Origin of the sequence: Mesorhizobium sp. B2-8-1 (assembly GCF_006440955.1) — a bacterium.
GTDB lineage: Bacteria > Pseudomonadota > Alphaproteobacteria > Rhizobiales > Rhizobiaceae > Mesorhizobium.
This window is the reverse complement of record NZ_VFTX01000001.1, coordinates 167655-623535: the sequence shown is the minus strand read 5'-3', so window position 1 is coordinate 623535 and position 455881 is coordinate 167655. Positions and strand designations below refer to the sequence as shown.

The following is a 455881-nucleotide window of genomic DNA, read 5'->3' as shown; positions in this document are numbered from 1 at the left end:
GCCGGCGCCGATATCGGGGATGAATACCTCCCAGATGCCGGTGTCGCGGCGGTCGCGCATCGAATGGCGGCGGCCGTCCCAGTCGTTGAAATCGCCGACCACCGAGACGCGCCTTGCATTGGGGGCCCAGACGGCGAAATGCACGCCGGTGGCGCCTTCGTGCTCGATGACATGCGCGCCGAGCTTGTCGAACAGCCTCAGATGCGAGCCCTCGGCAATGTAGTAATCGTCCATCGGACCGAGCACCGGGCCGAAAGAATAGGGATCGGTCAACCACCAGTCGCCCCCGGCATTCCTGGCGTGATAGCGCAATGGCTGGCGCTTCTTGATCGACAGCTTGCCTTCGAAAAAGCCGCCATCGTCACGCCTGGACAGTTCACCAGCAATCATGCCGGTCAGCGTATAGGCGGTGACGAACTCCGCATGCGGAACGAAACAGCGGGCAAACAGGTTCTTGCCCACCTCATGGACGCCGAGGACCGCAAACGGATTGCCGTGCGTGCCGGCGACAATCGCCGCGACATCGCTGGCCGGGGCCGATCCGTCCGGCCCGCTTGTCGCAGCGGTCGCGCGCGGTTTCCTCATCGGGCAGTGTCCCTCCCCGGGCACCAAATGTTTGTTTTAAGGTATAAATTCGGCGTTTGAACTCACACCCCGGACTACATCGTTCGTGGCCTCATGCAATCACATCAGGCAGGTACGTTCCAGATGTCTTTCGCGTATTGGCGGATCGTGCGATCGGAAGAGAACCAGCCGACGCGCGCGACGTTGCGGATTGCCCTGGCGTACCAGTCCGGACTGTTGCGCCAGACGGCGTCGACGTCTCGCTGGCAAGTGGCATAGGCGTCGAAATCCGCCGCGACCATGAACCAGTCGCTGTCGTAGAGACCATTGATGAGATCGCGGTAGCGGTTGGGATCATCGGGCGAAAAGACGCCCGATGAAACGGCCGCGAGCGCCTGCGACAGTTCGGGCGATGCCTTGATGACGCCACGTGGATCGTAGCCATTGTTGCGGCGCTCGGCGACCTCCGCCGTGGTCAGGCCGAAGATGAAGATGTTGTCGTCGCCGACGCACTCCTTGATTTCGACATTGGCGCCGTCGAGCGTGCCAATGGTCAGCGCGCCGTTCAGCGCGAACTTCATGTTGCCGGTGCCCGAAGCCTCCATGCCGGCGGTCGATATCTGCTCGGAGAGGTCGGCGGCCGGCATCATGATCTCGGCGAGGCTGACATTGTAGTTCGGCACGAACACCACCTTGAGCAAGCCGCGAACGGCCGGATCGCGGTTGATGACCCTGGCAACGTCGTTGGCCAGTTTGATGATCAGCTTGGCATTGTGGTAGCTGGGCGCCGCCTTGCCGCCGAAGAATTTCACGCGCGGCATCCAGTCGCGCTCCGGGTGCGAGCGGATCTGGTCGTAGAGCGCGACCGCCTCGAGGATGTTCAGGAGTTGGCGCTTGTATTCGTGGATGCGCTTGACCTGGATGTCGAACAGCGCCGAGGGATCAAGCCTGATACCGAGCCGGTCGGCGACGAGATTGGCCAACTTCACCTTGTTCTGCCGCTTCACGCCGGCGAATTTTTCGCGGAAAGCGGTATCGTCGGCAAAGGCATCGAGCCCCTTGATGGCCTCGATGTCATCCAGGAAGCGGTCGCCGATCGCCTCGCGGGCGAGTGCGGTCAGACCTGGGTTGCACTGGATCAGCCAGCGCCGCGGCGTGATGCCGTTGGTCTTGTTGTTGATGCGGTCGGGGTAGAGCGTGTGCAGGTCGGCGAATACCGTTTCCTTCATCAGCTCGGTATGCAGCGCCGAGACGCCGTTGATCGAATGCGAACCGACGAAGGCGAGATTGCCCATGCGCACGCGGCGGTCGCCATTCTCCTGGATCAGCGAGATGCGGCTGATCTGCTCGCCGGAGAACTGATTGGTGGCGCGCGCCTCGAGCAGCACCTGCGCGTTGATGGCGTAGACGATCTGCATATGGCGCGGCAAAAGCCGCTCGAACAGCGGCACCGGCCAGCTTTCCAGCGCCTCCGGCAGCAGCGTGTGGTTGGTATAGCCGAAGGTGCGTTTGGTGGTGTCCCAGGCCCGGTCGAAATCCATGCCGTGGACGTCCATCAGGAGGCGCATCAGCTCCGGCACGGCGATCGCCGGATGGGTGTCGTTGAGGTGGATTGCCGCCTTGTCGGGCAGCGACTTCAGGTCGCCATATTGGCTGAGATGCCGCTGCACGATGTCCTGCAAAGAGGCGGTGGAGAAAAAATATTCCTGCCGCAGCCTGAGTTCCTGCCCTGCCATGTGGGAATCGGCGGGATAGAGTACGCGCGACAGCGCGTCGGCCTTGTTGCTTTCGGCGAGTGCGCCGATGTGGTCGCCAGCATTGAACTTGTCGAGCAGAATCGGATCGACCGGCATGCCCGACCAAAGCCGCAAGGTGTTGACGCGGTTCCCCCGCCAGCCCACGACGGGTGTGTCGTAGGCGACGGCCAGCACATGCTCGGTCGGCTTCCAGACATGGCGTTCCAGCCGGCCATCCCTGGTGGTGACCGATTCCACCGAGCCGCCGAACCCGACCTCGAACGACCGTTCGCGGCGTTCGAACTCCCAGGGGTTACCGTGATCGAGCCAAGTCTCGGGCAATTCTACCTGCCAACCGTCATGTATCTCCTGGCGGAACATGCCGTTGGCGTAGCGGATACCGTAGCCATGCGCGGGAATATCGACGGTGGCCATGCTTTCCATGAAGCAGGCGGCGAGCCGGCCGAGGCCGCCATTGCCAAGTGCTGCATCCGGCTCGAGCGTGGCGATGAGGTCGAGTTCCACACCCAGCGACGACAACGCCTCGCGCATGTTCTCCATCAGGCCGAGATTGGAGAAGGCGTCACGCATCAGGCGGCCGATGAGGAACTCCAGCGAGAGGTAATAGACGCGCTTTTCCTGCTGGGCGTAGGCCTCTTTCGTCGCCTGCATCCAGCGATCGACGATGCGGTCGCGCACGACCTTGATCGAGGCGGTCAGCCAATCGTACTGGGTGGCGACGGTGGTGTCCTTGCCGACCCTGTATTTGAGGGCCATCAAGACTTCCCTTGCGAGCGTCTTGGGGTCGGGATTTTCAAGCAGTGGCGGGAGGGGGTCGGATGTCATCGTGCGCGTCATGCTGCCTCTCGTGCGTTTGCCACGATCATACCGGCTTTCATCATTCATCCCAGCCCATGCTACCGCATTGCAGCAAACGTTCAATCGATTTAAGTAAGCCGGAGGCGACTTACCCAGCGGCAATTTGGCAGTTCAGGCCGCCAGCGCCGCCTCCGGCGGCGTCTTTGCCCCGGTCATGAATGCGACGGCATCGGACATTGTATGTTGTTTGGGATCGATGACGCACAGCCGACGACCCAGCCGATGGATGTGGATGCGGTCTGCCACTTCGAAGACATGCGGCATGTTGTGCGAGATCAGCACGATCGGCAGGCCCCGCTTCTTCACGTCGAGGATGAGTTCCAGCACGCGGCGGCTTTCCTTGACGCCAAGTGCTGCCGTCGGCTCGTCCATGATAACCATCTTGGAGCCGAAAGCGGCGGCGCGCGCCACTGCCACGCCCTGGCGCTGGCCGCCGGACAGCGTCTCCACCGCCTGGCTGATGTTCTGGATGGTCATCAAGCCGAGTTCAGTCAGCTTGTCGCGGGCGCGCTTTTCCATCGCCGGACGGTCGAGCATGCGAAGCCATTGGCCGACAAAGCCGGGCTTGCGTATCTCGCGGCCGAGAAACATGTTATCGGCGATCGACAGCGCCGGCGACAGCGCCAGGTTCTGGTAGACGGTTTCGATGCCGGCTTCGCGGGCCTCCATGGGCGACTTGAAGGCGACCGGTTTGCCCTCAAGCCGGATTTCGCCTTCATCGGGCACCACAGCGCCTGAAATCGCCTTGATGAGCGACGACTTGCCGGCGCCGTTGTCGCCGATAACAGCGAGGATTTCGCCGGGGTAGAGGTCGAAATCGGCATTGTCCAAGGCGGTGACGCGGCCGTAGCGCTTGACCAGTCCGCGAGCGGTGAGGATAGGGTCCTGGGTCATGCCGAAACCTTTCTGATCCATTGATCGACCGCCACGGCGCCGATGATCAGCACGCCGGTGAGCAGCACCTTCCATTGCGGATCGGCGCCCAGCATGTTGAGGCCCATGGAGACGACACCGACGATCATCGCGCCGAACAGCGTGCCGAGGATCGAGCCGCGGCCGCCGAAAAGAGAAATACCGCCGATCACCGTGGCGGTAATCGCCTGCAGATTGTAGTCGGTCACGGCGGCCGACGGCGAGATCGACCCATTGCGACCGATGGAGACCCAGGCGGCGAAAGCGGCGATCAGCCCGGCCAGGGTATAGACCGTCATGAGCACCTTCTTGGTCTGGATACCCGACAGTTTCGCCGCCTCCTGATCATCGCCGACAGCGTAGACATGGCGGCCCCATGCCGTGTGATTGAGCACGTACCAAAGGAGCAGCACGAGCGCGACCATCGCAATCACGCCGGCCGTCAGCACAGCGGTGCCGACCTTGAAGCTGAGCGCGAACAGATGCAGCAGCGGCGCCTGAACGTCGACGTCGGTGTCGCGGATCGTCTCATTGGCCGAATAAATGAAGTTCGTCGCCATGACGATGTTCCAGGTGCCGAGTGTCACGATGAATGGCGGCAGTTTCATGTAGGCGACAAGCACCCCGTTGAGCAGCCCGCAGGCAGCACCCGCGGCAAGTCCGATCGCTACGGCAAGGACGCTCGGCAGGCCGTAGCTGACGGCGCAATTGCCCATGATCACGGCCGAAATCACCATGATGACGCCAATCGAAAGGTCGATGCCGGCGGTGAGGATGACCAGGGTCTGGGCGGCACCCAGAATGCCGACGATGGCGATCTGCTGCAGGATCAGCGTCAGCGTGTAGGACGAGAAGAAACGCCCGCCAATGGTGAGGCCGAACACGATGATCGCCAGGACCAGAACGATCAGCGGCACCGCGGCCGGCGTCGAGTGCAGAAAATGCTGGATGCGTCTGACCGCCGATTTATGCTCGTCAAACGCGGCAACGCTCGTGTCGCTGCCTGAGAGAACCTTCTCGAATTCCTGAGCTTGAGACATGTTTCCTCCCCGTAGGGTATCCGCCACGCGGCGACACCCGTCCACGCTTTTCCGGTCTCCTGCCGGGATTGTTCGCGGTCACGCGACCATCGTCCACCCGAAGCGGCCGGGGATCAAGTCCGGCCGCTCCGTTTTTCGTTGCCAGTCAGACCGGCATCAGCCCCAGCACTTGGCGAGGCCTTCCTTGGTGTCGATGGACTTCACGCCATTGGCCGGCTTGTCGGTCACCAGATTGACGCCGGTGTCGAAGAAGTTCTTGCCTTCGGTCGGCTTCGGCTTGGTGCCGTCCTTGGCAAAATTGGCGATGGCCTCGATGCCGAGCGCCGCCATCTGCAGCGGATATTGCTGCGATGTCGCGCCGATGACGCCTTCGGCCACCGACTTCACGCCGGGGCAGCCGCCATCGACGGAGACGATCAGCACCTGGCTTTCCAGGCCGACGGCCTTGAGCGCCTGATAGGCGCCGACCGCGGCCGGCTCGTTGATGGTATGGATGACGTTGACGGTGTTGTCCTTCTGCAGAAGGTTCTCCATCGCCTTGCGGCCGCCCTCCTCATTGCCGTTGGTGACGTCATGGCCGACGATGCGCGCGTCATCCTCGTCGCCGATCTTGTTGGGATCCTTCACGTCGATGCCGTAGCCCATCATGAAGCCCTGGTCGCGCAGCACGTCCACGGTCGGCTGCGAGGGGGTCAGGTCGAGGAAGCCGATCTTGGCGTCCTTGGCCTTGTCGCCGAGCGTCGCGGCGGCCCAGGCGCCGATCAGTTTGCCGGCCTCCAAATTGTCGGTAGCAAAGGTCGCGTCGGCGGCGTCGATCGGATCGAGCGGCGTGTCGAGCGCGATCACCAGCAGGCCGGCATCACGCGCCTTCTTCACCGTCGGCACGATGCCCTTGGTGTCGGACGCGGTAATGAGGATGCCCTTGGCGCCGTCGGCAATGCAGCTCTCGATCGCCGCGACCTGGCTTTCGCTGTCGCCGTCGATCTTGCCGGCATAAGTCTTGAGGTCGACACCAAGCTCCTTGGCCTTGGCGGTCGCACCCTCCTTCATCTTGACGAAGAAGGGATTGGTGTCGGTCTTGGTGATCAAGCAGGCGCCGACACCGGCCGCGGATGCGGACGAGGCGAATGCCATCAGGCCCAGAGCAGCCGCCGCAAAAACGGTGGATTTCAACAGTTTTGTATTGGTCACGATTTCCTCCCAGTGGAACATTTCAGATGCCGGCCAACCGGCACCCCTCCGGCATCCAAGCAACCTCTCCCGGTACGGATGCCTGCCTCAAATGACACCAGACCAATCTCTCTGTCAATAATTAAATCACTCTTATTTATTATTGACAGCCTTGCGCCGTTCGCACATTCTGCCCCAAAAGCATCGAGGGGTAATAACGGGAGGAACAGGGTGGAGACGGCCATTGCCAGGCATGGTTCGCCCGAGGCGAATGAGAGCCTTATTCACCGCGGCACCAACCAGAGCGGCATGCGGGACCACAATGAGCGGCTGGTGCTGTCGCTGGTGCGCCAGCATGGCAGCCTGGCGAAGTCCGACATCGCCCGCATGACCGGACTGTCGGCGCAAACCGTCTCCGTCATCATGCGCGAGCTCGAGGAGGAAAGCCTGCTGCTGCGGCAGGCGCCGCTGCGCGGCAAGATCGGACAGCCCTCCATCCCCATGGCGCTCAATCCCGAGGGCGCGTTCTTCATCGGCCTGAAGATCGGCCGCCGCAGCGCCGAACTCGTGCTGATCGATTTCCTCGGCAATGTACGTTCGATGCTGCAGCATTCCTACCGCTACCCTGCCCCGCGCGAGACGGTGGAATTCGTCACATCAGGCATGAAGAAGATGCGTGGCGAGCTTTCGCCCGCGCAGGACAAGCGCATAGCGGGGCTCGGCATCGCCATGCCGTTCGAGCTCTGGAACTGGGCCGATACCGCCGGCGCGCCGCGTGACGTCATGGACGAATGGCGCCATCGCGATATCCGCGCGGAGATCCAGGCGCAATGCGATTTTCCGGTCTATCTGCAGAACGACGCCACTTCGGCCTGCGGCGCGGAGCTGGTCTTCGGCCAGGCAGGCGCCCCGCGTGATTTCGTCTATTTCTATATCGGCGCCTTTGCCGGCGGCGGCATCGTCCTCAACGGACGGCTCTTTGGCGGCCCGACCGGCAACGCCGGCGCGCTGGGCTCCATGCCGGTGCCCGGACCGGAGGGAAAGCCGACCCAATTGATCGACGTGGCTTCGATCGCCATGCTCGAAAAAGCGCTCAATGCACGTGGCGTCGAGGCTTCGCATCTGTGGACGTCGCCCGAGGACTGGGGCGAGATCGGCGCCGAGCTCGACGACTGGATTACAAACGCCTCGCGGGCGCTCGCCTATGCCATCGTCGCGGCATCGTCCGTCATCGACTTCGAGGCGGCGGTGATCGACGGCTGGATGCCGACGCAGGTGCGCCGCAGGCTGGTCGACGCCGTCATCGCAACCATCGACACGGTCGATGCCGAGGGATTGAAACTGCCAAACGTCCGCGAAGGCACCGTCGGTATTCACGCGCGCGCTCTCGGGGGCGCCAGCCTGCCACTATCCGAGCGCTTCCTGATCGGTTCGACCACGATTTCCAGGAGCATCTGAATGCTGATCGGAATTCCGGCGCTGCTCGGTCCGGAGCTTCTGGCGATCCTGCGTGCGATGGGGCATGGCGACGAAATCGCCCTGGTCGATGGAAACTACCCGGCTGAAGAGCAGGCAAAGCGGCTGGTGCGGGCCGACGGCCACCATCTCATTCCGGTGCTGGACGCCATATTGAGCGTGCTGCCCGTCGATGACGTCGTGCCGGAGGCGCTGTTTCGCGCCTCGGCCAAGGGCGACCCCTCGCTCGCCGATCCCGTGCATCATGAAATCGAAGTGCTGTGTGCAAAACGCGCGCCCGGGCGCAAGGTGGTTGCGCTGGCCGGCGCCGACTTCTATGCACGCGTCAGGGCCGCGCACGCCATCGTCGCGACCAGCGAACCCAGGCTCTACGCCAACATCATCATCCGCAAGGGCGTGATCCATCCGCCGGAGACGACAAGACAATGATCCTTTGCTGCGGCGAGGCCCTGATCGATATGCTGCCGCGCACGACGACGGAGGGAGAACGGGCCTTCGCACCCTATGTCGGCGGCGCGGTGTTCAACACCGCCATTGCGCTCGGCCGGCTGGGCGCTCCTGCCAGCTTCTTCTCGGGCCTGTCGTCGGACCTGTTCGGCGGCCAGCTCCGCGAAGCGCTCGGGGCGAGCAAGGTCAGTTCCACCTATGCGCACACTTCGCCCCGGCCGACGACGCTCGCCTTCGTGCGGCTGAACGATGGCCAGGCAACCTACACTTTCTACGACGAGAACACCGCCGGGCGCATGCTGACCGGCGAGGATCTGCCGCAACTTGGTCCGGAGATCGAGGCCATGCTGTTCGGCGCCATCAGCCTTATTTCGGACCCGGCGGGGGCCGCCTACGAGGAATTGATGAAGCGCGAGCATGGTCGTCGCGTCATGATGCTCGACCCCAACATCCGGCCGAACTTCATCCCGGACAAGGCAAAGCATCTGAAGCGTATCCGCGAGATGATGGCGATGGCCGATATCGTGAAACTCTCGGATGAAGATCTTCACTGGTTCGACGAAGCCGGCTCGCACGAGGACGTCGTGCGCAACTGGCTCGACCGCGGACCCAAGCTGATCGTCGTCACCCATGGCGCCGAAGGCGCCGTCGGCTACACCAGGGATCACACGGTCAGCGTGACGCCGCAAAAAGTCGAGGTGGTCGATACGGTCGGCGCCGGTGATACGTTCAATGCCGGCATCCTCGCCTCGCTGCATGAGCAGGGCCGGCTAACGAAAGCGGCGATTTCAGGCCTTTCCGAGGACGCCATCCGTGCGGCCCTGACACTCGGCGCCAAAGCGGCGGCGGTGACGGTATCGCGGGCCGGCGCCAATCCGCCCTGGCGCCATGAGATCGCCTGAGTGGCGCGCCAGAGGAAACGAATCCAAATTAACAGGTTCCTTGGAACCTTCGCCGGCGCGCTGTTGATGAGGCAGTAAAGAAAACCCGCCTGTGCGGCGGGTCCTTGGCGCAACTCAGCACCATAGGCAGATATGTAGCATAGTTGCCTTCACCCCGTCAAGAAAAAATTCCTATCTTCGGATAGTTGCCGCACTGCGGACTGGCCGTTCTCAGGCCTTGGCTGACCCAAGTTCGGGCCGTGGTAAGGCCCAACATGGATTGAGCCGGCCGATCACTTTATGTTTAGCAGGGTCGACTCTGGGGTTATAAGGCCGTAATTGCGCCGCACGAATCCCGGATTTCCGGCGTCCGGCTGACCGACACCGAAAAATGCGGTAACAGACTGCCACGACCGGGCAATTTGTCGCTCCGCGCGCCCGGCTTTCTCGGCAGGCGCAATTCTGGTACCAGCGGGTCGAGGCCAGACCGCCCGGTTAAAATCGTTTGAGGACGACATGCAGTTCATCGATCTTGGCGCACAGCGCGAACGAATCCGCGACCGGCTGAAGGCCGCGATCGACCATGTCGTCGAGGACGGCCGCTATATCCTCGGTCCCCAGGTAGCCGAATTCGAGAAAAAGCTCGCCGCCTATGTCGGCGTCAAGCACGTCGTGGCCTGCGCCAACGGCACCGACGCACTGCTTTTGCCGCTGTTCGCCGCCGGGATCGGCCCGGGCGATGCCGTGTTCGTTCCGAGCTTCACCTTTGCCGCCACGGCGGAAGTGGTGGCGCTGGCCAAGGCCGAGCCGGTTTTCGTCGACGTCGATCCCAAGACCTACAACATCGACATCGCCAGCCTCGAGGCGGCGATCACGATGATCAAGAAAGAAGGCCGGCTGAAGCCCAGGGCGATCATTCCGGTCGACCTCTTCGGCCTTGCCGCCGACTACGATGCCATCATGGCGATCGCCCACCGAGAAGGCCTGATGGTGATCGAGGATGCCGCCCAATCAATGGGCGGTTCGGCGGACGGCAAGATGTGCGGGTCGTTCGGCACGGTCGGCTCGACCAGTTTCTATCCGGCGAAGCCGCTCGGCTGCTACGGCGACGGCGGAGCGATGTTCACCAACGACGACGCCTTGGCCGACAAGCTGCGCTCCTTCGCCTTCCACGGCAAGGGCGAGACGCAATATGACAACATCCGGGTCGGCATCAATTCACGGCTCGACACGCTGCAGGCCGCGATCCTGATCGAAAAGCTCGCCATTCTCGAGGACGAGATGGTTGCCCGGCAAATGGTGGCGAACCGTTATGCCGAAGGGCTTGCTGATGTCGTCACGGCAGCCCGCAACCTGGACGGCAGCCGCTCGGCCTGGGCGCAATACGCCATCGAGACGCCCAAGCGCGACGGGCTGAAGGCGCATCTCGGCGAAAAAGGCATTCCGTCGGTCATCTACTATGTGAAGCCGCTGCACGAGCAGATCGCCTATCGCGACTATCCGAGAACGCCGACCGGCCTTGCCGTATCCGAGCAATTGCCCAAGCGCATCCTGTGCCTGCCGATGCATCCCTATCTCAGCGAAGCCGATCAGGACCGGATCATCGAGACGATCCGCAACTATATCGGATCGAACTCGGCGCAGGCCGCGGCCGAGTAACCAGCCGACTTCAGGCGGAGCTTGCCCCTGCCCTGCCGCTGGCGATGAAATGCGGATTGGCAAAATCCGCATCGCCGCCCTGGTCTCGCTTGCCATACATCAAGGGCTGTCCATCCAACGTGCGCGTGATGCCGCCCGCGGCGCGCAGCACGGCATCGCCGGCTGCGGTATCCCACTCCATGGTACGACCGAAGCGCGGATAAATGTCCGCCTCGCCATTGGCGACCAGACAGAATTTCAGCGACGAGCCGACAGAGACGATCTCGGCGATGCCTAGGTCACGAATATAGGCTTCGGTTTCGGGCGTGTTGTGGGAGCGGCTCGCAACCACCGCCAGCGGCGTCGCAGCCGCCCTCACCGAAATCGGCCGGCGAGAGACGATGCGGAAGTCGCCATCTATTTCGAGGAATTCCGCCTTGCCCGGCAGCCCGGAAAAGAACCGGCCCGTGCAGGGCGCGAAAACGACGCCGACTTCCGGCACGCCGTGGCGGACAAGCGCGATGTTGACGGTGAAATCGGTGCGGCGATTGACGAATTCCTTGGTGCCGTCCAGCGGATCGATCAGGAAGAAAGCCCCGTCCAGGTCCGGCGGCACGATGCCGGCGGATGCTTCCTCCTCGGCCACGCAGGGAATGTCGGGAAAGGCCGCACGCAATCCGGCCAGAATGATCTTCTCGCTCTCGCGGTCCGCCTCGGTCACCGGCGAGGAATCTGATTTCTGGTCGACCGCGCAGCCGGCGTGGAACACACGCATGACCTCGCGGCCGGCCGCCAAAGCGAGCCCCTCGAAAATTTCGAGCATCGACCTGTCGTCAGATGCCGCCGCCATTGTCGTATTGGTCTTCGGCAATGTCACGCTCGTTCAGCCAGTGTTCCAGGGCATCTACCATCTCCTCGGCCGATTTGCCGAGCGTCTTCAGATGGATTTCCGGTTTTTCCGGCGCTTCGTAAGGCGAGTCGACACCGGTGAAATTCTTGATCTCGCCATTGAGCGCGCGGGCGTAGAGGCCTTTCGGGTCACGCCTGGCGCATTCCTCGAACGGCGTGTCGACGAACACTTCGACGAACTCGCCTTCGGCCATCAATTCGCGGGCCATGCGCCGCTCGGCGCTGAAAGGCGAAATGAAGGAAACGATGACGATCAGCCCTGCATCGGCCATGAGGCGGGCCACTTCGGCGACGCGGCGGATGTTTTCGACGCGGTCGGCGTCGGTAAAGCCGAGATCCCGGTTGAGGCCGTGGCGGACATTGTCGCCGTCGAGAATGTAGGTATGGCGCCCGGAGGCAAACAGCTTCTTCTCGAACAGGTTGGCGATGGTCGATTTGCCCGAGCCCGACAGCCCGGTGAACCAGAACACGGCGGGCCGCTGGTTCTTGATGTCGGCACGTACCCGCTTGCCGACATCGAGCGATTGCCAATGGATGTTCTCGGCACGGCGCAGCGAATGCAGGATCATGCCGGCGCCGACCGTGGCGTTGCTGATGCGGTCGATCAGGATGAACGCGCCGGTTGTACGGTTCTCGGCGAAGGTGTCGAAAGCGATCGGCGTGCGCGTCGAGATGTTGCAGATGCCCACTTCGTTCATCTCGAGCGACTTGGCAGCTTCACGGGCAAAGTCATTGACATTGACCCGATATTTCAAATCGGTGACGGTAGCGCTGGTCTGGTCGGTCTCGGTGCGCAGGATATAGGAGCGGCCCGGCAACAGCGCATGTTCGTCGAACCAGACGATGTTGGCGGCGAACTGGTCGGCGACCTGCGGGCGTGCCGCAGGCGCCACCAGCATGTTGCCCCGGGAAATCTCGACCTCGTCATCGAGGACAAGCGTGATGGCCTGGCCGGCAACCGCCTGGGCGAGGTCGCCACCCTGCGCGACGATGCGTCTGACGCGGGAGGATTTGCCCGATTTGGCGACGACGACCTCGTCGCCTTGCGAGATCGCGCCCGAGGCGATCGTTCCGGCGAAGCCGCGAAAATCGAGATTGGGGCGGTTGACGTACTGCACCGGAAAACGGAACGGCAGCTCGGCCGCGGCCTCGTCGACCGAAACGGTTTCGAGATGTTCGATCAGCGTCGGGCCGGAATACCATTCCATCCTGTCGGAGCGGCCGGTGACGTTGTCGCCGTAGCGCGCCGACATCGGGATCGGCACGATGGTCTCAAAGCCGAGATCGCGCGAAAATTGCAGATAGTCCTGCGTGATCCGGTCGAAGACCGCCTGGTCGAAATCGACGAGATCGATCTTGTTGACGGCCAGCACGATATGGCGGATGCCGAGCAGCGAGGCGATGATCGAGTGGCGCCTGGTCTGGCGCAGCACGCCTTGCCGCGCATCGATCAGCACGATTGCCAGGTCGGCGGTGGACGCGCCGGTCGCCATGTTACGCGTGTACTGCTCGTGGCCGGGCGTGTCGGCGACAATGAATTTGCGCTTTGGCGTGGCGAAGAAGCGATAGGCGACGTCGATGGTGATGCCTTGCTCGCGCTCGGCTTCGAGACCGTCGACCAGCAGTGCGAAATCGATGTCGTCGCCGGTCGTGCCGTGCTTGCGCGAATCGCGTTCGAGCGCGGCGAGCTGGTCCTCGAAAATCTGCTTGGTGTCCGAGAGCAGGCGGCCGATCAGCGTCGACTTGCCATCGTCGACGGAGCCGCAGGTGAGGAAGCGCAGCAGCGATTTCTTCTCCTGCGCCGCCAGATAATCGCGGACGCCGTCGGTAGGTGCGAGGCTCTTTGCCATGATGTGGCGCATGGTCAGAAATACCCCTCGCGCTTCTTCTTTTCCATCGAGCCGGCTTCGTCCCGGTCGATCAGGCGGCCCTGCCGTTCGGAGGTGCGCGCGGTCAGCATCTCGCCGACGATAGCTTCCAGCGTGTCTGCTTCCGATTCGATAGCGCCGGTCAGCGGGTAGCAGCCGAGCGTGCGGAAGCGCACCAGCCGATTCTCGATCGCCTCACCGGGGCGCAATTTCATGCGATCGTCGTCCTTGAGGATGAGCATGCCATCGCGTTCCACGACCGGCCGCTGCTTGGCGAAATAGAGCGGCACGATCGGGATGTTCTCCTGCAGGATGTACTGCCAGATGTCGAGCTCGGTCCAGTTGGACAGCGGAAAGACGCGGATCGATTCACCCGTGGCGATGCGGGTGTTGAAGATCTTCCACATTTCGGGGCGCTGATTCTTCGGATCCCAGACGTGCTGGGCGTTGCGGAAGGAAAAGATGCGCTCCTTGGCGCGCGATTTTTCCTCGTCGCGGCGGGCGCCGCCAAAGGCGGCATCGAAACCGTATTTGTCGAGCGCCTGGCGCAGCGCCACGGTCTTCATCACATGGGTGTGCGTGTTCGAGCCATGATCGAAGGGATTGATGTTGTCGCGCACGCCATCCTGGTTGACGTGAACCAGGAGATCGAAACCGAGTTTTTGCGCCATCTGATCGCGAAAGGCGATCATCTCGCGAAATTTCCAGGTTGTGTCGACATGAAGGAACGGAAAGGGCGGCTTGGCGGGATAGAACGCCTTCATCGCCAGGTGCATCAGCACGGACGAATCCTTGCCTACGGAATAGAGCATGACCGGCTTGGCGAAGGCGGCCGCGACTTCACGGAATATGTGGATTGACTCGGCCTCAAGCCGCTGCAGGTGCGTAAGCGCTGTTGTCATGGCCTGTCTAGCGTTCTCTCGTGCCTTCCGACAGAAGACCTGGCATCAAATCATCGGGCTTCCCGCCCGGTTCAAGCTTGCTTCTGGACAATGTTATTCTTGCGGGCGTTCTAGCAGATCGCCGCTGCCCAGAACAATGCAAGACGCGCCTGGCAAGGAGTGGTTCGGGAATGAATTTTCCATCCATGCGTCAAAATGCGGAAATTCCTGCTTGTCACGCCGGCGGCTGAGAAAATGCGGGGGAAAAAATTGCTTGATGAAAAGCACGCAGTCTTCGCCGCGCCCAAATCCGATCGTCTGCCAGCGACTACCGATTTTCGGTGGCAATCGGCCTTGATGCACTTTCAGAAAAAGACCCAAGCCGCTATACCGGCCCCTGAAAGCGGGCAGATGCACGATGCGACACGGGCAATTTCGGCAGGGCTATGTTCGCCGCCGTCAGACAATCCGCCGTGTGAAGCGTCCGAGAATGGTGAGCCGCCCTTGAGCCAGCTTTCATCGATAAGACGGCAGTTCTCGCCCGCGCGGATCAATATCTATTTTTCCATCGCTTGCTTCTTTTTTCCACCGGTCCTGGGGTCTGTGGTGAGCTTCGTGTTCAACGGCGGCGGCCTGTGGTCGGTTCTTTTGATCGCCTCGAAAAAGAGGCGCTTCAACATCGACCGGGCGATGATGGCGCTCACGATCGCGATCTATGCCTATTGCGCGGCAAATCTCCTGGCTTCGCTCGCCAATAACGCAATTGTCAGGGATGCGCCGCATCTGATCCCGCTCGTCACCTTCCTGTTTTTCCCCCTCTCCTATTCAACCTGGAGCATTACGCAGAAAACAACCCTTGTCCGGATCATAATCCTCAGCAGCATGGCCGCTTGTTTCGTCGCGCTGCTGTTGGCGATCATCCAGCAATATTGGATCGGGATGAGGGCGGAGGGCGGAGCGGGAAATGCGATCGTGTTCGCCACGGTCGTCTGCCTTGCAGTGATGGCCTGCGTGGCCGGTGCCCTGTCGGGCATCGAAAGGCACAAGAGTGCGCTGATCTGCGCAGCGCTCGGCGGAACGATCGCCATCATCTATTCCGGCACGCGCATCATCTGGCTGGCGCTGCTGATTTCCGGCATTGCCGTGCTGTTGATCAACCAGCATTGGCTGAAAGGGAAGAATGCCGTCCGTCTGCTGCTTCTGATGGCGGCGATCGGCGTCGCGGTCGCCGCTATCGGCTTCCATACAATATCCGACAGATTTGATTTTCTGCGCTCTGATTGGGACGCGCTTGGGGCGCACGGCAATTCCGACACCTCGCTTGGAATACGTGTTGCCCTCTGGGACATCGGCCTGAAGGCATTTCGCGACATGCCCTTGTTCGGACACGGAGTGGGCGCCAACCAGCTCTTGATCAGGCAGGGCTTCCAAGACCTGTTCGCGAAAACGGCAGGTTTCAATCATTTCCACAATGGCTTCCTGACGGCATTGGTACAGGCGGGCATCCTGGGCGCCGTGACTTTGGCGGCGATCTTTGTCGTCGCCGGCAGAAACGCCGCCCTGGTCCTGCGCAACAGCGCCGACCCGATCGAGCGCTTTGGCGCCACCATGGTCGTCGTCATGGTGATCACCTACCTGACGGCTGGGATGACAGGCATCCTGATCGGCCAAGACATCCTGGATTCGGTGTTCATGGTCTTCCTGGTATCCGGGACCTATCTTGCGTCGGGACGTCAGGCCCCGTTGCCGGAAGAGATGCCGCTTCCGCCAGTCACGCAATAGCGGCTCCGGGCAAGGCAATGAAGGTCTTGGTCACAGGCGCATCGGGCTTCATCGGACGCCTTGTCGTGCGAAGGCTTTGCGAGGCAGGGGTGGAGGTTCGCCTCGCCTCGCGCTACCCAGAAAGGCTCGCTTCGGGCAGCGACATCGTTGGCTTGCCGCGTTTCGATGCGCCGGCCAAGGACTTCCTTGCCGTCACCCGTGACGTCACGGACGTCGTTCACTGCGCCGGCTTGAACAATGATCAAGGCGAGGCCACCGAAGCCGACTACCGAGCCGCCAACGCGGAACTGAGCGCGCGGCTGGCGCATGCGGCCGCCATGCAGGCAAGCGGACGCTTCATCCAACTGTCATCGGTCCGGGCCGTGATCGGCGCCCGCGTCAGCGCAACGATCGACGAGCATACGGTCCCCGATCCGCAATGCGCCTACGGGCGCTCGAAACGCGAGGGCGAGATCAGGGTCCTGGACGCCTATGCATCGCACGGCCGCGCCGACGCCGCCGTGCTGCGCCTGCCGGCGGCCTACGCAAGCGGCATGAAGGGCAATCTCGCAATGCTGATGGGCCTGGCCGATACGGGCCTGCCGCTGCCGACAGGTATTCTGACAGGAATCCGCTCGCTGGTGTCGGCCGACGCAGCCGCGCAAGCCGTGCGGCATTTGTTGGCTCATCCGGGGCCGCTCAGCCCTGCCTATATAGCCAGCGACGTGCCTCCGGTGTCGGTGGCAGCCGTCGTAAGCGCCTTCCGGAAGGGACTTGGGCGGCCGGTGCGCCTGGCTGCCGTACCGGCCAGCCTGATGCGGATGGCCGCGGTGGCGCTAGGCAAGCGGGCGTTTTGGGAAAGCATGACGGCGACACAGATATGCGACCCTTCCCTGCTCATCTCGCAGGGCTGGCTGCCGGAAACAGCGACGCTTGATCGTCTAAGCGAAATCGCGGCGCGCAGCAGGCAAGCTCAACCTGGATAAATCGTCGCGAGCAGGATGCGAAGATCAAGGCCGATCGAGGCGACCTTGAGATAGTCGGCATCGGTTTCGGCCAATAGGGCCGGGTCCGACATGTCGATGCCCTTGACCTGAGCCAGGCCGGTGATGCCGGGAAGCGCCGATGAAACGCCCAGCCGTCGGCGGCACTCGATCAGCTCGGTTTGCGTCGGCAGACAGGGACGCGGTCCGACCAAGCTCATCTCGCCCTTCAGAACATTCCAGAACTGCGGCAGCTCATCGAGCTTGAACTTCCGCAGGGTCTTTCCGGCCGGCGTCACGGCATTCGCCGGCGCCTCGTGCGAAGGCAAGGATGGCGTGCCGACATACATCGTGCGCAATTTGTGACAGCGAAAGAGCACGCCATCGCGGCCAACCCGCGTTTGAGAAAAGATGGCCGGACCGGGCGACGATATACGAACAGCCAGGACAGCGAGCGCCAGGACGGGTGAAGTGACCAGGAGCAGCAGCGCCGCGCCGGCAAGATCGAAGATTTGCTTGGCTGTCTTCATGAACCGCCGATAGTGCTCGTTGCCAAAACCAAAGACGAAAATACGAATCCGCTCGACGTAGCATGAGGCTATCGCTCGACCAAGCTCGACCCCTCGCCTGCTCGGATGCGCCTGCAGAGGAATGCCAGCCAGCGCCCCAGGGTCCCGAAGGTCCGCCGATAAATGCCGCTCTTGCGCAGACTGCTCAAGCGCCGAAGAAGGCCAGGGTCTTTTGAAGCATCAGTTCGCCTGCCCGGCCGCTTTCGGGATCACGGCCTCAGGCACGTCCCCTCTTACCTTCTTGGTATGGTCAAGACCCGCAAGCACCGCGAGCGAGGATGCCTTGTCCTGGCTCTTCACGGATTGCTGCAGGGCCGCAAGCGCCGCCTGGACATCGGACCATTCCGCGACATCGGTGCTCAGGCCAAAAATCTTGGAAATGCCGAGTTCGACCAGCTCCTCATCCTCACCATGCAACGTTTCATGGAGTTTTTCACCGGGCCGGATTCCGGTGAAGCGAATGGGGATGTCCGTGTATGGGCTTTTTCCGGACATGCGGATCATCGTCTCGGCAACTTCGAGGATCGGCACCGGTTTGCCCATGTCGAGCATGTAGACGGCGTAGTCGTCGCCGGCTTTCCGCGAGGCGGCATCGGCAGCCGACATGATGACGAGGTCGACGGCTTCGGCCACGGTCATGAAATAGCGCGTCATGCGCCGGTCGGTTATGGTGACGGGACCTCCGGCCTCGATCTGCGCCTGGAATATGGTTGCGACCGAGCCATTGCTGCCAAAGACATTGCCGAACCGAACGGCTATGAACTTGGTGGCGGGGCGCCGCGCGCCGGGCTCGCCGGCGGGCGTTTCATGCAAGGCGCTGACGATCTGTTCGGCCGCCCGCTTCGTCAGGCCCAGCACGGATGTCGGGTCCACGGCCTTGTCGCTCGAAACAAGCACGAATTGCTTGACGCCGCATTTGGCGGCAACCTCGGCACAGACAAGCGTTCCGAAGACATTGGTCTGGATGGCCGAATCCCAGTTTTCCTCGAGCAAAGGCACATGCTTCAGTGCCGCGGCGTGGAAAACGATGTCCGGCTTGAACTCGGTGACGACACGCGTCATCTGGCGCCGGTCGGCGACATCGACAATGCGGACCTTGAGGCGGTCATGGTCCTTCTCTTCGACATATTGGCTCAACTGGAAAATGCCGAACTCGGAATTATCGGCAACCAGCACCGCCTCCGCGCCCAGTTCCAGTGACCTCTTGACCAGGGTGCGGCCGATGGAACCGGCGCCGCCGGTGACCAGGACGCGCTTGCCGCCGACGAAGGCCCCGATGCGTTCGATGTCGGACGGAACCGTGGGGCGGCGCAGGATCGTTTCCATCTCGACCTCGTCGAGAACGAGCTTTCCCTCCTGGCCGAGCTGCGAAAGCCCCGAGAACTGCACCACCGCTATGTCGCCTTGCCGGGCAACACGGACGAGCTCCGAATACTCCTCGATCTCATGTTCGGCGCCGCTGCCGAAAATCAGCAGGTCCAGGCTTGTCGTACCCTTGGCGTATTCTTCCAGCACCTCGATCAGGCGGGGGCGGGTGGCCACGACGGGAACGCCCTGGATCCGAGTGCCCTGCGGAACACCGTGCTCAATCGCCATAACACCGGCGATAGAATAATCTGCGGGCTCCGCCGTACGCGTGAAGCGAATAATAAGGTCGGCCTCGCCGAGCCGGCCGACGAACAGGGCTTGCTTGATTCGCGTCTTGTCGGTCTTACGACTCAGGATACCCCAGCTCGCGCCGTCGCGGAGAAAGCGATAGAATAGCCGTGGCGCCGATATGATGGTGAAGGAGACGAGGAAGAAGACGATGAACTGGCGTTCGTTGAGGCCAGCAACGGGTTGGAAAGCACGAACCACCAGCGAAGCCGCGTAAAGAACAAACGTTAAAATCGCGCAGCTCTTGAGGATGTTGAAAAAGTCCGGTGTGGAGGCGAAGCGCCAGACCGTCGTATAGAGCCCACAATATCTGAACAGAAGGTGGCCGATGAGGACGATGCTCGCCCAGGTAGCAAGGCCCTCGGCAGAGAATGCATCAAACGAAAGGTTCGACCGCGACAGAACCAAGCTGAGCGCCACCGCGATCAGGACCATGACGACGTCCTGGACCATGATGAAGGCGAGCCGCACTCCCGGCCGGAGTCCGAAGACAGCTTCGAGGTAAGAATTCATAGAACGGCACTAGACTCCAGGCACTCGGCTACAGGCATCGGCATGGTGTGGACACGAAAGATCATTCGCGGCCCCTTCAACACACCACCTCCGGCCCCCGCCGTCCTGTGTATCGCATACTGCGGGCCTGAGGTCATAGCCAGATGTTTTTTCAAATGACGCTTGGTTAAGCTGGCGCTTATGTTTATTTCAATTCGGGAAACAAAGCTAGGTCTTTGGAGACAGGCCGACAGTGCCTTTCCATGAGGTATGGCCTCCGATACAACCCTCTGGCGAGTACGTGCCATGACCATCACAATGATTGTGAATAGGTCTTTTGCGGTTCATCGGAATCATCCGGAATCCCACGGCTAAGCGCGGTCCCAATCTGGCAATGGAAATGCCTGACGGCTGCGCGAGTTGCAGTTGGCTTTGGATGACGGAACATCAAGGCAATGCGCCGGATGCACTTCGAATTCGTCTCAAGCTGATGCCGACCAGCACATACCGGCCGAATGGCAAAACCTTAAGCGTTTCGCTTCAAACGTGCGATATCGGCGTCCACCATTTCGGCAATCATCTCTTCGAGCGTGATGTTGGTGCTCCAGCCAAGCTTGGCTTTGGCTTTGGCGGGATTGCCGAGCAAAACCTCGACCTCCGCCGGACGGAACAGCGCCGGGTCGATCTTAACATAGGCATCAGGATCGAGGCCGACATGGTTGAAGGCGATACGGATCATGTCGCGCACAGTCGTGGTGCGTCCGGTGGCCACGACGAAGTCATCAGGCTTGTCCTGCTGCAGCATCAGCCACATCGCTTTCACGTAATCTCGGGCATGACCCCAATCCCGCTTGGCGTCAATGTTGCCCATCTTGAGCTCGTCTTGCTGGCCAAGACTGATACGGGCGACCGCATGCGTAACTTTGCGGGTAACGAACTCTTTGCCGCGGAGCGGCGATTCGTGATTGAACAAAATGCCTGACGAAGCGTGCAGATTGAAGCTTTCACGATAGTTGATCGTTATCCAGTGTCCATAGAGCTTGGCGACCGCATAGGGCGAGCGCGGGTAGAACGGTGTCGTTTCGCTCTGCATCTCTTCCTGGATAAGGCCGAACATCTCCGAAGACGAAGCCTGATAAAAACGCGCTTCCGGACATTCGAGCCGAACACATTCGAGGACGTTGGTGACGCCAAGAGCGGTTATCTGGGCAGTGAGAAGCGGTTGCTGCCACGACGAATGGACGAACGACTGCGCGGCAAGATTATAAACCTCATCGGGCCTTACCAGCTTGAAGGTACGCATGAGGCCGGCAAGATCGCTAAGGTCGCCGTCGACGAAATGGACGTCGTTCTCGATGCCAAGCCAGCGCAGCCGATGGTCGGTAACTTCCGCATGGCTGGACCGGCGAACAAGTCCATGGACTTCATAGCCCTTGCCCAGTAGTAACTGCGCGAGATAAGCTCCGTCCTGGCCGGTAATGCCCGTAATCAATGCCTTTTTCAACGACTACTCCCAGAAAATCGACTGCTATTCATGCCCCTCCCATAGGGCATCAATACCGGGTTGTCCACATCCGAACACCCCGCAATTTATGGCGTTTGGCAGTGTGCACAAGACGCGACAATAGCGGTTTCCACCGTCTCGCCGAAGCCCGACCGGGATTTGCCGAAAGCATTTTCGAATCGCGCCGAAGGCCATGCGGACGTCATGCGAGTCATCATTCGAACGCAACGCCCTCAAGGTGCGCGTCACCATGAAAATCGGCATCGACGCCCGCAACCTGACTGCATCGTTCAGCGGCATCGGGCGCTATCTCACAGAGATGGCCCGGCATTTGTCGTTGACCGGCCACCAGATCATTCTCTATATGCCCTCGCCACCAGTTCAGCCGCTGCCCTCCGATTTCATCGTTACGTCGCGGGTCGGCGCACCAGCACGCACCAGCGCGATCCAACGGCATATTTGGGGACAGATCACCCTTCCCCGACAGATAGCCGAGGACAAGCCGGACGTGTTCTGGGGACCGGCTCATCGCCTGCCGTTGTCAATGCTGAAAACGGTTGCCAGGGTAGTCACCATCCATGATCTGGTCTGGTACTATCATGGCCAGACCATGCGCCGCTCGGGATGGCTGGCCGATCGCCTGTTGATGCCACGAGCCATAGCGACAGCGGACATCGTTGTCGCCGATTCGAACGCGACGGCCGACGCGATTCACGACGTGCTGGCGGTGCCTCACGCCAAAATGCGAATCGTCTATCCCGGCACCACCGCCGACGTGGCAGCAAATACAGTAACGCCCTCCTTGCCCCAGGGTCTGGACAGACCTTTTGTGCTTTTTGTCGGCACACTTGAGCCTCGCAAAAATCTTGAACGCCTCCTGATGGCCTACGCTGCGCTTGCTCCGGAGCTTCGCCGAGCATGTCCGCTGGCAATCGTCGGCGCGCCCGGCTGGCGGCAGCGTAATGTCGCCGAGTTGGTTGCTGAACTCGACCTTATAGGATCCGTGAAAGTGCTAGGCTTCGTTTCAGAGGCGACGCTGGACAGCCTGTACCGGCATTGCCGGTTTGTTGCCTTCCCCTCGCTCTATGAAGGATTCGGCTTTCCGATCGTCGAGGCAAACCGGGTCGGCAAACCGGTGTTGACCTCGGCCAATTCGTCGATGATCGAGGTCGCCGGCGACGCCGGAGTGCTGGTCGATCCACTCGACATCGGCTCAATCGCCGATGGCCTTTTTCGTCTTCTTACCGACGAGCCGCTCTACGAGACGCTGTCGGCGCGAACTCAGCCCAATGCGGCGCGGTTTGACTGGGCCGACAGTGCCCAAAAGCTGGTCGGCTGTTTCCAGCAGGCGATGGCACAACGCGCGGACCGTACATGATGCGGGTCCTGCATTTCTTCAAAACCTATGTTCCTGACAGCTTCGGAGGCGTCGAGCGCGTTATCTGGACCATAGCAGAAGGTGCTGCCCACCACGATGTTCAAAGCGACGTTCTCTCGCTCAGCAGATCGTTCGAAACCGCAGCAATGGTGGTCGGTTCACATTTCGCGCACAAGGCCAAGCTCGATTTCTATGTCGCCTCCACCGGCCTTTCGATTAACGCGTTCGGCCATTTCAAGAAACTTGCCGAAAACGCCGACATCATCCACTACCACTTCCCGTGGCCGTTCATGGACTTGGTGCATCTGGTCAGCGGGGTCAGTAAACCCAGCATCGTCACCTACCATTCCGATATCGTCAAGCAGCGCCTTCTGATGCCATTCTACACGCCGCTCATGCTCGCCTTTCTCAACCGCGTGGATGCGATTGTTGCGACCTCGCCCGACTACTTGGCGAGCAGCCCTGTCCTGCAGCGCTACGCGGCCAAAACCACGGTCATTCCAATCGGGCTGGATGATCCCGCGATACTGGCTCCCAACCCAGCACTGGTCGAGCAATGGCGCGCGCGGGTGGGATCAGGTTTTTTTCTCTTTTGCGGTTCCTTGCGTTACTATAAGGGCCTGCAGTTCTTGATCGAAGCCGCGCGGCAGAACCGGTTGCCGGTCGTCGTCGCCGGCAACGGCGATATGGCGTCGGCCGTGCGTGACGCTAGTCTTCCCAACATCGTTCACTTGCCCGAATTTTCCGATGCAGACAAAGCCGCCTTGCTGCACCTGTCACTGGCCTTCGTGTTTCCGTCCCATGTCCGCAGCGAGGCGTTTGGCCTGGCGCTGGTCGAAGCGGCGATGGCCGGGCGGCCGATGATCAGTTGTGAACTCGGCACCGGAACAAGTTTCGTCAACCGTGACGGCGAAACCGGGATCGTCATTCCACCAGGCGATGTGCCTGCTCTGGATCGGGCCATGCGCGCCCTTTGGACCGACCGGAATGCTGCCCGCCGCATGGGCGACGCAGCACGAGTGCACTATCAGGCGCACCTGCGGGCAGGAGCCATGATCGACAGCTACGTGACGCTTTATCGAAATCTTGTCCGATGACCCTGGATTGACAATCAAGCAACCGTGGTTTGCGGTCGGCGTCCGGCTTTCCAAGTCTTATAGCTACCCCTGATATTTCAGCATTTTTAATGAGGGTGCGGGTTTTCCTCGACGTTGACACCTTCTCAGGTGCTGATACATTTTGTCAGGGCTGAGGTAGCGGGCTCCAGTGCTAAGATAGCGAGTCATCAACAAGGGCATGATTTCCGGTGTGCCCATGTCGTCATAGAGGCGCGGCATGCGGAAGGCTACCTTGTTCGAACAGAATTTCGGACAAGAGTTGTTAATGGTTTCGTCTATCTCATCAACATTAGCAGTCGCCTTCCGCTGGGGCGAAAGCGCTATTCTATTTTTTCTCTTTTTGACTATTTCTGTGAACCCGGATTTGTTTGAACATCCTGGCCGTGGCCGACGAAGAAGGCCTGACCACGCCAAAACACAAGAGTTGTTTGCCTGACAGCGGAGTGGCCTTACCGTTCGCTGGACGATGCTTGACAGGAGCGTGATGTGATGACGCTTTCCCCCATTTCGCCAACTAAAGCGCCACGACTGACCCTTGCGGCGGTTCTGTCATCGTTCCGACGAGCCGTCGTCGGCATCGCCTTGATGAGTGGCATCGTCAATGTTTTGACGCTGACCAGCTCATTCTTCATGCTTCAAGTGTACGATCGGGTGGTCCCCGGACGCAGCGTGCCGACGCTTGTCGGACTGATCATACTGGCAGGCACTTTGTTCGTCTTCCAAGGCATTCTGGAGCTTATCCGTTCGCGAGTTCTTGTGCGCATTGGGCTTGCACTCGACGACCGGTTGAGCGCCCAGGTCTATTCCGCGCTGATGCGGTTACCGCTGCTGTCGAAGCCGACAGGCGACGGGCTTCAATCCCTGCGGGATCTCGACCAAGTGCGTTCGTTTCTCTCGGGTGCTGGGCCGACGGCACTGTTCGATGTTCCCTGGATGCCGATCTATATCGGGATTGGCTTTCTGTTCCATTTCTGGATCGGTATGGCGGTGCTTGGAGGAGCGATCGTGCTTTTTTCCTTGACCCTGCTCACGGAAATTCGAACCAAGGAACCCATCAAGAAGGTCGGCATTCATGCTGCGGCGCGCAGCACGCTTGCCGAGGCAACGCGTCGAAACGCCGAGGTTTTGCAGGCAATGGGCTTCGGATCGCGCGTCGCGCAGCGCTGGGCAGTCATCAATGCCGACTACCTCAACACAAATGCGCAAGCGAGCGATGTGGTCGGTACGCTTGGAACGATCTCGAAATTCCTTCGGATGATGCTGCAATCGAGTATGCTGGCGATCGGCGCCTATCTTGTTATTCATCAGGAGGCGACAGGCGGTATCATGATCGCCAGTTCCATTATGATGAGCCGCGCGCTAGCGCCGATCGATCTCGCCATCGCCTACTGGAAAAGTTTCGTTTCAGCGCGCCAAAGCTGGGCCCGGTTGACCAAGCTTCTGGCTTTGGTGCTAGAAACCACGACAAGCGTGACGCTACCTGCGCCGAGGTCGATTCTCAGCGTGGAGCGCATTACCGTTACCCCGCCGGGCGAACGCATTTTGGTCGTGCAGGACGCAGGCTTTGTGCTAAGGAGCGGGGCAGGCCTTGGTATCATCGGGCCGAGCGCTTCCGGCAAATCCTCACTTATCCGGGCGATTGCAGGAATATGGATACCGATCCGCGGCACTGTCAGGCTTGACGGCGCAACGCTTGATCAATGGACGCCGGAAGAAATAGGCAAGCATGTCGGCTATCTTCCGCAGGACGTGCAGCTCTTCGACGGGACGATTGCCGAGAACATCGCGCGCTTCGACCCCCATGCATCTTCGGAAAAGATACTGGGCGCAGCCAAGACAGCGGGTGTCCACGACCTCGTGGTGCGCATGACCGAGGGATACGATACCCGCATCGGTGAAGCCGGATCTGCGCTTTCAGCCGGCCAGCGGCAGCGCATTGCGCTTGCCAGGGCACTCTACGACGACCCCTTCCTTGTCATTCTCGACGAGCCGAATTCCAATCTCGATGCGGACGGTGAAACCGCGCTGACCGAAGCGATCCAGAGCGTGCGCAACCGCGGCGGCATTGCCATTGTCGTGGCCCACAGACCCAGCGCCCTAGCCAGCCTCGACCAGGTGCTTGTCATGGCCAATGGTCAGATCCAAACTTTCGGCCCCAAGAACGAGGTGATGAACAAGGTGACCCGTCCGGCGCAGCCAACGATGCCGTTGAAGGTTGTGACGACATCCGAAGAGGCCGGCGCATGAGCTCCAGCCAAACGTCGTCCGATCGCGCCATCAGGCGATACCTTTTCGCGGGGGTCGCAACCTGCGTGCTTCTTGTTGGTGGGGTCGGCAGTCTGGCCGCCATGACAACGCTATCGGGAGCTGTCATTGCCTCAGGCAAGCTTGTGGTCGATTCCAGTGTCAAGAAAGTGCAGCACCCGACGGGCGGCGTCGTCGGCGAAATCCTCGTGCGCGAAGGCGATTCAGTCAGATCGGGCCAGATACTTGTTCGGCTCGATGAAACCGTCACCCGTGCGAGTCTCGCGATCGTAACCAAGGGGCTGGGCCAGTTTCAGGCCCACCTCGCCCGGCTTGAAGCGGAACGCGATGGCCAGGACCACATCACCTTTCCATCGTCGTTGACATCGCGGCAGCAGGATAGCGAGGTTGCGGGCATCATGGACGGCGAGCAATCGCTGTTCAAATTCCGGCAGGAGGCGCGTGCCGGCAAAAAGGCCCAATTGGAAGAGCGCATCCTCCAGCTGTCCGAAGAAGTCTCGGGTCTGACCGAACAAAGAGTAGCCAAACGCCAGGAAATAGTCCTGATCGGGACCGAACTCGAAAGCGTTCGTTCACTGTGGAGACGCAAGCTCGTGTCGTTGGAGCGCGTGACCGCGCTGGAGCGCGACGCCGTCCGGCTTGGCGGCGAACACGGAGAACTGACCGCCTCGATCGCACAGGCAAAGGGGCGTGTATCGGAAACCCGCCTGCAGATTATTCAGGTGGACCAGGATTTCCGCAGCGAGGTCGCGTCTGAGTTGCGCGACGTTCAGTCAAAAATCGCGGAATTCGTCGAGCGGCAAGTCGCCGCACAGGATCAATTGAAAAGGATAGACCTGCGCAGCCCGCAAGATGGCGTCGTCCATCAGCTTAACGTTCACACGGTCGGCGGTGTCATTGCTGCCGGCGAGGTTGTCATGCTCATCGTGCCGACCGCCGATAATCTCACGGTAGAGGCCCACATAGCGCCGCAGGATATCGACCAGATCAAGCCAGGCCAGCGCGCAGTCCTGAGGTTGTCGGCATTCGATCAGCAGACAACGCCGCAGGTCGGTGGTGTGCTCAAGAGCGTTTCGGCCGATCTCACTGTCGATGAGCGCACCGGGTTCGGCTATTATACCGCACGACTGAACCTCGATCGAGCAGACATCGCCAAGCTGAAGGGGCTGATCCTGACGCCGGGAATGCCGGCCGAAGTTTATTTTTCGACTGGGGACCGCACCATGCTCTCCTATCTGATCAAGCCGTTTTCCGATCAGGTCGAAAGGGCGTTTCGAGAAAACTAGCTGGTAGCAGAAACCTGGCCGCACCACAATAAAGCTACAAGGCCATGCACAACTAGCCGGATGCGTTGTGTTACAGGGAAAGCCGGACCATAAAGACGATTTCGACAAGACGCACGGGCACGAGTGTCCGCGTCTTGGCAACCACAGCCGCAATTCCGGTCATGGCCAGCACCGTAATGATTTTCAGCGAGAATCGGACCGCGATGGCTCAGGAATCCGCCAATACCCCCCCGACTATGACGTGACCGCAGAAGAATTCGACAGATTGCGCCAAGACGGCACGGCGGAATCGATGTCCATGTTCCTGGCTCGCAACCCCGACCATCCGCTGGCTGTAAAAGCGTTGGCCCTGCTGCGGTCCGGCCGACTGAGCAAGGGGGCGTCTTCGCGCCCGACGCCCGACAGCGAGGTCTACCGAGGCTTCGCCGCAGCCGTTGCCGCTAACACCGCCACCGCCTACGACAGCTTTGCCGCACGTTATGGCACCCACCCGCTGGCGGCCTTGGCCAGACGGCTGAAACAGAGGATCTGACGGATCCTGCTGCGGTGCGCCCCTAGGATGCCTTCAACGGATGCCGCGGCAATTCCAGCCGATGCGGTTGACGGATGTCGCAGCGCTATAGTAGCTCAGTTCTTGGCTATAGATGCGCCATTTCCCGTTTCCTTCCAGCTGCCATGGACCGACATGAGCGACCTCAAATTTGGTACAAGTGGCCTGCGTGGGTTGGTCAACGATCTGACCGATGCGGCCTGCGAACGATACACGAGCGCGTTCATTGCCCACCTGCGCAGCATGGGAGCGACTGGGCAAGATGGTCCGATTCTGGTTGGACAGGATTTGCGGGCCAGCAGCGCCCGGATCGCCACTGCCTGCCTCGGAGCCATTGCCGAACAGGGCTTTACGCCGCTGAATTGCGGGCATTTGCCGACATCCGCGCTGGCGCTTGAGGCTGCCCGAATAAGGCGGCCGGCGATCATGGTGACCGGCAGCCACATACCCGACGATCGCAACGGCCTGAAATTCTACCGGGCAGAGGGCGAAATAGATAAAGCGGATGAAGCCGGCATACTTGACCAGCTTGACGATGGATCGGCGGACCGGCGCGCCGACAGTCCATCGCCCCCGCGCAGCGGGGAAGCCTCGTTCAGCCCGGAAGCCTTGAACCGCTATAGGCAACGCTATGCCAACCTTGCAAGCCATGTCGATTTGTCCGGCCTGCGGGTAGCGGTCTATCAGCACTCCTCGGTCGCGCGCGATCTTCTCGTGGAGGTGCTTTCCAGCCTCGGCGCCTCCTGCATCCCATTTGGCAGGGCCGAAGCCTTCATCCCTGTCGACACGGAGGCTGTTCGACCGGAAGATGCGGCGTTGGTGCGTGAGACCTGCGCTTCGATGCGCGTCGATGCCGTCGTCAGCACGGATGGGGATGCCGACCGCCCCATGATTGCAGACGCCAGTGGTGCATTTGTGCGTGGGGACGTCATCGGCATTCTGACGGCTCGCTGGCTGGGCGCCGATGCAGTCGTCACGCCCGTCACATCAACCTCCGCAATCGAAGCGTCCGGCCTCTTTGCATCGGTAAAACGCACGCGGGTTGGCTCGCCTTATGTGATCGAAGGCATGATGCGCGCTTCAAAAGAAGGTTCGCGCCTTGTCGTTGGCTTTGAGGCCAATGGCGGCGTATTGCTTGGCTCCAATATCGACTGTGACAGGTTCGTGCTGAGCGCGCTGCCCACTCGCGACGCCTTTTTGCCGATCATTGCCGTCCTGGCGCTGGCGCGGCAGAACAAGCAAAGCGTGGCTGCACTGGCAGCCGATCTGCCGCCCCGGTTCACAGTCAGCGACAGGCTCAAGAACATTCCATCGCAGAAGAGCGCTCCCCTCCTCGCCCGGCTGGCTGAAAGCCAGTCATACGCCGCCGACTTTCTTGCCGATTTCGGCGACTTGGCTGGCACGGACACGATGGATGGCGTTCGGATGACACTTGAGAATGGCGACACAGTCCACTTTCGCGCATCCGGAAACGCTCCGGAGTTGCGTTGCTATGTAGAGACCGGCGATGCCGAACGCTCCAAGATGATCCTGCAATCCGGCCTAGAGAGAGCGGCGGCGGCAGTGGCACAATCGTAATCCAAGGTGACTGCGAAAATAACAGGGCCGTGGAGAGAAGCGAAATTGCGCTTGCCTTGCGCATTTTGCTGTCTAAAACGCTCCATTGTCTTCGATGAGGAATATGTATGTCCGGATTGATCGTTCCGATTATTCTTGCTGGCGGCCAAGGCACGCGCCTCTGGCCGATGTCGCGCTCGGCGCGGCCAAAGCAGTTTTTGTCACTGTTGGGGCCGCACAGCCTGTTTCAGGAATCGCTGAAGCGGGTCGCTGACACGCGCTATGCCGATCCGATCGTCATCACCAACAATGAATATCGGTTTCTCGTCGCCGAGCAGGCAGCCGAAGTTGGATGTGAACTCTCAGGCGTCTTGCTGGAACCCGTCGCCCGCAATACCAGCGCCGCGATCGCTGCGGCGTCGCATTTCGCGGTTCAAAAATTCGGCGAGGACGCAGTGGTCCAGATCATTCCGTCCGACCACTCCATTGTTGTCGACGAAAGCTACTGGACTGCCGTCGATACGGCGGCGGCTGAAGCCCGCAGCTCCAGGCTGGTGACATTCGGGATCACCCCAACGCGGCCAGAAACAGGTTTCGGCTACATAGAGACCGGCAAGGAGCGATCCGCCGGTGTCCATGAAGTAGCGCGGTTTACGGAAAAGCCAGGCGTTGAAGAGGCTCAGAGAATGCTCGCCTCAGGCAAGTACCTCTGGAATTCCGGCATGTTCATGTTCGGAATTGAAACCTTTCTTTCCGAGCTGGAGAAATTCTCACCCGAAATTTCGGCCGCTACGCGGGAAGCGGTCGATAAATCGGTTGTCGACCTGGATTTCGTGCGCCTGGACAGAAAGTCGTTCGAGGCCTCTCCCAGCATCTCGATCGACTACGCCGTTTTTGAAAAATCTTCGCTTGTATCGATTGTTCCCGTTGATTTTTCCTGGTCCGACATGGGCAGTTGGGACGCCGTCTGGACAGCGAGTGAAAAGAGCAGCAACGACAATGTCGTTGTGGGACGCGTCGGCCTTTCATCCACGCAGCGATCATTAGTCATTTCGGAGAAGGCTTATGTCGCGGTGCACGGGCTTGACGATGTCGTCGTTGTTGCCAGCGAGGACGCGATTTTCGTCGGGAAGCTGTCGGATGCGCAAAGCGTTGGCCGCATTGTCAGCGGGCTAAGAGCGCTGCCAGAGACCCTGCACCTTACAGAGATCCACCGGACCGCATACCGCCCTTGGGGCGGCTATTCTTCCGTTCTGAACGGTGATCGTTTCCAGGTGAAGCGGCTTTTCGTCAAGCCTGGTAAGAAGCTTTCCCTGCAGAAGCATTTTCATCGTGCCGAGCACTGGATCGTTGTTTCAGGTACAGCTGAAGTGACGATCGACGGTACGATTTCGATGCTGACCGAAAATCAATCCATCTATCTTCCGCTTGGATGCACGCACAGGTTGGCGAACCCCGGCAAGATCTTGCTCGAACTGATCGAGGTGCAGACCGGATCCTATCTGGGTGAAGACGACATCGTTCGCATCGAAGACGAGTTTGGCCGGGTTTGACGGTTTACAGTTGAACCAGATCGGCGTCCGTTCATGGGAATCTGACGCCGATCTATCTCCTACTTGAGCATCAGAACTATCCGAAAAGCTTCGTCCTTTCAGTTCGGTGCTGGATTTCAAGTCAGCATTTGCGCCAGAACATCACGAACGGGCAAAGGCGGAAGGCGGTTTGGCAGCAAGCGGCTGAGCTTTTCGACAGAGCCGACAAGGTGCCATACCTCATTCTTTCGCGTGAATTCCGGCGCGGCTTCAATCTCGATTTTGTGGCCGGTCAGCGCAGTCAGTTCCTCGAGGAGCTCGCGCAGCTTTGTGCCGCGTCCCGAACATAGATTGACGACTTCGCCGAAAGTGCCTGCCGCCCCGATCGCCTCGATCAGGATTGAGCATGCCGCGTCGAGGTTGATATAGTCGCGGATGACATCGATGTTGCCGAGACGCACGACGGGCGCACGCCGGCGGAAATGGTCGACCAGCTTGGGAACGATGAAGTCCGCCCGCTGCCCCTTGCCAATGACATTGAACGGTCGCACGATGGTGATGTCGTGCCGCTCGGCGGCCAGAAAGGTCAGTCGCTCGGCAACGAATTTGCTCAGTCCGTAGTGATGGACCGGCAAGGGCGGCATATCCTCGCTGAGCACATTGGACCGCTGGTTGCCGTAAACGCCGGCGGTGCTGACGAAGATAAGGCGTGTGCGCCGCCCGAGACGGTCGACGGCCTTGATCAGGCGCTCGGTGCCCAGCGCATTGATCTCGTAGTAGGCGCTTGCTTGGTTGCCCGTGACCGTCGCCAGCGCCGCCAGGTGAATGACGATGTCCGGATCGGCATGCGCCACCGCCGCCCATACGGCTTCCGAATTCTCCAGCGAAAAATTCGGACCTTGTGGACGGGATTCCGCGCCGGAACTCGCGCCAAACACCGTATGCCCCTGCCCTTGAAGCAACGTGCATAGGCGGGTGCCGATGAAACCTGAAGCCCCGGTAACGAGTATTTTGCTCACGAAGTGACTGCCTTCATTATCGACCACAAATCCGTTTGCCCGCAGTCGGGCGCACATGCCCCGAACGCTGTGCCCCTGTCTGGCACGAACCAGCGCATGAATTCAATGCGTATCGGAGACTTATCGAAACGCATGGCAGCGTATCGTGCAGGCTGGCGGCAATTCTCTGAACAGCGCTGCGGTCCGACCTTAAGCCGGTCTATTTTCTACAGAAAAATCTCTACAGAAATCCGGTTTCGCCTTCGGTCTACGCCAAAAGGCGGTGCTCAGCCACCACCCCTACCCCTTGATCTCGGCGCGCTAATATGCACTCTTGGTTACGCAGGGGAACCAGTATCTCTTCCAGATTTTCTTAACGCCGCGAGTGATTTCGCGCGAGGGGGATTGCTATGTCTTTAGCTTACCAAACGGAAGACACAAAGGCTTAGCCTTGCTGTCCGCAGGTGGTTTTTTTGGCGGTGCGGTATGCCGAAAGAGCAGAGTAACTTTATCGTCAGCCGGCCTACGGTTTCTATCGCGACTGGCAGTTGGCCCGGTCTTGGCATGCTCCCTGGCGTGGTCGTTGTGTGCTCTTAGCGTGAGCGCCGGCGTGCCAACTGGCCGTGGTGGAGAACGGTTGTCACCGGAAAACCTTATGGCGGCACAATCGGTCAGCCAGGAGCGGATCACCATCGTTGGCGTACGTATCACCCAAGGTGACGCGGTCGAGTGCCCGCGAGTGCGCAGCGACGACGGGTCGACACACGGAATTTCATATCTCGCGCCCTCCATCGCGATCGGTGATCGCGTCTCGGTGACCGGCTATATGGCTATAACGGTCGGTTGTCGCGGGCCAGTTCTTTACGCAGAGAAAGTACTCGTTTTGAGCAAAGGTTAACGGCTCCTAAACCCACCAGGGCCGCCAGGATTACCGTTTCGATATCTTGCTTGGTTTCGAGTTAACCAACTACAGGAGAATATCATGCCGCTCCCGACCGATCCGCTTCTGAATCAACAATGGCATCTGGGCAACCCCATTGCGGGGCTGTTCGACTTGAATGTGCGCGCCGTCTGGAACCCGGAGGAGGGGCTTGCCTATACCGGCGCCGGAATTCGCGCGGTCGTTATCGACAACGGTTTTGACTACCTCCATCCTGATTTCGACAATTACAATCAGTTCCTGGACTACGATTTCGAGAACAATACGCTCAATCCATTTGGCGCGCCCAGCGAATCACACGGCACCGCCGTTGCCGGCATCATTGGCGCCGCAGCGGACGGAACCGGCGCTGTCGGCGTTGCTTACGGCACCGAGCTGGTCGGCTATCGTACTGCCAATCTTATCAGCGATGCCTGGCTACAAGACATTCGAGACGCCATCGCACAAGCGGCGACGAACGCCCAAGGGGACGTCGCAAACATCAGCCAGGGCATCGCCAACGATGCGGCGAGCGAGTTCGGCGTTGGCTACAACGCCGTGCGGTTCGACGAGATCGAGACGTCAATCGGCACGGCGGTCACTTTGGGCCGCGGCGGCCTTGGCATGACGATCGTCAAGTCTGCCGGCAATTCGCGTGCCGACAATTACGACGTAAACGCTGACGACTGGACCAACGACACGCGTCAGGTCGTAGTGGGAGCTGTCGATCAGAACGGCTTCGTGTCCTCCTACTCAAGCTACGGTGCGGCTCTGCTGGTGTCGGCGTTCGGCACGCCTGGCGAGGTCTTGACCACCGACCGGGTTGGCGCGGCGGGCTACACCAACACCGATTTCACCTCTACCTTCAACGGCACCTCGGCGGCAGCGCCGATGGTGTCAGGTGTCGTATCGCTGATGTACGATGCCAATTCCGGCCTCGGCTGGCGTGACGTGCAGAGCATTTTGGCCGCTTCGGCGCGCCATGTCGGCAGCGCGGTCGGCGGGCCATTCTCCGGCGCCGAGCGCTTCGCCTGGGGCTGGAATCATTCCACCACCTGGAATGGCGGCGGCATGCATTTCAGCAACGACTATGGCTACGGTCTTGTTGACGCTCTCGCCGTCGTCCGCCTTGCCGAAACATGGCTCCTCGCCGGAGGCGTCGCTCAAACGACCTCAAACGAGTTTACCAATACCGTCGACATGCTGAACGTGGCGACTGTCATTCCGGATGGCAACACGACGGGTCTGACCTTCAACGGCAATGCGGTCTTCGATGACAATGTGGACCGCGTAACCGTCCAGATGACATTTTCAACCACCTTCACCGGCGATCTGGAAGTCTATGTCACTTCGCCCGACGGCACTGTTAGTCAACTGATCGCCGATACCGGCGGCGGTAACGACTTCAACGGCACCTGGACGTTCGAAACGCAGGCCTTCCGTGGCGAACGCGCCGCGGGCCAGTGGAGCGTGCGGGTTGTCGATGATTCCGGCGGCGACGTACTGACTGTCAGCGACATTGTGCTGAAGACCTATGGTCAGGCTAGCAACGATGACCGCTATGTCTTCACCAACGAGTATTCGGATTACGACGGCGTGGGTGGGCATCTGACCGCGATCACTGATTCCAATGGCGGCACTGACACCGTCAACGCGGCAGCGGTTTCCTCAAACTCAACGATTCACCTCGATGGTGTTGCCGGCAGCATCGATGGTGTCGCGGTAAGCTTTGCCAACGTCGAGAACGCGATCGGCGGCGATGGCAATGACTTTCTATACGGCAACGCGACGGCGAACGAGCTTATTGGCGGTAGAGGCAGTGACCAGCTGTTCGGCCAGGGCGGCGCGGATATCCTGCGTGGCGGTACGGGCAATGATTATCTCTTTGGCGGCGCCGGCGCCGATTCGCTCTTTGGCGACACGGGGATTGATGTCGCATTCTACGAAACAGCCGTTCGCGCCGACCTTACCTCACCGGCTACCAATACGGGTGACGCCGCGGGTGATGTCTATGATAGCATTGAAGGACTGGCTGGTGGGAACAATTGGGATACCCTGCTGGGTAACGCTTCGACAAACTATTTGTTTGGCAATGGTGGCACCGATTTTCTGTTTGGCTTGGGTGGAGTTGATTATCTCTACGGCGGCGACCAGGATGACTACCTGAACGGAGGCGCCAGCGGCGACAACTTCGACGGCGGCAATGGCCTTGACTACACCAGTTACGAATATGCTGGAGCAGCTTTGACGGTTGACCTCCTCTATACCTATCTCAATACAGGTGAGGCTGCTGGCGACACTTTCATTTCCATGGAAGGAATTGTCGGGAGCAATTATGGCGATTCTCTTTTTGGTAGCAACACCGCGAATACGATTTACGGCCAAAGCGGGAATGACACGATCTTCGGTCGTGACGGAGCGGATGTGCTGTCAGGCGGCAACGGCAATGACCTTTTGTTCGGCGAAGACGGGAACGACTATCTGTTCGGCAATCTTGATACCGACTATCTCTTTGGCGGCGCCGGATCAGATCACTTGTATGGTGAAGATGGTTTCGACTTTGCTGCCTACTCCTATTCGGCGTCCGGACTACTCGCGGATCTGCTCTATAGCTATCTCAACGTCGGCGAAGCCGGCGGCGATCAGTATGCGGGCGTCGAAGGCATTATTGGTTCCGCTTATGGTGACGATCTTCGCGGCGAAGACGGCAACAATGCTATTTTTGGCGGTAACGGCAATGACGTTATCTACGGCCGGGGTGGCAACGACTATATCGCCGGCGAGGCAGGCAATGACTTTCTAGTAGGCGAAGGCGGCAATGACACATTCGTGTTCCAACCCGGATCCGGGCAAGACGGTATCGCCGATTTTGCCGGGGGGACGGGGCCCAATGACGTGCTGCAGATTTTGATGGGTGCCGCTTATGATAGCTTTGCAGAAATCATGAACATTGCACAGCAAGTTGGGTCTAATACGGTCATTACCTTTGATACAAGCACGTCCATCACGCTCTATGGCGCGACCAAGCTCTATCTTAACGCTGACGATTTCGCATTCGCCTAGGCTGGCAAAATTGTCGATCTTAGGTTAAGTATCCCTCCCGGATGGAATGGGCCATTCGGGAGTTCGTTCTTTTGCGCCCTCGGCTCTTTCGCATAGAGCCTATTGGTTGCGGTCATCTCTGATGATCTGCCAAACGCGACCGGCCAAAGCGCAATTTTCGTTCCGATTGACACTCGATCGGACGCTTGGCTGATTGGCATATGGTGCATGGAGTTTGTCGTGATCATACCGAGTAAGCAAGAATGACGCTTGAACTCCTTTTTTCCGCATATTGTTGCGCTCTTTATGTAATGGCTTTGCCGCTCGTTACGCTCTTTAACCGCTGGGCCAAGGTAGAAGAGTCTGGCGGCAAGGGATTTTCCCATTCGCTAGAGGCGCTGCGTGGCATCGCAGCGATGATGGTGTTCACCACTCATTCCATGATGTATTTTGGAAACCTCATACCCGGTTCCCCGATCCCCTCATTCCCGGGTGCGGTCGGGGTTATCCTGTTTTTCTTTTTGACTGGCCATCTCTTCTGGTCGCAGGTTTTGACGGGCAGTTTCAACTACACAACATTTTTTCCCAAGCGTCTAAAAAGACTGGTTCCCGCGGCGACGGCCATGGTTGGCACGGTGATGTTTTTCGACTGGCTCGTCCTTGCCAGGATGCCTAGCCTTACCTTCGATCACATCATGCTGCTCGTCCGCAATCTTGCCTTTGGTTTCGGCGGCACAAATGACGTGTTTTTCCCGGAGACGGTGCAGCGCATCAATGTTATCTGGTCGCTGAAATGGGAGTGGCTGTTCTACCTTTGGCTGCCCTTGGCGTCCTGTTTCAAATCCTTGCCTGCAATCACCGGCTTTCTCATATTTCTGATCATGGTCTTCATGGATCCGCGGCAGATCGACGGGGGAAATTCCGACGCAATTTTCCTGCTCGCGTTTTTCCTTGGCGGCCTGATGTCCTACGCCGACAAACTGAGGCCAGATGTGCTGGTTACGCTGGGGAAGATATTCGCGTCCCCTTACTTCGCCATATTGTGGATAGGTGTTATCGCGCTTTATATCCGGGGCCTGGATGCTCCGACCGTACCCGTTCGCAGCGTTCCTTTGCTGCTAGTCTCATTTGGCATATTTCTCTATTTTTGGGCCAGCAAACACAATTCGCAGAAATGGATCTTTGCACCGCCCGTCCAGCTGATAGGCAAGGTAAGCTATTCTCTTTACCTGTGGCACCTGGCCATTAACTGGTATGTTATAAAGATTTCGAGTAGGCTGTTCAACATCGACTCTATCTTAGCTTACATGGCCTTGAGTGCCATAATGCTCGTGATCGTCATTGCTGTTGCTATGGCCTCATACGTGGCTGTCGAGAGACCATTTATGGCCCGAAAACCTTCGGCCACTATTCCGCCAGAACCTGCCGCGCCCACGTTGGCAGAAGGCTCGTACGCCGGCGAATAGAGATGCTCGCTTGGCAACCCCTCCCGCGAAGGTCTGAAATGCGAATTGATAGCCTTACCTCTTTGCGGTTTTTTGCCGCGCTCGGTGTTCTTCTACATCACCTCGATTTCCTCGGTCGTTCTACGAACCCCAACATCAAAAGTTTCCATACCCTACTATTTGAAGGGTTCAATGGCGTCACCTTCTTCTTTATCCTGTCAGGCTTTATAATTAGCCTCAGTTTCACCGAGCGCGCCAGAAGCGGCGAAGTTAGTTTCGCCGATTTCATGTTTTTCCGCGTCGCAAGGCTATACCCAACACACCTACTCACCTTGTTCGCGGCGATTGTCGCCTACCGGAGCTGGCCCTATTTAACGTCAGATTATCGCTTTATATCGAATTTTCTTCTCGTCCAGGCAACCATACCTGACTTCGACTACTACTTTGGCTTTAATGGCGTCTCTTGGAGTATATCTGCAGAAATGGTATTCTACTCGATATTTTGTTTGATCTGTTTTTCATCAACACGACAACTCATTGCGTTTTGGATTGTTCTAATGTTTTTGATTTTGATAAACATTCTGGCGTTTGGCTCGAATGGCGCGACGGGTGGCTGGCTGATATATATTAATCCTGTGTTCCGCTTTATCGATTTTCTCACAGGAATGCTGATATACCGTCTATTCAAATCAAATAAGCTACAATTGACGCCCACCTCCGCAACCGTTCTAGAGGTTGTCACTATGGCATTTTTGGGCGCGGCCACACTAGTGGGCGTTTATGGCGGGGTCGGCTTCCCGTATCGTCTTGATATATATTATATTCTTCCGATGTCAGCTGTCATATTTGTGTTCGCTCATCAACGTGGCTTTGTCTCCAGGGCTTTAGCGTGGCGGCCCCTGGTCCTGCTTGGAGATTCTTCTTTCGCGCTGTACATGATTCATCAGATCATTATTATGACCGGAGCAAAAATTATGGTCATAGATCCGGTTAATTCGCCGATTTACGCAACAATAATCTCATCCATACTTTTGATAATTTGCGTTTTTGCTTCTGTTATAATTTACACATTTTTCGAAAAGCCTTTGAATGTCACCCTGCGGAGAGCCTGGTTAAATTCCAGAGGCCGCGTGTCTAAACAACCCATTTCTGCTCATAGCTCCGACCGCAAGACAACATCGGCCGTCGCGCTATAATCGACATAATCGACCGCCAATCCGTACTGCCTAATTCCCTGTGGATTTTGTGCCGTTTGATGTGGCTGTGAGCGACGTAGATGTGGCCATGCGGAACCCTTCGATGAAAAAAGAAGCAGCCGACAAAGGCCTGCCGCCGATATTCATCCATTCTTCCTGGCGCTCGAGCAGCACCTACGTCTACTCGCTGTTCCGCAAACGGACCGAGCTCTACTACGCATTCCAAGAGTCGCTCAACGAAGTGGCGTTGTTGGGGCAGCGCGACCCGCGGATCCTGCTGCAGTCCAACCAGGTGCTAGCTTTGCAATTGCGACATCCAGATCTTGGAAAGCCCTATTTCCAGGAACTGCACGATACCTACGCGGCATGGGCGAACGTCTTGCAGAAACCCATGCTCTACGACGATTTTTTTGGCACCGCTGATGGCGTGGATACGGCAGCGTTTTTCGATGCACTCATCGGGGCTTCCCCGCGTCGGCCAGTGTTTCAGGAATGTCGGACGGGGATGCGGATCGCAAAACTTCGTGAACGCCTGGGCGGGGTGCATCTGGTGCTGATCCGCAATCCGCGCGACACGTGGTGGTCCTACAAGGTCAACGAATTCTTCGAGCGAGCGCGCGCGCTGTGTGTCAATGCGGCGAACCCGCCCGCCAGTATTCTGGCATTGCGCGAGGCTATCGGCTTTGTGCCGTTCTCCGCTTCCGACATTATGGCAGAGTTTGGCCATTTTTCGCGCGTGCATCGGTCACCCGCCAACAGCTATCTCGAACACTGCGTCCTCTGGGGGCTGGCGCTGCGTCACGCCCTCGACCATGCCGACCTAGTACTCGACATCGATCGGATGACGAAGAATGCCGAATTACGCCAGAATGCAGGGAACCGACTGGAGGCGCTTGGCGTCCCCGGCATCGATCTTGAAGGTGTCCATGCGCCGCAGCGTTGGTATCAGCCGACCGAACTGGATTTCTATCGGACGCAGGAAGCGCGTGCGATAGAGCTTTTGGAGCAATCCGGTGTGTCCACCGAGGCATTGCTGGCGTTTTGTGGCAACGATTATTGGTCAGCCGAGCCACATGCCGATGTGTCGGCGGCGGCCGAATATCGCGGGATCGTACGGCGGCTGGAGGAACAGGCTCACGAGTATGATCGGGCTGCGGAAATCGAAAAGACCGAATTGCTCAACACCGTACAAGCGCTCAGCGCCGAGAAAGCCGAACTGCTCGACAGCCTGAAGGAGGCATCCGGGCACTATGCGAACCTGGATCGGGCATTTACGGCAGGCAAAGATGAAGTCCAGAGCCTGCGGGAGCAATTGGCAGCCGCACCGGGCGAGGCGAGCGATCTGCATACCAAAATTCACGCGCTTGACGCCGAGAAAGCTGAACTGATCGAGAGCTTGAAGGAAAGATCCGGGCAATATGCAAAGCTGGATCTGGCATTCGCGGCAGGCAAAGATGAGATCCAGAGCCTGAAGGAGCAATTGGCGGTCGCTCAGGGCAAGGCGAACGATTTGTACACAAAAATCCAAGCGCTCGACGTCGAGAAAGCTGAGCTGCTCGACAGCTTGAACGAGGTATACGGAAAGCACACAAAGCTGGATCTGGCATTCGCGGCAAGCAAAGATGAGATCCAAAGCCTGAGGGAGCAATTGGCAGCCTCTCAAAACGAGGCGAGCAATCTGCACACCAAAATCCACGCACTCGGCACGGTCAACGAAGCTCTGCGCGCGGAAGTCGAGGACTGGCGTGACAAGCATGCGCGGGCAAGACAGCGATCAACCGACCTGCAATCTGAGTTGGCGACAGCGGAGGCTGCGTTGGCTGTCGCTCGCCAGCGCATTCTGGCAATCGAATCCAGCCGCACGTGGCGCTGGACGCGATCCTTGCGGCGTGATGGGACATGAGCAGATAGGGCTGGCTGTCGCGGCCGTTTGGAGAGCGGTGTACAAAAACGCCAAAAGCAAAAAGCCGGCGGGCTGGTTGCGCACAAGTGCGATGGCCCGTCATGGCCAAGGCAAACCTGCCACCCGTCGCCCGGCGGGTCTTTCACGCTGGCGGTGTCTTCCAGAGCTGCAATTCCACAGCCCTCGCCACCCTCGGTTGTGAAGTCATGGATCCGAGCGCCTTGCCAGGCTCGCAGGGGAAATCACAGGTTGAGAAGTTCTTTCGGGTGAACCCATGTCAGCGAGCCTGGCGAAGTGGGCATCGGCATTGCTTTGCAATGCCGCGTACACGTCCCTCGCGCAATCCGCCCAGCTGTAGGTTTTCCAGTTGCGCTTGATGGCACGTTCGCGCTTCTTCAATTGTGCCGGATTATCGAGATAATAACGGATCTTGTCCGCCCACCCCATCACATCCCAGGGCAACACGTAATCGACGAGATCACCGCCCACCTCGCGCAGCGGCTCGACGTCGGAAACAAGGCAGAACTTTCCGTATTCGAGGCTTTCCGGCAGAGTCAGGCTCCACCCCTCGTACAGGCTGGCTAGAAGGGTGAACTCGCAACGACGGTAGAGGGCATCAAGCTGGGCATCATTAGCGCGCGAAATGATGATCTTACCCTTCACCCGGTCGTCACGGGTAATGCGGTTCATGAAATCGCCCGTATGCCAGCCCTGCCCACCCACGAAAATCAACTGCGGCACGTCCCCGCCGCGCTCCAGCAAAGTGAGGTAAGCTTTGTAGAGCGTGTCGTGGTTCTTGCGGTTTTCGATCGTGCCGACCGCCAACAGAAACTTTCGAGTTACGCCAAGCGATTGCAAAAGCTCACGGTCCTGCTCCTCCGTGCTATCCATCTTAACAATATCGCCCCCGAAATGAATGGGAATACTGTCAGGGGACTCGAAACCATTCTGTTTCTGAATAAGCGTTGCATCGCGCTGCGCCGTTTTCCCACCGTAAATAATAAAATTGAACGTGTTGGACACCAGCTCCAAGAATTTCAGATAAACTGGAGGGCTTTGGATCACATGTAAATGCGGCGTAATCGTTGGCGTCATGTCATAAAGAACATGGGCAAGAAACAGGCGCCCGCGATCCGGCATGTCACGCAGCGCTTTGAGAGTGGTAAGAGTCCAGTCTATACCTGCAAAGAATACTATCGCTCCGTCGGGGAGCAAGCTCATATTGCTTATTTGCGACGTCGGTATTTTGGAAGGCGCGTCTGACAGAGTTTTTTTCTGGTTGTAGTGCACGGCCCTTTTATACAGCCAGGATTGCCATTTTCCTGGCAGGGCGCTGGCGACTAGGAGCGAGCCTTCACGTGCGTCCCAAATGTTGCGCAGCTTTGGCTTTTGGCGCAACAGCGACAGCTTGCTTGCAGCAACTGTCCTTAGTCCAGTATCAGCACTCATGTAGGGGCTACGATAGACACCATGGGCCGCCCGCTCATTCATCATTTGATTGAACTGGATAAAGTCCGCGCTCAAGTTTTCGCCGTGGAAGAGCCACTGAATATCTTCCATCGGTATCTCAAACGCCTGTCCACGGTCACAGGCGAAAAAGCGAACGCTGGGGTCAATCTTGTAAAGCTCGCGAGCGAAGAGAAGCTCCGCTCGGATGACGCCGGAAATTCCTTTCTGCGGCAGAAGATAACTCAGAGTAAGATCCATCCAAATGGGCCGCGTCGAGGCAGCCGGTGCCACGGAAAGCGTCAAGCCATGGTTGTCATGGTGCAATGCGCTTATCGCCTTGTTGAGGGCCAAGGCGCAGTCGTTCCAAGTTGTGCCTTTCCAGTTCTCGGCAATCCTGGCGTTGCGGCTGGAGAGACTCTTCTGATTGATCACGTAGTATTCCATCCGGTCGCGCCAACCGACCACATCCCATGGTGCGATATAATCGACAAGGTCCCGTCCAACTTCGCGAAGCGGCACGACATCCGAACACAGACAAAGCTTGCCATAGCCCAGACTTTCGGGAAGCGTCAGGCTCCATCCTTCGTAAAGCGTCGGTAACATCGTGAATTCGCAATTTCGGTATAGGACGTCAAGTTCCACATCAGAAGGCTGTATCACGATAAGCCTGTCGTGTATGCGGGGGTCCCGGTTGAGGGTGTCGATTAAATCCGACGAGGAATAGGGGTCTGGCCGTCCTACGAACACGAGTTGGGGTGCGGCATCTCCCATTTTCTCGAGCAACATCACGTAAGCACGATACAGTGTCTCGTGGTTCTTGCGACCTTCGATGCTGCCTACCGTCAACATGAATTTGCCCGTAAGGCCGAGACGCCCCAGCACAGTCGCATCATCCTCACCGCCTTCCCGAGCGACGCCGAGATTGTTGCCGAACTGAATAGCGGCCGAGGGTGGTATGGGCAGGTTGCGCTCACGCTGTATCTGATGAGAATCCTTCTGCGCCGTCTGGCCGCCATAAATAAGGAAATCACAATTGCGCGACATCCAGTCAAAATAGGACTGAAAAGTGGTAACCCCGTATTCAGGATAAAGGTGTCGGGTTACGGAGCTGATAAGAATAATATCGTAAATCAAATAGCCCAGATAGACTCGGGTTCCGGACTGCTTGACACGCTCTACGACCCTTTCTTTGTCGTTGAGCATGAATCCTGCGCTGAATAGAATGTCTCCATCTTTGAACGGATGAGAAAAACCAACAGGAGGAACGACAACAGGCTCCGCCATAGGCTTTTGCCGACCAATCAATCCGGCATGAGCGGCCCGGCTGGCAATACCGGCCTTCGACAGAATTACACCAATTCCCACAAGCGGCGCTGTCGCCACGCGCACAACACTTCGCCAGCCGGGTTCCATTGCGTTTATCAACAGAGCGCGGCCCGCACGAAACCGTTTGAAGCGACTAATGTCGACGTGGCTGACCCGCTCGATGTCCTTGCGGATGTGGGGTGGCACCACACCGACCCGATTCTCCGGTGAAGGCTTGCCAGAGCGGTTCGATTTCTTCAGCCGGGCAACAAACGCATCCGCTACATTTTCCGAAGCCAGGAGCCAATCGAGTTCAGAAGCCGGCACTTCCACAAGCGCTTCGCCTCGCAGGCAAAAGAATCGGACATTTGCCCGATTGCGATAAAGGCCGACCGCCAGTTCCATTTCCGCACGGATGATGCCGATAATTCCGCCAGTGGCGTGTAATGTGGCCGTCAAATCCATCCACAAGACGGGTTCCAACTTGTCAGCAGTTCCATCCATAGCATTCTTCTCCGGGATTATATTTCGGGATACTTTGTCTCGAGACTATATACTCTATATACCGGTTCATACCGGCATCCCGATCGTCGATCTTGTTTCTGGGCGAAGCACTAGGTGATGCCTTGGCTTATTGCAACACTCGTGTTAAGCGCTGCCGCAACTGCCAGCGGCGAACCGCGCAATTTCTTGCGCGGATTGCCGGTCTGCCTCGAAACCATACAGGCAGGGCTTCTTCGCCTGGCTCCTCGGGCCGGAGTCTCCGCCGCATTGGTACTGGTGATATCATGAATGTCTCGGGTGCTCCCGCAACAACCCCGCCGCGATCAGGGACGAGCGATATTCTCGCTGCCATTGCCGCCTTCGAATCCTGGCTCAGCCTCGGTGCCTTCGATATACGCCAGCGTTACCGGCGCTCGGCTATCGGGCCATTCTGGATCGTAATCAGCACGGCGGCTGTTGCCGGCGGTATTGGATTCATGATGTCGTCCATCCAGGGACGCCCGATCACCAACCTGATCGCATACATAGTCGTTGGGATAATGATCTGGCAATTTCTGTCGACGGCCCTGGCGGAATCCTGTCAGGCGCTGATCGGACGCGCGGCCTATATCAAGAGCCTCCCCCAGCCCGTCTGCGCGAACATATTGCGCACCCTCTGGGTGCAGGTGCTGATATTTCTCCACACGATGATCCTGTATCCATTCGTCGTGCTGTTTACCGGAATCCCGATAAGCGCCACCCTGCTGATGGTGATCCCGGGCCTGTTTCTGTTGATTCTCAATCTCGGCTGGATGTCGGTGATCCTTGCAACCGTCTCGGCCCGGTTCCGAGACATTCCACTTGTGGTCGGGAACTTCCTCAGCTTTCTCATGTTCCTGACGCCGGTGTTTTGGACGCCCAGTTCGAGCAATCCCAACTATCTCGCTGCCATAGATTACAACCCGCTCTACTGGCTTATCCAGCTGGTTCGGGAGCCGATGCTGGGCAATATGCCTGTCATGCTGCAGTGGGTCGGCAGCATGGTCATGGCGGTAATCGGCTGGTTGGTGGCCTCCGTGATCTATAATCGAGCCTACAAGCGCCTGGCGCTCTGGGTATAGCGGAGCTGGCGGATGGCGCGTGTCTCTCTCAAATCGGTGACCCTTGATCTCCCGATCTATTCGGCGCGGTCACGCTCGTTCAAAAATACCATCCTGTCGGCTGGAACAGGAGGCAGGATCAACTCCGCCGATGAAAACACAGTGGTGATACGGGCGCTCAGCGGCGTGAGCCTTGAGCTCGCCGCGGGTGACAGGCTTGGCCTCATCGGAACCAATGGTGCAGGCAAGTCCACATTGATGAGGGTTATTTCGGGTATCTATCACCCTACCACCGGATCGATCGACGTCTCGGGCAGCGTTGGATCTCTGTTCGATATGGGTCTCGGCATAGATGCCGAAGCCACGGGCTATGAGAACATTCGCATACGCGGCTTGCTGCTCGGGCTGCGCCGGAGCAAAATCGAAGAGCTCATCCCCGAAATCGAGAGCTTCACCGAACTCGGCAGCTATCTCGATATGCCGATCCGCACCTACTCCACCGGCATGCAGGCGCGACTGGCCTTCGCCATTTCGACCGCCATTCAGCCTGACATACTGGTGTTGGACGAAGGTATCGGCGCGGGCGATACCCATTTCATGCACAAAGCCCGCATACGCCTCGAAAGCTTCATGCGCAGCGTTGGAGTCCTGGTGCTGGCATCGCATTCCGACAGCCTCATTCGCGATTTCTGCAACAAGTGCATTGTCATGCATCGTGGCAGGGCCACGGGCATCATGGGAGTCGAAGAGGCGATGACAGCCTATTCCGGGCTTGTCGCGTTGCGCGATGCGGGGCAAGAGCCGGACGAATCACTGTTCAATTAGCTAAGGCTGAGCGCCGCGTGCTGGGAACCGGCCAGCTTCCGACTTGGCAAATGGTTCGCCCATTCGTGACCCGAAACGAGCTCTCAGACGGAGGTACGCCGCACCACTGCTTCCGTCGATAGCCGCCAGTCCGGCGCACTCCATCCAAACACGGAGGCAAACTTCGCGCTCGACAGCCGTGAATTGGCGGGGCGGCGCGCCTTGGTCGGATAATCCGTCGCAGCAATATCGCGCACCCGCGCCGAGGGGCCACCGAGCCCACCGCTTATGTCCAGGATATGGCGGGCGAAGCCGCTCCAGTTGGTCTCGCCCGTGCCGGCCAGATGATAGATGCCCCACGCGGCGAAATCCTCGTTGCGGTGCAGCCGTGCTGCCGCATGCAGGATCGCGTCAGCGATATCAAGCGCGGAAGTGGGATTTCCCCATTGGTCGGCCACAACCGGTATCTCGTCGCGATCGCTGGCCAGCCTCAGCATGGTTTTGGCGAAATTCTTGCCGAACGGGCTGTAGACCCACGCCGTGCGCAAGATCAGGTGGCGCGAATTGGCTGATGCCACCGCCTGTTCGCCGGCAAGCTTGGAGGCGCCGTAGACGCCAATCGGCGCGGTCGCGTCGGTTTCCAGATAGGGACCGTCCTTGGTGCCGTCGAAGACATAGTCGGTCGACAGATGGATGACGGGCACGCCGAGCCGAGCCGCCGCCTGCGCCACCTCGCCGGCGCCGGCGGCGTTCACCGCAAAGGCGAGCTCAGGTTCGTCCTCGGCCTGGTCCACCGCCGTGTAGGCGGCTGCCGACACGACGACATCGGGCATGGCGGCCGCTATGGCGTCGATCACGGTCCCGGGCCGCGCGAGGTCAAGTTGCGGCCGGCCGATGGCGATGACCTCGACATCTTCGCGCCCGCGCCCAGCCTCCAGAAGGCTTGCCGCGATCTGGCCCTCTCGTCCGGTGACAACGAGCCTCACACGGCCGCCTTGCGGGCTTCGCCCAGTCTTTCGCCGGCATAGCGCTGCTCGCGGATCGGTCCCCACCACCATTTGTTGTCCAGGTACCAGTCGACCGTCCTTGCCAGGCCGCTGTCGAAATTCTCCCTCGGCGCCCAGCCGAGGTCGCGGCCGATCTTGGAGGCGTCGATGGCGTAGCGGCGATCGTGGCCGGGACGGTCGGTGACGAAAGAGATCAGGTTACGATAGCTTTTGCCGGCGGCCCGGGGGCGCCTGGCGTCGAGCAGATCGCAGATCGTCTCGACGACACCCAGATTGGTGCGTTCCGAATTGCCGCCGACATTGTAGCTCTCGCCCGGCTGCCCCTTGGTGGCGATCAGTTCCAGCGCGCGCGCATGGTCCTCGACGAACAGCCAGTCACGCACATTGGCGCCGGCGCCGTAGACCGGTAGCGGCTTCTCGTCGAGCGCGTTGAGGATGACCAGCGGAATCAGCTTTTCGGGAAAATGGTAAGGCCCGTAATTGTTCGAACAATTGGACAGCACCACCGGCAGGCCATAGGTCTCGTGCCAGGCGCGCACCAGATGGTCGGAGGCCGCCTTGGAGGCGGAATAGGGCGAGGACGGCGCGTAAGGCGTCTCTTCCACGAACATGCCGCCATCGAAGGGCAGGTCGCCGAACACCTCGTCGGTCGATACGTGATGGAAGCGGAAACGGCCCTTCCTGTCGTCGGACAGGCCGCGCCAGTATTCCAGCGCTGCGTTGAGGATCCGGTAGGTGCCGACGATGTTGGTCTCGATGAAGGCGCCCGGCCCATCGATCGAGCGGTCGACATGGCTCTCGGCGGCGAGGTTCATGACGATGTCGATATCGTCGCGGCGCAATATGTCGAGCACCGCCCGTTCGTCGCAGATGTCGGCATGGGCGAAACTGTAATTTCGTGCATTCTCGATCGGCCGCAGCGAGGCCAGGTTGCCCGCATAGGTCAGCTTGTCGAGATTGATCACCCGGTAGGCCGGGTTGGCGCATAGATGCCGGCACACCGCCGAACCGATGAAGCCGGCACCGCCCGTCACCAGAAAGTTCATGCCGCTATCCCCGTGCACCTGGCAATGTTCATCAGGCAAACACCTCGGCGGCGGCGAGCAGCGGCGCCTTGAGGTCCTTGTCAGAAAGCTGGAAGCCGCCAGGCGGCGGCGGCCATTCGATGCCGATGGCGGGGTCATCGAAACGGATCGAGCGGTCGTGTTCGGGCGAATAGGTGTCGGTCACCTTGTACAGCACCTCGGTATGGGGCACGAGCGTCATGAAGCCGTGGGCGAAGCCCTTGGGCACCAGGATTTGGTTGCCCTTCTCGGCCGAGACCTCGAGGGCAACCCATTTTCCGAATGTCGGCGAGGAGCGGCGGATATCGACCGCGACATCCAGGACGCTGCCCCTGACAACGCGCAGCAGCTTGTCCTGGGCACGTGGCGGCAACTGATAGTGCAGCCCCCTGACGACACCGGCCGCGGCGGAATAGGAGTGATTGTCCTGGACGAAGGCGAGTTCGAGGCCGGCCTCGGCGAAGCGTGCGGCGTTCCAGGTTTCGGTGAAGTAGCCACGGGCATCGCCGTGCCGCTTCGGAATGATTTCGAGCAGACCTTCGATGCCAAGGGGTCTCACCTCCAGCATCTAGTCCTCCGACAACTCGACCACGCGACGGCGCAGATAAGCGGCATATTCATTTTTTCCCAAGCGGGTTGCCCGCTGCAACACTTCATCGGCCCTCAGCCAGCCCTGTTCGAAGGCGATTTCCTCCGGACAGGCGACCTTGATGCCCTGGCGACGTTCGATTGTACGCACGAACGAAGAAGCATCGTCCAGGCTGTCGTGAGTGCCGGTATCGAGCCAGGCATAGCCGCGCCCCAACCGATGCACCTGCAACTGGCCACGCTTGAGGTAGGCATTGTTGACCGCCGTGATTTCGAGCTCGCCTCGAGCCGAGGGCCGAATCCTTGAGGCGATATCGACAACCTGGTTGTCGTAGAAATAAAGGCCGGTGACGGCCCAGTTGGATTTCGGCTTCTGTGGTTTTTCCTCAATCGTGAGCGCGGTTCCAGTGGTCTTGTCGAAGGACACCACGCCATAGCGCTCCGGATCCTCGACATGGTAGGCGAACACCGAAGCGCCGCTTTCGCGCGATGCCGCGGTGCGGCAAAGCTTGGACAATCCGTCGCCAAAATAGATGTTGTCGCCCAGTATCATCGAAACGCTGTCCGCGCCGATGAAATCGCGGCCGATAATGAACGCTTCCGCAAGCCCGTTGGGCTGCGGCTGCTCGGCGTAGGACAACTCAAGCCCGAATTCCGATCCATCGCCCAACAGCTCGCGGAAAACCGGCAGGTCCCGCGGCGTGGATATGACCAGAATCTCTCGAATCCCCGCAAGCATCAAAACGCTCAGCGGGTAATAGATCATCGGTTTGTCGTATACCGGGAGGATTTGCTTGGAGACCGCCAACGTTAGCGGATAAAGGCGCGTTCCACTGCCCCCAGCAAGGATAATTCCTTTCAAGAAACTCTCCTTGACATGCCTAAGTCCCCTCCCCTGACACAAGCCGCCCGTGCTTAGGTTTCATGCCGTGGCTTGTCAATCTGGTGCCCGACGAAGGGGCCGAGCGAGTGTCCCCGGCCCCCGCCAACCGCCCTTGCCTTGCCGGGCCCGAGGTCCTGGCCGGGACAAGCAGATCGTCTTCATCGTGATGGCCTATCTCGCCCATCTCGCGCCTTTGGTTCAGCCGCTCGGCAAAACCCTTGTGAAAGACGATCGCATTCAAATAGGCAAACGTCATCGCGAGTGCTGCGGTTCGCAAGGGATAGTCGACAAGAGAGTGAACGAGCAAAAACGACACCGACAGAAATGCAGCCTTCTGTAACGGCTCCCGGCGAATCCGGACCGACGAGGCGAAAAGCAATATGGCATACACAATCATTAACAAAACGACCGGTATGCCGCCCTCAAGTGCCAATTCGAGGTAGTCATTGTGGGCATGATTTACATAAGTTCTGAAAATCATTCCGGCTTTTTCGTATATCTGATAGACCTTCGGAAAGCTGCCGAAACCAACGCCAGTCACCCAGTTCTCTTTCATTCCATCGATCGTGGTGCGAGCAAACTCCGCCCTGCCGAAAGCCGGATCGACCACTTTCGCATCGATCTTCGCCCATGCGCCGATCGTGTAGACGGAAAGCCCGATGAAAACCGCAAGAATGCCATATCCGCCCGCCCTTGAGCGAGCGGACAGGAAGACAACTGATATCGCGGTGATCACCAGTCCGATCAGAATGCCGGCGCGCGAGCCGGCTGCCAGAAGAAGCAGCAAGAGCATCGTCAGCCCAAGCGATCCGGACAGAAAATGTCCACGGAACAAGCCATAATAGACCACGAATGGGATGGAGACGAAGAGCAAGGCCGAAAAGTGATTTTGATTGGCAAACAGGCCCGCATTGATCGTAAACGGCAGCAATCCTTCTATGGCGACGGTATCGGAGAGCGAATACTGGATCGCCGCGGCCAGGCCATTGCAGATGACGCCCATGAAAAAGAAGGGAACAAGGCCGTAGACCTCCTCGGTGCGCAGGCGGGTGACGCCGAGGAAAAATGCCGCGGCGGCGGCGAAATACAACATGCACTCGATCGTGCGCCCGACGCCGACGCTGACGAAGCGCGATTGCGTTTCACCATCCAGCCAGGGTCTGACAAGCAGCACCTCGGGCCGCAACCCGTCCAGCAAGGCCCCGGGCAGCGGAACGATCTGGAAGCAGAACACGGCTAGGCCGAGAGCAATCAGCCACAAGATAGCCCGGGGAATTGTTTGTCCGCTGGGCCGCGACAGGATGGCCGCGGCCGAGAGAATCGCCGCGATCTCGATCAGCGTTTCGGTGTAGAGGCTGCTCGCGGTGCCGCCGCCAATCAGCAGGGACAGGAAAAGAACCGACCCAAGCAGGTATTTGTCCCACTGCCCGGGCTGCCGTGACCGTGCTCTCACGACGACACCCTCTCGATGCTCAATCTGTGCATGACCAGCGTGCCGACGTATCGAAACCGCCAGCTCTCGGCAATTGCGGCTGTTTCCAGCCTCAGCAACTGTATCGGACACGCAGCCGGTCCGACGGTGAAATCCAGGCTCAGGCTTCGCCGGTTGAATGTGCCTTCCGGTATGTTGAAGCGCGCTATCTCGCTTGACGGGTCCGCGCATCTGACGGACCAGAACAGCTGCTTTGGCAGTTTGAGATTTGTTGCGGACACGGTCATGGACATCCGGTAAGAACCGGGGGGCAATTCGACATATTGCTGAAGCGCAGCGTTCTTGACCGGCGTGTTTAGAAATCGAACCGTCGCCCCGCTGTTGCTGTCGCTTTCACTTTCACCCGCGCCCTGCGATCCGGCAAAGGTGATCTCCAGCCCAGATCGGTCGTGTATCACCCAGTCGAACGGCTTGCCGCTGAAGAGCGGCTCGAAGCCGCCATTGAAGATATAGCCGCCCAGCTTCCGCTCCCGATCGGACAGGCTGAAAAGAAACAGCCGATAGGCCGGGCCATAGTCCTTCTGCTTGATGTAACCGGTGATAACGGCGGACAATTCGCTGGATTTCGGGGGCGCATCCGTGCGTCCGAGATCGAGCAGCAGCTGGTTTGCAGGTCCCAGGCTTTGCGGGTTCTGGCCAAGGGCGAGAAAAAGCTTACCACGCCACGGCGCCTCTGCCTCCAGGGCTGCCAGCACGGCCTGATAGCCGTCGGAATTGGAAAGGATGGCAGGCCAGCCTGGGGCGATGGCCGAAAACTGGTCTGGCCACCGGCGCAGCAAGGTGTCGATCTCGCCCACGGCCCTCGCCAGATCGCCTGCCGCGATCGAGCGATCGATGGACCTCTGCAGCGCATGGATTTCAGTCTTGGACAGTTTTCGCGCCTGGTCGAAAAGTTCGAAAGCCTGGGCCTGTTCGCCTTGCCGATATCTGATCTCACCGATCAGGCTGTAGAGACGGGCGTCCGCGACATTGAAGCGAAGCGCATTCTTGGCCTTGGCCGCCAAGGCGCCGAGATCGACGCTCGTTTCGTTCAGCTCGCCGGCAATTTCGTCTATCAAGGCATCTGCGTTCAGCGGGTCCAGTGCCAGAGACACGCTCGGCGTTCCCTCCTCAAGGAGCCGACTTAGCCCGATCGACGAAGCCATCAACACCAGAACGGAGGCGACGAACCAAACGCTTGAACGCAGGAGATTTTGCATGAGAGGGCTGGCCTGCTCCGTCATCGACTTTGCCCTCAATCTTCGGCGTGCCCGCGCCATGTTCGTAATATTGGTAGTTCATGTATTTATAGGCGTAGTTGTAGTCGAACTTGTTCACCGCGAATTTCGACATTGCCGCCCCGATCACGTTCGCTCCGGCTGCGCGCAGGCGTTTCAGCGCCGTCTTGGCCGCCTTGCGCGTCACCTGGTTCGTGGAAATGACCACCAGTGTGCCCTCGGCAAGCCGGCTGAGAATGGGCGCATCGGACAGGCCGACGATCGGCGGAGCGTCGATGATGACGAGATCGAAACGCTTGCCGAGATTGGTGACGATCAGCGCCATCTTCGGCGATGAAAGCAGATCCGCAGGGTTGGGCGGGATCGTTCCGGACGTCAGCACGGTCACGTTGGGATATTTGGTCGTCCTGAATATGCCCGCCACATCTTCCTTGCGCACGGTATTCGTCAGGAGATTGCTCAACCCGATCGTGTTGTCGAGACCGAACAGCCGATGAAGATTCGGTTTGCGCAGATCGCCGTCGATAAGCAAGACCTTCGCACCGAGGGCGGCAAAATCCTGGCCGAGCTTGAACGAGGTCGTCGACTTGCCTTCGGAAGGCTCGGAGCTGGTCACCAGCAGCGAACGCGGCGCGCCCTCCGCGCCGGAGAATTGCAGCGACGTTCGCAGCGAACGATAAGCTTCCGATAGCCCGGACTTCTGGTCGGCGATGCTGGCCGTCAGTTCGCGGTCATCGACGAGCGGCAGGATACCGAGCATGGCCAGCCCCAGCTCCCTTTCGACCTGCTCGGGGTTGGTGAAGGTGTTGTTCAGCAACTCGATGATGTAGATGATCGATGCAGTGAGAGCCATGAACAGCGCTAGCGCGATCGCCAGATTGATGATCAGGCGCGGAGAATAGGGACTTACGGGCAGGGTCGCGAAATCGACGATGGCTGCGCTTTGCGTCTTGAGCTCGGAGCTGACGCCTACTTCATTCAGCTTGGTGATGAGGCTATCATATTGCGACCGGTTGGAATCGACCTCGCGCTTGAGGATGGTGTATTTTATATTCTTGTCATTGAAGACAACCTGCTGCTTTTCCATCTCGGCGAGCTTGGATTTGAGGTCGGCTTCCTTGTTCTGCGCTTCCTGGTACTTCAGGCGCAGCGAATCGGTTATCGCCAGGACGCCGTTGTTATAGAGCCGCGTCAGCTCCTTGATCTGCGACTGGAGTTGCTGCATCTCCGGAAAGCCAGGCTTCAGAATGCTCAGTTTCTGCTGATATTGGCTCTTGAGGTCCGCGAGTTTTTCGCTGAGTTTTTGTAAGCCATCACTCTCCAGAACCGGCGACAGGCTGGAGCCTCGCCCCTTGTCTATCTGGTCCACGACGCGACCGGCATCAAGACGATCCTGGATAGCGGTAGCGAGCGCTGTGTTCAGCGCCTCGATGTTCGATCCGATCAGCGATTTGTCGTCGCCGGTGACGGTGATGCCGGCATCCTTCGCATAGGTGACAAGCTCCTCCTCGGACTTCTGCAGCTTCTGCTTGACCTGCAGGACCTGTTCCTGGATGAACTGTCTCGCCAGATCGGACGTCTCGCTGGTCTGGTCGAGACGTTGATCGATAAAACTCTGCGCGACCTGGTTGGCGACGTCGCTTGCGTATCTGGGCTTCTGGTCGATGAAGGTGATCGACAGCAAGCTGGTGTTGGTCACAAGGTTGACCGTCAGATCCTTCAGAACGCGCTTGATCGCCATTGCCTCTCGCTCTTCGGGGGTCTTTTCCTGGATCGAAGGCGATTTGGAAATTCCGAATGCACGGTAGAGGATGTTGCTGAGCGAGAAGCTCGGGGTTGGGAATAGGAAATCCGGTTTTTCGGAGAGCCCCAACTGAAACACGACGCGCTGGGCCAGCGCACGGCTCTTCAGTTTCTCGCGAGCGGTCAGAAACGCGCGTAAGTCGCTGTTTTCGGAAACCACTTCGATGTCCTGAAAAACCTTTGCCGAAGGGACCAGGATTTCCAGCTGTGTCGTTGCCTGATATTTCGGCGTCTGCATCATTGTCACTATGATACCGGCAACTAGGCCAGCCACCGCCATCATGACAATCAGCCAGCGATATTGCACGACATAGAAAAGCAGCTTGAGCGGATTGAATCTCTCGTCGTGAGCGGCATAGTCTCGACCGTAAGGACTATAATTCTGCGCCCCGTCATAATAGAGGTCCGCGGACAAAGCCTGGCCATGTCGAGGACCGGCGATTTGGGGCTGCCTGTTGCGATCGAGCATGCGCGAGGTGATCCTGGTTGTCCGTACCCTGGCCGGCCAGGCCTCCCTTACGGCATGACCGCAATTCGGGCCGCGCTCGACGCGAGGCCCAGGGCATCCTTCAAATTGTTCATTGCGATTTTCGACTTCGAAGCGAAAACCACGACCACGTCGCCGCCATAGATGCGCGGGTTGCGATTCTTGCCGGCGCGGATTTCCTCGACATTGTAGTTTGCGACCAGCTTGTTTTGACCGACATTGCGGTAGACGAAGACCTTGCCGGCATCGCCGATGGCGTTGAAGCCTCCGGCAAGGGCGATCGCATCCAGCAAGGAGGCGCTGCTGGACACCGGATAGATGCCGGCCCTGTTGACCTCACCGTCGACCGTGATGCGCTGGCCTATCGATTCCTTGACGAAAATCGTCACATCCGGCGATTGCAGATATTTTGCGCCATAGGCTGTCTCGATATCCTTTTCGAGCTGGCGGACCGTCTTGCCGGCCGCTGTCATCGTCCCGATAAGCGGAAGGGAAATCTGGCCGCCGGCGTCCACCTGAACCGTCCTGTTCAGGTTGTCGACCTGGAATACGCTGACTTCGAGTACATCGTTGGCAGACAGCGGCTGCTCGCTGCCGTTTTGTGTATTCTGCGGTGCCGGCAGATCCTTCACCATCTGTAGCGCGCCGCCCCCGGCAAGCGCCGTTGAGGACGATGTCGGCTGCAGCGCATCGACAGAGCTCGTGGACGATGATGAACTGCTCGCGCAAGCAGAGAGGGCGAGCAGTACAAGCAATGCCGGCATCTCCACGCCACTTCCCCCGAGATCGAGAATGCCCATCACAGAGCCCCACTTTTGAACAGCTTGGGCGGCCCATCGAAATGGCCCGCACAGCTGGCTCCCGGCTTCTTCGCTCGTTTTTCCGATGGCGTGAGCAACTGGTTCTGCACTATCGCGCCCGAGCTTGCGCAAACCGGCGAGACCAGACCTTGCCTAGCGGCTGACTGCGTCGTCGTCATCCTGTAGTCCAATAGCCAGTGCGGCGCCGCCACCAACCGCGCCGGCGCCCAACAGCACCGGCAAAATGCCAGGTCCGGAATTGGCAGGTCCGGTAGCAGCTTCCTGCGCATCAAGCGAGACGCACATACCGCCTTGCACCGGATTGATGCTGACGGTCGCGTTGGCCGGAACATCAAGCGCGCAATTGGCGCCGATGGCCAAAGAAGCCGATGCTTGCGGCCCGGTCATGATGCGCGCGCCTGGATAAATCGGCGCTCCCGCGCCCACCCCGGCGTAACCGCCGGCCTGCGACATCTGCACATCACCCCGGACTTGGGTGAACTGGCCGACAATGCCAGACACGGGCGCAGCGGCCAGGCACGAACATGTCTGTGCCGACTGGGCAACAGCATCGGACGCTGTAAACCAGGCACCTCCCCCGGCGAGCGTGATAAAAGCGAAGACAACCCCAACCCGATGACGCCCGGTCATTTCTACCCCCCTTCGAACCAACGACCCGCCCCCGGAACGGATCGCTTACGCACCCCTTCGATCAACAACACTCAAAGAACTCACCAGCACTCACGGTGGTCCGCCCCTCAGCGACTGACCGCTTTGTCGTCATCCTGCGTCGCCGCCAACACACCGCTGGTGACAAGCGCACCGGCGAAAATCCCTTCGGGCAGGCCAAACCCACTTGTGCCACCGGACGGCTGGATGGCCGCCGTCCGTTCTGAACCCACGAGTTTCAGACAGATGTTGCCGCCCACGCGTGAAACATCCAGACTGGAATTCGCCGGTACATTCATGTTGCAGCCGCCAACAAGTACGGATGCCGAACCCTTGGTACCGACTACCACCCGACTGCCAAGGCCGAGAGTGCTCCCCGCCTTTGCAGGACCATAGCCGACCGACTGTGAGACCATCACGTCGCCATCGGCGGAACGAATGGATCCAATCGCACTCGCCGGGCCGCGATAGGCGGCAGCGCAGCTGCAGGATACGTCCTGGGCGAAAGATGAAACCGAAGTGAAACCGCTCGCGGCAACCAACGCGCTCACTGCGGTTCTAATGATGACATTCATCCGTTTCGCCTTTCCTTCAAATCATCCCGGATATGCCAGATCAAAAGGTGGTGACATCAGCGCCTAACATTTTTTTGCCACAATTCCAACCCGTGTCGCACGATGCGGAGAAGTTTGACCTGAACAACGCGCCATTTTAGCAATTACGTATAAATAATCCCGAGCTGTCGGCGATGGATGTCTGGCCCTCCAAAGAGAAATTACGGTTCCCTTTTCATCCTGATTACACCGAGCCCAACTTGATCAAAGCCGAGCCCCCTCGAAAGCCGAGTCCCGATCTGCAATGCAGCAAGACAAGCTTAGCGCCTGCTTGAATGCCTGATCTCCTCGGCTCGAACTTCAACCGCGTTCAACTACACGCCGGCCGGTTCATCGCCTGGCGAGGCATTGAGCTTCCCTATCTGCGTCATGTAGCACTCTATGACGATCCGTTCCGAAAACTGCCGCTCCACTTTGCTTCGGCTCTCCATGCCCATCCTGTTCCTGGATGCGGCGTCCATCGTTGCGAATTCGAGCATCTTGCTTGCCAGGTCGCCTGCGTCTTTCACCTTGCACAGCAGGCCGTTGACGCCGTGGTCCACCACCTCCCTGCAGCCGGGCACATCTGACGCGATCAGCGGCTTGCCCATCGCGGCTGCTTCCAGCAGCGAGCGCGGCGTTCCTTCCCTGTAGGAGGGCAAGACGACGCAATCGGCCGCGTCCAGGAAGGGACGGACGTCGTCGGTGGTTCCGAGATACTCGACCAGGCCTTCGCCTGCCCATCGCTCGACCTGCGCACGGCTGACCGCTGTGCGGTTCTCGACATCGAGGAATCCAAGAAGCTGGAAGCGCGCGCCGGGCATGTTGCGGCGCATCTGACGAGCTGCCTCGACGAACTCGCCCACGCCCTTGTCCCAGAGAAGCCTGGCCACCAGCAGAAAGACGATCGCGCCGGACGATTGGCTTTGGCGGGGCGCCGGAGAGAAGCGAATAAGGTCGACCCCGGAGCCCGGCAGCAGCGCGGTCAGTTCCTTGCGGACTAGGCGCTCGCTGACGAACAGCATCCTGTCGTCGTCATTCTGAAAGAAGACTATTTTCGAACGGGCCAGCGCCAGCCGGTACAGGACCTTGGCAATTTTCTGGAGAAGGCCGCCACGGACGAAAACCGTGCCGAGCCCTGAAACATTGTTTATGACCGGGATGCCATTGAGGTTTGCCGCCAGCGATCCGAACACGTTGGGCTTGATGGTGAAGCCGACAAACGCCAGCGGCCTCTCGCGGCGCAGCAGGCGCCAGTAGCGCCACAGAAGCACCATGTCGCGAAACGGCGAGGTGCCGGAATTATCCATCTCGATTTCGACATACCGGCAGCCCATCGGCGGGATCAGGCGCGAATACTCGTCCCTGGGCGCCGCAACCACCACTTCATAGCCCCGCCCTTGCAGCGCCTCGATGAGGCCTTTGCGGAAATTGACGACATTCCAGGACGTGTTGATGGAGATGATTATCTTTCTTCCGATCCCAAGCATCGTCCCCGCCTCCCCCAATGCCGTTTCGCTCACCGTCTTGTATGCAGTCGTGCCCTGCCCGGCCCAAAGGTCTCGAACAGCCGCAAGATCTCGTCGTCACTGGCGAGCGATGAGATGCGGGCGAAGCAGGCGTCCCTTGCAGGCCCCAGATCCTGTGGCCGAGCGATCAGCCTCGCGACCGCGCGTGCGATGTCTTGCGGATCGTCGGGGTTGAAATCGAAAGCTGCCCCCTCGGGCATGTAGTACCTCGTGCCGCTGTCTCGCGACATCAGCACGGCACATCCCGCCCAGGCCGCCTCGATGGGAGACACCGCCGCGGGTTCAGCCCGCGAGGGCAGTATCAAGAGATCATGACCGGAAAAGACCGAGATCATGTCGTCATGCGCAATGTTGTTTTGAAACCGAAGCCTGTCCGCCACGCCAAGCGCCTGAGCCTCGCGCCGCAAGGCCTGACAGAAAGCCGTGTCGGCGTTCGTTGCCTCCTCGCCGCAGAATGTCAGGGAGAAGGGCATGGATGAAATCGCGGACAACGCCCTCAGAAGCAAACTGTGCCCCTTACGCTCCCGGTATTTTGCCACCATCAGGATTCGAGGCGGCCACTGCAATGGCCTGCTTTCCAGGCCTTCAGTCCGGGCCGGCTCGAAAGGGCTCCCGAATGGCAGGGACATGGCATCGCCGAGCTTGGCCGGGCCAAGATTTGGCGAAAGCCGTGAGGTGAAATGCGGGATGCCTAGGCCATGAAAGACGGCTCTTCGAACCCATGTGCCACTCCATGCGCTGGGCTTGGCGTCCTCCTGGTCGTAGATGACCAGCCTGCGCCCTTGCAGAATTGAACAGAGTGCCGCGACCCTGCAAAACCATCGCGTCACTCCGCGGATGATCACCACGTCGGGGTCTTCGGCCTGCAAACGCTTCCAGTAGGAAAAGACGCCGGGAAAGGAAAAAGGCGAATTCGGAATGTTGCTCGAGCGCCGACGCATGATCATCCGGGACAGCGCGGATGGAGCCATCACGTTGGCAGAAACAAGAGCGTGATTCTCGGTGACGCTCGTTTCGACTACGTCGACCGCAACATGGTGTCCCGCCGAAGTGAGAATGCGAACCCAAGGTACCGCATTGGTGTGGTATCTTGGCAGGCAAAACAAGTATCTCAAAACATTAGCCTTCAGATATCTTCCGCCAGGCGGATCCGCCTTTTCAACAATAGGTGCGAAACCACCATCATCGCCGCATAGACCGCCGCCGATACGAGCAAGCCGGCCCAGGCGACGCCTGAAATTCCGATCCATCCGGACAAAGCCAGGCAAAGCGGCACATAGATGGCGATCGCCAGCGCCGTGATTTTCAAAAGCGGCTTCGTGCCGGCCAGGACCTGGATCAACGGATTGAGATGCATTCCAGCGAGGCCGAAGCATTCGGCCGCGAACAAAATGGCAAAGAGCAGCGAAGCTTCGGCGTAGGCCGAACCGCCAGCCAGAAGGACGATGGGGTTTTGCAGCAGCACCCCCACGACTGCCATGCCGGTGGCAGCGCATGCCGAAACCACGGTGATGCGGGCGTTCAAGCGGTATAGACGAGAAGGAGGCTCTTGCCTGGACAGTTTCGCGATTTCGGGAAAGATCACCTGGTTCAAGGGACCGGTCAGCCGGGAAACCATCGTCGCCAGGCGCGATGCGAGCGAATAGGAGCCCGCGGCGACCTCTCCCAGCAGGCCCGCGACAAGGAACAATGCGAGATGCCGCCTGGCGCTCACAAGCGTCGAGAGCAGACTGGTCCCCGTGGCCATGGCAAGAAACGCCCAGAAGAAACGGCGTTTGGACCGGGAGCGAAGCGGGTTGAGCAGTTCGATGTGCTCCTGCCTGGCATAGAGCAGCATGCGAACGAACAGCGTCAGGTTGTAGAATGCGCCGACCGCTGCCAGCACGATTACATAATCCGGCAATGAGGCATCGAGGATCCAAAGGACGAGAGAGGCAACCACCACGGCAAGCCCTTGCATGAGTTGATTGCCGGCAATGACGTGGTACCGGCCGTTCAGCCGAAGCACACCTTTCGGCGTACCCGAAAGACTCGCCAACAAGGTGAGGCTGTAGATAATCGCCAGAAGGCGATTATCCCGCGACACGCCAACAGCTTCTCCAAACAGCAAGATCCCGCCTATCGCCAGGACCGTGGCGAGAAGGGCGGCTGAAACATCGAGGGCAATTCCGCAAGATGCCGCCGGTCCCAGACGCAAAGGCGACCTCGCGCACAGCCTGATCACTAGCTGCCAGCTCTCGAACGTGCATAGGCCGGAAACGAACGCCACATAGGCCTGAATTACGGCGAGTGTGCCAAAATTCCCCGGACCCAGCGACCGTGCGTTGAGCGCCAGTGCAAGGATGGAGCACAACGCGGCCACTCCGCTTGCGGACGTCGTAAACGTAACGTCGCGGGCAACCCGCCGCGCGCGCATCCATCCGGAAGGCTTGGCGACCGCCGTCACGTCCTCAGCCATTGTCTCGGCGCAAGGCCCGCGCCCCCTGCGCCATCACCTCGGCGGAGGCCGGTGGAAAACACTTCCGGTGCACATAAACCAAGCCAAAAATGAAAAGCGCAACGAGAACGGCTCGCTTGGCGGAGATGAAGGCGCCAAGCAGCTCCTTGCGCTGGATGTAGAATGTGAGATGGACGATGGCCACGATCAGCCCGGCCTTGAGCGTCGCGCTGCGCACATTGCGGATTATCGCCTCGACGGCAACACACACGAGCGACAGAATGACAACGAGCAGCGGAAATCCGGCATACCCGAAATTGGCAAAGAACTCCGCCCAGATGTTTGCAGCGACGCCACCACTGTAACCCGGAAATAGGAACGGCTGAACCTGCTCGTTGTAGGTGCATCCGTCCTTGCCAAAGACCGTATCCGAGAACGGAAACAGAGAAAGAGGCACCAGCCAAAGATTCGAGCACGGCAAGGTGTAGTCATATTTCACGACCAGATCCAGGTGAGCCAATGTCACGAACTGCTCCAACCCCACGAGAGCGGAATCGGACAATTGGTCGAATTGTATTTTCTGACCTACAAGTTCAAAATTTCCTGCTTTTATTGCGGCATATACTGCCTTGTACACTGCAAGAAAAAAGAATGCGCCAATTCCTCCAATTATGTATCTTTTCCTGATCAAAAGCAGGAAAATGTTCCTGTACCTTATGTACAAACAAGCTAAAATCGCGATCGCAACCGAAGAGCGATGCCCGATATAGAGCGTAAGCATCAGTCCCAGGCAGCTCAAGATGATGACCAGCCTGGATTTCTTCCACCCCGACAGGGCTCCGAACACCATGCCGATGATGCAGCTGTTGTAAAATACATACTGGATCCGCCCGGTAGATGACAAAACATCGGCCTTTGAGGCCGAAAAAAGTGCCGGATTTGCTATCGAAATCCCACCGAACACCACCAGCATCACAATTATTACGATCGACTCTCCCCGAACGTCGCCTTCGACTTCGAAATCTTGACGCCTTGGCATGAAGACCAGCATCGCGGCAGCAATGCAAGAAAGAGAAAGCGCAATGGCATATCCAGTGCCCGCGTGATATATGAAATCATACTTCCTTCTGCCGACATCAACATACTGAAATCCCCCGGTGACGAATGGCACAAAGTAGACCAAGCTCGACAAAAGCAACAACATTTGCGGCGTGAGCGCAAATGGTGAAACAAAATAATCTCGTTTGAGGTGCTTCACTTTCGTTCCATCGCCATCTGAATATTCGAATTGTTCTCACCCCTTAGCGGCTCAGGGACGATTTCTCCCACAGCAAGCCATACGAGTGCGCCATCCGCTCAAGCGAGAAATCCGCAGCGATGCGGTCGCGACATGCTTGCCGCCTGCTCGCCCAAGACCGGGTATCCTGGATTTCCGAAGCCATGATCTCGATGGAACGCGATAACGCGTCAGGGTTCCGCGGCGGAACGATCAATCCCGTGTTGCCGACAAGCATCGCGATGTCCCCGACGTCCGTTCCCACGCATGGCGTGCCGCATGCCATCGCCTCGGCAACCACGTTCGGAAAGGCTTCGCTGCTGGAGGCCAGCACATGAATGTCGAATGCATTCATCAAACCGGCAATGTCGTCGCTCGGCCCGAGAAGCTTCACCTTGTGGCGAACATCATAGCGCTCCAACAGCACGGCAAGCGCAGTGTTTTCAGCCGTCATACCCGGGCCGGCAAGAACACATTTGAAGGGAAGGCTCTTGTGCATCGACAGCCTGGACAGGGCAGCGAAGAGATTCTGGTGGTCCTTGTCGGGATGCCAACGAGCGACATTTCCGATAACGAACTGGCCATCACCTATCGACCAATCCCGACGGAGCCGCGCGCGCGCCCCGTCGTCCGGCTCGAACACGGCCAGATCGTAGCCATTCGGTATGATCGTCCAGTTCGAGCTCGAATATCCTGCATGGATGTGGCGCCGCGATGCATTTTGCGAGCAACTGACAATCCGAGCCGGGATGATACCGGATATGAGAGCGCATATCCTGTCCACGGCCCTGGTCGTAAAGGAGGCCGCCCGCGGATCCAGTCCGCAATTGTGCATCCCCCAAAGAACCGGCCTGATGCCGCCAAGCCGCGCCAGGACGCCTCCGACGAGGTTGGCGTGATACATCCAGCACTGAACCACGTCCGGCCGATAAGTCGAGAACACGCGCCTGAGCGAGGCGAGCCCCTTGAGACTCAACCTTCCCTTTGGCATCGCCAGGCAGGCGAGCGGTATTTTGGCCGCGCGAAGCAACGGGCCATATTTCCGTCACCCGAAAGCGAGACGACAAAATGGGAATGGCTGCGCTCGGCCGTGCACAGGCGGTACAGCGCTGCCTCGGCGCCGCCGTTCTCAAGTCCGGTGATGACGTGCAGGATCTTAATACGACCGCTCCTTCCCCACGGCGTTCGTGGGATCGACACCCATCGCGAGCAGGTAGGCGTCGGCCACCTTTTCGACACTGAAATCCCGCGCCCGACGCCTGACGTCCGGAGGATCAGTTTCATCAAGGGCGGCCATCACTTCTGCCGCAAAACCCTGGGCATCTCCGACCGCGGCGAGACGCCCCCACTTGCCGTCCTCCAGAATCTCGGCCGGACCGCTTTCGCAGTTGGTGCTCACCACGTTGGTCCCGCAAGCCATTGCTTCGATGATCGTGTTTGGAAATCCCTCCCTGCGGGAGGATTGAAGAAACAACGCTGCCCGCCGCATCCACGGATACGGATTCTTCGAAAAGCCGACCAGAGCGACCGAAGAATTCAGCTCGAGTTCGTCGATCAGGGTTTGAAGCGATCCCCGCAGCGGTCCTTCCCCGACAATGGCCAATTTGACGGCCCTCTTCGTCGCAATCCGCGCGAAGCTGCTTATGAGCGTGGCATGGTCTTTTGCGAAATCAAGCCGCCCAACGGCCACCAGCAAGATCCTGCCATCCTCGACCGCGAAGGGGTGATCGAGCGGTTCATCCGCCTGCTCTTCAACATGTTTGATGTCCAGCGGATTGTAGATCGTTTTGACGGAACTCCGGTGGACCCCGATGCTCTGGATCAGGTCTTCCGCGACGCCATGCGATACAGTGATGATCGTGTCGGCACGACCATAGGTCAGCCGCATGAGAAATGGCAGAAACTTCTCACGAACCAGCTTCGTATCCGCGACGGTCCTGGAAAGATTGCTCCTTTCGGATATCACGATCGGTATCCGGCGCAGCGAGAGCATGGACGAGACGATGCCAACGATATTGGCATGGGGTAACGCCGTCAGCATCACCCGCGGCTGCTCCCGCCTCAAATACCGGATCAAAGCCAATACGGAAAACAGCAACCGCGAGGCTCGGAGGTCCTGTATCCTTATCGTCTTCGGAACCAAAGCGAGATACTCGCCCGTCGCACACCCAAGCACCAGATCGATCGGCAAGCCGCGCCGGCCAAATTCGCTGGCCAGGGTGAGCATTGCCCGCTCGGTGCCGCCAGCACGAAGAGAGGGAATGAAGATAGCAATCCGAGCTGCTGGGTTGCCTGGCGATCTCTTGTCTTGGCGCGTGCACGTCACTCGGTTCGCCACCTTTCCTGGCCGGTCACGGCGAAAGCTTTTTGCTTGCGCCTGACCGTGCGCGATGAGCGATGCTCCACCCGGATACCAGGGAGACAGCCCGTCGCGTTCGGGTCCACCAAAGCGGAGAATATCCCTCGGGTGATCAATGTCTTCGCCGAAAGACATAGGCGTAGGTTTCGGCCGCATCCTTCCCGATGAGAAGCGCCGAGAGACCTAGCCAGAGGCGCCAGACAAGGAAGGCCGGCACGAAAGCGTAGAAGTATGAACTCCTCCAGAACAGATGACGCTGGACAAGCTCCAGGCCATTTTGCGCTGCGATCCTTTCCACCTCGCTCGGCAGGCATCTGTCATAGAAGGCTGGGAAGCCGTCGTGCCCCCTGCCCTTGTCCGGATAGACCGCAAACAGCAGGCGACGCTTGATCGCCTCGGGCAAGACCCGATTGAGCCTGGCGAAAACGGCGTTGCGTGAAGGCGAGAAAATGGCGACCGTGCCGCCCGGCCTTACGCAGCTGGCAATGCCGCGAAATGCGCCTTCGCCGTCGCGGACGTGCTCCAGAGTGGCCTGGCATATGACCAGATCGGCATCTCCCTTCCCCCTGAACGAAGTAAGGTCCGCCTCGATCCGCTCGTCATAGATCTCGCCCGGAGCCTTCGACAGTTCCTTGGCATCGCGGTCCACTCCGACGACAACCAGCCCCAGACGACGCTTCTCGGCTAGGCTTACAAGCGGCCTTGCTCCTCCGCCCAGATCATAGACCAGTGCGTTAGGTGTAAAGAGCACCGGTGCGATTTCCGCAGCAAAGGCGTGGTTGCCATCCACGCGCAGCCGTAGCGGCAAGGCTCGGTCCAGACACTCTGAGACCGCCACGTTCGTGCGAACAAAACCCCGCAGCAAAGACGCTATCCCGTCATCGATTTCGTGGACAAGACGTGACCTCCCCCTACCTCCGCTCAAAATAGGCCTGGTACCATTCGACGAACCGCCCGACGCCCTCCGTCACGGACGTGCCGGGACGATAGCCGACCGCCGCCTGCAGCGCCGAAGTATCGGCGAAAGTGTCAGGCACGTCGCCGGCCTGCAGCGGCAAGAGCTCCACGATGGCCTTGCGGCCAAGCGCGTTTTCAAGCGCCTCGACATAGGCGGTCAGCTTCACCGGGTTGTTGTTGCCGATGTTGAAAATGCGCCAAGGCGCGCTGCTCGTCGCAGGATCCGGATGACCGGAATCCCAGGCGGGGTTAGCCGCGGCGGGGCTGTCGCTGGTGCGGATCACGCCTTCGGCGATATCTTCGACATAGGTGAAGTCGCGTGTATGATTGCCGTTGTTGAACAGCTTGATCGGCTCGCCGGCCAGGATGTTCCTGGTGAACAGGAACAGCGCCATGTCGGGACGTCCCCAAGGGCCGTACACTGTGAAGAAACGCAAGCCCGTGGTCGGCAGCCCGAACAGGTGGCTGTAGCTGTGCGCCATCAGCTCGTTGGCGCGCTTGGTTGCGGCGTAGAACTGCAGCGGATGATCCGCCGGGCGATGCTCGGAAAACGGCATGTCGGTATTGGCGCCATAGACGCTCGACGTGCTGGCATAGGTCAGGTGGCCGACACGGCTGTTGCGGCAGGCCTCCAGCATGTTGGCGTAGGCGATAATGTTGCTCTCGACATAGGCGTGCGGGTTTTCAAGGCTGTAGCGGACGCCGGCCTGGGCGGCGAGATGGATCACCCTGTCGAAGGCGTGATCGGCAAAGCAGCCGTCCACCACGTTTCGCTCTGCGAGATTACCGTGGATGAAATGGTAGCCCGCATTGGTGTTGCGGCTTGCTTCGGCCAGAAGCCGCAGCCGCGCCTGCTTGATCTGCGGATCATAGTAGTCGTTGATGCTGTCTATGCCGACGACCTCGTCGCCACGTTCGAGCAGCCGCCTGGCGACGTGATAGCCTATGAAGCCGGCAGCGCCGGTGACCAGAACCTTCATCAGAACCGCCCGTCCGTAACATCCCTGGGGAATAGACCTTTGATGTCGTAGACGACGCTAGGGTCCTTGCAAAGCGCCCGAAGACCGGCAACGCCTAGGGTGTGAAACTGCCCGTGCCCCACGGCGACGACAACGCCATCGTAACGCGCGGCGGGCATCTCTTTAAAGCTCGTTACGCCAAAGGCGCGCGCGCATTCCTGCGCATCGACCCAAGGATCCCAGATATCGATGCCGGCATTGTACTGCCTCAGCTGCGCGACAATGTCGGCGACCTTGGAGTTTCTCAAGTCCGGACAGTTTTCCTTGAAGGCCGCGCCCATGACCAGAATCCGGCTGCCAACGACAGGTATGCCCTTGCGCATCATAAGGCGGGCCGTCTGGTCCGCTGCATGCCGGCCCATGCCGTCGTTGATGCGGCGACCGGCAAGAATCACCTCGGGATGATAGCCGAGTTCTTGAGCCTTGTGGGTCAGATAATAGGGATCGACGCCTATGCAGTGGCCGCCGACGAGACCAGGGCTGAAGCGCAGGAAATTCCATTTGGTGCCGGCCGCTTCCAGCACCTCCGACGTGTCGATGCCCAGTTTGCCGAAGATCAGCGACAATTCGTTCATCAAGGCGATATTGAGATCGCGTTGCGTGTTCTCGATGACCTTGGCTGCCTCGGCGACCGCGATGCTCGAGGCACGGTGCGTGCCGGCGGGAACGATCGAGGCATAGAGCGCGTCGATAGCGTCCGCCACCTCCGGCGTGGAGCCGCTGGTGACCTTGACGATCGTCTGCAGCCGGTGCTCGCGGTCGCCGGGGTTGATGCGCTCAGGACTGTAGCCCAGGAAGAAGTCTTCGTTGTAGCGCAGACCGGAATGTTTCTCGATCAGCGGCGCACACACCTCTTGCGTACAGCCGGGATAGACGGTCGATTCAAAGATTACCACCGCACCGGGGGAGATCACCTCGCCGACCGTGGCGGACGCCATGACAAGGGGCTTCAGGTCCGGCCGGTTGGCCCTGTCGATCGGAGTGGGGACAGTGACGATGAAAACTCCGCAATCCCGCAGATCGACCTTGTCGCTGGTGAACCGCAGCCGCGTGGCGGCGTCGATTTCATCTCTGCTGGCCTCAAGCGTGTGATCCTCGCCACACCTCAGCGCATCCACACGCGATTGGCTGATGTCGAAGCCGACGACGTCCCTGATCGCTCCGAGGGCCACCGCCAGCGGCAAACCCACATAGCCAAGCCCGATGACAGCTATTTTCCTGGAGCCGAGGTCCATTTGCTTCCTATCCGGCAAACCTTAATCAGCCACGGCCTCCGCTATCGCGCACCATGGCCGGTAATCATCGTCTTTATGGTTCTGAGGGTGATGAGAACATCAAGCCAAGGCGAGAAGTTCTTTATGTAGTAAAAATCGTAGTGTAATTTCTCCATCACATCGTCGACCGCCGCGACATGCCCCTGGTTTACTTGCGCCCACCCGCTCACACCTGGCCTGACGATGTGCCGGTAGCGATAGAACGGCAATTCCGCCTCATACCAGTGCGACAGGACGACAGCCTCGGGCCGTGGCCCGATCCAACTCATTTCGCCGCGCAGGATGTTGATGGCCTGCGGCAGCTCGTCGATCCTGAACTTGCGTAAAAAACGCCCTATCCGGGTGATGCGATCGTCGTCACGTTTCGTAATCGCCTTGTCCTTGTCGCTGCCAATGCCGGCTTGCTGCCTCATCGAGCGAAACTTGTAGACCGTGTAGATCCGGCCCCTGTAGCCAATGCGGGGCTGGCGAAACAGCACCGGGCCCTCCGAGTCCAGCCGGATCAGCAGCGCGATCAGCACCACGAAAGGTGAAAGAGCCACGACCATGACAAGCGCGGAGATCCAGTCGATTGCCTGCTTGATCTTGAGATAGGCCTGGTTCGGATTGAGCGAGCCGAGCGTGTTTTCCGACAGGTGTTCGATCTCGACGCGGCCGGTCAGCGACTCGCTGACCTGCTTGACGTGGTAGACCGGCGTGCCCGAAAGAGCCCGGTCCGCGATGTATCGTTCCCATTCGGCGTCAAGGTCGGCCCGCAGATCGACAACCACGCCATTCGCCCGTTCGATGACGGTGCCAGGCGAAGTGATCCAGAACCAATGCACTCCCGGCAGTGTCCTTAGGCGCTCTACGTTCCCGCCGGGAATGACGACCAGCCGGTACGGTTCGAGATGCCGCGTTATGATGCTCAGGCCAAAATACCAGAGCGTGGACTGGGTGAAGCTGGCAGCCGCCTGAAACCGGCTGTACTCGAAACGAAAAAAGAAAATAGTCAGGAAAACAAGCCCGTAGGACAGCACAAATGTCGGCAGGATGTAGCTGGCAGCGGCCACGCCGGGGAAATTCCCGATACGCCGATAGGCAAGGAAGCCTGCTACATGCGCAATGACCGCGGCAGCGACGGTTACCTGGAGATTGGCGACGTAGACCGCATCGGGTTTGAAGGCGATCCGGATGAGGGCCGGCGCGACGATCGCGAACGTCAGTCCGCCAATAAGTTGAAAGCGAATTCTGAACAGGAAGTGCCGGCTTCCGACAAGAGTTGATGTTGCGACATTCAACTTCTTCCCCCCTCGAAGCTGCCATGTCGGCGATTGCCATTGCAATAATGCGCTTGGCTTGGCCGTTCCTTCGCAAAGCGGAATCGGGCCTCTCGCTACTGGCTGTTCGACTCAGTCGAAGATCAAGAGCTACGACACTGTAACGATACCAGCAAGTATCTATTTACACTGTAGCAATCGGCAGGATTTTTTATCAATCGCGTCGCTGAATGCGGTTCAAAAGCTATCGCTAATAAATTGGCTTACTGCCCGCCATCGAGAATGTCTGGACGCATGAAGGTAAATGGATGTTCGTATCTCTGGTGACTGGCTGGCTGCTTGGCCAAGACCTCCCAGTCACATCCGTCCGACCTGGATGAACCAGGTTCTTCCCCGGAATGCCTCAGTGGATCGCTAGTTCAGTTGCGCTTCAGCAGCGACCAGACGGCGGGCACCAGGCTTGCGGCCAGGGCAACCTTGATCAGATCACCGACGATGAACGGCACGACCCCGAACTGCCAGGATTTTTCCGGACCGATGAGCATCGCCAGCCAGGCAAAACCCATGGCCATCATGACGAACTCGGCAACCAGCATCGCGTTGAAAAGCTTGATCGGATGGCGATCCCAGCCGCGATCGGCGGCCCAGCCGGCAATCGCCGCCATGACCACGAAGCCGGCGAGATAGCCGCCGGTCGAGCCGAGCATGTAGGCAATGCCAATTCCCTTTTCCGGCGTGCTCTGGAAGACCGGGAAGCCCATCGCGCCCTCGGCCATATAGAGCAGCAGGGTGGCGACGCCGAGCCGCAGGCCGAAAGCGGCCCCGATCAGCAGGACGGCGAGCGTCTGCATCGAAATATCGACGGGCCCCAGAACCACCTTGGTCTTGGCCGACAGGGTCAGGAGCAATGTCCCGGCTATCGCCAGGAAGAACTGCGTTGCCAGCCGCGCCGCGCCATCTTGCGGCAGAGCCAGAGAAACAAGCGGGCGCATCGTCGTTGCAGTTGCCATGGTCTTCCCCATCCGAGTGCCGCCATCCGATGATCGCGGTCTTGCGTTTTCCTATATTGGCTTGCGTGCTATGCGGCAATCGGTTTTGCCATTCCCGCAACAGGCATCGACACCGCCATGGCCCTCGAATTCGATACCAGCTTCGATCCCTGCTACGGCGGGGGCGTCAGCGTCGCGCCCGACGTGCAGCGCGTCACGGCCCGAAATCCAAGTCCCTTCACCTTTCACGGCACCAACAGCTACATCGTCGGACGCGATACGCTGGCAGTGATCGATCCGGGGCCGGATGACGACGCTCACCTTCGCACCTTGCTCGACGTCATCGCCGGCAGGCCGGTCAGCCACATTTTCGTCAGCCACACGCATCGCGACCATTCCCCGCTGGCGGCACGGCTGAAGCAGGAGACCGGAGCCCAGGTGATGGCGGAAGGGCCGCACCGGCCGGCAAGGCCATTGCATATTGGCGAGATCAACGCGCTCGATGCCAGCGCCGATACCGCTTTCGTTCCCGATCTCGCGCTGCCGGACGGCGCGCTGGTCGCCGGCGACGGCTGGGCAATCCGCACGGTCCTGACCCCCGGCCATACCGCCAACCACGCGGCATTCGCGCTGGAGGGCACCGGCATCCTGTTTTCGGCCGACCACGTCATGGCGTGGGCGACCTCCATCGTCGCGCCGCCGGACGGGGCGATGGCGGACTACATGGCCTCGCTGGACCGGCTGATCGAACGCGGTGACCGCCTGCTGCTGCCCGGCCACGGCGGGCCGGTGACGGCACCGCGAGGCTTCATGCGCGGATTGAAGACCCATCGCAAAATGCGCGAACGGGCCATATTGGAGCGGATCCGCGCGGGCGACCGCACGATCGCAGACATGGTCAAGGCGATCTACAGGGATACCGACCCGCGGCTGCATGGCGCCGCCGGGTTGTCGGTGCTTGCCCATCTGGAGGATCTGGTGGCGCGCGGCCTGGTCGCGACAGACGCCGCGCCGGCCATAGACGGCATTTTTAGGCCAGCCCCTTAGGCCCGAGCATCTATTCGGCCGGAGCCGCGCCGACCTGGCCGGCGACTTCCTGGTCCAACTCCGCCAGAAAGTCGGTGATGCGCGCAGCGTTGTCGCCGAGGTCGTAGCGGCCGTAGCGGGAAGCCGACCGCATGTCGACGAGAACCGTATCCCCGTCGTCCGTGATGCGAATTGCCACGTCTGCGGGGAGGCCCAACACGAAGCTCCTGGCGACAGCGGTAATCGTCACGTCGCTTTGCCCGGCGAGTTCGGGATAGGGTCCGGTAAGATCCCAATTGCGGCGGTCGAGCACGGTTTCAACGGCAGTGACGACGGTCTCGAACGGCAGGTCGTAGCTGCGCGCGGTGACAAGCGGATAGCTGTCGGTCTGCAACCGCTGCTCGCCGGGCGTCGGCGGCGAGAGCACGTTCATGTCCTTCGTGCGACCGGTGACGTCGAGTGCCGGCGGTTCGTCGAAATCGGTCGAAATATCCCTGAGCGGCGGAAAGATTGTCGCCCAATAGGCGGCGATGCCATAGGGGGTCAGCACCAGCACTGCCAGCAAGACGCCGACCGTGATGTCGCGGCCGCCATAGTCGCCAAAATTCCACACCCTCGAGAAGGCAAATCCGGCGAACAGCAGCGCCAGCGCCGCCAACAGCGCGACGATAGCCAACACCCACAGGAACACCGGCGTTTCAACGAGGTTGAAATAATGGCCGACGAACACGGTCAGCAAAAGCACCGCCGAAAAAGCAGCGGTGCGCCGCGACCATCCGGCAGCCTTCGACGTTTGCCGTTCCGAAATGCTGACCATGTTTCTCTGCGTCATCCCAAGCCGAAGAAGACTTAGCGCATGGCCACCAAAATCGGAATCGATTTTCGAGGAGGATCGTGCGCCAGTTGGAAATGCTATCGTGCCCTGCCGGAAAGGTGCACGTCGCTGCACTGTCCTTTTACGACCGCATCAGGCCGAGACACGCAATATCGCGTCAATCCGTCGGCAAGCGATAGTCGCTGAATTGCTGGCGCAAGGTGATCTTCTGGATCTTGCCGGTGGCGGTGTGCGGAATTTCGCCGACGAAAGCGACGTCGTCGGGCATCCACCATTTGGCCACCTTACCGTCGAGAAAACCAAGGATATCGGTTTTGGTCGGTTCCTTGCCCGGCTTGCGGACAACCACCAGCAAAGGCCGCTCGCCCCATTTCGAATGAGGGACGCCAATGGCGGCTGCCTCGGCGACATCGGGATGGCCGACGGCCAGATTCTCCAGGTCGATGGTCGAAATCCATTCGCCGCCGGACTTGATGACGTCCTTGGCGCGATCGGTGATCTGCATATAGCCGCCAGCGTCGATGTGGGCGACATCCCCGGTATCGAACCAGCCGTCCTCGTCGAACTGCTCCGAGCCGGCGCCGCCGTAGTAGGCGCTGGCCACCGCGGGGCCGCGCACCTTCAGCCGCCCGAATGTCTTGCCGTCCCAAGGCAGCGCGTTGCCGTCGTCGTCCGTCACCTTCATCTCGACGCCGAAGGGCGGGTAACCCTGCTTGCCCTGGACATCGAGCCGGGCGTCACCCTGAAGGCTTTCATAGTCCGGCTTCAGCGTACACAGTGTGCCGAGCGGCGACATTTCGGTCATGCCCCAGGCGTGGACGACCTGGACATCGTAATTGTCCTGGAATTTCTTGGTGATGATGCGTGGGCATGACGAGCCGCCGATGACGACCTTGTTGAGGTAGGGCAGCTTCCTGCCGGTCTCCTCCAGATATTGCAGCAGCATCATCCACACGGTCGGCACGGCGGCACTGAAGGTTACTTTCTCGGTGTCGAGCAATTCATAGATGGAGGCGCCGTCCATCTTGCAGCCCGGCATGACAAGCTTGGCGCCGATCATCGGTGCGCTCTGGCCAAGGCCCCAGGCATTGGCGTGGAACATCGGAACCACCGGCAGGATCGTGTCGCGCGAAGACAGGCCCATCGCGTCGGGCATGGCGGCGATCATGGCGTGCAGGACATTCGAGCGGTGACTGTAGACGACGCCCTTTGGATCGCCAGTGGTTCCAGACGTATAGCACATGCCGGCGGCGGTGCCTTCGTCGAAGCTTTTCCAGGCGAAATCGCCATCGGCCTCGTCGAGCCATTCTTCGTAGGCGACGACGTTGGGCAGCGTGGTCTGCGGCAGATGCGCCCTGTTGGTCAGCACGATCACCTGTTTCAGGGACTTGACCGCGCCGGCGATCTTCTCGATCAAAGGGAGGAAAGTCAGGTCGACAAAGACCGCCTTGTCTTCGGCATGGTTCATGATCCAGACGATCTGCTCGGGAAACAGCCGCGGGTTGAGCGTGTGATAGATCGCGCCGATGCCCATGATGCCATACCAGGCCTCGATGTGGCGCGCCGTGTTCCAGGCCAGCGTCGCAATGCGGTCGCCCAGCCGATAGCCGTCACGCTCCAGGCGCTGGGAGACCTTCAGGGCGCGACGGTGGATGCTGGCGTAGGTTGTGCGCACGATCGGACCTTCGATCGAGCGCGATACGATCTCTCGCGCGCCATGCTGCCGCTCTGCGTTGTCGATAAGCTTATGGCAAAGAAGCGGCCATTCCTGCATCAGCCCCAGCATTCGTTCCTCCCTTACGCTCCTCGCTTTTGTTGCCATTGTGAAGCGAACCGGTGGATTGTCCAGCCACCGCCGGGTGGCGAAGCAAATCCGGATGCCGGTCGCGCAGGCAAGCGATCGAATCGCGTCTTTCTTGGAGGTCCGAATGCCTGGCGCTCATGTCATAGGACCGGCGGCCTTGAAATCCATTATATCAGAGAAGTCTAAATTACTCGACCGAGAGGAGAATCCGCCACAATCCGGCCATCGTCGGCATTAAGTTTCGTTAATGGGCAAAGGGGTGCGATTGGCGACTGAAAGAGGTTCGCATGGACACGCAGCTCGACGATAAGGCACTGGAAAGCACGCTTGCCGAAAGCCTGGGCGATCTGGCGCCGGACACAAAGACTGTTTCCGAAGATGAATTTGTTGAAGTTGTCGGCGGTGCGCTCGAAGCGGTCGGCGGCACGCTGCTGTTCAAGATGTGCGTTCAGAGCGAAGGGGAAGGCGAGCACGTCGCCGCGGCGTCCGTGGGCGATGGCGGCAATCGTCAATTCCTGCTGCTCACCCTGCCGACCGGCGGCGGCCACTTGAAGGTCGAGACCGCATCCAGGAGCAGCAATCCCGTGGCCGGTATCGCGGCCGCCTATGCCGGCCTGATGGACGCGTTCAGAACCGCGGCCTGAGCCTCGCCGGACAAGGTCATCGCTAAAAATGCCGTCGGCAGCGCACACGGCTGGAGATCGATTGCGGATTGCCGGCGACAGTCGCCCTTGCGCAAACCACCTCGTCGACACACTTAAAGCTGAGACGAGGAGAAACAGCATGGACAAGATCGCCAACCCGGCACCCGGCTTCCAGCGCAATCCCGATAAGGTCATCACCGTCGAACCGTATAAGGGCACCGTCACCGTGCGTGCAGGCGACACTGTTATCGCCTCATCGACGAACGCCAAGGTGCTGACGGAAGCGCCCTATCCGGCCGCCTTTTACATCCCGTTCGCAGACATCGATTTCAACAAGCTGAGCGGCACGCAATCCTCCACCCATTGTCCCTACAAGGGCGACGCAAGCTACTGGAGCGTGCTGCCTGCCGGCGAGGCAGGCAAGGATGCGATGTGGGCCTATGAGCAGCCTTTCGACGAACTGGCTGAAATCCGCAACCACGGCGCGTTCTACGCAAGCAAGGTCAGCATCGAAGCCAAGCCAGCCTGAACGGACGAACGAGGAGGCCGGACCTGCCGTCCTGCCGATCAGTCGGTGGTGCCGTTATTGCCGAAGCCTTCGGCATCGTCGAGCCGCACGAAGGTCAGACCCTTCTGCTTGAGCGCCAGCAGGCCCTGCACGACGCCCTCCCCGGCGGCATGGGTCGGCTGGTTGATATGGGCGATGATGACGTCGCCGTCCTTGGCAGCTCCTATGCGCCTTGTGGTTTCCCTGGCGCCGAGCAGTGACCCGCCATCGCCATTGATCGAGAAGCCGGCGATCTTGAAGCCCAGCTTGCGGATCATGGCGATCGCCGACGGACTATACTCCGCGGTCGCGCCACGAAACCATTTCGGCGCCGGCTCGCCAGTCCCGGCCAAGGCGACGGCGCCCGACTCGACCTCGGCCAGAACCGCTTCCGGACTGCCGGCGCTGCGTATGCCATAGATCTTCTGCGGCGTGTCGACGGCCGGGATGTGATGGCCGCCGTGGTTTTCCAGTTCGAACAGGTCGGGATGCGCCCGCATGATCTCGACGGCGGCGGCGTTCCGCTTCAGCCAGATGCCGGTGACGAAGATGGTCGCAGGTATCCTGTTTTCCACCAGCGCCGAGAGGATGCGGTTGTCGGTCCGTCCGCCGCAGGCATCGAGGGTCAAGGCAACGCGCCCGGCTCCGCCTGTATCGCGCTTGATGTGCAGGATCGGTTCGATCAGGGATGCGGCATGGCCGCTGGACACCACGGCCAAAGACATGACGACAATGCAGAGATTTTTTTGCAGCAGGCGCATCAAATCCAATTCCAATCGGGCGTTTAACGCAGGCATCCCAAGACCCGCATGAAGGCGAAAATCGGGAGCTGGATAGCAGAAAAGCACCAGACGCGACAATCTCACCGTCTTGCGGCAGTTCCTCGTTCCGATCGGCGGCAAGCGCTCAGCCGCGGCCCGCCTTTGCCACCTGAACGGCCGCCTGCGCGGCCGCCAACCTGGCGATCGGCACGCGATAGGGCGAACAGGACACATAGTCCAGTCCGACCTCCTCGCAGAAGCGGATCGAGGCCGGATCGCCGCCATGCTCACCACAAATGCCGAGCTTGATCCCTGGCCGCGTCGCCCTGCCCTTCTCGGCGGCCATGCGCACCAGTTCGCCGACGCCATGGATGTCCAGCGATACGAACGGATCCTGTTCGATGATGCCTTTCTGGCGATAGGTCTCCAGGAACGAGGCCGCGTCGTCGCGCGAGATGCCGAATGTCGTCTGGGTCAGGTCGTTGGTGCCGAAAGAGAAGAACTCGGCCGATTCAGCGATGACATGGGCGCGGATCGCCGCGCGGGGGAGCTCGATCATGGTTCCAGTCAGGTAGTCGATCTTGACGCCGCTTTCGTCCATGACGCTCTTGGCCACCGCATCGATGCGCGCCTTGACGTAGTCGAGTTCCTTCACAAGCCCGACCAGCGGCACCATGATCTCGGGGACCACCAGCGCGCCGGCCTTGCGGCCGGCCTCGACGGCGGCTTCGAAAATGGCGCGCGCCTGCATCTCGGCGATCTCGGGATAGGACACAGCAAGCCGGCAGCCGCGATGGCCGAGCATCGGGTTGAATTCGTGCAGCGCCTCGGTGCGCTGCCTGAGCTTGTCCGGCGCGACATTCATCGCCGCCGCGACTTCGGCTATCTCGGCCTCGGTCTTGGGCAGGAATTCGTGCAACGGCGGATCGAGCAGGCGGATGGTCACCGGCAGGCCGGCCATGATCTCGAACAGCTCCAGGAAATCCGCTCGCTGCATCGGCAGCAACTTGGCAAGCGCGGCGCGCCGGTCCTTTTCGGTGTCGGCCAGGATCATCTCGCGCATGGCGATAATGCGGGCGCCATCGAAGAACATGTGTTCGGTGCGGCACAAGCCGATGCCTTCGGCACCGAAGGAGCGCGCCATGCGCGCGTCGAGCGGGGTTTCGGCATTGGTGCGCACCTTCATGCGCCGCACCGCGTCCGCCCATTCCATGATCGCGGCGAAATCGCCGGAAAGCTCAGGCTGGAGCATCGCCACTGCGCCCTTGAGCACCTGCCCGTTGCCGCCGTCGATGGTGATGATGTCGCCCTTGCGGAAGGTCTGCCCCATCGACATCAGCGTAGCTGCCTTATAGTCGACGCGCAGCGAACCGGCGCCCGAAACGCACGGCTTGCCCATGCCGCGCGCCACGACCGCGGCATGGCTGGTCATGCCGCCGCGCGTGGTCAGGATGCCCTCCGCCGCATGCATGCCGTGGATGTCCTCGGGACTGGTCTCGACACGCACCAGGATAGCCTTGCGTCCTTGTGTCTTGAGATCCTCGGCGTCCGCGGAGGAAAAGACAATTTCGCCGGTGGCGGCGCCTGGAGACGCCGGCAGGCCGACGCCGATGACGTCGCGCGCGGCCTTCGGATCGATGGTGGGGTGCAGGAGCTGGTCGAGCGAGGCGGGATCGATGCGGGCGACCGCCTCCTCTTTCGAGATCAGGCCGTCCCTGGCCATCTCGACGGCAATCTTCAGCGCCGCCTTGGCGGTGCGCTTGCCGGACCTCGTCTGCAACATCCACAATTTGCCGCGCTCGATGGTGAATTCGAGGTCCTGCATGTCGCGGTAGTGCTTTTCCAGCCTGTCCGAGATGGTGACGAAGGACTGGAAGGCGTCCGGCATCAGTTTCTGCAATGACGGCTTGTCGGAGCCGGCGGCGATGCGGGCCGCCTCGGTGATGTTCTGCGGCGTGCGGATGCCGGCGACGACGTCCTCACCCTGCGCATTCACCAGGAACTCGCCATAGAGCTGCTTTTCGCCGGTCGACGGATTGCGAGTGAAGGCGACCCCGGTGGCCGAAGTTTCACCCATGTTGCCGAACACCATGGCCTGGACATTGACCGCCGTGCCCCAGCTTTCGGGAATATCGTGCAGGCGCCTGTAAGTGATGGCGCGGTTGTTCATCCAACTCGAGAACACGGCACCGATCGCCCCCCAGAGCTGTTCGTGCGGATCCTGCGGGAACGGCCTGCCGAGCTCCTCTTCGACCTTGGCCTTGTAGAGCGCGATGGCGCCTTGCCACTCGATAGCTGTCAGTTCCGTGTCGAGTTCATGGCCGAGGCTGGCCTTCTGATCCTCGAGGATCTCCTCGAACACCTCGTGGTCGAGCCCCATGACGACATCGGAATACATCTGGATGAAGCGCCGGTAGCTGTCATAGGCAAAGCGCGCATCGCCGGAATCGGCGGCCAGCGCCTCGACGGTTTCGTCGTTGAGGCCGAGATTGAGCACGGTGTCCATCATGCCAGGCATCGAGGCGCGGGCGCCGGAGCGCACCGACACAAGCAGCAGTTTCGACGGATCGCCGAAACGGCGGCCGGTGAGCCGGCCGATATGGTCCAGCGCCACGGCGACGTCCGCTTCAAGCCCTGCCGGATAGGCGCGGCCGTTGGCATAGTAGGCGTTGCAGACCTCCGACGTGATGGTGAAGCCCGGCGGCACCGGCAGGCCAAGGCTACACATCTCGGCCAGATTGGCACCCTTGCCGCCCAACAGATTCTTGTCGCCAGCCCGGCCTTCGGCCGCACCATCGCCAAAGGTGAAAACCCACTTGGTCATGCTTTGCTCTCCGGTTGCAGGAGATTGGAAAGATTGACGAAACAGAAAGCCCCGCCATATCCCGACTTTGGACGGATATGATGCTGCAATGCGAAAGGCAAGGCGTCGGCAAAGCCGTTTGGCCGCTACAATCGATTAAGCAAAAGCTGCGGCAAAAGGACTTGCCAGTGCAACGGTCCAAGACTAGAACATACAGGGAACGAAGAGGTGCATCATGAAGCTCACCGGAAAACTCGACTATCTGGAACTGCCGGCAACCGGCGCGACGCTGGACAGTGTGAAAGCCTTCTACAGCGCCGCCTTTGCCTGGTCGTTCACCGACTATGGCCCGACCTATTCGGCCTTTAGCGAGGGACTGGACGGCGGTTTCCAGGCCGACAGCGGCGACGCCACCGCCAAGCCGTTGCCGGTGCTCTATTCCCAGGATCTGGAAGAGACGCTGGCCGCCGTCGAGAATGCCGGCGGCACGATCATCAAACCGATCTTTTCGTTTCCGGGCGGCAGGCGGTTCCACTTTGCCGACCCGGCTGGAAACGAGATGGCGGTGTGGGGAGAATAGGCGGCACGACCGGCGCATGAGACGACCGTCGCCAACGGAGTCGTGGATCAGCAGGAAAGTCGCAATCTCCAGGCATTGAGCTTTCCACCGGCACAGCCTATAAGGCCGCGCGCAGTCGACGCATGTCAGCTGCTGGGGCGTCGCCAAGTGGTAAGGCATCGGTTTTTGGTACCGACATTCCCAGGTTCGAATCCTGGCGCCCCAGCCAAGCGCGCAAGGTCCGTTCCGGACACATAGGTTACGGTTTATACCGGAGACATGTTGTTGGAGCAGAATGAGAATCTATTCCGTCGCCGAGCGGATTGCCTTTGTCGTCACGCTCCTGGCCGTCCTCGTTCTCGCGCTGCTGCCGGCACATCGCCTCAAGCAATTCGGAATCGATATCGGCTTCCATTATGACAAGCTCAATCACGCCAGCGCATTCGCCGTGCTGGCTTTCCTGGGCAGCCTCGGCTGGCCGCGGCACAAGCCGGCGCTGATCGTCTTCCTCGCCTTTGTCGGCGCTGCCATAGAAATTCTCCAGGGCACCACGGCGATAGGCCGCGATTTCGACGTGCTCGACTGGGTTGCCGATTGCATTGGCATTGCATGCGGTCTGCTGGCCGCGATCTGGGCGACCTGGATCGTGCAACGCGCAAGGTGAGAAGAAGCCGAACCGACTGCCTTACCGCGAAAGACAACGCTCAAAATCAGGCTTCAGCACGGCACGTTGAGGTGAAGTCAGCTTGCCTCGCGCATGGCTTCGGCTGCCTGCAGATCGACCGAAACGAGCTGGCTGACGCCCTGCTCGGCCATGGTCACCCCGAACAGCCGGTCCATGCGCGCCATGGTGATCGGATTGTGGGTGATGATGACGAAGCGCGTCTCGGTGGTCTTGGCCATCTCGTCCATCAGATTGCAGAAGCGTTCGACATTGTGGTCGTCGAGCGGCGCATCGACCTCGTCGAGCACGCAGATCGGCGCCGGGTTGGTGAGGAACACGGCGAAGATCAGCGACATCGCCGTAAGCGCCTGTTCGCCGCCGGACAGCAGCGTCATGGTCTGCGGCTTCTTGCCGGGCGGACGGGCAAGGATTTCAAGCCCCGCCTCAAGCGGATCCTCGGATTCGATCAGCTGCAATTCCGCCGTGCCGCCGCCGAAGAGATGCGAAAACAGCCGCTGGAAATGGCCGTTGACCACGTCGAAGGCCGCGAGAAGCCGCTCGCGGCCCTCGCGGTTGAGGCTCTGGATCGCTTGCCGGAGCTTGCGGATCGCCTCGATGATGTCCTCGCGCTCCGAGACGATGGTCTCCAGCCGGTCCGAAAGCTCCTTCTGCTCTTCCTCGGCGCGCAGGTTAACGGCGCCGAGCCGCTCGCGCTCGATCTTCAGCCTGTCGAGCTGGCGCTCGATCTCGGCCATTTCGGGCATCGGATCGTCCGCTTCCAGCCCGGTATGGCGGATGACCAGATATGGCGGCGTGTTCAGCGTCTCCTGGATGCGCGCCTCGACCTCCAGCCGGCGCTCGTCGGCCGCGGTCAAGCGCTCCTCGGCGCGGGCACGGGTCTCGCGCGCCTCGGCCAGCGACTGGATGGCGCCGGTGGCCGCCTTGTCCAGTTCGGCCTGCCTGTTCTCCGCTTCCTGCAGACGGTCGGCTGCCGCCTTGCGCAAGGTCTCGGCTTCGGTGAGCTGCGACAGCAAGGCGCGCCGCTTGGCATCGATCTCGTCGGGTGCGTCGGCCAATCTCTCGCGTTCGGCCTCGGCCTCTGCCTTGCGTTCGCCCAGCGAGGCGATCTGCGTCGAAGCGTTCTCGGCGCGCTCCAGCCAGTTGCTGCGCTCGGCGCCGATCGCATCGAGCCGGCGCGACCGCGCCTCGGCCTCCCGCCGCAACCCTTCATGGACGGCACGCGCATCGGCGAGCGTGGCGCGGTCGCGGGCGACATTGGCCGAGGATTGCTCGAGCTGTATCTGCAGGTCGCCGAGATCGGGCGCGTCCTGCAGCAGCATTTCCGCCTCGGCAAAGGCGGCCGAAGTTTCTTCATGACTGTCGACAATACGGGCGCGGGCCTCGTCCAGGGCGGCGCGCCGGCTCGCCAACTCGCCGCCGGCCTTTTCGGCTTCGGCCAGCGCGTTGCGGGCGGCGTCCAGCCCGTGCTGGGCGTCGCGTCCGGCCTGACGCGCGGCGCGCTCGGCCTCGCTGGCCTCGCGAAGCGACTGTTCGGCCTGTGCGAGCACCGCCTCGGCCTCGCGCAGCATAAGCGTCGCCTGCACCGCTTCGGCATCGAGCTCGGCCAGCCGGTTCTTTTGCGCCAGGCGTTGCGCGGCCGCGGTCGGCGCGTCGGCGCTGGCGGTCAGCCCGTCCCACCGCCACAGCGCGCCCTCAGGGCTGACCAGCCTCTGGCCGGGCGCGAGCAGCCCTTGCAGGCGGCGGCCGTCGGCGGCTTCGACAATGCCGATCTGCGCCAGCCGGCGGGCAAGCTGCGCCGGGGCACGTACCACGCTGGCCAGGCTCTTGATGCCTTCGGGAAGCGTGGCGTCATCGGCCTGGATCGCGCTCTCGCCCCAATGCACCGGGGCGCTGCGGTCGAGCGGCACGTCAAGGTCCTCGCCGAGGGCGGCGCCCAAGGCCGTCTCATAGCCGCGCTCGACGCTGATCTGTTCCAGCACGGACGGGAAGAGATCGCCGCTGGCTGCGTTCAGGATCTTGGCCAGCGTGCGGGCTTCGGTTTCGATGCGCGCCAGTTCGGCCCTGGCGTCCTGTAATGGCGGGCGGGCGGCATTTTCGGCGGCGCGCGCCTCGGCGACCGCCTGTTCGGCGGCAATCGCGCCGGCCTCGCTCTCTTCGAGCCGCGCCAGCGCGTCCTCGACCAGAAGTCGCTTCTCGGCCGGGTCGGGCAGGCCCGCGACTTTGGAGAGTATTTCCGACAATTCGCGGTCGACATCGGCGAGTTGGCGGGCGAAACGGTCCCGACGCTCGGCGGTCTCGCGCAGCGTCCGCTCGACCTGATTGCGCGAAGCGGCGGCCTCGGCCCGCTCGGCGGTAAGTGCTGCAAGCCTGGCTTCGCTCTGCGAGAGCGTCGCGGCTGCCTGTTCGAAGGCGGCGCGGGTGGTTGCTTCACGCTCGGCCGCGCCGGCATTTTCGGAGTTGAGCGCTGCTTCCTCGGCGCGCAGGCGTTCGAGGATATCCGCATTGTCGCGCACCATGCGCTCCTCGCGGGCGATGTCACCGTCGAGCTGCTGGAGCCGGCGCTCGAGTTCCGCCTGACGGGCGCGGATGCGGCCGGCTTCTTCCTCGATCTGCGATCTGGCGATCGACAGGCGCTGGAAGGCCGCGGCCGCCGCAGCTTCGGCGTCACGCAAATCGGGCAGCCGATGCGCGCCGATACCTTGCTCCCTGGCGGCCGCCATCTGGGCGGCGGCGCGGTCGCCAACCAGGGCGGTGGCGACGGCCAGCGCCGAACGTGCCTCGCCTTCCTGGGCCTTGGCCAGCGTCCAGCGCAGATGGAGCAGCGTCGCCTCGGCCTTGCGGATGTCGGCCGACAGGTTCTTGAAGCGGGAGGCCTGGCGTGCCTGGCGCTTCAGGCTTTCGATCTGGCTTTCCAGCTCGCCAACGACGTCGTCCAGGCGCTCGAGGTTCTGCTCGGCGGCCTTGAGCCTGAGTTCGGCCTCGTGGCGGCGCGTATGCAGGCCGGAAATGCCGGCCGCTTCTTCAAGCAGGGCGCGGCGCGCCTGGGGTTTGGCCTGGATCAGCTCGCCGATGCGGCCCTGGCCAACCATCGAGGGCGAACGCGCGCCGGTCGACTGGTCGGCGAACAGAAGCTGCACGTCCTTGGCGCGCGCTTCCTTGCCGTTGATACGGTAGAGCGAGCCCGCCTCACGCTCGATGCGGCGCGACACCTGCAATTCGTCGGCGTCGTTGAAGGCTGCCGGCGCCGAGCGATCGCTGTTGTCGAGGAACAACGTGACCTCGGCGGTATTGCGTGCCGGGCGCGTGCCCGAGCCGGAAAAGATCACGTCGTCCATGCCGGACGCGCGCATGTTCTTGTAGGAGCTTTCGCCCATCACCCAGCGCAGCGCCTCGACAAGGTTAGACTTGCCGCAGCCGTTCGGCCCGACAATGCCCGTTAGGCCGCGTTCGATCACGAACTCGCCTGGTTCGACGAAGGATTTGAAACCGAGGAGGCGAAGGCGCGAAAACTTCATTCACGCCGCCCTGAAAGCGACTTTTGCGAAAACGCGCCGCGGGTTTGCGGCGGCGCGCAGCACGGCCAAAGGCCACGCATGCCGAAGCGCTGCCGCTTCGGCATCGCCAGGACGTCAGAGCTGAGGGTCGATGATGGCCGACATTTCCTCAATCGACATCGCCCCTTTGTAGGTCTTTCCGTTGATGAAGAAGGTCGGCGTCGAGTCGACCTTGAATTCGTCGGCGCCGCGTTTCTGGACCGCCCTCACATCGTCCAGAAGTTTCTGGTCCGTCAAGCACGCTTCGAAGGACTCCTGTGTAAAACCGGCGAGCTTGGAGATTTGCAGCAGCGCATCCTTGGTGTTGGACACGCCCACCCAGTTCGCCTGCTGCTTGAACAGGACATCCACCATCGGGAAGTAGTTGTCCTTGGCGCAGCGCGCCAGCATGAAACCGGCCTCGGCGCTCGGATCGAACGGGAATTCGCGCAGAATATAGCGCGCCTTGCCGGTATCGATGTATTTCTTCTTCAATTCCGGAAAGGTGGTTTCGGCAAAATGCGCGCAATGCGGGCAGGTCATCGAGGCGTATTCGACGATCGTGACCTTGGCGTCGTCCTTGCCGAGTTGCTTGTCGGGCAATGCGCCGGGCTTAAGCAGTTCGGCCATGTCGACGGTGCCTTGAGCCTCCGGCGCCTTGACGGCGGCCGGCGTGGCCGATGTCGCGGGTGCGGCGGGAGCGGCAGGCTTCACATCGGCCGCCTTGGCTTCCTCACCAGAGTCGCTGCATGCCGCAAGCACGGCCACCACCGGAATGGCGGCCAGCGAAGACAGCAGGTTTCTGCGGGACAAGCTTTTGCCGAACGGAGGACGGTTCATACGAATCACCTGACAGGGGTTGGATTTTGCAACGCAAAGGCACGAAAAGGCGAGAGTTGGCGCGAATTAAGGCATCGCCGTCCCCAATCCAATCGTGAAACTTGAAGCTTATAATCACGAAATCGCGAGATTGGCGACGGTGCTATGACTTTCTTTGTCCCAGAATAGTGGCGCCGAGCCGCTCCAGAGAGGCACGCAGGCCATCGTCTTCTATCTTGCCGACGATGTGCGACAGTCTTGATTTTTCCGCCTCATTGAGAGGCCTGACGGGTGGTTTCGGCCGCGCCTTTTCACTTAGAACCGGCTTCTGCACTATCCTGATGCGGCCGATGGCCGTGAAGCCGAGAAATGCATTGACGCGATTGATGATCTCGCCGGCCTCATGCTGCAGATGGAGCGCCGCCGTGCCCTCGCAGGCGATCACCAGCACGGCCGGCTCGAACGGGTCGTCTTCGTGCAGCCGCCGAGGCCACTGGATCTTTTCAGGGCGCGAATGGCCGGCCAGGCGCGAACCGGCAATCTCTTCCCACGACTGGACCAGGCTGACCGAAATGCCCGCCCGCTTGCGCAGCACCGGGTCGAGGATCGCGGTGGCGAGATCGCTCACCGGAACGGGATTGCCGAAGGGCCTTTTCCCTGCCATGTGCGTTCTCCAGACACCACCTCCACTCTTCCCGGCCGAGGCCGATACGAGATCAATGGCACCGCACGAGCAGACCCGCAAGGCCATATCAGAGGACAGCAGCAGCAAAGCTGCGTCTAGTGACAGCAGCAAAGCTGCGTCTAGTGACAGCAGCAAAGCTGCGTCTAGTGACAGCAGCAGAGCTGCGTCCGGGGACAGCAGCAAAGCTGGCGATACCGCATCCCGCCTGCTCGCATGGTACGACGTGCATCATCGCGAGTTGCCGTGGCGCGTGACCCCGCGCGACAATGCCCGTGGCGTGCGGCCCGATCCTTACCGGATCTGGCTGTCGGAGGTCATGCTGCAGCAGACCACGGTTGAAGCCGTGAAGGCCTATTTTCGCGCCTTTGTCGAGAAATGGCCTGATGTCGCGGCGCTGGCGGCGGCGCCCGTCGAGGACGTGATGAAAGCCTGGGCAGGGCTCGGCTACTATTCCCGTGCCCGCAACCTCAAGGCCTGCGCCGATCTGGTGGCCGGGCGCGACGGCCGGTTTCCGGATACGGAAGCCGGCTTGAAGGAATTGCCGGGCATCGGCGCCTATACTTCGGCGGCGATCGCGGCGATCGCTTTCGACCGGCCGGCTGCCGTCGTCGATGGCAATGTCGAACGTGTCGTGACCCGCCTGTTCTCCATTGCCACGCCGCTCAGCGAAGCCAAGGCCGACATTCGCGCCCGTGTCGAGCGCATGGTTCCCACGACGAGGCCCGGCGATTTCGCCCAGGCGATGATGGACCTCGGCGCCACGATCTGTACCCCGCGCCGACCGCGCTGCATGCTTTGCCCGCTGCGCGAGGGCTGCAGCGCGGTCGTTTCAGGCGATCCTGAACAATATCCCGTGCGCCTGCCCAAGGCCGACAAACCGCTGCGGCGCGGCGCAGCCTTCGTCGCCGTGCGAAGCGACGGTGCCATTCTTCTGCGCAAACGCGCCGACAAAGGGCTGCTCGGCGGCATGACCGAGGTGCCGACGACCGGCTGGACGGCGCGGCTGGACGGCGCGACCACAGCGGCGGCCGCACCCTTTCCCGGCGACTGGCGACAAGCCGGCCGGATCGCGCATGTCTTCACCCATTTTGCGCTCGAGCTCGAAATCTTCCTCGCCCGAAGCACCGGCGAGACGCCCGCCGGGCATTTCTGGTCGCTGCCATCGGACATTTCGGGTGAAGCGCTGCCCACTGTCATGAAAAAGGCAATCGAGGCTGCGATACCCGGCGCGACGAAAAAGCCGTCACCGAACAGTGCAGAGAGGCCCCATGACTGAAATCCGCCACATCGTGTTCGACATCGGCAAAGTGCTGATCCACTACGACCCGAACATCCCGTTCAGCCGGCTTATTCCCGATGCCGAGGAGAGAAAGTGGTTCTTCGACAATGTCTGCACGCATGACTGGAACATCGAGCAGGACCGCGGCCGGACATGGGAAGAGGCGGAAACGCTGCTGATCGCGGACCACCCGGATCACGCGGATAACATCCGCAATTTTCGCCGCCACTGGCACGACATGGTGCCGCATGCCTATGACGACAGCGTCGCCATCATGGTCGGCCTGATCGACAGCGGCCACGATGTCACCATGCTGACCAACTTCGCCGCCGATACGCTGGCCGAAGCGCGCAAACGCTTCGATTTTCTCAATCGTCCGCGCGGTGTCACCATTTCGGGTGAGATCGGCAAGATCAAGCCGGATCGCGACATCTACGACCATCACGTCGCCGCGTTCGAGCTCGAACCGTCCGCGACGCTGTTCATCGACGACAGCCAGAAGAATGTCGACGGCGCCAAAGCGGCCGGCTGGCAGGCAGTGCTGTTCACCGATGCCAAGACACTTCAAGCAGACCTTGAGCGGCTCGGAATCAAGGCGTGATTTGAATCGCTTCCAGTACTTCGTTGAGACTTTGAACCAACGCCAAAGCCGCGGCAATCGGCAGGGTCAGCCCCCTGCCCTTTCCATGCCGAGACGCGCGATGCGACGCAGTTCGTCGATCGGGGTCAGGCCGCCGCTGCGTTCATAGTGCCAGAAGGTCCAGCCGTTGCAGGCATCCAGGCCCTGAACTTCGGCGCCGATTTTGTGGATCGATCCGGCACTGTCGCCGATCGCCACCGTGCCATCGGCGCGAACCTTGGCCGCCCAGCGCTTCTTGGCGTCGTAGAGCGTAGCACCGGGCGTCACCAGCCCGGTGTCGATCAGGCTGACGAAGGCGACGCGAGGCTCGGCGCGCTTGCCAGTGAGCACGGTCAGGTCCGCGCCGTCGAGCGGCCGCACCGCGTCGATGCGTTCATTGGCGGCGTCGATATAGGCCTGCTCGCGCTCTATGCCGACAAAATGCCTGCCAAGGCGCTTGGCCACCGCGCCTGTCGTGCCGGAGCCGAAGAAGGGATCGAGCACGACGTCGCCCGGCTTGGTCGAGGCCATCATGATGCGGGCGAGCAGCGCCTCCGGCTTCTGCGTCGGGTGCAGTTTATCGCCATTGTCGTTCTTCAGCCGCTCGCCACCGGTGCAGATCGGGAACAGCCAGTCGGAACGCATCTGTATGTCGTCGTTCGACGCCTTCAACGCTTCGTAGTTGAAGGTATAGCCCTTGCCCTTCTGGTCGCGGGAGGCCCAGATCATCGTCTCATGCGCGTTCTGGAAGCGGCGACCGCGAAAATTCGGCATCGGATTGGTCTTGCGCCAGACGACGTCGTTGAGGATCCAGAAGCCGAGATCCTGCATCTTGGCGCCGACCCGGAAGATGTTGTGATAGGAGCCGATGACCCAGATGGTGCCGTTGGGCTTCAACACCCGGCGCGCGGCCAGCAGCCAGGCGCGCGTGAAGGCATCGTAGGCCTCGAAGCTCTCGAACCGGTCCCAGTCGTCGTCCACCGCATCGACCTTGGATTGGTCGGGCCGGTGCAGGTCGCCGTCGAGCTGCAGATTGTAGGGTGGATCGGCGAAGATGACGTCGATGCATTTTTCGGGCAGCCGGTCGAGCGCCGCGACGCAGTCGCCCTTCAGGATCGTGTCCAGCCATTCGGATTGCTGGGGAGCATGGGAAAGCTCGTCGACAAGACGCACGGCTGACATTTTTACACCCAAGGCACGCGTTACTGTTTACTCCCGGTTATGGTTACCGATCAGCGTAAATATTCGGTGAAGGGCAGCGATCGGACGCCGCCGGTTTGCGCCGACGTGCCCGTTGGTGTATGCCGCGCCGCCTGAAGCCTGCCCGTTCTCATTGCCCGGATCACCATGCCCCAGCCAGACCTTGTCATCTTCGATTGCGACGGCGTGCTCGTCGATTCCGAAATCATCGCCGCGCGCGTCGAGGCCGAGCTCCTGACCTTGTCCGGATACGAAATCTCGGCCGAGGAGATTGCCGAGACTTATGCGGGGCTGACGTTCAAGGACATTCTGATGCGGGTTGAGGAGAAGTCCAACATCCCGTTCCAGGTTTCGCTGATCGATCGCGCCGAAGAGCTGGTCGACCGGAAACTGCGCAGCGACGTTCGTGCCATCGAGGGCGTGCGCGAAGCGGTCGCCTCGGTGACGGCGCAACGTTGCATCTGCTCCAACTCACGCTCGGAGCGGATAGAATTCATGCTGGAGAAGGTGCATCTGCTGCCATTCTTTGCCGGGCGCATCTTCTCCGCGATGGAGACGCCGACCGGAAAAACCAAACCGGCTCCGGACGTGTTCCTGTTCGCCGCCGAAAAGCTCGGCGCCCATCCGGCAAACACTTTCGTCATCGAGGATTCCGTGCACGGCGTGACCGGCGCAAGGTCGGCAGGAATGCGTGTCATCGGGTTCACGGGCGCCGCCCATAGCTATCCCGGCCATGCCGATGCGCTGACGGAGGCGGGCGCCGAGACGGTGATCCGCCGCTGGGCGGATCTGAGCGGCACGCTGGCCGCCCTATCAGAATGGTCGGCGGACGTGTGAGCGTCCGCTAGGCCCCGACGAGCACCCCTGCGGATTTAGTTGGTCGCGGCGGCTTTCTTCCTGTTTTTCTTCGATTTGTCGGTCGCGGCCTTCGGCGCATTTTCATCATAGCCGGCATAGGCCTGATAGTCCTGCGCCGTCGGCGCCGGCACGACGATGTTGGAATCGGTGAAGACGAACTGCGTGGCGACCGAGGGGTCGGTAACCTGGACCTGATATTGGTGGATCTGCGAATAAAGCACCTCGGTGCCATGCATCACCGCGGTGCGGATCGGCATGGTGATGGTGCCGGGCGTGAATTTCGGCCCTGGCACGATCTTGCCGGCGACGGCGATCTTCATCGTCAGCTGTCCGTCGGCGCGGCTGCAATCGCGGGTCACGTCGCTGATCGAGGCCTGATAAATGACCCTCGCCGAATCGTCCGGCGGAGTAGCAGCGGCAGCATCGGCCGCAGCCTGGGCCGCGGCATCCTGCGCGGCGTCGCCGGTCTTCTTGAGCTTGGGCCTGGGCTTCCGGGCTTCGTTGGCGTAGGTGTTGAAGAATGCCGTGCCGTCGCGAAGCATCACCCTCGGGCAATAGGCATTCAACTGGCTGGCCAGAATCTTGGGGTCCTGCGGCGGCGGTGGCGCGGTCGGGTCCTTCTTGCCAAAACCCAGGTTCAGCATACCGTTGTCGCCTGATTGGCAGCCGGCGGCGGCAAGCATAAAGCCGGTGAGCGCAAGACCCGCGAAAAAGCGACCGCTGAATGTATGAAACGCCATGAAACTGCACTTCCCTCTCGCAAAGCTGGTGACGTATATCAACCGCGCGGCAAAAATGCGACTGAGCCAGCGTAGAAATTAACCACCTTGCGTGGGTCGAAAACCCAAGGCAGTAACGGAATTGTGACGATGCAATATGTGAGTACCCGCGGCGAGGCGCCCGCGCTTGGGTTTTGCGATGCCGTCCTGACAGGCCTGGCACGCGACGGCGGGCTCTATGTGCCGCGCCAGTGGCCGCAATTCTCGATGGCCGAGATCCGCGCCATGCGCGGCTTGGCCTATCCCGAGCTGGCCATCCGCGTGCTGTCGCCGTTTCTTGGCGACGAAATCCCGGCTCCCGTGTTCGAGCGTCTGGTGCGGGAGGCCTATGCCACCTTCCGCCACGAGGCTGTCTGCCCGCTGGTCCAGACCGGCCCCAACGCTTTTATCCTCGAACTCTTCCATGGACCTACGCTCGCCTTCAAGGATGTCGCGATGCAGCTGCTCGCCCGGCTGATGGACCATGTGCTCGCCGAACGCAACCAGCATGCCACCATCGTCGGAGCCACATCGGGCGACACCGGCGGAGCAGCGATAGACGCCTTCGCCGGGCGCAGCCGCACCGACATCTTCATTCTCTTCCCGCATGGCCGCGTGTCGCCGGTGCAGCAACGGCAGATGACGACATCGAAGGCTGAGAACGTGCATGCCCTGGCGATCGAAGGCAATTTCGACGATTGCCAGGGCATGCTCAAGGACATGTTCAACGATCACGGCTTTCGCGACCGTGTCTCGCTGTCGGGGGTGAATTCAATCAACTGGGCCCGCATCATGGCCCAGATCGTCTATTATTTCTCCTCGGCCCTGTCGCTCGGCGCGCCCGATCGCCCCGTCTCCTTCACCGTGCCCACAGGGAATTTCGGCGATATCTTTGCCGGTTACGCCGCCAAAAAAATGGGCCTGCCGATCGATCGGCTGGTCATCGCCACCAACGACAACGACATACTGGCACGCACTTTCGCGACCGGCGAATACCGCACCAAGGGCGTGTTCGCGACCACCTCGCCTTCCATGGACATTCAGGTGTCGTCGAATTTCGAGCGCCTGCTGTTCGAGGCGTCGGGCCGCGACCCGGCGACTGTGCGGCGCTACATGGCCGGGCTCAAACAATCCGGCGCCTTCACCATAGAAGCCACGGAAATCGCAGGGATGCGAGCCGAATTCGATGCCGGCCGCGCAGATATGGACGAGGTCGCCGCGACGATCCGCTCGACGCTCGCGGCCAGCAACTACCTGCTTGATCCGCATACCGCGGCAGCCGTGCATGTCGCGGCCGGCAAGGCTTCGAATGCCGTGCCGATGGTGGTGCTGGGCACTGCGCACCCAGCAAAATTCCCGGCTGCCGTCGAGGCCGCCAGCGGCGTGTCACCCGCGCTGCCCGCATGGCTAGGTGGGTTGATGACATCGGAGGAAAAATACACGGTACTTCCATCCGACCTGAAAATGGTGGAAGATTACGTCAGCCGCCGTGCGCGAGCGGCGCGTTAAGGAGTACGAACCATATGGGTGTTGAGGTAAGCCGTCTGTCGAACGGCCTGACAGTCGCCACCGAAACCCTTCCAAGCATCGAATCGGTTGCCCTGGGTGCCTGGGTCAAGTCGGGTGCCCGCAATGAACGTGACGAAGAGCATGGCATGGCCCATCTGCTCGAGCACATGGCGTTCAAGGGCACAAAGCGGCGAACAGCCTTCGAGATCGCATCGGAGATCGAGGACGTGGGCGGCGAGATCAACGCCGCCACCAGCGTCGAGACCACATCCTACTATGCCAGGGTGCTCTCCGACGACGTGCCGCTGGCCGTCGACATTCTTGCCGACATCCTGCAGGAATCGGAATTCGATCCGCAGGAGCTCGAACGCGAGCAGCACGTGATCCTGCAGGAAATCGGCGCCGCGCACGACACGCCCGATGACATCGTGTTCGACCGGTTCACCGAGACGGCCTTTCGCCACCAGACCATCGGCCGCTCGATTCTGGGCACGCCGGAAACCGTCAAATCCTTTACCTCGAAGCAATTGCACGATTTCATCGAGCGCCAGTATGGCGCCGAACGCATGGTGATCGTGGCCGCCGGCGACATCAAGCACGACAATTTCGTGCGCGAAGTGGAAAAGCAGCTCGGCGGCTTCCGCACCAAGGCCGACAACACCATCCCGCAATATGCGCAATATGTCGGCGGCGATTTCCGCGAGGACCGCGACCTGATGGACGCGCAGATCGTGCTGGGCTTCGAAGGCCGCGCCTACCATGTGCGCGATTTCTACGCCTCGCAGGTGCTGTCGATGATCCTCGGCGGCGGCATGTCGTCCAGGCTGTTCCAGGAAGTCCGCGAAAAGCGTGGCCTGTGCTATTCGGTCTATGCCTTCCACTGGGGCTTTTCCGATACCGGCATATTCGGCGTCCATGCCGCGACCGGGCAGAGCGACATCGCCGAACTGGTGCCCGTCATCATCGAGGAATTGCAGAAGGCCGGCGAGAACATCCTGCAGGAAGAGCTCGACCGGGCGCGCGCGCAATACCGCGCAGGTCTGATCATGTCGGCGGAAAGCCCGGCCAGCCGCGCCTCGCAGATCGCGCGACAGCTGCTCTTGTTCGGCCGGCCGATCGCCAAGGAGGAACTGATGGAGCGGCTGTCGGCGCTGACGGTCGATCGTTTGACCGACCTGTCGTCACGGCTGTTCTCGACCAAACCGACGCTTACCGCTGTAGGGCCTGTGGGTACGCTGGCGCCATACGAAGCGATCCTCGATTCGCTTCCGGGCACGCCCACCACGGCCCGCAAGCTCGCCGTCTAAGCCCGCACAAGCGCCGTGTTCGCGCTCCCTTTCTTTCGCCGCGACCTGCCGGCACTGAAGGGCGACCGCGTGACGCTGCGCGTGCCGTTCACCAATGACTACCGGGAGTGGTCGACTGTGCGCGGCGAGAGCCGGGCATTCCTCGAACCATGGGAGCCGCGCTGGGCGCCGGACGAGCTTGACCGGGCGGCATGGCGGCTGCGCATCAGCCGCTACCGCGAGGACTATGCGCAGGGAACCGCGATCGCCTTCTTCATATTCGAGAAGTCGAGCGGCAGGTTGGCTGGCGGAATTACGCTCGGCAACATACGCCACGGGGTCTCGCAGAGCGGGCATGTCGGCTACTGGATCGGCGAGCGCTTCGGCGGCCGTGGCCTGATGACCGACGCCGTCAAGGTCGTGACCCGCTTCGCCTTCGATACGCTGAGGTTGCACCGGATCGAAGCGGCCTGTATTCCCGACAATATCAGGTCGATCCGTGTGCTTGAAAAAGCCGGATTCCGGCGCGAAGGACTTCTGCGATCCTACCTCAGGATCAATGGCATCTGGCAGGACCATTACCTCTACGCCCGGATCGCGGACGATCCGCCAGGCGCTGGAACGAAGGACTGATTTTTGACGAAATTCCTGCGCAACGGGCCGCTGTTCGCCTTTGTCCTCGCGACGATCCTGACGCTGTACGCGGCGTCCTCGGCCTTTGCCGTCGAACCGATCAAGATCGCTCGCGACGATGTCGCGCTCGATCTGTCCGGCGCCGTGGAAATTTACCGGAACCAGGGCGAAAACTTCCAGGTTTCAACCGCGCCCGGACCCGACGGCATCGTGCGACGCATCGAGGTCGAGGCCAATGACGCCCGTTCCACCGGCGACTGGGCCGTGTTCGCGCTTGCCAATACCACCGACCAGCAGCTCGACCGGCTGATCGTGGCGCCGCATTTCCGACTGGTCAATTCCGGCATCTTCTGGCCGGATCTCGGCTCGACCCGTATCGCCGCCATCACGCCCAGCGAAGGCTTTGCGCTCGACCGCCAGAGCAGCCCGGACGCCGACGTCTTCCGGGTGACGCTGAACCCGGGGACGGTGATCACCTTCATCGCCGAACTCGCCTCGCCCAAGCTGCCGCAGGTCTATCTCTGGGACCCGGAATCCTACAAGGACTCAGTCAATTCCTACACGCTGTTCCGCGGCATCGTCATCGGCATCGCCGGGCTTCTCGCGCTGTTCCTGACCATCCTGTTCGTGGTCAAGGGAACCTCCATGTTCCCTGCGACCGCAGCACTCGCCTGGGCCGTGCTTGCCTATATCTGCGTCGATTTCGGCTTCCTCAACAAGATCATCGAGATATCGCCCGGCAACGAGCAGATGTGGCGGGCGGGAACGGAGGTGGCCCTGGCGGCGACCTTCGTGGTGTTCCTGTTCGCCTATCTCAACCTCAACCGATGGCACGGCCATTTCAGCTATGGGGCGCTGGTCTGGATCCTCGGGCTGCTCTTGATCGCCGGCGTCGCCATCGTCGACCCGGCGGTCGCCGCGGGCATCGCCAGGCTGTCCTTCGCCGCCACCGCGCTGACCGGGCTCGGCCTGATCATCTTCCTCGGCATACGCGGCTATGACCGTGCCATCATGCTGGTGCCCAGTTGGGTGATGGTGCTGTTGTGGCTATGCGGATCGTGGATGGCGATAACCGGCATGCTCGACAACGACATCGCCCAGCCGGCGCTTGGCGGCGGTCTGATCCTCATCATCCTGCTGATCGGCTTCACCGTCATGCAGCATGCCTTTGCCGGCGGCGCGCTGCACCAGGGTCTGTTCTCCGACCTCGAGCGGCAGGCGCTGGCGGTGGCCGGCTCGGGCGACACGGTGTGGGACTGGGACGTGCTGCGCGACCGCGTCGTCACCAAGCCCGACGTCAGCATCCAGCTCGGCCTCGCCCCTAACAGCCTGGGGGGTGCAGCCCGCAACTGGCTGCCGGTGCTGCATGTCGATGACCGCGACACGTTCCGCACCACGCTCGACGTGGTGCTCGAGCACCGTCGCGGCAAGGTGGCGCAGAACTTCCGGTTGCGCGGCGCCGACGGCCACTATCACTGGTTTGCGCTGCGCGCGCGCCCGGTTATCGGATCGGACGGTGAGGTCATCCGCTGTGTCGGCACCATGGTTGACGTCACCGAGCAGAAAAAATCCGAGGAGAGGCTGCTGCACGACGCGGTGCACGACAACCTCACCGGCCTGCCCAATCGCGAATTGTTCATGAACCGGCTCGAGGCGATCATCTCGATCGCACGGACCGAAGAGAAGGTGCGCCCGACCGTCTTCGTCATCGACATCGACCGCTTCAAGCAGGTCAATGACGGGCTCGGCATCTCGGCCGGCGACACCATCCTGCTCACCATCGCGCGACGCCTGCACCGGCTCTTGAAGCCGAAGGACTCGCTGTCACGCTTCGCCGGCGACCAGTTCGCCTTGATGCTGCTTTCCGAGCAGGACCCGGCCCGCATCGCGGCGGTGGCGGACGCCATCAAGCATGCCATCAACGCCCCGATCACCTTTGCCAAGCGCGAGATCGTGCTGACCGCCTCGATCGGGCTGATCACCTGGACCTCGGCGCAGACCTCGGCCGAGGACATGGTCAAGGACGCCGAGCTTGCCATGCATCAGGCCAAGCGCTTCGGCGGCGACAGGATCGAACCGTTCCGCCCGGCCTTCCGCACCGTCGGCACCGATCGGCTGCAGTTCGAATCCGACCTGCGCCGTGCCATCGAACGGCGCGAATTCACGCTTGCCTACCAGCCGATCGTTCGGCTGGAAGACGGCAGCGTCGCCGGCTTCGAGGCATTGCTGCGCTGGGACCATCCGCGCCGCGGCATGATCCCGCCGGCGGATTTCATTCCGGTCGCCGAAAGCTGCGGGCTGATCGTACAGCTTGGGCTGTTCGCCATGCAGCAAGCCGCCGAGGATCTGGCGGCATGGCAAAAGCAGATCGGCGACGCGCCGCTGTCGGTTTCGGTCAACCTTTCCAGCCGCCAGCTCATCCGCCGCGACCTGGTCAGCGACGTCCGCTCCGTGATTGCGCGAGCCAATCTGAAGCCGCGCTGCTTCCGGCTCGAGCTCACGGAATCGCTGGTTATGGACAATCCCGAGCAGACTGCCCATGTGCTGACCAAGCTGAAGCAGCTCGGCATCGGCCTGTCGCTGGACGATTTCGGTACCGGCTATTCTTCGCTGGCCTACCTGACGCGCTTTCCCTTCGACACGATCAAGATCGACAAGAGTTTCGTGGACGACAGCACGCCCAAACGCGCCGTGCTGCTCAAATCCATGGTCAGCATGGCGCATGAGCTCGGCCTGTCGGTGGTCGCCGAAGGCATTTCGGACGAGCGCGACGCGCTGGAGCTGCGCCAGATGGGCTGCGAATATGTGCAGAGCTTCATGTTCGGCGCCCCGATGCCCGGGGATCAGGTGCTGAAGACGCTGAAGGAACAGTATCCGCTGACGCAGGCGTAGTTGGCTTTCACGCCGCCGGAGCTCAGGCGTGGCCGGCCGCTACACTCAAATGCGCGAGGTCGATGCCGATCGAGGCGAGAATCCGGTCGTATTTGCGCTCGATGTCGGTATCGAACAGAAGCTCCGGAGTGGCCGGACAGGTCAGCCAGCCGTTTTCGGCTATCTCGGTTTCCAGCTGGCCGGCGCCCCAACCCGAATAGCCCAGCGCCATCAGCGCGTGACGGGGTCCCCGGCCCGACGATATGGCGCGCAATATGTCGACGGTCGCGGTCAGGCAGACATCGTCGGAAACGGTCAGCGAAGACTCCACCCGGTAATCGCCCGTATGCAGCACGAAGCCGCGGCTGCGGTCGACGGGCCCACCATTGCGAACGACGAAATCACGGGTACGGGCGGGCAACCGGATCGCCTCGTGCTCGTTCATGATGCCAAGTTGCACCAAAAGGTCCGGAAACAGCATCTGCTGCGTCTGGTTGATGATCAGGCCCATCGCGCCCTCATCGCTGTGGGCGCAGATGTAGATGACCGAGCGCGTGAAACGGTCGTCCTTCATGCCGGGCATGGCAATGAGGAACTGATCGTCGAGAAAGCCGCTGCCGGCGGCTGTCTTCTTGTGGCGCAACAAGTCCATAATCAGAGGGTAACGCGTTTCCCGGGCGCCGAAAAGATGTACCGCGCCGGTTTTCGACCAAGCCCGTGCCGCCGGCCGATCATTACCTGCGGCAAAGGTCACGCAAATATGATACCGGCAAGACCATGAAATCATTGCACGGCCATGAACGGACGATCAAATCATCACCATGCAAAGCTTGAAAATCCTGTTGCTCGGCGCCGCTGTCGGATCGGCAATCACACCCCCAGCCGCCGCCTCTTCGTCCGCCTGGTACAACAGCGAAGGCGGCAAGGTACGGCTGGTGACGAGCGGCAAGCCCGACGATGCCGGCCGCATCCGGGGCGTTCTCGACATAGCGCTCAAGCCTGGCTGGAAGACTTATTGGCGCGACCCGGGCGACGCGGGCGTGCCGCCGCAACTCGATATCTCGGCCAGCACCAACATTTCCGATGCCAGCCTCTCCTTCCCGGCGCCGAAGCGTCATGACGACGGCTACGGCAAATGGGCGGGCTACGACTATCCGGTCTCGCTGCCGGTGACGTTCACGCTGTCGGCCGCGAAGGATCCGTCCGTCATCGACGCCGACATTTTTCTCGGCATTTGCGAGACGATCTGCATCCCTGTGCAGACGCGGTTGACCGTCGACCCCGGCTCCGACCCGGACAATGCCGAGGACGCGGAGCTGGTCAAGGCGAGCTTCGCCGCCTTGCCCGCGCCGGCAAGATCCGACTTCGGCATCAACGTGCTGCCAGGCGACCATGAAACGCTGGTTGTGGAGGCGAGCTTTCCCGGCGATCCGGAAGCGGCGGACTTCTTCGTCGCAGGAGACCGCGACTACATGTTCGGTTCGCCGGCCCGCAGCCAGAAGGATGGCAAGCTGATCTTCACCGTGCCGATCCTCGACCGGCCCTCGACGACCCCCACGGATGGCGGACTTCACTATACACTGACGAGTTCGGCAGGCGCGGTCGAAGGGCTCTTGCCTTTCCCTTGATCCAGCCCTCCGCGATGGTTGCGGGAAACCGCATAGTTCGCTACCCAAGGCTACGTCCTTCCCCATTCTCCCAAGCGAGGAACTCATGACCATTTCCGCTGGCGACAGACTGCCCGATACGACGTTCAAGACGATGACTGCCGACGGTCCCAAGCCGATCACGACGGCCGAGATTTTTGCGGGAAAGAAAGTCGTGCTGTTTGCCGTGCCTGGCGCCTTCACGCCGACCTGCAGCAACAATCATTTGCCCGGCTACCTGGAGAACCGCGACGCCATCCTGGCGCGCGGTGTCGATACGGTCGCCGTGGTCTCGGTCAACGACGTCCATGTCATGGGCGCCTGGGCACGCTTCACCGGCGGTGAAGGCAAGATCCTGTTCCTCGCCGACGGCAATGGCGACTTCGCCAAGGCGATCGGCCTCGACGCCGACTTCTCCGGCGGAGGCATGGGTCTTCGGTCGAAGCGGTTTTCAATGATCGTCGATGACGGCAAGGTCACCGCCCTCAATGTCGAGACCAAGCCCGGCGTCGATGAATCCGGCGCCGCCAAGATCCTCGAACTGCTCTGACCATGACGTTCGACATCGTCTGGCGTAGCGTGGCGATCGGCGTCGGCGCCACGCTGCTGATGGATATCTGGGCCTTTCTTCTCTACAAGATGTTCGGTCAAGCACGGCCGAACTGGGCCCCCGTTGGCCGCTGGGTCTGGCATTTACGGGAAAAAGTCTTTCACGACGATATTGGCGATGCGACGCCCTATGTACACGAATCGGCTTTGGGCTGGGCCTTTCACTATGTTGTCGGCATCGTCTACGGCATCATCCTTGTCGTGGGGGCCGGAGCGGGCTGGCTTGTCGCGCCGATTTTCCTGCCGGCTTTCATCCTTGGCATGGTCACAGTCGGCGCCGGCTGGTTCCTGCTGGCGCCCGGCATGGGCGCGGGCTGGGCAGCGTCGAAGCGGCCCAACCCGATGAAGGTACGGGCGCTGAACCTGGTGTCACACACCGTGTTCGCCCTCGGGCTTTGGGGCACGGCGCTGTTGATCCGCTGAATGGCTAAAACAAGCGGTTCAAATCTCGCCGCCCATCAACAACCCGGACGATTTCAACCTACTCAACAGGGCCATCGTCGGTGTCCGGAATCGTTTCGTAGAGCAGTAAAAACGGCGTCTCCACCAGCATTCGTGCGGACGACCTGATGTCCAGTCGTCTAACTCCCATGCGCGGCTGGTCTGCCAGCTGCATGGCTCGCGCTTCCAGCCGATCATAATAACGATCGGCCGCCCGTATGTTTTCGCTGCCGATCACCATGTAGATGTCGATGAGGTCCGCTCTAGCTGCGGGTGACCAGACTAGCCTAACGGCCATTCAGCGAGACGTCCGTCAGCTTTCGCCGAGCTTCCTTTCGCAGCTCGTCGAAATCCACAGGCTCGGGTCTTCCGCTTGCCTTGCCTTCATCCCACAGCTGTCTCAGCCGTTGGATATCGTCATGCCGCAGTTCACGTTTGGCCAGCCAATCTCGCACTGCTTCCCGCACAATCTCGCTTGCAGTGGCATACTCGCCCGCTTCCACCGCCTCTCGCATGACGGCTGCCTGCTGCGGCGTCACCGCAATGCTCATTTTTTCCACGTTCGCCACGCCGGCTTCCTTCATTGCTCTTTGGTAGCAAATATTACTCCTATCCCGGAGCAACTGCAACGTTATGGGCTCTATGCGTACGCCCACTGGACGTTGGTCAAAGCAGCCAGCATTGCAATCGCTCTCGCGCGTCCAACATCGGCAGGCCCATCCCGGTACCGGAATCTTGGCGTCCACCTGAACCTGGGGATGCATCACATAGTGGAGGATCGGCACGATAGAGATCCAGTCTGGGAATGGTGCCGCCCCGGAATTCAATAGCTTTGGGTCGAGCGCCGCACCTTTACCATCGCCGGCTGCTTGGACTGCGCGACCGGCTTCGCTGGGGCAGCAACAAGCTTGACCGCGCCCTTCTTGAACGGCGCCATGCCCTCACGAGCAAGTTCGTCGGCGCGTTCGTTCTCGGTATGGCCGGCATGGCCCTTGACCCAGATCCAGGTGACCTTGTGACGCCGATTGGCTTCATCCAGCGCCTGCCAGAGCTCACCATTCTTGACCGGCTTCTTGTCGGCGGTCTTCCAGCCGTTCTTCTTCCAGCCATGGATCCACTTTGAAATGCCGTCCATGACATATTTGCTGTCGGTGTGAAGATCGACCGTGCAAGGTTCCTTGAGCGCGTTCAGCGCCGAGATGGCGGCAAGCAATTCCATGCGGTTGTTGGTCGTCTCGGCCTCGCCACCCGATAGTTCCTTGGTGGCGCCGTTGAAGCGCAGGATCGCGCCCCAGCCGCCCGGGCCGGGATTGCCCGAACAGGCGCCATCGGTGAAGATCTCAACGTGTTTGCTCATGCCAGCCCATATTCCGAAGCAGATTTGATCGTCCGATGAAACCGCATTCTCCTGATGTATTCGGTCGGATCGCGTTTCATCACCAGCCCGCCATCGGGAACGGTCAGCCAGTCATACAGTCGGGTCAGCATGAAACGCAGCGCCGAGCCCCGTGCCAGCATCGGAAGTGCTGCCTTTTCCTGATTACTCAGAGGCCGCACATCCTGGTAGCCGGCAAGCAACGCCTTGCCCTTGGTGAGATTGAAGGAAAAATCCTTCTCGAAGCACCAGGCGTTCAGGCATGTGGCGACGTCATAGGCGTAGAGGTCGTTGCAAGCGAAATAAAAATCAATCAAGCCGGAGAGCTTCTCGCCGAGAAAGAACACATTGTCCGGGAAAAGATCGGCATGGATGATGCCTTCCGGGAGACCCTTCGGCCAATTCCGCTCGAAGTCGGCGAAGTCGGCGTCGACTTCGGCCGCAAGGCCCGGCTCGACCTCGTCGGCACGGTCGCGAGCTGCCGACCAGAGCTTGCGCCAGCCGTCGATTGCGAGCGCATTGGGGCGGGTCATCGGAAAGTCGGCACCGGCCAGATGCAGGGAGGCCAGCGCCTTGCCGACCTCGGCGCAATGGATCGATGTCGGCCGCCGGAGCGAGAGACCCTCGAGGAAAGTGATGATGACGGCCGGCCGGCCCGCCAGCGTGCCGATGACGCTGCCGTCATGCGCGGTTACCGGCAGCGGGCAGGACACGCCCTTTTTGGCGAGATGGCCCATCAACCCGAGGAAAAACGGCAGATCCGCCTTTTCGACCCGTCTTTCATAGAGCGTCAGGATGTAGGAGCCGCTGGAGGTGTGCAGCAAAAAATTCGAGTTCTCGGTGCCCTCCGCGATGCCCTTGTAGGACAGGAGATCGCCGACTGGGTAGTGCTTCAGGAATGCGCCGAGTTCGCCTTCCGCAACGTCGGTGTAGACCGCCATGTGCCTTACGGCGCCCCGTTGACGAAAGCCATGTCGGCCGCCGTCAGTTCGACATCGCGCAGTACCCGCATGACGGGAAAATCCTCCGTTTCGGTGGCCGTGATGGCCAGGTCGATCGTGACATCGAAGCGCTGGCGGAATGCATCGATGATCTCGTCGACGATGATCTCCGGGGCGGATGCCCCCGCCGACAGACCGAGCGTCGAGATGTCTCCGATGTCGTCCCACGGAATCTCGGCGGCGCGCTGCACGAGAAGCGACATGGTGGCGCCGGCACGCTCAGCCACTTCGACAAGACGCCGCGAATTGGAGGAATTGGGCGCGCCGACGATCAGGTAGAGATCGGCGCCAGCGGCGGTATCCTTGACCGCTTCCTGGCGGTTCGTGGTGGCATAGCAGATCGATTCCGCCGCCGGCGCCTGCAAATCGGGAAATCGGTCCTGCAGCGCGCGGATGATGCCGGCCGTGTCCTCGACCGATAGCGTGGTCTGGGTGACGAAGCCGAGCGCCTTCGGGTCCGTCGGCGCAAGCCTCGCGGCATCGGCTTCGGTCTCGATCAGCGTTACCGCGCCCTCCGGCAATTGTCCCATCGTGCCGATGACCTCGGGGTGTCCGGCATGGCCGATCAGGAGCACGTGGCGGCCGAGCCGCTGGTGGCGCATCGCCTGCTTGTGGACCTTGGAGACCAGCGGACAGGTGGCGTCGAGATAGAACAAATTGCGCGCCTGGGCATCCGCCGGTACCGACTTCGGCACGCCATGCGCGGAAAAGACGACCGGCGACTGCCGATGTTCGGCCGGAATCTCGGAAAGTTCCTCGATGAAGACGGCGCCAAGGCTTTGCAGACCCTCGACGACATAGCGGTTGTGCACGATCTCGTGGCGGACATAGACCGGCGCGCCATATTTCTTCAGCGCCAGCACGACGATCTGGATAGCACGGTCGACGCCGGCGCAAAAACCGCGCGGCTGGCAGAGGCGGATCGTCAGAGGAGGCTTTGTCTTGGTCTGAAGCATGAATCCGGGCCGTTTGATCAGAGCCGAAATGAGGTGCCTACCCCCGTCCTGTCAAGGGCGATGGCCCTTCAAGCGGGTCGGTCGCGCTCATTCCTCTTTCGCTGGCCTGCGAAGCCGCAGGATGAGAACGGCGGCAAGTGCCGCGGCAAGCCCATACCAGGTCATAGCATATTGCAGATGGCTGTTCGGCAGGTCGATGATGGTGACACCGCCGATGGGCAAACCGCCCGGATTCGGCGTCTTGTTGGCGTCGATGAAGATTGGCACCAGCTTGGCGCTCGCCGGCAAGCCAGCGCTCGCCGCCATCACGTCACGGTCCTTCCAGTAAAAGATGTTCTTCGCCACGTCGTTGTCGGGAAGCATCATCGACGGCTTTGCCGGCAGCGGATTGCGAGCGAGGCCGGTGACCGTGACCTTGCCCGCGACCTGTCCCTTGGCGCGCTTGGCGGCATCCTTCAGATCGTATGGCACGAAACCGCGATTGATCAGGACGAAGCGGCCATCGTCGAGGGCCAGCGGCGTGTAGACGTTGAAGCCGGCTTCGCCTTCCCATGTTGCGTAGAAATGCCGCTCGCCGGAATGCAGGAACGTGCCGGTCACCGTCACCGGCGTGTAGTCGACGTCCCCAGTCGAGGCGAATTGTTTCTCCACCTCGGCCAGCGGGAGCGGCGGCGAGTGGGTGCGCTGGTCGATGGTCTGGATAAGACCTTCCTTCCAGTGCAGGCGCTGGACCTGCCAGGTGCCGAGCGCCAGCAGGATCAGGAGCAGGACGAGGCCAATGCCGAGCAGCAATACCGATCCTGGCCGCGAACGACCGCCCTTGGCGGACATGTCGGTCATTCGCCGCGATCCAGCCGGCCCTCGGCCGCCTTGTTGCGGTACTGCAGGGTAAGCAGCACCCCCTTGATCAGCCGGAGCGCCGTCAGGCACAGCACCAGCGCCAGCGGGATCCAGACCAGCAGATGCAGCCAGAGCGGCGGGCTCAGCGTCACTTCGACCCAGAGCGCCAGGCCGACGATGATGAAGCCGATGATCAGGATGACGAAAACCGCGGGCCCGTCGCCGGCATCGGCATAGGAATAATCAAGACCGCAATTGGTGCAGCGTTTGCCTACGGTGAGAAAGCCGGAAAACAGCCGCCCCTCGCCGCAGCGCGGGCAGCGTCCATGCAAGCCCGCCGAAATCGGGTCGATCGGAGGCCAGATCGCCTTGTCGTCGCTCATTGCTTACCGCTCAATCCTGATGGGTATTCCATCGACCACCACTGCCCAGACTTCGTCCATGCCGGAGTCCGTAACGGCAATGCCGCCGTCGGTCCAGCCGACCAATTGAAGCAGCCGCCGAATCCGTTCGGCTGGCCGTGGATCATGATCATGCCGCCGGCATCGACACTGCGCGCCCTCGCAACCGCCCGGATCGCATTGCACCGAAAAGAAGAAGGGCGGCCACGTTGCCGCAGCCGCCCCTTCAAAAATCATCAGACCGGTATCAATGGGCTTCGATTACCGCGCCGACCGATCCCCAGACATAAATCGAGGCGAACAAGAACAGCCAGACCACGTCGACGAAATGCCAGTACCATGCGGCAGCCTCGAAACCGAAATGCTGCTTGGGCGTGAAATCGCCCTTCATGGCCCGGATCAGGCAGACGGCCAAGAAGATGGTGCCGATGATGACATGGAAGCCGTGGAAGCCGGTCGCCATGAAGAAGGTGGCGCCATAGATGGAATCCTTGAAGGCGAACGGAGCATGCATGTACTCGTAGGCCTGCACCATGGTAAACAGCATGCCGAGGCCGACGGTCAGCACCAGCCCGTTGATCAGGCCCTTGCGATCACCGTGGATAAGGGAGTGGTGCGCCCAGGTGACCGTGGTGCCCGACAACAGCAGGATCACGGTGTTATAGAGCGGCAGATGGAAAGGATCGAGAACCTCCATGCCCTTCGGCGGCCAGACGCCGCCGGTGAACGCGGTGCGGGCATATTGATGGGCTTCGCTCGGAAACAGGCTGGCATCGAAATAGGCCCAGAACCACGCGACGAAGAACATCACCTCGGAGGCGATGAACATGATCATGCCATAGCGCAGATGCAACGACACGACCCGCGTGTGATGGCCCTCATGCGCTTCCTTGATCGTGTCCGACCACCAGGCGAACATGGTGTAGAGGACGATCGCGAGGCCGATGAAGAACAGCCACGGATTGGCGATGTTGAAGCCGAAGATCGGGAACGAGCCGCCCTTCAGGTATTCCATGAGGCAAACGCCGCCAAAGGCGGTGACGAGCGCCCCTATCGATCCCAGGAAAGGCCACGGGCTCGGGTCGACGAGATGATAGTCGTGATGTTTTGCGTGCGCGTCTGCCATATCAACCCCCGAGATTTCCTTCGGTATTTGAAATTGTCTTGCTGTTGCCCTGGACCGGCTCCGACGATGCGACCGGCTTGTTCTTCTCGACCGGAAACATCGTGTAGGACAGGGTGATCGTCTTCACGTCCTTCAGTTCCGGCACGTTGACGATATCGGGGTCCACGTAGAACAGGACCGGCATGTCAAGCGTTTCGCCGGGCTTCAGCGTGGTGTCGGTGAAGCAGAAGCATTCGACCTTGTTGAAATAGGGACCCGCCAGTTCAGGCTGGACATTGAAGGTGGCGCGGCCGGTGATGGGGCGATCGAACTTGTTGGTCGCCTGATAGTGCGCCTGCACCGTCTCGCCGATCTTCATGGTCATCGAGCGCTGGACCGGCTGGAAATCCCACGGCACGCCGGCGATATTGGCATCGAAGCGGACGGTGATCTCGCGATCGAGCACGCGGCCGGCATACTGCTTCTCGACGCGTTGCGTCGTGCCGCCATAGCCTGTCGCCTGGCAGAACATCTTGTACAGCGGCACCGCGGCATAGGCCATGCCGATCATGCCGGTGAAGAAGGCAAGGCAGACGGCCGCAACAAGGCGGTTGCTGTTGTGCCCGGCCGGTTTGGCACTCGTGTCGACACCCATCTCCCGCCTCACATCGTGCCAGAGAGGTTATGACCGAACTTCACGATCGTCGCGATATAGAAGATAACGACCAGCACGGCCAAGGCTACGCCGATGGCGACCGAGCGGTTGCGCCGGGCCTTCCGCTGGCGTTCGGTCAAGGTGACCGTTTCGAGCTTGTCTTCGATCATGCTCATGCTCCACCCACCGCAAGTGCACGTTCGACGACGCTGTCGGCGAGATAGACGGCGAAGATGGCGAAGAGATAGAGCAGCGAATAGCCGAACAACGCCTTGGCTGGCTTCATCGCGCGATCGTCGTCGGACATGCCAAGCACTTTCCACGCATACCAGACAAAGCCGAGCCCGAGCAGCAGGGCAGCCACGCCATAGAACGGCGTGGTGTAGCCAAGCAGCCACGGCAGCACACCGACCGGGGCCAGCACCAGAGCATAGGCGAAGATCTGACGGCGGGTCGACGCCGGGCCGGCGACATTGGGCATCATCGGGATGCCGGCGCGTTCATAATCCTGCGACTTGAACAGCGCCAGCGCCCAGAAATGCGGCGGCGTCCACAGGAAGATGATGAGGAACAGGACGACGCTCTCCAGGCTGACCGTGCCGGTCACCGCGGCCCAGCCGATCACGGGCGGGATGGCGCCGGCAGCACCGCCAATGACGATGTTCTGCGGCGTCCAGCGCTTCAGCCACATCGTGTAGACGACGGCATAGAAGAAGATGGTGAAGGCCAGCAGCGCCGCCGACAGCCAGTTGACCAGCACGCCGAGCGTCATCACCGACAAAACCGAAAGCACCAACCCAAAGCTCAACGCCTCGTGGGGTTGGATGCGGCCGGCCGGCACCGGGCGGGTCGCAGTGCGTGTCATCACCGCGTCGATATCGGCATCGTACCACATGTTGAGAGCGCCGGAGGCACCAGCCCCGATGGCAATAGCCAGGATCGCGATCACCGCCAGCAGCGGGTTGATGGTCACCGGCGCCGCGACCAGTCCGACAAAGGCGGTGAACACCACCAGCGACATGACGCGTGGCTTCAGGAGGGCGAAGAAATCACCCGCCGTCGCTTCCGACATGCGGAAGCCCGCTTCGTCAATGCTGGTTTCGTCGACAAGGGCCATGCGTACTCAAATCCATATTCCGTTTGGCCGAAACCGCCGGCGAACCGGCGGTTTCGATTCCGGGCTGCCGCCTTATTTGATCTTCGGCAGCTGCTCCCACTGGTGGAACGGCGGCGGTGAAGGCAGCTGCCATTCCAGCGTCGTTGCGCCCTCGCCCCATGGATTGGCGCCAGCGATCCGCTTCTTCTGGAAGGCTTCGAACACGCCATAGAGGAAGATCACCACGCCGACGGCCGAAATGTACGAACCGTAGGACGACACCATGTTCCAGCCCGCAAACGCGTCCGGATAGTCGATGGTGCGGCGCGGCATGCCAGCAAGGCCGAGGAAGTGCTGCGGGAAGAAGACAAGGTTGACGCCGACGAACATGACCCAGAAATGGGTGTTGGCGATGACGGGCGAATACATGTAGCCGGTCATCTTCGGGAACCAGTAGTACCAGCCGGCGAAGATGGCGAACACCGCCCCCAGCGACAGCACGTAATGGAAGTGCGCGATCACGAAATAGGTGTCGTGCAGCGACCGGTCGAGACCGGCATTGGCCAGCTGAACCCCGGTAACACCACCGATCGTGAACAGGAAGATGAAGCCCAGCGCCCACAGCATCGGCGGCTTGAACGATATCGATCCGCCCCACATCGTCGCGATCCAGGAGAAGATCTTCACGCCCGTCGGCACCGCGATGACCATGGTGGCGAAGACGAAGTAGCGCTGCGTGTCGAGCGACAGGCCGGTCGTGTACATATGGTGCGCCCAGACGATGAAGCCGACCGCGCCGATCGCGACCATGGCGTAGGCCATGCCGAGGTAGCCGAACACCGGCTTGCGCGAGAAGGTGGAGACGATATGGCTGATGATGCCGAAGCCCGGCAGGATCAGGATATACACTTCCGGATGGCCGAAGAACCAGAACAGGTGCTGGAACAGCAGCGGATCGCCGCCGCCATCGGGAGCGAAAAAGGTCGTGCCGAAATTGCGGTCGGTAAGCAGCATGGTGATGCCGCCGGCAAGGACCGGAAGCGACAACAGCAGCAGGAATGCGGTGACCAGCACCGACCAGGCAAACAGCGGCATCTTGTGCAGCGTCATGCCTGGCGCGCGCATGTTGAAGATGGTGGTGATGAAGTTGATGGCACCCAGGATCGAGGACGCGCCGGCGATGTGGATCGACAGGATCGCCAGATCCATGGCCGGACCGGGCTGACCGGAGGTCGAAAGCGGCGGATAGAGCGTCCAGCCGCCGCCGACGCCGTAGGCGCCAGGCGCGCTCGGCACGAACATCGAGATAAGCAGCAGGATGAAAGCCGGCGGCAGCAGCCAGAACGAGATGTTGTTCATGCGCGGGAACGCCATATCCGGGGCGCCGATCATGATCGGCACCATCCAGTTGGCAAAACCGCCGATCAGGGCCGGCATGACCATGAAGAAGATCATGATCAGCGCGTGCGCCGTGGCGAAGGCGTTGTACATGCTCTTGCCGCCATCGATCGCGGCGTCACCGTTCATGCCGTAGACCATCTGCGCCAGGCCGCTGAAGATCTGGATGCCAGGCTCCTGCAACTCCATGCGGATGGCGACCGACAGCGCGCCGCCGATGATGCCGGCCATGATCGCGAAGATCAGGTAGAGCGTACCGATGTCCTTGTGGTTGGTCGAATAAACCCAGCGCACCCAACCATGATAAGGCTTGTGGTCGTGCCCGTCGTGAGCTGCAGCGTCTGCCATGTTCCGCTCCGTTCCCTAAATCTTGCTAACCCGCGGCATCAGTTGCCGGCGGCCGCTACCTTGTTCTGGCCATCGACCTCGGCCATCAGCGTCTTGTTGGCGCCGGGCAGATCGGTCTTGGCCGCAGCCAGCCAGGTCTTGAACTGCGCGTCGGAGACGACGCGGATGGCGATCGGCATGAAGGCATGGTCCTTGCCGCAGAGCTGCGAGCACTGGCCGTAGTAGAGGCCTTCCTTCTCCGCCTTGAACCAGGTCTCGTTGGTGCGGCCGGGAATGGCATCGATCTTGATGCCGAAGGACGGCATGGCGAAGGAATGGATCACGTCGGTCGCGGTGACGAGCACCCGGGTCATCGTGTGGACGGGCACCACCATCTCGTTGTCGACGGCAAGCAGGCGCGGATAGACCTTGCGATCTTCCTTGCCGGCGGCGGCACGGTCGCCATCCTGGAGGATCGCCGAGTTGAACGAGAGCGTGTTGTCGGTCTGGTATTCGTAATCCCAGTTCCACTGGTTGCCCGTCGCCTTGACGGTGAGCTTGGCTTCTTCCGGCGGCGTGTACTGCGCGGTCAAGAGCTGGAACGAGGGGATGGCGAGGCAGAGCAGGACGACGACGGGGCCGACAGTCCAGATCACCTCGATCAGCGTGTTGTGGCTGGTCTTGGACGGAACCGGGTTGGCGCTCGCGCGGAATTTCACGATGCAGTAGATCAGAAGGACCAATACCAGGGCGGTGATCGGGATGATGAACCACATCGTGTAGTTTCCGAACCACTCGATCTGGCGCATCATGTCGGTTGCCGGCGCCTGGAAGGTCGTCTCCCACTCGACGGGCTGATCGGCATGGGCGGCCGTGCCGGCGAAAAACGTGGTAACGGCACAAGCGCTTAGAAACTTGGCACTTGCTGGAAGCTTGGCGTTTGCCAGGAAATTTCTCATCGCCCTCTTCGTCTCCCAGTTCCTCGCGGCTGTGTCCACGAGAATAACGAACAATGCCGGGACGGGAATCCCGACTGTCTCAAGCTGGTTCAAACCATACTCTTTTTCCCTCCGCAAGAAAGGAGCGGAGGAAACCGTGCGGCATTTTTGCGCGCAAGCCGGAATGCATCTTTGAAGGCGGCGGCCGCCATGGCGAATCGGCTATGTTCAACGGATCGGCTGCTTCCTGCCGGCCGGCGCGCCTGGCGTCGTAATTCGGGCGAAATTGGCTAGGAAAAGCGCCGCATTGGCATTTTCGTGGCGGCTCGGCCGCTGTCTCGTCCTTTACTTGGCTTTGGCGCGGCTTAAAGTGCCGTGATTCGCAATGGAGCCGTCATGAACTCTTGGCTGTCGGGATTTGGGCTTTCGAGCCCCTTGGCGAAGGTCATCTTTCTCGCCGCCTTGTCCGTCGCCGGCTTGTCGGCCGCCGGCCAGGCCAACGCGGCCCAGCCGAGCGGCACGGTGCGCTCGACCCATGGCGCGTGGTCGATCATCTGCGACACGCCGGCCGGCGCCACGTCCGAACAATGCGTGATGATGCAGAACGTCGTCGCCGAGGACCGCCCAGAGATGGGGCTGTCGGTCGTGGTGCTGCGCACCGCCGACAACAAGGCGGAGATCCTGCGCGTGCTGGCGCCGCTCGGCGTGCTCTTGCCCAACGGGCTCGGCCTCAATGTCGACGGCAAGGATATCGGCCGCGCTTATTTCGTGCGCTGCTTCCAGGACGGCTGCTACGCTGAGGTCATTCTCGAGAAGCCGCTGCTCGATACGCTGAAGACCGGCACGTCGGCCACGTTCATCGTCTTCCAGACGCCAGAAGAAGGCATCGGCATCCCGGTGGACCTCAAGGGTTTTGCTGACGGATTTGCGGCCCTGCCGTAGACTCCCGCGCCTCGACCCGGGAGCTGCCGATCAACGATAGGTTTTCCGGACCTGGGATAGATCCGGGACGCCGCCGCCCTGCATTTGAATGACGATTGGCGATTGTCTGGGCGCGGCTTCGCGCCTACATCCCGGATATAACCATTCATCCACGGACATACGCCATGAACAGCCTTATCGGCCAATTCGATATTTCCGACGATCGCGTCAAGGAGATCGTCGCAGAGACCATCAACGGCGCCGACGATGGCGAGTTGTTCGTCGAATACAGCGAGAGCGAAGCGCTGATGTTCGACAACGGTCGGCTGAAGACGGCCAATTTCAACACCGACCAGGGTTTCGGCCTACGCGCGGTTGCCGGCGAAGCCAGCGGCTATGCCCACTCCAGCGACCTGTCCGAGGCTTCGCTGCGACGCGCGGCTGACGCCGTCTCGACCGTCAAGGGCGGTTATTCCGGAACGCTTGCCGCCGCGCCCGCCCGCACCAACCGCCATCTCTATGGCGATGAGAACCCGATCCCCTCCCCTTCCTTCGAGGCCAAGGCGAAGCTGTTGCAGGAAGTCGACGCATGGCTGCGCGCCGAGGATCCGCGCGTGCGCCAGGTCTCGGCATCGCTGACCTCGTCCTGGCAGCATGTCGAGATCGTGCGCGCCGACGGCCAGGTGGTGCGCGACATCCGGCCGCTGGTCAGGGTGAACGTGTCGGTGGTGGTCGGCGACGGCGACCGCCAGGAAAGCGGCTCCTACGGCATGGGCGGACGCAAGGCGTTCGGCGACTTCCTCGTCGAGGACAGCTGGAAGCACGCCGCCAAGGAGGCGCTGCGTCAGGCGCTGGTCAATCTCGAAGCCGTACCGGCGCCGGCCGGCACTTTCGACATCGTGCTCTCCAGCGGCTGGCCCGGCGTCATGCTGCACGAGGCCGTCGGCCACGGGCTGGAAGGCGACTTCAACCGCAAGAAGACATCCGCTTTCGCCGGCCTGATGGGCCAGCAGGTGGCGGCAAAGGGCGTCACCGTCGTCGATGACGGCACGATCGCGGAACGACGCGGGTCGCTCACCGTCGACGATGAAGGCACGCCTTCGGCGCGCAACGTGCTGATCGAGGACGGCAAGCTGGTCGGTTACATGCAGGACCGCCAGAACGCCCGGCTGATGGGCATGCGGGCCACCGGCAACGGAAGGCGCGAGGGCTACGCGCACCAGCCGATGCCGCGCATGACCAACACCTACATGACATCGGGCGACATGGAGCCGGACGAGATCATCGCCTCGGTCAGGAACGGCATCTATGCCGTCTCCTTCGGCGGCGGCCAGGTCGACATCACCTCCGGAAAGTTCGTGTTCGGCTGCACCGAAGCCTACATGATCGAGAACGGCAAGGTGACGCAGCCGATCAAGGGCGCAATGCTGATCGGTAACGGGCCCGACGCCATGCACCGCGTTTCGATGATCGGCAATGACATGAAGCTCGACAACGGCATCGGCATGTGCGGCAAGGCTGGACAGGGCGTGCCGGTCGGCGTCGGCCAGCCGCACCTCAGAATGGACCAGATGACGGTCGGCGGCACAAGGGTTTGAAGCCGCCTCGTGGCCAGTCTGCTAGGTCTTGCTCACAGACCGGCGCGACGTGGCATACAGGATCAGGAAGCCGATAACGCCGCCGATCGCGTACTGGGTCCATGCACTCAGGTAGTCGACGGTCCCATCATGGCCCGAGACATAGAGCGCAGCGCCGACAAACGTCATGACCGCGACGCCAAGCGCATAGGATGGCACCAGCCCCACACGCGTGAATTTTCTCAAGATCCAAGCGAGCACCGCACCGGTGAGCGCCATGATGAGAGCCGAACCAAAAATCTCGGCAACAAAACCTGGTGAAATCATCTTCTCCCCCTATCCCAATTTGGATTATGCCTTTTTGAGGGGCAGATTCAACTGCAGTGGCGATGATCCACAACTTTAGCGATAAACCTGGCTGGGATTTCGGGGCAGACTGCGTGACGCTGCCCGTCTCGCTGAGCAGGGCTAAGCGCCTAGCGTCTTTTCCGCGGCTTCTCCAGCAAGGCAACAGCCTCGACATGGGGCGACCACAGAAACTGATCGATCGGCGTCACGCTTTTCACCGCGTAGCCGCCGTCGATGAGGATGCGCAAATCCCGCGCGAGCGTCACCGGGTTGCAGGAGACCGCGGCAACGAATGGAACATCCGAGCGGGCGATCTGCTTCGACTGATCCTCCGCGCCCGCGCGGGGCGGATCGAAGACAACGCCATCAAAGGCGTTTAACTCCTTGAACGTCAGCGGACGGCGGAACAGGTCTCGGCGCTCGCCGGTCACGCGTTTCAGGCCGGTGGCGAAGCGTGAACCCCGATCGAGCGCCGAAAGTGCGGCCGCATCGCCCTCCACCGCATGCACTTCCGATCTCGCGGCCAACCGCAGGGCGAAGCTGCCGCAGCCGGCGAAGAGATCGGCAATTTTTTTGGCACGTTTCAGATGTCCGCCGACGATATCGGCCATGGTCCGTTCGGCTGCCTCCGTCGCCTGCAGGAAGGCGCCCGGCGGCACCGCGACGGTAACGCTGCCGAACATGACGACAGGCTTCTTCGGCTCGATGATGATCTCGTCATCGATGGACAGTCTGGCAAAGCCCTGCGCAATGACAAAATTGGTGGCGATGCGGCGCTGGTTTTCGCCGAGCTTGCCCGATTCATGCACCGCCACGTCGAGGCCGGAACCCGTCACTGTGACCGCCATGCGAAACGATTTCGGGGTGGCGCAGATCAATTCGGCGAGTGCCCTCAAGCTGTCGAGCGCGTTGACGATCCCAGGCAGCGAGATCGGGCATTCGGAGATGGAAATGATTTCCGGCGACAGATGGCGATTGAAGCCGAGCAGCATGTCTGTTTCGGTGCGCCTGGCGGCGAGCACGACGCGGCGGCGCGTGTGCGGCGCGCAGGCGACCAGACCGCCTATTTCGCAATCGATGCCTCTCAGCGCATGCACGACCTTCTCGCGCTTCCACTGCTGATAGGCTTGCGCCTCCAAATGCTGGAGGGCGCAGCCGCCGCACTCGCCGAAATGGCGGCAGGCGGGTTCGATGCGCAGGGGCGAGGCCTCGATCAGCGCCATCAGCGTGGCGCGATCCCTTTCACGCGCCGCGGTGACGACCTCGCCTGGCAGCGTGAAAGGAATGAACAGATCGCCGCTTTCGGTGTCGGCGATGCCATCCCCCTGGGCGCCAAGCTTTTTGATGGTGAAGCGTGCACTCATCGGTCCTTGACCCCACCAAGCAGGAATTCGCGATTGCCGTCACCGCCCTCGATTGGCGACAGATGCAAGCCGAGCGAGCGCCAGCCGGGCACGGCATCCAGCCAATCCTGCAGCAAGCCGGCGACACGGGCGGCATGATAGGGGTCTTTCAGCAGGCCGCCCTTGCCGATCGCCTCGCGACCCGCCTCGAACTGCGGCTTGACCAGAAACATCGCTGCGGCACCCGGCTTGGCGATGGCAAGCGCAGGCGGCAGGGCCAGTTTCAGTGAAATGAAACTGACGTCGGAGACTATGAAGTCCGGACTGCGGCCGCCAAGATCGGCGGTTGAGAGATCGCGGGCGTTCAGCCCCTCGATGACCGTCACGCGCGCGTCCTTGCCGATATCAGCATGCATCTGTCCGTGACCGACATCGATCGCCGTGACATGGGTCGCGCCGCGTTCGAGCAGGACCTGGGTGAATCCGCCGGTCGAGGCGCCGATGTCGAGCGCCTCACAGCCGGCCGGATCGAGGCCGAAATGGTCGAGCCCGGCGATCAGCTTCAGCGCCGCGCGTGAGACATAGCCTTGGGCCGGGTCATCAACGGCGATGACGCATTCCGGTTGCACGGCCTGACCCGGCTTGCGGCCAATGACGCCATCAACCGTTACCGTACCACGTTCGATCGCGTCACGTGCACGCGAGCGGCTGGAAAACAGCCCACGCGCTACGAGCAGATCGTCGAGCCGCTGGCGCGTGCTGGCTGGCCGGGGAAAATTCATCGGTCTTCCTTGGCGAAAGCCGGCGGCGAAGGCAAGGAGATTGGAGCAGGAGAAGCAACATCGCCGCAGGGCAGCGACCGCAGAGAGCCGCTCGCGGCCAGTCGCATATCGCATCAGGTCGGCCACGATGATAAGGAAGAAACGCCGTTTTGCTGCCGAAGGCGAAGGAGGACGGATGCTTACGGGAACCTGCCATTGCGGTGCGGCCCACTGGACCTTGAAGGGCGATCCCGGGCCGATCACCGCTTGCAACTGCACGCTGTGCCGACGTTACGGCACGCTCTGGGCCTACGACTTTGTCGATGAACGTATCCGCGTCGTGGGGCCGATAAAAAGCTATAAACGTGCCGGCAAGGCCGAACCCACGCTCGAGATCCTGTTCTGCCCGACATGTGCGTGCGTGCTTGCCTGGCGCGGTTTGCGCCCAGCCGGCCGCACGCGGATCGCCGTCAATGTAAGGCTTGCGCCGCCGGAAGCCGTGGCCGACCTGCCGATCGACCATTTCGACGGTCTCGAGACCTACGACGATCTGCCGCGCGACGGCCGCTGCGTGCGCGACATGTGGTTTTGATTTGGGTGGTTTGATTTGGGCGAGATCAGAAGATGGTGCGGGGAGCCTGCCGTTCGACGGCGGGAGACAGGCCGTCATCCCGATCGCGGGCAACTTCCCTGCGCGGGCGCTCGACTGGCGCGGCGGATGCCGATGCGGCGTCCGGCGGGACAACAAGCTGCGGCAGCTGCTTGTAGGAGAAGCCGCCCCTGATATGCCCCATCCTGCTGGCGACTATATCCACGGCCGCCCTCTCGATATTGCGGTCGTAGCGCGTTCCGGCGATGGCCGGCGCTGCGATGGCGGTCAGGATCGCCATGCCCCACAGAAGCGTCTTCACTGTTGTTGTCTCCCTGCCTGGCCAGAACCTAGCAGCGTGCCGTTGAAAAACGGGCAAGAGACACGGTAAGCAAAACGCCAAACCGCAATGTCAACAATGCGTTACGACATCGAGCCGGCAAACCGATTCAAGCGCTTGATGTGTCGAGTCAGGCGCGCTGGGCGTGGGCCGCCTGCCCGAGGGCGGTGAAAACCGTATGGACGATGCCGGCGGCATCGAGACCGGCATCGGCATACATCTTTTCCGGCTTGGCGTGGTCGGCAAACACGTCCGGTAGCACAAGCGGGCGCACTTTCAGGCCGCTTTCCAGCAGGCCCTCATGGGCGAGGAACTGCAAAACGTGACTGGCGAAGCCGCCGACGGCGCCCTCCTCCACCGTGACCAGAACCTCGTGCGAGCGGGCCAGCCGTCGGATCAGGTCCTCGTCGAGCGGCTTCGCGAAGCGCGCATCGGCGACGGTGGTCGAAAGCCCGGCCGCGCCCAGTTCCTCGGCCGCGATCAGGCAATCCTGCAAGCGCGTGCCGAAGGAGAGGAGTGCCACCTTGCCGCCTTCCCTGATGATGCGGCCCTTGCCGATTTCGAGCACCGAGCCGCGATCGGGCATGTCGACGCCGACGCCATTGCCGCGCGGATAGCGGAAGGCGATCGGGCCGTCATCGTAGGTTGCCGCGGTGCGCACCATGTGGCGCAGTTCCGCCTCGTCGGCCGCCGCCATGACGACGAAGCCCGGCAGGGAGGCCAGGAAGGTGGTGTCGAAGGCGCCGCAATGGGTGGCGCCGTCGGCTCCGACGAAGCCGGCGCGATCGATGGGGAAGCGCACCGGCAATTTCTGGATCGCCACGTCGTGCACGACCTGATCGTAGGCACGTTGCAAGAAGGTCGAATAGATCGCCGCGAACGGCTTGTAGCCTTCGGTCGCGAGGCCGGCCGCGAACGTCACCGCATGCTGTTCGGCGATGCCGACGTCGAAGGTCCTGGCCGGAAACACTTCGCCGAACAGGTCAAGCCCGGTGCCGCCCGGCATGGCGGCGGTGACGGCGACGATGCGCTCGTCCTCCTGGGCCTCCCGGATCAGGCTTTCGGCGAACACCTTGGTATAGGCCGGCGCGTTGGCCGGGGCCTTGGCCTGAGCGCCGGTGATGACGTCGAACTTGTTGACGCCGTGATATTTGTCGGCCGCGGCCTCGGCCGGCGCGTAGCCCTTGCCCTTCTGGGTGACGACATGGATCAGCACGGGGCCCTTGCCATTGTCACGGACATTTTTCAGCACCGGGATCAGATGGTCCAGATTGTGACCGTCGATCGGACCGATATGGTAGAAGCCGAGCTCCTCGAACAGCGTGCCGCCTGTGACGTAGCCGCGCGCGTGCTCGACCGCCCTGGTGATGGCACGGTCGGCACGCTTGCCGAGATACGAGGTCAGTTTCTTGCCGAAGTCGCGCAGGCCGACATAGGCCTTGCCAGAGGCCAGGCGCGCCAGATAGGCGCTCATGGCGCCGGTCGGTGGGGCGATCGACATGTCGTTGTCGTTGAGGATGACGATCAGGCGGGCATCGAGCGCACCGGCATTGTTCATCGCCTCATAGGCCATGCCGGCCGACATGGCGCCGTCGCCGATGACAGCGATGACATTGTTGCGGCCGCCGGCAAGATCGCGGGCCGCCGCCATGCCGAGGCCGGCCGATATCGACGTCGAGGAGTGGGCGGCGCCAAACGGATCGTATTCGCTCTCGGTGCGGCGGGTGAAGCCGGAGAGGCCGCCCTCCTGCCGCAGGGTGCGGATGCGATCGCGGCGCCCGGTCAGGATCTTGTGCGGATAGGCCTGGTGGCCGACATCCCAGATCAACCGGTCATCGGGGGTATTGAAGACATAGTGCAGCGCCACGGTCAGTTCGACCACGCCAAGCCCGGCGCCGAGATGACCGCCGGTGCGCGACACCGCGTCGATCAGTTCGAGGCGAAGCTCTGATGCCAATTGCGGCAATTCGCTTTCGGAAAGCGTGCGCAGCTCGGCCGGGATACGGACCTTGTCGAGAAGCGGCGTATGCGGCGTTGCGTTCACGGGTAGGCCCAAGCTTCTGTTCATGCGCGGGATAGGCCGCCGGCAGGCGAAAGTAAATGCCTGCCAAATGACGCGAAAGGCACGCCCCGTCGTCGATTTCCTCAGCCTTCCGGCAGTGGAATGAACTCTTCCTCATCGCCGGGAACGATGTCGAAGCGGCCGGTCTTCCATTCTTGCTTGGCCTGTTCGATGCGCTCCTTGGAGGACGAGACAAAATTCCACCAGATGTAGCGCTTCGAGCCCAGCGAGGCACCGCCGAAAAGCATGAAATGGGCACCAGCCTGTGAGGATACGACGATCTCGTCGCCGGGCCGGAACACCAGAAGCCGTTCCGCCGGAAACACGTCGCCGGAAATCGAGACCTCGCCTTCCAGCGTATAGATGGCGCGTTCTTCCGCGTCGGCAGGGATTTTCACGCTGGCGCCGGGCGCCAGCCTGAGGTCGGCGTAGAGCGTCTCGGAATCGGCCCGCACCGGGGAACGCAGCCCCTGGAAATCGCCTATGACGATGCGGCCGCTGACGCCTTCCGCGTCGATGTCGGGAAGCCGCGCGACAGCGGTGTTTTCGAAAACCGGCGCCACTTCCTCCTTGCCGCCCGGCAGCGCCAACCATGTCTGCAGCCCCGAGATCGACATCGGCGCGCCGCGCAGTTCTTCCGGCGTGCGCTCCGAATGGACGATGCCGCGGCCGGCGGTCATCAGGTTCACGTCACCCGGCTCGATCACCATCTCGGTGCCGAGCGAATCGCGATGCCTGATCCTGCCGTCGAACAGGTAGGTGACCGTCGACAGGCCGATATGAGGATGCGGCCGGACGTCGAGCGCCTGACCGGCACGCAGGATGGCCGGGCCCATGCGGTCGAAGAAGATGAAGGGACCGACCAGCCGCCTTTTGGCGGTCGGCAAGGCGCGGCGAACCTGAAAACCGCCAATGTCCTTGGCGTTCGGAATGACCATCAATTCGATTTGGTCGCTGGCAAAGGCATCGCCGGCTTCAGGGTCCTTCCCGGGAAAGAAGCTCATGAACTCTCCTTGTCAGCGGCCGATGGCTGCTTTGGCCAGATCAGGCAAAGCGGATCGCCGCCTTCGCCCGCAGCTTGGCCGCAACCTCCTCGCGATTGCGCGGATGCTGGTTGGTTTCAAGCGAATCGAGAAGCTCGCGCGCCGACGCCGCAATGGCCTCGACGGCATGGTCGAATGCGTGCTGGTTCTGCTTCGAAGGCCGCGTCGTTCCGCTCAGCTTGCGAACGAATTGAAGGGCTGCATCGCGCACCTCGTCGTTGGTCGCCGGCGGATCAAAATTGAACAGGGTCTTGATGTTTCTGCACATCGCTTCCGTATCTCCTCTTGTCCTGGAGCCGTTTCAATCGGGACGCGTTCTATCCTCAATCATGATCGTGTCAAAAACCAGAGAGACGGCTGCGTGCCTCAATCCGCGTCCAGCGGCTCCGTCCCGACCGGCTTGCCGTCGCGGGACAGCCTGATCTTCTCCACCTTGTCCTCGGCCGCCTTGAGCAGCCGGTCGCAATGCACCTTCAGCGCCTCGCCGCGCTCGTAGATCCTGATCGACTGGTCGAGCGGCACATCGCCACGCTCCAGATCATCGACGATCTTCTCCAGCGCGTCGAGAGCCTGTTCGAAGCTCATCGCCTTGACGTCTTCGTTGGTTTCACCAGCCATCATTCATCCTTTCATCAGTCGCCCGACATGGGCGGCGACCGAAAATGCCAATCCTTGCAGATCGTAGCCGCCCTCGAGCAGGCTGACGAGCCGGTTGCCGCTGTGGCGCGCCGCGCGCTGCATGAGTTGGCCGGTCGCCCAGTCGAAATCATCCTCGGTCAGGTTGATCTCGGCCAGCGGGTCGCGATGATGCGCGTCGAAGCCGGCCGAAATAATGATCAGGTCGGGTGCAAAATTGTCGAGCGAGGGCAGCACGCGCGACAGGAAGGCATCGCGGAACGCCTCGCTGCCGGTCTGCGGCGCAAGCGGCGCGTTGACGATGTTGCCGGCGCCGGTTTCGTTCTTTGCTCCGGTGCCGGGGTAGAGCGGCATCTGGTGCGTCGAGCAATAAAGCACGGACGGATCGTCCCAGAAAACATCCTGCGTGCCGTTGCCGTGATGCACGTCCCAGTCGACGATGGCGACGCGTTCGATATCGTGTTTGCGCTGTGCATAACGTGCGGCGATGGCCGCTGTGTTGAACAGGCAGAAGCCCATCGCCGTCGCTTTCTCCGCATGATGGCCGGGCGGCCGGGCGGCGACGAAAACGTTGTCTGCCCTGCCGGCAAAGACGTCGTCGACGGCGGCGTTGGCGGCTCCGATCGCGGTGATCGCCGCTTGCCAGCTCTTCGGGCTGGCCGTTGTGTCGGCATCGATGCGGGCGATGCCCGTATCGGGAATGGCGGCGCGTACCCGCTCGACGAAATCCTCGGGATGCGCGTAGAGAATGGTGGCCTCATCGCCTTCCGGCGCCTCGAGGCGGTCGAGCGCGGCAAAAGCCTCGTCGTCGAGCACGCGCTCGATGGCGCGCAAGCGGTCCGGCCGCTCCGGATGGCCGGGTGGCGTGATGTGCTCGAGGAAGATCGGATGGGTGTAGAGACGAGTGGCCATGCTCCCTATCTAGTGCCCTGGCGCGGCGATGGCCATGCGTTGCGGCCTGATGGTTGGGGAAAATCGCGCTTGCGTCCGTTCGCGTCGCCGCGGGGATTGGCGGCGCAGGGGCTTCGTCGTAAAGTCCCGGCCACTGCCTGGTGCCCGCCGCGAGCGGGAGAATCGGGAACACGGTTTGATACCGTGGCGTGCCCAACGCTGTAAGGGGGACCGCGCCGGTAAATGCCACTGTCGATGACGGGAAGGCGCCGGATGCGGGTTGATCCCGAGCCAGAAGACCGGCCTGGCAGGCATCGTCATCCGCATGGTCAGGCGGACGGCAGTTGATTGCAATCGCAAGGGGACAAGCGATGCCGGACAATATGACCATCCCCGTGGGTGACGGATTCGACCAGATGGCGCGCGATGCGGTCTACCGCGCCATGTTCACGCGGCGCGATGTCCGCAGCCATTTTACATCAGAGGCCGTCGACGACGAGGTCTTGGCGCGGCTGCTGCTTGCCGCCCATCACGCGCCATCGGTCGGCTTCATGCAGCCATGGAATTTCATCGTCATTCGTGGCACCGAACGACGGGAACAGGTGCGCGACCTGTTCCTCGCGGCGCGCGAGCAGGAATTGCCGGCGATCGAGGAAGAGCGGCGGGCGCTCTACCGCAAGCTCAAGCTGGAAGGCATCTGCGAAAGCGCGCTCAATATCTGTATCACCTGCGACCGCCGACGCTCACAGGGTTCGCCGCTGGGACGCTGGCACAATCCCGAGATGGATCTCTACAGCACGGTCTGCGCGGTGCAGAATTTCTGGCTGGCGGCGCGCGCCGAAGGCGTCGGCGTTGGCTGGGTCAGCATTATCGAGGCGCAGGCGTTGAAAGGCCTTCTGTCGATTCCCGAGCACGTGACGCCGGTGGCCTATCTCTGTGTCGGCCGTGTCTCGGAGTTCGCGCCGAAACCGGACCTCGAAACACATGGCTGGGGGCGGCGGCTGCCGCTGCCCGAGCTGATCATGAGCGAGACGTTTTGCGGACAGGGCGAAGTTCCGCTCAAATCAACGATCGCACGCCTCAAGGCGGCAACATGCGAAAAGTCTGACAAACTCTTGATTTGATTGCCGATACGGCATGCCCAGAGCTGCCGGCGGCCTGCCGTCGTCAGGCGGCTCCGGCATCCTTCCTCAACAATCCTTCGAGCAGTTGCTTGAATGCCGCCACCACGGTCTTCGACGTCGCTTCCGGGTCGTTCGAATTGGCGATCCGCTGCGCCGCCTGGCTGCTCGCCCCGTTGATCAGCCGTGCCGCGGTCTCGGGGTCTACGCCCGGGACAACCACCCCGCCGCCCTGCAGCGTCGTCAGGTGATCGGTCATCGACGCGACGCAGGCATTGGCGTTCGGCCATTGCGCGGGATCCCCCAGCACGGCCGGACCGTCCCGAAACATGATGCGCTGGATTTCCGGCTCCAGCGCCATTTCGATGTAGCTCGTGCATTCGTCGACGAAGCTTTGCCAGCGGGTCGGTGCTTTCGCTGCAACCTCATTCACCCGTGCCGCCATCTCGGCGTCTATCTCGGCGATAACCGCCTGCAAAAGCCCCTTCTTGTCCCCGAAATGATGATAGAGCGCACCGCGCGTCAGCCCTGCCGATGCGGTGAAATCATCCATCGATGCCTCGGCATAACCGATCGTTCCGAACGCATGCCGGGCCGCGGCAATCAATTTGGCGCGCGTTTCGGCGATCATTTCCCTGCGGGGCTTGTGCATCTCTTCTGGCCTTATCCACATACGTCACGTATGCCAATTGACATACGCGACGTATGATCTATTTAGTATTCATACGCATCGTATGTAATTTCCGAATCGCCTTTTGTCGAGGAACGGATCATGCAGAACCCCTATTCCGAGATCTTTCGAGCCCCTGGCGCCAAGGGCTTTGCCGCTGCAGGCTTCATGGCGCGCCTGCCGATCGCCATGGCGCCGATCGGCATCGTGGCGATGCTGTCGCAGACGCGTGGCGAATACTGGCTGGCGGGTGCCGTCTCGGCGACATTCGCGCTGGCCAACGCTTTCCTGGCGCCGCAGATCTCCAGGCTGGTCGACCGCCTCGGCCAGACATGGATCGTCGTGCCCACCACCATCATCTCCGTGCTGGCATTCCTGCTGCTGATTGCGTCGGCCAACCAGGATTGGCCGGTATGGACATCGTTCGTGTCGGCGCTGCTGGCAGCGGCCATGCCCAGCATGCCGGCAATGGTGCGCGCGCGCTGGACCGAGCTTTTTCGCGGCCGGCCGGAGATGAACACCGCCTTCGCCTTCGAATCGGCGGCCGACGAGCTGGTCTATATCGCCGGCGCGTCGCTGTCGGTGGGCCTCAGTGCGGCGCTGTTTCCGGAAGCAGGCATGCTGGCGAGCACGTTGTTTCTCGCTTTGGGCTCGATAGCATTCATCCTGCAGCGATCGACCGAGCCGAAAGTGCGGCCGGTGGACCATGGTTCGACTGGCTCGGCAATCCGCCTGCGGCCGGTACAGATCATCACCTTCGCCCTGATCTTCATCGGCGCGACCTTCGCGACGACGGAAGTGAGCACCGTGGCGATCACCAAGGAGTTCGGCCAAGCCGGTGCCGCAAGCCTGGTGATCGGCGTCTATGCGCTGGGATCGTTCGTGTTGGGCATCGTGGTCGGCGCGCTCAACCTCAAGACGCCGCTACAGCGCCAGCTGACCGTCGCGGTCGCCATCATCGCAGTCAGCACGATTTTGCCGCTCACCGCCGACAGCGTGCCGATTTTGGCGCTGACCGTCTTCATCAGCGGCGTGGCGATCTCGCCGACTTTCATCACGGCATTCGGCCTGATCGAACGGCATGTGCCGGAAGCGATGCTGACCGAGGGCATTACCTGGGTGACAACGGGAATCGGCATCGGCATGGCGCTGGGCTCTTTCGCCGCCGGCGCGGTGGTGGATGCGTTCGGCGCCCAGAACGGGTTCTGGGTCTCGGTGGTCGCGGGCGGCATCGCGCTGGTCACGGTGCTGCTCGGCCAGCGCAGTCTTGCCACTCACAAATGCGAGTTGGATGGGTGTGAAGCGGCCGTCGCTGCCGCGGAATGAACCATGACGCGTCCGGTTCAGCGGATCGGACGCTATTGCCGCCGTCGAACCTAGAGAATCTCGGTTTTGGCGATGTGGATGCCAAAACCTTCGAGGCCGACATAGTGGCGCTCGCGCGAGGCGATCAAATTGATCGAGGAAATGCCGAGATCCTTCAGGATCTGAGCACCGAGCCCGATCTCGCGCCATTCATTCTCGCGGCGGCGCGCCTCTTCGTGGTCCTCCCGGTCGCCGCTCGCCGGCCGGTTGCGCTCCTGGTGGGCGACACCGACCGAGCCCTCGCGCAGATAGACGATGACGCCGCGCTTGCGCTCGCCCATCGCCTTCATGATGGCGTCCAGCCGGTGGCTGGTGCCGAAGACGTCGGTCACCACGTCCTCGGAGTGCAGACGCACAGGCACCTCTTCTCCGTCGCGGATGTCGCCGAAGACGACGGCGACATGGTGCATGGAATCCCAGGGCAGCGTGTAGGTGAAGACCTGCGCCTTGCCGCCGAGCGTGTCGATCTCGGAGCATGCCACGCGTTCGACCAGTGTTTCCTTGCGTTGCCGATAGGCGATGAGGTCGGCGACCGAGACCTGCTTGAGGCCGTGCTCCTCGGCAAAAGCCGCGACCTGCGGGCCGCGCTTGACGGTGCCGTCATCATTGACCAGTTCCGAGATCACGCCGATCGGCGGCAGGCCGGCGAGCTTGCACAGATCGACGGCCGCCTCGGTATGGCCCGAACGCATAAGCACGCCGCCTTCGCGCGCGATGAGCGGGAAGATGTGGCCGGGGCGGACGAAATCGGAGGCGCCGACATTGCCGTTGGCGAGATTGCGCACGGTCAGCGTGCGGTCGTCAGCTGAAATGCCAGTCGTGGTGCCGTGCTTGAAATCGACGCTAACCGTGAAGGCGGTGGTGTGCGCCGAATCATTGTCGGCGACCATCGGCGCAAGGTTGAGGCGCTTGGCCTCCTCGCGCGGCATCGGCGTGCAGACGATGCCCGAAGTGTTGCGCACGATGAAGGCCATCTTTTCCGGCGTGCAATGGACGGCGGCGACGATCAGGTCGCCCTCGTTCTCGCGCCCGTCATCATCCATGACGACGACGATCTCGCCGCGCTCGAAGGCCCGGATTGCTTCGACGATCTTCTTCTGGTCGTAAGACATGGAATGCTCGCTTCGCTCGCAAGGGAGTAGGGGAATAGGGCAGTAAGGGAGTAGGGGAAAGGAAAAATTGCTCGTCTCGCGGGCAGCTTAACAGACTGCCCTACTGCCCTACTGCCCTACTGCCCTACTGCCTTCCTTACCTGTCTGTCCTCGGTGCCGCAGATAATGGTCGGCGATTGCGCAGGCAACCATCGCCTCGCCGATCGGTACGGCGCGAATGCCCACACACGGATCATGGCGACCCTTGGTCATCACTTCGACGTCGTTGCCGTCCTTGTCGATCGACTTCCGGGGCGTCAGGATTGAAGACGTCGGCTTGACGGCGAAGCGGGCGATGATCGCCTGGCCGGTCGAGATGCCGCCAAGGATGCCGCCGGCATTGTTGGACAGGAACACCGGCTGGCCGTCATTGCCGATGCGCATCTCGTCGGCATTCTGTTCGCCGGTGATGCGGGCGGCCTCGAAGCCGTTGCCGATCTCGACGCCCTTGACGGCGTTGATCGACATCAGGCCTGACGCGATATCCTGGTCGAGCTTTGCGTAGATCGGCGCGCCGAGGCCGGCCGGAACGCCGTCGGCGACGATCTCGATCACGGCGCCGACGGAGGAACCCGCCTTGCGGATGCCGTCGAGATAGCTCGTGAAAACGGGAACGGACGCCGGATCCGGCGTGAAGAACGGATTGTCCGCGTCGCCAATGAAATTCCAGTTCCAGTTGGCGCGGTCGATCGACTTCTCGCCCATCGATACCAGTGCACCGCGCACCACCATGCCCGGCACGACCTTGCGGGCGAGGGCTCCGGCGGCGACCCGAGCCGCGGTCTCGCGCGCCGAGGATCGGCCGCCGCCGCGATAGTCGCGCACGCCGTATTTGACGTCATAGGTGTAGTCCGCATGGCCCGGCCTGTACTGGCGGGCGATCTCTCCATAGTCCTTCGAGCGCTGGTCGACATTCTCGATCAGCATGGAGATCGGCGTACCTGTCGTGATCATCGTCTCGCCGTCATCGTCAAGGATGAAGCCCGACAGCACCTTCACTTCGTCAGGCTCACGGCGCTGCGTGACGAAGCGCGACTGGCCGGGCCGGCGCTTGTCGAGTTCGGCCTGGATTTCGTCACGCGTGAAGCGGATGCCGGGTGGGCAGCCGTCGACCACGCAGCCCAATGCGGCCCCATGGCTTTCGCCCCAGGTGGTGACGCGGAAAAGATGGCCGAACGTGTTGTGAGACATCGCAAAGTGCCTTGCCCGGCATCGGAGCCGACTGAAGCCTGCCTTCTATTGGCGTTTTCCACAGGGGTCAAACCGTGATCTTCGGATTTAGTTTTGACACATTCGATTGGTTTCTGCTCTGCTCCATTCGCCGTTGAGGATCCGCCGCTAGCCATGCCGGCGCAATACCAAAGAGGACGATGATGCGTACCCTGATTGGCGCTGTTGCCGCCACATTCCTGCTTTGCACCGCTGCTTTCGCCGGGCAGACCGAAGGCCTGATCAAGAAGATCGACAAGGACGCGCTGACCCTGACGCTGGACGACGGCAAATCCTACAAGCTGAACGCGGAAACCGATCTCGACGCGCTGAAGCCGGGCATGGACATCGTCATCGCCTATGACGTGACCAATGGCGAAAACGTCGTCACCGATATGCAGTTGCCTGACAGCGACTCCGACTAGGCTTCCAATGCAAAGCGGCTGTTCGGCGCCGTTACAGCCGTTTTATGCACCTGCGCCGGCAGCCTGCATGAGCCTTCCTGGATCGTGCCGGGTGCCTAAAGCCATCCCAAGGTGTCGCCTTCCAGCTTGAGCACGCGGTCCTGCGGTATCGCCAGCTTCGCCGCATCGTCCTCGGCCATGTCAAGCACGAAGCGAAACAAGGTGCGCATGACGCCGCCATGCGTCACGCAGACTGTCTGGCGCTCGAGCGCGTCGAACCACGGCTTTACCCGTTCTAGCAGCATCTGGTAGCTCTCGGCATCTTTGCCCGGTGGCTGAAAGTTCCATTTGTCCAGCGCACGCGTCCTGCTCGCACCCGGAAATTGCGTCTCCAGCTCGGCAAAGGTGAAACCCTGCCAGTCGCCGAAATTCACTTCAACAAGGCGGGGATCGGTCCCGTAGGCAGCCGGGTCGAGCTTCATGGCGGCGCGAATGCGCTCCATGGTCTCGCGCGTGCGCCGCATTGGGCTGGCGACGAAATCGAACTCTGCGGGATTGGAGATCAGGTCAGCCAGCCGATGCCCGTTTGCGCTCGCCTGCTCGCGGCCGAGCGCGTTGATGTCGGTATCGGCCTGCCCCTGAAGCCGGAATTCGGCATTCCACGCGGTCTGGCCGTGGCGCACGATATAAACCAGCGGGTACATCAGGTCTTCCGGAGGTCGGGCCAGGGCCTGGGCGGAGGATAGGCGGAGGAGTTAATCCTTGACTGTCGAAATGTCAGGTGCGTCGACCGCCTTCATGCCGACGACGTGATAGCCGGAATCGACATGATGCACTTCGCCGGTGACGCCGCGCGACAGGTCGGACAGGAAATAGACGCCGGAATCGCCGACCTCTTCCTGGGTGACCGTCTGCTTCAGCGGCGAATTGTACTCGTTCCACTTCAGGATGTAGCGGAAGTCACCAATGCCGGAAGCGGCCAGCGTCTTGATCGGGCCCGCCGAGATCGCGTTGACGCGGATCTTCTTGGCGCCGAGATCGACGGCGAGGTAACGCACGCTGGCCTCGAGTGCGGCCTTGGCGACGCCCATGACGTTGTAATGCGGCATCACCTTTTCGGCGCCGTAATAGGTCAGCGTCAAAAGCGAACCGCCATCGGTCATCAGCGCCTCGGCGCGCTTGGCGATGGTGGTGAAGGAATAGACCGAAATATCCATCGTGCGCAGGAAATTATCGCGCGTCGTCTCGACATAGCGGCCGGTCAGTTCGTCCTTGTCGGAAAAAGCGATGGCATGGACGAGGAAGTCGAGCTTGCCCCAATGATTGGCGACATTTGCGAAAACCTCGTCGAGGCTCGCCGGATCGGTCACATCGCAATGGCCGGCGACAAAGGCGCCGAGTTCCGCAGCCAGTGGCTCGACCCGCTTCTTGAACGCTTCACCCTGATAGGTCAGCGCGATCTCGGCGCCGTGGTCGACGCATGCCTTGGCGATGCCGTAGGCGATCGACCTGTTGTTGGCGACGCCGAGGATCAGGCCGCGTTTGCCGGCCATCAGGCCCTGTCCACCCGCCATATGCGTGCTCTCCACAAGATTTCTTATTTGTGGAGAGCCCTATCGCACAGGCACAGAGCCCCTTCAAGCGCTCAAACGGGACAGTTCGGGGACAAGAGCCGCCAATCAGCCTTTTTGGCTGCGCAACAGCCCTTCGAGCGCGCTGTCGCCGCCTTCCGGCAGCATGATGCGCACATGGGCGTAGAGATCACCGTGGCCGCCGGCCTTTTCCGGCAGGCCCCTGCCCTTCAGGCGCAGGACCTTGTCCGAGCTCGACCAGGCGGGAACGTTGACCGCGAGCTTGCCGGTCGGCGTTTCTACGGCCACCTTGGCGCCAAGCACGGCATCGGCCAGCCCCACCGGCAAATCGGCGTGCAGGTCGCGGCCCTCCAGGCGGTAGCGCGGATGCCGGCGGAAGCGGATCTTGACCAACGCGTCGCCGGGCTGGCCCGGCCCTTGCTCGCCCTGCCCCTTCAGCCGGATGGTCTGCCCGTCCTCGACATAGGCCGGCAGCTTGACCGCCACCTTGCGGCCGTCAGGGAACATCGCCGTGACCTTTTCAGCGTTCGCCGCTTCCTCGATGGTGATGTCGAGCGTGACATTCAGGTCGGCGGCAGTTGCCGGCTGGCGGCGGTCACCCATTCCTGCCCCGCTTTGGCCGGGGCCGCGCGAGCCGGAGAAGACGTCGCCAAAAATCTGGCTGAAGATATCGCTGTTGCCGTCGAACGGATCGCCGCCCGGGCGTCCGGAGCGGAACTCGAATCGCGAACCGCCGGCTCCCTGCTGCTGGCGGCGAAAACCGGCGAAGGGGTCACCGCCACCGGGGGCGCCCTCGAAGCCCTGGAAACGCGGCTTGCCGTCGGCGTCGATCTCGCCCCGATCGAAAGCGGCGCGGGTCTTCTCGTCCCCGACGATCTCATAGGCCTGATTGGCCGCGGCAAAACGGTCCTTCGCCTTGGGATCATTCGGATTCTGGTCCGGATGATGCTTCTTGGCGAGTTTGCGGTACGCCGATTTTATGTCCTTGGCCGACGCGTTCTTTGCAACGCCCAGCACCTCATAGGGGTCGCGCATGCTTCCTGCCCTGGAGAAAGAGTGAGTCCATAGTCGCCTCTTATATGCGCTCGCATAGGAAGAAATTCCAGTGCTGGACGTTATTTCAAAGGTGGAAGCTCAAAGCGACCTGAAGTCCTGCATGCGCCAGCCGCCGGCGCTGGCCAGGCAAAGTTCGCCCGCGAACATGGCAACGCCGTCAAAGCTTTCGCGCGAAGCCTTGAAGCGGCGGCAGGTCTGACCCCCGTCCTTCAATTCCGCCAGTTCGGTGATGGAGCCGCGCGAACCCGTACCGGCATTGGCCCACGGCACGGCTTGACCGCCGAGCTGCTCGATGTCGGCGGAGGACACCGCGTTGCCGATCGTCGTCTGGTCGGAATCGCGGTCCGAATCGGCCGACGCGGCTGGAGCCGAAATGCTGCCGGTCAGGATCGAGCGATCGACCTCGGCCTTTTGCAGGCTGAAGCCGCCCGCGCCACATGCGGCAAGCGGCAAGGCAATCATCACGATCGCGGCTTTGGCGCTGGCTGAAGCAAATAGGCTGCCTTGCCTGCTGTCAAAAGCTTGCGCGATACGCGACAATCGGCAACCTCCCCTGTTTGATGAAAATTTGAGAAAAACTATGAGTGAGACTGAGTTAACAAGCGGTGACTTTACCGAGGCCGCCGAGCCGTTTCGCCTTTTTGCCGCATGGCTGGACGACGCCACCAAAAGCGAAATGAACGACCCCAACGGCGTGGCGTTGGCAACCGTCGATGCCGAGGGCATGCCGGATGTGCGGATGGTGCTGCTCAAGGGCTTCGATGAGAGCGGCTTTGTGTTCTACACGAATTTCGAAAGCGCCAAGGGCCGGGAGATCCTAGGCAGCATGAAGGCGGCGATGTGCTTCCACTGGAAATCGCTGCGCCGCCAGGTGCGCGTGCGCGGGCCGGTGGAGATCGTCAGCGATGCCGAGGCCGACGCCTATTACGCGACACGGCCGCGCGGCAGCCGCATCGGCGCCTGGGCCTCGAAACAGTCGCGGCCGCTGGAAAGCCGGTTCGCGCTGGAAAAGGCGGTGGCCGAATACACGGCCCGCTACGCCATCGGCGAGATTCCGCGCCCAAAACACTGGTCGGGTTTCCGCATCGTGCCGAAGACGATCGAGTTCTGGCACGACAGACCGTTTCGGCTGCATGACCGCGTGGTGTTTTCGCGCAATGCCGGGGGCGGTTGGGAGAAGACGCGGCTTTATCCCTGAGTTTGTAAACTAGCGCCGACATCCTCACTGCGCCTAGCCCGGGCTGGCCAGTGGCGACCGAGGCACGCGGGATAGGTCGGCGCTCCACCCCACCCGACCCTGCGGGCCGACCTCGCCATCTAAGGGAGGCGGGGGCCGAACTATTTTTTTCTGGTCATGAATGCCGTCAGTGCAGCGCGGGCTTCGTCCGATTTCAGCCGCTCGCGAAAATGCTCGCTTTCCACGTTGATGCGGGCGACGAGGTCCTCGCGAGAGCCGCGCATCAGGTCGCGCGCGATCCTGAGCGCCTGCGGCGGCTTGGCGGCGATCTGGCCGGCGGCCGCCAGAACCGACGCCTCCAGCGCTCCTTCCTCGACAACTTCGTAGATCAGACCAGCGGCCTTGGCACGTTCGGCCGAGAAGCCTTCGCCAAGGCCGAGCAGCGCGAAGGCGCCCTGCTGGCCCAGGATGCGCGGCGCCAGCAGGCTCGATCCCGCTTCGGGCACAAGGCCGAGGTCGACGAAGGGTGTCCTGAACACGGTGCGCGGCGTGGCGAAGGTCAGGTCGCAGTGCAAATTGAGCGTGGTGCCGATGCCGACCGCGATGCCGTCGACACCGGAGACGATGGGTTTTTCGACCCTGGCCAGCGCCATCAGGAAATCCCAGACTTCCGTGCCGCCTTCGCCGCCAGTGGCGACGACCATGAAATCGGCGAGGTCGTTGCCGGAGGAGAAGGCACCGGGCACGCCGAGAAAGACATGGACGCGAATTGCCGGATCCGCATCCCCTTCGGCCAAGGTTTGCGACATCTTGGCGTACATGGCGCGCGTCAGCGCGTTCTTCTTGTCCGGGCGGTTTATGCGGATGATCTGGATGGCGCCCTGGCGCTCGACGAGGATATGGTCTGTCACGGTTCTTTCCTTGTGAACGTCAGGCGGAAATCAATGTCTTGCCGGCAGCGGCGAGGCTTGCGGCGCCGTCGACAACGCGCTCCTTCAAGGCACTTGTCTCGCCGAGCAGGTTTTCGGCGAAAAAGCGGCAAAGGGCGACGCGGCCGTGATCGGCAACGGCGCCCCGCGCCAAGTAGGCGCCGCCGGCTGCAAGCGAGACCAGCCGGAGATAGGGTGTCGCGCCGGCAAGCGCCTCGCCAGTCCGGCCATCGGCCGACAGTTTTTGCAGGAAACGTGTCGCTTGCGTCAGATCGTCGAGCCCGCGGTCGAGAGCATCGGCCGTATGGCCAAACCCTTCGAGATTGGATGTCCGCACGGCGCTGGCGACAGCGGCAAGCTCGGCGATGAAGCCGTGCACATGCTCGCCGCCGCCGAGCGGCAGTTTTCGGGTCACCAGATCGATCGCCTGGATGCCGTTGGTGCCCTCGTAGATCGGCGCGATGCGGGCGTCGCGATAGAGTGCCGCAGCCCCCGTCTCCTCGATGAAACCCATGCCGCCATGGACCTGGACGCCAAGCGAGGCGACCTCGACGCCGATATCGGTCGAAAAAGCCTTGGCAAGCGGCGTCAACAGGTTGGCCCGGTCGCGCCAATGCGCCGCCTGGTCACCAGACGATACGCGCGCCAGGTCGATGGCATGGGCACAGGAATAGCTGATCGCCCGCGCGATCTGCGTCAGCGCCTTCATGGTCAGGAGATTGCGCTGCACGTCGGGGTGATGGACGATCGGCGCCATGCCGGCGCCCGCGTAATCCGCCGCCTTGCCCTGGCGGCGCTCATTGGCATAGGCGATCGCCTTCTGGGTCGCGGCTTCCGCGACCGCCACGCCCTGCATCCCGACGGCGAGGCGGGCATTGTTCATCATGGTGAACATGCAGGCCAGCCCCTTGTTCTCCTCGCCGATCAGCCATCCGATGGCGCCGGGCTTGGCGCCCTGAAAACCGTCGCCATAGATCATGGTGCAGGTCGGCGAGGCATGGATGCCGAGCTTGTGCTCGAGGCCCGAACAGAAGACGTCGTTGCGTGCGCCAGGCGAGCCGTCCGCGCCGACCAGGAATTTCGGCACCAGGAAGAGCGAGATGCCGCGCGTGCCCGCAGGCGCGTCAGGCAGCCGCGCCAGTACCAGATGGACGATATTGTCGGTGAGATCATGCTCGCCATAGGTGATGAATATCTTCTGGCCGAAGATGCGGTAGGTGCCGTCGCGGGCCGGTTCGGCGCGCGTGCGCAAGGCAGCGAGGTCCGAGCCGGCCTGCGGCTCAGTCAGGTTCATCGTGCCCATCCACTCGCCGGAGACGAGCTTTGCGAGATACTTGGCCTTGAGCTCTTCCGAAGCGTGCTTGTCGAGCGCCTCGACCGCACCCATGGTCAGCGTCGGGCCAATGCCGAAGGCCATGGCGGCGGAATTCCACATTTCGAGCGCGGCGACGCCGAGCATGGTCGGAAGCGCCTGCCCGCCATATCCTTCCGGGCCGGAGAGCGCGTTCCAGCCGCCGTCGATCCAGCGGCGATAAAGTTCCTTCCAGCCCGGCGGCATGGTCACTGCCGCGTCCTTCAGCACCGCGCCGTGCTCGTCGCCGATCTTGTAGAGCGGCGCGACCTCTTCGGTGGCGAAGCGGCCGGCCTCGCTAAGAACGGCGTCGACGAGATCCTCGCCGAGATCGCCGAACGTGCCGTCATCGAGGGCAGGCTTCAGGCCGGCCACATGCTTGAGGGTGAACGCGATGTCCTCGACCGGTGCCAGATACATGCCGCTCGCTCCTCCTGATGCATCGGCCAGGCTGATCCTAGGACCTGAGTGGGACCTGCTTGCCACACACCGTATTCGCCTTTGGGCGATCGCCCATCTTCTTTTTACGTAAACGTCAAATTTTGTCACGCTGATTTTGCAATCGCGCCGGCTCGTATTAAATGCGATGGACGCCGGGTCAAAATCGACCGGCAACAGACCAGAACCAGCCGACTGGAAACCAACTCATGCTTGCCAGACCTGACGCCTACCGTTGTATCGAGTGCGGCCTGCCCTACCGGGCGGCGGGGTTCTCATATTATCACGGTGAATTGGAAAACGGCGCCGCCTATTGGTCGGATCGCGGTATATTGTGCTCGCCGAAATGCTCGATCGCCCATCATCGCAAACGCGCGGCCAAAGGCACGCTGCCGCAACAGCCCGCGCCGGATCCGTTTGAAGTTCAGCCATTCGGCCGCGCTGACCGTCGCACTTGATATGTATTCCCGTACATACCGTGCTAGAGGTGATCGAAATGACAAACCAACTGACCCGTACCTCCCGTCTCGAAGCTCGGATATCCCCGGATATGCTGAGTGTGATGAAACGTGCCGCCGAAATCCAGGGCCGCAGCGTCAGCGACTTCGTGGTCTCCGCAGCGCAGGAAGCTGCACAACGCACCATTGAGGAGATCGCTATCATCCGCCTGTCCATCGAGGATCAGCTCGCTCTGGTAGAGGCCATTCTCAATCCGCCCGAACCTAATGAAGCGCTGCGCAAAGCCGCCGACGCCTACAAGCGAGTTGTCGTCGAATCCCGGTGAGTCTAGGCTTGATCATCGAGCCGCTGGGCGGATCGTATGATCGTAAGACATTCAGCTGTGGCGTGCTGGCACTCGGCCAATATCTACACGAGTTGGCAAGCCAGGACGTCAAACGCCGAGTTAGCAACTGCTTTGTCGCCGCGGACCGTGATGTCGATCTCATTGCCGGATACTACACTCTTGCAGCGTCAAGTGTGCCCATCACTTCTCTGCCGGAAGACCTGACAAGACGCCTACCGCGTTACCCGGTCCTGCCCGCCATATCGATCGGAAGGTTGGCAGTCGATACCCGATATCAGGGACAAAGAGTAGGATCGATACTGATCGTGGATGCACTTCGGCGCTGCGCCCAAGCTGCTCCTGCTTTCTTCGCACTGATCCTCGACGCAAAGGACGACAAGGCCGCGGCTTTTTATTGCAAACATGGTTTCAGGCCATTTCAAGACCGGCCGTTGTCGCTGTTCCTATCGGTAGCGACGGCGTTGAAGCTGTTCGGCTGACGGACCGCATTGCCTTGAAAGCAAATCCTTAACCATGGCGGTTCAGGATCTGCCTTCGATCAACGGGGATTCCCTGTTTGAAAAGAACGGCGCATCTTCTTCGCCGCCCAGCGATCGCTCTCGCGGCGATGATGGCGCTGACACCGGCGGCAAGGGCCTCGGATTTCTCCGAGCCGTGGAAAAGTGCCGATCGGGCGCTTGTCGTCGACGCCTACGAATACAACTCCATCGACTGGGCGCAGCTTGCCACGGACAAGCGCGTCGTCGGCTTCATCAACAAAGCCTCCGACGGCATGTCGCCGCCCTATTCCTGCTCCGGAGACGATACCGGGGTAAAACTCTGCAAGGCGCTGTGGAAGCGCCATGCGGTGACACGCGAACTGTTCCAGACGCGCAAGGTCGTGGCCAAGGCGCTCGGCCTAAAATGGGGCGCCTATCACCTCGCCCGCCCCGGCAATCCGGTCGAGCAGGCCAATAATTTCCTCGATTTCGCCGATCCCGCGCCGGACGACCTCATGGCCCTCGACATCGAAGGCATCGATCCCGCGCAATGGATGTCGCTCGACGACGCCGAGGCGTTCGTGCGCCAGGTGCATCGGCGCATCGGCCGCTTCCCGGTACTCTACACCAATGGCAAGACCGCCCAGTATATCGCCGACAACAGCTACAAATACCGGCTGCTGTCGCGGCTGCCGCTCTGGTACGCGCGCTACAAGCCTGACATCGACGTGCATTTTCCCATCGGCAACTGGCAAGGCTATGCGCTCTGGCAGTTTTCGGCCCAGGCCAATTGCGGCCGCTTCCGTTGCCCCTACAGGGTAGCCGGGACGCCGGACGACATCGACGTCAACGTCGCGCCGACAAATGCCGCCACGCTGCGCCAGCAATGGCCGTTCGGCGGGCTGATCGACGTGCCGGCGGATTATCTCGCCAGCGTACCGGTGCCGCTCTCGCGCGAAGCCGCTTTGGCCGGCAAGACCACCCTCATCTACGCCGATGTGGCGACGCCGCCGAGTTTCGGGGAAATGGTCGCGGTGCTTGGTTCGCGCTGGTCGAAATTCCGCGACGGGTTCCGCATGCCTGTCGTGAAGACGGTGCCGCGGCGGCCGATCTTCGGCATCGTCCAATATGTCGCCTGGAAGCGCACCGGGCAGCGCACTCCAGCGCAACTCGAAGCCGCCTTCGCTGCGGCGGCGGACCCGGTGAGCACCGCTTCTACCGAACTCGACCGGGGCAAACGCTGAAAGCGCGCGACCGGATGCTTGCGGTCAGCTTGCTCCTGCCGTTTCGCGCGCCACGGCCTGCCAGCCAATGTCGCGGCGGCAGAAGCCCTGCGGCCAATCGATACGGTCGAGCGCGGCATAGGCCTTCTCCTGCGCCTCGCCGACAGTCGCGCCGACCGCGGTGACGTTCAAGACGCGACCGCCATTGGCGACCAGCGCACCGCCATTGATGGCGGTGCCGGCATGGAAAATCTGGGCGCCTTCGCTGGCAGCCTCATCGAGCCCGCGAATGACCGAGCCTTTTTCGGGCGTGCCGGGATAGCCCCTCGCGGCCATGACGACGGTCAGTGCCGCCTCGTCGCTCCAGCGCGCCGATATGTGCGCGAGCTGGCCATCGACGGCGGCATTGAGCAGCACCAGCAGGTCGTCCTTCAGCCGCATCATCAGCACCTGGCATTCGGGGTCGCCGAAGCGGGTGTTGTATTCGATCAGCTTCGGCCCTTCGTCCGTTATCATCAGCCCGGCGAAGAGAATGCCGGCGAAGGATGCACCCGTTAAAGCCATGCCGCGCATGGTCGGTTCGATGATCTCGCGCATGGTGCGCTCTACCATCTGCGGCGTCATTACCGGGGCCGGCGAATAGGCGCCCATGCCGCCGGTGTTGGGGCCGACATCACCGTCGCCGACGCGTTTGTGATCCTGCGCGGTGCCGAAGGGCAGTGCTGTAGTGCCGTCGCACAGGCAGAAGAAGCTGGCCTCCTCGCCGGTCAGAAACTCCTCGATCACCACTTCCGCGCCGGCCGTGCCGAAAGAGCCGTCGAAACAGGCGTCGAGCGCGGCCAGCGCCTCATCCATCGTCATTGCGACCGTGACGCCCTTGCCCGCGGCAAGGCCATCGGCCTTGATGACAATCGGCGTGCCCATCTTCTCGACATAGGCCTTGGCCGATGCCAGGTCTGAGAAACGGCCATAGGTGGCGGTGGGGATGTCATATCTGGCGCAGAGATCCTTGGTGAAGCCCTTCGATCCTTCGAGCCGCGCCGCCGCACGCGACGGGCCAAAGACGCGGATGCCCCAGCCACGCAGATCGTCTGATATGCCGGCCACCAGCGGCCCTTCCGGCCCGACCACGACGAGGCCGATTTCTCTGTCCTTGCAGAAGGCGGCGATAGCGGAATGATCGGCGATGTCGAGCTTGACCAGCTCTGCCTCGCGGCCGATGCCAGGATTGCCGGGCGCAGCATAGAGCTTGGTCAGCAACGGCGACGCGGCGATCTTCCAGGCGAGCGCATGTTCGCGGCCGCCGGAGCCGAGAAGAAGAACGTTCATGGCCACCTCTTGATGCCTGTAATCTTCCAGAGAACCCGCTATTGCTCTCTGGACGACGGGTCAAGGCATCCGGGCGCTTTGGTCGAAATTGCGCACGGGAACGTTACCCCTGCCCAAGAATCGGCGGCGGAGACCGTCGCCGATTTTCTGGCAAGCGCTTCAGCTCTGGAAAACGATCGGGAACCAGTCTTCGCGCAGCTTCTGCCCCGACTGCATGCCATGGCCATGATAGGGCGGGGAGGTGCGCCCCGGCCGTTCGACATAACGGGCGTCGTCACCAACCCAGCGCAGCGATAGCGCACGCCGCCGCGCCGCGGTCAGGTTGCCGCGCGCGCCATGCGCGGTCCTGAAATCGAACAGGATGGCATCGCCCGGCTCCATTTCCCATTCAAGCACCTCCAGCGAGGGGTCCGTGTCTGGATCCGGCACCGGCAGGTAGTCGCCCTCGTCGGCATAGAAATTGCTGTCGTCGAGCCAGCGCACCGGCAGGATCATCTTGTCCCATTTGTGCGAGCCGGCAATCAGCCGCAGCGTTGCCTCCTTTACAGGGTCGATAGGGATCCAGAAGCTCACCGTCTGCCGGCCGTCGACGAAATAATAGGGGATGTCCTGATGCCAGGGCGTCGGCTTCTGCGTGCCCGGTTCCTTGACAAGGACATGATCGTGGAAGAACTGCGCCGTGCGCGACCGCATCACCGCGGCCGCCAGTTCAGCCGCCGGCGATTCGCCCACCAGCTTGACGAATTCTGGAATGCGTTCCCAGTTGCAGTAGTCGTCGAAGAAGCTGCCTCGCCCATTGGCGATATCCGACGCGGTGGCGCTGCGGTTTTGCATGTTGCGCTCGATGCCGGCGGCGATCGTTTCGACCCAGTCCTTGAAAGCGCCGCGGATGCAGACAGCGCCGTCGCGCTGGTAATCCGCTATTGTCCGCGCATCGATCAAGCCTGTGTCGATCGCGCGAGGTGCGGTCTGGGAAGCCATGGCATTCTCCTTTCAGGCATCGATGCCACTATCGCAAGCCTCTTTCATTCAGTAAAATAATAACTTCTCATCTGTCACATAGTGCCACTCTATGAGTCTGACCCTAACGCAGCTGCGCTATCTGGTTGCCGTCGCTCGCCAGGGCAGCGTTACCGGCGCGGCCAGGGCGCTGAACGTCTCACAGCCGTCCATTTCGGTGGCCATCGACGCGGTCGAACAGGATTTCGGCCAGAAACTCTTCGTGCGCCAGCGCGGAAGCGGCGTTTCGCTGACATCCTTCGGCCGCGCCGTGGTGACCAAGGCGAAACAGGTCCTTGCCGAGACGGACGAGCTCATCGGTCTCGGCTCGCGCAAGTCGGCGCTCGGGGGCGAACTGGTGCTCGGATGCTTCGAAGATCTGGCGCCTTATTTCGCGCCGGCCCTGATCCGCGCCTTCTCGGAACGCCATCCTGAGGTTGCAGTGATCGTGCGCGACGAGACCTTCGAGACGCTCGGGCGGCGCCTCGGCTATGCCGCCGTCGACCTCGGGCTCACCTATGATCTTGGGCTGCCTTCGCATTTCGCCCGCATCCTGCTGCATGAGCTCAGGCCGCACGCGCTTTTGCCGGCTGGACACGCGCTGGCGGATCGTCCCGATGTCAGCCTGGCCGATCTGGCCGCCTATCCGCTGATCACGACGGACCAGCCGCATAGCTGGCAGCACATGCTGGACCTGTTCCGCAGCCGTGGCCTGTCGCCGGTCGCCGACAGGCAGACAAGCTCGTTCGAACTCCAGCGCAGCATGGTGGCCAACGGCTTCGGCGTCGCCGTCAGTTACACGAGGCCGAATGGCGACCGCAGCTATGACGGCTTGCCTCTCGTCTGCAAGCCGCTTTCCGATCCGCTGCCCATGCAGCGCATCATCCTCACCCATGACACGCATCAGCGCACGCCCAATGCCCTGCTGGCCTTCATCGACGTGGCAAAGAGCTGGTTCTCCACCCGCGACATCTTCGCCTCCTGAAGCGCTGACGAATGCCACTGCCCTGCTCGCCGCTTGACGGTTTGCGCGGCTGCTGCCACTCCATCGTTCATGGAAACGGTTCAGTCGAAAGCAGCCCAGGGCCGCGTAGCCGACGCGCCGAACGGCCATTGGGTGTACCGCGTGCTGCCGCGGCCGATATGGCCCTATGCGCAGCTTGCCCGATGGGACAGGCCGATCGGCTGGCAGTTGCTTCTGTGGCCGTGCTGGTGGTCCGCGGCTCTCGCGGCCAGCGCCTATCCGCGCCCGGGCGATCCGCTGCTTTCACTGCTGCCGGCGCCCTTGTATCTCGTGCTGTTCCTGGCCGGCGCCATCGCCATGCGCGGCGCCGGCTGCACCTACAACGACCTGGCTGACGAAGACATCGACAATCAGGTCGAGCGCACGCGCTCGCGGCCGCTCCCGTCGGGCAAGGTCACGCGGCGTGGGGCGTGGCTGTTTGTCATCCTGCAGGCACTGGTCGGACTTGCCGTGCTCTTGCAGTTCAACAGCTTCGCCGTCCTGCTCGGCGCCTGTTCGCTGGCCATCGTCGCCATCTATCCATTCATGAAACGGATCACCAACTGGCCTCAACTGGTTCTTGGCCTTGCCTTTTCCTGGGGCTCGCTGATGGGATGGGCGGTTGAGTTCGGCGACCTGGACGGGCCGGCCGTCATGCTCTATCTCGGCTCGATCCTGTGGGTGATCGGCTACGACACGATCTATGCGCACCAGGACAAGGAAGACGACGCCATCGTCGGCGTACGCTCGACCGCGCGCCTGTTCGGCGACAACACCAAGTCGTGGCTGGCCGGGCTTTACGGCGGCGCGCTTGTCTGCTTCGCCATCGCCTTCGCGTCAGCGCAGGCCCCTGTCGTGGCTCTGGCCGGACTTATCGCCGCCGGCGCCCACATGGCGCGGCAGATCCTGGTGCTGGATATCGACAATCCGGATCAATGCCTGCGGCTGTTCAGGTCGAACAACCAGGTCGGCTGGCTGATCTTCCTCGGCCTCATCGGCGGCGCGCTGTGGGTGGCGCTGAAGCCGCTGGTGTAGTTTTCTTTCCCTTCTCCCCGTTTACGGAGAGAAGGTGGCGGCAGCCGGCGCCAGCCTTCCAGACAGAATTTCAGCCTATTCGCGCGCGATGATCTCCTCGCCGCCGATCACCAGCCTGAGACCGAGGTCACCCGCCCTGCGGCGGGCGAGGAAGCGCGGGCGGCGCATGGTCGAAACGCGGCCCTTGCGGCGGTCCTGCGGCGGCAGCGTCTTGATGGCCGCGCCGAGCGATTCCTCCAGCGTGCGGGCGATGCCGTCCGATTCGATCAACAGCATCGGCAGGCGATAGGCGTCGGCCCAGGCGCGCCAGTCGGCGGCGACGTCGTCGAGATCGTCGGCCACCAGCAGCGGCACCGACAGCATCGGATCATTGTGCAGGAGTTCCAAAGTCACCGTGACGTTACCTTCCGGGTCCTCCATCGCGCGGGCGGCAACGCCGCGGAACGCATTGGCGGGCAGAGCGATGATTGCCGGTACGCCGCTCATCTCGAGCAGGCGGCGGATCACGGCGCCACGGTGGTCGATGGTGAAGGTCACGTCGCCATAGTCGTCGCGCGTGGCGTAGCTTACCACCTGCGGCAGGCGGAATGGGTCGAGGCGCATGTTGCGTCCCGCCCAGACTGGCTTCAGTCCAGTGTTCATTGAATGCCTTCCTGTTTCTCCTGAGAGCCGGTGTCCGGTTCTCTCCGGGCCAGTTTTCCCGGCCTCGTTATGGGGAAACAGTAGCGCGGCCTCCTTACCGCCGCGCTTAAGAAAGTCGGTTAAATTTTGCTGATCACGGGGATGGTTATCGGAATGCGACCGAGCGCTTGAATCCGAAAGGATCAGATAACCTTACCAGGATTCATGATGCCGGCGGGGTCGAAGGCCTGCTTGACCCTGCGCATCAGGTCGATCGCCATCGGCGGGGCGGTGGCGATCAGTTCGTCCCGCTTCAACTGGCCGATGCCGTGCTCGGCCGAGATCGAGCCGTGGAAGGAGCGCACGACGTCGTGCACGGCCTTGTTCATGGGGTGGTAGAGATCGAGAAACGCCTGGTCGTCGCCGTCGATGGGCCGCGAGATGTTATAGTGGAGATTGCCGTCGCCCATATGGCCGAAGCAGACCACGCGCGCTCCGGGGCTGACCGAAGCCACCGCGCCGGCGGCCTCTTCGATGAAACGTGGGATCGATGCCACCGGGACCGAAATGTCATGCTTGATCGAGGCGCCCTCGGGCTTCTGCGCGTCGGGCAGCACCTCGCGAAAATTCCAGAAGGCATCGCCTTGCGCAAGGCTGGCCGCGATCACCGCATCGCCGACGATTTCCTGTTCCAGCCCGGCCCCGAGCACGTCCTCGATCAAGGCCCTGGCATCTTCTGGTGAACGGCCGGACGAGATCTGCATCAGCACATACCACGGCCAATCCTGCGCCAGCGGCCGCACCACGCCCTGGGCATGCGCCAGCGTGAAATCGTAGGGCCGCTTGCCGATCAGCTCGAAGGCGGTGAGCGCGGCGCCGGCGCGGTCCGTCGCCAGGCTGAACAGCGACAGCGCCGCCTCGGCCGACGGCAGGCCGACGAACGCGACCTCGCGACCTTTCGGCTTCGGGAACAGCTTCAGCACCGCGGCCGTGATGATGCCGAGTGTGCCTTCGGCGCCGACGAACAGGTTCTTGAGGTCGTAGCCGGTATTGTCCTTCTTCAGCTTGCGCAGATCGTCGAACACCTCGCCCGTCGGCAGCACCACCTCGATGCCCAGGCAAAGCTCGCGCGCATTGCCATAGGCCAGCACGCCGGTGCCACCGGCATTGGAGGAAAGATTACCGCCGATCTGGCAGGAGCCCTGCGCGGCCAGCGACAGCGGAAACAGCCGGTCGGCGGCATCGGCCGCTTCCTGCAACGTCTGTAAGATGACGCCGGCCTCCGCCGTCACGGTGTTGGACAAGACATCGATCTCGCGGATGCGGTTCAGCCGCGACAGGGACAGCACGATCTCACGGCCGGACCTGTCCGGCACCTGGGCGCCGACCAGCCCGGTATTGCCGCTCTGCGGCACGATTGGCGTTCCCGTCTCGGTCGCCAGCCGCATGATCCGGCTGACCTCCTCGACGTTGCCTGGCCGCAGCACAAGCGATGTCGCGCCATGCCATAGCCCGCGCCGTTCGGTGATGTAGGGTGCTATATCGCGCTGGTCGCGCAACGCGTATTTTTCGCCTACGATCGCCGCGAAGCGGTCGATGAGAGCGGTGTCGGGAATCTCGGCGATGTCGGTCATGTGCGCGAAACTAGGTTGGCGGCAAGCTATTGTCACGCGGCGCGGCGGCCCGTGAAAGCCGATCGTTGATCGCTTCGCCGAGCCCGTCGAAGGGAACGGGTTCCACGGCGATGGTCCGCGCGCCGCTGCGATCGAGTTGCTGCATGTAGGCGAAAAGATTGCTCGCCGCTTCGCGCAGGTCGCCAGCCTCGGACAGATTGAGCCAGGCGGCCGCCTTTTGCCAGCCTTCGGCGCGACGTTTGCCGAAGGCCAGCAGCGCCTCGCCTTCGCCGACCGTCCCGGCATTGAGCCGCACCGCGGCGTCAGGCGCATAGTGCGAGGCAAGCATGCCCGGCGCCTCGAAACCGGCGTCGGCGCCGCGCAACAACTCCATGCCGACGACCGCCTCGATTTCCTGGGCGGCAATCCCGCCGGGCCTCAGCAGACGCAATTTTCCCTCTTCGGCCTTGACGATGGTCGATTCCAGCCCGACCGGCGTCGCCCCGCCATCGACGACCAGCTTTATGCGTGCGCCGAGATCAGCCGCCACGGCTTGCGCCGTCGTCGCGCTGATCCTGCCGGAGGAATTGGCGCTGGGGGCCGCAAGCGGCCGGCCGAGCCTTGCAATCAGGTCGCCGCCAAAGCCCCTCGGCATGCGCAAGGCGATCGTGTCGAGCCCGGCGGTGACCAAAGGATGGGTGCCGTTGCCGGGCCGCTGCGGCAGCACCAGCGTCAAAGGACCTGGCCAGAACGCAAGCGCCAATTTCCTCGACAGCGGATCGAACACAGCGATGCGCTCGGCCATCTCCATGTCGGCGATATGGGCGATCAGAGGGTTGAAGCGCGGCCGCCCCTTGGCCTCGAAGATGCGCGCCACGCCGATGCCGTTGGTGGCGTCGCCGGCGAGCCCATAGACGGTCTCGGTCGGGATGGCGACCACCTCGCCGCTTTCAAGCAGCGCCAATGCCCGTTCCATCGCCTCGCCGACGGCAAGAATTTCAGCCACTCTGGTCACCTCACGAATGCCGGCTGCGTAGTACGATGGCGTTCAAGGGGCAAGCCCGCCCCTGGCGATTTAACAATTCCTAAAATGCTACGGTTCCGCGAAAGCCGGCATCAATTCCGACCCGCTATCGTGCGGCTTCGGGTAATGGGGAGCTTTCATCGTGTCTGTGCGTATTTGGGGAACGCTGGGTGTAACTCTGGCGGCGATGGCCGGCGGGGCCCAGGCCTCGTCACTGGTCTTTCCTGGAGCGCCGTCCGCAACGCCGTCCATTGTCGCGCTGAAGGCAGCCGACGCTGCCCAGGCAGGCGATACGCCGTCGGTCACCGAGCTCGGCGACCCTGACGTCACCTATGAAAAGGTGGCGGCGATCCCGAACGCGCCTGAGGCGCGGCACGGCTTCCTGCAAAACCCGACGATCATTCGCGGCGGTATCGTCGGCAGCGCCTTCTCGACGCCCACGCAGGCCAAGGCGCCGGCCACTGCCCCTGCAACCGCCACCGCTTCGGCGGCACCGGCGGCGAATGGGCAGAAGATCCCGGCGACATCACCGGCAGCCGCGCCGGCGACGGCAGCGCAGCAGCCCGTCCCTGGGGTCGGCAAGCTCAAGTAGCGGCTGTCTTGACGTCGGTCCGGCGCCCGGCACCATTGCCGGACGGCCGCTTTTGCGCCGTGGACGAGTGTCGCCGCCTGAAGTCTCTTTAGCCCGCGATCTTGGAGAAATCCACAACCTGGTCGGTGGCCGCGCGGATGCGGGCGAGCAGCGCCAATCGATTGGCGCGCACGGCCTGATCCTCATCATTCACGAGAACGCGTTCAAAGAATGAATCAACCGGTTCGCGCAAAACGCTAAGCGCCAGCATGGCGGCGGAAAAGTCTTCGTTTTGAATCGCTTCGCCGGCTTGCTTCTCGGCCTGATTCACCGCCGCGAACAGCGATTTCTCGGCATCCTCGCGGAACAGCGCGGGCTCGACGGTTTCAGCGATCGCCGTTTTCTTCTTCTCCTCGGCAGCCAAAATATTGGCCGCGCGCTTGGTGCCGGCAAGCAGGTTCTTGCCGTTCTCGGTGTCGAGGAAAGTGCCGAGCGCCTCGACGCGGCGTACGATCTGCAGCAGGTCATCCGACTGCGGCGTGATGACCGCGTCGATGAGGTCGTGGCGAGCGCCCTGATCGCGCAGGTAGACTTTCAGGCGGTCGTGGAAGAAGGCGAGGAGGTCTCGGACCTGATCCGTACTGCCAACCGTGTAATTCATGGAGGCGCTGCCGAAGATCGTCGTCAGCCCCAGTCGAATGCGGTTCTCGACCAAAATCCTCACCACGCCGAGCGCAGCGCGGCGCAGCGCGTAAGGATCCTTCGAGCCGGTCGGTTTTTCATCGATGGCCCAGAAGCCGACAAGCGTATCCAGCTTGTCGGCGAGCGCGACGGCGATCGACACCGGATCGCTCGGCACGTAATCGGACGGCCCCTGCGGTTTGTAGTGCTCTTCGATGGCTGCCGCCACGGACGGATGCTCGCCCTGGAGCAACGCGTATTTGCGGCCCATGGCGCCCTGCAATTCGGGAAACTCGCCGACCACTTCGGTGGTCAGATCGGCCTTGGCGAGAACCGCGGCGCGAGCGGCGAGCGCGGGATCGGCGCCGACGAGCGGCGCCAGTTCCTCCGCCAATCGCCTGATCCGCTCCACGCGCGCGCCCTGCATGCCAAGCTTGGCATGGAAGGTCACATTGAGGTGGTCGAGGCGCGCGATGCGCTGGTCGAGAGGCTTCTTCAGGTCAAGCCCGAACTTTTTCGCCGACGCCTCGAGCTCAGCGAGATCAGGCAGATCGCCCTGGTCGGTCGTCCAGAAATAGAGCGCGTCGGAGAGGCGCGCGCGCACCACCTTGCCGTTGCCGTGGGCGATCTCCTTGCCGCCGTCACTAGCCTCGATATTGGCGGTGAGGATGAAACGGTTGGAAAGTTCGCTGATCTCCCCCCTTGAGGGGGAGATGCCCGGCAGGGCAGAGGGGGTCGTCTCACGTGGAGCGCCGGCGTCCTCTGTGTGCGAAAGGGAGTCGCGTCCCGTCGTGCCGACCCCCTCTGTCGGCTTCGCCGACATCTCCCCCTCGAGGGGGGAGATTGGGCGCGATGTCACAAAGCACTTCTGGTTGGCGCGGATGGTCAGGCGGATCACCTCGGCCGGAATGGCCAGGAAAGCGTCTTCGAACGCGCCCATCAGCACGACAGGCCATTCCACCAGCCCGGACACCTCTTCCAGAAGCCCCTCGTCCTCGACCAGATCAAGCCCGTTGGCGAAAGCGAGGTTGCGGGCATCGGCAAGGATGATCTCCTTGCGCCGGTCTGCGTCGAGCACGACCTTGGCCGCTTCCAGCTTGCTTACATAGTCGTCGAAGCGGCGCACGGTGATTTCGCCGGGCGCGTGAAAGCGGTGGCCGTAAGTGACATTGCCCGAACGGATGCCGTCGATCTCGAAATCGACCACGACCGGCTCCTCGGTTTCCGGACCGAAGGTGCACAGGATCGATTGCAGCGGCCGCACCCAGCGCAGCGAGCCGGGCTTGGCCGAGGCCGGCCCCCAACGCATCGATTTCGGCCACGGGAAATTGCGGATGATGTCAGGCACCAGTCCGGCGATGATCTCTTCCGCCGCCCTGCCCGGCTTCGAGACATGGGCGACGTAGAAATCGCCTTTCTTCGGGTCGGAATGGACGTGTGCCTCGGCGACCGAGGAAAGCCCGGCCTTGCGCAGGAAGCCCTGGACCGCCTGTTCCGGCGCCGTCGTCGACGGCCCCTTGATCTCCTCGCGGATATCCTTCGAGCGCGCGGTCAGGCCCCTGATGTCGAGCGCCAGTCGCCGCGGTGTCCAGTACTCGCGCGCCGCCTCGTAGGTCAGCCCTGCCTCGACCAGGCCGTCGGTCAGCATCTTCCTCAGATCGCCAGCCGCCTTGCGCTGCATGCGGGCCGGGATTTCCTCGGAGCGAAGTTCTAGAAGCAGGTCAGGCATGGATAGCTCCTCACCCTCCCCTCGATGGGGAGGGTCGGCGCGTCAGCGCCGGGGTGGGGTGGCGGCGTCTCAATCTCAAGCGCCTTCGGCGTCTGGCGGACGAAGGTCTGTTTTTCGTTCTTCCACCGCCGCATAGATCGTATCGAGCACGGAATCCAGTTCGTTTTTGATTTCGTGGTTCCAGAAACGGATGACACGATAGCCCTGACTTTCGAACCATTTTGTCCGAATTTCGTCGTGTCGTTGCTGACGATCGAAACTGTGGTGAGCGCCGTCCACCTCGACGATCAGTTTCAGGCGGTGTGAGATGAAATCAGGGAAGTAAATACCGACCGACGCCTGCTTGCGAAAATGAGTGCCTTCCACCGGGATGCGCCATAGGTGCCGCCACAAGATGCGTTCTTCGTCGGTCATCGCCGCACGAAGCCGTTGCGCCGACCGCAGTTTGAACCGATCGAGTTTCGGCATGAGAAGTCGCGCTGTCACCCCCACCCGCCGCTTCGCGGCGACCTCCCCCATCCAGGGGGAGGTAAAGAGGCCATAGCAACTCGGCTGGCCGCTGTCACCCTTTCCAGAAATTTTGGGCGTCCTGTCGGGACGGGATGATCCCACTCGTCCTTGGATCAAAGATTTCCATGAACCGAACGCAGCGCTGAAGCGACCCACGCTCAGGCAGAGAGCTATTGGCTGAACGACCATGAAAACGGCATCCAGACTTTTGCAAATCCTGGCGCTCATCGCCTGCTTCACCGCTCAGGCCCATGGCGCCTTCTCGATGCCGGGCGTGCGCCAAGCATTGCGTATAATGGCCGGCCCGAGCGGCCAGATTCTATCGCCGATCAACGCTTCCCTCGAATTGATGAGCGAAAATGCCTGAGCTCAGGCCGCCAATCCGCCGGCCTGCGTCTTCAAGAACGCCTCGCCACAGGCTTTCGCCAGATTGCGCACGCGCAGGATATAGCTCTGCCGCTCGGTGACGGAGATCACGCCGCGGGCGTCGAGCAGGTTGAAGACGTGGCTGGCCTTGATGCACTGGTCGTAGGCGGGAAAGACCATGCGGTGCATAGGCAGATTGTCGTTCGATGCGGGCGCGCCGGCCTCAAGCAGCGCTTTGCATTCGGCCTCGGCATCGTCGAAGTGGCGCAGCAGCATCGCCGTGTCGGCGTATTTGAAATTGTGACGCGAATATTCTTGCTCGGCCTGCAGGAAGACATCGCCGTAGGTGACCTTGTCGGCGCCGTCGCGGCCGTTGAAATTGAGGTCGTAGACATTGTCGACGCCCTGCACATACATGGCCAATCGTTCCAGGCCATAAGTGAGTTCGCCGGCAACCGGTGCGCATTCGATGCCGCAGACCTGCTGGAAGTAGGTGAACTGCGACACCTCCATGCCGTCGCACCAGCATTCCCAGCCAAGGCCCCAGGCGCCCAGCGTCGGGCTTTCCCAATCGTCTTCGACAAAGCGGATGTCATGCAGCAGCGGGTCGACGCCGATCGCCGCCAACGAGCCGAGATAGAGCTCCTGCAAGTTGGGCGGATTGGGCTTCAGGATCACCTGATACTGGTAGTAGTGCTGCAGCCGGTTCGGATTCTCGCCGTAGCGGCCGTCCTTGGGGCGGCGCGAAGGCTGGACGTAGGCGGCGTTCCAGCGCCTCGGTCCAAGCGCCCGCAGCGTCGTGGCCGGATGGAAGGTGCCGGCGCCGACCTCCATGTCGTAGGGCTGGAGGATGACGCAGCCATAGTCCGCCCAGTAATTGTGCAGAGTCAGGATCAGCCCCTGAAAGGAGCGGCTGGGATGCATATGGGCGGGGATTTCAATCGTCACGGTGGCCTCGGCTGCAAGGGCTGACTTGCGGCCCCGTCCTAGAGACACGGCGGCGAAGCGTCAAGCAAGGCGCGGGCGTCGCGAGGCATGTCGAAAGCTTTGCGAGCGGCTGGCCCATTGCCGGCGATGAGCACGTGCCTTCTGGTGAACGCTCACAACTCCGCCTCGCCAGACAACAGGTCAGCCATGCCCAACTCCATCACCGTCCGCCCGGTCACGCGCCAGGATTTCGCGCAATGGCTGCCGCTGTGGGACGGCTACAACGCGTTTTACGGGCGCTCGGGCGAGACGGCGCTGGCAAGCGAGATCACCGCCATGACATGGTCGCGCTTCTTCGACGCCTATGAGCCGGTGCATGCGCTGGTTGCCGAAAGTGAAGGACGGCTCGTCGGCCTCGTGCACTACCTCTTCCACCGCAGCACCACGGCGATCGCGCCAAACTGCTACCTGCAGGATCTTTTCACCGACGAGACCTTGCGCGGCAAGGGCATCGGCCGGGCTCTCATCGAGGGCGTCTACGAGCGGGCGCAGGCGGCCGGTTCGGGCCGGGTCTACTGGCTGACGCACGAGACCAATCACACCGCCATGAAGCTCTACGACAGGATCGGCGAACGCTCGGGCTTCGTCGTCTACCGCAAGCTGTTCTGACGTGGCTGCCAACGAAAACGGAGCCCGACAAGGGCCCCGTTCACGACCAACATCATTTCATTTTAGCCCTTCGGCGCAGCCGGTGCCGGCTTGACCTTGGGGGTTTCCTGCGCCGTGTTGGACTCGATCGGCGGCAGGCCCTTCATCAGCTTCTGCTGCAAGGCGGCAAGCACGTCGGGATCCGGCTTCAGGTCGCGCGCCTGGTTCCACTGGAAGGTGGCTTCCAGCTTGCGGCCGACGCGCCAATAGGCGTCGCCGAGATGGTCGTTCAGCACCGGATCTTCCGGCTTCAGCGACACCGCGCGTTCCATTTCGCGCACCGCGTCATCGTACCTGCCGAGGCGGAAATAGGCCCAACCCAGCGAGTCGACGATGTAACCGTCGCTCGGCCTGAGATCGACGGCCTTCTGTATCATCGCCAAGCCTTCCTTCAGGTTCATATTCATGTCGACCCAGGAATAGCCGAGATAGTTCAGCACCTGCGGCTGGTCGGGCTGCAATTCCAACGCCTTGCGGAAATTGGGCTCGGCCTTCGGCCATTCCTTCAGCCGCTCATAGGCGATGCCGCGCTGGTAGAAGATATTCCAGTTGGCGGCGGTCGGCGTCTTCAGCGCCTCGACGGCCTTGTCGTAGAGATTGGCGGCGGAACGGAAATCCTCCTTCGACGAGTAGACCCCACCAAGCGCCAGATAGGCGCGCATGTCGTTGGGATGCGCATCGACGAAGGCCTTCAGATGCGTGATCGCCTCGTCATGGCGATCGAGATCGGCCAGGTTGAGGCCAAGCTGTAAGTCCGAAAGCTCCTTCAGCGGCGAGGTATCCGGTATCCGTCGGTAGAGCGCGATGGCCCCCTCGCCGTCCTTCAGCTGTTCGGAAACGGCGGCAAGCTGCACCAGGGCGGCATCGCTGTCGGGTTTCAGCGCCAGCGCATACTGCAGATAGAGCCTGACGAAAGGCTCACCGCCGCCGCGATTGAGCGCGGTTGCCAGATCGAGCAATATCTCGGAGGCGCCGTCGGATGGGCCGGCTATGAAGGGCGGGATCTTGTCGCCCTTGCTGATCCTGTCGCGCAAGGCGACAATTTCCAGCTTGCCCGGCGAAAACGCCTCGGCCTGGTCGAGCACCGATACCGCCTTGGCCGTGTCGCCCTTGCGGGCCAGGAACGAGGCATAGGCCTGCGCATTGCGCATCCATGTTTCGGGAGCCGCGCTGCCGGCGGCGGTGTCCTGCATGGTCGCGGCATAGATCGCGTCGGCCTTCTCAGGCATGTTGGACGCGTCGGCGATCAGCGCGCGGTGGAAGGATTTGAACAGGCCGAACCAGTCCGGCCCCTGCAGCTTGTCGATGGATGCCATCGCCTCGCTGGGGTCGCCGGCGCCCTCTTGGGCCCAGCCGGACATGACGCCGGAGATCAGCCGGTCGAGATCGGATTCCAGCGACAGCTTCAACCAATACTGCGCCTTGGAAAAATCCTTCTTGTGGAAGGAATCGACCGCCAGCGCCAGGCGCGAGAACCGTTCGACGTCGGGAACTTCCTTGAGCTTGTCGGCATAGACAAGGGATTCGTCGAAGCGGCCTTGCGCGATCAGCGACAGCATCAGGCTCTGCTGCAGGCCCGTATCGCTTGGATCGAAGGCCAGGGCCTGCTTGTAGTAGGCAATGGCATTATCCAGGTCGTTGTCACCCTCGGCGATCCGGGCAGCCAGATAGGCTCCCGAGAAAGATGTGATCTTCACCGGTTCGGTGGTCTGCTTGGCATAGGCCGGCAGCGCCGAAATCGCCATGCCCGTCACAAGTGCCAGCCTTGTCAGCCAGCGCGCACGTCCCTGCTGCATCGTATCCCTTTCAGCCAGGCGCCATCTCCGCGTCAGCGGGATCGACGTAGATTCGATCTTTCGGAGAAAAGCATGGCCTTTTTGGGGTCACGCTTCAATCCGCCTCGAATTCACAATCGGGTCACCCGATTAACAAACCATGCCGGCAAAGAACGGCTTTCAGCCCGAAACCGGCGCATCGGCGTCAGGAGTGCCCGGAAGACCGGAGGGCCGCAGGCGCGCGCCCTGATATCCGCCTGACGCCACCGCGCTGCACAGGCCGCTCCATTCACAGCCTCGGCAGGCCTCGCGCGTGAGGCCGGCCGAGAAGGCCTGCCGCATCCGCGCCAGCATGTCCGCACCGGGATCGAGGCGCGCACCGGCCCGGATTGGTCGCCCGAGCAAGGCGCCGGCATCGTGGGCGGCAAGCCGGTCCCGCTCGGCGGCGCTGTCCCGCAGGCAATGTGGCTCCTGTTCATCCAGCAACGGTGCGCAGATGTCGTCCGGGCCGGACACGACCAGTATGTCCTCGCCCCGGCCAAGGCGCTGCGCGATACCGTCGTAGTTGGCCGTGAATGCGGGGCTGTATCCCTTGCCCACATAGGTGAGCAGGCAAAGGAGGTGATGAGCGCGCAGCCTTATCGTCACGGCTGGCGCTATTTCGCCTTGCCGCGCGGGAGCGCCATCAGCGTGGCGGCGCCAAGCGCCGACTTGAGCAGGCCACCGAGGACAAACGGCAGGAAGCCGAAGGCAACAGCCTTCTCGGCGCCGATGATGACGGCGAGCCACGCCGTGCCAAGGGCTAGGCACAGCAGGTTGCCGAGCAGCATGGCGACGAAGGCAAGCACGACCCTGCCGCCGTTCCAACCGCGCTCCGCCAGCCAGCCGACCAGTGCGCCGACAACCGGGAAGGCGAAGAGATAGCCGCCCGTCGGGCCAATAAAATGTTGTACGCCGGCAGCCCCGCCGGCCAGAACCGGGAAGCCGACCGCACCCTCGGCCAGCCAGGCGGCGATGGTGATCGCGCCCAGCCGCCAGCCGTAGAGCGCGCCGACCAGCGTCACGGCAAAGGTCTGCATCGTCACCGGAACCGGCACCATCGGCACCTCGATGTAGGAGGACAGCGCCAGGAACAGGGTGCCGAGCACGACGGCGCCCGCCTGCCAGCCGAGCGATCGCTCCTGAAGCCGGAGCGGGCTGAAGGACGGTTTTGCGGACGAGAACGCGATGTCGGTCATAGGGGCTCCCTTGGTCGATCCAAAATTATAGATAATTTTTGCCTTCGATCTATTATCGAAGCCACAATTTTCGGACGATGGCAAGGCACGCCTTGCGCAAGGCGGTTAGCCCACGATCGCGAAGGCCTCTCGCGTGGTGCCGGAGGCTGTCCTGACCGGCTTGCGGCCAATCCATTGCACGTGCCGCCCCAATGTCGCCGCGGCCGATTCGGTGTTGCCCTGCCGCAAGGCGGCCAATATCGCCCGGTGGTCCTGGTCGGTACGGGTCTCCCATTCCGAGCGCCATGCGGCGAACAGGAAACGGGCGCTTGCGGCGTGCAGGTCATCGATGGTGGCGAGAAGACGCGACATGCCGCATGGCGTCAGGATCAACCGGTGAAAGGCGCGGTTGGCTTCTTCCCACGACCTGACGTCCCGGGATTTGTCGCCGGCCTTGCTGGCCTCCTCGGCCCGATCGAGAATAGCGGAGGTCAGATGCGGCGCCGCGTGGCGCAGCGCCAGCACTTCGAGCGCCGCCCGCATTTCGGCGACCTCCTTGACCTCGCCGAGGTCGAAAGCCGCCACGCGCACGCCGCGGCGCGGTTCGCTGACGGCGAGGCCTTGCGCCTCGAGGCGGCGAAAGGCCTCGCGCACGGGCACATGGCTGGTATTAAACTCCTCGGCGACATGGTCCTGCCGCAACCGGGCGCCCGGCTCGATCGCGCCCGAGATGATGCGATCCGCCAGAACCTTGCCGATGCGCACCGCGATGGTGTCGTCCGTGCCCTTTGCCATGTTTTATAGATAATTTGCAGCCGGGCAGCTTGTCGAGGCGGCGGAGAAGGATTCACGGATTTCTCCCCAGCACGAGCCAGAGGAGAGCTGCGTGAAAGGCAGCGGCTCAGTTCACCCGGCTGATGCAGAAGTCGATGACGTCGATCAGCGCCGATTTCTGCGGCGTCGCCTCCAGCGGCGCCAGCGCGTCGCGGGCGATCTCGCCGAAATGACGGGCGCGCCCGATCGTGTCGGCGATCGCGCCGTGGTGGGTCATCAGCCCGATCGCCTTTCCGAGGCCGGCGTCATCGGTGACATTGTCCTCGATGGCCCGCTTCCAGAAGGTGCGCTCGGCCTTGCTGCCGCGCCGGTAGGCGAGAATGACCGGCAGCGTCACCTTGCCCTCGCGAAAATCGTCGCCGACATTCTTGCCCAGATCCTTGCTGGTGCCGCCATAGTCCAGCGCATCGTCGATCAGCTGGAAGGCGAGCCCGAGATTCATGCCGTAGGAGCGCAAGGCGGCGCGGTCGTTGCGCGTCGCCTGGGCGATGACGGGGCCGACCTCGGCGGCAGCCGAGAAAAGGGCCGCGGTCTTGGCCTTGATGACGGCGAAATGCTCGTCCTCGGTGGTCTCCAGGTTCTTGGCGGCGGCAAGCTGCATGACCTCGCCCTCGGCGATGATCGAGGCCGCGCTCGACAGGATGTCGAGCGCCTCCAGCGAACCGACATCGACCATCATGCGGAATGCCTGGCCAAGCAGGAAGTCGCCGACCAGCACGCTCGCCTGGTTGCCCCAGATCATGCGGGCCGTCTTCTTGCCGCGTCGCATGCCGCTCTCGTCGACGACGTCGTCGTGGAGCAGCGTCGCCGTGTGCATGAACTCGACCGATGTAGCGAGCTTGACGTGGCCCTCGCCGGCATAGCCGAACATCTGTGCGGCGGCGAGCGTCAGCATTGGCCTGAGCCGCTTGCCGCCCGACGAGATCAAGTGGTTGGCGACCTCCGGGATCATCTCGACATCGGATCCGGCCTTCGACAGGATCAATTCGTTGACGCGCCCCATGTCGGCCGCCGTCAGGTCGATCAAATCCTTGATGGAGGCGGGTTCCCGCTTTCCGTTTTCGATGTTGAGAACGACACCCACGACAAACTCTCCCGTCTGATGTAACGCGTGCGACGGCACCCTTAGTTCCGTTACGGACTCTAGGGCGGCGAACGCGGCCACGGCAAGTGGCGAATTGGCGCGGCTTCTCTGGTTTCGGGCCTCGCATGCGTTTACATGAACGCGGCAAACTGAGAGTTTCGTCCGATGATAGAGCTCATTCGCACCAACGACGCCGTCATCATCTCCTTCGTCGAATCGCTGATGCGCGATGCCGGCATCGGCTGCTTCGTGGCCGACCAGAATATGAGCGTGCTCGACGGCTCGCTCGGCATCCTGCCGCGGCGCGTCATGGTCGACGCCGACAAGGCCGACGCGGCGCGGCGCATCCTGACGGATGCCGGCATCGCCAACGAGATCCGCCAAAAATAATGTCCGCCGCGCCAGCCGCCCTCGCCCCGGACACGCCAGCCCACACGGTCGATGCCTTCCATCGCGGCCGGTTCTGGCTGGTGCAGCCCAAGCACGGCGGCCATCGCGCCGGCATGGACGCCATGATGCTGGCGGCTGCCGTGCCGTCCTCCTTCGGCGGGCGTCTCGCCGATTTCGGCGCCGGCGCCGGTGCCGCGGCACTTGCCGTTCTGGCGCGCTGCCCGACGGCCCGGGCCGTGCTGGTCGAACGCGCGCCGGAAATGGCGGCTTTCGCCGCGGCCACGCTCGCGCATCCCGGCAACGCTCACCTCGTCGACCGCGCTTCGGTGCTCGTCGCCAATGTCGCGCTTTCGGGCCGCGCCAGGACGGCGGCCGGCCTCGGCGACAATGATTTCGATTTCGTCATCATGAATCCGCCCTTCAACGCCGCGCAGGACCGCGCCACGCCCGAGCGCTTGAGAAAGGAAGCGCATGTCATGGAGGACGGGCTGTTAGAGGGCTGGATCCGCAGCGCCGCAGCAGTGGTCAGGCCGCGCGGCGGGCTTGCCGTCATCGCGCGGCCCGAGCAACTCGGTTCGCTTCTCGATGCGATCGCGGGCCGTTTCGGCGACGCCGAGATGCTGGCCGTGCATCCCCGCCCCGATGCCGCGGCGATCCGCATCATCGTCAGGGCAACGCTCGGGGCGCGCGGCAAACTCGCTATTCGGCCGCCTTTGATGCTTCACGCGCAGACGGGCGACGGCCCGTCGGAACGGACGGAGATGATCAACAACGGCCTCGCCTCCCTGTTCGGAGATTGAACACAAACTGGCCGCGATGGCCGCGGCATTGCCGTTGGCCTTGAAATTCCTACATGCTGGCAACCCATCGAGCGGAGATCGACCTCAGTGAAACGCCTTTTCAACCGCCTGCTGCCGAAATCCTGGCGTTCCACGGTCGTCACCATTCCGGTTATCCGGTTGCACGGCACCATCCTGGCGGGCGGCGGCCCGTTCCGTCCCAGCCTGTCGCTTGCCTCCACCGCCGGGCTGATCGAAAAGGCGTTTTCCTTCGACGCGCCTGCCATCGCCATCTCCATCAATTCGCCCGGGGGCTCGCCGGTGCAGTCCCGGCTGATCTTCAAGCGTATCCGCGACCTCGCGATCGAGAAGAACAGAAAGGTGCTGGTCTTCGTCGAGGACGTCGCTGCCTCGGGCGGCTACATGATCGCGGTCGCCGGCGACGAGATTTTCGCCGATCCATCATCCATCGTCGGCTCGATCGGCGTGGTCTCGGCTTCGTTCGGCTTCCCGGAGCTGATGAAGAAGATCGGCGTCGAGCGCCGCGTCCATACGGCAGGGCAGAACAAGTCGGTGCTCGATCCGTTCAAGCCCGAGAAAAAGGAAGACATCGAACGGCTGAAGGCGCTGCAGCTCGAAGTGCACGAAACCTTCATCGATCTGGTCAAGGAGCGGCGCGGCACCAAGCTCAAGGACGATCCCGACCTGTTCACGGGCCTGTTCTGGACCGGCAAGCGCGGCCTGGAGCTTGGGCTTGTCGATGCGCTCGGCGACATGCGATCCGTGCTCAAGACGCGGTTCGGGGCGAAAACCCAACTCAAGCTGATCTCGGCGCCGCGCGGTTTGTTCGGCCGCTTCGGGCTGTTCGGCTCGAGCAAGGGATTTTCGGCGCCCGATATTGCCGCCGCTGCCGCCGGGGGCGTGATCGATGCGGCGCAAGAGCGCGCTTTGTGGGCGCGCTTCGGGCTTTGAAAACCCGGCAAAACCGTCTAGCATGAACCTCGAAGTTCCATGCATGTCGTTTTTCTCCAGAACCCGTCTTTGGACGACATGCGCCAACCGACCCGACCGGCCGCCCTTCGCCGGCCCAGCGTGGGAGGAGTTTTGATATGCCGCAGATCATTTTCTTCGCCGCCGTCGGGATCGCCGCTTATTTTGGCTACCGCACCTTCATCCGCGAGGCCGAGCGCGTAACCGCCAAGGTGCGGCGCACCGAAAAGCAGACGGCAAACGGCGCGATGGGGACGCTGGTGAAGGATCCGAAGACCGGCGAGTACCGGCTGGCCAAGGACTGATCCTCATTTCACTCGCAATCGAGAGCCTGGAATCCGGCCAGCGCGTCCGGATATGGCCGGCGCCCGCCAAGATAAACCTCGCTCTGCATGTCACCGGCAGGCGCGATGACGGGTATCATCTGATCGAAAGCCTGGCGGTGTTCACGCGCTTTGGCGACAGGATCGAGATCGCGCTTGCCGAGCGAGACGATTTCAGCGTGTCCGGCCGCTATGCGCCGGATGTTCCTCTCGACGGCAGCAATCTGGTGCTCAGGGCGCGTGACGCGCTGCGGCAGGCGGCCGGTCCTCGCGGCACGCCGCCGGTCTCCATCAAGCTCGAAAAGAACCTGCCCGTCGCTTCCGGCGTCGGCGGCGGGTCGAGCGATGCGGCAGCAGTTCTGCGCGGGCTTGCGGCAAGCTGGCAACTCGACATCGACGATGCCGCGCTGGCGCGGATCGGGCTTTCGCTCGGCGCCGACATTCCCATGTGTCTGGCAGCCAGGCCGCTGATTGCACGCGGCATCGGCGAGGAGTTGTCGATCGTGCCGGATTTCTCGGCGCTCGGACTGGTGCTGGTCAATCCCGGCAAGGCGGTCTCGACAACCGACGTGTTCAACGCGCTGTCGCGGCGCGACAATGAAGCGCTGCCGCCGCTGCCGCGCGTGGTCGACTTCCACAGCCTGCGCAACTGGCTGGAGATTACGCGCAACGACCTTGAGCCGGCGGCCCGCGCCATCGAGCCCGCTATCGGCAAGGCACTTTCGGTGCTGAACAAGGCCGGGGCCGGTTTTGCCCGCATGTCGGGTTCCGGCGCCACCTGCTTCGGCCTGTTCGAGACCGGCAACGTCGCCAAGCGCGCGGCCGCCGACATCCGTGCCCGGCAACCCGACTGGTTCGTCGCCGCGACGCGCAGCATGACGGCGGAGGCAGATGCCCATGGCCAGGACTGACGAGAGCCGTTCCTTCATTCCGGTCCGCATCGCGGTGCTGACCGTTTCCGACACGCGCAGCCTTGCCGACGACAGGTCCGGCCAGACGCTGGCCGACCGCATCGCGGAAGCCGGCCACATCCTTGCCGCCCGCGATATCGTCACCGACGATGGAGACAAGATCCGCAACAAGGTGCTCGGCTGGTCGAAGGATGATGGGATCGATGTGGTCATCACCACCGGCGGCACCGGCTTCACCGGGCGCGACGTGACGCCGGACGCGCTGGAGCCGATCTTCGAAAAGCGCATGGATGGTTTTTCCGAGGTGTTCCACCGCATTTCCTACGACAAGATCGGCACCTCCACGATCCAGAGCCGGGCGACCGGCGGCGTCGTCAACGCCACCTTCGTCTTTGTGCTGCCGGGCTCGCCCGGCGCCTGCAAGGATGCCTGGGACGGCATCTTGAAGGCGCAGCTCGACTACCGGCACATGCCCTGCAACTTCGTCGAGATCATGCCGCGCCTGGACGAGCACCTGCGGCGCGGCATGTCGGCTCCGTGAAAGCCGAGGCAAGGCGCTGGTTTCACGCCGCGTTTGCCAGGCAGAACACCGCCTTCGCCTTCGAAAGACCATTCCAAACCGGATGCGGCAGGACGTATCGTCTCGCGGCGGCGGCCATCGCCGTTGAAGACGGGCGGACGCGATGACAGTGCATAATGGCGGGTGCCATTGCGGCAACATACGCCTTCGATTTTCAACCGAGCTCGATCCATCGACAATCGAGGTTCGCGCCTGCCAGTGCTCGTTCTGTACCAAGCATGGCTCGCGCGCCGTCGCCGATCCGGACGGCAGGCTGGTCATCTCAGTCAAGGACATCCAGCGATTGAAGAAATACCGTTTTGGATTGGGGACGGCCGACTACCTGATCTGCGGTGAATGCGGTGTCTATACCGCCGCAATCGCCGGAGAGGACGATGCCAGGGCAATCGTCATCATCAACGCCCTGGACGATCAAAGGTCGTTCAGTCAGGAACCGATCCCGGTCGACTACGACGCGGAAAGCAAGGCACAGCGTCAAGCCAGACGTCGTCTTCGCTGGATGCCTGTCGAGATGCGTTTTAGCGAATGACCGGCTCGCCGTGGAAGCGCCGGCGCGAGGACCGCGAGACACCGAAACCACTTCCATCATCAGCCGCGGCCGGCGCGCCGCCACCCGCGTGATCGGAAACTGGCTGCGCGTCACATGTGCAACGCACGTAGACAGAGCAGCTGCAAAATCATTTGGACAGGCGGTGCTCTTGTTTTGCCGGAGCGGCCCAGATTTCGGCATCCAGCCGCTTGGTCGCCAGGCCGCGTGCGAGGGCCTCGGCGCTGCCGGCTTTTTTCGACAAGGATGTGGCCTGGCGCTTGCTGATCAGCAGCCCGTCGGCCAAGGCACGGTTTCCCGAGAAGATACGGGCCAGGAATGGCGCGCGGCCGGCGCGTGTGCGTGAAAACCGCGCCGCCATGGTTTGCCTCGCTGTATGCGCAACGACCTCGTCGATCCACCCGTCGACCAGCCGCGCGCCCGGTTCCAGCAGCAACAGCCAATCGCCTTTCGCGTGCCGGATGGCCGCCGCGACGCCGTCGGTCGCATACTGGCACCCGGCATGCTCGGCGACGCGATGGGTCTGGTCGGTGGAACCGGTGTCGCAGACGATGACCTCGCGCACCACGCCCTCGACCGCGCCGCCGATCAGCGTCGCCAGGGTGCGAGCGAGGCCCTCCTCGTCATTGTGGGTCTCTATGAGAACGGTGAGCATCATTTGCCGAATAGCGGAAAGCGGAACGCAGCGCCAGTTTTTGCGGCGCACCATAGAAAGTTCTTGCTTTGTTCTCGTTCGGCAAATAGGATTAAATTCATGAGCAGAGCGATTCGAAACAACATGGACAGTCCCTGGGAGCGGGCGAAGATGGAACCGATCATGCGCGCCGACATTGCCGCCTTCGGAGCAGGACGAGCCGAAATGGCCAATGCTATGATCGAGCAGAGCGGCATGCGCGTGCGTCCGGACCGCAACCGCGGCCGGTCGGCAGGCATCAACCCGTCCGGCCGGTTCGAGCCGGTCAGCCGGCATGTCTTCGACGATGGCTGGAACTCGCTGGAGGAACTGCCTCCCTTCAAGACCGAGGTGCAGGTCGAGAAGCCGCGTACCATCATCACCCGCAATGAATCGCCCGACATCTCCTTCGACCGCTCGATCAATCCCTATCGCGGCTGCGAGCATGGCTGCGTCTATTGCTTTGCGCGGCCGACGCACAGTTTCATGGGCCTGTCGCCGGGGCTGGATTTCGAATCCAAACTGTTCGCCAAGCCCGACGCGGCGCGCCTGCTCGACAAGGAACTGTCGAAGGACGGTTACCAGCCGCGAACCATCGCCATCGGCACCAATACCGATCCCTACCAGCCGATCGAGAAGCAGTACCGGATCATGCGCGAGATCCTCGAAGTGCTGGAGGCGCGCGGCCACCCGGTCGGCATCGTCACCAAATCCGCTCTGGTGACGCGCGATATCGACATCTTGTCACGCATGGCCGAACGGGGCCTCGCCAAGGTGGCGTTGTCGGTGACGACGCTCGACCGCATGCTGGCGCGCACCATGGAGCCACGCGCCTCGACGCCGGCCAAGCGGCTGGAGGCGATCAGGCAGCTTGCGGATGCCGGCATCCCTGCTTCGGTCATGGTGGCGCCGATCATCCCCGGGCTGACCGACCAGGAGATGGAACGCATCCTCGATTCGGCGCACCATGCCGGCGCACGCGAGGCGGGCTATGTCGTGCTGCGTCTGCCGCTCGAGGTCAGCCCGATCTTCAAGGACTGGCTGCTGCGCCACTATCCCGACCGCTATCGCCATGTGATGTCGCTGATCCGCTCGATGCGCGAGGGCAAGGATTACGATTCGGAATGGGGCAAGCGCATGAAGGGCGCGGGTCCTTACGCCTGGCAGATCGGCCGGCGCTTCGAAATCACCGCCAAGCGGCTCGGTCTCAATGCCGAGCGGCGCACGCTGCGGACCGACCAGTTCGTCGCCGCCGGCAAGGACCAGGAGCAGTTGATGCTGCTTTGAACGACCGCGGCTGTTTGCCGCCGTGGCGAAAAAATCCCGTCCGGCCTGCCCCGGCCTGCAGACGGTGCCCTCCCGGTCCGGCGCCCCACCCGACCCGGAGGGACTTGCGGAGAATCAGAGCCGATGCGAACCTCGCCGCAACATGGCTCGCGCGCGTTCTGATTCTCCGCCTCTCTTCGAAATCGTCGAGAAACCCGATTTCTCCTTCGAGACGAAGGCGATGGCCGAAGGCCTGTGGCCGGTCGCGGGGATGGACGAGGCCGGACGCGGCCCGCTGGCCGGACCGGTGGTGGCGGCTGCGGTCGTGCTCGACCCTGCCAACATCCCTGACGGCCTCGACGATTCCAAACGGCTCAGCCATTTGCAACGCGAGGCGCTGTTCGTGCGCATCATCGGCTCCGCGCTCGGCGTGTCGATGGCCTCGGTCAGCGCCGAGGGCATTGACGGCAGCAACATCCTCAAGGCGAGCCTGGAGGCGATGCGCCGTGCGGTCGCCGGCCTGCCGGTGCAGCCGAAGCTCGCGCTTGCCGATGGGCGCGACGTGCCGCCGGGCCTGCCTTGCACGGGGCGCGCGCTGATCAAGGGCGACCAGCGCTCGCAATCCATCGCCGCCGCCTCGATCGTCGCCAAGGTGATGCGCGACCGCATGATGTGCGGCTGCGGCAGCCATCACCAGCACTACGGCTTCGAAGTGCATATGGGCTATGCCACGGTCCGCCATCGCACCGCGATCGAGACGCACGGGCCGGTGGCGCGGCTGCACCGCGTGTCGTTCGCGCCATTCAGGCTTGAAGGTGCCGAGGTGGTGGAAGAAGAGAGCTTCGCCGGGCTGGATTAGGGCGAAAGCAGCCGAGCGCATATCTCCCCCCACGAGAAACCCTGGAGGGGCGAGATGGCCGACAGGCCAGAGGGGGTCGCCGCGCGTGAAGCGCCGACCTGCTCTTTCGCCGGACAGAAGGTCGCGCCAGGACGTACCGACTCCCTCTGTCGCCTTCGGCGACATCTCCCCCTCGAGGGGGGAGATTATCCCAGCCAACAAAAAAGCCGCCGGGTTTCCCAGGCAGCCTTTGATTGTTCGATGCGATCAACTCAGTTCAGCTTCGCCTTCACATCGGCGAGCGAGGTCTTGAACAGGTCGGCTCCTGCCTTGGCGTCGATCTTGCCGGCGAGCAGCGTGCGAGCGGCTTCGACGGCGATGTCGACGGCGCTGGCGCGCACTTCGCCGATCGCCTCGCGCTCGGCCTGGCCGATCTTCTGTTCGGCAAGAGCGGTGCGCCGCGCGACGTAGTCCTCGGTCTTCTTGTGCGCCTCGGCGGCGAGCAGTTCGGCTTCGCGCTTGGCCGCGGCGACGATGTCTGCGGCCTCCTGCTCGGCTTCCTTGCGCTTGCGCTGGTATTGGCCAAGCAACTGCTGGGCCTCCTCGCGCAGCCTGCGCGCCTCGTCAAGCTCGCTGCTGATCCTGGCGGCGCGGGCATCGAGCGCCTTGGCGATCAGGCGGGGCACCTTGATGTAGATGGCGATACCCAAAAAGATGACCAGGGCGATCGTGGCCCAGAGCGTTGCAAGAGATGTGGCGTCCATGATGCGCTCCTCACCCGGCCACGGACTTGACCGCGGCCGCGATCTCGGCCTTGCTGGCCTTGCCGCCGACCAGCGCCTCGACGATCGCCGAGGCAGTGTCCTCGGCGATGCTGCCGACTTCCTTCATGGCGTTGGCCTTGATGGAAGAGATGCGCGCCTCGGCCTCGCCGAGCTTCTCGTCGAGCGCGGCCTCGATCTTCTTGCGCGCGGTCTCGGCTTCCGCCTTGGCCGCGTCATTGGCCTGCTGGCCGATGGCGTTGGCGTTCTTCTTGGCTTCCGCCAGCTCCTGCTCGTAAGCAGCAACGGCGGCGTCGGCCTCGCCCTTCAACTTCGCGGCCTGATCGAGATCCTGGCTGATACGGTCGTTGCGGACATCGATGATGCCGCCGACGCGCGGCACCACCACCCTCTTCAGGAAGAGGTAGAAGAGCCCGAACGTGATCGCCAGCCAAAGAAGCTGCGACGGAAACGTCGCCGGATCGAATGGCGGAAACATGCCATGAGCTTCGGCAGGCACGCTGGTGCCGGAATGCGTGTCGCCTTCCGTCGCAGCGTGGCCAGCCTCGGTGGCAGGCGCGGACTCTTGCGCAAAGGCAGATGTCACGAACATGGACTATCCCCTGATATCAGACCCGCCGCTCTCGCGGCCGGCCTGTCCAATCTTCCCATAGCTTAGCCAAATAGCGGCTCAGCCAAACAGGGGCTCAGCCGAACAGGGCCAGCAGCGCGATGAGAAGCGAGAAGATGCCCAGAGCTTCGGTCACGGCGAAGCCGAAGATCAGACGGCCGAACTGGCCATCGGCGGCCGACGGGTTGCGCAGCGCGCCCGAGAGATAGCTGCCGAAGATGTTGCCGAGGCCAATGCCCGCGCCGCCCATGCCGAGGCAAGCGATGCCGGCGCCGATGTACTTTGCTGCTTCTACGTCCATTTGTTCAACTCCTTTGGATCTGAAATTCCGTTGCGATTCCATTCCGGCGGCAATGTTGAAAACTCTTGCGCCGGAAATTTTTTATCAGTGCCCCGGGTGCAGGGCGTCGTTGAGATACATGCAGGTCAGCACCGCGAACACATAGGCCTGAAGGAAGGCGACCAGCAGTTCGAGCGCGGTCAACGCCACGGCCATCGCCAGCGGCAGCACCGAGCCAGCGACGCCGACCGCGCCCAGCGCCGAGAGGCTGACGACGAAGCCGGAGAAGACCTTCAGCGTGATGTGCCCGGCGAGCATGTTGGCGAACAGACGAACCGAGAGGCTGACAGGGCGCGAGACGAAGGAGATCACTTCGATCAGCACCACCAGCGGCAGCAGGAACACCGGCACGCCTTGCGGCACGAACAGCTTGAGGAAACCAAGGCCGTGCTTGCCGAAACCGTAGACGATCACGGTGCCGATAACCAAGACGGCGAGGCCGAAGGTGACGATGATGTGGCTGGTGACGGTGAAGAAATAGGGGAACAGGCCAAGCAGGTTGGCGACCAGCACGAACATGAACAGGGAAAACACGAAGGGAAAGAACTTCATGCCCTGCGTGCCGGCGGCGTCGCGCAACATGTTGCCGACGAATTCATAGGCCATTTCGGAGATCGATTGCAGCCGGCCGGGAACGAGGCTGCGGCTCGACGTCGTCAGAAACAGGAATGCCGCGGCGACAACCACGGTCGCGACCATGAACAGCGCCGAATTGGTAAAGGACAAGTCGTAGCCGCCGATATCGATCGGTATCAGCTTGTTGATATGGAACTGGTGGATCGGATCGACCTTGTCAGCTGCCACGTTCAAACCCCGTCAGTGCCGCATGCGGCCTTGTTACCATGCCGCCCGTCGAAAGGCGGCTATTTCCAAATGCCGCCTGAAGGGCGGTCACTTGCTGTCGTCGCGGCCAGAGCGCGATTTGTCGCCCTGTCCGAATTCCGCCACAACGCCTGCCGAACGCATGACATTGAGCACGCCCGCGCCAAAACCAAGCAGCAGAAACACGATCAGACCCCATGGCGATGTCCCCGCCAGACGGTCGATGATCCAGCCGATGCCGGCACCGACCACCACCCCGGCGATGAACTCGCTGGACAGCTTGAGTGCCTGACCGTATCCGGTCACTGGTTTCGCGTCTTTCCCCTCGAGCCGGTCCGGCCGTCTTGTCGCAAGCGATGCTTCAAGTTCACGCCGGCGGCGCTCAAGTTCGTCGTCGCGGATGGCGGCTTCGTGCTGCTTGCCGCGGCCGGTTTCTCCGGTTCCGCCTGGCCCAGTTTCATCGGCCATCGCAACCCCCCTGCCCGGGCAGACCGTCACCGTCCGTCCGCTTCTAAAGTCGCCGGCAACATAGTTAGAGGGTTTGCGCCCGTCAAGCCACGGGCGGAAGTTCGTTACCATGTATTTTATACAATGAAATCAATGCAGTATAGAGGTGCGACATCGTGCCCGCCATGGCGACGCGGACGCCTTGCGCGAATCCTCCGCGCGACGGCTCTTCGAGAGACCGCGCAGCCGCGCAAAAATATGGACGCCTATCGGGCGTTCAGCTCCAGCCGCCGCCATAGGTGCGATAGAAGATATGCAGGCCGATCTTGGTCATCTTCTGCATCGTGCGCGCCCAGTTGGGATGGACGTAATTGGCATAATAGTGGGTCGACGATCCGACTTCGGGAATGAAGACCTTGCCGGCGGTCACCGCCATGCCGACGTCCTGCGCAGTCTTGTAGGCGACCGGGTTGTCGATGCGCTTCTTCCTGCCGTCGCAGGCGAAGGAGAACTGGCAACGGTTGAACCAGCTGTCGTTCTGGTAGACGACGCCGCAGATCGAATTGGGATAGGCCGGATTGCGGACACGGTTGAGGATGACCTGGGCGACGGCGGCCTGGCCGCGCACGGATTCGCCCCGCGCCTCGAAATAGATGCCGTTGGCCAGGCATTTCTGCTCGGGCTTGGAGAAGACGCTCGCCGGAAGTGGATTCTGGATCCACGAATGGTCGCCCTTGGCCATCGGCGGGATGAAACGGCCGTTGTTGGGCTCCTCGTCCTGGAGCAGGGCCTCGAAGGGCGACGCCTTGGCATAATCGGGCGCGGCCTGCGCATAGGCCGTCGCCAGCACATCCGGATGATCGTTGTTGACCAGGGCGGCAAGCATGGGCGACACGCCGGGATCCGGCTTCTTGTCCTCACGCGCGTGGAATGCCGCGGCGATCTGGATTTCCTTGCCTTTGATCTCGGGTTTGGCGAAAGCCATCTTCAGGCCGCTGTCCATGCTGGGCCGCAGCAGGGATGAGGTGCGCTCGAAGATCGAGCCGGCGTTGAAGTTCTTCGGCGGGGCGACGGGAGAGATCTGGACGATGCGGCCCTTCTTGTCGGCGCGCACGATGCGGTCCTCATCGGGCGTAGTGCTGACCTTGCCGCCCTTGCCGCGAAAGGAGACGGCGCCGACGCCGGGCAGGCGCACCCCCGATCCGGAGAGCGAACCCGTCACAGCGTCGTCGACAAACGGCATCTCGGCGGCATGGACCGATCCGGCGACGGATTTCTCGACATAGGAATTCCAGCGGGTCGGCGCCTCGAGGCCGGAAACGAGGCTCGTCATATCCTGGTAGGCGGAAACCGTCGGAAATCCGATCCAGATGCCGAGGCCGACGATGAAAGGTGCCACGAGGCTGCGTTTCTTCTCACCGGCGACGGCAACAAGGCGCGTCAAGACACGTCGATGCACGGAACTCTCTCCAGGAACGCTACTGACCCCACTGGAGAGCAAAATGATGCATTAACCTTGATGGGACGTTAACAGCTTCGATCGGGTTTTCCCGGTCGGCTCAGGCTCGTGGTTGCGAAGTGGGGCGGTTTTGCGGCGGGACGGACATGGAGGCCGGCCGCAGGAAGATGGGCCACGCGATCAACGCGCACGCCGCAGCCGACAACCAGACGCCGGGCCAGGACCAGAGATGCAAGAGCCCCGGAATGGCCACCGGAACCAGGAAGAAGCCTATGAAAACGAAGCTGTTGGCGAGGCTGAGCGCTGTGCCGACATGGCCGGCGCCGGCAAGCGTGGCAAGCTCGGTGTAGGCGACGCCATGCCAGGTGGAGACCAGGATGCCTGCGACAATCAGCATCACGGGAAGCGTGGCCATAGCGACGGGCTGGCCGCCTGATGTGGTCGGGCCGGCCAGGACCAGCAGCCAGAGCAGCGTGAAGGCAAGCGCGCTGAGCGCACTGCACAGGCGCAGGAACGGCCTGCGATTACCGTGGCGGTCGGTGAAGCGCCCGCTCCAGACGCGCATCGCCATGGCGCCGGCCTGCACGGCGGCGAGGCTTGCGCTGGTGGCCAGGGTCCCCATGCCGGCGAAGTCGTGCAGGAAGACCGATGCGAAGGTGAGTACGGCCACTTGCGGAAAGCACAGCAGGCCGATGGCCGCTGCGATGCGCCAGACCTCGACATTGCGCAGCGGCCGGGGCCCGGCCAGAACGGTCGGCGCGGCCGAACCCTGTGTCGGCGGTTCGTGCAGCCAGCGCCAGGCGAAGATAGCGGAGATCACGGAGAAGGCGGCGAGCAGGCCATAGACCGCCGCGAAGCCATGCGTGGCGGCAAGCAAGGGCAGGACAAGAGCGCCCAGCCCGCCGCCAAGCGGCACCGCCGTCTGCCGGATGCTCATGGCGAATCCGCGTTCGCCTTCGCGGAACCAGCCCATGATGGCGCGGCCGCTCGAACCGTTGACGCTGCCGCCGAGCAGGCCGGTGGCGAGCAAGGCGGCGGCCAGGACATGAACGCCCGGCACGCCGGACGGGGATGGAACGACAAGCAACGCCATCAGGAACAGCCATGCCGCCGTGGCGCCGAGCCCGGTCAAAAGCACACGGCGATCGCCCCAGCGATCGGTGAGCAGGCCCCAGGGCAGTTCGCTGAGCGCAACGCCCAGACCGAGAAGGCCAAGCGCCAGGCCGAGCTGAGCATTGCCGAGATGATAGCCCTGCCGCATCAGCACCGCGGTTGCCGGTATGCCGGAGAAAGTAGCGGAAAAACCGGCATTGGCGGCGACGCCGATGCCCAGCACCTTCCAGCGGTGATTGGGCGTGAAGGTCCTGGAGCCGGAGCCTTCGGCCCGTGGCGTCGACTGACAATCGGTGCGGGTGACGATGGCGGACATGGTTTCATTCCCGTTTGCAGCCCGGTGACCGGCCTTGACGGCGCATGTCTATCGCCATAGCTTTGTCCATAAAATCAGGAAGTTTTTGACGCACAATCCTAAAAAACGGGATTATCATGCGACGCGTGACATTCGACCTCGACGTCCTCAGAAGCTTCGTCACCGGAATGGAGCTTGGCAGCTTCGCCAAGGCGGCCGACCGGCTTGGCCGCTCGACCTCGGCGGTCAGCGCGCAGTTGAAGAAACTGGAGGAGCAGGCGGCGACGCCTATCTTCCGCAAGTCGGGACGCGGGCTGGCACTGACGGAAGCTGGCGAGACCATGCTCGGCTATGCGCGGCGGCTGGTCGAGCTCAATGACGAGGCGGCCGCCGCCATCCATGATGTCGAGCTGGAAGGCTGGGTGCGGCTCGGCCTGCAGGAGGATTTTGGCGAGGCGGTGCTACCTGACGTGCTCGGCCGCTTCGCCCGTGCCCATCCCAAAGTCAAGATCGAGGCCCGCATCGCGCGCAGCCATGAGCTCGCGGAGCGGATCATCTCGGGCAGCCTGGACATCGCACTTGCCTGGCACAGCGGCGCGACGCTGCCATACAGCCAGCATGTCGCCGACGTGCAGATGCGCTGGATCGGCCCGGCAAAGCGCATCGAGACCAGCCTGCGCCATGGCGAGCCGCTGCCGCTGGTGGCGCTGGAAGCACCTTGCCTGTTGCGCACGGTCGCAACCGAAACGCTCGACCGCGCCGGCCTGCCCTGGCGCATGGCCTTCTCCAGCCCGAGCCTTGGTGGCATCTGGGCGGCTGTTGCAGCCGGGCTCGGGCTGACGATCCGCACCGACATCGGCCTGCCGGCCAGCGTCAGCGCGATGACGCCGGAGATTGCCGGTCTGCCGGCGCTGCCCAGGATGACGCTGTTCCTGCACCGCAGGGATGCCGAACCCGAACCGGTGGCCGCCCGCCTCGCCGATATCCTGCTGGAAGCGGCGCGGCAGGCACTACCGGAGGGCGCGCGGACGGATGAGAACCTGCTGAAGGTCGCCTAGGCCCTGGTCGCAACCCCTCTTCGTCATTCCAGGGTCTACACCGCGTCGAAGGGTTGGCACCCTTCCCCCGGACGTCAGCGCTTCTTGGCCCTGCCGGCAAAGGGATTGTCCGAAGTCCTCAACGCCATGCGGATCGGTACGCCCGGCATGTCGAAGGCTTCGCGCAGGCTGTTGGTGAGATAGCGGACATAGGATTGCGGCATCGCATCCGGGCGCGAGCACGAGACGACGAAGCCCGGCGGGCGCGTCTTGGCCTGCGTGACATATTTGACCTTCAGCCGGCGACCGGCAACCGCGGGCGGCGGATGATGCGCAAGAATGCCTTCCAGCCAGCGATTGAGCCTGCCGGTCGAGACGCGGCTGTTCCAGACCTTGTGCGTGCGGATGACGGCTTCCATGAGCTTGTCGAGGCCCCGTCCGGTCTCGGCCGAAACCGTCACCGCCTGCATGCCGCGCGCCTGCGGCAAAAGCCGTTCGGTCTTTTCGCGCAGTTCGGCCAAGAGTTCCTGCGGATTGTCGATCAGGTCCCATTTGTTGAAGGCGATCACCGGCGCGCGGCCCTCGCGGATGATCAGGTCGGCGATCTGGAGATCCTGCTTCTCGAAAGGGATGGTGGCGTCGAGCACGATGATGACGATCTCGGCGAAGCGGATGGCGCGCAGGCCATCCTGCACCGACATGACCTCGAGCTTTTCATGGATCCTGGCCTTGCGGCGCATGCCGGCGGTGTCGAACAATTTTATACGGCGGCCGCGCCAGTCCCAATCGACCGAGATGGAATCGCGGGTGATGCCGGCTTCCGGTCCGGTCAAAAGCCGCTCCTCGCCGATCAGTGCGTTGATCAGCGTCGACTTGCCGGCATTGGGGCGGCCGACGACGGCAATGCGCATCGGCTTGGTGTCGTCATAGGCCGGCACCTCGTCGGCGTCGGGATCGGCGATATCCTCGCCGATCAGCACCTCGCTGGAGGCGATCTCCTCGTCGTCGTCCTCATCTTCGCCAAAGGCTCTCGCCTCGCCAAGTGCGGCGATCACCGCGTCGCGCAGGTCGGGCATGCCTTGGCCGTGTTCGGCCGAGACCGGAACCGGCTCGCCAAGCCCGAGCTCCCAGGCCTCCAGCATGCCGCCCTGCGCGCCCTTCGCCTCGGCCTTGTTGGCGACCAGCACGACCGGCTTGCCGGATTTGCGCACGATCTCGGCAAAGGTCCGGTCGTCCGGCAACAGGCCGGATTTGGCGTCGACGGTGAAGAAGATCAGGTCGGCCTCACGGATAGCGATCTCGGTCTGCGCACGCATGCGGCCGGGCAGCGTCGAGGCGGCGGCGTCCTCGAAACCCGCAGTGTCGATGACGTCGAAATGCAGGTCGTAAAGCTTTGCCGCATGGACGCGGCGGTCGCGGGTGACGCCCGGCGTGTCATCGACAAGCGCCAGCTTCCTTCCCACCAGCCGATTGAAAAGAGTCGATTTGCCGACGTTAGGCCGGCCGATGATGGCGACTTTGAAGCTCATATGTCACGACGCACTGCCCGAGCCGCGGATCAGCTCGGACATCAGGGTCGCCCGTTCGCGGGTGTTGCGCGGGGCACCGTCATCGGCGGCGATCTGGTCGAACAGCTTCAGCGCATCCTGGGTCTTGCCTTCCTTCCAGGCGGCCAGCCCGAGCGCCTCGCGCGCGGTGTGGCGCAGCGTGTTGGTGTCCGAGGTCAGGGCCTCGACGCGGCTCGACACATCGGCGAAGGAGCCGTGATCGACCAGCAGCAGCGCCGCCCTCAACCGCGCCATGTCGCGAATGCCCTGGGGAATGGCGGCGTCGGCCGCCACCTCGTCGAAATCCTTGACGGCTGCGTCGACGTCGCCCTTGTCGGCCTTGACGGTGGCCGCGCGCATGCGGGCGAGCAGCGGATAGGCGCCGTAGCCATCCTTCTCCAATTGATCGAGCGCGGCCAGCGCCTCGTCGTTCTTGCCGTCATTGGCCAGCTTCAACGCTTGCGAGAAGGCATCGCCCGAACGGTTGGCGCGGGTCTCGTCCCAGTAGCGGTAGCCGACGAAGGCGGCGGTGCCGAGCACGACCAGCACCGCGACCACAAGCAGGGCCGGGCCGAAACGGTCCCACAGCTTCTGCGCCTGTTCGCGACGGATCTCGTCATTGACTTCACGGATAAAACTGTCGTCGGACATCAATAAAACCATTCCTGCCCCGGGCCGGAGCGTTCGCGAGCCCGCGTTTTAGCGAAATTTTGTCGGCATGGAAGGGGTTCGACCGGAAAATCACCTATTCGCGGGGCAAACGGACGAAAAGGCCACCGCACCCACGCCACATTTGCGCTATAGCGGGGCCAAAACCGCCCGGGGTCAGTAGCTGTTGCCAATATCCTTTTCGTCTCGCGTTGCCGCGTTCTGTCTCGCTTCGCTCGCCACGGCCGGTGCGGCTTTCGCCGATCCACCCGGCTCGCGGGCGCCTTTGCCGGCAAGACCGAAGCAGGTCGTCATCATCTCCTTCGACAGCGCCCGCGACATCTCGCAATGGAAGCGCAGCCGGGCGCTGGCGAAGCGCACCGGAGCGCATTTCACCTATTTCCTCTCCTGTGTCTTCCTGCTGTCACCCGAAACGCGCAGCCAATACACCGCGCCGGGCAAGACATCGGGCAAATCCAACATCGGCTTCGCCGCCTCGACGCAGGAAGTGAGCCAGCGGCTGGAGCAGATCGGGCTTGCGGCATCGGAAGGCCATGACATCGCCAGTCATGGCTGCGGCCATTTCGACGGCAAGGACTGGAGCAAGGCCGACTGGCTGAAGGAGTTCGCCTCGTTCGAGCACATCCTCGAAAACGCCTATGCGATCAACGGCATCGAGCCCGAGCCGACCGGCTGGCGCGATTTCGCGCGGCATGCGGTGGTTGGCTTCCGCGCGCCCTATCTGTCGACGAGCAAGGCGCTCTACGAGGCGCTGCCCGCCGCCGGTTACCGGTTCGACGCCAGCGGCGTCTCGCGCGGCCCGGTCCAGCCGCCGACCACCGCCGGCCTCGCGCGCTTTTCACTGCCGCAGATCCCGGAAGGACCGAAATCGCGGCCGGTGATCGCCATGGACTACAATCTCTATGTCAGGCATTCCGGCGGCTTCGAGCGGCCGAGCAAGGCAGGCGAGTTCGCGGACCGCACCTACCAGGCTTTCCGCGCCGCCTTCGAGGATCAATACCGGGGCAAGCGCGTTCCGCTGCAACTCGGCTTCCATTTCGCGCTGATGAATGACGGCGCCTACTGGAACGCGCTGGAGCGTTTTGCCGGCGAGGTCTGCGTCAAATCAGACGTCGAATGCATCAGTTTTCGCGATTACATATCGCGGCAGGGTGCTGGCCAGAAGCAGGCTTCCGTCGGCGGCTGAGCCGCCGACCCGTTTCGCACCCAGGTCTTTCCTGACTTAAGCGGGATCCTCGGCGCCTTGCCGCGCCAGATAGCGCTGGTCGATTTCCGGCAGCGGCTCGCCCTGCAGCGTCGCCTCGAAGGCTCGCAGGCGCTTATGCACCGATTGCAGTTCGACGATGGTCGACCAGGAGGTGAGCAGGAACTGCAAGGAACCCGTCACCTTGCCGAATGCATTCGAGATCTGGTTCAGCGCGCCGAACGTTATCTTGTGGGCGACCAGCGACGGCCCGAGGATCAGCAGCGAGAAAATATTGTCGGCCTGCAGGTAGGTGTACCGGACGACATTGAAATAGATGTAGTGGAAATACAGCCGGAAATAATTGTGGCGAACATTGGCGAACAGCGCGGCGGTGGTGGCGGGCTGGGCCCGGTCGGCATGATCCTCGCCGTAAACGAGCTCCTTGCGGTAGGCCGCCTCCACGCGCTGGTTGCGGAACTGCAGCCCTGGAAGCTTCATGCCGGCGATCATGACCGAAATCGTTCCGAACAGACACCAGGCCAGTGCCGCGACCACCAATGGCTGGGGGATCGCGCCGATGATCGGCAACTCGGTTATATGGGCCTGCAACTGGATCATGACCGGCAGGAAGGCGATCAGCGTCATGATCGACTGGACGAAGCTGGAACCCAGATCTTCCATGATCTGGGAAAACCGCATCGTGTCCTCCTGGATACGTTGCGAGGCGCCCTCGATGTGGCGCAGCCTGCCCCAGTTCTCGACGAAATAGTTGTTCATCGCCGTGCGCCAGCGGAAGATCCAGTGGCTGACGATGAAGGCGTTGACCACCTGCACGTTCATGCCTACCAGCGCAAGCCACGAGAAATCGGCCAGCCCAATGTAGAATTCGGCGTTGGTCGATTTTCCGGTGCCCGACATCAGCCCCTGCACATAGTCGAAGAAGGGCCCGTACCAGGCGTTGACGGCGACGCTGACCTGCACATTGAAATAGATGAAGAACAGGATGACCGCCGTCATCAGGATCGACCAGCGTTGCCACGGATGCGGCGAATACCAGCTCCAGAACGCATAGAAAGCGACCACGCAGAACGCGAAGTAGATGTAGAACCAGAGAAACGGCTTCGAGACGAGGACGGCGATGCCGATAATGGGCGGTGCACCGGCTGCTGCCGGCGGCAGGCCGAAGACGGCGCCCAGTTGCTCACCCCCGAAAAACCAGAACAGGATTGCCGCAAGGCTCCAGACGGCGGCCGAAGAGAAAAACAGCTTCGGCTGCGGGAAGAAGGATACGAACACTGTGGCGAATTCCTCGATTTTTGCGCAAATCAGCTGGGTTCAGCAGGCATAAAGTCACACATTAGGGGGAAAGAAAATGCCCATGCCCGATGCCCGGCACCGAGCAAACCCACAATCATGGCGATTTTGGCGCGGCCGACCATGTGATGACGCCGGAGGCGACCAGAACGGCCGCGGCGGCGATCGAGGCAAGGAAGAAATCGCCCGACGCCTGCGCCAGGAGCCCGGCGGCAATCGGGCCGATGATCTGGCCAAGACCGAACGAAGCCGTCATCAAGGCGAAGGTCCGCCGGGGAGCTTGTGGCGCCAGTTGCCGCGCGGTCTGCAGGCCGATCGCGGTGATGGCAATGAACGTGCCGCCAACGAGCAGCCCGCCGAGCAGCGGCCCGGTGCGCCCGCCCACCGCGACGCTTGCGACAATGCCGACGACCTCGACGAAACATCCCAGCGCATAGGTCGCGTAAAGGCCGATCCGTGCCGATATCTTCTGCCAGAGCCAGACCGAGGGAAAGCCGGCAAGACCGGTGACCATCCAGACCACCGCCTCGAACACGCGTCCGCCGCCGCCTTGCCGGACAATGGCGACAAGAAAGGTCGCCGTTACCACGTAGCCGAAGCCGAACAAGCCGTAAGCGACGATCACCTTGGTCAGCGAGCGGTCTTTTGGCAGCGCCGGCTCGCGGCCGGTATCGCCGCTGGCCAGCGGACCGCTGTCCACCAACAGCGCCACGACGACGAAGCCACAAGCCGAGATCGCCGCCGACCACAGCCAGCCCGCCGCCCAGCCGGCATGTTCGCTGACCAGGGCCGCCATCAGCACCGAGGACAGGGCGATGCCGAGGCCGACGCCGCCGAAATGCCACGCCTGCAGATCGCTGCGGCCGGCCGCAGCAAGATGGCTGAAAACAATGCTGGCCAGGAACACCATGACAAAGGCGCTGGCCAGGCCTGCAAGAAAGCGGATGACGAGAAACGCGGCGATCGTATCCGACAGCCCCATCAGCGCGGCAAGCAAGGCGCTGGCGCCGAGGCCGGCCAGCATCAGCAGGCGCTCGCGCCCATGCGCCCAGCCGCCCGCCGCGGCAAAGGCGCCGGCGAGGTAGCCGAGATAATTGGCCGACGCGATCCAGCCCGCATCGGCCGCCGACAGATGGAGTTCTTCCATCATGCCGGGCAGGATCGGCGTATAGACGAAACGACCAATGCCCATGGCGACAGCCATGGCGATCATGCCGGCGAAAGCGAACCGCAGCGCTGTTGAGGTGGCGGATGTCATCGCGGTGCACAATAAGTGCGAAGACCGGCGACACAACGTGCTTGCGTTGGGCCAGGCGCCGGACCGTCAGCACCAATCAGCGGCAGCCCGCTTGCGCCGTCTCGTGGGCGGTGCGTCGCGCCGTCAGCCGGAACGGTATGTCGCCGAGCTCACGCTCCGACATGGCGTCGAGCACGGGATGCGCAAGCGGATCGGCCAGCCAGGCGACCGCTTCGCCACCGTATGGCGGCTCGTGCACAGGGAATACTATCTTGAGCGACGATAACAGCCTCAACATGTCAGCCTCCGCAGGCCTGTCCCGTGAATAAAGTCTGCGTTTTCGGCATCACTTTCAATTGAGATTTCAGCCCCGCTGGTTTAGAAAAACTCAATGGCCATGCTCAACCGCGTCCACCTCAACGGCCTTCGCGCCGTGGAGACCGTCGCCCGTCTCGGCTCGCTCGCCGCGGCCGCCGGCGAACTCAACGTTTCGGCCAGCGCCGTTAGCCAGCAGATAAAGCGCGTGGAGCAGCAGCTCGGCCAGGCCGTGTTCGAGCGAACGACCAAGGGGCTGGTCCTGACCGAATTCGGCGCCATGTTCGCGATGCGCCTCGGCGCGGGTTTCCGCGAGCTCACCCAGGCCGTGGCGCTGGCCGACGAGGCGCGACAATGCACGCTGGTGGTTTCCGTGGCGCCGGCATTCGCCTCGAAATGGCTGCTGCCGCGGCTGTCGCATCACTTCACCCGGCATCCCAACGTGCTGTTGCGCATCGACGCCTCGGTGCGGCTGGCCGACCTCGACCATTCCGATATCGATATCGCCATCCGGCTTGGCGACGGCACATGGCCGGGCGGCAAGGCGGAGTTGCTTTTGGCACAAGAGGTGTTCCCGGTCTGCGCGCCCTCGATAGCGAAGAAACTGAAAGCGATCGAAGACCTTGCCCAGACCTGCGCGATCACCGACGAACGGGCGATGATCAACTGGGAAAGCTGGTTCGCCGCAGCCGGTGTCGAACCCGTCACCTTCCTGAAGGGCGCGCGCTTCACCGATCCGATGCTTTGCCTGGAATCGGCGATTGCCGGCCATGGCGTGATGCTGGGCTGGCAGTTGCTCGCCGCCGACGCGCTGGCGGACGGGCGGCTCGTCGCGCCGTTCGGGATCCGCGCCCAGAGCGGGCTTGGCTATTGGCTGGTGACCTCCGCCGCCAAGGCCGAAAGCCGCAAGGTCCGGGATTTCAAGCTCTGGATCAGGGAAGAGATCGAGGCGACGATGGCGCGGTTCGGCTCCGCGAAGACGGGCACGACCGATGCGATCACGGTGGAAAGCACCGTGGCGCCGGTCTATGTAGAGTCCGACATCAAACTACGGCAGGCAGGATCATGACCACACATTCGCGCGGCGTTTCCGCAACGATCGACCCGGTGAAGCTCGACAGGCTGGCCGAAGTCGCCATCAAAGTGGGGCTGCAATTGCAGCCCGGGCAGGACCTGGTGCTGACCTCCTCCATCGCCGCGCTGCCGCTGACCCGGCGCATCGTCGAGCATGCCTACAAGGCCGGCGCGGGGCTGGTGACGCCGATCTTCAACGATGACGAGATCACGCTGGCGCGCTTTCGTTATGGCGCGGACGCCGGCTTCGACCGCGCCGCCGGCTGGCTCTATGAAGGCATGGCCAAAGCCTTCTCCAACAATGCGGCGCGACTTGCCGTGCGCGGCGAAGATCCTTCGCTCCTGTCGGCGCAGGACCCGGCGAACGTGGCGCGCGCCAACAAGGCCAATTCGATGGCCTACCAGCCGGCGCTGGAAAAGATCACCGGCTTCGACATCAACTGGAACATCGTCGCCTATCCCGATCTCGCCTGGGCCAAGCAGGTCTTCCCCGATGATGCCGACGACGTTGCGGTGGCCAAGCTCGCCGACGCCATCTTTGCCGCCTCGCGGGTGGACGTGGAAGATCCGATCGGCAACTGGAAGGCGCACAATGCCGCCCTTCGCAGCCGCACCGAATGGCTCAACGGCCATGCTTTCCATGCGCTTCATTTCACCGGGCCGGGCACCGACCTGACGGTCGGGCTGGCCGACGGCCATGAGTGGATGGGCGGCGCCTCCACCGCCAAGAACGGCGTCACCTGCAATCCCAACATCCCGACCGAGGAGGTCTTCACCACGCCGCATGCGCGGCGGGTTGAAGGCCATGTTTCATCGACCAAGCCGCTCTCCTACCAGGGCACGCTGATCGACGAGATCTCGGTGCGTTTCGAGGGCGGCAGGATCGTCGAGGCGAAGGCTTCGAAGGGCGAGGACGTGCTGAAGAAAGTGCTGGACACCGACGAGGGCGCACGCCGGCTTGGCGAAGTGGCGCTGGTGCCGCATTCCTCGCCGATCTCGGCGAGCGGCCTGTTGTTCTTCAACACGCTGTTCGACGAAAACGCCGCCTGCCACATCGCGCTCGGCCAGTGCTATTCGAAGTGCTTCGTCGACGGCGCCTCGCTCAGCCAGGCCGAGATCGCGGAGCGCGGTGGCAACAAGAGCTTCATCCACATCGACTGGATGATCGGCTCGGACAAGATCGACATCGACGGCGTCGGCAGGGACGGCAGTCGCGTGCCGGTCATGCGCAAGGGCGAGTGGGCCTGACGGGAGCGCACGAAGGAGAGCGGATGGCCTTCGAGATCGCGGTCAAACGGGTGTATGAACCACCCTCGCCCGATGACGGGCAGCGGGTCCTGGTCGATCGTGTCTGGCCACGTGGCGTCAGCAAGGAGCATGCCGCGCTGGCGCTATGGCTGAAGGACATCGCGCCGAGCACCGACTTGCGCAAGTGGTTCGGGCACGAGCCCGAACGATGGGCCGAGTTCCAGAAGCGGTATCGTGCCGAACTGGAAGGCAATGGCGAGGCCGTGGCGCAACTGCGCGCCCTGCTCCGCGACGGCAAGGTGACGCTGCTCTACGGCGCCCATGACGAGGCGCACAACAATGCCGTGGCACTGGCGGGGTATCTGAGAGGACAGTGACCTGTCCCTTAGTCATCCTCGGGCTTGACCCGAGGATCCATGCCGTGACGTCCGTCCGGAAATGCAACGGAGCAGAATCAGCACGGCTGCGACGCCCAAAAGTCACGGCATGGATCCTAGGGTCTGCGCCGCGTCGCTTCGCTCCCTGCTCCGCCCTAGGATGACGAACTGAGAGTGTACCGCGCCCTACTTCCCGACCACCGCCGCCTCATAAACATCCGGCTTGAACCCGACCAGGATGCGGTCGCCAACCTCGAGCACAGGCCGTTTGATCATCGTCGGCTTGGCCAGCATCAGTGCCTTGGCCTTCTTTTCATCCAGGCCCTGCTTATCCTTGTCCGGCAACTCGCGGAACGTGGTGCTGCCCTTATTGAGCAGCTTTTCCCAGCCGACCTTGCGGACCCAGCCATCCAGCCTGCCCGCCTCGATGCCTTCCGCCCGATAGTCGTGGAACCGGTAAGGCACGTCGTGGCCCTCCAGCCAGACGCGGGCCTTCCTGATCGTGTCGCAGGTGGTGATGCCGTACATGGTGATCGTCAAAACAGGTGCCTTCCGGACTTCGAATCTGGCCGCAGATTAAGCAGCCCCGGCGCGCTTTGCCAGCGGCCCGGCAGAACCATCGAAGAGTAAGTTTATTCACTAGCGGGCGCGCGGTCGCCCATCCGTGACGACGATGTGCATCAGGTCGGATAGCGGCCAGGACATGATCCTGGCCGCTCAGGATGCGGCGAAATGTGCCGACAGCCGAAAACCCGTCTCAATAATAGAAGCGCTCTTCGGCAATCTTGCCGTTCTTGACCGTGTACAGGCCAACCTCGTCCATGGTGACACGCTGGCCCGTGGCCTTGGGCGTTATGTCAAATGTAAAGCGTACGGCGAACTGGTCGCCGTTGACATAAGGGCCCTCGACCGAGCCGCCATGGACTTCGTTGTTTTCCTGCCACCACTGGCCTTTCTGCTTGACGGCGTCCTTGCCGCGGCAGACGGCCATCGGCCCCTCCATGGCCTCATAGCTGACGATGTCGTCGGCATTGTATTTCTCGGCAGCACTTTCGTAGTCACCGCGCTTGAGAAGCTCCGTGAAATCCTTGGCAATTTCCGTGTTGGTCATGTGTTCCTCCTGTTCAGACGCATTGCAAATAGGGAAAGGTTGGCGGCCTGCCATCGTCGTGCCGTCTGGTAGCTGACATGCCATGTCAGGATGATGGACCGCGCGGACTATGCGAGGACGATGCAGGCTCTCACATGGCGGGCAGTGCATCGTCCTGGCCGGTCAGCCGCCAACGTCCGGGCTGCTTGTAGGCGCCCTTCCCAATGAGACTGTGGATCAGCACAAAATCCCGGACAGTCCAGCCGATCGGGTCGATCGACCGCTCGCGAATGCTGGGGACGCCCACTTCATCACGAAGCAATGTAACATGCGGTTCGATGGACCTGGTGAGAAAGGGTTTTAGCGGGCTGTCCGAGATCACCGCCGTCAGGTCACGCCAGAACTTCTGCAGCGACGGATTGCCATCGCTGCCGCGCAGGACCAGTGCACCACCGCCAAAAGCCGACAGGCGATCGAACGACACCTCGAAGGGCTTCGCAACGATCATCGATCCGATATGACAGGCGGCCTCTGCCAGCTCTTGCGGATATTCCTCATGGTCGCCGAGGCCGACAAGCGAGATGTGGATGTGATTTTCCGGAATCAGCCAGCCTTGCAATCCGAACTCACGGTTCAAGGCAATGGCCTTTCGCGCGAGACGACCAGCAATCGCGCTGCCGACGAGGATGGCAAAGAACAGCCGGTGGAAATGCTTCCCGGCCTGTTCCCATCGGAAAAAGGCCTGGCCGTTCTTCGCGGTTCCGAATGCGGGTTGCCCACTCATACTGATCTCGTCCGCCAATTCACTCAGGTTGGGCATATTAGAACAAAACGAGAACAAATGCAAGCCGAAAAATGAAGCAGGCGTCGGGACTCCCGCACCGCCGCATGCATTCAACCCCTGAAGGAGTGCTTCCTTGCGGTACGCCAATCGCCGACGACGCCGGCAGACATGGCGCCTGGCTCACCACAAACGGGATAGACCTTTGACAGGAATCCGGTGAAAGTGCCGCGCCGAACCAGCGAGCCGCATTTTTGATGATCAGAGGACCGCACGCATGACAAACCCGATGCATCTGCCCGCCGAAGGCCTTTTTGTCGGGCGCGCCAGAAGCAGCGACGCCGCGCATCCCCTGGTGGTCACGGTGCGTGATGGCACCGTCTTCGACATCACGTCGAGCACGGCGCCGACCGTGCGCGATATCTGCGAGATGGCCGATCCGGCCGGTTATGTGCGCTCGGCCAAGGGCAAGCCGATCGGCTCGCTCGATGATATCGCGGCCAACAGTTTCGAGGCCGCGCGTGATCCGGCAAGGCCCTATCTCATCTCCCCCGTCGACCTGCAGGCGATCAAGGCCTCGGGCGTCACCTTCGTCGTCAGCCTGCTGGAACGCGTCATCGAGGAACAGGCGCGCGGTTCGGCGGAAAAGGCCGACGCCATCCGCGCCGACATTGCCGGGCTGATCGGCCACGATCTGTCCAAGCTCAAGCCCGGTTCGCCGGAAGCGATGGAGATCAAGGCCAAGCTCATCGCGCGCGGCGCCTGGTCGCAATATCTGGAAGTGGGCATCGGCCCCGATGCCGAGATCTTCACCAAATGCCAGCCGATGGCCTCGGTCGGTTTCGGCGCCGATGTCGGCCTGCATCCCGTCTCTACCTGGAACAATCCGGAGCCGGAGATCGCCGTGATCGCCGCCTCAAGCGGCAGGATCGTCGGCGCCACCATCGGCAACGACGTCAATCTGCGCGATGTCGAAGGGCGCTCCGCGCTGCTGCTCGGCAAGGCCAAGGACAACAACGCCTCCGCCTCGCTCGGCCCCTTCATCCGCCTGTTCGACGGCACGTTCTCCATCGACGACGTAAAGCGGGCCGTGGTCCGGCTGAAAGTGGAAGGTGAGGACGGGTTCTCGCTGGAGGGCGCGAGCTCGATGGCCGAGATCAGCCGCTCTCCCGAAGAGCTCGTAGCGGCTGCCATGGGCCCGCATCACCAGTACCCGGACGGCCTGGCGCTCTATCTCGGCACCATGTTCGTGCCTTCGAAGGACCGCGGCGAGAAGGGCAAGGGGTTTACCCATAAGGTCGGCGACATCGTCACCATCTCGTCGGAGAAATTCGGCGCGCTGGTCAACCGGGTGCGACTGTCGCCGGACTGCCCGCACTGGACCTACGGCGCCAGCCATCTGATGCGCGATCTTGCCAAGGCCGGCCTCCTCTAGCTCTGGGTTCACCCGAGGGCGGTCAATCATCGCTCCGGCGACCCTCGAGGCCGGTATCACCTGCCGCGAAAAATCATCCGAACTGATGCAATCTGATGGGACCGCTGATGGCGCCCCGTCAGGCGCCGACTACGACTGACAGGCGGAGGCTTGCCATTTGTCGAAAAAGAGGATGCTCTGATCATCCAACACGACGTTGGCGGGAGGACGCGGTCTTGCCCGATCAAGAGGGCGGTTTCGAACTGATCAGTTTCAAACGGGAGGAAATCAAATGCTGACACGGCTAAGAGTGGTTCTATACGGCCTGCTGGTCGCGCTGACGGTCATTCCGGCGGCGGCGCAGGCCAAGACGTTCTACTGGATTTCACATGGCGGCCCGGCCGATCCGGTCTGGACATACTTCCTTGCCGGCGCCAAGCAATGGGCCAAGGACACCGGCAATACCGTCAACACCTCGTTCCACAATGGCGACGTCGCCTCGCAGCAGGAGGCGGTGCGGGCCGCGATCTCGGCCAAGGCCGACGGCATCACCACCACCAGCCCCGATCCGGGCAGCCTTGTCGAGATCGTCAAGGAAGCCCGCGCGGCCAACATTCCGATCATCAATTTCAACACGCCCGATCCCAAGGCCAATTTCAACGCCTATGTCGGCGGCGACAATGTCACCTTCGGCAAGCACTGGGCGCAGTATCTGGTCGACAAGGGCCTGGTGAAGAAGGGCGACTTCGTCTGGATGCCTGTCGAGATTCCCGGCGCCACCTATGGCGTGCAGGAAGAGGAAGGCATCAAGAGCGTGTTCGAGCCGCTCGGCATCACCTATGAGGTGACCGAGGCGACGCTCGACCAGGCCGAGGTGATCAACCGCATGGTCGACTATCTCACCGCCAACAAGGCCAAGGTGAAGGCGATCATCGGCCTTGGCGACCTCGTCACCGGCTCGATCAAACGCGTGTTCGACCAGGTCGGCGTCAAGCCCGGCGAAATCCCCGTCGTCGGCTGGGGCAACTCGCTCGACACCACCCAGGAAGTGCTGAACGGCTACGTCAATGCCGGCCAGTGGCAGGATCCGCAAGCGACCAGCTATGTCGCGCTGTCGCTCGCCAACATGGCCGCAAGCGGCATTCCCCCGGGCTTCAACGTCATCACCGGCGCGCTCTATGAGAAAGACACCGCCGAGATCTACGACAAGATCCTGTCCGGCAAATAGCCCCTGATCTCCAGCGCCGCGCGTCCACCGGGCGTGCGGCGTCCCGCCCTTTCGCCTGGTATCGAGCCGTTTGATGCGGCCCGATGGTCCGGCCCATTCCAACCAGTCGCGGGTTACACGTGGAAAATCGTTCGCTTGTCCAAGGCCTGATCGCGCGGCCGGAATTCGGCCCCTTCGTGCTGCTCGTCGTCGAGATCGCCGTCTTCTGGGGTTTCAACCACGACTTCCTGTCACCCCAGAACATCTCCAACACGCTGGCTTTCACGGTCGAGCTCGGGCTGATCGCGCTGGCGATGACGTTGCTGATGACGTCGGGCGAGTTCGACCTTTCCGTCGGCTCGCTGTTCGGCTTCTCGCCCGTGCTGATGTGGACGCTGTTCAACAGCGGCCTCACCTCGCTGGAGATGGGCTTCGTTGTCGCGCTGCTGGTCGCCGCCTTCATCGGCCTGGTCAATGGCTGGTTCGTCACGCAGCTCAAGATCCCGTCCTTCCTGGTCACGCTCGGCATGCTCCTGGTGGTGCGCGGCACCGCGCTGTTCGTCACCGACGGCTTTCCGCAGCGCACCTGGAGCGCCGAGGGCAGTTGGCTGGCGGAGGCGCTGGTCGGCGATTTCTTCATCGGCCCGTTCCGCATCTACATGTCGCTGTTCTGGTTCATCGCCGCGGCCATCGCGCTGGGCTATGTGCTGACGCAAAGCCGCACCGGCAACTGGATCCAGGCCGCCGGCGGCAACCCGAACGCTGCGAGGGCGCGCGGCGTCAATGTCAGCCGCGTCAAGATCGGCCTGTTCGTGCTGTCCTCGGTCATGGCCTCGCTTGCCGGCGTCATCTCCTCGCTGCGCACCTCGGCGGCCAACCCCAACAGCGGCACCGGCTACGAACTCGAGGTCATCGCCATGGTGGTGATCGGCGGCACGGCGCTGACGGGCGGGCGCGGCACCATCATCGGCACCGTGCTCGGCATCCTTATCCTGCGCGTCATGCGCAACGGCATCGTGCTGATCGGCGTGCCCGGCCTTGCCTACAACATCTTCATCGGCGCGATCATCCTTGGCATGATGGCGCTTCATTCATGGCTGGAACGCCGGCATCAGGCAGGGACGTGAACCATGGCCGAGCCACTGATCCGCATGCAGAACATCCGCAAGTCCTACGGGCGCGTGCAGGCGCTGGTGGACGCCAATTTCCATGTCAACGAGCGCGAGATCGTCGGCCTGCTCGGCGACAATGGCGCCGGCAAGTCGACGCTGATCAAAGTGCTGTCGGGCGCGGTGCCGCTGACCAGCGGCGACATCTTCATCCGCGGCAAGAAGGTGAACCTGCGCAACACCAGCGACGCCATCGCCAACGGCATAGAGACCATCTACCAGGACTCGGCGCTGGTCACGCAATTGTCGATCGCCCGCAATTTGTTCCTCGGGCGCGAGCCGATCAAGCCGCCGCGCTTCCTCAACCGCATGGACCAGGAGGCGATGAACACGGTCGCCCGCGACCTGCTCAAGCAGGTCGGCATTTCCAAGAACATTCCGCCGACCACGCCGATCGGCTCGCTCTCCGGCGGCGAGCGCCAGGCGGTGGCGATCGCGCGCGCCATGCATTTCGACAGCGATCTCATCATCCTCGACGAACCGACCAACAATCTCGGCGTCGCCGAAACCCAGGGCGTGCTGAGCTTCGTGCGCAGCGCGCGCGATTCCGGCCATTCCTGCATCTTCATCGCGCACAACATCCACCATGTCTTCCAGGTGGTGGACCGCATCGTCGTCATGCGGCGCGGCAAGGTGGTGGCCGGGGACATCGACCCCAAGACGACCAGCGTGGCGGAGGTTGAACGCGTCATCACCGGCATGTCGGACAAGGAGATCCGCGACGCCATCGCCGATGGCAAGGGGTCGCATTGAGGACGAGCGCAACATCCCTGGCGAAACAGCAGAATGGGCATCCGGGCGAATGGGCGCGATCGGCGCCGCTCAAATCGCCCGTCTGGCGTGCCATCGCATCGGCAATAGGGTTGCGGCATGAAAGCCACCGTCTCTGACATCGCCAGGAACTGCGAACTGTCGACGGCGACGGTCGACAGGGTGCTCAACAACCGGAAGGGGGTCACCGCGGCCAACCGGCAGCGCGTCATGGAGGCCGCCAAGCAGCTCGGCTATCTGCCGGTCGCCGATCAGGTAACGCTCCCCTCGCGGCCGGCCAATCTGGAATTCTTCCTGCCGATCGGCAGCAACGCCTTCATGCAGGATTTGGCCAGGCATATCGAGGATTATGCCTCGCGCCTGCCGCTCGTTGCCTCGTGCCGGATCCACAACCTCGCCGGAATCTCGCCGAACGCTTTGCAGACCGCCGTCGAAAACCTGTCGCTGAAAGCCAACGGCGTCGGCGTCATCGCCGTCGATCATCCCAGGACGCGCAACATCCTGCGCGACATCGTCGAGGCCGGCATTCGCCTGGTGATGCTGGTGTCCGATATTCCGGCCGCACCACGCTCGGCCTATGTCGGCATAGACAACCGGGTGGCGGGACGGACCGCCGCACTCCTGATGGGGCGTTTCCTCGGCGACCGCGAGGGCCAGTTGGCGATGGTGGTCGGCTCGCGCTCCTATCGCGGCCATGAGGAACGTGAGATGGGTTTCCGCTCCGTGCTCGGCGAGGAGTTCCCCAACCTGAGCGTCAGCAGCGCCGTCGAGATCAACGACGAGACCGGTGCCAGCTATGCCGAAACCATGAAGGCGCTGCGCAACGAGCCGGAACTGCTCGGCATCTATTGCATTGGAGCCGGACGCTCCGGCGTTGCCAAGGCCATCCGGGAGGCCAGGCCCAACCGCAAGCCGGTATTCATCTGTCACGACCTGACGAGGGAAACGCGCGGCTATCTCGTCGACGATCTCGCCGACGTCGTCATCGACCAGAATGCCAGGCTGATCGCCGAGCAATCGGTCATCCGCCTGCTTGGCTCGATCGCATCATCGGCGCCCTACCTGACGCGGAAATTCATCGAGCCGCGGCTGATCTTCCGGGAAAACGTCCCGGTGCAGTGACGCGGGCCGCGAGGCCTTCCGGTCACGTCGCGAGCGATACGGCGAATCTGCACAGCTGCTATGCACGATTCACGATTGCCGAATCATTGGGCAACTCATAGCTTTTGGTTGTCGGCCATCTACTCCTCCCAGATGCGATGCCGGCGCTGAGTGGGGTGCACCTCCTCCCGCACCACATTCGAAATCGAGCCCGCTGCCACCTCCTCCCGGCAGCGGGCTTTTTTATTGCATGCCGGACATTTCCGGGAACGGCAGGGAATCCACGCAACATCAAAGCCACGGCAAACCGGAAGCGCACGCGCTGTCCGGCGCCAATGAGCCTTGCCGATGGATCAGCCCGCGGCGGCTCCGCCCCTGAAGGACTGGATCAACCCTTCCGCCATGCGCACCAATTGCGCGCTGGGACCTTCGGTGCCAACGGTCTGCACGCTCACGCGCGCGCCTTCGCACAGCAGCGAAAGCGTATCGGCCAGAAGTTCGGCCTGGCCGATGCCGGCGCCCCGGCAGAGCGCCACCAAGCGCTCGCGCTGGGCTTCCTTGAGTTCCTTGATCACGCGCCTGGCCGGATGGTCGGGTTCAGTCAGCTCAACCGCGGCGTTGGCCATGTCGCAGCCCCGGCAATCGGCCGTAAGCATCTCGGCCGCCTTGCGAACCCAGGCATGCAGTTGCGCGAGCTTGTCGCCCGGGTGCTCGGCTTCGAATGCGTCCCACATCGCGCCGGCCTTTGATGCGGTGGCGCGCAGGCATTCGATGATCAGATCGTCCTTGGATTCGAAATGACGGTAGAGCGTCATCTTGTTCGTGCCGGCAGCCTCGGTGATGGCGTCGACGCCGACGCCCTTGATGCCGTGCTTGTGGAACATGTCGCGCGCCGTCTCCAGGATCCGATCCCGGGGACGAGGACGCTCCACGACGCCGTCTGTCATCATTGATCTCCTTTCGTTTCCAAAAATCCCTCGGCCACCTCTTGACTAGGGTGTTACCGGTCTGTAACTTCCAGAATGTTACTTACTGGTAACACCTATGGCGTCCGCCGTCAATAACAAGACCGTGATCTGGTCCGGCCAGATCGGGGCGGGCGAAAAATTGCATTTCATGCGGCTCCGGCCGGTGAAGAGATGAAAAACGGTTCGCGAGCATGGGCTGCGAATCGACAGACAAGGAGCCGGCCAATGCCACAGCGCCGCGATCTTACCATAGATGAAGCCGTCCGGGATCCGATGATCCGGCTGGTCATGAAAGCCGACGGGGTCGATCCGCGCGCTTTCGAAACAATGCTGCGCACGCTTGCCGGTTCGCAGCGCGGCGAGGTGCCGTTGCTCCGTTCGTCGGAAGAGTTCGGACGCGGCCAGAGGCTGTCCAGGGTTGCCACTGCGTTCGGCAGGGCAAGAGCAGCCGGAGAGGCGTGCGTGTCGTGGTAAACTTCTTCATTCACCGCCCGATCTTCGCCTCGGCGATCGCCATCATCATGGTGCTCGCCGGGACGATTTGTTATTTCCTGCTGCCCGTCTCGCAGTTTCCCGACATCACACCGCCGCAGGTCGTGGTCAGCGCCCACTATCCGGGAGCCAGCGCGCAGGTGGTCGCCGACACTGTGACGACGCCGCTGGAGCAGCAGATCAACGGCGTGCAAGGCATGACCTACATGTCGTCGACCAGCTCCAATGACGGTTCCTCGACGATCACCATCACCTTCGATGTCGGCTATTCCCTGAGCACCGCCGCCGTCGACGTCCAGAACCGCGTCTCGCAGGCTGCCTCGTCGCTGCCGGCGATCGTCAATCAGGGCGGCGTGACTATCAAGAAGCAGAATCCGAACTTTGTCCTCATCGTCAACCTCACCTCGCCCGACGGCTCCGTCGACCCGGTGGCGCTGTCGAACCTTGCCTATCTGCAAGTGGTCGACCCGCTGAAGCGGCTGCCCGGTGTCGGTGACGTGCAGATCTTCGGCGAGCGGCGCTATTCGATGCGCGTCTGGCTCGATCCGGACAAGCTCGCCAATCTCGGCATCACCGCCGTCGACGTCCAGAACGCCATTGCCGAGCAGAACGTCCAGGTGGCCGCCGGCAAGATCGGCCAGTCTCCGGCGCCTGCCGGCACCGCTTTCGAGATGCAGGTCAATGCCGTCGGCCGGTTGAGCGATCCCAAGGAGTTCGGCGACATCGTGGTGCGCGCCAACACCACCACCGGCTCGCTGGTGCGGCTGCGCGACGTCGCCCGCATCGAGCTCGGCGCCCTGCAATATTCGTCGTCGGCCTTTTTCGGCAAGGACCCGACCGTGGTGCTCGCCGTCTACCAGATGCCCGGCTCCAACGCGCTCGATCTGCAGCAGCGCGTCAAGGACAAGATGCAGGAGCTGTCCGCCCGCTTCCCCAAGGGCGTCAGCTATGCCATGCACTACGACACGACGCGCTTCGTCTCGGCCTCCATGCATGACGTGCTGATCACGCTTGGCGAGGCTCTGGTTCTCGTCGTCGCCGTGGTGTTCATCTTCCTGCAAAGCTGGCGCACCACAATCATTCCGACGATCGCCATTCCGGTGTCGCTGGTGGCGACGCTCGTCGTCATGGAGATGATGGGCTTCTCGCTCAACATGCTCTCCCTGCTCGGCATGGTGCTGGCGATCGGCCTTGTCGTCGATGATGCCATCGTGGTGGTCGAGAATGTCGAACGACAGCTCGAGGCCGGGCTGAAACCGCTGGCAGCGACGAAAGCCGCCATGGCCGAGGTCACCGGTCCGATCATCGCCACCACAGCCGTGCTGATGGCCGTCTTCGTGCCGGTCGCCTTCATCCCCGGCGTTTCGGGACGCCTCTACAACCAGTTCGCGCTGACGGTGGCGATCTCGGTCGGCATTTCCGCCTTCAATTCGCTGACGCTGAGCCCGGCGCTGAGCGCCGCCTTCCTGCGCCATCGCCAAGGCACGCAATTCGTGCTGTTCCGCTGGTTCAATTCGGGCTTTGACAGGCTGTCGCATGCCTATGCCAATGGCGTGCGCATCCTCATCCGTTTGCGCTGGATCATGCTCGGCCTGTTCGCGGCCGGGCTGGTCGCCACCTATTTCGTCTGGGCGAAGCTTCCCTCGACCTTCCTTCCGGTCGAGGACCAGGGCTATTTCTTCGTCGTCATCCAGTTGCCCGACGGCGCTTCGCTGGAACGCACCGACGCGGTGGCGCAGAAGGCGCGCGACATCCTGCAATCGACGCCCGGCGTCGACATCGTCGGCTCGATCAGCGGCCTGAACTTCCTGACCAGTGCCGCGCAGTCGAATTCCGCGGTCGAATTCGCCATCCTGAAGCCGTGGGAAGAGCGTGGCCCCGACCAGAGCGCCTCCAAGCTCGTCGCCGACGTGCGCGGCAAGCTGATGCAGATCCCGGAGGCGTTCGCGCTCTCCTTCGATCCGCCCTCGATCCCGGGTATCGGCACCACGGGCGGCTTCGAATTCGTCGTCGAGGACCTTACCGGCCGCGGCAGCACCGCGCTCAACGACGCAACGCAAGCCGTGATCGCCGAGGCGCGCAAGCAGCCGGAAATCAACCCGCAGCAGCTTTTCTCCCCGTTCTCGACCTCGACGCCGCAGTTCAACTACGACCTCGACCGCGCCAAGGCGAAGCTGCTCGGGCTTAACCTGCCTGACGTCTTCAACACGCTGCAGATCTATCTCGGCTCGCTCTACGTCAACGACTTCAACCTGTTCGGCCGCACCTTCCGGGTGACCATCCAGGCCGACAAGGATGCACGCGCGGGTGCGGCCGACATTTCGCGGCTCTATGTGCGCAATGCCTCCGGCGGCATGGTGCCGCTCAGCACGCTGGGCAAGCTGGTGCCGTTCGTCGGCCCGGAAACGGTGCCGCACTACAACAACAACGCCTCGGCCTCGATCAATGGCGGCGCCGCGCCCGGCTATTCGTCGGGCCAGGCGGTCGCCGCCATGGAGCGGGCCGCCGCCACGGCTCTACCAAGGGATTTCGGCTTCGAATGGACCGGCATCACCTTCCAGGAGCTCAAGGCGGGATCGATTGCGTCGGTCGTCTTCGGCCTCGCCATCGTCTTCGTCTTCCTGATCCTGGCGGCGCAATATGAGAGCTGGGCGATGCCGTTCATGGTGCTGCTGGCAGTGCCGCTCGCCTTGTTCGGCGCGTTCGTGGTGCTGTGGGTGCGCGGCATGCAGATCGACGTCTACTCGCAGATCGGCTTCGTCATGCTGATCGGCCTGGCGGCGAAGAACGCCATCCTGATCGTCGAGTTCGCCCGGCGACGGCGCGAAGAAGGCCTCAGCATCGTCGAAGCGGCGATGGAAGCGGCACGGCTGAGGCTGCGGCCGATCCTGATGACGGCCTTCGCCTTCATCCTGGGCGTGCTGCCGCTGATGTTCGCGACCGGCGCCGGTGCTGCCAGCCGTCAATCGATCGGCACCACCGTCTTCGGCGGCATGGTGGCGGCGACCATCCTGTCGCTGGTGTTCGTGCCGGTCTTCTATGCGGTCATCGAACAGCTGCGCGAACGGCGCGGCGGCGACGAGCCCGCTTCCCTGCATTCCGAACCAACTGCCGAACCCGCCTTGCCGCCCATGGCGCAAGCGGCCGAATAAGATTGGAGACTGAACATGCGTAAATGGAAAATCGCTTTGGGCGCCGCTGTCGCGCTGGGTGCAATCTCGGTGGCGAGCGTTCACCTGCTCGATATGGGCAGCCTCAGCCTCAATGCCGGCACGGCCGGAGCGGCAACGCCCGCTCCCGCGGCATTCGTCATGCCGGTGCCGGTGACCAGCGTGGTGAAGAAGACGATCCCGATCTATCTCGACTATGCCGCCCGCACCGAACCGATCCGCAGCGTCACGCTGCAGGCCAGAGTGCCGGGCTACCTGGAAGAGCAGGCCGCCGAAGACGGCGCCGACGTCAGGAAGGGCGACCTCCTCTACAAGATCGCGCCGCAGGACTTCCAGGCGGCGCTCGACCAGGCGAAGGCGCAGGTGCAGCGTGATACAGCGACGCTCGACTATGCCCGCTCCAATCTCGGCCGCGGCACCGAGCTCGCCAAGAGCGGCTATCTGGCCAAGGACAGCTTCGACCAGCGCACCAGCACCTTGCGCGAGGCGCAGGCGTCGCTGGCGCTCAACCAGGCGGCGGTCCGCTCGGCCGAGCTCAATTTGAGCTATTCGGAGATTCGCGCTCCCTTCGCAGGCCGCATCGGCCGTAACCAGGCCTCGATCGGCACGCTGGTCAGCGTCGCCGGCACGGTGCTCAACACGCTGGTGCAGCTCGACCCGATCTATGTAACCTTCAATCCGAGCGAGAGCGATCTGGCGCAGATCGAGGAAGCTCGTGCCGCTGGCCCGATCGAGGTCGAGGTGCTGCTCCCGGGCGAGACCGAAGCCCATCAGAAGGGTGAACTCACCTTCATCGACAACACGATCGACCATTCGACCGGCACCATCACCGCGCGCGCCACCATCGGCAACGCCAAGTTCGCGCTGCTGCCTGGCCAATATGTCCGCGTCCGGCTGCACGTCAAACAGCAGCCCGATGCGCTTATGGTGCCGCAGGTGGCACTGGGTTCGAGCCAGCTCGGCAAATATCTCTACGTCGTCGGCAAGGGCAACACGGTCGACCAGCGGCTGGTCTCGACCGGGCCGACCAGCGGCGACCTGGTGGCCATCCTGAGCGGAGTCACGGAAGGCGACCGGGTGATAACAGGCAATCTGCAGAAGATCGGCCCTGGAATGCCGATTTCGCCACTGCCACAGAAACCGGCCACCTGACTCCCCCGCAGGCCCGGTTTCAGCGCGGCGCCCCGGCCTTCCCACAGGTCGCGGGCGCCGCTTTTGCGAGCAGCTCCGCCCGACCAGTACCGGCCATGTGAAAAAAGCCGCAAAAGTCCTTGTTAGATTGTCGACAATCTGCTTGTCTTGCCCTTGTTTCGTCGGGAGTGGCCGGGATGGCAAAGGCGGATTTCAGTCCAATCGCGGATACGACCCGACGCGCGGAGATCGTGGCGCTGCTGCGACGGGCAATCCTGACCGGCCAGTTGGAGCCGGGCCAGAAGCTCAACGAGCTGCGGATTTCCGAGCAGATGCGCGTCAGCCGCGCGCCTTTGCGCGAAGCAATGCGCGAGCTGGTGCAGGAAGGCATCCTGACCAGCATCCCCTATGCCGGCACCTTCGTCATCAATGTCACCGCCAAGGACATCGACGATGTCTACTCGCTCAACAAGGTGCTCGACGAATTCGCCATCGAGCGGACATGGGAGCTGCGCGACCGGCGCTTTTTCGATGAGCTCGACCGGCGCCATGAGGCGGTGAAGCAGGCGACGCGCGACCGCGACACCACAAGGCAGATCGAAACCGCGCTGCAACTGCATGGCCTGATTCACGAATGGGCCGACAATTCCGTTCTTTTGGAAACATGGCAACGGCTGACCAGCCGGTTGCAGATGTATTTTGCCCTGCACCAACAGGCACGCAACGAAGCGGTGCCTGCCGAGAACGTTCACGAGACTTACGTGCGGCTGCTCAAGGGCGACGACATGCGCGCTGCCCAGCGCCACGCCCGCGAGCATATAGACCACGACTTCGAAGAGCTTCTTGCCTACGCGCGCGCTCTCGAACGTCGCCCGTCGAAAGGCGCTTGATACTTCCCCAGCGGACAACGGACATTAACGTGCAGATCGCAACCATCAAAGCCTACCATGTCGTGCAGCCCTTCGTGGACGGCCCCTACCGCATGTCCAAGGGGCGCGTCGCCGACGCCTTCGACGCGGTGATCGTCGCCATCACCTCGAACGATGGCATCACCGGTTGGGGCGAGATGGCGCCGCTCGGCAATTTCTATTCGGCCGCCTTCCCGGCGGGCGCCCGTGCCGGCGTTATGGAGATCGCCCCGCACCTCATCGGCCACGACCCGCGCGGCCTCGCCGGCATCGGCCGGCTGATGGACATCGTGTTCAAAGGGCATCCCTACATCAAGTCGGCGCTCGACATGGCCTGCTGGGATCTCGCCGCGCGCGCCGCCGACGTGCCGCTGGTGACGATGCTGGGCGGCAAGGAGAGCGACACGGCCGAGCTTTACAAGGTCGTCACCCATGGCAGCGTCGATGCCATGGCCGCCCTTGCGCAGCGCATCGTCCAGGACGGCTTCCACCGGCTGCAGGTCAAGGTCGGCGGCAACGTTCGCGACGACATCGAACGCGTCACGGCGGTCGCCGCCTCAGTGCCGAAAGACACTGTCATCTTCTGCGATGCCAATGCCGGCTGGACGCACTACCAGGCGCGCCAGTTCGCTGATGCGACGCGCTCGATCGATTACACATTCGAGCAACCCTGCACGACGATCGAGGAAAACATGTCGGTGCGCCGCATGCTCGACAAGCCGATGGTGCTCGACGAATCCGTCACCTCGCTGGAGGACATGCTGGAAATTCATCGCCGGGGCGCGGCCGACGGGCTGACGCTGAAGATCTCGCGGCTCGGCGGCGTCGGCAGGACCCGGCTGATCCGCGATGTCGCCGTCGACCTCGGCTTCATGATCACCGTCGAGGATACCGGCGGCGCCGAGATCGACACGGCGGCTATGGCGCATCTGTCGCTGTCGACGCCGCAGGAGCGCCGCCTGCACGCCATCGCCTTCCACGAATGGGTGACGGTGCGCACGGCGTCGAACAAGCCGCCGGTCACCGGCAGCCGCATGGGCGTTCCGGATGGTCCGGGCCTCGGCATCGACGTCGTCCCGGATCTGCTCGGCAAGCCCTTCTTCGAGGTCGGCCGGTGAAAATCCGCGGCATCAACGCGACGCCGATCAACCTCAGGCTCGAGGCGCCTTACGCCTGGGTGTTCGGTGAACTCGACGGCTTCTCGCCGACCATTGTCGAAGTGGAGACCGAAGATGGCCTGATCGGCCTCGGCGAAGCACCGATACCGGCGGCAGCCGCGATCATCAACGACATCCTGGCACCGCGGCTCGTGGGCCGCGACGCCTTCGACATCGCCGGCGCCGAGCATGTCTGCCTCCCCTACTGGACCGGCGTGCAGTCGATCAACGACCGCACCCGCATCATGGCCTTCGGCGCGATCGAGATGGCGCTCTGGGACCTGCGCGGCAAGGTGTGGAACCAGCCGCTCTACCAACTGCTCGGCGGCGCCGTGCGCAAGGAGATCCCGTTCACCGATTACTTTTCGCTGCGCGGCGACGGGCCAAGCGTGAAAGGCGAGACGACAGCGGAGGAAGTCGCCGACTACTGCGTCGAGCTTCATGAGACCCACGGAACGACCTTCTTCGAAGGGAAGTTCTCGACGCAGGATCCAAAAATCTCGCTGAAGATGATCGAATTGATCCGCAGGAAGCTCGGCGACGATGCAATGATCCGCATCGATTCCAACCAGGCCTATTCGCTCAGCACCGCCCGGCGACTGACGCGGCCGCTGGAAGAGCTTAGCGTGCGCAATTGGGAGGATCCAGTGGCGACGATCGAGGAGATGCGCGAACTCAGGCGCCATTGCTCGATCCCGTTCTCGACCCACAACATCGACATCGCCCGCGCCATGGACCTCAAGGTGCCCGACGCCTTCGTCGGCAATCCAACCGCGCATGGCGGCATCGGCCGCATGCTGCGCTTCGTCGGCGCCTGCGAGCACGCCGGCATCGATTTCTGGTGCTACAGCGGCGACAGCGGCATCGGCAGCGCCGCCTACCTGCATCTATGCGCGGCGCTCGGCTGGATACGGGAACCGAACCAGTCGCTGTTTCGCATGCAACCGACCGACATCACCGAGGAAGGACCGTTTTGCCCGAGGAACAATGTCGTGCCTGTGCCGGAGGGGCCCGGTCTCGGCATCACATTGTCGCGAGAACGGCTCGCTGCCTGCCATCGCGACTTCGCCGAGAACGGGCCCTGCAACAAATATCACGATCCGGCAAAGCCCGGAACTTACCGTCGTTTGCCGCTGAACTAGATGAGGGCGGCCGGCCAAAACAGAAGAAACCAGCCACCGCGATCCCGATCGGAAAGGGTGGCCACGGACCAGAGGAAGCAGTGCAGCCCAGAAACCGGCACGTCCACGCCAAGGACTGGATGGACCGGACAAAACCGCGTGCTACAGTCCCGGTCTACAGGCCTCTGGCGACCGGAAACGGTGTAGTCGCGAATTTTCGTCAACCATAAGAAACAGGGGAAAGGGTCAAACCCATGAGCAAGAATTATCGCATTCTCGACCTCATCCGGCGCAACCGCTCGCCGCTCGAAAATCACCTCATCGACGGTCTCGTCGACGGCCGTGTCAGCCGCCGCGACTTCATCCGCCATGGCAGCCTGCTCGGCCTGTCGCTGCCGCTGCTGGGCGGCATCACCACGGCCGCGGGCCTCGGCGCCATGCCGTCGCTCGTCCGGGCGCAAGGCGCGCCAGGCGCCACAATCCGCGTCGCAAGCAGCGTGCCGGCGGCGACGATCGATCCTGTCACCATCGCCGATGCCGGCGGCCTGCTGATCATGCAGCAAGTCGCGGAGTTCCTCTGCGTCGACGGCCCCGATCTCGTGCTCAAGCCGGCGCTGGCTGAAAGCTGGAAGCCGAACGACAACGGCTCGGTGTGGACTTTCAAGCTGCGCAAGGGCGTGAAGTTCCATAGCGGCGGCGAGATGAAGGCCGACGACGTGGTGGCCAGCATCGACCGGATCGCCGACCCGGCCAACTCGTCCAACGCACTGTCGGTGTTCACCGGCATCCTGTCGAAGGGCGCCAGCAAGAAGGTCGACGACTACACGGTGGAATTCCACCTCGACGCCCCGAACGGCAACTTTCCCTACATGGTGTCGTCCGACAATTACAACGCCGTCATCGTGCCGGCGAGTTACAAGGGCGACTACGAAAAGAGCTTCGACGGCACCGGGCCCTTCAAGATCGACAAATACACGCCAAAGGTCGGCGCGTCCTTCGTCCGCAACGAAGGCTACTGGGGCGAGAAGGCGCTGCCGGAACGCACCGAATTCACCTTCTTTGCCGACATGCAGCCAATGATCCTGGCGCTGCAGGGCGGGCAGGTCGACATCATCAACCAGATGCCTGTGCTGTCTGGCGTGGCGCTGCTCAACGATCCCAACATCGACATCATCAGCCTGAAATCGTCGGCGCACCAGCAACTGCACCTGCGCTGCGACGACGGGCCGATGAAGGATGCGCGCGTGCGCCGCGCCATCGCGCTCAGCCTGGACCGCGACAAGCTGGTCGCGGGCCTGATGAAGGGGCGCGCCGTGGCTGGCAACGACAGCCCGTTCGCCCCGGTTTATCCCTCGACCGATGCGAGCGTGCCGCAGCGCAAGCAGGACATCGCGCAGGCCAAGCAACTCATGGAGGCGGCGGGCGCGGGCAAGGGCTTCAAGATGACGCTGACCACCGAGCGCTATCTCGAAATCCCCGAATACGCCCAGCTCATCCAGAACTGGGTCAAGGAAATCGGCATCGAGCTCGAGCTCAACATCCTCGACCAGAGCGCCTATTACGGCGACGCCGTGTTCGGCAAATCGAACTGGCTGGACTCGGAAATGGGCATCACCGACTACGGCCACCGCGGCGTGCCGAACGTCTATCTTGCCGCCCCGCTGAAGAGCGAAGGCACGTGGAACGCGGCGCACTTCAAGAACAAGGACTACGACGCGCTGGCGACCAGCTATATCGCGGCCCTCGATCTCGAAGCGCAGAAGGCGACGGCAGGCAAGATCCAGAAACTTCTGCTCGAGGAGACGCCGGTCATCTTCGGCTATTTCTACGACTATCTGACGGCGACGGCGAAGGGCGTGGCCGGCGTGCAGCCGACCGCGATGTCGCAGCTGTTCCTGGAAAAGGCGTCGAAGGCCTGAGCGGAAGGGAAAGCCAATCCTCTAACAGCCAGCTTCCTGACGGGAGCTGGCTACTCAGGGAGTGTTAGCCATTCTCTCCTTCCTTGTCCGGCGCGTCTCGCTTTCGCTCGTCACGCTGTTCCTGCTCAGCATCATGGTCTTCCTGGGCGGGCAGGTGCTGCCCGGCAATGTCGGGCGCGCCATATTGGGGCCGTTCGCCGACCAGCGCGCCGTCGATGCGCTCAACCATTCGCTCGGCGTCGACCGGCCACTGCTTGCCCAGTACTGGAGCTGGATTTCAAACTTCGTCCAGGGCGACATGGGCACGTCCTACATCTTCCGCTCGCCGGTCGCCCCCTTCGTCATCGATGCGCTGGGAAATTCGATGAAGCTGGCGGCGGTCGCCTTCGTGCTGGTGGTGCCGATCGGCATCCTTGGCGGCGTCGTCGCGGCCCTCAACCTCAACCGGCCGCTCGACCGCATCATCAGCCTTGGCGGCCTGTCAGTGACGGTGCTGCCGGAGTTCGTCACCGGCATCATCCTGATCCTGATCTTCGGCGTCTGGCTGCGCTGGCTGCCGATCTCGGCGGCATGGCCGCGCGATGCCGGTTTCTTCACGCAGCTTTACTACCTGATCCTGCCGGCGCTGCCGCTGTTCCTGGTGCTGTTCGGCTATATCGCGCGCATGGCGCGCTCGGGCATGATCGAGGCGCTCGATTCCGACTATACGCGAACCGCGGTGCTCAAGGGCCTGCCCTGGCGCACGGTGATCTGGCGCCATGTGCTGCGCAATGCGCTGCTGCCGACCATCACCGTCATTGCCACCCAGACCGGCTATCTCATCGGCGGGCTGGTGGTGATCGAGACGCTGTTCCGCTACCAGGGTATCGGCTCGCTGATCTTCACCGCTGCGCGCGGCAAGGATTTCCCGATGCTGGAATCGGGCATCCTGACCATTGGCATCGTGTATGCCGTGGCCACCCTTGTGGCCGACTTCCTCTATTCCGTGCTCAATCCACGCATCCGGCTGGGGTCAGAACAATGAGCGCCGTCCAGACCAGTCCCGCCAGACAGGACGACACCCGCCAGCGCAGCCCCCTGGCGGAGGTTTTGTCCTCGCTGCTTCGCTCCGGCACCTTCCTCGTCGGCATCACCATCGTGCTGTTCTGGGTCGCCTGTGCGCTGTTCGGCGAACATTTCGCGCCCTACGATCCGCTCGCCGACGACATCATCAACGCGCTGGCGCCGCCTTCGGCCGAACACTGGTTCGGCACCGACCAGATCGGCCGCGACGTCTTCTCGCGCGTCATCGTCGGCTCGCGCGACATCCTGACCGTGGCGCCGCTGGCGACATTGCTGGCGACGGTGGCCGGCACGGCGCTCGGGCTGCTCACCGGTTACTTCCGCGGTATCGTCGACGATGTCGTCAGCCGCATCCTGGAAGCCTTCATGGCAATCCCGGTGGTGATCGTGGCGCTGCTCGCCATCGTGGCGCTCGGCACGTCCAAGACCACCGTCATCGTGGTCATCGGCCTGAGCTTCGCGCCGATCATCGCGCGCACCGTGCGCTCGGCGGTGCTGGCTGAGCGCGAGCTCGACTATGTCGCCGCGGCCCAGCTCAGGCATGAGAGTGCGCTGCATACGATGTTCGTCGAGATCCTGCCCAACGTCATTCCGCCGATCCTGGTTGAAACGACCGTGCGGCTTGGTTATGCCATTTTCGCGGTTGCCACGCTTTCCTTCATGGGCTTCGGCATCCAGCCGCCGTCGCCGGACTGGGGGCTCTCGATTTCCAGCAATTACGGCATGATCGGCGGCGGCTTCTGGTGGACCGTGCTGTTCGACGCGCTCGCCATCGCCTCGCTGGTGATCGGCGTCAACCTGGCGGCCGACGGCGTGCATGGAGCCTTCAATGACTGAACCCTCCAAGACCCGGAAGGCGCAGGCCCAGAACGCACTCGACCTCAACGACCTGTCGGTCGCTTATCGTGTTTCCGGCCGAAACCGGGCGGTGCTGCGCAATCTCAGTCTCACCATCGGCCAAGGCGAGGCCTATGGGCTGGTCGGCGAATCCGGCTGCGGCAAATCCACGGTCGCCCTTTCCGTCGTGCGCTACCTGCCGCGAAACGGTTCCATATCAGGCGGCGCGATCTCGCTCGACGGACAGGACGTCATGAAGCTCGATGCCGAGGCGCTCAGAAAGATGCGAGCCGAAAGCGTCTCAATGGTCTATCAGGACCCCGGCAAGGCGCTGAACCCGTCGATCCGCATCGGTCGCCAGCTGACCGAGATCTTCGAGCTTGGGGGCAAAACGGGGCAGGCAGCCGAGGATCGCGCAATCGCCATGCTGAACCGGGTGCGGATCTCCGATCCGGTCAGCGTCATGCAACGCTATCCGCACCAGCTTTCCGGCGGCATGCAGCAGCGCGTGGCGATCGCCATGGCGCTGGCCAACGATCCTTCGATGCTGATCCTGGACGAGCCGACGACCGGCCTCGACGCGACCGTCGAAGCCGAGGTGCTCGACCTGATCGCGCAGCTGCGGCAAGAATTGTCGGCCTCGATCCTGTTCATCAGCCACAATCTCGCCGTCGTCTCCAACATGTGCGATCGCGTCGGCGTGCTCTATGCCGGCATGCTGGTCGAGGAAGGGCCGACGGAGGCCGTCTTCAACGATCCGCGCCATCCCTATACGGTAGCGCTGCTGCGCTGCCTGCCGCGCGGCGGCCAGCGCAAGGACCAGGGCCGCCTCGACACCATCCCGGGCTTTTTGCCCGGCATCGGGGCCGACATCAAGGGCTGCCCCTTCACCGACCGCTGCGCTCTCGCTACCGACCGCTGCCGCAACGAGTTGCCGCCGCTCTACGAACTGGGCGGCCGGCTGTCGCGCTGCCACTATCACGAGAAGGCGCAATCCCTGCCGCGCGCGACGCCCGGCGACGCGCCCGCCGCGCCGAAAGCCGCAGCCGCGCCGGTATTGCGGGTCGCCGGGCTGAACAAGACCTTTGCCAGCCATGGCCATTCGCTGCGCGCGGTGAAGGACGTGTCGCTCGATCTCAGGCCGGGCGAAACGCTCGGGCTGGTCGGCGAGTCCGGCAGCGGCAAGACCACTTTCGCCAGGCTGCTGCTCGGCCTCGTGCCGCCCGACGACGGCGGCAGCATCGAGCTCGAGGGCAAGGCGCTGGCGCCGCGGCTGGGGGACCGCAGCGACGACCAGGTCAAGGCGATGCAGATCGTCTTCCAGAACCCGGACTCCGCACTCAACCGCTCGCATTCGATAAGGCATCTGATCGGCCGCGCGCTGAAGCGGCTGGCCGGCTTGAGCGGCAAGGCGCTCGAGGCGCGCCTCGACGACCTCGTCCGCTCGGTGCGGCTGACCGACCGGCATCTGGCCGTGAAGCCGCGCCAGCTGTCGGGCGGGCTGAAACAACGCGTTGCCATAGCGCGCGCCTTCGCCGGCGATCCACGCATCGTCGTGTGCGACGAGCCGACCTCCGCGCTCGACGTGTCGGTGCAAGCCGCGATTCTCAACCTGCTCGCCGATCTGCAAGCGAAGGAAGACGTCAGCTACATCTTCATCTCGCATGACCTTGGCGTGGTGCGCTACCTCTCAGACAAGATCGCCGTGCTCTATCTCGGCCGCATCATGGAACTCGGCCCGTCGGAAGACGTCTTCTCCGGCCCGCATCATCCCTACACCGAAGCGCTGCTGTCGGCCGTGCCCAGGCTCGACCAGACCGAGACGGCGCGCATCCGTCTCGACGGCGAAATCCCCAGCGCCGCCAATCCGCCGCCGGGCTGTGTCTTCCACACGCGCTGCCCACGCAAGATCGGCCCGATCTGCGAACAGCAGGAACCGCCGCTGGCCGAGGCGCGCCCCGGGCACTCGATCCGCTGCCATATTCCCTACGCGGAACTCGCCAGGCTGCAGAGGCCGGCAGCGGTCGATACCGAGCCGGCGTAGCCGAACATACGGCCCCTGCCCTTCACGGATGGCCGGCCATGCTGAAGGACCGGTCGCCTTCGGCAAAGCCCTGCTCGCCGGCCCAATCCCTCGTCAGCGCCCGCAATCCCGCCAAGGCCACGTCGAGCACATCCGACGACGCCGGATTGCTGGGATAGGCAAGATAGATCGGCCGCTGGAACACGGGCGTGTTCGCGACGCGTTTCATTTCGCCGCGCTCGATATGGCCGCTGACGGCGCTGAGCGGCAGATAGGCGGCGGCTTGCTGCGACAGCACGTGCTGCAAACCGATGAAGACCAGGCCGGCCGAAATGGCCGGCTTGACCATGCCGGCAAACGCCCGATCATACTCGATGCGGAATTCGAGCCCCCAGTCCATCAGTATGTAGTTCTCGGTCCATGGCTTCGTCTGCGCGGCATGCTGGACAAGCACGACCTGATCGACGGCCAGCGTTTCGTAAACGATTCCGGGATGCGGCCGCGGCAGATAGAGGATGCAGATGTCGAGCAGGCCTTCGGCCAGTTGGTCGATCGCCAGATCGGGAAAACTGCCCTCGAGCCGTAACGCAACGTTCGGCCGCTCGGCGCGCATCCATTCGACCCATGGCGAAGTGATGCGCTCCCACAGATAGGCGGGCGCGGTCAGCCGGAGCAGTGTTTCATAGCCATCGGGAACGGCGATGTCCTGCCTCGATTGCTCCCAGGTGCGGGTGATGGCGGACGCATGCGGCAGGAACTGGCGGCCGGCCGGCGTCAGCGTGATGCCATCGCGGTCGCGGATGAAAAGCCGTCGCCCCAACTGCTCCTCCAGCACTCTTATCCGCGCACTGACGGTGGACTGGGCAAGGTTCAGCCGATTGGCCGCGACGGTGAAGCTGCCATGCTCGGCAATCTCCAGGAAACTGCGCAGGTTTTCGGTGTCCATGCCTTGGCTCTCCGCATCGAAAATTCCGATGGCCCCTATCAAAAAATATCGCTTTCCGCTCGCGGTCAACGATGAACTAGATGGCCTGCCCCAAGACAAGCGAGGATTGCAGCCATGCCGAAGCATTTCGAGAGGATCGACATCGCCCGCCGGAATCTCACTGCAATCGAAAATTCCGCTGTCGACGAATTGCTGGCCGGCCGGCTCGACCGGCGCGATTTCCTGCGCCATGGCAGCGTTCTCGGCCTTTCGCTGCCGTTCTTGGGCAGCCTTGTCGCCGCCGCCGGTCTCGGCACGCAAGAAGCCCGCGCCGAAGGCAAACCGGGCGGCACGGTGCGCGCCGGCGTGGCGACGCCAGGCGGGGCCATCGATCCCGTCACCTACTACGACAGCGGCAGCTACCAGCTGGTTTTCCAGACCGCCGAATTCCTCTGCGTCACACAGCCGGACCTCACGCTGAAGCCGGTGCTGGCGGAAAGCTGGTCGCCGAACGAGGACGGCAGCGTCTGGACGTTCAAGCTGCGCAAGGGCGTGAAATTCCACAATGGCGAGGACTTCAAGGCCGACGACGTCGTCGCGACCTTCGACCGGCTGGCCGACCCGGACGGGGCCTCGAACGCGCTTTCGGTGTTCAAGGGCCTGCTGTCGAAGGGCGGCACCCGCAAGGTCGACGACCACACCGTCGCCTTCCATCTCGACGTGCCGAACGGCAGCTTTCCCTATTCGGTGTCGATCGACAACTACAATGCCGTCATCCTGCCGGCGAGCTACAAGGGCGACTACGAAAAGACCTTTGAAGGCACCGGCCCGTTCCGGCTGGAGAGCTACACGCCGAAAGTCGGCGCTACCTTCATCCGCAACCCCGATTATTGGGGCGAGAAGGCGTTGCCCGACCGGCTCGAGTTCAAATTCTACGGCGATGTCCAGCCGCGCATCCTGGCGCTGCAGGCCGGCGAAGTGGACATTCTCGACGCCATTCCGCTCGATGTCAGCCAAGTGGTGCTGAACAGCCCCGACATCACCGTGCTGCGCGTCGCCTCGACCGCGCACCGCCAGCTCCACATGCGCTGCGACATGGCGCCTTTCACCGACAAGCGCGTGCGCCAGGCGCTGGCGCTGTGCATCGACCGTTCCAAGCTGGTGGATGGGCTGTGCCGCGGGATGGCGGCGACCGGCAATGACAGCCCGTTTGCGGCGGCCTTCCCCGCGACCGACAGAACGGTGCCGCAGCGCGCCCAGGACATCGCCAAGGCCAAGCAGCTTATGGAAGCCGTGGGCCTCAGCAGCGGCTTCGACATCACGCTGACGACGCTGCGCTACTCCGACATTCCCGGCTACGCGCAGCTGTTCCAGAACTTCGCCAAGGAGATCGGCGCGCGCGTCTCGCTCAACATCGAGGACCAGGACAAATATTACGGCAAGGCGGTGTTCGGTCAATCGGACTGGCTGGACAGCCCGCTCGGCATCACCGACTACGCCCATCGCAGCGTGCCGAACGTCTTCCTGAAAAGCCCGCTGGTCAGCGACGGCCCGTGGAATGCGGCGCATTTCAAGAGCGCCGCCTATGACGGCATGGTCAATTCCTATCTCAAGGCGCTCGACATCGGCGCGCAGCGGGCGGCGGCGTCAGACATCCAGAAGCTGCTGCTCGACGAGACGCCTGTCATCTTCAGCTATTTCCCCGACCTCCTGGTGCCGGTGCGCAAGAATGTCAGCGGGCTGCCGCCGATCGCCGCCGGCCTGCTGCTCGACCGGGTGTCGCTGGGATAGAGGCTGGATGGACAATTTCTGCTTTCGGGCGGCGAGGCTATCCGCCAGCGGGGCTGCGAAGGGCGATGGGGGGCCATCGTTCGAGCCGCTCGACTCAGGAGAAGCCCGCCGCCCGGAAACCCACTCCGAGACGACTCAATCCAGGTCCATCTCGCTTTGCGCCAGCACTCTATGACAAAAGAAAAGAAACGGGAGACTACCATTCGCAAGCCTCATTTGCGCGGCCGCGGGCCGCATTTTCCCTTGCTCGACACGATCGTGCAGTATGAGTTCGAGCCCGGCTACGTCGCCTTCACCATGCCGATGCAGAAGCGGCTGCGCGTGCAAGTGGGATCGATGATCGTCGCCGACACGACCAGGGCGCTGGTGTTCTACGAATCCGATCACCTGCCGGTCTACTATTTCCCGATGAGCGACGTGCGCGAGGAATTCCTGCTGCCGAGCAGGACGACGACGGAAGATCCGTTCAAGGGCCTGGCCACGCACTACTCGCTCAACACCGGCATCACGCTGGTCGAGGATGCCGCCTGGCGCTATCTCGACCCGGTCAAGGGCTGCCCACCGATCGCGGACTACATGTCCTTCTACTGGCCCAAGATGACGCATTGGTATGAGGAGGACGAGGAGATCTTCGTCCACGCCCGCGACCCGTTCCGGCGGGTCGACTGCCTGCCGTCCTCACGGCGGGTGCAGGTCATCCTGGACGGCGAGCAGGTCGCCGATTCACGGCGCGGCGTGTTCCTGTTCGAGACCGGCCATCCGGTACGCCATTATCTGCCGATCTCCGACACGCGGCTCGATATGTTCGCGCCCAGCCGCTACATCTCGCGCTGCCCCTACAAGGGCATCTCCAACTACTATCACGTGACGACGGGCAAGAAGCGCCACGAGAACCTCGTCTGGTACTATCCCGAGCCGGTGCATGAGGCGGAGCGCATCAAGGGCCTGGTCTGCTTCCATCACGAACTGGTCGACAAGATCCTGGTCGACGGCGTCGAGATCCCGAAAGAAGCCACGGCCGCCTCCGACGGCTATTTCTAGCCGTGTCGCAATGCCCGCGCTGAAGGCTTGATCGGAACGCGGGACAGCGCATACCCTCCCTGAAGCAGGGAGGGTTATCGATGGATCTTTTCAAGCTGGACGGCGATGTCGCGCTGGTTACCGGTGCCGGCAGCGGCATCGGCCAGGCAATCGCGATCGGATTGGCGCAGGCCGGCGCCGACGTCGCCTGTTTCGGCCATGCATCGAAGGGCGGGCTGGAGGAGACCGCACAGCGTATCACCGCGCTTGGGCGCAAGGCGCTGGTGCTGACGGGCACGGTGACGTCCGAGAGCGATCTCGCGGCGGCGACCGACCGCGTCGAGAGCGAACTCGGCGCCCTGACGATTGCCGTCAACAATGCCGGCATCGCCGGATCGGAGCCGGCCGAGACAATGGCCCTGGAGACGTGGCAGAAGGTGCACGAGGTCAATGTCGCCGGCGTGTTCCTTTCCTGCCAGGCCGAAGCGCGCAAGATGCTGGCGCGGCGCAAGGGCTCGATCGTCAACATCGCCTCGATGTCGGGCACCATCGTCAATCGCGGGCTGACGCAGGCGCATTACAATTCCTCGAAGGCCGCCGTCATCCACATGTCGAAGAGCCTCGCCATGGAGTGGGCCGACCGCGGCCTGCGCGTCAACGTGGTCAGCCCGGGCTACACGCTGACGCCGATGAACAAGAGGCCCGAGGTGGCGGAGGAGATCAAGATCTTCAAGCGCGACACGCCGATGGGGCGCATGGCGACGCCCGAGGAAATGGTCGGGCCGACCGTGTTCCTGGCCAGCCGCGCGTCGAGCTTCGTCACCGGCCTCGACCTGATCGTCGATGGCGGCTACGTCTGCTGGTAAGGTGGCTCGGCAGGTGGGTTGGGTGCGACCTCGCCTGCGGTCCGAATTATGCATCCAGCAAGCCTTAGTCATTGCGCGCGATAAGTGTTGGTATATATAATTTCATCTCATGAAACGGTTCTGGCGATGGGGCTTGCCGGGCCGATAGCCGAGGTCAGGGGACCCTGATGGCTCGCATTTTGCAGGGCGTCATAAGGCTGGCAATCGACCCGCAGGTGATCGTTGTCGCAGCGATCCGTCGGCAGCTATGACGCCGACCTTTCAGCACCATTTCCGCAAATCAAACACTCAGCACAATCCACCTGCGCCGGTTTTGGCCGCGCGATGGCGGAAACGGCCTTGCGCAACGGCAGGTCTTTCCAACACAATCAAGAAAAAACCCAGCAAGGGCAGAAAGACGCAAGAAGGGAACGAACGATAACCGTCACAGCTTGAAGGAGAACAAGCATGTCATTTCGGAGCGGAGTTTCTAAACTGTCCATGGGCGCCGCCGCGCTCGCGGCACTGAGCCTGCCAACGCTTTCCGTCCACGCCGCAGCCCCTGAATCCAACGATCCCATCAAGATCGCGCTGTTCGACTGGACCAGCGTCAATCTCAACGCCAAGATTCTCGGCGGTATTCTCGAAAAGCTCGGCTACACCGTCGAATATCCGACCGCCGATTACCTCTCCAGCCTGACCACCGGTCTCACCAATGGCGACCTCGATATCGGCCTGGAATTCTGGGACACGACCGCCGGCGAGGCGATGAAGGCTTCCGACGCCACCGGCCAGACCGAGCGCCTCGGCAAGCTCGGCCCCAAGGCCAAGGAAGAGTGGTGGTTCCCCGAATATATGAAGGAGAAATGCCCGGGCCTGCCCAATTGGGAAGCGCTGAAGGATCCGAAATGCGCCGAGGCCTTTTCGACGGCCGAGACGGCGCCCAAGGGTCGTTATCTCGGCGGTCCGGTGACCTGGGAGGGTTTTGACGACGAGCGCGTCGAGGCACTCAAATTGCCATTCACCGTCATCCACGCCGGCACCGACGCGGCGATGTTCGCGGAGCTCGATTCCGCTTACCAGCGCAAGGCGCCGATCATGCTGTGGATCTATTCGCCGCATTGGGCGCCGGCCAAATACAAGGGCGAATGGGTTCAATTCCCCGAATACACGCCCGAATGCTACAGCGACCCGAAATGGGGCACGAATCCCGACGCCAAATATGATTGCGGCAAGCCGCATGGCGAGATCTGGAAATATGCCTGGAACGGCATGAAGGACAAATGGCCCGTCGCCTACAAGGTGGCCAAGGCCTACACGGTCGACACCGACGAGCTCAACAAGATGAGCGGTGAGATCGACCTCGGCGGCAAGACGCCGGAGGACGTCGCCGCCGCCTGGATCGCCGCCCACGAAGCCGACTGGCAAGCCTGGGCACAGTGATTGCTCCGACTGGAGAATGAGACCCGGCCGTCGATCGGCCGGGCCTCAATCGTCGATATTCCAGAAGGACGCTTGAATGCCTGACAAGACCGAACAGGGATCGAACGTTGCGGGCGCGCCAAAGGATGCCCGCCCGATAAAGCTGGCCTGCCGCAATGTCTGGAAACTGTTCGGTTCGAACGCGGCCAGCTTCATCCGCGAGCGCGACGGCAAGGCCAGCATGGCCGATGTCGCCGCTGCCGGACTGGTCGGGGCGGTACGCGGCGTCGATCTTGAAATCCGCCAGGGCGAGGTCTTCACCATCATGGGGCTCTCGGGGTCGGGCAAGTCGACCCTGGTGCGCTGCATGTCGCGTCTGGTCGAGCCGACGCACGGCAAGGTCGAGTTCGAGGGCAAGGACCTGCTCAAGATCTCCGATGCGGCGCTCATCGAACTCAGGCGCCACCGCATGGGCATGGTGTTCCAGAATTTCGCGCTGCTGCCGCATCTCAACGTGCTGGACAACATCGCCTTTCCGCTCAGCATCCAGGGGCAGGACCGCGCGACGCGCGAAGCACGCGTCCGCGACGTGATCGAGCTTGTCGGCCTGCGCGGCCGCGAGCATTTCTATCCGCGCGAGCTGTCAGGCGGCCAGCAGCAGCGTGTCGGCATCGCCCGCAGCCTGGCGACCAAGCCGGAGATCTGGTTCCTCGACGAACCGTTCTCGGCGCTCGACCCGTTGATCCGCCGCGAGATGCAGGACGAGTTGATGCGATTGCAAACCATGCTGCACAAGACCATCGTCTTCATCACCCATGATTTCGACGAGGCGATAAGGCTGGCCGACCGCATCGCCATCATGAAGGATGGCGAAGTCATCCAGATCGGCACGCCGGAGGAACTGGTGGTTAATCCCGCGACAGACTATGTCTCCGAATTCACCCGCGACGTCGACCGCGCCAAGGTGATCTCGGCGAAGAGCCTGATGCGCGCCTGCGACGGCGCCGAGCATGGCGGCACGGTGGCGCCGGAGGCCAAGATTGCCAGCTTCTCGGCCAGCATCGTGGCGGGCGGCAGACCGTTCGCGGTGATCAACGGCAGCGGCAAGCCGATCGGCGAGGTGACGCCGCAAGCGGTAATCGACCTGCTCGCCGGCATCGAGAGGTCAGGAGCCGGTGCATGACAGTAACGGCAAGCGCCAGTGGGACGAGGCCGCGACCGGCGCAGACCCGGCTGCTGGTCTGGGCCGCAGCGCTTGGCGTGGTGCTGGTCGTGTTCCTGCTCCAGGACAGTCTCCCCTGGGCCGTCAATTATCCGGCCGAGGCGATCGTGCCGGTCGCCGACTGGATCAGCGCCCTGATGCGCTGGATAAAAATAAACCTGTCATGGCTGACGCGGTCGATCACTGCCGTGCTCGGCGTGCCGCTCGACTTCGCGCTCGACCTTCTGGCTAAGAATTTCAAGATCGGCCACGGCGCCGACGCCTATGTGCTGCCGCGCCTGTCCTGGATCGGCATCTGCGCGGCGGCCTTCCTCGCCGGGCATGCCGCTGGCGGTCGCAAGCTCGGCATGCTGGTCGGCGGCTGTTTTCTCTACATCGCGCTGTTCGGCCAATGGACCAGCGCCATGCTGACGCTGGCGCTGATTTCCATCGCCGTGCCATTCTGCATCGCCACGGGATTGTTCGTCGGCATCTGGGCTTGGCGGAAACCCTGGGCGGAGCGGCTGGTGGTCTCCCCTGCCCTCGATCTGATGCAGACCATCCCGACCTTCGCGTACCTCATCCCGATGCTGCTTCTGTTCGGCAACAGCCCGGTTTCGGCGATGATCGCCACCGCCATCTTCGCCACGCCGCCAATGGTGCGGGCAACGATGCTCGGCCTGTCGCGGGTGCCGTCCGAGATCGACGATTTCAGCGAGATGGCCGGCTGCACGGCGCGGCAGAAACTGTGGCGCGTGCTTTTGCCGTCGGCGCGGCCGACGCTGATGGTCGGCGTCAACCAGGTGATCATGCTGGCGCTGAACATGGTGATCATCGCCTCGATGATCGGCGCCGGCGGGCTAGGCTATGACGTGTTGCTGGCGCTGCGTGCGCTGAAGGTCGGCGAAGCCATGGAAGCGGGGCTGGCCATCGTGGCGCTAGCCATCGCGCTCGACCGGCTGAGCCAGGCCATCGCCGCCAACCATGCAAAAGGTCACGTCCACCGGCAAGTCCAGCCCGCCTTCTGGCGGCGCAATCTGACGCTGGCCGTCGCCATCCTGATCGTCACCACACTGCTTGGCCTCTTCGTGCCTGCCTTCGCGGCGGTGCCGAAGGCGATCACCTTCACCACCGCGCCATTGTGGAAAGCGGCGGTGAATTGGGTGACGATCAACTTCTTCGATGTCATCGAGGCGTTCCGCGTGGCGCTGATCCTTAACGTGCTGAACCCGGTGCGGGCCTTCTGCGAGGGCTTTCCGTGGCTGGGCGCGGTGTTCCTGCTCGGCCTTGCCGGCTATCAGCTTTCCGGGTTGCGCCTGGCCGCTCTGGTGGCAGTGCTGACCGCCTTCTGCGCCGTCACCGGGCTGTGGGAAAAGACGATGGCGACGGTCTATCTCTGCGGCATCTCTGCTTTCATCGCTTGCCTGATCGGCATTCCCATCGGCCTGATGGCCGCGCGCAGCGATCGCGTCGAGAAGGTGATCACGCCCGTCATCGACACGCTGCAGGTGCTGCCCTCCTTCTGCTTCATCATTCCGGTGGTGATGCTTTTCCGCGTCGGCGACGTCACCGCGATGATCGCAACGATAGCCTTCGCCGTGGTGCCGGCGATCCGCTACACCAATCACGGTATCAGGCAAGTGCCGCCGGCACTGATCGAGGCGGCCAAGGTTTCGGGCTGCACGCCGCGCCAGACTTTCTTTCGCGTGCAGTTACCGCTGGCGCTGCCCGAGATCATGCTGGGCGTCAACCAGACGATCCTGATGGCTTTGGCGATGATCATCATCTGCGCCATGGTCGGCACCCGTGATCTCGGCCAGGAGGTGTTCATCGCGCTGTCCAAGGCCGATTCCGGCCGCGGCATCGTGGCGGGCCTCGCCATCGCCTTCATCGGCATCGTCGCCGACCGGCTGTTCAATGCCTGGACGGCGAAGGCACGGGCGAGGCTGGGTTAAAGCTCAAGCGGCGAACTTATCAAGGGAGGAAGACATGACCAGCAGGATTGCCCGCTGCGCCTGTGGCCAATTGCAGATCCGCTGTCCGCAAGAGCCGGCCAAAATATCGCTTTGCCACTGCCTGGACTGCCAGCGGCGCACCGGCAGTCCGTTCGGGATAGCGGCTTTTTTCGATGCCGACGCGATCGACATCGACGGCTCATCCCACATATTCCGGCGCAATTCCGACAGCGGCTTTCCCGTCACTTTCCACTTCTGTGGAAACTGCGGCTCGACGGTGTTCTGGTATCCGTCGCGCAAACCGGAGGCGGTCGCTGTCGCGGTCGGCTGTTTCGCCGATCCGTCTTTCCCTGCGCCGACGCAAGCCGTCTATGGCGAAAGCCGCCACGACTGGGTCGTGTTGCCGGCCTGAAAGCCGCTACTCCGCCGCGACGCCCTTCACCTCCAGATAGCTCTCCATCGAATCGTCCAGCGCCTGCAGCCACGGCGTATGGTGCAGCGGCGCCATGGTGCCGGTCATCAACGAGCGGTAGGAATGGTCGCGGAAGCTCATGATGTCTTCCACCTTGTGATGCTCCCATTCCATGAAGGTCTGGTTGACCGCCTCGACGTCGAAGCCGGGATAGTCGGTCTGGTCCATCAGTTCCTTGGTGTAATCGCCCTGGAACCAGATCATCTGCTCGGCGTCTTCCAGCGTCTCCTCGCGCGCCCGCCATCTGGCGCCGTGCTCGGCCATTGCCTGCGCGGACGGCAGCTTGATGCGGCCCATGATGACGTCGCGCGCGAACCAGGCCTGCGCGTCGAACATGTTGAAAGTGTAGAACTGGTCCTGCATGCCAATGTAGAAAAGCTTCGGGTTCTTCTCCCAAACGACGCCTTCATAGAGATCCAGCGGCCACATGCGGTTGGCGGTCTTGAGCTTCAGGTCGTCAGTGAGGAAGGGGAAGGAATGGAGATAGCCGGTGCACAGGATGATGGCGTCGACATCCTTGGTTGAACCATCCTTGAAATGCGCGGTCTTGCCGACGACCTTCTGCAGCAGCGGCACCTCTTTCCAGTTCTCAGGCCATTTGAAGCCCATCGGCTTGGAGCGGTAGCTCGAGGTGATCGACTTCGCGCCGTATTTGTAGCATTGCGAGCCGATGTCCTCGGCCGAATAGGAGCGTCCGATGATCAGGATGTCCTTGCCCTTGAATTCCATCGCGTCGCGGAAATCGTGGCTGTGCAGGATGCGGCCGTTGAAGGTCGAGAACCCCTCGAAATAGGGAACGTTTGGCACCGAGAAATGCCCGGAGGCGACGACGACATTGTCGAACTCTTCCGAATAGGTGACGTCGTTGGTGCGGTCATGCGCGGTGACGGTGAATTTCTTCGTCTCGTCCGAGAAGGTCACCATTCGCACCGGGCTGTTGAACCGCACCCATTTGCGCACGCCTGACTTTTCGACGCGGCCCTTGATGTAGTCCCACAGCACGGCGCGCGGGGGATAGGAGCCGATCGGTCGGCCGAAATGTTCCTCGAACGTGTAGTCGGCGAATTCCAGGCATTCCTTCGGCCCGTTCGACCAGAGATAGCGATACATCGAGCCGTGCACCGGATCGCCATGTTCGTCGAGGCCGGTGCGCCATGTATAATTCCACAGGCCGCCCCAGTCGGACTGTTTTTCGAAGCAGACGATCTCGGGAATGCCTGCCCCTTTGTCGGCCGCCGACTTGAAGGCCCTGAGCTGTGCTAGGCCGGACGGTCCGGCCCCGATGACGGCAACGCGAGTGTTCATGTCCGGGCCTCCATTTTTTTGATTTCCCCAGCGAAACAAATTTCACTGCCAGTGACAGTAATTGGCCCTCCGGCACTGTCAACAGCCATCTGCGGGAACGGCGTTTGCGCACGGCGGATTCCTGGCGAAGAACCCGCATTGCCCGAAATCGCGGGATTGGCGCATGCGGCATAAGACGGCTTGCCGACGCGGCTGCGCTCATGTATCGCCACCGAACATGTTCACCTTGAGTGAAATAAATCCGCGAAGTCCGGGGGGCGACATGGCGAAAAACGCTTCAAATCCAAAGGCCGGTGCTGGAGCCGGCGGCGCAAAGGCAAAGCCGCTGTCAAAGGTCTCGGTGGACGGGAAGACCATCCGCGCGCCGCTGACCCAGAACCCGCACGCCATCCGCGACACGCGTGAAAAGGTGCTGGAAGTGGCGATCGGCCGCGAGGTGCGCGCGTTCCGCAAGAAGCTCGGCATCACTGTCGCCGATCTGGCGGTCGCCACCGACATTTCGCTGGGCATGCTGTCGAAGATCGAGAACGGCATCACCTCGCCGTCGCTGACCACTTTGCAGGCGCTGTCGCGGGCGCTGGGTGTTCCCGTCACCGCCTTCTTCCGCCGCTTCGAAGAGGAGCGCAGCGCCGTTTTCGTCAAGGCGGGCGAAGGGTTGGACGTCGAGCGCCGCGGCACGCGGGCCGGCCACCAGTACAATCTGCTTGGTCACATCGGCTCGAACACCAGCGGCGTCGTCGTCGAGCCCTATCTGATCACGCTGACCGAGGATTCGGACGTGTTCCCGACCTTCCAGCACGAGGGCATGGAATTCCTCTATATGCTCGAGGGCGAGGTCGTTTACCGACACGGCAGCAATCTCTATCCGATGAAGCCCGGCGACAGCCTGTTCTTCGACGCCGACGCCCCGCACGGGCCGGAACAGCTGACGAAACTGCCGATGCGCTATCTGTCGATTATTTGCTATCCGCAGAGCGCGGGGTAACGGGACTCGATTTCCTTTTTTACAGCATTGGCGATTGGCGAAAGCCGAAGTGGCATCCGATCTCCCCCTCGAGGGGGAGATGTCCGGCAGGACAGAGGGGGGCGAACCGCGATGACGCATAATCTCGTATCCTCCAACAACCGCCGCAATGCGCGCAGGATGCGCAAGGTGATGACCGACGCCGAACTCAAGCTCTGGAATGAGATCAGGGCACATAGGTTGATGGGACTGGGGTTTCGGCGCCAGATGCCTATCGCCGGCCATATCGTCGATTTTGCATGCCCGGACAAAAAAGCTGATCGTCGAGCTTGATGGTTCCCAGCATGGCCAAGCCGAAACGTCGGAATTGGACGCTGCAAGAACCGCCAAGTTCGAAGCGCTGGGCTGGACCGTCCTGCGCTTCTGGAACGACGATGTATCGGCGACGTCGACAGTGTCTGCCAGCATGTCGTGATTGTGGCCGGGCTGGGCGGCGGGTGAGTTTCGCGGAGCGTTAGAGGTTGGACATTGGGCAAGGCCTGCGCTCCACGGTGCCCCCCTCTGCCCTGCCGGGCATCTCCCCCTCTTCGGGGGAGATTGGCTGCTTGAGGGGCAGCGCCAATACCGGCGATTCAGTCAGGCCCAAACCCCGGTGACGTCGCACTTCCATCATCCAACTTCGAGAGCCATTCCACCAGCGTTGGCCGATACCGCGTCAGCCCCTTGTAGGTGGCAAGCTCCTCGGGCAGGTCGCGGATGACACGGTGCAGGCGGCGGGCCCATTTGGGCTGCGTCACCAGTTCGTCCATCTTGATCAGGTAGCAGCGGATCGGGAAGACGATGGCGTTGGAGCGCGGCAGGCGCCAGAAGCTCTGCAACTCGACGCGCAGATGCACCTTGTCGCCGACATTGTCGGGCGTCACCGTCGCCCGGTCCGGGCCCCATTTGTGATAATTCTCGGGGCTGGTGTCGAGGCGCGGATTGACGGTCATGGTCCAGTTGAGGCGACGCGCCGGCTTGCCTTGCTGGATGTTGGTGAGGAATTTCAGGGCGCGCGTGAAAATCCCCTTTTCGTGCGCCAGCGGCACCGGCGCGTGCCACTCGAAGAAGTTCATGCCGATGTCGAAGTCGAGCGACCAGTCGGCTTGGGTGGTGACCATTCCGGCATCCATCCAAAGATTGCCGTCGCGCTGATCGAGGATGCAGAAATCGCCCTGGCTCTGGCGGGTGATGTACTCCATCGGCCCGTAAGGCAGCGTCGTTGTGTCGCCGAAGGTGAAGGTGTCGTCGATGCCGAGCGGCCGGTTGATCCAGCGCCAGCGATCGCCGTCTCGGGTCAGCGTGAAATGCTCGGGATAGCCCAGCGCCTGCTGCTCCATCAGAAGTTCGAGCAGATCCCAGCCGGCGAGCGTCATGTGCGGCAGCGACTGGCAGCGCAACGGATCCTCGGCCAGCACCAGAGCGCGGTCCTGCATCTCGGCGACATAGTGCTCATCGACATCTATCAGGTTTTCCAGCACGCTGCCCTTCGGACCGACGACATGCGGCTCGATGTTGACCGCATACATGTAGCTGTCTTCATGGAACGGAAACGGGAACCGCCTGATGTGCTCAGGGCTGTTCCTGAAGGTGAAGTCGTCGCGAAACGTTTCCTTGCGAAAGGTGATGCCCAAGCTCGCCTCCTATCTTTCCAAGACCAGCGATTTGCCTTCGAAGCGCGACACGCACGGCATGATCTTGCAGCCGGAGCGATGATCTTCCTCGCTCAGCCAATGGTCGTTGTGGATGAACTTGCCGTCGGACGCGATGACGTTGGTCTCGCACTGGCCGCAGACGCCGCCGCGGCAAAGATAGGGCGGATCGACGCCGGCCGCCTCGATCGCCTCGAGCAGGCTCTGCTGCTCGCCGACGCGGATGGTCTTGCCGCTGATTGCCAGCGTCACATCGAAGGGCAATCCCGGTTGCGGTGCCGCGAAATGCTCGAAATGCACGGTCTCCGGTGGCCAGCCAAGCGCGGCGGCGCGCTCGCGCACCCAGCCGATCATGCCGGCCGGACCGCAGACATAGAGATGCGTACCGAGCGGCTGCGACGACAGCAGCCGGTCGAGATCGACGCGTTCCCCGCGGTCGTCGTGATAGAGCCGGACCCGGCGGCCGTAACGCTGTTGCAGCACATCGGCATAAGTGCCGAGCGAAGCCGTGCGGCAGGTGTAGTGCAGTTCGAAATTGCCGCCCTCGCCCGCCAACTGCGCGGTCTGGGCCATGAAGGGCGTGATGCCGATGCCGCCGGCCAGCATCAAATGTTTCTTCGCCCTGAGATCGAGCGAGAACAGATTGACGGGATAGGAGATCACCATCTCCAGCCCGGGCCTGACGCTCCGGTGCATGAAAAGCGAGCCGCCCCGGCCGACATCGTCGCGACGTATCGAGATCGTGTATTCGCGCGTGTCGAGCGGCGAGCCCATCAGCGAATAGGGATTGAGCCTTGTGCGGTCGCCGTCGCTCATCTCGACCACGACATGGGCACCGCCTGAAAAGGTCGGCAACAGCTCGCCGTCGCGGCGGCGGAAATGAAAGCGGGTGACCAGCTCGTTGACGGGAACAACATCGCTGACGACGACGTCGAGTTTGGTGGTGCCGGTGCTCATCGGAAGACCTCCTCGATCGGAGGAATTTCGCTGCGATCCTCGGCATTGATGCAGACGCCCTGGAACGCCGCCAGCCGCCGCGAATAGTGGTCGCGTACCAGAAGTAGCAGGCCGCAATGCGAGCAGGTGGCGGGTTGCGTCGTTACATTCTCGGTGATGCCCTTGCAATGCACGCACTGCACGCGGCGCGCCAGCGAGCCGCGATGTTCGGTCTGGATCGCGGTGTGGTCGATGCCGGCATCGAGCGCCACCTGCATGGCCTGGCCGATCAGCCCTTCGGTACCGGCGAGATAGAGGCGCAGGCCCATATGCGCGTTATCAAGCGTCTGTTTCAGCCGCGGCAGCAGGCTGGCGAAGGACGGCGCCTGGTGGAAGCGCGCCGGTTTCAGCGCTTCGAGAGCGGCGACATGCTTGTCGTCCGGCCCGGGAATGAAGACGATTTCGGCACCGTCGAAGAACCTGTCCGGAGCCGTTTTGGCCATGTCCGCTATCGCGAGCGCACCCTCGGCATCGGCGATGAAAAGATGATGCTTGCCGGGCTGCGGCGACAAGGTTCCGTAGACGGGCCGGCTGATGATCGACTTGGCTGCCATTCTCTGCTTCGTGCCTCGAACCCTCGCCTTCGACTATGCCTCAGCCTTTCGCCGTGCGCTTGGTCTTCTTTGGGTCATCGAACGGCAATGGCTGCGCCGTCGCCTTGATCGATCCGCTCCTGTTGCGGATCTCGAGCCTTGTGTCCTTGACGGCGCAGTCGACGTCGAGGCGGACGATGCCCATCGATTTCTCGACCAGCGGCGAATACATGGCGCAGGTGACGACGCCGACTTTCTTCCCATCGCGATAGACCGGGGCGCCCTCGTCGGCCGGCTCCTTGCCGTCGAGCAACACGCCATAGATCTTGAAGCGCTCCTTGCCCTTGAGACGGTAGTGCTCCTCGGCGCCGCGAAAGCCGGTCTTGCCCGGGCTGACGGTGAAGTCGAGGCCGAGTTCCCACAGCGTGTCGCCGGGGCCTTCATTCTCGAACGGATATTTCTGCGAATTGTCGTAGGGATAGAACAGGAGATAGCTCTCGACGCGCAGCATGTCGAGCGTGGTGAAGCGGCACGGGATAATGCCGGCGCTCTTGCCCTCGTCGAGGATCCTGTCCCAGATCGGGCCGGCATCCTGGCCGCGGCAGAAGATTTCATAGCCGCGCTCGCCGGTATAGCCGGTGCGCGAGATCATCACCGGAAAACCGAAGAGCTGCGTCTGCATGTGATGGAAATAGTTGAGGTCGCGAATGCCCGGCACGTGCCTGGCAAGATAGTCGACCGCCGCCGGCCCCTGCAGCGAGAGGTCGTGCAGATTGTCGTCGAAGCGCAGCGACACGTCCCTGCCCATCGCCGCCCGCTGCAACTCCTCATGTCCGGTTCCCGAGCCATGCACCACCATCCAGCTATTCGGCCCGGTGCGGTAGAGGATGCAGTCGTCGGTGAATTTTCCCGCCTCGTTGAGCATGCAGGCATAGGCCGATTTGCCGGGATAGATTTTTTCGACGTCGCGCGTGGTGGCGAGATCGATGAGGTGCGAGGCGTGCGGGCCTGTGATGTGGACCTTCTTCAGGCCCGAGACATCCATCAGCCCGGCCTTGGTGCGGATAGCGATGTATTCCTCGTCGGCATCCTTGTCGTAGGTCCAGGCGGTGCCCATGCCGCTCCAGTCTTCGAGTTTCGAACCCAGCGCGCGATGGCGATCCGCCAGGGTTGAAAATCTCCAGGATGCCGTCATCCGATCCTCCGTTCGATATTTTGATTATGTTCCCTGCTCCTGTGCGCGCGGGCTGGAGCTTTGAGCGAATATTGATCGCAAACGCGTGGGGCCTGCAATCCCCTGAAAGCAAATAATTTCATTGTCAGGCAAAATTCGTCATCCGAACAAGGCGGTTAACTCTGCGTAAATTCGCCTTGACAATTTCCGAATTCGGTCTGAATTTATGAAAAAAATTTCACTCTCTTGAAAGAGAACGGCGGGCGGTGGATTCGGAACCGGACGTCGAAAAAGGGGAAAACCGATGTCAGACCTGCAGCAGCGCATCGAGGCGCTGTACCGTTCCGACTTGCGCGGATCCGCGCTCCTGATCGTCTGCCTGTGGGCGACGATCCTCTTCGTCCTCTTCATGACATGGCCGCATATCCCGCATGACGGCATCAAGGCCGTCGTCGCGATTGCCGCCGCCGCGGTGCTGATCTTCAACACGGCGGCGATCCTGGCCATGGTCAACCACTACAAGGAAGACAAGGAGTTCATCTACGGGCTCGACATCAAGAATTACGACCGCAACCGCAAATCCTGAGAGGGGAGAGAAGCATGTCCCGCTACACGCCGCCGCAACAGAGCAAGGCCGGGCAGGTCTTCGATATCGCCGTCGTCGTGGTCGCCATCTTCGTGGCGCTGTGGCTGCCGCTGAAACTGGGATTGGCGGGAGCAGCCAAGTCCATCGATGCGCTCGACGCCAAGACTTGGGAGGCGCTCGGCCAGAACCCGACCATGGCCTCGATCTGGGAAAGGCTCGGCTATACGCCCGAGACCGCGCACGACATCATCCAGAATCGTTTCCACTACATCATCGACTGGCCGACGCTGGTTGTCATGGCAGCCGTGTTGATCGGTTATTTCGTGTTCCTGTTCCGGGCATCCGACCGTGAATATCGCGACGTCATCAACGAGAAGTTCGACGAGAAATAATCCGGGGACAGACCATGTGGATAGTACTCTCTTACGCATGCTGGGGCATCTCGATCGTGCTTGCGCTGTGGATGCTCTACGATTGGTTCAAGGTCGATACGACCTACTCCGAGGATATGCTGACGTCCTCGCGCGAAGGCGAACTTGAAGCCGCTTCCGAAAAACACCGGATCTGAGTGGGGATTGATCGATGACGGTCGTGGTTGAAACTGCGGGTTCGGCAACAAATGGCGACAGGGTCTCGCTGCTTCGGGTGCTTGGCCCGGCCCATGTCTGGGCGTTGGGTGTGGGCATCGTCCTGGTCGGCGAGTTCACCGGCTGGAATTTCTCCGCCGACAAGGGCGGCGCGCTTGCCGCGCTGATTGTCTGCTGGGTCGTCGGGCTGCTCTATACCTCGGTCGCCATGATCGATTCCGAAGTGACGTCGACGGTCGCCGCCGCGGGCGGCCAATATGCGCAGGCCAAGCACATCGTCGGGCCGCTGATGGCCTTCAACGTCGCGCTGTTCCTGGTCTTTGCCTACACGATGCTCGAAGTGTCGGACGCCATCCTGCTCGGCGACACGATCGTCGCCAAGGCGGGCGTCGAGGGTCTCACCCACAACTCCTTCATCGCCGCCACCATCGTCGTCCTGGCATGGCTCAACTATCGCGGCGTGCTGATGACGCTCAACGTCAACTTCGTCATCACCGCGATCGCCTATATCTCCATCGTCATCCTGTTCTTCTCGGTCAGCCCGTGGACGCAAGGCGCGGTGCTGAAGCTCAACGAATTGGTCACCCCGGACAATGCGCTGCCCTATGGCTGGATCGGCGTCATCGCCGCTTTCCAGTTCGGCATCTGGTACTATCTCGGCATCGAGGGCACCACGCAGGCGGCCGAGGAAGTGCGCTCGCCCGCGCGCTCGCTGCCTTATGGCACGATGGCCGGCATGATCACGCTTCTGATCGCCGCCGCCATGACCTGGTATGTCTGCGCCTCGCTGATGCCCTGGGAATATCTCGGCATCACTTATTATCCGCTGTGGGACGCCGGCAAGCTGACCGGCAACCCGCTGCTGGAAAACCTCCTGTTCATCGCCACGCTGCTTGCCGCACTGGCGTCCGCCAATGGCTGCATCAACGACGCGGCGCGCGCCTGGTTCTCGCTCGGCCGCGATCGCTACCTGCCGAGCTGGTTCTCGGCGGTGCACCCGAGATACCGCACGCCCTACCGCTCGATCCTGTTCCTGCTGCCGATCGCGCTCGCCTTCGCCTTCATCGCCGACCTCAACCAGGCGATTACCTTCTCGATCCTGTCCGGCGTGCTGCAATATACGTTCATGAGCATCAACATCATGATGTTCCGGAAGAAGTGGCCTCTGGGTTCGATCCGCCGCGGCTACACGCATCCCTTCCACCCGCTGCCGGCGATCGTCTTGTTCTGCCTGTGCGTGGTCACCTTCTTCGCCATCTTCCTCGGCTTCGGCTCGCAGCTCATCGCCATGGTCGCGTTCTATTTCCTGATCTCGCTGTGGTTCCATTTCTATCGCTACAAATTCGTGCGGCGCGGCGACCAGTTCACCATGCCGTGGCCGAAACCGCAGGGCTATTGATGGGAGTAGGCCCGTCCGAATTGGGCGGGCCTGGCATGACGAAATGTCCGAGGTGACGTCAGCACTGCTTGCCGGGGCGGCTGTCCTGGCTCTCGTCCTGCACTTTGCCTGGCTGGCACGCCGCAGCCGCGACAGGGCTGCCGTGGCGCGCGCCGCCGACCAGGCCAGCATCCGCGCCGTCATTGCCGACGCCGAAGATGTCTGGGACGGTACTGCCGGCGTCGTTACGTGGGAAGGCTCGTGGAACGGCCAGCGCGTGCAGCTGCGCACCATCGTCGACACGCTGGCGACGAGAAAGCTGCCGGCGCGCTGGCTCAGCGTATCGATAACGGAGAAAACAGCCGTGCCCGGCACGTTCGACATGATGATGCGGCCGGGCTCGCCGACGACATTCTCCAATTTCGACCATCTCGACCACACGCTGCCGAAGGCGCCCGGCTTTCCCGCCGAGGCGGTGCTTCGAACGGACCGCAGAGGCGTGCGCTTCCCGCAAAACATCATCGCCGACCATCTGGAGCCCTTTTCAGAAGGACGCGCCAAGGAGCTACTGATCACGCCAAAGGGTGTGCGTATCGTCTGGCTGCTGGCCGAAGCCGAGCGGGCCCGCTACGGTGTCTTCCGGCAAGCCGCTTTCGGTGACGCGCAAATCGACCCGGCGCTGATCTCGCGGCTGCTCGTATCCCTTTCGGGACTGCGCGACGCGATCAACAGGAACGAACGGAAAGCGGCATGACCGGCGCAACCCCCTCGCCCGGACCTACCAGCCCATATATCGTCCTGGGCGCGGCAACCCTGCTGCCGGGCAGCGGCCACGTCATGCTGGGCGTTCCCACGCGCGGCCTGCAGTTTCTTTTCTTCATGGTCATCCTGGCCTGGGTGACGGCGAAGATCGCCCCGCCCGACGCCAGCTTTGTCGGCCGCCACGCCGGCGGCTTCCTGATCTATGCGCTGTCGATCCTCGACGCCTACAAGATGGCTCGTATCCGGACCGCCAAATGGGCCCATTCCATGCGCCGACAAGGCGATGGGCCGCCGGATGGGACAAAACACAACGCGTAACGAGAGGAATATTTTTTTCATACCAATTGAATTCCCCGAACTCATTCGATACATCATTTTTAGCGACAAAGGGTCTGGAGGCTGGCATGTGCGGAATCGTTGGACTTTTCCTCAAGGACAAGGCGCTGGAGCCGCAGCTCGGTGCCATGTTGTCGCAGATGCTGGTATCGCTCAGCGATCGCGGACCCGACAGCGCCGGCATCGCGATCTATGGCGCGCCGTCCCGCAACGAGGCCAAGATCACCATCCAGTCGCCGAGGCCGGAGCGTGATTTCCGTGGACTGGACGCCGAACTCACCAAGGCGCTCGGCGTGCCGGTGAGCGTCATGGTAAAATCGACGCATGCCGTCATCAGGACCACGCCCGAAAAGGTCGATGCCGCGCGTGAGACCATCCAGTCGCTCAGGCCCGACATCCGCATCATGGGTGCCGGCGAAGCCGTGGAAATATACAAGGAAGTCGGCTTGCCCGAGGCTGTGGTCGACCGCTTCGACATCCGTGGGATGACCGGAACGCATGGCATCGGGCACACCCGCATGGCGACGGAATCGGCGGTGACGACGATGGGCGCGCATCCGTTCTCGACCGGCGCCGACCAGTGCCTGGTGCACAATGGCTCGCTGTCCAACCACAACAACGTTCGCCGCGAACTGGTCCGCGAAGGCATGAAATTCGAGACCGAGAACGACACCGAAGTGGCGGCCGCCTATCTCTCCTCCCAGATGGCGCATGGCAAGAACCTCGGCGAGGCGCTGGAGGGCACCCTCTCAGATCTCGACGGTTTCTTCACCTTCGTCGTCGGCACCAAGAACGGCTTCGGCGTGGTGCGCGACCCGATCGCCTGCAAGCCCGCCGTGATGGCCGAAACGGACCAGTATGTCGCCTTCGGCTCGGAATATCGCGCGCTGACCAAACTGCCCGGCATAGACAATGCGAGAGTCTGGGAACCGGAACCCGCAACCGTCTATTTCTGGGAGCATTGAGTTCATGCCGGCAACAAAACTTTCAACCGCGGCGGCGAGCGACCATGCCTCCCGGGTGTTCGACCTGGACCAGATGTCGTTGCGCGAGCTCAACCAGGCACTGCACAATCTGACGCCAGGCTCGAACGAGACCGCCTGGGAAGTGTTGAACCCGAAGGGCAGCCATTCGGTCGCCGTCGGCGTCGACCAGCCGGTCAGCATCGATGTGCGCGGCAGCGTCGGCTATTACTGTGGCGGCATGAATTCCGGCAGTGCCATCACCGTGCATGGTTCGGCGGGACCCGGCGTTGGCGAAAACATGATGTCGGGGTCGATAACAGTCAAAGGCGACGCCAGCCAATATGCCGGCGCCACCGGCAAGGGCGGGCTGCTCGTCATCGAGGGCAATGCGTCCTCGCGGTGCGGCATTTCGATGAAAGGCATCGACATCGTCGTGCACGGCAATATCGGCCATATGTCGGCCTTCATGGCGCAGTCCGGCAATCTGGTGGTGCTGGGCGATGCCGGCGACGCGCTCGGCGATTCCATCTACGAGGCACGGCTGTTCGTGCGCGGCAAGGTCGACAGTTTGGGCGCCGACTGCATCGCCAAGGAAATGCGGCCCGAGCACCTGGAACTGCTGCAGGGCCTGCTCGATCGTGCCGGCGTCACCGGCGTCAAGCCGTCGGAGTTCAAGCGCTACGGCTCGGCGCGCACGCTCTACAATTTCAATATCGACAACGCCGACGCGTATTGAGGCAGCATGACCTATCGCAACCCGCCGACGACGCCGCGCAAATCCGCGACTTTCGACGACTACACGCTTTCCGAGATCCGCCGCGCCGCGGCCACCGGCATCTATGACATCCGGGGCGCCGGCGCCAAGCGCAAGCTGCCGCATTTCGACGACCTTCTGTTCCTGGGCGCATCGATCTCGCGCTATCCGCTCGAAGGCTATCGCGAGCGCTGCGACACATCAGTCGTGTTGGGCTCACGCCATGCCAAGAAGCCGATCGAGCTGAAAATCCCGATCACCGTTGCTGGCATGAGCTTCGGCTCGCTGTCGGGCCCGGCCAAGGAAGCGCTCGGGCGCGGCGCGACGCTGTCGGGCACCTCGACCACGACCGGCGACGGCGGCATGACCGAGGAAGAGCGCGGCCATTCCAAGCAACTCGTCTACCAATATCTCCCCTCGCGCTATGGCATGAATCTGCGCGACCTGCGCCGCGCCGATGCAATCGAGGTCGTCGTCGGCCAGGGCGCCAAGCCTGGTGGCGGCGGCATGTTGCTCGGACAGAAGATCTCCGACCGTGTCGCCGAGATGCGCACGCTGCCCAAAGGCATCGACCAGCGCTCGGCCTCGCGCCATCCCGACTGGACCGGGCCGGACGATCTCGAGATCAAGATCCTGGAACTGCGCGAAATCACCGACTGGGAAAAGCCGATCTACGTCAAGGTCGGCGGCGCCCGCCCCTACTACGACACCGCGCTTGCGGTGAAGGCAGGCGCCGACGTCGTGGTCGTCGACGGCATGCAGGGCGGCACGGCGGCCACCCAGGAAGTGTTCATCGAGAATGTCGGCCAGCCGACGCTCGCCTGCATCAGGCCGGCGGTGCAGGCGCTGCAGGATCTCGGCATGCATCGCAAGGTGCAGCTGATCGTCTCCGGCGGCATCCGCAACGGCGCCGATGTCGCCAAGGCGCTGGCGCTCGGCGTGGACGCGGTCTCGATCGGCACGGCTGCCCTTGTCGCGCTCGGCGACAACGATCCCCGCTGGGAGGCGGAGTACAACGAGCTCGGCACCACATCAGGCGCCTATGACGACTGGCACGAAGGCCGCGACCCCGCCGGCATCACCACGCAGGATCCCGAACTGATGAAGCGGGTCGATCCGGTGGCCGCCGGCCGCCGGCTGGCGAACTATCTCAAGGTGATGACGCTGGAGGCGCAGACCATCGCCCGCGCCTGCGGCAAGAACAGCCTGCATAATCTCGAACCCGAGGATCTCGTCGCGCTCACGATCGAGGCCGCCGCGATGGCCGGCGTGCCGCTGGCCGGCACCAACTGGATACCGGGGAAGAACGGCTTCTGATCAACAAAGGGCCGAAGGCCATATGCTCTAGGGCCAACAATCGACAAAAAATGGGGAACTTCCGTGACAGTTGATCTTGCAGAGTTCGCAAGGGCGAAAAACGTCAAATATTTCATGATCTCCTACACCGACCTGTTCAGCGGGCAACGCGCCAAGCTGGTGCCGGCGCAGGCGATATCAGATATGCAGAAGGATGGCGCCGGCTTCGCCGGTTTCGCTACCTCGCTCGACCTCACGCCGGCACATCCCGACATGCTGGCGGTGCCGGATCCGAATTCGGTTATCCAGCTGCCCTGGAAGCCTGACGTCGCCTGGGTCGCCGCCAACTGCATCATGGACGACAAGGAGGTCGACCAGGCACCGCGCAACACGCTTAAGCGACTGATCGCGGAAGCCGCTAACGACGGCATGCATGTCAAGACCGGCGTCGAGGCGGAATTCTTCCTGATCTCGCCCGACGGCAAAACGATCTCCGACGAATATGATACGGCGGCGAAACCATGCTACGACCAGCAAGCGTTGATGCGCCGCTACGACGTCATCGCCGAGATCTGCGACCACATGCTGGCGCTCGGCTGGGGCGCCTACCAGAACGATCACGAGGATGCCAACGGCCAGTTCGAGATGAACTGGGCCTTCGACGATGCGCTGGCGACCGCCGACAAGCACTCTTTCTTCAAGTTCATGGTCAAGTCGATCGCGGAAAAGCACGGCCTGCGCGCCACCTTCATGCCCAAGCCCTTCCAGGGACTGACCGGCAATGGCTGCCATGCGCATATCTCGGTGTGGGACAAAACAGGCAAGACCAATGTCTTTGCCGACAATTCGATGGAGCTCGGCCTGTCGGCCAAGGGTAAGCACTTCCTCGGCGGCATCATGAAACATGCCTCGGCTCTCGCCGCCATCACCAACCCGACCGTCAATTCCTACAAGCGCATCAACGCGCCTCGCACCATTTCGGGCGCCACCTGGGCGCCGAACACGGTGACCTGGACCGGCAACAACCGCACCCACATGGTGCGCGTGCCCGGCCCCGGCCGCTTCGAGCTGCGGCTGCCTGATGGCGCGGCCAACCCTTATCTGCTGCAAGCCGTCATCATCGCCGCCGGCCTCGACGGCATCCGCTCCAAGGCCGATCCCGGCAGGCGCTACGACATCGACATGTACCAGCATGGTCACACGGTGGAGGGCGCGCCGAAATTGCCGCTCAACCTGCTCGACGCGTTGCGCGAATTCGACAATGACAAATCGCTCAAGACGGCGCTGGGTGAGGAATTCTCGTCGGCTTATCTAAAGCTGAAGCACCAGGAATGGAATTCCTATGCTTCGCACTTCACGCAATGGGAGCGCGACCACACGCTGGATATCTGACCGGCGCAGCGTGCGAGCGACCTCGGAATGAACGTATGAAATATTCGATCTTCTCGCTCGCCCGCGCCGCCTTCTCCGGCCACAAGAACTGGCAGCGCACCTGGCGCGACGCCAGCCCGAAGGACCGCTACGACGTGGTGATCATCGGCGGCGGCGGGCATGGTCTGGCCACCGCCTGGTTCCTCGCCAGCGAGTACGGCATCAGGAATGTGGCCGTGCTGGAAAAGGGCTGGATCGGCTCCGGCAATGCCGGCCGCAACACCACCATCATCCGCTCCAATTACGGCCTGCCCGGCAACACCGGCTTCTACGAATTGTCCATGAAGCTGTGGGAACGGATGGAGCAGGACCTCAACTACAACACGATGGTCAGCCAGCGCGGCGTCATCAATCTCTACCATTCCGATGCGCAGCGCGATGCCTATGCGCGGCGCGGCAACACGATGCGCATCAACGGCATCGATGCCGAATTGCTCGACCTTGCCGCGGTCAAGAAGATGATGCCGTTCCTGAATTTCGACAATGCGCGCTTTCCCGTGCAAGGCGGGCTCTTGCAGCGGCGCGGCGGCACGGCGCGGCACGACGCGGTGGTCTGGGGCTACGCCCATGCGGCGAGCGCGCTCGGCGTCGACATCATCCAGAATTGCGAAGTGACGGGCTTCGTGCGCGACGCCAACGGCAAGGTGACCGGCGTCGAGACCTCGCGTGGCAAGATCGGCGCCGGGAAAGTCGGCATGGCCGTCGCGGGCTCCTCCTCGCGTGTCGCCGCGATGGCGGGCCTGCGCCTGCCGATCGAAAGCCATGTGCTGCAGGCCTTCGTCTCCGAGGCGATCAAGCCGCTCATCCCCAATGTGATGACGTTCGGCGCCGGCCATTTCTACGTCAGCCAGTCGGACAAGGGCGGCCTGGTCTTCGGCGGCGACATAGACGGCTACAATTCCTACGCCCAGCGCGGCAATTTGCCTGTGATGGAAGACGTCTGCGAAGGCGGCATGGCGCTGATGCCGATGATCGGCCGCGTGCGCCTGCTGCGCCAGTGGGGCGGCATCATGGACATGTCGATGGACGGCTCGCCGATCATCGACAAGACGCCGGTCGACGGGCTCTACCTCAATGCCGGCTGGTGCTATGGCGGCTTCAAGGCGACGCCGGGCTCAGGCCTCGTCTTTGCCCACCTGCTGGCCCGCGACCAATCCCACAAGGAGGCCGCCCGCTTTCGCCTCGACCGGTTCCGGTCTGGTGCGATGATAGACGAAAAGGGCCAGGGCGCCCAACCGAACCTGCACTGAAGGCCCTGCCATGCGCATCACCTGTCCCTTCTGCGGCGAACGCGACCTCGGCGAGTTCACCTATCTCGGCGACGCCAAGCCGATGCGTCCGGAGGCTGGCGCTTCGGAGGACGACGTCTTCGACTACGTTTACCTGCGCGACAATGTCGCCGGCGTGATGGACGAGAATTGGTACCACGGCGGCGGCTGCCGAGCGTGGCTGAAGGTCACCCGCAACACGCTGACGCACGAAATTTCGGCCGTGGAGCCGGCGGCGGGCGCCGGGGCGAGGCAGGTTGCGAAATGAATTTTTCTGTCCAGCTCAGCGCCGCGAACTCCGCCAGGCCTCTACCTCCCCCTTGTGGGGAGGTCGGACCGCAGGTCCGGGTGGGGGTCTGCGCCGCCCCCCCACCCCGCTGCTTCGCAGCGACCCTCCCCACCAGGGGGAGGGTAAGAAGCGGCAGGGCGATGAGCGGCAGCGCGACGCCAGTGCATGGGGCTGCATCGTGACTTCCTCCCAATCCCATCGTCTCCCGACCGGCGGCCTCGTCGATCGTTCGTCACCGCTGAGCTTCCGCTTCGATGGCAAGACGTTCTTCGGCTTCGAGGGCGACACGCTGGCGTCGGCGCTGATCGCCAACGGCGTCAAGCTGGTCGGCCGCTCGTTCAAATACCACCGTCCGCGCGGCATTCTGACCGCTGGCTCGGAAGAGCCCAACGCGCTGGTCGAACTGCGCACCGGCGCACGCCGCGAGCCGAACACCAAGGCCACGACCGCCGAGCTCTATGAAGGGCTCGAGGCCGCCAGCCAGAACCGCTGGCCGTCGCTCCATTTCGACGTGATGTCGGTCAACCAGCTCTTCGCGCCGATCTTCGTCGCCGGCTTCTACTACAAGACCTTCATGTGGCCGGCGAAATTCTGGGAGGCGATCTACGAGCCGGCGATCCGCCGCGCCGCAGGCCTCGGCCGCGCCGCCGGCGTTGCCGATCCCGACCACTATGACAAGGCCTGGGCGCATTGCGACGTGCTGATCGCCGGCTCCGGCCCGACCGGGCTTGCGGCGGCCCTTGCCGCCGGCCGCTCCGGCGCCCGCGTCATCCTGTGCGAAGAGGATTTTATTCCCGGCGGCCGCCTGCTCTCGGATGGCGGCACGATCGACGGGCTGCCGGCAGCCGAGTGGCTGTCGCGAACCCTGGCGGAACTCGAGGCAATGCCCGATGTCCGCATCATGACCCGCACGACGCTGTTCGGCGTCTACGATGGCGACACCTATGGCGCGATCGAGCGGGTCAACGACCATCTGCCCTCGCCGCCCGAGCACCAGGTGCGCCAGCGCATGTGGCGCATCGTGGCCAGGCGATGCGTCGTCGCGGCCGGCGCCCTCGAGCGGCCGGTCGTCTTTGCCGGCAACGATACGCCCGGCGTGATGATGGCTTCGGCCATGCGGACCTATGTCGCGCGCTATGCCGCCGCGCCGGCAAAACGCATCGCGCTGTTCACCAACAATGAGGATGGCTGGCGCACGGTCGAGACAGTACTCGGCGCAGGCTTGCAGATTGCGGCGGTCATCGACGCACGGCCTGACGTCTCGCCCGCCCATCGTTCGCTCGCCTCGAAGAGCGGCTTCCCGGTGCTGCATGGCGCCGTCAGCCGTGCGGACGGCGGCAAGGACGGTGTGAGGAAAATCTCCGTCTCTCTCACCGGCGGCGTGCGAGCCGAAGTGGAAGCGGACGGGCTTGCCGTCTCCGGCGGCTGGAACCCGGCGGTCGGGCTCACCTCCTATCATCGCGGCCGGCCGAAATGGCGCGACGACATCGCCGCCTTCGTGCCCGACGGCGCGCCTCCCGGCATGGTCGCCGCCGGTGCAGCCAATGGCTCGTTCGGTCTCGGCGCCTGCCTGGCGGGAGGGTTTGCAGCAGGCGCGGCAGCCGCGCTCGACGCCGGGCGCTGCGGCAAGGCCGGCACAGCACCGACTGCCGATGACGAGGCGTTCTCGTTGACGCCGCTCTGGCATGTCGCCGGCAAGGGCAAGGCGTTCGTCGACCAGCAGCACGATGTCACAGCTTCCGACATCGAACTGGCGCAGCGCGAGGGCTTCGAGTCGGTCGAGCATCTGAAGCGCTACACGACGCTCGGCATGGCGACCGACCAGGGCAAGACCTCCAACGTCGCCGGCCTTGCCATCATGGCCGTGGTGTCGGGCAAGTCCATTCCCGAAACCGGCACGACGATCTACCGCCCGCCCTATGTGCCGGTCGCGATCGGCGCCTTTGCCGGCCATCACCGCGACGAGACTTTTCACGCCACAAGGCTGACGCCCTCGCATCACTGGGCCGCCGAACAGGGTGCCGTCTTCGTCGACACCGGCCTGTGGAAGCGCGCGCAATGGTATCCGCACACGGGCGAGAAGGACTGGCTGGAATCAGTCACACGCGAGGTCAAGACGGTGCGTTCCGGCGTCGGCTTCTGCGATGTCTCGACGCTCGGCAAGATCGACGTGCACGGCCCCGATGCCGGCGCCTTCCTCGACCGCGTCTACATCAACACCTTCTCCAGCCTCGCCGTCGGCAAGGCGCGCTACGGGCTGATGCTGCGCGAGGACGGGTTCGTCTACGACGACGGCACGACCTCGCGGCTGGCCGAGGATCATTATTTCCTCACCACCACCACCGCCAAGGCCGGACTGGTGATGCAGCATCTCGAATTCTGCCGGCAGGTGCTGTTCCCGAAACTCGATGTGCAACTGACCTCTGTCTCCGACCAGTGGGCGCAGTTTTCGGTCGCCGGGCCGAAGACGCGTGATCTGCTGAAGGAGATCGTCGATCCGGCCGAGGACCTGTCGAACGAGGGCTTCCCCTTCATGGGTGCACGCGAAGTCGCGCTGCGCGGCGGCATCAAGGCGCGGCTGTTCCGCATCTCTTTCTCCGGCGAAATGGCGTTCGAAATTTCGGTGCCGGCGCGCTATGGCGAGGCGCTCGTGCGCAATCTGATGCTGGCCGGCAAGCCGTTCGGCGTGACGCCATACGGCACCGAGGCTCTTGGCGTCATGCGCATCGAAAAGGGCCATGTCGCCGGACCGGAACTGAACGGCACGACCACGGCCGCCGACCTCGGCCTGGGCAAGATGATGTCGACCAAGAAGGATTTTGTGGGCCGCATCATGGCCGGGCGCGAGGCACTGGTCGCGCCGGACCGGCAGGTCGTCGTCGGCATCAAGCCGACCGACAAGGCGCGGCGGCTGCGCTCCGGCGCGCACATCGTTCCGAAGGGCCAGACGCCCGGACCTGATAACGACCAGGGCTATGTCACCTCAGTCTGCTTCTCGCCGACATCGGATCAATGGATCGGGCTTGCTCTCGTGGAACGTGGTCGCGAGCGTATCGGCGAGACCGTGCGCGCGCACGATCCGCTGCGCGCAGAGGAGTATGATGTCGAACTGTGCAATCCCGTCTTCTACGACCCGGATGGAGGGCGCCAGCGTGGCTGAATTTACCTGGGATGCGCGCAGCCCTCTCGACCGCACGCTGGTCGTCGGTCCGCATGGCGCGCAGGGCGATACCGGCGTTTCGCTGACCGAGATCCGCAATTTCGACCTCGTGCAAGTGATGGCACGCCGCGGCAAGGCGGGTGACCTGGCCAGGGCTGCGACGGCGTGTTTCGGCATTGCCGGTCCGGATGCGCCCAAGGCGGTGCGGATTGCGGACGCCACGCTGATCTGGTCCGGGCCGGATCAGTTTTTCGTGCTGTCGAAGAGTGGCAAGCACGGGATGAAGGCGCTTGCTCCTCTGCTTGCCGGATCGGCTTCGCTGTCTGACCAGTCGCATGCGCGGGCGCTGATCAGCATCTCCGGTGACAAGGCGCGGGCGATGTTGGCCAAGCTTTCATCGCTCGATCTGCATGCCAGTGTGTTCGCGGTCGGCTCTGCCGCCGCAACCTCGATGGATCACACCAGCGTCTCGCTCTGGCGTGGGAATGATCGGGCGGACGGACAGCCGATGTTCAACGCTCTGGTCTTCGCGACCTTTGCCGAGAGCCTGTGGCACACGATGCTCGATGCGGCGGCGGAATATGGTGTGGATATCAGCCATTCCGAGGAAGTGACGTAGCCTTGCGCGCGCCCTTCCCTTCTCCCCTTGTAGGAGAAGGTGGCCGCGCGGAGCGAGGTCGGATGAGCGGTGCTCCAGCTTGGCAATGACGGCACTCCGTCACCCACCCCCTCAACCGTCTCGGCGCTGCGCACTGATCCACCGCCCTGGGGCGAGCCACGGATCTCGCCCCGTCCTTCAGACCCCACAAGGGGAGAAGGAAGAACCCAGTCCACCACCGCCTTGCCAAACCCACCCGCACTGCTATTCTTGCTGCTAAAATAATTTCACACACAGGCAAACTTGTTTCTCGAACCGCAAGGCTGAGATGAGCCAGTCGCCCTACCCTGCCGTCGCATCCGGGCCACCCCGGCCGAGCCTGATCCTGCGGCCCGGCCAGATCGCGCTGCCGCCGGGCATGGAGCGCTATACGGTCCAGGGCAATGGTGCGGTGCTGATCGAGGTCGAGGCCGGCGACACCATCACGGTGCGCAATGTCGAGGGCGGCCAGGCTTGCGAACTGCTGGCGTGGGATGGCACCGGTGCGACCGATCCCTCCATCCTCGGGGAAAACTCCAACAGCAATGCCGCCGGCATCAAGGCGCTGCTTGCCGAGGGCGATGACAGCCTCGCGTCCCTGCGGCGCGGGCTCGCACGCCGGCAGGTGCGGCTCGACCAGGCCAAGGCGGTGCGCGTGTTCGGCGGCGCCACGCCGGCCGGCACCGAACAAGCTTTCACCGTCGTGCGCGACGGCTCGGTGGTGATTGCCGCGCCCGGCGGGCCGATGCTGGTCGACGGCCACGATACGGCGACGCCGCTTACCGTGATCGTGCGGCGTGCCACCATCCGTCCGGCGGCGAAGTCGCTATTGGCCGACCCGCTCGCCGATCCGGTGCTCGATTTGCGCGTCCATTCGGCGACGGCGGAATCCTACTTCGTCAAAGCCGGCGACTATCTGCAGATCATCGACGTCGACGGGCGCCAATGCACCGACTTCCAGTGCTTTTCGGCGCGCAAGCTGGACAAGGGGCTCGACCATCCGCTCGATGTGACGACGACACGCACGCTGATGGGCGCGAGCTATCCGATGCCGGGGCTGCACTCGAAATATTACGACCAGGACATGGAGCCGCTGGTCGAAGTGGTGCAGGACACATGCGGCCGGCACGACGCCTTCGCGCTCGCATGCGCCGCCAAATATTACGATGACATCGGCTATCCCGGCCATGCCAACTGCTCGGAGAACTTCAACCGCGCGCTGTCGGACAAGGGCGTCACACCACGCGCCGGCTGGATGGCTATCAACTTCTTCTTCAACACGGCAATCGACGCGCATGGCATCATGGTCTCCGACGAGCCATGGTCGCGGCCCGGCGACTATGTGCTGCTGCGGGCCCTGACCGACATCGTCTGCGTGTCCTCCGCCTGCCCCGACGATACGACGCCGGCCAATGGCTGGGACCTGACCGACATCCATGTGCGCACCTATTCCGGCCAGCACAAATTCTCGCGTGCGATCGCCAGACGCATGACGCCCGATTCGGAACCGAAAATGACCCGCGAGACCTCCTTTCATTCGAGCTTTGCCAAGCACACCCGCGACTTCGTCGAGTACAGGGGCTATTGGCTGGCCAACTCCTTCGCCAGGGAAGGCGCGATCGCCGAATACTGGGCCTGCCGGCAGGACGCCGTGATCATGGACCTGTCGCCGCTGCGCAAATTCGAGGTCACCGGCCCGGATTCCGAAGCGCTGCTGCAGTACACGCTGACCCGCGACGTCAAGAAGCTCGGCGTCGGCCAGGTCGTCTATTCCGCCATGTGCTACGAGCATGGCGGCATGATCGACGACGGCACGCTGCTCAGGCTCGGCAAGGACAATTTCCGCTGGGTCGGCGGCGACGATCTGTCCGGCGAATGGCTGCGCGAGACGGCGACAAAGCTCGGTCTCAACGTGCTGGTACGCTCGTCCACCGACCAGATGCACAATATCGCCGTGCAGGGGCCGAAGAGCCGCGATATCCTGAGGAAGGTGATCTGGACCTCGCCGCTGCAGCCGTCGATCGAGGAACTGGAATGGTTCCGCTTCGCCGTCGCGCGCATCGGCGGCGGCAATGGCGTTCCGGTCGTCGTCTCGCGCACCGGCTATACCGGTGAACTCGGCTACGAGATCTGGTGTCATCCGCGCGACGCCGAAAAAGTCTTCGACGCGATCTGGGCCGCCGGCCAGCCGCATGGATTGAAGCCGATGGGCCTGCAGGCGCTGGACATGGTGCGCATCGAGGCCGGGCTGATCTTCGCCGGTTACGAGTTCTCCGACCAGACCGACCCGTTCGAGGCCGGCATCGGCTTCACCGTGCCGCTGAAGTCCAAGACCGACGACTTCATCGGCCGCGAGGCGCTGATCCGGCGCAAGGAGAACCCGCAGAACAAACTGGTCGGGCTCGACATCGATGCCAACGTCGCGGTCGGCCATGGCGATTGCGTGCATGTCGGCCGCGCCCAGATCGGGGTCGTCACGTCGGGCATGCGCTCGCCGGTGCTGAACAAGACCATCGCGCTGGCGCGGCTCGATGTCACCCACGCCGCCATCGGCGCGCGAGTTGAAATCGGCAAGCTCGACGGCCACGCCAAGCGGCTGCCGGCGCGAGTCGTGGCCTTCGCCCATTACGATCCGCAGAAGACCAGGCCGCGTTCCTGACCGCGGCCTTCCGGGCATACGGGATTGCCCGTCGGCGGCGCCGCGGGGCACATTTGTGCGCCCGCCCGCAAGCGTGATGTGCACGGCGCGACAAAACGCTTGACGTGAAAGCGCGCCGGATCAATCTTCACTCCTAAGAAAAAAATACGACTGAGTGGAAACACTGAAGTCGCGGCGATATTGGCCGGGAGCAAGCTTCGCACAGCCGAGGCGTCGCCGGCGGGGAACATCAAAAAGGGGAATTCACCGACATGAGCACCATAAGCACGGTCCTGGACCAGCCTGCCGAAAGCAAGCTGCTCAGGCATATCGACTGGCGCGGCGCCTTCTGGGTGGCGAGCGGCGTTCCAGCCCTCGTCCTGTTCTCGATCGGCGGCATTGCCGGCACGACCGGGACGCTCGCTTTCCTGATCTGGACGGTGTCCATGGTCATGGGCTTCCTGCAATCCTTCACCTATGCCGAGATCGCCGGCCTGTTCCCGAACAAATCGGGCGGCGCCTCGATCTACGGCGCCACCGCCTGGCTGCGCTACTCCAAGTTCATCGCGCCCTTGTCGGTATGGTGCAACTGGTTTGCCTGGTCGCCGGTGCTCTCGCTCGGCTGCTCGATCGCCGCCGCCTATATCCTCAATGCGCTGGCGCCGGTGCCGATCTTTACCGACACGTCGCCCGAGGTCGCCGCCTATATCGCGGCACATGCCGGAACGAGCGCCGGCGACGCCATTACCGCGGTGACCGCGGCGGCGACCCCGGCGATCCGCACGTGGTCGGCGTTCAGTCACACGCTGGGTCCGGTGTCCTTCACCTTCAACGCCACCTTCTTCATCGGCGCCGTGCTGATGCTGATGATCTTCTCGATCCAGCATCGCGGTATCCTGGGCACCGCCAATGTGCAGAAATATATCGGCCTGCTTGTCATCGTCCCGATGCTGATCGTCGGCGTCGTGCCGATCTTCACCGGCCAGATCAACTGGGCCAATTTCTCGCCGCTGGTTCCCTTGGCCGCCGCCTATGCGCCAGAGCCCGGCGCCTGGAACATCGCCGGCTGGACGCTGGTGCTCGGCGGCATGTTCATCGCCGCCTGGTCGACCTACGGCTTCGAGACCGCCGTCTGCTACACCTCCGAGTTCAAGAACCCGGGCACCGATACCTTCAAGGCCATCTTCTATTCCGGCCTGCTCTGCATGCTGCTGTTCATCCTGGTGCCGTTCACCTTCCAGGGCGTGCTCGGCCTCAACGGCATGCTGGCGACGCCGATCGTCGACGGTTCGGGCGTGGCGGATGCTCTCGCCGGCATGGTCGGCGGCGGCGGGCTTATCCACAGCCTGCTGGTGATGCTGATGATCCTAGCGCTTGTGCTGTGCATCATGACGGCGATGGCCGGCTCCTCGCGCACGCTCTACCAGGGCTCCGTCGACGGCTGGCTGCCGCGCTACCTCAGTCACGTCAACGAGCATGGCGCGCCGACGCGGGCGATGTGGACCGACCTGTGCTTCAACCTGATCGTGCTGGCGATCGCCTCGGCCGATGCGACGAGCTTCTTCTTCATTCTCGCCGTATCCAATTGCGGCTACATCATCTTCAACTTCCTCAACCTCAATGCCGGCTGGATCCATCGCATCGACAACGGCCATATCGCGCGGCCGTGGAAGGCCCCGACGTGGCTCTTGGGGATCGGGGCGATCTTCGCCTATGTCAACGCGATCTTCATGGGCGCCGGCGCCAAGGTGTGGAACCCGATGGCGCTGTGGGCCGGGCTGATCACCGCGGCGCTGATCATCCCGGTGTTCTGCTTCCGCCATTACATCCAGGACGGCGGCAAGTTCCCCGACCACATGCTGGCCGACCTCGGCATGGCGGGAGCGGACCTCTCGGTGAAAAAGGCGGGCATGCTGCCCTATCTGACGCTGGTCGCCGGCGTGGCGGTAATGCTGATCGCCAACTGGTTTTTCGTCATCTGATTTGCCTGACGGGCAAGCGGCCTTCGGCTCCGCAAGAACAGAAATTGGCCGGTCTCAAATGAGACCGGCCGATTTCGTTCATTCAGCCGCCAAAGCGAGTTGCGGCCTCTCGACGCCTTCGACGGTTTCTGGTTCGGGCGTCTGTTCGTCGGTCGGCACCTTCTTGCGCTCGCGGCCGAAGAACAGGGCGTAGCCGGCGGGCAGCACCAGGATGGTGAGCACGGTTGCAACCAGAATGCCGCCCATCATGGCGTAGGCGAGCGGCCCCCAGAATACGCCGCGCGAGATCGGGATCAGCGCCAGAACCGCGGTCATTGCCGTCAACACGATCGGCCGGAAACGGCGCACAGCCGAGCCGATGATCGCTTCGGAGCGTTCCATGCCTTTCGCGATGTCCTGGTCGATCTGGTCGACGAGGATGATGGAGTTTCGCATGATGATGCCGAGCAGCGCGATGACGCCGAGGATGGCGACGAAGCCGAACGGCGCGCCGCTGATCAAAAGGGCCGCGGCCGCACCGATGATGCCGAGCGGACCGGTGGCCAGCACCAGCATCGCCTTGCCGAAATGCTGCAGCTGGACCATCAGCAATATGACGATGACGGCCAGCATGATCGGCGCCTTGGCGGCGATGGAAGCCTGGCTTTCCGCCGAATCCTCGGCACCGCCCTGGATCTCGATCTTGTAGCCGGGCGCCAGGCCGTCGCGCAGGCCCTTCATGTCGTTGTACATCTTGGTGACGACGTCGTTGGACTGCACGCCGTCGGGCAAGGTCGCCCGCACGCTGATGGTCGGCAAGCGGTCGCGCCGCCACTCGACGCCTTGCTCCAGCACCGGCACAACCTTGGCCACCTGCGACAGCGGCACGAAGCCACCGAAATCGGTCGGGATGTAGATGGAATCGACCGAGGACAGCAGCGCGCGGCTGGCATCCGGCTCGCGGGCGACGATGGACACCGTTTCTTCGCCGTCGCGGAAGTCGCCCAGCGGCGCGCCGGACATGGACGCCTGCAGCATCTGGCGAATGCGTTGCGAGGTGACGCCCAGCGCGCGGGCGCGGTCCTGGTCGATGACCAGCTTCATCGCCGGCACAGGTTCCAGCCAGTCGTCATGGACGGCGCCGAGCAGCGGGTTGGCCTGGAATTTCGCCTTCACCTGGTCGGCAATGCGCCGCACTTCCTGGCGGTCCGGACCCATGACGCGCATCTGCACCGGCCAGCCTGTCGGCGGCCCGAGGAACAAGCGGTCGACCTTGCCGCGGATGGAGGGGAAGTCCTGCGCCAGGATGGTACGCAGCTTGACGATCAGCCGCTCGCGCGCCGGCTCGTCATTGGCCATCACAAGAAGCTGGGCGAAGTTCGGATTCCTGAGCTGCTGGTCCAGCGGCAGGAAGAAGCGCGGCGCGCCTTCACCGATATAGGTGGCGATGAAGCGCTTGTCCTTGTCGTCCATCATCTTGGCTTCCAGCGCCTTGGCCTGCGTCTCGACTTCCTTGATGCTGGTGCCTTCCGGCAGCCAGAGATCGACGAGGATTTCCGGGCGAGACGATTGCGGGAAGAAGTTCTGCGGAATGAACTGGAAGGCCCACAGGCTGGCGGCGAAGGTCACCAGCGTCATCGTCAGCACGATGATGCGATGGCGCACGGCCCAGGTAACGGTCGAGCGAAGCCGGCGATAGAAGCTGGTGTCGAAGACGTCGTGATGGGAACCGGCATGCTTGCGCTGCTTGAGGATCATATATCCCAGCCATGGCGTGAAATAGACCGCCACGAACCAGGACACGACGAGCGCGATGCCGACGACGTAGAACAGCGTGCGGACATATTCGCCGGCAGTGGAGGCGGCGAAGCCGACCGGAATGAAGCCGGCGGTGGTGATCAGCGTGCCGGTCAGCATCGGGAAAGCGGTCGAGGAATAGGCGAAACCCGCCGCCTCGATCTTGACCAGCCCCTCCTCCAGCTTGCGTTCCATCATCTCGACGACGATCATGGCGTCGTCGACAAGCAGGCCGAGCGCGATGATCAAGGCGCCGAGAGAAATGCGCTGCAGGTCGATGCCGATCTCGTACATGATGGCGAAGGTGGCGGCCAGGACCAGCGGAATGGCGATGGCAATGACAAGTCCGGAGCGCCAGCCGATCGACAGGAACGAGACGACGAGCACGATCAGCAGCGCTTCGCCGAGCGCATGCATGAACTCGCTGACAGCGTCCCTGACGACCTCGGGCTGGTCCGATATCTGGTCGACGGAGACGCCATACGGCAGCGCCTCCTCGAAGCGCCTATAGGTCGCCTCGACGTCCTTGCCGACATCGGTGACGTTGAAGCCCTTGGCCATGACGACACCGAGCTGGACACTCTCGTGGCCATTGAACCGATACTTGCGCTCGAAGGGATCCTCCAGCCCCGAGCTCACGGTCGCGATATCGCCAAGGCGCGTTACCTGGTTGCCGGCGCGCAAGCGCAGCTCGCGAATGTCGGCGGCGCTGGTGACATCGCCCTCGACCGAAATGCGGACCGAGCGCAGGCCGGTGTCGACAGAGCCTGCCGGGTCGACATTGTTCTGTCCCTTGATCGCGTTCTGCAGGTCAGTCAGCGTCAGGCCGCGCTCGGCCAGCGCCTTGGACGAGACGTCGATATAGATCTTCTCGGGCTGGTCGCCGATGATGACCGCCTTTTCGACGCCGGGCGTCGTCAGCAGCATATCGCGGGCCTGGATGGCGAACTTCTTCAATTCGGGATAGCTGAAGCCATCGCCGCTGATCGAATGCAAGGTGATGAAGGTGTCGCCGAATTCATCGTTGAAATAGGGGCCGAGCAGGCCCTGCGGCAGATCGCCTGCTATGTCGCCGACCTTCTTGCGCACCTGATAGAAGGCGTCGTTGACCTGGGCAGCATTGGTGTCGCCCTTGATCTGAACCGTGATGATGGCGCTGCCGGCGCGCGTATAGGAGCGCACGAAGTCGAGATGCGGCGTTTCCTGCAGCTTGCGTTCGATCTTGTTGACGACCTGGTCTTCCATCTCCTGGATCGAAGAACCCGGCCAGATCGCCTGCACGACCATGACGCGGAAGGTGAAATCGGGATCTTCCTTCTGGCCCATGCGCATCAGGCCGAGCGCACCGGCAAGGATGATCAGGCCGAACAGGAAACGTGCGATGCTCGGATGCCCGATCGCCCAACGCGAGAGGTTGAAAGGCCGCTTTTCAGTGTTGCTGTCGGTGGTCATGGCGCCAGTCCAGTCCAATTGATCTGCAGGGCAGGTTCATCATGCCGTTCATGCGTACTTCGTCTGGCTTCCGGGCGGCGAAGCTCCCTCAAGCGGAGAGACTCGCATCGCGTGTGACGCGACAATGATGCGGGGGAGCCATCTTGCCGGCGTCTCGACGATCGGGCGCCTGCCGCCCGGAAACCATGGCCTGCCCGGTCTTGCGGCTCGCGCCGCCAAGACAGGGGGGCTTTCGTAGTGCCTGGCTGTCAGCGCAGGCTGCTGGTGGCAGCGTCGTCCGCCGCCGAGGCGGACTGCTGGAGACTGTCGCCGGACAGCTTGACCTTCAGATCGTCGGTCATGAACTGGGTGCCAGCGGCAACCACGACGTCGCCCTGCTTGAGGCCGTCGGCAACCGCGACGCCATCGGCGGTGAAGTTCGCGATCTTGACCGGACGCGAATGCACGGTGTCGCTGCCGCGGTCCACGGCCCAGACGATCTTCTGGCCATCCTTTTCAGCCAAGGCGCTAAGCGGGATCGAGACGAGCTGGGTCTTGCTGTCGACCGTCGCCTGCACGTTGGCGGTCATGCCGAGCAGCACGCGCGGATCGTTGGGGAGCGAGACGCGAACGGCGAAGGTACGCGACTGCGGGTCGGCGCTGCCGGCCACTTCGCGGACCTTGCCGGCAAGCGTCAGCGCATCGTCCGCCCAGAAGCTTGCCTTGACCTCCTTGCCCGGCCTGAAGCCGGCAATATCCATTTCCGGTACCGCGATCAGCACTTCCTTCTCGCCGTCGACGGCAACCGTCATCACGGGCGTGCCGGCACCGACCACCTGGCCGACATCGGCACTGACCGCGGTGACGATGCCGTTCTCGCTCGCCTTGAGGTCGGTATAGTGGACCTGGTTCTGAGCCTGGGCGAGGGTCGAGCGGGCGGCATCGCGCGTCGCGACCGCCTGGTTGTAGGCCAGCGTCGCCTGCTCGAGCTGCGATTTCGGCGCGAAATTCTTGGCATAAAGCTGCTCGGCGCGCTTCCTGGCGAGATCCACCGTCTCGACCTGGCGCTCGGCGGCGTCAAGGCTCGCCGCGGCGCTTTTGACCGAAAGCTCGTAATCGGAGGGATCGATGCGGGCGAGGACGTCGCCCGAGGTGACATGCTGGCCGATGTCGACGAGCCTCTCGGTGACCTTGCCGGCAACGCGGAAGCCGAGATTCATCTCGGTGCGAGCACGCACCGAGCCGGAGTAATCGAGCTGGCGGGTGGTCTGCGCCGCGCCGATCTCGACGACCTTGACGGGGCGGATGATATCCCTGACCTCCGCCTTCTCCTGGGAACAACCGGCCAGGCCGAGTGCCGCGACGATCAGGCCGGCAACGGGCAGCCAGCGGATAATGGAATTGGACGAAGACACCTTAGCACTCCCAAACTGGAGATTGATTGTCGTTGCCGGCGCCCGGCGGGCGGCGGCTATTTCTTCAAGGCCTTGATCGCATACTCGATGAGGTCGTCGGGCATCGCCCGGTTGGTCTTGGCAAGACACTGGGCCACCATCTGCGGGTGGCACAAAATGACCGTGGCGGCGCCGAAGCAGCGCGACGCAATCACCGGATCCTGTTCCCTGAATTCGCCGGCCGCGATGCCCTCGCGGATCACCTCGGCAAAAAGATCATGGATACTGTCGACATGCTTGTCGATGACGCCCCAATCGCGCTCGAGGGCGACGATGACCATCTCATGGACCTTCTGGTCGTCGAGCATGACCTCCATCGTCATCTTGTACTGCGCGTGCACGTAGCGCCGCAGCCGTTCCTCGGCGCTGATCGGCAAATGCATGATCTCGTAGGCCATCCTGTAGCTGGCCCCGAGCATCCGGCCGCAGACCGCCTGGTGGATTTCGACCTTGGAAGCAAAGAAGCGATAGATGTTGGCTGGCGACATGCCGAGTTCGCGGGCAATGTCGGCGACATTGGTCTTGCCGTAGCCATAGTGCCGGAACAGGCGCTCAGCGCAATCGAGAATGCGCGTTACATTCTCCTGGCGAGCGGCATCGGCGACGAGGTTGGCGGTTTCGGACATAGCCTCTTTCGATTTACTAGTGATGAATTTTAATTTTCGTCACTCGTAAATCGAAAGGAACGCGATGTCAACGCGGATTCGGCGTACGCGTACAAAATGGTGACAGATGGTGACAGTCGCAGGTGTGCAATGACCGACGTTGCCGATTGCGAATGGCGCTCATCCCGTCATCATCAAGGGCGTAGCAAGGAGCGGAGCGACGCGCAGACTCTCAGAATCCATGCTGCGACCTCTGTCGAAAAAAATAAATCGGCTCAAAGGGTTAGGCCGACCAGCATCCACAATCTTGGAAAGCCATTGTCGGCCGTCGGATCACGGCTGCCGGGTCGCGGCATGGAGCCTAGGGCTCCGCGACGGAGCTTCGCTCCTGCAACGCTCTGGGATGACCAACTCGCGGATGCTGGTGCAAACTGCTACGAGTTGGCGCTGCCACTCTTCGCCATCTCCCTTAGCCGGAATTTCTGGATCTTCCCCGTCGAGGTCTTGGGAATCTCGGCGAACACCACCGCTTTCGGCAGCTTGAAGCGGGCAAGCAGCGCACGGCAATGCTCGATGATCTCGGCCTCGGTCGCTGTCTTGCCGGGCTTCAGCTCGACATAGGCGACCGGCACCTCGCCCCATTTCTCGTCCGCCCGCGCCACCACGCCGCAAGACGCAACGGACGGGTGCTTGTAGAGCGCGTCCTCGACCTCGATCGAGGAAATGTTCTCGCCGCCCGAAATGATGATGTCCTTGGAGCGGTCCTTGAGCTGGATATATCCATCCGCATGCATGACGCCGAGATCGCCGGAGTGGAACCAGCCGCCGGCGAACGCCTCGTCGGTGGCCTTGCGGTTCCTGAGATAGCCTTTCATGACGATGTTGCCGCGAAACATGACCTCGCCGATGGTCTGGCCGTCGGCGGGCGTCTGCGTCATCGTTTCGGGATCCATCACCGTGAGGCCTTCGAGCGCGGCGTAGCGGACGCCTTGCCTGGCCTTCCTCGTGGCCCTCTGCCCCTTCTCCAGATGATCCCACTCATTGTGCCATTCGTTCACCACCGCCGGGCCGTAGGTCTCGGTCAGACCATAGAGATGCGTGACGGCGAAGCCGGCATCGGCCATGCCGGTGAGCACCGCTTCCGGCGGCGGCGCGGCGGCCGTGTTGAAGGTGACGGCTTGCGGGAACTGGCGCTTGTCCTCATCCCTGGCGTTGATCAGCACCGACATAACGATCGGCGCGCCGCACAGATGGGTGACGTCATGGTCGGCGATGGCGTCGTAGATCTGCTTCGGCCGAACCCAGCGCAGACAGACATGGGTGCCGGCCTGGACGGCCAAGGTCCACGGAAAGCACCAGCCATTGCAGTGGAACATCGGCAGCGTCCACAGATAGACCGCATGCTTGGCCATGCCGGCATGGACGGTGTTGGCGTAGGCCATCAGGGCAGCACCCCGATGATGGTAAACGACGCCTTTCGGGTTGCCTGTCGTGCCCGAGGTGTAGTTGAGCGAAATGGCGTCCCACTCGTCGTCTGGCATCGACCAGGCGAAATTCTCCTCGCCCTCGGCAACGAAGGCCTCGTAATCAAGAGTGCCGATGCGACCACCCTTCGGATAGGGAGCGTCCGCGGCGTAGTCGGGATCGTCATAGTCGATGACCAGGGGCTTCACCTTGGCCAGATCGAGCGCTTGCCGAACCACTCCGGAGAATTCGCGATCGACAATAAGCACGCTGGTCCCGGCATGGTCGAGCTGGAAAGCGATCACGGCGGCGTCGAGGCGAGTGTTGAGCGAATGCAACACCGCCTTGGTCATTGGCACGCCGAAATGTGCCTCCAGCATCGGCGGCGTGTTCGACAGCATCACCGTCACCGTGTCGCCCTTGCCTATGCCGCGCCTGGAGAGCGCCGAGGCGAGCTGCAGCGAACGCCGCCAGAAATCGCGATACGTCACGCGCTGCCGGCCATGGATGATGGCGACATGATCGGGATAGGTCTTGGCTGCCCGCTCCAGATAGGTGAGCGGCGTCAGCGGCTGGTGGTTGGCAGCGTTCCTGTCGAGATCCTGTTCGTAAGGGTTGCCCATCGTGTCCTCCCCGTATGTCCCTTTGCCGACATGTTCTAACCACAGGCTGGGGCCGCGTCACCAGCAACGATGCCACGACAAAGCGCGTCTGGCGCAATGATGATCTAGATTTGGCGCGCGTAAAGGCATCGCGTACCTCCGCGCGGTTTGACTTTTGTCGAGAGCCGTGACTAATGTCAGCCGAGGAGAAGGCATGGCAATCCGACCGGCAGAACAACTTATCCACAAGGCCGCCTGGCTCTATTATGCGCATGGCCTGCGCCAGGACCAGGTGGCGAGCCAGCTTAACATTTCCCGCGCCTCGGTTGCCATGTATCTGCGCAAGGCGCGAGAGACCGGCATCGTCAACATCTCGACCTCGACCCAGCTTTTCACCGACGACGTCATGGCGCGCAAGCTCGAGGATGCACTCGGTCTCGACGCGGTCTGGATCGCGCCGGAAAACGGCCATATCGCCGATCCCGCCACCGACATCGCGGTGCTGGCGGCGAGCGTCTTTCTCGAACTGGTGAAAAAAGGCGACCGCATCGGCGTCGCCTGGGGACGCACCGTCTACATGATCGCCGACATCATGTCCTACGCCGATCTCCAGGATGTCACCGTGGTGCAGCTCTGCGGCAATCTCGGCGCGCCATATTCCTATCGTCCCGACCAGTGCACGATGGAGATCGCCCGGCGGCTCAACGCCAAGGGCATCAATTTCTACGCGCCGCTCGTGCTGACCACAGAAGAGCTGGCGCGCGGCCTGCGGGCCGAGCCTGTAATCCGCGAACAGCTGTCGAGCATCCACGAATGCGATCTGGCGCTGTATTCGGTCGGCGCCGTCGATGCCGACAGCCATCTGGTCAAATGCGGCGCGCTGACATCAGACGAAATGGCCGACCTGCGCAAAGCAGGGGCGGCCGGCGTCATTGCCGGGCAGATCATCGATGCCGAGGGCAAGGTGCTCGACTGCGGCTACAACCGGCGGGTGATCTCGGCGGAGCTTTCCTCGCTGCGCGCCATTCAGAAGCGGCTGATGGTGGTGCAGGAGAACAGCAAGTTCGAACCTCTGCTCGCTGCGATCGCCGGCGGCCTTTGCACGCATCTGGTGGTCGGCGCCGATATGGCGCAGCGGCTTCTGGATCATGCCGGAGCGCCAGGCAAAAAGGTATCCTAGAGACCATTCCTGCCGCGCCCGTCATCAAGGCGTCGTGGCATTCCTGTTTCACCACTATGACAGCAACCGGACGAAGCTAATGAAGAACCTGTGGAATGACGGCGACGCGGAGAAGATGGTTGCCGACTATGCAAAGAAAGGCGTCGGACGCGATCTCGCGCTGCGCGTCTACACGACGCGCCTGCTGGGCGGCGAACCGCGACTGGTGCTGCATGGCGGCGGCAACACTTCCTGCAAGACCAAGGCGACCGACCTCGTCGGCGACGAATGGGACGTGCTGTGCGTCAAGGGCAGCGGCTGGGACATGGCCGTCATCGAGCCGCAGGGCTTGCCGGCGGTGAAGATGGGCGCGCTCATCAAGGCGCGCGCGCTGAACAAGCTCTCCGACGAGGACATGGTCGCGCTGCAGCGGGCGAACCTCATCGATCCGTCCTCGCCCAATCCTTCGGTCGAGACTTTGCTGCATGCCTTCCTGCCGCACAAATTCGTCGACCACACGCACTCGACCGCCATCCTGGCGATCGTCGACCAGGAGGACAGCAAGCCGCTGGTGAAGACGGTGTTCGGGGCCAAGATGGGTTACGTGCCCTACATCATGCCGGGCTTCGACCTCGCCAAGGCGGCGGCCGATGTTTTCGACGCCGACCCTGATGTGGAAGGACTGATCCTCGACAAGCACGGCATCTTCACCTTCGGCGACGACGCCAAGCAGGCCTACGACCGGATGATCCATTATGTGAATGTCGCCGAGGAGTATGTTGCCAGCCACGCCAAGCCGAGGGCGGCAAAGGCCGCGCTTCCGGCGAAGCTCGCGACGCCGGCTTCCATCGCTCCTATGTTGCGCGGCGCCGTGGCGGTGGCACGCGGCGAAGGCCGCTTCGACCGCATGATCAGCGATTTCCGCACCTCGGATGCGATCGTCGATTTCATCAATTCGGCCGAGATCGCCGACTACGCCGCGCGCGGCGTGTCGACGCCGGACCTGTCGATCCGCATCAAGACCGGGCCGATGGCGGTGCCGGCGCCAGATGCGGACAAGGCCGGCGACTACAAGGCCGTCATCAAGAGCCATGTCGACGCCTTCGCCAAGGAATACCGCGCCTATTTCGAGACCAATGACGCGCTCGACGACGTCAAACGCACCATGCTCGACCCGATGCCGCGGCTGACGCTGGTGCCGGGGCTCGGCATGTTCGGCCATGGCCGCACGCTGAAGGATGCCAGGATCGCTTCCGATGTCGGCGAAATGTGGATCGAGGCCGTGCGTGGCGCCGAGGCGGTCGGCCGTTTTCATCCGCTTTCCAAAGCCGACCTGTTCCCGCTCGAATACTGGTCGCTGGAACAGGCCAAACTCGCCTCCAACAAGCCGAAGCCGCTGACCGGCCAGGTCGTGCTGATCACTGGCGGTGCCGGTGCGATCGGTGCGGCGACCGCCAAGCTGTTTGCGGACAATGGCGCGCATGCGGTGGTCGTCGATCTCGATGGCGAAAAAGCCGTTGATGCCGCGAAGAAGGCCGGCAACAATTCGATCGGCGTCGCCGCCGATATCACCGATCCGGACCAAGTGCGTGCAGCCTTCGACAGGGCGGTCGCCGTGTATGGCGGCGTCGACATATTGGTGTCCAATGCCGGTGCCGCCTGGGAAGGCCGGATCGGCGAACTTGACGACGCGCTGCTGCGCAAGAGCTTCGAGCTCAATTTCTTCGCCCACCAGTCGGTGGCGCAGAACGCGGTGCGCATCATGCTCGAACAGGGTACCGGCGGCGCACTGCTGTTCAACACCTCCAAGCAAGCGGTCAATCCGGGTCCGAAATTCGGCGCCTACGGCGTGCCGAAGGCGGCGACGCTGTTCCTGTCCAGGCAATATGCACTGGATTACGGCGCGCATGGCATCCGTTCCAACGCCGTCAATGCCGACCGCATCCGCTCCGGGCTGTTGACCGACGCCATGATCGCCAGCCGATCGGGCGCACGCGGCGTGTCGGAAAAAGAGTACATGTCCGGCAATCTGCTCGGCCAGGAGGTGACGGCGCAGGACGTGGCGCAGGCTTTCCTGCACCACGCGCTGGCCGACCGCACAACCGCCGACGTAACGACGGTCGACGGCGGCAATATCGCGGCGGCGCTGCGGTAGCACGGTCACGCACAGCGCAGACGGCAGGCTTGCAAGAACACCCGTTTGTAGCTACATTGTGGCTCAACAGTAAGGAGTCGCAACATGGCTACGGATACGGTTGTCCGCGCTCGAATTGATGCCGCGACAAAGGTCCAGGCTACCGAAGCCCTGGCGGCAATGGGACTGTCGGTCTCCGACGCCATTCGCCTGCTGCTGGTCCGCGTCGCCGCCGACAAGGAATTTCCCTTTCCGGTGAAGGTGCCGAACGCAACCACCCAAAAGGCCATGGCCGAATTGGAAAAAGGCAAAGGCAAGCGTTTCGCGTCAGCCGACGAATTGTTCAAGGATTTGGGCATCTGACATGCCGACGCCCGTTCACTCCGGGCAATTCCGCAGGGACGTTAAGCGCATGGAGAAGCGTGGCAAAGACCTCGCTAAATTGCGCGAGTTGTTGGGCCTGCTCATCGCCGGACTGCCGGCGCGTTATAAGGATCACCCCTCTAAAAGGCGACTGGAAAGACTATCGGGATGCGCATGTAGAACCGGATTGGCTCTTGATCTACCGCATTGCCGACGATGAGCTGCGGCTTGCCCGCACCGGCTCCTACTCCGATCTGTTCAACGAATGAAGACAGCAAAAAAGCCGCCTGCAGTTGCTGCAAGCGGCTGTTCCAAGTGTGAGCGAATTGCAATATCGATTGGCCTACTTCGCGTTCGGGTTCGGCATCCAGGCGGGCATGGCGACATCGGCATGGGCGAACTGCGGCAGCTTGGCCGACAGGTCCTCCATGTTCTTGATGTCCTTGTCGAGAAGGTCCCTCTCGGTGATCAGCGTCGGCGGCACGACGACGTTGTGGCCGGGGTCTTCGCCGGCCAGCAGCTGCGCCAGCGCACGCACCGAGACCTGGCCGACGACGGCCGGGTTGGTGGCCGCGGTTGCCGCCCAGGCGCTGTCGGGCTCGCGCATCGCCGCAATGTCCGAGGTCGAGATGTCGGCCGAATAGATCTTGATGTCCTTGTTCAGGCCCGCCTCGTCGACGGCGATCTTCACGCCCTTGGCGAACTCGTCATAGGGAGCAAACATCACCTTGATGTCGGGATGGGCGGTCAGCACCGAGCGCGCCTGGTTGGCGACCGAGTTGGCGATCGGGTTGTCCAGCGTGCCGAACATGGCGACTTCGTTGATGCCGGAGTATTTCTTCTTCACGTCGACCCATGTTTCATTGCGGCGGTCGAGCGGCGCGATGCCCGCGACATAGACATAGCCGGCCTTCCAGCTCTCGCCATTGTCCTTGACCGCCTGCTCGAGCGCGAGGCGCGCAAGGTCGCGGTCTGACTGCTCGATCTGCGGGATCTTGGGGTTTTCGACGTTGACGTCGAAAGCGACCACCTTGATGCCGGCGTCGACCGCGCGCTGGGCGGCGTCCTTCATCGATTCCGTCAGGCCGTGCTGGATGATGATACCCTGCACGCCAAGCGCGATGGCCTGGTCGACCATGTCGGCCTGGAGGGCGGCGTCCTGGCGGCTGTCGAGCACGCGCAGGTCGACGCCGAGGGCCTTGGCCTGCGCCTCGACGCCGGACAGATAGGCCTGGAAGAAGTCACCGGTCGAGAGATAGCGCACCAGGGCGATCTTGACGCCAGGCTTGTCGAACGGTGCCGGGCGATCGGCAGCCAGGGCCGTCCCCTGCATCAGCAACGCCGCGCCGGCGAGCCCGAGCGCTGCCTTGCCCAAAAGTCTTCTTGTGATGTTCACGTCGTTTCCTCCACTTGTTGAAATGCAACCCGGTCGAAATCTATGTCCTGCCCCTGCCGGAAAGAGCGAAGGTGAAGACAAGGGCGACGACCAGAACGGCGCCCTTGATGAAATCCTGCGTGTAGTACGGCGCGTTCATCATCGTCAGGCCCTGCAGCAGGACACCGACGAAGACGGCGCCGACAGCCGTGCCGAACGCGTTCGGCTTGGCGGCGCCTAGCACCGCGTAGCCGATGAGCGCCGCGGCGACGGCGTCGAGCAGCAGATTATTACCCGAGGCGATGTCGCCGCGTCCAAGCCGGGCGGCGAGCAAAATACCGCCGATCGAGGCAAAAACTCCTGAAATGATATAGGCCCAGATTTTGTATGCCTTGACAGGCGCGCCGGCGAGTTCGGCGGCGCGCTCATTGGAGCCGACTGCATACATCATGCGGCCGAAGCGGGTGTATTCGAGGAAGAACCAGATCAGCACCGCGAGCACCGCCAGGACGACGACCGAGACCGGAACGAGATTGGGAATGAAGAAGTCGAAGCGGTGGCGGCCGAGCGCCAGGAACGCCTCGCCGAACTTGCCGTTGGCGACCGAGCCATCGGGCATGGTCATGCCGGTGGCGATCGAGCGGCCTTCGGTCGGGATACGCTGCAGGCCGACCAGCAGGAACATCATGCCGAGCGTCGCCAGCAGGTCCGGCACGCGCATATAGACGATCAGCCAACCATTGATGAGCCCAACGATAACGCCGATCAGCAGGCAGACGATGACCGCGATGACAGCGTTCTGCTCCAGCACCACCATGACATAGGCCGCCGCCATCATGGCTGACGTGGCGACCGAGCCGATCGACAGGTCGAAACCCCCAACGACCAGCGTGGCGGTGACACCAAGCGCCAGCACGCCGGTGATGGCGACCGACTGGAAAATGAAGACCGCACTTTGCGGCGAAACGAAACCGTCGGCGGCGATCGCGAAATAAGCGACGAGCCCGAACAACAGGACGATGAAACCGTAGCGGATGGCGTGGTTGCGCTGCGTCATTCAGCGCCCCCGCGCGCCGCTGCCGTTTTTACCCAACTCGAACCCATGCTCTCCATTCCAATTGTCATCGTCAGCTCTTCAATTCCAGCCGGTCAAGCCGCGCGGTGCGGCAGCCCGCCGGCCACCTCGGCCAGCAGGCGATCGAGATCGATGTCCGCGTTGCGGTGTTCGCCGACGATGGTCTGCTCCGACATCACCAGGATACGGTCGGCCGTCTCCAGCGCCTCGTCGAGTTCGGTGACGAACAAAAGCGTCGCGCGGCCATTGGCGCTTGCCCTCAGCTTGGCGGCGATGTCGCGCCTCGCCGAGATGTCGACGCCCTGAAACGGCTCATCGAGAATGAACAGGCTTGCATCCTGCGCCATCCAGCGGGCGACCATCACCTTCTGCTGGTTGCCGCCGGACAATGCCGACATCTCGTCCTTCTCGGAGCGGCAGACGATGCCCAGTTCCTGGATCTGCCGGCGCGCCGTGGCGCGTTCGAGGCGGCGCTTGAGCACGCCCAGGTTCGACATCCGCCTCAGGAACGGCAGGCTGACATTGCGCTCGATGTTGAAGCCGCCGACGATGCCGCTGGTGGCGCGATCCTTGGCGATGAGGAAGACGCCGGCGGCGATCGCATCGCCGGCCGAGCGCGGCGCGTAGGGTTTGCCGTTCATCGTCATGGTGCCGGCGATCGGCCTGCGCACGCCGAATAGCGTCTCGGCAAGCGCTGTCTTGCCGACGCCGACCAGCCCGGTGACGGCAACGACCTCGCCGTCGCCAAGGGTCAGCGAGATCGGCCTGGCGCCCTGGGCGATGCGCAGGCCTTCGACGGTCAGCACCGCCTTGGCCGAGTGCCTGGCGACGATCTGGTCGAGGTGGATCTTGCGGCCGAGCATGGCATTGACCGCACCTTCGTAGTCGAGCGGCTTCTTGTCAAAGACGCCGGACACGGCGCCGTCGCGCATCGAGACGATGCGGTCGGCAAGCCGCCTTATGTCGGACATGCGGTGCGAGATATAGAGGATCGCCACGCCTTGCGCGCGCAGCCTGTCGACCAGCGCAAAAAGCCGATCGGCTTCGGCGCTCGATAGCGATGAGGTGGGTTCGTCGAGGATCAGCACTTTCGGCTGATGTGCCAGCGCGCGGGCAATCGCCACCATCTGGCGATCGGCCAGCGAGAGATCGCTGACGCGCGCCTTCAAGTCGATCGCCAGGTCCATGCGGTCGGCAACCGCCTTGGCCTCGCGACGCACACGGACCGGGTTGAAGAGCACCGGGGCGCCACTGCCGCTCAGCCTGTCCAATGTCAGATTGGTCGCCACGTCAAGGTCGGCGACGACACCGTCATTGATGTTCTGGTGAACGGTGACGACGCCAGCGCGGATCGCTTCCGCCGGTCTTCCCGGCGCAAAGTCCTGGCCGGCCAGGGTCATGGTGCCGCCGTCGCGCTCGTAGACGCCGCTGACGATCTTGACGAGGGTGGATTTGCCGGCGCCGTTGGCACCCATCAGGACGGTCACTTCACCGGCATGGAGTTCGAGCGAGACGCCGCCAAGCACCTCGTTGCGGCCAAAAGATTTCTTCAGTCCCTCTACGCGGAACACGGCACTGCCGACCATGCGTTCCTCCCTGACGGTGACGCTATGGGCTACATCGGCAATTGTCAACACGATTGACAATTGCCAGTGCGCTACCTAGCTTGGCCCCGCCGCCGTGGCTCCGCTATTATGAGGGACGAGCAGGAGAGGTGAGGATGACCGGGAAAACGCCGTTCGAAGCACTGTCGGTGGAGACGCTCGCCACGCGGCTCGGCAGCAACGAAGCGCTCACCCAGCGCATCGGCGAGGACACCAGCCGCTGGAAGGTGCGCGAGGTCGGCGATGGCAATCTGAACCTCGTCTTCATCGTCGAGGGCGACAAGGGCGCGGCTGTCGTCAAGCAGGCCCTGCCCTATGTCCGGCTGGTCGGCGACAGCTGGCCGCTGCCGCTGAAGCGTTCCTTCTTCGAATATCACGCGCTGACACGGCAGGAGGCGCGCGCGCCGGGCTCGGTGCCGGCCATCTACCATTTCGACGAGACCCAGGCGCTGATCATCATGGAGTATCTGTCGCCGCACATCATTTTGCGGCGGGCGCTGATCGAGGGCCGGCAATTGCCGAACATTGCCAGGGATATCGGGCTGTTCATGGCCCGCACCCTGTTCCGCGGCTCCGACTTCTCGATGGTGACCAAGGATCGCAAGGCGGACCTGGCGCTGTTCGCCGACAACGTCGAGCTGTGCGACATCACCGAGAATCTGGTGTTCTCCGATCCTTATTTCGACGCCAAGATGAACCGGCACACTTCGCCGCAGCTCGACGCCCTGGTCGCCGAGTTGCGCGCCGACCGCGACCTCAAGGTGGAAGCGCAGCGCCTGAAGCATCTGTTCGCCGCCAATGCAGAGACATTGCTGCATGGCGACCTGCATTCCGGCTCGATTATGGTCACCGATAGAGAGACCAGGATGATCGACCCGGAGTTCGCCTTCTACGGGCCGATGGCCTTCGACGTCGGCATGCTGCTCGCCAATTTCTGGATGGCCTTCTTCTCGCAGCGGGGCCATGAGCAGAACGGCAAGCGCGACGCCATGCGCGCTTATCTGCTCGATGTCACGGCGCAGACATGGTCGGTATTCCGCACCGAATTCTCGCATCTGTGGCGCACGGAACGCAACGGCATGCTTTATCAAAAGAGCCTGTTCGAGGATCGGGGCGACAGGCTCGGCGCCGAGCAGGCGCTCGACCATGTGCTGCACCAGATCTGGGACGACCTCCTCGGCTTTGCCGGCATCGAGGTGCACCGGCGCATCCTCGGCCTCGCCCACAATGCCGATTTCGAGACCATTGCCGACGAAGACCTGCGCGCCACATGTGAGGCGAAGGCGCTGAAGTTCGGCCGCCACATCGCCGTCAACAGGCGTCATATTCACAGCATCGACGAGGTCAACAACCTGGCCGCGCTGATCGAACAGGAGAACCGCATTTGAACGTCGGCGAGCGCCACTATCGCACCATCTGGCTGAGCGACGATGGGCGCTCGGTGGAGATCATTGACCAGCGCTGGCTGCCGCATGACTTCCGTATCGTGAAGGTCGACACCGTTAATGGCATCGCCACCGCCATCCGCGACATGTGGGTGCGCGGCGCGCCGCTGATCGGTGTCACCGCTGCCTATGGCGTTGCCATGCAGATGGCGGACGATCCGGCGGATGCCGCGCTCGATGCCGTCTGGGAGACGCTCCACGAGACGCGTCCCACAGCGATCAATCTGCGCTGGGCGCTGGATGAGATGCGGCGGTTCCTGCGGCCGCTGCCGACGGAACAACGCGCCGCAGCCGCCTATCGTCGCGCCAGCGAGATCGCCAACGAGGATGTCGGGCTCAATCGGGCCATCGGCGAGAACGGTCTCGCCATCATCAAGGACATCGCGGCGCGCAAAAAGCCGGGCGAAACCGTCAACATCCTGACCCATTGCAACGCCGGCTGGCTGGCTACCGTCGACTACGGCACGGCCACCGCGCCGATCTACCTGGCAACGGAGGCCGGCATTCCGGTCCATGTCTATGTCGACGAGACGCGGCCGCGCAACCAGGGCGCCCAGTTGACGGCCTGGGAGATGGCCGGCCACGGCGTGCCGCACACGCTGATCGTCGACAATGCCGGCGGCCATCTGATGCAGCGCGGCGCAATCGACATGGTCATCGTCGGCACCGACCGCACGACGGCCGACGGCGACGTCTGCAACAAGATCGGCACCTATTTGAAGGCACTCGCCGCCGCAGACAACGACGTGCCGTTCTATGTCGCGCTGCCTTCGCCGACCATCGACTGGACGGTGGGCGACGGGCTTGCCGAAATCCCGATCGAGGAACGCTCGGGCGACGAGGTTTCGCTGGTGTGGGGCAAGACCGCGAGCGGCGAGATCGCCCAGGTGCGCGTCTCGCCGGAAGCGACGCCCGCGGCAAACCCCGCCTTCGACGTGACGCCGGCGCGGCTGGTCACCGGCCTGATTACCGAACGGGGCGTCGCCAAGGCCTCGCGCGCGAGCCTAAAGGAGATGTTCCCGGAGCGGGGATAGCCGGCTCTCGCAAAGGCCAGGAACCACCTTTCGCGTTCAGAAGGTGCTGCTCTTTGCGATCTCCAGCGAGTTGACGAAATCCAGTGAACGCCGCAGCGCGCTCCGAATGGTGGCCATATCCACCGGCGCGCTCCGCCGTTGGGGATCACGGCGCTGCGGGCGCCGCAGCCGCAATGGCAGTTCGATGCTGACCGGCAGCGTCGCGGGAAGCGTTGCCCAGTACGGTCCGTAGCCCATCGAGCCGTCGCCGATGGCGCAAAATGTCCATCCCTCCCCGGTGCTGACGACATCCTTCAGATGGGCATGCCCAACGGCATCGATGGCATCAGCGATATCTTGCGCCGGCTGCACCGTCTCGTTGCTGTAGGTAAAGACATTTCCGGCGTCGTGGTTCAGGCGCACGTGTCGCGATCCGATGTCCCGAATGAAGCTTGCCCCCATCCGGGCACTGCCGAGCAGATCGCCTTGGCCATGTCCGGGGTTTTCAAGCGCCAGGACGATGCCGACTTCCTCCAGCCTCGGCAGGAGGGCGTCAATCGTTTTGCGGATCGCCGCGCTGTTTCTCGCCGGGCCGGCATTGGTAATCAGGAAGGACGCGCCAAGACCGGCGGCAAAGCCGATGCGGCGGGACAAGGCGTCGACGGCATCGGCCCCCGACAGGTCGAGATGAGCCGACACGGCATTGATCCCCAGCCCGGCATGTTCCGCTGCCTGGCGCAACTTCGCGGCGTGCGCAGCCGCAAACATGCCTTCGTCGAAATCGACATAGCCGCGGATGAAGGCCGGCTCGACATGGAGGGCGCCGGCCGCCGCAATCTCCTCGAGGGCCAATTCCATGGGATAGCCATCGAAGAGCGCGGTCGATACCGAGGTCCGGCGCGGCGAAGGCAGGGCTCAGGCTCCCTTGCCGTAGACGATCAATTCCGAGGCTTCCTTGACCTTGGCAGGAGACAGCGCTTCGCGCCAATCGTCACGGACCACGACGCCCTTGGCGAACCGCATCAGGCGTAGCGCCGCATCGGACGGCACTTTCGGAGAGAAGCCGAACCACATGGCGATCTCGACGTTCAGATGGCCTATCAGGAAGTCCATCGCGGCCTTCCTGGGAATGCCATATTTGCGTTCGCACTCCTCGACAGCCTCGACCATGGTGTCGACGAAGGGCATGGCCACCATTTCGGACAGGCCCGGCTCCAGGATCGCCAATTGTTCGACCGTGACGCGATGGCTGTCGATGATCGGCGACCACATGGCCCTGCACACTTCCTCGCCAAGCGCATAGTGCTCTTCCGGACCTTGCATCAGGGCACAGACGATCGATTGCCTGGCGATGCCGCCATGGTAATCGCGACGCGCGGCCCATTCCGTCTCGTCGCCGAACAGCGGGGGATGGCAGGGATGGCCGACAAAATAGGTGAGATCCGGCCGATCGCCGGGCAAGTCGCCGGCATAGGGCGCTGCCGCATCCAGAATGAGGATCATGGTGCCCGCGGCAAGCATCGGCGAGATCTGCCGCGCCACCTGGCCGATGATATTGTCCGGCAGGGCCATTACCACCACCTTGGCGCCGGCAATGCCCTCGTCCATGGCGACGGCGCCGATATCGGCCTCTCCCAGCCGCTTGCGGCCGGCCTCGCCGATCTCCACGGCGCGGACATCGTAGCCCGCTTCGATAAGCTTGCGCGTCACGCGGAAGCCCATCTTCCCTCCGGCCCCAAGCACCGCCACGGATGTCGTCATTTGCTTTCTCTCCCATTTGCCTTGATGGCGCGCCGATGGCGCAGATTCAGCCGAACGCTTGCAGCGCGGCTTCGAGCTCCGGATGCGTGGCGGCGTAGTCGCGTGCGGGAACCCCTGCCGCCGCGGCTTCGAAAGCATCATGCAGGCTTCGAACGCCGGCGGCCGGCCCGCCTGGATGCGCCATGATCCCGCCGCCGCAGCAATAGATGAAATCGTCCGAGCCGAGCCTCGTATAAGTCTCGGCTGCCTGCACAGCGGTCTGCCCGGACGAAAACACCGGCATGACCGTATCGGGACGGCCAGCCCGCTCGAACATCGGGGTGAGACAGCCATGGGCCGACGCCATCACCGATTCGTCCGGCTCGCAGAACTTGTTGGACAGCCCGTTGACGTGCATGTGGTCGATGCCCGCCAGACGCCAGAATTTCTGATAGGCGAGATAGCTCATGCCGAGATCGGGAGAGCGGCTGAAGAGGCCCCAGCCGGCCCGATGGCCGTGCAGCGCAACGGCGGAGTGGCGACGCATCTCGATGACGGCGGACAGGCCGACGGAATTCAGGACCAGCATGGCGCAGGTCCCGCCACGGCGCTCGATCAGATCCAGCTGGCGACGCATGGCGTCGATGTCACCGGAAATGTTGGCCGCATACATGACCTTGCGCCCGGTCCTGTCGGCGTGCCTGTCTATCACCGCCATGACCGCTTCGAACCGGTGTTCGAACGGCGAATGCGGAGGGTCTCCCATCAATTCGTCGTCCTTGATAAAATCAAGACCCGCGGCAATCAGCGTGTCGGCCAGGGCTGCCGTCTCCTGCGGGGTAAGACCAACGCTCGGCTTGACGATGGTGCCGATCAGCGGGCGCCCTTCGACGCTTGTCAGGCGACGCGTTCCCTCGACGGCGAAGGCCGGCCCTGGATAGGCATCCGCGAAGGCATCGGGAAAGGTAACGTCGAGGAGACGCATGGCCGAGAAATGATGCAGCTCGAACAGATTGCCGAGAACCGTCGACCAGACCGAAGCCAGCACTGTCCCCGTATTCTCGATGTTCCAGGAAAGGCCCACCTTGGCCCGGTGCGGCCTCACGGTCGCATTTTTTGGCGAGCGCGAGAACGGCAACGCCTCGCTGTCGACCTCGGCAACATCGCTGATGAATTCGACGCGGGCTCCGAACCTGCGCAGCAGCTCCGGCGTTTCTCCGGGTATGGCGCGGAAAGTCCCGCTTGATTGTTCGCCCGCCATCGCAGCCGCGGCAACCTCCAGCGGGTAGCGGGTTTCGATCAGATAGGTGGCGCGGAGGCGACCGGACAATGCAGGCTTCCCGACTGGAATGACGTTCACGGAGTGACCGTTAGCACCAAAAAGAAATCATGTCATCATATGAGTTTTCTCGGGCAAAAAAATTTCGGCGGCCGCTCAGCCGGCTCCACCGCCGGCCAGTTTCGAATAGAGCTCGTTGGCGCGGCCAATGTGGTCGGCCATTGCCGCGCTCGCGCCTTCCGGATCGCCGCCGGCGATTGCCTTGTAGATCCGCTCATGCTCCTCGACCGTCAGCCGCTCGGCGCCTTTCATCGCCACCAGATCGCGCTTGAAACGGGACAGCCATTCGAGCATTCCCTTCGCCACCGCCGCTATCATCGAATTGCCGCTCATCTCCGCAATGACGGCGTGGAACTCCATGTCGGCAGCTACAAACCGGGCTTGGTCGCCCTTTGCCTCGCGCAAATGACGCAAGGTCTCCGCGAGGCGTTCCAAACTCTTGGCCGTAGCGCGCCGCGTGGCTATCCGAACCAGGCCGGTTTCCAGCAAGAGCCTGACTTCCTTGAGTTCTTCAAGCCCGCGAGAGTTCGTCGCCAGCATCATGACCATCGCCGCTGAGACCTGATCGACGATGACATCAGGCGTCGGATTGATGACGCGGGCACGTTCTCCGTGCGAGATCCTGATAAGTCCCATCTGCTGCAGCGACAGCATCGCTTCCCGGATCGAGGGCCGGCCGACGCCGATCATCGTCATCAGTTCCTTTTCCGACGGCAATTGAGAGCCGGGCGGGAATTCGGATGTCGAGATTGCCGCCATCAACCGGTCAAGCACCTCCACATACAGTTTCTTTTTCTGGACCGGCTCCATCCGTCCCTCCCTGGGTGTTCGCGGAACAATCGATCCCGAGTCGCGTCGGCGGACAAGGGTCCCGCCATCGATTGACATTACATATATGATGACCTAACGTCCGTCTACGGCTGGATTTGGACCGGTCGCCAGTTGCCGGGGCAGGCCGGCTCCGTTTGGCCAAGGAAAGAACGAAGCCGACGGCTGAGTTCGTCTCGTCCTTAATCGAAGGAGGTTTCGGCAATCGAGGTTCCGGTGCCCGCTTGCCTATTTGGTATGCTGGTATAACATGTAGCTGGTATGGCGTCTTTCGGAGGATGTCGTAACGGAATGGCAGAAGGCCGACGTATCGGCCGGTGTTTTTTGGGAGGAAAATATCATGAAGTTTTCAACCGTGGCGGCGCTTGCCGGCGCCGCGCTAGTCAGCGTCTCGGCTGTGCCGGCAATGGCGTCACCGGATGCGCCGGTGATCGCGCTCGCCAACGCCTATTACGGCAACACCTGGCGGCACCAGATGGTGGAGGCTTTCGAAGCCTCGGCCAAGGAAGCCAAGGCGGCCGGTCAGATTGCCGACTACATCGTCATGAACGGCGACGGCTCGGTGGCGCAGCAGAACAGCCAGATCGCCGAGCTGATCCTCAAGAAGGTCGACGTGCTCGCCGTCGATGCCGCGTCGGAAACCGCGGTCAACGGGATCATCGAAAAAGCCTGCAAGGCCGGCATCATCGTCGTTTCGTTCGATTCGGTCGCCTCGGCGCCCTGCAACTACCAGCTCAACTTCGACTTCAAGGGCTACAAGGCAGCCCAGGCCGAGGCCGTCTTCAAGATGATCGGCGGCAAGGGCAACGTCATCCAGGTGCGCGGCGTCAAGGGTTCGGCGCCCGACAACGACATGTTCAACGCGCAACAGTCGGTGCTGGCCAAATATCCCGATATCAAGGTTGTCGCCACGGTCTATGGCCAGGCGACCGCGTCGGTCGCACAGGCGGCCATCGCCAACGTGCTGCCCTCCCTGCCGCATGTCGACGCCGTGCTCGCACAAGGCGGCAGCGACGATGTCGGCATCGCCCAGGCGTTCGTCCAGTATGGCGGCGACTATGCCGGCAAGATGCCGATCATCGAAGGCGGCGGCGGCACCGACTTCGTCAAATGGTGGGCCGAGGAGAACGCCAAGAACGGCTACCAGACGGTCTCGATGAACACCACGCCCGGTATTGGCGGCGCCGCGTTCTGGCTCGGCCTGTCGCTGCTCAAGGGCGCCAAGGCACCCAAGATGATGATCATGCCGGTGGCCACCGTCGATGCCGGCAACCTCAAGGAATATGCAAAGCTGCCTGGCGGCCAGATCATCAGCCCCAGCTATTCGCTCGACTGGGTCAAGCAGAACCTGCTGAGCAAGTAAGGTTGGCAATGCCAGGGACCGGGCGCCGCGGAACGGCCGCGCCCGGTCCCTGCCCGTGAAGAAACGGAGGACGAATGTCCCATCTCGCCGTAGCCCCGGAAGGCGCAGCCGCCGCGGTGCTCGCCGATCCGACCCGGCAGAGCGTTGTTTCGCTTTCCGGGATCACCAAGAGCTTCGGACCGACGCTGGCGAATGCAGAGATCGACCTCGCCGTCTCCACCGGCGAGATCATCGGGCTGGTCGGCGGCAACGGCGCCGGCAAATCGACGCTGATGCGCATCCTGTGCGGGGCGATGTGGCCGACCCTGGGCTCGATTTCGTTTGCCGGCCAGAATATCGGCTTCGCCGGCTACGACACGGCGGAAGCACAGCGCCGCGGCATCCGCATGGTGCACCAGGAATTGTCGCTGTGCGCCAACCTCTCGGTGGCCGAAAACTTCTTCCTGGAAATTCCGGCGGATGCCGCCAACCGGCCGGGCTGGCGGGCACTCTACAGGGCGCGCGCCCGCTCGGCGCTGGACGCCGTCTTCCCCGCAAACGGCATCGATGTGAATGCCGAAGTCGGCCACCTCTCCATCGCCGAACGGCAAATGGTCGAGATTGCGCGCGCCGCCGCGACCCCCGGTGTCAAGCTGATCGTTCTTGACGAACCGACCTCCTCGCTCGATCTCGATCGCTCGAGACAGTTGCGGGCCTTCATCCGCGAGCGGGCCAAATCCGGCCTCGCCTTCATCTTCATCAGCCACAAGCTTCAGGAAATCATCGACATCGCCACCCAGGTGGTCGTGCTGCGCAATGGACGCACCGCCTGGCGCGGCGATGTGGCCGAGACGTCGATCGGCAGGCTGGTGCAGCTCATGGGGGGCGACGCCAACTCGATCCACCAGCATGGTACCGCCACCACCGGCAGCCGCGAAGCGCTGGTGCGATTGTCCGGGTTCCTGACGGCCGAACTCGGCCGCGACATCGAGATCGGCCGCGGTGAAATCATCGGATTGGCAGGCCTCGAAGGCAGCGGCCAGAAGGAGTTGCTGCACGCAATCTTCAAGCCCGATTCCGGAACGGATGCGGCCGTCGCCAGGAACGGTGAAGCCGGTTTCATCGCGGGCGACCGCCAGAAGGAAGGCGTGTTCCCCTTGTGGAGCGTGCTTGGGAACATCAGCATCGGCGCCCTGGCACGCCGCCCGGCGCTGGGCCTGGTCTCGGACCGCGCCAACCGCGCGGCAGCGGCGGATGCCGCCGGCCGGCTGCGGCTCGACGAAACCCGCTTCGGATCCAACATATTGGAGCTCAGCGGCGGCAACCAGCAGAAGGCGCTCGTCGCCCGGGCGCTCGTCGCCGACACGCCGATCGTCCTGCTCGACGACCCGACACGCGGCGTCGACATCGCCACCAAGCAGGACTTCTACCGCCTCTGCAACGACATTGCGCGAGGCGGGCGCACGCTCATCTGGCACACGACCGAAGATGCCGAACTCCTGGCCTGCGACCGCGTGCTGGTGTTTTCAGGCGGCTGCATCGTCAAGGAACTGGCCGGCGAGGCGATCACGGAATCAGCCGTCGTTGGAGCGTCCTTTGCCCAGCAGACGGACAAAGCCGCCAGTGCGGGACGCAGCGGCGCTGCCGGCGCCGGGCTTGCCCGCAGGCTGGTGAATGCTGCCCCCTTCATCGGCCTCGCCGCCGTGCTGGCGGTGATGATTTCGGCCAATCCGGCGGTCGCCTCCATTTTCGGGCTCGACCTCTTGCTGATGCCGGCGCTGTCGCTGGTACTGGTGACCGCGGCGCAGATGTTCATCGTCGGCGGCAGCGAGATCGACCTCGGCGTCGGCGCGTTCGCGGGGCTCGTCAGCGTGCTCAGCGCCACGCTGCTCTACGACCAACCGTGGCTCGGCGCCCTGGCGCTGGCGGCGGCGATCGTCGCCTATGCCGGGCTCGGCGGCCTGATCCAGGCGCGCAAGATCCCGGCCATCGTCGTCACGCTGGGCGCCTCCTTCATCTGGGTCGGGATAGGCTATGCGCTGCAGCCGACGCCCGGCGGCGCCAGCCCCGAATGGCTGTCGACAATGTTCAACTGGTCGCTCGGCTTCGTGCCAACCTCGATCATCCTCATCGCCGCGGTGGCAATCGTGGTGTTCGTGATCGACCGGCTGCCGCTCGGCGTGGTGCTGCGCGGTTTCGGCAACAATCCGACCGCGATGATCCGTTCCGGCTGGTCGCCGACGCGCTACGCGCTGGTGCGCTACCTCGTCGCCGGGCTGTTCGCCGCCGCCGCCGGCCTGTCGCTGACGGCGATCAATACGGCGAGCGACATCAATTCCGGCAATTCGTTCACCCTGCTCAGCGTCGCCGCCGTGGTGATGGGCGGCTGTTCGCTGTTGGGCGGCGTCATCTCGCCGGTCGGCGCCGTCGCCGGCGCGGTCACGCTGGCGTTGATCGGCGCGCTGCTCGGCACGCTGAGCGTGAGCAGCGACTTCAATGCGGCGACGCAGGGATTGATCCTCATCGCCCTGCTGACCTTGCGCAGCCTGACCGCGGACCGCAGGAGCGAACAATGAACGCGCTTGCCGCCTTCAGCCCTTGGGCGCAGAAAAACCGCTGGATCTGGTCGGCGATCGGGGTGCTGCTGCTCTGGCTGGTGCTGTCCATCGTCACCAACCGCTTCAGCCTCTCCAGCCTGTCGGGCATCGTTCTGTCGGCCTCGTTCCTAACGGTCGTCGGCATCGGCCAGATGTTCGTCGTCACCACCGGGCGCGGCAATATCGACCTTTCCGTGGCCTCGGTGATCACGCTCAGCGCCTTCGTGGCGCTGCTGACCATCAAGGGCCAGGACGCCAACCTCGCCGTCGGCGTCGGCGCCGCGATCCTGCTCGGCCTTGCGGTCGGCGCTCTCAACGCGCTGCTCGTCGTCGGGCTGAACATACCGGCCATCATCGCCACGCTGGCGACGGGCTATGTGCTGGCAACCGCAACGCTGCTGTCGAACCGCGCGATATCGGGCTTCGCCGTCAGTCCGCTGTTGAAGACGCTGGCCACGGGCCGCGTCGCGGGCGTGCCGATCATGGCAGTCATCGCCATCCTGGGCGTCGCCGCAACGTCGTTCGTGCTACGCTATACCGTTTACGGGCAACTGCTCTCGGCAGTCGGCCAGAACCGCGCGGCGGCGCGGCTGGCAGCGATCCGCAACAACCGGGTCATCGCCTCGGCCTTCATCATCTCCTCGGTGCTGGCTTCGCTCAACGGGCTGCTGCTGGGCGCCTATATCGGCGGCGCTTTCCTTGAAATGGGCCAGCCCTATCTCCTGCAATCCATCGCCGCGGTGGTACTGGGCGGAACGCTGATCTTCGGCGGCTCCGCGACGGCGCTCGGCACATTGTTCGCCAGCATCCTTTTGATCCTCATCGTCACCACCATGCAGATCATCGGCCTGCCGCCCGGCGCGCAGGACATCGTCCAGGGCATCGTGGTCATTTTCGTTCTGGCGCTGGCCGGCCGGCAGGTGCTGTCGCGGCGCGCCGCCATCGACCCCGCCGCCCTCGAGAGCGCAGCCGGCGACGCCACGGCGAAACCTAAGGCGGGCGCTGCGGCAATCAGGCCGCAGTGACAATGATTTCTCTTGCCAAGATGGTAGAGTGATCATACCAGTATATAAGGTGACGATTGGCGAGACCATCGTTCAATATTTAGGAGCAAGGCTAGATGACGACGATCGCGCTGTTCGGTGCCGGCGGCAAAATGGGTTACCGCCTTTCGACCAATTTCCGCGGCTCGCCCTATACGATCCGCCATGTCGAAGTCAGCGACGCCGGGCGCGAGCGGCTGAAGACCGGGCTGGGCTTCGATACGGTCAGTGCCGACGAGGCGCTGGAAGGCGCCGAGGTGGTGATCCTGGCGGTTCCGGACACCCATATCGGCAAGGTCGCGGCAAGCATCGAAAGCAAGCTTGCGCCGGGCACGATGGTGATCGTTCTCGATGCCGCGGCGCCGTTTGCCGGCCATTTGCCTGATCGTCCCGACCTGACCTACTTCGTCACCCACCCCTGCCATCCGCCGATCTTCAACGACGAAACCGACATGGCGGCCAAGAAGGATTATTTCGGCGGCGTCAAGGCCAAGCAGCACATGGTCAGCGCACTGATGCAGGGACCGGAAGCGGACTACGCCAAGGGCGAGGCCATCGCCAAGATCATCTGGGCGCCGGTGATGCGCTCGCACCGCGTTTCCGTCGAGCAGATGGCGCTGCTCGAGCCCGGCCTTTCTGAGACCGTGTGCGCCTCGCTGCTGGTGGTCATGAAGGAAGCTGTCGACGAGGTCGTGGCGCGGGGCGTCGACCAGCAGGCGGCCCTCGATTTCCTGCTCGGCCACATGAATGTGCTCGGCGCCGTAATCTTCGGCGAAACCAAAGGCGTGTTCTCCGACGCCTGCAACAAGGCCATCGAATTCGGCAAGCCGGTGCTGATGCGCGACGACTGGAAGCGGGTCTTCGAACCGGAAGAGATCGCAGCCAGCATCCAGCGGATTACCTGAGTGGGCCGCCGCTTAGATACAGATCACCTGAATTAGTGGTTGACTCATTATACCAGTTAGCTTTAGCTGTTCCCGGACTCGGATCGGTCATGCTTCGTTGAAGTTTGAAGTTGATGCGAGTGAGGACGGCGGGAGCGGAGCGAGGAGCAGTTCGGATGACAGCCGGCGATCGGCTCTGAAATCCGGGCGGCGCGCTGCCGGCCCTGCCTGACGAATTCAATCGTAGATAGAGGCCTCGAAACGATCGAGGCATGGGTTTCAACGGGAGGACTTCATGAAACTGACACGTAGAATGACGCTTGCCGCCTTCGCAGGCGTGCTGGCACTCGGCACGGCGATGCCCGCCTACGCGGCGGATCTCATCGCCATCATCACCCCATCGCACGACAATCCCTTCTTCAAGGCGGAAGCCGTCGGCGCCGAAGCCAAGGCCAAGGAATTGGGCTACGAGGCGCTGGTGCTGGTCCATGACGACGACGCCAACAAGCAGTCCGAACTGATCGACACCGCGATCGGCCGCGGCGCGAAGGCGATCATCCTCGATAATGCCGGTGCCGACGCCACCGTCGCCGCCGTGCAGAAGGCCAAGGAGGCCGGCGTCCCCTCCTTCCTTATCGACCGCGAGATCAACGCCACCGGCGTCGCGGTGGCTCAGATCGTCTCCAACAACTACCAGGGCGCCCAGCTCGGCGCGCAGGAATTCGTCAAGCTGATGGGCGAGAAGGGTAATTTCGTGGAGCTGGTCGGCAAGGAATCCGACACCAATGCCGGCATCCGCTCCAAGGGCTATCACGACGTCATCGACGACTATCCGGACCTGAAGATGGTCGCGCAGCAATCGGCCAATTGGAGCCAGACCGAGGCCTATTCCAAGATGGAATCGATCCTGCAGGCCAATCCTGACATCAAGGGCGTCATCTCCGGCAACGACACGATGGCGATGGGCGCCTATGCGGCGCTTGCCGCGGCCGGCCGCAAGGACGTCATCGTCGTTGGCTTCGACGGATCGAACGACGTGCGCGATTCCATCACCTCGGGCGGCATCAAGGCGACGGTGCTGCAGCCGGCCTATGCCCAGGCGCAGATGGCGGTCGAACAGGCCAACGACTTCATCAAGAACAAGAAGTCGCCCGAGAAGGAAAAGCAGCTGATGGACTGCGTGCTCATCAATGGCGACAATGCCGCCAAGCTGGAAACCTTCGCGCTCAAGAACTGAGCCGGCGCAACGCGAACAGCGGGGGGCGAACCGAGGTTCGTCCCTCGCTCCTTTTCACCAGGATGCCTCGACCGCCATGCAGAAAAAGCCGAGTTGGCCGATCCTTGCCCTGACCGCCGGCATCGCGCTCAGCGCCTGCAAGATCCTTCCGACGCCATCGGCGCAAGGCGACGGCAATGCCTCCGCCTTCAACCCTGACAAGATGGTCGAGGACATCTGGGCGGCGAAAGTCATTCCCTATCTGCAGCAGAAGGCTGGACCGTTCGCCGAGGTCCATGCGCTGGCGAAGACCGATCCGGCCGCGGCCGGCGCCAAATACGGCAATCCGAAGAAGCAGGCGAATTCGCCATGGACGTTCGCCGTGCGCGTCGAGGGCAAGATCGTCGCGGCAAACACGCAGTCGCGCGCGGCCACCATCGATGTCGACGCCGACGGTGACGGCAAGGCGGACGCGCGCGTTCAGATCGGGCCGGCGATGCGCGGCACGGCACTGCGCGACAGCCTCGACTTCGTCCAGTTCAACGACTTCACCAACCAGATCGACTTCGCCCAGTTCGGCAAGGCTTTCAACGCCCATGCGGCCAAGACGGTGCTCTCCAAGCTGCCGCGCGAGGCGCTGGAAGGCCGCACCGCCAAGGTGCTCGGCGCCTATACGATCGAAGGCGGCCAGGACCTGCCGCTGGTGACGCCGGCTGAGGCCGAGATCGGGCCGAAGCCATGAGCCAGGCCAATGGCCATGACGTCATCCTCAAGCTGGAGGATGTCTCGAAAGTCTATGCCGGCACGGTCGCGGTCAAGCAGGCGAATTTCGAAGTGCGCAAGGGCGCGGTCAACGTGCTGGTCGGCGAAAACGGCGCCGGCAAGTCGACGCTGATGAAGATCATCGCCGGCGTCGAGCAGCCGACCGTAGGGCGCATCCTGCTCGAAGGCGAAGAGGTCTCTTTCTCGTCGTCGGGAGATGCGGTCGACCGCGGCATCGGCATGGTGTTCCAGGAGCTGAACCTGTTCGGCAACCTGTCGGTCGCCGAGAACATCTTCGCCACGCGCGAGATCACCAACCGCTTCCGCAAGACCGACCGCAAGGAACAGGAGCGCCGGGCCGGTGAATTCCTGGAGCGGCTGGAAGCCGGCATCCGGCCCGACATGCTGGTCGAGGATCTGCGCATCGGCCAGCAGCAACTGGTCGAGATCGCCAAGGCGGTTTCGCTCGACGCCAAGATCCTCATCATGGACGAGCCGACCTCGGCGCTGAGCGCCGCCGAAGTCGAGATCCTGTTCAAGGTGATCGCCGACCTCAAGGCGCGCGGCGTCGCCATCGTCTACATCTCCCACCGGCTGGAGGAACTGATCCGCATCGGCGACTACATCACCGTGCTGCGCGACGGCCGCATCACCGGCCAGGAGCAGATGAAAAACGTCGATACGCAGTGGATCGTGCGGCAGATGATCGGCTCGGACGCCAAGGACTTCGCCAAGGCCGACGGCCATGTGCCGGGCGCGGAAATCTTCCGCGCCGAGGAGATCTGCCTGCCACGCGTCACCGGCGGGCTGGCGGTCGACCACGTCTCGCTGTCGCTGCGCGCCGGCGAGATTCTCGGCATATACGGGCTGATGGGTGCGGGGCGCAGCGAGCTGTTCGACTGCATCATGGGCCGTCACGGCCATGCCAGCGGCAGGATCTTCATCGCCGGAAAGCAGGTGAAGGAGCGCGACACGACGCGCCGCATCCAGCGAGGGCTGGCCTTGATCCCAGAGGACCGCCAGCGCGAGGGCCTGGTGTCGATCCTGTCGGTCGCCAGCAACCTGACGATGGCGAGCCTGTCGCGCTTCGTGCGCCTGTTTCACATCCGCGGCGGTGCCGAGCGGCAGGCCGTGATGCAGATGGTGCGGGAACTCGCAATCAAGGTCGCCGACCCGGCGCAGGAGGTCTCGTCGCTGTCGGGCGGCAACCAACAGAAGGTGGTGATCGGCAAGGCGCTGCTCACCGGACCGAAAGTGCTTCTGATGGACGAGCCCAGCCGCGGCATTGATGTCGGCGCCAAGGCCGATGTCTTCCGCACCATGCGCAAGCTTTCGCGCGACGGGCTGGGCATCCTGTTCGCCACCTCGGACCTCGACGAGGTGATGGCGCTGTCCGACCGCATCGCGGTGATGAGCAATGGCAGATTGACCGGCATGTTCGACCGCGCCGAAGCGACGGAGGCGGCGATCGTCGCCGCGTCGGCGCTGGGCCACGGACCGGCCGCACATGGGGAGCAACGCTGATGACTGACATTCCGGCCAAGGCTGCCGCTTCCTCCGCCTCCAGCGGCTCGGCGCTGCTGACGCTGATGAAGCTCAGAACCTTCATTGCGCTGATCGCCGTGCTGGTGTTCTTCTCGATCGCGGCGCCGAACTTCCTGTCGGCCGCCAATCTGATCCTGATGGCCAAGCACGTGGCGCTCAATGCCTTTCTCGCCATGGGCATGACCTTCGTCATCATCACCGGCGGCATCGACCTTTCGGTTGGCTCGATCGTCGGCCTGTGCGGCATGGTGGCCGGCTACCTCGTGCTCAACGGCATCGACCTGCAGATCGGCTACACCATCTATTTCAATGTCGTCGAGATCGCCTTGATCACGCTCGCGGTCGGCATGCTGATCGGCGCCGTCAACGGGCTGCTGATCACCAGGCTCAACGTCGCGCCCTTCATCGCCACGCTCGGCGTGCTCTATGTGGCGCGCGGCTTCGCGCTGCTTTCCTCCGACGGCCGCACTTTCCCCAATCTCGTCGGCAAGCCGGAACTCGGCACCACCGGCTTCGGCTTCCTGGGTGCCGGCCGGCTGCTCGGCCTGCCGGTCTCGATCTGGATCCTGATCGTGGTGGCGGTGGGGGCGGCCTATCTCGCCCGCTACACGCCGCTTGGCCGCCACATCTTCGCCGTCGGCGGCAATGAGCGCGCCGCGCGCATCTCGGGCGTGCGCGTCAACATGGTCAAGATGTTCGTCTACATGTTCTCCGGCTTCTGCGCGGCAATCGTCGGGCTGATCATCTCGTCGGAGCTGATGGCCTCGCATCCGGCGACGGGCGAGAGCTTTGAGCTCAACGCCATCGCCGCGGCGGTGCTTGGCGGCACTTCGATGTCGGGCGGCCGCGGCACGATCGGCGGCACCATCGTCGGCGCCTTCGTCATCGGCATCCTTTCGGACGGGCTGGTGATGATGGGCGTGAGCTCGTTCTGGCAGATGGTGATCAAGGGCCTCGTCATCATCGTCGCCGTCGTCGTCGACCAGGCGCAGCGCCGGCTGCAGCAGCGCGTTACCCTGATGCAGATGGCAAAGGCGGGCTGAGCATGGCGGAGTTGCGTGGAGCGCTGATCGGTTGCGGCTTCTTCGCCGTCAACCAGATGCATGCCTGGCGCGATATCGAAGGCGCCTCGATCGACGCCATCTGCGACCGCGATCCGGAGCGGTTGCGGATCGTCGGCGACCAGTTCGGCGTGGTGCGGCGCTACACCGATGCGGCGGAACTTTTCGCCGCCGAGACCCTCGACTTCGTCGACATCGCCACCACTGTCGGCAGCCATCGACCGCTGGTCGAGATGGCGGCAGCGCATGGCGTTCCCGTCATCTGCCAGAAGCCGTTCGCGCCGACGCTTAGCGATGCCAAGGCGATGGTCGCGGCCTGCGCCAAAGCCGGCGTGCCGCTGATGGTGCATGAGAACTTCCGCTGGCAGTCGCCGATCCAGGCGGTGCGCGCTGTGCTCGACAGAGGCGAGATCGGCACGCCGTTCTTCGGCCGCATCTCCTTCCGCTCCGGCTACGACGTGTTTTCCGGCCAGCCCTATCTGGCAAGGGGAAAACGCTTCATCATCGAGGACCTCGGCATCCACATCCTCGACATCGCCCGCTTCCTGCTCGGCGACGTCACGAGCCTGACCGCGCGGACCACACGCATCAACCCCGCCATCGCCGGCGAGGATGTGGCGACGATGCTCATGGATCATGCCGGCGGCGCCACGTCGGTTGTCGATTGCAGCTATGCGACGAAGCTTGCCACCGAGCCGTTCCCGGAAACACTTATCGAACTCGACGGCGTCGACGGCACGATCCGGCTGGCGCAGGGCTACCGGCTGACCGTCACCGGCAAGAGCGGAACCAGAGTGAGCGATGTCTCGCCGCCGCTCCTGCCCTGGGCCTCGCGGCCATGGCACAACATCCAGGAAAGCGTGCTGGCCATCCAGCGGCACTGGGTCGACTGCCTTGTCGGCGGCAAGGAGCCGGCGACCTCGGGCGCCGACAATCTGAAGACATTCGCCCTGGTCGAGGCCGCCTATGCGGGTGCTGCGAGCCGCGAACCGGTGCAGATCGAAGCCTTGCTGCAATGACGGCCGACGTGTTCGATCTTTACGGCACACGGGCGGCCGAAGCGGCACCGATCCTGCTGCAGGCGGGCGCGCTGAGTGCCGAGCTGGTCAATGGCAATCTGCGCACAATCCGGCATGCCGGCACCGAAGTGCTGCGCGCCATCGCCTATATCGTACGCGACCGCGACTGGGGCACTTATGAGCCGGAGCTCACGGACCTGACCATCGACCAGAAGGTCGACCGTTTCTCGGTAAGCTATGAGGCGAATTGCACCGGCCCGGGCGGCAGCAGCCTGCGCTTCCACGCGACGATCGAAGGCTCCGCCGACGGCAGGCTGGTCTTCGATGTGACAACGCTGCCGGAGAGCGATTTCGAGACCAACCGCTGCGGCTTCTGCATCCTGCATCCGATCGCCGGCCTCGCCGGCAGCCCGGTGACGGTGGAGCACACCGATGGCAGGGTGGTGGACACGGAACTGCCTGATCTGATCGACCCATGGCAGCCCTTCAAGGACCTGCGTGCCATCACCCATGCAGTGCGTCCCGGCGTCAGCGCCGAATGCAGGATGGAAGGCGATACTTTCGAAATGGAGGACCAGCGCAACTGGTCGGACGCCTCCTACAAGACCTATGTGCGGCCGCTGGCCTTGCCGTGGCCCTATGTGCTGCCGGCCGGCGAACCGCTGCGCCAGACGGTGAGCCTGCGCCTCACCGGCGGCGCCGGGATGCCCGCCGCGACCGCGAGTGCCGAACCGGTCCGCATCGAACTCGGCGAGACCGGGCCGAGGCTGCCCGATGTCGGCGTGATCGTCTATCCCGAGGACGTAGAGGCAACGCTGGCCGAACTGCCGATGCTCGCAAGGCTCGGTCCGCAGCAACTCCTGTTCCACTTCGATCCGACGCGCGGCCACGGCCTGGACGCGCTGCGCGCCCATGCCCGGCTCGCCGCGGCGCATCCCGCCTCGACCACGCTCGAATGCGTGGTGGCCTGCACGGGCGACCTCGATGCCGAATTCTCCGATGTCGCCGATATGGTGCGCCGGGTCGGCCTGCGGCTCGATGCGGTTGCCGTCTCGCCTTCGGTCGACCGCCAGTCGACGCCGCCGGGCAGCGCCTGGCCGGCATGCCCGCCGCTGGAAGAAATCTATGCCGCGGCGCGGCGCGCCTTTCCCGGGATCCGCCTCGGCGGCGGCATGTTCAGCTATTTCACCGAGCTCAACCGTAAGCGCGTGCCCGCCGACCAACTCGATTTCGTCACGCACTGCACCTGTCCGATCGTCCACGCCGCCGACGATCTCAGTGTCATGCAATCGCTGGAGGCGCTGCCCTTCATCACCCGGTCGACCCGGGCGATCTTCGGCGACAAGCCTTACCGGATCGGCCCGTCAACCATTGCCATGCGACAGAACCCCTATGGCGGCGCGACCAAGGACAATTTTGCCGGCCAACGCATTGCCATGGCGAACCGTGATCCCCGCCATGCCGCGCAGTTTGCCGCCGCCTGGACCATTGGCTATGCCGCGCGCGTCGCGCCGGCCGGGCTGGAGATGCTGACACTGTCCAGCATCACCGGACCATTCGGCGTGCTGGCCGCATCCGGCGAACCTGTCGCCGAGGGATCGCCGCGGCCGATTTTCCGGGCCGTCCAAGGGCTTTGCGAACTGGCTGGGCTCGCGCATGTTGCCGCGAAAACAAGCGACGAGACGCGTGTTGCGGTGCTGGCCGGTCGCGCCGCCTCGGGCGACATTGTCGTCTGGCTGGCGAACCTGACGGCGAACGACGTCCCGGTTGATGTTTCGGCACTGGGTCAGGGCCATCTTACGATGTCGCCCTACGCCATTGTCCGGGTTGGCTAGAGCTACTTATCGGAATTCATCACATAGAGCGCACGCGAGCGTTCGAGATGCTTGATCATCGCCTTTTCGGCGCCGTCGGCATCACGGTGCTCAATGCGGTCAATGATCTCCTCATGCTCGGTAAGCGTGTATTGTTCCTTGCCGGTCCAGATCAGCATCTCGGTGTGGTATTCCTTCAGCCAGCCGAGCGTGGCTTCGCTGACGGCGACATAGATCGGATTGCCCGATATCGCCGATATCTGGGTGTGGAACTTCATGTCGGCGGAGATGAAGGCTTCGGAATCACCGCGCGCGGCGCGCTGCTCGGCCACCGTTGCCCTGAGCCGCTGCACATCCTCGGCGGTCGCTTTTTCCGCGGCTTCCCTGACCATGCCGCGCTCGAAGAAGATGCGCGCCGTCTTCAGGTGCTCCAGCGTGTCCCTGGATGAAGACAGGATGATCTTGGCCGCGCCGTCGACCTGCTTGATGATCGATTTGGCGGTTAGTTGCAGCACCTTGGCGCGCTCGCCATGCGAGATGGCGACCAGTCCCATATTGCTCAGCGCCTGCATGGCCTCGCGGATCGCCGGCCGGCCGACCTCGAAGCGCTCCATCAACTCGCGTTCGGACGGCATGTCGTCGCCCGGCTGCAGCTCGCCGCTGGTGATCAGCCGCTTCAGCCTTGCAAAGACTTCGTCGGAAAGTTTGCGCCGGACGATCGGCTCCGAACGGTTCATCGTGACGAATCACTCCCTGGCCCGGTTCCTGTTTAGCATTCCAGGCAGGATTACCGGAATGCCTGCGCCTGGAGCGGTCCCGCGATTTCATGCAATCGCCAAGCCGCGCCAGCTGTTTGTTCCAGGCATTCCGAACGAAAAACGCCGCTCATTTCCCGGAATTGCCGAAGCCGGCCCTCTTGCCGAAGTCGGGATATTGCTTGCAATACTTAGGTACTCATTATACCAGATTTCCTGCGCGACAAAACTTTTTTCGAACCCTTTTCGAGCGGCCGACAGACCATGATCACGCTTACCTATCGCATCGAAACCTCTGGCAGCATCGAAGCGCTGGCGGCCAAGATCGCGAGCGACCAGTCGACCGGCACCTTCGTCCCACTGCCCGGCGAGACCGAGGAATTAAAGGCGCGTGTGGCGGCTCGTGTGCTGGCGATCAGGCCCCTGCCCGATGCCGAGCAGCCGTCGCTTCCCGGATCCGGGAACGGCCCCTTCCGGCGCGCCGATGTCGATATCGGCTTCCCGTTCGACGCCATCGGCACCGACCTGTCGGCGCTGATGACGATCGCCATCAGCGGCACCTATTCGATCAGGGGCCTGTCCGGTATCCGGGTCATCGACATGAAGCTGCCGGAACAATATCGGGGCGCCCATCCCGGCCCGCAATTCGGCGTTGCCGGCAGCCGCAGGCTGACCGGGGTCGAGGGCCGTCCCATCATCGGCACCATCATCAAGCCGGCGCTTGGCCTCAGGCCGCACGAGACAGCCGCGATGGTGGGCGAACTGATCGAAGCCGGCGTCGATTTCATCAAGGACGACGAGAAGCTGATGAGCCCGGCCTATTCGCCGCTCGCTGAGCGGGTGAAGGCGATCATGCCGCTGATCCGCGACCACGAGCAAAAGACCGGCAAGAAAGTGATGTACGCCTTCGGCATCTCGCATGCCGATCCCGACGAGATGATGCGCAACCACGATCTGGTGCTGGAAGCCGGCGGCAATTGCGCGGTCGTCAACATCAACTCCATCGGATTCGGCGGCATGGCTTTCCTCAGGAAGCGCTCCGGGCTGGCGCTGCATGCGCACCGCAATGGCTGGGACATTCTCACCCGCCATCCCGGCCTCGGCATGGATTTCAAGGTATGGCAGCAATTCTGGCGGCTGCTCGGCGTCGACCAGTTCCAGATCAACGGTATCGGCTCGAAATACTGGGAGCCGGACGATTCTTTCATCCGCTCTTTCGAAGCGGTGACCACGCCGCTGTTTTCATCATACGATTGCGCGCTGCCCGTGGCCTGCTCCGGCCAATGGGGCGGCCAGGCGCCCGAGACCTATGAGCGCACCGGCCGCACGGTCGATCTCCTCTATCTCTGCGGCGGCGGCATCGTCAGCCATCCGGACGGGCCCGGCGCCGGGGTGCGCGCGGTGCTGCAAGCGTGGCAGGCCGCGGTCGAGGGCATTGCCCTCGACGAATTCGCGCGCAACCATGCCGAGCTGGCACGCTCGATCGAGAAATTCAGCGACGGCAAGGCGGCCTGAGCGAAGCCATGCAGAACCTGCTCCTGAGCTATTATGGCGACGACCTCACCGGCTCGACGGATGTCATGGAGGCGCTCGAGTTCGGCGGCGTGCCGACGGTGCTGTTCATGCGTCGGCCCGATGAGCGCCTGCTGGCGCGATTTTTCCATTGCCGCGCCGTCGGACTGGCCGGCACCAGCCGAAGCGAAACGCCGCAATGGATGGAGCAGAATCTGGCGCCCGCCTTCGAATGGCTGAAGAGCCTCGAAGCGGCGATCTGCCATTACAAGATCTGTTCGACCTTCGATTCCAGCCCGACGGTCGGCAATATCGGCCGCGCCATCGAGATCGGCCGGCGCATCTTCGGCCAGAGTAGCGTGCCGATGGTCGTCGGCGCGCCGCAGCTCAAGCGCTACACGGCCTTCGGCAATCTTTTCGCGGCGTTCCGCGGCGAGTATTTCCGCATCGACAGGCATCCGGTGATGAGCAGGCATCCGGTGACGCCGATGAACGAAGCAGACCTGCTCGTGCATCTCTCGCGCCAGACCAGTCTCAGCTCCGGCCTTGTCGACCTGGCTGCATTGCAGACCGACGATCTCGCGCAAACGGTCGACCAGGCCGTGCAAAACAGGGCGGTCATCCTGTTTGATGTCGAAAGCCGCCAGACACAGAGACGCGTCGGCGAACAGATCTGGCGCATCCATGACCAAGGCCATGGCTTCGTCGTCGGATCCTCGGGCGTCGAATATGCCTTGCTTGCCGAATGGGCCGGCAAAGGCATTGCCTCCGGGCAGGCGTCGTTCGCGCCGCCGGGACCGGTAGACCGCCTCGCGGTGGTCTCGGGCAGCGTGTCGCCGACCACCGAAAAGCAGATCCGCCACGCCCTTGCCCACGGTTTCGACGGCGTCGAGATGGATGCCATGCAACTGGTCACGGAGGGCGCCAAGGAGGCAATCGAGCGCGCCGTCGCGAGCGGATTGGCAAGCCTGGCTGCGGGGCGCAGCGTCATCCTCTACACCGCGCTTGGCCCACAGGCCGACCGTGGCGCCGAGATCGACCGGATCGAAGGTGCGCGAAACACGCTCGGGCGAGCGCTGGGAACAATCCTGCGCCGGTTAATCGTGGAACAGAAACTCAAGCGCGCGGTGATCGCCGGTGGCGACACCTCCAGTCACGCGCTCGGACAATTGGCCATCGACGCGCTGACCGTGCGCATGCCGTTGCCGCAATCGCCGGGATCACCGCTCTGTGTCGCTCATGGCGGGGGCGCGATCGATGGACTCGAAATCGCGCTCAAGGGCGGCCAGGTCGGCACCGACGCCTATTTCGAGACGATCCGGCTGGGAAGCTAAGCCGTTGCCATGATGACGTGAGCCTGAATTTTGGCGGCCACCGCGCCGCTGCCATGTCTGTCTGCAATCGCGGATGCGGCGTAGTCGGTCGCGGCTTGCAGTTTCCCGGCCTCCCGGGCCTCGATTTCGGTGCGAAGCACAGTTCCCTGGCAATAAGCGACGGCGGGAAGGCGCGGCGAGGATGCACGGCTTTGTTCGGCTCTCGTCTCGATCATTACACCGGAGAACCCAGCATCCTCCAGCTCGTGACGGATCACTGCCTTGTCGTGGTAGCCATGGGGTGTGCGTGCCAGAAAGCGCGGTGGATCGTCGGGGAAGATCCTTGCGAGAGCATTCGTCACATCATCGGCAAAGACGTTCTCCTCGATGCGATCCCATACGCTGAACAGGAAATGTCCGCCCGGCCTCAGGACACGCCTGGCTTCGCGGTAGGCCGATGGCCGGTCGGGAAAGAACATCGCACCGAACTGACAGCAAACGAGGTCGAAGGTCGCATCTTCAAACGGCAGCGCCAAGGCGTCCGCTTGACGCCATGTGATGCGACCGTCGGGAGGTTGTCGCGAAGCGGCATAGTCGAGCATCGGCTGGTTGAGGTCGGTTACCGTATAGCTTGCGCCGGGAGACAGTTTCGGCGCCAATGCACGGGTAACGACCCCGGTGCCGGCGGCCGTCTCCAAAACGGCGGCGGGCGACAGGGACGCTGCTCGTCCTGCAATATCCGCAGCGAAGGGCTCGAAAATCAACGGCACCATATAGCGGTCGTAGTTTTCCGGTATAGAGCCAGCGAATACCTTGTCCGTTTCCAGCATTGCCACCACCCGCCCTCTGCCTAGAGGCTCGGGAGATTAGCATATCATTCCTTGTTTTGCGGCGTTTTCGGCGGAGGCGGCGAGTCCAGCTCCAAATCAAAGAGATAGAGCATGATGTCGTCCGAAAACCGCTTCGCGCTTATGGCATCAGGCCTTAGTACAGAGGCTCGGCCATGTGCTTGGGCGCCGGCCACTGCGTCGTGACGCCGGGCTGCACCGGCCGCTCGAGATAGGTCGACAGCACCACGTAGCTGCGCGTCGAGGTGACGCCGGGTGTCTCGTAGAGGCGCGACAGCAGGCCTTCGAGCGCCCGCGTGTCCTCCGTACGGACCTTCAGCAGCATGCAGGTGTCGCCGGCAACCGTGTGGATCTCCTCGACCTCCGGATATTGCGAAACCGCCATCAGCTCCGGCGTCTTGCCCCAGCCCTTGGTGTCGATATGCACGAATGCCAGCAGCGGCTTCTTGACCGCCTTGGGGTCGATGATGGCAGCCGTGCCGCGAATGGCGCCGCTGCGCCGAAGGCGCTTGACGCGCTCATGCGCGGCGGGCGGCGAGAGGCCGACACGATCGCCAAGCTCAGCATAGCTGACCATGGCGTCGTCGACGAGAACGCCTAATATCTTTCTGTCGATCGCGTCGAGATCGCGGGGCGCCGGCCTGTTCTGCGGAATGCCATTTGTTTCTTCGTCCATAGTGGAAATTCCCGATTGTAGCCGAATAAAATACGGCCATTATGAATATATGTCGAACAGCGATCAAGCAGCAACCCTGGGTGCGAATGCCCGGCCGCCCATTCCGGCGCTGGCCTATCTCTTGACCGGATGCATCGCCGTCATCGGCTCGAACTCCCTGGTGCTGGGTCCGATTGCTCCCGCCGTGGCCGTGTCGTTCGCGACCAGCGTGCCTGTCGTCATGATGGCGGCCGCCGCGTTCGGCCTCGGCACCTCGGCGAGCGCCCTGTTCCTGGCACGCTACATCGACCGGGTCGGCGCGCGCCGGATGCTTCAGGCGGCCTTGCTGCTGCTGACGTTGGCGCTTGTCGCAAGCGCGGTGGCGCCGACGGTGACGGCGCTGGTCGCTGCGCAGCTTCTCACCGGCATCGCCGCCGGCGTCGCCATGCCGGCAATCTATGCCAGTTCCGCGGCGATTGCCCCACCTGGACGGGAAAGCGGAACGATCGGCGTTGTGCTGACCGGATGGACGCTCAGCATGGTGGCCGGCGTTTCGCTGTCGGCGGTGCTTGCCGATCTCGTGCACTGGCGGGCCGTCTTCGCCGCCGTGGCGCTGCTGGCGGCGCTGGCGCTTGGCAGCCTTACCGCGTCGTCACTCCCGGATGTCAGAAAGGCCGGCCCGGCGCCGGCGCCGCTCGAGGCGCTCGGCATTCCCGGCATCGTGCCGCTTCTGATCGCCTGCGGCGCCTTCATGACCGCCTTCTATGGTGTCTATGGCTATCTTGGCGACCATCTGCACAGCGGGCTGGGTCAGCCGGTCAGCGCCAACGGCCTGGCCGCACTCGCCTATGGCGCCGGGTTCGGCACGGCGGCGCTCTTCGACGGCATCATCGATCGCCTGGGGGCTCGCCGCGTCATGCCCTTCGCTTACCTGCTCGTCGCCATCGTCTATGTCGCGATCGCCGCGACAAGCAACAGCTATGGCATGATGCTCGCCATGGTGGCGGCTTGGGGTCTCGCCAATCACTTCGGTCTGAACGTACTGGTGATGCGTCTGTCGGCGCTCGATCCGTCACGGCGCGGCACGATCATGGGCCTGAACAGCGCGGTGACATATCTGGCGGTCTTTGTCGGCACCACCGGCTTCGGGCCGCTATATTCGGATTTCGGCTTTGCCGCATCGGCAATGGTGGCGGCGTTGCTGATGCTGGTCGCGGCTTCGGCCGCCGCTTGGCGCACGCGCCAGCCACACAGGACGTGATGGGCCACCAGCCCGCGCGCGGTTGACAGCGGCGCCCCTGCCCTTCCATACAAAGCCGTTAATGTTCTCAGGGCGGGGTGAAAGTCCCCACCGGCGGTAAGGACTCCTGATTGCGCATGATTTCTTTCCGAAAACCGGTCCGGTTTTCGGGGTCATGCGCGGGACCCAAGCCCGCGAGCGCTTTCCGGCAAAACCGGAAGGGTCAGCAGATCCGGTGTGATTCCGGAGCCGACGGTTACAGTCCGGATGGAAGAGAACGAAACGGAAGACGGACCGCCCCGGCGGCCGGTTTTCGTATCGTGCGTCCTGATTCTGGTTCGAAACGGAAGGATGGACCCATGAATCAGCATTCCCACAAAGACTATGAAACGACCCGCGTTGCCGTTGTCAGGGCGCGCTGGCACGCGGATATCGTCGACCAGTGTGTCGCTGCCTTCGAGGCGGAGCTTGCTGCACTGGGCGACGGCCGCTTTGCCGTCGAAATCTTCGACGTGCCCGGCGCCTACGAGATCCCGCTGCACGCCAAGACATTGGCCGAGACGGGTCGCTACGCCGCGATCCTCGGCGCTGCCTTCGTCGTCAATGGCGGCATCTACCGGCACGAATTCGTCGCCGGCGCGGTCATCGACGGCATGATGAATGTGCAGTTGACGACCGGCGTGCCGGTGCTTTCGGCGGTACTGACGCCGCACAATTACCACGACAGCTCCGAGCACCACCGCTTCTTCCTCGAGCACTTCCAGGTAAAGGGCAAGGAAGCGGCCGGCGCATGCCTCCAGATTCTGGCGGCGCGAAGGCACATCGCCGCCTGAAACAGCCGAGAGCGGGGTAGAAATCCCGGTAACAGCCTGTAGTATCTCGGGAAAATGCCGAGTTCGGGAGGATGCCGGTGCAGACCAAGAAGATCATCAATGACGGCAACCGTGCCGTCGACGAGATGCTAGAGGGGATTCTGGCCGCGCATCCCAGCCATCTCAGGAGCGTGGACGGCAACCCGCGCTCGATCATCGCCCGCAACGGACCGCGTCCCGGCAAGGTCGGGCTCGTCGTCGGCGGCGGCTCGGGCCATGAGCCGACCTTTCTCGGTTTTGTCGGCAAGGGCCTGGCGGACGCGGCGGCGATCGGCAATGTCTTTGCCTCGCCGCCACCCGATCCCATCCTTGAATGCGCCAAGGCGGCGAACGGCGGCGCCGGCGTCCTGTTCACGTACGGCAACTATGCCGGGGACGTGATGAATTTCGACATGGCGGCCGAAATGGCCGCCATGGACGATATCGAGGTGCGCACGGTGCTGACCACCGACGATGTCGCCTCGGCACCGCGCGACCAGCGGCAGAAGCGTCGCGGCGTCGCCGGCAATTTCTTCGTCTTCAAGGCGGCCGGCGCGGCCTGTGACCGCATGCTCTCCTTCGACGAATGCGAGCGCATCGCGCGCAAGGCCAACGATCACACCTTCACCATGGGCGTGGCGCTGTCGCCCTGCTCGCTGCCGCAGACCCGGCGGCCGAATTTCGAGATCGGCGCCGACGAGATGGAGATCGGCATGGGCATCCATGGCGAGCCGGGCATCGCGCGCGGCAAGCTCGGGACCGCCAACGAGATCACCGACGAGATGCTGGACAAGATCCTCGCCGAGATGGCGCCTTCGCCTGGCGACAAGGTTGCGGTGCTGGTCAATTCGCTGGGCTCGACACCGTTGATGGAGCTCTACATCATGAACCGTCGTGTCAAGCAGCGTCTCGACGACATCGGCGTTTCCATCCATGCGACCTGGGTCGGCAATTACTGCACGTCGCTCGAAATGGCCGGCGCCTCGGTGACGCTGTTCCATCTTGATGGCGAGTTGCAGACCATGCTCGACCATCCGTGCGACTGCGCCATGTTCCGTGCCGGCTGAGGAGTGATCCGTGAGCATCGATAGCGCTGACCTGAAGAGAATGTTCGATGCGATCGCGGTGGCGATCGAAGCCGACAAGGACCGGCTCTGCCACCTCGACGGCGTCATCGGCGACGCCGATCACGGTATCGCCATGGCGCTCGGCTTCAACGCAGTGCGCGACGCGCTGGCGCCACTCGACCTGGCGGCGACCGAGCCGACGGCGCTTCTCAACATGGCGGCTAAATCGTTCCTCAACGCGGTCGGTGCGTCGTCTGGCCCGCTCTATGCCACCGCCTTCATGCGCGCCGCCGCTGCCGTCAAGGGCAAGACCACGCTGGCGGATGCGGATGTCGTCGCGCTGTTCCAGGCGATGGCGCAAGGCATGCGCGATCGCGGCAAGGCCGAGATCGGCGAGAAGACGATGATCGACGCCTGGCTGCCGGCGGCGGAAGCAGCCGGCGCCAGCAATGCGGCGGGAAAAGGCCTTGCCGAAAGCCTTGATGCGGCAGTGAACGCGGCGCGCCGGGGGGCCGAGGCGACCAAGGACATGATCGCCGCCAAGGGCCGCTCCTCGCGGCTCGGCGAACGCTCGCTCGGCCATATCGACCCCGGTGCCGCCTCGGCTGTGACCGTCATCGAGGCGTTGCGCGAAAGCCTGGCTTAGGCCTGCTTCGCTTCATCGAGCTTGTTGATCGCCTGGACATTGCCGGCCGACGGGCCCTTCTCGTCGAACTCCGAGGCCAACCAGGTATCGACGATCGCCTTGGCGAGTTCCGGGCCGATGACGCGGGCGCCCATGGTGATGATCTGCGCGTTGTTGGATTTGGCCGCGCGCTCGGCGGAATAGGTGTCGTGGGTGAGTGCCGCCCGGATGCCAGGCACCTTGTTGGCCGAGATCGAGACGCCGATGCCGGTGCCGCAGAACAGGATGCCGCGGTCGTTCTCGCCGTCGATGATCGTCTGCGCGAGCTTTTGTGACAGGTCGGCATAAAAGCCGGCCTGGCTGAGATCGCTGACGGCAAGTCCGGGCTTCGTCGCCAAATGTGCGGCGATGACATCGAGCAGCGGCTTGCCGGCGCTGTCGGCTCCAATGGCTATTTTCATGGTCGTATCCTTCCTTGAATGAGATTTCGTTCGTTCAGATCACCGCCGAGGCGCGCCTGAGGATGTCGACATAGCCCTCCACCTGCCAAGCCGAGCGGCCGATAAAGAGGCCATCGATGCTGGGCTGGCCGATCAGCTCGGCCGCGTTGCCGGGATTGACGCTGCCGCCATAGAGCACCGGCGGGATGGACGGCAGCAGGCCGCCGGCCACTTTCTTGATCAGCGCCTGCTGTTTTTCGGCATAGACGGAGCTGGCCGGAATACCCTTGTCGCCGATCGCCCAGACCGGCTCATAGGCAAACAGGATTTTTGCCGCCTTCGCCTCGCCTTCGAGGAACAGCAGCGCACCCTCGACCTGGCCGGTCAACACCGCATCCGCCTTGCCGTTTTCGCGCTCCGCCAGCGTCTCGCCGACGCAGATCAGCGGTATCAGTCCGTGCTTGACGGCGGCCGCCGTCTTCAGACCGACGGTGCGATCGGTTTCGCCGAAATGCTCGCGCCGTTCGCTGTGGCCGAGTTCGACCAGATCGAGGCCGCAGTCGCTCAGCATCAGCGGCGAGATCTCGCCGGTCCAGGCGCCGGCATCGGCCCAGTGCATGTTCTGGGCACCGACCTTGACCCGCGTCGACGACAGCGCCTGCTTGACCTCGCGCACCGCCGTGAACGGCGGGATGACGAAAGGCTGGATGCGCTCGTCGAAGCCTGGCACGAAGCCGGCCAATGCCCCGGCGAAATCCAGCGCCTCGGCGAGCGTCTTGTTCATCTTCCAGCTTGTACCGACCCAATAAACCACGCCTGCGCTCCTTGATCCTCAATCCTTGTTGGCGACCACCGTCAGCGAAACGCCGGCGGCATCCAGTGCGGCGCGCATTCCGGGCTCAGGCGCGCGACCGGTGAAGACGGCATCGAACGCCTCGAGTTCGGTCAGGAAATGCAGCGCCGTGCGGCCGAACTTGCCGTGATCAACCAGCAGATATTTGCGGGTCGCTGCTTCCATCATCAGCCGCTTGATCTGCACCACCTCCTGGTCCTGGTGGAAAGCGGAGGCGCCGTGGATAGCCGATGACGACAGGAAGGCGACGTCCGCGCGCAGCGATCTCAGCGAAGCCTCGGCAAGCAGTCCGAAGAAGCCGTGGAACTTTTTGCTATACTGGCCGCCGAGCGCAATCAGGTCGATGCCCCCGGCGCCGGCCAGGTCCTGGATGACGGCCAGATTGTTGGAGATCACCGTCAGCGGCCTGAAATCGGCGAGATGCCGTGCGATGCCGCCAGCCGTCGAGCCGTCGTCGATGATGACAGTCTGGCCGGGTTCGATCATCGCCACGGCGGCCGCCGCAAGGCGCTGCTTTTCCGCAGTCGCCTGCTTTTGCCGGTAGCGAAAATCGCTTTCGAAGAGACCGCTCGGCTGGATCGAAGCGCCGCCACGCACCTTGCGCAGGAAACCGCTCTCCTCAAGGTCGTCGAGATCACGATGCACCGTCATCCTGGAGACGCCAAAGCGTGAGGCAAGATCGTCGACGCTCGCCGCGCCGACGTCCATCAGAAAGTCCATGATGGCTTGACGTCTGCTGTCGCTCTTCATTGCTGCCGTTATCCGCCAACCGGCGCTGGCTCCTTGACAAGATAACATATTTCTTCCTGAAACTATCATGATTTTTGTTATAATGAGATATTTTCCTGGGATATTCCCGTGGCTTTCATCACGACCCTGTAACAAGAATTGCTGCCGGGACGGTGTCTGACGGTTGCGGTTGCACAGAAATCCGGCCAGAAGCATCGGTGGGCTGGACGATGCACGGACAGCCCGCAACCACAGGTTCGAAACCAGATACGGGAGACTATTCGTTGGCTCGCATCACACTGAGACAATTGCTCGATCACGCCGCCGAATACGGCTATGGCGTGCCGGCCTTCAACATGAACAACATGGAACAGGGCCTCGCCATCATGGAGGCTGCGGAGGAGACCAAGTCGCCGGTCATCCTGCAGGCAAGCCGCGGTGCGCGTGCCTATGCCAATGACGTGGTGCTGGCCAAGCTGATCGATGCGCTGGTCGAGATCCATCCCGACATCCCGGTCTGCATGCACCTCGACCACGGCAACAACGAGGCTACCTGCGTCACCGCGATCCAGCATGGTTTCACCTCGGTAATGATGGATGGATCACTCAAGGAGGACGGCAAGTCGCCGGCCGACTACGCCTATAATTCGGGCATCACCAAGCGCGTCGTCGACATGGCGCATTGGGGCGGCGTTTCGGTCGAGGGCGAGATCGGCGTGCTGGGCTCGCTGGAGAGCGGCGGCGGCGAACAGGAGGACGGCCACGGCATCGAAGGCGCGATCAGCCACGACCAATTGCTCACCGATCCGGTGCAGGCCGAGCAGTTCGTGCGCGACACCCATGTCGACGCGCTGGCGGTTGCCATGGGCACCAGCCACGGCGCCTATAAATTCTCGCGCAAGCCGGATGGCGCGGTGCTGGCGATGAACGTCATCGAGGAAATCCACCGCCGCCTGCCGAACATGCACTTGGTCATGCATGGTTCGTCCTCGGTGCCGGAGGATCTGCAGGAGATCATCAACAAATATGGCGGGCAGATGAAGCCGACCTGGGGCGTGCCGGTGGAAGAGATCCAGCGCGGAATCAAGCATGGCGTGCGCAAGATCAACATCGACACCGACAACCGCATGGCGCTGACCGGCGCGATCCGCAAGGTGCTGATGGAAAATCCCTCGGAATTCGACCCGCGCAAATATCTGACGCCGGCGATGGCGGCGATGAGGAAGCTGTGCAAGGAGCGTTTCGAGCAGTTCGGCACCGCCGGCAACGCGCCGAAGATCAAGCCGCTGCCGGTCTCGGAAATGGCCAAGCGTTACAAAGCGGGCAGCCTCGATCCGAAATTCGGCTAAACGACCAATTCCCGGAGCGGTTCAGTGTTGGATAGAACCGCCGAACCGCTCCAGCTCTTTGCGGGATGAGAACACCGGCCGAGGTCGCGGAACGTCCTGCGCGGCGAAGCCCAACCGTGTCAAACAGGCTCGCGCCAAGGCTGCATTGCTGTCGATGACGACCAATCCGTTCGTAGGGTTGAGGCTGGCGGCCACCACCGACAGTTCGGTGCAGCCGAGAACGGCCGTATCGGCGCCGGCCGATCGCGCGATTTCAAGCGCGCGCTCAGTTTCGCTCGCCGCCTCCGCGATCGAACCACCCTTGACCAGGCCGATCGCGCTATCGACGCGGCCCTGGAATTCCGTGACGGCGGGAAAGCAGAGCTCAAATCCCGCCGCCGACATCCTGTCCCGATAGAAGCCGGAGACCAGCGTGCCCTGCGTGGCGAGGATCGTAACCTTGTTGCCTCGGCCCAGGCTACGATGGGTTTCAGCTACGACCGCGTCGGCGATATGGATGATCCGCGCCTGCGAGCTCGCCGCCAACTGCTCATACCAATGATGGGCGGTGTTGCACGGCATCGCGATACAGGCAACGCCGAGCGCATTGAGCGTCGAGACCGCGGCTTTCAAAGACGCCAGCGGACCGTCATGGCCGGCAAGGATCGCCTCGGTCCTGTCAGGCAGCTGTGGCACGCTGAGGATGACGGCGGGCACATGCTCATTGTCCCGGAACGCCTGGGTCATTCGGGTCAGCTTGAAGTAGAAGTCAGCCGATGCCAACGGCCCGAGGCCGCCAATGACGCCGAGCTGGAGGCTGATGCCATGGTCGATCATCGAGCGGGCTCGGCTTCGAGCTGTTCCGACGCCGCTTCGACAGGCTGCATTGTCTCCCTGTGGCTGGGCGCGATCATTGCGGTGCTCGCCGCCACGGTGCAGACGCTGGACAGCGTCATGAACGTGTCGACGGCCGCGTCGACGGCGACGAACAGGGCGAAAGCCGCCTCGAAGGGAATCTTCAAGTAGCCACAGACGATCGACATCTGGGACAGGATGAGCAGGCTGCCCATGCCGCCGGTCGTGAGCGCGAGAAGCGCCGAGGTGATGCCGACGAGCAGGAGGTCGGGGATTGCCAGCGGACGGCCGTAGAGCTGAGCGATGAAAAGAACACCAGACGTGTAAAGCAGCGCCGGGCCTGTCCGCAGCAGTGCCGCCTGCAGCGGCACGAGCAGTTCGACGACCACGAGGCTGAACCGCAGACGCTCGCTCAGCAGGTTTATGACCCACGGAAGCGAGGCGACGGTAGAGCGCGTGGTGATGGCTACCATGAGAAGGGGCTGACAGGTCTTGATCGTGGCCCAGTAGCTTCGCCGAGAGCGGATGGCGATAACGCCAAATGCGCCGGCGATGAATGTGAGGCAGGAAAGACCCATCACCAGCAGATAACCGCCCATCAGCGTGAGCGGCTTGGTTCCGGTCGACGCGGTCTGATCCGCGATCAGGATGAAGGTTGCAAACGGCAATCCCCAGATGAACCAGTTGGTAAGGACCGTGCAGGCCCGGTAAACCGCGTTCAGCGCCTGAGACAGGCTCATGGACGAAGGCTGGGGAATCTTGCCCATCGCGAGCCCGAAAAGCAGGCAGAACAGCAGGACCTGGATGGTTTGACCGGAGGCCAGCGCGCTGAAGACGTTGTTCGGCACAAGATCGAGCAGTATCGAATGCCCGTTGTCGGAGCCTTCATTGGGTGGCGGTTGATAGGGGAATGCGAGATCGGTGGATACGCTACCCTGCGAATTGATGAACTCGCCAAGCTCGATGCGCGATTGAGGATTCTCGATCTGGCCCGGCTGAAGGACAAGCGAGTAGGTGCCACTCACCAATACGCTCAGGAACGACACGACCAGCACCGCCATACCCACCCGGCCAAGGTAACGGACCGAGTTCGGATCCTGAACCATCGACATGATCGAGAAGATGACCGACGAGACCAAGTAGGGCAGGACGACCATCTTGAGGAAATTCAGGTAGAGCTGCGCCACAGGGCTGATCGCATGGGCAAATGCTGGATAATAGAGGCCGCAAAGGATTCCCGCCCCGATCATCGCAATCGTCGTCGCGGGCGAGCGCAATATGCGCCTCGCCGCCAGGCGCCAATCGAAAGCCAAGGGTCCGGCTGCTTCCGTGACGGCCATCGTCAGGCTTTGCTCCCCAACCGGTAGCGCGCGATGATCTCGTCAGTGTTGAGAACCTGCTGACCGCGCGCGAGATCGAGGTAAAGGTCGATAAACGCCGCGAGATGCGGATTGTCCGGTCGCACACCGATTGCGATCGTGTCTACCTTGTCGGTCAGCGTGATCGAGCGCGCGGCGACCGTCATCGACGGATCGTCGACCATCAGCTTCTTGATCTCGAAATCGTCGCGATACGCCATGTCGATCGTCCCATCGCGGATCGCATCGACAACCATGTCCCAGCCTGCAAAACGATGAACTTGTGCATGCGGGAAGGTCGTCGCCGCATAGGTTGCGAATGAAGAGCCCTCGATCACGCCGAGATCGCCCGAGAAATCGCGGATGATCTGCTCGGGTGGTTTGCCTTGCGCGATGCGCGCCAGGTTGAGGCGATTGGCGATGAGGCCTTGGTGCAGCATGGCATAGGGCCGGGAATAGAGGATTGAGCGGCCACGGCGAAGGGTTCGGCTGAGCTTGCCGATGGCTATGTCCGCCTGGCCGGAAGTCAGCTGTTTCACCATGCCGTCGAACGTTGCGGCGGATCGGTCGAACACCGGCTCGACGCCAAGCTCCGCTGCTATGCCGCGGGCCAGTTCCATGTCTATGCCGCTGTCCCCCGATCCATCGGCCGGGAAAAATGGATCGGAGGCAAAGGCCGGCATCGCAATGCGCAGCGCATTGTCGCTGATGACGGGAGCGATCTCCGCCTGCTGTCCTGGAGTGTTGGCCGCCCGAGCTTGCGCGACCAGCAAGCCGACGCTTCCGGCCGTGAGCAGCGTGCGACGTGTAACCGACATGCGGATTCTCTAGTTCGCGAGGGAAGCCGGACAACAAATCGGACCAATTCGCAGTATGCATGGCGAAGTTAAACAAAAGTATCTTTCGCATTGTACTTTTATAGCAATCAGCAGCGCAGGCTGCCGCAATACTCGCATTATCTAATATGTCATCTGGTTGCTTCGCTGGCGGGCCAACCGGTTGGACGTCAACAGCGCGAGTGGCATCGGCTCCCCACTCCGACCTCTACCCGTTTTTCGGCAGCAGGTCAGGCCTGCCCGTGTCGATAAAGGGCGCCCAGTAGTCGACCGATTCGCGGATCATGGCGACCACCTGGTGGTCGACCGGTTCGCGCTCGCGAAACGACAGTTCGAGGCAGATCTCGTTGTCGGTGCCGCCGCCGCGCCGCACAGTCTCCAGCAGCTTTTCAGGCGTGATGCGGCCGTCCCTGTTGTGAGCCGCGGTGAACGGCCAATGGCCACCCTTGTTCATCGACGATTGCTTGATGTGGATGATCGGCGACTTCCTGGGGAAAGCCTCGGCCCAGGCATAGGGATCGATATCGGCCGGGTTGCTGGAGGTGACGTCGCCATGGTCGATGTCGACCATCATCTCCAGCGGAATGGCCATGCCGGCCGCGTCGATCGCATTCTGCAGCAGCCTGCAATTCTCGATCGTGTGGCCGAACTCGCGGCCGACCGACATCGGCTCCCAGAACAGGTAGTTAAGCCCGGCCGCGCGGGCGTGTTCGGCGACCTCGCGCCAGCATTCCAGTGCAATGTCGAACAGGCGCGCGCGGCGCGCGGGATCATCATAATCGCGATGGGTGAAGATCGCGAATTGGGTACCCATGCCGCCGGCGCCAAGCTCGGCCGAGATGTCGGCAAAGGTCTTGAACCAGCCGACATAGTAGCGGCGCACATCCGCGTCTGGATGGCCGAAATGGTTGAGCCGGCCGTAAGGACCGGTCATGCCCGAGGTCACGCGCACGCCCGTGCGGGAGAGTGCGCCACGAAACAGGCGGACGAATTTCACGATCGTCGCCGCCGGCCAGCCCGGATTGACGAATTCATGCGTGAGCTGAATGTCCCTGATGCCGATGTCGTAGGCGATGGTATCGACCAGGTCGTCAGGCTCGGCAAAGCGGTTGACCAGCGGATTGGTGTTGAGGGAGAGCGTGAATGCCACGATCGCGATCCTCTCAGCCCTTTCGCGCTACATTGGCGATGATTGCCATCACCCTGCCCTCGCCAGCCGGCTCGCGCACCAGTGTTCGAAAGCCGATCTCTCCTCGGCGGAAAGATGCAGGCCGTGCTTGGTGCGCCGTTCGAGAATGTCGGCCGGTGTCTCAGCCCATTCCTGCTCGAACAGGTAACTGGCCTCGCGCTCGAAGAAATCCTTGCCGAAGCATCGCCCGAGTTCCGCGAGCGAACGGGCCGCGCCGACCAGAAGACGTGTCCTGGTGCCGTAGAGCCGGCCGTAGTGCTTGAGCAGCGATGCAGGCATCCATGGATACTCCCGCCCGAGATCGCCTAGAAACTGTTCGAAATCGGCATTGGCGATGTCGCCGCCAGGCAGATGGGCCTTCGCCGTCCAGGGCTTGCCCATCCGGGGGAAGAACGGAGCGATCCTGTCCAGCGCATGCTCGGCGAGCTTGCGGAAGGTGGTGATCTTGCCGCCGAAGACGGACAGCAGCGGCGCCTCAGCATCCGGCGCGTCGAGTTCGAAAATATAGTCGCGGGTCACGGCGCTCGGGTTGTCGGCATTGTCGTCATAGAGCGGCCTGACGCCGGAGAACGAATAGACGACATCGCCGCGCGCGAGGCCGCGCTTGAAATAGCGGTTGACCACCCTGATCAGGTATTCGATCTCGCTCTCATCCGCCGCCACGTCCTCGGGTCGGCCGTCATAGGGAATGTCGGTGGTGCCGATCAAGGCGAGATCGCCCTGATAAGGATTGATGAAGATCACCCGCTTGTCGCTGTTCTGGATGAGGTAAGCTTGGCGGCCCTCCCAGAATTTGGGCACGACGATATGGCTGCCCTTGACCAGGCGGACATTGCGCGTCGAGTTCTGGCCAGCAACGCGGTTGATGATGTCGTTGACCCAAGGGCCAGCGGCATTGACCAGCGCCCGCGCTCGCACGGTGGTTTTCACGCCGGTCTTGCCGTCGCGCATCTCCACCGACCAGAGGCCGCCTTCCCGGCGGGCGGCGGTGCAGGCGGTTCGGGTGAAGATCTTCGCTCCGCGCTCGCGCGCATCCAGCGCATTGATCAGCACGAGACGGGCGTCGTCGACCCAGCAATCGGAATATTCGAAACCGCGCTTGAACTCGTCCTTGATCGGCGCGCCCTCGGGCGCGGTGCGCAGGTCGAGCGTGCGGGTGGCCGGCAGCCGCTTGCGGCCGCCGAGATGGTCGTAGAGGAACAGGCCGAGCCGCACCAGCCAGGCCGGCCGGTCGTCAGGACTGTGCGGCAGCACGAAGCGCATCGGCCAGATGATGTGCGGTGCCGATTCCAGGAGTACCTCGCGCTCGATCAGCGCCTCGCGCACCAGGCGGAACTCGTAATATTCGAGGTAGCGCAGGCCGCCATGGACGAGCTTGCCCGATCGCGAACTGGTGCCTTCCGCCAGATCGTCCTTTTCGCACAGGATGACGGAGAGGCCGCGGCCTGCCGCATCGCGGGCTATGCCGGCGCCGTTGACGCCGCCGCCGATGACGAAAAGGTCGACGATTTCGGGTCCGCCGCTCATCTCGTCACGATCTCGCTGCCGGATTTACACACCATGGCTGCCGCCTCAGCACGGATTGACCGGAGGCAGCCCGGCGATATAGCGGCGCACTTCCTCGGCGGCCTGCTCGGCCGCATAGGTCACGGTGCGCACCGAGGCGCCGGCGATATGCGGCGTCAGCGTCACGTTGGGGAGCCGCAGCAAGGGCCAGTCCGACGGCACAGGCTCGACCGCGAACGTCTCCAGCATGGCGCTGGCGATCTGGCCTGAAACAAGCGCCTCATAGAGTGCGTCATAGTCGACCAGCGGCCCGCGCGCCGTGTTGACGAAGATCACGCCGGGTTTCATCCGCGCGATGGTGTCCTTGCCGATCAGGCCGCGCGTCTCCGGCGTCACCCGCGAATGCAGCGTGACCACGTCGGAGCGGGATAGGAGATCGTCAAGCGCGACCAGTTCGACGCCGGCGTTGCGGTCCTCTGCGCTCAACTGCACATAGGGGTCGCTGACCAGAACGTGGCAGCCGAAAGCGCGCAGCAGCCTGACTACCTTTGTTCCGATATTGCCGTAACCGACGACGCCGACCGTCATCTCGCTAAGCTCGCGGCCGGTGCGGTCGGCGCGGTAGAGATCGCCGCGCCATTCGCCCCTGCGCAGCGCTTCGTGGCCGACCCGGATCAGCCGCGTTTCGGCCAATATGGCGCCGATGGTGAATTCGGCCACGGCGGTCGCGTTGCGGCCGGGCACGTTGACGACGGTGATGCCATGCGCGCGCGCCGCTTCCATGTCGATGTTGATCGGGCCGCCGCGCGACACCGCGACCAGCTTCAGGGCCGGCAGGCGGCGCATCATGCCCTCCGACAATGGTGCAAGCTGGGTGACGAGGATCTCGGCGTCGCCAATGAACTCGACGACCTCGTCGGGACGGCCGAAATACTCCTTGACCTTGTCGAGGCCGAGCGCCGGATCGCCGAATTCCATCGGCTCGTCGGGCCAGGCGGTCTGCAATGTCCTGACATCGAGGTCACCGCTCGCGACCTTCTCGATTTTGGCGCGAAACACCTCCGGAAGCATGAAGTTGTCGCCAATGATCGCTATTTTCCTGGGCATACTCGACTTCTCAATTTGCCTGCACCGAAGCCATCGCGCGCCAGACCGGCCGCAGCGCCTGGTGCGCCAACATGTAGGACGGGGTCATCCTGTCGTAGATCGCGGCGAGGTCCCTATCACTCGGCTCCGCCTCGCCAAGCAGCGGCGTCACCCATTCCGTGACGCATTCGTCCATCGACTTGTACAGGCCGACGCAGACCGCGGCTATCATCGCCGCGCCGGCCGCCCCGGCCTCCTCGCGCTGGCTGGTGCGGATGTCTGCGCCGACGGCGGCTCCGAGGATCTTGCGCAGCGCCGGGCTTCGGGCGGCGCCTCCGGTCAGCCGGATCTCGCGCGGCAATGGCCCCATGGCGGCGTAGCAATCGCGCGCGGCGAAGGCCAATCCCTCGAAGACGGCGCGCACCAGGTCGGCATAGCCGTGGCGCGAGGATATGCCGACGAAGCCGGCCCTGGCATTGGCATCGACGAACGGCCCCCGCTCGCCGGCCTCGGACACATAGGGCTGGTAGAGCAGCGAGGCGGGCTGCGAGGCGGCGATCCAGGTGTCGACGAGCGCGATCATCTCGCCATTGCTGCGGGTGATGCCTTGCGAAGCGAGGATGCCGGAAGCGAGCCCAAGCACCCAGTCGATGTTGAGGGTCGCCGCCATGTTGGACTGCATCTGCGCGAACACGCCGGGCGCCGGCATGGCCATGGTGTAGCCGGTTGCCGCCTCGTTCAGTTGCACGTCGTCCGGCGTCTCGGCCAGCCGCATATGCATGCCAGTGGAACCGATGATGGTGCAGCCGGGCTTGCGCTCGCGGTCGAGCAGGCCGGCGCCAAGCGCGGTGCAGACGACGTCGACATAGCCGAGCACGACCGGCGTGCCGGCAAGTATGCCGGTGGCGGCGGCCGCCGCCTGCGACAGACCGGCGCTGTGCCTGGTGCCGTCTGTGACCGGCGGTAGCAAATGCCTGAGGTCGGCGACGCCGAGCACGTCGAGCACATCCTCGCTATAGTCGCGGGTGCGGAAATCGCCAAAGGTGAAGGTTCCCTCGGAGGGGTCGGTGGCGCGCTCGCCGGTCAGCTTGAAATAGAGCCAGTCCTTGCAGTGAAACGCCGTCGCCGCCTTGTCGAGCATTTCAGGCATGTTGCGCTTCATGAACACGAACTGCGAGCCCTGCTGGCAGGCGGCGAGCCCGCTGCCGGTCTTTTCGAAGCGCAGCCGGTCCTCGGGCCGCGCGCGGATCTCCTCGACGACGCCGGCGGCGCGCGCGTCGAGCCAGAGCCAGCCCTTCGCCACCGGCTCGCCCTTGCCGTCGATCAGCCAGGTGCCGTCGCCCTGCCCGGTCACCGCGATGGCGATGGTCCGGCCGGCGAGATCGGGCACTTTCTCGGCGAGCTGGCGCAAGGTCGCCGCCGCATCCGCCCATGTGCGCGCAAGATCCTGTTCGGCGCCGCCGCCCGGCCGCGTCTCGTAATGGTTCGGCGTTGCCGCGGCGGCGATCTGCCGGCCTTTCGTGTCGAAGGCGATGGACTTGATGACGGAAGTACCGGCGTCGATACCGATCAAGAGATCACGCATCAGGCGAGCTCCATGCCGTGCGAAATGGCCTCGCCGCTCGCCTGGTCGAAGACATGCAGGTTCTTCGGGTCGATGCTGACATTGATCGGCGCGCCAAGGTCCAGCCGGGTGCGGTCGTGCTCGACCAGGACCAGCGAGCCGCCGGCGAAATCGGCCGCGATATGGGTCTGGTCGCCAAGCCACTGGTTGGCCGAGACCCTGGCGGGAACACCCTCCTTCGAGCGCCGCACCGCATAAGGCCTGATGCCGATGACCACCCGCTCGCGGCTGAGCAGCTGGTCGCGGACCGGAGCGCTGAAGGCGTCCTTGTCGTAGTCCAGCGACAGCCCGTCGGGAAGCCTGAGATTGATGCGGCCGGCGGTGGCGCCGACATAGGCCTCGAAGACGTTCATCGGCGGCTCGCCAACGAAGGTGCCGGTGAACAGGTTCGCCGGACGCTCCTTGATCCTGTCCGGCGTATCGAACTGCTGCAGCACGCCGCCTTCCATCACCGCGATGCGGTCGGCAAGCGCATTGGCCTCGGTCTGGTCGTGCGTGACCAGGATCGCGGTCAAGCCGCGCTCCTTGATGAAATGCTTGATGCGGCCGCGCAGCACGGCACGCAGCTGCGGTTCGAGCTGCCCCATCGGCTCGTCCAGCAGATGCAAATCGGCGTCGCGGATCAGCGCCCGGCCGAGGCTGGCGCGCTGCTGCTGGCCGCCGGAGATAGAGCTTGGGTAACGCTCCAATATATCCTCGATCTCGAGCAGCTTGGCGATGCTGGCGACCCTGGCCTCGACCTCGCTTCTGGGCAGCCGGGCCGCCTTGAGCGCGAAGGCCATGTTCTCGCGCACCGTCAGCGGCGGGTAGAGCGAATAGCCCTCGAAGGCCATCGCCACGTTACGCCTGACCGGCGGCAGCGTGTGCACCTGGCGGCCGGCGACCGAGATCGCGCCGCGCGACACCTCCTCGAAGCCGGCGATCATGCGCAGCGTCGAGGTCTTGCCGCAGCCGGACGAACCGAGCAGCGCCACGATCTCGCCCTTGCCGATCTCCATCGTCAGCTTCTTGACGGCGTGGACGCCCCGGTCGATCGGGCCATAGAATTTGTCGACCCCGGAAATGGTGAGTGCGCTCGCGCTCATGCGGCTTCTCCGTTGCGCAAACTGACGACATTCTTCGAGCCGATGCGCTCGCCGCCGGCGCGATCGAACAACAGGGCGCTCTTGCCGTCGACGGCAATGTGGGCCTTGCCTTCGCTGCGGCCCGGTGTTCCGGCCGGCCGCGAAACCAGGATCTCGCGGCCGCGCAACGTGCGCACCAGCGTGACGATCTTTTCGTTGAGCGGGGTTTCGGCCTCGACCGTCACCGGAATGGCGCCGGGTTCATTTTCTCCGACGAAATGCAGTGCTTCCGGCCTGAGCCCGATGATGCAGTCGCGGCCGACCGCGGTCTCGGGAGCCCCGCCGAGATGGACCTGCACATTCGACAGGGCGACATGGATTCCCTTGGCGCCAAGCGCCGGCTTGACGTCGAGCAGGTTGATGGTCGGGTCGCCGAACAGCCGCGCGATCTCGATGTTGGCCGGCTCGCGATAGATCTGTTCGGGCGTGCCGAGCTGGCTGATGACGCCTTGCGACATCACCGCGATGCGGTCGCCGAGCGCCATGGCTTCCTTATAATCCTGGGTGACGTAGACGACGGTGGCGCCGCGGTCGGCTAGCAGGCGCGGCAGTTCGAGACGCATCTCGAAACGCAGCTTGGCATCGACATTGCGCAAGGGATCGTCGAGCAGCAGCAGCGGTGGCGAGCCGACCAGCGCACGGGCAAGCGCGGTGCGCTGCTTCTGGCCATTGGAGAGCGCACGCGGCTTGTGGGAGAGCACATGGGCGATCTTCAACAGCTTGGCGACGCTCTCGACGCCGGCCTTGATCGCGCCCTGCGACGACCGCTTGGCCTCCAGCGGCGTCGCGATGTTGTCGAATGCGCTCATATGCGGAAACAGCGCGAAATTCTGGAACGCCATGCCGACGCCACGGAATTCGGCGTCGACGTCGGTCATGTCCTCGCCGCCGATGAGGATCTTGCCTTCGTCGGGGTCGATGACGCCGGCGACGAGGCGCAGCAGCACCGTCTTGCCGGCGCCGGAGGGTCCGAACAGGACCAGCGTCTCACCGTCAGCGACGGTCAGCGAAAGATTGTCGAGCACGGTCTGGCTCTTGTAGCGCTTGACGAGGTTTCTGAGTTCGAGGCTGGCCATGGAACTACCCCTTCACCGCGCCGAGCGACAGGCCTTCGACCAGATAGCGCTGTGCATAGAGGGCGAGCGCCAGCGTCGGCGTGATCGACAGGACGATGGCCGCCGAGATCTGGCCGTACTGGATGCCCGAGGAGGTGATGAAGGCGAGCGCGCCGACCGTCACCGGCTGCTTGTCGGCCGAGGCCAGCACCAGCGCGAAGACGAAATTGTTCCAGGCGAAGATGAAGGCAAGCAGGCCGGCAGCGGCGATGCCGGGGCCGGCGAGCGGCAGCGCGATCTTGCGGAAGGTGGCAAACCAGGAATGGCCGCCGATGCGATAGGCATATTCGATGTCGGCCGGAATATCCTCGAAATAGCCGCGCACGATCCACAGGATCAGCGGCAGGCAGATCAGCTGGTAGACCCAGATCAGCCCGATATAGGTGTTGGCCAGCCCGAGCTTCTGGAAATAGAGCGTGAGCGGCAACAGCACCAGCAGGGCCGGCGCGAACCTGAACGACAGCAGCGTGAAGGCGATGTCCTCCGAACCGCGGAACTTGTGCCGAGCGAAGGCGTAGGCCGCCGGGACGCCGAGCAGCAGCGAGACCGCCACCGAGGTCACCGACAGGAACACCGAATTCCACAGGTTGCGCATGAAGGCGATGTCGAGCGTGCCGGCGGCGGTCGTCAGCTTGCCGGTGATCAGCGCTGTGTAATTGGCAAGCGTCGGCTCGAAGACCAGCTGCGGCGGAATGCGCAGGATGGTCTCGTTGGTCTGGAACGACATCATCAGGATCCAGACGATCGGGAACATGAAGAAGATCACGACCAGCGTGAGTGCCGCGCCGCGCAGGGTGCGTTCAAGCAAGGAGGTGTGTTCCATGGCTGGCTCCTCCTATGCCTGGCCACGGGCGCGCTCGCGCAGCCTGAGCCAGTTCTTGATGAAGATGTTGGAGAGGAAATAGGTGATCGCCCACAGGATGATCATCAGCGCCGCCGAGCGGCCGACATTGGTCGACTGGAAGAAGTTGAGATAGGCCTCGACCTGGAAGACGGTCAGCGTGTCGCCCGGTCCTCCTTGCGTCATGGCGTAGATGATGTCGAACTGCTGGATGGAATCGAGCAGGCGGAACAAAGTCGCCGTCAGGATATACGGCGTCAGCATCGGCAGCGTGATGCGGAAGAAGACGAAGCTCCTCGGCACGCCATCGAGGGCCGCGGCCTCGAAGGGCTGCGTCGGCAGGCTGCGCAGGCCGGCAAGCAGCAGGATCATGATGAAGGGCGTGTAGACCCAGATATCGACGAGAACGACGGTGAACAAAGCCGTCGACGGCGACGAGGCCCAGCGGAAATCCTGTAAGCCGATGAGGCTGGCAAGATAGCTCAGCACGCCGAAGCCGGGATTGGTCATCAGCTTCCACATCAGCGCGGCCAGTGCCGGCGCCGTCATCAGCGGCATCAGCAGCATGATCGAGATGAAGTTGTTCAGGGTCGATCGCTTCTGCAAAAGCAGCGCGATGGCCAGGCCGAGAAGCAGTTCCAGCACCACCGTGGTGCCGGCATAGAGCAGCGAGATCTTGAGCGTGTTCCAGAACTTCGGATCGGTGAAGAAGGAGATGTAGTTGTCGCCCCAGTTGAACTGCCGCGCCCAGGGCTGGCTCAGCCGATAGCGCTGGAAGGAATAGACGACCGAGGTCAGGAACGGAATCAGGATGCCGATGCAGACCAGCAGAGCCGGCAGGCTGAGCACGTAGGGCAGCACTCTCTTGCTGATCCTGAAGCCCGAGGGCTTGGGCCTTTGCGATACCACCGCAGTCATCGTGCTGCTCCGTTGTCCCTGTCGCTCCGCCCGACCGGCCGCCCAAGGGAGCAAGGCGGCCGGTCGGGCGAATTGGCGGCCACCTTACGGCCCCGCGTCGCAATCTTGAAAAGGTCAGGTGAGGACCGGCCTGCCAAGGCTGGCCGGTCCTCTGTTACATCTAGCCGAGGCCGGCTTCCTTGAGCTGGCCGTTGATGCTTTCGGCCAGCTTGTCGAGACCCTCGTCCACCGGCACTTCCTTGGCCACCATCTTTTGCAGCGTCGCCGCCCATTCGGTGGTGAGATCGAAGAACAGCGGCTGCGCCGTGAACTTGATCGAGGCGCCCGGCGCCGAGGCGTCGAACATCTCGACATAACCGGGATAGCTCTTGTTCAGCTTCTCGCGGAACGTCTCATCCTTCCAGACCGACTGGCGGACCGGATTGACGAAATCCATCTTGGTGGCGCCGAACAGAGCATGCTCGGGTCCGGAGGCCCACTGCATGAAGTACCACGTGGCGTCCTTGTCCTTGGAGAAGTTGGACATCGACAGCGACCAGATCCAGATGTTCGGCGTTGGCGCCTTGGCCTCCGGGTTGGCCTTGAAGGCGGCAAAGGCAAGCTTGCCGGCCATCTTGTTGTCGCCGCCATTCATGAAGTAGCCGAGGATGTCGGCGTCGAAGATCATCGCCGAGGCGCCGGCGCCGAGATCGGCGCCGACCTGGTACCAGGTGTAGGTCGACCAGTCCTTCGGACCGCTTTCCTGGATCATCTGCACCCATTGCTTGTGGAAAGCCTTGGACTGGGCGGTGTTCATGGCGGCCGACAATTTGCCGTCGGCCGACACGTTCAGGTCCTTCTGGTCGAAATTGGCGTAGGCCGAAAGGAAACCCGGATGGATCGTCGCCCAGGAGCGCGACCCGCGCACGCCAATGCCGTAGACGCCGCCGCCGACATCCTTGGTGAGCTTGGCGGCCGCGGCCACCATCTCGTCCATATTGCCGGGAACCTTGACGCCCGCCTTGTCGAACATCCCCTTGTTGTAGGTGATGTTGTTTTGCTCGAAGCCCCACGGAATGCACCATTGCTTGGCGTCTTCGGACCCCAGAGCGCCGCCCGGCTTGCCGTTCCAGGCGCAGGAGTTCTTGACGCCGGGCAGGAAGTCATCCCAGGCATAGTTGGGGTTGGTCTTGGCCGGATCCTTGATCCATTCATTGAGGTCGGTGATCCAGCCGGCTGGGCCGTAGGTCCAGGTCATATAGGCGCCGGTCATGAAGGCATCGTATTCGGGCGAGCTCGCCGACAACGCGGCCGTGACCTTGTCGAAATAGACGTCTTCCGGGAACACGTCGTAGACGACATTCATGCCGGTCAACTGCTTGAAGTTTTCGAGGTTGGCGATCATCGCATCCGCATAGGGATGCTTGTTGAGCAGGAGCTTGATGGTCTTGCCCTGGTGCGCCTTCCAGTCGAAGTCGGCGGCCAGCGCCCGGGTCTGCCCAAGATTGAGCAGCGTACCGGCCGTGCCGGCGGCAAGGCCCATCGCACCCAGGCCCTTGATCAGCCCACGACGGTCGACTTGTCCGCGCAGGAAAGCGTCAATGAGGTCTTTCTCTTTCTCATGCATTTGGTCTTCTCCTCCACAGGGTAGTTTTAACTGAACCGACGCCGGCTACCCGACTGGCGTCTCCTCCACGAGCGATCGCGCTGTCCGCTCATCAGTTATCAGGCCCTTGAGATAGCGGCCCTCCAGCACCGCTTTGACGGCTCGAACCTTGACCTTGCCGCCGGCGACCGCGACGATCCGGCGGCTGGCGATGTCCTCGCGCGCCAGCGCCAGCGCCCGATTGGAAAGGGTTGTCGCCACCGCTTTGCCGGCATCGTCGAAGAAATGGCCGAGCAATTCGCCGACGCCGCCATTGCGGCGGATCTCCTCCATCTCGCCCTTCTCGATCATGCCGGTGGCGACGAGCGAGGCTTCGCGTTCGGCCGTGCCGATGCCGGCAAACAAAAGGTCGGCGGATCTTGCGAGATCGAAAACCTCGCTGATGCCCTTCTGTCCCAGCAATACCGCGCGGTCGTCCACCGTGTTGGCGAACATTGGCACCGGCATCACATAGGCTTCGGCGCCGGTGCGCTCGGCGAGGCGGTGAATGACGTCATGCGGGTTGGCCGAGAACTTCCGCGTCAAGCCGCCGAGCAGCGAAACGAAGCGGATCTTGTCTGTCGAGCTGCGCGGCAGGTATTCCACGCAGGCGGCGAGCGTGCGGCCATGGCCGACGCCGATCAGCGCCTGCTCGCCGCGTTCGATCTCACGCTTGAGGAATTGCGCGCCGGCGATGCCGAGCGCCTTGAGCGGCAATTCCTCGGAATCGAAATCGGGAACCACCTCGCAATAATCGAGGCCGTAGCGGCGCGACAGCTCGTCCTCGAGCTCGACGCATTCCGAGACTTCGCCGTCGATATAGACCTTCACCAGCCCTTCCTGATTGGCCTTGGTGATGAGGCGGTGGGCCTTGAGGCTGGTCAGCCCGAGGCGCTTGGCAACCTCGGACTGGGTCAGGCCGCCAGCGTAATGAAGCCAGGCGGCGCGTGCCGCCATGCCGGTTTCATCATCGCGCAAGAGGCCGTTTCCAAATCCAACCACGTTCCGCCCTCTGATATTTTTTTCAGTTTCTGCAAAATTTTTCACATGGACGCATCGGAGTCAAGCGCCAAGCGCCTGCAAACGCTGATTTTCAACGAGAATGGACGAGCGAACACCGGGCGTGGCACCGGTCAGGGTAACAGCGGCAGCGAAAGCGCAGGAACCCGATCACCGTCGCCGCCGTCCAGGTGAAGCGGCGGCGCCCAGCATTCGCCGGTGAGCGGATCGCACCATTCGGCAAGCCGCTTTCGGGTGATCAGCTCCAGGCTGAACTTGGTGGTGCGCCGGCGACGTCGAGGTGCCCGGCAGCGGCCAAGACCGCCGGCGAGCAGCGCCTATTGCAACGTCCGCGCCGCGAATGGCATGGAATGGTCGTGCGGCATGCCGGCATCGGCATCTTCCACGCCGAGCCCGCGGTCGAGGCCGGTGGCCACCACCGAAACCCTGAACCGGCCTTCCATGCTCTTGTCGAAGATGGCGCCGACGATGATGTCGGCGTCTTCATAGACCTCTTCACGGATTCTCGTGGCGGCCTCGTCGACCTCGAACAGGGTCATGTCGCGGCCGCCGGAAATCGAGACCAGCACGCCCTTGGCGCCCTTCATCGACATTTCGTCCAGCAGCGGGTTGGCGATGGCGGCTTCCGCCGCCTTCATCGCCCGGCTATCGCCTGACGCCTCGCCGGTTCCCATCATGGCGCGGCCCATGCCGCGCATCACCGATTTGACGTCGGCGAAGTCGAGGTTGATCAGGCCTTCCTTGACGATGAGATCGGTGATGCAGCTGACGCCGGCATAGAGCACCCGGTCGGCGATGACGAAGGCATCGGCGAATGTGGTCTTGGCGTCGGCGATCCGGAACAGGTTCTGGTTGGGGATGACGATCACGGTGTCGGCGCTTTCGCGCAGCCGCTCGATGCCCTCTTCGGCCATCTGCATGCGGCGCCTGCCCTCGAAAGTGAACGGCTTGGTGACGACGCCGACCGTCAGGATGCCTGCCTTGCGCGCCGCCTGGGCGATGACCGGCGCGGCGCCGGTTCCGGTGCCGCCGCCCATTCCGGCGGTGACGAAGCACATGTGGGTGCCGGCCAGATGGTCCATGATCTCGTCCAGCGATTCCTCGGCCGCGGCGCGGCCGATCTCGGGAAGCGATCCGGCGCCCAGCCCTTCGGTTACATGCGCGCCGAGTTGGATCAGCCGCGTCGCCTTGGACATGGTGAGCGCCTGCGCGTCTGTGTTGGCGGCAATGAATTCGGTGCCCTGAAGCTGCTCGGCGATCATGTTGTTGATGGCGTTGCCGCCGCCGCCGCCGACGCCGACAACGGTGATCTTGGGTCTCATCTCGGAGATCTCGGGCTTCTTGAACTCGGCCATGCGTCTTCTCCTTCGCCAGTCGCTCGCGCTTCACGCCCCGCCAGATCGATCACACCGCAAAACGGCAATCGACGCAGAGCGGCGTGACGAATCAGTCCGCTCGGATGGGTGTCCCAAAAAGCCAGAGAGCGGCCAGAGGTGCAAGTGCGGGGAAGGTCAAGATTTGTGATAGGGACGTTTCATATCCCCACGACGGCCGCGCATGCCCGAGAGTGATGCCGGCATCCCGGCTTCACCCTGCGCGCGCCGAGCCCGATACCGAGCCTTGGCTTTCCACGCTCTTGCCTCTATGTTTCGGTCGCAGATCGCGCAACTGGTTTTGAAATGCCTCCCGACATCCCAGCTAATGACTTGAATAAATAGGGAAACATCCGGCTGCGGCCAGCTATGGATCCCGAAAACTCACAAGCCATTTTTACCAGGGACAGCGCGGCCGATCAGGGCTCGGGCACCTTCGAAACCAGAGGTTGGAAATTGGGCGATGCAATTGCGGACGTTCTGAGCTGGCTTGAGAGCCGAAACGACATCCAGAGCCTGAGGGCCGCGGTGTGCGACCTCAACGGCATCATGCGGGGAAAGCGCATCCCCGTCGAGCAGGCGCGCAAGGCACTGGAGGGCAAGCTGCGCATGCCCTATTCGCTGATCGGGCTGGACATCTGGGGCGAGGATATCGAAGGCAACGCGCTGGTGTTCTCGACCGGCGACGCAGACGGATTGTGCCAATGGACCGGCCGCGGCATCCTTCCGGTGAACTGGACGGCCCATCCGACCGCCCTCATCCCGCTCTGGCTCGCCGACGAAGGCGGCGCACCGTATCTCGGTGATCCCCGGCGGGCACTGGCCCGTATCCTCGACCGCTACAAGGCTTTGGGCCTGACGCCTGTGGTCGCGACCGAGCTCGAATTCTATCTTGTAGACCCGCAATCGCAGCGACCGGTCGGGCCTGTCTCGCCGGTCACCGGGCGGCGTCTGGATTCCGACGCGGCACTGTCAATCGACGAGATCGACGACTTCGAGGCCTTCATCCACGACATCTACGAAGCCTGCCGAGCACAAGGCATTCCCGTCGATACCGCCATTGCCGAGAACGGCGTCGGCCAGTTCGAGATCAATTTGAACCATGTCGCGGACGCGCTGCGGGCGGCCGACGACGCCGTCCTGTTCAAGCGCACGGTGAAGGGCATTGCCCGCAAGCACGGCTTTGCCGCCTGCTTCATGGCCAAGCCTTATGGCGACCGAGCCGGCAACGGCTTCCACGTCCATTTCAGCCTTGTCGACGCCAACGGGCGCAACGTCTTCGACGACGGCACCGACCAGGGCTCCGGCATTATGCGCCACGCTGTCGGCGGACTGCTGGCGGCGATGGCCGAGAGCACGCTGGTGTTCGCGCCGCATTTCAACTCCTACCGCAGGCTCCGGCCGAGATCCTACGCGCCGACCGCCGTCGCCTGGGGTTACGAGAACCGCATGGTCGCGATCCGCATTCCCGGCGGCCCGACTGGTGCGCGCCGGATCGAGCATCGCGTGTCGGGAGCGGACGCCAATCCCTATCTTGTGCTTGCCGCCATACTGGGCGCGGCACTGGTCGGCATCGAAAGGCAGATGTCACCGGGCGACCCAACCGGGAACGACGGGCAAGGCCTTGCCCCGGCCAAGCTGCCGCCGGACTGGGCATCCGCGATCGCGGCCTTTGAAAGCGGGACGCATGTGGCGGAGATCTTCCCGGCGATCCTGCGCCACTCTTTCATCGCCTGCAAACGCCAGGAACTGAATACGTTCGCGCTCAACGTCAGCGACTTCGAGATCGAGACCTATCTCGAAAGCGTCTGAGGCTGCGCTGACCGACAGCAGCGGCGTCGGTTCAGCACGACCTTCGACGCAAGGGCTTGCGGTGCTGTCGCTGACCGGGCATAACATGATTGTTTCTATCATGTTATGCCCGGGATAAGCAGAATTGACCTTCGTCGCGCGCATGGAGAGCCGAATTCAGGGATTTGCCGTGATCGGCGAGCTGAAATGGCACGTCTGGGACGGCGTGGTCGCCGACCTCTGGGATGTCTCATGCGGTGACTATGCCGAGGGTTATTACGTCTCTCCCGACCCCCGACTGTTCGTCGCTCTCGATATCGACGGCGACGGTGCCTTCGTCGTCGAAGGCGCCCAGGGCGAACCGCGCCGCCACAACCAGGCGTTTTCCATGGCCTATATACCGGCCGGGGTGCCGATCCGCGGCCGGGTCGAGGGACTCAAACGGATCAGGCATCTCGACCTTCATTTCGACGCGGCGATACTGACCCGCCGCTTCGGCCGCAGCCTCGATCGCGATGCCTTGCAGATATCGCGCCTCCAGTTTCGCGATGATCGGATCGCTACGCTTGCCGGCCTTATCGCCGCTGAATGCGGCAGCGAGTGGAACCTGCATGATCTTTATGGCGAGGGTCTGCTCAACGCCTTGTTCGCATGCCTTTTCCAGATAGACCGGCCAAGTGCCGTCAGGCGCCGGTCGCCCCTGCCCCGCCGCAAACTGCGCCTTGTCACGGATTACATCGACGCCCACTGCCTGGACAGGATCCGCCTTGCTGATCTTGCCGCGCTGACCGGCCTGTCCGAAACCGCGATGAGCCATGCCTTCAAGGCAGCAACGGGCGTGCCGCCGCATCGCTGGCAGATGCAGGCGCGGATCGACAGGGCAAAGGCGATGATGGCGCATGAGGCTGCCTCGCTTGGCGACATCGCCCAGGCCACCGGCTTCTTCGACCAGGCGCACCTCACCCGCGTGTTCAAGTCCGTGGTCGGATTGACGCCCGGTGCGTGGATGAAGAGCGCCGGCCGTCAGTGACATTTCCGCAACATGGCACCGCGACATCCCGTGGTTTGGACAAGAACGGACAACCGCCCAAATCAGTCCAATGACCCGCTGATAAGTTGAGGTAAATCATCAAGTATCTCAACGACGGCAGGCGGGGACTTTCCTGATGAGCAGAATCTACCGGATCAAGGCGCTTCTGGCGGCCGGCGTCGCAGCCGCCGCGATGATCCCGCCAATGCCGGCGTTCGCGCAGACGGCGCAATCCAGCACCCAGCTTGAACCGGTGGTGGTCGAGGGCGAGGCCGGAGACAGCGCGACCGGGCCGGTCGACGGCGTCGTCGCCAAGACGACCAGAACCGGTTCCAAGACGGCGACCGACATCAAGGAGGTCCCGCAATCCGTCTCGGTGGTCGGACGGCAGGAGATCGAGGATCAGGGTGCACAGAAGGCTGACGAGGCGCTGCGCTACACCGCGGACGTCTTTGCCCAACCCTTCGGTCCCGACAGTGACACCAACTGGATGTACATTCGCGGCTTCGATGCAACGGCCACCGGCACCTACATGGATGGCCTCCAGCTGTTCAGTTATGGTTTCGGCGGTTTCTATGTCGACAGCTTCGGCCTTGAGCGCATCGAAGTGCTGAAGGGGCCGGCCTCGGTGCTTTATGGCGGCAGCAATCCGGGCGGCCTGGTCAACTATGTCAGCAAGCGCCCGGACTTCGACCGCACGCGCTATGTCGAAACCGGCGTCAACGATGCCGGCAATGTCTATCTCGGCTTCGACATCGGCGACGTCGCCAACAACGGCACGGTCAGCTACCGGATGACGGGCAAGGTCGCCGGCGGCGATACCTACAGCGACCTGCAGAACGGTTGGCGCGGCTTCATCTCGCCGAGCATTAGCTGGAAGCCAGACGAAGCGACCACGCTGACCATACTGGCCAATTACAGCCACATCGACGAGAACCATAACGGCGGCAGCTTCCTGCCCTATGATGGAACCGTGACCGATCACATTGTCGGCGGCGTGAACTATGGCCGCATCGATCCCGATGCGAACTTCACGGAACCGAGCATCGACCTCTACAAACGCGAGCAGGGCTCGCTCGGCTACGAGTTCGAGCACACGTTCGACAATGACTGGACCGTTCGCTCCAACGCCCGTTTCACCCCCGCCGACATCAACGAGGTCAGCGTCTATCCGAACGGCTGGTCAACGATCGGAGGGCCGACCGAGCTGGCGCGCATCAATTTCGATCACGACACCACGGCCAAGACGTTCCTCGCCGACAACCAGATCGAAGGCAAGGTGGCGACCGGAGCGATCGAACATACGATCCTCGCCGGCGTCGATTTCAAATATTACAACATCGACCAGGTACAGTCGTCCGGCCTCTACGATCCCAATTATGACAATCCGATCGACGCTTTCGATCCGGTGTACGGTTCGCCGCTGACGCCTCGCGTCAGCTATCTCAATCAGGACCTGACGCAGAAGCAGCTTGGCTTCTATGCACAGGATCAAATGCGCTTTGGCGACGGCTGGCTGGTGACACTGAACGGCCGCTACGACCGTGGCTGGCTCGAAGCCGACAACCGCCCGACCTATTACTCGGCGGGCTCCAGCACGCAGAGCAGCACGGTTGGCGACTTCTCCGGCCGCGCCGGCCTGGCCTATGAGTTTGCCAACGGCGTAACCCCCTATGCCAGCATCGCCACCTTCTTCAATCCGATCATCGGCACCGACGCGGTGGGCAATCTGTTCAAGCCGGAAGAGGGCACGCAGTACGAAGTCGGCGTGAAGTACGTGCCGACTTTCGTCGATGGCCTGTTCACCCTGTCGCTGTTCGACCTGACCCGCCAGAACGTGCCGTCGAATGTCACTCCCTTCACCCAGATGCAGACCGGCGAGGTGCGTTCACGCGGCGTCGAGCTCGAAGGCAAGGTGAACGTGACCGAGGATTTCCGGCTTACAGGTGCATTCACAGCTTACGACATCGACATCACCAAGGACGCCAACCCGGCGCTCATCGGCAAGACGCCTTTCATCGTGCCGGAAGTGATGGCTTCCGCATCGGTCGATTACACCTTCCGTGGCGACTGGTATGACGGCATCTCGATTGGCGGCGGTTTGCGCTATATCGGCTCCTCATGGGCAGACAATGAGAATACGGCGAAGGTTCCGGCGGTGACGCTGGCCGACCTGAAGCTCGGCTACGAGAAGGAGAACTGGGGCGTCGACCTCAACATCACCAACCTTTTCGACAAGACGTATGTGTCGAGCTGCCAGACAACGCTCACCTGCTCCTACGGCGAAGGCCGCTCCTTCAAGCTGAAGGCGCACACGAGTTGGTAATCATGGACCGAACCCGCCGGCGATGATCCATCCGCCCAACAGACGGCAGGTGCTTGCGCTAACGGCCGCGGCCTTGCTGCCGCCGGTTGCCGGCAGGACTAGGACGACAAATGTTGCCGCGATCGATTGGGGCATGCTGGAAACGCTTCTGGCGCTCGGCCTCGAGCCGGCGGCGGCGGCCGAACTGATCCAGTTCCGCAGGATTGCGGTCGAGCTTGCAATTCCCCAATCCGTGACCGATCTCGGACTGCGCGGCACGCCCAACTACGAGCTGTTGCGCATCGTCGCGCCGGACCTGATCGTCATCTCCAATTTCTACGAGTACCAACGCCCGATTCTGGAGCGCATCGCGCCGGTGTTCGCGCAAACCGTCTACGAGGCCGGAGTGCCGCCCTACGCACTCGCCGAGGCAGCGACGCTGGCCCTGGGCGAAAAGCTCGGACGACCGGCCGAAGCGAAGCGTTACGTCGGCGACACCGCCGACGACATCGCGCGGCGTCGCGCCGCCATGCCAACCAGGTCCGCACGGCCGGTCTTTGTCATCAGCCTCGGCGACTCCAGGCACTTCCGCGCCTTCGGCCGCGACTCCATGTTCGGTGACGTGCTCACACGGCTCGGCCTGGTCAATGCCTGGTCCGAAGAGACAAGTTACAGCGCGGCAGCACCCGTTGGCCTGGAGGCGCTGGCGCGGGTGCCCGAGGCCTCCATCCTGATCGTCTCGCCCTTGCCGGCGGATGTCGGGCGCTCGCTTCCCACCAATGCGTTGTGGAACGCGCTGCCGGCCGTGAGCAAAGGCCGCGTCGCGGTGCTCGAAGCGATCAAGCATTTCGGCTGCCTGCCGTCGGCGCGCCGCTTCGCGCGGCTGGCGACGGCGGCGCTTGCGGGTCATGCTTCGTGACGGAGCGCGCCATGGCCCGGAGCGAGATGCCTCACCGCACCATCGGCGGCGCGCGGTCGCCCATCATCCTGTGGGGCCTGCTCGCGGGGCTGGCCACACTCTTGTTCGCATGGCGCGTCGGCATGCAGCAGCCGGCATCGGTGCCGGGCGATCTCCAGCATGTCATCCTGTTCTACAGCTCGCTGCCGCGCGCCGTCGTAGCGGTGCTGGCGGGCGCCGTGCTCGGCCTGTCCGGCCTGCTGTTGCAGCATGTGCTGCGCAATCCGCTGGCGGAACCATCGACGCTCGGCATTTCGGGCGGCGCGCAACTGGCGATGACGCTCGCCTCGCTTTACGCGCCGTTGCTGATGGAGCGATCGCAAGGGCTGGTGGCCTTTGCCGGCGGCACCGCCGCTGTGCTGCTGGTGCTGGCGTTGACCTGGCGGCGCGGGCTGGAGCCGGTGTCGGTCGTGCTCGCCGGAATGATGGTGGCGCTGACCGCGAGTTCCGTCAGCGCCGCGCTGATCCTCGCCAATGGCGACTACCTGTTCTCGCTGTTCATCTGGGGCGGCGGGTCGCTGGTGCAGCAGGATTGGCAACCGGCTATCGCCCTGACGATCAGGCTGGCGGCCGGCGCCGCCGCGGCGCTGATGCTGCTGCGGCCGCTGACCATCCTTGGCCTCGACGACGCCTCGGCGCGCGGCCTTGGCGTTGCCCGCCACACCAGCCGCTTTCTCATCATCGCGCTTGCGGTGTGGATGGCAACGACTGTCGCGGCGCAGATCGGCGTCATCGGTTTCGTCGGCCTTGCCGCGCCGGCGCTCGCCACGCTTTCGGGCGCGCGCACCCTGCGGCAGAAGCTGGTCGCCGCGCCGCTGATCGGCGCAGTACTGCTGTGGCTGACGGACGGGCTGGTCCAGCTCGCCGCCGGAGCCGGCGGCGAGCGCATTCCGACCGGCGCGGGAACCGCGCTTCTGGGCGGCCCACTGCTGCTGTGGCTGTTGCCGAGGCTGCGCATGTTCGAATGGCCGCATCTCGGTTCCAATGGCGCGGCACCGCGCAAGGCTCGCCGGCCATGGCTCATCATCTTCGTCCTGCTTGCGCTCACATTTGCCGCCGCCGCCTTGGCTCTCGTCGTCGGGCGTGGACCGGCAGGGTGGTCGATCGCCGGCTGCGACCTGCTGGCCGATCTCGTCTCCTGGCGCGCGCCGCGTGTCGGCGTGGCCGCGGCCGCCGGCGCGATGCTCGCGGCGGCGGGCGTGGTCATCCAGCGCGTTACCGGCAACCCTCTGGCGAGCCCCGAAGTGCTTGGCGTCGGCACCGGCGCGGGCGCCGGCCTGACCGCCGTGCTGACGGTCAGCGCAACGGCCGGGCTTGGCTGGCAGCTCGCCGGCTCGGCCGCGGGCTCACTGGCGGCACTGGCCGCCATGCTGGCCATCGCCGCCAAGGCAAAGTTCGGCGCCGACCGATTGCTGCTTGCCGGCATTGCCATGAGCGCGCTGTGTAGCGCGCTGATCACCGCGACGATCGCGATGGGCAATGCACAGTCCTATATGCTGTTGCGCTGGCTGAGCGGCTCGACCGGCCAGGCGACCGCCCTGGACGCATCCGTTGCACTGGCCTGCCTGTTGCCACTGACGCCGCCGCTTTTTCTTGCCGCGCGCTGGCTGGACATCCTGCCGCTCGGGGCCGACAGTGCGCGCGGACTTGGCGTGCCCGTAGCCGGCGGGCGGCTGATGCTGGTCGTCGTCAGCGCGCTCCTGACCGCGCTGGCCGCTTTGATCGTCGGCCCGTTGAGCTTCGTCGGCCTGATCGCGCCGCACCTTGCCCGGCTCCTCGGCTTTTGGCGCGCACGCATTCATCTTGCCGGGGCGATGCTTCTGGGCGCCTTGCTGATGACCATATCGGACTGGCTGTCGCGCATGGCGGCTTTCCCGTACGAACTGCCTGTCGGCCTGTTCGCCTCATTGCTTGGCGGGCCGTATCTCGTCTACCTGCTTGCCAGGGGCGTGCCGCGCCAGGGCTGACGCGGTCCGGGCATGTCAGGAAGACCGTTCGGCCTTCAGCACCGAGACCGCCGCCTCACTGTTGTGGACGTAGTCATTGGCGTCCGGCTGCTTCTGCACCATGAGGATGAACAGAAGGTCGGTCAGCGTCAGCTGCGCATCGCGCGCGGTGATGGACGATGAGCGCGCACGCTCCTCGTCGGCGATGGTGTAGAGGCAGATATCGGCAACGCGGCCCAGCGGGTTGTCGTGCAGGCCGGTGACGGCGATCACCACGGCGCCGCGCTTGCGGGCGAGCTCGGCGATGCGCAAGGTTTCGATGCTGGCGCCCGAATGGGAGAGCGCGAACAGCACATCGTCAGGCCCGAGCGTCGAGGCATTGGCCATCTGGATATGGCTGTCGCTGTCATGCAGCACATTGCGGCCAAGCTTCATCAGCTTGTAGGAGAAATCACGCGCCACCAGCGAGGAGGCGCCGACGCCGGCCAGATGTATGCGGCGCGCACCATCCAGCAATTCCAGCGCCCTGGAGATGATCCGCTCGCTGTTGGCGGCGACGGTCCGCTCCATCGACAGAAGCTTGCTGCCGATCAGCTTCTTCAGGATGACCTGGTAGCCGTCGCCGACCTCGATCGAACCGTGGATCATACCGGCCGGCACCTGCCATTCCCGCGCCTTGGCTTCGCTGACGGCGAGCTTGAGCTCTTGGTAGCTGGCATAGCCGAGCTTCTGGCTGAATTTGACGACGCTCGACTGGCTGCGCCCGATCTCAGCCGCAAGAGCAGCCGTCGACAGCCGCAGCATCTCCTCGGGATTTTCGACGATGTACTGGCCGATCTCACGATCGCCGGGCGCCATGCCGTCGAGCTTGGCATTGATCCTGTTCAGAACGGACATGATCCCCCTTGCGCTTTGGCGTCCAGCCGCACGGCCAAGGAATAATTTATTCCAATTTCGATTGACAGCCAAGAACGCGGAATTAATTCTCAAGCGGGCCGGATTGAGCTCGGGAACAGCTTTCGAGAGCGCCGCGCCCGGACGCGGCCCGGCGCACAAGGTTTCAGCCATGGACAGACTGCGCATCGTCGGCGGGCAAAGACTGCAAGGCGCGGTCACCATATCGGGCGCCAAGAACGCCGCTCTGCCGCAGATCGCGGCGGCGCTGCTAAGCCCCTACCCGCTCGAACTGACCAACCTGCCCGATGTGACCGACGTCGAGAACATGCTCGGCGTGGTGCGGCTGCACGGCGCCGAGGTGACGCGATCGGCCCATGCCGCGACGATCGACACCCGTGCCGCCGTTTCCAGGGAGACGTCCTACGACACCGTCAGAAAGATGCGCGCGACGGTGCTGGTGCTGGCGCCGCTGCTCGCCCGTTTCGGCCATGCGCGGGTTTCGCTGCCTGGCGGCTGCGCTATCGGCGCGCGGCCGGTCGACATGCATGTCGCCGCACTCGCGGCGCTGGGCGCCCGCATCGCCATCGAGAACGGGCTGATCGTCGCCTCGGCGCCGAACGGGCTCACCGGCACGCGCATCGTCCTGAGCTCGCCGTCGGTCGGGGCGACGGAAACCGCCATGATGGCGGCGACCACGGCCAAGGGCGAAACCGAAATCCTCAACGCGGCGCGCGAGCCCGAAGTGGCCGACCTCGCGGCTTGCCTCAACGCGATGGGCGCGCGTGTCGAAGGTGCCGGCACACATCGCATCCTGATCGCCGGCGACACGGACTGGCGCGCGGCCAGGCACGACATCATTCCGGACCGGATAGAGGCCGGCACCTATGCCATCGCCGCGGCGATCACCGGCGGGCAACTGGAACTGACGCATGCCCGGCTCGAGCACATGGCCTCGGTGGTGCAACTGCTGGAGGCGACCGGCGTCGGCGTCTGGCCGGGCGACCGCGGGCTCATCGTGTCGCGCGAGCGGCCGCTCAAGGCCGCCGACGTCACGACGGAACCCTATCCGGGCTTTCCGACCGATCTCCAGGCGCAGTTCATGGCGCTGATGTGCTGCGCGCAGGGCGCGTCGCTGCTGCGCGAAACCATTTTCGAGAACCGCTTCATGCATGTTCCCGAACTGATGCGGCTCGGCGCCAACATCAAGCTGCAAGGCACCACCGCGCTGGTGCGCGGCGGCGAGAAACTGCATGGCGCGCAAGTCATGGCCACCGATTTGCGCGCCTCGGTGTCGCTGGTGCTGGCGGCCTTGGTCGCCGAGGGCGGGACGACCATCAACCGGGTCTATCATCTCGACCGTGGCTATGAGCAACTGGACCGCAAGCTGCGTCTGTGCGGCGCCGACATCGAGCGGCTGAGCGCATGAACAACGGCCGCTCCGATTATTTTCTCGGCGTCGACGGCGGCGGAACCGGCTGTCGCGCCCGCGTCGAGGATGCCGAGGGAACCGTGCTGGGACAAGGCCTCTCCGGTCCGGCGTCGACGCGGCTCGGCATCGATACGGCCTGGGCGTCGGTTGCCAAGGCCTTTGGCGCGGCGATCGAGGAGGCAGGGTTCGGCGCGGCGGAAAGCGCCCGAATTCACGCCGGCATCGGCCTTGCCGGGATCGGCCGCAAGGGCGCGCTGGAGGCGCTGCGGGCGATCGCGCATCCCTTTGCCAGCATCGATTTCGTCAGCGATGGCGTCGCCGCCTGCCTCGGCGCGCATTCGGGCCAGGACGGCGCCATCGTCATCGCCGGCACCGGTTCGATCGGCCTCGGCTTCGTCGAGGGCCGCGACCTGCGCGCCGGAGGCTATGGCTTTCCGATCTCCGACGAAGGCAGCGGCGCCGATCTCGGGCTGAAGGCCGTGCAGCTGGCGTTGCGCGCCCATGACGGCCGGCATGAGCGCACGGCACTGCTGGCGGAAGTCATGCAGCGTTTCGAGAACGACCCGATGCAAGCCGTGGCCTGGATGGACCGCGCCAGCGCCACCGACTATGCGGCCCTGGCGCCGATGGTGATGCGCCACGCCGACCAAGGCGATCCGGCAGGGCGGCGCATCGTGCAAAAGGCCGCCGAACAGATCGACACGCTGGTGCGGGTTCTGTTCGAAAAAGGCGCGCCGCGCGTGGCCCTGCTGGGCGGGCTCGCCAGTCCGCTCGAACCATGGCTCGCACCCGACGTTCGCCGGCGCCTGAAAGCCGCCGATGGCGACGCGGTTTCCGGGGCGATCATTCTTGCCCGCAGGTCACTCGGCAAGCATTAGCGCGGAAGGAATAATTTATTCCATCTTTCCGTTGACGGAACGAATATTGAATTCTAAGACGTTAACGAAACGGGGTAGCATAACGAAATACGCGTGTGCCTGAGCCAAAGAGGAACCACTTCCGAACAGGCTGAGCGGCCTGATTTTTGAAAGCACTGATTTGAAAGCACTGGGATGAGCGAGCAAGGTTTGATGTCCGAGCTGGACCGGCTGGTTTCCGAAGGCCGGAATCCGCGGACTATGGACATCGACCTGCTGCCGACGATCGATGTGCTGCGCACGATCAACGACGAGGACCGGGTGGTTCCGGCAGCGGTCGAAAAGGTGCTGCCGGACATCGCGGCCGCGGTCGACCGCATCGTCCTCGCCTTCCAGAAAGGCGCTCGGCTTATCTATATGGGCGCCGGCACCAGCGGCCGGCTGGGCGTGCTCGACGCCTCGGAATGTCCGCCCACTTTCGGCGTGCCGGAAGGCATGGTCGTTGGCCTGATCGCCGGCGGGCCCGACGCGCTGGTGCGCTCGACCGAAGGGGCCGAGGATGATCCCAAGATGGGCGCCAGGGCCTTGCAGGACATCAAGCTCACCCCGGACGACGTGGTGGTCGGCATCGCGGTCAGCGGGCGCACGCCCTATGTGATCGGCGGGTTGAATTATGCCAAGCAGGTGGGGGCAACGACGGTCGCCCTGTCCTGCAATCCGGCATCGACCATAGCAGGCATTGCCGACATCGCCATCTCGCCGGTCGTCGGTCCCGAGGTGCTGACCGGCTCGACGCGGCTGAAATCCGGAACGGCGCAGAAGCTGGTGCTCAACATGCTGAGCACGGCCTCGATGATCCGCATCGGCAAGAGCTACCAGAACCTGATGGTGGACCTTAATCCGTCCAACAGGAAACTGGCCGCCAGGGCAACCAGGATCGTGATGCAGACCACAGGCTGCACGGCGGCGCAGGCGCGCCAGGCGCTCGGCCGGACCGGCAACGACGTGAAGCTGGCGATCCTGCTGACCATCACCGGGCTTGAGGTCGAGGAGGCGCGCGCAGCCCTCGCCAAGGCAAGGGGTTTCCTGCGAAAGGCAATCAGCGACGAGACGCATGAAGGCGCTTGAGACCAGACGGCGTGAAGCTGCTTTACACAAGACGGCGCGAAGCCGCATAGACTGGGCCGATGCTCCAAAGCGCGTGTGTCTTGGAAGCGGTCCGCAGAAACTGCAAGGGCATCGGGTTCAAGCAAAGATGGGAGACGAGAATGGTTCACCTCACAAGAAAGCTGCTGTCGGGCATCACGCTGGCAGCCATGCTCGGCATCGCCACGGTCTCGACGCAGGCGGCGACGCTGCACATGGCCTGGTCGCAGGACGCAACGGGACTTGATCCGCACAAGCAGACGGCCTTTTCCTCGCTGCGGCTCCTGGAGCTGATCTATGAGCCGCTGGTGCGGGTCGATGCCAGCCTGCAGATCGTCCCGGCCATCGCCACCTCCTGGGAATTCTCCAAGGACGGCAAGGAGCTGACCTTCAAGCTCGATCCCAAGGCGAAATTCCAGGACGGCGCTGCCGTGACTCCGGCCGACGTCAAGGCATCGTTCGAGCGCATCCTGGACGAGAAGACAGGCGCCGCCGCCCGCGCCAACTTCCTGTCGATCGCCAGCATCGACACGCCGGACGTTGGAACCGTCGTGTTCCATTTATCGCAGCCCGACGCGCCGATCCTGACGGCGATGAGCGACATCAACGCGGCCATCGTGCCGGCGGCCGAGATCAAGGCCGGCTCGATCGGCACCAAAACGGTCGGCTCCGGCCCGTTCAAGCTCGATAAATGGGACCCCAACGCCAAGGAAGTCTTGAGCGCCAACAAGGAATGGGCCGGCGGCGCGACCGGCGTCGACGGTATCGAAATCAGCGTGCTGCCCGATGAAGCGGCGATCCTCGCCGCCATGCGCACCAAGCAGGTCGATTTCGCGCTGCTCAACGATCCGCTCGTCGCCACGCTGGTGCCGAAGGAGGCTAGCCTGCAACTGAACCGCGCGCCGGTGCTGGCCTATAACGTGCTGCAGCTCAATCCGTCACGCAAGCCGATGACCGAACTCAAGGTGCGCCAGGCGATCTCCTGCGCCATCGACCGGCAGGAGGTTCTGGACACCGCCGCGCTCGGTGAAGGCAAGGTCACCGGACCGCTGACCATCCCAGCACTTGCGACCGATCCAAGCCAGCTCTTCTGCTACAAGCGCGATGTCGAGAAGGCCAAGAAGCTGATGGCGGAAGCGGGCTTTGCTGACGGCTTTTCGGCGACCGTGATCGGCGCCACCGGCGAGCCGCCGACGGCGGCGGCGGAAGCCCAGGTCATCCAGTCGCAGCTCGCCGAGATCGGCGTCAAGCTCGACATCAAGATGATGGAGCTCAACGTCTATGTCGACGCCTGGCTGAAGGGCGATTTCGACATGGCGATCGCGCTCAATGGCGGCCGCGCCGACCCCTACACCATGTACAACCGCTACTGGACCAAGTCAGGCAATCTGCAGAAGGTGGCCAACTACATCGATGACACGCTGGACAGCCTGATGCAGAAAGGCCGCGCCGAGACCGATCCGGCCAAGCGCAAGGCGATCTTCACCGAGTTCGAGAAGCACCTCGCCGAAGTCTCGCCCTGGATCTGGCTCTACACGTCCTACAGCTATACCGCCCAGCAGAAGAACATTGCCGGGTTCGTGCCGACGCCGACGGGCACGCTGTTCAGCCTCAGCAAGGTTACCATCCAGCAGTAGCCGTCGCCGGCCCTAGAGTCCGATGATTTCAGGTTGAATCGACCTGAAATCTGAATCCGCCTCTAGATCAAAGGGATAGAAGCATGATGTCGTCCGAAAACCGCTTCACACTTTTCGGCATCATGCTCTAGACGAGAGGTCTTCTTCGCGTGAATTATCTGATGCGACGACTTGCGGCGTTTCCTCTCGTCCTGCTTGGCGTGTCGATCCTGGTCTTCGTGGCGATCCGGATGGTGCCGGGCGATTCGATCACCGCGATGCTGGGCACCGAAGCCGGCCTGCTGACGCCGGCACAGCGCGATGCGCTCGCCGCCTATTTCGGCATCGACCAGCCCTGGTTCGTCCAGTACTGGCGCTGGATCGGCGGCATCCTGCACGGCAATTTCGGCATCTCCGTCATCTATGGTAGGCCGGTATTGGACGTCATCCTCGAGCGCTTCCCGCTGACGCTGGAACTGGCCGTGCTGTCGATGATCATCGCACTCGCCGCCGGCATGCCGGCGGGCATCTACGCCGCCACGCATAGTGAGAAACTGTCCGACCTCGGTGTGCGCGTCGTCGCTATGATCGGCCAGTCGACGCCGAGCTTCGTGCTCGGCCTTTTGATCATCTACGCGCTGTCGGCCGGCTTCGGCGTGCTGCCGGCCATGGGCGAATTCGCGCCGCTCTGGCAGGATCCCTTGCGTAATCTCAGCCAGCTGATCCTGCCTGCCATCACGCTCGGCTTCGCCTTCGCCGCCTCGGTCACCCGCATCTCGCGCTCGGCCATGCTCGACGTGTTGAGCGACGACTATGTGCGCACCGCCCGCAGCAAGGGCGCCTCGGCGCGCAGCGTCATCTGGCGACATGCGCTCCCCAACGCGCTGATCCCCGTAGTGACGCTGAGCGGCATCGAGTTCGGCTATCTCCTGGGCGGCGCGGTCATCGTCGAGCAGATCTATGCCCTGCCCGGCCTCGGCCGCATGGTGCTCGACGCCATCCTCCAGCGCGACTACGCGCTGGTGCAGGGCAGCGTGCTGTTCATCGCCTTCAACTTCATGATCGTCAATCTCCTGGTCGACCTCGCCTATGTCGCGCTCGATCCGCGCATCCGGCTGGGCGAGCAGTGATGCGCATGCTGCGCGCCATCCTCGGGCACAGCAGCGGCCGTATCGGCGGCGTGATCGTCGGCGTCTATCTCCTGGTCGCCATCCTCGGCCTGTTGGGACTGACCCCGCACAATCCGATCACGCAATACCGGGTCGACCGGCTGCATGCGCCCAGTGCCGCCTACTCGATGGGCACCGACCTGTTCGGCCGCGACGTGGCGAGCCGGCTGATGGCGGGCGTCGGCCAGTCCTTCACAGTGGCCTTCCTTTCGGTCGCCTTCGCCGCGCTTGCCGGCACCGTGCTGGGGCTCGCCGCCGCCTGGCTCGGGCGTCGCTGGGACGGCGTGCTGATGCGGATCATGGATGTGCTGCTGGCTTTTCCTGCCATTCTTCTGGCGCTGCTGATCGTCACCGTTGCCGGACCGGGCACATGGACCAGCGTGGTCGCCATCGGCATCGTCTATACGCCGATCTTCACACGCGTGGTCCGCGGCCCTGCTTTGTCGCTCAAGGCGCGCGAATTCGTCGACGCCGCGCGCACCTTCGGCAGCAGCTCGAGCTACATCATCACGCGGCACCTGCTGCTCAATCTGGTCGCGCCGCTGACCGTCCAGGTGACGCTGGCGCTCGCCTGGGCACTGCTGACCGAGGCCGGCCTGAGCTTCCTCGGTCTCGGCACGCAGCCGCCGGCCGCCTCGCTCGGCCTGATGCTGAGCGACAGCCGCAATCTGATGGAAACCGCCCCATGGCTGATGATCTTCCCCGGGCTGGCGATCATGATCAGCATTCTGGGCTTCAACCTCTTGGGCGACGCCTTGCGCGACATCCTCGATCCGAGGATGCGGAGAGCGCTCGCATGATCCCGCTTCTGTCGGTCCGCGACCTGAACGTCGGCTTCGGCCGCGACCCGAAAGCCAATGAGGTGGTGCGCGGCGTCAGCTTCGACCTCGCCGACGGCGAAACGCTGGCCATTGTCGGCGAAAGCGGCTCGGGCAAGTCGGTCACCGCGCTGTCGATCAACCGTCTCATCGATTTCGGCGGCGGCCGCATCACCGGCGGCGCCATGACGCTGAAACGGGCCGACGGCAGTCTCTTCGACCTGACGACCGCGACCGAGAGGCAACTGACCGGGATTCGCGGCGCAGAGATCGGCATGATCTTCCAGGAGCCGATGACCTCGCTCAATCCTGTGCTGACGATCGGCACGCAGATCGAGGAATCGTTCCGGCTGCATCGCGGCCTGACCGGCCGGCAGGCCACGGCGGCGGCCAAGGACGCGCTCGACCGGGTGCGCATCCCCGATGCGGCAAGGCGGCTGAAATACACGCCCAACCAGCTGTCGGGCGGCATGCTGCAAAGGGTGATGATCGCCATTGCGCTCGCCTGCAATCCGCGTCTGCTGATCGCCGACGAACCGACCACGGCGCTCGATGTGACGGTACAGGCGCAGATCATGGCGCTGCTTGCGGAGCTCAAGCAGGAAAGCGGCATGTCGATGATCTTCATCACCCACGACATCGGCCTTGTCGCCGGGATCGCCGACACGGTGATGGTGATGCAGAACGGGCAGGCCGTGGAACAGGGCGAACTGAACCAGGTCCTCGACAGGCCGCAGCACGCCTACACACAGCATCTGTTGCAGGATGTGCCGCATTTCGCCCACGGCCGCGCGACACGCGCGGACGGACAGCGCGGCAAGAATACAAGGACCGACCCGGCCCTTGAGGTCAACGGCCTGGTGGTGCGGTTTCCGCTCAGGAGCAGTTTCTTCAGCCATGCCAGCGGCGCGGTGCACGCCGTCGACGGTGTCGACTTCGACCTGATGCCGGGAGAGACACTGGCCATTGTCGGCGAGAGCGGCTCGGGCAAATCAACCACCGCGAAAGCAGTCCTTGGGCTGGTGCGCTCGACGCGCGGCAGCTTCTCGGTCGGCGCCCGGACGGCCTCGGCAAAGCACGGCGCCAAGCCCGTGCAGATGGTTTTCCAGAATCCCTACGCTTCGCTCAACCCGCGGCTGAGCATCGAGAGCATCCTGGCGGAGCCGGTGATCGCCAATGGCGGCCGGGCGGACGCCGAAACGCGAGCCAGGATGGCGAGCCTGCTGGAGCGCGTCGGCCTGCCGCAGAACAGTTTGCAGCGCTATCCGCACGAATTCTCCGGAGGCCAGCGGCAAAGGCTGTGCATCGCCCGCGCGCTGATGCTCAACCCGTCGGTCGTCGTTCTGGATGAAGCGGTTTCCGCCCTCGATGTTTCAGTGCAGGCCAAGGTGCTGGAGCTGCTGGTCGACCTGCAGCGCGAGTTCGGGCTGGCCTATCTGTTCATCTCGCACGATATGGCTGTCGTCGAGCGGATCGCTCATCGCATCGCCGTCATCTATGCCGGCCAGATCGTCGAGATCGGAGACGCGGCCTCGGTGCTGTCGGCGCCGAAACATTCCTACACGAAGAAGCTCATATCAGCGGTTCCGGCCATCGACCGGCGGCATGAGCGTTTCGAGATCGACACACGCCAGGTGCCTTCCCTGGTGCGCCCGCAAGGGTTTGAGCCGGCGCCGGCGAGATGGGAGGAATTTGGGGTAGATCATATGGCGAGGGTGGAAGGGTGATGCATGGTGGCCCTGGGCTCGGTTAGGTCGGCGGGACAGCACCCCCCTCTGTCCTGCCGGACATCTCCCCCGCAAGGGGGGAGATCGGATGTCGCCTCGGCCTTCGCCAATCTCCAATGGTGGAAGGCTGGCGGGACATCAACTCTGCCAATCTCCCCCCTTGCGGGGGAGATGCCCGGCAGGGCAGAGGGGGGTGTGACGGAACTCGGCCTTTCAGGACGCCAGCATTGAGCCCCCTCGCCCAGATCTTCGACCGCGCGTTCCAACCGCTCGCAGCAGCAGTGGCCGCCAAGCGCATCCCCGGTGGCGTGCTCGGCATTGTTGACAGGAATGGCGACCGCATCACCAGGGCGATCGGCTCAGCCCAACTCGTGCCTAAGCAGCGACCGATGCGTGAGGAGACCTGGTTCGACCTGGCATCCCTGACCAAGGTGATCTTCACCACGCCGCGCATTCTGGCGCTGGCTCAGGACGGTGCCATCGATCTCGACGCACCACTCGTCTCGGTGCTGCGGGACCTACGCCAGTACGACGCGAATGCCTGGGAGCGGAAGGTGACGTTTCGCCAGTGCCTCGGGCACCAGACGCCCTTCCCGGCCGTCGAACCGATCTATACCTATGGGCGCGACCCCGACTTGCTGCGCGCCTTCATCCTGCAACGGGAATGGCGGGCCCGCGATCCCGTTTATTCCGACATCAATTTCATCCTGCTCGGCTTTGCGCTCGAACGGCTGTCGGGGAAAAGCATCCGGGACATGGAGCCCGGCCCGGGCTTTGCGTGGTCCGCCGAGCCCGATCTAGCCGCTGCAACAGAAGACTGCACCTGGCGCCATCGGGTTCTGTCCGGCGAGGTGCACGACGACAATTGCGCGGCGCTGCAAGGCGCCGGCCATGCCGGCCTGTTCGGCACGGCGGCCTCGGTGCTCGATTTCGCCCAAGGGCTGCTGGACGGCGCATCCGAACGGTCGATCGCGCCGATGCGCACGCCCTTGTCCGCCACCCGCACCCATGGCTGGGAGCGTCCTTATGACGGCTGGTCCGGCGGCGCCTTGTGCAGCCCGCAAACGATAGGCCACACCGGCTTTACCGGTACGGGGCTGTGGATCGACTTCGACAAGGGAAAGGCCTGGACCTTGCTTACCAACCGGATCCATCCGACACGTCACTTCGACAGCGGAATCGTCGCGCTTCGCCAAGCGGTCGGCGATCTCATCAATGGAGTTCGATAATGGAATCCATCTGGGCCGTCGGCCTGATGACCGGCACCGTGCTGGACGGCAACATCGATGTCGCCCTGATCAAGACAGATGGCGAGCGCATCGACGATTTCGGCACCTACCGGCTGATGCCCTACCCCCCGTCGATCCGCTCGCTGCTGGAAGAGACGCTTAAGCAGGCGCGGGGCTGGAATTTTGCCGGACCGGAGCCGGCGATCTTCCGCGAGGCCGAGGAGGCGCTGACGCGCGCGCAATCGGCGGCGGTCAGGGAGCTCGTCGAAGGCCATGGGATGACAATGGCGGATATCGGCGTCGTCGGCTTCCACGGCCAGACCGTGCTGCATCGCGCGCCGCAAATCGGCCGGCTCGGACAGACCCGGCAGCTCGGCGACGGCGAGTTGATGCATGCGATCCTCGGCACCAAGGTCGCCTATGATTTCCGCTCTGCCGACATGCGCGCCGGAGGACAGGGCGCGCCGTTGGCGGCCGCCTATCACACCGCGCTGATGCGCAGCGCCGGCGCCAGTGGCGAGGTAGCCGTGCTCAACCTAGGCGGCGTCGCCAACATCACCTGGTGGGACGGCGGCGACAATGTCGTTGCCTTCGACACCGGCCCCGCCAACGCGCCGCTCAACGACTTCATCAAGTCAAAGGGGCTCGGCGAAATGGACCGCGACGGCGCGCTTGGCCGGGGGGGAACGGTCGACGAAGCCCGGCTCGCCAAGCTGCTGCAACACCCCTATTTGACCAAACCCTATCCGAAATCGCTGGACCGTTTCGACTTCGGCGCCACCATGGCGGATGGCCTGAGCGCCGAGGACGGCGCCGCGCTTTTGACCGCCTTCACCGCCGCCGCGGTCGGCAAGGCACTCGATCTTCTGCCGAGCCGGCCGAAAAGACTGGTGGTCAGCGGCGGCGGCCGCCACAACCCGACGATGATGGCAATGATCGCCAGCCGCGCCGGTGTCGAGGTGGTGCAGGCCGAAAGCCTCGGCTGGAGCGGCGACGCGGTGGAGGCGGAGTGTTTTGCCTTTTTGGCGGTGCGCGTGCTGCGCGGCCTGCCGATCAGTTTCCCCAGCACGACGGGCGCGCCGCAGCCGATGCGCGGCGGACGGCTGGCCGGTTGATCAGCCCGCCGACAGTTTTTTCTGCAGGAAGACGCGGCTGCGGCCGACGGGGAAATCGGCGAGTGTTCCGAAGGGCTGATAGCCCTGGCGCCGATAGACCCTGGCGGCGTTGGGGTTGAAGGTGTCGATCCAGGCGTTCTGGCAGCCGCGCGCCATCGCCTCCTTCTCAGCCGCGTCCAGCATCGTGCCGGCCATGTGCCGACCGCGCAGCCTTTCGTCGACCCACAGCCATTGCACGTAGAGCCAGCCCCAGGCGGTGTAGCCCGAAGTGCCCGCGACAATCGCGCCGGCTTCATCACGCACGAACACCGCAAGGGCCTTCCTTTCGGAAGCGCCGACATCGCCGTCGTTGAACGCCATCAAACGTTCGCCGAGAAAGGCGAGCTCCTCGGGCAACGGGGTTGCCGTCGTTTCAAGTGTCGTGATCATGGCTCATCCGAAATGCGCAACGGGAGACGAACAGAGTTACGAAGGCCGGAGCGCCTGCGCAACGCCTATGTCCGTCCCCGAACAGGGTGCCGGTCCGGGGTGCCACCATTGCGGAATTCGGAGGCGGAAATGCCGTAGCGCTTGAGCTTGTCGTAGAAAGTCTTGCGCGGCACGCCGAGTGCGTCGATGGCCCCGCGCACGTCGCCGGCATGATCGCGCAAGGCCTCGCGGATGAGTTGCGCCTCGTAGCGGCCGACCCGTTCGGGCAGCGCCGCCGAGGGCTCCGGCAAGCGCGCGGACGTTGCCCTGGCCTCCTCGTCGGGCCCGAGGCCAAGCGCGACCCGGTCGGCAAAATGCGCGAGCTCGCGCACATTGCCCGGCCAGTCATGCGACTGGAGATGGTCGCTCACCGCGGCATTCACGGCCGCGACAGGACGGCCGAAACGCTGCGAGGCGTTACCTAGGAAATGCCCGAACAGCATCGGGATGTCGCCGCGCCGCTCGCGCAGCGGCGGGATGCGTAGCGTCACGACGTTGAGGCGGAAATAGAGATCCTCGCGGAAATCGCCGCGCTGGTCCGGCCGGCCTAGATCGACCTTCGTTGCCGCGACGACCCGCAGATCGAGGCGGCGCGTTTCGTTGGAGCCGAGCGGGGTGAGGCTGCGCGTTTCCAGCACCCGCAGCAGCTTGACCTGTAGCGGCGGCGGCATGGATTCGATTTCGTCGAGGAACAGCGTGCCGCCGCTCGAATGCTCGATGCGACCGATCCGCCGCCGCTGCGCCCCGGTGAACGCGCCCGGCTCGTGGCCGAACAGTTCGCTCTCGATGACGGTCTCCGGCAGAGCGCCGCAATTCAGCGCCACGAAAGGCTTTGCGCGGCGCCGGCCCCATCGGTGCAGGAGATCCGCCACCACCTCCTTGCCGGTGCCGGTCTCGCCTTCCACCAGCACGTCGACATCCATGTCGGCGATCTGACGCAAGGTCTCGCGCAGGCGGCGGATGGCGGGCGCCTCGCCGATCAGCGGCAGGCCGTCGGCGGCCTGCGCGGCGGCCTCGTGCAGCCTCCGGTTCTCCATCACCAGCCGCCGCTTTTCGCCGGCCCGATTCAGCGCCTCGACAAGGCGTTCGCCCGCATAGGGTTTCGGGATGAAATCGTAGACGCCGTCCTTGAGCGCCGCCACCGCGAGATCGACATCGCCATGCCCGGTGACCAGGATCACCGGTATGTCGATGTCGATCGCCCTGATACGATCGAACAGCTGCAAGCCGTTCATGCCGGGCATGCGGATATCGCTGACAACCACGCCCTGGAAATCCCGGTCGACGGCGGCAAGCGCTGCCTCCGCGGCCTTGAACGCGATGACGCCGAAGCCGGCAAGCTCGAGCAATTGCGTGGTGGCGTGAAGCATATCCGCGTCGTCTTCGACGAGCGCGACCAGCCCTGATCCCTCAGTCATTCAATTCGCCTCAGGTCGATGGTGAAGGATGCGCCTTTCGTGCTGTCGGGGTCGAGGCGCAGCGTGCCGCCCAGTTCCTGGGCGATCTCCTGCGAGATCACCAGACCGAGGCCAAGCCCCTTTTCCTTGGTGGTCTGGAACGGCATGAACAAATTGCCGGCCGCTTCCGGCCCGAGGCCAGGTCCATTGTCGCGCACCGAAACCAGCACCCTGTCGTCGCGCTCGGCAAGCTCGATCTCGATGCGCGGATCGGGCCGGTCCTTCAGGGCATCCAGCGCATTCTGCAAGAGATTGACCAGGATCTGCTCCAGCCGGATGCGGCTGGCCATGACCGCCGGCGAGGCGGTGCCGCGCGGCTTGACGACGGTCACGCCGGAATCGCGGATGCGGCCGGACAGGAGCGACAGCGCGCCGTCGATCGCTTCGCGCACCGGCAGCGGCGAGGCGGCGACGCCTGGCCGCCGCGCGAAACTGCGCAGCGTGCTGGTGATGGCGCCGATGCGCTCGGTCATCGACACGATCGATGTCAGGTTGCCCGAGACGGATTCGACCTTGCCGCCATGCAGGAAGCGGCCGGCATTCTCGGCGTAGGTGCGTATCGCCGCCACCGGCTGGTTGATCTCATGCGCGACGCCGGCGGCGATCTGGCCGAGGATGGAAAGCCGGTTGGCCTGGGCGAGGTCGTCGCGCAGCCGGCGAACCTTGGCCTCGGCGTTTTCGCGCTCGGCGATCTCGCCGGCAAGGGCCATGTTGGAGCGGGTCAGTTCCGCCGTTCGCGTGCTTACCCTGCTCTCCAGCTCGGCATTCATGCGCGCCAGCGCTTCCTGCCTCAGGCGGCGCGCACGGCGGCGCCTGAGAAGCACGTAGGCAAGCAAACCCGTGAGCAGCAACGCCAGCAGCGTGGTCAGGCGCGCCGTGTTGGCGGCCGACGTCAAAGCGGCATCGGCAGGCGTGAGCAGCCACAGACGCCAGCCGGGAACGGCGCCGGGCAGGTCCTGCGCCACTTCGACGAACTGGCGCGATTTTCCGGCATTGTCGATTGTCGCCAGGCCATCACCGGCACCGCGTCGTATCGGCAGCGGTTCGAAGCCGGTTTCGGCGAGTTGAAGCTGCGCGTGGGCTGTCGCGGCATCCGCGGCCGAGAGCGGCGCAAGCGCGTGGAAACGCCACTCGGGCCGGCTGGTCGCCAGCACGACACCGCGCTCGTCGGTGACGAAGACGACAAAGCCGCTGGAGCGCCAATTGGCTTCGACGCCGTCGAGTTCGACCTTCAGTACGGCGACGCCGAGCGGCGTCTTGCCGTCATCGACGCGGCTGGCGAGATAAAGTCCCGGCCTGCCGCTGATCGTGCCGAGGCCATACTGGCTGGCGGCGCCCTTGGTCATGGCGTCGGTGAAATAGTGGCGGAAATTGTAGTCGATGCCGACGAAGCTGCCCGGCTCGCCGGCGTTGCTGGCCGATATCGCGATGCCTGCCGTGTCGATGACATAGATGGCGGATGCCGAGGCGTCGGCGGCAATGGCGCGGAGCTTGTCGTCGAGCGCTGTCTCTTGCGTTTTGCCGGCCCGGCGCAACGCGTCGCGCACCGCATCGTCGCGTGCCAGCACCAAGGGAACGAGACGCTGCTTTTCGATTTCGCCGGTCAAGGTGCCCGCCGCCAGCGGCAAGGCTGCCAGTGCTCCGTCGCGGAGATCGCCGGCAGCCTGGTTGGCGGCAAGGCGCCCGGCAATCGCGACCGCCCCCGCCAGCATTGCCAGGGCGACCAGGAGAATGAGCCAGCGGCCGTCACGCAGCCTGGCCATCGCTTCGCGCAGCAGGTCGCGGCCGGCGAATTCCGGGGATGCGCTATCGATGTCTGCCTGCGGCGTCTGCCCTCTCCACCGTTCGCTGTTCAGCAGCCACTGTAATGCGAAACTCCGCCCAGGCAAACAAGGGTGAGTGCGGAAATCCGCACAGGCCTCCATTGAAATGGGGACAAAACCGCCGGAAATCCAGGGTTCCGGCCTTTTCTCGATCTGGCACGGCGCTTGCAAAACTCTCGACAGCGGCGAGCGACCGGAGCGCCGCGATGGGAGAAGTCTTGCGGGGCGGCGCGTGCCGTTCCCTCCGGCCAGGGAGATAGCAGATGCACATGGCAGACCAATCACGCGCGCCCGCCGCGCAGCGCAAGCCGCTTTACGCCCAACTCTACGTGCAGGTGCTGGTGGCGATCACCGTCGGTATCCTGCTCGGCCATTTCTATCCGTCGCTCGGCGAGAGCATGAAGCCGCTTGGCGACGCCTTCATCAAGCTGGTCAAGATGATCATCGCCCCGGTTATCTTCCTGACGGTCGCCACCGGCATCGCCGGCATGAGCGACCTGCAGAAGGTAGGCCGCGTCGCCGGCAAGGCGATGCTCTACTTCCTCACCTTCTCGACACTGGCGCTCATCATCGGCCTGATCGTGGCCAATGTCGTGCAGCCCGGGGCCGGCTTCAACATCGACCCGGCGACGCTCGACGCCGCGACCGTCAACAGCTACGCCGCCAAGGCGCACGACCAGTCGGTCACCGGCTTCCTGATGAACATCATTCCGACGACCATCGTCGGCGCCTTCGCCGACGGCGACATATTGCAGGTGCTGTTCTTTTCGGTGCTGTTCGGCATCGCGCTGGCCCTGGTCGGCGACAAGGGCGCGCCGGTGCTCAATTTCCTGCAGGCGCTGATGGCGCCGATGTTCAAGCTGGTCAGCGTGCTGATGAAGGCAGCCCCGATCGGCGCCTTCGGTGCCATGGCCTTCACCATCGGCAAATACGGCATCGGCTCGGTCATCAACCTCGCCATGCTGGTCGGCACCTTCTACATGACCGCTTTTCTGTTCGTGTTCATCGTGCTGGGCGCCGTCTGCCGCTACAACGGCTTCTCCATCCTGTCGCTGATCCGCTACATCAAGGAGGAGCTGCTTCTGGTGCTGGGCACCTCGTCTTCGGAAGCGGCACTGCCCTCGCTGATGGAGAAAATGGAGAAGGCCGGCGCGAAGCGCTCGGTGGTCGGGCTGGTCATCCCGACCGGCTATTCCTTCAACCTCGACGGCACCAACATCTACATGACGCTGGCCGCGCTGTTCATCGCGCAGGCGACGAACATCCACCTCTCCTTCGGCGACCAGATCCTGCTGCTCCTGGTGGCGATGCTTTCCTCCAAGGGGGCGGCCGGCATCACCGGCGCCGGCTTCATCACCCTTGCCGCCACGCTTTCGGTGGTGCCGGCTGTGCCTGTCGCCGGCATGGCGCTGATCCTCGGCGTCGATCGCTTCATGTCGGAATGCCGGGCGCTGACCAACTTCGTCGGCAATGCGGTGGCGACGCTGGTGGTGGCGCGCTGGGAAGGCGAGCTCGACGAGGCCAAGCTGGCCAGGGCGCTGGCGGGAACGGCCGACGACAGCCTGCCGGCGGACATCGTTCCAGCCGAGTAATCACAACGGCCGCACAGCGATAGCAAATGGCCGGAGGCATCGCCGCCTCCGGCCATTTTTCGTGTGTTCACCGTGTGAGGCGGCAGGACTTGCGCACGCCGCGCAGCTTGAGCTCGACCATCAGTGTCCGCCCTCGTGTCCGGGATATCTGCTTGGCCCTTCGACAGGCAGGCGGGCTGTGCCGTCGTCGAACAGGACAAGGCTCGCCGCGCCGATCAGCCCGGCGTGGCGGCCGAGCTGGGCCAGAACCACCGGCACGTCGCGATACGCGCGCATGGCGCGCTGGCGGATGGTCGCCTCTATTGCCGGAGCCATCAGATCGAGGCCATTGGCGATGCCGCCGCCGACGACCAGCACGTCGGGCGAATAGAGATGCAGGAGGTTGGTGAAGCCGACGCCCAGCCAGCGCGCTTCCTCCTCGAGCAGGGCCAGGGCGAGATCGTCCTGCAGCCGCGCTGCATCGACGACATGGCGGCCCGTCACCTCGGCATTAGCCGAAAGGCGGCGCAGCGTCGAGCCGTCGAAGGCCAACGTCGCGGCATTGGCGCGGCGGCCGAGCGCGGTGCCCGAGGCGATGGCCTCGAAACAGCCGATGACGCCGCATATGCAGCGCTCGCCTTCGTTGGTTATGGTCATGTGGCCGATCTCGGCGGCAAGACCCCGGCGGCCATGCAGGATGCGCCCGTCGACGACGACGCCGCCGCCGATGCCGGTCGAGACGGTGACGAAGACGAGCGAACGGGCGCCGTGGCCGGCGCCGAAGCGCCACTCGCCGAGCGCTGCCGCATTGGCGTCGTTCTCCAGACGCACCGGCAGGCCGAGCCGCCGCTCGAGAATGTCGGCGAGCGGCACGTCCAGCCAGCCGGCAAGCGTCGGCGGCCCGACGGCGATGCCGGCCAGCGGATCGAGCGGTCCCGGCGCGCCGACGCCGACGCCAAGGATGGCGAGCGCCGGCGCCTCGGCATGGATGGTCGCGGCGAGAGCCTCGATCTGGCCGATCACCACTTCGGGACCGGCCTGCGCCTGCGTCGGCACCGCCGCGAATGCCAGTATCTTGCCATCACGGTCGACCAGGGCGGCACGAAGCTCGGTGCCGCCCAGATCGATCGCGAGAGCGGCCTCGTTGCTCATGCCGCGACTTTCAGCCCGTGCAGCCAGCCGATGCGGCCGGCCAGATCCTTGTCACCGAAGGCGAGCGAACCAAGAACCACGGTCTCGGCACCCGCGGCACGCAGCAGCGGCACGGTCTCATGGCGGATGCCGCCGTCGGCGGCAAGAACCACGTCCGCCTCGCGTCCGGTCTTGCGCAGGATGGCGCGGGCCTCAACCAACCTGTCGCAGGCTTTCTCCGAAAGGCCTTGCCCCTTGACGCCGATCGCGGTTCCCAGAAGCGTGACGAACGCGACTTCGGACACGAAGGGCCTCACCGCTTCGACCGGCGTTTCCAGCCGCAGCACGACGCCGGCTTCGGCGCCAAGTTCGCGCGCCAGCCGCACAGCGCGCAATCCTGCTTCGCCATTCTCGGCATGGGCGCTGATCATGTCGGCGCCGGCCTCGATGAATTGGCGCGTCTGTTCCTCGACGATTGCCCCGTCGACCATCAGATGGACATGGATGGGCTTGGCCGTCAGTTTGGCAATACGGGCGACCAGATCGGGGAAGAACAGGAAGGACGGCGCGAAGTGGCCGTCAGCGACATCGATGTGGTGAAGGTCGACATAGGGTTCGATGCGCTTCAAGTCGCTCTCGAAATTGGCGAGATTGGCAGACCAAGACGAGAATTCAGCGATCAGACGATCGCGCGGCAATGCGGCGATAGCGGCCGGGCCTGACAGGGGTTTCGAGATCATGACTGGTCCTGGTTGTTGAAATTTTTATCGAGAAAGCCGCCGATCGCGGCACGGATTTCGGCGAAGTGGCGATCCCTGTCGGTGGCCTTCGGTGTCACCTCGGTGAAGATCGCGTTGAGGATTGTCTTCACCAGTTCGCGGGCAGTCGCCAAGGGATGGACGAGGTCGACGCCGCTTCCGACGACGAGTGTGGGGATTGAGAGCGCAGAGGCTGCGGCCCGCGAAACGCCGGGCCCATCGCCAGCGATTGCCTGCATCATTTCGGCGAAGTCCGCTGCATTGTTGCGCTCGAAGAAACCGAGAAGGGAAGCCAGATTGTCGGGTGCCTCGGCGCGGAACCGGGCGGCCGTGGCCGAAGCGGCAAAGACGGCGCGCGCCTCGTTCGGCGGACGGTTTCGGATGAGCTCGGCCACTTCCGCATAGGGACGCATGTTTTCAGGGGCCGCGTCGAAGGCCCAGGCCGGACGGACCAGCACCAGGCCGGTGACGCGCTCGGGATGCCGGACGGCCAGGCGCAGCGCGATCGCCGCACCCATCGAGATGCCGCCGGCGACGAAGCGTTCGATGCCGGCCGCATCGGCGGCGGCCAGCACGTCGTCGGCGAACATGGCGATCGAAAAGGGGCGCTTATGGCCGGCACCGGAGCCGCCTTGCGCCCGGCATTCGACGGTGAGCCGGCGTCGCGACGGGCCGTCGGGAAAACTCTGCGCCACCTGGGCGGCGTCACCGCCGAGACCGTGCTGGAAGACGACGGGAAGCCTGCCTTGCTCCGTGTCGAAGACACGAAGCGCCGCATCGTCGCGAAGCATGGTCGTCGGTGCGACGCTCATCGGAGCAGGCGGCGCAGAAAGGCGGCAACGGCGGGAGCTTCGTCGGCCGACAGTCCGTGCGTGACAAGCGGGCCATCGAATTTCACAGCGTTCAGCCGCGCGACGAAATCCGGAAAATCGACAATGCCCTCCCCTGTTGTGGCGAAGCGGCCGTCGCCATGCCTGTCCTTGGCATGCGCCATGGCTATATGGGCAGCGGCCTCGTCGATCGCCGCCGCGACGATGGCGCGCGCCTCGCCCGGCGTCGCATGCTCGAACAGGTTCGCCGGATCGAGCACGACCTTCAGATGCTTCGAGCCCATGTCGGCGATCAAGCGGGTGGCATCCTTCGCCGAGGTGACGATGTTGGCCTGTTCGGGCTCGATGCCGAGATCGACGCCTGCCCCTTCGGCCAGCGCCAGCGCCTTTTCCATCTCAGTGGCCATGTCGGACCAGGCGGCCGGTGTGGCGTTGTCGGGATGATAGGCCCATTGGTCGGCTGCATTGCGCGAGCCGGTGCAGAGCGTGACTAGCGGAATGTCGAGGGCGGCGGCTGTATCGATGACGACGGCAAGGCGGCGAAGACCATCATCGCGCACCGCCTTGTCTGGATGCGCCATGTTGTAGGTGCCCGACAGGGCGGCGAGCGATACGCTTGTTGATCGGGCGGCGGCGCGGATGGCCGGAATGGCTGCGTCAGGCACCGCATCGGGCATCGACGGCAGGCCGGCGCAAGCGAGATTGAATTGCGTCGTCTCATAGCCCGCCTGCCGCACTGCTTCCAGCACAACAGCCGGCTCGGTGCCCGCAAAGGTCTTGGCGAAGACGCCGAGACGCATCAGACCGCACCCGAGACTGAAGCGAGCTCAATCCGTTCGCCGGTCTCGACGGAGCGGGCAATGGCGACCATGGCGCGGATCGAGGCAATGCCGTCCTCGACATTGGCACCGCGCATCGGCGCGCCGTTCAGCACCGTGTCGGCGAGACCTTCCAGCTGGCGGCGGAAGAAATGGCCGTCGGCGCCGAGCGGTTTTCGCGAGGTCGCGTCCTTCTCATGGAAGATATCGACCTCGCTGGCGCGGAAGTACCAGGGATTGAACGTCTTGGCGATGACGGAGCCGTTCTCGCCATAGAGCTGGAAACCCTCGTGCCAGTCCATGCGTACGGCGACGGTGAGATCGAGATGGCCGAGCGCGCCGCTGGCGAACTCGGTCTCGACGAACCAGCAATAGGCGCCGAAGCGTTCGTTGAGACGGGCGCGTACGGCCGTGATCTCGCCGCAGAGGAAGCGGGCCGTATCGACCAGATGCGAGCCGTGCGCCAGCATGAAATACTGCCGGAGATCCGCCTTCGGATTGCCGGATGGTTTCTTCGCCAGCTTGCTGGTGACAGGCAGCGGCTGCACCGCATCCGTATTGGTGTAGCGGTGGGTGGAATCGCAATACCAGGCCTTCAGCGCCAGCACCTCGCCCATTTCGTCGCGCACGAAGTCGCGCGCCGCCTCCAGCGCCGGATCGAAGCGTTTCATGTGGCCGACCTGCAGGATCCTGCCGGAGCGTTTCACCGCCGCCGCCAGCGCCTCGCCTTCCTCGACCGAAGTTCCGATCGGCTTTTCGCACAGCACATGCTTGCCGGCGTCGAGCGCCTTGATCGACATCGGCACGTGATAGGCGTCCGAGGTGGCGACGATGACCGCTTCCAGCTCCGGATCGGCGAGCATCTCGTCATAGTCGGCATACATCTTCCGCGGCTCGTAGGTGGCGCCCATGCGGGCGAGCAGGTCGGGTGCGGCGTCGCAAATGGCGTAGAGGTCGGCATTGCTGGCCTTTGCACAGGATTCCAGATGCGCGAACTGCGCGATGGGGCCGCAGCCGAGCACGCCGACCCTGAGGCGCCTGTCCTGTTTCCTGATCACCGTCTCAGGCCCCGTAGCCGCGCATCGTCTGGCGGTTGGTCTTGACCGCGCCGGCAGGATCGGCCGCGGCCGTGTCGGATTCTTCTTCAAGCACCAGCCAGCCGTTGAAGCGCGGCGCCGCACCGACGATCTCGATCACTTCAGGCGTGTCGCAGACGCCTTTACCCAGCATCGCCCAATCGCCCTTGGCGTCGACGTCCTTCAAATGGATGTAGCGGATGCGGTCGCGGTAGGTGGTAAGCGTATCGGCCATGTCCTTGTGGCCGCGCAATATGTGGCCGGTATCGGGCACCCAGCCGACCAGGTCGGGTTCGAGCAAGGCAAAGATCGCGTCGTAGTCGGCGCGGTCGAACAGCAGCGTGTTGTGGTGCGAACTCGGATGCACTGCGACCTGGACGCCGGCCTTGCGCCCGAGCTCGCCGGCCCTGTTGTAGACCTCCGCGGCGATAGCGAATTTGTCGTCGCGCGAGCCGTTGGAGACGACGGTCGCCGAGCCCATCGAGACAAGCGCACCTGGGAACGCGGCAGCGAAATCGATCCAGCGCCTCGCGGTTTCGAGATCGGCGCCGATCTCGTCCTTCAGCGTGAAGCCGCTTTTCGAACCGAAGGCGAAGGAGACCAGCGTCAGGCCGGATGCTCCAAGCGCCGCGGCGAACTCCGTCGGCTTGCCTGCATAGCGGCCGATCATGGTGTCGGTGATTTCGATGCCGGCATAGCCGCCATCGGCGATCGCCTTCAGGAGATCGTCGGGGCCGCCGGTCCAGGCCTTGCCGAGCATTTCCCAGGTGAAGGTCTGGCAGCCGACCTTGAGCTTCGTCTTCGTCATGTTGTTCATTCCTTGACGCCGCCCTGGGTTTCCTTGGCGCCCCTGGGTTTCGCATGGTCTATAAAAATTTTACGCGCGTCAATATTCAAAATGTTGTATAGCGGCTTGCGGGGAGTGATCCGTTGCCGGCGCAATGGATCCGGCAGAGCGTGGCCGCATCGGAGGAATGACACAGAAAATGCACGGACGATCGAAGACGAAGCTTGGGATCGGCGTCGTCGGATGCGGCAACATCTCGATGACCTACCTGCGCAATGCCGCCCTCTTCGGCAGCATCGAGCTGCGCGCCTGCGCAGACATCTCGGCCGACATGGCGGCGCTGCGGGCGAAGGAATATGGCATCCGCGCGCTCGGCGTCGACGCCATGCTGGCCGATCCCGAGATCGATCTCGTCCTCAACCTGACCATCCCGGCTGCGCATTTCGACGTTTCGCTTTCGGCGCTTTCGGCGGGCAAGCATGTGTTCACCGAAAAGCCGCTGGCGACCTCGGCCAGCGACGGGCGCCGCCTGGTGTCGGAGGCGGCCAAGCGAGGGCTGCTGCTCGGCTCGGCCCCCGATACTTTCCTCGGCGCCGCCGGGCGGCGGGCGCGCCGCCTGATGGATGAAGGCGCCATCGGCCGCGCCGTGACCGGCACAGCCTTCATGATGGGCCGCGGCATGGAGCACTGGCACCCCAACCCACAATTCTACTACCAGCCGGGCGGCGGCCCGGTGTTCGACATGGGCCCCTACTATCTGACCATGCTGGTCAATTTGCTCGGTCCCGTCCAACGCGTCATGGCAATGGCGACGCGGGGCCAGCAGGAGCGGCTGATATCAGCCGAGGGACCGTTCAAGAACACGACCTTCAAGGTCGGCACGCCGACCAACGTGCTGTCGCTGCTCGAATTCCGGTCAGGCGCGACAGTCACCTTCGGCGCCTCATGGGACGTCTTCAAGCACTCCAACCATCCGATCGAACTGCACGGCACGGAGGGCTCGCTGCGCCTGCCCGACCCCGACACGTTCGGCGGCACCGTGTCCTTGTCCGAGCGCGGCGCCGAGTGGAAGGATTTCCCCAGCGAGGGCGAACTCTACGGCGCCCGCAACTGGCCCTATGCCGCGCCCGACCGCGCCAATTATCGCATGCTCGGCGTCGCCGACCTCGTGCGTTCGCTCGCGACAGGTGCCACGCCCCGCGCGTCCGGCACTCTGGCGCTGCATGTGCTGGAGATCATGGAGGCGATCCTGCACTCCGGCGAAACGAAAAGCCCGGTCGCCATTGCTGGCGACGTCGTCCAGCCGGCCCTGCTCTCGGAGGACGAGGCGCGCGGCCTGCTCGCCTAGATGCAATCATGACGGAGATTGCGATGACGCTCGATCCTGATGCTCTGCGTGCCCTGGAAATCGGCCGCGCGGCCGGTGGTGAGCCGTTCGAGAACGGCAGCGTGGCGGCGGCGCGGGCCGCCTACAACGCTTCGTTCCCGGCGCAGCAGGGCGAACATGAGCCGGTCGCGGCGACGTCGCAGCGGCAGATCGACGGACCGAACGGCCCGGTTCCGATCCGCATCCATCGCGGCATCGGCGCGCCGCGAACCGGCGCACGCGCCCTGCTCTATCTGCATGGCGGCGGCTGGGTCATCGGCAATCTCGATTCGCATGACGAGATCTGCCGCTGGCTGGCCAATCTGGCCAATGCCGTCGTCGTCTGCCCCGATTATCGACTGGCACCAGAGCACAAGTTCCCCGCCGGACTCGAGGACTGCGCGGCGGCGCTTCGCTTCATGGCGCAAGACGCCGGGGAGCGCGGCATCGATCCGGCCCGTATCGCCGTTGCCGGCGACAGCGCCGGTGGAAACCTTGCCGCCGTGCTGGCACTCCTCGCCCGCGACGGGCAAGCACCGCCGCTTGCCGCCCAGATCCTGATCTATCCCAACACCGATGCCCGCCAGACGGCGGACAGCTACCGCCGTTTCGGTAACGGGTTTGGACTGACCGCCGCCACCATGGCCTGGTTCCGCGACCACTATGTGCGCACCCCGGACGACATCAAGGACTGGCGCGTTTCGCCGCTGCTGGCACCGAGCCTTGCAGGCGCAGCGCCGGCGTTTGTCGTGACCGCCGGTCACGATATCCTGGCCGACGAAGGGACCGCCTATGGCGAACGCCTGCTTGCTGAAGGGGTGCCGCTGGTCCTGCGGCACTGGCCGGGCCAGATCCACGGCTTCGTCTCGATGGGCCGCTACATTCTCGCCGCGCGGCAAGCGATGAGCGAGGCCGCGGCCTGGCTCCAATTGCAGACGCGCGCTCAGGCCGACTGACGCATCACCAGGGTCGCGCCGAGCTTGACGTTTCGCACGAGGTCATGCGCGGGCGGGCGGGCCTCGTCGAGCAAGGCCAGCAGGATCTCGACGCTGCGGCCGGCCATTGCGGCGAAGTCCTGCGCCATGGTGGTGAGCGGCGGACAGGTGTAGCGGCTCAACGGGTGGTCGTCATGGGCGGCGACACGGAAGTCGCAATCGGGCTTGCGGCCGATCTTCAGCCCGCGCGTGAAGGCGGCCGACATGATGCCGAAGGCGAGACGGTCATTGGCGCACAGAATGGTGCGGCCAGGCAGGCCTCCCTTCTCGAGCGTCCTTTCCATCCATTCATGGCCGATCCGCTCGAAGTCCCAGGTGTAGTCGCGCGCCGCGTTGATGACGACAGACTCAAGGCCGGCGGCCCGCATCGTCTCGATATAGCTTTGCAGTCGCTCGCCCGAATTGTGGTTGACGTGCGGGATGTCGACATACACCGGCGGCTCGCCGGACCGGCAGAGATAATCGACCATGATCGACGTGCTCTGGTGGTTGTCGTTGCCGACGAAGGGCGTGTCACCCTCGATATAGGTGTCGAAATAGACGATCGGGATGTCTTTGCCCATCCGTTCGAAGACGCCCGGCTCGGAAACCGATCCCAGCGGGGCCACGATGGCGCCGGCCACCTTCAGCGAGGTGAGCGTCTTGACCGATTCCGACTCAAGCCTGGGCGAACCGTGCGAGGAGATGACGATCGGCCAAAAACCTTCGTCGCGGCAGCGCAGTTCAATGCGGCTGACCATCTCGGCATAGAACGGATCGGTGATCGCCGGCACGACGATGCCGACATTGCGGGTGCGCTTGCGGTTGAGATTGCGGGCGAAGAGGTTCGGCTGATAGTCCGAGGAGCGAAGCGCGGCCTCGATGCGGGCGCGCGTCGCCGGCTTGACGCTCGCCGGATCATCGAAATATTTCGACAGGGTCGGCCGTGACACGCCGCACGCCCGGGCGAAGTCATCCATCGTGCGGTGCGTCTTTTCCGCCATCGATATTCAGGGTCCCTTGCCCTCGCCCGCCGCCCCGGCCGACACGAGTCACGCGGCCGTTGCCTGGAAACAGCAATGCTCGACCGAACTTGTCCAGTCAAGTTTTAACGGTTCCCAATAGATCGCGGATTCATTACGCGCGTCAAATTATTTATTGACGCTTTCAAAGCGACACTGAAGCTTCGGAAGGAAGCCAATGGGATAGGCCCGGTCTTGCATCGACGATGATAAGTTCGTATTGGGCGCATCCATGGCGGGAGGCGTCCGCGACGCCTCCCGCCCCTAACATCATTCGCCCCGCATCGTCGCCTGGAAGGCCGGCAGGTGCTTTTTCTGTGCTTCCAGCATGCGTTCGCGGTAGACGCCGTAGATGACATCGGTGTCGTGCAGGGTCACGCCCGCGATCGTCGGCGAGGCGAAGACCGGCAGTTCGATGCCGCGCTTGGCGAGCTGCTCGGCGGTACGCGCGATCAGCTCATGCGCCAGGATCATGGCGAGCACCGTCGAAGAGCCGGAGACCGGACGGCTCCAGCCCTCGACCGGCACGATCGCATCCTCTATCGGCGAGCAGGTGTCGATGACGAGATCGGCCGCGTCGGCCAGTCGCTTGCCGGAGGAGTGCGTCGCGGGCTTGTCGAGATTGTTCTTGCTGGTGACCGCAACGACGAAGATGCCGCGCTTCCTGGCATAGAGCGCCGTATCGATGCCGGAAGAGTTGCGGCCGCTGTGGCCGAAGATGATGATGGAGTCACCCTTGTTGAGCGGCTGATGATCCAGGAATTTTTCGGCGTATTTCTCGGTGCGCTCCAGCCACAGCAGCTCACGCACGCCGCCGGCGCCGAGCACATTGTGCCACATCACGCGCGGGTCCGTCAGCGGGTTGAAACCGACATAGCTGCCGTAACGCGGAAACACTTCCTGCACCGGCAGCACCGAATGGCCTGAACCGTAGAGATGGATCAGACCGCCGCCTTCAAGCGAGTCGGCAAAGCGGCTGGCTGCCTGGCCAAAGGCCGCTTCATTGGTTTTCGCTGCCTGGTCGATGAGGGCGGCGAGACGGTGAATGTAGAGGTCGGACACGTGGGTACTCCTGTTAAGTGTCTGCTTGGGTGATGATGGATCAGCTTCGCGGATTTGACGGGACGCGCCCGGCGCGCAGCGTCGAGCGTATCTCGTAGCGGTCGCCGCGCATGATGGAGACGGTGAACTCGAACGGACCGCGCTCGTCGGTGGCGATACGCTCGACCACGAAAGCCGGACTGCCGACCGGCAGATCGAGCAGCTCGGCATCCGCCGCGCCAACCGCGCCGACGCGATAATTCTCGCGCGCCGCCACCGGCACGATGCCGTAGTGGCGCTCCAGCGCCTCGTACAGCGATCCCTGCAGCAGGCCGGCGTCGAGGAAGCCCGGCACACGTGCGGCTGAGAGCTGCGCCGTCTGGATGCCGATCGGTTCGTTGTTGCCGAGCCGCAGCCGCCGGATGCGCACCACCGGGTCACCCTCCTCAATCTCCAGCGCGCCGGCCGCCGCCGCATTGGCGATGGTGAGGCTGCAATCGAGCAGGCGCGAGCCGGCAACGACGCCGATATTGCCCATCTCCTGGGTGAAGCTCGTCAGTTCGCGGGTGCCGGCGACGAGCGTGGTGGAGCGCACGAAGGTGCCGCGTCCGTGTTCGCGGCGCAGCAATCCGCTTTCCTCCAGATTGCGCAAAGCGTGGCGCAGCGTGATGCGGCTGACCCCGAAAAGCGCGCCCAGCCGGTCTTCGGCCGGGATCTGGTCGCCCGTCGCCCATTCGCCGCTCTTGACGATGGCGCGGATGGCCTCCTCGACCTGATACCAGAGCGGCTCGGGCCTTCTGCGATCCGGCTGCTGAAAACTGGCTTCACTCATCGGATCTGTCTCCACCCGCTTCCGGCCTGTCCGGCCACTGCCGCACCGACCAGGCCGGCGCCGGGGCCGAACGCGCCAGCCTTGAGAGAAATGCCGCGGAGATGCGGCGGCAGTTGGCGCCGCAGCGCGGCAAGCAGCGGCGGTCCGATGACGTCAAGCGCATCGGCAAGGCCGCCGGAAACCAGGATCACCTGGGGGTCGAGCAGCGCGACGGCGCCGGCAAGCGCGGTGCCCAGCCGGCGCGCCGGCAACTCGAGCAGGGTCTGTGCCGCGAGTTCGCCCGCCTGGGCAGCCGCGATCAGCTGGCGGCCGCTGGCAAGGCCGACCTGGCCGGCAAGCGCATCAAGCGCGCGGCCCGATGCAACGCGCTCCAGCCAGCCGCTGCGCTCCTCGCCATGGTCCTTGATGTCGGCGCAGGCCCAGCCGAACGAGCAGGCGCCGCCATGCGTGCCGGCGACGATGCGGTGGTTGGCGAGCACCGCCGAGCCTATGCCCGTGCCGATTGCCAGCAGGATCGCATCCGACATGCCCTTCGCGCTGCCTTCAACGGCTTCCGCCAGCAGGGCGATCTGCGCGTCATTGCCAACGGCGACGCGCAATTGCGGGAACAGCGCCGCGATGTCGACACCGTCGAGCCAAGGGAGATTCGGGATCCAGCGGCAGACCGACCCCTCGACGAGACCTGGCACCGCCAGGCCCAACGCCTTGACCGCGCCAGCCTCGGCGCAAAGCGCCGCGATACGGGCGACGAAGGCATCAAGGCTTGCCGGCGCCGGTTCGCGGCTCGGCCTCTCCAGCGCGCTGACATTGCCGGACTGGACGGCGGCACGCAGATTTGTGCCGCCGAGATCGATGGCCAGAACCCGCGTCATCGGCGCCCTCCGGCAGCCGGTGGCGCGAACAGACCGCTGCCGGCGTTCCAGGAATGCGAGGCCGCCGCGAAGGCCTGCGCATGGCGCGTGCCGCGCAGGCAGCCGCGCAGACGGTAGAGCGCGCTGTAGTAATCGACATAGGGGAAGCTGCTCAGGCCCCGCGCCAGCTCGTATTCATGCACCGCCTCGCTCCACGCCTCGAAGCCGTCGCTGACGTCGACCAGGTGCTCGGGGCGGAAACCGTCATCGTCCTCCCAGTTCTCGCCGAACAGCAGCAAGCCCGGCGTAAAGGCGGCATGGTCGCGCGCAACAGTCGGAAGGGCGGCGAAGAAGATGCCGGTCTGCGTCAGCTTGGCTGCGGCGCGATGGTCCTTGTGCCAGCTGCCGTGCCAATGGGTTATGACCACTTCCGGCTTCAGCTCGCGAATGACATCGCACAGTTTCAGCGCCGTCTCGTCATCGGAAGGCAGGAAGGCGTCATGCAGGCCAAGATTGCGCATGGCGACGCCGAGGCGAGCGGCGGCCCTGCCCGCTTCCTCTTCCTTCTGAGCGCAATAGTGCTCGGGGATCAGGCACGGATGGCCCTGCTCGCCCATGCTCAGGTGCAGGAACGTCACCGTGGCGCCCCTCATTACGGCGGCCGCCGCCAGCGGTCCGGCGATCACCTCGGCATCGAAGGCATGCGCGCCGACGACCAGGATGGATTTGGCGGCATAGATCCTGTCCTCGATCATTTCATGCCTCCCCCGGCGCCTACGCCCTCTCGAATCTGGCGGGCGAGCAGACAATACATGATCAGGATCGGCGCCATGGAGATCGCCAGCGAGGCGAACACCAGGCCCCAATCGGTGCGGTACTGGCCGACGAAGACGCTGATGGCCAGCGGCACGGTCTTGTAGCGGTCGTCGAAGATGAAAATCAGCGGGAAGAAGAAGTCGTTCCACACGGCGATTGCCGTGAAGATGGCGACGATCGACACCGCCGGCTTCACCATCGGCAGGATGATCTGGAACAGGATGCGGACCTCGCCGGCGCCGTCCATGCGTGCCGCCTCGTCGAGTTCGGAGGGCAGGACGCGCATGAAATTGGCGAAGATGAAGACGGCGAAGGGAACGCGGATCGCCGAATAGACGAGGATCAGTCCGGTCAGGGAATCCAGCAGGCCGAGATTGCGCATCAGCGTGAACAGCTCGACCGAGGCGAGCCTTATCGGCAGCATGATGCCGGACAGGAACAGGCCGAGCATGATGGCGTTCCAGCCCAGCTGGTAACGGCTGAGCGGATAGGCGGCCATGGCCGAGACGACGATGGTGAGGATGACCGCGCCGGCGGTGACGATCAGGCTGTTGAGGAAATTGTGGCCGAGGTCGGCGCGCGTCCAGGCGCTGACGAAATTGTCGAAGGCCCAGCTTGTCGGCAAGCCGAGCCGGTTGTCGTAGATTTCGGCCGTCGACTTGAAGCAGGAGACGACGAGGATGTAGAGCGGCAGCAGCACGGCCGCCGTCCATACGGCAAGCACCGTCCAGCCGGGCAGCCGCGAAAGCCGGCGCGAGATCAGGGGACTGCCTGAGATGGCCAGCGTGCTCATAGCTGCACCGTGCGGCGGTCGAAGAAGCGCAGCATCAACAGCGTGCCGACGCTGAGGATGAGGAACAGCATGGTGCCCAACGCCAAAGCAAGCCCGATATCGGTGATGCCGACGGCGCCCTCCGCGCCGAAGGCCAGCCTGTAGAAATAGGTCACCAGCGTGTCGGTCGAATAGCTCGGATTGCCCTGTACGCCTTGCATCACATAGACGATGTCGAACTGGTTGAAGGTGTTGATGAAGGACAAAGTCGTCAGCGTGCCCAGCGCCGGCATCAGCAAGGGCAGCGCGACGGAGAACAGCATGCGCGCATTGCCGGCGCCGTCGAGTTTCGCCGCCTCAAAGATCTGGCCCGAAATCTGCCGCAGGCCCGCCGTGTAGATCAGCACCGGCAGGCCCATCCAGTTCCAGGCGTCGACGGCGACCAGCATGGCGAGCGCGGTGTGGCTGTTGCCAAGCACGGTCAGGCTGCCCTGGTGCAGGCCAAGCCCGTTCAGCGCCCATTCGACCACGCCGCCCGGCGCCAGGAGCAGGCGCCACAGCGCACCGACGATGACCGGGCTCAGCACCGCGGGGAAGAAAAAAACCGACTGGAAGAAGGCAGCACCCCGATCACGCAGGAACAGCAGCCAGGCAAACAGCAGTCCGATGCCGTTCTGGAAGACCATGATGCCGAAGAACCAGGCGGTGTTGTGCCAGAGCGCGCCGTAGAGCCTGGCGCTACTGGGGAAAACGAACAGGCGCGAAAAATTCGACAGGCCGGCGAACTCGGTGATGCGCAGCCCCTTCCAGATGAAGAAGCTGCCCCACAGCGACATCGCCAAGGGATAGAGGACGAACAGGGCGTAGACGGCCAGCGCCGGCAGGATGAAAAGCACGGCCATGCGCTGCTGCGTGCGCTTCAGGCTGCTTTTGCGGCGAAGGTTGGTCATGCGCGGTTTTTGCCCGGTGAGAGGCCGGCGGCATTGCAGCCGGCCGGCTCCTTACTGCTTCGGCTTGAACCAGGTGGCGACGGCGGCCTGCATGTCGGCCGCCAGCTTCTCCGGTGCGATGTTGCCTTCGACCATGTCGATGATCTCCGCTTGCAGGACGGAAGAGGCGGTCGGCGACTGCCAGCGGAAGCCGACCAGCGTCAGGTAGGGCGTCGAGTTCTTCGACATCTCCATCATCTCGGCCAATACCGGGTCCTTCACCGTGACATCGGTGCGGGCCGGCGGCCAGCCGAGTTCGTCGGCGAACATCTGCGCGAATTCGGCCGAGGCCATGAAGTCCAGCACCTTGATCGCGGCTTCCTTGTTCGCGCTTTCGGAGACGAGGCCGTAGGAGCCGTCCGAGAAGGCCGAGGTGTAGAGCTTTGCCCCCGCATCGTCGGCGGGGAACGGGAAGATCGAGAATTTCAGCTTCGGGTTCTGCGATTTGAAGCTGCCATTCTCGAACGAACCGCCAAGAAACATCGCGGCCTTGCCACCAATGAACTGCTGGGTGGCGGTGGTGTAGTCGATCCCGGCGAAGCCGTCGGGGAAATAAGGCTTCAGCTCGGCGAAGCGCTTCAGCGCCGCGACATAGCGCGGATCCTCGAAGGTCGCCTTGCCGGTCATCATCTCGTCGTAAAAGCCGGGGCCGTAGACGGTCGGGCCGATGACGCCGACGCCGATCTCCAGCTCCCACGCCGAGCCGTTGGCGCCGCCGGTGGCGATCGGCGTGATGCCGGCCGCCTTCAGCTTGTCGCAGGCGGCGACGAAATCCTTGTAGGTCTTGGGGACCTCGATGCCCTGCGCGGCAAAGATATCCTTGTTGTAGAAGACGCCCATCATCGGCACCGAATAGGGCACGCCGTAGAGCTTGCCGTCGGAGCGCCCACGCGCGCCGCCAAGGGCTGCGTCCGGCATGCTCTTCAGTTCCGGCACGCTCTCGTCGAGCGCGTCGAGATAGCCCGCCTCGACGAAAGGCTGCAATTCGCCATAGGCCTTGAGCTGGGCGATGTCGGGCCCGCGCCCGCCACGCAACGCCGTGCTCAGGCGGTTCTGGTAGTCGGCATCCGGCGTGAACTGGATGTTGACCTTGATGCCTGGGTTCTTGGCCTCGAAGGCATCGAAGATGCGGCGCATCGCGGCTTCGTCCTCGGTGCGCCAGCTCCACAGCGTCACCGTGCTGTCGGCCCGCGCCGGCAGGCTGGTGAACAGGCCAGCGCAGGCGGCAAGGCCGCCGATCAGGCCAAGGGCTGCGCGTCGGTGAATTGAAAGCATGCTCATTGCCAGTCTCCCATTTTTATCTGTCCTTGGCGTCCCACGGCCCTATCGACGCCGCGGAGAGTCATTCCTCAGGAAAGTCATTATAACGACATAGCAGCATCCGCAAGAGGTCTGACACTCCCTCCGGGAACGGCTGGGCTAAGCCAATCAACCATGATTCCTTCATAGCTAACTGTATTTCAACTGCAAATTTCGTATGTGAACGGACAGCAGAGAAATCAGGGACAGCGCCATGCGCAGCTTTTTCGCAATCGGGCCCTTGCGCCAATGCTTCATGTTGTCATAACGTCATCGTGATCGCTAGCCTGAGGGAGGATGAGGATGTCTCTTGCCTGGACTTCGAAACTGGCTCTGGCCGCGAGCCTGGCCATCCTGCCCGCCAGCGGCTGGGCGCAGTCGGTCAACATCTCCTATATCACCCATTGGTCGCCGGAGACGGTCGCATTGCTGGAAGCGGCGGCCAAGGACTATGCGAAGACAAATCCAGATGTCAGCGTCACCGTGCGCGCCGTTCCCTTCGGCGATCTCCTGACCACGCTGCGCTCCCAGGGCGGCGGCGCGGACGGTCCCACGATCGGCGGCATCTACGATCTCTGGTTGCCTGAGCTCGCCCGCGACAAGCTCGTCGCGCCCGCCCCCGACCCCGTCGCCGAAGAGGTCAAGGGAGCATGGCCCGCTGGCGTGGTGAGCGCCGCGTCGGTCGGCGGCAAGCTCTACGGCATTCCCAACGAGATCGACGTCTACGCGCTGAACTACAACAAGGCACTGTTCAAGCAGGCCGGCATTACTGCTGCGCCGAAGACCTGGGACGAGTTCAAGGAGGCGGCGAAGAAGCTGACCAACAAGGATGCCGGCCAGCAGGGTTTCGGCATGATCAATTCCTGGGCGGCGGGCGTCGTCCACCCCTTCGCCTCGCTGCTGGTCTCCAATGGCGGCGACCTGGTCAAAGACGGCAAGCCGGCGCTGGACACTCCGCAGGCCGCGCAGACCTTCCAGCTCTATGAGGATCTCATCAAATCGGGCGCCAGCGTGCCGGCCATGGCGACGGCAGACGCCAACACCACCGGCCCCTTCCTCGACAATTTCGTCTCCGGCAAGACCGGCATGATCATCATGGCCAATTGGTGGGAAAGCGCGCTGAAGGCAGGCATGGGCGACAGGTTCGCGGATATCGCCACCGCACCAATCCCCGTCGGCCCGAGCGGCGACAAGCCGCATTCGATCTCCTATTCCTGGATGACCGTGGTCAACGGCAATGCCGGCGAGGCCGAGCAGAAGGCCGCATGGGAATTCCTGGCCTGGCTCAACAATCCGAAATCCGGCAAGAACGGCGCCTCGGCGATGTCCGACATATTGATGTCGATGGGCATCCTGCCCTCGCGCTCCTCCGATATCGAGGCCCACAAGGACAAGCTCGGCTCGGAATTCCTGTCGGGCTATGTCAGCGTGCTGGCCGACGCCAAGCCCTTCCCGGTCGTGCCGGGCGGACAGGAGTTCTCGGAATCCCTGCGGCAGACGCTGGAGGCGTTGCAGTACGGCCAGGTCTCGGCCAAGGATGCGCAGGCGACGGCGCAAGCGGACGCCGCCTCGATCCTGGAGCGCGCCGCCAAGTAGACCGAACCATGATCAACAGGTACCGTGCCTCGGCGGGCATCATGCTGGCGCCCGCCGTGACGTTGATCGGCATCTTCATCCTGTTGCCGATGCTGCTCACGCTCTGGCTATCCTTCCAGGACTGGTCGACGCAGACGCCTTTTTCCAATGCGGCCTTCATTGGCTTCGACAATTTTCGCGAGATTTTCGGCGCCTCATCGGTCGGACGCGACTTCAAGGGCGCGTTGATCAACACCTCCATCTACACCGCGCTTTCCGTCATCCTCATCCTGCCGCTCTCGGTCGCCTTCGGGCTGATGGTCCACCAGCACGATGTTGGCGGCGGCACGGCGCTGCGGACCGTGCTGTTTTCCACCTATGTGGTACCGATGATCGCGGTGGCGCTGGTGTGGTCGAAACTCTATTCGCCTGGTGAAGGGCCGCTGAATCAGATGCTCGGCCTGATCGGCGTCGACCCGCAGCCCTTTCTGTCGTCCCCGCGCTCGGCGCTGATCTCGATCGTCCTGCTCAATGTGTGGCAGCAGGTCGGCTATTTCACGGTGCTGGCGATTGCGGGGCTGACCCAGATTTCCGGCAGCCTCTACGAGGCGGCAAAACTCGACGGCGCCAACCGCTTCGAGCAGTTCCGCTTCATCACCTTGCCGTTGCTGCGACGCACACTCCTGTTCAGCGCGGTGATCGCCATCATCAACGCCGTGCAGGTGTTCGAGCCGGTGGCGCTCATCACGCAGGGCGGGCCGGTCGGCTCGACCAATGTCTTGACCTATCACATACGCCGCGTCGGCATCGAGCGCGCGCAGGGCGGACTGGGTTCGGCCATGGCCGTCATGCTGATGCTGTCGCTGATCGTCGTGGTCTGCGCTCTGTTCGCCTTTGCCAACCGGAAGGATCAGGAATGAGCGCGGGATCGTCGAGCCGGTTGCCGCGCAGACGCCCCGCCGGCCGCAAGGCGCTGCTGGCCACGCTCATGCTGCTCGTGGCCGTGGCGTCGGCCTTTCCGCTGGTTTGGATGGTTCTGTCCAGTCTCAAGACTCCGGCCGAGAGCATGCAGGTGCCGCCGGTGTGGATCCCGCACACGCCGAGCCTCGACGCCTACGGGAAAGTTTCGGGCGTGGTCAATGTCGGCCGTTCTATGTGGAATTCCCTGGTCATCGCCTCGATCACCACAGCCGGTATCCTCATCACCAGCATGATGGCCGGCTACGCCTTCGCCAAATACCACTTCCCCGGCCGCTCGCTTTTGTTCTCGGTGCTGATCGCGACCATGTTCCTGCCGCCGATCGTGACGCTGATCCCGCTCTATCGCCTCGTCGGCTCGATCGGCCTCAATGCCAGCCTCGCCGGCATCATCGTGCCCAACCTCGCCAATGCCTTCGGTATCTTCCTGATGCGCCAGTTCATTGCAAGCGTGCCTGACGATCTGATCGACGCTGCGCGCATGGACGGCGCCTCCGAACTGCTGATCCTGTTCAAGATCGTGGCGCCCAGCGTGGCGCCGGCGATCGCGGCATTGGCGCTGTTTGCCTTCGTCTATCACTGGAACAGCTATCTGTGGCCGCTGACCGTGCTGCAAGGCAACGCCGACGCCTATCCGATCGTCATCAGCCTCAGCCGGCTGTTGAGTTACAACAGAGGCGCCGTCAACACCGGGTTGGTGATGGCCGGCGCGACGCTTGCCGTGCTGCCGCCGCTCATCCTCTTCGTCCTGCTGCAGCGCTTTTTCGTCGATTCCATCGTCGGCTCGGCGATCAAGGGGTAGCCGCGCTCAAAGGTTTCTGCCCCGGAGGAGGCGACGCGACAAAATCGCGGATCAGCGCGACCACCGCCTCCGGCTGTTCGATGCAGGGAATATGGCCGGCATTAGGAATGATTTCAAAGCGGGCGCCGGGGATCAGCGCTGCCAGCGAGCGGACGAGATCGGGCGGTGTCGAGCCGTCCTGGTCGCCGACCATGCAAAGTGTCGGCACCGCGATACGCCGCGCGGCCTCGGTGAGGTCGGCGTCGCGGACCGCCATGCATGTCCCGATGTAACCCGGCAGCGCCTGCCTGGTCAGCATATTGCGGCAACCGGCAAGGTCGGCCGCACGCGCGGCATGGAAGCCGGGCGTGAACCATGCTTCCATCACACCGTCGGCTATCGCCTCGATCCCGTCGCGCTCGACGGTGGCGATACGCTTATTCCAGCTCTCGTCCGTGCCGATCTTGTGCGCCGTGTCGGACAGGATCAGAGCCTCAACGCAGCTGGGATGACGGGTATAGAGCCGCTGCGCGATCAAGCCACCGACCGACAGGCCGAACAGCACGACCCTGCCGAGATCGAAATGATCGATGAGGCCCAGGAGATCGTCGACATGATCATCGATCGACCGGATGCCGCTGCCGATATCGGAAAGTCCGTGGCCGCGCTTGTCGTAGACCAGCAGAGGCATGTCACCGCTTAATTGCGAGATGACATCGTCCCAGATGCGCAAATCGGTACCCAGCGAATTGATGAAGATCACCGGCCGCGCGGTGCCGGTCGCCTCGACATAGCGGTGGTGCAGCGCAAGGCCGCCAATGGTGACGAACGGCACGATTTCGACCCTCCCGGCTCCCACAGTGCATGAGGCATCTGGTTGGGTAAAATGATATTTTGAGGCATCGTTGTAGGACATCGGCCGTTCTGGCACACCGGTCTTGCGCGAACCACAATGACGGACGACCAATGACAGACCGCCGCAACGTCCTTTTCATCATGTGCGACCAGCTGCGCTTCGACTATTTGAGCTGCGCCGGACACCAGACCCTGCACACGCCGAATATCGACCGGCTGGCCAGCCGCGGCGTGCGCTTCACCAACGCCTATGTACAATCGACCGTATGCGGTCCCTCGCGCATGAGCGCCTATACAGGCCGCTATGTCCGCTCGCATGGATCGACGCATAACGGCGTGCCGCTCAGGGTCGGCGAGCCTACGCTCGGCGACCATCTGCGCGAGATCGGCGTGCGCTGCGCGCTGATCGGCAAGACGCATATGAGGGCCGACGAGGAAGGCATGGAGCGCCTCGGCATCGACAAGACGTCCATCATCGGCGTGCGCGTCGCCGAATGCGGCTTCGAACCGTTCGAGCGCGACGACGGGTTGCATCCGTCATCCGCCTACGATCCCGATCCGGCTTATGACCAATATCTGCGCGAGCACGGCTTCAACGCCGCCAATCCGTGGGAGCACTGGGCCAATTCCGGTGAAGGCGAGGATGGCGAAAATTTCAACGGCTGGCTGCTCGTCCATGCCGACAAGCCGGCGCGCATTCCCGAGGAGCATTCGGAAACACCCTACATGACGCGCCGCGCCATGCGCTTCATCGAGGAGGCCGAGGCAAGGGGCGAAGCCTGGTGCGCGCATCTCTCCTACATCAAGCCGCACTGGCCCTACATCGTGCCGGCGCCCTATCACGACATGTACGGCAAGGCCGACATAAAGCCGGTCGTGCGCAGCGAAGCAGAACGCGTCTCGCCCCACCCGATCTTCGAAGCCTTCCAGCAGGAGCGCTATTCCAGGAACTTCTCCCGCGACGAGGTCCGCGAAAGGGTCATTCCCTGCTATATGGGCCTGATCAGGCAGATCGACGATCAGTTGGGCAGATTGTTCGAGTTCATGGAGGAGCGCGGTCTGTTCGACAACACGCTGATCGTGTTCACCTCCGACCACGGCGATTATCTCGGCGACCATTGGCTGGGCGAAAAATACCTGTTCCACGATGTCGCGGCCAAGGTGCCGATGATCGTCTACGATCCGCGCCGGCAGGCCGACGCGACGCGCGGCACTACGTCGGAGGCGCTGGTGGAGATGATCGACCTCGCGCCCACCTTCCTCGACTTCTTCGGCGGCAAGGCGAAGCCGCACGTTCTCGAGGGCCGGTCGCTGGCGCCGCTGCTGGCCGGCCAGGACGTGAACTGGCGGCGCCACGCGGTGAGCGAGTACGACTATGGCGGCGATGCCGCGCGGCTGAAGCTCGGTATGCCGGTCGCCGACTGCAAGCTCTACATGATCACCGACGGCCGCTTCAAACTGGTCCATGGCGAGGGCCTGGCGCCGATGTTCTTCGATCTGAACGGCGATCCGGACGAACTGCGCGATCTCGGCACCGAAGCATCGGCGGCGGCCGACATCGAACGACTACGGCAGGCGCTGTTCCGCTGGCTGGCGCTGCCCAACAACCGCATCACCGCCACCGAGGAATGGCTGACGGGAAACGACGACAAGCTGCGGCACTTCGATCCGTTGATCGAGCCCGGCGTGCTGATCGGCTACTGGGACGAGGCCGAGCTCGCCGAACAGCGCGAAAGACGCAGGCGCTGGCTGTCACGCGGGTCGGGAGAATGAAGCCCGCAGCCCTTGTTGTGGACGACATGAATTTCAGAGCGCAAGGCCAAGGCAGGTTGCGAGCAGTCCGGCATCGAGCGATCGGTGCCGGACTGCCTGATGTGGCGGCCTATTGGAGCTTCGCCTGCAGGGCGTTGACGTCGTCCGTGGTCATTTCACCGTCGGTCGTTACCTTGCCGTCGACGATCTTCCATAAGCGGAACGGACCGGTGATGTCGCCATATTTGTCGAAGGCGACCGGGCCGATTACACCTTCGTAGCGGATCGGCTTGCCGTCCTTGATCAATCCGAGCGCCTTGGCGAATTCTTCCTTGCCAGCAAAGATGGGCGCGCCGGCCGGATCGACCGCCTTGTACATGGCGTCCTTGATCTTGGCCGGATCCTCTGAGCCGGCGATGGCGATTGCCAGGCCGACGATGGCGCCGGCATCATAGGAACGGTCGGCCGCGGGATTGGACGGTTCGATGCCCGAAAACGCCTTGTAGTTCTTGGTGAAGTAGTCGGTGGAGGCGGTCGGGCTGGTGCCGGACGAGGTGCCATAGGCCTCCTTGAGATAGTCGGCGCCGACGGACTCGATGAAGTCCGGGCTGTTCATGCCGTCATTGAGCAGGAATTTCTGCACGCCCCCTTGCGAAATCCAGGTGCGGGCGACGGTGGCGCCGTCAACCGGCGTGCTGACGAGATAAAGCCCGTCAGGCTCGCCGGCCATGGCCGCCGTGACTTCCGAGGCATAGCTCGACTGCTTCTCATTGTAGGGCGTGTCGGAGACGACGGTGCCGCCGAGCGCTTTGTAGGCGCGGGAGAATTCGGCCACCATGTTGACCCCGAAATCATTGTTGACATGGATGATCGACAGCTTCTTGAAGCCCTTGTCGATGGCGTATTTCGCGGCGGCCACGCCTTGCAGCGCATCGGAGGTGATGGTGCGGAAGAAGATGCCGTTGGTCTTGCCGTCGCGCCCGAGTGCGGTCAGCGTCGGCGAGGACGAAGCCGGCGAGACCTGCACGATCTTGGCCGGGGCGGTGACCGAGGTCAGGATCGGGATCGACACCGAGGAGATGATGCCGCCGATGATCACCGGCACCTTCTTGACCTGAACCAACTGGGTCGCCGCATCGACGGCGATATTGCCCTGGCTCTGACTATCACGCGTGTCGGTCACCAGATCGCAGCCGCGAACGCCGCCGGCGTCGTTGATGTCGCGGAAGGCCATCTCGACCGATTTCGCGCCGGCCTGGCCGTATTCACCGGCCGGTCCGGTCAATTCCATGACGAGGCCGACCGTGATCTTGCAGTCGGCGGCATGGGCCGCGCTGGCAATCATCACGAGAGCGAGCGCGGTGGTGAGTTGGAGTATCGTCTTTCTCATTGTTGTTCCCCTTGAGCTACACGAATCGAGTTACACGAACCAAATTTCACGCCTGGAGCCTGTTCAGCTTTCCGGCATCTGCAGCCAGGTTTCATGCAGATGTCGCCATTCGACGCCGTTGGGCGCCGATGGATTGGTGGTGAAGAGCGCACTCGACTGACGGCGGCTATGCTTGCCGCCTCGCAACTGCGCCTCGACATAGAGCACGACGATCGCGCCGCCGGTTTGCCAGCCCGGCCGGATGTCCTCGATCGAGATGGCGAAGGCTTCGTCGCAGGAAGCGCGGCTTGCGCGGACATGGTCGACCACCGCATCGCGATCGAGGACCGTGCCGTCAGGCGTGACCATGGCCAGGCCTTCGCCCATGACGCGTTCGAAGCGGCTGAAATCGGCCTTGCCGGCGCGCGATGCGACGAACCAGTCGACGAAGAAGCGATGCAACTCGACGATTTCGGTGCTGGCCCGCGAAAACAGCCTTTCGGTGGTGGCGCTCATGGCCGGGCCGCGTTGAGATTGTAGTGCATGATCGAGCCGTGGCGGCCGTGACGGTCGCGCTCCAGCGTGTAGACGTCGCCGAGGGGACCCCGGCTCTGGGCGATCACGGCGCCGATCTCCGCCCGGTCCTCGGCCCCGAGCGCGACATCCATGATCTTCGCATTGGCCAGCGCATGCGCCTGGTTGCGGGCGCCGACGATGACGGCCGCCACTTGCGGCTGCTCGAGCACCCAGGCGCTGGCGACAGTGGCGATGTCGACGCCGTGGCGGTCGCCGATCCGCTTCAGCACACTGAGTAGGGCCTGGAAGAGCTCCCAGCCGCCGAAGTCGTCAATGATCAGCTTGTATTTGACCAGCGAGCGGTTTTCGAGCGGCATGTCCGGCTCGGCGACGCCGAGCCATCTGTCGCCGAGAAAGCCGCCGGCCACCGAACCGTAGCAGAGAAAGCTGACGCCGTTGCGCGCGGCGAGCGCGGCGAGGCTCGCCGCCGGACGCTGGTCGAGGACCGAGTATTGCAGTTGCTGGCTGACGACTGGCACGCCGGCCGACAGGATTTCGCCCAGACGCTGCGTATCGAAATTGGTGGTGCCGACATTGCGCACCTTGCCTTCCAGCCGGAGCTCGTCGAGCCAACCCATCGCGTCGACATAGCGAGGCACTGAATAGTCCCACCAGTGGAACTGCACGAGGTCGAGCCGCTCGGTCTTCAGCCGCCGCAGAGACTGGTCGACTATGCCTCTGATGTAATCGCGGCTGATGCCGGCGAGCCGCTCGAGGTCTGGCACGAGCTTGGTGTGCACCCTCATCCTGGCGGCGGCATCGAGACCACGTTCGTTGGCCAGACGCAGCCGCGCCGCTCCGATCAGCTCCTCGACGCCGGTGTAGATATCGGCGCAGTCATAGGTCCAGATGCCGGCGTCGAACGTGGCGATCAGGTCAGATACTGCCTGCTGACGGTCGACCGCGCCGTGGCCGCCGGCCAACTGCCAGCCACCGCGAATGACGCGCGAGATTGTGTAGCCGGGGCTGAGTTCGAAAGTCTTGGCGGTCATCTCTGCTCACTCTCCTTCGGCAGCGGCACCGCCGTGGTCTCGGCGTGGCTGAACCGCCGTTTGCCGGTCCTGACGATCCTGAGCCTGCTGGCGCAATTGGGATCGGGACAGGCGATCTCGGCATCCGAGGTCATCCAGTCATTGGCATGGGTGGGGCGCTGCTTCGCCGCCAGCAGCGGCAGCACGGCCGCTATGGAATAGATCGAAAATCCCTGGCCCACCGGCATCGACAGCATCTCGCCTTTCAGCTCGAAATAGTCGCCGGGCCTGGCGCCGCAATACACCGGCTTGCCCTCGGGGACGACAGCCTCGACGCGGAGGTCGAAAAGTTCGAAGCTGTCGTCGCGTTCAGCCATTTCAGCTCTCCAGCCGCGCGAAGGTGACGTCGCAGGCGCCATTGCGGCGAATGATGCCGCAGGCAGATGCGAACTGATCGCGTTGCTCAGGCAGCACCTGCGCAACGACGCTCCCCGCCAGCCAGCCGATCGGAAACAGCAGGCGCGCGCCTTGCCCGTAGAACAGGCCGATGTCGAAGATCGCATGCGGGTTGCCGCCCCACATGCGCGGCGGCACATAGGAAAGCACGATGTCGCCGGGCTGCGGCGTCAGCGTCGCGTTCTCCGCCGGCAAGGCCTGGGCAAAGGCCTCGCCGTCCAGATGCGCCGCGGGGATCGGACAGGAGATTTCCGGGCCGGTCCACATGGCATGAATGCCCGCGACGACGCGCGGCTCGGCCAGGTAAGACCACAGGAACGTTGCGTTCTCTGGCGCTTTTTCCGGCAGCAACTGCGCCGTCACCGACAGCTCGGAATGCGGCTCGGTGATCCTGATGATGCGTCTGGTCATATCAGGCATTCACTCCGCTTTTGCCGTCAACTTCAGCTTGTCGCGCAGGAAAGCGAAAGGGCGGCTGATGTCGGCCACCAGCGCCTCGCGTGCGGCCTGGGCATCCTGCGCCGCAAGCGCGGCGACGATGCTGCGATGATAATGGGCGGTGTCGACCTCGCCGGCCTCGGAAAAGGCATAGATCGCAACGCGGATGCAGGGTCCCGACTGCAGCCAGAGGCTCTCGATCATCGGGATCAGCACGGCGGAACCGCAGGCGCGATAGATTTCGAAATGAAAGCTCTGATTGAGCGTCACCTCGCGGTCGACATCCTTCTTGTGCTTCAGCGCCCGCATCTCGTCCCATTCACCGAGAATGGTTTCGATGGTGGCGATCTGACGCGGATCCATGCGCGCGGCGGCAAGCGCGATTGCCTCGCCTTCGATCAGGGCACGGGCGCGCAGGAGGTCGTCGATGCGTTCCAGCGTGATCGGCGGCACCCGCACCGAGCGGTTTGGAAGCGCTTCCAGCGCCTTTTCCGTGATCAGCCGCCCAAGCGCCTCGCGCACCGGCATGGTAGACGTGACCAGCGCATCGGCAAGGCCGCGTATGGTCAGAACCTGGCTCGGCTCGAAGAGACCGCCAATCAGCGCCCTGCGCAATTCGGAATAGACGCGGTCCTGCACCGTCTCGCGGCCGACCGGCGCGAGTTGCGCGGCGATGACCTCGTTGGTGCGCTCGACAGCAGCCCTTTGCATGGCGTTCCCGATCTTGGCCCTTTCGGCGGCCTGGCCTGTTTTCGGCTTGCGGAGAAAATTAAAGCTGATTAGCGTGATCAAAGCAAGTGTGATCACAAATCAAAAAATCAGAAAGCGGCAAAGACCGCTTCGGCCAGAGGGCTTGATGAACGACACGGCGAAACGGCATGGGACGGAGACCCAGGCGCCGGTTCTGGCGGCAAAGAACGTCGTGCGGCGTTTCGGCGGCCTTGTCGCCGTCAACGATGTCTCGTTCGAGGTCCGCCCGGGCGAGATCCTCGGCCTGATCGGCCCCAACGGCGCCGGCAAGACGACGATGTTCGACCTGCTCGCCGGCAGCATCCTGCCTACAAGCGGCGAGATACGTCTCAACGGGGCGCTCGTCTCCGGCGAAGCAGCGCACCTGCGCATTGGCCGCGGTCTTGGGCGCACCTTTCAGATTCCACGGCCCTTGCCCAATCTCACGCTGATCGAAAACGTCATGCTCGCCGCGCAACGTCAGGCAGGGGAGCGGCTGCTCGCCAATTTCCTGATCCCGTGGCGGGTCGCCGCCGAAGAGAAGGCAGCCGCCGAGAAGGCTGCCGAACTGCTTGAACTCGTCTCGCTCACCCGGCTGGCGCACGAACCGGCGCGGGTGCTTTCGGGCGGCCAGCGCAAACTGCTCGAACTTGCCCGTGTGATGATGGCCGACCCGGCGATCATCCTGCTCGACGAGCCCGCGGCCGGCGTCAACGCCACGCTGCTCGAAGTCATCATCGACCGCATCCGCGACATCAACAGAAGCGGCATCACCTTTCTTCTGATCGAGCACAACATCGACATGGTGACGCGGCTTTGCCATCGCGTCCTGGTGATGGCGGGCGGCGAGCTTCTGTGCGAAGGCACGGCCGACGAGGTGGCGCGCGATCCGCGCGTGATAGAGGCTTATCTCGGGGGCGCGGCGTGACCGGCACCGTGCTTGACGTCCGCAACCTCGAAGCCGGCTACGAACCCGGCGTGCCGATCGTGCGCGGTGCCTCGATCACGGTGAGGAAGGGCGAAATCGTCGTCGTTCTCGGCCCCAACGGCGCCGGCAAGTCGAGCCTGATCAAGGCAATTGCCGGTCTCGTCCCGGTCACCGGCGGCACCGTTCTCCTCGACGGCAAGGATATCACCACCGCACCGGCCCACACCATGGTGCGGCTAGGGCTCGCCTTCGTGCCACAGACGGAGAACGTGTTTCCACTGATGTCGGTCGACGACAATCTCAGGGTTGCCTGCGGCATCATCGAGCGCCGCGGGGTTCCCGCCCGCATCGACGAGATGTACGCGACCTTCCCCGACCTGGCGCGCCAGCGCCGCATCGCCGCCGGCAATCTGTCGGGCGGGCAACGCCAGATGCTGGCCGTGGCGCGGGCGCTGATCGTCCACCCCAAGGTGCTGGTGCTGGACGAGCCGTCGGCCGGCCTGTCGCCGAAATTCGTCTCGATGGTGTTCGAGATGCTGGCCGGCATCCGCAAGTCCGGCGTCACCATCCTTCTCGTCGAACAGAACGCCAAGGCGGCGCTCGCCATCGGCGACCGCGCCTATGTGCTGGTCGAAGGCAAGGACCGGCACGAGGGCATCGCCGCTGAATTGTGGAGCGATCCGGTGGTCGCCGAGCTCTATCTTGGCCAGCGCCCGGACAGTGCCGGCAAGGCCGCGCCTTCAGGCAAGGGAAGTGCGGCATGAACCTGCAATTCATCGTCGACGGATTGCTGACCGGCTCGATGATAGGCCTCGGCGCCATCGGCGTGACGCTGACCTATTCGATCCTGCGCTTCTCGAACTTCGCCCATGGCGACTTCATGGCCTGGGGCACCTATGCGACGCTGGCCGTCGTAGGCGCCATCGGCGCCACGATCGGCAAGGTGGCGCCGATCGCCCCGCTTTCCTTCGGCTGGCCGCTCATCGTCGCATTGGTCATTGGCATGGCATTCACCGCCCTGCTGGCGCTGCTGCTCGACAAGGTGCTGTTCGCGCGGCTGCGCTCTCAGGGCCAGGCCATCATCGTGGTGATGGCAAGCTTCGGCGCCTCGATGGCGCTGCGAAGCCTGCTCGAGTTCACCTTCACCTCACGCCCGACCTATTTCAGCCGCGCCATCCAGATCGCCATGCCGGTCGGCTTCGGCATCCGCATCACGCCGGACCAGATCGCGTTGTTGCTGCTGACAGCAATTCTGGTGCTGGGCGTACACCTGTTGATGACGCGCACGCAGACCGGCCGGTCCATGCAGGCCCTGAGCCAGAATGCGGCACTTGCCCGCATCGTCGGCATCGATGTCGCCAAGGTGGTGCGTGTCACCTGGGTCCTCGGCGCAGCGCTTGCCTGCGTCGCCGGCGTGATGATCGGCATCCTAGTGCAGATCCGCCCGTTCATGGGCTTCGACATGCTGCTGCCGATGTTCGCCGCCGCCATTCTCGGCGGTATCGGCAGCATCCCGGGCGCCGTGCTCGGCGGGTTGATCATCGGGCTCGCCGAAGCGGGCGCCGTGCAACTGATCGGCGCCGAATGGCGCGCCGCGGTCTCCTTCATCATCTTGATGGCGGTGCTGTTCGTGCGGCCGATCGGCCTTTTTGGTGTGAGGGAACGCTGATGGACCTGCTCGGCTATGGCGCTTTCTTCCTGACCACGGCGCTGATCTTTTCGTTGGTCACGCTGGGGCTCAATCTGCAATGGGGGCTGACTGGGCTCTTCAATGTCGGGCTCGCCGGCTTCGTCGCCATCGGCGCCTATACATCGGCGCTGCTGACGACGCCGGACGATGCCGCGCGTCTGGGCGGTTTTGGGCTACCGATCCTGGCCGGCTGGGTCGGCGCCATGGTCGTCGGCGGCATCGCCGCGGCCCTGACGGGCATCGCCACGTTGCGGCTCAGATCCGACTACCTTGCCATCACCACCTTCGGCGTCGCCGTGGTCGTGCAACTGGTCGCGCTTAATGCGCAGAAACTGACCGGCGGTCCGTTCGGCATCGGCTTCATCCCGCGCCCTTTCGGCAGCCTCGCCGAGACGCCGCTGCTGTTCAACCTGTCGAACCTTGCCGTCGTCTCGGCGGTCACGCTGGTCGCCTATCTGGCGCTGGAGCACCTGTCTCGCAGCCCGTGGGGCCGGGTGCTGAAGGCGCTGCGGGAGGACGAGCGGGCGGCGATCTCGCTCGGCAAGAGCGCGCGCTTCTACCGTGTCCAGGCCTTCGCGGTCGGCGGCGCCATCATGGCCCTAGCGGGCGCCTTGCAGGCGCATTTCACCGGCTTCATTGCGCCGGACAATTACCTGCCGATCCTGACCTTCCAGGTCTGGGTGATGCTGATCGTCGGCGGCTCGGGCAGCAATGCCGGTGCCGTCATCGGCAGCATCCTGGTCTGGGGGATATGGGCCGGGTCGGGCACGCTCACCAGCGCGCTGTTCCCGCCGGAGCAACAGGCCCGCGCCGCATCCCTGCAGATCGTGGCAATCGGCGTCATGCTGTGCATTATCCTCCTGGTCCGCCCCAACGGACTGTTCGGGGAACGGCCGCGGCGGGCACGGCTCGGCAAGCGGGCGAAGGTGGCCGCCGGCGAGAGCGGCTCGTGACCGCAATGGCCCGGCAGGAAGCGCTTTCGCTTTGGCACGCGGTCAGCCGTGAGACCCGCCTCCGCCCGGCGCTGGAAGGCGAGCTCGATGTCGACCTTGCCATCGTCGGCGGCGGCTTCACCGGCCTTTCGACGGCCTTGCATGCCGCGGCCAGAGGTCTTTCGGTCGCCGTTCTCGAGGCCGAAACCATCGCCTGGGGCGCTACCGGCAGGAATGCCGGCTTCATCGTGCCGAACTTCGCCAAAATGGATCCGGATGCGATAAAGGCCCATCTTGGACCCGAGCGCGGCGAGAGGCTGATCGAATTCGCGGCCGGCAGCGCCGATCTGGTCTTCGGCCTGATCAGGCGGCACGGCATCGAGTGCGACGCGGTGCAGAGCGGTTGGATCCAGCCGGCACATTCCCCTGTTGCGCTCGAAAAGGTCAAATCACGCGCGGGGCAATGGGCGCAGCGCGGCCGGCCGGCTGTCGTGTTGGACCGGCAAGAAACGGAGGCGCTGACCGGCGCGCGCGGCTATGCCGGCGGCTGGATGGACCGTTCCGGCGGCGTGCTCAATCCGGTCGCCTATGCGCGCGGCCTGGCCGACGTGGCGGAAAAAGCCGGCGCGCGTCTGTTCGAGCACACGCGCGTCGTCGCGATCGACCCTATCGCGGACGGCTGGTCGCTGAAGACGCAAACGGGTTCGGTGCGCACCGGAAAGGTGCTGATCGCCACCAACGCCTATGGCGGACGGCTCAATCCGGAGCTTCGGAAAAGTTATTTCCCGCTGAAAATCTTCCAGATCGCGACGGCGCCGCTGCCGCGCGAGGTGCGCAGCCGCCTGTTGCCCTACGGGCAAGGCGTCGGCGACACGAGACGCAATCTCTTCACCTACCGCTTCGATGCCGAAAACCGGCTGATCAGCGGCGGCATGCATGTCTTCGGCGCGGGTGCGGAACGACGCCTGCCGCAGACGATCCGGCGGCGGCTGGCCCGGCATCTCGAGCTTCCGGACCTGCCGCCGCTCGCCTATGGCTGGTCGGGCATGGCTGCGGTCGAACCCGATTTCCTGCCCCACCTCATCGATCTCGGACCGGGGCTGATCGCGGGTCGCGCCTGCAACGGCCGCGGCATCGCCATGACCACGGCCCTGGGCAAGGTGCTTGCGGATTGGGCTGGTGGAACCGACGCCCGCGATCTGCCGCTGCCCTTCGGGCCACCGTCGCCGATGCCGTTCCACAGCCTGCTGCGCTTCGCGCCGAACGCGCTGCTGCCGTGGAGCATGCTTCGCGACCGGCTGGACAAGACCGGATAGGCCGATCGCCGGGGCGCGACGGGATCGCGTCGTCATTCGGCCGCGCGAAGGTTCCCCGCCAGCACCGCTGCCGCCGTGGCGATGTCCTGTTCTATGGAGGTCCTGACGTCGGCGCCGTTGCGCTGCGCCAATGCCGCGACGATCTTGCGATGCGCCTCGTTCGACTGGGGTTTGTAGCGCTCAGCCTGCATCAGGAGCTTGAGATAGGGCCCAACCCGCCCCCAGAGATCACGGATCATGTTGAGGAGGATCGGCGCGCCGGCATGCCGGTAGATGGCGAAGTGGAAGGCCTCGTTGAGCGCGAGATAGGCCCCGGCGTCGCCCGCCTCGATCGCGCGCTGCATGCCCGCCAGCGTGGCCTGTATGTCGACCAGCCCGTCTTCGGTGATGCGCGAGGCGGCCATCTCGCCCGCCAGCCCCTCCACCGCGACGCGGATGCGCGTCAGTTCCTCGAAGGCGGGGGCAGACAGCAAGGGCACGATGATCGAGCGGTTGTTCTGCAATTCCAGAAGCCGCTCGGCGACGAGCCGTTGCAGCGCCTCGCGGATCGGCGTCGTCGAAATGCCGAACGTCTCGGCAAGCTTGCGGATGACCAATGTCTGGCCCGGGCTGAAGCCGCCCGAAATCAGCTCCTGCTTGAGCGCGCCATAGGCGCGGTCGTTCAGGGTCTGATGTTCGAGCTTCAGCATGTCGATCGCCGCCCCCTTTCCTATCCCCTCACCAGCGCGACAGGGTGCGATCGAGCGTTTCGGCAAGTTGCTCGGCATTGTCCCTGGCGAACGGCAGCGGCGGCCTGATCTTCAGCACGTTGCCGCGCGGACCGCACGACGAGATCAGCACGCCGTCCTCGCGCATGGCTTCGACGACCGCCGACGTCCTGGTGGAGGCCAGCGCCTCGTCCCCCTCCGCAGTCAACTCGACGCCGAAATAAAGACCGTTATGCCTGACATCGGCGACCATGGCGTGGCGACCCTGCAAGGCGCGCAGCAGCTCGCCCGTATAGGCCCCAACCGTGCGCGCGTTCTCGACCAGCCCCTCGCCTTCGATCACGTCGAGCACCGCGATGCCGACGGCGGCGGCGACAGGATTGCCGCCGAATGTGTTGAAGTAGCCGGTGTTGGAACCGAAGGAGGCAACAAGCTGCGGCCGCACGATGACCGCGGCCATCGGATGCCCGTCGCCGATCGGCTTGCCCATGGTGACGATGTCAGGTTCGAGGCCGTAATTGGCGAAACCCCACATGCCCTGGCCGAGCCTGCCGAAGCCGGACTGGACTTCGTCGGCAATGACGATGCCGCCCGCCTTCCTGACGTGATCGGCGGCCTCGCGCATCGCCGACGCATCGGGGAAGAAAATTCCGTCGCTGGAAAATGCCGAGTCGATCAGCAGCGCCGCCGGGCGCACGTTCTGTGCGCGCATGTCCTCGATGGCGGCGGCGACATTCCTGGCGAAATCGCGTGCGGCCCGGCCCTGATCGCGAAACGTATCCGGGGCGGCCACGGTCCTGTGCTGCGCGGGCACGCCCTTCGCCCCGACCGCGGCCGGCGACAGCTGCGCGGTGGCGATGGTGGCGCCATGATAGGCGAAATCGGTGATGATCACGCCGGTATTGCCGCTCGAATGCTGGGCGATGCGGATGGCGAGATCGTTGGCCTCGCTGCCGGTGCAGGTGAACATGGCATGGCCGAGATGGGGCGGAAGCGTGCCGAGAAGTCTTTCCGCGTAGTCGAGGATGATTTCGCTGAGATAACGCGTGTGGGTGTTGAGCGTGGCCGCCTGCCCCGACAGCGCCTCGACGACACGTGGATGGCAATGGCCGACCGAGGCGACGTTGTTGTACGCATCGAGAAACTTGCGTCCGTGGGCATCGTAGAGCCAAACGCCGCTGCCACGCACGAGATGGATCGGGTTGCGGTAGAAGGCGCGATAGGTCGGGCCGAGCAGCCTGGCACGGCGCTCGAGCAGCGCGGATGCTGATGCACCGGCATCGGCGGAGGCATTTGCGGGCGAGGATTGGGACACGAGCGTCTACTCCGGATTGGAATGATCGAGGAAATAACGGCGGGCATCGCTGTGTGACAGTCCGTCCAGCCGCTCGAGCGAGGCCCAGACCTCGGTGATGAGGCGCAGCACATAGTCGCGCTTGGCCGGGAAGCGCTCCGCCTGCCAGGTGGCAATGTTGGCGATGAGCGCCAAGCGGGCACGGATCAGGTCGAACAGGATGCCGATCTCCTCGGCCTCGAGCGGCTGCACCGACTGGTAGCCAGCAACGAAGCGTGCGGCGGGCGCCAGCGGGTGGCCGTCGGCCGGCCAGCGGTAGACGGCGCCGACGGCGAGATCGCAGATCAGCGGCGAATGGATCATGTCGCCGAAATCGAGGATGCCGCTGACGATCTCGGGCCGCGATGCGTCCATCACCACATTGTAGGAATTCATGTCGTTGTGGACGATCTGGGCGCGCAGGCTGGGGATGATGGGCGCGGCGTGCTCCTCGAAGGCATCGATGACGCGCTCGACCATGGCGCGGCGCCCGGCATCGGCGATATGTGCCAGCATGGGCCGCGTCTTGGCGACCTTGCGGATATCCCACAAAAGATCGCTGCCGGCGGCCGGGTGGAAAAAGCCGCGCAGTGCCCGGCCAAGCCGAGCGAGGAAGATGCCGAGATTGCGATCTTGCACAGGCGATACAGGCGAGCGCGAAAGCAACTGGCCGGGCAAATAGGTGACCAGGCGGATGATGCGCGGCTGCGAATCGCCGATGCTGACGGCGAACTGCGCATCGCCATCGAGGCTTTTGCGCACCGAAGGAATCGGTAAAGCGGGGTCGACCGCAAGGATGTGGTCCAGCGCCCTGTTCTGGAAATCGGTGAAGCCGGCCTCTTCCGCCGGATGCGAGATTTTCAGGACAAACTCGCCATTGCTGTCGGTGCGGATGTGAAAATTGTGGTCGCGCTCCCCGGGCAAGGGCTGAGCGGTGCCGGCAAGGCCGTAGTGCTGGCGCAGGATGGCAAGCGCTTCGGCGATCGAGACATCGGGCGCGTCCTCGGCCAGCGTTTCGCCGAATGCATCCGTCAGGGCGCCGGTCATGGTCTTGCCTCGGGGTCGACAGGCTCCAGCCCACACCAGTCAGCGATGAACAGCGCGATCGTCTGGGTGACCTTGCGTACGGATTCGAGTTCCACCGCCTCGTCATAGCCATGCGGCATGCGGCAGATCGGACCGTAGACGATGGCTGGCGTATCGGCGTAGAGGCCGAAGAAGCGCGCATCGGTGGTTGCCGAGGTGACGTGTTCCTGCAGCGGCTCGCCCCAGACGGCGGTATGGCTGCGGCGCAGCACGGTTTCCATCTCGTCGGCGCCCTCCAGCACATAGCCCTCGGCCATGAAGCCGTTGTAGACCATCCTGGGCGGGCGGTTGGCCAGGAACGGATCGGCGCGGGCCGCATCGGCGATACAGGCCTCGAGCTCGGCCCTGGCATCCTCCAGCTTCTGGCCGGGATAGGTGGCGACACGCATCTCGAACACGCAGCGCGCGGGAACGCTCGATGTCCACTCGCCGCCTTCGATCTTGCCCAGATTGAAACGGATCGGATGCGGGTGATCGCAGAAATGCCTGTCGTCGACCTTGCGCGCGTTCCAGACGATTTCGAGCTGCTTCAACGCCTGGATGATGACGAAAGCCTTTTCGATGGCGTTGGCGCCGGCCGAGAAAGCGCCCGACGCATGCTGGGGATCGCCGTCGACCTCGACCCTAAACCAGATCGGGCCGACCTGCGCCCGCATCAGCTTCGGCTCCAGGGGTTCAGGAATGAAGGCTGCGTCGGCGCGGTAGCCGCGCTGCAGGCAAGCGAGCGCGCCGTTGCCGGTGCACTCTTCCTCGACCACCGATTGCAGGAAGACCTTCGCGGCCGGCTGATAGCCGAGGCGGCGCAGTGCGGCCAGCGCGTAGAGGCAGGCCGAGAGCCCGGCTTTCATGTCGCCGGCGCCGCGGCCATGCATCCAGCCATCCTCGATGACCGGATCATAGGGATCGCGCAGCCAGCGATCGAGCGGGCCCGTCGGCACGACGTCGATATGGCCGTTGAGGATCAGCGAGCGGCCGGTCGCGTTTCGCGGCGTGTGGGTGGCGACGACGTTGAAGGCGTCGTCATAGGAGACGGCCACGGGCGAAAAGCCCGGCAGGTCGCGAATCGCATCGACATCGACACGCCACATGTCCACCGTATAGCCATCCGTTTCATACGCGGCCGCCATGAAGGATTGCGCCGCGTGTTCTTCGCCGCGTTGCGAGGGGAAGCGCACGAGGTCCGCGAGGAATTCCACCTGCCGCGCGAAGCCGTCGTCGACCGCGTTCAAAATGGCCTCGTCGGCAATTCGCTCAGGCATGATATTCCGCTTTCCGTTCGATGGTGTATCATATCTCATATGCCATCTCTGTGAAACGCAAGGGACAGGTGGGCCAAAAATCTTGACCCACCTCGGGAGCCTCTTGGCAGGCGAGCGCAGAGTTGGCATCAGCTTCTTGCGCGCCGGTGGGGAAGGTCGAGGACAGATGTTGGTCACCGAAGGCAGATTGCCTGATGAAATCACCAATCTAACGGTCGGCTATCGGCGGGTGCCGGCCGGCAAGATCGTCAATGCGGTGACATGGATGGAAGCGCGCGCGCCGGTGCCGGGTCTCGCGCGGCCGTTGACCATGACAAGGATCACGAAACCCGACAATGCTTCCTACCGCGCGGTCTTCCTGGAGATCGGCGCTCGCTGGCTCTGGGACCGCGCCGCCGAAATGTCGGATGCCGAGATCGCCGCGCATTTCGCCGATCCGCGCCAGCATCTCTATTACGGCCATGACGAAAGCGGCGCCCATGTCGGCATGGTCGAGTTCTCGGTGGCCGAGGACAACGAGATCGAGATCACCTATTTCGGCCTGTTCCCCTCCTTGACCGGCCGTGGCTTCGGCAAGCGGCTGATGGCCGGCGCGCTCGACCAGGCATGGCGTCTCCGGCCCAGCCGCATTTGGCTGCATACCAGCAGCTTCGACCATCACAGTGTCATCGGTTTCTACAGGGCCTGCGGATTTGAGCCCTTTGCGACCGGCTTCGAAATCGCCGACGATCCCAGGATCAAGGGAACACTGCCGCGTGACGCCGCGCCGCAGATTCCCCTGATCGAGACGGAATGGTCCCCCGACGCCAGATGAAAACGCCTTCGCAACCAGCCAGCCAGGCATCGCGGCATCGACGGCCTTGGCGCCGGCCGCCGTCAGGTCGCCTGCACCGCTGGCAGCCGCTCACGCAATTCGTCGACGAGCACCCTGATGTTTTCGGAATAGTCGATGGGCACGACGACGAGATGCACGCCGCCGCCGGCGAAGGCCTGTTCCAGCGCCGGCCGGAATTCGGCGATCGCGCCGACCCTGGTCCCCTTGGCGCCATAGGCCTCGGCGTATTTGACGAAGTCGGGATTGCCGAAGGTCATGCCGAAATCCGGAAACTCGTCGACCGCCTGTTTCCAGCGGATCATGCCATAGGCGTGGTCCTCGAGCAGCAGGACGACAAGATTGAGCTTGAGCCGGACGGCGGTCTCCAGTTCCTGGCTGTTCATCATGAAGCCGCCGTCGCCGCAGATGGCCATGACGCGGCGCTGCGGATAGAGCAGTGCCGCCATCATCGCCGACGGCAGCCCCGCGCCCATGGTGGCCAGCGCATTGTCGAGCAGCAGCGTATTCGCCATGCGCGTGCGGTAGTTGCGCGCGAACCAGATCTTGTACATGCCGTTGTCGAGGGCAAGGATTCCGTCGGCCGGCATCACGGCGCGCACGTCATGCACGATGCGTTGCGGCGTGAAGCGGTCTTCCGTGGCGCGCGCGGCGATGCGGCTCAGAATGCCTTCGCGCAACGGCAACAGAGCCTGCGCATTGGGGATCTTGCCCTCGATGCGATCCGCCAGCAGCGCCAGCGAAGGGCCGAGGTCGCCGACGATCTCGGTCTGTGGGAAATAGACCTGCTCGACATCGGCGGTTTGATAGCCGACATGAATGACCTTCGGCCCATTGACGCCCATGATGAAGGGCGGCTTCTCGACCGTGTCGTGACCGATGGTGATGATCAGGTCGGCCTGTTCGATGGCCTCGTGCACGTAGTCGCGTTCCGAAAGGGCCGCCGTTCCCATGTAGAGTTCGGTGCCGCCGGGCACGGTGCCCTTGCCCATCTGCGTGGTGAAATAGGGAATTTGGGTGCGCAGCACGAACTGGGCGACATCGGGCGTGACGCGCGGCCGCGACGCCGCGGCGCCGAACATCAGCAGCGGACGTTTGGCCTCGATGATCATGCGGGCGGCGCGGTCGAGCGCGCCCGCACCGGCCAGCGGCAGTTCGACCGGATGCGTCGGCACCAGCGGGACATCCTCACACTCAGCCGCCGCAATGTCTTCCGGCAGTTCCAGATGCACGGGACCCGGCCGCTCTTCCTGCGCGACGCGGAAGGCTTCGCGCACCAGCGAGGGGATCATTTTGGGCGAGACGATCTGGCGCGACAGCTTGGTCAGCGGTTTCATCGCCGCGACGATGTCGACGATCTGGAACCGCGCCTGCCTGGACGACAGGATTCCCTTCTGGCCGGTGATCATGATCATCGGCATGGCGCCGAGCAGCGCATAGGCCGAGCCGGTCGTCAGATTGAGCGCGCCGGGGCCGAGTGTGGTGATGCACACACCTGGCTTGCCGGTGAGCCGGCCATACGTGGCGGCCATGAAGGCCGCCGCCTGCTCGTGACGGGTCAGGATGAGCTGGATCGATGAGCGGCGGATGGATTCGACGATGTCGAGATTCTCCTCGCCCGGAATGCCGAATATCCGGTCGACCCCTTCGTTCTCGAGGGCCGCCACGAACAGATCCGAACCTTTGGTCATCAACCGTCTCTCCTGCAATGTGCCTGCATGCCGCCAGCTTTGCCTCATATGACACTGGAAAGCGATGCCTCAAAGAGCCGAGGCGCCTCTCTACGGAATGTCCGCGCGATCCCAAACGAGAGTGGCCGTGAGGCTGGCGATCACGCCATCCGTTTCGGCAAGGCGGCCGCCAGCGCATCCACGGCCAGCCGAACTTTCAGCGGCAAATGGGGCGTCTGCAGCCAAAGGGCGTGGCAGTCATAAAGATATCGCGGCTGGTCCGGCAAGAGCTCGACCAGCGCGCCTGCCCGGATGCGCTCGCGAACCAGCCACCATGGCAACCAGGCGAGCCCCATACCCTCGGCCGAAGCATCGGCGATGGCATCGAGATCGTCGAGCCGCAGCCGGCCGCCGGGCATGATCTCCTGTGCTGGTTGTCCTTCGCGCGGGAACAGCCAAGGCTGAACGGCTTGGCCGAGCCGGCGATATACGATGGCATGATGATTGGCGAGATCTTCGATCCGCCGTGGCTCGCCCTGAATTTTCAGATAGGACGGCGCCGCACAGACAATCATGTCCTGGCTCGCGACGCGGCGCGCGATCACGCCTGCCCTGTCCTCCAGATCACCGGTTCGGATGGCAAGATCGTAGCCGTCCTCGGCAAGATCGGCGAAGCGGTCGCTGAGCGACAGATCGAGTTCCAGCATCGGATATTGCAGCGCCAGTTTCAGCAGCACGGGTGTTACGCAGTGGCGGCCGAAATGCGCCGGCATGGTGACGCGCAGCTTGCCGCGCGGCTCCGAGATTTGGCCGGCGGCAAGTTGATCGGCAGCTTCGGCCTCGGCCAGCACCAGCCGACAGCGGTCGTAGTAGGCGCGTCCGAACTCGGTGAGGTTCTGCCGGCGCGTGGTGCGGTTGAGCAGGCGCATGCCGAGACGCTCCTCCAGAAACCGGACGTGCTTGCCGACCATCGGTCCGGACAGATCGAGTGCGGCCGCGGCCGCCGCGAACGAGCCGAGGTCGACTGCCCTGACGAACACGGCCATGCTCTCAAGCCGATCCATATTCGAAACTCCTGGTTTCTACTGTCCTGCTCCCAATGCCATTTATCCGACTTCGTCTTACCGGCATAGCTCCTTTCGGTTCAAACAATTTGGAGTAGACCGAATGACGCGCGTCGTTCGCTTTCATCGGCATGGTGGCCCCGAGGTCCTGCGGATCGAAAATGTGGATCTTCCCCTACCCGGCCCGGGCGAGGTTCAGATCCGCGTCAAGGCGCTCGGCCTCAATCGCGCCGAGGCGCTGCTGCGCGCGGGCACCTATATCGAGACGCCCACCCTGCCCTCCGGGCTTGGCCTGGAGGCCGCAGGCATCATCGAAGCGGTCGGCGAAGCCGTGACGGGTCTGGCGCCGGGTGATGCCGTCAGCGTCATCCCGCCGCAATCGATGATCCGCTGGCCGGCTTATGGAGAGCTTGTTACCTATCCCGCCGGGCTCGTCGTCAAAAACCCGATATCACTCGACTGGCGGACCGCGGCCGCGATGTGGATGCCGTACCTCACCGCCTATGGCGCGCTGATCGACATCGCCAGGCTGCGCAACGAGGACTTCGTCGTCATCACGGCAGCCTCGAGCAGCGTCGGGCTTGCCGCGATCCAGATCGCCAACAGCGTCGGCGCGACGGCGATCGCGGTGACACGGACCTCGACGAAGAAGCAGGCCCTGCTCGACGCCGGCGCGGCTGAAGTCGTGGTCCTGGCCGAGGAGGATCTGGAGGCGCGGCTACGCCGGATCGCCGGGCCGCGAGGCGTGCGCATCGTGTTGGAGGCGATCGGCGGCCCGATTTTCGAGCCGCTCGCGGCGGCGATGTCCCGGGGCGGCATTCTCATTGAATATGGCGGGTTGAGCCCCGAGCCGACGCCGTTTCCCTTGCCCGCCGTGCTTGGCAAGATATTGACGCTGCGCGGCTACCTCGTCCACGAGATCACCGGCGACCCAGCAAAGCTGGAAGCCGCCAAGGCGTTCATCCTCAAAGGGCTGGAGGCCGGCGCGCTGAAGCCGATCATCGACAGGACCTTCCCGTTCGAGCAGATCGTCGAGGCGCATCGCTATCTCGAATCGAACGAGCAGTTCGGCAAGATCGTGGTGACGGTCTGAGCAGGGACGCCGGGGTCGTTGGCGCAGGCGCGGTACCCAGCGCTCGAAGCGCAATGACGAACAAATTCGATCCTCGCGGACAATGTCGCTCTTGAAGGCGCCGCTCTGCGTTCCTAATTCTCGCATGCGGGCCGGGCCCCTCTGACTGTCGCATCTCGCGACCGTGATGTCGGACCGCTTTAACGGGCCCGTTTCCATCCTTTCGGTCAAGCGGGCTCATCTCTTTTGGTTTGGAGCCCCATATGACATCTTCTTCCCTTCTTGGTTTGGTTTGCCCCTCCTGCCGCGTCGCGCTCGTGATGAGCGAACGCCAGGGTATCGAGATCGATTATTGCCCGCAGTGCCGTGGCGTGTGGCTTGACCGAGGCGAACTCGACAAGATCATCGAGCGATCGGCCAAGGAGGCCTCGCCCGCGCCACAGCCGGCAGCGTTCTCCCAGCCCCAGCATGGCCGGGACCGCGATGACGACTATGCGCGCTCGCAGGGCCACCGCTATCCGAAACGGAAGAAATCGTTCTTCGAAGAGCTGTTCGATTGACCGCACGCCGGTAGCCGGCCCGACGTCTGTCGAGAATTTCCGAAACCCATCGATAAAGGTCCGTCCAGATGATTTCCCGCACAAGCCGATTTGCCGCCCTGTTTGCCGGACTGTTCCTGGCATTCTCCATGGTCGCGGTAGACCATGCCGAGGCCCGTCGCGGCGGCAGTTTCGGCAGCCGCGGCATGCGCACGTTCCAATCAGCGCCGCCAACCAGGACCGCTCCGGCGCCGACCGCTCCGGTCGAGCGTTCGATGACGCCCAATACCGGCGTGAACACCGCGGCCCGGCAGCCGCAGGCCAGCCCGCAGAGGCCCGGCTTCATGAGCGGCTTCGGTGGAACGATGATGCGCGGCCTGCTGATCGGCGGCCTGATCGGGCTGCTCCTGGGCCAGGGCTTCGGCGGGCTGGCGGGCATGTTCGGTTTCCTGCTGCAGGCCGTGCTGATCGGTGGCGCCATCATGCTGGCAATCAGGTTCTTCCGGTCGCAATCCGCGCGTGGCCCCGCCCCTGCGCTCGCCGGCGCCGGCAATGCCTCGCGATTTGAAAACCGCGCAGCCGGACAGAGCGATGCCAATAATGCGCGTTCTTTCGCCATTCCCGGCTTTGGCGGCGGTTCAGGCGGAGGCTCCGCGGCGGCCACCGGTTCCGATGAAATCCGGCTCGCCCAGACCGACCTCGACGCATTCCAGCAGCTGTTGAGCGATGTCCAGGAAGCGTTCGGGCGTGAGGATCATGCCGCGTTGCGCAAGACGACGACTCCCGAAATGGTGTCCTATCTCTCTGAAGAACTGGCCGACAATGCGAAGAAGGGCCTCAGGAACGAGGTATCCGACGTCACCCTCCTGCAGGCCGACATCGCGGAAAGCTGGCGCGAGGATGACCGCGACTATGCCACGGCGGCCCTGCGTTATGAATCGCGCGACGTGATGCGCGAACGGGCCAGCGGCAAGGTCGTCGAGGGCGACGAGGATCATCCCACGGAGACGACGGAGCTGTGGACCTTCACGCGTCAGAATGGCTCGAGTTGGAAGCTCTCGGCAATCCAACAGGCCTGAGCTCCAGCGTGCGAACTCGCGTTGACAAAGGCGGCCTGACGACGGCCGGTCCGGCTGTGTCAGCAGCCTTCCATGGCCGGCAGCTCTCAAGATAGGAATTTTTTCTTGACTGGGTGAAGGCAACTATGGTAGATATTTATCTATGGTGCTGAGTTGCGCCAGGAACCCGCCGCGCAGGCGGGTTTTTTTCGTTCAATGCCCGTCAACAGCTCCGGCGAAGGCACCCGTCAACCCGGATCGCCCGGCCTGAGCTCCGGCCCGTTTCCGTCCGAAGCTCGATGCCGATGTCGCGCACGGTTCACCGCACGATCTTGACGCACATCGGCGTGCCGATCTCGATGGCACGGCCGGTGTCGGTCAGCCCGCCGCTCTCGGCGTCGCGCGCGAAGATCGAGATGCGGTCGGCATTCTGGTTGGCCGAGAACAGGTGGCCGCCGGACGGCGTCAGCGCCAGGTTGCGCGGCGTGGCGCCCCCGCAAGGGACATAGCCGACGAGGCTCAGCGCGCCACTTTGCTGGTCGACGGCCATGATGACCACGCTGTCATGGCCTCGGTTGGAGCCGTAGAGGAAGCGGCCGTCGGGCGAGATCTGGATATCGGCGCAGTGATTGGCCTGGCGCGCCTCGGCCGGCACGGCCGGCCTGGCGTCGATGGTCGAGAGCTTGCCGCTTGCCTTGTCCAGCGCCATCGACACGATGGTCGAATCCAGCTCGTTCATGACGAAGACAAAACGGCCGTTCGGATGCAAGGCGAGATGGCGTGGACCGGCGCCCGGCGGCAAAGCGGATTCGGCCAGTTTGGTCAGATTGCCATCGTGCTCGATCCGGTAGGACACCAGCCGGTCGATGCCGAGATCGGCGACAATGGCCGTTCCGCCGGCGATGGTTTCGGTGACGCTATGGGCATGCGAGCGCTCTTGCCGGGCTGCGTTCGGGCCAGTGCCCTTGTGCGAAACGCTGGCCAGAGGAGCCGACAAGGCGCCATCGCTGTCGAAGCCATAGACCGCGACTGCGCGATCCGGACCGCCCTCGCCCATGCCGTAGTTGGCGACCAGCAGCTTCGTGCCATCATGGGTGATGGTGTTATGCGCGGTGATGCTGCCGAGTGACGGCTGCTTGTTCAGGTAAGTGAGCGTGCCCGAGGCGCGGTCGAAGCCGTAGGCCGAAACCGTTCCTTCGCGCCAGGGGAAGACTTCCGAATTGGCGTAGAGGCGCGAACCGTCCGGCGTCACCGAAAGGAAGGTCGGATTGTCGATGTCACTGGTCTCGGCCAGCTTTCGTGTTTCCAGCGTCTCCTCGTCGAAGCTGTAGACGCCGAGGCCGACGCCGCGTGCGCCCTGAAAATAGGGCGCCTCCCGGTTCAGGCTGCCGACAAAGACCAGACAGGCATCGCGCATGTTTTTCTCCCTGTTTCGCCGGCGCTCGAGCGCAGCGGAAACAACCAAAATTTCGCCCGTCCTCGCTTGCAACGCAACCCCATATGTGAAAATAGTATTTACAAAAGAAGATTGACGGGAGGAGACGTCGTGCAATCTGGCGCCTTGACGCGTGTTCCGAAACTTGTGCCGTGCCTTGCGCAGTGCCAGCGGAGCCAGCGATGAACGACTTCGCACCGACCGTCGGCGTCGCCTCGACGCATCCGGCCAACATGCCCGCGGAACATGCCGCCTTGCCGGTTTGGAACGCCGAGAACTGGTTCTACGAGGACTGGCCGGTCGGCCAGAAGATCCGCTCGTTGCGCCGCACCATGGCCGAAGGGGACAGCCACCTGTTCAACACGCTGGTGCTCGACATCCATCCTTACGTGCAGGACCAGATGTTTGCCGAGACAGAGGGCATTTTCGGCAAGCGGCTGGTGGCGGGCGCCTTCGTCTTCTCGGCTGGCCTGGGGCTCGTCGCAACCAACTGCGTCAACGCGTTTTCCTATGGTTACGACAAGCTCCGCTTCATAAAGCCCGTCTTCATCGGCGATACGATCTATTCGATCCGGTCCAACCTCGACAAGACGCCGCGCTACAAGGACATGGGGCTGATCCGCGCCAGCTACCAGGTGTTCAAGGGCGAAGGCGAACTCGTTCTCTATTGCGAGCATCTGCAGACGGTGAAGTACCGCAACCCTGCCGATTTCCTCGGCAAGACGGAGAAGTAGAAATGCCGGCAGCAGCCGAATTGCCGCTTGCCGGTCTCGTCGTCGTCGACATGAGCCAGTTCCTGTCCGGGCCCTACTGCTCGCTCAGGCTGCTGGATCTCGGCGCCCGCGTCATCAAGATCGAGCGTCCGGACGGCGGCGACCTGTCGCGCCGGCTCTATCTCAGCGACACCGAGATCGGCGGTGATTCCACCATCTTCCATGCCATCAACCGGGCCAAGGAAAGCCTCGTCATCGACCTGAAGGACGAGGCGGATCTCAAGGCGCTGCGCGGCCTGCTGGCGAAGGCCGACGTGCTGATCCAGAATTTCAGGCCGGGTGTCATCGAACGGCTCGGCCTCGACTACGAGGCGGTCCGCAAGATCAACCCGCGCCTGGTCTATGCCTCGATCAGCGGCTATGGCGAGGACGGCCCATGGGTCAAGCGGCCCGGCCAGGACCTCCTGGCGCAGGCGCGCTCCGGGGTGATGTGGCTGAACGGCGACGAGGACCAGGGGCCGGTGCCGTTCGGGCTTGCTATCGGCGACATGCTGGCGGGCGCGGCATGCGCGCAAGGCATACTGGCCGCCCTTGTGCGGCGCGGCATCACCGGCCAGGGCAGCCATATCGAAACCAGCCTGCTGGAAGCGCTGGTCGACTTCCAGTTCGAGGTACTGACCACGCATCTCAATGACGGCCGCCGTTTGCCGCGCCGCTCCAGCTTCCGCAGCGCGCATGCCTATCTGTCGGCACCTTACGGCGTCTATCCCGCCAAGGACGGCTATCTCGCCATCGCCATGACGCCAATCCCGAAACTCGCCGACCTGCTGTCGCTGGAGGAACTGGCGCCCTACCGCGACGAGCCGGCATCGTGGTTCACTGCGCGCGACGACATCAAGGCGATCGTCGCGCAGCGGATCGCGACCAGGACGGTCGACGAGTGGCTCGATGTTCTCGAACCCGCCGACATCTGGTGCGCCAAGGTGCTGACCTGGCCGGAAATGCTGGCAAGCGGGGGCTTCCAGTCGCTCGACATGCTGCAGACGGTGACGCGCGAGGACAATGTCTCGATCCTTACCACCAGTTCGCCGCTCAGGGTCGACGGCATCAGGGCCAAGGTCGACCGGGCAGCACCGCGCATCGGCGAGCATAGCGCCGCGATCCGCGAGGAGTTCGGCCTCTGACCACGCGCTTCCTCAAGCCCACGCTCAGGGGCATGACCTGGAACCATCCGCGCGGCTATGATCCGATGGTCGCCTGCTCGTCGCTGTGGAAGCAGAAAACCGGCATTGCCGTCGAATGGGACAAGCGTTCGCTGCAGGACTTCGAGTCCTTCCCGGTCGAGGAACTGGCGCGCGCCTATGATCTGATCGTCATCGACCATCCGCATGTCGGCCAGATCACCGCCGAACGCTGCCTGGAGCCGCTCGATGTCGCCGGCCGCGAGTCGGAACGCGCGGCACTTTCCTCCGGCAGCGTCGGCCAGTCCTATCCGAGTTACACATGGCAGGGGCGGCAGTGGGCGTTTCCCATCGATGCCGCGACGCAGGTGCAGGCATGGCGGCCCGATGCGCTTGGCGCACCGCCATCGCGATGGAGCGAAGTGCTCGATCTCGCCCGGCAGGGGCGCGTGCTGCTGGCGTTGCGGCCACCGCATTCGATGATGGTGTTCTTCACGCTCGCAGGCAATCTCGGGCATGCTTGCGCGACCGACCCATCCAACGATCTCATCGACGGCGAGGCCGGCAGCGAAGTCTTCGAGACAATGCGCGAGATTGCCGCGCTGGTCGACCCGGCCTGCTTCGAGATGGATCCGATCGCCGTTTCGGAGCGGATGGCGCAGGCCGGATCCCCGATCGTCTGCGCACCGCTGATCTACGGCTATGTTTCCTACGCGATGGCCGGGTTTCGCCCACATCGCCTGGCATTTGGCGACATCCCTGTTGTCGGATCCAGCGGCCCGATTGGCACGGCGCTTGGCGGCACAGGCATAGCGGTGTCGGCCTTCTCGAAGGCGAAAGAGGCGGCAACCGATTTCGCCTACTGGCTCGCCAGCGGCGAGGTCCAGCGTGGCCCCTATGCCGCGGCCGGCGGACAGCCCGGCCACGCCGCGGCCTGGGAGGATCAGGCCGTCAATGCGGCGACCGGCAATTTCTATCGCGATACGCGCGCGACCCTGGAGGGCGCATGGGTGCGGCCTCGCCATGATGGTTACATGGCGTTCCAGCAGGCCGCGTCCGACCGCGTCAATTCCGGCATGACCTCAGGGCATCGTTCCAGCCAGGTCATTGCCGATCTCAATCGCCTGTTTCGGCAGAGCGCCGCGGCACAGGCGACCGGCACTGCCGGTGGAGGAGCCTGAAAAAATCGAACGGAGGAGACAAATGAAAAGCCTGATCCGCGGCCTTGTGGCCGCAACCGCCTTCGCCTCACTCGCAACGACAGCTTTTGCCGAAGACGTGCAAGGCGTCATCAGCGGGCTGCCCGATGAACTCAAGGCGCAATATGACGGCGCGCCGCAGAAGGTGCTGCCATCGGCCTGGGACAATTTCACCCCGCCGCCCAAGCCATGGAAATGGTGCCATTCGGAATCCTACCAGGGCAATCCCTGGCGGGTCACCGTCACCAAGGAGCTGAAGCGCCTGGTCGACGGACTGATCGCCGACGGCACCGTCTCCAGCTTCGAAGTGTCGGATTCCAACAACGACGCCAGCCAGCAGATCAACCAGATCCGCGCCTTCATCGACAAGAAGTGCTCGATCATCACCTCGATCCCGGGCTCGGCAACAGCGCTCGATGACGCCATCGATGCGGCCGCCAAGGCCGGCATCCCGTTCATCACCGCCGCCGGTTCGGTGACCAGCCCGAACGCGATCAATGTCGATTCCAACTATGCGCGCTGGGGCTACGACATGATGACGGCGATCGGCAAGGCCAAGCCTGATGGCGCCAGCATCCTGCTGGTCGAGGGCATCGCCGGCCACCCGATCGTGGTTCAGGAGCGCCAGGGCGCCGACAAGGCGCTGGCGGAAAACCCCAAGCTGAAGATCTCGCGCACGGTCAACGGCAATTGGACGGCCAATGTCACCAAGACGGTGGTGCTGCAGGCGATCGCCACCAACCCGGCGCCGATCGATGCGGTGTGGCCGACAGGCAGCGAAAGCCGCGTCGTCGCGGAGGCGTTCGCCGAAGCCGGCCGGCCGGCGCCGCTGATCACCGGTTCGATCACCGGCGATGCCCTGGGCTACTGGAAGGCCAATCCCGACAAGTACCGCTTCGAGGGCCATGCCGTGCTGCCGCACTGGACCGCCGAAACGCTGTTTCGCGTCGGCGAACGCATGCTCGACGGCCAGAAGCCGAAGCTGAACACGCTGCTCATTCCGATTCCGCCGGTCCACAATGCCGATCTCGGCGCCTGGTACAAGGACTGCATGACGACGGATGCCGTATCGATCTTCCCGGTGCCGCCCAAGGATCCGATGCCGGAAGAATGGCTCGACGCCTATTTCTCCAACCCGGCGCCGACCAAGGGATGGGACTATTCGAAGGTGCCAGACGCCTGCGCGAAGTGACGCCTGGGCCAGATAAGACCTCGACAAGCCGGCTCCTTTCGGAGGGCCGGCTTGCCAGCTTCGAAACGCGACATGCTTGAAATCAGAAACATATCCAAACGCTATGGCGAGACGGTCGCGCTTGCGGACGCCTCGATCGCGTTCCGGGCAGGAACCATCCACACCATCCTGGGCGAGAATGGTTCGGGCAAGAGCACCATGGTCAAGCTGCTGTCCGGCATCGTTCAGCCCGACAGCGGCACGGTCCTGCTGCAAGGCAGGCCGTTTTCGGGCGGAACCCCCTCGGCCTTCCAGGCGCAAGGCTTCGCCACGGTCTTCCAGGAAGTGCTGATCGCGCCGGACCGCAGCGTGACCGACAATATCCTGCTTGGCCTCGACGGCCTGGTCCGGCGCGCGGTTCCCCGCAACGAGCGGCGCGACAGGGCAGCCGCCGCCCTCAAATGTTTCGCCGTCACCAACGTTCCGCTCGACATGCCCGCCGGGCAGTTGCCGCTCGCAGCACAGCAACTCGTCGTTCTTGCTCGTGCGGTCGTGCGCGATCCAAAGATCCTGATCCTCGACGAAGTGACCGCAGCACTCGACTTCGCCGACCGCGAGTCCGTTTTTTCGCTGATGCGCACGCTTGCCGGCGAAGGCTGCCTGATCCTGTTCATCACCCACCGCATGGATGAGGTGACGTCGCTTTCGGATCGCATCTCGATCCTGCGCGGCGGCAGCGTGGTGCGCACCGAGGAGCGCGGCGCTTCGACGCCGGCGGAGCTTCTCAAGGCGATGGCGCCACGCACCGCCGCGGAGCTGGCGCATGGCTGATCGCGCCGCCCTCACTATCCGCGACCTCGTCATCGCACCGGACGCCAGCCCGATCATGCAGGCGGTCGCCGCCGGCGAGATCGTTGGGCTCGCCGGCCTGGATGGCCACGGCCAGGAGCTTTTCCTCGAGATGCTCGCCGGCCTGGTCGCGCCGCTTGGCGGTTCGATAACCCTCGATCTGCCCGGCGCATCCCGCGCCATCACCGGCTTCCGCAAGGCCGTATCGAGCGGCATCGCCTATCTTCCGCGCGGGCGTGCCAACGGCATTTTCCCGACGCAATCGGTGCTCGACAATTTCGCCGTCTCGACGCTGTCTCGCGATACCCGCCTCGGCCTGATCAGCCCGGCGGCGCGCAAGGCGCGCTACGAGGCCTATCGCGAAAGGCTGTCGATATCGGCGCCTCGGCCCGACGCGCCGATCACCACCCTGTCCGGCGGCAACCAGCAGAAGGTGCTGTTGGCGCGGGCCCTGGCGCTGGACCCCGCAATGTTGCTTCTCAACGACCCGACGCGCGGCGTCGACGTAGCGACCCGGCATGTTCTCTACGACGTCTTTCGCGGGCTGGCTTCCGACGGCATGGGGCTCGTCATCCTGTCCAGCGAGATCGAGGAGATCCTTCTTCTCTGCCATCGCGTGCTGGTGTTCCGCGAAAATGAAGTCGTGGCGGAAATCGCCGGCCAGGCGATGACCACCGGGAACGTGATCGCAGCCATGTTCGGACGCGCAGCATGAGACCCTTCGCACGCATCCTGTCCCTCGGCCGAAGCGTCGGCTTCGCCGTCGTACTGCTGATCGCCCTGCTGGCGATCAATCTGATGCTGAGCCCGGCACGGTTCCAGCCGGGCTCCTGGGGTGCGCTGGTTGGTCTGGCGGCGCCGCTGATCGGTGCGGCCATCGCCTCGACGCCGGTGATCCTCGCCGGGCGCGGCGGCATCGATATTTCGGTCGGGCCGCTGATGGGCTTCGTCAACGCCATCGTGATCCAGGTGCTTTTCCTGCGCGCCGGAATATCCTCGCCGCTGGCGCTTGTTCCGGCGGCGCTGCTCATCGGTGCGCTGGTCGGGGCGGCGAACGGTTTCCTGGCGACCATCGTGCGCATCCAGCCGATCGTGGCCACGCTCGGCACCTATCTGATCCTGACGGGGGTGACGCTGACCATCCTGCCGGCGCCGATCGGCCCGGCGCCGGCCTGGCTGAAAGCCCTGGCGGGCCCACTCTCGCTTCTGCCGCTCGCCTTGATGTTCCTTTTTTGGTGGCTGGTGCGGCGCAGCCCTTATTACGACCAGCTGATGGCGGTCGGCAGCGACGATCGCGCCGCCTATACGGCCGGCGTCGACGTCACGCTCGTGCGCTTCATCGCCTATGTCATGACCGGCATCCTGGGCGGCTGCGCCGGACTGATGCTGACTGCGCTGATCGGGTCGGCCGATCCCAACATCGGCCCGACCTACACGCTGATCGCCATCGCCGCCGTGGCGCTCGGCGGTGTCAGTCTTGCCGGCGGCCGTGGTGGCGTCGCGGGTGCCGCGATCGGTGCTGTCGACATCTTCCTGCTGCAGAGCGTGCTGACGACGTTCAACGTCTCGACCTTCGTGCTGCAGATCGCCTACGGCGCCATACTGGTGCTGGCGGTGATGCTGACCGCGCTGCAGGAACGCCTTGCCATGGGGAGGCGCTGACATGGCTGGCCGAAATCTATTCGCGACAACCAATGCCCGTGTCGTCGGCGCCTTCTGCGTCGCTGCCCTTCTGCATCTTGCCGGCACCATCCTCATTCCGGGCTACTCCAGCCCGTTTGCGGTGCGCGCCATGCTGGTGCTTGCCTCGCTGCTCGCCGTCGCCTCGATCGGGCAGACGCTGGTCGTCATCATGGGCGGCATCGACCTGTCGATCCCCTTCGTCATCGGCTTTGCCAATGTCGTGGCCGCGCAACTCTACGGCGACGGATGGAATTTTGTCCTCGTCTGCGGCCTCGTCGGCGTGCTGGCGATCCTTATCGGTGGCGTGAACGGGCTGATCTCGCGCAGCCTCGACATCCAGCCGCTCATCGTCACGCTCGGCATCGGCATGGTCGTGCAAGGGCTTGTGCTTTTGTGGACCGCGGGCTTCCCTTCAGGCTCCGCGCCGCAGGCGGTTTCGAGCTTCGTGTCGATCGGCGGATCGGCCGGGCCACTGCCGGTTCCATGGCTGGTGCCCTGTCTCGTCGTTCTGGCAGCGCTCGTCGTCCTGGTGCTGGAGCGGACGCCCTATGGACGCCGGCTCTACGCACTCGGCAGCAATCCGGGTGCCGCGCCGCTGGCGCTGATCGATCCCGTCCGCATGTGGGTGATCACCTATGCGGCAAGCGCCTTCTTCGCCGCGGCGGCGGGCGTGCTGCTGCTCGGCTTCACCGGCTCGGCTTATGGCGATGTCGGGCAGCCATACCTGTTCCAGACCATCGCGGCCGTGGTCGTCGGCGGCGCGGCGCTGGTCGGCGGGCGCGGCAGCTATCTCGGGACTATCGCCGGCGTACTGGTGCTGACCGAGATCCACACGCTGCTGATCGGGCTCGGATTCCAGCCCTCGGCGGTGCAGGCAGCACTCGGCTTCATCATCGTGCTGCTGGTTTCGCTCTACGGGCGCGAACGGCACGTTTCGGCGACGATCTGAAGAACCCCAAGCAGAGCCGGTCAAAGCCGCCAGAGCTTGCGGGCGTTCGCGGACAAGAGCTTGTCGCGTTCCGAAACGCTGCAGCCGGCAAGCAGCGCATGAGTCGCCGCCACCCAGGTCGACAGACCGCCACCCAGCGTGCAGACAGGCCAGTCGCTGCCCCAGACGACGCGGTCCCAGCCGAACGAACCTATCGTGTGTTCGACATAGGGCCGCAGCGTCTCGACCGTCCAACTGCCGGGATCCGCATAGGCGACGACGCCGGAAATCTTGGCCACGACGTTGGGACGCCGCGCGATTTCGCTCATGTGTTCGCGCCACGGATGCTCGCCATTGCCCTTGATGTCGGGGACGCCGCAATGGTCGAGCACGAACTGGACGTCGGGCGCCAGATCGGCGAGCGCGATCGCCTTGGGAATCTGATGCGGTAGCACGACGAGATCGAAGGTGAGCCCGGTGCCGCCGAGCCGCCGGATGCTGTCCCGGAATAGCGCGCCTTCCGAGAGTTCATCGGGCATGACGTGGAGGACGCGGCGAAAACCCTTGACGAACGGCTTTGCTCGCTGGCGCTCGAGATAGGCCGCAAAATTGGCCTCTTCCGGACGGCAGGCGGCGATCGCCCCGGCCAGCATGCTGCCGGCCTGTCTCGACAGGCCTTCGACACGTTCGGTCTCGGCCTCGATATCGGCAGGGTCGACATCGACCTCCATATGCAGCACACGCTCGACGCCGACACGTTGAGCTTCCACGCCGTACTCCTCATAGGAGAAGTCGCGGTTGAGAGCGGGCACGCCGGCAAGCCACGGGTAGCGCAAGGCCGAGCGGTCGATGAGGTGCAGGTGGGTGTCGATGATCATGGCAGGGCTCCTCCCGTATCTTTCACATCATCTCACGGAGGAATTCTTCATTCAAATAAGAATTACGCCGATGAACCGACGGCCGACCCGGCCAGACGCGATAGCTTCTCACATGTGGCCAGCAGCAGTTCGATGGTGCGGGTCATGTCCGGCGCGGACGGTGCGTTGACGACGGTAATGTAAGGAATCGAAAGCGCCGCGATGGCCTTGCCGTCGGAGCCGCGCACCGGTGCCGACAGATTGTAGACGCCGGCAGTCTGCATCGAGGCCATCATCTCATATCCCCGTTCCCTGATCTGGTCGAGACGGGCAAAGAACTCGGGCGGCTGCGCCGTATTGTCGGTGCTGCGGACATGTTCGGAGATCATCATCTGGCGCTCCTCCTGCGAACGGAAAGCGAGCAGCACATGTCCCGAACCGGTGTCGAACAGGCTGATGTGGGCACCGACCCGGATCGAGATGCCCCAGTAGTTCGGCGCCTCCTGCTGGCCAATCACCACGGCCGAACCGCGATCGAAAACAACAAGTTGGTTGGCCTGCTGCGACGTCTCCGCCAGCTCCCGCATCAACGGCGTCGCGTAGGAAACCAGCCGCCGCACCGGCGCGTGCAGTTGCGCCAGGCCGAACAGCTTGAGCGTCAGTGAATACCGGTCACCGTCGAGCCGCGTGACATAGCCGCGCCGCACCAGCCGGTCCAGCATGCGGTAGAACTCGTTGGGGCTGCGGTCGAGCTTCTTGGCGATTTCCGCCTGCGTCAGGCCGCCGTCGACGCCGGCCAGCAGTTCCAGGATGTCGAGCCCCTTGTCGAGCGCAGGCGCGCGATACCGCTCGTCTTCGCTGTCATCCATGGGCGTTCCCTCCAGTGAAATCGATTCTTCATATACGCAGGAACGCCGCCGACGGAAACAAATTTCGCCTTGACGTTTCTATGAATGTTTTGTTTGTATATGAATGTAGCGCTTCTTGTCATCAGACGAGTTGCGGTCGCCGCCAAGGCGCACCCAGGGAGGATACCAATGAACAGACTGCTTTCCGGCGTGTGCGCCGGCGCTTTGTTGCTCGCGTCAGGCGCAGGCGCAGCCCTTGCCGGCGACCTGCCCGGCAAGTTCGAAGGCGTCACCGTCGACGTGAAGCTGATCGGCGGCCAGCAATATGAAAAGCTCTACGAGCGCATCCCCGAATGGGAGAAGGCGACCGGCGCCAAGGTCAACATCCTGACCAAGAAGAACGGCTTCGACATCGACAAGGAGTTGAAGTCCGACATCGCCTCGGGCAGCACCAACTGGTGCGTCGGCTGGAACCATTCCTCCTTCGCGCCGCAGTATACCGGCCTCTATACCGACCTCAGCAAATTGCTGCCCAAGGAAGAGATCGACGCCTTCGTGCCATCGACGATCAAGGCGGCGACCATAGATGGCAAGCTGGAGATGCTGCCGCGCGCGCAGTTCGACGTCTCTGCCCTCTACTACCAGAAGAGCCTCTACGAGAACGCCGACAACAAGGCCAAGTTCAAGGCGAAATACGGCTATGATCTGGTGCCGCCGGACACCTGGAAGGAAGTCACCGACCAGGCCGAGTTCTTCGCCAACCCGCCCAACTTCTACGGCACGCAGTTCGCCGGTAAAGAAGAGGCGATCAACGGCCGCTTCTACGAGATGGTGGTGGCCGAGGGCGGCGAGTATCTCGACAAGGACGGCAAGCCGGTCTTCAACTCCGAAGCCGGCGTGCGGGCGCTCGACTGGTTCGTCAACCTCTACAAGGCCAAGGCCGTGCCGGCCGGAACCACCAACTATCTCTGGGACGATCTGGGCCAGGGTTTTGCCTCGGGCACCGTCGCCATCAACTTGGACTGGCCGGGCTGGGCCGGCTTCTTCAACGATCCGAAGTCGTCGAAGGTCGCCGGCAATGTCGGCGTCAAGGTCGCGCCGAAAGGCTCGTCCGGCAAGCGCACCGGCTGGTCCGGTTTCCATGGCTTCTCGGTTACCGAGAACTGCCCGAACAAGGAGGCCGCGGCATCGCTGGTGTGGTGGCTGACCAACGAGGACAGCCAGAAGCTGGAAGCCGCCGCGGGCCCGCTGCCGACCCGCACCGCGGTCTGGGACTGGGACCTGAAGCAGGCCGAAAACGATCCTTACAAGAAGGAGGTCCTCTCCGCCTTCCAGGAAGAAGCCAAGCACGCCTTCGCGGTGCCGCAGACGCCTGAATGGATCGAGATCTCGAACGCCGTCTATCCCGAATTGCAGGCGGCGATCCTCGGCGACAAGACGTCCAAGCAGGCGCTCGACGAAGCCGCCGCCAAGGCGACGCAAATCCTCGAAGACGCCGGCAAGCTGTAGAACCGCTCCCAAGGCCGCCTCCCCCATCAGTCATGGGGGAGGCGCTCGCGTTTTAGGGCGCGCACTGCCTCGGGTGTTCCACGATGACGATGCCTGCCCCGCCCGGCTCGACAGGCGGCAATCGAATGCAACTCACAGGGTCCCAATGAAGGGCTTCAAGCCATCCGCGCCATTCCTGCTGCTGCTTCCGGCGATGATCGTGCTGGCGGCGGTCGTCGTGGTGCCGTTGCTTTTGTCGCTCTATTCCAGCTTCACGCCGTTCCGCCTGACCAAGCCCGAAACGTTCTTCGTCTTTGTCGGCTTCCGCAATTATCTCTCGATCCTGGCGAACGCCGATTTCTGGTGGGCGTTCGGCCGCACGGTTCTGTTGCTGACCATCGCGCTCAATCTCGAAATGCTGCTGGGCCTCGGCCTCGCCATGCTGGTCGAAAAGGCGACGCGCGGCCAGCGCATCCTGCGCACGCTGATGATGTTTCCGATGATGTTCTCGCCGATCCTCGTCGGCTTCCAGTTCAAGTTCATGTTCAACGACAATATCGGCCTGGTGAACAACGCCCTGCAATCGCTCGGCATCACCAGGGATGCCATTGCGTGGCTGATCGAAGGCCATCTCGCCTTCATCGCCATCTCGATCGCCGAGATCTGGTCGTCGACGGCGATCTTCGCCATCCTGATCCTCGCCGGGCTGCTCGCCATGCCCAAGGAGCCAATCGAGGCGGCGCGCGTCGACGGCTGCACGCCGTGGCAGACATTCCGTTATGTGACCTGGCCGTTCGTCATGCCTTTCGCCTACATCGCCATGACCATCCGTTCGCTCGACGTCGCGCGCGCCTATGACATCGTCAAGATCATGACCGATGGCGGGCCGGCGGGCCGCACCGAGCTTTTGTGGACGCTGGTGGCGCGCACCGCCTACAGCGACGGGCGCATGGGCATGGCCAACGCCATGGCCTATTTCTCGATCCTGCTGTCGATCGCCTTCACCGTCTATTTCTTCAACAAGCTCGCCGCGGCGCGCACGCAGATCGGTGCGGAGTGGTGATGGACGAGAATTCTTCCGCCCGCCTCAAGCGCCGGCTGCTGGGCATCGCCTATCGCATCGGCCTGTTCCTGGCGATGCTGACCATCTGCCTGCCCGGCCTGTGGATCGTGCTTTCGTCGCTGCGGCCGACGGTGGAGATCATGGCCAAGCCGCCGGTGTGGATCCCGCAGCAGATCTCGTTCGACGCCTATGTCGCGATGTTCTCAGGCATCGGCAAGGGCGGCATCCCGGTCATAGAGTATTTCCGCAACTCGCTGATCATCTCGGTGACCTCGACGGTGATCGCAGTGGCCATCGGCATGGCCGGCGGCTATGCCTTCGCGCGCTACCGTTTTCGCGGCAAGTCGGGCGTCTTTCTCGGGCTGATGCTGACGCGCACGGTGCCGGGCATCGCGCTGTCGCTGCCGCTGTTCTTCCTCTACGTGCGGCTCGGCATCATCGACACGCATTTCGGGCTGATCCTGGCCTATGTCGCGCTCAACGTGCCGTTCACCATCTGGCTGATCGACGGCTTCTTCCGCCAGGTGCCGAAGGACCTCGCGGAAGCCGCCCAGATCGACGGCTGCACCCGCTGGCAGGCCTTCTGGCAGGTCGAGTTCCCGCTTGCCGGGCCGGGCATCGCCTCCGCCGCGATCTTTGCTTTCCTGACCTGCTGGAACGAGTTCGCGCTGGCCTCGCAGCTTACCCGCTCGGTCAGCGCCAAGACCCTGCCGGTCGGCCTGCTCGACTACACGGCCGAATTCACCATCGACTGGCGCGGCATGTGCGCGCTCGCCGTGGTGATGATCATCCCGGCGCTCACCCTCACCTACATCGTCCAGAAACACCTTGTCGGCGGCTTGACCTCCGGCGCGGTGAAAGGCTGATCCCATGGCAACGGTTTCCCTCCAAAAGCTGACCAAGCGCTACGGCAATGTCGGGATCGTGCACGGCATCGACCTCGACATCGCGGACCGCGAATTCATCGCGCTGGTCGGCCCCTCCGGCTGCGGCAAGTCGACGACGCTCAGGATGATCGCAGGGCTCGAAGAGATCAGCGCCGGCTCGATCGAGATCGGCGGCCGCGTCGTCAACGATTTGCCGCCGCGTTCGCGCAACATCTCGATGGTGTTCCAGTCCTACGCGCTTTATCCCCACATGACGGTGCGCGAGAACCTCGGCTTCTCGCTGAAGATTGCCGGGGCCGCCAAGGAAGACATGGACCGCCGCGTCGCCGAAGCCTCGGCCATCCTCGGCCTCGACACGCTGCTCGACCGTCGCCCGTCGCAACTTTCCGGCGGCCAGCGCCAGCGCGTCGCCATGGGCCGCGCCATCGTACGCGATCCCGACGTGTTCCTGTTCGACGAGCCGCTTTCAAATCTCGACGCCAAACTGCGCACGCAGATGCGGACCGAAATCAAGAAGCTGCACGCCAAGGTGCGGTCGACGGTGATCTATGTCACCCATGACCAGGTCGAGGCGATGACGCTTGCCGACCGCATCGTCATCATGCGCGACGGCCATATCGAACAGGTCGGCACCCCAGACGAGGTGTTCCGACGGCCGGCGACGCGGTTCGTCGCGGGCTTCATCGGCTCGCCGCCGATGAATCTGCACGAGGCGACGATCGATGACGGCCACTTGGTTTTCGCCAGCGGCGAAAAGCTGCCATTGCCTAGCCAATTCAAAGCCAATGTCGCCAGGGGTAACAAGGTGGTGTTCGGGTTGCGGCCCGACGACATCTACCCGACCGGCCATGGTATCAGTTCCGGTGGTGCGGCCGACGTCCACCAGATCGAATTGCCGATCACGGTCACCGAACCACTCGGCAACGAGACGCTGGTGTTCGTCGAGTTCAATGGCGCAGACTGGGTTTCGCGCATGCTGAACCCAAGAGCTTTGAGATCGGGCGAGCGGGTGGCCATGAGCCTCGACCTGTCGCAGGCGCATCTGTTTGCCGCCGACACGGGAAAGTCATTGCGGAGCTGACGACATGGCCACGATCGAAAAGATAGAACTGCGGATGGTGGACCTTGTGCCCAAGGTCAAGCGCACGGACGCGATCCAGAGTTTCGTCAGCCAGGAAACGCCTCTCGTCACTATCACCGATTCCGACGGCGCCGTCGGCACCGGCTACAGCTATACGATCGGCACCGGCGGCTCGTCCGTGATGCGGCTCCTGTCCGACCATCTGGCGCCGCGCCTGATCGGCCGCGACCCCGACATGATCGAGGCGATCTGGCACGATCTCGAATTCGCCACGCACGCCACCACGATCGGCGCGATCACGGCCATCGCGATCGCGGCGATCGACACCGCGCTTTGGGACCTGCGGGCGAAGAAGCAAGGTCTGCCGCTGTGGAAGCTGGCGGGCGGCGCCAAGGACCGCTGCCCGCTCTACACGACGGAGGGCGGCTGGCTGCACATCGAGACACAGGCGCTGGTGGATGACGCGCTGGCCGCCAAGGCCAAGGGCTTTCGCGGCTCGAAGGTGAAGATCGGCAAACCGCACGGATCGGAAGATCTGGCGCGGCTGGCGGCGGTGCGCAAGGCGGTGGGCGACGGCTACGAGATCATGACCGACGCCAATCAGGGATTCTCCGTCGACGAAGCGATCCGCCGCGCAGCGAGGCTGCGTGAACTCGATCTCGCCTGGATCGAGGAGCCGCTGCCGGCCGACGACATCGATGGCCATGTGCGACTGTCGAATTCGACGCAGACGCCGATTGCCATCGGCGAGTCGCTCTATTCCATCAGGCATTTCCGCGAATACATGCAGAAAGGCGCCTCTTCGATCGTGCAAGTCGATGTCGGTCGCATTGGCGGTATCACGCCCTGGCTAAAGGTGGCGCATGCGGCGGAGGCCTTCGACATCCCGGTCTGTCCGCATTTCCTGATGGAATTGCATGTCAGCCTCACCTGCGCTGTTCAGAACGGCCGGTATGTCGAGTACATTCCGCAGCTTGACCAGTTGACCGGCAAGCGCATGCGCATCGAGGATGGACAGGCGCTGGCACCCGACGAGCCCGGCATCGGCATCGATTGGGACTGGGACGCGGTCAAGGCCATGAGCATCGCCGAATTCACCACGGCGATCACGAAATAGGGGAACGAACATGCAGCGGATGGGAATGGTTCTGGGACTGAAGCCGGAAAAGGTCGAGGAGTATGTGCGCCTCCATGCCGCCGTCTGGCCCGACGTGCTGACCATGATCTCGGCTTGCAACATCGAGAACTATTCGATCTACCTGAAGCGGCCGGAGAACCTGCTGTTTGCCTATTTCGAATACCACGGCACCGACTATGCCGCCGACATGGCCAAGATGGCGGCAGACCCGAAAACACAGGAATGGTGGGCCCTCTGCATGCCTTGCCAGGAGCCGCTGGCGACCCGCAAGGAGGGCGAATGGTGGGCTTCGATGGACGAGGTCTTCCATCATGACTGAAGGCGGTTTCGACCCTGCCTCACTCATCCAGTCCTGGCCTAAGCCTACAAAGCCCCGGCCGATCGTCACCTTCGGCGCAGGTTCGATTGTCGGCGATGCCCATTTTCCCGCCTACCGGAAGGCCGAGTTTCCGGTTGCCGGCCTCTATGATCCGGACCAGGCCAAGGCGCGGACGTTGGCCGAGAAATGGGGTGTCACCGCATTCCGCTCCGTGGAAGAAGCCGCCGGAATCAACGATGCGATCTTTGATCTCGCGACACCGCCCGGTCGGCATGCCGAGATCCTGAAGGCGCTTCCCGAGGGGGCGGTCGCACTGATCCAGAAGCCGATGGGCAACTATCTCGGCGAGGCAACCGAAATCCTCGAAATCTGCCGCGCCAGGAAGCTCAAGGCTGCGGTGAATTTCCAATTGCGTTTCGCGCCGATGATGCTGGCGCTCAAGGATGCCATCGCCAAGGGATGGCTCGGCGAGGTCGTCGACTTCGACGCCTGGCTGGCGCTGGCCACACCTTGGGAACTGTGGGAATTCCTGCTCAAGGCGCCGCGTGTCGAGATCGCCATGCATTCGATCCACTATCTGGACCTCGTCAGGCAATTGCTTGGCGACCCAAGAGGGGTGCACGCCAAGACGCTCGGCCATCCCAACCATACGGTGGCACAGACGCGCACCAGCGCCATCCTCGACTATGGCGACACCGTGCGCTGCGCGCTGTCGATCAACCATGACCACAAGTTCGGGCGCCGGCACCAGGCCTGCGAATTCCGCATCTGCGGCACCGAGGGCGCGGCCTATCTCAAACTCGGCCTCAACCTCGACTATCCCCGCGGCGAACCGGACGTCCTGGAAATATACCCGAAAGGCGGGACGGATTGGATTGCCGTGCCACTCGCCGGCGAATGGTTCCCCGATGCCTTTGTCGGGCGTATGGCCAATGTCCAGCGCTTTGCTTACGGAGAAGACGACGAGCTGGTCAGTTCGGTCGAGGACGCCTGGAACACGATGGCGCTGGTGGAAGCCGCCTATAAATCGAGCGCGGCGCCGGCGACGCCGCTGGCCGAAAAGCCGTAAGGCAGGACATGGAACAGACCATTTATTTCGAAGACTACGAGATCGGCTCCTCGCGGCTGACCAGCGGCCGGACCATTACCGAGACCGACTTCATCGTCCATGCCGGACACACCGGCGATTTCTTCCCACACCACATGGACGCCGAGTTCATGAAGACGACGCCGTTCGGCCAGCGCATCGCGCACGGCACGCTGGTGTTCTCGGTCGGCATCGGACTGACGGCAAGCGTCGTCAATCCCGTTGCCTTCTCCTATGGCTATGATCGGCTGCGTTTTACCAAGCCGGTGTTCATCGGCGACACGATCCGCACGCGCACCACTATCGCGGCCAAGCAGGACGATCCGAAGCGGCCGGCCGCGGGCCGGGTGATCGAACGCTGCGAGGTGATCAACCAGCGCGACGAAGTTGTGTTGGCCGCGGATCACATCTACATCGTCGAACGCAAACCCGGCTGAGGCAGCGCTACGATCCGGTGGCGCGGGCGGTGATGCGCTCCAAACCGAGCAGCAGCGCCAGGGTCGCCACCACCAGGATCATGGTGAGCGCTGCTCCCGCAAAGATGTCGCCTCGGTCGGTGAGGCTGAAGATCGACACCGGCAGCGTCACCCAACCCGGCGGATAGACCATCACGGTGGCGCCGAGTTCACCCATCGACAGTGCGAAGCTGAGCCCGAACGCTGCGACCAGATAGGGTGCGAGCAGAGGCAAGGTGACGTGCCAGAGGCGGTAGGCCGGCCGCGCGCCGAGGCTCGATGCCACCTGCTCGAAGTCGGGCGAGAGCCGCGCCAGTCCGGCCGACACATTGCCGAAGGTGAAGGCCGATATCAGCACGAAATGCGCGATCATGACGATCGCGATCGTACCGTTGAGCAGCAGCGGCGGATGGCTGAAGGCGACCAGCAGGCCAAGGCCGACGGAGACCGAAGGCACGGCGCTGGGGATGAAGAACAACAGGCCGAGCAGGCGCCGCAGCGCGTGCCCCTGGACCCGCAGCGACAGCGCCGCCCAGGTGCCGCTGACCAGCGCCAGCGCGCTGGCTGCAAAACCGGTGAGAAGGCTCGCCTTGACCGCATCGCCGGCCGCGCCATGCAGGACGTCGCTGTAGTGTTCCGTCGTCAGGCTGCTCGGCAGCACCCCGTTCCACTGGCCGGCAAGGCTGGACAAGAGGATGACCGCAAGCGGCGCCAGGAACAGCACACCGAAGATCAGCGCGAAGAGAAGCCACAGAACGAGGCGACCGGAGCGGGACCAGACCAGCATGGCTAGACCCCCAGCCGGCCGGCTGCGAAACGATAAAGCCCGAACAGGCCGAGCGACAGCGCGATGTTGATCAGGGCGATGATGCAGGCGACCTGATAGGCCGATTCCTGGATCGCCTTGCCATAGATCAGCAGCGGCAGCGTGATGACCCCTTTGGCGCCGATGAACAACACGATGCCGAACTCGTTGACGGTGAGAAGCAGGCAGAGGCTCCCGCCGGCAATGAGCGCCGGGATGGCAGCCGGCAGGATGATTTGGCGCACGATGCGGAACGACCGCGCGCCGAGCACGCTTGCCGCTTCGATCTGGCCGCGGTCCACCAGCGAGAAGGCGGCAAGCAGCGGCCGCAGGATGAACGGCGTGTAGACAGTGACCTCGGCCAGCACCACGCCCCAGGTGGAATAGAGGAAATCGACTGGCGGCGACGGCAGTGAAAAGGCCTCCATCAGTCCCGCGTTGAGCATGCCTGCCGAACCGTAGAGGAAAGTGAAGGCGAGCGTCACCAGGAAGGTCGGCAATGCGATGAAGGTGTCGATCAGCCTGGCGATGAAGCCGCTGCCGGGGAACGGAACGAAGGCCAGGATCAGTGCCAGCACGAGACCGACGATCAGGCACCCGGCAGTCGCGGTAATCGAAATCGTCACCGTGTTGATCAGCGCGTTGAGGAAGAAGCGCGAATGCAGGACGCGGATCACTTCGGCGACATTGGCAACGCCGCTGTCGTCCAGGAAGGCCTGCCGGGCGATGAGCGCCAGCGGATAGAAGAACAGCAGGGCCAGGAGTGCGGCCGGCGGCACGATCCAGAATCTGCCAGGCTCTCTCCTGACCGCTGGCGAGGCGATAGCGACAGCCTCAGACACCGGCGTCTTCCGGAACGAGCGAGGTGTCGGTGGGCGCGAAGAACAGCGGCACCTTGGCGCCGGGTTCCGGCAGGGCCATCGGCAGTCTCGTCGCCGAGACGCGCACCGTCGTGCCGTCGACATCGAGCACGAGATGGGTGAGTTCGCCTTGCCAGTGCACCTCCAGGAGCGTGCCGACAATGCGATTGGTATGGTCGCCATCGGCCGTCAGGCTGAGGTGCTGGGGCCTGATACAAAGCAGGCTCCTGTCGCCGGCCTTCTCGTCACGGCCGGTGCCCATCAGCACCGCGTCGCCATGCCTTGCCGCGGCAAAACCCTTGGAGCCGGCAGCCTCGGCAATGGTGACCGGCAGGAGATTGGCGCGGCCGAGGAACTCGGCGGTGAAGCGGTTGGGCGGGCGGCGGTAGAGCTCGGTCGTCGGTCCATGCGAACAGACCGAGCCGTCGCGCATGATGGCGATCTTGTCGGCGAGGGTGAGCGCCTCTGTCTGGTCGTGAGTGACATAGAGGATCGTCAGGCCCGGCAGGCTGCGGTGCAGCCTGGCGATCTCCTCGACCATATTGCGGCGGATCTGTGCGTCCAGCGCCGAAAGCGGCTCGTCAAGCAGCAGCACGCGGGGCCGCACGGCAAGAGCGCGCGCAATCGCGACACGCTGCTGCTGGCCGCCGGAAAGCTCGCGCGGATAACGTGCTGCATAGGCAGCCATGCCGACGGTGCCGAGCGCATCCTTGACCCGCTCGGCGATCAGCGCCTTGTCGGCGCCCTGAGCCCTGAGGCCGAAGGCGACGTTGTCCTCGACCCGCATATGCGGAAACAGCGCGTAGTTCTGGACCACCATGCCGAGCCCACGCTCATAAGGCGGCAGATCGGTCACATCCGTCGCGCCAATGCGGATTCGTCCGCTTCTCGGCCGCACGAAGCCGGCCACCGCCCGCAAGGCGGTGGTCTTGCCGGAGCCGGACGGGCCGATCATCGCCAGTATCTCGCCGGGAGCAATATCCAGGGTCAGCGGATGCAGAACGACATGCGCGCCATAGGCGACAACGACCTTGTCGAAATGGACGTTGGAGCCGGCGCCGCGAACCTTCGCGGCGTCGATGTCCATGACACTGGTCCCAGTAAAAGCGGCGGCCGACATGGCATGGTCCTCCGGATTGGCAGGGATCAACTTCCGGTCGCTTCGTTCCACCGCTTGACGTAGTCGGGCAGCTTGGCCAGAGCGTCATCCCAGTTCGGCGACCAGATGGTCAGGCCCTTCATCGCCTCTTGCGCCTTCGCGAAATTGGCGTCGTTCGGCGTCACATCCTTGCGGGCCGGCAGGCCAAGAGCCACGGAACTGACCTTCGACTGAGCTTCCTTTGAGAGCAGGAAGTCGATCAGCTTCTTGCCGTTGTCGGCATTGGGCGCGCCGGTTACCAGGCCGATCTCATAGGGCAGCGCAAAGGTGGAGCGCACGCCGTCAGGCCCCGCCGGCCAGAACACCTTGATGTTGGGATTGTCGGCCATTTGCGACATGTTCATCTGCAAATCGCCGTTGGCGACATGCAGCTCGCCCTTGTTGACCAGCGCCGTCAGCTTGCCGGTCGAAGCGGAGGGGCCGACATTGTTGTCCTGCAATTTCTTCATGAACTCGAAACCTGCATCCTCGCCGCCGAAGGCATGGATGATCTGCAGCATGACAGCGGTGCCGTCGCCGGCCTGGCCGGGCGTCGAGTATTGGATCTTGCCCTTGAATTTCGGGTCCAGCAGGTCGTCGTAGCTCTTCGGCGCTTCCGAAAGCACGGCGCTGTTGTAGATGAAGTTCATGTAGTTGTTGACCAGCGGCCGGTATTTGTCGGTGCCGCCGTCGATCTGGTCCGCCCCTTCGGGCTTGTAATCCTGCAGCAGGCCGCCGGCGGCGGCGCGCTGCACGAAGGGCGGCAATGTCACCAGCACGTCCGCTTGCGGGTTCGACTTCTCCTTGGCGACACGCTCGACGACACCGCCCGAACCAGCCTCGATATACTGCACCTTGATGCCGGTGGCCTTGGTGAAGGCGGCGAACTCGGTTTCGAACCAGCTGCCGTTGCCGTCATGCAGGCCATCGGCGGAGTAGATGGTGACGACGCCATCTGCCATCGCCGGTCCGACGAGGGCAGCCGACGCCAGCAACGCGGCGAAAGCCGCGACCATGGTTGCGTTGCGTGATTTCATGTCCAGTTCCCCTTTTTGATTGATGGCACATTCTGCGATGCACTGTGGCGACCGCGCCGGCTGCTTCTGCTTCGATGGGTGCCGGCAGCGTCGTCGTTAAGGGCAACTCTGGGGATTGGAGATCGATAAGTAAAATCTATTTATTTTATGACAGGCAAACTTCATCTGATAGTTGTCATGGAACCGTCGCAGTCATGTCGTGACATATTTCGGCCTGCTCAGGGCAGGCCGTCGAAGCGTTCGAGCAGGTGATGATCAGACGAATGAAACGCCAGAAGTCTGCGCCCGCAACCGCGGGTCGGACGAGCGCACGGTCACCGGCCGGCCGTCGAGAATCTCAAAGCAGCGCGCGAGCGTGTCGTCCTCGAGCCGGCGCATCGCCTCATGCGTAAAGAAGGTGAGGTGCGGGAACAGTATGACGTCCTCGCGGCCGAAAAGCGCGCCCATCGGATGGCCCGATTTGGCCAGCGGCTCGACCGAATAGACGTCGAGCCCGGCGCCGCCGATGCGCCCGGAAACGATCGCCTCGACAAGGGCCGCCTCGTCGATGAGCGCGCCGCGCGAGACGTTGACGATGATGGCGGAAGGTTTGAGACAGGCGAGTTCAGCCTTGCCGATCAGGCCGCGCGTGCTGTCGTTCAGCACGCAATGGATTGAGACGAAGTCGCAGGCGCGAAGCATTGCCTGGAGGTCGTCGGCTTTTTCGATGCCGGCGGCGCGCATCGTTTCGGCGTCGACACCAGGATCGAAGCCAAGAAGCCGCGCATGAAATCCGTGGCCGGCCATGCGCGCCATGCTGCGGCCGATTTTGCCACAACCAACGATCCCAAGCGTGGCGCCTGAAATGTCGCGTCCCAGCCAGCGCGGCTCGGGCCAGATCCAGCCATCGCGCGATACCGCCGCGGTGATGGCGGGCAGCCGCTTGGCCAGCGCGACCATCATGGCGAAAGCACCTTCGGCGACGGTTTCCTCGGCATATTCGGGCACGTTGACGACGGGGATACCGCGCCTCATGGCAGCGGGGATATCGATGGCGTCGATACCGACGCCATATTTGACGATGCCCTTCAACCTAGGCGCCGCGTCGATCACCTCCGCAGTGACTGGCGTGTAGCACATCAAGAGCAGATCGGCGTCGGCGACCGCGGCTTTGAGCTCCGCCTCGGAAATGCCGTCCGGCAGCGTCACCAGCTCGACACCCCTTGCCCGCAAGCCGGCATCGATGCCTGGACATTCGAGCTCGCGGTCGGTGCGGACGGCCTTCACGGTCAGGCTGTCAGCACAGCGCGTTCGACGATGTCGAGCGCACGGTCGAGATCGGCTTTCGAAATCACCAGCGGCGGTGACAGCGTCAGCACGTTGCCGTGGCTGACCTTGAAGCTCAGCCCCCGTTCGAGGCAGGCATAGAAGACGCGTTCGGCAAGATCGCGCGCGGGCTGGCGCGAGGTACGGTCCTCGACAAGTTCGACGCCGACCATCAGCCCCCTGCCCCTGACATCGCCGACATGGGGCGAGCGCCCCATCAGATCCTGCATGCGTCCCAGCATATGCCGGCCAAGCTCGGCCGCACGCTCGACCAGTCCTTCTTCCAGGATGATATCGATCGTCGTCAGCGCCGCGCGCGTCGTCACCGGGTTCTTCTCGTGGGTGTAGTGACCGATGGCAAAACCGCCGGTGACGTCGAGATCGCGGCGGGCGATGACAGCGGCGATCGGCAGGATGCCGCCGCCGAGCGACTTGCCGAGAACGACGATGTCCGGCGTCACGCCGTCATGCTCATGGGCGAAGAATTTTCCGGTCTTGCCAAGGCCGGTCGGTATCTCGTCGAAGATCAGCAGCGTGCCGTGCCGGTCGCAGGCCTCGCGCACCCGATTCCAGAAACCGGGCGGGGGCGGGTTGGGCGTGGCCCGCATCGGCTCGGCGACGACCGCGGCCACATCCTGTTCGCGACCGAGCACATAAGCGATCATGTTGGCGCAGGCGAGCCCGGAGGCTTCCAGGGTGCCGTGGCCGTAAGGACAGCGGTAGCCGTCCCAAGGCGCGACATGTTCGGTGCCGGTCATCATCGGGCCGGCGATATGGGAACGGAAGGTCGCTTCGCCGCCGACGCTTGCGGCACCGAAGCCGGCGCCATGAAAGGCATCCCAGAACGAAACCGTCTTGAAGCGACCGGTCGCGGCGCGCGCGATCTTCAGCGCCACCTCGATGGCGTCGGAACCGCCTGTCGTGAACAGCACCTTGCCGAGATCGCCGGGCGCCAGCTCGGCCAATTTCTCGGCCAGTTCGACAGCGGGTTCGCAGGTGAAGCGGCGCGGCGCAAAACAGAGATCGTCGAGCTGTTTCTTGATCGCGGCGACCAGCTTCGGATGGCCATAGCCGAGATGGTGCACGCTGTTGCCGTGGAAATCCATGAAACGGCGGCCGGCGGTGTCCTCGATCCAGATGCCTTCGGCCTTGGCAATCGTCGAAAGACAGGGGCTGGACAGGCTCTGGTGCATGAAGGCCGAAGCGTCGCGGTCAAGCAGCCCGCGGATGCGCGGATCATCCTGGCCGGAATCCCAGCGGCTGCGGGCCGCCGTGGTGTTGGAATCACCCTCGGTATGGACAAGCTCTTTGATCGCGACCATTACCCTCTCCGAAACGCGAATGAGGGAGCGTGGAACGCTCCCTCTGTTGTTCTGTCAGCCGAGTGGTCCAGTCAGGACCAGGGCAGCGAAAACGTCTTCACATTGGTGTAGCTCTTCATCGCCTCGATGACGCCTTCCTTGTAGCCATTGCCACTGTCCTTGATCCCGCCGAAGGGCGACATTTCGATGCGGTAGCCCGGCACTTCCCAGATGTTGACGGTGCCGACCTGAAGGCCGGCAATGTATTTCTGTATGCGGGGGAACGAGTTGGTGCAGACGCCCGAGGACAAGCCGAAGGCGGTCGAGTTGGACAGCCTGATCAGCGCCTCGTCATCGTCCGGTGCGCGCACGATCGGGATGATCGGCCCAAACGTCTCTTCCATCACCAGTTCGGATGTGTGCGGCACGCGATCGACGACGATCGGCGGCAGCAGCGCGCCTTGCCGGCCCGGATTGTAGAGGATTTCGGCGCCCTGCCCGGCGGCCATGTGGACACGAGCTTCGAAGAGTGCCGCCGCCTTCTCGTGCACGACGGTGCCGAGATCGGTCGTACGGTCCATCGGGTCGCCGAAGCGGATCTTTCTGGCCCGCTCCAGCACCAGCGACACGAAGCGGTCGGCGACGCTTTCCTGGACAAGGATGCGCTTGACCGCCGTGCAGCGCTGGCCGGAGTTCTTCGTGGCGCCGGCGACGGCGAGATCCGCGGCCCTGGCCAGATCGTCGTCCGAGAGATCGTTGAGGACGATTAGCGGATCGTTGCCGCCGAGCTCCAGCACCTGGCGCTTGTAGCCGGCGGTGCGGGCGATCATCTTGCCGACCGGCACGCCGCCGGTAAAGGTGATCAGGTCGATATTGTCGTTGGTGATCATCTCGTTGCCGATGTCGGCCGGCCAGCCGGTCACCACCGAGAGCATTTCCGGCGGCAGGCCGGCTTCGTAGAGGATGTCGGCCAAAAGCAGCGCCGTCATCGGCGTCAGTTCGGTCGGCTTGACCACCACGCAATTGTTGGTGGCGATCGCCGGCGCCACCTTGTGCGAGACCATGTTGAGCGGATGGTTGAACGGGGTGATCGCCGAGATCGCCTTCAGCGGCTCGCGCGTGGTGAAGATCTTGCGCGCTTTGCCGTGCGGGGTGAGATCGCAGGAGAAGATCTGGCCGTCATCCTGGATGCACATCTGCGCCGACAATGTGAACACGTCATAGGCGCGGCCGACCTCATAGAGCGAATCCGTCTTGGAGATGCCGAGCTCGAGCGTAATGAGATCAGATATTTCTTCCCGGCGCGACGCCAGTTTTTCCGCCGTGCGGAACAGGATCTGCTGGCGCTCGTAGCGCGTCAGCTTCGACCTGTAGCCGGCTGCGATCTCGAAGGCCTGGCGGGCATGCTCGGCGCGGCCGGCGGGCACGGTGCCGATAACCGCATTGGTATAGGGGTAGTGGACAGGAACGACGCCGTCGGCGTCGACCTTGCGACCAGCTATGCGCATCGGTTCGTGGCGGACTTTGATCGAAGTATCGAGCTTGGTCATCGGTTCCGTTCCAGCAATTCGAAGGAGAAAGTGGTGCAACGGATTGTCGACCCCCACTCCGGCCCTTCGGGCCACCTCTCCCCCGATCGACGGGGGAGAGGAAATCAGGTGAGGTCGGCGCCACCACGTTTCCGGGCTAAGCCGCCGCTAGCCCTGGCGCCTTTCCTCTCCCCCGTCGATCGGGGGAGAGGTGCCGAGCGAAGCTCGGCGGAGTGGGGGTCGACAATCACGCTCGATATCAAGCCTGCGCGGCCGCCATCGTCGCGTAGTAGAACGCGTCGAAGTTCCTCAGCACGGGCTCATCAGGCAAATCGGCCAGCACGCGGTTGACGATGAACGGCACCTCCTGCTCGGTCAGCCCTCCATGCGAGCGCAGCGGCTCGTTGAGGGCTGCCAGGTCGTGGCGGTGTTCCGAGGTGCCGATCGTCTTGTTCTGCGTCGAGATCAGCACGATGTCGCCGATGCGGTCGGCCGGCAGTTCGAAACGCTCGCAGGCGGTCGGGCTGTCGACAACCAGCATGATGCCGTCGATCTTCGCCAGCCGCGCCATGATGTCGGCCTGATCGGCGCCGTCAGGAAGGTAGGCGGTGGCGAACGAGCCGAGCGCGCCGTGATGCACGACATAGGGATCTGTGATCGGCAGAATGACGCGCGCGGCATCCTTGCCCAGCCATTCGTCGAGCAGGTCCTGGACATAGACGACGTCAGGCGAACCATCCTGCTTGTGCTTGGGCTTCATGCCATGGTCGGCGGTCACCACGATTGCCGCGCCCAGCGCATCAAGCTCGGCCAGGTACTTGTCGAACATCTCGTAGAAGGCGTTGGCCTGGGGCACGCCGGGCGCGTATTTGTGCTGCACATAGTCGGTGGTGGTCAGATACATGATGTCGGGGCGGAATTCCTTCAGCAGCTGGACGCCGGCGGCGAAGACGAATTCCGACAGTTCGGCCGAATAGACTTCCGGTACCGGCAGTCCAAAATGCTTCGAGGCATTGTTGATGCCGTGCTCGGCCTTGGTGGTGGTGTCGGATTTTTCGGCCGAGAAGCACAGCGCGCGGCCGTCGTCGAAGGCGAGACCCTTGCCGAGCAGCGCACGCAATTTGTCCTTGGCGGTGACCACCGCGACCTTGGCGCCGGCATCGTAGAAGGCCTGGAAGATGGTCGGCGCGCGCAGAAAGCGCGGGTCGTTCATCATCACTTCCTTGCCGGTTTCGCGCTCGTAGAGGTAGTTGCCGCAAATGCCGTGCACCGACGGCGGGCGGCCTGTGGCTATCGACAGATTGTTGGGGTTGGTGAAGCTCGGAATGACAGAATGCGCAAAACGCACCGTGCCTTTCTGCTTGATCCTGACCAGCGCCGGCATCAGCCCGGCCTTGATGGCTTCTTCAAGATAGGCCGGCTCGCAGCCGTCGAGGCAGATGGCGATGGCCGGGACACGTGGCCAGGCGTAGGTGCGGCCGTTGACCGCGACGTTGATGGGAGACATCTGGTTCATCGAAATCCTCAAAAATTCTGCCGCTTCAGGCGGCGAGTTTGGCGCGCTCGGCGATTGCCGCCGCGGGAGGAGCGGCGGTGTCGACGTCCATCTCCTTCAGCGACTGCGCCGCCGCCTCTACGACGCGACGCATGACATGTTCGTCCATCTGGCCGATGCAGCCGATACGGAAGCTATCGACGACGGTCAGCTTGCCCGGATAGATGATGAAGCCCTTGTCCTTCATCAGCTCGTAGAAGCGGTCGAAGGCGAAGTTGGCGTGGGCCGGGTTGAAGAAGGTGACGATGATCGGCGACAGCCAGCGATCCCTGAGCAAAGTCTCGAAGCCGAGCTCGCGCATGCCGGCCACCATCACGTCGCGGTTTCTGGTGTAGCGGGCGCCGCGGCCGGCAACGCCGCCCTCGGCCTCGTGCTGGCGAAGCGCTTCAAGGAAGGCGGCGACGACATGGGTCGGCGGCGTGTAGCGCCACTGCCCGGTCTTGTTCATATGCGCCCACTGCGCATGGACGTCGAGCGACAGCGAATGGCTGCGGCCCTTGGCGGCTTCCAATTCGCTCTTGCGGGCGATGATGAAGCCGAAGCCCGGCACGCCCTCGATGCACTTGTTGGCGGACGAGACCATCGCCTCGTAGCGAATCTCGTTCACGTCGAGCGCGATGGCGCCGAAGGCGCTCATGGAATCGACCAGCAGCTTGCGGCCCTTGGCATGGACGGCCTCGGCAATCTCGGCGACGGGGTTGAGGATGCCGGAACTGGTCTCGCAATGGATGGCGATCACATGCGTGATGGCAGGATCGGCCTCGAGGGCGGCGGCCACCTCGTCGCCGCGCGGCGGCAGGTAGTCGCCCTTGTCGATCAGCGTATAGGCGCGGCCGAGATACTGCATGGTCTGGGCCGCGCGCAGGCCGTAGGCGCCATTGGCCAGGACCAGAACCTTGCCGTCCTTCGGCACGAACGAACCCAGCATCGCCTCGACGCAGAAGGAGCCGCTGCCTTGCATCGGCACACAGTCGAATTCGCCTTTCGCATCGCCGGTCAGCGCCAGCAGGCGGCGGCGCATGTCTGACGTCATGGCGCGGAAATCGCCGTCCCAGGATCCCCAGTCGCGCAGCATCGCCTGCTTGACCGGATAGGAGGTGGTGAGCGGCCCCGGCGTCAGCAGGTATGGCTCGCCCAGCGCCGGACCGGCCAACGGCTCCGCGGCAAATTTCGTCTCGGCGAGCATAGTGTCCTCCGCTGCTTTTTATGTGAGGCCATTCTTGGCTGGAACGACGTATTTGTAAAATCGTTATTTTGTATTGATGTATAAGCTCACCCGATGATCTGGCTTGCAGTCGAATTATTGCCCGGCGGGATAATCGCGCCTCCAGCCGAGCGCAGCCTGCGTGGTATCCATGACACGTGCGTGACCGTGGGCGATCATCCCCAGATATAAGAAGAATCGTTCCTTCATGCCTTTTTGCCTGCGAGGCTTATGATAGGTTGGCGGCCGGAACTCGGATCTAGAAAGCTGAGAACATGCGCTACGTTCAATTGCGAGCCTTTCACCAGGTGGCGATATCAGGCGGGTTTTCACGTGCCGCGGAAGCGCTGTTCCTGACGCAGCCGGCAATTTCGGACCAGGTGCGCAAGCTCGAGGAAGAATATGACGTGCTGCTGTTCAACCGGAACAAGAAGCAGGTCACGCTGACCCATTCGGGCCAGAAGCTGCTCGAAATAACCCACCGCATGTTCGATACCGAGCAGCAGGCGCTCGAGCTTCTGACGGAATCGCGCGCCCTGCGCTCCGGCACGCTGCGCATCGTCGCCGACGCCGCGCATCATCTGCTTCACATCCTCGGCAGTTTTCGCGCGCGCTATCCCGGCGTCCAGGTTTCGCTACGCGCCGGCAACACCGAGACGGTAATCAGCAGCCTCTACAGCTATGATGCCGACATCGGCGTGCTGGGCGAGGTGCCGACCGGACGGGACTTCGAGGTGCTGAAACTCAATTCGACGCCGATCATCGCTTTTGCGTCGGTCGATCATCCGCTGTCGGGCAAGAAATCATTGAGCCTCAAGCAACTCGCGCAGGAATCGCTGGTCATGCGGGAGCGCGGCTCCAAGACGCGCCAGAAGCTCGAGGATCTGGCCGCGGCATCGAAGGTCGAACTCAGGCCGGTGATCGAGGCCGAAGGCCGTGAAGCCGTCCGCGAGATCGTCGCCTCGGGTGCCGGCATCGGCTTTGTCTCGGCGGCCGAATTCGGCCAGGATTCGCGGCTGGTAGCGATCGCGCTCGACGCGCCTGAGACGTTGATGGACGAAGCGCTGATCTGCCTGCGCGAACGCAGCGGCGGCAAGCTGGTGCGCGCCTTCCTCGACATGGCGCGTTCGATGTCGGCGGATTAGGCGGCGGCCCTGATCTCCTCCACATCCGCTTTCACCCGTTCCGACTTCGGATCGTAAGGGGTGCGCAAATGTGCCGTGGCCGCGTGGCGAACGCCGGCAAGATCGATCTCGAAACGGCCGCTAGCCAGAAACGCAGCGTCGACGCCCGTCTCGTTCTCGATCAGCCCGAGCGCCACCGAGCGGCCAAGCGTGTGACCGTAGGCGGCCGAGCGGACCTCGCCGACGGGCTTGCCGTCGCGCAGGATCAGCTCGCCGCCCCACAGCATCGGCTCGGCATGGTCGAGCGTGAACAGTACGATGCGTTTTGCTGGCGCCGTCGACGGCTTGGCCTCGACCAGCGCGTCACGGCCGATGAAGCCACCCGGTTTGTCCATGGCGACGGCGAAGCCAAGCCCCGCCTGCCAGGGGCTAATGTCAGGCGTCAACTCACGGCCCCAGGCGCGAAAACCCTTTTCGATGCGCAAGCCATCAAGCGCGTAGTAGCCGGCGTCCAGGAGGCCGAATTCGCCGCCAGCCTCGTGCAGCGCCTCGTAGACGCCGACGGCGAATTCCGTCGGCACGATCAGCTCCCAGCCGAGCTCGCCGACATAGGTCATGCGGTTGGCGTAGGCGGTAGCGTAGCCGATATCGATCTCGCGGATGGTGGCGAAGGGGAAGCCGGCGTTGGAAAGATCGGCCGACGACAATTTGCCCAAGAGATCGCGCGAGCGCGGCCCCATCAGCGCCAGCACCGCGTAGGACGAGGTGACGTCGGTCACGATGGCATGTGCGTCCGGTGGGATGTTCCTGGCGATCCAGTCGGCGTCGTGGACCGCTTGCGCCGAACCGGTGACGATGAGGAATTTTTGCGCACCAAGTCGCATTACGGTGAGATCGCTTTCGTACCCGCCGCGCGCGTTGAGCACGCCCGTGTAAACGGATGTACCGACCGGTACATCGACATTGCCGGCGCAGATGCGGTTGAGCAGGGCACAGGCGTCGCGGCCCTGCACGAGAAGCTTGGCGAAAGAGGTCTGGTCGAATACGGCAACAGCCTCGCGCGTCGCCTTCATTTCGCGCTTGACTGCCTCATGCCAGTTCTGGCGGCCGAAGGCATAATCGTTCCCGGCCCTCTCTCCCGGGGCCGCGAACCAGTTGGCGCGCTCCCAGCCCATCTTGGAACCGAAGCAGGCGCCCCTGGCGGCCAGCCGGTCGTAGAGCGGCGAGCGGCGGAAGGGTCGGGCGGTGTCCAGCTCGCGGTTCGGCCACGGCATGGCGTAATGCAAACCGAGCGTCTCCTTGACGCGATCATGCAGCCAGCGCGGATTGTTGTTGAAGGCGGCGAAGCGCCTGATATCGACAGGCCACAAATCCATGGTCGGCGCGCCGTTGACGATCCACTCGGCCAGCGCCTTGCCGGCACCGCCGGCGCTGGCGATGCCCATCGAGTTAAAGCCGGCGCCAACATAGAAATTCTTCAGCTCCGGCGCCTCGCCGAGGAGAAAATTGTTGTCGGGCGTAAAGCTTTCGGGACCGTTGTAGAACTTCTTGACCTCGGCTTGCGCCAGTTGCGGCACGCGCACCAGCGCGTTTTCCATCAGAATCTCGAACTGATCCCAATCGTCCGGCAGCAGCGCGAACTCGAAATTCTCGGGGATGCCGTTCATGCCCCACGGCTTGGCATGCGGTTCGAAGCCGCCCATGACCAGCCCGCCGACCTCTTCCTTGAAATAGATGAAGCCGTCCGGATCGCGCATGACGGGCAGGTCCGGATGCACACCCTCGATCCGGCCCGTGACGATGTACATGTGCTCGGCCGAATGCAGCGGCACCGAAACACCGCACATCAGCCCGACCTTACGCGCCCACTGGCCGGCGCAGTTAACGACGATCTCGGCGACGATGTCGCCACGGTCGGTCTCGACACCGCAGGCGACGCCGTTTCTCACCGTGATGCCGGTGACCTTGACCCGCTCGAATATCCTCGCGCCGCGATTGCGCGCGCCCTTGGCGAGCGATTGCGTGAGATCGGTCGGATTGGCCTTGCCGTCGCCAGGCAGCCAGACCGCGCCGACCAGATCGTCCGTCGCCATGACCGGCCACAGATCGCCGGCTTCGCTCGGCGAGATGACGTCGATCTCAACTCCTTGCGCACGCGCCGAGGCAGCCGTGCGCTTCAGCACCGTCATGCGGTCAGCGGTGCGCGCCACCGACAGCGAGCCGCAATTCTTCCAGCCGGTCGCGAGACCGGTCTCGGCCTCCAGTTCGCCATAGAGTTGAGTGGAGTATCTGATCAGGCTGGTCATGTTGGAATGGCTGCGCAATTGCCCGACCAGGCCCGCGGCATGCCAGGTGGTGCCGCCGCTGAGCTGCCCCTGTTCGAGCAGGACGACGTCGGCCCAGCCAAGCTTCGTCAGGTGATAAGCGACGGAGCAGCCGATGATGCCGCCGCCGACGATCACGACGCGTGCCTGCGTTGGAAATTCATGTGCCATGAGCGTTCCGCCATCTTGAGGGTGGCCGACAAGCTAACACAGGAAAGCCAAATATCAAGTCAAAAAGTCACAAAATATCACATCAAGATGCGACGATCAGCTCCGGCCCTTTTTGCAAAAGGGCGTCGGCAAGCGCAGGCTGCGGCCGAGCGTCGACGACAACGCCGGCGGCGCGGTCGAAATTCGGAATCCTGAGCGGCGTCAGCTTGCCGAACTTGCTGCTGTCGAGGACGAAATAGGTTTTGCCGGCGAGCGCGATCATGCGGCCGCGCTGCTCGGCACCGGCCCTGGTGAAATCGGTCACCTCGCCATTCGGCGACAACGCGCCGCCGCCGAGAAAGGCGATGTCGACGCGAAAGCGCGCCATTGCATCGAGCGCATCGATGCCGGAAGCGGCCTCCTCGCCTGGGTCGACTTCACCACCCAGTATGTGCACACGCATGCCGGGGACATGGCACAGATGCAGTGCAATCTTCAGGCTGGTCGTGCAGATAGTGAGATCGCGCAGGTCGTTCATGGCATGCGCGACGGCCAATGTGGTGGTGCCGGAATCGAGGAAGACCACCATACCGCTGCTGACAAGGCCGGCCGCCGCCCTGCCGATCGCCGCCTTGCCGTGCGCATTCTCCCGGCTGCGCAGGCCCATTGCCGGCTCGCTCGGCTCGAAGCGAGCGGCGCCGCCATGCACGATGCCGAGCCGTCCCTGGTCAGAAAGCAGCTTCAGGTCGCGGCGGATGGTCTCGCGCGAGACGTCGAAAAAGCCGGCCAGTTCGGCGACGCTGACCGAGCCCTGGGCACCCAGGCGCCTCAGGATCTCGTCATGACGGCGGGGAGCAAGGGCACGTGCCGGCAGACGGCTGTCGGGGGACATGGAGGGCCTCATATCGAACGAATGATGTTGCGATATGTGGCAGTGAACCGCCCGGGAGGCAACCGCGAGGACGGCGTGGCCATGGTCGATCGATAAGGTCTGGCCTGTTCGGGTGCTGACCCGGCGTCAGCGTCCGCGCAGGCTTTGCAGATTGTGCACGTGGACGTGGTCGCCGGCCGCCACGGCAGCCGTCAGGCGGCCGATCGCCTCGCCGTATTTGCGTATGGTGGAGCCGGCGGCGAGGTCGTGCAACGCCAGCTTGTGACCGGCTTGCAACGCGGCGCCGGCCTTGAGGACAACCCCCTCGCGGGCGCCTCGCGTCGTCACTTCGGCGCCTGCCTCGACCGGTTCCACGAGGACAGCCACGTCGTCGTCAGCGTGCAGCACTATGGCTCCAGGCTTGGTCATGCGCCGGCAAGCCGGACCTGGACGCCGGTCGCGTCTTCGCGCAACTTCAGCACGGCGCCAACATCCTTGCCGGCCATGCCGGCGTCCATCGCCTCCCTGAGCACGGCAAGCGTGGCGCCCCCGACCGGCGTCTCGACGCCGAGCGCATCATTCATCGCCAGGGCAAGCCGGCAATCCTTGTGGGCGAGCTTGACCATGAAGCCTGGCTCGAAGTCGCCCTTGAGCGCGCGATTGTGCATCGCCACCGCCAATTGCTGGTTCCAGGCCATCGTCGTCTTCAGCACGTTGATCATGGTGTCGAGCGTCAGGCCCGCCTTGGCGCCGGCGACCAGCGCCTCGGAGCTGGCCGTTATCAGCACGCTGGCCAGCAGGTTGTTGGTGAGCTTCATTGCCTGCCCCATGCCGAGCCCGCCGCAATGGATGAGGTCGGCCCCCATGCTCGACAGGATCGGGCGCGCGCGCTCCAGCACGGCGGCATCGCCGCCGATCATCAGCGTCGAGGTTCCGGCGATGGCGTGCTCCACCGTCTTGCCAACAGGGCTGTCGATCATGTCGACGCCGCGTTGCGCCAGCCATGCGCCGATACGCTGGGTGGTCTGCGGGTCGATCGTGCTCATGTCGATATAGAGGCTGCCGGCCCTGAGGCCATGACCGATGCCGTCGGCACCGAGCACGGCGGCCTCCACATCAGGCGCATCCGGCAGCATGGTGATGACGATTTCCGATTGCTGTGCAACCTCGCGCGGCGACGCCGCCGCCCGAGCGCCGGCCTCGACGAGTTTTTTCACCGCCACGGGATTGAGGTCGAAGACCGTCAGCGCGTGTCCCGCCTTGAGCACGTTGCGGGCCATGGGTGCGCCCATGGTTCCAAGCCCGACAAAACCGACTGACGTCATGGATCAACTTCCTTCCCTGAATTACTCTGAATGCGCGTGCCGCCCGAACTCCTCAGGACGGCACTTTCCACTGGTCGAGCTGCCATGCCGGCAGGCCACGCAGATCCTTGGCATTCTTGTCGGTGAAGCCGCTTTCGTCCGGCACCTTGCCCGTGCCCTCATAGGCTTTCTGAAGCAGCGGCGCCGCCTTGCCGAAGGCGGCCTTGACCTGGTCCCAGCTCAGCGCCTCAGGAATCATCTTGCCGGCAACCATGAACTGGGAGATCTGGCTGATCGCCGCCGCATCGCCTTCGGTCGGCCAGATCCAGCCGCGCTGGAAAAGCACCTCGTCGCCGATGACCTTGGCGCCCAGCGCAGGATCGAGCCCCCAATATTTGACTACCGACTGCGAGATCTCCCGCGCGTCGATCTTCTGGAGATCGGCAAGCGCACGTTGCGCGGCCGTCAGGAAGGCCTGGCCGAGCGCGGCATCGTCGCCGACGATGCGGTCGCTGCAGATCCAGAAGGAACGGTGCAAATAGTAGCCGTCGGGGTAGAATTTCGACTTCTTGACGCCGGGCAGCATGTGGCCTTCGCCCTCGCCCGCGGGTCCGCTGTAGCCGGCCTCGGTATAGCCGAACGAATTCATGATCCCGGTGAGGCCGGTTTCGGCATTCGCCTTGAGGAAGGCCGGGTAGATCGCCACCGACGCGTCCATGCCCTCCGGGAGGGACGCGGCAACGGCCTGGGTCGGCGTGTTGACGATGTTGATGCCGAAGGCGCGCGGGTCGGCGTCGCCCAGTTCCTGCAGTAGCATTTGCGAGAGCGCGTTGTAGGGGTCGCCGCCGACAAGCGCGCCGACAGTCTTGCCCTTGAGGTCGCCGATGTTCTTGATAGCGGAGCCCTTGCGGGTCGCCAGCACCATGCGCATGTGGCCCTCGCCGACGGTGAGGATGTTGATCGGCTGCGCCTGCGAAAGCAGCCGCACGATCGGCGTGTTGCCCCACATGCCGATGTCGAGATCGCCGGAGACGAAAGCTTCCACCATCGGCAGCGCGGAGGGATAGTCGCGCCAGTCGACCGTCAGGTCGTAGCCGAGTTCGGCGGCCGCCTTCTCCAGCAGCTTTTCGTTGATCATGCGTTGCGTCAGCGGCGAGTTGCCGGCCGCGTAAGGCTGACGGCCGATGGAGACCTTGGCCGGCTTGCGGTCCTGCGCCCGCACGATCGATGGCATGGCCAGCGCGGCGGCCGCGGCGCCACTCAGGACTGCGCGTCGGTTGAATGCGGTTTCCATAAGTTTCCTCATGACAATCCTCTCCCTGTTGTCGTTTCAGTTCATCGTTGCGCGGTAAGCCTCTTCGCGGATCAGTTCCCAGATCGATTGGCTGAGCCTGGCGAAATCGCCGGAGCGCCGCGTCTCGTCGCCGCGTGGCCTGGGCAGGTCGATGTCGATGACCTGCTTCAGGCGGCCCGGATGGCTGCTTAGCACCGCGACCCGGTCGGCCAGGAACACCGCCTCGTCTATGGCGTGCGTGATGAAGACGACCGTCCGCCGCTCGGCAGCGGGGCGGTCCTGCCCCCAGATGCGCAGCAATTCGTCTTGCAGGATGACGCGGGTCTGCGCGTCCAGCGCCGCTAGCGGTTCGTCCATCAGCAGGATTTCCGGCTCGTTCGCCATCAGGCGCGCCAGTGCCACGCGCTGGCGCATGCCGCCCGATAGCTGGTGCGGGTACTTGTCCTCGGAGCCGGTCAGGCCGACCATTTCGACGGTACGGCTGACGCGGTCGGCACGCTGCGCGGGCGAAAGCCTCGCCCCGGCCGGCCCATAGATCAATCCGAACTCGACATTGCCGCGCACGGTGCGCCAGGGAAACAGGGCATAGTCCTGGAACATCACGCCGCGTTCGGCCCCCGGTCCTTCGATCGGCCTGCCGTTCAGGCTCATCGTGCCCGACGTTGGCCTGTCGAGGCCGGCGAGCATGTTGAGAACGGTCGTCTTGCCGCAACCGGACGGGCCGACGATGGCCATGAACTCGCCGGCCTTGATGTCCAGCGACAGGCTGTCGACCGCCACCACTGAGGCAGATTCCCCGAAGGACTTGCTGACGCCGTCGAGGCGTATCTTGGCATCGCTCATGGCTGGCTCCACGGCACGGCGAAGGCGAGTGCGGCACGCAGGATGCGGTCGAGCGCGAAGGCCACGATGCCGACCGCGATCATGCAGACCACCATGCCGTTGAGATTGATCGAGTAGGCGTAGAAGACGAACATCATCTGGCCGATGCCGCCGCTGCTGCCGGACTTGGCGCCGACCGCGAGCTCGGCGGCAATGATTGCCGTCCAGGCGATGCCGAGGCCGATGCGCATGCCGACCAGAATGGATGGCAAGGCGGCCGGCAGCAGCACCACCCGCATCCGCGTCAGCGGCGCCAGCCCCATGGTCAGCGCGGCGCGCATCAGACTGGGCTCGATACGCTTCACGCCCGAGATGGTGTTGATCAGGATCGGGAAGAAGGCGGCATAGGCAACGATGGCGACAGCTGCCCCGGAGCCCGAGCCCAACCAGAGGATAACCAGGGGCAGGATGGCAAGTGCCGCTATCGGCCGGAAGGTCTCGACCAGCGGATCGAGATTGCGCTCGACGGCCGGCATGCTGCCCATGGCGATGCCAAGCGGGATCGCCAACAGGGCCGCCGCCGCGAAGCCGGCGAAGACCCGTCCGAGGCTGGTGGCGAGACCGGCCGCCAGATCGCCGTCGCGCAGCATGGAAATGGCCGTTTCGGCCACCGTGCTGGGGCGTGGCGCCTGGGCGGAGCCGGAGGCGAGAGCTTCCCAGACGACCAGCAGCAGCACGGGAACGATGAGGCGAAGCGCAAACCTGTTCATCGCGCCACCTCCGTCCGCGCCCACGGAGTCAAGACATCAGAGAGCCAGCGCAACCCCTTGTCCGTCAGGAAGCCGAGCAGGCCGATGGCGACGATGAAAGCCATCACCGTCGGCGTCGACAGCATGCTGCGGTAGTATTCGATGGCGTAGCCGAGGCCGTTCGGCGCTCCTACCAGTTCGGCAGCGACGACGGCGGTCCACGAGGCCGCCACCGCAAGCCGTGCCGAGACCAGGATCGCCGGCAGCGCCGCCGGAACGATGACGCGCCGCATGATCGCCCGCCCAGACAGGCCCATCGTGCTGGCCGCCGCGACGAGCCGCCTGTCGACGGCGGCGGCGCCCGCGGCGGTGCCGATCAGCAGCGGGAAGAAGGCGGTATAGAACATGATGAACAGCGGCAGCCGATGGCCGATGCCGAACATGTATAGCGCAGGCGGTATCCATGCGATGCCGGCTATCGGCCGCAGGATCTCCACCGGCAGTTCGAGCAGATCGTTCCAGAGCCGGCTGCGGCCCATCAGCAGCCCGAGCGGCACCGCCACCGCCGCGGCAGCCGCGACGCTTACCAGCAGACGGGCCAGACTGATCCCTGCATTGCCGAGCAGTTCGCCGTTGAGGGCCGTATCGCGCAGCGCAAGCGCAACCGCGACCGGCGACGGCAAGAGCAGCTTCGAAGGCACGAAGAACGAGCCGACATACCAGGCAAGGACGAACAGGCCCATCGTGCGCAAATACACGAACAGGCTGGTCAGGCGCGCAAAGCGCATTGTCCTTTGGCCGGCATCGTTCGAGGAGATAGCCGTCACAACGAGCCCCGCACGCGGGTCGGAACTTCGAGCCCTTCCCCCAAAATCTCGCCGAAGGTGAGGGTGCCGCCGGCGACATCGAGGATGGTCGCCAGCAGCCGGTTCGCCGCTTCGGCGACGGTTTCGATCCCCTCCGAAACCGGGCTGGCGTCGAAATCGATCTGCTCAGGCAGCCGGCGAGCCGTCTCGCGCCGCGCCGTGATCTTGATCGTCGGCGCGAGCGCGCTCGCGGTGCTGTTGCCTGGCCCGGTTGTGAACAGCATGATCTGGGCACCGGCCGCGGCGAAGCCTGTCATCGATTCCGGCGAGAAGGACGGGCCGTCCATGAGGTAAAGGCCGCCGGCGGTGACCGGCTCGGCCATGCCGAGCACGCCGTCGATGCGGCAAGTTCCCGTCTTGGCCAGGGCACCGAGGGACTTCTCCTCGATCGTGCTCAACCCGCCGCGTATATTCTCCTCGCCCGGATTGTTGCCGGTCAGGCTGTGGCCGGAAGCGGCGGCGAAGCCTTCCTTGCGCTCCACGGCCTGCAGGATCTGTCGTGCCACCGTTGCATCGCGAGCGCGCGCCGCGAGTATATGTTCTGCCCCCAGCCACTCGACGGTCTCACCGACAATGACGGTGCCGCCATGCGAAACCAGAAGATCGACCGCGGCCCCCACGACCGGATTGCTGACCAGACCCGACGTCGCGTCGGAATGGCCGCATTCGATGCCGACCACCAGCTGCGCGCCGGGCAAGTTCTCGCGCCGGATCCGCGAAGCCTCGCGCAGCAACGCCGCGCCGCGCCTGATGCCCTCGCCCATGACCGACAGCATGTCCTCATGCTGCTCGGCGAAGGAAACGCTGGCGACCGGCTTGCCGCAAGCCGAAATGCGGGCCGCGACCATCTCGGTCGTCGCCGAATCCACTCCGACCACCAGAACGGCGGCGGCGTTCGGATTGCGGCCGAGACCGACAAGTTGATCAAGGTGCAGGCCGAGGTCCGGCTCGATGTGCCCCCTGCCCGCGCTCGTCGCGGCCAGAAGCGCGCCTTCGAGACCCGCCGCGATTCGCTCGCTGACACGCAGCGCCAAACCATTGATGCACAGGATCAGCACATAATTGCGGATTCCGGCGCGGCCATCGACCCGCCTGTAGCCACTGAATGGCGGCAGGCCGTCGATTTTGTCGGCACCGGAGGCAGGCAGTGGCATTGGCGTTTCCAAACCGTCGCGAGCGTGGCAATCTCTTCAAATCTCAATATTTGATCAAATGTCGCCTTGGCAAGGGCAAAATTGACTTCTTTCGATCGCCGTGCGAGCAATATTTGCTCAAATCAGGGTAGGCTTGGATGCATGGCGCGTATTCCCGACGTTCAGAAGCTTCTTCGTGACGACATCGTTTCCGGAGCCATTCCATTCGGGGCAAGGCTGAGGATCGACGATCTCGCCGGCCGTTATGGCGTAAGCCACATGCCGGTCCGCGAGGCCTTGCGCGCCTTGAGCGGCACGGGACTGGTCGTGCTGGAACCCAATCGCGGCGCCAGTGTCAGGACGGTCCACATGTCGTTTGTGATCGACCTGTTCGATATCCGCAGCGCCGTGGAAACGATGCTGGCGCGGCGCGCCAGCGAAAGGCGCACCGCCGAGCACCTGCGCGATCTGAAGGCCGCGCAGGACATGCTTGAGCAAAGAGTGGCCAGCGACGACTTCCTTGCCGTCCCACATGCCAACAACATCTTTCACGGCGTCATCAACGAGGCGGCCGGCAATCCGGGCGCGCTGTCGATGGTGGATCGCAACTGGCTACTGGTGGCGGCGATCTGGCAACGCTACGGCTATGACGAGGGGCGCTTCCATGGCGTCATCGACGATCATCGCCATATCATCCGGGCCATAGAGCGCCAGGATGCCGGCTCGGCGGCGACCTTGATGGGCGCGCATATCGAAAAGGCCAAACACGACCTCCTGGCGCGCATCGCCGTCGATCCCAAACCCGATATCGGCCGGCAATGACGGCCGGGTTCGAGGTCGCGGCGTCGACGGGCGACACGCTGGGCGAATCGCCGACATGGCTGGCGCGGGGCGGAGAGCTGTTCTGGGTCGATCTGCGGCGTCCTTGCCTGCACAGGCTGCGGCCCGAGACAGGAGCGGTGACATCGTGGCCGATGCCTGAGGTCATCGGCTCGGTGGTTCCACGAGCATCGGGCGGTGTCGTCGTGGCCTTGCGGCAAGGTCTCCACGCATTTGATCCCGCCAGCGGCGCACTGAGCCTGCTGGCGCGCGTGGAGGATGGGCCGCCCGAGCATCGGCTGAACGACATGAAGTGCGATCCCGGCGGCGGCATAATCTGCGGCAGCATGTGGGACTATGGGCTGCATGCGTCCGGGGCGCTTTACCGGATCGACGCCGCCGGAAGTTCGAGCCGGATCCGCGACGGGATCGCCGTGCCCAATGCGATCGCCTTTGCCCCGGATGGCCGTACCGTCTACTTCACGGATACGCGGCAAGGCGACATAGAGCGGGCGGATTTCGACCCGGCGAGCGGATTTGTGGGGCCGTGGTCTCTGTTCGCCGACCGGCACGCGGCGCCTGGAAAGCCCGACGGCGCCACCGTCGATGCGGACGGCTTCCTCTGGAATGCGCGCTACCAGGGCGGCTCGCTGGCACGGTTCGCGCCCGATGGCCGGCTCGACAGGCTGGTCCCTCTGCCAGTCACTCAGCCGACCTCCTGCGCCTTCGGCGGTCCAGGCCTGAAGACACTGTACGTGACGACCGCAACGCAGAAGCTGACGGAGGATCAACTGGCCAACGAGCCCCTGGCGGGTTGCCTGCTTGCACTCGACGTCGGCGTGGCGGGACTGCCGGAGCCGGCTTTTGCCGGTTAATCTCGGCTATTGCCAGCCGAGATGGCGGCCACCCGTCGCCTGCAGGTCCGCCCCGGTGATGAAGCTGCCGGCGTCGGAGCAAAGCAGCAACGCCGCTCCCGCCATCTCGCGCGCCTCGCCGGCCCGCTGCATCGGCGCGGACCCCTTCTGGATCTCCGCCCATTTGGCCGCGTCCTCGCGGCGCCAGCGATTGCGCTCGGTAACGACAAGCCCGGGCGACAGGTTGTTGATCGTCACCCCGTGTGGCGCATAATCCTTGGCAAGGTTGAATGACAGATTGTGCTGCGCGCTCTTCAGCGCGGCATAGACGGCGAGATCGGATTCGGGCCGCGTCTGGTTGATGCTGCCGATCGTCAGCACACGGCCCCAGCCATTGTCCTTCATGCCGGGCAAGGCGGCCTGCAGCAATTCGATCGTCGCCTTGAAGTTGATCTGGATCTGGTGCTCGATCTGCTCGGCGGGTAGATCGAGGAAAGGCGTGCGGTACTGGATCGAGGCGCAGACGACAAGCACGTCGACACCACCCAACGCCTCGATCGCCGCCTGGACACAGCGAGCCGCCTCTCCGGCCCGAGCGAAATCAGCATCGATGGCGACGCCGCGCCTGCCCTTCCCGCGAATTTCACGGACAGCTTCGGCGGCCGCATCCGGCTGCCCGAATGCCACGTCGGCGTCGCGAGCGAAATGGACGGCCACATCGGCGCCCGCCTCGGCAAAAACCCGCACGATCTCACGGCCGATGCTGACGCTGCCGCCGGTCACCAAGGCGCGCCGGCCAGCCATCGTGAAGCGCTCGGCAAGAGCCAGCGCATTCTGGATGTCGATCTCTTCCTTTTGCACCGTCAATAGCCCAGCCTTTCCAATTTGATCACACTTTTATTTGGAGTGCTCTTCAAAACGCATTTTCAGGGAGAAATCCAGAACCAATTCTTCCATTTGATCAAATCAGGCAGGCTGAAAAGCAGCGTCCCTGACGGCAGCGGCTAGACGAAGGCGTACAGCCCGTCACGCGCGCCCATCGGAATTGGACAAAGATTCTAAGATTTTCGCGACAGACCGTCGCCTTCTATGGCGTTGACCAGTGTCTCGCTGCCTTGGCGCAGATGCTGCGTCAAAACGCTGACGGCCTCGCCGGCGTCGCGTCGCCGGCAAGTGGCCAAGAGGTCGCGATGCTCCGTCTGCGAGCGGGCGCGGTAGTCGAGGTTCGACAACAGGATACGGACGTAGCGGTCGGCTGCATTATGGTGCGCCTCGATCAGGCCGAGCAATCGGCGATTGCCGCAGGCGTCATAAAGCGCCAGATGAAAGGCCCGGTTCAGCACGCCCCACCTGCCGACATTGCGCTCGGCATCGATCTGATCGAGCACCTGTTCGGCCTCGTCCAGCTTGCCGCCGGGCAGGCCGGGAATGGAGAGCCGCAGTGCCTCGCACTCGAGCAGTTCGCGCACGGCATAGATCTCTCGGATCTCGTCGCCGTCCATTCTGGCGACGTGCGCACCCTTTGTCGGGTGGATGGACACGATGCCTTCGGCCTCGAGCTGACGAAGCGCGTCCCGGATCGGCATCCGGCTGAAGCCAAACTGCTCGGCCAGATCATCCTGGCGCAACGTCGTGCCGGCCTTCAGGGTCCCGCTGGCAATGGCCTCGCGCAAGACATTGGCGACCTGCTCGGCAACCGTTTGCGGCCTCTCGATCAAGCCTTCGCCAAATCCGCGCAATCCATGCTCCCATTTCACGTATCGTCAGCTTAGGGGAAAGCTTCATTCTCGGATATAGGTATCCATGTGTACGAGAAGAGTTGCAAGCCGGCGGCGATGCGCCTGCGAAGTTGCCGCGGCGAACCTTCGGAACGGGAATGGCCAAGACAGCCGAAATCGTCGAGCGGCTGCGTTATCTCGTTGCGATGGAACTTATCTTTACGGCTACGGGGTGGAATTGCGCGGTGTCGTCGACGGCATGGCGACGGACCGCAGCGCACCTTCGCCGCCGTGCGCTCCCTTGTCAGCCCGCTTGACGATGACCGTGAAATGAGCACGGACATGACACGGATCGCACGGATGGTGGCGGGCCCACGCGACTGACGCGCCAAGGCGCTCGGCGAGCCCATGGCCCGCGGGCCTCCTCACGCAGAAAAGGACACGCCTCTGCGGCGCATGCCTGCCTGCACGCCGTAGACGATCAGCCGTGACAGGATTTCCATGTCGGGCGGCATTCGTGGACGCCAGATATCCAAAAGCAGGGCCACGCGAGGCTTGTCGGCGTTGTTTGTCACTTCGTGAGGGAACGTGTCGTCCCACAACAGACACTCGCCGTCGGCGATCCGCCTCTCCTGATGATTGATCATCATGACCGTCGCCGGACGACCATCTGCCTGTCGCGGGATCACCAGGCCGAGATGGAACCTCATTATGCCCCTGAAAGGGCCGCGATGGCTGGGAATGTGCTTGCCCGGAGCCAGGAAAGAGATCGCCGCCGACTTCACCTCAGGGCATTCTGCAAGCAGCCGGTCGAGGACCGGCATTCGCGCGAGGTTTTGGGGAACCGCGACATCGTAGGCCTTGAGCACGAACATACGCCAGTCGCGACCGTCATTGGCCGAGATGTCGGCCTGTTCAGGCATGATGTCGTGGAAGCGGGGCGCCTTGCCCACGGCAAGCGCTTCGTCGCGGATGGCCTGCCAGGCGGCCGTGAACTTAGTGGCGTTTGGAAATTCGCTGGCGGTATCGAGGATCGCCGGCGCGTCGATGCGCTTTTCGTAGATCCGCCGCACCAGACCGGATGCAAGATCGTAAACTTGAGACATTTCATGGCCTCGAGGACATCATGAAACGAATATCCGGCAATTAAGTTGCTGATCTTGCTAGGCGTATGCCTGTCAGCACGAATTCGTGACCGACGAACAGTCCCGCGATACCGCGCTTTGTTGCTGGCGTGCATCAGCGTTCAGGGGCGCGTTCGACCAGACGAAACCTGTAGCGATCCCGTATGAATTCATTGAAGAAGCGTCCCTTGGAAGAGGCGGCTTTGAAGGCAGCGTAGGTCTCGGGCTCCACGTCTTCGTAGTCATAGCGGTTTCCGCTCGGTACGAACCAGACCGAAAGCACCCTGGTGGCGGGATGGTACTGTGTGCTGCGGATGGCCGTAGAAGGCATTGGCGTTCTCCCGGATGGATAATCCGGGGCGCAAACGGAAGTTCCAACTGTGCCGCGCAGCCTTGGCTGGCAGCCTTCCTATAACGAGCAGCGCAGCCGGATCGTCCGTCCGCGCCAGCAGATGAAGGAGCCGGCCCGGTTCTACCGAGCCGGCCCCAAGGGATCAGAACGCCGGCTCGACCGCGTTGACATTGTCCTTGGTGACGACCGTCAGCGGGATCGGCAAACGGTCCTTGACCTCCTTGCCGTCCATGATCTCCGCCATGGTGTTGATCGCCAGGCGGCCGTCCTCGACCGGCGACTGCACGATGGTGGAGTACATTTCGTTGGTGCGGATCGATTCGAACGCATCCTTCTGACCATTGATGCCGACGATCGGCGGTGCCGCCTTGGACGGATTGGCCTCCTTCCAGGCGTCGATGAAGCCGCGCGCCGTGGTGTCGTCATTGGCATAGACGCCGCTGATCTGGTCGCCGAAACGGGTGATCAGGTCGCGGCTGACCACCAGCGCCTTCTGCTGGTCGAAATCGGCATTGACCGTATCGAGCACCTTGATGTCGGCGCTGGTTTCCTTGAGACGATCGGTGAAGCCGCCGACGCGGCCGATCGTCGTGCCGTTGCCGGCCTGGCCGGCGATGATGACGACGGAACCCTTGCCGCCAAGCGCCTTGCTGAGCGAGTCGGCCGCAAGCTTGCCTTCCTCGTAAACGTCGGGCCCGGTGAACGACTTGATGAACGGCTTGGCATCGTCGCTCATCGGCGAGTTGATGAGGATCGCGGGAATGTTCGCCTGCTGTGCGCGGGCGAGGCCCGGTATGTAGGCCTGCGGGTCGAGCGGCCACAGGATGATGCCGTCAACCTTGCGCGCGACGCAGGTGTTGAGCTGCTCGGTGCCCTTCTGGACGTCGAAATCCTGGCTGAGGCTCAGGATCTCGATGCCGAGCTCGCCGGCGCGCGCCTGGAGCGCCTTGTTGGCCGGCGTCGCATAGGCATGCGAATCCGCGGCCGTGACGTAGCAGACCGTCTTTGCACTGGCCCAGCCCGTCGAGGCCAATATTACCGCCATGGCGGTAATGTGGAGCATGCTTTTCTTGCCAACCATAGGTTTCCTCCCGATCATCTATTTCCTCCTTGAGTGATTGGATTGTCGCGAATGAGCGCGGGGCCTGTGCCCGGCGCCCTCCCCTTGGTAGTCACGGCCCGATCGAGCACGACGAGCAGGATCAGGATAAGCCCCGACACGACCTGCTGGACGTATGCGGGAACGGATTGGAACTCCATCGCGATGGTCAGCGAGCCGATCGTCAGCACGCTGCCAAGCGTGCCGAGCGCGGATCCCTTGCCGCCTTCGAGGCGGGTTCCGCCGACCACGACCGCGGCAATGACGGCGACCGTCAGTTCCGAGCCGAAGACGGGCGAACCGGTGTTGGTGACGAGGCTCTGGAGAACGCCTGCGAGACCGGCGAGCGTGCCGGCGAAGACGAAGCCCAGAAAAACGATGCGATCGGAGGCGATGCCGCTCTCCTTGGCCGCCGCCGGATTGGACCCGACCGCAAAGACATTTCGGCCCGGTATGGTACGCGTCAGCCAGACATGCAGCAGCACGATCAGAACGATGAACAGCGCACTGCGGATGGTGAAGATTTCGAGATGGATCTTGGCGAACGCCAGCGAAAGCATGATGTCGGTGCCGGTCACCGGCTGGCTGTTGGTGATCCAATGCGCGAGCGAGCGGAAGATCAGCATCGTCGCCAGCGTCAGCACTAGCGAGTTCACCTTCAGCCCGACGACCAGCGCGCCGTTGATGGCGCCTGCCAGCATGCCGACCAGGATACCGACAAGTGCGGCAGGCAGGATGCCGATCTCGCGCTGCAGGATGACCGACATGATCCCCGCCAGCGCGAACACGGCGCCGCCGGAGAGGTCGATCTGGCCGGCGACCAGAAGTACCGTAAGTCCAATGGCGATCAGGCCGATCGTCGCCGCCCGGTCGAGGCCGAGCCCGAGGGTCGATGCGGAGAAATAACCCGGAACCGCCAGGGCGGAAATGATCAGCGTCAGGCCGAGGATGATCACCACCTTGTGCCGCGAGGCAAGCGCCAGGAAGCGCATCACGCCACCCCCCGCTTGCGCAATGCCACGTCCATGCCGACGGCGCCGACGATCAGGATGCCGAGGACAAAACCCTGGATCGGCGTGCGCACGCCGTCGAGCACCATGACGTTGGTCAGAAGCTGCACGAAGATCAGGCCCGCGATCGCCCTCGGCACCGAGCCGAAACCGCCGATGATCGACACGCCGCCGACCACGACCGCGGTGATGGCGCTGAACTCGTAGCCGGCGCCGATCAGCGGCCGCGCGCTTTGCAAGGTCAGGCCCAGCAGGCCGCCGCTGACGCCCGAAGCCAACGCCGTGATCACGAACGCACCGGCCTTCACCGCCTCCACCGGCACCGCGCTCGCCTCGGCGGCGCTGTAATTGCCGCCCGTGGCGAGCGTCCACCTGCCCCAGAAGGAGCGCGAGAGAAGGAAATGGCCTATGAGGGCAATCAGCAGGAAAATCAGCACCACGACCGGGACGCCGAAGAGCCGGCCCTTGGCGAATTCGGCCGAAGCGGGATTGTTGCCATAGACGATGACGCCGCCGACGGCCGCCTGCACGATGCCCAGCCCGATGGTGCCGATGCCGAGCGTGGCGATGATGGGATTGATACCGACATAGCCGACCAGCACGCCGTTGAGCAGGCCGATAAGGCCCGCAAGCGCCACCGCCAGGACGAAGGCAGGAACCGGCCCGATCATTGGCTGCAGCCCGAGCGAGAGGATGGCCCCGCAGGCGATGGTGGCCGGCACCGACAGGTCCGCCAAGCCGCCTGCCACAAGCACGAAAGTCATGCCGACGACGACGATGCCGACAATGGACATCGAGGTCAGGACGTTGAGCAGATTGCCTGTGGTGAAGAAGGCGGGGCTGACGAATGAGCCGTAGAGCACCACTGCAAGGATAGCGAAGCCAAGCCCCGCCTTGGACAGGACATCGGCAAGCCTGCTGCCGCGCGTGAAGCGGTCATTGCGGTTCGCCCCGCTGGTCTCCATGGCCGCATCAGTCATGCAGCCTCCCCCGTCGCCAGCGCCATGATGCGCTCCTCGCTCAGTTCGGCGCGGGCGAGCGCCTCCGATGCGCGGCCGTCGCGCATCACAACGACGCGATCGCAGACGCCGAGGATTTCGGGCAGTTCCGATGAGATCATCACCACCGCCATGCCGTCGGCGACAAGCCGGCCGATGATGCTGTGGATCTCGGCCTTGGCGCCGACGTCGACGCCGCGCGTCGGCTCGTCGAGGACGAGCACGGAGGGCTTGGCCGCGAGCCATTTGGCGATGACCGCCTTCTGCTGGTTGCCTCCCGACAACAGGTTGATGCGCCGCTCCCCGTCGGGCGGCGAAATGGAAAACTGCTTCACATAGGTCGCCGCCAGCGAACGGTCGGCGCTGCGCCTGATGCGGCCGAAGCTGGTCAGACGCCGCAATATCGGCAGGCTGATGTTCTCGCGGACCGACATGCCCGGAACGATGCCGTCGCCCTTGCGGTCCTCGGGGACGTAGGCGATCCCGGCTCGCACCGCCTCGGAAGGAGAGTTGATGGCGACCTTGCGCCCGTTGACGCTGACCGTTCCCTCCACCAGCCGCGACAGGCCGAAGATGGCGCGCGCTACCTCGGTGCGCCCCGCCCCGACCAGTCCGGTCAAGCCCAGTATCTCGCCGGCGCGCACATCGAAGCTGACATCGCGGAAATGCGCCCCGTCGCCGATGCGTTCGACACGCAGCACGGACTTGCCGATCGCGGCCGGGCTTTTCGGGAACACGTTGGCGACCTCGCGGCCGACCATCAGCCTGATCATCTCGGCCGCGGTTATGCCGTCGATCGGACGGGTCTCGATCATTGAGCCGTCGCGCAGCACGGTCACCTCGTCGGCGATCTCGAGAACCTCCTTCAGCCTATGGCTGATGTAGGCGATGGCGATGCCGTCATCGCGCATCTTGCGAAGGATCCGGAACAGCGCCGCAGTTTCGTGCTCGCTCAGGCTCGATGTCGGCTCGTCCAGCACGATGATCCTGGGCTGCGCCGCATAGGCCTTGGCGATCTCGACCAGTTGCTGCTGGCTGATCGACAGGTCGCCGAGCCGCGCGCGCGGGCTGATGGCCGCGCCCAGCTCGTCAAGGACGGCGGCGGCCTTCCTGACCATTTCGCCCTTGCGCAGCCAGCTCCATTTGCCGGGCATGCGGCCGAGATAGACGTTCTCCGCGACGGTCAGGTCGGGAACAAGATTGATCTCCTGGTGCACCATGCGAATGCCGAGCGCCTGGGCATCGGCGGGGCGCCGCATGCGCACTTCGGCGCCGCCGACGAGGATAGTGCCGGCGGTCGGAGCGTAGGATCCGTTGAGCACCTTCATCAGCGTCGACTTGCCGGCGCCATTCTCGCCGACGACCGCATGGACGGTGCCGAACCGGACGGCGAAATTGACGTTCGACAGGGCCTTCACGCCGGGAAAAGCCTTGGAGATGCCTCTCATGTCCAGGGCACAATCGGCGGCGGCACTCATCTAGGCTTGGTCCTCCCTGGTAGCATGCGGGGCAGCGTTATGTTAGTATAATGCACTTCCGGGCACGGTTCGGCCCACCTTGAGCCGGCCCGAAGGCCCCTTTCAGCGTATCCGCACCAGGCACTTCACCATAGGCTGAAAATCACGCAACGGGCGGCACTATTGCACTAATATAATAGTTCTGGCAAGCTGGATCTGACCGCTCCCGTCACTGGCGTCGGATCGCAACGAACCCCGCGTCGCAAGCAGGTGCATTCCGTTTGACATTCGAATAATTTTGCCATTTCAGGTGGACGAACGATGGGATTTTCCATGGATCTAGATCCTTCGACCCTCAATCGAGCCCTCCCGCTGCGCGACCAGATATACAACAAGATCCGCAACATGATCGTCGTCGGACGGCTGAAACCGGGTGAGGTCATCAATGAGATCGCAATTGCCGAAGCGCTGGGCGTCTCGCGCACGCCCGTGCGCGAAGCGGTCAAACGTATCAGCGACGAAGGGCTCGTCAAGATCCTGGCGCAGACCGGCACCTACGTTGCTCCCATCAGCCGGGCCGACCTCGAGGAAGCCTATGTCATCCGGCGCGCATTGGAAATGGAGAGCGCCAGGCGCGCCGCCGCCAAGCTGACGCCGGCTGCCAGTGAATTGCTGGAAGACAACATGGCCGCGCATAAGCTCGCCATTGCGCGCGGCAGGTACGCCACAGCGATTCAGCTCGACGATGTCTTTCACCGCACCATCGCCGAAATATGCGGCTTGCCGATGATCTGGCGCGCCGTCGACATCTCAAAGGCGCAGATGGATCGCGGCCGCTATCTCGCCATTCCGAAGCCCGGCTATGGCGAGCAAACGATCGAGCAGCACGAGGCCATTCTGGACGCGCTGAAGCGTCACGACGCCGAGGGCGCCGCACAGGCGATGGAGCATCACCTCGAGACGTCATTTCGCAACACGCTCGAAGTCGCCGCCGAGCTTCTCGACTGACGACCTCGACTGAGCGCTGAGACGGGCGGCGGAGGTTCCAGGTCCATTCAGCGTCGACCTGTAACCTGCCATCCGGCCGGTTTGCCGATGCCCGGCGAGCAATGTTCGCAGCTTGACCGTTGACGTCCTATTATATTAGTATTCCGATCCATTCGGCGGCATTGTGCCGACGGGGGCTTTTTCAGAGTTTGTAATGGCGCGGTTCATCCAGCTTTCGCATGCCGACAACATCCTTCTGGCGATCGATCCGTTGATGATCGGCGACAAGGCAGGCGACATGCCCGCGAAGGCGCGCATACCGCGCGGCCACAAGATGGCGATCCGCGACATCGCTTCGGACGAGCCGGTCGTGAAATATGGGCAGACCATCGGATTCGCCCGCGGACCGATCGCCGCCGGCGATTGGGTTCACGAGCACAATGTATATCTGCGCAATTTCGAACGCGACTATCTGTTCGGCACCAACGCCAAGCAAACGCCTGTCGTCCCTGAAGCCGAGCGCGCGAGCTTCATGGGTTACCGCAGGCCGAGCGGCAAGGTCGGGACGCGCAACTTCATCGCTGTCCTGACCTCGGTAAATTGTTCGGCCAGCGTCGCCCGCTTCATCGTAGAAGAGGTCAACCGCTGCGGCATCCTGCGCGACTATCCCAATGTCGACGGCGTGATCTCGCTCGTCCATGGCACTGGCTGCGGCATTGACACCAAAGGCCCCGCTTACGACCTCTTGAAGCGCACGCAGTGGGGTTTTGCCACGAACCCCAATGTCGGCGGCGTGCTGATGGTTGGGCTCGGCTGCGAGGCGTTCCAGATTCCGCGCTGGATGCAGTCCTACAATATCGAGGAGAGCACGACCTTCCGCACGATGACGATCCAGGAGACTGGCGGCACACGCAAGACGGTCGAGGCAGGGGTCAAGGCGATCGTCGATATGCTGCCCATGGTCAACGCCGCGCAAAGGACGCCACAACCGGCCTCCGAACTGGTGCTCGCGCTGCAATGCGGCGGGTCGGACGGCTATTCCGGCATCAGCGCCAATCCGGCGCTTGGCGCCGCCGTGGACCTGCTTGTCGCGCAAGGCGGCACGGCGGTGCTGTCCGAGACGCCGGAGATCTACGGCGCCGAACATCTGCTCACCATGCGTGCGGAAAACCGCGCGGTCGGCGAGAAGCTGATCGAGCGTATCCGCTGGTGGGAGGACTACACAGCCAAGCACGACATGGAGATGAACAACAACCCGTCTCCCGGCAACAAGCTCGGCGGGTTGACGACGATCCTGGAGAAGTCGCTCGGCGCGTCCGCCAAGGGCGGGACGACCAATCTGCGCGCGGTGCTGGAATATGCCGAACCGATCAACGAACGCGGCCTCGTCTTCATGGACACGCCCGGCTACGATCCGGTTTCGGCAACCGGCCAGGTCGCCGGCGGCGCGAACATATTGTGCTTCACCACCGGGCGCGGTTCGGCCTTCGGCTGCAAGCCGACACCCTCGATCAAGCTTGCCTCCAATTCCTTCATTTTCGAGCAGATGCGCGAGGACATGGACATCAATTGCGGAGACATCCTCGACGGCGTCACGCTGGACGACAAAGGCCAGGAGATCTTCGCAGAGATCCTGCGCGTGGCATCGGGCGCGCGTACCAAATCGGAATTGCTGGGCTACGGCGACAATGAGTTCGTGCCCTGGAACCTCGGCGCTACCATGTAGCGACATCGCCCGCCCGCAACGGGCAACCTCAATTCACTCAACCAGAAAGAACGCTCGGCATGAACAGGATCGATCTTGACGGCCAACACGCCGTGGTCACCGGAGGCGCGCAAGGCCTCGGCTTCGCGATGGCCAAACGTTTCGTCGCCTCCGGCGCGACGGTCACCTTATGGGACGTCGACGAGGCGCGCCTCGAAGCGGCCAAGCGCGACCTTGGCAAGGCCGCCACGACCCTGGTCGTCGACATTGCGGATTGGGAGACGGTGGACGCCGCGCGGGCAAAAACCGAGGAGAGCGCCGGCAAAATCTCCATCCTGGTCAATTCTGCCGGCATTGCCGGTCCCGCCGCCCCGCTCGACAGCTACGACATAGAGACGTGGAAGAAGATCATCGACATCAACGTCAACGGCACCTTCTACGCCAACCGCGCCGTGGTGCCCGGGATGAAGGCGCGCAATTACGGGCGGATCGTCAACATCGCTTCCGTCGCTGGCAAGGAAGGCAATCCCAACGCCGCCGCCTATTCCGCTTCGAAGGCGGCGGTCATCGGCATGACCAAATCGCTCGGCAAGGAGCTCGCGCAGTATGACATTGCAGTCAACTGCATCTCGCCGGCCACCGCGCAGACTCGAATCCTCGAACAGCTCACGCCCGAGCACATCGAATACATGCGCTCGCGCATTCCACGCGGCCGTCTGCTGGAGGTCGACGAGGCCGCCGCCATGGTCGCTTGGCTCGTCTCAAAGGAAAACAGCTTCACCACCGCCTCGACCTTCGACCTGTCGGGCGGGCGCACGACCTATTAGTCGAATACCCGCGCGCCGCGAAGCGTCTGCGCCGCGGCGCGCCGGTACACCGGCACTTGCTGCCTCACGGAGATGCGGCCGCGTCGCCTGCGAAGACTCGAGCTGCCTGGATCTGGGGGCGCACCATCAGGTAGAACGCGACGACGTGCGTGATCATCAGCAGTGGGACATAGATTACGGGGATCGCGTATGCAGCGCCCAACTGCCCCGCCAGCTCAGGAAGACCGGCTTGGCTGCCGTGATAGTAGTCGACGGCGATATCGATCGTCCCCACGAGATTGAACGCGACGACGGACAACCAGAACAGCGGACGTATCCTCGTCGTCAAAAGCGCCAGCATGGCCAACACTCCGGTTGCGAAGTCGCCATAGGCGGCGAAGGTGGCGAAATCAGCCGGCAAATCGCGCCCGACGACGCCTGGAACGATGAAGACAAGCCCGAAGAAGCGGAAGCTGTGCAGCGTGGCGATGGCACGTTGCGCCTCGACCAGGTTGACGGATCTGAGCCGGGGCAAGACATACACGCCGACGCAGAGCAGCCAAGGCACGTAGCCTAGAGCGAGATGTAACAGGAAAATGGTTGCAGGCGACATATGGCCTCCCAAGAGATGTAAGGCGCAATTTACGCCCGCTTCCAGCGGTCGACTATTCGCGATAATGTTGACGGGGCATGAAGCAGAACTTCACAATCCGGAAAGGTGCGCTCGACGGCGTGGAGGCGTTCCTCGGCGTCGCGCAACACCGCAGCTTCCGAAAAGCGGCCGCGGAGCTCGGCGTCACGCCATCGGCGATCAGCCAGGCGGTGCGCGCGCTCGAGGTGCGCGTCGGTGCGGCGCTCTTCATGCGCACGACGCGCAGCGTCGGCCTGACCGAAGCCGGCGAACGGTTCCTTTCGCGCGCAAAGCCCGCTTTCGAGGAACTGGTCGCCGCAAGCGAAGTCGCACGTGAACTTGGGCAGCGGCCGACTGGGCTGTTGCGCCTCTCTGTGCCGCGCGCCGTGGTGCCGATCCTGCTGGAGCCGCTGGTGGCATCCTTTTGCCAGGCCTATCCCGAAGTAGAGGTGGAGATCGCCGCAAGCGGTGAGCTGGTCGACCTGGCGGCCGAGGGGTTCGACGCCGGCATCCGGCTCGGCCAGTTCATCGCCGCCGACATGGTCGCGGTTCGGCTGACGCCGCCGTTCCCGCTCGTGGTCGTCGGCAGCCCTGGCTATCTGCGCCGGCAGAAACGGCCGGAGCGCCTCGACGATCTGCGCGGCCATGCCTGCCTGCGCATGCGCCGCTCCAACGGATCGATCGCGCCCTGGCCCTTCATCGACGGCAACAAGACCGTCGAGGCAATCGTCTCCGGGCCGCTGGTCGCGCATGATTACCCGACACTGCTTGGCGCGGCGATCCAAGGTGTCGGACTTGCACAGGTGCCCGGCCCTCTCACCGAAGCCCCGATTGCCGATGGCCGGTTGCAAGCGTTGCTCACGCCCTTCGCCGTCACGACGCCGGGCGTTTTTCTGTATTATCCCGACAGACGCCAGGTCCTGCCCAAGCTGCGCGCGTTCATAGAGCATGTGAAATATCGGGGGACGGACGCCGAAGGCGCGCGAACTCCCTGAGGCCACCGCCCTCGGTGACGTGCTTGCCTGCTCGTGCCGCGCTAATTGGCGAGAAGGGCCGCGATCACCGCGGCGGTAACCTCGGCGGTGCTCGCGGTGCCACCGAGATCGGGGCTGAGATATTCCGCCCGGTCCGTGACAAGCTCGATCGCAACCATGAGGCGCCGCGCGGCGGCCTGCTCGCCGAGATGCTCAAGCATCAGGCTCGCCGTCCAGAACGATCCGAGCGGATTGGCGACGCCCTTGCCGGCAATGTCGAAGGCCGAACCGTGGATGGGTTCGAACATGGACGGCCGGCTGCGCGAGGGATCGATGTTCGACGTCGAGCCGATGCCGAGTGATCCACCCAGCGCGGCGGCCAGGTCGGAGAGGATGTCGGCATGCAGGTTGGTCGCCAAAACCGTGTCGATGCTGCCGGGCTTGTTGACCATGCGCTGGGTCATGGCGTCCACCAGCATCCAGTCGACGCTGAGACCGGGATAGTCGCGAAGCACGCCGCGCACGACTTCGTCCCACAGAACCATGCCGTGACGCTGCGCATTCGACTTGGTGACAACCGTCAGAAGCTTGCGGGGGCGCGACAGCGCAAGCTCGCAGGCGAAACGTGCGATGCGTTCTATCCCGGCGCGGGTAAAGACGGCGACATCCATGCCGACCTCGATAGGCAGTCCGCGATGGGCGCGACCACCGACGCCGGCATATTCGCCTTCGCTGTTTTCGCGTACGATCACCCAGTCAATCTGCTTGCCGAGATCGGGCCGCAACGGGCCGGTCAGCCCGGGCAAGAGGCGCGTCGGCCGCACGTTGGCGTATTGGTCGAACCCCTGGCAGATGGCCAGGCGCAGCCCCCAGAGGGTGACGTCGTCGGGAAGGTTCGGATCGCCGACCGAGCCGAAATAGATCGCATCGAAACCCTCCAATTGCCCGAGGCCGTCCTGCGGCATCATGCGGCCGTTGCGGCGGTAATAATCGGAACCCCAGTCGAAGCGCTTGAAGTCGAAGGCCAGACCCGGCTCGACAGCGGTCAGGGCTTCCAGCACCTTCACGCCGGCTTCGACGACCTCCGGCCCGATACCGTCACTGCCGATGACGGCGATCCTATGCGAGGACATTTTCAGTTTCCTTCTCGATGGCAGCGACGATGGCGCCGCGGTTGTGGCCAAGTCATTGCAGCAGCATGCGGGTGGATTCGATCATCGCATAGGGATTGACGATGCCCTTGCCGGCGATATCGGGCGCGGACCCGTGCGCCGCTTGCGCCGTGGCTATGTCGCCTTCGCCGATGCACAGGCCCTACCGCTGATGATGCCCGGCGGTTCTTCAGCCTAGCCGAGCGGCATGCCACTTCAGGTGATCGTCCATGAAGGTCGAGATGAAGTTGTAGGAATGATCGTAGCCTTCCTGCATGCGCAAGGTGAGGTCGATGCCGGCCTTCTTGCAGGCTTCATCGAGCAGCCACGGACGGAGGCCTTCGTCAAGGAACCCATCGGCCGTGCCCTGGTCAACCAGGAACTCGCCAAAACGGCGGCCGTCCTCGATAAGCAGCGTGGCGTCATAGGCGCGCCAGTCCCTGTCGTCGGCGCCGAGATATTTCTCGAGCGCAGGCCGCGACCAGCCAGCAGTCGTCGGCTGAACGATCGGCGCGAAGGCCGAGCAACTCCTGAAGCGGTCGGGGTTCTTCAGCGCGATCGTCAACGCGCCGTGTCCGCCCATCGAATGCCCCGATATGCCCTGGCGCGCCATATCGGCAGGAAAGTTCGCGGCGATCAATCCCGGCAGCTCGTCGAGGACGTAGGAATACATACGGTAGTTCCTGGCGTAAGGCTGCTGCGTCGCATCGACATAGAAACCGGCGCCGCAGCCGAACTGCCAATTATCCTTCTCGTCCGGCACATCGGCACCGCGCGGGCTGGTGTCGGGGCAGACCACGATGAGACCAAGCTCGGCCGCCAGGCGCCGGTACTCGCCCTTGTCAATGACATTGGCATGAGTGCAGGTGAGACCCGAAAGATACCACAGCACCGGCACCGGCCCATCGTTGACCTGCGGCGGCACGAAGACGGCAAAGGTCATGTCGCAGGCGCAGACCTCTGAAGCGTGCGAATAAACACCCTGGACGCCGCCATGCGACTTGGACGTGGAAACGACTTTCATCAACTCTGCCTTTTCGTCATGACCTTTCCGTCCGACATAGCTGCCGGCCGCCGCACCCGCAACCTTCAGCCCTGCAAACAGCACCGGCGGCGTAACCGAGGTGCACCTTGGTCACGCCGCCGGTCGACGCCGGACTTTGGGAACACGCCGACCTGGCCGGGAGGCTGGAGGTAGCGAAAAGTCCGGGCATTTCTGTGGCCCGCCTTCTCAAGCCGACAGGGCTCCTGTCGGTCCAAGCGGGGATGTCCTCGGGCCCGCGGCGTGTGGCCGCCCTCAGTAAACCACGACACTCCTGATCGACTTGCCCTCATGCATGAGGTCGAACCCCTTGTTGATGTCCTCGAGCTTGAGCGTGTGGGTGATCATCGGGTCGATCTCGATCTTGCCGTCCATGTACCAGTCGACGATCCTGGGCACGTCGGTGCGGCCGCGCGCGCCGCCGAAGGCGGTGCCCATCCAGGTCCGCCCGGTGACCAGCTGGAAGGGCCGCGTCGAGATCTCCTGGCCGGCGCCCGCCACACCGATGACCACCGACTTGCCCCAGCCGCGATGCGAAGCCTCCAGCGCCTGGCGCATCACCTTGGTGTTGCCGGTGCAGTCGAACGTATAGTCGGCGCCGCCGATCTGGTCGGCGCCGCGCTTGGTCATGTTGACGAGATGGGGAACGATGTCGCCGTCGATCTCCTTCGGATTGACGAAATGCGTCATGCCGAAGCGCTCGCCCCAGGCTCGTCTGTCGTTGTTGAGATCGACGCCGATGATCATGTCGGCGCCGGCAAGTTTCAGGCCCTGGATGACGTTGAGCCCGATGCCGCCGAGGCCGAAGACCACCGCGGTCGCGCCTTGCTCGACCTTGGCGGTGTTGATCACCGCGCCCACGCCGGTGGTCACCCCGCAGCCGATGTAGCAGATCTTGTCGAAGGGCGCGTCGGGATTGACTTTGGCCACGGCGATCTCCGGCAGCACCGTAAAGTTGGAGAAGGTCGAGCAGCCCATATAGTGAAACAGTTTTTCGCCCCCGATCGAGAAGCGCGAGGTGCCGTCCGGCATCAGGCCTTGCCCCTGCGTGGCGCGGATGGCGGTGCACAGATTGGTCTTGCGCGACAAACACGACGGGCACTGCCGGCATTCGGGCGTATAGAGCGGGATCACATGGTCGCCCTTTTTGACCGAGGTGACGCCCTTGCCGACATCGACTACCACGCCGGCGCCCTCATGGCCGAGAATGGCGGGAAACAGGCCCTCGGGATCGGCACCCGACAGCGTGAACTCGTCGGTGTGGCAGATGCCGGTCGCCTTGATCTCGACCAGCACCTCGCCCTCGCGCGGGCCGTCGAGGTCGACCTCCATGATCTCAAGCGGCTTTCCGGCAGCAACGGCAACAGCGGCGCGGGTTTTCATTTCTTTCTCCCAAACTTGCTTGCCGGGACGATCGATCGCCCGGCGTTGCGGTAGAAATCATGCGGCCTTGGCCGGCCCCGCCGGGAACACGCCCGACATCACGGTAAAGCCTTTGATGCGTTTGACGCGATCGCACCAGCGCCGGACGGCGGGATAGTCCTGGCGCGCGATGCCGCCCTCCTCCGACAGCATGATATAGGGAAAGCAGGCAATATCGGCGATGGTCGGATGATCGGCCGAGCAGATCCAGCCGCGGCCCTGCTGCTCGCCGAACCACAGATGCTCGTCGAGGGTACGGAACAGCCGGTGCGCGCCGGCGCGCGCGGCATCGATGTCGAAATCGTAGAACAGCGCGTCGTGCAGGCGGGCGGCCGACGCCGTCGAAGTGATGCCGTCGGCGAAGGCCAGCCACTGGCTGATCTCGCCGAGCAGGGCCGGTCTGTTCCGGGGATACCATGTGCCCGACGGATCGTATTTCGACGCGAGGTAGACCAGGATCGCCTGGGCGTCGCGCAGGATCAGCCCTTCATCCTCGATGACCGGCAGCTGGCCAAGCGGATTGAGCTTCAGGAACCATTCCGACTTGTGTTCGCGGCCGGGGTAGAAGTCGACCGGCACTGTCTTGTAGTCGATGCCGAGAAAACTCATCAGCAGCCGCAGCTTGTAGCAATTGCCCGAAAGTTCGTAATCGTAAAGCGTGATCATCGGGAGTTCCTAAACGTCGAGCACGAGGCGTGCCGATTTGGCGCGCGAGACGCAGGTCATGATCCTGGTTCCGGCCTTGCGCTCGGCATCGTTGAGGTAGACGTCCTGATGGTCCGGCTCGCCTTCGATCACGGTGGCGACGCAGGTGCCGCATGCGCCCTGCTCGCAGGACGACGGAACATCGATGCCATTCTCGCGCATGACCTGCATGATCGTCTTGCCGGCCGGCACCTGCAGCGTGACGCAGGAGCGCGCCAGCGCTACTTCGAAGCTCGAACTGTCGTCGATCTTGTTGGTGTTCTTGAAATATTCGAAATGGATGGCGGTATCCGGCCAGCCCTGCTCGGCGGCGATCTTGCGCGCGGCTTCCAGCATCGGTCCGGGACCGCAGATGTAGAGATGCATGCCGTTCCGGTAACCGGCGAGAATCCCCCGAAGCTCGGCGCCGGTCGCGTCCGGCGACAGCCCGAGATGCGGCTTCAGCGCATCGCCGAGATGCTTCAGCCGATCGGCGAAAGCGAGGTGTTCCTGCCCTTGCGCAAAATAGTGCAGCTCGTGCGCCAGCTCCTGGTTCTTCAGCGCCTGCGCCATTGCGAGCAGCGGCGTGATGCCGATGCCGCCGGCGACGAACAGCGTCTTGATCGCGTCACGGCGCAGCGGGAAATTGTTGCGCGGCTCGGAGATCGCCAGCACGTCGCCCTCGCGGACTGTCTCATGCATGCATTTGGAGCCGCCCTTCGAATCCCGCTCCAGCTTGACGCCGATGATGAAGCTGTCGGTTTCACCAGGGCCGTTGGTGATCGAATACTGCCTGATCTCGCCATTGGGCATATGGACGTCGATATGGGCCCCAGGTTGGAACGTCGGCAGGATGCCCTTGATCGGGCGGAGCTCGAAACCGGCAACGCCGTCGGCCGCCTGCCATTTCCTGGCCACGCTGACGCGCAGCGCCGCCTTGCGGCCATGCGCGGTCACCTCGGGCATTTCGGCGAGTTCGGCCGACACCCTTTCGTAGATCGGCTCGATCGGCGCGGGCGCCGGTGCGTTCGCGACGTCGCGCTCGACCTCGTCGCGCAGCTTGGAAAGCCGCTCATTGTGGTGGCGCAGGATGGCGATGCGGGCGGCTGCTTCGACCTCCTGATCGAGCACGCCACGGATCACCGAACGGTTTGAATCAACCGGCTGCACGAAGAACACGCCGCGCGTCTCGGCACGACCATCGTGCGAGTGCAGCGCCACGGCAAAATCCCGCGCGGCCTCGATGATGGTTTCCGCGCCCTCGCCTTCGATCGCTGCGTTGGGCTGAAAGCGATAGGCCTTCAGCCCTTCGACGACCTTGTCGGCCGGCGCGTTGACCGCGATGCCGCGCAAGGCGAGCAGCTTGCCTTCGGTCAGCGCGGCAACATCCGGCACCTCGCCGCGAGGCTCCTCGGAGGACCAGACCAAGCCGTAGCGCTCGACCCCGGGGAAGGTGCGGTTGGTGATGGTGCGGGCCGGCGCGTCGGCAGGATGCGCGGGAATGTAGGTGCAGCCGGCGGTGCGGTTCGAATAACGCCAGCCGTGATATTGGCACTTCAGCTCGCGCCCGTCATTGATGCCTATCGACAGCCTGACGCCGCGATGCAGGCAACGGTTTTCCCAGATGTTGACGTAGCCGTCATCGGCACGCCAGACGGCGAATTCCCGGCCGAGCAATTGACCATGGAAAACGTGGCGGTACGGCAAATCATGGGAAGCGGCGATCGGATGCCACTGGCTTCTGGCTTCTTCCAACATCAATCGTCTCCAAGAATCTCGTCAGGCCGCAACCGGAATGACACCGTAGGTCACGCCCTTCTGGCTGAGCCAGCGCCGGTAGGCGATGGCCGACTTATCGGCCCGGATGGGCGTTTCGGCGCGCGGATCGAGCGGCAGGCGTTTGGGCACCTGGTTTTCCAGGATCGGCTTGTCCTGGCCGAAGATCGTCTGCTGGAAGCGCTTGATCACCTTGTCTTCATTGTCTTCGTCGAGCACGCAAAGCAGCATGTGGGCGCGCACATGCTCCTGGTCGACCGGCTGCAGGAAGATGGCGATGACGTCGCGCCGTGCCTCGTCGACCGGGCTCGATTTATAGAGCACGGAGCAATAGGGGTGCGGCACGCGATAGACATAGTCCACGTCGGCGCCGCCACCGGAAGCGGTCGAAGCCATCGGCTGGAAGAAGCGGCAGCGCGTGGCCAGGATCTCGTCACGGTCGACGGATATCTCGACGTCGTATTCCTTGACTTCGGTATGCGGCTCGACGCCGAGTATGTCGGTATGCACATAGGGAAAGTGGCCCATGTCGAGAAAGTTCTCGATGGCGCGCGGTGCCGAGACGTTGACGCCAAACGTGGCCGCGTTGAGCTTGCGGCGGTCCGGCTCTTCATATTCCGGGATCGGGAACAGCTCGGCCGGTGGCGAGCCGAGCGAAGTCCAGACATAGCCGTAGGCGCTTCTTGCCGGCAGTCTGTCGGCGCCTGGAACACGATCCACCCCTTCTGCATCGGGACGTGAGCGCCAGACGACGGGCTCACCATCCATATCGACCGCAAAACTGAGGCGCTCCTCGAGCAGAACGGTGTCCTGGACAGCGCCGGGAATGGTCTCGGCGATCGCCCCTACGGGATGCCAGAGATTGAGGATCACAGGATCCGAGCATTTTGTCATCGTTTTATCCTCTGGAAGCCCTCAGACGTCATCAGGCTTGTGCCGGTATCGCGCCATAGGTGACGGCCCGATCACGCAACCAGCGCCGGTAGGAAACCGACACGGCATCGGCACGGATCGGGGTCTCGGCACGTGGATCGAGCGGCAGGCGCTTGGGTACCTGGTTCTCCAGGATCGGTTTGTCCTGGGCGAAGATCAATTGCATGAAGCTGCGCACCGTTGCCGCCTCCATGCCTTCCTTAAGATAGCAGAGGTAAGGATGCGCGATGCAGTTTTCCTCGTCCACCGGCTGCACGAACAGGGTAATGACGTCGAGCCGGTCCTTCTGGATCGGGTTGCTCTTGTAGAGAGCCACCGTGTAGGGCCGAATCACCTTGTAGATGTAGTCGACGACAAAGCCTTCCTTGGCGGTCGGCGAAGCCACCGGCTGATAGAATTTGCATTCGGTCGCCAGCACCTCGTCCTGCGCTGTGATCTCAACCTTGTAGGGCGCGACCTCGGTGTGCGGCTCCTCGCCGAGCCAGCCGGCATGAATGAAGGGGAAATGCCCCATATCGAGAAAATTCTCGACCGCGCGGAGGCCCGACACCTTGACCGCGATCGAACCGCCGCTGACCAGATGCCGGTCTGCCTCATTGGCCTCAGGGATATAGATGATGTCGCGCCAGGGCTTGTCCAGGCAGGTCCAGATGAAGCCATAACGCTGGGCGCTTTTCAGCGTGGCGCCCGTATCGCTGCGAACGACTTCGATCTTGTTTGAACACTTGTAAACGGAGAGAGCGACCCCAAGCAGGCATGTGGCAAACCGCGTATCCTGGCTTAGCGATTCCTGATCCGCGACGATGTGCCAGTCGTTCAAAAGCTCGCGGTCAACGCAACGGGTTGCCATCGGCTTCCCTCCCAACTCGGCTAGCCCTTCACCATGAACCTAGCCCGACGTTTCGGGATGACGAAACCACAAGATTGGATACCAATCAACATTTTTTTGTCGTCCAAAATCCTTTTTTGTGTTGACAGATTATGATGATTGAATTCCGATATGAGAAAGCTGAACTTGGGATATGTCGTGTCCTGACAAGGCATGTCGCCATCACGAAAGCCCGCTGATCATGACGTCGAAATGGCGGAGAACCATGCCTTGAGCAGCCGTTCCCAGACCATCGCGGATACGCTGACCCGCGCCATCATCGACCATCGCCTCGTGCCCGGCTGCAAGCTCGGCGAACGCGAACTCTCCGAAATATTCAACGTGAGCCGCATCGTGGTGCGCCAGGCCCTGATCCGGCTCGCCGATGACGGGCTGGCCCAGATCGAACGCAACCGCGGTGCCTTCGTCGCCAAGCCGAGCATGCAGGAGGCGATGGAGATCTACGACGCGTTGACGCTCGTCGAACAGGGCGTCGCAGCACAGCTCAGCGATCGCCTCGGGCCGGCCGGCTGGGCTGAGCTGCGCCAGCATGTCGAGCGCCAGCGCCAAGCTGTTGCGGCGGGCAACGATGCGCTGGCCGACGTGCTTGGCCAAGAGTTCCATACCGTATTCGTACGCCTCAGCCGCAACAAGGTCATGCAGGAAATCCACGCGCAGCTGGTGCGCCGCACGACGCTGCTGCGCTCCCTCATTTCAGCCGATTTCGACTATTGCAATCTGCTGGACGACCACTCGCGGGTCGTCGACCTGCTGGAGAAGGGCCGGCTGAAACCGGCCATGGACCTGATCGACACCCACCACCGCGCGGTGGTGCGCGGCTACATCATGGATCGCGCAGTGTTTCCAGAGATGACGCCTGCCGAAGCGCTGGCGCCCTATCTCGACGGCAAGGCCGACGGCGCGACTGTGCCGCTGCGAAGATTGTCGAATGCATCCGGCGGCGGCGACGCGGCAACGCATCTCCACCTCCATATCCCCAGAACAGACCGGGCACCGACAAGCCGGGCATCAACAAAAAAGACCAACAGAGGGCTACCATCATGAAGAAACTGACGAGACGTGAATTCCTGAAACACAGCGGCGCGGCCGGCGCGGCTCTTGGCGCGGGAGCGCTGAGCACCATCGCACAGGCGCAGGAGGTGCTGAAGATCGGTGCCGTCTACGTCTCGCCGGTCGCCGAGATCGGCTGGACCAAGCAGCACAGCCTCGGCGTCGAGGCCATCAAGGCCGAATTCGGCGACAAGGTCGAGCTCACCGTCATCGACAACATCTTCATGCCGCAGGACGCCGAGCGGGTCTTCCGCGAACTGGCCAGCGCCGGCAACAGGCTGATCTTCGGCACAAGCTTTTCGCATGGAACGCCGATGCAGAAGGTGGCGCCGCGCTTTCCCAAGGTGGCGTTCGAACACTGCTCAGGCATCGTCCACCTAGCCAATCTGGGAACCTTCGAAGCGAAATATTACGAAGGCACCTTCGTCGCCGGCGCGGCGGGCGGCTACATGTCCAAATCGGGCAAGATCGGTTTCATCGGCGGCTTTCCGATCCCCGACATCGTCGGTCCGGCAAATGCGCTGCTGCTTGGCGCGCAGAGCGTCAATCCAAACGCGACCTGCAACACCATCTTCCTGAATTCCTGGTTCGACCCGGGCAAGGAGAAGGAGGCGGCCAAGACGCTGATCTCTCAAGGCTGCGACGTGGTCTGCTCGATGACGGACACCGCGACCGGCGTACAGGTCGCCGGCGAAGGTGGCGCCTGGTCGATCGGCTATGCCAGCGACATGTCGAAATTCGCCTCGGGCAAGCAGCTGACCTCTTTCGTTCTCGATTGGACCAGCGACTATGTCGGCGCAGCCAAGGCCGTGGCCGCCGGTACCTGGAAGCCGGAAGTCCGCTGGGACGGATTGGCGGCCGGGGTGGTGAAAATGGCCCCCTACAATGAGGGTATCCCCGCCGATGCGCGCGCCAAGCTCAAGCAGCTCGAGGCCGACATCGGCAGCGGCAAGCTTCATCCCTACGCCGGGGAGCTGAAGGATCAGGACGGCAACGTCAAGGTTGCCGCCGGTTCGGTTCTGGCCGATGACGACATTCGCGGCATGAACTGGTTTGTGAAGGGGATGATCGGCAGGCTGAGCTGATCACCGTAAAAGTGCCGGGAGACGCCCAAGTCCATACCTTCGGCGTCTCCTTGCCTGGTTCCCGTCCAACCTCGCTTCACGCCACGGCAGGACCCGCCATGCATCCGCGACTAGAACTGCGCAACATCTGCAAGCGCTATCCCGGCGTCGTCGCCAATGACGATGTGTCGCTGTCGATTCAACCCGGCGAGATCCATGCCGTGCTGGGCGAAAACGGCGCCGGCAAATCCACCCTGATGAAAATCATCTATGGGGCGACGCAAGCCGATTCCGGCGAGATCTTTTGCGACGGCAATCCGATCGCCACGCACACCCCGGCGATGTCGCGCGCACTCGGCATCGAAATGGTCTATCAGCATTTCGCGCTGTTCGAATCCGTTTCGGTGGTCGAGAACATAGCGCTCTCGGCAAGCAGCGCATACGACCTGCCTTCGCTCGCCGACAAGATCCGCGATCTGTCGCGCCGCTACGGCATGCCCATCGACCCGCATCGCCAGGTGCACGACCTGTCGGTCGGCGAGCGCCAGCGCGTCGAGATCGTGCGCTGCCTGCTGCAGGGGCCGAAACTGCTGATCCTCGACGAGCCGACCTCGGTACTGACGCCGCAGGCGGTGGTGAAGCTGTTCGAGACGCTCCGCCAACTTGCCGCCGAGGGCTGCAGCATCGTCTATATCAGCCACAAGCTCGACGAGGTCCAGGAGCTCTGCGACACCGCCACCGTGCTGCGCAACGGCAAGGTCACCGGTACCGCGCGTCCGAAGGAGACGACGTCGCTGGAGCTTGCCCGCATGATGGTGGGTTCGAAGCTGCCTGAAATGCATGTCGGCCCGCCGACGCCAAGCGACAGACCGGTGCTCGAGGTCAACAGACTTACGGTGAAGTCCCGGGATCATTTCGGCGTCGACCTGAAGGACATTTCTTTCAAGGTGCATGGCGGCGAGATTGTCGGCCTGGCCGGGGTTTCCGGCAATGGCCAGGCCGAGCTGATCGCCTTGCTCAGCGGCGAGCGCACGCATGAGCGCAGCGACGCCATCCGGATTTGCGGAACCGGCGCAGCCCGCCTTCGCCCGCACGAGCGCCGCAAGCTCGGCGTCGCCTTCGTTCCCGAAGAGCGGCTCGGGCGCGGCGCCGTGCCCTCGCACACGCTGTGGGAGAATGCGGTGCTGACCGCGCACCGCTTCGGCACGGTGCGCAACGGGCTGGTCGACCGGCGCCGGGCCAAGGCGTTCGCCGCCGGCATAATCGATAGGTTCAAGATCAAGGCCAACGGGCCGCAGGCGACCGCGCAAAGCCTGTCCGGCGGCAATCTGCAGAAATTCATCGTCGGGCGTGAGATCGCGCTCCAGCCGAAGCTCCTCCTGGTGTCTCAGCCGACCTGGGGGGTAGACGTCGGCGCGAGCGCCTTCATCCGGCAGACCATCGTCGATCTCAGCCGCGCCGGCGCGGCGGTGCTCGTCGTCTCCGAGGAACTCGACGAGTTGTTCGAGATCTGCGACCGGCTGCTGGTCATTTGCCAAGGGAAGGTTTCCCCGCCGCTGGAGCGCAAGACGACCGATCGCGAGGAGATCGGACTTCTGATGACGGGCCGCGGCATGAGCGACGGCGCATTGGCGAACGGAGGTGGCAACAATGCGCTTCAGGATTGAACAAAGGCCGGAGCCCTCCTCGCTGATGCGCGTCGCCGCGCCCGCACTGGCGACCCTGTTGACCGTCATCGTCGGATCGATTTTCTTCGCCTCCCTCGGACATGATCCGCTGGCGACCCTCCATGCCTTCTTCATCGAGCCGCTCTCTTCCATGAACGGCCTGTCCGAATGGCTGCTCAAGGCCTCGCCGCTGATCCTCATCGCTTGCGGGCTGGCGGTCGGCTTCCGCGCCAATGTCTGGAATATCGGCGCCGAGGGCCAGTTCACCATGGGGGCAATCGCGGCCAGCGGCGTGGGGCTTTTCTGGCCGAACCCCGAAAGCGTGCTGCTGTTGCCGCTGATGTTCATCGCCGGCATGGGCGCCGGCATGGCCTGGGCGGCAATCCCCGCCTTTCTGCGCGCCCGCATGAACACCAACGAGATCCTGGTCACGCTGATGATGACCTATATCGCGACGCTGTTCCTGTCCTATCTCGTGCACGGACCGTGGCGCGATCCGGCCGGCTTCAACTATCCGCAGACGGCACTTCTGCCGACGGCGGCCCTGTTCGAATCCTTTGACCCCGCCTATCGGCTCAACCCGTCGATCTTCATCACGGTCGTCGCCGTGCTCCTGATGTGGCTGTTCACCGACCGCAGCTTCCTCGGCTACAAGATGTCGGTGAGCGGGGCTGCACCGCTTGCCGCCCGCTATGCCGGCTTTCGCGAATCGGCTGCGGTCTGGATCGGACTGCTGGCGGGAGGTGCCGCGGCCGGCATCGCCGGCATGGCGGAAGCCGCCGGGCCGCTAGGGCAGCTCTCACCTCAGATTTCACCAGGCTACGGCTTCGCGGCCATCATCGTTGCCTTCGTCGGACGGCTGAACGCCTTCGGCATCGTGCTTGGCGGGCTGTTGATGTCGCTGCTTTTCCTCGGCGGCGAAGGTGTGCAGATGACTCTCGGCCTGCCTTCGGCCCTGACGCGGATCTTCCAGGGCATCCTGCTGTTCTTCCTGCTCGCCGCCGACTTCTTCATCTTCTATCGCGTTCGACTGGTGCGACCCGTCCGGGACACGCATGCGCTGGAGACGGCACGATGAGCGGATTTCGGGTCGTGCGGGAGACAGCCTGATGGATCTGTTCATCGCCATCTTCACCGGCACCGTCATTGCCGCCACACCGCTGATATTCGCCGCGCTCGGCGAGCTCGTGGTAGAGAAGTCGGGTGTCCTCAATCTCGGCATCGAAGGCATGATGCTGATGGGCGCCGCATTGGCATTCTGGGCCGTCACCGCGGGCTATCCGATGCCTGTGGCGATCCTGGCCGGCGCGTTGGCGGGTGCGGCCGCCTCGCTGCTGTTCGGCGTTCTGGCGCTGACGTTCCTGACCAACCAATATGCAGCCGGCCTGGCGCTGGCGATCTTCGGTTCGGGCGTCTCCGCCTTCCTCGGGCGCGGCTTCGGCAGCGAGCCGATCGAGGCACTGCGCCGCCTCGACATCCCCGTTCTGTCCGATCTGCCGCTGATCGGTCCGCTACTGTTCCGCTTCGATCCGATGGTCTATCTGGCCCTGCTGATGTTCGTCGCCATCAGTTGGTTTCTCTACCGCACGAAAGCTGGCCTGGTGCTGCGCACGATCGGCGAGTCGCCGCAGACGTCGCATGCGATCGGCTATCCCGTGATCAGGATCCGCTACATGGCCGTGCTGTTCGGCGGGCTGATGGCAGGCCTGGCAGGCGCCTATTTGTCGGTCGCCTACACGCCGCTCTGGGTCGAGAACATGACTGCCGGCAAGGGTTGGATCGCGCTTGCGCTGGTGGTCTTCGCCACCTGGCGGCCGCTGCGCATCCTGCTTGGCGCGTGGCTGTTCGGCGGGATGACGATCCTTCAGTTGCAAGGTCAGGCGCTGGGGCTGGACGTGCCATCCGAACTGCTCTCGGCCCTGCCTTATCTCGCCACCATCATCGTTCTGGTGCTGATCTCACGAAACCGCCAGATGCTGGCCCTGCACTTCCCGGCCTCGCTGGCAAAACCCTTTCGCCCGACGAGTTGACCTTCTGCGAAATGCTACTTCCCTTGCTGGAGAAGGCTCAAGTCGATCTCGGTAATATGCCAGCGACCCAGATTGGCGGTATAGAGCTTGTCGCCCTTGAAGGCGATGTTGGTGGGGTGCGCCAGCGTGGTTGCGGCGGGATCCTCGATCAGCACTTCGAGACCTTTGTCCTTTTGCCAGCGATAAATACGGCTGGGCTCATAACATGAGATGAACAATGAGCCGTCAGGCGCAAAGGCCACTCCGTCCGGAACATTGTGCACGCCTTCGACGACGATCTCACGAGCCCCCGCCGATCCGTCAGCAAGGATCGGCACATAGCTGATGCAGGGTGCGTCGCTTTCCACGACATAGAGGCCGTTGCCGTCCGGCGCCATCGCCATGCCGTTGGCGAACGACATCGCCTCCCGGCACCACAGGCCGCCCTCGCCCGTCTTGAGATCGTAGCGGAAGATGCCCGAGCGATTGTCCTGGCCAACGCTGTCCGAAACGAAGAGCCAACCCCTCGCCTCGTCGACGATCGGGTAGTTCGGCACGCGAATGCCGGCCGACGCGAAGCGCTCCATGCGCGCTGTCGCGGCATCCCAGCGGAAAATCGCGGCATGCCTGAGGTCGCAGGCAAAGCAGTTTCCCGCGCTGTCGAAAGCGATGCCGAGCAGAAAACCGTCGGTGCCGCCCATGCGCCCGACCGAGCCGCCATCGGCGGCCAGCCGCAGCAGGTCGCCGGTTTCGGTGCCACACCAGATCGAGCCATCGCGGTGAACGGCCACGCCCTCCGGATGCGCGACGCGCGGGCTGGTGAAGATGCCGTCGAAGAAAACGCGCGCGGCTGACATGTCGAGCAACGGCTTGGCCATGGGATCTCAGCTTTCGACAAGCGCCGTCTGCACGGCGATGCAGCGTTCGACCATCGCGCGGTCGGCTTCAAGAATCTCGGCGATCAGCGCGCCGCGCTCCTTGGCGCTGACGAACTCCAGACGGCGCAGACCGAGCGGGTCGATGCGGTTTCGCAAGATGGCGAGCGTGCTGTCGGAAGGCAGCGAGACCTCGCGGCAACAGGCGTCGAACGACACCGCAAATCCGGTGGCGTCACGGATCTGCTGCTGCGTGACGCCCGGCATGGTTTCGATGACGATCAATTCCCTCGAAGTCTCGTCGAGCCGGAAGACGCAGAGATCGGTGAAGACCAGCGCCCTGCCGGTGCGATAGCCCATCGGCTCGCGTTCGGCCGCCGTCAGCAGCCCGCGAGCCGAGCTGACGATTTCGACCTCATTCACCAGCGACTGGATCGAGTGGCGGGGGATGTAGAGCAGGTAATCGCGGTGCATGTTGGCGACATCGGCCATGCCGCCTTGCCCCGGCAACCGGATGAGGCCGCCGCTTGGTTTGCGCAGTGCGATCGTGTTGACGCGGCCGCGCCGGTCGACCTGTGCCGCGCCGACGATCTCGTGCGTCACCGCGCCGGCCTGGTAATAGGTCGAGTAGGTGTCGTCGCCGCCGGCATGCGCGACAGCCGTTTCGCAATCGAGGCTTTCGATCAGCGAGAGGATCATCGGGCTTGGCGCGATGTCGAGATGGCCGCAGCTCGTCGTCGCGATGATCATGTCCGGCGCGTGCGTTGCCTTGGCCAGCCGGTAGGCGACGTTGGCCAGCGGCGAGACCGCACCCGCGCTGGCGAAGCTCTCATTGGTGAGTTCGGCGGCGATGCGGGCGGCGATGATCTCGTCAACGGATGCTTTCTCTTCGGCGCGCGCAAGCGCCGGCATGGCAAGCACTGTGTCAGCTCGAACCTTCGCGGCTGTTTGCAACGGCTTCGGCACGCCCTCGGAAGGCGGGCGCAGATTGTCCGCCAAAGGCGTTTGCCGGTCGGCGAACGCCTCCGACAATCGCTGATAATCCGTGACGTAAAACGGCAGGCACGAGGCCGGATAGGCGCCGGCCGGCGCCAGCGCAATCGCCGAAACCTGGTTGCGGGTCAGCACGCTCTGGCGGCCGTCCTGGCGCAGCGTCCCGCCCGGCACGATTTCCTCGACCGTGACCAGCACCTTGCGCGCCGCACCCGCCATGGCGAAGTCCAGCGCGCGGGGCCCGATGATCTGCACATTGCCGCTTTCATCGGCGCGCTGGGCATGGACGACGAATGTGTCGAGCCGCAGCGGCGGGACGAATCCGTTTTCGGTACCGGCAATCGGATCAGGTCTGGCGCTCGCACCCGGCACGCGCGCCAGCATGCCCGATCCCAGCGGAAGCTGGAACGGCATCGAGGGCAGGTTCTGCTGCGCCGCCCGCAGCGCCTGGATCATGGCCAGCGCCGTCCAATCGCGAACCGGTATCGCGCCGCCTTCAGCGGCTGCGCGGAATTTTGGCGGCAAGCCGAAAATGTCGAGGCTGGAGAAACAGAGGTCGATCTCAGCCACGGCATGCGCTTCGAGCAGCAGTTCGAGGGGCAAGCCGCCGGCCCAGCAGATGTAATGCAGATCCTTGACGCCCGACCGGGCTATCGCACGCAGCAATGCGATCGGCAGCCGGGCGAAATGGTGGCCGCCGACACCAAACGATTCGCCATGGCCGACCATCGCGGCCAGTCCTTCGACATCCGTGAAGCGCGGCCGGTTCGGCTTGACCAGGGACATTGCGGCACGGTTCGTCACAGCGCGGATGCCTCGATGCGATAGCGGGTCACGAACTGTTTTTCAGGCGAGAATTCCTGCGCCGTCGCAATGCCGGATTGCGCGATCGGATTGTCGGCCAACGCTGTCGCCGGGCCGAGCCCGAAGGGCGAGCAGATCGGCTCGATGCCGATGGCGACATGGCGCCCGTTCCAGGGTGCTGCTTTGCGGCCACGATTGGAGTACCAGAGCAAAAGGCTCGGGAAATGCTCCTTCTGCCAGGAAAGTTTCACGCGGTACCCGTCCGCATGATTGGCGAGCGCCACCGTGCCATCCAGGCCCTCGATCTGCAACAATTCCTCCGTGTCGGGCACCAGCGGCGGTCGCGAAGCATCAGCCATGCCACCCGCGCGGGCCGGTACGCTCGACAAGTCAGTGAAGGACGCGTTCCGGGCGAACAGTTCAGCGCCAGTTTCGACATCGTGTGGATAGGTGCGACCGTGATCGAAGGAACCAAGTTCCAGCGCGGCGGCGCCGATCTCCGCTGGCAGCCGGAACACCGGATGCAAGCCGATCGGCAATCGGCAGGCATGGCGAACGACGATCTTGAATTCAACGTCGACCGCTGGCATCGACGGATCGGGCGTCACCGTCCGCTCGACACGCCCGACCGGGCTTCCGGCTGGATAGGCGAGTGTCAGTGACAACGATCCTTTGGCGCTCTCGCGCCATTGCCAGTCATGGTTGGAGCTATGGCCATGGGCTTCCTCGCCCTCCTCCGGCGAGCCCATCACCCGAGCCCAGTCCTCGGGCCATCCATCGGCCGGCACCGAATAGCCGAAGGGCACGCAGGGCCATTCGCCGCGCAACTTGCGCAGGATGCCTGGCAGCGCTTGCGCCTGCGGCTCGTTCGACCACGGCGCAATGTGCATCGGCGAAACCTGCCGACCGTCCTCCAGAATGAACGTAACCGGCGCCAGCATCGCGCCAAGCCGCTGGACAGTCAGCGCGCCATGCGCCCAGCCCAATCCGCGATAATCGTCGCCCGCGTTCACGGCCCGCCCTTCTTTGCCTTTGTCGTGCTCCGCTCGGCGAACTCCCTGACGCGCTGCTGGCCGATCTCGCTGCGATAGAGCTCACCCAATATGTCGCGCTCCATGGTGAGCCCATCGTCCAGATCACCGGACACGGCATGCGCCGTCAGCGCCTTCAGTCCCTCGATTGCGGCAGCAGGCTCGGCGGCGATCATTTCGGCCAGTTCCAGCGCGCGCGGCATCAGCCGGTCGACCTCGACGATCTCATTGACCAGACCGGCAGCGACGAATTCCGAGGCCGGGACGATGGCGCCGGTCATCAGCAGGAAATTGGCGCGGCTGCGGCCGAGCTTGGCCACGCTGCGTTGCGTGCCACCGCCGCCGGGGATCAGCCCGAGCTTGATTTCCGGCAGACCGAGCTTGGCGAATTGGTTGGCGATGACGAGGTCGCAGCACAGCACCAGCTCCATGCCGCCGCCCAGCGCGAAGCCGTTGACCGCCGCGATCACCGGTTTGCGGTTGTTCTCGATGGCCGCGTACATGCGCATGCCGGCAGCCTGGAAAATGTCGAATTCCGGTCCGGTCTGGGCGGCGTATTCCTTGATGTCGGCGCCGGCCATGAAGCCGCGCCCTTCCCCTGTCACCACGATCGCCCCGATGCTTGCATCGCCGGATAGCGACTCGAAGCTTTCAGTGATCTCGCCTTGCATCAGCCGGTTCATGGCGTTGAGCTGATCGGCGCGGCGGAAGGTGACGATCGCGACGCGGCCCGCGGTTTCGACCGTGAGTGTCTGGTAGGTGCGCATCGTCAGGCGGCGTCCACGGTCATGTCACCGGACGCCTCCAATGCGGCGATCTCGTCCTTGGAGAGGCCGAACTCGGCCAGGATCTCGCGGCCGTGCTGGCCGACCAGCGGCGCCGGCCGTTCTATGGTCGCGGGCGTCTCGCTCATCTTGACCGCCGGGGCGACCACCCGCACCTTGCCGCCGCGCGGATGGTCGTAGCTGGTGATCATGCCCATGTGCTTGACCTGCGGGTCCTCAGCGGCGCGGCGGATATCCTTCACCTCGGCGCACCAGATGTCAGCTGCCAGCAGCCGCGCCAACAAATCCTGCGTGGCGAATTTCCTGGTCTCGGCATTCACCTTCTCGAAGACTTCATCGCGCTTGTCGAACAAAGTCTTGAGATCGTCGTAGACGGCAAGCTGCGGCGCCTCCAGCACCTCGTAGAGCGTCTTGAACGGGCTCATGGCGATCGACACGTAGCCGCCGTCGCTGGTCTCGTATATGCCAAACGGCGCCTGCATGCCGGGATGGCCGATCCCGGAATTCGGCCGCACGAAGTCCTCACCAAGGTTGAGCACCGCGACATATTCCTGGTTGAGGTGCGCCAAAAGGCCGGCCAGCAGGTTGACCTCGATCTTCTGGCCCTTGCCGGTCTTCTCGCGATAATAGAGCGCCGACAGGATGCCGTAGACCATGTTCATGGCGCCGATCTGGTCGGCGAGGCCGGCGCCAGCGGGAACCGGGGCTTGATCGCCGCGGCCGGTGTTGGCGATCAGCCCGGCAAGCCCCTGGATCAGCATGTCCTGGCCGGGGCGCTCGACATAAGGCCCTTCCTCGCCATAGCCCGAGCCCGAGCAATAGATGATGCGGGGATTGACAGTCTTGAAATCCTCATAACCATAGCCGAGCTTGGCCAGCACGCCTGGGCGGAAGTTCTGCACCACCACGTCGGCGCTTTTCGCCATTTCCATGATGATGGCATGCACCTTGCGGCTCTTCAGGTTGAGCGCGATCGAACGCTTGTTGCGGTTCCAGGCGAGGAAGTTCGGGCTCTCCGAGCCGCCGACCCATTTGGCGAAGAAGGTCATGCCACGGAACATGTCGCCGGCGCCGGCGCGCTCGATCTTGATGACATCGGCGCCCATGTCGCCGAGCAGCTGGGTAGCGAACGGCCCCTGCAGCAGATGGCTGAAATCGAGGATGCGGATGCCTTCGAGGGCCTTGTTCATGTCATGTCTCGTTTCAAAATTTTCAAAGCAGTTCGGGAACGTAGCGCGGCGCCGCCGTCAGCCCGCCATCGACGCGCAGGTCGGTGCCGGTGGTGAAGCCGGCGGCATCGGAGGCAAGATAGACGGCGGCCTCGGCCACTTCCGAAGGCTCGCCGATACGGCCGAGCGGATGCATCTTGACCCAGGCCTTGGCAAGATTGCCGCCGATCTCCTTGATGAGTTTGTCGTTCATCGGCGTGTTGATGGTGCCCGGCGAGATCGAATTGACGCGGATGTTCAGCGGCCCGAATTCAACCGCCATCTGGCGTGTCATCGCCATGACCGCGCCCTTGGCACCGGCATAGGCGGTCCAGCCATCAAGCCCGATGTGGCCTTGCGCGGAGGCCATGTTGATGATCGAGCCCGATTTCTGCGCGATCATGTGCGGCAGCGCGTATTTACAGGCGCGAAACACGCTGGTCAGGTTGACTGCTATCAGCCGGTGCCACTGCTCGTCGGTCATCTCGTGCACCGGCATGCCGCCAATGGCAATGGCCGCGTTGTTGACGAGGATGTCGAGGCGTCCCGACTTTTTGACGGCACTGTCGATGAGGCCTGAAATGTCGGCCTCCTGCGAGACGTCGCAATGCAGATAGTCGGCGCGGTGGCCGGCAGCGCGAAGTGCGGCCGCGAAATCCTCGCCAGCGCTGTCGGCGATGTCGCCCAGGAAGACATGCGCCCCTTCGCGCGCCATCGCTTGCGCGATCGCGTGGCCGATACCGTCGGCCGCACCAGTGATGACGGCGATTTTTGCTTCAAGACGAGCCATCTTCAGCCTCCATTCGCACGCCGGCGTTTCGCCTCATCGAGGGCGACCGCGGCAATGATGATCATGCCGGTGATGACCAGCTGCCACTCGGTCGGCAGGCCAAGCCCGCGCAGGCCGTTGGACAGGAATTGCAGGATCAGCACGCCCAGCGCCATGCCGGTCAGGCTGCCGATGCCCCCCACAAGGCTGACCCCGCCGAGCACGGTGGCGGCAACCACCTGGAATTCGAAATTGAGCCCCGCCGTATGCTGTGCCGAGCCGACCCGCGCGGCCAGGATGATGCCGGCGACCGTCGCCAGCAGCGCGCTGATGATGAAGCAGATGAACTTGACCCGCCGCACGTCGTAGCCTGCAAGACGGGCCACTTCCTGATTGCCGCCGACGGCATAGATTTGCCGTCCGAACGGCCGGTGCTGCATCATGTAGGCGAAGGTGGCGAGCAGGACGATGGCGATGACGGCCGAATAGGGGATGACGTTGAACAGGCGGCCATCCGACAGCGCGATGAAGCTGTCGAGGCTGGCATCGTCAGGGATCGCCCGCTGACCAGTGTAGAGATAGACGCCGCCGCGCATGATGAACATCGTGCCCAGCGTCACGATCAGCGAGTTGATGCCGGCATAGGCGGTGAGATAGCCGTTGACGACACCGATGATCAGCCCGAACAACAGCGCGCCGCCGACGCCGAGCAGCAGCGAATTGGTGTCGTTCATGATGATGATCAGCGGCAGTGCAATGGTCGCCAGCAGCGATCCGATCGAAATATCGACCTCGCCGGAAATGAAGACGATGGCGCAGCCAATGCCGGCGGTGAGCGCGAGCGAGGCCTGGCCGAGCACATTGGTCATGTTGCGCACGGAGAAGAAATTCTCGACGGTAACGGAGAAGAAAGCCAGCACCAGCACGAGGCAGACCAGCAGCGCCAATTCCTGCCGGGCAAAGAGCCGCGCCAGCATGGACGGCCGGGCTTTCGCGGAGACTGTATTCACAACGCTCATGTCTTATCCGATCGCCGCATTGAGGATCTTCTCCTGCGTGGCTTCGTCGCGCGGCATGATCGCGGTCAGGCGGCCTTCGCACATCACCGCGACCCGGTCGGCAAGACCGAGCAGTTCCGGCATCTCCGACGTCATCATGACGACAGCCAAGCCTTCGCCGGCGAGCCGGTCGATCAGGGCGAATATCTCCGACTTGGCGCCGACATCGATGCCGCGGGTCGGCTCGTCGACGACGATGACCTTGAGGCCGCGCATCAGCCAGCGCGAGATCAGCACCTTCTGCTGGTTGCCGCCAGACAGGTTCTTCACCTCTTGGAACAGGCTGGGCGTCTTGATGCGGAAGCGGTCGACGTAATCCTGCACCGCTTTGTGTTCCCTGGCCTTATCGACGAAGCCCATGCGGGCGAAGGCGCCGAGCGAGGCGAGGCTGGCATTCTGGTAGACAGGCAGCTCGCCCATCAGCCCTTCGCTCTTGCGATCCTCGGTGAGCAGACCGATACCTAACCTGACGCCGGTGCGCGTATCGTGCGGCGAGAGGCGCTGGCCGTCGACGGTGATCGTGCCCGAAGTGATCGGATCGTAACCGACGATCGCCTTGGCGAGTTCGGTGCGACCGGCGCCCATCAGCCCGAAGAAGCCGAGCACCTCGCCGGCGCGCGCCTCGAAGGACACGCCGTTGAGCTTCTTCGCCGTGCTGAGCTTGTCCACTGACAGGGCTACCTTGCTAGCCGGTGCGCCACGCTTGCGGGGAAACAGATTTTCGATGCGCCGGCCGATCATGTCCTGGATCAGCGTGTCGTTGGTGTGCTCGCCGATCGGCTTGGTCGAGATGTGGCGCCCGTCGCGCAGCACCGTCACCGTGTCGGCGATCTCGAACACTTCGTCGAGCTTATGGCTGACATAGACCACCGCGATGCCGAGGTCGGCAAGCCGGCGGATGACGGTGAACAGCAGCGAAACCTCGTTCGGCGTCAGCGAGGATGTCGGCTCGTCCATCACCACCACGCGGGCTTCATGAGCGAGCGCGCGGGCGATCTCGACCATTTGCTGCTGGCTGACCGGCAACGAGCCGGTTCGCGCCGCCGGATCGACGTTGAAGCCGATGCGGTCGAAGAGCGCGGCTGAATCGGCGCGGATCTTCTTCCAGTCGATGGAGCCGCTTCTGCCGGTCGGATAGCCTTCCAGGAAGATGTTCTCGGCAACGGTGAATTCGGAGATCAGCGCGATCTCCTGGAACACGACCTTGATGCCTTGCTTCAAGCTGTCGCGCGGCGACTTGATGTCGACCTCGCGTCCGTGCATGCGGATGGAGCCGGCATCCTTGCCGTAGACGCCGGCCATGATCTTGATCAGCGTCGACTTGCCGGCGCCGTTCTCGCCCATCAGCGCATGGATCTTGCCGGGCTCCAGGGTGAAGTCGACATTGTCGAGCGCCACGACGCCGGGAAAGCGCTTGCCGATGCCGCGCAATTCCAGCGCCGGCACATCGGTATCGATGGCCGCGCCTTCGCCAGGATGCAGGAAATCAACGGACATTGGCTCTGTTCCGGATGATGTCGAGATAGGTTGCCAGGATGATGACGATGCCCGGCACCACCATCTGCAAATCCTGGTTCCAGCCGAGGATGATGATGCCGTTGTCGATCACCTTCAGCACCAGAACGCCAAGCAAGGTACCGAACAGCGAACCGCGGCCACCAAGCAGGCTGGTGCCGCCGAGGATGACGGCGGCAATCACCGTCAGCTCGAAGCCACGGCCGGCGGTCGGCTGGCCGGCATTCATCAGCGACGACAGGATCATGCCGGCAACACCGACGCACAGGCCGGTGACGACGAAGGCCAACAGCTTGAGCCGTTCCGAGCGAATGCCTGACAGGCGCACCGCCTTTTCATTGGCGCCGACTGCGTAGAGGTAGCGGCCGAGCGTGGTGAAGCGCAGCGTCACATAGGCAACCACGAAGATCAGCGCCGCCAGGATGACGGGAACCGGCACGGGGCCGACATAACCGGCGCCGAGATCGGTGAAGCTTGCCAATTGGTTGTGGTTCTGCACCGCCTCGCGCGTGAACAGATAGACGCCGCCCTGCAGCATCATCATCGTTCCGATGGTGGCGATCAGCGAATTCACCCTGAGCCTGGTGACGACCAGCCCGTTGAACAGGCCGACCCCGCCGGCAAAGGCGAGCGCCGCCAGCATGCCGAGCGTAAGACTATGGGTGGAATTGAGCACTGCCATGCCGATGCAGCCGACGAAGGCGAGCGACGCGCCGACCGACAAGTCGACCTCGGCGGTGATGATGAGCATGGTCATGCCCGAGGCGACGATCAGCACCAGAGCGCATTGGCGCAGGATGGCGATGATGTTGGCCTCCGAATAGAATTGCGGCGCCGCGATAGAGATGGCGATGCACAGCACGGCCAGGATTGCGCCCAGCACGAGCTGGCTGCTGCCCAGAAGGTTGCCGCCGATGAAACGCTTCGACGCGGAGGCCTGTGTAAGCTCGCTCATTTCAGTCCATTCCCGGCCGTTTGCCTGGTCCCTCTGGAACCTGCCGTGTCGAACCCGGCATTTGTCTTGGCCACCGAAAGGTCCTGGCCGCCTGCCCTTCCCGCAACACGGGAAGGGCGATATCGGCCGGCCTTATTTCTTCAGGTCGGCGGAGGTCTTCATGCACTTTGCCGGCGGCTGCAGCGCGTTGACGGCATCCCATTTGATGGTGCGGGTGGTGCCGTCATAGTCATAGAACTTCTTCCAATCGTCGCCGTTCATCGGCGCGGTCGGGCTGACGATGTGCTCCGGCACTTCCTCATTGTTGAAAAGCTTCACCGCGGCATCGATGGCGGTAAAGCCTTCCTTCTCGGGGAACATCGCGGCTTCGATGCGGTAGGAAGGCTCGTTCTGCATCGCGTTGATGAAGGCAAGCCCTTCGCCGCCCGTGCCGACCGTCAACAGGCCATCCTGCGACTTGCCCGCCGCTTTCCAGGCCTGCAGGCCACCCAACGAAGACGAATCATTGATGCCGTAGATGATGTTGATATCGGCGTTCTTGGCCAGTGCCGCGGAGGACACTTCGAGAGCGCGGTCCGGATTGCCGCCGCCGTCGAGATCGTGGACCATGACCGCATCGGAGATGATGGTCTTCAGCCCGTCCATGAAGCCGTGCGAGCGCAGCACGGTGGCGGAAAGCAGCGGCAGGCCGACATTCATCACCTTGGCAACGCCGCCGAGCTTTTCCTTCGCGTATTTGCCGGCCTCGACGCCGGAGAAATAGCCGGTGTCGTAGTCGCAGATGGCGACCATGGTCGTCATGCCCTTGACCGGATTGCCTTCCAGCACGACCGGCACGTTGGCGGCCTTGGCCTGGCGCAGCAGCGGCACCACGCCTTCTTCGTTCACCGGGGTGATGATCAGCACGTCGACGCCCTTGGCGATGAAGTCTTCGGCCGCGGCGACCTGCTTGGCTATGTCGAGATTGGCATCCTGCACCTCGACCTCGATGCCGAGTTCCTTGCCGTGAGCCTTCATGCCCTTGATGACGTTCTGATACCACTCATGGGTGGCGTAGTTGGTGACGTAGCCGATGCGCTTGGGCATGTTCTCGGCATGCGCGGCGGCGGCGCCGAGCGCCAGCACGGCGGCGGACGCAAACAGGATTGACTTGGACCAGAGCATTTTCTTCTCCCAGATTTATCGCTTTTGTTAGTCGCTGAACGGATAGTCCCGCCGTTCCGGGTCGGCACGTAAGGAGTTGGTGGCTTCGCCCCAGCCGAGTGCCGCCGATATCTTCTCGGCGGCGGCGCGGGTGCGTTCGAAGACGGTTTCGCTGTCGAACCGCGCCGCCTTCTGCGGCAGCAGCGGCACGGTTAGCGCGGCAATGACGGCACCGGTGTGATCGTGCACAGGCATGGAGATGTTGGTGCAGGCCGCAACGGCCAAGGAAGCGCGCATCTCGTAGCCGAGCCTGGCGACCTCGTTCAGCCGCGCCTCGATTTCGGCCCGCGTGCCCTGGCCCTCACCGGCGGCCACGATGCGCTCGACGATGCGGTCGCGCTCGGCCCGGTTCGAATGGGCGAGCAGCACGGCACCCGAACTTGTTTCGAGGATCGGGAAATGCGACCCAAGTGCTACCGAGTAGCGCATCGGCAGCGGCGAATCGATCTGCAAAACCACCAGTGCGTTCTGGCCCTCGCGCACCACGAGATGGCAGCTCTGGTCGGCATTGGCGGTCAATTCGCGCATCACCGGCAGAGCGCATTCCACCAGCCGGTTTACCGGCGGATGCATGTGCGCCAGTTCGAACAGCTTCAGCGACAGCCGGAAACGGTCCGATTGCGTGCGAAAGATATAGCCCCGTTTCTCCAGCAGAAGCAGGATGCGGTAGATCTCGTGAATGGAGCGGCCGAGGCCGGTCGCGATCTCGGTCTGGGTCAGCGTTTCGGCGCTGGAGGCCATGAATTCCAGAACGTCGAGCGCCTTCTCCACCGCCGGCACGCGATAGCCGTTGCGGCCGCTTTCGCCCTCGTCGAGCGTCTCGGCAACGCTGGCGGCCATCAGGCGACGCTCCGTTCCGGCTGGACTTGCCTGGTTTCGCGGTAGAGGCTGTTGACGTGGCCTGCGAGTTCGGTCGCCGACATGTCACCGGCTATGGCTGCGGCGGCATGCGGCGCGCATTCGCGGAAGAAGGCGATGAAGCCCGGATGGGTCGGACGCAGATAGGACGAGGCGATCGTCCGCAGCGTCGAGCCGAAGAAATCGCCGGAAAGACCATTGACCCCGGCATCCTTCCAGGCAGCCAGCGAACCCGGTTGTCCGCCAGATTTCACATAGTCGCCGCGCTGGTATTCGGGCGAGCACAGGAACAGTGCGTAGTCGATCGCGGCCTGCTTGTGCTTCGATTGGGCGCTGACGCCGATGCCGGCACCGCCGAGCAAGGCGCCGGCGGCTTGCGGGGTGGGCACGTCGGCGAAGCGCAGATGGGGCCTGTCGGGTTTCGAGGCGTAATTCACATAGCCGAAGGCGAACGGCACGTAGACAACGTCGTCATGCGCGATCATGTGGTCGTAGCAGCGGATCGGATTCCACTTCGACGAGTCCGGGTGCGAAAGCGCGACAAGCTCGCGCAATTGCGCAATCGCCTGCTCGACCATTTCCTTCGCGATGAATTGCTCGCCATCTTCCTGGGGACGGCCAAGCGTCAGAAGCAGACACATGGCGTCGGTCGGCACGAAGGGCAGGCCGAGCCACTTGCCGTCGCTGCGCGCGCGCCGGCCAAGCTCCAGCACTTCCTGGTGCGTGCTAGGCACCGGCCCGTAGCACTCCAGCAAATCCGGCCGATAGGAGGCGACCTGGCAGGCGGCATCGATCGGCAGCGCCCACTGACGGCTGTTCTTCTGGTAAGAGCGCCAGGACGCCCCGACTGAGTCACGTTCGAAGAAACGGATCTGTTCGGCCGACAGATAAGCGTCGAACGGGACCATCAGTTCATCCTGGGCGATATCGCCGATGAAGGGATGGTCGAACACGACCAGATCGTAAGTGCCGAGCACCGGACCGAGGGCGCCCTCACCGAATTCATAGAGGCTGCGGCGGTCCCATTGGATCTCCAGGCCGGGATGCGCGGCGCAATAGGACTCGATGCTGGCGTCCAGCGGACCCCAGCATCGTCTATGATCCCACGCCAGTCCGCGCAGCTTCGTCATGCCACTCAAATCCTCCCGGCACCGGCAATAGCCGGCTCGCCATCGACACTAGCACCATTTTTCATATGCGCAACTTGTTTTCATTTGCGCAAGCGCACACATCCTCCCGACTGGCCGATGCAGGGTTCAAGCCAGATCGAAACGCTCCACGGCGCGCATGATGCCGCGCAGTTCAGCCAACCCCTTGAGCCGTCCGATAAGCGAATAGCCGGGGTTGATCTTTTTCTTGCCGATGTCGTCGGCAAGCAGATGCCCATGGTCCGGCCGCATCGGGATTTGCCAGTCGGCCCGGCCTTGCTCGCGACGGCGCTTTTCTTCCTGCATCAGAGCGAGGATGACGTTCGCCATGTCGGTGCCGCCTTCGAGATGCTCGGCTTCATAGAACGAGCCGTCCTCCTCGATGGTGATGTTGCGCAGGTGGACGAAATGGATGCGGTCGGCGAATTCCTTGACCATGGCGACGATGTCGTTGTCGGCGCGCGTGCCATAGGAGCCGGTGCAGAAGGTCAGTCCATTGGCGGGACTGTCGACGGCGTTGAGGATGAAACGCGCGTCCTGTGCCGTCGAAACCACGCGCGGCAGGCCGTAGAGCGAGAATGGCGGGTCGTCGGGATGGATGCACATGCGCACCCCCTCCTCTTCGGCCGCCGGAATGATCTCGCGCAGGAACCAGGCGAGGTTGTCGCGCAACTCCTTCGGCCCGATCGAATCGTATTCAGCCAGGGCTTCGCGAAAACTGTCCCTGTTATAGCTGCGTTCGGTCGCCGGCAGGCCGGCAATGAGGTTGCGCTCGATCCGGTCGATCTGCTCTGGCGTCAGCATCTTCAGCCGCTTCTCGGCCTCGGCGATACGCGCCGGCGTATAGCTTGCCGCACCGTTCTTGCGCTGCAGCACGAAAAGATCATAGGCCGCGAAATCGATCGCATCGAAGCGCAGCGCATAGCCGGTTGTCGGCAGGCGATACATTAGGTCGGTGCGGGTCCAGTCCACCACCGGCATGAAATTGTAGCAGATCGTCTCGATGCCGGCCTTGGCGAGCGCCCGGATGCTGTCGCGGTAGTAGCCGGCATAGCGCTCGCGCTCGGGCGCGCCGATCTTGAAGGAATTGTGCACCGGAATACTCTCGACGACCGACCATTTCAGGCCAGCCGCCTCGATGATCCGCTTGCGCTCGAGCACATCGGCCTCAGGCCAGGCGCGGCCGTCATAGATCTGGTGCAACGCGGAGACAACGCCGGTGGCGCCGGCCTGCCTGACATGTTCAAGCGTCACCGGATCATCGGGACCATACCAGCGCCAGCACTGTTCCATGAAGCCTCCTCAGGGTTGGCGGCGACCATATTGTCGGACCACAAGCCTGTCAACAGAACCTTTCCGTCGCCATACAGTTGATTTCCTGTGGATCGAGCCCTAGGGTGGTCCAACAAATAGCAAGGAGTTCTGCGGTGGAACAGGCGAGCCACGATTCGATGGAGGCGGCAGACGAAGCCGGGATCAGCAGTTCCGCCGTCGACCAGACCGTGCGGCAGATCCTCGACCTCATCCGCAATCGCGCCATGTCCATCGGCGATGTGCTGCCCACCGAACGGGAGCTTGGCGAACTGTTCGGCGCCAGCCGCAACACGATACGCGAGGCGCTGCGCACCATCCGAACCTATGGGCTGATCGATCCCAAGCCGCGCGTCGGCGCGGTGCTCGCCGATCGCCAGAATGTCGCGATCCAGAATTTTTTCGCCGCGCAGATGGACATATCGAAAACGTCCTTTCACGACATACAAGGATTTCGCCGCATCATCGAAGTGAGCGTCGGCGACCACATCATCCTCAATGCCAGTGCCGCCGAACTTGAAGCCCTGGATGAGGTCAATGACCTGATCGAGACCAGCAAGGATGTCCAGGAAGCCGCGCAACGCGATTTCAATTTTCATCTGGCGCTGATGAAGCTCGCCGGCAACCGTATGCTGGTGCAGACCTATCAGTTCCTGTCGCCGGTCATCCTGCACATCATGACCGTCGGCAAATCCATCCGGCCGGTGCTGAGCGAAACCCGCCACGCGCATGGCGAGATCATCGCGGCGCTGCGCGCGCGCGACCGCATTGCCTACTGCTACCTGATGAGCCGGCATCTCGATTTCGGCTTGCGCTTCGTTCCCGACGACCTCGAAAACGCCCGTATCTCGGCGGCAAACCCGGTGCAGCCGGGTCCGGCATCTTCCAAGGATTTGCATCATGTCTGATTTTGAGAACAAGGTGGCGCTGATCACCGGCACGACCGGCATCGCGCTCGCCACTGCGAGCCGCCTGGCGCAAGGCGGCGCTGCGATCATCGCCTGCGGCATCGACCGGGCGGCCAATGCCGCCATGCAGGAGAACCTCGCCAAGGCCGGAGCGAATGCGCTGGTGCAAACGGTGGATGTCTCCGTTTCCGACCAGGTGCGCGACGCGGTCGCAGCGGGCGTCGCGAGGTTCGGCGGCATCGACATCATCGTCAATTCGGCGGCGGTCCACCCCTACGGCACGGCGACCACGACCGACTGGGAAACCTGGAACCGGGCGATGACGGTCAATGTCGGGTCGATCTACCTGACCGCGCATTTCGGCATTCCCGAAATGATCCGCCGAGGCGGCGGTGCCATCGTCAATGTCGCCTCGGTGCAGGGGTTCGCCTGCCAGCAGAACGTCGCCGCCTATGCCACGACCAAGGGCGCCATCCACACGCTGACGCGTTCGCTGGCGCTCGACTATGCCGCGGCCGGCATCCGGGTCAATTCGGTCAGCCCGGGCTCGATCCGCACGCCAATCCTCGAGAAGGCAGCGCGTGGCGACAATGGAAGCGACGCCGATGTCGAAGAAGCCTACAGACGCTTCGGCGCCGCCCATCCGCTCGGCCGCATCGGCGAGCCGGAGGAAGTGGCGGAGCTCATCGCTTTCCTGTGTTCATCGAAAGCCGGCTTCTGCACCGGCGCTGACTACAAGATCGATGGCGGCCTCACCGCCGGCATCGGCGTCAAGTAGGGTAACGCGGATGAAGATCGGACTTGGCCTCTATCGCGATTCGCTGACGCCGGAGAATTTCCGCTTTGCCCGGCAGGCCGGCGCAACGCATGTCGTTGCGCATCTGACCAACTATTTTCGCGGCCGCGATCCCTCGCTGTCGGCCGGCACCGAAACGGATGGCTGGGGCGATTGTTCAACGGATGGATTGTGGAGCTACGAGGATTTCACCGGACTGGTGAAAACCGTACGCGACAACGGCCTGGAGATCGCCGGCATCGAAAACCTGTCGCCGCGCTTCTGGTCCGACGTGCTGCTCGGCGGCCCCGATCGGTCGAGGCAGCTCGACGGCCTCAAGCGCCTGGTGCGTGACGCCGGCCGGGCCGGCATTCCCTGCATAGGCTACAACTTCTCGATCGCGGGCGTGTGGGGCTGGCAGCGCGGGCCATTCGCGCGCGGCGACGCCATGTCCGTGGGGCTCGATTTGTCCAATATCGATCCCGACCTGCCGCTGCCCGACGGAGTGGTCTGGAATATGCGCTACCGGCCGGGCCGAGCCGGCGCCGCGCCTGTCAGGGTCTCGCAAGAAGAACTGTGGGAACGGCTTGGCGTCTTTCTGCGCGAAATCGTACCGGTGGCCGAAGAGGCCGGCGTCGTGATGGCTGCGCATCCGGACGATCCACCCGCCGAGGCGCTGCGCGGCACGGCGCGCCTCGTCAACCGGCCGCAGAAATATGATCGGCTGATGGATATCGTCGACTCGCCCGCCAACGGGCTGGAGCTCTGCCTCGGCTCGCTGCAGGAGATGCCGCAGACCGAGGAGATCTACAGCCATGTGCGCCGTTTCGCGCGGCGTGGCCGCATCGGCTATATCCATTTCCGCAATGTGCGGGGCAAAGTGCCGAAATATCACGAAACCTTCGTCGACGACGGCGACATCGACATGGCCGAGATCGTGCGCATTCTGCGCGACGAGAATTATCAAGGCGTCATGACACCCGATCACACGCCTGAGATGGCCTGCGACGCGCCATGGCACGCCGGCAAGGCCTTCGCATTGGGCTACATGCGCGCACTGGTGCAGAACGCCGACGCGCTAGGCCCGGTACGAAGCCGGGCACCCGACATGGCAGCGGAGTGAATAGGGGACGCACGACTGACATTTTTCGAGCCCGAAGGCGCCGCAAAAGCCCGCTTTCGATGGAGAGCGGGCTTTTGTTAGTCGGCTCGGTTCCTAACTCAGGATAGCGACGATCTCATATGAGTTCGGATCGACAATAACAATCCTGCCATCGGCCAGGAGGAAATATTCATAGCTCTCATAGGCAGGAACGATTTCGACGATCCGGTGCGGAAGTCGATGCAGCCGCACCTTCTGCTTCGGCACTTTCACGCCGACCGAAATGTCCACGTCGAGGTTCGAGACCGGTTCCACCTTCGTCTCGCGGATGACGTTGGTGATTTCGGTCTTCTGCTCGACGGATATATTGTTGATTGAAGCGGTTGAACTCTGGTCGGTAGTCGTACCGGCCTTGCCCTGCGCTTGCTGATCGGTAGTCGTACCGGCCTTGCCCTGCGCCTGCTCGTCGGTCTTCATGCGGGGCTTGCCTTGCGCCTGCTGATCGGTCTTCACGCCCGCCTTGCCTTGCGCCTGCTCGTCGGTCTTCGCTCCGGCTTTGCCTTGCGCCTGCTCGTCGGTCTTCATGCCGGCCTTGCCTTGCGCCTGCTCATCGGTCTTCATGCCGGCCTTACCTTGCGCCTGCTCGTCGGTCTTTAGGCCCGCCTTGCCCTGCGCCTGCTCATCGGTCTTCGCTCCGGCTTTGCCTTGCGCCTGCTCGTCGGTCTTCATGCCGGCCTTGCCTTGCGTCTGCTGCTCGGTGCTGCCGCCCTTCTGGCAATTGGCCGAGCCGGCTGCGCAAGTGTCTGCCCCACCCGATTGGGCCGCTTCGCCCGACTGCTGCTGGGTCTGCGCGATTGCCGCCCCACATCCGAGGGTAAGCGCTAACATGCTGGTGATCAGAGTGGTTCTCATGGGAAATCTCCTAGGATGGCAGTCCCTTCGCGGCAAAACTTTGCCACCCCGTGATTGTTCCACCGAAGGCTAATATATTCCGGAGCGGATGGAACTGCCGGCATTTTGCGAAGTTCGGCGCATGGGGCGCACCTGCCGAAACGCCGGTGGCGTCGTCGGCTTGGCGCCCTGCCCAACATCTGATGGAGACAGAAGTGGAAAAATATCTACTGGGAACGGCAGTGGGCATCCTGTTTCTTGCGGGGGCCGGAGCGGCCGCGGCGCAAGATGTGGTCATCCAGCCGGAGCAAGAAACCGTTATCAAGGAGTATGTGAAGAAGCAGCCGCTGGCCTCGGTCCAACTGCCCGGCGTGGAACTCAATGTCGGATCCACCGTGCCTGATACGGTCGAACTTCATGAAGTTCCCGATGTGAAATACCGCTACGTCGTGGTCGACAATCGAACAGTTCTGGTCGACCCGGAAACCCGGAAAATCGTCCAGGTCCTTCAATGACCGCATGTTCCAAAGCGCCCGCCCCGGCATGCGTCGAGGCGGGCGACCTGTGTCAGGTTTCTGTTTTCATGCATGTCTTTGTTCCAAACCGAGGCGTTTTGGGCGACATGCATGAGCATGGCTACGACTGCAGGTCAAATGCGATGTTGCGATGCTTTTGAATTGCTGAGCTGGCAACAATGTCCGCCAGTTCTTTGTCGGAGAGAGTGCATTCTGGCAGTTCGTAACGGATGGCTGACACCGCCTGCGCCGTGGAAATTGGCCATTCGAGATTTCTGCGGGAATTGATGTAGTGATCGATGGCCCGGATCAGTTCCTTCGAGGTCATATCGATCACAGGCATCGGTTCCTCCTCCTTATTTCCCCGTTTTTCTCACTGTGTTGACGGACACCGAAACCTGCCATCACAATTGTTAAAACGGCAGACGAAAAAGATGTCGATTCAGGAAAATAGGGGCTGGCGGTGGCTTTGGAGTTCACCTCCGCTGCATCGGTGGAAATATAACTGGGAGTGCAGCGGGTTGCGGTGTAGTGTCCCAAGTGATGGCCGCTGCAAAGGGAGAGCTCTTGCACCATGGACGGGGAAGCGGCGAAATCAGCCTTTCTGGGCGGGATTCGCGTTTTGATCGTGGAAGACGAATATTTTCTCGCCGATGACCTGCGTAAGGCTCTCGTCACACAAGGGGCGACAGTGCTCGGCCCGGTCGCCACGGTCGAGCCCGCAATCGAATTGCTGAACAGCGGTCAATGCGATTTTGCGATTCTCGATATCAACTTGCGCGGCGAGCAGACATTCGAGATTGCCCGCGAGTCGTTGGCGAAAGGCGTTCCGATCGCCTTCGCCACCGGCTATGATCAGACGGCCATACCAGCAGAGCTCGGCGGGATCAGGCGATTTGAAAAGCCTCTGGAATTCGGCAGCATTGTCGAGTTCGTTGCCGCGACGGCACACGATACGCGATGAACGAGAGAAGCGAGCCGGCGGTTGGCCTGAGAGCGAAGACCGCGCGGCACCCGCTTATCCGCAAGCTGTCCAATTTCACGGTCCTGTCCGTGGAAGAATGCGACGCCATCGAGAGCGCGACAACAAAGGTCGCCGAATTCGCCGCCGGCGATGACGTCATCCAAAGGGGCGACAGGACAGGCGGGGTCAACCTGCTGCTCGAAGGATTTGCCTGCCGCTACAAGATTCTCGAAGACGGTCGGCGACAGATCCTTGCCTATTTGGTGCCGGGCGACCTTTGCGATCTTCACGTGTTCCTGCTGCGGCGCATGGACCACTCGATCGGTGCTCTCAGCCGCTCCAAGGTTGCGGCGATCCCGCAGAGCGCCATCCTCGGCTTCACCAACAGCTATCCCAATCTTACGCGTGCGCTCTGGTGGACCACGCTGCTCGACGAGGCGATCACCCGCGAATGGGTCGTCAACATCGGCCAGCGGACTGCTTATGAGCGGATGGCTCACCTTTTTTGCGAGCTGTTCCACAGGCTTCACGCAATTGGTGAAACGGCCGGCAAGAGCTATCCCCTACCGGTAACCCAGGCGACCCTGGGCGATACGCTCGGTCTTTCGAACGTGCACATCAACCGTACGCTTCAGGATCTCAGGCGCGACGGCCTCATTTCGTTCAACAACGGCACTGTAACGATCAAGAACCTGGCGAAACTGGAGGCGGCGGCCTTTTTCAATCCTGATTACCTTCATCTGTTGGACGTCAGGGAGCCTTTTGCATGATCAGGCACGGCCTCATCGAGTGGAGCGCAAAAATGAAACATCATAGGGAACCTGGCCTGCTTCTGCCGGTTCGGCGTGACCGGAGGCGGTAGCGAGCGATGGCCAAGCGCGATTTGATCGGCGGATCGGCAGGTACGATCGATCCGCTGGGCCGCTGCGATCGCCCTCCATATTTCCGCCGACAGCGGCGGCATTAATGCTCCTGCCGGCTCGACGGTATCATTTTCGCCGGCTGAAAACCGCGCGCGGCGGCACGAAAGCCAATCCTGGGCGCGTGAACGCGAGCCAAAGGCCGACGAGACGATGCGCTTGGCACCGCGCATGATCGATGAACGGTTGAAAGACTGACAGGTGGCTGGAAAAAGACCTCCCAAGAAAGACGTCACGGGTACATTCTCCCGTCCGCAAGGTGTGTCCGCCGAAGAACGCGATGCTTCCGCGTCGATGCGGCTCAGCCATGTCGATGAACAGATGGACGAACGTGACGATCATATCGCCCGGCTCGAAGCCGAACTCCAGGTCACACGCGACCGCCTCCAGGCGACGAAGGCATTTGCCGCCGAATTGCAGCACCGCGTTCGCAACACGTTGAGCATTGTCCGTTCGATCGCTCGCCGGTCGGTTGAAAACAGCAACAATGTCGAGGACTATGCCTTTCACCTCGAGGGCCGCATCAATGCGCTTGCACGCACGCACAATGTGCTGATGCGATCGGCCTCGGCCACCGTGCAGCTTGACATGCTTGTCCTTGACGAGCTTGCGTCCCAAGGCGGCCGGACGGAAGATCAGTTCACCATAGATGGCCCGGATATTTCCTTGTCCGGAAAGACGGCGGAGACCTTGGGCCTGGCGTTCCACGAACTCGCCACCAACTCGATGAAATATGGCGCGCTGTCGGCAGCCGACAAATCAATCAGCGTAAGCTGGAAAGTGGGTGGCACGCCCGCCAGACAGGAGCTGAAGATCCGCTGGATCGAGGACCTGCATGGTCCGGCAGCAATACCTGCGCGACGCGGCTTCGGATCCGAGCTGATCGAAAAGGTGGTGCCCTATGAGATCGGCGGAGCTGGCTCGCTGCGCTTCACCGATGCCGAGGTGATCTGCACGATGGATATCCCCCTCTCGAACGAAATTCACCCCAGCAGGAGCCTGGAGGACCCGCCCGACGATCTCCAGCATTGAACACCGACACTCCTGCGCCGAAAGGCGGCCGGGGCCAGGAGCGTGGAGTTGGAAGGGGCTGACCCAGCACCGACCGAGGTGGCGCAACGGCCCTGGGGTTTGCCGAGTTGCCGCCGCACCAGCCTTCAAATTCTCAAAATGATGGAACTTCAGCGACAACAAAGAGTTCGGAGCGCGGCGACGGCGAGCGCGCTGTCGTGATCTCGCGACTCACCTTGAAGCGGGAGGAACCTGGATCAACAGGAGCTGACCATGAAGTCCCATACACTCGAACAACTACACGCAATCGCGGAAGTTGATACGGTGTGCCCGACAATGACGCGGAACCAACGCCTGGAGCGCTGGGCAAGTCTTCTTGAGCGTCATCCTGAACGGCGCCTCGGAGCGCTTCCGGGCACCGAATATATGAGCCCCGACATGCGCGAAAACGCCTACTGCGTGCAATCCCCCATCAGCGTCGCGTTCGAAGATCCGATACTGCGGGCGCAGGGTCTGGAAGGCGACACCTATGGCGAGGCAAAGCGCTTTTTCGAACTGTCCAACTGGCAGTTGCACAACATCGTCTGCGATTGCCACGTCGGTGCGACCATGAAAGCCGGGTGGGTCGCCGTTCGCGTGCGCGCCGCCATGGGCGAAGGTTTCAATATCTTCGCCAGGCTCAGGGCGCTGCTCGGACGTTGACCGAGACGCCATCTCGAATGCGTCGACGGAATGAACAGTCGGTCGACGCATTTTTCCTCCTTGGCGGCAAGTGACGTCGCTTCAGGAGCTTCGAGGCTCCGACCCGCTGCCGATGGTCGGATCGGGCACCACCGAACCGCGCTCGGCTTCCGATCCTTCCGCCTCTATTTCCTGCACGGCCTGGTCCCAATGCTCCTGCTCTCGGCCCGGCGGGCGGCCTTCGCGCTCCCAGATCTCGTAGGCTCGTCGCTTTATGAGTTCTTCCTTGTCCATTGGAAACTCCTCCTGCGTGCCCCAATCTCCGGCAGGCCGCTTTGTTCCCTCCGGAAACAAAGGCAACGCTTTTGGAGCGATCCGGACTAGCCGCACCGGAGCGACACGGAACCCTTGGGGGATTAGGCCGTTTCCGAGCATCGGCGCAGTGGTGGATGACTTGGGAATGCCCGCCGCTCGAACTCTTGGCGACGAACACGCCAATGATGTGCCTGCGCCACGCCTTGCCGCCCCGTGTGGCCTCGGCCAATCAAAGCCTTGCAGCGGGACCCCAAAGGGTGGGCGCGGCGCAAATATTGGGCTTGAGATCATGACTATTGTCTTTTCGGATCGTCGCGAGGCAGGACGCGTTCTCGCTGATAAGCTCGGCCACTTCGCAGCGCGCGATGATGTCACCGTGCTGGCGCTGCCGCGCGGCGGCGTGCCTGTCGCCTACGAAGTCGCACAGGCATTGAAGGCACCGCTCGACGTTTTCGTCGTGCGCAAGCTCGGCGTTCCCGGTTACGAAGAGTTGGCCATGGGCGCAATCGCGACCTCCGGCGTACGCGTCCTGAACGACGAGATCGTGGAAGGCCTCGCTGTGCCGGCCCACGTCATCGATGCGGTCACTGCCAGCGAGGAGAGGGAGCTTTTACGCCGCGAGCACCTCTATCGCGGCGAGCGGGTACCGCTCCTTGTGGAGGATCGAATCGTCATTCTCGTGGACGATGGGCTCGCCACTGGGTCGACCATGCGCGCGGCGGTCAGGGCGCTGCGCGAAAAGCGGCCTGCCCGTATAGTTGCGGCCGTTCCGGTCGGCAGTCCCGACACCTGCGAGGCGATGGAGAGCGAGGCAGACGAGGTCGTCTGTGCGACGACGCCGCAGCCGCTCATCGGCGTCGGGCGCTGGTATGAAGACTTCTCCCAAACCAGCGACGACGAGGTCCGCGCCCTTCTCGCCAAGGCGGGGCGACCAACCGCACCGTCCGGCCGCGATGCGCCGCAGAATACGGCAAACCGATTGCACAAGCACGTCGTTCGGCTCTCCGGAGACGCGCGAGACTACGACGAGCTCTTGGCGGCGATCGGCGAGGCGCGCTTTGTGTTGCTCGGTGAAGCTTCGCACGGCACACACGAATTCTATGAGGAGCGCGCGCGGATCACGCGGCGGCTGATCGAGGAGCAGGGTTTTGCCGCCGTCGCTGTCGAAGCCGACTGGCCCGACACATACCGGGTCAACCGCTATGTTCAGGGAACAGGCGGGGATATCGACGCCGAAGAGGCGCTCGCCGATTTCCGACGCTTCCCGACCTGGATGTGGCGGAACAGGGTCGTCGTCGATTTTGTCGAATGGCTGCGCCGGCACAATGAAGCGCCCGGCAAGGGCAATCCGAAAGTCGGGTTCTATGGGCTCGACCTCTATGCCCTGCATGGCGCGATGAAGGCGGTGCTGCGCTATCTCGAAAAGGCCGACCCGGCCGCGGCGGAGATCGCGCGTCGCCGCTATGCCTGTTTCGATCATTTCGGCCCTGACCCGCAGGCTTATGGCTTCATAGCCGGCAATGAGGTCGACAAATCTTGCCAGGAGGCTGTGGTCGCACAGCTGGTCGAGATGCTGAAGCGGCGCCCGGCGAAGGCCGAGCCACGCGAAGGCGCCATCGCGGACGAACTCTTCGCGGCGCAGCAAAACGCCCGCCTGGTGAAGAATGCGGAGGCCTATTATCGCGCCATGTTCCTGGCGCCCGAATCGACCTGGAACCTGCGTGATCGGCACATGGCCGAGACGTTCGACGCTCTCACCGCTCATCTCGGCCGGCTCGGGCGATCGCCGAAGATCGTGGTTTGGGCGCATAACTCCCATCTCGGCGACGCCAGGGCGACAGACAGGAGCCTGCATGGCGAGATCAACCTCGGACAGCTTATCCGCGAAAAGCATCAGCGCGACGCCTTCCTCGTCGGCTTCACGACGTATCAAGGAACGGTGACGGCGGCATCGAACTGGGACGGCCCGGCGGAGCGCAAGGTTGTCCGGCCTGCCCTAGCGCGCAGCTATGAGGCGCTGCTGCATGCAGTCCCGGCTGATCGCTTCCAGCTGGATCTGCGCGGCGACGGCGAAGCCCTGCCGCGACGGCTCCTGGAGCGCGCGATCGGCGTCATCTACCGGCCTGAGACCGAACGGGCCAGCCACTACTTCCATGCCGACCTTGCCGCGCAATTCGACATGCTGCTGCATTTCGACGAGACGCGGGCGGTTGAGCCGCTGGAGCGCAGCTCGCAATGGGACGCCGGTGAGCTCGCGGAGACCTATCCGTTCGGGGTTTAGGGACCGATCCAGTTGAGATGGAGATCGCCATGGTCTCAGTCCTGAAGCCAAACGAGAAGGCCGTGCAGGTTCCCGCCGGCGGCGCAATGCTCGCGGGCAACCTGTCGCTGCCGCAGGAAGCCCGTGGGCTCGTCCTCTTCGCTCACGGCAGCGGCAGCAGCCGGCACAGCCCGCGCAACCGCTATGTGGCCGGACGGTTGAACGAGGCGGAACTCGCCACGTTGCTCATCGACCTGTTGACGACCGAAGAGGAGCGTATCGACCAGATTACCGCCGAGTTGCGGTTCGACATCCGCTTGCTCGCCGATCGACTGGTTCAGGTTACCGACTGGCTGCACATGTCCGAGGAAACGTCGGCGCTGCGCGTCGGTTATTTCGGCGCGAGCACAGGGGCTGCCGCGGCGCTGATGGCTGCGGCAGAGCGCCCGGATCGAGCGGCCGCCGTCGTCTCGCGCGGCGGGCGTCCGGATCTTGCGGCACCTGCCCTGCCCCGCGTCCGGGCACCAACGCTGCTCGTGGTCGGCGGCGCAGACACGCAGGTGATTGCGCTCAACCGTTCGGCGTTCGCGGCGCTGCGGTGTGAAAAGGAGCTGGCCATCGTTCCGGCTGCGACGCACCTGTTCGAGGAGCCCGGCGCGATGGAAGAAGTGGCGGACCTCGCGATCCAATGGTTCCTGCGCCAACTGCCCGCGTGACGCCGGCGCCAACGCCATCGCCTCATCAGAGAGCCAGATCGATTGGGTCGTCGGCGCGTTAAAAATCATTCCGCGGAGAAGCTTCCATGACAATCAAGGTTCTGCAATTTCTCGCCATTGTCATTTCGGCCCTCGCGCTCATCCCGGCAGGGGCCCATCTCGCCGCTCTTCCCAACAAGATATCTCTGCCGCAGCCGGAATATTTCACCGTCCAAGGCATCTATTACGGATGGGCGATTCTCGGGTTGCTCTGGCCTGCCGCGCTGATCGTGAATGCACTGCTGGCGATCTCCGTGCGCGCGCAGGCTTGGCCGTTTTGGCTCGCCCTGCTTGCGGCGCTGTGTTTCGCGATCATGCTTGCGATCTTCGTTGTCTGGACGCTCCCCGCCAACCAGGCGACGCAGAACTGGACGACAGTTCCTGCAAACTGGGAAGCGCTCAGGCAGCAATGGGAATATTCTCATGCGGTAAATACCGCGATTGTATTCGCAGCGCTCTGTCTCGCGACGCTGTCGGCGCTCTCGTGGCATCCGGCCGGCCTATAGATCCTCGCGGAGAAAGTCTCTTTTCCTCCCGATCATTGCGCCATCGACGCGTTAGGTTTTCTGGAGGTCGCGACGTCGCACCGCCACCAGTCTCGCTGCATCCAACAAGGAGAAAGCGATGCCGGATAAGAGAACCATCGAGAAAGCGAAAAAAGACAAGCGCGAAGGTAAATCGCCTACCACGCAGGCCGGCGAGTTCGTGCATGACGAGATCGAGAAGGTCCGTCGCGGCAAGCACGGCGCGCGCTCGACCAAGCAGGCGATCGCTATCGGCCTTTCGGAGGCGCGCCGCGCCGGCGTCGACCTGCCTCCGCCCAAGAAACGAAGCGTCAAGGAGAGCACCCGCAAGAGCGCCGAATACGCCTATGAAGTTGGCCAGGGCGAACGTAAGCCAAAACGCAGCCCCAAGGTCTCGAAGGCCGTTTCCGAGGTTCTCGAGCACGAGCCGAAGAACACGGCATCCCATGAGGCGCTTT

General features: G+C 63.3%; 422 protein-coding genes, 1 tRNA gene, 4 pseudogenes and 2 riboswitches (2 of these 429 only partly in view). Of the genes and pseudogenes, 198 read left to right on the top strand and 229 right to left on the bottom strand.

Translation table 11 applies throughout. The annotated features are described in order from the left end of the window. The 5 genes from glgB to FJ428_RS02990 form a co-directional block, all read right to left on the bottom strand. Positions 1-585, bottom strand: partial view of a 1,4-alpha-glucan branching protein GlgB gene (gene glgB / locus FJ428_RS03010; RefSeq protein WP_140494818.1) — the 5' end (the start) only. Its footprint begins 1662 nt before the window's first position; 585 of the gene's 2247 nt are visible here — the first part of the coding sequence; it begins with the start codon at positions 583-585; its stop codon lies off the left edge, out of view. 104 nt (positions 586-689) lie between these two features. Then, the gene (locus tag FJ428_RS03005; protein WP_140514917.1) at positions 690-3158 is read right to left on the bottom strand and encodes a glycogen/starch/alpha-glucan phosphorylase; all 2469 of its coding nucleotides are present in this window, start codon (positions 3156-3158) and stop codon (positions 690-692) included. A 132-nt stretch (positions 3159-3290) separates the two neighbouring features. Further along, on the bottom strand, positions 3291-4073 hold the full coding sequence (locus tag FJ428_RS03000; RefSeq protein WP_140495053.1) for an ATP-binding cassette domain-containing protein: 783 nt from the start codon (positions 4071-4073) through the stop codon (positions 3291-3293). Further along, positions 4070-5131 (bottom strand): ABC transporter permease, encoded by a 1062-nt coding sequence (locus tag FJ428_RS02995; RefSeq protein WP_140494823.1) that lies wholly within the window; start codon positions 5129-5131, stop codon positions 4070-4072. Before FJ428_RS02995 ends, FJ428_RS03000 begins: the two co-directional genes overlap by 4 nt. 156 nt (positions 5132-5287) lie before the next feature. Next, positions 5288-6304 (bottom strand): sugar ABC transporter substrate-binding protein, encoded by a 1017-nt coding sequence (locus FJ428_RS02990; RefSeq protein ID WP_181167209.1) that lies wholly within the window; start codon positions 6302-6304, stop codon positions 5288-5290. Between the two features lie 228 nt (positions 6305-6532). Between FJ428_RS02990 and FJ428_RS02985 the strand changes: the two genes are divergently transcribed. The 4 genes from FJ428_RS02985 to FJ428_RS02970 all read left to right on the top strand — a co-directional run bounded on the left by FJ428_RS02985 (position 6533) and on the right by FJ428_RS02970 (position 10764). Next, the gene (locus FJ428_RS02985) at positions 6533-7759 is read left to right on the top strand and encodes an ROK family protein (RefSeq protein WP_140564229.1); all 1227 of its coding nucleotides are present in this window, start codon (positions 6533-6535) and stop codon (positions 7757-7759) included. Continuing rightward, the gene (locus tag FJ428_RS02980) at positions 7760-8206 is read left to right on the top strand and encodes an RbsD/FucU domain-containing protein (RefSeq protein ID WP_140514913.1); all 447 of its coding nucleotides are present in this window, start codon (positions 7760-7762) and stop codon (positions 8204-8206) included. Further along, the gene (locus FJ428_RS02975) at positions 8203-9126 is read left to right on the top strand and encodes a carbohydrate kinase (protein WP_140878910.1); all 924 of its coding nucleotides are present in this window, start codon (positions 8203-8205) and stop codon (positions 9124-9126) included. The genes FJ428_RS02980 and FJ428_RS02975 overlap by 4 nt, the downstream gene beginning before the upstream one ends. A 495-nt stretch (positions 9127-9621) precedes the next feature. Further along, the gene (locus FJ428_RS02970) at positions 9622-10764 is read left to right on the top strand and encodes a DegT/DnrJ/EryC1/StrS aminotransferase family protein (protein ID WP_140514910.1); all 1143 of its coding nucleotides are present in this window, start codon (positions 9622-9624) and stop codon (positions 10762-10764) included. 10 nt (positions 10765-10774) lie between these two features. Here FJ428_RS02970 and cysQ read toward each other — a convergent pair whose 3' ends face one another. Genes cysQ through cysD form a run of 3 tightly spaced genes read right to left on the bottom strand, consistent with a single transcriptional unit; the run spans position 10775 to position 14422 of the window. After that, the gene (gene cysQ / locus FJ428_RS02965) at positions 10775-11566 is read right to left on the bottom strand and encodes a 3'(2'),5'-bisphosphate nucleotidase CysQ (RefSeq protein WP_181165144.1); all 792 of its coding nucleotides are present in this window, start codon (positions 11564-11566) and stop codon (positions 10775-10777) included. A 10-nt stretch (positions 11567-11576) separates the two neighbouring features. Further along, complete coding sequence (cysN, locus tag FJ428_RS02960) at positions 11577-13514, bottom strand: sulfate adenylyltransferase subunit CysN (RefSeq protein ID WP_181167193.1); 1938 nt, start codon at positions 13512-13514, stop codon at positions 11577-11579. Between the two features lie 2 nt (positions 13515-13516). Then, the gene (gene cysD, locus FJ428_RS02955) at positions 13517-14422 is read right to left on the bottom strand and encodes a sulfate adenylyltransferase subunit CysD (RefSeq protein ID WP_140494839.1); all 906 of its coding nucleotides are present in this window, start codon (positions 14420-14422) and stop codon (positions 13517-13519) included. Between the two features lie 483 nt (positions 14423-14905). On the opposite strand from cysD, the gene FJ428_RS02950 reads away from it, so the two are divergent. Continuing rightward, a complete protein-coding gene (locus FJ428_RS02950; protein WP_140514968.1) occupies positions 14906-16183 on the top strand; it encodes an O-antigen ligase in 1278 nt (425 codons plus the stop codon). 17 nt (positions 16184-16200) lie between these two features. After that, complete coding sequence (locus FJ428_RS02945; protein WP_140878909.1) at positions 16201-17148, top strand: NAD-dependent epimerase/dehydratase family protein; 948 nt, start codon at positions 16201-16203, stop codon at positions 17146-17148. Here FJ428_RS02945 and FJ428_RS02940 read toward each other — a convergent pair. The 3 genes from FJ428_RS02940 to gmd all read right to left on the bottom strand — a co-directional run bounded on the left by FJ428_RS02940 (position 17136) and on the right by gmd (position 21366). Beyond that, positions 17136-17675, bottom strand: coding sequence for a sugar transferase (locus FJ428_RS02940; protein WP_140494844.1), 540 nt, complete (start codon positions 17673-17675; stop codon positions 17136-17138). The genes FJ428_RS02945 and FJ428_RS02940 overlap by 13 nt on opposite strands. A gap of 219 nt (positions 17676-17894) precedes the next feature. After that, positions 17895-19883, bottom strand: coding sequence for a nucleoside-diphosphate sugar epimerase/dehydratase (locus FJ428_RS02935; protein WP_181167192.1), 1989 nt, complete (start codon positions 19881-19883; stop codon positions 17895-17897). 505 nt (positions 19884-20388) lie between these two features. Continuing rightward, positions 20389-21366, bottom strand: a complete 978-nt coding sequence (gene gmd, locus FJ428_RS02930; protein WP_140878908.1) for a GDP-mannose 4,6-dehydratase — start codon at positions 21364-21366, stop codon at positions 20389-20391. A 250-nt stretch (positions 21367-21616) separates the two neighbouring features. On the opposite strand from gmd, the gene FJ428_RS02925 reads away from it, so the two are divergent. The 8 genes from FJ428_RS02925 (at position 21617) to FJ428_RS02890 (ending at position 31073) form a co-directional block, all read left to right on the top strand. Then, a complete protein-coding gene (locus tag FJ428_RS02925) occupies positions 21617-22744 on the top strand; it encodes a glycosyltransferase family 1 protein (protein WP_140878907.1) in 1128 nt (375 codons plus the stop codon). Further along, a complete protein-coding gene (locus FJ428_RS02920) occupies positions 22741-23841 on the top strand; it encodes a glycosyltransferase (RefSeq protein ID WP_224519064.1) in 1101 nt (366 codons plus the stop codon). Before FJ428_RS02925 ends, FJ428_RS02920 begins: the two co-directional genes overlap by 4 nt. A 253-nt stretch (positions 23842-24094) precedes the next feature. Beyond that, positions 24095-24298 carry a hypothetical protein gene (locus FJ428_RS02915; RefSeq protein WP_140878906.1) on the top strand — a complete coding sequence of 68 codons (204 nt, stop codon included), beginning with the start codon at positions 24095-24097 and terminating at the stop codon, positions 24296-24298. Between the two features lie 53 nt (positions 24299-24351). Further along, a complete protein-coding gene (locus tag FJ428_RS02910) occupies positions 24352-26109 on the top strand; it encodes a type I secretion system permease/ATPase (RefSeq protein ID WP_140878905.1) in 1758 nt (585 codons plus the stop codon). After that, positions 26106-27413, top strand: a complete 1308-nt coding sequence (locus tag FJ428_RS02905; RefSeq protein ID WP_140878904.1) for an HlyD family type I secretion periplasmic adaptor subunit — start codon at positions 26106-26108, stop codon at positions 27411-27413. Before FJ428_RS02910 ends, FJ428_RS02905 begins: the two co-directional genes overlap by 4 nt. Positions 27414-27480: 67 nt before the next feature. Continuing rightward, on the top strand, positions 27481-27945 hold the full coding sequence (locus tag FJ428_RS02900; RefSeq protein WP_140878903.1) for a hypothetical protein: 465 nt from the start codon (positions 27481-27483) through the stop codon (positions 27943-27945). Between the two features lie 153 nt (positions 27946-28098). After that, positions 28099-29541, top strand: a complete 1443-nt coding sequence (locus tag FJ428_RS02895) for a phosphomannomutase (protein WP_140878902.1) — start codon at positions 28099-28101, stop codon at positions 29539-29541. Positions 29542-29648: 107 nt separating this feature from the next. Further along, the gene (locus FJ428_RS02890) at positions 29649-31073 is read left to right on the top strand and encodes a mannose-1-phosphate guanylyltransferase/mannose-6-phosphate isomerase (protein ID WP_140878901.1); all 1425 of its coding nucleotides are present in this window, start codon (positions 29649-29651) and stop codon (positions 31071-31073) included. 116 nt (positions 31074-31189) lie between these two features. On the opposite strand, the gene FJ428_RS02885 is transcribed toward FJ428_RS02890, so the two are convergent. Next, on the bottom strand, positions 31190-32128 hold the full coding sequence (locus tag FJ428_RS02885; protein ID WP_140878900.1) for an NAD(P)-dependent oxidoreductase: 939 nt from the start codon (positions 32126-32128) through the stop codon (positions 31190-31192). A 904-nt stretch (positions 32129-33032) separates the two neighbouring features. Here FJ428_RS02885 and FJ428_RS02880 point away from each other — a divergent pair. The 4 genes from FJ428_RS02880 (at position 33033) to FJ428_RS02865 (ending at position 40555) form a co-directional block, all read left to right on the top strand. After that, on the top strand, positions 33033-36032 hold the full coding sequence (locus tag FJ428_RS02880) for a S8 family serine peptidase (protein WP_140878899.1): 3000 nt from the start codon (positions 33033-33035) through the stop codon (positions 36030-36032). 242 nt (positions 36033-36274) lie between these two features. Further along, positions 36275-37477, top strand: coding sequence for an acyltransferase (locus tag FJ428_RS02875; protein ID WP_140878898.1), 1203 nt, complete (start codon positions 36275-36277; stop codon positions 37475-37477). Between the two features lie 2 nt (positions 37478-37479). Continuing rightward, entirely contained in the window at positions 37480-38652 is a 1173-nt protein-coding gene (locus FJ428_RS02870; protein ID WP_140878897.1) for an acyltransferase, read from the top strand. 103 nt (positions 38653-38755) lie between these two features. Further along, complete coding sequence (locus FJ428_RS02865) at positions 38756-40555, top strand: hypothetical protein (RefSeq protein WP_140878896.1); 1800 nt, start codon at positions 38756-38758, stop codon at positions 40553-40555. A 204-nt stretch (positions 40556-40759) separates the two neighbouring features. Here FJ428_RS02865 and FJ428_RS02860 read toward each other — a convergent pair whose 3' ends face one another. Beyond that, positions 40760-43813, bottom strand: coding sequence for a glycosyltransferase (locus FJ428_RS02860; protein ID WP_140878895.1), 3054 nt, complete (start codon positions 43811-43813; stop codon positions 40760-40762). A gap of 284 nt (positions 43814-44097) precedes the next feature. Here FJ428_RS02860 and FJ428_RS02855 point away from each other — a divergent pair, with 284 nt between their 5' ends. Together FJ428_RS02855 and FJ428_RS02850 are read left to right on the top strand one after the other, a co-directional pair. Continuing rightward, complete coding sequence (locus FJ428_RS02855; protein WP_140878894.1) at positions 44098-44913, top strand: ABC transporter permease; 816 nt, start codon at positions 44098-44100, stop codon at positions 44911-44913. 12 nt (positions 44914-44925) lie between these two features. Continuing rightward, the gene (locus FJ428_RS02850) at positions 44926-45717 is read left to right on the top strand and encodes an ABC transporter ATP-binding protein (RefSeq protein ID WP_140878893.1); all 792 of its coding nucleotides are present in this window, start codon (positions 44926-44928) and stop codon (positions 45715-45717) included. Between the two features lie 83 nt (positions 45718-45800). Here FJ428_RS02850 and rfbD read toward each other — a convergent pair whose 3' ends face one another. The 21 genes from rfbD to FJ428_RS02745 form a co-directional block, all read right to left on the bottom strand. Beyond that, entirely contained in the window at positions 45801-46682 is an 882-nt protein-coding gene (gene rfbD, locus FJ428_RS02845; RefSeq protein WP_140878892.1) for a dTDP-4-dehydrorhamnose reductase, read from the bottom strand. Next, a complete protein-coding gene (rfbB, locus tag FJ428_RS02840; RefSeq protein WP_140878891.1) occupies positions 46679-47749 on the bottom strand; it encodes a dTDP-glucose 4,6-dehydratase in 1071 nt (356 codons plus the stop codon). Before rfbB ends, rfbD begins: the two co-directional genes overlap by 4 nt. 31 nt (positions 47750-47780) lie before the next feature. Then, on the bottom strand, positions 47781-48335 hold the full coding sequence (rfbC, locus tag FJ428_RS02835; RefSeq protein ID WP_140818645.1) for a dTDP-4-dehydrorhamnose 3,5-epimerase: 555 nt from the start codon (positions 48333-48335) through the stop codon (positions 47781-47783). Further along, a complete protein-coding gene (gene rfbA, locus FJ428_RS02830; protein ID WP_140878890.1) occupies positions 48336-49217 on the bottom strand; it encodes a glucose-1-phosphate thymidylyltransferase RfbA in 882 nt (293 codons plus the stop codon). Positions 49218-49236: 19 nt separating this feature from the next. Next, positions 49237-50691: an O-antigen ligase family protein gene (locus FJ428_RS02825; protein WP_140878889.1), complete on the bottom strand. Its 1455-nt coding sequence runs from the start codon at positions 50689-50691 to the stop codon at positions 49237-49239. After that, complete coding sequence (locus FJ428_RS02820; RefSeq protein WP_181167191.1) at positions 50688-51953, bottom strand: hypothetical protein; 1266 nt, start codon at positions 51951-51953, stop codon at positions 50688-50690. The genes FJ428_RS02825 and FJ428_RS02820 overlap by 4 nt, the downstream gene beginning before the upstream one ends. Continuing rightward, a complete protein-coding gene (locus tag FJ428_RS02815; protein ID WP_140878888.1) occupies positions 51841-54219 on the bottom strand; it encodes a polysaccharide biosynthesis tyrosine autokinase in 2379 nt (792 codons plus the stop codon). The genes FJ428_RS02820 and FJ428_RS02815 overlap by 113 nt, the downstream gene beginning before the upstream one ends. Before the next feature lie 47 nt (positions 54220-54266). Then, positions 54267-55169, bottom strand: coding sequence for a polysaccharide biosynthesis/export family protein (locus FJ428_RS02810; RefSeq protein ID WP_224519063.1), 903 nt, complete (start codon positions 55167-55169; stop codon positions 54267-54269). 21 nt (positions 55170-55190) lie between these two features. Further along, on the bottom strand, positions 55191-55688 hold the full coding sequence (locus FJ428_RS02805; RefSeq protein ID WP_140494878.1) for a hypothetical protein: 498 nt from the start codon (positions 55686-55688) through the stop codon (positions 55191-55193). 107 nt (positions 55689-55795) lie between these two features. Then, positions 55796-56281, bottom strand: coding sequence for a hypothetical protein (locus tag FJ428_RS02800; protein WP_140494880.1), 486 nt, complete (start codon positions 56279-56281; stop codon positions 55796-55798). Positions 56282-56634: 353 nt separating this feature from the next. Then, on the bottom strand, positions 56635-57789 hold the full coding sequence (locus FJ428_RS02795; protein WP_140878887.1) for a glycosyltransferase family 4 protein: 1155 nt from the start codon (positions 57787-57789) through the stop codon (positions 56635-56637). A gap of 29 nt (positions 57790-57818) precedes the next feature. Next, complete coding sequence (locus FJ428_RS30170) at positions 57819-58769, bottom strand: glycosyltransferase family 4 protein (protein WP_181167190.1); 951 nt, start codon at positions 58767-58769, stop codon at positions 57819-57821. Between the two features lie 185 nt (positions 58770-58954). Then, positions 58955-60244 (bottom strand): lipopolysaccharide biosynthesis protein, encoded by a 1290-nt coding sequence (locus FJ428_RS02785; protein ID WP_224718667.1) that lies wholly within the window; start codon positions 60242-60244, stop codon positions 58955-58957. Positions 60245-60278: 34 nt separating this feature from the next. After that, positions 60279-61523 (bottom strand): hypothetical protein, encoded by a 1245-nt coding sequence (locus FJ428_RS02780; RefSeq protein WP_140878884.1) that lies wholly within the window; start codon positions 61521-61523, stop codon positions 60279-60281. A gap of 43 nt (positions 61524-61566) precedes the next feature. Further along, positions 61567-62571, bottom strand: coding sequence for a glycosyltransferase (locus FJ428_RS02775; RefSeq protein ID WP_140878883.1), 1005 nt, complete (start codon positions 62569-62571; stop codon positions 61567-61569). A 126-nt stretch (positions 62572-62697) separates the two neighbouring features. Then, positions 62698-64035, bottom strand: a complete 1338-nt coding sequence (locus FJ428_RS02770) for a glycosyltransferase (RefSeq protein ID WP_181167189.1) — start codon at positions 64033-64035, stop codon at positions 62698-62700. After that, a complete protein-coding gene (locus tag FJ428_RS02765) occupies positions 64013-64765 on the bottom strand; it encodes a methyltransferase domain-containing protein (protein ID WP_181167188.1) in 753 nt (250 codons plus the stop codon). The genes FJ428_RS02770 and FJ428_RS02765 overlap by 23 nt, the downstream gene beginning before the upstream one ends. A 46-nt stretch (positions 64766-64811) precedes the next feature. After that, a complete protein-coding gene (locus FJ428_RS02760) occupies positions 64812-65837 on the bottom strand; it encodes an NAD-dependent epimerase (RefSeq protein WP_140514855.1) in 1026 nt (341 codons plus the stop codon). Further along, positions 65837-67111 carry a nucleotide sugar dehydrogenase gene (locus FJ428_RS02755; protein WP_140624468.1) on the bottom strand — a complete coding sequence of 425 codons (1275 nt, stop codon included), beginning with the start codon at positions 67109-67111 and terminating at the stop codon, positions 65837-65839. Before FJ428_RS02755 ends, FJ428_RS02760 begins: the two co-directional genes overlap by 1 nt. Before the next feature lie 41 nt (positions 67112-67152). Next, positions 67153-68430 (bottom strand): sugar transferase, encoded by a 1278-nt coding sequence (locus FJ428_RS02750; RefSeq protein ID WP_140520791.1) that lies wholly within the window; start codon positions 68428-68430, stop codon positions 67153-67155. Between the two features lie 398 nt (positions 68431-68828). After that, complete coding sequence (locus FJ428_RS02745; protein WP_140494902.1) at positions 68829-69419, bottom strand: biotin transporter BioY; 591 nt, start codon at positions 69417-69419, stop codon at positions 68829-68831. A gap of 117 nt (positions 69420-69536) precedes the next feature. Here FJ428_RS02745 and FJ428_RS02740 point away from each other — a divergent pair, with 117 nt between their 5' ends. Next, positions 69537-70445, top strand: coding sequence for an MBL fold metallo-hydrolase (locus FJ428_RS02740; RefSeq protein ID WP_140818662.1), 909 nt, complete (start codon positions 69537-69539; stop codon positions 70443-70445). A 10-nt stretch (positions 70446-70455) separates the two neighbouring features. Here the strand turns inward: FJ428_RS02740 and FJ428_RS02735 are convergent, their stop codons facing one another. Then, positions 70456-71241 (bottom strand): DUF1499 domain-containing protein, encoded by a 786-nt coding sequence (locus tag FJ428_RS02735; protein WP_140494907.1) that lies wholly within the window; start codon positions 71239-71241, stop codon positions 70456-70458. A gap of 175 nt (positions 71242-71416) precedes the next feature. Next, positions 71417-73045 (bottom strand): fatty-acid--CoA ligase, encoded by a 1629-nt coding sequence (locus FJ428_RS02730; protein WP_140878881.1) that lies wholly within the window; start codon positions 73043-73045, stop codon positions 71417-71419. Between the two features lie 305 nt (positions 73046-73350). Here FJ428_RS02730 and FJ428_RS02725 point away from each other — a divergent pair, with 305 nt between their 5' ends. Both FJ428_RS02725 and FJ428_RS02720 read left to right on the top strand, forming a co-directional pair. Continuing rightward, entirely contained in the window at positions 73351-73707 is a 357-nt protein-coding gene (locus tag FJ428_RS02725) for a hypothetical protein (protein ID WP_140878880.1), read from the top strand. Between the two features lie 139 nt (positions 73708-73846). Beyond that, on the top strand, positions 73847-74236 hold the full coding sequence (locus FJ428_RS02720; RefSeq protein ID WP_140685278.1) for a DUF427 domain-containing protein: 390 nt from the start codon (positions 73847-73849) through the stop codon (positions 74234-74236). Between the two features lie 38 nt (positions 74237-74274). On the opposite strand, the gene FJ428_RS02715 is transcribed toward FJ428_RS02720, so the two are convergent. Together FJ428_RS02715 and ppdK are read right to left on the bottom strand one after the other, a co-directional pair. Continuing rightward, positions 74275-75015, bottom strand: a complete 741-nt coding sequence (locus tag FJ428_RS02715; RefSeq protein WP_140878879.1) for a polysaccharide deacetylase family protein — start codon at positions 75013-75015, stop codon at positions 74275-74277. Between the two features lie 145 nt (positions 75016-75160). Then, a complete protein-coding gene (ppdK, locus tag FJ428_RS02710) occupies positions 75161-77839 on the bottom strand; it encodes a pyruvate, phosphate dikinase (protein ID WP_140878878.1) in 2679 nt (892 codons plus the stop codon). 214 nt (positions 77840-78053) lie between these two features. Between ppdK and FJ428_RS02705 the strand changes: the two genes are divergently transcribed. The 3 genes from FJ428_RS02705 (at position 78054) to FJ428_RS02695 (ending at position 79041) form a co-directional block, all read left to right on the top strand. Next, complete coding sequence (locus tag FJ428_RS02705; protein WP_140494922.1) at positions 78054-78398, top strand: VOC family protein; 345 nt, start codon at positions 78054-78056, stop codon at positions 78396-78398. Between the two features lie 133 nt (positions 78399-78531). Beyond that, positions 78532-78606: transfer RNA gene (locus FJ428_RS02700), tRNA-Gln, on the top strand. 66 nt (positions 78607-78672) lie between these two features. Continuing rightward, entirely contained in the window at positions 78673-79041 is a 369-nt protein-coding gene (locus tag FJ428_RS02695; protein WP_140494924.1) for a VanZ family protein, read from the top strand. 77 nt (positions 79042-79118) lie between these two features. On the opposite strand, the gene smc is transcribed toward FJ428_RS02695, so the two are convergent. The 3 genes from smc to FJ428_RS02680 all read right to left on the bottom strand — a co-directional run bounded on the left by smc (position 79119) and on the right by FJ428_RS02680 (position 84078). After that, positions 79119-82577: a chromosome segregation protein SMC gene (smc, locus tag FJ428_RS02690; protein ID WP_140878877.1), complete on the bottom strand. Its 3459-nt coding sequence runs from the start codon at positions 82575-82577 to the stop codon at positions 79119-79121. Between the two features lie 114 nt (positions 82578-82691). Next, on the bottom strand, positions 82692-83435 hold the full coding sequence (locus tag FJ428_RS02685; RefSeq protein WP_140494928.1) for a DsbA family protein: 744 nt from the start codon (positions 83433-83435) through the stop codon (positions 82692-82694). 142 nt (positions 83436-83577) lie between these two features. Continuing rightward, entirely contained in the window at positions 83578-84078 is a 501-nt protein-coding gene (locus FJ428_RS02680; protein ID WP_140878876.1) for a DUF721 domain-containing protein, read from the bottom strand. Between the two features lie 55 nt (positions 84079-84133). Between FJ428_RS02680 and mutY the strand changes: the two genes are divergently transcribed. Continuing rightward, the gene (gene mutY, locus FJ428_RS02675) at positions 84134-85375 is read left to right on the top strand and encodes an A/G-specific adenine glycosylase (protein ID WP_140671828.1); all 1242 of its coding nucleotides are present in this window, start codon (positions 84134-84136) and stop codon (positions 85373-85375) included. After that, positions 85368-85979, top strand: a complete 612-nt coding sequence (locus tag FJ428_RS02670) for an HAD family phosphatase (RefSeq protein ID WP_140558189.1) — start codon at positions 85368-85370, stop codon at positions 85977-85979. Before mutY ends, FJ428_RS02670 begins: the two co-directional genes overlap by 8 nt. 66 nt (positions 85980-86045) lie before the next feature. Here FJ428_RS02670 and FJ428_RS02665 read toward each other — a convergent pair whose 3' ends face one another. Next, positions 86046-87179 carry a site-specific DNA-methyltransferase gene (locus tag FJ428_RS02665; protein WP_140558191.1) on the bottom strand — a complete coding sequence of 378 codons (1134 nt, stop codon included), beginning with the start codon at positions 87177-87179 and terminating at the stop codon, positions 86046-86048. Between the two features lie 165 nt (positions 87180-87344). Between FJ428_RS02665 and FJ428_RS02660 the strand changes: the two genes are divergently transcribed. Beyond that, positions 87345-88034, top strand: coding sequence for an HAD family phosphatase (locus FJ428_RS02660; RefSeq protein ID WP_140558193.1), 690 nt, complete (start codon positions 87345-87347; stop codon positions 88032-88034). Positions 88035-88069: 35 nt separating this feature from the next. Here the strand turns inward: FJ428_RS02660 and FJ428_RS02655 are convergent, their stop codons facing one another. Continuing rightward, positions 88070-88795 carry a hypothetical protein gene (locus tag FJ428_RS02655; RefSeq protein ID WP_140494939.1) on the bottom strand — a complete coding sequence of 242 codons (726 nt, stop codon included), beginning with the start codon at positions 88793-88795 and terminating at the stop codon, positions 88070-88072. 129 nt (positions 88796-88924) lie between these two features. Between FJ428_RS02655 and thrC the strand changes: the two genes are divergently transcribed. From thrC to FJ428_RS02635, 4 genes are read left to right on the top strand one after another with little or no spacing between them, the layout of a single operon-like run. Next, positions 88925-90322 (top strand): threonine synthase, encoded by a 1398-nt coding sequence (gene thrC, locus FJ428_RS02650; RefSeq protein WP_140558194.1) that lies wholly within the window; start codon positions 88925-88927, stop codon positions 90320-90322. A gap of 14 nt (positions 90323-90336) precedes the next feature. Further along, the gene (locus FJ428_RS02645) at positions 90337-91629 is read left to right on the top strand and encodes a pitrilysin family protein (RefSeq protein WP_140494943.1); all 1293 of its coding nucleotides are present in this window, start codon (positions 90337-90339) and stop codon (positions 91627-91629) included. A gap of 15 nt (positions 91630-91644) precedes the next feature. Beyond that, positions 91645-92241, top strand: coding sequence for a GNAT family protein (locus tag FJ428_RS02640; RefSeq protein WP_140494945.1), 597 nt, complete (start codon positions 91645-91647; stop codon positions 92239-92241). A 3-nt stretch (positions 92242-92244) separates the two neighbouring features. Then, a complete protein-coding gene (locus FJ428_RS02635; protein WP_140655766.1) occupies positions 92245-95133 on the top strand; it encodes an EAL domain-containing protein in 2889 nt (962 codons plus the stop codon). Positions 95134-95155: 22 nt separating this feature from the next. On the opposite strand, the gene FJ428_RS02630 is transcribed toward FJ428_RS02635, so the two are convergent. Beyond that, positions 95156-95764, bottom strand: coding sequence for a YqgE/AlgH family protein (locus tag FJ428_RS02630; protein WP_140494949.1), 609 nt, complete (start codon positions 95762-95764; stop codon positions 95156-95158). 169 nt (positions 95765-95933) lie between these two features. Here FJ428_RS02630 and FJ428_RS02625 point away from each other — a divergent pair, with 169 nt between their 5' ends. From FJ428_RS02625 to FJ428_RS02615, 3 genes are all read left to right on the top strand, one after another. After that, on the top strand, positions 95934-96740 hold the full coding sequence (locus tag FJ428_RS02625; protein ID WP_140674956.1) for a protein-disulfide reductase DsbD domain-containing protein: 807 nt from the start codon (positions 95934-95936) through the stop codon (positions 96738-96740). Between the two features lie 85 nt (positions 96741-96825). Next, positions 96826-97308 carry a peroxiredoxin gene (locus FJ428_RS02620; RefSeq protein ID WP_140514835.1) on the top strand — a complete coding sequence of 161 codons (483 nt, stop codon included), beginning with the start codon at positions 96826-96828 and terminating at the stop codon, positions 97306-97308. Between the two features lie 2 nt (positions 97309-97310). Next, entirely contained in the window at positions 97311-97790 is a 480-nt protein-coding gene (locus FJ428_RS02615) for a DUF2938 domain-containing protein (RefSeq protein WP_140878875.1), read from the top strand. 58 nt (positions 97791-97848) lie between these two features. Here FJ428_RS02615 and FJ428_RS02610 read toward each other — a convergent pair whose 3' ends face one another. From FJ428_RS02610 to coxB, 14 genes and pseudogenes are all read right to left on the bottom strand, one after another. After that, positions 97849-98106 (bottom strand): type II toxin-antitoxin system RelE/ParE family toxin, encoded by a 258-nt coding sequence (locus tag FJ428_RS02610; protein WP_140878874.1) that lies wholly within the window; start codon positions 98104-98106, stop codon positions 97849-97851. After that, positions 98096-98377 carry a type II toxin-antitoxin system ParD family antitoxin gene (locus FJ428_RS02605; protein ID WP_140580963.1) on the bottom strand — a complete coding sequence of 94 codons (282 nt, stop codon included), beginning with the start codon at positions 98375-98377 and terminating at the stop codon, positions 98096-98098. Before FJ428_RS02605 ends, FJ428_RS02610 begins: the two co-directional genes overlap by 11 nt. A gap of 254 nt (positions 98378-98631) precedes the next feature. Further along, complete coding sequence (rnhA, locus tag FJ428_RS02600) at positions 98632-99165, bottom strand: ribonuclease HI (protein ID WP_140580785.1); 534 nt, start codon at positions 99163-99165, stop codon at positions 98632-98634. After that, a complete protein-coding gene (locus FJ428_RS02595; protein WP_140878873.1) occupies positions 99162-100124 on the bottom strand; it encodes a homoserine kinase in 963 nt (320 codons plus the stop codon). Before FJ428_RS02595 ends, rnhA begins: the two co-directional genes overlap by 4 nt. Positions 100125-100129: 5 nt before the next feature. Continuing rightward, positions 100130-101140, bottom strand: a complete 1011-nt coding sequence (ispH, locus tag FJ428_RS02590) for a 4-hydroxy-3-methylbut-2-enyl diphosphate reductase (protein ID WP_140514830.1) — start codon at positions 101138-101140, stop codon at positions 100130-100132. 87 nt (positions 101141-101227) lie between these two features. Then, on the bottom strand, positions 101228-101980 hold the full coding sequence (locus FJ428_RS02585; RefSeq protein WP_181167187.1) for an SURF1 family protein: 753 nt from the start codon (positions 101978-101980) through the stop codon (positions 101228-101230). Beyond that, the gene (locus FJ428_RS02580; protein WP_140494962.1) at positions 101977-102363 is read right to left on the bottom strand and encodes a DUF983 domain-containing protein; all 387 of its coding nucleotides are present in this window, start codon (positions 102361-102363) and stop codon (positions 101977-101979) included. The genes FJ428_RS02585 and FJ428_RS02580 overlap by 4 nt, the downstream gene beginning before the upstream one ends. A gap of 3 nt (positions 102364-102366) precedes the next feature. Then, positions 102367-102551: pseudogene (locus FJ428_RS30570) on the bottom strand (hypothetical protein); the annotation flags it as partial. 77 nt (positions 102552-102628) lie between these two features. Next, positions 102629-103507 carry a cytochrome c oxidase subunit 3 gene (locus FJ428_RS02570; RefSeq protein ID WP_140494964.1) on the bottom strand — a complete coding sequence of 293 codons (879 nt, stop codon included), beginning with the start codon at positions 103505-103507 and terminating at the stop codon, positions 102629-102631. 1 nt (position 103508) lies between these two features. Further along, positions 103509-104141 carry a cytochrome c oxidase assembly protein gene (locus FJ428_RS02565; protein WP_140514826.1) on the bottom strand — a complete coding sequence of 211 codons (633 nt, stop codon included), beginning with the start codon at positions 104139-104141 and terminating at the stop codon, positions 103509-103511. Positions 104142-104149: 8 nt separating this feature from the next. After that, a complete protein-coding gene (locus FJ428_RS02560) occupies positions 104150-104311 on the bottom strand; it encodes a hypothetical protein (protein WP_140494968.1) in 162 nt (53 codons plus the stop codon). Positions 104312-104313: 2 nt separating this feature from the next. Continuing rightward, positions 104314-105258 (bottom strand): heme o synthase, encoded by a 945-nt coding sequence (locus FJ428_RS02555; RefSeq protein ID WP_140494970.1) that lies wholly within the window; start codon positions 105256-105258, stop codon positions 104314-104316. 72 nt (positions 105259-105330) lie between these two features. Beyond that, the gene (ctaD, locus tag FJ428_RS02550) at positions 105331-106983 is read right to left on the bottom strand and encodes a cytochrome c oxidase subunit I (RefSeq protein ID WP_140494972.1); all 1653 of its coding nucleotides are present in this window, start codon (positions 106981-106983) and stop codon (positions 105331-105333) included. A 38-nt stretch (positions 106984-107021) separates the two neighbouring features. Further along, positions 107022-108038 (bottom strand): cytochrome c oxidase subunit II, encoded by a 1017-nt coding sequence (coxB, locus tag FJ428_RS02545; RefSeq protein WP_181167186.1) that lies wholly within the window; start codon positions 108036-108038, stop codon positions 107022-107024. 258 nt (positions 108039-108296) lie between these two features. Here coxB and FJ428_RS02540 point away from each other — a divergent pair, with 258 nt between their 5' ends. Beyond that, on the top strand, positions 108297-108842 hold the full coding sequence (locus FJ428_RS02540; protein ID WP_140494976.1) for an invasion associated locus B family protein: 546 nt from the start codon (positions 108297-108299) through the stop codon (positions 108840-108842). A gap of 164 nt (positions 108843-109006) precedes the next feature. After that, complete coding sequence (gene tldD, locus FJ428_RS02535; protein WP_140514821.1) at positions 109007-110419, top strand: metalloprotease TldD; 1413 nt, start codon at positions 109007-109009, stop codon at positions 110417-110419. 21 nt (positions 110420-110440) lie between these two features. Here the strand turns inward: tldD and FJ428_RS02530 are convergent, their stop codons facing one another. The 3 genes from FJ428_RS02530 to FJ428_RS02520 form a co-directional block, all read right to left on the bottom strand. After that, positions 110441-110725 carry a hypothetical protein gene (locus FJ428_RS02530; protein WP_140494980.1) on the bottom strand — a complete coding sequence of 95 codons (285 nt, stop codon included), beginning with the start codon at positions 110723-110725 and terminating at the stop codon, positions 110441-110443. Between the two features lie 149 nt (positions 110726-110874). Beyond that, complete coding sequence (locus FJ428_RS02525; RefSeq protein WP_140878872.1) at positions 110875-112110, bottom strand: class I SAM-dependent RNA methyltransferase; 1236 nt, start codon at positions 112108-112110, stop codon at positions 110875-110877. Next, positions 112107-112871, bottom strand: a complete 765-nt coding sequence (locus tag FJ428_RS02520; protein ID WP_140514818.1) for a TlyA family RNA methyltransferase — start codon at positions 112869-112871, stop codon at positions 112107-112109. The genes FJ428_RS02525 and FJ428_RS02520 overlap by 4 nt, the downstream gene beginning before the upstream one ends. Before the next feature lie 175 nt (positions 112872-113046). On the opposite strand from FJ428_RS02520, the gene FJ428_RS02515 reads away from it, so the two are divergent. Next, the gene (locus FJ428_RS02515) at positions 113047-113442 is read left to right on the top strand and encodes a GFA family protein (RefSeq protein WP_140738260.1); all 396 of its coding nucleotides are present in this window, start codon (positions 113047-113049) and stop codon (positions 113440-113442) included. A gap of 25 nt (positions 113443-113467) precedes the next feature. On the opposite strand, the gene FJ428_RS02510 is transcribed toward FJ428_RS02515, so the two are convergent. The 6 genes from FJ428_RS02510 to FJ428_RS02485 form a co-directional block, all read right to left on the bottom strand. Next, positions 113468-113761, bottom strand: a complete 294-nt coding sequence (locus FJ428_RS02510) for a hypothetical protein (protein WP_140878871.1) — start codon at positions 113759-113761, stop codon at positions 113468-113470. 148 nt (positions 113762-113909) lie between these two features. Continuing rightward, positions 113910-115847, bottom strand: a complete 1938-nt coding sequence (dxs, locus tag FJ428_RS02505; RefSeq protein ID WP_181167185.1) for a 1-deoxy-D-xylulose-5-phosphate synthase — start codon at positions 115845-115847, stop codon at positions 113910-113912. Between the two features lie 77 nt (positions 115848-115924). Next, the gene (locus FJ428_RS02500; protein ID WP_140878870.1) at positions 115925-116845 is read right to left on the bottom strand and encodes a pirin family protein; all 921 of its coding nucleotides are present in this window, start codon (positions 116843-116845) and stop codon (positions 115925-115927) included. Between the two features lie 40 nt (positions 116846-116885). Next, the gene (locus FJ428_RS02495) at positions 116886-117152 is read right to left on the bottom strand and encodes a DUF2277 domain-containing protein (RefSeq protein ID WP_010914875.1); all 267 of its coding nucleotides are present in this window, start codon (positions 117150-117152) and stop codon (positions 116886-116888) included. 98 nt (positions 117153-117250) lie between these two features. Then, positions 117251-117502 (bottom strand): exodeoxyribonuclease VII small subunit, encoded by a 252-nt coding sequence (locus FJ428_RS02490; protein WP_140498064.1) that lies wholly within the window; start codon positions 117500-117502, stop codon positions 117251-117253. A gap of 3 nt (positions 117503-117505) precedes the next feature. Beyond that, complete coding sequence (locus tag FJ428_RS02485) at positions 117506-118432, bottom strand: histone deacetylase family protein (protein WP_140818287.1); 927 nt, start codon at positions 118430-118432, stop codon at positions 117506-117508. Between the two features lie 121 nt (positions 118433-118553). Continuing rightward, positions 118554-118734, top strand: a riboswitch (cobalamin riboswitch). A gap of 48 nt (positions 118735-118782) precedes the next feature. Here FJ428_RS02485 and bluB point away from each other — a divergent pair. Next, positions 118783-119535: a 5,6-dimethylbenzimidazole synthase gene (bluB, locus tag FJ428_RS02480; protein WP_140498060.1), complete on the top strand. Its 753-nt coding sequence runs from the start codon at positions 118783-118785 to the stop codon at positions 119533-119535. Positions 119536-119578: 43 nt separating this feature from the next. Here the strand turns inward: bluB and FJ428_RS02475 are convergent, their stop codons facing one another. Beyond that, positions 119579-120184, bottom strand: a complete 606-nt coding sequence (locus tag FJ428_RS02475) for a TetR/AcrR family transcriptional regulator (RefSeq protein WP_140818291.1) — start codon at positions 120182-120184, stop codon at positions 119579-119581. Positions 120185-120304: 120 nt separating this feature from the next. Here FJ428_RS02475 and FJ428_RS02470 point away from each other — a divergent pair, with 120 nt between their 5' ends. After that, positions 120305-121528, top strand: coding sequence for an MFS transporter (locus FJ428_RS02470; RefSeq protein WP_140498056.1), 1224 nt, complete (start codon positions 120305-120307; stop codon positions 121526-121528). A 50-nt stretch (positions 121529-121578) separates the two neighbouring features. On the opposite strand, the gene ribB is transcribed toward FJ428_RS02470, so the two are convergent. Together ribB and aroC are read right to left on the bottom strand one after the other, a co-directional pair. Next, on the bottom strand, positions 121579-122679 hold the full coding sequence (gene ribB, locus FJ428_RS02465) for a 3,4-dihydroxy-2-butanone-4-phosphate synthase (protein WP_140514808.1): 1101 nt from the start codon (positions 122677-122679) through the stop codon (positions 121579-121581). A 108-nt stretch (positions 122680-122787) separates the two neighbouring features. Beyond that, positions 122788-123909, bottom strand: coding sequence for a chorismate synthase (gene aroC, locus FJ428_RS02460; protein ID WP_140520814.1), 1122 nt, complete (start codon positions 123907-123909; stop codon positions 122788-122790). A gap of 182 nt (positions 123910-124091) precedes the next feature. On the opposite strand from aroC, the gene FJ428_RS02455 reads away from it, so the two are divergent. Next, a complete protein-coding gene (locus FJ428_RS02455; RefSeq protein WP_140498049.1) occupies positions 124092-124352 on the top strand; it encodes a DUF1344 domain-containing protein in 261 nt (86 codons plus the stop codon). Positions 124353-124447: 95 nt separating this feature from the next. Here the strand turns inward: FJ428_RS02455 and FJ428_RS02450 are convergent, their stop codons facing one another. From FJ428_RS02450 to FJ428_RS02435, 4 genes are all read right to left on the bottom strand, one after another. After that, positions 124448-125035 carry a histidine phosphatase family protein gene (locus FJ428_RS02450; protein WP_140520815.1) on the bottom strand — a complete coding sequence of 196 codons (588 nt, stop codon included), beginning with the start codon at positions 125033-125035 and terminating at the stop codon, positions 124448-124450. A gap of 51 nt (positions 125036-125086) precedes the next feature. After that, the gene (gene fabI / locus FJ428_RS02445) at positions 125087-125905 is read right to left on the bottom strand and encodes an enoyl-ACP reductase FabI (RefSeq protein WP_140498045.1); all 819 of its coding nucleotides are present in this window, start codon (positions 125903-125905) and stop codon (positions 125087-125089) included. Positions 125906-126010: 105 nt separating this feature from the next. After that, positions 126011-126958: a DnaJ C-terminal domain-containing protein gene (locus tag FJ428_RS02440; protein ID WP_140580765.1), complete on the bottom strand. Its 948-nt coding sequence runs from the start codon at positions 126956-126958 to the stop codon at positions 126011-126013. A 99-nt stretch (positions 126959-127057) separates the two neighbouring features. Continuing rightward, the gene (locus FJ428_RS02435) at positions 127058-127519 is read right to left on the bottom strand and encodes an RT0821/Lpp0805 family surface protein (protein ID WP_140878869.1); all 462 of its coding nucleotides are present in this window, start codon (positions 127517-127519) and stop codon (positions 127058-127060) included. A 40-nt stretch (positions 127520-127559) separates the two neighbouring features. Here FJ428_RS02435 and pdxH point away from each other — a divergent pair, with 40 nt between their 5' ends. Then, positions 127560-128177, top strand: coding sequence for a pyridoxamine 5'-phosphate oxidase (pdxH, locus tag FJ428_RS02430; RefSeq protein ID WP_140498039.1), 618 nt, complete (start codon positions 127560-127562; stop codon positions 128175-128177). A gap of 140 nt (positions 128178-128317) precedes the next feature. On the opposite strand, the gene FJ428_RS02425 is transcribed toward pdxH, so the two are convergent. Both FJ428_RS02425 and FJ428_RS02420 read right to left on the bottom strand, forming a co-directional pair. After that, on the bottom strand, positions 128318-129067 hold the full coding sequence (locus tag FJ428_RS02425) for a crotonase/enoyl-CoA hydratase family protein (RefSeq protein WP_140878868.1): 750 nt from the start codon (positions 129065-129067) through the stop codon (positions 128318-128320). A 19-nt stretch (positions 129068-129086) separates the two neighbouring features. Beyond that, positions 129087-130856 (bottom strand): acyl-CoA dehydrogenase, encoded by a 1770-nt coding sequence (locus FJ428_RS02420; protein ID WP_140559372.1) that lies wholly within the window; start codon positions 130854-130856, stop codon positions 129087-129089. A 227-nt stretch (positions 130857-131083) separates the two neighbouring features. On the opposite strand from FJ428_RS02420, the gene FJ428_RS30565 reads away from it, so the two are divergent. The 4 genes from FJ428_RS30565 (at position 131084) to FJ428_RS02400 (ending at position 133402) form a co-directional block, all read left to right on the top strand. After that, entirely contained in the window at positions 131084-131332 is a 249-nt protein-coding gene (locus tag FJ428_RS30565; RefSeq protein ID WP_140878867.1) for a hypothetical protein, read from the top strand. A 38-nt stretch (positions 131333-131370) separates the two neighbouring features. Further along, a complete protein-coding gene (locus FJ428_RS02410; protein ID WP_140514791.1) occupies positions 131371-131658 on the top strand; it encodes a DUF1778 domain-containing protein in 288 nt (95 codons plus the stop codon). Between the two features lie 8 nt (positions 131659-131666). After that, entirely contained in the window at positions 131667-132158 is a 492-nt protein-coding gene (locus FJ428_RS02405; RefSeq protein WP_224519061.1) for a GNAT family N-acetyltransferase, read from the top strand. Positions 132159-132286: 128 nt separating this feature from the next. Beyond that, the gene (locus FJ428_RS02400; RefSeq protein ID WP_140498132.1) at positions 132287-133402 is read left to right on the top strand and encodes a glycoside hydrolase family 25 protein; all 1116 of its coding nucleotides are present in this window, start codon (positions 132287-132289) and stop codon (positions 133400-133402) included. A 24-nt stretch (positions 133403-133426) separates the two neighbouring features. Here the strand turns inward: FJ428_RS02400 and purD are convergent, their stop codons facing one another. Both purD and FJ428_RS02390 read right to left on the bottom strand, forming a co-directional pair. Then, entirely contained in the window at positions 133427-134710 is a 1284-nt protein-coding gene (gene purD, locus FJ428_RS02395) for a phosphoribosylamine--glycine ligase (protein WP_140878865.1), read from the bottom strand. A 159-nt stretch (positions 134711-134869) separates the two neighbouring features. Continuing rightward, the gene (locus tag FJ428_RS02390; RefSeq protein WP_140878864.1) at positions 134870-135691 is read right to left on the bottom strand and encodes a phytanoyl-CoA dioxygenase family protein; all 822 of its coding nucleotides are present in this window, start codon (positions 135689-135691) and stop codon (positions 134870-134872) included. Positions 135692-135782: 91 nt separating this feature from the next. Between FJ428_RS02390 and FJ428_RS02385 the strand changes: the two genes are divergently transcribed. Further along, on the top strand, positions 135783-136694 hold the full coding sequence (locus tag FJ428_RS02385) for a LysR family transcriptional regulator (RefSeq protein ID WP_140878863.1): 912 nt from the start codon (positions 135783-135785) through the stop codon (positions 136692-136694). 69 nt (positions 136695-136763) lie between these two features. Beyond that, positions 136764-137747 (top strand): 4-hydroxybenzoate octaprenyltransferase, encoded by a 984-nt coding sequence (gene ubiA / locus FJ428_RS02380; RefSeq protein WP_140878862.1) that lies wholly within the window; start codon positions 136764-136766, stop codon positions 137745-137747. 75 nt (positions 137748-137822) lie between these two features. Here the strand turns inward: ubiA and FJ428_RS02375 are convergent, their stop codons facing one another. The 3 genes from FJ428_RS02375 to FJ428_RS02365 all read right to left on the bottom strand — a co-directional run bounded on the left by FJ428_RS02375 (position 137823) and on the right by FJ428_RS02365 (position 140987). After that, a complete protein-coding gene (locus tag FJ428_RS02375; RefSeq protein ID WP_140498020.1) occupies positions 137823-138389 on the bottom strand; it encodes a DUF6101 family protein in 567 nt (188 codons plus the stop codon). A 182-nt stretch (positions 138390-138571) separates the two neighbouring features. Next, on the bottom strand, positions 138572-140002 hold the full coding sequence (locus FJ428_RS02370; protein ID WP_140878861.1) for an FAD-binding oxidoreductase: 1431 nt from the start codon (positions 140000-140002) through the stop codon (positions 138572-138574). A 10-nt stretch (positions 140003-140012) separates the two neighbouring features. After that, positions 140013-140987 carry an L-threonylcarbamoyladenylate synthase gene (locus FJ428_RS02365; protein WP_140878860.1) on the bottom strand — a complete coding sequence of 325 codons (975 nt, stop codon included), beginning with the start codon at positions 140985-140987 and terminating at the stop codon, positions 140013-140015. 160 nt (positions 140988-141147) lie between these two features. Between FJ428_RS02365 and FJ428_RS02360 the strand changes: the two genes are divergently transcribed. Further along, positions 141148-141597: a hypothetical protein gene (locus tag FJ428_RS02360; protein WP_140878859.1), complete on the top strand. Its 450-nt coding sequence runs from the start codon at positions 141148-141150 to the stop codon at positions 141595-141597. Positions 141598-141685: 88 nt separating this feature from the next. Here FJ428_RS02360 and glyS read toward each other — a convergent pair whose 3' ends face one another. The 3 genes from glyS to FJ428_RS02340 all read right to left on the bottom strand — a co-directional run bounded on the left by glyS (position 141686) and on the right by FJ428_RS02340 (position 145810). Continuing rightward, the gene (gene glyS, locus FJ428_RS02355; RefSeq protein WP_140878858.1) at positions 141686-143986 is read right to left on the bottom strand and encodes a glycine--tRNA ligase subunit beta; all 2301 of its coding nucleotides are present in this window, start codon (positions 143984-143986) and stop codon (positions 141686-141688) included. A gap of 75 nt (positions 143987-144061) precedes the next feature. Continuing rightward, complete coding sequence (locus FJ428_RS30560) at positions 144062-144724, bottom strand: DUF559 domain-containing protein (RefSeq protein ID WP_246675086.1); 663 nt, start codon at positions 144722-144724, stop codon at positions 144062-144064. A 141-nt stretch (positions 144725-144865) separates the two neighbouring features. Then, entirely contained in the window at positions 144866-145810 is a 945-nt protein-coding gene (locus tag FJ428_RS02340; protein ID WP_140878857.1) for a glycine--tRNA ligase subunit alpha, read from the bottom strand. A 186-nt stretch (positions 145811-145996) separates the two neighbouring features. Between FJ428_RS02340 and FJ428_RS02335 the strand changes: the two genes are divergently transcribed. Next, positions 145997-146458 (top strand): GNAT family N-acetyltransferase, encoded by a 462-nt coding sequence (locus FJ428_RS02335; RefSeq protein ID WP_140818311.1) that lies wholly within the window; start codon positions 145997-145999, stop codon positions 146456-146458. Between the two features lie 62 nt (positions 146459-146520). On the opposite strand, the gene FJ428_RS02330 is transcribed toward FJ428_RS02335, so the two are convergent. The 5 genes from FJ428_RS02330 to FJ428_RS02310 all read right to left on the bottom strand — a co-directional run bounded on the left by FJ428_RS02330 (position 146521) and on the right by FJ428_RS02310 (position 151407). Continuing rightward, positions 146521-148293 carry a tetratricopeptide repeat protein gene (locus tag FJ428_RS02330; RefSeq protein ID WP_140818313.1) on the bottom strand — a complete coding sequence of 591 codons (1773 nt, stop codon included), beginning with the start codon at positions 148291-148293 and terminating at the stop codon, positions 146521-146523. A gap of 159 nt (positions 148294-148452) precedes the next feature. Then, a complete protein-coding gene (locus FJ428_RS02325) occupies positions 148453-148920 on the bottom strand; it encodes a DUF1284 domain-containing protein (RefSeq protein WP_140497994.1) in 468 nt (155 codons plus the stop codon). Positions 148921-148928: 8 nt separating this feature from the next. Beyond that, positions 148929-149510, bottom strand: coding sequence for a biotin transporter BioY (locus tag FJ428_RS02320; protein ID WP_140818315.1), 582 nt, complete (start codon positions 149508-149510; stop codon positions 148929-148931). 105 nt (positions 149511-149615) lie between these two features. After that, positions 149616-150284, bottom strand: coding sequence for a GntR family transcriptional regulator (locus FJ428_RS02315; protein ID WP_140497988.1), 669 nt, complete (start codon positions 150282-150284; stop codon positions 149616-149618). Positions 150285-150390: 106 nt separating this feature from the next. After that, positions 150391-151407 carry a polyprenyl synthetase family protein gene (locus FJ428_RS02310; RefSeq protein WP_140497986.1) on the bottom strand — a complete coding sequence of 339 codons (1017 nt, stop codon included), beginning with the start codon at positions 151405-151407 and terminating at the stop codon, positions 150391-150393. A 165-nt stretch (positions 151408-151572) separates the two neighbouring features. Here FJ428_RS02310 and FJ428_RS02305 point away from each other — a divergent pair, with 165 nt between their 5' ends. From FJ428_RS02305 to FJ428_RS30480, 7 genes are all read left to right on the top strand, one after another. Continuing rightward, entirely contained in the window at positions 151573-151797 is a 225-nt protein-coding gene (locus FJ428_RS02305; RefSeq protein WP_135901951.1) for a DUF2007 domain-containing protein, read from the top strand. After that, entirely contained in the window at positions 151797-152597 is an 801-nt protein-coding gene (locus tag FJ428_RS02300; RefSeq protein ID WP_140514767.1) for a methyltransferase, read from the top strand. The genes FJ428_RS02305 and FJ428_RS02300 overlap by 1 nt, the downstream gene beginning before the upstream one ends. An 87-nt stretch (positions 152598-152684) precedes the next feature. Next, a complete protein-coding gene (locus FJ428_RS02295; RefSeq protein WP_140878856.1) occupies positions 152685-153548 on the top strand; it encodes a S49 family peptidase in 864 nt (287 codons plus the stop codon). 137 nt (positions 153549-153685) lie between these two features. Beyond that, complete coding sequence (locus FJ428_RS02290) at positions 153686-153871, top strand: hypothetical protein (protein WP_140623553.1); 186 nt, start codon at positions 153686-153688, stop codon at positions 153869-153871. A 26-nt stretch (positions 153872-153897) separates the two neighbouring features. Next, positions 153898-154800, top strand: coding sequence for a 4-(cytidine 5'-diphospho)-2-C-methyl-D-erythritol kinase (locus FJ428_RS02285; RefSeq protein WP_140878855.1), 903 nt, complete (start codon positions 153898-153900; stop codon positions 154798-154800). Beyond that, a complete protein-coding gene (gene moaB / locus FJ428_RS02280) occupies positions 154787-155341 on the top strand; it encodes a molybdenum cofactor biosynthesis protein B (protein WP_140564282.1) in 555 nt (184 codons plus the stop codon). Before FJ428_RS02285 ends, moaB begins: the two co-directional genes overlap by 14 nt. Positions 155342-155483: 142 nt before the next feature. Continuing rightward, positions 155484-155909 carry a hypothetical protein gene (locus FJ428_RS30480; protein ID WP_140559354.1) on the top strand — a complete coding sequence of 142 codons (426 nt, stop codon included), beginning with the start codon at positions 155484-155486 and terminating at the stop codon, positions 155907-155909. 148 nt (positions 155910-156057) lie between these two features. Here the strand turns inward: FJ428_RS30480 and FJ428_RS02270 are convergent, their stop codons facing one another. After that, entirely contained in the window at positions 156058-156582 is a 525-nt protein-coding gene (locus FJ428_RS02270; protein ID WP_140878975.1) for a glycosyltransferase, read from the bottom strand. A 150-nt stretch (positions 156583-156732) separates the two neighbouring features. Between FJ428_RS02270 and FJ428_RS02265 the strand changes: the two genes are divergently transcribed. Then, positions 156733-157887 carry a PA0069 family radical SAM protein gene (locus FJ428_RS02265; protein ID WP_140514951.1) on the top strand — a complete coding sequence of 385 codons (1155 nt, stop codon included), beginning with the start codon at positions 156733-156735 and terminating at the stop codon, positions 157885-157887. 142 nt (positions 157888-158029) lie between these two features. Then, positions 158030-158725, top strand: coding sequence for a ribonuclease HII (locus FJ428_RS02260; protein WP_140514759.1), 696 nt, complete (start codon positions 158030-158032; stop codon positions 158723-158725). Positions 158726-158976: 251 nt separating this feature from the next. On the opposite strand, the gene FJ428_RS02255 is transcribed toward FJ428_RS02260, so the two are convergent. From FJ428_RS02255 to FJ428_RS02225, 7 genes are all read right to left on the bottom strand, one after another. Next, complete coding sequence (locus FJ428_RS02255; protein WP_140514758.1) at positions 158977-159468, bottom strand: F0F1 ATP synthase subunit B; 492 nt, start codon at positions 159466-159468, stop codon at positions 158977-158979. A 10-nt stretch (positions 159469-159478) separates the two neighbouring features. Continuing rightward, on the bottom strand, positions 159479-160078 hold the full coding sequence (locus tag FJ428_RS02250) for a F0F1 ATP synthase subunit B (protein ID WP_140497966.1): 600 nt from the start codon (positions 160076-160078) through the stop codon (positions 159479-159481). Between the two features lie 94 nt (positions 160079-160172). After that, positions 160173-160397: a F0F1 ATP synthase subunit C gene (locus FJ428_RS02245; protein WP_140497964.1), complete on the bottom strand. Its 225-nt coding sequence runs from the start codon at positions 160395-160397 to the stop codon at positions 160173-160175. Between the two features lie 84 nt (positions 160398-160481). Then, a complete protein-coding gene (locus FJ428_RS02240; RefSeq protein ID WP_140497962.1) occupies positions 160482-161240 on the bottom strand; it encodes a F0F1 ATP synthase subunit A in 759 nt (252 codons plus the stop codon). A gap of 87 nt (positions 161241-161327) precedes the next feature. Continuing rightward, positions 161328-161726, bottom strand: a complete 399-nt coding sequence (locus FJ428_RS02235; protein ID WP_140728127.1) for an AtpZ/AtpI family protein — start codon at positions 161724-161726, stop codon at positions 161328-161330. A 256-nt stretch (positions 161727-161982) separates the two neighbouring features. Beyond that, a complete protein-coding gene (locus FJ428_RS02230) occupies positions 161983-163164 on the bottom strand; it encodes a cell wall hydrolase (protein WP_140559353.1) in 1182 nt (393 codons plus the stop codon). A 100-nt stretch (positions 163165-163264) separates the two neighbouring features. Beyond that, positions 163265-164593 (bottom strand): MFS transporter, encoded by a 1329-nt coding sequence (locus tag FJ428_RS02225; RefSeq protein WP_140649053.1) that lies wholly within the window; start codon positions 164591-164593, stop codon positions 163265-163267. A gap of 116 nt (positions 164594-164709) precedes the next feature. Here FJ428_RS02225 and FJ428_RS02220 point away from each other — a divergent pair, with 116 nt between their 5' ends. After that, a complete protein-coding gene (locus FJ428_RS02220; RefSeq protein WP_140497956.1) occupies positions 164710-165630 on the top strand; it encodes a LysR substrate-binding domain-containing protein in 921 nt (306 codons plus the stop codon). 74 nt (positions 165631-165704) lie between these two features. On the opposite strand, the gene der is transcribed toward FJ428_RS02220, so the two are convergent. Together der and FJ428_RS02210 are read right to left on the bottom strand one after the other, a co-directional pair. After that, a complete protein-coding gene (gene der / locus FJ428_RS02215) occupies positions 165705-167138 on the bottom strand; it encodes a ribosome biogenesis GTPase Der (protein WP_140497954.1) in 1434 nt (477 codons plus the stop codon). A gap of 3 nt (positions 167139-167141) precedes the next feature. Continuing rightward, positions 167142-167807: a tetratricopeptide repeat protein gene (locus FJ428_RS02210; RefSeq protein ID WP_140514747.1), complete on the bottom strand. Its 666-nt coding sequence runs from the start codon at positions 167805-167807 to the stop codon at positions 167142-167144. Positions 167808-167997: 190 nt separating this feature from the next. On the opposite strand from FJ428_RS02210, the gene FJ428_RS02205 reads away from it, so the two are divergent. Continuing rightward, positions 167998-169011: a polysaccharide deacetylase gene (locus FJ428_RS02205; RefSeq protein ID WP_140878974.1), complete on the top strand. Its 1014-nt coding sequence runs from the start codon at positions 167998-168000 to the stop codon at positions 169009-169011. A 36-nt stretch (positions 169012-169047) separates the two neighbouring features. Here the strand turns inward: FJ428_RS02205 and sbmA are convergent, their stop codons facing one another. The 3 genes from sbmA to FJ428_RS02190 form a co-directional block, all read right to left on the bottom strand. Continuing rightward, positions 169048-170307 (bottom strand): peptide antibiotic transporter SbmA, encoded by a 1260-nt coding sequence (gene sbmA / locus FJ428_RS02200; protein ID WP_140497950.1) that lies wholly within the window; start codon positions 170305-170307, stop codon positions 169048-169050. 115 nt (positions 170308-170422) lie between these two features. Continuing rightward, on the bottom strand, positions 170423-171583 hold the full coding sequence (locus tag FJ428_RS02195; RefSeq protein ID WP_140559351.1) for a YbfB/YjiJ family MFS transporter: 1161 nt from the start codon (positions 171581-171583) through the stop codon (positions 170423-170425). 76 nt (positions 171584-171659) lie between these two features. Then, positions 171660-171860, bottom strand: a complete 201-nt coding sequence (locus FJ428_RS02190) for a hypothetical protein (protein ID WP_140497946.1) — start codon at positions 171858-171860, stop codon at positions 171660-171662. Between the two features lie 93 nt (positions 171861-171953). On the opposite strand from FJ428_RS02190, the gene FJ428_RS02185 reads away from it, so the two are divergent. From FJ428_RS02185 to FJ428_RS02175, 3 genes are read left to right on the top strand one after another with little or no spacing between them, the layout of a single operon-like run. Then, positions 171954-172946, top strand: coding sequence for a LysR substrate-binding domain-containing protein (locus FJ428_RS02185; protein ID WP_140878854.1), 993 nt, complete (start codon positions 171954-171956; stop codon positions 172944-172946). After that, positions 172943-174199: an aminopeptidase gene (locus FJ428_RS02180; RefSeq protein WP_140514741.1), complete on the top strand. Its 1257-nt coding sequence runs from the start codon at positions 172943-172945 to the stop codon at positions 174197-174199. The genes FJ428_RS02185 and FJ428_RS02180 overlap by 4 nt, the downstream gene beginning before the upstream one ends. Positions 174200-174222: 23 nt before the next feature. Beyond that, positions 174223-174576, top strand: a complete 354-nt coding sequence (locus tag FJ428_RS02175; RefSeq protein ID WP_140559348.1) for a DUF488 domain-containing protein — start codon at positions 174223-174225, stop codon at positions 174574-174576. Between the two features lie 186 nt (positions 174577-174762). Here the strand turns inward: FJ428_RS02175 and FJ428_RS02170 are convergent, their stop codons facing one another. The 3 genes from FJ428_RS02170 to FJ428_RS02160 all read right to left on the bottom strand — a co-directional run bounded on the left by FJ428_RS02170 (position 174763) and on the right by FJ428_RS02160 (position 176597). Beyond that, complete coding sequence (locus FJ428_RS02170; RefSeq protein ID WP_140520840.1) at positions 174763-175116, bottom strand: ArsC family reductase; 354 nt, start codon at positions 175114-175116, stop codon at positions 174763-174765. Positions 175117-175333: 217 nt separating this feature from the next. Then, positions 175334-175687: a nuclear transport factor 2 family protein gene (locus tag FJ428_RS02165; RefSeq protein ID WP_140497937.1), complete on the bottom strand. Its 354-nt coding sequence runs from the start codon at positions 175685-175687 to the stop codon at positions 175334-175336. Positions 175688-175817: 130 nt separating this feature from the next. Beyond that, a complete protein-coding gene (locus FJ428_RS02160) occupies positions 175818-176597 on the bottom strand; it encodes a 2'-5' RNA ligase family protein (RefSeq protein ID WP_224519180.1) in 780 nt (259 codons plus the stop codon). 127 nt (positions 176598-176724) lie between these two features. On the opposite strand from FJ428_RS02160, the gene FJ428_RS02155 reads away from it, so the two are divergent. The 5 genes from FJ428_RS02155 (at position 176725) to FJ428_RS02135 (ending at position 182130) form a co-directional block, all read left to right on the top strand. Beyond that, positions 176725-177882: a fumarylacetoacetate hydrolase family protein gene (locus tag FJ428_RS02155; protein WP_140878853.1), complete on the top strand. Its 1158-nt coding sequence runs from the start codon at positions 176725-176727 to the stop codon at positions 177880-177882. Positions 177883-178153: 271 nt separating this feature from the next. Next, the gene (locus FJ428_RS02150) at positions 178154-179089 is read left to right on the top strand and encodes a substrate-binding domain-containing protein (RefSeq protein ID WP_140497931.1); all 936 of its coding nucleotides are present in this window, start codon (positions 178154-178156) and stop codon (positions 179087-179089) included. 119 nt (positions 179090-179208) lie between these two features. Beyond that, the gene (locus FJ428_RS02145; protein ID WP_140558252.1) at positions 179209-180195 is read left to right on the top strand and encodes an ABC transporter permease; all 987 of its coding nucleotides are present in this window, start codon (positions 179209-179211) and stop codon (positions 180193-180195) included. Positions 180196-180198: 3 nt separating this feature from the next. Continuing rightward, complete coding sequence (locus FJ428_RS02140; protein WP_140497927.1) at positions 180199-180990, top strand: ATP-binding cassette domain-containing protein; 792 nt, start codon at positions 180199-180201, stop codon at positions 180988-180990. A gap of 117 nt (positions 180991-181107) precedes the next feature. Beyond that, positions 181108-182130: a LacI family DNA-binding transcriptional regulator gene (locus tag FJ428_RS02135; protein ID WP_140878852.1), complete on the top strand. Its 1023-nt coding sequence runs from the start codon at positions 181108-181110 to the stop codon at positions 182128-182130. Between the two features lie 332 nt (positions 182131-182462). On the opposite strand, the gene FJ428_RS02125 is transcribed toward FJ428_RS02135, so the two are convergent. Continuing rightward, the gene (locus FJ428_RS02125; RefSeq protein WP_140497923.1) at positions 182463-183056 is read right to left on the bottom strand and encodes a TetR/AcrR family transcriptional regulator; all 594 of its coding nucleotides are present in this window, start codon (positions 183054-183056) and stop codon (positions 182463-182465) included. 246 nt (positions 183057-183302) lie between these two features. Here FJ428_RS02125 and FJ428_RS02120 point away from each other — a divergent pair, with 246 nt between their 5' ends. The 10 genes from FJ428_RS02120 to FJ428_RS02075 all read left to right on the top strand — a co-directional run bounded on the left by FJ428_RS02120 (position 183303) and on the right by FJ428_RS02075 (position 196918). After that, on the top strand, positions 183303-183551 hold the full coding sequence (locus FJ428_RS02120; protein WP_140497921.1) for a hypothetical protein: 249 nt from the start codon (positions 183303-183305) through the stop codon (positions 183549-183551). Then, positions 183545-186721: a multidrug efflux RND transporter permease subunit gene (locus FJ428_RS02115; RefSeq protein WP_140558296.1), complete on the top strand. Its 3177-nt coding sequence runs from the start codon at positions 183545-183547 to the stop codon at positions 186719-186721. Before FJ428_RS02120 ends, FJ428_RS02115 begins: the two co-directional genes overlap by 7 nt. 15 nt (positions 186722-186736) lie before the next feature. Then, positions 186737-187891: an efflux RND transporter periplasmic adaptor subunit gene (locus tag FJ428_RS02110; protein WP_140878851.1), complete on the top strand. Its 1155-nt coding sequence runs from the start codon at positions 186737-186739 to the stop codon at positions 187889-187891. A 176-nt stretch (positions 187892-188067) separates the two neighbouring features. Further along, positions 188068-188760, top strand: a complete 693-nt coding sequence (locus FJ428_RS02105; RefSeq protein ID WP_140497917.1) for a GntR family transcriptional regulator — start codon at positions 188068-188070, stop codon at positions 188758-188760. A 29-nt stretch (positions 188761-188789) separates the two neighbouring features. Further along, positions 188790-189896, top strand: a complete 1107-nt coding sequence (locus FJ428_RS02100; protein ID WP_140878850.1) for a mandelate racemase/muconate lactonizing enzyme family protein — start codon at positions 188790-188792, stop codon at positions 189894-189896. Continuing rightward, the gene (locus tag FJ428_RS02095; RefSeq protein ID WP_140878849.1) at positions 189893-191077 is read left to right on the top strand and encodes a mandelate racemase/muconate lactonizing enzyme family protein; all 1185 of its coding nucleotides are present in this window, start codon (positions 189893-189895) and stop codon (positions 191075-191077) included. Before FJ428_RS02100 ends, FJ428_RS02095 begins: the two co-directional genes overlap by 4 nt. 233 nt (positions 191078-191310) lie before the next feature. Beyond that, positions 191311-192975: an ABC transporter substrate-binding protein gene (locus FJ428_RS02090; protein WP_140514726.1), complete on the top strand. Its 1665-nt coding sequence runs from the start codon at positions 191311-191313 to the stop codon at positions 192973-192975. 70 nt (positions 192976-193045) lie between these two features. Next, positions 193046-193999 (top strand): ABC transporter permease, encoded by a 954-nt coding sequence (locus FJ428_RS02085; RefSeq protein WP_140498118.1) that lies wholly within the window; start codon positions 193046-193048, stop codon positions 193997-193999. Continuing rightward, positions 193996-194874 (top strand): ABC transporter permease, encoded by an 879-nt coding sequence (locus FJ428_RS02080; protein WP_140497909.1) that lies wholly within the window; start codon positions 193996-193998, stop codon positions 194872-194874. The genes FJ428_RS02085 and FJ428_RS02080 overlap by 4 nt, the downstream gene beginning before the upstream one ends. Beyond that, positions 194867-196918: an ABC transporter ATP-binding protein gene (locus FJ428_RS02075; RefSeq protein WP_140514724.1), complete on the top strand. Its 2052-nt coding sequence runs from the start codon at positions 194867-194869 to the stop codon at positions 196916-196918. Before FJ428_RS02080 ends, FJ428_RS02075 begins: the two co-directional genes overlap by 8 nt. A gap of 22 nt (positions 196919-196940) precedes the next feature. On the opposite strand, the gene FJ428_RS02070 is transcribed toward FJ428_RS02075, so the two are convergent. After that, positions 196941-197843 carry a LysR family transcriptional regulator gene (locus tag FJ428_RS02070; RefSeq protein ID WP_140878848.1) on the bottom strand — a complete coding sequence of 301 codons (903 nt, stop codon included), beginning with the start codon at positions 197841-197843 and terminating at the stop codon, positions 196941-196943. 114 nt (positions 197844-197957) lie between these two features. Here FJ428_RS02070 and FJ428_RS02065 point away from each other — a divergent pair, with 114 nt between their 5' ends. From FJ428_RS02065 to FJ428_RS02035, 7 genes are all read left to right on the top strand, one after another. Continuing rightward, positions 197958-199613 (top strand): ABC transporter substrate-binding protein, encoded by a 1656-nt coding sequence (locus tag FJ428_RS02065; protein ID WP_140878847.1) that lies wholly within the window; start codon positions 197958-197960, stop codon positions 199611-199613. A gap of 171 nt (positions 199614-199784) precedes the next feature. Next, complete coding sequence (locus FJ428_RS02060) at positions 199785-200654, top strand: DUF427 domain-containing protein (RefSeq protein ID WP_140497901.1); 870 nt, start codon at positions 199785-199787, stop codon at positions 200652-200654. An 80-nt stretch (positions 200655-200734) separates the two neighbouring features. Beyond that, positions 200735-201499: an SDR family oxidoreductase gene (locus FJ428_RS02055; RefSeq protein WP_140878846.1), complete on the top strand. Its 765-nt coding sequence runs from the start codon at positions 200735-200737 to the stop codon at positions 201497-201499. A gap of 447 nt (positions 201500-201946) precedes the next feature. After that, positions 201947-202921 (top strand): ABC transporter substrate-binding protein, encoded by a 975-nt coding sequence (locus tag FJ428_RS02050; protein ID WP_140818342.1) that lies wholly within the window; start codon positions 201947-201949, stop codon positions 202919-202921. Between the two features lie 76 nt (positions 202922-202997). Continuing rightward, positions 202998-204083: a glycine betaine/L-proline ABC transporter ATP-binding protein gene (locus FJ428_RS02045; protein WP_140878845.1), complete on the top strand. Its 1086-nt coding sequence runs from the start codon at positions 202998-203000 to the stop codon at positions 204081-204083. After that, positions 204080-206056: an ABC transporter permease subunit gene (locus FJ428_RS02040; RefSeq protein WP_140878844.1), complete on the top strand. Its 1977-nt coding sequence runs from the start codon at positions 204080-204082 to the stop codon at positions 206054-206056. Before FJ428_RS02045 ends, FJ428_RS02040 begins: the two co-directional genes overlap by 4 nt. Before the next feature lie 34 nt (positions 206057-206090). Next, positions 206091-206468 (top strand): GFA family protein, encoded by a 378-nt coding sequence (locus tag FJ428_RS02035; RefSeq protein ID WP_140818348.1) that lies wholly within the window; start codon positions 206091-206093, stop codon positions 206466-206468. Positions 206469-206474: 6 nt separating this feature from the next. Here FJ428_RS02035 and FJ428_RS02030 read toward each other — a convergent pair whose 3' ends face one another. Further along, entirely contained in the window at positions 206475-207833 is a 1359-nt protein-coding gene (locus FJ428_RS02030) for an NAD(P)/FAD-dependent oxidoreductase (RefSeq protein WP_140818350.1), read from the bottom strand. Positions 207834-208095: 262 nt separating this feature from the next. Between FJ428_RS02030 and FJ428_RS02025 the strand changes: the two genes are divergently transcribed. After that, positions 208096-208818 carry an XRE family transcriptional regulator gene (locus tag FJ428_RS02025; RefSeq protein WP_140559333.1) on the top strand — a complete coding sequence of 241 codons (723 nt, stop codon included), beginning with the start codon at positions 208096-208098 and terminating at the stop codon, positions 208816-208818. Positions 208819-208929: 111 nt separating this feature from the next. Continuing rightward, positions 208930-209298 (top strand): annotated as a pseudogene (locus FJ428_RS02020) (endonuclease domain-containing protein). A 131-nt stretch (positions 209299-209429) separates the two neighbouring features. On the opposite strand, the gene FJ428_RS02015 reads toward FJ428_RS02020, so the two are convergent. Genes FJ428_RS02015 through FJ428_RS02000 form a run of 4 tightly spaced genes read right to left on the bottom strand, consistent with a single transcriptional unit; the run spans position 209430 to position 213212 of the window. Next, positions 209430-210470, bottom strand: a complete 1041-nt coding sequence (locus FJ428_RS02015; RefSeq protein WP_140878843.1) for a DUF3445 domain-containing protein — start codon at positions 210468-210470, stop codon at positions 209430-209432. 9 nt (positions 210471-210479) lie between these two features. Continuing rightward, a complete protein-coding gene (locus tag FJ428_RS02010; protein WP_140878842.1) occupies positions 210480-211445 on the bottom strand; it encodes a PDR/VanB family oxidoreductase in 966 nt (321 codons plus the stop codon). Beyond that, positions 211442-212038, bottom strand: a complete 597-nt coding sequence (locus FJ428_RS02005) for a dimethylamine monooxygenase subunit DmmA family protein (protein ID WP_140520859.1) — start codon at positions 212036-212038, stop codon at positions 211442-211444. Before FJ428_RS02005 ends, FJ428_RS02010 begins: the two co-directional genes overlap by 4 nt. 40 nt (positions 212039-212078) lie before the next feature. Then, positions 212079-213212, bottom strand: coding sequence for an aminomethyltransferase family protein (locus FJ428_RS02000; RefSeq protein WP_140878841.1), 1134 nt, complete (start codon positions 213210-213212; stop codon positions 212079-212081). 283 nt (positions 213213-213495) lie between these two features. Here FJ428_RS02000 and FJ428_RS01995 point away from each other — a divergent pair, with 283 nt between their 5' ends. The 16 genes from FJ428_RS01995 to FJ428_RS01920 all read left to right on the top strand — a co-directional run bounded on the left by FJ428_RS01995 (position 213496) and on the right by FJ428_RS01920 (position 231260). After that, the gene (locus FJ428_RS01995) at positions 213496-213777 is read left to right on the top strand and encodes a hypothetical protein (protein ID WP_140514705.1); all 282 of its coding nucleotides are present in this window, start codon (positions 213496-213498) and stop codon (positions 213775-213777) included. A gap of 14 nt (positions 213778-213791) precedes the next feature. Then, positions 213792-214169 carry a hypothetical protein gene (locus tag FJ428_RS01990; protein WP_140497873.1) on the top strand — a complete coding sequence of 126 codons (378 nt, stop codon included), beginning with the start codon at positions 213792-213794 and terminating at the stop codon, positions 214167-214169. 14 nt (positions 214170-214183) lie between these two features. Further along, positions 214184-214345, top strand: coding sequence for a hypothetical protein (locus FJ428_RS01985; protein WP_140514703.1), 162 nt, complete (start codon positions 214184-214186; stop codon positions 214343-214345). A 14-nt stretch (positions 214346-214359) separates the two neighbouring features. Continuing rightward, positions 214360-215763 (top strand): amino acid permease, encoded by a 1404-nt coding sequence (locus FJ428_RS01980; protein WP_140514701.1) that lies wholly within the window; start codon positions 214360-214362, stop codon positions 215761-215763. Between the two features lie 43 nt (positions 215764-215806). Then, positions 215807-216496 (top strand): hypothetical protein, encoded by a 690-nt coding sequence (locus tag FJ428_RS01975; RefSeq protein ID WP_181167184.1) that lies wholly within the window; start codon positions 215807-215809, stop codon positions 216494-216496. Then, complete coding sequence (locus tag FJ428_RS01970; protein WP_140497867.1) at positions 216493-216822, top strand: hypothetical protein; 330 nt, start codon at positions 216493-216495, stop codon at positions 216820-216822. Before FJ428_RS01975 ends, FJ428_RS01970 begins: the two co-directional genes overlap by 4 nt. 86 nt (positions 216823-216908) lie before the next feature. Continuing rightward, positions 216909-217805, top strand: a complete 897-nt coding sequence (locus tag FJ428_RS01965) for a glutamine amidotransferase family protein (RefSeq protein WP_140497865.1) — start codon at positions 216909-216911, stop codon at positions 217803-217805. 4 nt (positions 217806-217809) lie between these two features. Then, on the top strand, positions 217810-218541 hold the full coding sequence (locus FJ428_RS01960; protein WP_140551135.1) for a GXGXG domain-containing protein: 732 nt from the start codon (positions 217810-217812) through the stop codon (positions 218539-218541). 6 nt (positions 218542-218547) lie between these two features. Then, the gene (locus FJ428_RS01955; protein WP_140514697.1) at positions 218548-219876 is read left to right on the top strand and encodes an FMN-binding glutamate synthase family protein; all 1329 of its coding nucleotides are present in this window, start codon (positions 218548-218550) and stop codon (positions 219874-219876) included. A gap of 63 nt (positions 219877-219939) precedes the next feature. Next, positions 219940-221247 (top strand): type III glutamate--ammonia ligase, encoded by a 1308-nt coding sequence (gene glnT / locus FJ428_RS01950; RefSeq protein WP_140878840.1) that lies wholly within the window; start codon positions 219940-219942, stop codon positions 221245-221247. Positions 221248-221282: 35 nt separating this feature from the next. Then, entirely contained in the window at positions 221283-222536 is a 1254-nt protein-coding gene (locus FJ428_RS01945) for a sarcosine oxidase subunit beta family protein (RefSeq protein ID WP_140497859.1), read from the top strand. A 10-nt stretch (positions 222537-222546) separates the two neighbouring features. Beyond that, the gene (locus tag FJ428_RS01940) at positions 222547-222822 is read left to right on the top strand and encodes a sarcosine oxidase subunit delta (RefSeq protein WP_140520863.1); all 276 of its coding nucleotides are present in this window, start codon (positions 222547-222549) and stop codon (positions 222820-222822) included. Between the two features lie 199 nt (positions 222823-223021). Continuing rightward, positions 223022-226003, top strand: coding sequence for a sarcosine oxidase subunit alpha (locus FJ428_RS01935; RefSeq protein ID WP_140878839.1), 2982 nt, complete (start codon positions 223022-223024; stop codon positions 226001-226003). Then, entirely contained in the window at positions 225996-226622 is a 627-nt protein-coding gene (locus FJ428_RS01930) for a sarcosine oxidase subunit gamma family protein (protein WP_140520865.1), read from the top strand. The genes FJ428_RS01935 and FJ428_RS01930 overlap by 8 nt, the downstream gene beginning before the upstream one ends. A gap of 307 nt (positions 226623-226929) precedes the next feature. Then, the gene (locus FJ428_RS01925) at positions 226930-229299 is read left to right on the top strand and encodes an aminomethyltransferase family protein (protein ID WP_140728116.1); all 2370 of its coding nucleotides are present in this window, start codon (positions 226930-226932) and stop codon (positions 229297-229299) included. Between the two features lie 251 nt (positions 229300-229550). Next, a complete protein-coding gene (locus tag FJ428_RS01920; RefSeq protein WP_140564312.1) occupies positions 229551-231260 on the top strand; it encodes an APC family permease in 1710 nt (569 codons plus the stop codon). A gap of 78 nt (positions 231261-231338) precedes the next feature. Here FJ428_RS01920 and FJ428_RS01915 read toward each other — a convergent pair whose 3' ends face one another. From FJ428_RS01915 to FJ428_RS01900, 4 genes are all read right to left on the bottom strand, one after another. After that, positions 231339-234488 (bottom strand): efflux RND transporter permease subunit, encoded by a 3150-nt coding sequence (locus FJ428_RS01915; RefSeq protein ID WP_140878838.1) that lies wholly within the window; start codon positions 234486-234488, stop codon positions 231339-231341. Positions 234489-234736: 248 nt separating this feature from the next. Then, complete coding sequence (locus FJ428_RS01910) at positions 234737-235882, bottom strand: efflux RND transporter periplasmic adaptor subunit (protein ID WP_140878837.1); 1146 nt, start codon at positions 235880-235882, stop codon at positions 234737-234739. 56 nt (positions 235883-235938) lie between these two features. After that, positions 235939-236547: a TetR family transcriptional regulator gene (locus FJ428_RS01905; protein WP_140580697.1), complete on the bottom strand. Its 609-nt coding sequence runs from the start codon at positions 236545-236547 to the stop codon at positions 235939-235941. A gap of 413 nt (positions 236548-236960) precedes the next feature. Continuing rightward, on the bottom strand, positions 236961-238613 hold the full coding sequence (locus FJ428_RS01900) for an acyl-CoA synthetase (RefSeq protein ID WP_140878836.1): 1653 nt from the start codon (positions 238611-238613) through the stop codon (positions 236961-236963). 193 nt (positions 238614-238806) lie between these two features. Here FJ428_RS01900 and FJ428_RS01895 point away from each other — a divergent pair, with 193 nt between their 5' ends. The 4 genes and pseudogenes from FJ428_RS01895 (at position 238807) to FJ428_RS01880 (ending at position 242517) form a co-directional block, all read left to right on the top strand. Continuing rightward, on the top strand, positions 238807-239772 hold the full coding sequence (locus FJ428_RS01895; RefSeq protein WP_140497839.1) for a sugar-binding transcriptional regulator: 966 nt from the start codon (positions 238807-238809) through the stop codon (positions 239770-239772). A 79-nt stretch (positions 239773-239851) separates the two neighbouring features. Continuing rightward, positions 239852-241906 carry a bifunctional aldolase/short-chain dehydrogenase gene (locus tag FJ428_RS01890; RefSeq protein ID WP_140878835.1) on the top strand — a complete coding sequence of 685 codons (2055 nt, stop codon included), beginning with the start codon at positions 239852-239854 and terminating at the stop codon, positions 241904-241906. Between the two features lie 84 nt (positions 241907-241990). Then, positions 241991-242248, top strand: a complete 258-nt coding sequence (locus FJ428_RS01885) for a type II toxin-antitoxin system RelB/DinJ family antitoxin (RefSeq protein WP_140878834.1) — start codon at positions 241991-241993, stop codon at positions 242246-242248. A gap of 1 nt (position 242249) precedes the next feature. Further along, positions 242250-242517: pseudogene (locus FJ428_RS01880) on the top strand (type II toxin-antitoxin system YafQ family toxin). Positions 242518-242591: 74 nt separating this feature from the next. On the opposite strand, the gene FJ428_RS01875 reads toward FJ428_RS01880, so the two are convergent. The 3 genes from FJ428_RS01875 to FJ428_RS01865 all read right to left on the bottom strand — a co-directional run bounded on the left by FJ428_RS01875 (position 242592) and on the right by FJ428_RS01865 (position 246284). Beyond that, on the bottom strand, positions 242592-243644 hold the full coding sequence (locus FJ428_RS01875) for a substrate-binding domain-containing protein (protein ID WP_140878833.1): 1053 nt from the start codon (positions 243642-243644) through the stop codon (positions 242592-242594). A 40-nt stretch (positions 243645-243684) separates the two neighbouring features. Next, positions 243685-244680 carry an ABC transporter permease gene (locus FJ428_RS01870; protein WP_140520875.1) on the bottom strand — a complete coding sequence of 332 codons (996 nt, stop codon included), beginning with the start codon at positions 244678-244680 and terminating at the stop codon, positions 243685-243687. A gap of 92 nt (positions 244681-244772) precedes the next feature. Then, a complete protein-coding gene (locus FJ428_RS01865; protein ID WP_140878832.1) occupies positions 244773-246284 on the bottom strand; it encodes a sugar ABC transporter ATP-binding protein in 1512 nt (503 codons plus the stop codon). A gap of 134 nt (positions 246285-246418) precedes the next feature. On the opposite strand from FJ428_RS01865, the gene mtnK reads away from it, so the two are divergent. After that, positions 246419-247690 (top strand): S-methyl-5-thioribose kinase, encoded by a 1272-nt coding sequence (gene mtnK / locus FJ428_RS01860; RefSeq protein WP_140878831.1) that lies wholly within the window; start codon positions 246419-246421, stop codon positions 247688-247690. Further along, positions 247687-248781, top strand: coding sequence for an S-methyl-5-thioribose-1-phosphate isomerase (gene mtnA, locus FJ428_RS01855; protein WP_140878830.1), 1095 nt, complete (start codon positions 247687-247689; stop codon positions 248779-248781). Before mtnK ends, mtnA begins: the two co-directional genes overlap by 4 nt. Positions 248782-248817: 36 nt before the next feature. On the opposite strand, the gene FJ428_RS01850 is transcribed toward mtnA, so the two are convergent. The 4 genes from FJ428_RS01850 to nanR all read right to left on the bottom strand — a co-directional run bounded on the left by FJ428_RS01850 (position 248818) and on the right by nanR (position 252649). Beyond that, positions 248818-249618, bottom strand: coding sequence for a sugar phosphate isomerase/epimerase (locus FJ428_RS01850; protein WP_140555467.1), 801 nt, complete (start codon positions 249616-249618; stop codon positions 248818-248820). Between the two features lie 57 nt (positions 249619-249675). After that, a complete protein-coding gene (locus FJ428_RS01845; protein ID WP_140878829.1) occupies positions 249676-250521 on the bottom strand; it encodes a phosphogluconate dehydrogenase C-terminal domain-containing protein in 846 nt (281 codons plus the stop codon). A 46-nt stretch (positions 250522-250567) separates the two neighbouring features. After that, complete coding sequence (locus FJ428_RS01840) at positions 250568-251830, bottom strand: ribulose-bisphosphate carboxylase large subunit family protein (protein WP_181167183.1); 1263 nt, start codon at positions 251828-251830, stop codon at positions 250568-250570. Positions 251831-251935: 105 nt separating this feature from the next. Continuing rightward, positions 251936-252649, bottom strand: coding sequence for a transcriptional regulator NanR (gene nanR / locus FJ428_RS01835; RefSeq protein WP_140497819.1), 714 nt, complete (start codon positions 252647-252649; stop codon positions 251936-251938). Positions 252650-253007: 358 nt separating this feature from the next. Here nanR and FJ428_RS01830 point away from each other — a divergent pair, with 358 nt between their 5' ends. The 10 genes from FJ428_RS01830 (at position 253008) to FJ428_RS01785 (ending at position 265971) form a co-directional block, all read left to right on the top strand. Further along, on the top strand, positions 253008-254030 hold the full coding sequence (locus tag FJ428_RS01830) for an ABC transporter substrate-binding protein (protein ID WP_140520883.1): 1023 nt from the start codon (positions 253008-253010) through the stop codon (positions 254028-254030). 74 nt (positions 254031-254104) lie between these two features. After that, on the top strand, positions 254105-256585 hold the full coding sequence (locus tag FJ428_RS01825) for an ATP-binding cassette domain-containing protein (protein WP_140878828.1): 2481 nt from the start codon (positions 254105-254107) through the stop codon (positions 256583-256585). Further along, on the top strand, positions 256582-257631 hold the full coding sequence (locus FJ428_RS01820) for an ABC transporter permease (RefSeq protein WP_140497813.1): 1050 nt from the start codon (positions 256582-256584) through the stop codon (positions 257629-257631). Before FJ428_RS01825 ends, FJ428_RS01820 begins: the two co-directional genes overlap by 4 nt. 95 nt (positions 257632-257726) lie before the next feature. Then, on the top strand, positions 257727-258554 hold the full coding sequence (locus FJ428_RS01815) for a phosphogluconate dehydrogenase C-terminal domain-containing protein (RefSeq protein WP_140497811.1): 828 nt from the start codon (positions 257727-257729) through the stop codon (positions 258552-258554). A 274-nt stretch (positions 258555-258828) separates the two neighbouring features. Then, positions 258829-259770: a D-ribose ABC transporter substrate-binding protein gene (locus FJ428_RS01810; RefSeq protein ID WP_140559315.1), complete on the top strand. Its 942-nt coding sequence runs from the start codon at positions 258829-258831 to the stop codon at positions 259768-259770. Between the two features lie 76 nt (positions 259771-259846). Then, positions 259847-260491, top strand: a complete 645-nt coding sequence (locus FJ428_RS01805) for a DUF2291 family protein (RefSeq protein WP_140547284.1) — start codon at positions 259847-259849, stop codon at positions 260489-260491. Continuing rightward, on the top strand, positions 260488-262035 hold the full coding sequence (locus FJ428_RS01800; RefSeq protein ID WP_140878827.1) for a sugar ABC transporter ATP-binding protein: 1548 nt from the start codon (positions 260488-260490) through the stop codon (positions 262033-262035). The genes FJ428_RS01805 and FJ428_RS01800 overlap by 4 nt, the downstream gene beginning before the upstream one ends. After that, positions 262035-263099, top strand: coding sequence for an ABC transporter permease (locus FJ428_RS01795; protein ID WP_140675085.1), 1065 nt, complete (start codon positions 262035-262037; stop codon positions 263097-263099). The genes FJ428_RS01800 and FJ428_RS01795 overlap by 1 nt, the downstream gene beginning before the upstream one ends. Before the next feature lie 2 nt (positions 263100-263101). Further along, positions 263102-264136, top strand: a complete 1035-nt coding sequence (locus FJ428_RS01790) for a Gfo/Idh/MocA family oxidoreductase (protein ID WP_140878826.1) — start codon at positions 263102-263104, stop codon at positions 264134-264136. Then, positions 264133-265971: a hypothetical protein gene (locus FJ428_RS01785; RefSeq protein WP_140878825.1), complete on the top strand. Its 1839-nt coding sequence runs from the start codon at positions 264133-264135 to the stop codon at positions 265969-265971. The genes FJ428_RS01790 and FJ428_RS01785 overlap by 4 nt, the downstream gene beginning before the upstream one ends. A gap of 2 nt (positions 265972-265973) precedes the next feature. Here FJ428_RS01785 and FJ428_RS01780 read toward each other — a convergent pair whose 3' ends face one another. Further along, entirely contained in the window at positions 265974-266687 is a 714-nt protein-coding gene (locus FJ428_RS01780) for a transcriptional regulator NanR (RefSeq protein ID WP_140514647.1), read from the bottom strand. A 282-nt stretch (positions 266688-266969) separates the two neighbouring features. Here FJ428_RS01780 and oiaX point away from each other — a divergent pair, with 282 nt between their 5' ends. Further along, positions 266970-268220, top strand: a complete 1251-nt coding sequence (gene oiaX / locus FJ428_RS01775) for a 3-oxo-isoapionate-4-phosphate decarboxylase OiaX (protein WP_140878824.1) — start codon at positions 266970-266972, stop codon at positions 268218-268220. An 8-nt stretch (positions 268221-268228) separates the two neighbouring features. Further along, positions 268229-269551: a four-carbon acid sugar kinase family protein gene (locus FJ428_RS01770; RefSeq protein ID WP_140878823.1), complete on the top strand. Its 1323-nt coding sequence runs from the start codon at positions 268229-268231 to the stop codon at positions 269549-269551. On the opposite strand, the gene FJ428_RS01765 is transcribed toward FJ428_RS01770, so the two are convergent. Together FJ428_RS01765 and FJ428_RS01760 are read right to left on the bottom strand one after the other, a co-directional pair. Further along, positions 269548-270360, bottom strand: a complete 813-nt coding sequence (locus FJ428_RS01765; protein ID WP_140555490.1) for a class I SAM-dependent methyltransferase — start codon at positions 270358-270360, stop codon at positions 269548-269550. The genes FJ428_RS01770 and FJ428_RS01765 overlap by 4 nt on opposite strands. 154 nt (positions 270361-270514) lie before the next feature. Continuing rightward, entirely contained in the window at positions 270515-271054 is a 540-nt protein-coding gene (locus FJ428_RS01760; protein ID WP_140878822.1) for an Lrp/AsnC family transcriptional regulator, read from the bottom strand. A 49-nt stretch (positions 271055-271103) separates the two neighbouring features. Between FJ428_RS01760 and FJ428_RS01755 the strand changes: the two genes are divergently transcribed. From FJ428_RS01755 to dhaL, 4 genes are all read left to right on the top strand, one after another. After that, positions 271104-272294 (top strand): MFS transporter, encoded by a 1191-nt coding sequence (locus FJ428_RS01755; protein ID WP_140878821.1) that lies wholly within the window; start codon positions 271104-271106, stop codon positions 272292-272294. A gap of 59 nt (positions 272295-272353) precedes the next feature. Continuing rightward, positions 272354-272556, top strand: a riboswitch (FMN riboswitch). Between the two features lie 76 nt (positions 272557-272632). Next, complete coding sequence (locus FJ428_RS01750) at positions 272633-273106, top strand: 6,7-dimethyl-8-ribityllumazine synthase (RefSeq protein WP_140497787.1); 474 nt, start codon at positions 272633-272635, stop codon at positions 273104-273106. A gap of 77 nt (positions 273107-273183) precedes the next feature. Next, positions 273184-274191, top strand: a complete 1008-nt coding sequence (locus tag FJ428_RS01745; protein WP_140878820.1) for a dihydroxyacetone kinase subunit DhaK — start codon at positions 273184-273186, stop codon at positions 274189-274191. A 10-nt stretch (positions 274192-274201) separates the two neighbouring features. Then, positions 274202-274837: a dihydroxyacetone kinase subunit DhaL gene (gene dhaL / locus FJ428_RS01740; RefSeq protein WP_181167182.1), complete on the top strand. Its 636-nt coding sequence runs from the start codon at positions 274202-274204 to the stop codon at positions 274835-274837. On the opposite strand, the gene FJ428_RS01735 is transcribed toward dhaL, so the two are convergent. Genes FJ428_RS01735 through FJ428_RS01725 form a run of 3 tightly spaced genes read right to left on the bottom strand, consistent with a single transcriptional unit; the run spans position 274834 to position 276859 of the window. Then, positions 274834-275277, bottom strand: coding sequence for an RpiB/LacA/LacB family sugar-phosphate isomerase (locus FJ428_RS01735; protein ID WP_140520892.1), 444 nt, complete (start codon positions 275275-275277; stop codon positions 274834-274836). The two genes, dhaL and FJ428_RS01735, sit on opposite strands and share 4 nt — an antisense overlap. A 34-nt stretch (positions 275278-275311) precedes the next feature. Next, the gene (locus FJ428_RS01730) at positions 275312-276070 is read right to left on the bottom strand and encodes a triose-phosphate isomerase (protein ID WP_140663164.1); all 759 of its coding nucleotides are present in this window, start codon (positions 276068-276070) and stop codon (positions 275312-275314) included. A gap of 18 nt (positions 276071-276088) precedes the next feature. Beyond that, positions 276089-276859 carry a DeoR/GlpR family DNA-binding transcription regulator gene (locus tag FJ428_RS01725; protein ID WP_140663166.1) on the bottom strand — a complete coding sequence of 257 codons (771 nt, stop codon included), beginning with the start codon at positions 276857-276859 and terminating at the stop codon, positions 276089-276091. 263 nt (positions 276860-277122) lie between these two features. Between FJ428_RS01725 and fba the strand changes: the two genes are divergently transcribed. Then, positions 277123-278187 carry a class II fructose-bisphosphate aldolase gene (fba, locus tag FJ428_RS01720; RefSeq protein WP_140663169.1) on the top strand — a complete coding sequence of 355 codons (1065 nt, stop codon included), beginning with the start codon at positions 277123-277125 and terminating at the stop codon, positions 278185-278187. A 21-nt stretch (positions 278188-278208) separates the two neighbouring features. Here fba and FJ428_RS01715 read toward each other — a convergent pair whose 3' ends face one another. The 14 genes from FJ428_RS01715 to ftsZ all read right to left on the bottom strand — a co-directional run bounded on the left by FJ428_RS01715 (position 278209) and on the right by ftsZ (position 294617). Beyond that, positions 278209-279003: an amino acid racemase gene (locus tag FJ428_RS01715; RefSeq protein ID WP_140663172.1), complete on the bottom strand. Its 795-nt coding sequence runs from the start codon at positions 279001-279003 to the stop codon at positions 278209-278211. Next, positions 279000-280361 (bottom strand): cation:dicarboxylase symporter family transporter, encoded by a 1362-nt coding sequence (locus FJ428_RS01710; protein ID WP_140818397.1) that lies wholly within the window; start codon positions 280359-280361, stop codon positions 279000-279002. The genes FJ428_RS01715 and FJ428_RS01710 overlap by 4 nt, the downstream gene beginning before the upstream one ends. A gap of 2 nt (positions 280362-280363) precedes the next feature. Then, positions 280364-281197, bottom strand: coding sequence for a transporter substrate-binding domain-containing protein (locus FJ428_RS01705; RefSeq protein WP_181167181.1), 834 nt, complete (start codon positions 281195-281197; stop codon positions 280364-280366). Positions 281198-281423: 226 nt separating this feature from the next. After that, positions 281424-282365, bottom strand: a complete 942-nt coding sequence (locus FJ428_RS01700) for a TIM barrel protein (protein ID WP_140559302.1) — start codon at positions 282363-282365, stop codon at positions 281424-281426. Between the two features lie 48 nt (positions 282366-282413). Next, positions 282414-283931, bottom strand: coding sequence for a glycerol-3-phosphate dehydrogenase (locus FJ428_RS01695; protein WP_140497769.1), 1518 nt, complete (start codon positions 283929-283931; stop codon positions 282414-282416). A 45-nt stretch (positions 283932-283976) separates the two neighbouring features. After that, complete coding sequence (locus FJ428_RS01690; protein WP_140672564.1) at positions 283977-285017, bottom strand: 2-hydroxyacid dehydrogenase; 1041 nt, start codon at positions 285015-285017, stop codon at positions 283977-283979. Between the two features lie 10 nt (positions 285018-285027). Next, complete coding sequence (locus tag FJ428_RS01685; RefSeq protein ID WP_140818399.1) at positions 285028-286581, bottom strand: FGGY-family carbohydrate kinase; 1554 nt, start codon at positions 286579-286581, stop codon at positions 285028-285030. Continuing rightward, positions 286581-287705, bottom strand: coding sequence for an ABC transporter ATP-binding protein (locus tag FJ428_RS01680; protein WP_140497763.1), 1125 nt, complete (start codon positions 287703-287705; stop codon positions 286581-286583). Before FJ428_RS01680 ends, FJ428_RS01685 begins: the two co-directional genes overlap by 1 nt. Further along, positions 287702-288820, bottom strand: coding sequence for an ABC transporter ATP-binding protein (locus tag FJ428_RS01675; RefSeq protein ID WP_140497761.1), 1119 nt, complete (start codon positions 288818-288820; stop codon positions 287702-287704). The genes FJ428_RS01680 and FJ428_RS01675 overlap by 4 nt, the downstream gene beginning before the upstream one ends. A gap of 4 nt (positions 288821-288824) precedes the next feature. Beyond that, positions 288825-289682, bottom strand: coding sequence for a carbohydrate ABC transporter permease (locus FJ428_RS01670; RefSeq protein WP_140497759.1), 858 nt, complete (start codon positions 289680-289682; stop codon positions 288825-288827). 12 nt (positions 289683-289694) lie between these two features. Further along, entirely contained in the window at positions 289695-290618 is a 924-nt protein-coding gene (locus FJ428_RS01665; protein ID WP_013896837.1) for a sugar ABC transporter permease, read from the bottom strand. 160 nt (positions 290619-290778) lie between these two features. Next, positions 290779-292224, bottom strand: coding sequence for an extracellular solute-binding protein (locus FJ428_RS01660; protein ID WP_140497757.1), 1446 nt, complete (start codon positions 292222-292224; stop codon positions 290779-290781). 45 nt (positions 292225-292269) lie between these two features. After that, positions 292270-293244, bottom strand: a complete 975-nt coding sequence (locus FJ428_RS01655) for a sugar-binding transcriptional regulator (RefSeq protein WP_181165158.1) — start codon at positions 293242-293244, stop codon at positions 292270-292272. A gap of 335 nt (positions 293245-293579) precedes the next feature. Continuing rightward, a complete protein-coding gene (gene ftsZ, locus FJ428_RS01650) occupies positions 293580-294617 on the bottom strand; it encodes a cell division protein FtsZ (protein ID WP_140762541.1) in 1038 nt (345 codons plus the stop codon). Between the two features lie 474 nt (positions 294618-295091). On the opposite strand from ftsZ, the gene FJ428_RS01645 reads away from it, so the two are divergent. From FJ428_RS01645 to fhuB, 5 genes are all read left to right on the top strand, one after another. Then, entirely contained in the window at positions 295092-296447 is a 1356-nt protein-coding gene (locus FJ428_RS01645; protein WP_140878819.1) for a glutamine synthetase family protein, read from the top strand. Between the two features lie 124 nt (positions 296448-296571). Continuing rightward, on the top strand, positions 296572-297456 hold the full coding sequence (locus tag FJ428_RS01640) for an AraC family transcriptional regulator (protein WP_181167180.1): 885 nt from the start codon (positions 296572-296574) through the stop codon (positions 297454-297456). Between the two features lie 136 nt (positions 297457-297592). Continuing rightward, on the top strand, positions 297593-299782 hold the full coding sequence (locus FJ428_RS01635; RefSeq protein ID WP_140878818.1) for a TonB-dependent siderophore receptor: 2190 nt from the start codon (positions 297593-297595) through the stop codon (positions 299780-299782). Between the two features lie 22 nt (positions 299783-299804). After that, the gene (locus FJ428_RS01630; protein WP_140878817.1) at positions 299805-300680 is read left to right on the top strand and encodes an iron-siderophore ABC transporter substrate-binding protein; all 876 of its coding nucleotides are present in this window, start codon (positions 299805-299807) and stop codon (positions 300678-300680) included. A gap of 11 nt (positions 300681-300691) precedes the next feature. After that, a complete protein-coding gene (fhuB, locus tag FJ428_RS01625; protein WP_224519133.1) occupies positions 300692-302686 on the top strand; it encodes a Fe(3+)-hydroxamate ABC transporter permease FhuB in 1995 nt (664 codons plus the stop codon). 15 nt (positions 302687-302701) lie between these two features. Here fhuB and FJ428_RS01620 read toward each other — a convergent pair whose 3' ends face one another. Beyond that, entirely contained in the window at positions 302702-303562 is an 861-nt protein-coding gene (locus tag FJ428_RS01620; protein WP_140675114.1) for a MurR/RpiR family transcriptional regulator, read from the bottom strand. Positions 303563-303731: 169 nt separating this feature from the next. Between FJ428_RS01620 and murA the strand changes: the two genes are divergently transcribed. The 9 genes from murA to FJ428_RS01570 all read left to right on the top strand — a co-directional run bounded on the left by murA (position 303732) and on the right by FJ428_RS01570 (position 314668). Further along, on the top strand, positions 303732-304988 hold the full coding sequence (gene murA / locus FJ428_RS01615) for a UDP-N-acetylglucosamine 1-carboxyvinyltransferase (RefSeq protein WP_140685225.1): 1257 nt from the start codon (positions 303732-303734) through the stop codon (positions 304986-304988). Beyond that, on the top strand, positions 304985-305869 hold the full coding sequence (locus tag FJ428_RS01610; protein ID WP_140562070.1) for an N-acetylglucosamine kinase: 885 nt from the start codon (positions 304985-304987) through the stop codon (positions 305867-305869). Before murA ends, FJ428_RS01610 begins: the two co-directional genes overlap by 4 nt. Before the next feature lie 174 nt (positions 305870-306043). Next, entirely contained in the window at positions 306044-306976 is a 933-nt protein-coding gene (gene murQ, locus FJ428_RS01605) for an N-acetylmuramic acid 6-phosphate etherase (RefSeq protein ID WP_140878816.1), read from the top strand. Between the two features lie 140 nt (positions 306977-307116). Further along, entirely contained in the window at positions 307117-308631 is a 1515-nt protein-coding gene (locus tag FJ428_RS01600) for an ABC transporter substrate-binding protein (RefSeq protein ID WP_140685224.1), read from the top strand. Between the two features lie 149 nt (positions 308632-308780). Beyond that, the gene (locus FJ428_RS01595; RefSeq protein WP_140685223.1) at positions 308781-309740 is read left to right on the top strand and encodes an ABC transporter permease; all 960 of its coding nucleotides are present in this window, start codon (positions 308781-308783) and stop codon (positions 309738-309740) included. Continuing rightward, a complete protein-coding gene (locus FJ428_RS01590) occupies positions 309740-310579 on the top strand; it encodes an ABC transporter permease (protein ID WP_140685222.1) in 840 nt (279 codons plus the stop codon). Before FJ428_RS01595 ends, FJ428_RS01590 begins: the two co-directional genes overlap by 1 nt. Beyond that, entirely contained in the window at positions 310576-312324 is a 1749-nt protein-coding gene (locus FJ428_RS01585) for an ABC transporter ATP-binding protein (RefSeq protein WP_140685221.1), read from the top strand. The genes FJ428_RS01590 and FJ428_RS01585 overlap by 4 nt, the downstream gene beginning before the upstream one ends. Before the next feature lie 227 nt (positions 312325-312551). Continuing rightward, entirely contained in the window at positions 312552-313553 is a 1002-nt protein-coding gene (locus FJ428_RS01575) for a serine hydrolase (RefSeq protein ID WP_140878814.1), read from the top strand. Continuing rightward, the gene (locus FJ428_RS01570; protein WP_140497724.1) at positions 313553-314668 is read left to right on the top strand and encodes an anhydro-N-acetylmuramic acid kinase; all 1116 of its coding nucleotides are present in this window, start codon (positions 313553-313555) and stop codon (positions 314666-314668) included. Before FJ428_RS01575 ends, FJ428_RS01570 begins: the two co-directional genes overlap by 1 nt. On the opposite strand, the gene FJ428_RS01565 is transcribed toward FJ428_RS01570, so the two are convergent. The 3 genes from FJ428_RS01565 to FJ428_RS01555 form a co-directional block, all read right to left on the bottom strand. Next, positions 314669-315097 carry a GNAT family N-acetyltransferase gene (locus FJ428_RS01565; protein WP_140555529.1) on the bottom strand — a complete coding sequence of 143 codons (429 nt, stop codon included), beginning with the start codon at positions 315095-315097 and terminating at the stop codon, positions 314669-314671. A 65-nt stretch (positions 315098-315162) separates the two neighbouring features. Next, a complete protein-coding gene (locus tag FJ428_RS01560; RefSeq protein ID WP_140763422.1) occupies positions 315163-316554 on the bottom strand; it encodes a sigma-54 dependent transcriptional regulator in 1392 nt (463 codons plus the stop codon). Then, positions 316551-318356: a sensor histidine kinase gene (locus FJ428_RS01555; RefSeq protein ID WP_140878813.1), complete on the bottom strand. Its 1806-nt coding sequence runs from the start codon at positions 318354-318356 to the stop codon at positions 316551-316553. The genes FJ428_RS01560 and FJ428_RS01555 overlap by 4 nt, the downstream gene beginning before the upstream one ends. Positions 318357-318679: 323 nt before the next feature. Here FJ428_RS01555 and FJ428_RS01550 point away from each other — a divergent pair, with 323 nt between their 5' ends. Then, positions 318680-320008, top strand: a complete 1329-nt coding sequence (locus tag FJ428_RS01550; RefSeq protein WP_140497716.1) for a dicarboxylate/amino acid:cation symporter — start codon at positions 318680-318682, stop codon at positions 320006-320008. A gap of 120 nt (positions 320009-320128) precedes the next feature. Here the strand turns inward: FJ428_RS01550 and FJ428_RS01545 are convergent, their stop codons facing one another. Genes FJ428_RS01545 through FJ428_RS01520 form a run of 6 tightly spaced genes read right to left on the bottom strand, consistent with a single transcriptional unit; the run spans position 320129 to position 325408 of the window. Then, complete coding sequence (locus tag FJ428_RS01545) at positions 320129-321139, bottom strand: ROK family protein (RefSeq protein WP_140878812.1); 1011 nt, start codon at positions 321137-321139, stop codon at positions 320129-320131. After that, positions 321136-321858 (bottom strand): ribulose-phosphate 3-epimerase, encoded by a 723-nt coding sequence (locus tag FJ428_RS01540; RefSeq protein ID WP_140878811.1) that lies wholly within the window; start codon positions 321856-321858, stop codon positions 321136-321138. Before FJ428_RS01540 ends, FJ428_RS01545 begins: the two co-directional genes overlap by 4 nt. Continuing rightward, positions 321855-322688 carry an alpha/beta hydrolase gene (locus FJ428_RS01535; RefSeq protein WP_140878810.1) on the bottom strand — a complete coding sequence of 278 codons (834 nt, stop codon included), beginning with the start codon at positions 322686-322688 and terminating at the stop codon, positions 321855-321857. The genes FJ428_RS01540 and FJ428_RS01535 overlap by 4 nt, the downstream gene beginning before the upstream one ends. Beyond that, on the bottom strand, positions 322685-323506 hold the full coding sequence (locus tag FJ428_RS01530; protein WP_140878809.1) for a sugar phosphate isomerase/epimerase: 822 nt from the start codon (positions 323504-323506) through the stop codon (positions 322685-322687). The genes FJ428_RS01535 and FJ428_RS01530 overlap by 4 nt, the downstream gene beginning before the upstream one ends. After that, complete coding sequence (locus FJ428_RS01525; RefSeq protein WP_140878808.1) at positions 323506-324582, bottom strand: Gfo/Idh/MocA family oxidoreductase; 1077 nt, start codon at positions 324580-324582, stop codon at positions 323506-323508. Before FJ428_RS01525 ends, FJ428_RS01530 begins: the two co-directional genes overlap by 1 nt. A 4-nt stretch (positions 324583-324586) precedes the next feature. Beyond that, positions 324587-325408 carry a sugar phosphate isomerase/epimerase gene (locus FJ428_RS01520; protein ID WP_140520919.1) on the bottom strand — a complete coding sequence of 274 codons (822 nt, stop codon included), beginning with the start codon at positions 325406-325408 and terminating at the stop codon, positions 324587-324589. Positions 325409-325586: 178 nt separating this feature from the next. On the opposite strand from FJ428_RS01520, the gene FJ428_RS01515 reads away from it, so the two are divergent. Both FJ428_RS01515 and FJ428_RS01510 read left to right on the top strand, forming a co-directional pair. Beyond that, the gene (locus FJ428_RS01515; RefSeq protein ID WP_140878807.1) at positions 325587-326735 is read left to right on the top strand and encodes a Gfo/Idh/MocA family oxidoreductase; all 1149 of its coding nucleotides are present in this window, start codon (positions 325587-325589) and stop codon (positions 326733-326735) included. Between the two features lie 23 nt (positions 326736-326758). Then, complete coding sequence (locus FJ428_RS01510; RefSeq protein WP_140562079.1) at positions 326759-327709, top strand: alpha/beta hydrolase; 951 nt, start codon at positions 326759-326761, stop codon at positions 327707-327709. Here FJ428_RS01510 and FJ428_RS01505 read toward each other — a convergent pair. From FJ428_RS01505 to FJ428_RS01470, 8 genes are all read right to left on the bottom strand, one after another. Further along, entirely contained in the window at positions 327697-328731 is a 1035-nt protein-coding gene (locus FJ428_RS01505) for a LacI family DNA-binding transcriptional regulator (protein WP_140562048.1), read from the bottom strand. The two genes, FJ428_RS01510 and FJ428_RS01505, sit on opposite strands and share 13 nt — an antisense overlap. Before the next feature lie 288 nt (positions 328732-329019). After that, positions 329020-329811, bottom strand: coding sequence for an SIS domain-containing protein (locus FJ428_RS01500; RefSeq protein WP_140520921.1), 792 nt, complete (start codon positions 329809-329811; stop codon positions 329020-329022). 40 nt (positions 329812-329851) lie between these two features. Continuing rightward, positions 329852-330622 (bottom strand): GntR family transcriptional regulator, encoded by a 771-nt coding sequence (locus tag FJ428_RS01495; RefSeq protein ID WP_140520922.1) that lies wholly within the window; start codon positions 330620-330622, stop codon positions 329852-329854. Beyond that, entirely contained in the window at positions 330619-331494 is an 876-nt protein-coding gene (locus tag FJ428_RS01490) for an ROK family protein (protein WP_140497694.1), read from the bottom strand. Before FJ428_RS01490 ends, FJ428_RS01495 begins: the two co-directional genes overlap by 4 nt. After that, entirely contained in the window at positions 331491-332228 is a 738-nt protein-coding gene (locus tag FJ428_RS01485) for a PIG-L family deacetylase (RefSeq protein ID WP_140514580.1), read from the bottom strand. Before FJ428_RS01485 ends, FJ428_RS01490 begins: the two co-directional genes overlap by 4 nt. Beyond that, a complete protein-coding gene (locus FJ428_RS01480) occupies positions 332225-333082 on the bottom strand; it encodes a carbohydrate ABC transporter permease (protein WP_140878806.1) in 858 nt (285 codons plus the stop codon). Before FJ428_RS01480 ends, FJ428_RS01485 begins: the two co-directional genes overlap by 4 nt. After that, positions 333079-334011, bottom strand: a complete 933-nt coding sequence (locus tag FJ428_RS01475; RefSeq protein WP_140564354.1) for a sugar ABC transporter permease — start codon at positions 334009-334011, stop codon at positions 333079-333081. Before FJ428_RS01475 ends, FJ428_RS01480 begins: the two co-directional genes overlap by 4 nt. Positions 334012-334062: 51 nt before the next feature. Beyond that, entirely contained in the window at positions 334063-335331 is a 1269-nt protein-coding gene (locus tag FJ428_RS01470) for an extracellular solute-binding protein (RefSeq protein WP_140514572.1), read from the bottom strand. A gap of 321 nt (positions 335332-335652) precedes the next feature. On the opposite strand from FJ428_RS01470, the gene FJ428_RS01465 reads away from it, so the two are divergent. From FJ428_RS01465 to FJ428_RS01455, 3 genes are read left to right on the top strand one after another with little or no spacing between them, the layout of a single operon-like run. Further along, entirely contained in the window at positions 335653-336945 is a 1293-nt protein-coding gene (locus FJ428_RS01465; RefSeq protein ID WP_140878805.1) for a sugar ABC transporter substrate-binding protein, read from the top strand. 8 nt (positions 336946-336953) lie between these two features. Next, positions 336954-337844 (top strand): sugar ABC transporter permease, encoded by an 891-nt coding sequence (locus FJ428_RS01460; RefSeq protein WP_140878804.1) that lies wholly within the window; start codon positions 336954-336956, stop codon positions 337842-337844. Beyond that, a complete protein-coding gene (locus FJ428_RS01455) occupies positions 337841-338704 on the top strand; it encodes a carbohydrate ABC transporter permease (RefSeq protein WP_140497680.1) in 864 nt (287 codons plus the stop codon). Before FJ428_RS01460 ends, FJ428_RS01455 begins: the two co-directional genes overlap by 4 nt. On the opposite strand, the gene pcaD is transcribed toward FJ428_RS01455, so the two are convergent. Beyond that, positions 338694-339518: a 3-oxoadipate enol-lactonase gene (gene pcaD, locus FJ428_RS01450; RefSeq protein WP_140520927.1), complete on the bottom strand. Its 825-nt coding sequence runs from the start codon at positions 339516-339518 to the stop codon at positions 338694-338696. The genes FJ428_RS01455 and pcaD overlap by 11 nt on opposite strands. 131 nt (positions 339519-339649) lie before the next feature. Here pcaD and FJ428_RS01445 point away from each other — a divergent pair, with 131 nt between their 5' ends. Continuing rightward, on the top strand, positions 339650-341311 hold the full coding sequence (locus FJ428_RS01445; RefSeq protein ID WP_140497676.1) for an alkaline phosphatase family protein: 1662 nt from the start codon (positions 339650-339652) through the stop codon (positions 341309-341311). A 109-nt stretch (positions 341312-341420) separates the two neighbouring features. On the opposite strand, the gene FJ428_RS01440 is transcribed toward FJ428_RS01445, so the two are convergent. The 6 genes from FJ428_RS01440 to FJ428_RS01415 all read right to left on the bottom strand — a co-directional run bounded on the left by FJ428_RS01440 (position 341421) and on the right by FJ428_RS01415 (position 345811). Continuing rightward, a complete protein-coding gene (locus FJ428_RS01440) occupies positions 341421-342680 on the bottom strand; it encodes an ABC transporter substrate-binding protein (RefSeq protein WP_140497674.1) in 1260 nt (419 codons plus the stop codon). A 63-nt stretch (positions 342681-342743) separates the two neighbouring features. Further along, positions 342744-343175 (bottom strand): DUF4440 domain-containing protein, encoded by a 432-nt coding sequence (locus tag FJ428_RS01435; protein ID WP_140878803.1) that lies wholly within the window; start codon positions 343173-343175, stop codon positions 342744-342746. Next, positions 343172-344227 (bottom strand): aldo/keto reductase, encoded by a 1056-nt coding sequence (locus FJ428_RS01430; protein ID WP_140497670.1) that lies wholly within the window; start codon positions 344225-344227, stop codon positions 343172-343174. Before FJ428_RS01430 ends, FJ428_RS01435 begins: the two co-directional genes overlap by 4 nt. Beyond that, positions 344224-344583 carry a TIGR04076 family protein gene (locus FJ428_RS01425; protein WP_140497668.1) on the bottom strand — a complete coding sequence of 120 codons (360 nt, stop codon included), beginning with the start codon at positions 344581-344583 and terminating at the stop codon, positions 344224-344226. The genes FJ428_RS01430 and FJ428_RS01425 overlap by 4 nt, the downstream gene beginning before the upstream one ends. 1 nt (position 344584) lies before the next feature. Next, positions 344585-345073 (bottom strand): DUF3830 family protein, encoded by a 489-nt coding sequence (locus tag FJ428_RS01420; protein WP_140497666.1) that lies wholly within the window; start codon positions 345071-345073, stop codon positions 344585-344587. Positions 345074-345082: 9 nt separating this feature from the next. Beyond that, complete coding sequence (locus FJ428_RS01415) at positions 345083-345811, bottom strand: GntR family transcriptional regulator (protein ID WP_140497664.1); 729 nt, start codon at positions 345809-345811, stop codon at positions 345083-345085. Between the two features lie 145 nt (positions 345812-345956). Here FJ428_RS01415 and FJ428_RS01410 point away from each other — a divergent pair, with 145 nt between their 5' ends. Genes FJ428_RS01410 through FJ428_RS01390 form a run of 5 tightly spaced genes read left to right on the top strand, consistent with a single transcriptional unit; the run spans position 345957 to position 350695 of the window. Continuing rightward, positions 345957-346757: an ABC transporter ATP-binding protein gene (locus tag FJ428_RS01410; protein ID WP_140520932.1), complete on the top strand. Its 801-nt coding sequence runs from the start codon at positions 345957-345959 to the stop codon at positions 346755-346757. Continuing rightward, positions 346754-347521, top strand: a complete 768-nt coding sequence (locus tag FJ428_RS01405) for an ABC transporter ATP-binding protein (protein WP_140562033.1) — start codon at positions 346754-346756, stop codon at positions 347519-347521. The genes FJ428_RS01410 and FJ428_RS01405 overlap by 4 nt, the downstream gene beginning before the upstream one ends. Continuing rightward, entirely contained in the window at positions 347518-348426 is a 909-nt protein-coding gene (locus tag FJ428_RS01400) for a branched-chain amino acid ABC transporter permease (RefSeq protein ID WP_140818431.1), read from the top strand. Before FJ428_RS01405 ends, FJ428_RS01400 begins: the two co-directional genes overlap by 4 nt. Then, positions 348423-349400 carry a branched-chain amino acid ABC transporter permease gene (locus FJ428_RS01395; RefSeq protein ID WP_181167207.1) on the top strand — a complete coding sequence of 326 codons (978 nt, stop codon included), beginning with the start codon at positions 348423-348425 and terminating at the stop codon, positions 349398-349400. The genes FJ428_RS01400 and FJ428_RS01395 overlap by 4 nt, the downstream gene beginning before the upstream one ends. Next, positions 349397-350695, top strand: coding sequence for an FAD-dependent oxidoreductase (locus tag FJ428_RS01390; protein ID WP_140555564.1), 1299 nt, complete (start codon positions 349397-349399; stop codon positions 350693-350695). Before FJ428_RS01395 ends, FJ428_RS01390 begins: the two co-directional genes overlap by 4 nt. A 32-nt stretch (positions 350696-350727) precedes the next feature. On the opposite strand, the gene FJ428_RS01385 is transcribed toward FJ428_RS01390, so the two are convergent. Genes FJ428_RS01385 through FJ428_RS01370 form a run of 4 tightly spaced genes read right to left on the bottom strand, consistent with a single transcriptional unit; the run spans position 350728 to position 355080 of the window. After that, a complete protein-coding gene (locus FJ428_RS01385; RefSeq protein ID WP_140555566.1) occupies positions 350728-351384 on the bottom strand; it encodes a GntR family transcriptional regulator in 657 nt (218 codons plus the stop codon). Between the two features lie 28 nt (positions 351385-351412). Next, positions 351413-352717 (bottom strand): aspartate aminotransferase family protein, encoded by a 1305-nt coding sequence (locus tag FJ428_RS01380; RefSeq protein WP_140878802.1) that lies wholly within the window; start codon positions 352715-352717, stop codon positions 351413-351415. A gap of 6 nt (positions 352718-352723) precedes the next feature. After that, the gene (locus tag FJ428_RS01375) at positions 352724-353782 is read right to left on the bottom strand and encodes a phosphotransferase (RefSeq protein WP_140686646.1); all 1059 of its coding nucleotides are present in this window, start codon (positions 353780-353782) and stop codon (positions 352724-352726) included. Beyond that, the gene (locus tag FJ428_RS01370; RefSeq protein WP_181167179.1) at positions 353779-355080 is read right to left on the bottom strand and encodes an ArgE/DapE family deacylase; all 1302 of its coding nucleotides are present in this window, start codon (positions 355078-355080) and stop codon (positions 353779-353781) included. The genes FJ428_RS01375 and FJ428_RS01370 overlap by 4 nt, the downstream gene beginning before the upstream one ends. A 166-nt stretch (positions 355081-355246) precedes the next feature. On the opposite strand from FJ428_RS01370, the gene FJ428_RS01365 reads away from it, so the two are divergent. Next, positions 355247-355894, top strand: a complete 648-nt coding sequence (locus FJ428_RS01365; RefSeq protein WP_181167178.1) for a GNAT family N-acetyltransferase — start codon at positions 355247-355249, stop codon at positions 355892-355894. Positions 355895-355956: 62 nt separating this feature from the next. Here FJ428_RS01365 and FJ428_RS01360 read toward each other — a convergent pair whose 3' ends face one another. Both FJ428_RS01360 and FJ428_RS01355 read right to left on the bottom strand, forming a co-directional pair. Next, positions 355957-357603 (bottom strand): acetolactate synthase large subunit, encoded by a 1647-nt coding sequence (locus tag FJ428_RS01360; protein ID WP_140564367.1) that lies wholly within the window; start codon positions 357601-357603, stop codon positions 355957-355959. A 140-nt stretch (positions 357604-357743) separates the two neighbouring features. Further along, the gene (locus FJ428_RS01355) at positions 357744-358646 is read right to left on the bottom strand and encodes a LysR family transcriptional regulator (RefSeq protein WP_140878801.1); all 903 of its coding nucleotides are present in this window, start codon (positions 358644-358646) and stop codon (positions 357744-357746) included. Between the two features lie 103 nt (positions 358647-358749). Here FJ428_RS01355 and FJ428_RS01350 point away from each other — a divergent pair, with 103 nt between their 5' ends. From FJ428_RS01350 to FJ428_RS01340, 3 genes are all read left to right on the top strand, one after another. Next, entirely contained in the window at positions 358750-359739 is a 990-nt protein-coding gene (locus FJ428_RS01350) for a zinc-dependent alcohol dehydrogenase family protein (protein ID WP_140878800.1), read from the top strand. 242 nt (positions 359740-359981) lie between these two features. Beyond that, the gene (locus FJ428_RS01345) at positions 359982-360278 is read left to right on the top strand and encodes a zf-TFIIB domain-containing protein (protein WP_140497640.1); all 297 of its coding nucleotides are present in this window, start codon (positions 359982-359984) and stop codon (positions 360276-360278) included. A gap of 68 nt (positions 360279-360346) precedes the next feature. Beyond that, positions 360347-361336, top strand: coding sequence for a Tim44 domain-containing protein (locus FJ428_RS01340; protein ID WP_140878799.1), 990 nt, complete (start codon positions 360347-360349; stop codon positions 361334-361336). A 298-nt stretch (positions 361337-361634) separates the two neighbouring features. On the opposite strand, the gene FJ428_RS01335 is transcribed toward FJ428_RS01340, so the two are convergent. Continuing rightward, the gene (locus FJ428_RS01335; RefSeq protein ID WP_140878798.1) at positions 361635-362732 is read right to left on the bottom strand and encodes a lactonase family protein; all 1098 of its coding nucleotides are present in this window, start codon (positions 362730-362732) and stop codon (positions 361635-361637) included. Positions 362733-362932: 200 nt separating this feature from the next. On the opposite strand from FJ428_RS01335, the gene FJ428_RS01330 reads away from it, so the two are divergent. The 8 genes from FJ428_RS01330 to FJ428_RS01295 all read left to right on the top strand — a co-directional run bounded on the left by FJ428_RS01330 (position 362933) and on the right by FJ428_RS01295 (position 370495). After that, complete coding sequence (locus tag FJ428_RS01330; RefSeq protein ID WP_140562015.1) at positions 362933-363484, top strand: MaoC family dehydratase; 552 nt, start codon at positions 362933-362935, stop codon at positions 363482-363484. 2 nt (positions 363485-363486) lie between these two features. Beyond that, the gene (locus tag FJ428_RS01325; RefSeq protein ID WP_140878797.1) at positions 363487-364647 is read left to right on the top strand and encodes a CaiB/BaiF CoA-transferase family protein; all 1161 of its coding nucleotides are present in this window, start codon (positions 363487-363489) and stop codon (positions 364645-364647) included. A 32-nt stretch (positions 364648-364679) separates the two neighbouring features. Next, positions 364680-365825, top strand: coding sequence for an extracellular solute-binding protein (locus FJ428_RS01320; protein WP_140878796.1), 1146 nt, complete (start codon positions 364680-364682; stop codon positions 365823-365825). A 22-nt stretch (positions 365826-365847) separates the two neighbouring features. Beyond that, positions 365848-367035 (top strand): ABC transporter substrate-binding protein, encoded by a 1188-nt coding sequence (locus FJ428_RS01315; protein ID WP_140878795.1) that lies wholly within the window; start codon positions 365848-365850, stop codon positions 367033-367035. Between the two features lie 72 nt (positions 367036-367107). After that, positions 367108-367845: an ATP-binding cassette domain-containing protein gene (locus FJ428_RS01310; RefSeq protein WP_140878794.1), complete on the top strand. Its 738-nt coding sequence runs from the start codon at positions 367108-367110 to the stop codon at positions 367843-367845. Then, positions 367838-368578: an ATP-binding cassette domain-containing protein gene (locus FJ428_RS01305; RefSeq protein WP_140878793.1), complete on the top strand. Its 741-nt coding sequence runs from the start codon at positions 367838-367840 to the stop codon at positions 368576-368578. The genes FJ428_RS01310 and FJ428_RS01305 overlap by 8 nt, the downstream gene beginning before the upstream one ends. Beyond that, positions 368575-369525 (top strand): ABC transporter permease, encoded by a 951-nt coding sequence (locus FJ428_RS01300; protein ID WP_140878792.1) that lies wholly within the window; start codon positions 368575-368577, stop codon positions 369523-369525. The genes FJ428_RS01305 and FJ428_RS01300 overlap by 4 nt, the downstream gene beginning before the upstream one ends. Before the next feature lies 1 nt (position 369526). After that, positions 369527-370495: an ABC transporter permease gene (locus FJ428_RS01295; protein WP_140878791.1), complete on the top strand. Its 969-nt coding sequence runs from the start codon at positions 369527-369529 to the stop codon at positions 370493-370495. 20 nt (positions 370496-370515) lie between these two features. Here FJ428_RS01295 and FJ428_RS01290 read toward each other — a convergent pair whose 3' ends face one another. Together FJ428_RS01290 and FJ428_RS01285 are read right to left on the bottom strand one after the other, a co-directional pair. Beyond that, the gene (locus FJ428_RS01290; protein WP_140878790.1) at positions 370516-371352 is read right to left on the bottom strand and encodes an amidohydrolase; all 837 of its coding nucleotides are present in this window, start codon (positions 371350-371352) and stop codon (positions 370516-370518) included. Positions 371353-371414: 62 nt separating this feature from the next. Then, the gene (locus FJ428_RS01285) at positions 371415-372200 is read right to left on the bottom strand and encodes an IclR family transcriptional regulator (RefSeq protein WP_140497617.1); all 786 of its coding nucleotides are present in this window, start codon (positions 372198-372200) and stop codon (positions 371415-371417) included. Between the two features lie 168 nt (positions 372201-372368). Here FJ428_RS01285 and FJ428_RS01280 point away from each other — a divergent pair, with 168 nt between their 5' ends. The 8 genes from FJ428_RS01280 (at position 372369) to FJ428_RS01245 (ending at position 379679) form a co-directional block, all read left to right on the top strand. Next, on the top strand, positions 372369-373688 hold the full coding sequence (locus FJ428_RS01280) for a sugar ABC transporter substrate-binding protein (RefSeq protein WP_140655549.1): 1320 nt from the start codon (positions 372369-372371) through the stop codon (positions 373686-373688). Positions 373689-373833: 145 nt separating this feature from the next. After that, positions 373834-374730 (top strand): sugar ABC transporter permease, encoded by an 897-nt coding sequence (locus FJ428_RS01275; RefSeq protein WP_140514521.1) that lies wholly within the window; start codon positions 373834-373836, stop codon positions 374728-374730. After that, complete coding sequence (locus FJ428_RS01270) at positions 374730-375596, top strand: carbohydrate ABC transporter permease (RefSeq protein WP_140564375.1); 867 nt, start codon at positions 374730-374732, stop codon at positions 375594-375596. The genes FJ428_RS01275 and FJ428_RS01270 overlap by 1 nt, the downstream gene beginning before the upstream one ends. A 4-nt stretch (positions 375597-375600) precedes the next feature. Further along, positions 375601-376698 carry a sn-glycerol-3-phosphate ABC transporter ATP-binding protein UgpC gene (gene ugpC / locus FJ428_RS01265; protein WP_140728076.1) on the top strand — a complete coding sequence of 366 codons (1098 nt, stop codon included), beginning with the start codon at positions 375601-375603 and terminating at the stop codon, positions 376696-376698. 4 nt (positions 376699-376702) lie between these two features. After that, positions 376703-377815: a mandelate racemase/muconate lactonizing enzyme family protein gene (locus FJ428_RS01260; protein ID WP_140663292.1), complete on the top strand. Its 1113-nt coding sequence runs from the start codon at positions 376703-376705 to the stop codon at positions 377813-377815. A gap of 10 nt (positions 377816-377825) precedes the next feature. Further along, on the top strand, positions 377826-378155 hold the full coding sequence (locus FJ428_RS01255; RefSeq protein WP_140497605.1) for an L-rhamnose mutarotase: 330 nt from the start codon (positions 377826-377828) through the stop codon (positions 378153-378155). Next, on the top strand, positions 378148-379224 hold the full coding sequence (locus FJ428_RS01250) for a Gfo/Idh/MocA family oxidoreductase (RefSeq protein ID WP_140878789.1): 1077 nt from the start codon (positions 378148-378150) through the stop codon (positions 379222-379224). The genes FJ428_RS01255 and FJ428_RS01250 overlap by 8 nt, the downstream gene beginning before the upstream one ends. 8 nt (positions 379225-379232) lie before the next feature. Continuing rightward, positions 379233-379679 (top strand): MaoC/PaaZ C-terminal domain-containing protein, encoded by a 447-nt coding sequence (locus FJ428_RS01245; RefSeq protein ID WP_140663294.1) that lies wholly within the window; start codon positions 379233-379235, stop codon positions 379677-379679. A gap of 7 nt (positions 379680-379686) precedes the next feature. Here the strand turns inward: FJ428_RS01245 and FJ428_RS01240 are convergent, their stop codons facing one another. The 9 genes from FJ428_RS01240 to FJ428_RS01200 all read right to left on the bottom strand — a co-directional run bounded on the left by FJ428_RS01240 (position 379687) and on the right by FJ428_RS01200 (position 390413). Continuing rightward, positions 379687-380484, bottom strand: a complete 798-nt coding sequence (locus FJ428_RS01240; RefSeq protein WP_140514512.1) for an ABC transporter permease subunit — start codon at positions 380482-380484, stop codon at positions 379687-379689. A 2-nt stretch (positions 380485-380486) separates the two neighbouring features. Next, positions 380487-381344, bottom strand: a complete 858-nt coding sequence (locus FJ428_RS01235) for a 2-aminoethylphosphonate ABC transporter permease subunit (protein ID WP_140878788.1) — start codon at positions 381342-381344, stop codon at positions 380487-380489. Next, positions 381337-382449 (bottom strand): ATP-binding cassette domain-containing protein, encoded by a 1113-nt coding sequence (locus FJ428_RS01230; RefSeq protein WP_224519131.1) that lies wholly within the window; start codon positions 382447-382449, stop codon positions 381337-381339. The genes FJ428_RS01235 and FJ428_RS01230 overlap by 8 nt, the downstream gene beginning before the upstream one ends. 59 nt (positions 382450-382508) lie before the next feature. Next, positions 382509-383537 carry a 2-aminoethylphosphonate ABC transporter substrate-binding protein gene (locus FJ428_RS01225; protein WP_140555604.1) on the bottom strand — a complete coding sequence of 343 codons (1029 nt, stop codon included), beginning with the start codon at positions 383535-383537 and terminating at the stop codon, positions 382509-382511. Positions 383538-383792: 255 nt separating this feature from the next. Next, the gene (locus tag FJ428_RS01220) at positions 383793-384803 is read right to left on the bottom strand and encodes an NAD(P)-dependent oxidoreductase (protein ID WP_140878786.1); all 1011 of its coding nucleotides are present in this window, start codon (positions 384801-384803) and stop codon (positions 383793-383795) included. A gap of 2 nt (positions 384804-384805) precedes the next feature. After that, the gene (locus FJ428_RS01215) at positions 384806-386164 is read right to left on the bottom strand and encodes an aspartate aminotransferase family protein (RefSeq protein WP_140564382.1); all 1359 of its coding nucleotides are present in this window, start codon (positions 386162-386164) and stop codon (positions 384806-384808) included. A 71-nt stretch (positions 386165-386235) separates the two neighbouring features. After that, complete coding sequence (phnY, locus tag FJ428_RS01210; protein ID WP_140878785.1) at positions 386236-387693, bottom strand: phosphonoacetaldehyde dehydrogenase; 1458 nt, start codon at positions 387691-387693, stop codon at positions 386236-386238. Between the two features lie 238 nt (positions 387694-387931). Next, positions 387932-389188, bottom strand: coding sequence for a phosphonoacetate hydrolase (gene phnA, locus FJ428_RS01205; RefSeq protein WP_140878784.1), 1257 nt, complete (start codon positions 389186-389188; stop codon positions 387932-387934). Between the two features lie 25 nt (positions 389189-389213). Continuing rightward, positions 389214-390413 carry a 2-aminoethylphosphonate--pyruvate transaminase gene (locus FJ428_RS01200; RefSeq protein ID WP_140497584.1) on the bottom strand — a complete coding sequence of 400 codons (1200 nt, stop codon included), beginning with the start codon at positions 390411-390413 and terminating at the stop codon, positions 389214-389216. 293 nt (positions 390414-390706) lie between these two features. On the opposite strand from FJ428_RS01200, the gene FJ428_RS01195 reads away from it, so the two are divergent. Next, positions 390707-391576 (top strand): LysR substrate-binding domain-containing protein, encoded by an 870-nt coding sequence (locus FJ428_RS01195; protein WP_140497582.1) that lies wholly within the window; start codon positions 390707-390709, stop codon positions 391574-391576. Here the strand turns inward: FJ428_RS01195 and FJ428_RS01190 are convergent. The 9 genes from FJ428_RS01190 to FJ428_RS01150 all read right to left on the bottom strand — a co-directional run bounded on the left by FJ428_RS01190 (position 391573) and on the right by FJ428_RS01150 (position 401089). After that, a complete protein-coding gene (locus FJ428_RS01190; protein ID WP_140655531.1) occupies positions 391573-394050 on the bottom strand; it encodes an FAD-dependent oxidoreductase in 2478 nt (825 codons plus the stop codon). The genes FJ428_RS01195 and FJ428_RS01190 overlap by 4 nt on opposite strands. Before the next feature lie 82 nt (positions 394051-394132). Further along, on the bottom strand, positions 394133-394921 hold the full coding sequence (locus tag FJ428_RS01185) for a DeoR/GlpR family DNA-binding transcription regulator (protein WP_140878783.1): 789 nt from the start codon (positions 394919-394921) through the stop codon (positions 394133-394135). Between the two features lie 126 nt (positions 394922-395047). After that, complete coding sequence (locus tag FJ428_RS01180) at positions 395048-395329, bottom strand: UxaA family hydrolase (protein ID WP_140497576.1); 282 nt, start codon at positions 395327-395329, stop codon at positions 395048-395050. Then, positions 395326-396225, bottom strand: a complete 900-nt coding sequence (locus tag FJ428_RS01175; protein WP_140497574.1) for an NAD(P)-dependent oxidoreductase — start codon at positions 396223-396225, stop codon at positions 395326-395328. Before FJ428_RS01175 ends, FJ428_RS01180 begins: the two co-directional genes overlap by 4 nt. A 52-nt stretch (positions 396226-396277) precedes the next feature. Further along, positions 396278-397510, bottom strand: a complete 1233-nt coding sequence (locus FJ428_RS01170) for a PhnD/SsuA/transferrin family substrate-binding protein (protein WP_140878782.1) — start codon at positions 397508-397510, stop codon at positions 396278-396280. 24 nt (positions 397511-397534) lie between these two features. Further along, positions 397535-398341: an ABC transporter ATP-binding protein gene (locus tag FJ428_RS01165; protein ID WP_140514487.1), complete on the bottom strand. Its 807-nt coding sequence runs from the start codon at positions 398339-398341 to the stop codon at positions 397535-397537. After that, the gene (locus tag FJ428_RS01160) at positions 398338-399090 is read right to left on the bottom strand and encodes an ABC transporter permease (protein WP_140525090.1); all 753 of its coding nucleotides are present in this window, start codon (positions 399088-399090) and stop codon (positions 398338-398340) included. The genes FJ428_RS01165 and FJ428_RS01160 overlap by 4 nt, the downstream gene beginning before the upstream one ends. After that, complete coding sequence (locus FJ428_RS01155) at positions 399087-399857, bottom strand: ABC transporter permease (RefSeq protein WP_140878781.1); 771 nt, start codon at positions 399855-399857, stop codon at positions 399087-399089. Before FJ428_RS01155 ends, FJ428_RS01160 begins: the two co-directional genes overlap by 4 nt. 35 nt (positions 399858-399892) lie before the next feature. Then, positions 399893-401089, bottom strand: coding sequence for a UxaA family hydrolase (locus FJ428_RS01150; protein WP_140878780.1), 1197 nt, complete (start codon positions 401087-401089; stop codon positions 399893-399895). 141 nt (positions 401090-401230) lie between these two features. Between FJ428_RS01150 and FJ428_RS01145 the strand changes: the two genes are divergently transcribed. Together FJ428_RS01145 and FJ428_RS01140 are read left to right on the top strand one after the other, a co-directional pair. After that, the gene (locus tag FJ428_RS01145) at positions 401231-401890 is read left to right on the top strand and encodes a GntR family transcriptional regulator (RefSeq protein WP_140497561.1); all 660 of its coding nucleotides are present in this window, start codon (positions 401231-401233) and stop codon (positions 401888-401890) included. Further along, positions 401887-402762 carry an SMP-30/gluconolactonase/LRE family protein gene (locus FJ428_RS01140; RefSeq protein ID WP_140514479.1) on the top strand — a complete coding sequence of 292 codons (876 nt, stop codon included), beginning with the start codon at positions 401887-401889 and terminating at the stop codon, positions 402760-402762. Before FJ428_RS01145 ends, FJ428_RS01140 begins: the two co-directional genes overlap by 4 nt. Before the next feature lie 6 nt (positions 402763-402768). On the opposite strand, the gene FJ428_RS01135 is transcribed toward FJ428_RS01140, so the two are convergent. The 8 genes from FJ428_RS01135 to FJ428_RS01095 all read right to left on the bottom strand — a co-directional run bounded on the left by FJ428_RS01135 (position 402769) and on the right by FJ428_RS01095 (position 410520). After that, positions 402769-403602 (bottom strand): SDR family oxidoreductase, encoded by an 834-nt coding sequence (locus tag FJ428_RS01135; protein ID WP_224519090.1) that lies wholly within the window; start codon positions 403600-403602, stop codon positions 402769-402771. A gap of 197 nt (positions 403603-403799) precedes the next feature. Then, complete coding sequence (locus FJ428_RS01130; protein WP_224519086.1) at positions 403800-404480, bottom strand: GntR family transcriptional regulator; 681 nt, start codon at positions 404478-404480, stop codon at positions 403800-403802. A 404-nt stretch (positions 404481-404884) separates the two neighbouring features. After that, positions 404885-405565, bottom strand: coding sequence for an aspartyl/asparaginyl beta-hydroxylase domain-containing protein (locus FJ428_RS01120; protein WP_140878779.1), 681 nt, complete (start codon positions 405563-405565; stop codon positions 404885-404887). A 133-nt stretch (positions 405566-405698) separates the two neighbouring features. Continuing rightward, on the bottom strand, positions 405699-405914 hold the full coding sequence (locus tag FJ428_RS01115; protein ID WP_140525095.1) for a KTSC domain-containing protein: 216 nt from the start codon (positions 405912-405914) through the stop codon (positions 405699-405701). A 163-nt stretch (positions 405915-406077) separates the two neighbouring features. Then, the gene (locus tag FJ428_RS01110) at positions 406078-407016 is read right to left on the bottom strand and encodes a sugar ABC transporter substrate-binding protein (RefSeq protein WP_140878778.1); all 939 of its coding nucleotides are present in this window, start codon (positions 407014-407016) and stop codon (positions 406078-406080) included. A gap of 14 nt (positions 407017-407030) precedes the next feature. After that, positions 407031-408026 (bottom strand): ABC transporter permease, encoded by a 996-nt coding sequence (locus FJ428_RS01105; RefSeq protein ID WP_140878967.1) that lies wholly within the window; start codon positions 408024-408026, stop codon positions 407031-407033. Further along, positions 408026-409024 (bottom strand): ABC transporter permease, encoded by a 999-nt coding sequence (locus tag FJ428_RS01100; RefSeq protein ID WP_224519085.1) that lies wholly within the window; start codon positions 409022-409024, stop codon positions 408026-408028. The genes FJ428_RS01105 and FJ428_RS01100 overlap by 1 nt, the downstream gene beginning before the upstream one ends. After that, the gene (locus tag FJ428_RS01095) at positions 409021-410520 is read right to left on the bottom strand and encodes a sugar ABC transporter ATP-binding protein (protein ID WP_140878777.1); all 1500 of its coding nucleotides are present in this window, start codon (positions 410518-410520) and stop codon (positions 409021-409023) included. Before FJ428_RS01095 ends, FJ428_RS01100 begins: the two co-directional genes overlap by 4 nt. A 312-nt stretch (positions 410521-410832) precedes the next feature. On the opposite strand from FJ428_RS01095, the gene FJ428_RS01090 reads away from it, so the two are divergent. From FJ428_RS01090 to FJ428_RS01080, 3 genes are all read left to right on the top strand, one after another. Beyond that, the gene (locus FJ428_RS01090; RefSeq protein WP_140562356.1) at positions 410833-411507 is read left to right on the top strand and encodes a GntR family transcriptional regulator; all 675 of its coding nucleotides are present in this window, start codon (positions 410833-410835) and stop codon (positions 411505-411507) included. A gap of 193 nt (positions 411508-411700) precedes the next feature. Next, positions 411701-413212: an altronate dehydratase family protein gene (locus tag FJ428_RS01085; RefSeq protein ID WP_140763505.1), complete on the top strand. Its 1512-nt coding sequence runs from the start codon at positions 411701-411703 to the stop codon at positions 413210-413212. A 59-nt stretch (positions 413213-413271) separates the two neighbouring features. Beyond that, positions 413272-414018: an SDR family NAD(P)-dependent oxidoreductase gene (locus FJ428_RS01080; RefSeq protein WP_140655507.1), complete on the top strand. Its 747-nt coding sequence runs from the start codon at positions 413272-413274 to the stop codon at positions 414016-414018. A 64-nt stretch (positions 414019-414082) separates the two neighbouring features. On the opposite strand, the gene FJ428_RS01075 is transcribed toward FJ428_RS01080, so the two are convergent. After that, positions 414083-414610, bottom strand: coding sequence for a hypothetical protein (locus FJ428_RS01075; RefSeq protein ID WP_140514462.1), 528 nt, complete (start codon positions 414608-414610; stop codon positions 414083-414085). A gap of 77 nt (positions 414611-414687) precedes the next feature. Between FJ428_RS01075 and FJ428_RS01070 the strand changes: the two genes are divergently transcribed. Further along, the gene (locus FJ428_RS01070) at positions 414688-415623 is read left to right on the top strand and encodes a LysR family transcriptional regulator (protein ID WP_140562362.1); all 936 of its coding nucleotides are present in this window, start codon (positions 414688-414690) and stop codon (positions 415621-415623) included. A 41-nt stretch (positions 415624-415664) separates the two neighbouring features. Here the strand turns inward: FJ428_RS01070 and FJ428_RS01065 are convergent, their stop codons facing one another. The 8 genes and pseudogenes from FJ428_RS01065 to FJ428_RS01030 form a co-directional block, all read right to left on the bottom strand. Continuing rightward, positions 415665-416735, bottom strand: coding sequence for a tartrate dehydrogenase (locus FJ428_RS01065; protein ID WP_140878776.1), 1071 nt, complete (start codon positions 416733-416735; stop codon positions 415665-415667). Between the two features lie 55 nt (positions 416736-416790). Further along, positions 416791-416916 (bottom strand): annotated as a pseudogene (locus FJ428_RS01060) (isocitrate/isopropylmalate family dehydrogenase); the annotation flags it as partial. Positions 416917-416943: 27 nt separating this feature from the next. Beyond that, positions 416944-417777, bottom strand: a complete 834-nt coding sequence (fghA, locus tag FJ428_RS01055) for an S-formylglutathione hydrolase (RefSeq protein ID WP_140878775.1) — start codon at positions 417775-417777, stop codon at positions 416944-416946. Between the two features lie 273 nt (positions 417778-418050). Beyond that, a complete protein-coding gene (locus FJ428_RS01050; RefSeq protein WP_140497529.1) occupies positions 418051-419178 on the bottom strand; it encodes an S-(hydroxymethyl)glutathione dehydrogenase/class III alcohol dehydrogenase in 1128 nt (375 codons plus the stop codon). 57 nt (positions 419179-419235) lie between these two features. Then, complete coding sequence (locus FJ428_RS01045) at positions 419236-419883, bottom strand: glutathione S-transferase (protein ID WP_140878774.1); 648 nt, start codon at positions 419881-419883, stop codon at positions 419236-419238. A gap of 9 nt (positions 419884-419892) precedes the next feature. Further along, the gene (locus tag FJ428_RS01040) at positions 419893-421659 is read right to left on the bottom strand and encodes a Rieske 2Fe-2S domain-containing protein (RefSeq protein ID WP_140878773.1); all 1767 of its coding nucleotides are present in this window, start codon (positions 421657-421659) and stop codon (positions 419893-419895) included. 21 nt (positions 421660-421680) lie between these two features. Continuing rightward, on the bottom strand, positions 421681-422571 hold the full coding sequence (locus FJ428_RS01035; RefSeq protein WP_140671921.1) for an aromatic ring-hydroxylating dioxygenase subunit alpha: 891 nt from the start codon (positions 422569-422571) through the stop codon (positions 421681-421683). Positions 422572-422602: 31 nt separating this feature from the next. After that, complete coding sequence (locus FJ428_RS01030; RefSeq protein ID WP_140515244.1) at positions 422603-423460, bottom strand: aromatic ring-hydroxylating dioxygenase subunit alpha; 858 nt, start codon at positions 423458-423460, stop codon at positions 422603-422605. Positions 423461-423709: 249 nt separating this feature from the next. Between FJ428_RS01030 and FJ428_RS01025 the strand changes: the two genes are divergently transcribed. From FJ428_RS01025 to FJ428_RS01005, 5 genes are all read left to right on the top strand, one after another. Beyond that, on the top strand, positions 423710-424543 hold the full coding sequence (locus FJ428_RS01025; protein WP_140497518.1) for a GntR family transcriptional regulator: 834 nt from the start codon (positions 423710-423712) through the stop codon (positions 424541-424543). Next, positions 424540-425634 (top strand): BMP family ABC transporter substrate-binding protein, encoded by a 1095-nt coding sequence (locus FJ428_RS01020; protein ID WP_140555643.1) that lies wholly within the window; start codon positions 424540-424542, stop codon positions 425632-425634. The genes FJ428_RS01025 and FJ428_RS01020 overlap by 4 nt, the downstream gene beginning before the upstream one ends. 98 nt (positions 425635-425732) lie before the next feature. Continuing rightward, the gene (locus FJ428_RS01015) at positions 425733-427280 is read left to right on the top strand and encodes an ABC transporter ATP-binding protein (RefSeq protein ID WP_140878772.1); all 1548 of its coding nucleotides are present in this window, start codon (positions 425733-425735) and stop codon (positions 427278-427280) included. Then, positions 427264-428358 (top strand): ABC transporter permease, encoded by a 1095-nt coding sequence (locus FJ428_RS01010; RefSeq protein WP_140497512.1) that lies wholly within the window; start codon positions 427264-427266, stop codon positions 428356-428358. Before FJ428_RS01015 ends, FJ428_RS01010 begins: the two co-directional genes overlap by 17 nt. A gap of 31 nt (positions 428359-428389) precedes the next feature. Further along, positions 428390-429310, top strand: coding sequence for an ABC transporter permease (locus FJ428_RS01005; protein WP_140515241.1), 921 nt, complete (start codon positions 428390-428392; stop codon positions 429308-429310). Positions 429311-429324: 14 nt separating this feature from the next. Here the strand turns inward: FJ428_RS01005 and FJ428_RS01000 are convergent, their stop codons facing one another. The 13 genes from FJ428_RS01000 to uxuA all read right to left on the bottom strand — a co-directional run bounded on the left by FJ428_RS01000 (position 429325) and on the right by uxuA (position 443784). Next, entirely contained in the window at positions 429325-430167 is an 843-nt protein-coding gene (locus tag FJ428_RS01000; protein ID WP_140497508.1) for an SMP-30/gluconolactonase/LRE family protein, read from the bottom strand. Between the two features lie 6 nt (positions 430168-430173). Beyond that, on the bottom strand, positions 430174-431943 hold the full coding sequence (locus tag FJ428_RS00995) for a CoA-transferase (protein ID WP_140878771.1): 1770 nt from the start codon (positions 431941-431943) through the stop codon (positions 430174-430176). Between the two features lie 14 nt (positions 431944-431957). Beyond that, on the bottom strand, positions 431958-432974 hold the full coding sequence (locus FJ428_RS00990; RefSeq protein ID WP_140878770.1) for a hypothetical protein: 1017 nt from the start codon (positions 432972-432974) through the stop codon (positions 431958-431960). Then, entirely contained in the window at positions 432971-433759 is a 789-nt protein-coding gene (locus tag FJ428_RS00985; protein WP_140623771.1) for an enoyl-CoA hydratase/isomerase family protein, read from the bottom strand. The genes FJ428_RS00990 and FJ428_RS00985 overlap by 4 nt, the downstream gene beginning before the upstream one ends. Before the next feature lie 2 nt (positions 433760-433761). Continuing rightward, positions 433762-434967, bottom strand: coding sequence for a CaiB/BaiF CoA-transferase family protein (locus FJ428_RS00980; RefSeq protein ID WP_140878769.1), 1206 nt, complete (start codon positions 434965-434967; stop codon positions 433762-433764). Between the two features lie 22 nt (positions 434968-434989). After that, positions 434990-435775 (bottom strand): SDR family oxidoreductase, encoded by a 786-nt coding sequence (locus FJ428_RS00975; protein WP_140878768.1) that lies wholly within the window; start codon positions 435773-435775, stop codon positions 434990-434992. A 2-nt stretch (positions 435776-435777) separates the two neighbouring features. Further along, positions 435778-436773 (bottom strand): ABC transporter permease, encoded by a 996-nt coding sequence (locus FJ428_RS00970; protein ID WP_140878767.1) that lies wholly within the window; start codon positions 436771-436773, stop codon positions 435778-435780. A 3-nt stretch (positions 436774-436776) separates the two neighbouring features. Beyond that, positions 436777-438309: a sugar ABC transporter ATP-binding protein gene (locus tag FJ428_RS00965; RefSeq protein ID WP_140878766.1), complete on the bottom strand. Its 1533-nt coding sequence runs from the start codon at positions 438307-438309 to the stop codon at positions 436777-436779. Further along, a complete protein-coding gene (locus FJ428_RS00960) occupies positions 438299-439282 on the bottom strand; it encodes an ABC transporter permease (RefSeq protein WP_140497493.1) in 984 nt (327 codons plus the stop codon). Before FJ428_RS00960 ends, FJ428_RS00965 begins: the two co-directional genes overlap by 11 nt. 132 nt (positions 439283-439414) lie before the next feature. Continuing rightward, the gene (locus FJ428_RS00955; protein WP_140878765.1) at positions 439415-440446 is read right to left on the bottom strand and encodes a sugar ABC transporter substrate-binding protein; all 1032 of its coding nucleotides are present in this window, start codon (positions 440444-440446) and stop codon (positions 439415-439417) included. Between the two features lie 27 nt (positions 440447-440473). After that, entirely contained in the window at positions 440474-441325 is an 852-nt protein-coding gene (locus tag FJ428_RS00950) for an IclR family transcriptional regulator (RefSeq protein WP_140515233.1), read from the bottom strand. Then, positions 441325-442473, bottom strand: coding sequence for an extracellular solute-binding protein (locus FJ428_RS00945; RefSeq protein ID WP_140878764.1), 1149 nt, complete (start codon positions 442471-442473; stop codon positions 441325-441327). The genes FJ428_RS00950 and FJ428_RS00945 overlap by 1 nt, the downstream gene beginning before the upstream one ends. A gap of 126 nt (positions 442474-442599) precedes the next feature. Further along, complete coding sequence (uxuA, locus tag FJ428_RS00940) at positions 442600-443784, bottom strand: mannonate dehydratase (RefSeq protein ID WP_140763641.1); 1185 nt, start codon at positions 443782-443784, stop codon at positions 442600-442602. 134 nt (positions 443785-443918) lie between these two features. Here uxuA and FJ428_RS00935 point away from each other — a divergent pair, with 134 nt between their 5' ends. The 3 genes from FJ428_RS00935 to FJ428_RS00925 are packed head-to-tail and all read left to right on the top strand — an operon-like array spanning position 443919 to position 446608. Next, positions 443919-444710 carry a FadR/GntR family transcriptional regulator gene (locus tag FJ428_RS00935; RefSeq protein WP_224519084.1) on the top strand — a complete coding sequence of 264 codons (792 nt, stop codon included), beginning with the start codon at positions 443919-443921 and terminating at the stop codon, positions 444708-444710. Continuing rightward, entirely contained in the window at positions 444703-445488 is a 786-nt protein-coding gene (locus FJ428_RS00930; RefSeq protein ID WP_140515230.1) for an SDR family oxidoreductase, read from the top strand. The genes FJ428_RS00935 and FJ428_RS00930 overlap by 8 nt, the downstream gene beginning before the upstream one ends. Before the next feature lie 10 nt (positions 445489-445498). Next, positions 445499-446608 carry a mannonate dehydratase gene (locus FJ428_RS00925; protein ID WP_140878763.1) on the top strand — a complete coding sequence of 370 codons (1110 nt, stop codon included), beginning with the start codon at positions 445499-445501 and terminating at the stop codon, positions 446606-446608. Between the two features lie 93 nt (positions 446609-446701). Here FJ428_RS00925 and FJ428_RS00920 read toward each other — a convergent pair whose 3' ends face one another. Then, positions 446702-447499: a DUF1236 domain-containing protein gene (locus tag FJ428_RS00920; RefSeq protein ID WP_140878762.1), complete on the bottom strand. Its 798-nt coding sequence runs from the start codon at positions 447497-447499 to the stop codon at positions 446702-446704. Between the two features lie 194 nt (positions 447500-447693). Between FJ428_RS00920 and FJ428_RS00915 the strand changes: the two genes are divergently transcribed. Then, positions 447694-447993 carry a DUF1236 domain-containing protein gene (locus tag FJ428_RS00915; RefSeq protein WP_224519082.1) on the top strand — a complete coding sequence of 100 codons (300 nt, stop codon included), beginning with the start codon at positions 447694-447696 and terminating at the stop codon, positions 447991-447993. Between the two features lie 121 nt (positions 447994-448114). Here the strand turns inward: FJ428_RS00915 and FJ428_RS00910 are convergent, their stop codons facing one another. Continuing rightward, positions 448115-448336 (bottom strand): hypothetical protein, encoded by a 222-nt coding sequence (locus tag FJ428_RS00910; RefSeq protein ID WP_140497477.1) that lies wholly within the window; start codon positions 448334-448336, stop codon positions 448115-448117. Positions 448337-448567: 231 nt separating this feature from the next. On the opposite strand from FJ428_RS00910, the gene FJ428_RS00905 reads away from it, so the two are divergent. Beyond that, a complete protein-coding gene (locus FJ428_RS00905) occupies positions 448568-448957 on the top strand; it encodes a response regulator (protein ID WP_140655479.1) in 390 nt (129 codons plus the stop codon). Next, a complete protein-coding gene (locus tag FJ428_RS00900; RefSeq protein ID WP_140497473.1) occupies positions 448954-449727 on the top strand; it encodes a Crp/Fnr family transcriptional regulator in 774 nt (257 codons plus the stop codon). The genes FJ428_RS00905 and FJ428_RS00900 overlap by 4 nt, the downstream gene beginning before the upstream one ends. A gap of 219 nt (positions 449728-449946) precedes the next feature. On the opposite strand, the gene FJ428_RS30555 is transcribed toward FJ428_RS00900, so the two are convergent. After that, entirely contained in the window at positions 449947-450585 is a 639-nt protein-coding gene (locus FJ428_RS30555) for a hypothetical protein (protein WP_246670975.1), read from the bottom strand. On the opposite strand from FJ428_RS30555, the gene FJ428_RS30550 reads away from it, so the two are divergent. Both FJ428_RS30550 and FJ428_RS00890 read left to right on the top strand, forming a co-directional pair. Further along, on the top strand, positions 450568-450909 hold the full coding sequence (locus FJ428_RS30550; RefSeq protein WP_224519092.1) for a sensor histidine kinase: 342 nt from the start codon (positions 450568-450570) through the stop codon (positions 450907-450909). The two genes, FJ428_RS30555 and FJ428_RS30550, sit on opposite strands and share 18 nt — an antisense overlap. A gap of 252 nt (positions 450910-451161) precedes the next feature. Next, positions 451162-451590 carry a hypothetical protein gene (locus FJ428_RS00890; protein ID WP_140515225.1) on the top strand — a complete coding sequence of 143 codons (429 nt, stop codon included), beginning with the start codon at positions 451162-451164 and terminating at the stop codon, positions 451588-451590. A gap of 81 nt (positions 451591-451671) precedes the next feature. On the opposite strand, the gene FJ428_RS00885 is transcribed toward FJ428_RS00890, so the two are convergent. Further along, positions 451672-451863 (bottom strand): DUF2934 domain-containing protein, encoded by a 192-nt coding sequence (locus FJ428_RS00885; protein ID WP_140878761.1) that lies wholly within the window; start codon positions 451861-451863, stop codon positions 451672-451674. A gap of 310 nt (positions 451864-452173) precedes the next feature. Here FJ428_RS00885 and FJ428_RS00880 point away from each other — a divergent pair, with 310 nt between their 5' ends. From FJ428_RS00880 to FJ428_RS00865, 4 genes are all read left to right on the top strand, one after another. After that, a complete protein-coding gene (locus FJ428_RS00880) occupies positions 452174-454165 on the top strand; it encodes an erythromycin esterase family protein (RefSeq protein ID WP_224519081.1) in 1992 nt (663 codons plus the stop codon). A 29-nt stretch (positions 454166-454194) separates the two neighbouring features. Continuing rightward, the gene (locus FJ428_RS00875) at positions 454195-454860 is read left to right on the top strand and encodes a dienelactone hydrolase family protein (RefSeq protein WP_140878760.1); all 666 of its coding nucleotides are present in this window, start codon (positions 454195-454197) and stop codon (positions 454858-454860) included. Between the two features lie 86 nt (positions 454861-454946). Next, on the top strand, positions 454947-455405 hold the full coding sequence (locus FJ428_RS00870) for a DUF1772 domain-containing protein (RefSeq protein ID WP_140878759.1): 459 nt from the start codon (positions 454947-454949) through the stop codon (positions 455403-455405). A gap of 118 nt (positions 455406-455523) precedes the next feature. Next, on the top strand, positions 455524-455881 hold the 5' portion of the coding sequence (locus FJ428_RS00865; RefSeq protein WP_140878758.1) for a DUF6496 domain-containing protein. The gene runs 191 nt beyond the window's last position; 358 of the gene's 549 nt are visible here — the first part of the coding sequence; the start codon lies at positions 455524-455526; its stop codon lies beyond the right edge, outside the window.

What these genes read in the sequence shown, in the direction of transcription:
- FJ428_RS03005 (WP_140514917.1), bottom strand. Translation starts at nt 3,158, where the DNA reads ATGACGCGCACGATGACATCCGACCCCCTCCCGCCACTGCTTGAAAAT.
- FJ428_RS03000 (WP_140495053.1), bottom strand. Translation starts at nt 4,073, where the DNA reads ATGACCCAGGACCCTATCCTCACCGCTCGCGGACTGGTCAAGCGCTAC.
- FJ428_RS02995 (WP_140494823.1), bottom strand. Translation starts at nt 5,131, where the DNA reads ATGTCTCAAGCTCAGGAATTCGAGAAGGTTCTCTCAGGCAGCGACACG.
- FJ428_RS02980 (WP_140514913.1), top strand. Translation starts at nt 7,760, where the DNA reads ATGCTGATCGGAATTCCGGCGCTGCTCGGTCCGGAGCTTCTGGCGATC.
- FJ428_RS02975 (WP_140878910.1), top strand. Translation starts at nt 8,203, where the DNA reads ATGATCCTTTGCTGCGGCGAGGCCCTGATCGATATGCTGCCGCGCACG.
- FJ428_RS02970 (WP_140514910.1), top strand. Translation starts at nt 9,622, where the DNA reads ATGCAGTTCATCGATCTTGGCGCACAGCGCGAACGAATCCGCGACCGG.
- cysQ (WP_181165144.1), bottom strand. Translation starts at nt 11,566, where the DNA reads ATGCTCGAAATTTTCGAGGGGCTCGCTTTGGCGGCCGGCCGCGAGGTC.
- cysN (WP_181167193.1), bottom strand. Translation starts at nt 13,514, where the DNA reads ATGCGCCACATCATGGCAAAGAGCCTCGCACCTACCGACGGCGTCCGC.
- cysD (WP_140494839.1), bottom strand. Translation starts at nt 14,422, where the DNA reads ATGACAACAGCGCTTACGCACCTGCAGCGGCTTGAGGCCGAGTCAATC.
- FJ428_RS02945 (WP_140878909.1), top strand. Translation starts at nt 16,201, where the DNA reads ATGAAGGTCTTGGTCACAGGCGCATCGGGCTTCATCGGACGCCTTGTC.
- FJ428_RS02940 (WP_140494844.1), bottom strand. Translation starts at nt 17,675, where the DNA reads ATGAAGACAGCCAAGCAAATCTTCGATCTTGCCGGCGCGGCGCTGCTG.
- FJ428_RS02935 (WP_181167192.1), bottom strand. Translation starts at nt 19,883, where the DNA reads ATGAATTCTTACCTCGAAGCTGTCTTCGGACTCCGGCCGGGAGTGCGG.
- FJ428_RS02925 (WP_140878907.1), top strand. Translation starts at nt 21,617, where the DNA reads ATGAAAATCGGCATCGACGCCCGCAACCTGACTGCATCGTTCAGCGGC.
- FJ428_RS02920 (WP_224519064.1), top strand. Translation starts at nt 22,741, where the DNA reads ATGATGCGGGTCCTGCATTTCTTCAAAACCTATGTTCCTGACAGCTTC.
- FJ428_RS02910 (WP_140878905.1), top strand. Translation starts at nt 24,352, where the DNA reads ATGACGCTTTCCCCCATTTCGCCAACTAAAGCGCCACGACTGACCCTT.
- FJ428_RS02905 (WP_140878904.1), top strand. Translation starts at nt 26,106, where the DNA reads ATGAGCTCCAGCCAAACGTCGTCCGATCGCGCCATCAGGCGATACCTT.
- FJ428_RS02895 (WP_140878902.1), top strand. Translation starts at nt 28,099, where the DNA reads ATGAGCGACCTCAAATTTGGTACAAGTGGCCTGCGTGGGTTGGTCAAC.
- FJ428_RS02890 (WP_140878901.1), top strand. Translation starts at nt 29,649, where the DNA reads ATGTCCGGATTGATCGTTCCGATTATTCTTGCTGGCGGCCAAGGCACG.
- FJ428_RS02885 (WP_140878900.1), bottom strand. Translation starts at nt 32,128, where the DNA reads ATGTGCGCCCGACTGCGGGCAAACGGATTTGTGGTCGATAATGAAGGC.
- FJ428_RS02880 (WP_140878899.1), top strand. Translation starts at nt 33,033, where the DNA reads ATGCCGCTCCCGACCGATCCGCTTCTGAATCAACAATGGCATCTGGGC.
- FJ428_RS02875 (WP_140878898.1), top strand. Translation starts at nt 36,275, where the DNA reads ATGACGCTTGAACTCCTTTTTTCCGCATATTGTTGCGCTCTTTATGTA.
- FJ428_RS02870 (WP_140878897.1), top strand. Translation starts at nt 37,480, where the DNA reads ATGCTCGCTTGGCAACCCCTCCCGCGAAGGTCTGAAATGCGAATTGAT.
- FJ428_RS02865 (WP_140878896.1), top strand. Translation starts at nt 38,756, where the DNA reads ATGAAAAAAGAAGCAGCCGACAAAGGCCTGCCGCCGATATTCATCCAT.
- FJ428_RS02860 (WP_140878895.1), bottom strand. Translation starts at nt 43,813, where the DNA reads ATGGATGGAACTGCTGACAAGTTGGAACCCGTCTTGTGGATGGATTTG.
- FJ428_RS02855 (WP_140878894.1), top strand. Translation starts at nt 44,098, where the DNA reads ATGAATGTCTCGGGTGCTCCCGCAACAACCCCGCCGCGATCAGGGACG.
- FJ428_RS02850 (WP_140878893.1), top strand. Translation starts at nt 44,926, where the DNA reads ATGGCGCGTGTCTCTCTCAAATCGGTGACCCTTGATCTCCCGATCTAT.
- rfbB (WP_140878891.1), bottom strand. Translation starts at nt 47,749, where the DNA reads ATGAACTTTCTGGTGACGGGCGGTGCCGGCTTCATCGGTTCGGCGGTG.
- rfbC (WP_140818645.1), bottom strand. Translation starts at nt 48,335, where the DNA reads ATGCTGGAGGTGAGACCCCTTGGCATCGAAGGTCTGCTCGAAATCATT.
- FJ428_RS02820 (WP_181167191.1), bottom strand. Translation starts at nt 51,953, where the DNA reads ATGACGGAGCAGGCCAGCCCTCTCATGCAAAATCTCCTGCGTTCAAGC.
- FJ428_RS02815 (WP_140878888.1), bottom strand. Translation starts at nt 54,219, where the DNA reads ATGCTCGATCGCAACAGGCAGCCCCAAATCGCCGGTCCTCGACATGGC.
- FJ428_RS02805 (WP_140494878.1), bottom strand. Translation starts at nt 55,688, where the DNA reads ATGACCGGGCGTCATCGGGTTGGGGTTGTCTTCGCTTTTATCACGCTC.
- FJ428_RS02800 (WP_140494880.1), bottom strand. Translation starts at nt 56,281, where the DNA reads ATGAATGTCATCATTAGAACCGCAGTGAGCGCGTTGGTTGCCGCGAGC.
- FJ428_RS02795 (WP_140878887.1), bottom strand. Translation starts at nt 57,789, where the DNA reads ATGCTTGGGATCGGAAGAAAGATAATCATCTCCATCAACACGTCCTGG.
- FJ428_RS30170 (WP_181167190.1), bottom strand. Translation starts at nt 58,769, where the DNA reads ATGCGTCGGCGCTCGAGCAACATTCCGAATTCGCCTTTTTCCTTTCCC.
- FJ428_RS02785 (WP_224718667.1), bottom strand. Translation starts at nt 60,244, where the DNA reads ATGCGCGCGCGGCGGGTTGCCCGCGACGTTACGTTTACGACGTCCGCA.
- FJ428_RS02770 (WP_181167189.1), bottom strand. Translation starts at nt 64,035, where the DNA reads ATGTCTTTCGGCGAAGACATTGATCACCCGAGGGATATTCTCCGCTTT.
- FJ428_RS02760 (WP_140514855.1), bottom strand. Translation starts at nt 65,837, where the DNA reads ATGAAGGTTCTGGTCACCGGCGCTGCCGGCTTCATAGGCTATCACGTC.
- FJ428_RS02755 (WP_140624468.1), bottom strand. Translation starts at nt 67,111, where the DNA reads ATGGACCTCGGCTCCAGGAAAATAGCTGTCATCGGGCTTGGCTATGTG.
- FJ428_RS02745 (WP_140494902.1), bottom strand. Translation starts at nt 69,419, where the DNA reads ATGGCAACTGCAACGACGATGCGCCCGCTTGTTTCTCTGGCTCTGCCG.
- FJ428_RS02740 (WP_140818662.1), top strand. Translation starts at nt 69,537, where the DNA reads ATGGCCCTCGAATTCGATACCAGCTTCGATCCCTGCTACGGCGGGGGC.
- FJ428_RS02735 (WP_140494907.1), bottom strand. Translation starts at nt 71,241, where the DNA reads ATGGTCAGCATTTCGGAACGGCAAACGTCGAAGGCTGCCGGATGGTCG.
- FJ428_RS02730 (WP_140878881.1), bottom strand. Translation starts at nt 73,045, where the DNA reads ATGCTGGGGCTGATGCAGGAATGGCCGCTTCTTTGCCATAAGCTTATC.
- FJ428_RS02725 (WP_140878880.1), top strand. Translation starts at nt 73,351, where the DNA reads ATGGACACGCAGCTCGACGATAAGGCACTGGAAAGCACGCTTGCCGAA.
- FJ428_RS02720 (WP_140685278.1), top strand. Translation starts at nt 73,847, where the DNA reads ATGGACAAGATCGCCAACCCGGCACCCGGCTTCCAGCGCAATCCCGAT.
- FJ428_RS02715 (WP_140878879.1), bottom strand. Translation starts at nt 75,015, where the DNA reads ATGCGCCTGCTGCAAAAAAATCTCTGCATTGTCGTCATGTCTTTGGCC.
- ppdK (WP_140878878.1), bottom strand. Translation starts at nt 77,839, where the DNA reads ATGACCAAGTGGGTTTTCACCTTTGGCGATGGTGCGGCCGAAGGCCGG.
- FJ428_RS02705 (WP_140494922.1), top strand. Translation starts at nt 78,054, where the DNA reads ATGAAGCTCACCGGAAAACTCGACTATCTGGAACTGCCGGCAACCGGC.
- FJ428_RS02695 (WP_140494924.1), top strand. Translation starts at nt 78,673, where the DNA reads ATGAGAATCTATTCCGTCGCCGAGCGGATTGCCTTTGTCGTCACGCTC.
- smc (WP_140878877.1), bottom strand. Translation starts at nt 82,577, where the DNA reads ATGAAGTTTTCGCGCCTTCGCCTCCTCGGTTTCAAATCCTTCGTCGAA.
- FJ428_RS02685 (WP_140494928.1), bottom strand. Translation starts at nt 83,435, where the DNA reads ATGAACCGTCCTCCGTTCGGCAAAAGCTTGTCCCGCAGAAACCTGCTG.
- FJ428_RS02680 (WP_140878876.1), bottom strand. Translation starts at nt 84,078, where the DNA reads ATGGCAGGGAAAAGGCCCTTCGGCAATCCCGTTCCGGTGAGCGATCTC.
- mutY (WP_140671828.1), top strand. Translation starts at nt 84,134, where the DNA reads ATGGCACCGCACGAGCAGACCCGCAAGGCCATATCAGAGGACAGCAGC.
- FJ428_RS02670 (WP_140558189.1), top strand. Translation starts at nt 85,368, where the DNA reads ATGACTGAAATCCGCCACATCGTGTTCGACATCGGCAAAGTGCTGATC.
- FJ428_RS02665 (WP_140558191.1), bottom strand. Translation starts at nt 87,179, where the DNA reads ATGTCAGCCGTGCGTCTTGTCGACGAGCTTTCCCATGCTCCCCAGCAA.
- FJ428_RS02660 (WP_140558193.1), top strand. Translation starts at nt 87,345, where the DNA reads ATGCCCCAGCCAGACCTTGTCATCTTCGATTGCGACGGCGTGCTCGTC.
- FJ428_RS02655 (WP_140494939.1), bottom strand. Translation starts at nt 88,795, where the DNA reads ATGGCGTTTCATACATTCAGCGGTCGCTTTTTCGCGGGTCTTGCGCTC.
- thrC (WP_140558194.1), top strand. Translation starts at nt 88,925, where the DNA reads ATGCAATATGTGAGTACCCGCGGCGAGGCGCCCGCGCTTGGGTTTTGC.
- FJ428_RS02645 (WP_140494943.1), top strand. Translation starts at nt 90,337, where the DNA reads ATGGGTGTTGAGGTAAGCCGTCTGTCGAACGGCCTGACAGTCGCCACC.
- FJ428_RS02630 (WP_140494949.1), bottom strand. Translation starts at nt 95,764, where the DNA reads ATGGACTTGTTGCGCCACAAGAAGACAGCCGCCGGCAGCGGCTTTCTC.
- FJ428_RS02625 (WP_140674956.1), top strand. Translation starts at nt 95,934, where the DNA reads ATGCAAAGCTTGAAAATCCTGTTGCTCGGCGCCGCTGTCGGATCGGCA.
- FJ428_RS02620 (WP_140514835.1), top strand. Translation starts at nt 96,826, where the DNA reads ATGACCATTTCCGCTGGCGACAGACTGCCCGATACGACGTTCAAGACG.
- FJ428_RS02615 (WP_140878875.1), top strand. Translation starts at nt 97,311, where the DNA reads ATGACGTTCGACATCGTCTGGCGTAGCGTGGCGATCGGCGTCGGCGCC.
- FJ428_RS02610 (WP_140878874.1), bottom strand. Translation starts at nt 98,106, where the DNA reads ATGGCCGTTAGGCTAGTCTGGTCACCCGCAGCTAGAGCGGACCTCATC.
- rnhA (WP_140580785.1), bottom strand. Translation starts at nt 99,165, where the DNA reads ATGAGCAAACACGTTGAGATCTTCACCGATGGCGCCTGTTCGGGCAAT.
- FJ428_RS02595 (WP_140878873.1), bottom strand. Translation starts at nt 100,124, where the DNA reads ATGGCGGTCTACACCGACGTTGCGGAAGGCGAACTCGGCGCATTCCTG.
- ispH (WP_140514830.1), bottom strand. Translation starts at nt 101,140, where the DNA reads ATGCTTCAGACCAAGACAAAGCCTCCTCTGACGATCCGCCTCTGCCAG.
- FJ428_RS02585 (WP_181167187.1), bottom strand. Translation starts at nt 101,980, where the DNA reads ATGACCGACATGTCCGCCAAGGGCGGTCGTTCGCGGCCAGGATCGGTA.
- FJ428_RS02580 (WP_140494962.1), bottom strand. Translation starts at nt 102,363, where the DNA reads ATGAGCGACGACAAGGCGATCTGGCCTCCGATCGACCCGATTTCGGCG.
- FJ428_RS02570 (WP_140494964.1), bottom strand. Translation starts at nt 103,507, where the DNA reads ATGGCAGACGCGCACGCAAAACATCACGACTATCATCTCGTCGACCCG.
- FJ428_RS02565 (WP_140514826.1), bottom strand. Translation starts at nt 104,141, where the DNA reads ATGGGTGTCGACACGAGTGCCAAACCGGCCGGGCACAACAGCAACCGC.
- FJ428_RS02560 (WP_140494968.1), bottom strand. Translation starts at nt 104,311, where the DNA reads ATGATCGAAGACAAGCTCGAAACGGTCACCTTGACCGAACGCCAGCGG.
- FJ428_RS02555 (WP_140494970.1), bottom strand. Translation starts at nt 105,258, where the DNA reads ATGGCCCTTGTCGACGAAACCAGCATTGACGAAGCGGGCTTCCGCATG.
- ctaD (WP_140494972.1), bottom strand. Translation starts at nt 106,983, where the DNA reads ATGGCAGACGCTGCAGCTCACGACGGGCACGACCACAAGCCTTATCAT.
- FJ428_RS02540 (WP_140494976.1), top strand. Translation starts at nt 108,297, where the DNA reads ATGAACTCTTGGCTGTCGGGATTTGGGCTTTCGAGCCCCTTGGCGAAG.
- tldD (WP_140514821.1), top strand. Translation starts at nt 109,007, where the DNA reads ATGAACAGCCTTATCGGCCAATTCGATATTTCCGACGATCGCGTCAAG.
- FJ428_RS02530 (WP_140494980.1), bottom strand. Translation starts at nt 110,725, where the DNA reads ATGATTTCACCAGGTTTTGTTGCCGAGATTTTTGGTTCGGCTCTCATC.
- FJ428_RS02525 (WP_140878872.1), bottom strand. Translation starts at nt 112,110, where the DNA reads ATGAGTGCACGCTTCACCATCAAAAAGCTTGGCGCCCAGGGGGATGGC.
- FJ428_RS02520 (WP_140514818.1), bottom strand. Translation starts at nt 112,871, where the DNA reads ATGAATTTTCCCCGGCCAGCCAGCACGCGCCAGCGGCTCGACGATCTG.
- FJ428_RS02515 (WP_140738260.1), top strand. Translation starts at nt 113,047, where the DNA reads ATGCTTACGGGAACCTGCCATTGCGGTGCGGCCCACTGGACCTTGAAG.
- dxs (WP_181167185.1), bottom strand. Translation starts at nt 115,847, where the DNA reads ATGAACAGAAGCTTGGGCCTACCCGTGAACGCAACGCCGCATACGCCG.
- FJ428_RS02500 (WP_140878870.1), bottom strand. Translation starts at nt 116,845, where the DNA reads ATGAGCTTCTTTCCCGGGAAGGACCCTGAAGCCGGCGATGCCTTTGCC.
- FJ428_RS02495 (WP_010914875.1), bottom strand. Translation starts at nt 117,152, where the DNA reads ATGTGCAGAAACATCAAGACCCTGTTCAATTTTGATCCGCCGGCGACC.
- FJ428_RS02490 (WP_140498064.1), bottom strand. Translation starts at nt 117,502, where the DNA reads ATGGCTGGTGAAACCAACGAAGACGTCAAGGCGATGAGCTTCGAACAG.
- FJ428_RS02485 (WP_140818287.1), bottom strand. Translation starts at nt 118,432, where the DNA reads ATGGCCACTCGTCTCTACACCCATCCGATCTTCCTCGAGCACATCACG.
- bluB (WP_140498060.1), top strand. Translation starts at nt 118,783, where the DNA reads ATGCCGGACAATATGACCATCCCCGTGGGTGACGGATTCGACCAGATG.
- FJ428_RS02475 (WP_140818291.1), bottom strand. Translation starts at nt 120,184, where the DNA reads ATGCACAAGCCCCGCAGGGAAATGATCGCCGAAACGCGCGCCAAATTG.
- FJ428_RS02470 (WP_140498056.1), top strand. Translation starts at nt 120,305, where the DNA reads ATGCAGAACCCCTATTCCGAGATCTTTCGAGCCCCTGGCGCCAAGGGC.
- ribB (WP_140514808.1), bottom strand. Translation starts at nt 122,679, where the DNA reads ATGTCTTACGACCAGAAGAAGATCGTCGAAGCAATCCGGGCCTTCGAG.
- aroC (WP_140520814.1), bottom strand. Translation starts at nt 123,909, where the DNA reads ATGTCTCACAACACGTTCGGCCATCTTTTCCGCGTCACCACCTGGGGC.
- FJ428_RS02455 (WP_140498049.1), top strand. Translation starts at nt 124,092, where the DNA reads ATGCGTACCCTGATTGGCGCTGTTGCCGCCACATTCCTGCTTTGCACC.
- FJ428_RS02450 (WP_140520815.1), bottom strand. Translation starts at nt 125,035, where the DNA reads ATGTACCCGCTGGTTTATATCGTGCGCCACGGCCAGACCGCGTGGAAT.
- fabI (WP_140498045.1), bottom strand. Translation starts at nt 125,905, where the DNA reads ATGGCGGGTGGACAGGGCCTGATGGCCGGCAAACGCGGCCTGATCCTC.
- FJ428_RS02440 (WP_140580765.1), bottom strand. Translation starts at nt 126,958, where the DNA reads ATGCGCGACCCCTATGAGGTGCTGGGCGTTGCAAAGAACGCGTCGGCC.
- pdxH (WP_140498039.1), top strand. Translation starts at nt 127,560, where the DNA reads ATGAGTGAGACTGAGTTAACAAGCGGTGACTTTACCGAGGCCGCCGAG.
- FJ428_RS02420 (WP_140559372.1), bottom strand. Translation starts at nt 130,856, where the DNA reads ATGTATCTGGCACCGGTCGAGGACATCGCGTTCACCCTCAAGCATGTG.
- FJ428_RS30565 (WP_140878867.1), top strand. Translation starts at nt 131,084, where the DNA reads ATGCTTGCCAGACCTGACGCCTACCGTTGTATCGAGTGCGGCCTGCCC.
- FJ428_RS02410 (WP_140514791.1), top strand. Translation starts at nt 131,371, where the DNA reads ATGACAAACCAACTGACCCGTACCTCCCGTCTCGAAGCTCGGATATCC.
- FJ428_RS02400 (WP_140498132.1), top strand. Translation starts at nt 132,287, where the DNA reads ATGATGGCGCTGACACCGGCGGCAAGGGCCTCGGATTTCTCCGAGCCG.
- purD (WP_140878865.1), bottom strand. Translation starts at nt 134,710, where the DNA reads ATGAACGTTCTTCTTCTCGGCTCCGGCGGCCGCGAACATGCGCTCGCC.
- FJ428_RS02390 (WP_140878864.1), bottom strand. Translation starts at nt 135,691, where the DNA reads ATGGCTTCCCAGACCGCACCTCGCGCGATCGACACAGGCTTGATCGAT.
- FJ428_RS02385 (WP_140878863.1), top strand. Translation starts at nt 135,783, where the DNA reads ATGAGTCTGACCCTAACGCAGCTGCGCTATCTGGTTGCCGTCGCTCGC.
- ubiA (WP_140878862.1), top strand. Translation starts at nt 136,764, where the DNA reads ATGGAAACGGTTCAGTCGAAAGCAGCCCAGGGCCGCGTAGCCGACGCG.
- FJ428_RS02375 (WP_140498020.1), bottom strand. Translation starts at nt 138,389, where the DNA reads ATGAACACTGGACTGAAGCCAGTCTGGGCGGGACGCAACATGCGCCTC.
- FJ428_RS02370 (WP_140878861.1), bottom strand. Translation starts at nt 140,002, where the DNA reads ATGACCGACATCGCCGAGATTCCCGACACCGCTCTCATCGACCGCTTC.
- glyS (WP_140878858.1), bottom strand. Translation starts at nt 143,986, where the DNA reads ATGCCTGACCTGCTTCTAGAACTTCGCTCCGAGGAAATCCCGGCCCGC.
- FJ428_RS30560 (WP_246675086.1), bottom strand. Translation starts at nt 144,724, where the DNA reads ATGAGCGCCAGGATTTGCAAAAGTCTGGATGCCGTTTTCATGGTCGTT.
- FJ428_RS02335 (WP_140818311.1), top strand. Translation starts at nt 145,997, where the DNA reads ATGCCCAACTCCATCACCGTCCGCCCGGTCACGCGCCAGGATTTCGCG.
- FJ428_RS02330 (WP_140818313.1), bottom strand. Translation starts at nt 148,293, where the DNA reads ATGCAGCAGGGACGTGCGCGCTGGCTGACAAGGCTGGCACTTGTGACG.
- FJ428_RS02320 (WP_140818315.1), bottom strand. Translation starts at nt 149,510, where the DNA reads ATGACCGACATCGCGTTCTCGTCCGCAAAACCGTCCTTCAGCCCGCTC.
- FJ428_RS02315 (WP_140497988.1), bottom strand. Translation starts at nt 150,284, where the DNA reads ATGGCAAAGGGCACGGACGACACCATCGCGGTGCGCATCGGCAAGGTT.
- FJ428_RS02305 (WP_135901951.1), top strand. Translation starts at nt 151,573, where the DNA reads ATGATAGAGCTCATTCGCACCAACGACGCCGTCATCATCTCCTTCGTC.
- FJ428_RS02300 (WP_140514767.1), top strand. Translation starts at nt 151,797, where the DNA reads ATGTCCGCCGCGCCAGCCGCCCTCGCCCCGGACACGCCAGCCCACACG.
- FJ428_RS02290 (WP_140623553.1), top strand. Translation starts at nt 153,686, where the DNA reads ATGCCGCAGATCATTTTCTTCGCCGCCGTCGGGATCGCCGCTTATTTT.
- moaB (WP_140564282.1), top strand. Translation starts at nt 154,787, where the DNA reads ATGGCCAGGACTGACGAGAGCCGTTCCTTCATTCCGGTCCGCATCGCG.
- FJ428_RS30480 (WP_140559354.1), top strand. Translation starts at nt 155,484, where the DNA reads ATGACAGTGCATAATGGCGGGTGCCATTGCGGCAACATACGCCTTCGA.
- FJ428_RS02270 (WP_140878975.1), bottom strand. Translation starts at nt 156,582, where the DNA reads ATGCTCACCGTTCTCATAGAGACCCACAATGACGAGGAGGGCCTCGCT.
- FJ428_RS02265 (WP_140514951.1), top strand. Translation starts at nt 156,733, where the DNA reads ATGGAACCGATCATGCGCGCCGACATTGCCGCCTTCGGAGCAGGACGA.
- FJ428_RS02260 (WP_140514759.1), top strand. Translation starts at nt 158,030, where the DNA reads ATGGCTCGCGCGCGTTCTGATTCTCCGCCTCTCTTCGAAATCGTCGAG.
- FJ428_RS02255 (WP_140514758.1), bottom strand. Translation starts at nt 159,468, where the DNA reads ATGGACGCCACATCTCTTGCAACGCTCTGGGCCACGATCGCCCTGGTC.
- FJ428_RS02250 (WP_140497966.1), bottom strand. Translation starts at nt 160,078, where the DNA reads ATGTTCGTGACATCTGCCTTTGCGCAAGAGTCCGCGCCTGCCACCGAG.
- FJ428_RS02245 (WP_140497964.1), bottom strand. Translation starts at nt 160,397, where the DNA reads ATGGACGTAGAAGCAGCAAAGTACATCGGCGCCGGCATCGCTTGCCTC.
- FJ428_RS02235 (WP_140728127.1), bottom strand. Translation starts at nt 161,726, where the DNA reads ATGGCCGATGAAACTGGGCCAGGCGGAACCGGAGAAACCGGCCGCGGC.
- FJ428_RS02225 (WP_140649053.1), bottom strand. Translation starts at nt 164,593, where the DNA reads ATGTCCGCCATCGTCACCCGCACCGATTGTCAGTCGACGCCACGGGCC.
- FJ428_RS02220 (WP_140497956.1), top strand. Translation starts at nt 164,710, where the DNA reads ATGCGACGCGTGACATTCGACCTCGACGTCCTCAGAAGCTTCGTCACC.
- der (WP_140497954.1), bottom strand. Translation starts at nt 167,138, where the DNA reads ATGAGCTTCAAAGTCGCCATCATCGGCCGGCCTAACGTCGGCAAATCG.
- FJ428_RS02210 (WP_140514747.1), bottom strand. Translation starts at nt 167,807, where the DNA reads ATGTCCGACGACAGTTTTATCCGTGAAGTCAATGACGAGATCCGTCGC.
- FJ428_RS02195 (WP_140559351.1), bottom strand. Translation starts at nt 171,583, where the DNA reads ATGACATCCGCCACCTCAACAGCGCTGCGGTTCGCTTTCGCCGGCATG.
- FJ428_RS02190 (WP_140497946.1), bottom strand. Translation starts at nt 171,860, where the DNA reads ATGTTGAGGCTGTTATCGTCGCTCAAGATAGTATTCCCTGTGCACGAG.
- FJ428_RS02185 (WP_140878854.1), top strand. Translation starts at nt 171,954, where the DNA reads ATGGCCATGCTCAACCGCGTCCACCTCAACGGCCTTCGCGCCGTGGAG.
- FJ428_RS02180 (WP_140514741.1), top strand. Translation starts at nt 172,943, where the DNA reads ATGACCACACATTCGCGCGGCGTTTCCGCAACGATCGACCCGGTGAAG.
- FJ428_RS02175 (WP_140559348.1), top strand. Translation starts at nt 174,223, where the DNA reads ATGGCCTTCGAGATCGCGGTCAAACGGGTGTATGAACCACCCTCGCCC.
- FJ428_RS02165 (WP_140497937.1), bottom strand. Translation starts at nt 175,687, where the DNA reads ATGACCAACACGGAAATTGCCAAGGATTTCACGGAGCTTCTCAAGCGC.
- FJ428_RS02155 (WP_140878853.1), top strand. Translation starts at nt 176,725, where the DNA reads ATGACAAACCCGATGCATCTGCCCGCCGAAGGCCTTTTTGTCGGGCGC.
- FJ428_RS02150 (WP_140497931.1), top strand. Translation starts at nt 178,154, where the DNA reads ATGCTGACACGGCTAAGAGTGGTTCTATACGGCCTGCTGGTCGCGCTG.
- FJ428_RS02140 (WP_140497927.1), top strand. Translation starts at nt 180,199, where the DNA reads ATGGCCGAGCCACTGATCCGCATGCAGAACATCCGCAAGTCCTACGGG.
- FJ428_RS02135 (WP_140878852.1), top strand. Translation starts at nt 181,108, where the DNA reads ATGAAAGCCACCGTCTCTGACATCGCCAGGAACTGCGAACTGTCGACG.
- FJ428_RS02125 (WP_140497923.1), bottom strand. Translation starts at nt 183,056, where the DNA reads ATGACAGACGGCGTCGTGGAGCGTCCTCGTCCCCGGGATCGGATCCTG.
- FJ428_RS02120 (WP_140497921.1), top strand. Translation starts at nt 183,303, where the DNA reads ATGCCACAGCGCCGCGATCTTACCATAGATGAAGCCGTCCGGGATCCG.
- FJ428_RS02110 (WP_140878851.1), top strand. Translation starts at nt 186,737, where the DNA reads ATGCGTAAATGGAAAATCGCTTTGGGCGCCGCTGTCGCGCTGGGTGCA.
- FJ428_RS02105 (WP_140497917.1), top strand. Translation starts at nt 188,068, where the DNA reads ATGGCAAAGGCGGATTTCAGTCCAATCGCGGATACGACCCGACGCGCG.
- FJ428_RS02090 (WP_140514726.1), top strand. Translation starts at nt 191,311, where the DNA reads ATGAGCAAGAATTATCGCATTCTCGACCTCATCCGGCGCAACCGCTCG.
- FJ428_RS02080 (WP_140497909.1), top strand. Translation starts at nt 193,996, where the DNA reads ATGAGCGCCGTCCAGACCAGTCCCGCCAGACAGGACGACACCCGCCAG.
- FJ428_RS02075 (WP_140514724.1), top strand. Translation starts at nt 194,867, where the DNA reads ATGACTGAACCCTCCAAGACCCGGAAGGCGCAGGCCCAGAACGCACTC.
- FJ428_RS02070 (WP_140878848.1), bottom strand. Translation starts at nt 197,843, where the DNA reads ATGGACACCGAAAACCTGCGCAGTTTCCTGGAGATTGCCGAGCATGGC.
- FJ428_RS02065 (WP_140878847.1), top strand. Translation starts at nt 197,958, where the DNA reads ATGCCGAAGCATTTCGAGAGGATCGACATCGCCCGCCGGAATCTCACT.
- FJ428_RS02060 (WP_140497901.1), top strand. Translation starts at nt 199,785, where the DNA reads ATGACAAAAGAAAAGAAACGGGAGACTACCATTCGCAAGCCTCATTTG.
- FJ428_RS02055 (WP_140878846.1), top strand. Translation starts at nt 200,735, where the DNA reads ATGGATCTTTTCAAGCTGGACGGCGATGTCGCGCTGGTTACCGGTGCC.
- FJ428_RS02050 (WP_140818342.1), top strand. Translation starts at nt 201,947, where the DNA reads ATGTCATTTCGGAGCGGAGTTTCTAAACTGTCCATGGGCGCCGCCGCG.
- FJ428_RS02045 (WP_140878845.1), top strand. Translation starts at nt 202,998, where the DNA reads ATGCCTGACAAGACCGAACAGGGATCGAACGTTGCGGGCGCGCCAAAG.
- FJ428_RS02040 (WP_140878844.1), top strand. Translation starts at nt 204,080, where the DNA reads ATGACAGTAACGGCAAGCGCCAGTGGGACGAGGCCGCGACCGGCGCAG.
- FJ428_RS02035 (WP_140818348.1), top strand. Translation starts at nt 206,091, where the DNA reads ATGACCAGCAGGATTGCCCGCTGCGCCTGTGGCCAATTGCAGATCCGC.
- FJ428_RS02030 (WP_140818350.1), bottom strand. Translation starts at nt 207,833, where the DNA reads ATGAACACTCGCGTTGCCGTCATCGGGGCCGGACCGTCCGGCCTAGCA.
- FJ428_RS02025 (WP_140559333.1), top strand. Translation starts at nt 208,096, where the DNA reads ATGGCGAAAAACGCTTCAAATCCAAAGGCCGGTGCTGGAGCCGGCGGC.
- FJ428_RS02010 (WP_140878842.1), bottom strand. Translation starts at nt 211,445, where the DNA reads ATGAGCACCGGCACCACCAAACTCGACGTCGTCGTCAGCGATGTTGTT.
- FJ428_RS02005 (WP_140520859.1), bottom strand. Translation starts at nt 212,038, where the DNA reads ATGGCAGCCAAGTCGATCATCAGCCGGCCCGTCTACGGAACCTTGTCG.
- FJ428_RS02000 (WP_140878841.1), bottom strand. Translation starts at nt 213,212, where the DNA reads ATGACGGCATCCTGGAGATTTTCAACCCTGGCGGATCGCCATCGCGCG.
- FJ428_RS01995 (WP_140514705.1), top strand. Translation starts at nt 213,496, where the DNA reads ATGTCAGACCTGCAGCAGCGCATCGAGGCGCTGTACCGTTCCGACTTG.
- FJ428_RS01990 (WP_140497873.1), top strand. Translation starts at nt 213,792, where the DNA reads ATGTCCCGCTACACGCCGCCGCAACAGAGCAAGGCCGGGCAGGTCTTC.
- FJ428_RS01985 (WP_140514703.1), top strand. Translation starts at nt 214,184, where the DNA reads ATGTGGATAGTACTCTCTTACGCATGCTGGGGCATCTCGATCGTGCTT.
- FJ428_RS01980 (WP_140514701.1), top strand. Translation starts at nt 214,360, where the DNA reads ATGACGGTCGTGGTTGAAACTGCGGGTTCGGCAACAAATGGCGACAGG.
- FJ428_RS01975 (WP_181167184.1), top strand. Translation starts at nt 215,807, where the DNA reads ATGTCCGAGGTGACGTCAGCACTGCTTGCCGGGGCGGCTGTCCTGGCT.
- FJ428_RS01970 (WP_140497867.1), top strand. Translation starts at nt 216,493, where the DNA reads ATGACCGGCGCAACCCCCTCGCCCGGACCTACCAGCCCATATATCGTC.
- FJ428_RS01965 (WP_140497865.1), top strand. Translation starts at nt 216,909, where the DNA reads ATGTGCGGAATCGTTGGACTTTTCCTCAAGGACAAGGCGCTGGAGCCG.
- FJ428_RS01960 (WP_140551135.1), top strand. Translation starts at nt 217,810, where the DNA reads ATGCCGGCAACAAAACTTTCAACCGCGGCGGCGAGCGACCATGCCTCC.
- FJ428_RS01955 (WP_140514697.1), top strand. Translation starts at nt 218,548, where the DNA reads ATGACCTATCGCAACCCGCCGACGACGCCGCGCAAATCCGCGACTTTC.
- FJ428_RS01945 (WP_140497859.1), top strand. Translation starts at nt 221,283, where the DNA reads ATGAAATATTCGATCTTCTCGCTCGCCCGCGCCGCCTTCTCCGGCCAC.
- FJ428_RS01940 (WP_140520863.1), top strand. Translation starts at nt 222,547, where the DNA reads ATGCGCATCACCTGTCCCTTCTGCGGCGAACGCGACCTCGGCGAGTTC.
- FJ428_RS01925 (WP_140728116.1), top strand. Translation starts at nt 226,930, where the DNA reads ATGAGCCAGTCGCCCTACCCTGCCGTCGCATCCGGGCCACCCCGGCCG.
- FJ428_RS01920 (WP_140564312.1), top strand. Translation starts at nt 229,551, where the DNA reads ATGAGCACCATAAGCACGGTCCTGGACCAGCCTGCCGAAAGCAAGCTG.
- FJ428_RS01915 (WP_140878838.1), bottom strand. Translation starts at nt 234,488, where the DNA reads ATGACCACCGACAGCAACACTGAAAAGCGGCCTTTCAACCTCTCGCGT.
- FJ428_RS01905 (WP_140580697.1), bottom strand. Translation starts at nt 236,547, where the DNA reads ATGTCCGAAACCGCCAACCTCGTCGCCGATGCCGCTCGCCAGGAGAAT.
- FJ428_RS01900 (WP_140878836.1), bottom strand. Translation starts at nt 238,613, where the DNA reads ATGGGCAACCCTTACGAACAGGATCTCGACAGGAACGCTGCCAACCAC.
- FJ428_RS01895 (WP_140497839.1), top strand. Translation starts at nt 238,807, where the DNA reads ATGGCAATCCGACCGGCAGAACAACTTATCCACAAGGCCGCCTGGCTC.
- FJ428_RS01890 (WP_140878835.1), top strand. Translation starts at nt 239,852, where the DNA reads ATGAAGAACCTGTGGAATGACGGCGACGCGGAGAAGATGGTTGCCGAC.
- FJ428_RS01885 (WP_140878834.1), top strand. Translation starts at nt 241,991, where the DNA reads ATGGCTACGGATACGGTTGTCCGCGCTCGAATTGATGCCGCGACAAAG.
- FJ428_RS01870 (WP_140520875.1), bottom strand. Translation starts at nt 244,680, where the DNA reads ATGACGCAGCGCAACCACGCCATCCGCTACGGTTTCATCGTCCTGTTG.
- FJ428_RS01865 (WP_140878832.1), bottom strand. Translation starts at nt 246,284, where the DNA reads ATGGTCGGCAGTGCCGTGTTCCGCGTAGAGGGACTGAAGAAATCTTTT.
- mtnK (WP_140878831.1), top strand. Translation starts at nt 246,419, where the DNA reads ATGACCGGGAAAACGCCGTTCGAAGCACTGTCGGTGGAGACGCTCGCC.
- FJ428_RS01850 (WP_140555467.1), bottom strand. Translation starts at nt 249,618, where the DNA reads ATGGAATTGGCCCTCGAGGAGATTGCGGCGGCCGGCGCCCTCCATGTC.
- FJ428_RS01845 (WP_140878829.1), bottom strand. Translation starts at nt 250,521, where the DNA reads ATGACGACATCCGTGGCGGTGCTTGGGGCCGGAGGGAAGATGGGCTTC.
- nanR (WP_140497819.1), bottom strand. Translation starts at nt 252,649, where the DNA reads ATGGAGCCGGTCCAGAAAAAGAAACTGTATGTGGAGGTGCTTGACCGG.
- FJ428_RS01830 (WP_140520883.1), top strand. Translation starts at nt 253,008, where the DNA reads ATGAAGTTTTCAACCGTGGCGGCGCTTGCCGGCGCCGCGCTAGTCAGC.
- FJ428_RS01825 (WP_140878828.1), top strand. Translation starts at nt 254,105, where the DNA reads ATGTCCCATCTCGCCGTAGCCCCGGAAGGCGCAGCCGCCGCGGTGCTC.
- FJ428_RS01820 (WP_140497813.1), top strand. Translation starts at nt 256,582, where the DNA reads ATGAACGCGCTTGCCGCCTTCAGCCCTTGGGCGCAGAAAAACCGCTGG.
- FJ428_RS01815 (WP_140497811.1), top strand. Translation starts at nt 257,727, where the DNA reads ATGACGACGATCGCGCTGTTCGGTGCCGGCGGCAAAATGGGTTACCGC.
- FJ428_RS01810 (WP_140559315.1), top strand. Translation starts at nt 258,829, where the DNA reads ATGAAACTGACACGTAGAATGACGCTTGCCGCCTTCGCAGGCGTGCTG.
- FJ428_RS01805 (WP_140547284.1), top strand. Translation starts at nt 259,847, where the DNA reads ATGCAGAAAAAGCCGAGTTGGCCGATCCTTGCCCTGACCGCCGGCATC.
- FJ428_RS01800 (WP_140878827.1), top strand. Translation starts at nt 260,488, where the DNA reads ATGAGCCAGGCCAATGGCCATGACGTCATCCTCAAGCTGGAGGATGTC.
- FJ428_RS01795 (WP_140675085.1), top strand. Translation starts at nt 262,035, where the DNA reads ATGACTGACATTCCGGCCAAGGCTGCCGCTTCCTCCGCCTCCAGCGGC.
- FJ428_RS01790 (WP_140878826.1), top strand. Translation starts at nt 263,102, where the DNA reads ATGGCGGAGTTGCGTGGAGCGCTGATCGGTTGCGGCTTCTTCGCCGTC.
- FJ428_RS01785 (WP_140878825.1), top strand. Translation starts at nt 264,133, where the DNA reads ATGACGGCCGACGTGTTCGATCTTTACGGCACACGGGCGGCCGAAGCG.
- FJ428_RS01780 (WP_140514647.1), bottom strand. Translation starts at nt 266,687, where the DNA reads ATGAACCGTTCGGAGCCGATCGTCCGGCGCAAACTTTCCGACGAAGTC.
- oiaX (WP_140878824.1), top strand. Translation starts at nt 266,970, where the DNA reads ATGATCACGCTTACCTATCGCATCGAAACCTCTGGCAGCATCGAAGCG.
- FJ428_RS01770 (WP_140878823.1), top strand. Translation starts at nt 268,229, where the DNA reads ATGCAGAACCTGCTCCTGAGCTATTATGGCGACGACCTCACCGGCTCG.
- FJ428_RS01765 (WP_140555490.1), bottom strand. Translation starts at nt 270,360, where the DNA reads ATGCTGGAAACGGACAAGGTATTCGCTGGCTCTATACCGGAAAACTAC.
- FJ428_RS01760 (WP_140878822.1), bottom strand. Translation starts at nt 271,054, where the DNA reads ATGGACGAAGAAACAAATGGCATTCCGCAGAACAGGCCGGCGCCCCGC.
- FJ428_RS01755 (WP_140878821.1), top strand. Translation starts at nt 271,104, where the DNA reads ATGTCGAACAGCGATCAAGCAGCAACCCTGGGTGCGAATGCCCGGCCG.
- FJ428_RS01750 (WP_140497787.1), top strand. Translation starts at nt 272,633, where the DNA reads ATGAATCAGCATTCCCACAAAGACTATGAAACGACCCGCGTTGCCGTT.
- FJ428_RS01735 (WP_140520892.1), bottom strand. Translation starts at nt 275,277, where the DNA reads ATGAAAATAGCCATTGGAGCCGACAGCGCCGGCAAGCCGCTGCTCGAT.
- FJ428_RS01725 (WP_140663166.1), bottom strand. Translation starts at nt 276,859, where the DNA reads ATGAAGAGCGACAGCAGACGTCAAGCCATCATGGACTTTCTGATGGAC.
- FJ428_RS01715 (WP_140663172.1), bottom strand. Translation starts at nt 279,003, where the DNA reads ATGATCGACCATGGCATCAGCCTCCAGCTCGGCGTCATTGGCGGCCTC.
- FJ428_RS01710 (WP_140818397.1), bottom strand. Translation starts at nt 280,361, where the DNA reads ATGGCCGTCACGGAAGCAGCCGGACCCTTGGCTTTCGATTGGCGCCTG.
- FJ428_RS01705 (WP_181167181.1), bottom strand. Translation starts at nt 281,197, where the DNA reads ATGTCGGTTACACGTCGCACGCTGCTCACGGCCGGAAGCGTCGGCTTG.
- FJ428_RS01695 (WP_140497769.1), bottom strand. Translation starts at nt 283,931, where the DNA reads ATGAGCGGCGGACCCGAAATCGTCGACCTTTTCGTCATCGGCGGCGGC.
- FJ428_RS01690 (WP_140672564.1), bottom strand. Translation starts at nt 285,017, where the DNA reads ATGCCCAGGAAAATAGCGATCATTGGCGACAACTTCATGCTTCCGGAG.
- FJ428_RS01685 (WP_140818399.1), bottom strand. Translation starts at nt 286,581, where the DNA reads ATGCGTGATCTCTTGATCGGTATCGACGCCGGTACTTCCGTCATCAAG.
- FJ428_RS01680 (WP_140497763.1), bottom strand. Translation starts at nt 287,705, where the DNA reads ATGAGCGCGAGCGCACTCACCATTTCCGGGGTCGACAAATTCTATGGC.
- FJ428_RS01675 (WP_140497761.1), bottom strand. Translation starts at nt 288,820, where the DNA reads ATGGCCAGCCTCGAACTCAGAAACCTCGTCAAGCGCTACAAGAGCCAG.
- FJ428_RS01670 (WP_140497759.1), bottom strand. Translation starts at nt 289,682, where the DNA reads ATGGAACACACCTCCTTGCTTGAACGCACCCTGCGCGGCGCGGCACTC.
- FJ428_RS01665 (WP_013896837.1), bottom strand. Translation starts at nt 290,618, where the DNA reads ATGACTGCGGTGGTATCGCAAAGGCCCAAGCCCTCGGGCTTCAGGATC.
- FJ428_RS01660 (WP_140497757.1), bottom strand. Translation starts at nt 292,224, where the DNA reads ATGCATGAGAAAGAGAAAGACCTCATTGACGCTTTCCTGCGCGGACAA.
- ftsZ (WP_140762541.1), bottom strand. Translation starts at nt 294,617, where the DNA reads ATGGCCGAGTTCAAGAAGCCCGAGATCTCCGAGATGAGACCCAAGATC.
- FJ428_RS01635 (WP_140878818.1), top strand. Translation starts at nt 297,593, where the DNA reads ATGAGCAGAATCTACCGGATCAAGGCGCTTCTGGCGGCCGGCGTCGCA.
- FJ428_RS01630 (WP_140878817.1), top strand. Translation starts at nt 299,805, where the DNA reads ATGATCCATCCGCCCAACAGACGGCAGGTGCTTGCGCTAACGGCCGCG.
- fhuB (WP_224519133.1), top strand. Translation starts at nt 300,692, where the DNA reads ATGGCCCGGAGCGAGATGCCTCACCGCACCATCGGCGGCGCGCGGTCG.
- FJ428_RS01620 (WP_140675114.1), bottom strand. Translation starts at nt 303,562, where the DNA reads ATGTCCGTTCTGAACAGGATCAATGCCAAGCTCGACGGCATGGCGCCC.
- murA (WP_140685225.1), top strand. Translation starts at nt 303,732, where the DNA reads ATGGACAGACTGCGCATCGTCGGCGGGCAAAGACTGCAAGGCGCGGTC.
- FJ428_RS01610 (WP_140562070.1), top strand. Translation starts at nt 304,985, where the DNA reads ATGAACAACGGCCGCTCCGATTATTTTCTCGGCGTCGACGGCGGCGGA.
- murQ (WP_140878816.1), top strand. Translation starts at nt 306,044, where the DNA reads ATGAGCGAGCAAGGTTTGATGTCCGAGCTGGACCGGCTGGTTTCCGAA.
- FJ428_RS01600 (WP_140685224.1), top strand. Translation starts at nt 307,117, where the DNA reads ATGGTTCACCTCACAAGAAAGCTGCTGTCGGGCATCACGCTGGCAGCC.
- FJ428_RS01590 (WP_140685222.1), top strand. Translation starts at nt 309,740, where the DNA reads ATGCGCATGCTGCGCGCCATCCTCGGGCACAGCAGCGGCCGTATCGGC.
- FJ428_RS01585 (WP_140685221.1), top strand. Translation starts at nt 310,576, where the DNA reads ATGATCCCGCTTCTGTCGGTCCGCGACCTGAACGTCGGCTTCGGCCGC.
- FJ428_RS01570 (WP_140497724.1), top strand. Translation starts at nt 313,553, where the DNA reads ATGGAATCCATCTGGGCCGTCGGCCTGATGACCGGCACCGTGCTGGAC.
- FJ428_RS01565 (WP_140555529.1), bottom strand. Translation starts at nt 315,097, where the DNA reads ATGATCACGACACTTGAAACGACGGCAACCCCGTTGCCCGAGGAGCTC.
- FJ428_RS01560 (WP_140763422.1), bottom strand. Translation starts at nt 316,554, where the DNA reads ATGACTGAGGGATCAGGGCTGGTCGCGCTCGTCGAAGACGACGCGGAT.
- FJ428_RS01555 (WP_140878813.1), bottom strand. Translation starts at nt 318,356, where the DNA reads ATGGCCAGGCTGCGTGACGGCCGCTGGCTCATTCTCCTGGTCGCCCTG.
- FJ428_RS01550 (WP_140497716.1), top strand. Translation starts at nt 318,680, where the DNA reads ATGCACATGGCAGACCAATCACGCGCGCCCGCCGCGCAGCGCAAGCCG.
- FJ428_RS01545 (WP_140878812.1), bottom strand. Translation starts at nt 321,139, where the DNA reads ATGAGCAACGAGGCCGCTCTCGCGATCGATCTGGGCGGCACCGAGCTT.
- FJ428_RS01540 (WP_140878811.1), bottom strand. Translation starts at nt 321,858, where the DNA reads ATGATCTCGAAACCCCTGTCAGGCCCGGCCGCTATCGCCGCATTGCCG.
- FJ428_RS01535 (WP_140878810.1), bottom strand. Translation starts at nt 322,688, where the DNA reads ATGAGCGTCGCACCGACGACCATGCTTCGCGACGATGCGGCGCTTCGT.
- FJ428_RS01530 (WP_140878809.1), bottom strand. Translation starts at nt 323,506, where the DNA reads ATGCGTCTCGGCGTCTTCGCCAAGACCTTTGCGGGCACCGAGCCGGCT.
- FJ428_RS01520 (WP_140520919.1), bottom strand. Translation starts at nt 325,408, where the DNA reads ATGACGAAGACGAAGCTCAAGGTCGGCTGCCAGACCTTCACCTGGGAA.
- FJ428_RS01515 (WP_140878807.1), top strand. Translation starts at nt 325,587, where the DNA reads ATGCACGGACGATCGAAGACGAAGCTTGGGATCGGCGTCGTCGGATGC.
- FJ428_RS01510 (WP_140562079.1), top strand. Translation starts at nt 326,759, where the DNA reads ATGACGCTCGATCCTGATGCTCTGCGTGCCCTGGAAATCGGCCGCGCG.
- FJ428_RS01505 (WP_140562048.1), bottom strand. Translation starts at nt 328,731, where the DNA reads ATGGCGGAAAAGACGCACCGCACGATGGATGACTTCGCCCGGGCGTGC.
- FJ428_RS01495 (WP_140520922.1), bottom strand. Translation starts at nt 330,622, where the DNA reads ATGAGTGAAGCCAGTTTTCAGCAGCCGGATCGCAGAAGGCCCGAGCCG.
- FJ428_RS01490 (WP_140497694.1), bottom strand. Translation starts at nt 331,494, where the DNA reads ATGACGCGGGTTCTGGCCATCGATCTCGGCGGCACAAATCTGCGTGCC.
- FJ428_RS01485 (WP_140514580.1), bottom strand. Translation starts at nt 332,228, where the DNA reads ATGATCGAGGACAGGATCTATGCCGCCAAATCCATCCTGGTCGTCGGC.
- FJ428_RS01480 (WP_140878806.1), bottom strand. Translation starts at nt 333,082, where the DNA reads ATGAGCACGCTGGCCATCTCAGGCAGTCCCCTGATCTCGCGCCGGCTT.
- FJ428_RS01475 (WP_140564354.1), bottom strand. Translation starts at nt 334,011, where the DNA reads ATGACCAACCTTCGCCGCAAAAGCAGCCTGAAGCGCACGCAGCAGCGC.
- FJ428_RS01470 (WP_140514572.1), bottom strand. Translation starts at nt 335,331, where the DNA reads ATGAGCATGCTTTCAATTCACCGACGCGCAGCCCTTGGCCTGATCGGC.
- FJ428_RS01465 (WP_140878805.1), top strand. Translation starts at nt 335,653, where the DNA reads ATGTCTCTTGCCTGGACTTCGAAACTGGCTCTGGCCGCGAGCCTGGCC.
- FJ428_RS01460 (WP_140878804.1), top strand. Translation starts at nt 336,954, where the DNA reads ATGATCAACAGGTACCGTGCCTCGGCGGGCATCATGCTGGCGCCCGCC.
- FJ428_RS01455 (WP_140497680.1), top strand. Translation starts at nt 337,841, where the DNA reads ATGAGCGCGGGATCGTCGAGCCGGTTGCCGCGCAGACGCCCCGCCGGC.
- FJ428_RS01445 (WP_140497676.1), top strand. Translation starts at nt 339,650, where the DNA reads ATGACAGACCGCCGCAACGTCCTTTTCATCATGTGCGACCAGCTGCGC.
- FJ428_RS01440 (WP_140497674.1), bottom strand. Translation starts at nt 342,680, where the DNA reads ATGAGAAAGACGATACTCCAACTCACCACCGCGCTCGCTCTCGTGATG.
- FJ428_RS01435 (WP_140878803.1), bottom strand. Translation starts at nt 343,175, where the DNA reads ATGAGCGCCACCACCGAAAGGCTGTTTTCGCGGGCCAGCACCGAAATC.
- FJ428_RS01430 (WP_140497670.1), bottom strand. Translation starts at nt 344,227, where the DNA reads ATGACCGCCAAGACTTTCGAACTCAGCCCCGGCTACACAATCTCGCGC.
- FJ428_RS01425 (WP_140497668.1), bottom strand. Translation starts at nt 344,583, where the DNA reads ATGGCTGAACGCGACGACAGCTTCGAACTTTTCGACCTCCGCGTCGAG.
- FJ428_RS01420 (WP_140497666.1), bottom strand. Translation starts at nt 345,073, where the DNA reads ATGACCAGACGCATCATCAGGATCACCGAGCCGCATTCCGAGCTGTCG.
- FJ428_RS01415 (WP_140497664.1), bottom strand. Translation starts at nt 345,811, where the DNA reads ATGCAAAGGGCTGCTGTCGAGCGCACCAACGAGGTCATCGCCGCGCAA.
- FJ428_RS01410 (WP_140520932.1), top strand. Translation starts at nt 345,957, where the DNA reads ATGAACGACACGGCGAAACGGCATGGGACGGAGACCCAGGCGCCGGTT.
- FJ428_RS01400 (WP_140818431.1), top strand. Translation starts at nt 347,518, where the DNA reads ATGAACCTGCAATTCATCGTCGACGGATTGCTGACCGGCTCGATGATA.
- FJ428_RS01385 (WP_140555566.1), bottom strand. Translation starts at nt 351,384, where the DNA reads ATGCTGAAGCTCGAACATCAGACCCTGAACGACCGCGCCTATGGCGCG.
- FJ428_RS01375 (WP_140686646.1), bottom strand. Translation starts at nt 353,782, where the DNA reads ATGACCGGCGCCCTGACGGATGCATTCGGCGAAACGCTGGCCGAGGAC.
- FJ428_RS01370 (WP_181167179.1), bottom strand. Translation starts at nt 355,080, where the DNA reads ATGCCTGAGCGAATTGCCGACGAGGCCATTTTGAACGCGGTCGACGAC.
- FJ428_RS01365 (WP_181167178.1), top strand. Translation starts at nt 355,247, where the DNA reads ATGTTGGTCACCGAAGGCAGATTGCCTGATGAAATCACCAATCTAACG.
- FJ428_RS01360 (WP_140564367.1), bottom strand. Translation starts at nt 357,603, where the DNA reads ATGACCAAAGGTTCGGATCTGTTCGTGGCGGCCCTCGAGAACGAAGGG.
- FJ428_RS01355 (WP_140878801.1), bottom strand. Translation starts at nt 358,646, where the DNA reads ATGGATCGGCTTGAGAGCATGGCCGTGTTCGTCAGGGCAGTCGACCTC.
- FJ428_RS01350 (WP_140878800.1), top strand. Translation starts at nt 358,750, where the DNA reads ATGACGCGCGTCGTTCGCTTTCATCGGCATGGTGGCCCCGAGGTCCTG.
- FJ428_RS01345 (WP_140497640.1), top strand. Translation starts at nt 359,982, where the DNA reads ATGACATCTTCTTCCCTTCTTGGTTTGGTTTGCCCCTCCTGCCGCGTC.
- FJ428_RS01340 (WP_140878799.1), top strand. Translation starts at nt 360,347, where the DNA reads ATGATTTCCCGCACAAGCCGATTTGCCGCCCTGTTTGCCGGACTGTTC.
- FJ428_RS01335 (WP_140878798.1), bottom strand. Translation starts at nt 362,732, where the DNA reads ATGCGCGATGCCTGTCTGGTCTTTGTCGGCAGCCTGAACCGGGAGGCG.
- FJ428_RS01330 (WP_140562015.1), top strand. Translation starts at nt 362,933, where the DNA reads ATGAACGACTTCGCACCGACCGTCGGCGTCGCCTCGACGCATCCGGCC.
- FJ428_RS01325 (WP_140878797.1), top strand. Translation starts at nt 363,487, where the DNA reads ATGCCGGCAGCAGCCGAATTGCCGCTTGCCGGTCTCGTCGTCGTCGAC.
- FJ428_RS01320 (WP_140878796.1), top strand. Translation starts at nt 364,680, where the DNA reads ATGACCTGGAACCATCCGCGCGGCTATGATCCGATGGTCGCCTGCTCG.
- FJ428_RS01315 (WP_140878795.1), top strand. Translation starts at nt 365,848, where the DNA reads ATGAAAAGCCTGATCCGCGGCCTTGTGGCCGCAACCGCCTTCGCCTCA.
- FJ428_RS01310 (WP_140878794.1), top strand. Translation starts at nt 367,108, where the DNA reads ATGCTTGAAATCAGAAACATATCCAAACGCTATGGCGAGACGGTCGCG.
- FJ428_RS01305 (WP_140878793.1), top strand. Translation starts at nt 367,838, where the DNA reads ATGGCTGATCGCGCCGCCCTCACTATCCGCGACCTCGTCATCGCACCG.
- FJ428_RS01300 (WP_140878792.1), top strand. Translation starts at nt 368,575, where the DNA reads ATGAGACCCTTCGCACGCATCCTGTCCCTCGGCCGAAGCGTCGGCTTC.
- FJ428_RS01295 (WP_140878791.1), top strand. Translation starts at nt 369,527, where the DNA reads ATGGCTGGCCGAAATCTATTCGCGACAACCAATGCCCGTGTCGTCGGC.
- FJ428_RS01290 (WP_140878790.1), bottom strand. Translation starts at nt 371,352, where the DNA reads ATGATCATCGACACCCACCTGCACCTCATCGACCGCTCGGCCTTGCGC.
- FJ428_RS01285 (WP_140497617.1), bottom strand. Translation starts at nt 372,200, where the DNA reads ATGGATGACAGCGAAGACGAGCGGTATCGCGCGCCTGCGCTCGACAAG.
- FJ428_RS01280 (WP_140655549.1), top strand. Translation starts at nt 372,369, where the DNA reads ATGAACAGACTGCTTTCCGGCGTGTGCGCCGGCGCTTTGTTGCTCGCG.
- FJ428_RS01275 (WP_140514521.1), top strand. Translation starts at nt 373,834, where the DNA reads ATGAAGGGCTTCAAGCCATCCGCGCCATTCCTGCTGCTGCTTCCGGCG.
- FJ428_RS01270 (WP_140564375.1), top strand. Translation starts at nt 374,730, where the DNA reads ATGGACGAGAATTCTTCCGCCCGCCTCAAGCGCCGGCTGCTGGGCATC.
- ugpC (WP_140728076.1), top strand. Translation starts at nt 375,601, where the DNA reads ATGGCAACGGTTTCCCTCCAAAAGCTGACCAAGCGCTACGGCAATGTC.
- FJ428_RS01260 (WP_140663292.1), top strand. Translation starts at nt 376,703, where the DNA reads ATGGCCACGATCGAAAAGATAGAACTGCGGATGGTGGACCTTGTGCCC.
- FJ428_RS01255 (WP_140497605.1), top strand. Translation starts at nt 377,826, where the DNA reads ATGCAGCGGATGGGAATGGTTCTGGGACTGAAGCCGGAAAAGGTCGAG.
- FJ428_RS01250 (WP_140878789.1), top strand. Translation starts at nt 378,148, where the DNA reads ATGACTGAAGGCGGTTTCGACCCTGCCTCACTCATCCAGTCCTGGCCT.
- FJ428_RS01245 (WP_140663294.1), top strand. Translation starts at nt 379,233, where the DNA reads ATGGAACAGACCATTTATTTCGAAGACTACGAGATCGGCTCCTCGCGG.
- FJ428_RS01240 (WP_140514512.1), bottom strand. Translation starts at nt 380,484, where the DNA reads ATGCTGGTCTGGTCCCGCTCCGGTCGCCTCGTTCTGTGGCTTCTCTTC.
- FJ428_RS01230 (WP_224519131.1), bottom strand. Translation starts at nt 382,449, where the DNA reads ATGGACATCGACGCCGCGAAGGTTCGCGGCGCCGGCTCCAACGTCCAT.
- FJ428_RS01225 (WP_140555604.1), bottom strand. Translation starts at nt 383,537, where the DNA reads ATGAAATCACGCAACGCAACCATGGTCGCGGCTTTCGCCGCGTTGCTG.
- FJ428_RS01215 (WP_140564382.1), bottom strand. Translation starts at nt 386,164, where the DNA reads ATGGTCGCGATCAAAGAGCTTGTCCATACCGAGGGTGATTCCAACACC.
- phnY (WP_140878785.1), bottom strand. Translation starts at nt 387,693, where the DNA reads ATGACCAAGCTCGATACTTCGATCAAAGTCCGCCACGAACCGATGCGC.
- phnA (WP_140878784.1), bottom strand. Translation starts at nt 389,188, where the DNA reads ATGAACCAGATGTCTCCCATCAACGTCGCGGTCAACGGCCGCACCTAC.
- FJ428_RS01200 (WP_140497584.1), bottom strand. Translation starts at nt 390,413, where the DNA reads ATGCTCGCCGAGACGAAATTTGCCGCGGAGCCGTTGGCCGGTCCGGCG.
- FJ428_RS01195 (WP_140497582.1), top strand. Translation starts at nt 390,707, where the DNA reads ATGCGCTACGTTCAATTGCGAGCCTTTCACCAGGTGGCGATATCAGGC.
- FJ428_RS01190 (WP_140655531.1), bottom strand. Translation starts at nt 394,050, where the DNA reads ATGGCACATGAATTTCCAACGCAGGCACGCGTCGTGATCGTCGGCGGC.
- FJ428_RS01185 (WP_140878783.1), bottom strand. Translation starts at nt 394,921, where the DNA reads ATGTCCCCCGACAGCCGTCTGCCGGCACGTGCCCTTGCTCCCCGCCGT.
- FJ428_RS01180 (WP_140497576.1), bottom strand. Translation starts at nt 395,329, where the DNA reads ATGACCAAGCCTGGAGCCATAGTGCTGCACGCTGACGACGACGTGGCT.
- FJ428_RS01175 (WP_140497574.1), bottom strand. Translation starts at nt 396,225, where the DNA reads ATGACGTCAGTCGGTTTTGTCGGGCTTGGAACCATGGGCGCACCCATG.
- FJ428_RS01170 (WP_140878782.1), bottom strand. Translation starts at nt 397,510, where the DNA reads ATGAGGAAACTTATGGAAACCGCATTCAACCGACGCGCAGTCCTGAGT.
- FJ428_RS01165 (WP_140514487.1), bottom strand. Translation starts at nt 398,341, where the DNA reads ATGAGCGATGCCAAGATACGCCTCGACGGCGTCAGCAAGTCCTTCGGG.
- FJ428_RS01160 (WP_140525090.1), bottom strand. Translation starts at nt 399,090, where the DNA reads ATGAACAGGTTTGCGCTTCGCCTCATCGTTCCCGTGCTGCTGCTGGTC.
- FJ428_RS01155 (WP_140878781.1), bottom strand. Translation starts at nt 399,857, where the DNA reads ATGCGCTTTGCGCGCCTGACCAGCCTGTTCGTGTATTTGCGCACGATG.
- FJ428_RS01150 (WP_140878780.1), bottom strand. Translation starts at nt 401,089, where the DNA reads ATGCCACTGCCTGCCTCCGGTGCCGACAAAATCGACGGCCTGCCGCCA.
- FJ428_RS01145 (WP_140497561.1), top strand. Translation starts at nt 401,231, where the DNA reads ATGGCGCGTATTCCCGACGTTCAGAAGCTTCTTCGTGACGACATCGTT.
- FJ428_RS01140 (WP_140514479.1), top strand. Translation starts at nt 401,887, where the DNA reads ATGACGGCCGGGTTCGAGGTCGCGGCGTCGACGGGCGACACGCTGGGC.
- FJ428_RS01120 (WP_140878779.1), bottom strand. Translation starts at nt 405,565, where the DNA reads ATGTCTCAAGTTTACGATCTTGCATCCGGTCTGGTGCGGCGGATCTAC.
- FJ428_RS01115 (WP_140525095.1), bottom strand. Translation starts at nt 405,914, where the DNA reads ATGCCTTCTACGGCCATCCGCAGCACACAGTACCATCCCGCCACCAGG.
- FJ428_RS01110 (WP_140878778.1), bottom strand. Translation starts at nt 407,016, where the DNA reads ATGGTTGGCAAGAAAAGCATGCTCCACATTACCGCCATGGCGGTAATA.
- FJ428_RS01105 (WP_140878967.1), bottom strand. Translation starts at nt 408,026, where the DNA reads ATGCGCTTCCTGGCGCTTGCCTCGCGGCACAAGGTGGTGATCATCCTC.
- FJ428_RS01100 (WP_224519085.1), bottom strand. Translation starts at nt 409,024, where the DNA reads ATGACTGATGCGGCCATGGAGACCAGCGGGGCGAACCGCAATGACCGC.
- FJ428_RS01095 (WP_140878777.1), bottom strand. Translation starts at nt 410,520, where the DNA reads ATGAGTGCCGCCGCCGATTGTGCCCTGGACATGAGAGGCATCTCCAAG.
- FJ428_RS01090 (WP_140562356.1), top strand. Translation starts at nt 410,833, where the DNA reads ATGGATCTAGATCCTTCGACCCTCAATCGAGCCCTCCCGCTGCGCGAC.
- FJ428_RS01085 (WP_140763505.1), top strand. Translation starts at nt 411,701, where the DNA reads ATGGCGCGGTTCATCCAGCTTTCGCATGCCGACAACATCCTTCTGGCG.
- FJ428_RS01080 (WP_140655507.1), top strand. Translation starts at nt 413,272, where the DNA reads ATGAACAGGATCGATCTTGACGGCCAACACGCCGTGGTCACCGGAGGC.
- FJ428_RS01075 (WP_140514462.1), bottom strand. Translation starts at nt 414,610, where the DNA reads ATGTCGCCTGCAACCATTTTCCTGTTACATCTCGCTCTAGGCTACGTG.
- FJ428_RS01070 (WP_140562362.1), top strand. Translation starts at nt 414,688, where the DNA reads ATGAAGCAGAACTTCACAATCCGGAAAGGTGCGCTCGACGGCGTGGAG.
- FJ428_RS01065 (WP_140878776.1), bottom strand. Translation starts at nt 416,735, where the DNA reads ATGTCCTCGCATAGGATCGCCGTCATCGGCAGTGACGGTATCGGGCCG.
- fghA (WP_140878775.1), bottom strand. Translation starts at nt 417,777, where the DNA reads ATGAAAGTCGTTTCCACGTCCAAGTCGCATGGCGGCGTCCAGGGTGTT.
- FJ428_RS01050 (WP_140497529.1), bottom strand. Translation starts at nt 419,178, where the DNA reads ATGAAAACCCGCGCCGCTGTTGCCGTTGCTGCCGGAAAGCCGCTTGAG.
- FJ428_RS01045 (WP_140878774.1), bottom strand. Translation starts at nt 419,883, where the DNA reads ATGATCACGCTTTACGATTACGAACTTTCGGGCAATTGCTACAAGCTG.
- FJ428_RS01040 (WP_140878773.1), bottom strand. Translation starts at nt 421,659, where the DNA reads ATGTTGGAAGAAGCCAGAAGCCAGTGGCATCCGATCGCCGCTTCCCAT.
- FJ428_RS01035 (WP_140671921.1), bottom strand. Translation starts at nt 422,571, where the DNA reads ATGACAAAATGCTCGGATCCTGTGATCCTCAATCTCTGGCATCCCGTA.
- FJ428_RS01030 (WP_140515244.1), bottom strand. Translation starts at nt 423,460, where the DNA reads ATGGCAACCCGTTGCGTTGACCGCGAGCTTTTGAACGACTGGCACATC.
- FJ428_RS01020 (WP_140555643.1), top strand. Translation starts at nt 424,540, where the DNA reads ATGAAGAAACTGACGAGACGTGAATTCCTGAAACACAGCGGCGCGGCC.
- FJ428_RS01015 (WP_140878772.1), top strand. Translation starts at nt 425,733, where the DNA reads ATGCATCCGCGACTAGAACTGCGCAACATCTGCAAGCGCTATCCCGGC.
- FJ428_RS01010 (WP_140497512.1), top strand. Translation starts at nt 427,264, where the DNA reads ATGCGCTTCAGGATTGAACAAAGGCCGGAGCCCTCCTCGCTGATGCGC.
- FJ428_RS01005 (WP_140515241.1), top strand. Translation starts at nt 428,390, where the DNA reads ATGGATCTGTTCATCGCCATCTTCACCGGCACCGTCATTGCCGCCACA.
- FJ428_RS01000 (WP_140497508.1), bottom strand. Translation starts at nt 430,167, where the DNA reads ATGGCCAAGCCGTTGCTCGACATGTCAGCCGCGCGCGTTTTCTTCGAC.
- FJ428_RS00995 (WP_140878771.1), bottom strand. Translation starts at nt 431,943, where the DNA reads ATGTCCCTGGTCAAGCCGAACCGGCCGCGCTTCACGGATGTCGAAGGA.
- FJ428_RS00985 (WP_140623771.1), bottom strand. Translation starts at nt 433,759, where the DNA reads ATGCGCACCTACCAGACACTCACGGTCGAAACCGCGGGCCGCGTCGCG.
- FJ428_RS00980 (WP_140878769.1), bottom strand. Translation starts at nt 434,967, where the DNA reads ATGAACAAGGCCCTCGAAGGCATCCGCATCCTCGATTTCAGCCATCTG.
- FJ428_RS00975 (WP_140878768.1), bottom strand. Translation starts at nt 435,775, where the DNA reads ATGGCTCGTCTTGAAGCAAAAATCGCCGTCATCACTGGTGCGGCCGAC.
- FJ428_RS00970 (WP_140878767.1), bottom strand. Translation starts at nt 436,773, where the DNA reads ATGAGCGTTGTGAATACAGTCTCCGCGAAAGCCCGGCCGTCCATGCTG.
- FJ428_RS00965 (WP_140878766.1), bottom strand. Translation starts at nt 438,309, where the DNA reads ATGTCCGTTGATTTCCTGCATCCTGGCGAAGGCGCGGCCATCGATACC.
- FJ428_RS00960 (WP_140497493.1), bottom strand. Translation starts at nt 439,282, where the DNA reads ATGAGCGAGCTTACACAGGCCTCCGCGTCGAAGCGTTTCATCGGCGGC.
- FJ428_RS00955 (WP_140878765.1), bottom strand. Translation starts at nt 440,446, where the DNA reads ATGCTCTGGTCCAAGTCAATCCTGTTTGCGTCCGCCGCCGTGCTGGCG.
- FJ428_RS00950 (WP_140515233.1), bottom strand. Translation starts at nt 441,325, where the DNA reads ATGGCCGCCAGCGTTGCCGAGACGCTCGACGAGGGCGAAAGCGGCCGC.
- FJ428_RS00945 (WP_140878764.1), bottom strand. Translation starts at nt 442,473, where the DNA reads ATGACGAAGCTGCGCGGACTGGCGTGGGATCATAGACGATGCTGGGGT.
- uxuA (WP_140763641.1), bottom strand. Translation starts at nt 443,784, where the DNA reads ATGGAACAGTGCTGGCGCTGGTATGGTCCCGATGATCCGGTGACGCTT.
- FJ428_RS00930 (WP_140515230.1), top strand. Translation starts at nt 444,703, where the DNA reads ATGTCTGATTTTGAGAACAAGGTGGCGCTGATCACCGGCACGACCGGC.
- FJ428_RS00925 (WP_140878763.1), top strand. Translation starts at nt 445,499, where the DNA reads ATGAAGATCGGACTTGGCCTCTATCGCGATTCGCTGACGCCGGAGAAT.
- FJ428_RS00920 (WP_140878762.1), bottom strand. Translation starts at nt 447,499, where the DNA reads ATGAGAACCACTCTGATCACCAGCATGTTAGCGCTTACCCTCGGATGT.
- FJ428_RS00910 (WP_140497477.1), bottom strand. Translation starts at nt 448,336, where the DNA reads ATGCCTGTGATCGATATGACCTCGAAGGAACTGATCCGGGCCATCGAT.
- FJ428_RS00905 (WP_140655479.1), top strand. Translation starts at nt 448,568, where the DNA reads ATGGACGGGGAAGCGGCGAAATCAGCCTTTCTGGGCGGGATTCGCGTT.
- FJ428_RS00900 (WP_140497473.1), top strand. Translation starts at nt 448,954, where the DNA reads ATGAACGAGAGAAGCGAGCCGGCGGTTGGCCTGAGAGCGAAGACCGCG.
- FJ428_RS00890 (WP_140515225.1), top strand. Translation starts at nt 451,162, where the DNA reads ATGAAGTCCCATACACTCGAACAACTACACGCAATCGCGGAAGTTGAT.
- FJ428_RS00885 (WP_140878761.1), bottom strand. Translation starts at nt 451,863, where the DNA reads ATGGACAAGGAAGAACTCATAAAGCGACGAGCCTACGAGATCTGGGAG.
- FJ428_RS00880 (WP_224519081.1), top strand. Translation starts at nt 452,174, where the DNA reads ATGACTATTGTCTTTTCGGATCGTCGCGAGGCAGGACGCGTTCTCGCT.
- FJ428_RS00875 (WP_140878760.1), top strand. Translation starts at nt 454,195, where the DNA reads ATGGTCTCAGTCCTGAAGCCAAACGAGAAGGCCGTGCAGGTTCCCGCC.
- FJ428_RS00870 (WP_140878759.1), top strand. Translation starts at nt 454,947, where the DNA reads ATGACAATCAAGGTTCTGCAATTTCTCGCCATTGTCATTTCGGCCCTC.